Raw genomic sequence first — 407,493 nt, 5'->3', positions numbered from 1 at the left:
ACAATCAGCGGCGAAGAGGGGCGCATTGTATAGACACAAAAACCCCTGTCAACACCCCAACAACAACTTCTTCAAAACAACACAAACACAACCACGCACCAATCCAGTGCCATCAGATACTTAGGCGAAAAAAACGCTCCCGAGAACTCGGGTGATTCAAGGACGGCGCGTGGGCAATAAGCGCAAGTTAGAATGCAGACCTCACCTGAAACGCGACGGAAGCGATGAAACCGTACCTAGACCTGATGCGCCACGTGCTCGAGCATGGCGATGAGAAATCCGATCGCACCGGCACCGGCACTTTGTCAGTGTTCGGCTGGCAGATGCGCTTTAACCTGGAAGAAGGCTTTCCCTTACTGACCACCAAGAAGCTGCACACCCGCTCGATCATCCACGAGTTGCTGTGGTTTCTGCAGGGCGATACCAACATCCGTTATCTGAAAGAGAACGGCGTATCCATCTGGGACGAGTGGGCAGATGCCGATGGCGACCTCGGCCCTGTGTACGGCAAACAGTGGCGTCGCTGGGAAACAGCCGACGGCCGCACCATCGACCAGATCAGCCGCCTAATCGACGGGCTCAAGAACAACCCGGATTCCCGCCGCCACATCGTGTCGGCGTGGAACCCCGGCGAAATCGATGGCATGGCCCTGCCCCCCTGCCACGCACTGTTCCAGTTCTATGTGGCCAATGGCCGGCTGTCGTGCCAGCTGTATCAGCGCAGCGCCGATATCTTTTTGGGCGTGCCGTTCAACATCGCGTCCTACGGACTGCTACTGGCCATGGTGGCGCAGGTGTGCGGCTACCGTGCCGGTGACTTCGTATGGACCGGCGGCGATTGCCATCTGTACAGCAACCATCTCGAACAGGCGCGTGAGCAGCTGTCGCGTGAGACGCGCGCACTGCCGACGCTGAAGATCAACCCGGAGGTGAAGGATCTGCTGGCGTTCCGCTTCGAGGACTTCACGCTGGAAGGCTACGACCCGCACCCCCACATCAAGGCACCGGTGGCCGTATGAGCAACGAGACGGAAATCATCTTTGTCGTGGCGCGCGCAAAAAACGGCGTGATCGGGCGGGACAACGCTCTGCCGTGGCGGCTCAAGGCCGATCTTGCGCACTTCAAGCGCGTGACCATGGGCCAACCCATCGTGATGGGCAGAAAAACCTGGGAGTCGCTCGGGCGCCCGCTGCCGGGCAGACGCAATCTGGTGGTGACACGCAACCCCTCCTATGTGGCAGAGGGCGCGGAGGTGTTCACCAGCCCGCAGGCCGCCATCGCTGCGGCGAACGCCGACACGGTATGCGTGATCGGCGGCGCCGAGCTGTATCGTCAATTGCTGGCCACCGTACACCGGCTGGTGATTACGGAGGTTGATGCGGAAGTGGACGGCGATGCGTACTTTCCGGAGTTCGACCCGGCCCAGTTCGTTGAGGTCTCTCGTGAGACGCACCAAGCGGACGCCGACAACGAGCACGACTTTGCCTTCGTGGAGTACCGCCGCCGCTGAACACGGCGGCACCAATGCAAACGGCCCGGTCTAAACCGGGCCGTTTGCATTTCAGCGCTACGCTGTCACTTCACGCAATCAACGTAGTAATCGACCACGCCGTTGCGCTCTTCACGCACGAAACCATGGATGTCGGTCTCGAAGCCCGGGAACTTGGCGTTGAAATCACGCGCGAACTGCAGGTAGCGCATGATCGTCGGGTTGAAGCGCTCGCCCGGAATCAGCAGCGGGATACCCGGCGGGTATGGCGTGACCAGCATGGCCGTAACGCGCCCTTCGAGATCATCGATAGGCACACGCTCGATCTCGCGATGCGCCATCTTGGCGAAGGCGTCCGCCGGCTTCATGGCCGGGACCATGTCCGACAGGTACATCTCGGTAGTCAAACGCGCGATGTCGTGTGCCGTATAGAAGCTGTGGATCTGCGCGCACAGATCCTTGAGGCCCACCTTCTCGTAACGCGGGTACTTTGCGATGAACTCGGGCATCACGCGCCACAGAGGCTGGTTGCGATCGTAGTCATCCTTGAACTGCTGCAACTCGGTCACCATGGTGTTCCAGCGGCCTTTGGTGATGCCGATGGTGAACATGATGAAGAACGAGTACAGACCGGTCTTCTCGACGATGATGCCGTGTTCGGCGAGGTAGCGCGTGAGGATGCCTGCCGGAATGCCCGACTCGGCGAAATCGCCATCCACGTCGAGGCCCGGGGTGATCACGGTGGCCTTGATGGGGTCGAGCATGTTGAAGCCTTCGGCGAGGTTGCCGAAGCCGTGCCAGCGCTCGTTGGCCTTGAGCGTCCAGTCTTCTCGCGTGCCCATGCCTTCTTCGGCAAGGAACTCGGGCCCCCACACTTTGAACCACCAGTCGGCCTCACCGAACTCGGCCTCGACCTTGCGCATGGCGCGGCGGAACTCGACGGCCTCATTGAGCGACTCTTCCACCAAGGCGGGACCGCCCGGCGGCTCCATCATCGCCGCCGCCACATCGCATGAGGCAATGATCGCGTACTGCGGCGACGTCGAGGTGTGCATCAGATAGGCCTCGTTGAAGATGTCGCGGTCGAGTTTGCGCGTCTCGGAATCCTGCACGAGGATCTGCGAGGCCTGACTCAGACCTGCCAGCAGCTTGTGGGTGGACTGCGTGGAAAAGATCATCGACGACTTGCAGCGCGGGCGATCAGCACCGATGGCGTGATAGTCGCCATAGAAATCATGAAACGCGGCGTGCGGCAGCCAGGCTTCGTCGAAATGCAGGGTATCGATCTGGCCATCGAGCATCTCCTTGAGGGTCTCGACGTTGTAGACCACACCGTCGTATGTGGACTGCGTCATGGTCAGGATGCGCGGTTTGCGGTCCCTGGCTTCGCGGGCAAACGGATTGGCGTCGATCTTCTTCTGGATGTTCTCCATCGAGAACTCTTCAAGCGGGATCGGGCCGATGATGCCGTAGTGGTTGCGCGTCGGCGTCAGGAACACGGGCACCGCGCCGGTCATGATGATGGAGTGCAGGATGGACTTATGGCAGTTGCGGTCGACCACCACGATGTCGCCCGGTGCCACCGTGGTGTGCCACACCATCTTGTTCGAGGTGGAGGTGCCGTTGGTGACGAAGTAAAGGTGATCGCAGTTGAAGATGCGCGCGGCGTTGCGCTCGCTCGCCGCGACCGGGCCGGTGTGATCGAGCAACTGGCCGAGTTCTTCCACGGCGTTGCACACGTCGGCACGCAGCATGTTCTCACCGAAGAACTGGTGGAACATCTGCCCCACCGGGCTTTTCAGGAAGGCCACGCCACCCGAGTGGCCCGGGCAATGCCACGAATACGAACTGTCCGCCGCGTAATGCGTCAGCGCACGGAAGAACGGCGGCGCCAGGGTTTCGAGGTAGTTCTTGGCCTCGCGCACGATGTAGCGTGCGACGAACTCCGGCGTGTCCTCGAACATGTGAATGAAGCCGTGCATCTCGCGCAGCACGTCGTTCGGCACGTGGCGCGTGGTGCGCGTCTCACCATAGATGAAGATGGGAATGTCCGCATTGCGGTGGCGGATCTCCTGCACGAAGGCACGCAAGCCGGCGATCGCCACATCGGCCGCCTCCGGCGAAGAGAACTCTTCATCGTCGATCGACAAGATGAAGGCCGAACCCCGGCTCTGCTGCTGTGCGAACGAAGTCAGGTCGCCATAACTGGTTACCCCAAGGACCTCAATGCCTTCGTCTTCAATGGCCTTTGCCAGCGCACGAATACCGAGGCCCGAGGTGTTCTCGGAACGAAAGTCCTCATCAATGATGATGATCGGAAAATGAAAGCGCATCCTCGGTTCTCCCGGCGCGGTCGGCTCTGCCGCCTGGCCATGTTGCATGTGGCGCGTTGCCACATCGTTACCAATAAAGCACAAGAGGCCGTGACCGGCCCCTGTGAAACGTTACGGCAAAAGGCCGAAAACGTCAGATCTTGGGAAGCGTGACGCCGCGCTGCCCCTGGTATTTGCCGCCCCGGTCGCCATACGAGGTTTCGCAGATTTCGTCCGATTCGAAGAACAGCATCTGCGCAACGCCTTCGTTCGCGTAGATGCGCGCCGGCAGCGGCGTGGTGTTCGAAAACTCCAGTGTTACGTGGCCTTCCCACTCGGGTTCAAGCGGCGTCACATTCACGATGATGCCGCAGCGAGCATACGTGCTCTTGCCGAGGCACACCGTCAGCACGCTACGCGGAATGCGGAAGTACTCCACGGTGCGCGCGAGGGCGAATGAGTTCGGCGGAATGATGCACACGTCACCGGTAAAATCGACAAAGTTGCCCGAATCGAAGTGCTTCGGATCAACGATGGTCGAATTGATGTTGGTGAAAATCTTGAATTCGTTCGCACAGCGTACGTCGTAGCCGTAGCTCGAAGTGCCATACGACACGATCTTGCCGGACTCGTTTTCCCGCACCAGCTCGGGAGCAAACGGTTCGATCATGCCTTGCTGCGCCGCCATGCGGCGGATCCACTTGTCGGACTTGATGGACATGCAGTGCTATTCCTGTGCGAACGGCCGGCATGGCCGGCGGCTGAAATGCGCGTAGTGTAGGGCATGCACTCCCTCAGGGAAAGGCGCACCCCACACCATTTTCGTTGCGACTACACGGCGCTCACATGCACGCGCACCACCCGGATCGCCTCCGCGTCGGCGGAGAGAATTTCGACGAACTCGCCGGCCAGGATGTCGTCATCCCCGAGCGCCGAATACGTGGTGTCGCCAACCCGGATGCGCCCTCTTCCGGCGGTGAAATCCGTCGCGGCTTCGCAGCGGCGGCCGATCAAAGCCTGCAACTCGTGGTTGATCTCACCGGCCGCGGCACCTCGGCCACCTCGACGTTGCACAAAGAAGCCCAGCGCAACAGACGAGAGCATGGTCACCGCAAACAACAGCAACTGAAGTGCAAACGGCATGCCCGGAAGGAGCAGCAGCAGGATGCCGACCATCATCGCGCCCAGGCCAATCCATAGCAGGAAGGCTCCGGCCACGACAATTTCCAGGCCGGCCACCACCAAGCCGCCGACCAGCCAGTACCACGGCGAAACGAATAGCGCCTCCAGGCTGCCCATGATCAGTTCGCCTTCGTCGGCGTCGCGCGCACGAGTTCGGTGATGCCAGCTACCGCCCCCGTAATGCCTCCTGCCTCCAGCGGCATCAGCACCAGCTTGCTGTTGTCGGCCTTGCCGATCTCCTGCAAAGCCTCCACGTACTTAAGGCCGAGGAAATACTGAATGGCCTGAATGTCACCTGCGGAGATGGCCTCCGACACCATGCGCGTGGCCTTGCCTTCGGCCTCGGCTTCGCGCTCACGCGCCTCCGCATTCAGGAACGCCGCCTGACGCTCACCTTCGGCGCGCAGCACGGCAGCCTGCTTTTCACCCTCGGCACGCAGAATTTCGGCCTCACGGGCGCCGGTAGCCTCCGTCACCTGCGCGCGGCGCTTGCGTTCGGCGGTCATCTGCAGGTTCATGGCGTCCTGCAGTTGAGGCGGCATCTTGAGGTCGCGAATCTCGATACGGATGATCTTCACGCCCCACGGGTTGGTGGCCTCATCCACGATGGCCATCAGCAGTTCGTTGATCCGCTGTCGGTTCGACAAGGTTTCGTCCAGATCCATCGAACCGATCACCGAGCGCAGGTTGGTGGTGGTCAGGTTGATGATGGCCTCTTCGAGGTTGCGCACCTGATAGGCGGCTTTCGCCGCATCGTCGATGCGGTAGAACACCACACCGTCGGCCACCACTGCAGCGTTGTCTTTGGTGATCACGGTCTGCGCCGGCACGTCGAGCACCTGCTCCATGATGGTTATGCGGCGGCCGATCTGATCCACGAACGGCACGATGATGCGCAGGCCCGAGTCGAGCGTATCGGTGTAGCGGCCAAATCGCTCGACCGTCCAGCGTTCGCCCTGCGGCACCGTCTTGATACCTGCAAAGATCAGTGCCACGGCGATCACGACGACGATGCCGGAGAAAATCAACAATCCATCCATGGGGCCAACTCCTTTTCAATCTGGGGACGATTCATCCGATCATACGCCGAATGCATTTCAATACCGGCGGAGCTCGCAGTGGTGGTCATCATCAGGCGGTGCGGCCGCGCACACACCGATCGCACCAGCGCAATAACCCGCCGACGGTTCCGAACAACAAGGCCAACGGCCGCAGAAGCCATTGCAACAGCAGCAGCACGGGCAAGAGCACCAACCCCCACCCCAAGGTTTGTACCACCCATGCCGGATACCCGAGCCATTCGGCCACATGACCAAACGCGGAATTGAGCAGCGACGGGTGGCGCACCACCACGTAGGCCAGCGCCACCGGCCCGCCGATCCGCGCGATCTGCACGCCCACGCGACTGCCACGCAGCAGCGTGGAGCCCAGGGCCGCCGTAGCTGGACGGCTTGCAGCGGTGGAGCGTGCGGCTGCGGCGCCGCGCCCGAGTCGCAACAGCTTCACCGCGCTGGCCGCAATCGCGAAATCCACCGCAGCCCACCCGACGTCGCTCGCCGCTATCTCGTCGCCGCGCCGCCAGCGCGTCTCGAGGTCACGGATGCCGCCGGTAAAGAATCCGACGACCCCTTCAGCCATACGTTCCGTTTGCACGCGTGCCACCGAACCGTCCGCGGCGATCACGAACTGACCGAGAAAGCCGTGCCCTTCCTCGGCGATGAAGCGAATTGCGAAATGGCCACGGCCCTCCGCCGTCAGCGGCTCCGGCGATACGGCTTGTTCGTCACTCCACAGCCCGAGCAAGGCCGACGCCGTGTCACCAGCACGCTTGTACAAGCTCAGCGACGGCAAGTCGTTGTGCATGAAGTAATGGACTGGCGGCACCACCTGTTCGCCGTAGTCCTGCAGCACGTGGCGAAACGCCGCATCTTCGGCATACGCGGGCAACACCTTACGGGCCAAGTCGCCGTAGCGCCGCAGCGCGGCCTGTGCCTTGGCAGCCAGCAAATCGTCTTGCTGAGCCAGACTCAGCACAGCCTCCTGAACCTCGATCGACTCGCGCTGCAAGCGCTCCGCGTGGGCCGGCACGAGGGCTTCGAGCTGCACCCCGATCAAGCGCTGCTCCATCGGCTGCGGCGCCCATGCACACGCCAGCATCAAGCCCGCCAGCAAGGCAACTCCCAGCGCAAAAAACAGTCTTCTCACATAGCGCTCCCACTCTGGAACGGCGCACGCCATCCAGCGATATCCGCTGCCATGGGCTGGACTATCATTCCTCACACGGAGGTCCGCATGAAACACATCCAACTTCTCGTCGCGCTGGCCTTGCTGCTTCCGCTGACGGCCGGCGCCCAGGTGTATCGCTGCGATGTAGATGGCCGCACGGTGTATTCACAGACGCCTTGCGCAGACGACGCCACACGCGTCGACCTGGGACCGAACTCGACCGTTTCGATGAACGCCCGAGAATCGGCGATGCAGCGCGAAATCGACGCCCTGCGGGCAGAAGTGCAGCGCCTGCAAACGCAGCTCAGCAACGCACTTGCCCGCCAGGACACCGGGCGTACCGAATCCGACCTGCGCGCCGCCCAGACCGACTCGTTCAACTGCAAGCAGGCCATGCGCTCATACGAAATCAGCGCCAACACCCGCGCCTACGACACCGAGCAGAAGCGGGTTGCCGCCTACGCCGCCTGCGGCATGCGCGAGCCTGATCGCGGGCCGACCGTCATCGTTCGCTAGACTCCGGCAGGCTCGATTCGTTGCGCAAGGTCTGTCAGAAAGGCCCGAATGCGTTTGGCGTTCACGCCCAGGTCGCTGCGCCCCACACGCGAGCGTGAGCGCATGTCTACGCGCGCTTGCCCCTCACCGGCGGAAACGCCAATCGCAATGTCGTCCGTGAAGCGGAAAATCAGGCTCTGCGCCGTGACCTCAATGCGCATTTCAGCCTCGTCCACCGCCAACACCTTCCAGCCACGTTCGCCCACCAGCTCTTTCACCAAAGTAAAAACCTGCTCGGGGGCGGCCGCGAGCATTAACGGCGCGACATCGGGATAGGCAGCGCGTTGCTCGCGGGCGAACTCATCGCCGGCATACGGCGCCGGTCTGGCCGGGCCGCAAAACTCCAGCGGCTGCGCCGTATCCGTCACGATATCGTTGATCACCGGATGCGTCAGGCCGGCGTGCAGCCAGTACCCCGCCAACACCACCACCGGCAAAGCCAGCGCCCCACCCAACCACCACATTCCACTCACGGGCTTACCTCCTTTAATCATCGCGCTTGCCGGCCGGCCGAAAAGGCATCACGAGCATCGCCGATAAGCGGTCGGCAAGCTTCGGGTCGCGCAGTTCCGCAAGACCAATGCACATGCCTTCGTGACCATCCATGGGCTGCGCCCGATAGGTGCCGAAAATGCGATCCCACCACGGCAGGTTGAAACCGTAATTGGAGTTGGTTTCACAGGCATGCACGGAGTGATGCACGCGATGCATGTCGGGCGTCACGACGAAGCGGCGCAGGACACGGTCGAGCCGGCACGACAAACGGACATTGGCGTGATTGAACATGGACGTGGCGTTGAGCAGCACTTCGAAGATCACGACGGCGACCACCGGCGGCCCCAAGATGAAGATCACCGCGAACTTGATCAGCATCGACAACACGATCTCGAGCGTATGGAAGCGTGTGCCGGTGGTCACGTCGATGTCCAGGTCGGCGTGATGCACCCGGTGCAAGCGCCACAGCACGGGTACCGCGTGAAAGACCACATGCTGCAGCCAGATCGAGAAATCCAGTACCACCACCGCCAGAATGATGGCCAGCCACGCCGGCAAGGCAAGCTGATTCAGCAGCCCCCAGCCGTTCGCCGCGCAAAACGCGGCCATGCCAACCGCCGCTGCCGGAAACAGCAGGCGCAGCACCAGCGTATTGAGCACGACCAGCCCAAGGTTAGAGCCCCAGCGCAACCGGCGTGCCACATGCAACACACGGCGCGGAGCAAGCGTCTCCCAGCCAGCCATCACGGCGAACACGCCGAAAAAGAAGCCCAAGCGAATCAGCGGCTCGGAAGTTGAAAGTGCGGAGTCAAACGACATCGTGCTCCAACCGGCATTTGAAAGGATCAGGCGCCTGACACTTCCTTCAGGCGCAAACTCACTGCCGAGCCGGCCAAACCCGCCAGGCCGAGCAGTGCAATGGCCGCTTCGACCGAAAATGCTGCCGCCAGTGCCCCGGCCAGACCCGTCAGCAACAGCAGGAAGCCAATCACCGTATTGCTCACCGCCACGTAGTCCGTGCGCAGATTGCCCTCGGCCATGTCCACGAGATAAGTCTTGCGGCCCAGCCGCACACCCGCATGCGCAACGCCGAGGCCGAAAAACGCCAGCGGGTAGAACCATTGGGCAGCAGACGCCGGCATATCAGCCCATGACCACACCGCCACCAGCACCGAAAGCCCGCCCGCCATCGCACACGCCGCAGCAAACACCACACGGCTCGACGCATCCGCCCAACGCCCCCAGAACGGGGAGCTGAGCAGGCCGGCCAGCCCTTCAACGGCGATGAAGATGCCCAGCAGCATTGCTGCGCCCCCCAAGTCATCTCGCGCCAGAGCGACATAGAATGGCGCCGCCAGGCCCGACCCCATGGCCAGCGCCCGCGCGATCACGAAGCGTCGAAACGGCGCATCGTCTCGCAGCAAAGCCAGTCGGCCGATGGCTTCGGTGAAGCCGTTGGCGCCGCCGCCGGTGGCTCCGGCGTACTCGACGATACGCGCATACACGGCCGCAGCCGCAATCCACAAACCCGCTCCGGCAAACAACAAGCCGGCATACAGGCTCGCCCCGCCCCCTTCCGGCACGAGTGCCATCGCCGCGCCAGTCGCCATCACAACCAGCCCGGACGCAGCACTGATCCAGCCCGAGAGCCGACCTCGGCGCGTTTTCGGAATGGTCTTGCCGAGAACATCCTTGTACGCCACGGAACAGGCGCCGCGCGCCAGGCTGAACAACATCAGCAAGCCGATGATGGCCAGCCCCGCTGCCAGACCTTGCAGAAACAACGCAGCCAAGCCCATCGCCACCAGCGAAAGCGCCTGCACGACGCCGCCCAACGCCCACACCCATTTGCGCACCGGCATCGCCCGTACGGAAGCACCGATGAACATTTGCGGCAGCATGGAGCCGGACTCGCGAATCGGCACCAGCAAACTCAGACACCACGCCGGCGCGCCGACCGCGACGAGAATCCACGGCAAGGTAGTCTTGGCGCTGGCGATGCGGTCGGAAACATTCGAAAGCGCATTCGCCAGCAAAGTACGAAAGAAGTTGCCCGGCGATTCGCGACAGGCTTCATCGCTGATCGCCTTGCACACCCGGCCTTCATCATCTTCGGCGAGACGCTCATATAAGCTCTCCATCCATTGCGGATGGGCAGGCGACACTGGCGGCTCAGGCATGTCAGTTCAAATAGAAGCCGACGTTGACCATGACCCCTGCGGCTCCGAACGGAATCATCTCAACGTTCAGGCGCCGGTACTGCACGCCTACAGCCGGCAAAATGGCGGGCGCAACGCCCAGATGGTTAAGGGGAATCTTGTCGCGATACTCCCCGCGATAGCCGTGCAGCAGGCCGGCAGTGACTTTGGCATAGGCGCGCGTATGGTCGGATTCGTAGAAGTCGTAGCGGCCGCCAGCATAAAGGTAGGTGCTACGCTGCGAGTACGAATTACGGAACGTCGCACCTCCCACCACCCAATTCACATTGCGCAGCCACGGCATGCGTGCCACGGCCGCACTGTCGTGCTGCCAATCGAAACGATGTGTGTCGGGCGCCTGCCACTCGAGGTTGATCAACTCCTGGGTATTGTTATGTTCCGGGTCCGGGTTGTAATGACGCGTCCAGACAGATGTCTGAATCAGCAGGCTGTCGCCAGGCAAGAATACGCCTGACGCCTGCACTGGCAGCGAACACAGCGCCAGCAACACAGCGCACACGTGGATACGGTTCATCGTTATTCTCCTTATCGTCATCCTGCCGAGGCCCTGATACGGCTGGGCTTATCGGCCCCCGAACCACTGAATATCCGCCGTCTGGAAAGTTCGGCTGACTATCACTTGCTTACCGATTGACCCACCTAATCGGCCTCCGCACAATCAGCATATCAATTACCACACACCACCAACGGGAGCTTTGTCATGAACCTCACCATCAGCCTCGCGCCGCTCATCTCCCTCATCGCGGGCCTTCTCATTCTGTTGATTCCGCGTCTGCTCAACTACATCGTGGCGCTGTACCTGATCGTCATCGGCGTCATGGGTCTGCTCGGCATCGGCAGCGTAAACATCCGCTGACGCCTCCTCACTCAGGCCGCAGATGCGAACTCATCGCCGACGGTCTCGAAGCAATTGAAATGGGCTGCGGCCCATTTCATTTTTGCCGCCTCCCAACTCAGCAAGGATCAGCATGCCCAGCGCCTCTCCCAACGCCTCCGGTATCTCTCCCGACGTCGATCAAGCCGCCCTCGCCCGTGCCTTTGTCGAGGCCCGCACATTCAATGCGTTCAGCGATCAACCCGTGCCTGACGCGCTGCTGCTGCGTCTGTACGACATTGTCAAATGGGGACCGACGTCAATGAACGGTCAGCCGGCGCGCTTCGTTTTCATTCGCACCCCGGAAGCCAAGGCACGCTTGCTGCCGGCCTTGTCGAAAAGCAACCGTGACAAGACTGCAAAGGCACCGGTAACCGTCATCGTGGCGCAGGACACCCGCTTCTTCGATCAATTGCCCACGCAGTTCCCGAGCTATGACGCGCGCGCCATGTTCGAGAACGACCCGGCCCTGGCTGACGTCACCGCCCTGCGCAACAGTAGCCTGCAAGGCGCCTATCTGATCGTCGCGGCACGCCTGCTCGGCCTCGACTGCGGCGCCATGAGCGGCTTTGACAATGCCGCGGTGAATGCCGAGTTCTTCCCTGATGGCAAATGGAAAGTCAATTTCCTCATTAATCTCGGCTACGGCGACCCCACTGGCAATCATCCGCGCGGGCCGCGACTGGATGCGCAGTTCGCCACACGCTTTCTTTGAAACACCCGCCCCGCGAGGTCGCTGAGCGCAACGCGGGGCGGGCATTGAGAAAGCATCAGCGCACCTGACTATGCGCAACCTTCCACATATGCCAACACCGGCATGCGGCCGACGTGAATGAGCTTCACCGTCCCTTCGCTGCCGATCTCGAAACGCATTGCCGAGCGGGCTTCCGAAGCGTCTGCAGAAGTCAGGTATTTGGCGGGAGGGGACTCGTACTTGTGCAGGCCTTCGGTCAGCGCCGGGAATCGCTCTCGCACGGCCTCTTCGGCGGCGCCGACCCCCAGGCCATCCAGCGTCAAATCCGAACGCTGCCCGAGCGTAATGCGCTGCACGGTATCGTCGATCACGATGGCGTAAGCACCGGGGTACTCCGGCGAAGTGACGGTGCGGCACTCATCGCTCGCCTGCGCCCCGCGCTCGGCCCAGCGGCTGCCTTCGGGGATCGCCTCGCCAATCCGCAAATCGCCGAGGCCCACCAGAGTCAAAGCATGCGCGGACACTGCCTGAGTGGCCGCGTCGCTTGAGACCGTAGCTTCCTCCGCAGGGTTGCGCTGCTCGGGCACGGCGGCATTTTCTTCAACGTGGGCGCTCGGCTCCGGGGTTTCGGACGCGCACGCTCCGAGCGCAAACAAAAATGAAAGACTGCAAACGCAGGTCACGAGCCGCGACCGCTTTACTGGATGAGAGCACTCGACTAGAGAGTCACGCATGGGAACGCTCCTTCTGCTACAGAACATCCCATGCATGGTAGCGCCCGCCGCCCGCACAGCGGGCAACGGGTCTGCAAGGAGTTATCTCATTCCCACTCGATGGTTGCCGGCGGCTTGCTGCTAACGTCGTAGGTGACGCGGTTGATGCCGCGTACTTCGTTGATGATGCGGCCGGAGACCTTTTTCAACAGCGCGTAGGGCAGCTCGGCCCAGTCGGCCGTCATGAAGTCGCTGGTCTGCACGGCGCGCAGCGCGACGACGTAGTCGTAGGTGCGGCCGTCGCCCATCACGCCGACGCTCTTGACCGGCAGGAACACCGTGAAAGCCTGACTGGTGAGGTCATACCAGGTCTTGCCGCTGGCGTTGTCGGTGAAATTGCGCAGCTCTTCGATGAAGATGGCGTCGGCCTCGCGCAGCAGATCGGCGTATTCCTTCTTCACTTCGCCGAGAATGCGAACACCCAGGCCGGGGCCGGGGAACGGGTGGCGATACACCATCTCGGGCGGCAGGCCGAGGGCCACGCCGAGTTCGCGCACTTCGTCCTTGAAGAGATCGCGCAACGGCTCGAGCAACTTCAGGCCGAGTTGCTCGGGCAGGCCGCCGACGTTGTGGTGGCTCTTGATGGTGACCGCCTTCTTGCTCTTGGCGCCACCGGATTCGATCACATCCGGATAGATAGTGCCTTGCGCAAGGAAGGTCGCACCCTTGTGGCCCTTGCCGCCAGCCTTGAGCTTGGCAGCTTCAGCCTTGAACACCTCGACGAACTCGCGGCCGATGATCTTGCGCTTCTGCTCCGGGTCACTCACGCCCTTGAGGTGGCCAAGAAACTGATCGGCGGCATTCACGGCGACGATGTTGGCGTGCAGCTTGCCCGCGAACATGTCGATGACCATCTTGCCCTCGTCCTTGCGCAGCAGGCCGTGATCGACGAACACGCAGGTGAGCTGGTCGCCGATGGCGCGGTGAATCAGCGCCGCTGCCACGGACGAATCAACGCCACCCGACAGACCGAGAATGACCTCCTCATCGCCGACCTGCTCACGGATGCTGGCCACCGCTTCGTCGATGTAGTTGCCCATGATCCAGTCGGGCTTCACGGCGCAGATGTCGAGCACGAAGCGATTGATCAGCGCGCGGCCCTGCACCGTGTGCGTGACCTCGGGGTGGAACTGCACGCCATAGAAACGGCGCGTTTCGTCGGCCATGCCGGCGATGGGGCACGAGTCGGTGCTGGCCATGAGTTTGAAGCCCGGCGGCAGTTCGGTGACTTTGTCGCCGTGGCTCATCCACACCTTCAGCATGCCGTGGCCTTCACGCGTGCTGAAATCTTCGATGCCTTGCAGCAATTCGGTGTGACCGCGCGCGCGCACTTCGGCGTAGCCGAATTCACGCGAATGGCTGCCTTCGACCTTGCCGCCGAGTTGCTGCGCCATGGTCTGCATGCCGTAGCAAATGCCCAGCACCGGCAGGCCCAGCTCGAACACCACGTCCGGTGCGCGATCATCGACCTCATACACGCTGGCATGGCTGCCCGACAGGATGATGCCCTTGAGATTGCCGTCGGCTGCAAATTCGCGCACCCAGTCGCTCGTCACATCGCACGGATGCACTTCGCAATAGACGTGGGCTTCACGCACACGGCGTGCGATGAGCTGGGTGACCTGGGAGCCGAAGTCGAGGATGAGGATTTTCTGGTGGGACATGCGGGTACTCGAAAAGAAGAAAGGCGGCCGAAGCCGCCTGGATGGAGCTGGCCGAACTCAATCGACGTGGTAGTTCGGCGCTTCCTTGGTGATCTGCACATCGTGCACATGCGACTCGCGCACGCCGGCCGTGGTGATCTCCACGAATTCGGCGCGTGAGCGCATTTCTTCGATGTCCTTGCAGCCCACGTAACCCATGGAGGCACGCAAACCACCGGCAAGCTGATGGATCACCGCCGAAACCGGGCCCTTGTACGGCACTCGGCCTTCGATGCCTTCCGGCACCAGCTTGTCGGCGTTGCTCGAAGCATCCTGGAAGTAGCGGTCGGCCGCACCCTGCTGCATTGCGCCGAGCGAACCCATGCCACGGTAGGACTTGTACGAACGCCCCTGGAACAGCACCGTTTCACCCGGAGCCTCTTCCGTACCGGCAAACAGGCCGCCGAGCATGACGGCGTTGGCGCCCGAGGCGATGGCCTTGGCAATGTCACCCGAGTAACGGATGCCGCCGTCGGCGATCATCGGCACGCCCGTGCCGGCCAACGCCGACGAGACGTTGTCGATGGCCGTGACCTGGGGCATGCCCACACCGGCAATGATGCGCGTGGTGCAGATCGAACCCGGGCCAATGCCGACCTTGACGCCGTCTGCACCGGAATCCACCAGCGCCAGGGCCGCGGCGGCCGTGGCGATGTTGCCGCCAATGACTTCGACGTGCGGGAAGGTCTTTTTCACCCAACGCACGCGATCGAGCACGCCCTGAGCATGGCCGTGCGCGGTATCGACGATGATGACGTCGACACCGGCCTCGACCAGCGCTTCGGCACGCTCTTCCGTGCCAGCCCCCACGCCGATGGCAGCACCTACACGCAGGCGACCCAGCTCATCCTTGGCCGCGAAGGGGTGCTCGGTGGACTTGAGCATGTCCTTGACGGTGATCAGGCCACGCAGCTCCCAGTCGTCGTTGATGACCAGCACGCGCTCAAGGCGGTGCTTGTGCATCAGGTGACGGGCTTCGTCGAGGCTGCCGCCTTCCTTCACCGTGACCATGCGGTCTGCCGGCGTCATGATCTGCGACACCGGCTGATCGAGATTGGTCTCGAAGCGCAGGTCACGGTTGGTGACGATACCGACCACGCGCTTGCCCTCGACCACCGGCAGGCCCGAGAACTTGTGCTGACGGGTAAGCGCCACCACATCGCGCACGCTCATTGTCGGCGGAATGCAGATGGGGTCTTTCAGCACGCCGCTCTCGTGGCGTTTCACGCGGGCGACCTCAGCCGCCTGACCTTTGGTCGGGAGGTTCTTGTGAATGATGCCGATGCCGCCTTCCTGCGCGAGCGCAATGGCCAGACGGGATTCGGTAACGGTGTCCATCGCCGCTGAAACCAGCGGGATGTTCAACTGGATGTTTCTCGTGAGCTTGGTCGCAAGGCTGACATCGCGAGGCAAGACATCGGAGTGGGCAGGAACTAGAAGGACGTCATCGAACGTCAGCGCCTTCTGGATGACGCGCATGGCTTTTTTCCTTTCGGCCAAAACCCTATTATACAGATCGGGCTTGCCAAGATGTAAGCCACTCGACAGGCAGAATTCAGGACGATTACCGGAGATTCGGATGCGCAAACTCTGTTATGCAGCATTGATCGGCGCTTTACTGGCTGCCTCGGCCCACGCGCAGGTGTACCAATGGCGTGATGGCAGTGGCCGTCTGGTGTATGGCGACCAGCCCCCGCCGGGCGTCAATGCCACGGTTGTGCGCGGCAACGTCTCCACTGCACGGTCGGAAGGCGGCACGCCGCCGACACCGCAACCCCCCATCGCGCAGCCCACCGATGATGCCTCGATGGTCAGCCAGGCCGAGCGCGAAGCCATCGCCGAGCGCACGCGCGAGCAGGAAGAAAACCGCGCCCGCGCCTGCCAGGAAACGCGCAATTACCTTGCGGCCTTGGAAAGTGGTCAGCGCGTTGCGCGCTTCAATGAGAAAGGCGAGCGCGAATTTCTGGATGACAAGGCGCGCATGCAAACCATCGAGCGCACTCGCGCCACGCTGCGCGACAACTGCAGCGACTGAGCCCCCGCTGCTCGCCACACCCTCCTGAGCGACCTCAGGCGGCGGCTTCGACGTCGCCGCCGCCTTTCTTGGTGGCCTTGCCCTCTTCCGCCCGCTTCTTGCGCACGGCCTTCGGGTCGGCGATGAGCGGGCGATAGATCTCGACGCGGTCGCGATCGCGCAGCTCGGCATCAAGCTTCGAGAGCTTTGCATACACGCCGACCTTGTTGGCGCCATCCAGATCGATATCCGGGTACTTCGTCAGCAAGCCCGAGGCCTTTACGGCCTCCTCCACCGTCGCCCCTGCAGGCAGCACCAGCTTCACAAGCTCATGGCGATGCGGCAGGGCGTAACTTACTTCGACGTTGATCACTTCGCTCATCTTCACCCCTTGGTGTACACCTGCCCAGCACGCTTCACGAACGAATCAACGAAGGTGTTGGCGATGTGATTGAAGACCGGCCCGAGCGCCTTCTCCAGCAGCTTGTGCTCGAATTCGTATTGCAGCCTGAATTCGACCTTGCACGCGGTGTCGCCCAGCGGCCGGAAATACCAGCCGCCATCCAGATGACGGAACGGCCCTTCCTCCAGCCGCAAATGCATTTCATCCGGGTGGTGCTTGGTGTTGCGCGTGGTGAAGTGCGTGCGAATGCCGTGGTAATTGACGTGAATGGTGGCCACGGTGTGCTCCTCGGTGCGTTCGAGCACCTCGGCACCGCCACACCAGGGCAGGAACTTGGGGTAGTCCTCACAGCGATCCACCAAGGCGAACATCTGGGCGGGCGTGAATTCGACGAGTACTGACTTGCTGACTTCGGCCATGTGCGGGGCGGTCTGAGCGGCGAACTGATAAGATTACCGATTCTACCGCAAGCATCCGGCCACCCGCGCCCACCAACGAAAGCACCCATGAGCATCATCGACAACCGCAAGGCCTTTCACGAATACTTCATCGAAGAGAAGTACGAAGCCGGCATGGTCCTGGAAGGCTGGGAGGTGAAGGGTATCCGCGCTGGCCGGGCCAACATCAAAGAGGCTTACGTCGTCATTCGCGGGCAGGAAATCTTCATGCTCGGCATGCACATCACGCCGCTCTCCAGCGCTTCGACTCACGTCCATGCCGACCCAACGCGCACGCGCAAGCTCTTGCTGCACGCCCGCGAGATCGCCACGCTGATCGGCAAGGTAGAACGCGCCGGCTATGCACTGGTGCCGCTCGACCTGCATTACTCCAAAGGCCGCATCAAGGCCACCGTCGGGCTGGCCAAAGGCAAGAAGCAGTTCGACAAGCGCGAAGACGAAAAGAAACGCGACTGGGAGCGCGAGAAAGGTCGCCTGATGCGCATCAAGGCGTGATGCCCGCATACCACTGAATCCGCGGAGGAAACCTCACATGCTTCTGTTGATCGCCGGCCTGTGGCTTTTTTTCAGTTTTCACTCGGTGCGGCTGATGGCACCGGAAATGCGTGAGCGCGCCGTCGCGCGCATCGGCGAATCCAACTGGAAGCTGGTGTTCGCCGGTGCCTCGCTCACCGGCCTGATTCTGATCGTGCTGGGCTTCAGCGACGCGCACATGAACCCCATCCACCTGTGGACGCCGCCCGTCTGGACGCGCCACCTCGCGGCGCTGCTGACCTTGCCGGCCTTCATTCTGCTGGCGGCCACCTATGTGCGGGGCAGCGTGATGCGCGCACGCATCGGCCACCCCATGCTGGCCGGCACCAAGCTATGGGCGCTGGCGCACCTGCTGGCCAACGGCACGCTTGCCGATGTGGTGCTGTTCGGCAGTTTCCTGATCTGGGCGGCACTGAGCTTTTCGGCTTCGCGCCGGCGTGACCGCAACGCCGGCACGCAGCACCCCGAAGGGCGCTGCTCACGCGACATCTTCGCCGCATTGATCGGCATCGCCACCTGGTTCGTGTTCGCCATGCATCTGCATGGCGTGCTGTTCGGCGTGCGCCCGTTCGGCTGACGGCAAGCACAGCCGCGGCTTCAACCTACGAACTGCAACTCAGCATCGAACATCCGGCTTTCTGCCGCGCCCAATCCGGGCGCTTGGCAGCAAAGCGATCTCGGCCCGGCTGCTCGTCGTAGGGCCGACGCATCACGTCCAGCAACTCCTCCACACCCGACAGATCGCCCGCCTCTGCAGCGTCGATAGCCTCCTGAGCGAGGTAGTTACGCAGTACAAAGCGCGGGTTGGCGGAATGCATGCGGGCAATGCGCTCCTCGCGCGGCGCCCCGTCCTGCAGCGCACGCGCGGCATAGCCGGCCAGCCAGGCGCCGAGCGCTTCGCCATGGCGAGCGCGCCCTTCATCCGTGTAGAAAGCCTCGCCCACCACATCGAGCGACGGCGCCTCGAGGTCAAGCTGCGCAAGATCGCGAAAGAAGAGCGTCATGTCGATTTCGGCACGCGAGAGCAGCCCCTGCAGCCGCTCGATGGCCGCACGATCGCCTTCGATCAATTGCGACAGGCCCAGCTTCGCGGCCCACATCCGATCGTTTTCAGCCTCGAACACTTCGGCGTAGCGCGTCAGACCATGTTGCAGCGGCTCGACCTCCTGCATCAGCGGATGCAGCGCATTGGCCAGGCGCACAAGATTCCAGTGACCGATTTGCGGCTGGGCGCCGAAGCGGTAGCGCCGCCCGCCGGCATCGGTGGTATTCGGCGTCCAGTTCAGGTCATAGTTGTCGGTCCAGCCGTACGGGCCGTAATCGATGGTCAGGCCGAGGATCGACATGTTGTCGGTGTTCATTACGCCATGCACGAAGCCCACGCGCATCCAGTGTGCAATCATCACCGCGGTGCGCTCGCACACTTCGACGAACCACTTGCGGCGGCGCTCGGCGGGCTCACCCTCGATCCACGGGTAATCACGCGCAATCGTGAAATCGACGAGCCTCTCGAGAATCTCCACCTCGCCACGCGCGGCGAAGATCTCGAAGTTGCCGAAGCGGATGAACGACGGCGCAACGCGGCACACGACGGCGCCCGGCTCGGCTCGCGGATTTCCGTCATAGAACATGTCACGCACGACGCTCTCGCCCGTGCCCACCAGACTCAACGCACGCGTGGTCGGCACGCCCAGATGATGCATGGCCTCGCTGCACAGGAATTCGCGAATCGATGAGCGCAATACGGCGCGGCCGTCAGCACTGCGCGAATACGGCGTCGGGCCGGCGCCCTTGAGCTGCAGCTCCCAGCGCTGCCCGCTCGCATTCACCGTTTCGCCCAAGGTGATGGCACGTCCGTCACCCAACTGCCCGGCCCAATTGCCGAACTGATGACCGCCATAGCACGCGGCATATGGGCGCATACCCTCAAGCAGGGCGTTGCCACCGAACACCTGTGCAAATTCGGAGCTCTCGAGTACCGCGTCGGACAGACCAAGCAGCCCCGCCACTTCGCGCGAGACCGCCAACGTGCGCGGTGCCGCCACGGGCGTGGGCAACATGCTCGACCAACACGCGCCGAACACTTGGCGCACGCCCGGCGCGTCCAGCGAATCGCCCGGCAGCTCCTGTACGAAACGGTTATCGAAACTCAATCCATCCATATCCAATCCTGTTCATTCGTTGTACAACAGCATGCGACACGCAGCCGGCTGCCGGGGTTCGGCTATAATCCGCCGATCGTAACCAAGGAGCCATGCGGACAATGGGCTTTCTCGTCGGCAAACGCATTCTCATCACGGGCCTGTTGAGCAATCGCTCGATCGCCTACGGCATCGCTAAAGCAATGCATCGCGAAGGCGCCGAACTCGCCTTCACCTTCCAGAACGAGCGCTTCAAGGATCGCGTAGCCAAACTGGCCGCCGATTTTGACAGCACTTTGATTTTCCCCCTCGATGTTCAGAGCGACGAAGAAATCGCTGCGCTGTTCTCGGGCATCGAGCAAGCCTGGGGCGGGCTCGACGGGCTGGTGCACTCCATCGCCTACGCGCCCACCGATGCGCTCGAGGGCGATTTCCTCGACGGCTTCAGCCGCGAAGCCTTCCGCGTCTCGCAAGAGATCAGCGCTGCCAGCTTCCCGTTGCTTGCCAAGGCGGCTCGCCCGCTGATGAAAGGCCGTAACGGCTCGCTGCTCACCCTGTCGTACCTCGGCGCGGTGCGCACCATGCCCAACTACAACATCATGGGTCTGGCCAAGGCCAGCCTTGAGTCGGCGGTGCGCTACATGTCGGTCACCCTGGGCCCCGAGGGCACGCGTGTCAACGGCATCTCGGCCGGTCCGATCAAGACGCTCGCCGCATCCGGCATCGGCAGCTTCGGCAAGCTGCTGTCGTTCAACGAGCGCAATGCCCCATTGCGCCGCAACGTCACCATCGAAGAAGTCGGCAACGCAGCCGCCTTCCTCTGTTCGGATCTGGCCAGCGGCATCACCGGTGAAGTGATGTACGTCGACGGTGGCTTCAACACCACCGCACTGGGCAACGCCGACCAAAGCTGACGCCCCCGCGTGCGGCCTCGGCTGCGTGCAAAAAAAAAGCCCGGCAATTGCCGGGCTTTTTGTTGGCTGACGAGAAGCCGGCCGCGTCAATTCTGCTCAGCGGTGAGCAGGCTCTCGTTGATCTCGACGCCGTACTTGTCGCGCAGGGCACGAACGAAGGCGCCGAATTCCTGTTCGGCCACGAGGCCGTCGTATTGCTGCGCCAGCGCCTGCACTTCCGGTGCGTCGTCGGCAATCTCGAGCTTGCCGGCGCTCTCGATGCGGAACACCACATAACCGCCATCCGGCATCTGCGAGCCCACGTAGGCCGGCAAACTGCTGGTATCCGCAGCAAATACCGCACGCGCGGCGGGCGGCGGCAGACTCGGTGCCCCACGCTGCTCGGCGTACTGCTCGCCCCAAGTGCCAGACACTTGCTCACCCGCGCGCAACTTGGCCAGGGCCTCCTCGCCACGTTGTTGCGCGATGCGCGCAGCTTCTTCAGCACGCAGGCGCGCTGCAATGCCTTTACTGACCTCTTCGAGCGGCAGCTGGGTAGCGTCTTCGAACTCAGATACGCGCGCGGCCACCATGACGCCCCGCTCCACCTCGACCGCCTCGACGTTTTCGCCGCTGGCGCGGGTTTCCGGATCGAACAGAGCATCGATCAGACGGGCATCGTTGAAGCCGCCCACCTCGGCGTTCTCGCGCGAGATCCAGTCGGTGCGCTGCACCGTGAGACCCAGCGCTTCCGCCGCCGGAGCAAGACTGTCGGGCTGCTCATACACGGCGTTGGCGAACTGCTCGGCCAATACCGGCATGCGGCGCGCCACCTCTTGCCCGCGCAACTCGTCGACGATCTCGTCACGCACTTCCGCCAGGGGGCGCAGGGACGAGGCTTTGATCTCAGTCACTTCAATGATGTGGAAGCCGAAATCTGTGCGTACGACATCGTTGATGTGGCCCACTTCACCCTTGAATACCACGTCGTCGAACTCCGCGACCATGGCGCCCGGTGCGAAGAAGCCCAAGTCGCCGCCGGTGCGGGCAGAGCCCGGATCCTGCGAGTCGCGCTTGGCAACCGCGGCGAAGCTGTCCGGCTTGGCACGCACTTCGGCGAGGATGGCGTTGGCGCGCTTCTCGGCCTCTGCAACTTCCTCGTCGGTGGCCGAGGGTGACACGCGAATCAGGATATGACGCGCGCGGCGCTCTTCCGGCACGCCGAAACGCTCGGCATTGCCCTCGTAGAAGGCACGCACACGTTCGTCGTCGACCTTGATGTCGCGGCCGACGGCTTCGGCGTTCAGCACCAAGTATTCGGCCTTCAGGCGCTGCGGACGCTGGAAAGCGGCGGTGTTCTCCTGATAGAAATTCTCGACGGCTTCGTCGGAGATGCTGACTTCACTTTCATAGCGCTCGCGCGGAAACGAAAGCTCGCTGAGCTCGCGCTCTTCAAGCTGAAGATCAACCAAGCCCTTGACGACGGCACGGCCTGCAAACGCCGAACGGCCAACGCCCTGCACCACCTGATCGGTGCGCAGATCCTGCGCCACGCTGCGCTCGAACATGGCCGGGCTCATGCCCTGAGCGGCCAACAACTGTTCGTAGCGCTCACGCGAGAAGCGGCCATCCACCTGAAAGGCTGACTCGGCCAGGATCATTTCCTGCAGTTGCTGGGCCGGTACGCTGATGCCGTTCTCGGCTATGAACAGATCCAGCGCGCGATCGTTGATCAGATTCTCCAGCACCGCAGCGCGGAACTCACGGGTGTTGAACAGTGCGGAGTCGACCTGACCGCCGCTGGCTTGACGCATGCGGTCCTGGCGCGCACGCAAGGCGTTGTCGAACTCTACGGTGTTGATGCGGTAATCGCCGACACGCGCGACCTCCTGACCGCCGGGGCCGTCGCTGAAGTAGGCATCCATACCGAACAGCGCCAAGGGCACCACGAGAATGGCGAGGACGATCTGAGCGAGGCGTTTGTTGTTGCGGACAAAGTCGAACATCGATGTTTTCCGGACTGAACGGGCGCAGGAATCCGTTTCGATACGCCCCGCATGACGGGGCCGAAACGCCAAAGCGAAGCATTATCGCATCCCCTGCGACAACGAGCCACCAAGTGCATTCAATCCATGCGGTTTGACTCGATCTGGCTGCGCTGCAACGCCTATAATCGCGCATGCTCGCGACACTACGCACCCAGCTCGGAATCGGCGCCCTCTATGCTCTCGTCGGCTGGCTTTCACTTCAGCTTCTCGTACCCGAAGACTATGTATCACCGGTATTTCCGCCGGCGGGCATAGCACTCGGCGCCATTCTGCTCTTCGGCTACCGCATCTGGCCCGGCGTGTTTGTGGGGGCGCTCGTCACCAATTGCATCGCCACCCACTATGTCGGCGGCGAACCCGGTATCGGCATATTCATCAGCGGCTTCGGCGCAGTCGTGCAAGCACTCGCCGGCGCCTGGCTGGCCCGGCGCCTCATCGACTTCCCGAACCCCCTGGATTCGCCGCGCAGCATTTTGCGACTGCTGTTCGTCGTCGCTCCGCTGAGCAGCCTCATCAACACCAGCATATCCACACCGATGCTGCTGTTCGCCGGCGTGATCGACGCGAGCGAAGTGTTTCCCACCTGGGGCATGTGGTGGCTGGGCGACACGCTGGGTGCGCTCATTGCACTGCCGTTGATGTTCGTTTTTCTGGCATATCCCAAGGATCTGTGGCGGCCGCGACGCCTCGCCGTGACACTGCCACTGGTGCTCATCGCGGTGTTGACGGCCCTGGTGTTCGACCGACTGCAGCGCGCGGAAACCTTGCGCATCGAAACACAGTTCGAACGTGATGCCGAAAACGTCGCCATTCTCATCGAGAAGCGTCTGGCCGCTCAGACCGACGCTCTGGTGGCGTTACAGCGCTTCACCGCGCTGAGCACCCACATCACTCGCTCGGATTTTTATTCCTTTACCGAGCCGCTGCTCGAACGCCACCCCGGCACGCTCAATTTCAGCTGGAACCCGCTTACGCGAAACGCCGATCGGGGGCCGTTTGAAGACGCCGCGCGCGCTGAAGGCTTCCCCGATTTCAACATCCTCGAACGGGACGATTCAAAACGGTCGCGCACAGCAGTTTCAGCTCCGCGTGCGCAATACCTGCCGATACTGTTCGTCGAGCCACTGGCCCGCAATCTCGGGGTGCTCGGCCTCGACCCCCTGTCGATTCCGCACTCCTCTTCGGCCATTGATGGCAGCATCCACGGCCGTCACCCGGTGGCCACGGCCCCCATCACGCTTACGCAGGAACGTGACGCGCAGCGTGGCGTGGTCGTCTATCTGGCGGTGCACCGCCCCGTCTCCAGCGTCGATGCACAACTCGTGGGCATGGTGAGCATGGTGTTCCGCATGGACGACGCGCTGGCGGCGACAATCGGCGATCTGCCGCAGCGGCGCATTGCCCTGTGCCTTATCGATACCGCCGCAGCCGCCGGCAACACCCGCCTGTCCGGGCCAGATGGATGCGAGAACAGCAACTGGTTGCGCAGCCCCCTTGCACGCAGTTATGAGCTGAAGTTCGGCGAACGCAACTGGAGGCTCGACCTGCAGGCCGAACACGGCTACGCGCAGAACATGCGCACGCTGACGCCGTGGTTCGCCATCGTCACCGGCATTCTCACGGCCGGCGTGCTGGCGGCCTTTCTGCTGATGACATCAGGCCACGCACGACGCGTCGAACGGCTGGTGGAGCTGCGCACACGCGAATTGGCCATGGCCAGCGACACCCTGCGTGCGCAGCGCAGCGCACTCAGCCGCGCGCAGCAGATTGCCCGCCTCGGCAGCTGGGAGCTATACACCCACAGCGGCGAACTGCATTGTTCGGAGGGGCTGCACGAACTTCTCCCTCTCCCTCTGACCCCTACCCTGAGCTACGAGGATCTGCTCAACGCCGTCGACGCCAGCGACCGCCCGCCACTCGATCGTGCCGTGATGGCCCTGCGCGACAGCAGCGAAAGCATCACGCTCGACTGCCACCCCGAAGGCGCGCACGACGTCACCTTGCAGTTCGTCATCAACATCGAGAACCGCGGGCTGCCGGAAGAACGCATCGTCGGCACGGCGCAAGACGTTTCCAGCGCGCGCAAGGCCGCAGCCGACATTCAACAGCTGGCGCATTACGACGCGCTCACCGGGCTGCCCAACCGCATGCTGTGGTCACTGCGCGCAGCCACGGCATTGCAGATGGCGCGCCGCCACGGTGATTCACTTGCGGTGCTGTTTCTCGATCTTGACCACTTCAAGACGGTGAACGACTCGCTCGGCCACAACGCCGGCGACGCGCTGCTGAAAATCGTCGCCAACCGCCTCACCCATTGCCTGCGCGAGGAAGACTTGCTGGCGCGCCTGGGTGGGGATGAGTTCGTGACGCTGCTGCCGCGTCTGGCGCACCGCGAAGATGCCGCCTTGGTCGCGCAGAAGATGCTCGATGGCCTGACCGAGCCGGTCGAGATCGGCGGGCATGTCATGCAGCCGGCCATCAGCATCGGCATCGCCTTCTTCCCCGAAGACGGCGAAGACGTCGAGACGCTGCTCAAACACGCCGACACCGCCATGTATGGCGCCAAGAACGCCGGCCGCGGCACCTTCCGGCACTTCATCGAGTCGATGAACGCGCGCGCGCTGGAGCGCCTGACCATCGAAAACGGTTTGCGGCGTGCTATCGAACGCGATGAGCTGAGCCTGCATTACCAGCCGCAGTACGACGCCGTGGCTGAGCACTTCGTAGGCGTCGAAGCACTGCTGCGCTGGAACTCGCCGGAGCTCGGCGGCATGATCCCGCCCGACCGCTTCATTCCGGTGGCAGAAGATACCGGCACCATCCTGCAGATCGGTGAGTGGGTGCTGGAACAGGCGTGCGTGCTGCAACGCCGTTGGCAAAGCACGGCGAATGAATCGCTGCTGGTGGCCGTGAACATCTCGGCCATCCAGTTCAACCACCCCGAGTTCGTCGCGCGGGCCGAGCAGATTCTCGCGCGCACCGGCGCCAACCCACTCAACATCGAACTCGAGATCACCGAAACGGCCATCATGAGCGCGGGTGACGAGTTGGTGGACCGCCTCAACCAACTGCGTGCGCTGGGCATGACGCTGGCGCTGGATGATTTCGGCACGGGGTACTCCAGCCTCGCCCGCCTGCATCGTCTGCCGATCACCCGGCTCAAGCTCGATCGGTCCTTCGTGCAGCATCTGCCCACCGATCTGGACAACGCCGCCATTGCCAACGCCACGCTGTCGATGGCGCGGGCGCTCAAACTCGAAGTGGTGGCCGAGGGCATCGAGAACGCCTCGCAGAAGGCCTATCTTTTCGCGCGCGGCTGCCGCCTGATGCAAGGCTATCTGTACAGCCGCCCGTTGCCGCTCGACGAGCTCGAACGCTTCCTGGCGGCCGACGCCGAAGCATGAAAAAAAGCCCGGAGAACTCTCCGGGCTTTTTGTTGCGCGATGGCGCCGATCAGGCCTTGGCGAACACCAGCTTGTGCTCGGCGGCATCGACCCGAATGCGGTCTTTGGCGCCGAACTGACCTTCCAGAATGGCCTTGGCCAACGGGTTTTCGATGCGATCCTGAATCGCCCGCTTGAGCGGCCGCGCCCCGAACACCGGGTCGAAACCGGCGTCCGCGATTTCGGCCAGCGCCGCGTCGGTGACCTCCATCGACATCTCCAGGCGCGCCAGCCGCTTTTCCAGGTACTGCAACTGGATGCGCGCGATGTGGGCGATGTTCTTCTCGTCGAGCGCGTGGAACACCACCACCTCGTCGATACGGTTGATGAACTCCGGCCGGAAGAAGGTCTTCACCTCCGCCATCACCGCCAGTTTGATGACCTGGTAGTCGTCGCCCGACATCGCCTGGATCATCTGGCTGCCGAGGTTGCTGGTCATCACGATCACGGTGTTCTTGAAGTCCACCGTGCGCCCCTGCCCGTCGGTCATGCGGCCATCGTCGAGCACCTGCAGCAGCACGTTGAAAACGTCCGGGTGAGCCTTTTCGACCTCGTCGAACAGGATCACGCTGTACGGCTTGCGACGCACCTGCTCGGTCAGGTAACCGCCTTCCTCATAGCCGACATAGCCCGGCGGCGCGCCGATCAGCCGCGCGACCGAGTGCTTCTCCATGAATTCGCTCATGTCGATGCGGATGATGTGCTCTTCCGAATCGAATAGGAACTCGGCCAGCGTCTTGCACAGCTCGGTCTTGCCCACGCCTGTAGGGCCCAGGAACAGGAAGGAGCCGTAGGGCTTGTTCTCGTCTGACAGCCCTGCGCGCGAACGGCGGATGGCGTCGGACACCAGACGCACGGCCTCGTCCTGCCCGACCACGCGCGAATGCAGGCGCTCTTCCATGTGCAGCAGCTTCTCGCGCTCGCCCTGCATCATCTTGCTGACCGGAATGCCGGTGGCGCGCGACACGACCTCGGCGATTTCCTCGGCGCCCACCTGGGTGCGCAGCAACTTGTTGGGCGAGGCTTCAGTGCCCGCAGCTTCGGCCGCCTTAAGCTGGGCTTCGAGCTGCGGCAGCTTGCCGTACTGCAGCTCGGCCACCTTGCCGAGCTCGCCCTTGCGCTGCAAATCGGCCATCTCGGCCTTCACGCGGTCGATCTCTTCCTTGACGTGAGCCGAACCGGCCACCTTGGCCTTCTCGGATTTCCACACCTCTTCGAGGTCGTTGTATTCGCGGTCGAGCTTGGCGATTTCCTCTTCGATGAGCTCGAAGCGCCGCTTCGAGGCTTCATCCTTCTCCTTCTTCACCGCCTCACGCTCGATCTTGAGCTGGATGCGGCGGCGGTCGAGTCGGTCCATCACCTCCGGCTTGGAGTCGATCTCCATCTTGATGCGTGCGCCAGCCTCATCGATCAGATCGATGGCCTTGTCCGGCAGGAAGCGGTCAGTGATGTAGCGGTGGGAAAGCTCCGCCGCGGCGACAATCGCCGGGTCGGTGATGTCCACGCCATGGTGGATTTCGTACTTCTCCTGCAGCCCGCGCAGGATGGCGATGGTGGCCTCCACCGACGGCTCATCCACCTGCACTTTCTGGAAGCGGCGCTCAAGCGCGGCGTCCTTTTCGATGTACTTGCGGTACTCGTCCAGCGTGGTCGCGCCGATGCAGTGCAGCTCGCCACGCGCCAGCGCGGGTTTGAGCATGTTGCCGGCGTCCATGGCGCCTTCGGCCTTGCCCGCGCCGACCATGGTGTGGATCTCGTCGATGAACAGGATGATGCGCCCTTCATCCTTGGCGATGTCCTTCAGCACCGCCTTCAGGCGCTCTTCGAACTCGCCGCGGTACTTGGCACCGGCCAGCAGCGCAGCCATGTCGAGCGACATCACCTGCTTGCCCTTGAGCGTCTCCGGCACCTCACCATCGACGATGCGCTGCGCCAAGCCCTCGACAATGGCGGTCTTGCCCACGCCGGGCTCGCCGATCAATACCGGGTTGTTCTTGGTGCGGCGCTGCAGGATCTGGATGGCGCGGCGGATTTCGTCGTCACGCCCGATCACCGGGTCGAGCTTGCCCAGGCGGGCGCGCTCGGTCAGGTCCAGACAGTATTTGGAGAGTGCCTCGCGCTGGCCTTCGGCCTCGGCACTGTCGACCGAGCTACCGCCGCGCACGGCCTCGATGGCCGCTTCCAGCGCCTTGCGGGTCAGGCCGTGCTCTTTGAGCAGGCGCGAGGCTTCGCCCTTGTCGTCCGCCAGCGCCAGCAGGAACATCTCGCCGGCAATGAACTGGTCGCCGCGCTTCTGCGCCTCTTTGTCGGTGAGGTTGAACAGGCGGATCAGGTCACGCCCGGGCTGCACGTCACCATCGTGCCCCTCTACCTTGGGCAGACGGTCAATGGCAGCACGCAAGGCGCTCTTGAGCGGCGGCACATTGACACCGGCGCGCTGCAGCAGCGAAGCCGTGCCGCCACCCTCCTCATCGAGCATGGCCGCCAGCAGGTGCTGCGGCTCGATGAATTGCTGGTCGTTGCCGTTGGCAAGGCTTTGCGCTTCGCCGATGGCTTGCTGAAAGCGGGTTGTGAGTTTGTCGAACCGCATGGCCGGGTCCTCATGATGTATTCGGGATGAACCCAACATGGAGTTCGCCACGCCGAATTCAAGCACCCGGCAGCGGACTTATCCACAGCCGTTCAAAGCAGGCCGCGTACCACCGAATACACCCCGGCAACCAACGCCGTTCCCAACACGAAAAACCGGTACGCCCGGTGCGGCACATGTGCGCCGTAGCGGCGTGCCAGCCAGAAGCCGCCGAACACGGCCGGCAGCATGGACACCGCCAGCCACACCTCGCGCCAGCCAAGACGATCAAGAAAATACAACGCCACCAGCGTCACCAGGCTCATCGGTACGAAGAAGGCCGACAAGGTGCCGCGCACGCGCGCCGGCTCGGCATGCTGAAAGACCACACCCAGGGGCGGACCACCGACCCCCGAGACGGTGCCCATGCAGCCGGAGAAGAAGCTGCCCACACTGATCGCCGTCGGCGTGGGCTGGATGTCGAGTCGCATGACGCTGACTAGCACCGCGAGAATGATGGTCAAACCGAACAGCCACTGCCAGGTCGCGGCCGTCATCAACCCCGCTAGCAGGTAGGCCGCGAGAACGCCGACCATGCCGGCCGGCAAGGCAAACGCAAGGTCGCGTGACACCACTGCTCGCGCATTGGCACGCCATAGCAGCAGCGGCAGGATCCCGCCGACGATGATCAGCGGAGCCGGCACCAGCGCGGGATGAATCACGAACAGCAGTGGCGCGCTGAACAGGCCGACGCCGAAGCCGATGACACCCTGAATCGCGCTGCCGATGAACACGACAACGATGGCGAGCGCCCAGTGCGCCAGATCGAGCTCGATCATGGCCGCGCCATGTCGAGGGATTGAGCGGAGATTACTTTTCCTGCTCCCAGCGCTCGGCCGCGGAATCGTCGGAATCGCGCGCATCCACCCAGCGCGCGCCCTGCGGCGTTTCTTCGCGCTTCCAGAACGGCGCGCGGGTCTTGAGGAAATCCATGATGAACTCGCAGGCGGCGAAGGATTCACCGCGGTGGGCACTGGTCACGGCCACGAAAACGATCTGGTCGCCCGGCATCAGTCGGCCGAAACGGTGGATCACGCGGATGCCGTCCACATCCCAGCGCCCGCGCGCCTGCTCGACGATTTCCTCAAGCGCGGTCTCGGTCATGCCGGGGTAGTGCTCCAGCGTCATGGCCTGCACGCCCGAGCCGTCGTTCATGTCACGCACCAGGCCGGTGAAGGTGGCCAGCGCCCCCACCTGATGACGGCCGCGCGTGAGCGCCGCGATCTCGGTGGCGATGTCGAAGTCTTCCTGCTGCACGCTCACGGACATGGCTCAGCCCCCCGTCACCGGCGGAAAGAAGGCGACCTCGTCGCCGTCGACCAGCGGCTCGTCGGCCTTGACCATGCGCTGGTTGCGTGCCATGCGCACGTTCCGGGTGGCCGCCAACGGCGCCCATTGCTCTCCACGGCCAGCCAGATGAGCACGCAAGTCCCCCAGCGTGGCGACGCCCTCGGGCAGGGCCAGGGTCTCTTCGCCGCAATCGAGTGAATCGCGCAGCGCGGCAAAATACAGAATCTTCACGGTCATGTTCTTCTCGGTACAGGCTTGAACAACTTCAGTACAACAGGTCGCCATACGGCAGGTAACGCACCATTTCGCCACGGGCGATGGCCGTGCCCGGCGGCACATCGATCAGGCCTTCGGCCCACACCGTTGAAGCCAGCGCAGCGGAGTTCTGATTGGCGTGCAACTCCACGCCGTCCGGGCCGATGCGCCCGCGCAAAAACTCGCGGCGACGGTCGGGCTTGGGCCAGTCAAAGGCCGCCGGCAGGCTCAGCGCACGCGGCATGGACTGTTGCGCGCCCTGCGTGGCCAGCAGGAAGGGCCGCACCATCAGCAGGAAGGTGACGAAGCTCGACACCGGGTTGCCCGGCAGGCCGATGAAAGCCGCGGTGCGCACCTTGCCGTAGGCCAGCGGCTTGCCTGGCTTCATGGCGATCTTCCACAGGTCGAGCGAACCTTCCGACTCCACCGCGGGTTTGACGTGATCCTCTTCGCCAACCGAAACGCCGCCGCTGGTGAGAATCAGGTCATGCCCCTCGGAGGCATCGCGCAGGGCCTTGCGGGTATCTTCGAACACGTCGGGCACGATGCCCAGATCCGTCACCTCGCAGCCGATCTGCTCGAGCAATGCGCGCAACTGATAACGATTGGAATTGTAGACGCCGCCCGGCGGCAGCTCTTCGCCCGGCATGACCAGCTCGGAGCCGGTCGAGAACAGCGCCACCTTCACGCGCCGCAGCACCGGCAACTGCGCGATGCCGACCGAAGCCGCCACACCCAGCGCCGCCGGGCCGATGCGCGTGCCGGCCTGCAGCACCACCGAGCCCTTCTCCACTTCACTGCCGGCACGGCGCACGAATTCGCCCACACGCGGCGTGTGGTCGATGGTGATCATGTCGCCATCGACCTCGCACAACTCCTGCATCACCACCGCATCGGCACCCGGCGGCAGCGGCGCGCCGGTGAAGATGCGCGCCACCGTGCCAGCCTCCAGCGCATGGCCGACACTACCGGCCGGAATGCGCTGCGACATGCGCAGCTTCACGCCCGGTTTGATTTCGGCGGCGCGCATGGCGTAGCCGTCCATTGCCGACATGTCCATGTCGGGCATGGAAATGGCCGAGTGCATGTCGCTGGCCAGCACGCGGCCACGCGCGGCGTTAAGGTCGGCCATCTCGATTTCGGTGACCGGTCGCGCGTAGCCGAGCAATGCCGCCAGCGCGTCGTCAAAGGAGAGAAGATCGGATTTCATCGTCGGGACGGATGCTCCAGTATGAATTTCGCAATCGCTGCCGCGTCGTCCAGCGGCAGCACCGGATGCGGGCAATCCAGCGGGTCCGAGGTGGCCACCGCCACCACGTTGGGGTTTTCGGGCCAGATCGGGCTTTTGCCATGCCCCTCGCGCCACACCTCGATCTTCGGCACCGGCGCAGCCTTGAAGCCTTCGACCAGCACCACGTCACTCGGCTCGAGCAGGCGCAGTTGCTCGTCCAGCCCCGGCTCGGGCGCGCCGCGCGATTCGTTCATCAGCACCCAGCGATCGCTCGACAGCATCAGCACGCGCGCCGCACCGGCCTCGCGGTGGCGCCACGAATCCTTGCCCGGCCGGTCCAGATCGAAGCCGTGATGCGCATGCTTGATGACCGAAACACGCAGATCGCGGGCGGTGAACTGGGGAATGAGCTTTTCGATCAAGGTGGTCTTGCCGGAGCCGGACCAGCCTGCGATGCCGAACACGATCATGGGGTTTGTTTCTGCGCAAACGAAGGCTGCAAGGATACAACAAGCCCCCGCCCCGATTGCTGAAAGGGGGTGGCCGGGGGCAGCATGCGGTTCACTCGGCGCCTCCGGCAGGTGCGCCGAACTGGCGCCGGGGCGTCACCGGGGATATCTTCACCGCAAACAGCACGCCCACCGGCCCCATGACACCCACCCCACCCCGTGCCGCCGAAGCACCGCGCCTGATCGAATTCGACACGCCGCGCCTGCGGCTGCGCCAGTGGCGTGCGAGCGATGTCGCGCCCTTCGCGGCACTCAATGCCGACCCGCGCGTGATGGAGTTCTTCCCCGAGCTGATGCGCCCACCGGAGAGCCGCGCCATGGCACGCCGCATCCGTGGGCTGATCCGCGAGCGTGGCTGGGGGCTATGGGCGGTCGAGGTGCTGGACGGTGCTCGCTTCATCGGCTTCGTCGGATTGCACGTACCGGCGGTAGAGCTGCCCTGCTCACCGTGCGTCGAGATCGGCTGGCGGCTGGCACCGACGCATTGGGGCTGCGGCTACGCCATCGAGGCGGCGCGCGGAGCACTGGCAGTGGGCTTCGAAACGCTGGAACTGAGTGAAATCGTGTCGTTCACCGCACTGCCCAACCTGCGCTCGCAGGCCGTGATGCAACGCCTCGGGATGACCCCGCGCGGCGAATTCGACCACCCGCAGGTTCCCGCCGGGAGCCCGCTGCGCCGACATGTGCTGTATGCCATGCAGCGCGACCACTGGCTTGCTCGAGACGAGGATCTGCCATGACCCACTCACGCGCCTACACCTTCAGCGCCGGCAACGCCGGTGAATGGCGCATCGAACGCATCACCGCGGTGATCGGCGACGGGCTCCCTTCCGCACGCAGGCTGGCCGTTTCCAACAGCGCGGTTAAGCCGAACGGCGGGGCTTGGAGTCTGACCGGCATGGTCAGCAACGAGCGCTATGTCACGCGGGCCGAAAAAGCCGGCTTGCTAGCGTTGCCCATGCCGGCCGCGCCGAGCTGCGCGGCACTGATCCCTCTGCGCAAATCGCCTGCGTGGTGGGCTCTGACACAGGACGAACGGCGCAGCATCTTCGAAGCGCAGTCGCAGCACATTGCATTGGGCGTCGAACTCGGCTCCGGCATCGCGCGCCGCCTGCACCATTGCCGCGACTTGCTGACCGACGCTGAACCACCCTTCGACTTCCTCACCTGGTTCGAATATGCGCCGGAAGACGAAGCACGCTTCGACGCCCTGCTCGCCCGGCTGCGCGACAGCGCGGAATGGGCTTATGTCGAACGCGAAGTGGATATCCGGCTGCGCCTTGAAAATTGACACCGATCATGACTGCCGCGCGTGGCCGCCCGACAAAGATTCAGCCCCGCGCTACACTGGGCGCCTGCTTTCTCATCGGAGCATTCCTGCGTGATCACCTCGAATCAACTCGGCAACGTGTTCAAACGGGCACGCGAAGAAGTTCTGTTCTGGTACCGCGTCGTGCGCGACTCCGGCAAGCTCTGGCTGGACTGCAACGCCTTCAGCTATGCCGGGTCGCTGGCGTTCTACACGCTGTTCTCGCTGGCACCGGTGATGATCATTGCAGTAATGCTGATCGGCCTGGTGTTCGGCGCCGACGCCGCACAGGGTGAAATCGTCGCGCAACTGCAGGATGTAATGGGCCCCGGCGCTGCCTCTGCAGTCGAGCAGGCGGTGCTCAGTTCACGGGTATCCGAATCGGGACTGCTGCCCTCGCTGCTGGGCTTCGGCGCCGTGTTCATCGGCGCCACCACGGTGTTCGCACAAATGCAGTATTCGCTCAACATCATCTGGGGCGTCACCCCGAAGCCGACGTACAACAGCATCATGCTGTACATCAAGAGCCGGGTATTGTCGCTGACGGTGGTGCTCGCCATCGGCTTCATCCTGCTGGTGTCGCTGGTGGCGGGGGTTGCTTTGCAGGCCGCCCTGCAGGCCGCCGAGAGCCTGATGCCGGCCGTCACCGCCGCACTCGGCGGCATGGAAGCACTGGTCGCCTTCGCGCTGGTCGCCGCTTTGTTCGCCACCATCTTCAAGGTACTGCCCGACGTGCTGCTGACGTGGCGTGACGTGATCGTCGGCGCCGTGGTCACGGCCGCTTTGTTCTCCGTGGGGCGCTTCGGCATCGCGTTGTACCTCACGCATACCGCTACCGCTTCTACGTACGGAGCGGCAGGCTCGGTCGTGCTGATTCTGATGTGGGTGTACTACTCGTCACTGATCCTGCTGTTCGGCGCAGCCTTCACCAAGGTGTATTTCATCGCGCGCGGCCACTCCATTCGCCCGCGCAACAGCGCCGTATGCGTGCGCCGCCACTTGGTCGGCATCGACATGGACGACATCCCCCCCGAGCCATGCGCCCCGGCTTCGCCCGCACGACCGGCGGAACCCGAAGTGGAGGCGCCCGCCGCCGATACGCCCGCAATCCTCAAACCTCCGCCGGAAGAACCAACCCGATGAGTCTTCGCGCCGTTGTACTGCAGCACGTCCCCTTCGAAGGCCCCGGCAGCATCGCCGACTGGCTGAGCGCGCGCAGCGCCGGCGTGCAGACCATTCGCCTGTATGCAGGCGAGGCACTGCCAACGCCTGCCGAGGTCGACCTGGTGATCGCCATGGGCGGGCCGATGAGCGTCAATGACGACTGGTTCCACGAGTGGCTGAAGGATGAAAAGCTTTTTCTGGCCGAATGCATTGCCGCCGGCAAGGCTGTTGTGGGCATCTGCCTGGGCGCGCAGCTCATTGCCAGCGCGCTCGGCGCCAGGGTCGGGCCCAACGAGCACAGCGAGATCGGCTGGTTCGATATCGAAGCCGTTCCCGCCGAGGATGCCTTCCGCTTCCCGGAGCAGGCCACCGTATTGCACTGGCACGGCGAGACCTTCGCCCTGCCCTCTGATGCAAAGCTGTTGGCCAGCAGTGAAGCCTGCCGCAATCAGGCCTTTCAGCTCGGCCAACGGGTGATCGGCCTGCAGTTTCACTGTGAAACCACGCCCGACAGCCTGGACGAACTGCTCGAAGCCTGCGGCGACGAACTGGTGCCGGAGCGCTTCGTGCAGGAAGAGGAAGAAATTCTTGACGCACTGCCACGGCACGCGCCAGCCAACCAGACGCTGATGGCTGCAGTGCTCGACTACGTCACGCGGGACATGGCGTGAGCGAGCCGCTGGCGGCGCAGGTGCCGCACGGCACGCTGCTGGCAACGCTCCCGCCGGCCGGTGCCGCTGAAGATTTTCAGAACCTGTTCGAAGCCGCAGGCCTGCGCATCGAGCGCATCGTCTCGTTCGAACATGCCAGCCCCGAGGGTTTCTGGTACGACCAGCCGCAGGACGAATGGGTGATGGTAGTCACCGGCAGCGCGGAGATCGAATTCGACGATGGCAGCCGGCGCACGCTTAACGCCGGCGATTGGCTTACGCTGCATGCCCATGTGCGCCATCGCGTTGCGCGCACCGCCGGCCCCACCGTATGGCTGGCCGTGCATCACACACCCGCCACCTGAACTCGGCTGGCACACATGCAAACGGGGCCCCGCAGGGCCCCGTTTGATTTCATGCACCGGCTGCCTCGCAGCACCCGGTACGGCAGACCGATCAACCCGCCGCGTGCAAGGGATCGGTTACACCGATGACGTACATCGCGATCAAGCCGATGATGCCGGCAGCCGTCACGTAGTACAGCGTCGGCAGGATGGTCTTGCGCAGCGTGATGCCTTCACGACCCAGCAGACCCACTGTGGCCGAAGCCGCCACCACGTTGTGGATGGCGATCATGTTGCCGGCCGCAGCGCCCACCGATTGCAGAGCCACCATCATGGCGCCGGACACGCCCAACAGTTCAGCCGTGTTGAACTGGAACTGCGACAGCATCAGGTTGGCCACGGTGTTCGAGCCGGCGATGAAGGCGCCTAGCGCACCCACCCACGGCGCGAAGAACGGATAGACACCGCCCACGCTGTCGGCAACGAACTGCGCCATCGCCACCGGCATCGACACCAGATCAGCACCATTCACACCCGAGTTGATCAGGATGCGCACCATGGGGATGGTGAAGATCAACACGAAGCCTGCACCCAACAGTGTCTTGCTCGACTCGCTGAACGCCTTCACCAGCTCGCCGGCCTGCATGCGGTGCAGGAAGAAGGTGATCAGGACCACCATCATAAGAATGCCGCCCGGCAGGTACAGCGGCTCAAGGCTGCCGCTGATGCCCTGTTCGCCGAGGATGTTGCTCCAGCCGAAGCTGAGCGACATCAGCGCGGCTTTGAACTCCGGCACGGTACGCGACAGCACCAGCAGCACGGCCAGCAACAGGTACGGAGCCCAGGCCTTGAGGGTGGAGATCGGCGCCTTGCCGGCCACCTCGTCCAGCTTCATCTCGATGCGGCCGATCCACTCCACCGGCCAGTCCTTGGCATCGGCGAAGTCCCAGGCCTGCTTGGGCATGAGGAAACCACGCTTGGCGGCCGTGACGACGATGGCCAGACCCACCATGCCGCCGATCATCGACGGGAACTCGGGCCCGAGGAACACGCCGGCCAGCATGTAGGGCACGACGAAACAAACGGCGGTGAAGATCGCGAACGGCGCCACCTCCAGGCCTTCACGCCAGGACTGGTTGCGGCCGAAGAAGCGCGTCAGCACCATGACCATGATCAGCGGCATGAGGATGCCGACGATACCGTGCGTGATGGCCACGCGGCCGACCGTCTCCAGGAAGAAGGCATCCCACGTACTGCCGGCGGCGACCAGTTGCTCGGTCATGCCCGCGCGGTCCAGGCCAGCACCGACGCCCACCAGCATCGGCGTGCCCACCGCGCCGAAGGACACCGGCGTGGACTGCACCAGCATGCCCATCACCACCGCCGCCAGCGCCGGGAAACCCAACGCGACCAGCAGCGGGGCCACCACGGCGGCCGGCGTACCGAAGCCCGATGCGCCCTCGATGAAGCAGCCGAACAACCACACCACGATCAGCGTTTGCACACGGCGGTCAGGACTGATGTTGGAGAACCCCGCCCGAATGGCGGCAATGCCACCGGAATGCTTGAGGGTATTGAGCAGCAGGATGGCGCCGAAAATGATCCACAGGATGGCCGCAGTCAGGATCAGGCCTTGCAGCGTCGAGGCCAGCACCCGGTTGAAGGACATGTCCCACACCATGAGGCCGATCAATGCCGTGGTGACATACACCACCGGCATGGCGAACTTGGCAGGCCATCGAAAACCCAGCAGGAGCACGCCTGCCAGAACGAGTGGCACGAATGCCAGCAGTGAAAGCACGGTCTGATTCATCGTTCGGGAATCTCCATTTAGATGCCGTATCTGCTTGACGCCACTCGACCTTTCTCCACCTTCCGGCCGGGACGTGTGCAGCGCGGATGCTAAGACCGCACACAACGGTCGCAAAGCGTTCAGACACTGGTCATACCAGTTTTTCACACTGCTTCGTGAAGAACGCCTTCATTAAAGCTAGCACAAGGATCGGGAATACTAGGATGACGGGCTAAAATCGCCACCTTGGAAGTCACTGGTCCGACCACTATGCTCGTCACCGAAAATTCCCCCCGCACCGAACGCATCCAGGTCGCCGACGCGGTCGCCGAACGCATCGAGCGCCTGATCATCGACGGCGTACTCAAGGTCGGGCAGCCGCTGCCGTCCGAGCGACGCTTGTGTGAAAAGCTGGGTGTGTCACGTTCGGCGCTGCGCGAGGGGCTGCGCGCGCTGCGCGGCGTGGGCATCATTGAAACCATGCACGGCGTGGGCTCCTTCGTGGCGCGCCTGTCGGCCGAGCGCGACCGCAGCCCGTTGATCCACCTGTTCGGTTCGCAGCCACGCACGCTGTATGACCTGCTCGAAGTGCGTGCCCTGCTCGAAGGGGAGGCCGCGCGGCTGGCCGCCATGCGCGGCACGTCCGCCGACTTCGTGATGATTCGCCGCCACTATGAAGACATGGTGTCGGCACAGTCGGCAGAACACTCGCTGCCCCCGGAGGACATCGCCCGCGCCGACCACGCCTTCCACCGCGCCATCAACGATGCCTCGCACAACCCGGTGCTGGTGCACACGCTGCAATCGCTGTCCGAGCTGATGCTGCACACGGTGCTGGCCTCGGTGAACAACCTGTATCACCGCCCAGCCGGCAAGCGCGTGATCGACCGTCAGCACGACCGGCTCTACAAGGCCATCATGGAGCGCCGCCCCGAGCGGGCCGAGCGTGTGGCGCGAGAGCACATCAACAGCGTGCGCGAGAACATCATGGAACTGGAGCTCGAACAACAGCGCCTGGTGCGCGCCACGATGCGCCTCGAAGGCTGGAACTGAGGGCTCAACGCGGCAGCGGCGGCACCCGCCCAGCCATCCCTTCCACCAAAAACGCCACGCAGGCACGCACCCGCGCAGGCACGTGGCGCCGGTGGGCATATACGGCGTAAATATCGGCACCAGTATTGCGCCATTCGGGCAGCAGCTCCACCAGATCGCCCCGCTCCAGCGCCTCGTGCGCATCCCACCACGAGCGCAGCATGATGCCGTGCCCGTCCAGCGCCAGACGATGCACCGCCTCGCCGTCATTGCTCGACAGTCGCCCGCCCACCCGCACGGTTCTCCCCTCGCCCTCGCCGACATGCTCAAAACGCCACAGCGCGTAGTCGCTGTCGATCTCGCGCACGATCAGGCACTCATGCGCCACAAGGTCTTCCGGCAGGCGCAACGGCGCTGCACGCTGCAAATAGCTCGGCGCAGCACACAGCACCCGTCGGTTGGCCAACAGAGGCCGTGCGACCACACGCGAATCGGGTGGCATGCCGATGCGGATGCCGATATCCACGCCGGCATCCGAGAGGCTCAACGGGAAATTGGTGAGTTCCAACTGGATCTCGAGCCCCGCATGGCGTGCGGCAAATTCCGACAGCAAGGGGGCGATGTGGCGCCGCCCGAAGCCGAAGGTGGCGTTCACGCAGATGCGGCCGGTGAGCGCGCTGGCGGGGTCGTTGAGGCTGTCTTCAAGCTCGGCCAGATCGTCCAGAATGGCCGCGCCGCGTGCCAGGTAGCGCTCGCCCTCGGGCGTCATCGCAAGGCTGCGCGTGGTGCGGTGAGCAAGCTGCACGCCCAGACGGGCTTCGAGCAGCTTCAGGCGTTTGCTCACGGCGGACAGCGACAAACCCAACTCACGCGCAGCCCCGGTCAGGCTGCCGGCGCGGGCAAGTTGCTGGAAAAAGGCGAGATCATCAACGGCAGACATTTATGCACTTTATTTCAACAATGCATTGCAAGCCAGCCTGATTATCTACATCACAACAAAGACTACTATCCATCTCAAGCAAACGGCGCACAGCCGCAACCGCAGCCCTCACGGAGCACCGCATGTTTCACGGTTTCGAAACCTTCGATATCGACGTCGGCAACAACATCGTCATCCACGGCCGCAAGGGCGGTGACGGGCCGCCGCTGTTGCTGCTGCACGGGCACCCGCAGACGCACGTGATCTGGCACCGCGTGGCCGAACAACTGGCGCGGCACTACACCGTGATCGCCACCGACCTGCGCGGCTACGGCGACTCGTCCAAGCCCGCCGGCCTGCCCGGCCACAGCAATTACTCCAAGCGCGAAATGGCTGCCGACCAGATTGCCGTGATGCGGCATTTCGGTTTCGACGATTTCCACCTGTGTAGCCACGACCGCGGCGCGCGTGTGGCGCACCGTCTGGCGATGGACCACCCCGGCGTGGTGCGCAAGCTGATGCTGCTCGACATCGCGCCGACCCTGGCCATGTACGAGCAGACCGACCGCCGCATGGCGACGATGTACTTCCACTGGTTTTTCCTCATCCAGCCCGCACCGATGCCGGAGACGCTGATCGAAGCCTCTCCCGACGGCTACATCACCCGCACCATGGGTGGCCGCCACGCCAAGCTCGACGTGTTCGACCCGGGCGCCATCGCGGAATACCAGCGCTGCCTGGCCCTGCCCGGCGCCGCGCATTCGCTGTGCGAGGACTACCGCGCAGCCAACACCATCGACCTCGAACACGAGCAGGCCGACCGTGACGCCGGCCGACGCATCCAGTGCCCCACCCGCGTGCTGTGGGGCGAGCACGGCGTCATCCAGCGCTGCTTCGACGCGCTCAAGGAATGGACGCCGCTCACCACCGAACTCGACGGCGGCCCTCTGCCCTGTGGCCATTACATCCCGGAGGAAGCACCGGACCTGCTGCTGAAGCACATCTGCGAATTCATGCGGTAAGGCGCAGCAATCTCCATCTCCACAGCGCACTCGACGTGTCGCCGAAAATGCACTCGTTATCACGTAGGGCGCAATAACTGAAAGGCATTGCGCCGGATGAGCAATACGGCGCAATGCGCTGCGCTTATTGACGCCCTACCAACCGCCGGGAAGTCTCGCGCCCCGCTCCATTGAAGCCGCCCCGAACACCATCCCTCACCCCGGAGAGCACCATGAGCAAACCCCACCGCATCGCAGTCATCCCCGGCGACGGCATCGGCAAGGAGGTCGTCCCCGAAGGCGTGCGTGTGCTGCAGGCCGCGGCCAAGCGCTTCGGCATCGCTCTGGAATTCACAGAGTTCGACTTCGCCAGTTGCGACTACTACGAGCAGCATGGCCAGATGATGCCGGACGACTGGTTCGACACGCTGATGCAGTTCGACTGCATCTTCTTCGGTGCGGTGGGCTGGCCCGAAAAGGTGCCGGATCACGTATCGCTGTGGGGTTCGCTGATCAAGTTCCGCCGCGAGTTCGATCAGTACATCAATCTGCGCCCGGTGCGCCTGCTGCCGGGCATCAAGAGCCCGCTGGCAGACCGCAAGCCCGGCGACATCGACTTCTATGTAGTGCGCGAAAACACCGAGGGCGAGTATTCCAGCCTGGGCGGGCGCATGTATGGCGGCACCGAGCGCGAGTTCGTCACCCAGCAGACGGTGATGAGCCGCATCGGCGTGGATCGGGTGCTGAAGTACGCCTATGAACTGGCGCAATCCCGCCCACGCAAGAAACTCACCTCCGCCACCAAGTCCAACGGCATCTCGATCACCATGCCGTACTGGGACGAGCGCGTGAAGGAGATGGCCACGCAGTACCCGGACGTCGCCACCGACCAGTTCCACATCGACATCCTCAGCGCCAACTTCGTGCTGCACCCGGACTGGTTCGACGTGGTGGTGGCGAGCAACCTGTTCGGTGACATCCTGTCCGACCTCGGCCCGGCGTGCACCGGCACCATCGGCGTGGCGCCGTCGGCCAGCATCAACCCGGAAGGCAAATTCCCCAGCTTGTTCGAGCCGGTGCATGGCAGCGCGCCGGACATTGCCGGCAGGGGCATCGCCAACCCCATCGGGCAGATCTGGTCGGGCGCGCTGATGCTCGAACATCTTGGTTACAAAGAGGCCGGCGCGGCCGTGCTCGCCGCCATAGAGACGGAGTTGGCCGAGGGCAACAAGGCCGTGCTGACGGGAGATGTTGGCGGCATGGGCAGCACCGCAACCCTGGGCGAAGCGATTGCCAAGCGGGTGGCCGCTGCCTGACAAGGCCGCAACGGCGGGCTTTGCGGCTTTGCCGATGCGGGGCGGCGGTGTACGCTGACGGCCAATGTCAGCCCAACTCGTCCTGCTGCTGGCGCTTCACATCACCGGGCTCGTGGTGTGGTGCGGCGCCTTGCTGTACCTGCCCACGCTGGTTGCATCAGGCTCGCTACGCGAAGCCGAAGCGCACACCGGCGTGGGCTCCATCGCGCTCAACCGCACGCTGTTCACGCGCGTCGCCACGCCAGCCGCATTGTTTTCGATCATCACCGGCAGCGCGCTGTTCCTGCTCGATCGACAGCTCGGTGTATGGCTGATGATGAAACTCACGGCAGTAACCGGCATGGTCATCTGTCATGCGCTGATCGGCTTGCTGATACTGCGTCAGGGGCGTGACCCTGCCAGCCGGCACACCCTGCCGGCCGCCCTGCTCACCACCCTTTCGGCTGCGTTGATCGGTGCCGTGCTGTGGCTGGTGCTGGCCAAGCCGGCCGTTGAAATCTGATGCGCGGCAATGGCTTCAGCCTTTGCGACGAAACAGGGTCAGTTCTCGACCTCAACACCTACGGCATGCTCGTACACCAACTGCCCGCCCAGCCAGCCGCTGACGGCAATCAACGCGCCGGTCAGCAAAGAGAGATACAAGCCCCACGGATACACGGCCTCGGCCGTTTCGAAGCGCTGCACCCAATTCAGCGACGCCAGCGACAGCATCATGACGGCCAGAATGGCGTGGCACCAGCCGGTGATCAGACGGCGAATGCGACGCACCGTGAACAGGTCGATGGCCCCGGCAACGCTGGCAATCCAGCCACCGAACGCGCCGATGCCGGCCAGCCACAAACCGGCACGCGCCCAGAAGGCATCGCCGGTCATCAGATAGGCCACGTCCGCGCCAATCAAGCCCAGCAGCGCGGCCACGGGGAAGTGAATCATCATCGGGTGGAGCGGGTGGCCGGCAATGGCGGCACGACTTTCGATGTTGCCTGGCGGCGGTGGGTGCGCCATGTGTGCTTCCTCCGGCAATCGATTGCGGGGCGACTAGCCCCCGTGGCCATGAGCCTGCCGCTGCTGACGGCGTGTGACGGCCCGCTTTCAACGCTGTCCCCTGCCGGCCCGTCTGCGCGCATGGCGGCCGATCTGTGGTGGGGCATGCTGCTGTTTTCCACCGTGGTGCTGGTGGCGGTAGTCGGCGTATGGATTCATGCGCTGCGCCGTCCGCACCGCACCTGCGACGCCAACCGCCATCGTATCGAGCAGCGTTGGATCATCGGCGGCGGGATCATTCTACCAACCGTGAGCATCGCCGTACTGCTGGCATTCGGCCTCACGGCCGGGCACCGCATGCTGCCTCTGCCGCTCAACGGCGATCCGCCGCTGCGCATCAATGTCACCGGCCATCAGTGGCGCTTTGAAGTGAATTATCCCGACCACGGCATTCGCATGGAAAACCGCCTGATCATCCCGGCCGGCCAGCCGGTGGATGTACACGTCGACAGCGGCGACGTGATTCATTCGTTCTGGGTGCCGCGCCTGGCCGGCAAGATCGACATGCTGCCCGGCCGCACGAACGTGCTGCGCCTGGAGGCCGACGATCCGGGCACCTACCGCGGCCAATGCGCCGAATTCTGCGGCGCCCTGCACGCACGCATGACACTCGAAGTCGAAGCGCTGTCCGACGAGGGCTTCGACGAATGGCTTGAGGCAAATCGCCAATGAGCGAAATCACCCACGACCGCGAACAGCTGCATGCCGGCATGGGCCGCGTATGGGCCAATCCGCGCGGCTGGCGCGCGCTGACGGTCGTCAATCACACCACGCTGGGCCTGCGCTTCATGGGCACGGGCATGGCTTTCTTCATATTCGGCGGCGTGCTGGCCATGTTGCTGCGCGCGCAGCTCGCGCTGCCCGACAACCGCCTGCTCGACCACGAGGTGTACAACCAGCTCTTCACCATGCACGGCACGGTGATGATGTTCCTGTTCGCCGTGCCCATGCTCGAAGGCGTGGCGATCTACCTCATCCCGAAGATGATCGGCGCGCGCGATCTGGTGTTTCCGCGACTGACCTCACTGGGCTACTGGTGCTACCTGTTCGGCGGCCTGATCCTGTGCTCGAGCGTGTTCATCGGCGTAGCGCCCGACAGCGGGTGGTTCATGTACACGCCCTTGTCGAGCGACGTGTATTCCCCCGGCCCGAACTCCGACTTCTGGCTGCTCGGCATCACCTTCGTCGAGATTTCCGCGGTGTCGGCCGGGGTTGAACTCACCGCGTCGATCCTGCGTACCCGCACAGCCGGCATGTCGCTCGACAAGATGCCGCTGTTTGCCTGGTACATCCTCGGCACGGCGTTGATGATCGTCATCGGCTTTCCGCCGCTGATCCTGGGCAGCATCCTGCTGGAACTCGAACGCGCCGCCGGCCTGCCGTTCTTCGACGTCACGCGCGGGGGCGATCCGGTGCTGTGGCAGCACTTGTTCTGGCTGTTCGGCCACCCCGAGGTGTACATCATCTTCCTGCCCGCCGCAGGCATCGTCAGCACACTGATTCCGGTGTTCGCGCAGCGCCCCATCGTGGGTTACCGCTGGGTCGTGCTGTCGATCATCACCACCGGCTTCATCAGCTTCGGCTTGTGGGTGCATCACATGTTCACGGTGGGCATCCCTCATCTGGCGCAGGCCTTCTTCTCGGCAGCAAGCATGCTGGTGGCGATTCCTACCGCCATCCAGGTCTTCGTATGGCTGGCCACCCTATGGACAGGGCGGCCGGTGTTCCGCCTGCCGATGCTGTGGATCATGGGTTTTCTGGTGATCTTCGTGGCGGGCGGCCTCACCGGCGTGATGCTGGCGCTCGTGCCGTTCAACTGGCAGGTGCATGACACCCACTTCGTCGTGGCGCACATGCATTACGTGCTGGTCGGCGGCATGCTGTTTCCACTGATGGCCGGGCTGTATTACTGGTTGCCCCATCTGTCCGGCCGCATGCCATCCGAAAGCCTCGGGCGCTGGGGTTTCTGGCTGACCTTCGGCGGTTTCAACTTGACCTTCCTGATCATGCACCTGACCGGCCTGCTCGGCATGCCGCGGCGGGTGTTCACCTACGAATCGGCGCTGGGCTGGGACATTCCCAACCTAATCTCGTCGGTCGGCGGTTTCATCATGACCATCGGCATCGCCGTGATCCTGCTCGATCTGGCGCTGCACTTCCGCTTCGGCAAACCCGCATCACAAAATCCGTGGCAAGCCGGCACGCTGGAATGGGCGATGAACAAGCCGCCTCCGCCCTACAACTTCGCCAGCCAGCCGACCATCACCCAGCGCGACCCGCTGTGGCAAACGCCGGACCTTGCCGACAGCATCGCCGAAGGCCGCCACGCACAGCCGCACTTCGACCACGGTCGCCGTGAAACGCTGGGCACAGATGCCGTGAGCGGTAAGGTGCGCGCAACCTTCAACCTGCCGACGAACAGCTGGCTGCCTCTGATCGTGTCGCTGTTCCTCGCGGTGGTGTGCCTATCGCTGCTGGTGCGCGTCTATCCGCTGGCCGCGCTGGCCGCACTGTGCGCGCTGGTCACGGTGCTGCGCTGGTCGTGGGTGAACGGGACCCACCCAGCCGCCCTGCCCGACGCACGCACCCGGCCGGGTGACCCACCCCTGCATGTGCACACCTTCGACGGCCCCGGCCTGTGGGGCATGAACTTCACGCTGCTGGCCAACGGTTCGCTGTTCCTGTCGTTGATCTTCGGCTGGTTCTATCTGTGGACGGTGTCGCCCGCCTGGGAAATGCCCGAGCACTCGCCCTTGGCGTGGCCCGTCATGCTGCTCTCCGGCGCACTGCTGACGGTGGCGACGCTGTGGATGCGGCGCGTGGCCGCCGGGCTCAAACGTGGCACCGCCGCCAGCCTGCAGGGCCAGCTCTGGCTGATCACCGCTTTGGGCGCGGCACATGTGCTGGCACTTGCCTGGTTGGGGCTGACCGCGCAGTTGAGCCCCACGCAGAACGCACACGACGCGGTGATTGCCGTATTCCTCGGCTACCAGATGTTCCACTCGGTGATCGCCGTGCTAATCACCCTGCTGCAGGCGCTGCGCGTACGCGTCGGCTACGTCGGCCTGCACGCGCCGTACGAACCGCTGGTGGTCGAACGCTGGTGGTCGTACAGCGTGCTGGTGTTCTGGGCGATGTTCTTTTGCGTGGCACTGTTCCCGGCTGGCTGGGGAGGCGCATGATCCGCCCGGCCGACCACCCCATTCATCTGGTGCTCGGGCTGATCGTCTGGAGCGTCTGGTTCGTCGCCATCTACGGCGGCTTGTCGGTAGCGTGTTCGGTGGCACCGCCGCCTGAGCAGAGCGGCGCGTTGAACTGGGTGAATGGCTTGATCGCGTTGGTCACGGCCCTGCTGCTGGCGTGGCTGAGCCTGCAGGCAAACCGCTGCTGGCGTGAGGCGCGGCACTCACCGCCCGAGCCACCGCGCCGCCGTTTCATGTGCATGGTGAGCGCCGGCATGTATATGGTGGCCGCCATCTCCACGCTGGTGGTCGGGCTTCCGGTGGTCGGTCTGCCCCCCTGCCTGTAAGCCAGACCCACCCCGCGCGAACCCCTGGCGAGCGGCCCGGTCTGTTGCATGTTCTCCGATGCACATCAACGAATGACTCAGCCACCCAATCCTCGCGGCCGTACGCGTCGCATCGCTCGCCGTACCGGCTTCGCTCTGCTCGCGGTGCTGCTAGTGTACTTCGCGCCTCTCGGCCTGTCCTATCTGGCCCACACCTTCGCAGAAGCGGAAACCACCGACTGGCGCACCGCACGACGCGACAGCGCAGGCATCGTTCCTCCAGTGCCTCACGCGGAGGCCAGCATTCAGGCGTACTGCGCACGTGCCTATCGCTGGCGCGGCATTTTCGGCGAACACTGCTGGCTGGCGACAAAAGGCAGCGACACCGACGAATGGACACGCTTCGAAGTCACCGGATGGGCCGTCATGCGTGGCGGGCAAGCGGTGCGCGTCGCCACGGGCATTGCCGATGGATACTGGTATGGCGCAGCACCGACCTTGATTCGTGACCTTCGCGGCGGCCCGGAAGTGGACGCGCTCATCGCCCGCCTGCATGCCGCCAGTCTGGCCTATCCGCACAACGACGTTTACCGAGTCTGGCCGGGGCCGAACAGCAACACCTACATCGCGTACCTGGGGCGTGCCGTCCCTGAACTGTCGCTCAAGCTACCCCCGACCGCCATCGGCAAAGACTACCTGCCCGGCGGCGGCGTGTTCGGGCGCCCGGCGAGCGGGTCGGGCCTGCAGATCTCTCTGTGGGGGCTGTTCGGCGTCATCCTGTCTCCAGAGGAAGGCGTCGAGGTGAACGTTCTCGGCCTCTCGGCGGGAGTGGACTTCATTCGCCCCGCGTTGAAGCTCCCCGGCCTCGGCCGCATTGGTGTCCCGCTTCAAGCCACCGCTGACTAACGCCTCGCGGCAAGCCCTTCTGCGGCTGTAGCGTAGCGGCTTTCCAAAGCCTGCAACTTGAGCAATATCAAGCCGGCCGCATTTAATACCCATTTCGATAACAAGGCTTTACTTTGCCGTTCTACGAGAGTTAAATTGCATGCAAGCGGGCAACGGCGCCCACTTGCAAAACGCATACTTCTTGCGCATGCGCCGTGCGTTCTCGCGGCCGGGCATGCGCATGGACAGGAGGACTCTCTCATGGCTGAACCGGCCTCCCCCCCCACCACTCGCAAGGAAGAGCTGCGCGCTTTTCTGTTGCTGACGGTCGTCACCGCCCCCGTGTTGGCGGTAATGATCGTCGGCGGCTACGGCTTTGCCGTGTGGATATTCCAGATCCTCACCGGCCGGCTCCCCACGGGCTGAGGAAGGTACTCATGCCCACCCAGCCTATTTCCGCTGCACCCGCCGAGGTGCACGTTGCGGGCGTGCTCGTGCTCGCCCCTGCTGACCGTGCGCTTGCCATCGCAGCCCTGGTTGCCGAAATGGACGGCACCGAAGTGCATGAAGTCACCCCCGAAGGAAAACTCATCGTGGTCTGCGAATGCGCCACCGACCGCGACGTGTTCAACCTGATCGAACGCATCCGCGACATTCCCGGCGTCCTCGACACGGCGCTGGTCTATCAACACGCCGAATCGGCCACAGCCATGGAAGAGGAGATCGCCGATGAAACTGACTCGCCGCGAGTTCATTAAACAATCGGCCGTCGCTGCCACCGCCACCGCGGCGGGGGTGCCGGGCTATGCGCAACTGGTTACCGATGCGACGCGTACCCACATTCAATGGTCGAAGGCGCCCTGTCGCTTCTGCGGCGTGGGCTGTGGTGTCAACGTCGGCGTCAAGGAAGGCCGCGTAGTGGCCACGCACGGCGACATCAACGCCGAGGTCAATCGCGGCCTCAATTGCGTGAAAGGCTACTTCCTGTCGAAGATCATGTACGGCGCCGACCGCATCACGCAGCCGCTGCTGCGCATGCGCGACGGGCGTTACGACAAGCAAGGCGAATTGCAGCCGGTGTCGTGGGACCACGCCTTCGACGTGATGGCAGAGCAGTTCAAGAAGGTACTGCGCGACAAAGGCCCGAGCGGCGTCGGCATGTTCGGCTCCGGCCAATGGACCATTTGGGAAGGCTACGCCGCCTCGAAGCTCATGAAGGCGGGCTTCCGCACTAACAACCTCGACCCCAACGCGCGCCACTGCATGGCCTCGGCGGTGGCCGGCTTCATGCGCAGCTTCGGCATGGACGAGCCCATGGGCTGCTATGACGACATCGAGCAGGCCGACGCCTTCGTGCTGTGGGGCGCCAACATGGCCGAGATGCACCCCATCCTGTGGACGCGGGTGACCGACCGCCGCCTTTCCGCGCCGCATGTCAAAGTCGCGGTGCTGTCGGTGTTCGAGCACCGCTGCTACGACCTGGCTGACCTGGAACTCACCTTCCGCCCCCAGACCGATCTGGCGATCCTCAACTACATCGCCAACTACATCATCCAGAAGGGCGCGGTGAATCGCGCGTTCGTGGATCGTCACACCCGCTTCATGCTCGGCAATAGCGACATCGGCTACGGGCTGCGCGCGGATGACCCGCGCCAGAAAGGCGCCCACATCGACAACCCCGGGGGCGGAAAACCCATCAGCTTCGACGAGTTCGCCAAGTTCGTCAGCCGCTACGACCGCGAGAGCGTGGCCAAGCTCGCCAATATTTCGCCCGAGCGTCTCGACCGCCTCGCCGAGCTGTACGCCAACCCGAAGACCAAGGTGATGTCGTTCTTCACCATGGGCTTCAACCAGCACACGCGCGGCACGTGGTGCAGCCACCTGCTCTACAACATCCATTTGCTGACCGGCAAGATTTCCGAGCCCGGCTCGGGCCCCTTCTCGCTCACCGGCCAGCCATCGGCCTGTGGCACGGCGCGCGAGGTAGGCACATTCGCCCACCGCCTGCCCGCCGACATGGTGGTAACCAACTCGGAACACCGCGCCATGGCAGAGAAGATCTGGGCGCTACCGGCCGGCACTATCCCCGAGCGCGTTGGCTATCACGCCGTTCAGCAAGACCGCATGCTCAAGGACGGCGAGCTCAATGCCTATTGGGTGATGTGCAACAACAACATGCAGGCGGCCCCCAACATCCTCAACGAGACCTACCCGGGCTATCGCAACCCGGCCAACTTCGTGGTGGTCTCGGATGCCTACCCCACCGTCACCACGATGTCGGCCGACCTGGTGCTGCCGGCTGCGATGTGGGTGGAAAAGGAAGGCGCTTACGGCAACGCCGAACGTCGCACTCAGTTCTGGCACCAGCTGGTGGATGCCCCGGGCGAGGCGCGGTCCGACCTGTGGCAACTGGTGGAGTTTTCCAAGCGCTTTCGCATGGAAGAGGTATGGACCGAAGAGCTGCTCGCGAAGGCGCCGGAATATCGCGGCAAGACACTGTACGACGTACTGTTTGCCCGCGACGAGGTTCGCAAGCAGTTTCCGCTTGCCCAGACCGACCCCGCCTACGCCAACGCCGAGGCCAAGGCATTCGGCTTCTACCTGCAGAAAAGTCTGTTCGAGGAATACGCCCGCTTCGGTCGGGGCAAGGCGCATGATCTCGCGCCGTTCGACGTGTATCACGAGGTGCGCGGTCTGCGCTGGCCGGTGGTCGACGGCCGCGAAACACGGTGGCGCTACCGCGAGGGTTACGACCCGTACGTCAAGGCGGGCGAAGGCGTGCGCTTTTACGGCAACCCCGACGGCAAGGCCGTGCTCTATGCCCTGCCCTACGAGCCCGCAGCGGAAGAGCCCGACAAGGAATTCCCGTTCTGGCTATGCACGGGCCGCGTGCTCGAGCACTGGCATTCCGGCTCGATGACGCGAAGGGTGCCCGAGCTGCATCGGGCCTTTCCGAACGCCGTGTGCTTCATGCACCCGGAGGACGCGCGGGCCCTGGGCATGCGGCGCGGCGACGAAGTCGAATTGGCCTCGCGGCGCGGCGCCCTGCGCATCCGGCTGGAGACGCGCGGCCGCAACAAGCCCCCGCGCGGGCTGATATTCGTGCCGTGGTTCGATGCGGGCATTCTGGTAAACAAGCTCACGCTTGATGCCACCTGCCCGATTTCACTGCAGACCGACTTCAAGAAATGCGCCGTGGCGATCCGCAAGGTGTGACCCGTGCCGTATTCATCACTCCAGACATCAGGAGAAAAACGATGCGCAGCCTGATTCTCGCGGCCTTCGTACTGCTCGCGGCCTCGCTCGGCCATGCGTCCGACCACTACCCACCCGGGCATGTCGACCGCATGCGCGGCATGACGCCCATCACCCAGGAAAGCACGCCGCCGGCACTCGTCAACCCGGACGACAGCAGCGTGCGGCGCATGCGCAGCTACGCCATGCAACCGCCCGTGGTGCCGCACAAGATCGAGGGCTACCAGCTCGACACCAATGCCAACCGCTGCATGTTCTGTCACGCCCGCACGCGCACCGAAGACAGCCGCGCGCCCATGATCAGCGTCACGCACTTCATGGACCGCGACGGCAACTTCCTGGCCGAGCTGTCACCACGGCGCTATTTCTGTCTGCAGTGTCATGTGCCGCAGGTGCCGGTCGATCCGCGCGTGAATAACGAGTTCATCGACGTCGATGTGCTGTTGCAGCGCTCCGGCTCGCCCTCGGCCACCGTGCGCGAACAGGGGGCGCCATGAAGCAGGCCTTGAAACGCTTCTGGCTGATCCTGCGCCGCCCGGCCGCCCACTACAGCCTAGGGTTTCTGACGATCGGCGGCTTCATTGCCGGCATCGTGTTCTGGGGCGGTTTCAATACCGCCATGGAGGCGACCAATACCGAACAGTTCTGCACCGCCTGTCACGAGATGCGCGACAACGTGTTCGCCGAATTGCAGCCCACCATTCACTTCACGAACCGCAGCGGCGTGCGCGCCATCTGCTCGGACTGCCATGTACCGCACGGCTGGACATCGAAGATCGCACGCAAGATGCAGGCCTCGAAAGAGGTCTGGGGCAAGATCTTCGGCACCATCGACACACCCGAGAAGTTCGAGAACATGCGCCTCGCACTGGCGATGAACGAATGGCGACGCCTGAAGGCCAACAACTCGCTTGAATGCCGCAACTGCCATGAGTTCGACTACATGGACTTCACGCGCCAGAGCCCGCGCGCGTCGCAGGCGCACTCGACCTCACTGGCGAGCGGCGAACGCACCTGCATCGATTGCCACGTCGGCATCGCCCACCGCATGCCTTCGCTCGAAGGCATCGGCGACTTGATCGAGGTGCATGGGCGCGAGGCCCTGCCGGCAGCCATTTCGGGCAGCATGAGCAAACCTTCGCCGCATTGAAGCTGGCGATACGCCTGCGCCTTGGGGCGCGAAAGCAAACAAGGGGCAGCTTGCGGGCCGCCCCTTGTTCATTCCAGCCATCACTTCAGTTGTACAGATAGTTCGGCAGCCACATGCCGATGGCCGGGAAGGTGTAGTACAGAATCATCGCGACGAACACCAGCGCCAGGAACGGCATGATCCCCTTGAATATCTCGATCAGCTGCAGACCTGGCGACACCCCTTTGAGGTAGTACGCCGACATGGCCATGGGCGGTGTCAGGAACGAGGTCTGGATGTTCAGCGCCACCAGCACGCCGAAGAACAGCGGATCGATGCCGAAGGCCGGCAGCAGCGGCAGGAAGATCGGCACGAAGATGATGATGATCTCGGTCCACTCCAGCGGCCAGCCCAGCAGGAAAATGATGAGCTGAGCGAGGATCAGGAACTGCAGTGGTGTCATGTCCAGCCCGATGAGCCAGTGTTCGACCACCGCATGCCCGCCGAGCAACGAGAACACCGACGAGAAGATCCACGAGCCGACGAACAGCCAGCACACCATTGCCGAGGTGCGCGCCGTGAGGAACACCGACTCCTTGAAGCGCCCCCAGGTGAGCTGACGGTACGACAAGGCCAGCACCAAGGCACCCAAGGCGCCGATGCCAGCTGCCTCGTGCGGCGTGGCCAACCCGAACAGGATGGCACCGAGCACCGACAGGATCAGGAAGGCCAGCGGAAAGAACGACGTCGCCAGCCCGTACATGATCTGCCCCAGCGGCACGTTGCGCTCCTCCTTCGGCATCGGCGGAGCGACCTTGGGGTTGATCATCGCCCGCACCACCACATAGATCACGTACAGGCCGGCGAGCAGCAGCCCTGGGAACAACGCGGCGGCATACAGTCGCACCACCGACACGCCGGCCATCGCGCCGTACAGGATCAGCATGATGCTGGGCGGAATCAGAATGCCCAGACATCCGCCAGCACAGATCACACCGGACGCCAGCTTGCGGTCGTAGCCCGCATTGAGCATGGCGGGCAGCGCCAGCAGACCCATCAGCGTCACCACCGCACCGACGATGCCGGTGGCCGTTGCGAACAGCGCACAGGTGATCAGGCTGGCCACCGCCAGCGAGGCCGGCACCCCGCCGAACGCCAGTTGCATGCTCTTGAATAACCGTTCGAGCACGTTGGCCCGCTCGACCAGATAGCCCATGAAGAGAAATAACGGCACGGCAATCAGCACGTCGTTCGACATGACGCCGTAGGTGCGCTGCACCAGCAGCGTGAAGATGATGTCGCCGATGGCGAAGTAGCCAAAGCCAAGCGCCAGCGCGATCAACGTGAACGCCACCGGAAAGCCCAGCAGGATGGTGACGATGAAGATGCCGAGCATCACGATTCCGAGCATTTCATTGCTCATTTGGCACCTCCGGGCATGACCTCTTCGACCATTTCATCGCCGATCTCGCGCACATCATGCACACGCGGCGGCCAACGCCCGTTGCGGAAGGCCATCACGCAGCGGATCACTTCCGCAATGCCTTGCAGCGTCAGAAAGAAACCGGACAGCGGAATCAGCGCCTTGAACGGCCACAGAATCGGCCCGGCCGGGCTGAACGGGCTGCGCTCCCCCACCCGGAACGCCATCTCGGCGAAGTGGTAGCCGGCGTACATCATCGCCAGCACCGCCGGAAAGAAGAACAGCAGATAGAGCACGAAATCGATGCTCGCCTGAGTGCGTACCGAGGCGAAGCGGGTCAGCACATCTGCGCGCACATGCGAATGCGTGGTGAGCGCGTAGGCCCCGGCCATCATGAACAAGGTGCCATACAGGATGTAGCTGAAGTCATAGGCCCAGGTCGTGGGGTTGCCCATGACATAGCGCATGAACACTTCAAAGCAGACCACGCCGGTGAGCAACACGACGGACCACGCAAACATCTTCCCCACGAAGATGTTGATGTGATCCACCATCAGAAGAAAACGCCGCATCTAGACCTCCGCAAGCGCCCATCAGGCACTTTCACCGGCCGGCAGGAATATCGTCGCCCGCAGGTGCAACCGTTTCCGGAAACAGCCGAGGGCCGCATTGCAGCACCCTCGGCGTTCCATCTGAAAGAAGGAGCGAAAAACGCCCCGCCTGCAGGCCTTACAGCGCCGTGGAGCCCGCCGTGGCCTTGCGACCGTAGAAGTGCTCGTAGGCCGGGTCTTTCGGCGTGGTGTTCTCGATGTGGAAAGATACCGTCTTCTCGCAATAGGCCTTCTGAGAATCGATGACCTTCTTGAAGAACGGATCGGCCTTCGATTCACGCTCGATGACCACGTCCCACGCCTTCAACTGCGCCTGCAGCACCGAATCCGGCGTGAGGTAGGTCTTCACGCCCTGCTCGTCGCGCATCTTGTTGAGATCTTCCGGATAGCGCTTCATGGCTTTCCAGTACATCTCCGACGAAGCGGCATCGGCGGCGTACTTGACGATGGCCTGCAACTCGGCCGGCAGCGCGGTGAATTTGGCCTTGTTGAAGATGATCTCGAAGCTCTCCGCGTCCTGGTGGTAGCTGCGCAGCATGAAGACCTTGGAGACATCGGGGAAACCGAGCAGGCGATCGGACGAAGGGTTGTTGAACTCGGCACCGTCGAGCAGCCCGCGGTCCATCGCCGGAACGATGTCGCCACCGCCCATGATGGTGACCGCCGCACCGAACTCGCGCATCAGATCGGCCGCCAGACCCACCGTGCGGTACTTCAGCCCCTTGAGCTGGTCCGCGCTCTTGATGGGCTGCTTGAACCACCCCAGCGGCTGCGTCGGCATCGGGCCCGACAGGAAGCCCACCAGCGGCAGTTTGAGGTTGGCCAGCAGCTCGTTGTAGAGCTCGTAGCCACCGCCGAACTTCATCCAGGCGAGGAACTGATGCGCATCCCAGCCGAACGGGGGCGGCGTGCCGAAGAGCGAGAAGGCCTTGGTCTTGCCGTACCAGTACGCGGCCACGCCGTGACCACCGTCGAGCGCGCCGGCAATCACCGCATCCTGCATCTGCAGTGCACCGACCACGGCGCCGGACGGCAACAGGTTGATGCGCAGGCGCCCGCCGGACATCTCATTCACGACGCGCACGAAATCAGAGGCGAACTCGTGGAAGATGTCGCGCGACGGCCAGGTGCTCTGGAAGTTGAAGGTGGTGGTCTGAGCGAAAGACACCATCGGGAAACCTGCGGCGGCCGCACCGGCTGCCGAGGTTGCAAAGAATTTGCGGCGCGACATCTTGCTTCCGCTCTTGTCGCTACCGCTCTCCGGCGGGGCCGTTGATGCGGCCGTGTTGTGCTTCTGATTGTCTTGCATGACCCATCCTCCTCCTGGATTTGCTGCGAAGGTCACAGAAAAAACGCACCGGGCGGCGGGACGCCTTCCGATACGGGCTCGCCGTTATCCGGCCGCGCTGAGACGACCCGGACGTCCGGATGCTTGATTGCCTGGTTCTGGAACGTTCTGCTTCCGTGCAGGGACGAGGATGAAACGCGAGACGTGCAGATATGACCGACCGCCCCGGCCGTGACCGGGGCGGCGGCATGCTGATGGCGCTCGTGGCGCCGCTGTCTCCTCCTTGCGTGCTCCACACAGACCTCCTCTGTCGGACACATGCTTCGGACGGGCTCTGATGGCCCTTTTTCCCTTACGCTTCGCTTACTTACGTGAAGAAAGCATGGCGTCGGAATGGCCACATCTTTCTCTCCGCCAGAGGGTGAATCAATCCGTATAAGTACGATGCCTTGTATGCACGAATGCACCTCCTGCATGCACGGATCGGCGTACTGCGGACAGCCGGGGCAAACGCATTCGGTTAGAATGTTTCGACAAATATTGTTCTGCAACATGCATCTTTCCCTGCCGACACAACCGAACGAGGAACCGAATGCTGCTTGCCACCGACCTTGACGGCACCTTTCTCGCGGGCGACCCGACCAACCGTCAGCGCCTGTACCAACTCGTCACCGCACATCCCGATATCCGACTGGTGTTCGTCACCGGGCGCGGGCTCGAAGTCGTGCTGCCGCTGCTGTCCGATCCGACCATTCCGCGCCCCGACTTCATCATTGCCGACGTGGGCGCCACCGTCGTAGACGGCCACGAACTGGTCGCCGTACATCCCCTGCAGGGGGAAATCGACGCCGTCTGGCCGGGCGAGCACACGGTGGCAGTGGCCATGGCGCGCTTCGCCGGGCTGGAACGTCAGGAAGTGCCGCAGCAACGACGTTGCTCGTACTTCTGCACGCCCGACGCGGTAACGCCCGAAATCGCGGAACAGGCCGAAGCACTGGGCTGCGACCTGCTGTTCTCCGCCGGGCGGTACCTGGACGTGTTGCCGCGCGACATCAACAAGGGTCGCACCCTCAAGCGCCTGGTCGAGCACCTCGGCATCTCCATCGACGACGTGCTGGTGGCCGGCGACACGCTCAACGACCTTTCGATGTACGAGCAAGGCTTCAAGGGCGTGTGCGTGGGCGAATCCGAGCCGGCCCTGCTGGAGGCCACGCGCGACCGCGCCAAGGTGCTGCATTCGCTGCACACCGGTTGCGGCGGCATTCTGGAGGCCATCCAGCGCTTCGGCTTCCTCGGCCCGGAAGGCCTGGATGCCGAACTGCGTGATCTGGAGCGGCGCGGCAAGGCCAAGCTGGTGATGGTGTATCACCGCCTGCCGTACGAAGAAGTCACCGAAAACGGCCACATCCGCCGCCAACGCCACACCTCGCCCAACGGCATCATTCCCTCGCTGCTGAGTTTCTTCGCCAACGGCGAAGCCGGCTCATGGGTGGCGTGGTCAGTGCATGATCCGAAGACCGCCATCCCGTTCGAAACGCACACCGAGGTCGACCGCGAGCGCTATCCGGGCCTGGTATGCGCACGCGTGCCGCTCACCAAGAACGACGTCGACATCTTCTACAAGCGCTTCTCGAAAGAGGCTTTCTGGCCGACGCTGCACACCTTCTGGGAGCGTGCCACCTTCCGCGAGGAAGACTGGGCGGTGTTCCTGCGCGTCAACCGGCTGTTCGCCGAGCGCACCGCGGCCGAAGCGGCCGAGGGTGCGACGGTATGGATTCACGATTACAACCTGTGGATGGTGCCGGCCTTCCTGCGCGAGCTGCGCCCGGACCTGGTGATTTCCTTCTTCCACCACACCTACTTCCCGTCGGCCGATGTCTTCAACGTCGTGCCGTGGCGGCGCGAGATCGTCGGGAGCCTGCTGCAGTGCGATTACGTGGGCTTTCACATCCCGCGTCAGTCCGAGAACTTCGTCGATGTCGTGCGCGGTGTCGCCCCCGCAAAGATGATCGAGCGCAAGCACTGCGCGCCGCGCTTCCTGAGCTATGGCTGCGCGGTCGGGCTGGACGAGATGACCACGGTGATCGAGGTGAACGACCGCCGCATCGGCCTCGGCGCCCACCCCATCGGCATCGACATGGACCGCATCACGCACGCGCTGGAACACCCCCAGACCAGCGAACTGATGGCCGAACTGCGCCAGGAGTTCGCCGGGGTACGCATGGTGCTGTCGGTCGAGCGGCTCGACTACACCAAGGGCACGCTGGAAAAGCTGCTGGCGTTCTCCGACCTGCTCGAAAGCTACCCCGAGCTGCATGGCAAGGTCACGCTGGTCTCCGTGTGCGTGCCGGCGGCCAAGGAAATGACTGTCTACGACACCCTGCAAGCCAAAATCGAGCAGGCCGTGGGCGCCATCAACGGACGCTTCTCGCGCGTGGGTTGGACACCGGTACAGTTCTTCTTCCGCCCGCTGCCCTTCGAGCAGGTGGTGGCGTATTACGCCATCGCCGACCTGATGTGGATCACGCCGCTACGCGACGGCCTCAACCTCGTGTCAAAGGAATACGTGGCCACGCAGGGCCTCACCGATGGCTGCGGCGTACTAGTGCTGTCCGAATTCACCGGCGCGGCTGCGGAGCTGCACGGCGCCATCCTCACCAACCCGCACGACCCCAAAGACCTGCGCGACAAGCTGTATTTCGGCATCGGCATGGCGCTTAACCGCAACGAGTCACGTACGCGTGTACGTGAGCTGTTCGACATCGTCCGCTACCACGACGTACACCGTTGGGGGCGGGAATTTCTCGAAGCGGTGCACGCCATGGCCGATGAGCGCGCAGGCTGACATCGTTCAGCCGCGAAAGCTCTCCTCCCCTGCCGCACCGCTGTAGCGCACGCTGACGGTGCGGAAGTTGAGGTCGATGAAAACGTGGCAAAAGGCCTCTCCCGAGCGCCACATCATCGCCACGCTGGATTCGTTGGAGTACTCCAACTCGAAACGCCCGCCAAAGGCCGGATGCGTGTTGCGCAACTCCATCAGCCGCAACTGTCGGCGCGCCACCGTCGAGCCCAGCGCGGCCACGGCCTCGTCCATCGAGTAGTAACGCCGGTTGATGTCGCGCAGCTCGCCGGTGCGCTCCATCAGCTCGAAGTCGTTGGTGCCGGCCAGCAGGCCAACGTAGTACACCTGCGGAATGCCCGGTGCGAAAAGCTGGATCGCGCGCGCCGCAATGTAGGCGTCTTCATTGCATTGCAGCGCCTCGAAGAAGGTGCAGGTGAGCTGGTAGATGGCGCCGACGCTGTGGGCACGTGCAGCACTGCGGCGCATGATCGGGTCGGCACTGCGCTCGTCGACGTTGTCGATCAGCGCCTGCAGCTCTTTCGGCGGCAGGAAACCCTCGACGTCCGGAATGCAGATGCCGTCGTGGGTATCGAGCACCGTGACCTGATTGTGCGGACACATGCGCAGCCAGCTCTTCAAATGCCGGCTGTCGCAGTCGAGCAGTGCATGCAGCACCAGCGGCGGCAGCGCAAAGCCGTAGGCCCACATGCCACGGTCGGCAATGGCGTACTGATAGCTCGGATGGTCGTGCACCTCGGGCAGCACCTCGATGCCGTGCGCACCGCAGGTCTCGCGAAACCACTCCAGCGTCTCCCACACCTCCGGCTCGACCAGAAAGCAGCTCGTGCCGATGCGCTTGGTTACGTAGCCGAAGGCATCCAGCCGCAGCATGCGCACGCCGTGCGCGGCCATGCATTCGATGTTGCCGCGCATCAGGTCGAAGGTTTGCGGCGCGCGAAAATCCAGATCCACCTGCCGCTCGGTGAAGGTGCACCACACCCGGCCCTTGGTGCCGTCGGCAAACACCACATCGCGGAAAGGCTCTTTCTCCTTGCGGATGTGGATCTTTGCCAGATCATCCGGCGTGATTTCACCGAGGCCGTCGACATCCACGAACAGCGCAGCATGCGGCGACGCCTTGCCGTGTGCAATGTAGTCGCGGAACTCGGGCGAATCGTCGGCGATGTGGTTGAGCACCAGATCCAGACACACGTCCAGGCGCGCGCTGAGCCGCTCGACATCGGCCCACGACCCCACGCGCGAATCGATTTCGCGGTGCGTCAGCGGCGAAAACCCGCCGTCCGCGTTCGACGGAAACGGCGGCAGCAGATGCACGCCGCCGACCGCACTCGCAAGATGCCTCTCGATGAACTCGGCCAGATCGGCAATGCGGCTGCCGATGCGGTCGGGGTAGGCGATGAGCTGAACCTGATTGCTGAGCGGCATACGGCCTCCATACTGGGTTTGCGGGCAAGGCCCGGTCGTCCGTCCGGCAACACCGGACGCCGAATGTTCCCTCATCGCATGCCAGCATCACGCCGAAGAGTCAAGCAGTCGCGGGCGCTTTCCGGTATGATGCCGGCCACTGGAGTCGTGCCCGTTCGCGCCAAGCAACCCGCCCCGCTCCCGAACGATGCACCATCGCCTACGGCGCTGCCCCGCATTACCCATTCCTCGCTTTACCACCGGCAGCTCGCCGTAAGACCATGACCATCACAATCGAAAACTTCAAACAGCTCGACCTCGGTGCCCCGCTTCTCGCGGCACTGGAAGAAGTCGGCTACGAAACCCCGTCGCCCATTCAGGCGGCGTGCATCCCGCCGCTGCTCGCCGGCTCCGACATTCTCGGCGAAGCACAGACCGGCACCGGCAAGACGGCCGCGTTCGCGCTGCCCGCACTGGCCGGCATCGACCTCGCCGACAACCGCACGCAAGTGCTGGTACTCGCCCCGACGCGCGAGCTGGCCATCCAGGTGTCCGAAGCCTTCCAGCGCTACGCCAAGCACATGTCCGGCTTCAATGTGCTGCCCGTGTACGGCGGCCAGAGCATGGTGGTGCAACTGCGCCAGCTCAAGCGCGGCGCCCATGTCGTGGTCGGCACGCCGGGCCGCATCATGGACCACATCGAGCGCAAGAGCCTGGTACTCGACAACCTCAAGATGCTGGTGCTCGACGAAGCCGACGAAATGCTGCGCATGGGCTTCATCGACGCGGTTGAATGGATTCTCGGCCACACCCCGGCCGAGCGCCAGACCGCGCTGTTCTCGGCCACCATGCCGGACCCGATCCGCCGCATCGCCCACCGCTACCTGCGTGACCCGCAGGAAGTGAAGATCAAGGCTTCGACCACCACTGTCTCGACCATCACGCAGAAGTTCTGCCAGGTCAGCGTGCCGCACAAACTCGACGCCCTCACCCGCATCCTCGAACTCGAGGACATGGACGCCGGCATCATCTTCGTGCGCACCAAGATCGCCACCGAAGAACTGGCCACTCGCCTCGAAGCGCGCGGCCATGCCGTCGGCGCACTCAACGGCGACATGACCCAGCAACTGCGCGAACGCGTGGTCGAGCAGCTCAAGCGCGGCGCGCTCGATCTGGTCGTCGCCACCGACGTCGCGGCCCGTGGTCTGGACGTGCCGCGCATCACGCACGTCATCAACTACGACATTCCGTACGACACCGAAGCCTACGTGCACCGCATCGGCCGCACCGGCCGCGCGGGCCGCCTCGGCACCGCCATCCTGTTCGTCACGCCGCGCGAGTTCCGCATGCTCAAGACCATCGAGCGCGCGACCCGCCAGAAGATCGAGCCGCTGCCGCTGCCCTCGCGCGAAGCCATTGCCGACCGCCGCATCGCGCTGTTCCGCGAGCAGGTCGAAGCCGTGCTGCAGTCCGACGACCTGGATTTCTTCCGTGACGTCGTCGCCAGCCTGGAAGCCGACGGCACGCACGAACTGCACGACATCGCCGCCGCACTGGCCAGCATGGCTACGCGTGATCGCCCGCTGCAGATGCCCAATGAAGGCAGCCGCGACTTCGCCAAGATGGACGCCGCCCCGCAGCGCTCGTCCGACGACCGCCCGCAACGCGACAACCGCGAGAAGATCCTCGAACGCCGCCGCGACTTCTCCGACGGCAAGCTGGTTCGCTATCGCATCGCCGTGGGCAAGAACCAGCTCGTCAGCCCGAAAGACATCGTCGGCGCCATCGCCAACGAAGCCGGCATCGAGTCGCGCTTCATCGGCCAGATCAACCTGTACGAAGACTATTCCACCGTCGAGCTGCCCTCTTCGCTGCCGGCCGACGTGATGGAAACGCTGTCCCGCCTGCGCGTGCGCCAGTTCGTGCTGCACACCCGCCCGCTGACGCCGGAGGAAGACGCGCACGCTGCCAGCAGCACGCGTGCTCGCCCGACGCCGCGCACCCGCGACGATGCTCCGTCCGACCGCCCGCCGCGCAAATCCTTCGGAAAACCCGGCATGGGCAAGCCCTTCGGTGATCGTGGCGACCGTGGTGACCGCCCGCCGCGCGCTCCGCGCAGCGAATCCGGTGACCGCCCGTTCCGCTCCGAAGGTGGCGACAAGCCGCCGCGCGCGCGCAAGAAGTTCTGATCACAGCAGCCCGCGGCCCCTTGCCTGAAGCGCGTTTGCACTCAGGCAAGGGGCCGCGTCTGCGTTAGAATGCGCGGCTACGCCCGCAGGGGCACCCTGCCGGGGTGGTGAAATTGGTAAACACAGCGGACTTAAAATCCGCCGGCGCAAGCCTTACGGGTTCAAGTCCCGTCCTCGGCACCATGGCTGATTCAAGGCGGAAACCGCGGTGATCGTCCTCAACCTCAGTTGCGACAGCGAACACCGCTTCGAAGGCTGGTTCGCCAACGCCGACGCGTTTTCCGACCAGTGCGCCCGCGGGCTGATCGAATGCCCGCACTGCGGTTCGACCCGCATCGAGCGCCGCCCCTCCGCCCCGTACGTCAATACCGCCATCAGCCGCCGCGACTCCGCACCAGCGCCCGTCGCCACGGCCTCAAACACGCCACAGCAACCCGATCCGGCACAGATCATCGCCGCACTGCGCGTCGCCGCACGTGCAGCGGAAGACGTAGGCGAACAGTTTCCCGAAGAAGCCCGCCGCATTCACTACGGCGAAGCAGAAGCGCGCAGCATCCGCGGCCGCGCCAATGGCGATGATCTCGGCGAACTGTTGGAAGAAGGCATTCTGGTGCTGCCGGTGCCGGACGAACCCTCCGTCCAGTAAACCTCCCGGTCAGAAGGGCCACGGCCCCGGAAAACGGTCGATGTAGCTCACATGGCTGACGAGGCCCTGCTCGCCAAACCGGTGCAGGGTGATGGCCGGCGGCTCCAGCACATAGCCCAGCGACGCTCCGGCCTCCAGCTCCAGCGATATCTGGTGCGCGGTGGAATTGGCCACCCGCACCGGCACCCCGGCCAGCATGCCCTGTATGTTGCGATGCACATGGCCGCACACGATGGCCTGCACGCCTCCGTGATTGGCCAGCAACGAAGCCAGACGTTCGCGCCCTTCCAGCAGACCGCAGGCATCCATGGCGTCGATGCCGGTATCGATGGGCGGGTGATGCATGAAGATCACCACCGGCACCTGCGGACGATGCGCCAGCGCGGTTTCAAGCCAGTCGAGCCGTGACGCATCCAGCGCGCCGGACGAGCAGCCGGGCACCGAGGTATCCAGGCCAATCAGGCGCAAGGCAAAGGATTCCACCGCATAAGAAGCGTGCCCGCACTCGCGCGCCGGCACCCAGGCCGGCAGGCAGCGGCGCATCATCTCGGCCGAATCATGATTGCCCGGCACCGCGAACACCGGCATCGGCAAACGCGCCAGCAACGCCGCCGCCACGTCGTATTCCAGCGGGTCACCGTGCTCGACCACATCACCGGTGAGCAGCACCACATCGGGCTGCGGGCGCTGCGCCAGCAGCGCTTCCACCGCACGCTTGAGGCACTCCACCGGATCAAGCCGGCGCTGCAGGAAGTCGGCATCACGGCTGATGTGGGTATCCGTGATCTGGGCAATCAGCATGCTTTCACCAAGGCAACAGAACAAACTCGCCATGCTGCGCGCCTTTCGTGACGCCGCGATGACATCGCCAGAATTTCAACAATCTCCAACATATTGAAAACTGATTTCGACAGGTTTCAACAAACCTTCACGCCGCCGTAACCTTCGCCGCTCAGAGTTCGCTCGCCGGACGCCACCTCATTCCACCGTGGCCCGTCCCGCTGCAGTCCCGCCTCGTCAATCATCGCAACCAAGGACACGCAATGAGCACGAACTCACGCACCGTCTCACGCCGCAGCTTTCTGGGCAGCGCGGCCACGCTTTCCGTCGCCGGCATGCTCGGCGGCATCCCGCTGATCGCCTCGGGCAGCCAGCAGGTCAAACTCCAGTTCATGTACCCGATCGGCGTGTCGGGCGACATCAACCGCATCGTCTCCGGCATGATCGCCGGCTTCAACGCCGCCCACAGTGAATTCCAGGTGGAGGCGATCTACGCCGGCACCTATGACAACACCGAACAGAAAGTGATGACCTCGCTGGGCGTCGGTGATCCCCCGGCCACCTGGCTGCCGATCAATTCCGCCCTGCAGACTTTCCTGCTGATGGACGCGCTGGAAGACGTCACCGCGCTGGCCAAGGCCGACGACATCTATCAGGACTTCCTGCCCGGCTTCCTCGGCTCGTGCATTTCCGATGACAAGCTCTACGGCCTGCCCTTCCAGTGCAGCACGCCGGTGGTGTACTACAACAAGGCGGCCTTCGCCAAAGCCGGCATCAAGAGCACGCCCAAAACCTGGGTCGAGTTGATGGAGACCGCCCGCGCGCTGACCATCCGCCAGGGCAATGACGTGCAGCAGTGGGGCCTGACCATCGGCGGTGGCTGGCACGACTGGATGTTCGAATGCTACGTGCGGCAGAACGGCCTGGTGCCCTGGACCAAGGACAAGGTGATGTTCGATTCGCCCGAAGCGCTCGACGCCATGGAGTTTTGGCTGAAGATGGTGCAGGCCGGCGTGATGCCCAGCGCCTCCACCTGGCAGGGTTCGGCCAACGACTTCATGGCCGGCCGCACCGCCATGCTGTATCACTCCACCGGCTCGATGACCAACCTGCGTAAATCCTCGCCGTTTGAAGTGGGCGTGATGCCGCTGCCGTTCAGCAAACAGCCGGGTGCCAGCATGGGCGGCGGGCCAATCCACATTGCCAGGAACCAGCCCGACGCCCACAAGCGAGCCGCCTGGGCCTTTGCCCGGTGGATGACCAACACGCAGAACCAGTCGATGTGGTGCAAGGAAACCGGTTACCTCGCGGCGCGCAAATCGTCGTGGGAAAGCGACGAGATGAAGGCCTTCGTGGCCGAGGTGCCGGAATCGCGTATCGCGCTGGATCAGGCCGAGTTTGCCGGCGCGTTCCTGCAGGTGCCGGGCTACCACAAGGTGCGTGAGTACCTGAAGAGCGCCATCGACCGTACGCTGGCCGGCGAGATCAAGCCGGATGCCGCGCTGATCGAGGCCAACACCCTGTCGAACCGCGAAATCCAGCGCCTGCTGCGCCGCCGCGGCTGATGCCCCACGCCCCGGCGCGCACGCTGCACGCGCACCGGGGCGCGTCTTGCTGAACCCTACGTACCTGCCCCTTACCGGACACCGCCTTCATGTCCTTGCTGCAACGCGAATCCCTGCGCGACATCCCCGTTGCGGCGGCTTTTTTGCTGCCGTCGCTGGTCTTTCTTGCGCTGTTTACCTACTGGCCCATCCTGCGCTCGATCTGGTTCAGCCTTCACGACGTGATGCTGGGCTCGAACGACATCTTCTTCCTCGGGCTGGAGAACTACACCCGCCTGCTGGGCGACGGGCTGTTCTGGAAATCCTTCCGCAACACCGCCTTCTACACGCTGCTGACCATTCCGCTGTCCATCCTGTGCGCCCTGCTGCTGGCCGTGGCGCTGGACAGCAAATTGCGCGGCATGTCGTTCTACCGCTCGGCCTTCTTCTACCCGGTGATGATCCCGTCGGTGGCGGCCGGCATGGTGTGGGTGTTCCTGTACGCCCCCGGCTACGGCCCCATCAACGGCGCCATGGCCGCACTCGGCCTGCCCAAGCTGGAATGGCTGTACGACAGCACCTGGGCGCTGCCCGCCATCATCGTCATGAGCATCTGGAAGTATTCCGGCTACTTCATGCTGATCCTGCTGGCCGCGCTGCAACTGGTGCCACGCGATCTGTACGAAGCCGCGCGGCTGGACGGCGTATCGGCCTGGCGCCAGCTGATCCACATCACCGTGCCGCTGATCTCGCCCACGCTGTACTTCGTCATCATCATCGGCGTGCTGCACTCGTACCAGATCTTCGACTACGTCTTCGTCATGACGCACGGCGGCCCGGCCGACGCCACCAACGTGCTGACCTTCTACATCTACCAGAACGCCTTCCAGTACCAGGACATCGGCTACGCCGCAGCCGTCGCCAACTGCCTGCTGCTGTTCATCATCGGGCTGATCGCACTGGTGGCCTTCACCTTCGGCCGCCGCGTGCACTACCTCGGCAAATGACGGAAATCCCCATGCTCAAGCAACTTCGCAAACACTGGCCGCATCTGGTGCTGCTGCCGCTGGCCCTGCTGTGGGTCAGCCCCATGCTGTGGATCGCCGTCACCTCGCTGAAGACCCGTACCGAAGTCTTCGATGCCACCGCCGGTTTCTGGCCGCAGGTAGCACAGTGGGCCAACTACCCGCAGGCGTTGTCGATTGCCCCGTTCGACACCTACCTGCTCAACTCGGTGCTGGTCACCGGCGGCATCATCGCCGCGCAGCTCGTCACCATCACGCTGGCCGCCTATGCCTTTGCGCGCCTGCGTTTTCCGGGCAAGGACTTCATCTTCGGCCTGTTCCTGCTGCAGATCATGTTCCCCATCTACGCCACCTTCCTCACCAACTTCGTCACCGTGCGCGAGCTGGGGCTGATGAACTCGCTGTGGGCACTGATGGTGCCGTTCGTGGCCAGCGGTTACGGCACCTTCATGCTGCGCCAGGCCTTCAGGCAGGTGCCCAATGATCTGGCGGACGCCGCACGGCTGGATGGCTGCGGCCACCTCAGCACGCTGTGGCACGTGTATCTGCCGTTGGTGAAACCCACGCTGGTGGCGTTCGCCATCATCTCGGTGGTCACCCACTGGAATGACTACATGTGGCCGCTGCTGGTCACCAACAGCGAATCCGTGCGCACCCTGCCCATCGGCCTCGGCCTGCTCGCCAAGGCCGACAGCGGCGCCGACTGGACGCGCCTGATGGCTGCCACCGTGGTGGTGGTGTCCCCGCTGCTGCTGTTCTTCGTGATCTTCCAGCGCCGCTTCGTCGACAGCTTCATGCACGCCGGCCTGAAGTAAGCACACAACGCATCCAGAGAACCCAACATGGCCCACATCTCACTGCAATCCATCCACAAGGCCTACGGCAAGAACGCCGTGGTGCACGACCTCAACCTGGAAATCGAAGACCGCGACTTCACCGTGCTGGTCGGCCCGTCCGGCTGCGGCAAATCCACCACGCTGCGCATGGTCGCCGGGCTGGAGGACATCAGCGCCGGCCGCCTGCTGATCGACGGCAAGGACGTCACCGACGCCCCGCCGCAGCAGCGCGACATCGCCATGGTGTTCCAGTCGTACGCGCTGTATCCGCACATGACGGTGCATCGCAACATGGCCTTCGGGTTGATGAAGACCACGCGCCTGTCGAAGCAGCAGATCGACGCCCGCGTGCGTGAAGCCGCCGACATCCTGCGCATCACCGAGCTGCTCGAGCGCAAACCCAACGAGCTGTCCGGCGGCCAGCGCCAGCGTGTGGCCATCGGCCGAGCGCTGGTGCGCAAGCCCAAGGTGTTCCTGTTCGACGAGCCGCTGTCCAACCTCGATGCCAAGCTGCGCAACCACATGCGCGCCGAACTCAAGCGCCTGCATGCCGAACTGGGCCTGACGGTGATCTACGTCACCCACGATCAGGTCGAGGCCATGACGCTCGGCACCCGCATCGCCGTGATGTCCGGCGGGCGCCTGCAGCAATACGGCACACCGATGGAGGTATACCGCCAGCCGGCCAACACCTTCGTCGCGTCGTTCATCGGCGCGCCGGAAATGAACCTGCTGCCGGTCACCGGGCGTCCGGTGGCGGGCGGCGTGGTAGCCGATGCGGATGGTTTCGACCTGCTGCTTGCCGGCTGCACGCTGCCGGCGCTCACCACCGGCATGCTGCTCGGCCTGCGGCCGGAAGAAATCTCGGTGAGTTCCGCCGACGCCACCCCGCCTGGCGACACCGTGGCCGACGGCACCATCGAACGCATCGAACTGCTCGGCGCCGACGCGCTGGCCGAGATCCGCGTGGGCGCACACCGCGTGGTGGCCCGCATCGGCACCGAACACCTGCCGCAACACGGACACCGCGTGCGCATCGGCCTCGACGCCCGCCGCGCACGCCTGTTCGACGCCACCACCGGACACCGCCACGCATGACCAGCACCCCCGTTCTCAACGCCCGCCAGCAACGCATTCTCGACAGCCTCGCCCAGGCCCCGGCGCGCAGCACGCTGGACCTCGCCCGCGAGCTGGACGTCTCCGATCAGACCATCCGGCGTGACCTGCGCATGCTGGCGCGAGACGGCACGGTCGAGAAATACCACGGCGGCGTGCGCCTGCGCGCCGACAACAGCGAGCCACCGTTCGCCCAGCGCCTGCGCACCCAGGCGCTCGCCAAGGAGAGCATCGCCCAGGCCTTCGAGCGCACCGTGCCGGACGCTGCCACGCTGTTCCTCGACAACAGCAGCACCGCCTGTTTCGTGGCACGACGGTTGGCGCGACGCAGCGGGCTGACAGTGATCACGCTGTCGCTGGAAGCCGCGCGCATCCTCGCGGAAGGCGGCCAGGAGAACCGCATCATCGTGCCTGGTGGCGAGTTGCGCGCCGCCGACATGACCATCGTCGGCCGCAGCGCCATCGACTTCGCTGCGCGCTTTGCGCCGGACTGTTTCGTGATGTCGGTCGCCGCACTGGCCGAAAACGGCGACTGCATGGATTTCGACCTGTACGAGGCCGAATTCAAGTCCCTGCTCATGCCGCGTGCGGCGCAGATCGTGTTGCTGGCGGATTCATCGAAGTTCAGCCGCAGCGGGCTGCTGCGCACCTGCGGGCTGGACGCGGTGGATGTCTTCGTCAGCGATACCGCAGCGCCGCCGTGGATTCACGATGCTCTGCGGGCAGATACGTGCGTGCTTGCAGGTGACAACCAATGAGCCATACCCCCGACGAACTGGTGTTGTTCGACCTGGACGGCACGCTGCTGGAAGGCGATTCGGAAATCGCATGGACCGAATTCCTCGCCGCACACGGCCACCTCGACAGCAGCACCCAGCAGCACGAACGCAGCGTATTCGAGGCCGCCTACAACGCCGGCACACTGGACGCCGCCGCCTTTCTCGAACTGCACCTTGCTCCGGTACGGCGGCTCAGGCATCAGCCACGTACATGGTTCGACCACTGGAATGCGCGCTTCCAGCGTGACGTCATACTGCCGATGATCCGCCCCGCAGCACGGCACCTTGTTTCATCGCATCTGGAAAACGGAGCAATGGTGGCTCTGCTCACCGCCACCAACGATTTCCTCACTGCGCCCATCGCGCGCGAGCTGGGCATTCCCCACCTCATCGCCACACGGCTGGAACACTCGCCGGACGGCAGTTTCACCGGCCATGCGATTGGCGCTCCGGCCTTCCGCGAAGGCAAGATCACACGTCTGGACGAATGGCTGGCCCCCCAAGGGCTGAATCTGAGCAGCTTCCGCCGGAGCTGGTTCTACAGCGACTCGTGCAACGACCTGCCACTGCTGCGCCGCGTCAGCCAGCCGGTGGCCGTCGACCCCGACCCCATCCTGCGAGTCGAAGCCGGAACGAACGACTGGCCGATTCTGTCGCTGAGGGGGGGCGCACACCTCACGACGCCGACACTACCGGGCGCTCACGTGTAGAAAAGCGTGTGCGCAGACCATCCAGCAGCAGGTACACCACCGGCGTCGTGTACAGCGTCAACAACTGGCTGACGGCCAAGCCACCAACGATGGCGACACCCAAGGGGCGTCGCAACTCCGCCCCCTCGCCCACGCCCAGCGCCAGCGGCAATGCGGCCAGCAGCGCCGCCAGGTTGGTCATCAGGATCGGCCGCAGGCGCAGCAGCGCGGCACGCTGGATCGATTCGAGCGACCCGAGACGCAGGCGGCGCTCGCCATCGAGCGCGAAATCGATCATCAGGATGGCGTTCTTCATCACCACCCCGATCAGCAGGAACAGCCCCAGCAAGGCGATCAGACTGAATTCGATGCCGCCCAAATGCAGCGCCAGCAAGGCTCCTACGCCGGCCGAGGGCAGCGTCGACAAAATCGTCAGCGGATGCAGGGTGCTTTCATACAGCACGCCGAGCACCAGATACACCGCCACCAGCACACCGAAGATCAGCCACGGCTGATCCTGCAAGGTCTGCTGCAGACTGCGCCCTTCACCACCGGGGCGCGCAATGATGTCGGTGGGCAGCATCAGCCGCGCCAGCAGGCCGTCGATGGCCTGTTGCGCTTCGAAGGCCGTGACGCCCTCGGCGAGTTCGTATTCCACCCCCACCACCGCAAACTGGTCGGCGTGGTGCACGCGATCACCGGTCAGTTCGTTGCGGTAGTCGATGAACGCCGACAACGGCACCCGCCCGCCATCGCCGGTGATCACCTGCAGGCGTTCGAGTACGCTGGCGTCGGCCGTGTGACGCGGCTCCAGCTCCATCACCACGCGGTACTGGTTGAGGCGGCCATACAGCGTAGCCACCTGCCGCTGCGAGAAGGCGTTGTTCATCAGGTTGGCCACCAGCTCGGTGTCCACGCCCAGACGTGCGGCGGCCTCCCGGTTGATGTCGACCACCACCTGTTGCGCCTCCTCGTTGCCGAAATCATCGACGTCGGCCAGTTCGGGCAAACCACGCATGCCGTCGGCCACCTTGCGCATCCACTCCACAAGACGGGGCAGATCGTCCCCCAGCAACAGCAGCTCCTCGCCACGGCTGCCGAAGGGCGTGGACAATTGCAGATCCTGGGCGACACCGAGGATCAACACGGCCCCCGGTTCGCGCGGGGCATTGCGACGCAAGCGCTCCAGCGCCACCTGGGCGCTTTCACCGCGTTCGGCGAGCGGCTTCAGGCGCACCATCAACCAACCGTTGCTCACACCGCCACCGCTGCCACCGCTGGTGGTCACGACCTCGGCCACTGCCGGATCGGTCAGCAGGTAGTCGCGCATGCGATCGATCTTGGGCTGCATCACCTGGAACGAAAACCCGTCGTCACCGCGTACCAGCCCGTGTAACTGGCCGGTATCCTGCTGCGGCAGCATGGTTTTCGGCACCGCGTTGTAGAGCCACAGATTGAGCGCCACCACCGCGCCGAGGATGAGCAAGATTGCCCACGCGTGGCGCAGCGCCCAGCCCAGGCTGACGGCATAGCCGTGCTGCAGCTGCGCGAAGGCGCGGTGCGCCATTGCACCGATGCGGCCATCGTCACGCGCACCGCGGGCGCGCAGCAGATGGCCGCTCAGGCCCGGCGTCAGAGTAAGCGACACCGCCAGCGACACCAGCATGGCCATCACCAGCGTCAGCGAGAATTCACGGAACAGGCGCTCCACGACGCCGCCCATGAACAGGATGGAGACAAACACCACGATCAAGGCGAGATTCATCGCCAGCAGGGTGAAGCCCACCTCGCGCACACCCAGGATGGCGGCACGATAGGGACGCATGCCGTTGGCAATGTGGCGCTCGATGTTCTCGACCACCACGATGGCGTCATCCACCACCAGCCCGGCGGCCACGATCAGCGCCATCAGGCTGAGGTTGTTGAGCGAGAAGCCCGCCAGGTACATCAGCGCGCAAGTGCCCACCAGCGACACCGGCACCGCCAGACTCGGAATGGCCGCAGCGCGCAGGTTGCCCAGAAAGCCCCAGACCACCAGCACCACCAGGGCGCCGGCGATCCACAGCGTGAGCCACGCTTCGCCGAGCGAGGCACGGATGCCGGGTGAGCGGTCCACCACCACGCTCAGCTCGGTGTCCGCCGGCATCAAGGCCAGCAGCTCTGGCATGCCGTCACGGATGCTGTCGATGGTGGCGACGATGTTCGCGCCCGGCTGGCGGTTCACGGTCAGCAACACTGCCGGGGCGCGATTGTGGTAGCCGCTCGCATAGCGGTTTTCGACACCGTCGGAAACCCGGGCCACGTCGGACAGGCGCAACATGGCGCCGTCTTCGTGGCGGATCACGAGACGGCGGAAATCTTCGGCGGTGCGCAGATCCGGCCCGGCGCCGATCTCCCAGCGCCGCTCACCGGCCTCGACCACGCCCAGCGGCAACTGGGCATCCGCATCGGCAATCGCGCGCCGCACCTCATCGAGCGCCACGCCCAGCGACACCAGCTTGTCCGGATCAAGCTGCACGCGCACCGCCGGCAGTGCGCTGCCGCCCACCGTCACCTCACCCACGCCGGGAATCTGCGAGATCTTCTGCGCCAGGATGGTCGAGGCCAGGTCATACAGATGGCCGGGGGCCAGATTGGGCGACGACAACGCCAGCACCATGATCGGCGCCTGCGAGGAATTCACCTTGCGGTAAGTCGGTGTGCCCGGCATGCCGGCCGGAAGCTGACTGACGGCGGTATTGATGGCCGCCTGCACCTCGCGCGCGGCGTCGTCGATGTTGCGGTCCAGTTCGAAGGTCAGGCGCACGCGCACCGAGCCCTGGGAAGCCGAAGCCGTCATCTCGACGATGCCGGCGATGGCGCCCAAGGCACGCTCCAGCGGCGCCGCCACGTTGCGCGCCATGGTCTCGGGGCTGCCGCCCGGCAGGTTTGCGCTGATCTCGATCACCGGCATGTCGACCTGCGGCAAAGGCGCCACAGGCAGCAGACGCAACGCCAGCAAGCCGCACATCAGCAGCGCCAGCGCGAGCAGGCAGGCGCCCACCGGGCGCCGCACGAACAAACTCGCCAGCGCTTTCACGCAGCCCGCTCCGGCACCGCGGATTGCCCCTGCCAGCGACGCGACAGACGGTCGAACAGCAGATACACCACCGGCGTGGTGAACACGGTCAGCACCTGGCTCACCAGCAGCCCGCCGACCATCACGATGCCGAGCGGCTGGCGCAGCTCGGCACCCGAGCCGGAAGCCAGCATCAACGGGATTGCCCCCACCAACGCGGCCAGGGTGGTCATCAGGATGGGGCGGAAACGCAGCAGGGCCGCACGCCGGATGGCCTCATGCGGCGACATCTTGAGCCGACGCTGCGCATCCAGCGCGAAATCCACCATCATGATGCCGTTCTTCTTGACCAGCCCGATCAGCAACACGATGCCGATCACCGCGATCAGGTCGAGCGGACGCCCCGACAGGTGCAAGGCCGCCAGCGCGCCCACGGTGGCCGACGGCAGGGTGGACAGGATGGTCAGCGGGTGGATGGTGCTTTCATAGAGCACGCCGAGCACGATGTACATCGTCAGCACTGCGGCGAGCAGCAACCACAAGGTATTGGCAAGCGAGGCGCGGAACGCCTCCGCCGCCCCCTGGAAGCGCATGTCGATCGACGTCGGCAGGCCGATCTGCGCCAGGGTGAGCTCGATGGTTTCCACCGCTTCGCCCAGCGACACGCCCGGCGCCAGATTGAACGACAGCGTGACGGCGGGAAACTGCCCTTGCTGGTGAATGGCCAGCGCCACCGGACGCTGTTCGAAACGCGCCAGCACCGCCAGCGGCACCGGCGTGCCATCGGCCGCGGCCACGTGCAGCGCATCCAATGCGTCCGGGCCGGGTGTGCGCGTGCGCTCGGCCTCCAGCACCACACGGTACTGGTTGGCCTGCGTGAACAAGGTGGCGATCTGGCGCTGACCGTAGGCCGAGTGCAGCGCGTCGATGATGTCTGACGTGCGCACGCCGTGGCGCTCGGCAACATCACGGTCGATGGAGACGAACAACTGGCGCCCGTTGCGCTGCAGATCGGTGGCGACGTCGATCAGTGCGGGCTGTCTGGCCAGCGCGTCGAGCACGCGAGACACCCATTCCACCAGCTCGTCCTCATCCGGCGTGGACAGCGTGAACTGGTACTGAGTGCGGCTCACGCGGTCTTCAATCGACAGCTCCTGCACGGGCTGCAGCCAGGCTTCGATGCCAGCCACGTCCGCCATCGCTGCCGACAGCCTGCGCCCGATGCGCTCCGCGCTGTCGGCACGCTCGCCGTGCGGTTTCAGATTCACCAGCATGCGCCCGCTGTTGAGCGTGGCATTGCCGCCATCGATGCCGATGAACGATGAAAGCCCCACCACGTCCGGGTCGGCCAGCGCCACCTCGGCCAGCGCCTGCTGACGCCTGGCCATCGTGCCGAAGGACACACCCTGCGGCGCTTCGCTGATGACCTGGATCACCCCGCTGTCCTGCACCGGGAAGAAGCCCTTAGGTACCGTCACGTAGAGCACCGCGGTGAGCCCCAGCGTGGCCAGCAGCACCAGCAGCGTGGCGGTCTGGCGCGCCAGCACCCAGTCCAGCCATACGCCGTAGCGCCGCAACAGGCGGTCGAAAAAGCCGTCGCCGGTGCCCGGCTCGGCCTCGCCCTGCCCCTGCGCCTCGCCCAGCATGCGCGCGGCCATCATCGGCGTCAGCGTCAGCGACACCACCAGCGAGATCAGGATGGCCACGGCCAGCGCCACCGCGAACTCGCGGAAAAGACGCCCCACCACATCGCCCATGAACAGCAGCGGAATGAGCACGGCCACCAGCGAGAAGGTCAGCGACACCAGAGTGAAGCCGATTTCTGACGCCCCTTTCAGCGCAGCCTGCAGCGGGGTTTCACCCGCCTCGCGATGGCGGGCGATGTTCTCCAGCATCACGATGGCGTCATCCACCACGAAGCCGGTGGCAATCGTCAGCGCCATCAGGCTGAGGTTATTGACCGAAAAACCCGCCAGATACATGAACGCAAAGGTGCCCACCAGCGACAAGGGCACGGCGACGCTCGGGATAAGCGTCGCCGACACGCGACGCAGGAACACGAAGGTCACCAGCACGACCAGGGTCACCGCGAACATCAGTTCTTTCTGCACCCCCCACACCGAGGCGCGGATGGACTCGGTACGGTCGGTCAGGACGGCCACATCCGCCGCCGCCGGCAAGGTGGCGGTAAGGCGCGGCAGTATCTCGCGCACGCGCTCGGCCACGTCGATGACGTTGGCACCGGGCTGACGCTGCACGTTGATCAGCACCGCCGGCACCTGCACCGCCTCGCCCTGCGCGCACTCGACGGCGGCCCCGCCGTCGGGCGCACGGCACACGCCGGCCCAGGCGGCCTGGAAACGATCTTCCGCCCCCTCTTCCACGGTGGCCACATCGCCCAGCCGCAGCGGCGCACCGTCACGCCAGGCGACGATCAACGCGCGGTAATCGTCCAGCGAACGGATCTGGTCGTTGGCCTCGATCATCACGAAACGGTACGGGCCGTCGAGGCTGCCCTTGGGCTGGCTCGAGTTGGCCGCGGACACCGCCGAGCGCAGCGCTTCCAGCGTCAGGCCATGCGCAGCCAGAGCGCGCGGGTCGGCCTGGATGCGCACCGCGGGGCGCTGACCGCCAGCCAGGCTGACCATGCCCACGCCGGACAACTGCGCGAGCTTCTGCGCGATGCGCGTATCGACCAGGTCATGCAACTCGGTGAGCGGCAAGGTCGCCGACGAAACGGCCAATGTCAGGATCGGCGCATCGGCCGGATTGACCTTGCGATACACCGGCGGCGTGGGCAGGTCATTGGGCAGCAGGCTGGAAGCCGCATTGATGGCGGCCTGCACTTCCTGTTCGGCCACGCCGATGTCGACTTCAAGCGAAAACTGCAGGGTGATGGCCGAAGCACCGGCGGAGCTGGTGGACGACATCTGCCGCAAACCCGGAATCTGTCCCAGCCGGCGCTCCAGCGGCGCCGTGACGGTACGTGCCACCACGTCGGCCGATGCGCCGATGCGGAAGGTCATGACCTGGATCACCGGATAATCGACGCTGGGCAAGGCCGCCACCGGCAACATGCGCCACGCCAGCAAACCGGCCACGAGCATGGCGATGGTCAGCAGCGTGGTCGCCACCGGCCGCAGGATGAACGGGCGCGACAGGCTCATTGCGCAGCGCCGTCGGCATTGCTGTCGAGCACCACCTCGCGTCCATCGCGCAAACGGTCGAGCCCCTCCAGCACGACCGCCTCACCCTCCACCAAACCGTCGAGAATCGCCACGCGGCCGTCATTCACGCGCCCGACTTCGATTTGGCGCACGCGCGCCTTGCCCTGCTCGATCACATACACATACTGGCCGCGCGCACCGTATTGCACGGCATCGGCGGGAATCGTCACGCTCTCGCGATCCACCCCCACGCGCAACCGCACATTCACGAACTGGTGAGGGAACAGCGCCTCGTCCTCGTTGGCGAACTCAGCCTTCATGCGCACCGTGCCGGTCTGCACGTCGATGCGGTTGTCCACCGCATCCAGCACGCCACTGGCCAGCAGGGTCCGACCACCGCGGGCGAATGCATCCACCACAAGCGAGCGCCCCTCGCGCAGGGCCGCTCGCACGTCTGCAAGCTCGTGACCGGGGATGCTGAAACGCACACCGATGGGCCGCATTTGCACGATGCTCACCAGTTCGGAGTCATTGGCGACCATCACGTTGCCCACATCGATACCACGCAGACCGAGCCTGCCGCTGATGGGAGCCTCGATGCGCGTCCAGCCCAGTTGCATGCGCGCCTCGGCCACGCGGGCCTCAGCAGAGAGCACCGCCGCGCGGGATTCGAGTGCAGCAGCTTCGGCCGCATCGACCTGCTGGCTGGCAATCGAATCTTCTTTCAGCAAGGCCTGCGCACGCGCCAGCTCACGCTCGGCATTGCGCCGCCGCGCCACCGCCTGGGCCAGATCACCCTCCGCCTCGGCCAAGGCCACGCGGTAAGGCTCAGCATCGACCTCCGCCAGCACCTCGCCGGCTTCTACCGCCTGCCCCTCGGAAAAGAACACGCGCCGTAACGGGCCTGCCGCGCGGCTGCTCACCGCCACCGCGGCCAACGGCGTAACGTCGCCCACCGCATGCAGACTGAGCTCCAGGGCCCCGGCTTCGGCCGGCACTGTCCGCACGGGCACCGGAGCGCTCCACGCATTGAATGGCGCAGAGGGCGCTGGTGCCGCATCACGCGTCATCCACCACACGCCGGCACCCACCAAGCACGCCACCAGCCCCACCACGATGAGGCTGCGCGTCGGCCTCCGACGCATTCGAGATTCAATCATTCTCAGTCTTTCGTTATCCGCACCGACGATGGTGCGGCGTTTCCGTCACACGCTCGACGCCAGCCCTAAGGCTTGCGCTTGCGGCATACCGGACATCCCTCACCGCATGTCACGCTCACCAACAAGCGATAATCGCCAAGCGCGAATCCTGCGCCGCTCACGACTTCACGCAACAGCGCATCCAGCCGCGCATCCCGCAAAACCCGCTCCGTGCCGCACACGTCACACGCCACCCGCGCCGAGGGCAGCGTGCCGGCCTCTTCATACACCCGCCGCCCGTTTTCGTAGCGACTGATGATCAGGCGCGCCGCATCAAGTTGGCGCAGTGCGGCATACACCGTCGAGAGCGACAACACCTCACCTCGCTCGAACAAGGCCTTCAACACGCGATCTGCCGGCATGGCTTCACGCACGCCACGCACGAACACACTGAACACGAGCAAACGCGTCTGAGTTGCGCGCACCCCGGCCTGCTCAAGCGCGGCCTGGGCCTCCCGCAATCCCGGCTCGACGCCCTGCACAGCGCGGCGGGAGCGCCGCGCAAGCGAGGCTCGCGACAAGGTCGCTGATGGAACGGCGGTTCGTGATGAAACATTCGGCGAAGCACGCATGGCAATCCTCTCGAGTCATTCTGACGACCGACCCGCCACCCTGCTCCGCATCACTTCGCGCAAGCAGAAAACGCCGGACCTCTAATTCACATGTCGTTCGAGAGCGCCAAAACGAGCGCGTTCACACACTTTGTTACAAGCCTTGCGCATACCGAGAAAACCACAATCGGCCGCATTCGGCTTTACCGTGACAAAGCGGCTGGATTATGATTGATATCGATTCTCATTACAATTATCTCTCGGCAATGCCACCGCCGCACGTCTCATGACACACCCCATTGATGCCAGGCACACGCTGCACACGCTGTATTCCGACCACCACGGTTGGCTCAGCGGATGGCTGCGACGCAAGCTCGGCAACCGCTTCGACGCAGCGGATCTGGCCCAGGACACCTTCGTGCGGGTCATGCGTGCGCGCAACGCGCAGGAAATCCGCGAGCCACGCCAGTATCTGGCGACCATCGCACGTGGCCTCGTGGTCGATCTGTATCGTCGCCGGGCGCTCGAGGAGCACTACCTCGAACTCCTCGCCTCGCTCCCCGAGCCACAGTGGCCGTCACCGGAAACCCGCGCGCTGATCCTTGAAACCCTGCTCGAGATCGACGCCATGCTGGCCGGCCTCGGGGCGCGGGTGCGTCAGGCCTTCCTGCTCTCGCAGTGCGACGGCCTGACCTACCCGCAGATCGCCGCGCAACTCGGCATTTCCGTACGCACGGTCAACAAGTACATGGCCACGGCCATGGAACATTGCTGCCTGTATCGCCTGCACCAGACATGAACACCCCTTCCGCTCCCCCCGCCCTGCGCGAGGCGATACGCGCCGCCGCACTTTGGTATGCACGCCTGGGCGACCCCTCGGCATCGGAGGCCGACCGCAACGCCTGGCGCGCCTGGCTCGCGGCCGCACCCGAGCACCGCAGCGCCTGGCAGGAGGTGGAAGCCGTCTGCAACGGCGCCCGCAACGTGCCCGCCGGCCTGGCCGCACCGACGCTCGGCCGCCTGCAGGCACGCCGCACCGTGCTCCGCTCACTGGCCATCGCAGCGCTCGTGGCCCCCGTGGCATGGGGCACGTACCGTGCGGCACCCACCGCGCAATGGCGTGCCGACTTGCGCACCGCCACCGGTGAGCGCCGCCGCGTGATGCTGGCCGACGGCTCGGCCGTCACGCTCGATACCGGCAGCGCCGCCGACGTGCACTTCGACACCCGACAGCGCCTGCTGCAGCTTCATGCCGGGCGCATCCTGGTTGAAACCGCCCGTCATGACGCCTCTGGACAAGCGCCTCGCCCGTTCATCGTCGAGACCCGGCACGGCCAGGTCGAAGCCCTCGGCACGCGCTTCAGCGTGCGCACCGATGCCGGTTCAAGCTGCGTGTCGGTGCTGCGCTCGTCCGTACAGGTCACCACGTCCGCCCGCACGCAGCCACCGGTGCTGGTGCATGCGGGAAGCCGCTTGCGCTACCACGCCAACGGTGCGGAGCACGTCGAGGCCACGACGCCGGCAGCCGAAAGCTGGACAGAGGGCCGCCTGGTCACCGTCGACCAGCCGCTCGGCGAGCTGGCCGCCGAGCTCGCACGTTACCGGCGCGGCCACGTCTCCTGCGACCCGCGCATCGCGCAAATCGCCATCTCCGGCGCTTTCCCGCTCGATGACACCGACCGTGCCTTCGACCTCATCGCTGCCGCATTCCCCGTGCGCATCACGCGCTTCACGCAGTTGTGGCTGAGCCTGACGCCCGTGGCTTGAAAAGATATTTCGCTCCGGGTGCACTTTCCGGGCGCCTGCATCGGCCCTCGGTCATCGACACACACACTCGAGACCAAGGAGCCCGCATGACTTCGCGCAACACGCCACCGCCCGCCCGGCATCCGCTGCGGCGAACCCTCCACTGCGCACTGATCGGCCTCACCGCAGCCACGGCCTGGCCCGCCGTGGCGCAGCCTGCGCCGCGCACGCCACCAGCCGCCGAGCAGAGGGATTCGCGCCATTTCGACATTGCCGCCGGCACGCTCAGCGACGTACTGGCACGCTTTGCCGGCGACGCCGGCGTGGCACTCACCTTCAATGCCGCGAACCTGCGCGGCATCCAGTCGCAGGGCCTGCAAGGTCAATTCAGCGTCGAACAGGGTTTTGCGCTGCTGCTGGAGGGAAGCGGCTTCGAAGCCATGCATCGTGGCGGAGGCAACTACCTGCTGCGTGAACGCCCGCACGGCGAAACCACGCTGGCGCCGATCAACGTCACCGCTGCCGCCCCGTCGCCCACCACCGAGCACCACACGGGCTACGCCTCCACCGCCGTCACCATCGGCAAGGGCACGCAGCGGGTGCGTGACATTCCGCAGTCGATCAGCGTCGTCACGCGGCAGCGCCTGGAAGACCAGAATCTCACCAGCGTGGCCGGCGCCATGCGCCAGACGGTGGGCATGACCGCAACCGACTTCGGCAGCGGCACCGCCGAAATCTCCGCCCGCGGCTTCCAGCTTGATTCGATCCAGATCGACGGCTCCGCGGTGCAGACCGGCATGGGAATGTGGGGAACGTCGCTATTCGATCTGGCGCTGTACGACCGACTTGAAGTGATGCGCGGCCCGGCCGGCATTCTGCAAGGCTCGGGCGAACCCGGCGGCGCCATCAACCTTGTGCGCAAACGCGCGATGGCTGCCCCGGCGCTGCGCACCACGCTGCAAGCCGGGTCGTGGGACCGCTACCGCAGCGAAGTGGATGCCACCGGCGCCCTGGACGAAGATGGCCGGCTGCGCGCTCGCGTCGTAGCCGTCTATGAAGACAGCAAATCCTTCATCGACCACGTCTACGCCCGCAAGCCGGTGCTGTATGGCACGCTCGAATACGACATCAGCGATGCCACCACGCTATCTGCCGGCATCACCACGCAACGCATGACCGGCCGTCCGCAGATGGGCCTGGCGCAGCATCCCGACGGGCAGGTCGCCGATCTGCCGCGTTCGACCTTTCTGGGTTCGTCGTGGGACAAGAAGACCGAAGAGGCCACCATGCAGTTCGTCGAGGCCGAGCACCGCCTGGAAGACGGCGGTGAAGCCCGCATCCGCTTCAGCCACACGGATCGCGACTACACCCTGCTGTCCAGCGCCTTCGGCGACAGCTTCATCGACCCCGCCACGGGCGACATGCTGCGGCGAGCGATCTACAGCCGCGGCAAGATGCGCGACACCGGCGTGGACGCCTCCCTCACCCGCCCCTTCACCGCCTTCGGGCGGGAACACGGCATGACCGTGGGCGCGGATGCGCGCGTGCACAATCGCTGGGTCTTCTACCGACAGATCAACGGACTGCCGCAGAACGCCTACGACCCGGATTACTCACTGCCACGCCCGGTGTTCCCCGACACGCCGCCCACAGAGCACCGCAACACGCAACATGGCGTACACGGCAGTCTGCAACTGCGTGTCGCCGACCTCACCCAACTGGTGGTCGGCGCACGGGTGAGCAACTGGAAGCACGACAACAAGACCAACCCGGCCGCCAGCTACCGCGTGCGCAATGAAGTCACGCCCAACTTCGCCGTCATCCAGGAGATCTCTCCGGCGTACTCGGTGTACGCCAGTTACGCCGGCATCTTCCAGCCGCAGAGTGCGCAGAGCGTCTCGGGCGCACTCGACCCACGCACCGGCAAGCAATACGAGATCGGGCTGAAAGGGGATCTGGCCGGTGGCCGCGCCCTGTTGCACGTCGCGGCCTTCCGTATCGACGACGAGAACCGCGCCATCGCCGACCCGGCCAACCCCGGCTTTTCGATCAACGCCGGCAAGGTGCGCAGTCACGGCTTTGAAGTCGAGCTGAGCGGGCAGATCAACGAGCGCTGGAACCTGATGACCGGCTACGCCTACAACAAGAGTCGCTACGTCGAAGCGCCGGCCGCCCAACAGGGCACGGATTTTTCACCTGACACGCCCGAGCACAGCGTGAAGCTGTGGAACACCTATCGTCTGTCAGGTACGCCCACGCAGGGCTGGGCACTGGGCGGCGGGCTGGAATACAGCAGCGGCGTGTATTCGGGCAACCGTACGGTGCAGTGGAAACAAGGGGGCTACGTCATCGCCTCAGCCAGCGCCAGCTATCGCTTCGACGCCCACTGGGCCCTGACACTCAACGCCGAGAACCTCTTCGACAAGAAGTACTACTCGCGCATCACCGCAGGCGGCCGCCAGAACTACTACGGCGACCCACGCAACTTCATGCTCACGCTGCGCGGGCAGTTCTGAACGAAGCGGCCCCGCATCCTGCCGGATTCACGGGGCCGTTGGCACGGAGGGACTGACGTACGCACGAACGATAGTACGGCTTCGGGTGTGGTGGCGGGACGGTGTCACGACACCGCGAAAACCGGGCTCTGCCTTGTCCCGGTGCGCGGCGCCGACGGCCCATTTCAGGCAGATGCGCCGGCCGGCAGCGCCGGCAAAGCCGGCGTGGCCCCGCCTACCAGCAGGCAGTGCTTGCCGGCACGCAGGCAGTACTCCTGCACACGCCGGCACGCTTCGAGCCCGACCTGGCTGATCTGGCACACCACCAGGTCGGCCGCCGCCAGGCAGGCTTCGAACGCGCCGTAATCACGCGCGCTGGCCGGAGGCGGATGCAAGGTGAAGGCGCCGCCGGAGCGTTCGATCATGGCACGCGCCGCCTCGACTTCGTGCTCCGAGCGGCCCAGGCACAACACCGACTTGCCGCTCAAGCCGGGCAACACACCACCGAGCAGGCGCGGACGGGCCGGGGCGCGCGACACTCCGCGTTCGCGCATCAGATCCTGCATGCGCGCCACCAAAGAATCCACACGACGCGCCAGCTCGAAGCGACGCGGCAGGCCAGGCGCGGCCGCTTCGAGCGCCGCGCGCTCTTCTTCGGCAAAAGCCAGCGCGGTGCGCTGCACGATCATTTCGCCACGCATGCACATCATCTCGGCCCGCAAGCGCTCGATTTCTGCCGCCTGCTCGACCAGCAGCGTCTCGCGGCCCGGCACCGGCGCGCCAAACTGCCCCGTCAGCACGCGCCCTTCAGGCGTTGCACGATCTTCAGAACGGGCACTCATCATCGACTCCTTTGTTCCCAGCATTGCAAACTGGGCGCCATTATCCATGAGAACAATTCTCAACAAACCTCCCGCAAAGAATCGATACACCGCGGGCCCGGCGCACCCAGCTACGGCGCGTCCCCCCGCTGCTCCGCTCCCGTTTGCATGAAACTCGCAGTCGCGGGCGACAGGCGGGCAATGTCGACCTCCACGTGATGCACGCTGCCATCCATGCCTTCAACGGTGAGCCACAGACCGTCATCGACACGTGCCGTGGGCGCGATCTGGATCTCCACCTGTCGCTTCCAGGGAGGGCCGGCGAACACCATGCCCGCTCCGCGCAGCGAACGCGGTTTGCGAATCTTGAGATAGGCCTCGCGAATCTGCGCGTCGCACGCTTCGCAGAAACGCACCTGGAAGCCTTTCATGGCTGTACCCAGAGCCGATGCCACGGGCGGCTTCTGCTCGATTTCGGCGATGACGAAACTCCACGGCCCGACCTGGCCGGCCAAGGCATCGCTGCGCTGGACCGGAGCTGGCGGCACCTGGGTGAAGGCCCACACCATGAACAATGGCAGCGCTGCCAGACCGGCCCAGCACACTCCCCGCCACAGCCGGCCCGACACGCCGCGCACCATCGGGCCGTCCGCCGCATCAAGGCTTGGCGCGACGCGACGCGCTGCGGGACCACGCCGTGCGGCAAAGCGCGGCAATACCAGCAAGGTCAGCGGCACCGTCGCCACCGTCAGCGCGGCCACCCACTCGACGACGCCCACCGACGCCCCCCAACCCAGCATGCCGAGCACCAGGGCCACGCCCAGAAGCACCCAGCCCACAACGCGCAAGACGAGACGGCGCGCCGGCACAGGCGCGCGGCCCAGCACATCGCGGGCGTGCCGATCCATGGACATCGCCAATGCCACGAACGCCGCCACACTGACCATCGAAAGCGCCAGGGCCATCATGCAGCCCCCCCGCCCATCAACCAGCCGTTGAGCAGCACGAAGATTGCAGTCCAGCCCGCAATGCCGACCCATGCACGCACGGCCGAGCGCGTGACGAACACCCACATCGCGACCGCCGCGTAGATCACGAACCCCAGCATGGTCGCCACACCCACCGCCTCGGCTCGCGGCAACGGCCATACCAGCGCCACAAACACGATGGCTGCCCACGTGAAGGCGTAGCCTCCGATGGACGCAGCCACCACGCGCGACAGCACCGACCAGCGATGTCGGGCGGATTCAGACATGCGCTTCATGCGGCACCCTCCGTCGGATTCCAGCGGCGTTTGAGCTTGCGCAGCAGGTACAGAAAAGCAGCGGCCAACCCGAGCGTGGTCAGGTCGAAACCGGCCAGCGCCCAATCGCCATGCGGCACGGTGACGCCAAGATGGCGATCCGTCGTGAAGTAATTGAGCACCGGCAGCAGCGCGAAGGCAGCCACCGCCAGCCACAGGATCTCGCTCCACGCGCGGCGCAGCGGACGCAACGAGGCATACAGAAAAAGCCAGCCCCACACCGCGAACATCACGTGCGCCTCCCAAGGCGCGCGGTCCGCCATGTCTACCGGCAGCAAGCGGTTGGCCCAGAAGTACGCCGCCACGGCCACCGGCAGGCCGGCAAGCGTCGCAACGTTGAGCACTTCCACCAACCGCAGTCCGGTCGCATCGACGATGGAAGCGGTGTCTGCGCCCTTCTCGTGGCGCTTGCGCCGCTTCACGGTCCACAACACCAGACCTGTACCGATCATCGCGCAGCCGAGCAGCCCGGAGCCGAAGTACACCCAGCGCAGCCACGGCCCGGCATACAGCCCTTCATGCAAGGCATACAGGACATTGCGCGTCTGGCCGGAGGCGTGCTTGCCGGACAGTTGCGGCAGCGCAGCCCCGCTTTCGGCGTCAAAGCGCAATTCCTCGGGCTGGCGAAAGTCGATCTTGCCCCCGTGGACGCGCTGCAGCGTCACCGTCGCCACCGCATCTTCGGGATGTTGCACTTCGAGCGCGATCACCTGCCCGGCACCCCACTGCTGCTCCCCGCGCGCAACGAATTCGTCCAGCGGCAGCGGCGGGCGCTGTACGGGCTCGAACATGCGGTTGCGGTCGAGCTGGAAGAACTCGTCGATGAAGACACGCACTTCGGCCTGCGAACTGCCATACAGGGTGAACACCGCCCCCGGCATGTACTGCAGCGGGAACAGGATCAAGCCGCTGTACGTGATCATCAGGAAGAACGGCAGCGCCATCACGCTCACCACGTTGTGGGCATCGAGCCACGAGCGCTGCCCCTTGCCGGGGCGGAAGGTGAAGAAATCCTTGAAGATCTGCTTGTGGGTGACGATGCCCGAGAGGATGGCGATGAACATCATCATGGTGCACACGCCAACCAGCAGGATGCCCACCGTCGTCGGCATGTAATGCAGCAGGTAGTGCATGCGGTACAGCAACTGCCCGCCGCGCGTGTCGCGCGGCTCGACATCGGCTATCGGTTCGCCGCTCGAGACGTCCAATCGCTCGTCGCCACGCCGCCCCTGATCACGCCCGAACTCGGGCATTTCCTCCCACGCAATGCTCAAGCCACGCGGGCCGCGCGGCGCCACTGCCTCGCCCGGCAACTCGATGCGCCAGGACTTGGCCCCCGGCGCCACGCTTTCCAGGCGGTCGAGCGAGCGCTCCAGCATCGCGCCACGGTCGGGCACGACCACCTTCTCGGCCATCGGCAGTTCGGGCCGCATCCAGCGGTCGATCTCGTCGTCGAAATAGCCGGCCGTGCCGGTCACGAACACGAAGAACAGCACCCAACCCGCCAGCAGACCTACCCAGGTGTGCAGCCACGCCATGCACTGGCGAAAACCATCTTTCATCCAATCCTCTCGGGAGCTTCATTCGTTCACGGAAAACAGCGCAGCCTCTGAACGAGATGCCGCGCGAGGGGCCGACGGCCACACAGCCTTCGTGCCTTACTGGTGATGCCGTACAAACACCTCGAAAAGCGCCACATAGAAACACTTGCTTACATATTCGCAAATTGTCCATCCATGAGGTGGCATGCCTTGCGGCCTGTGAGGTTTTTGCATACCTTCCTCACACCCCCACCGAGGAATGACGAGATGTCACGCTGGCACTGGATCCTGATGCACATCTCGCGCCGCTTATGGTTGCGCGCCGCCTTCATCGGCTTTCTGGGGGTTGGCTCGGCAATGCTGGCTGCTGCGGCCGAACACTTTTTCTCGTGGGAGCCGCCGTTCGACATCGGCGCAGAGGCGCTTGGCAACATCCTCAACATCATCGCCACCAGCATGCTGGCGGTCACCACCTTTTCGCTCGGGGTGATGGTGTCCGCCTTCACGGCCGCCACCAACACGGTCACGCCGCGCGCCACACGTTTGCTGGCCGAAGACCTCACCACGCAGAACGTGCTGTCCACCTTCATCGGCACCTTTTTGTTCGCCATCGTCGGCATCGTGGTGCTTGAGGTGGGCGCCTACGGGCCACGCGGGCGCGCCATCCTGTTCACGCTCACCATCTGCGTCATTGCCCTCATCGTGGTATCCCTGCTGCGCTGGATTCACCACCTGACCCACTTCGGCCGTGTCGGCGACACCACCGCCCGCGTGGAACACGCCACGCGCGTGTCGCTGGAAGAGCGACTGCGCGAGCCGTGGCTGGGCGGCCAGCCGATGCCCGACCCCGCAAGCACGATCCCCGCCGACGCGCTCGCGCTGCGTACGCCCAAGGTCGGCTACGTACAGCACATCGACATGCCCGCGCTGGCCGAATGCTGTGCCAAGCACGATATCCAGGTGTTCCTGGCGGTGTTGCCGGGCACCTTCGTGTATGCCGACAGCGCCCTCGCCCATGTGCGCGGCGCCTCCGGCGACACCCAAGCCCTCCTCGACACCCTGCGCGAGACCTTCACCCTCGAAGATCAGCGTGGCTTCGATCAGGACCCGCGCTACGGCCTGGCCGTGCTCAGCGAGATCGCGCTGCGTGCACTGTCACCGGCCATGAACGACATCGGCACAGCCATCGACGTGATCGGCCGCTGCACGCGGCTGCTCAGCCTGTGGGCCGAAGGCTGCGACCAAGCCGCCGACGTGAAACCCGGCTACCCGGCGGTGCATGTACCCCCGTTGCGCAATGCCGATCTGTTTCAAGACGCCCTGATGCTGATCGCCCGTGACGGCGCGGCGCAGGTCGAAATCCAGCTACGCCTGCAGAAGTCGCTTCGCGCACTCGCCCGCATCGGCAACGCGGACTTCCGCGAAGCTGCGCGCGAGCAGGCCCGCATGGCCCTCGACCGCGCCGAAGCCGCGCTGGAACACGACACCGACAAGGCCCGCGTGCGGGCGCTGGCCCTAGAAACGCTCGCCGGTGGCTGATGTATTTTCGCCGCCCGCTGCAAGATGTTTGACGTAGCGCACTCCACACGTAGAATGAGAACTATTCCCAAATAATCCAGCAAGCCAGCCTCCGGGTCAGCCAGCCGGTCATCCGTGGAGAATCCCGTGACCATTGCGGCAACCCCCGACGGCATCACCCATCTGTACCGTGAGCACCATGGCTGGCTGCATGGCTGGCTGCGGCACAAGCTGGGCTGCCCGGAACAGGCCGCCGATCTGGCGCACGACACCTTTGTGCGCTTGCTGCGCCCCGAGTCCGCCTTGCCCGGCCTGCGCGAGCCGCGCGCCTACCTCACCACCGTCGCGCGCGGCGTGTTGATCGACCACTGGCGCCGCCGTGACCTCGAACGTGCCTGGCTCGACACCCTGGCCGCCCTGCCCGAAGAACTCGCCCCGTCGCCCGAAGACAAGGCATTGGCACTCGAAGCGCTGATCCGCATCGACCACCTGCTCGACAGCCTCAAACCCAAGGTGCGCGAGGCTTTTCTGCTGGCGCAGATCGACGGCCTGCGCTATCGCGAAATCGGCGAGCGCCTGGGCGTGGGTGAGCGCATGGTCAAGAAGTACATCGCCCAGGCCATGCACGCCTGCCTGCTGGCCGACCTGATTCCCGCAGCATGAACGCCACCGGCCCCGACGAACACGCCGTGCTCGGCCAAGCTGCCGAGTGGTTCGCGGTGCTGCGCGACGACCGGGCCAGCGACACCGACCGCGACCGCTGGCGCGCATGGCTGGCTGCAAACCCCGCGCACCGGCGTGCCTGGCAACGCGTCGAGGCCATCAGCCAGCCCTTCGATCAACTCGGGCGCGTCACCGCCTCGTCCGAGGCCGCACGCTCGGCCATCACCGCTGCGCGGCGCCAGTCGCGCCGCCGCGCATTGGGAGGCCTGCTTGGCCTCACCGGCGTGGCGGTTGGTGCCGGCGTGCTGGGGCGGGCGCTGCTGCCGTGGCAAGCGTGGTGGTATCGGGCCGCCACCCATACCGCTTCACTGCGCACGACCGTGGGCGAAGTACGCACACTCACGCTGGAAGATGGCAGCGAACTCACGCTGGGCACGGCCACGGCCGTGGATCTGGCCTTCAACGCCGCCGAGCGCCGCATCCTGCTGCGCAGTGGGGAAATCTTCATCTCGTCGGCGAAAGACCCCGTCAGCCCACAGCGCGACCTGATGGTGGATACCGGCCATGGCCGTGTCACCGCGCTGGGCACGCGCTTTTCGGTCAGCAGCGGTACGCGACAGGCCAGCGTGGCAGTGTTTGACGGAGCAGTACGCGTGCAACCCGCACGCGGCGCCTGGCGTGAGCTTGCCGCCGGACAGCAGACGGATTTCGACGCCGACGGCAGCCAGCCGCCGAGCCACGCCGAAGCGGCGCGCGAAGCCTGGTCACGCGGCCTGCTGGTGGCCGATGACGTGCCGCTGGGCCGTTTCATCGCCGATCTGGCGCGCTATACGCCGATGCGCATCGAGGTGGCACCGGATGTGGCTGAGCTGCGTCTGGTGGGCGTATATCGCTTCGACCAACCCGCGCGCAATGTGCCGCAGATACTCATGGCGCTGGAACAGGCCTTGCCCGTGCGGGTTCGACAGAGCGATAGCGCCACGCTGCGCATTGCAGCGCGTTGAACAGCGCGATCAGGGCCGCCCGCTTTACTCGTCACTCACTTCAAGCTTTCGAGTTCCCTTTTCTTGCCGATGCTCGGCAAGCCGGATGAAGCACCACGAAATTCAACTTTTCATCCGGAGTCGTCATGTCGTCCCGCATCCATTCATCCCTGAGCGCGCCGCTGCGCCCGCGGCTGCTTGCACTGGCACTGCACGCAGCGCTGGTGGCCGTACCGCTGGCCGGTGTCGGCGTGCCAGCCAGCGCGCACGCACAGGCTGCCACCTTCACCTTCGATCTGCCTGCCGCTCCGCTATCCACCACGCTCACGCGCATTGCCGCGCAGGCCAATGCACGCTTCACCGCCGACGCAGCCCTGACGCGGGGCAAGAGCGCCGAGGCCCTCCGCGGCACCATGACACTCCAACAAGCGCTCGAACGCGCCCTCGCAGGCAGCGGCCTGCGCCACCGCGTCACCGCCGACGGCACGATCACCCTCGACCCGGCACCGCGTGCCGCCACGCAACTCAGCCCCGTGGTGGTCAGTGGCACCGGCGTGAATGAAAGCGCCTGGGGGCCGGTGCAAGGCTACGTCGCCAAACGCAGTGCCAGCAGCACCAAGACCGACACGCCGCTGATCGAGACGCCGCAATCGGTCTCTGTCGTCACCGGTGACGAGTTGCGCGACCGCCAGGCCGAAACGCTGTCGCAGGCGCTGAACTACACGCCCGGTTTCACCAGCCCCCCGACCAGCTTCAACCGCACCGCCGACCGCTTCCGCATCCGCGGGCTGGACGTGGAATCCGGCACCGCCGGCTCGCTGCGCGACGGGCTGCGCCTGCAGATCAACTCGTACGACGGCATTCAGGAGCCCTATGGCGTGGAGCGCGTCGAGGTGGTGCGCGGCGCGGCGTCGGTGCTGTACGGCCAGCTCTCGCCCGGCGGCATGGTGAACACCGTCAGCAAACGCCCCACCGACGTCCCCCAGCGCGAATTGGGCATCCAGCTTGGCGACCACGACCGCAAACAATTGATGGGCGACTTCAGCGGCCCGATTGCCGACTCGGACCTTTCATACCGCCTCACCATGCTGGTACGCGACAGCAACACGCCCCAGGACAAGATCAACGACGACCGCGTATACATCGCCCCGGCGCTGACCTGGAAGCCGAACACCGACACCTCTCTCACGCTGCTGTCGTATTACCAGAAGAGCAGCACGCGCTTTCCCGCGCCGCTGCCATATCAGCTCACCAAAGGCGTGGGCGACGGGCCGTTCTTCATCGGCCGCGACAAGTTCATCGGCGAGCCCGATTACGACCGCATGGACAGCGAATCCTTTGCGCTCGGCTACGAGTTCGAGCATGCCTTCAGCGACGACGTGAAAGTGCGCCACAAATTGCGCGCGTATGAGTCGGACCTCACGTTCCGGTACATGCAGATCGTGCCTGGCGTAGGCGACACCGCCGCCAGCACGGGCTTGCTCGCCCGCCGCTACAGCGATCGCCGTGACCGCGCGCGCGCCGTCACGGCCGACGTGAACGTCGAATCGAAATGGAACCTGCTCGGCATGGAGCACACCGTGCTCGTCGGTGTGGATGCCTACCGCACCGTGTACGACTCGGACAACTTCCGCGCCAACGTCAATCCGCCCTTCGACCTCAGCACCTATGCCTACGGCACGCCCGTCGTCGTCGACCGCTCTCCGGCCGCCAACCGCGGCTCGAAGATCACCACCGCCCAGAAAGGCGTCTACATCCAGGATCAGATCAATCTGGGCGATCACTGGACGGTACTGCTCGGCGGGCGACACGACTGGGTGACGCAGGATCAGACCGTGCATCGTACGGGCGGAAAATCCGACCAGGACAATTCCGCCACCACCTGGCGCGCCGGCCTGGTTTACAAGGCAGCCAACGGTCTGGCTCCGTATGCGAGCTACAGCGAATCCTTCTTTCCGGTGAGTGCGGCAGAGGCCGGCGGACAGCAGTTCAGCCCGACGCGCGGCAAACAGCATGAAATCGGCGTGCGCTATCAGCCCGAAGGCCGCAACCTGCTGCTCAGTGCAGCGCTGTTCAACCTCGTGCAAAGCGATGTGCTCAAGTTCGTCGGCACCGACCCCCGGCAAGTCGGCGAGATACGGTCACGCGGGCTTGAACTCGAAGCACGCGCCGAACTCACCCGGCAGCTTTCGATGGTCGCGTCGTATTCCTACATCGACGCCCGCATCACGCGCAGCACCGACGCGGCCGAAGTCGGCCAGCGCAGCGACGAAACGCCCTACCACCAGGCCGCCCTGTGGCTGGACTACAACTTCGCCAAATTCGGCCTGCCGCAGCTCGAAGCCGGCGTGGGCGCCCGATACAGAGGCACCTCGCGTGCCGCCGGCGTACCCAAGGGACTGCCCGCCTACACGCTGTTCGACGCCATGGCGCAATACCAGCTCGATGCCAACTGGGAGCTGGCCCTCAACGTCAGCAACCTCGCAAACAAAGACTACGTGTTCTGCGAGGCCGGCACCTGCCGCTACGGCGACGAACGGCGCATGACGGCCACGCTGAGCTACCACTGGTAAGCCGCGCAGGCCCGGCTTCGGTCGGGCCTGCCCTTCACCTCGCGCCCCGAAACACGCCATACTCCCTGCATACCAACCCGCAGGAATCCCTCTCATGGCCGAAGGCATCGCGCTCGTCCTCATCACCGCGCTGACCTACACCGGGCTGCTCGTCTTCCAGAAGCGCCGCAACGGCGTGCCGTGGGAACGCTTGTTCAAGAAGGGCGACCCGTGGTTTTTCCTGAACCTGCCGATTGCGCTGATCTGCGGGCTGGCGTTCGCCTCGCACGCTGCAAAACTGTTCGCTTGATTACATCGACTAACATTCATTAACGACCAAGCGGTAGTTAATGACGGGTGCGATTGGTATGCTCGTTGGAATCTCCTTCGCCGACGACGCCTACCTGAATGAACCGCCCTGCCCCCCATCCGGCCCCGCCCGCGGTACGCAAGCGTGTGCGTCTCGCCCCGGAGGTGCGACGCCAGCAAATTCTCGACGCCGCACTCATTGAATTCAGCGCGGTCGGTTTCGAGGGCGCCACCATGGATCGCATCGCGCAGCGCGTGGGCATCACCAAGGCCGGCCTGTACGCGCACTTCGAAGGCAAAGACGCCCTCTTCGAAGCGCTGCTCATCCGCAACATCTTCAATCAGACCGACAGGCCGCAGTGGCACTGGGCCGAAGGCCGCACCTTGGAAGATGTCGTGGATGGCTTTCTCGATGGCGCATATCGCATGGCGCGTGACCCGGGCGTGCAGGCCACCTTTCGCCTGCTGATCTCGGAAAGCGGACGCTCTCCGGAACGCACCCGCCGCTGGCACCGTGAAATTTTCCAGCCCTACAACGAGCAGCGCCAGAGCGAAATGGACGCCTGCGTGGCGCGCGGGCAATTGCCCGACTGCGCTGCCACACGCCGCTATTCAGTGCTGTCTTCCCCTAGCCTGCTGGCCATCATGAGCTACCTGATCCTCGGTACCGAGGAAGCCGCCGATAACGTGGCTGAAATCCGCCTGGCGCATCGTGAAATGCTGCTGACACTGCTCAAGCGCACGGAGAGCGCGCAATGAACGCCCATCCTCCTCGCCTGCCCCTGCGCTCGGTCGCAGCCGTGCTCACCGTCGCCGTACTGACGGGCTGTGCAACGGTCCGTCCCGACCCCGTCGCGTTACCGTTCAGCTTGCCAGAAGGCTTCAGCGCCGAAGGCATCGAAGCCCGCTACACCCCATCCGAACGCTGGTGGAGCGCCTTCGGCGACCCCCAACTCGACAGCTTCGTGGACGCGGCCTTGCTGAACAACCCCGGGCTGGCGCAGGCCATTGCACGCACGCGCATGGCCGAGGCACAGGCCCGCCTGCAAGGGGCCGACCGCCTGCCCGAGATCGGCATCGGCCTGGGGAGCACGCGCCAGCGCCAGAACATGCCGCTGCTCCCCGGTGCGGACAATGCCTCGGTGCTCAGCGCCACCCACAATGCCGCACTGGACGTGAGCTGGGAGCTCGACCTGTGGGGCCGATTGTCCGCGCTGTCTTCGGCCGCCCGGGCCGACTACCTGGCCAGCGGCGAACAGCTGCGCGCAATGCGCCAGTCAATGGCCGCTCAGGTGGTGCAGCTCTACCTCGACATCGTGCATGCACGCGCCCAGGTGGCGCTGTCCGAGCGCACAGTCAGCTCGCTGGCCGAAATACACCGCCAGATTGATAACCGCGTTCGTGTCGGCATCACTTCGCCGGCTGACGGCATGCTGGCCGAGGCCAACCTGGAATCGGCCCGCGCAGGGCTCGAGCAGCGCCAGGAAGCGCTGCAACGCAGCCTGCGCCAACTCGAGATACAGATGGGCCGCTATCCGGCCGGCACGCTGGCCACGGCCGAGCAACTGCCGCCGGTGCCCGCTGCGCCGCAAACCGGGCTGCCCGCCGAGCTGCTGGCACGCCGGCCCGACGTGCGCGCCGCCGAGTTGGGCCTGCTCAGCGCCGGCTACGAGCTGGGTGCAGCGCAGCGCTCGTTCCTGCCGTCGTTCTCCCTCACCGGCTCTGCCGGTTTCGCCGGCAGCGAGTTGTCGGAGCTGTTCAACAGCAGCAACCTGATCTGGTCGATTGCAGGGCGGCTGCTGCAACCGGTATTTCAGGGCGGGCGATTGGTGGCGCAGGTGGATATCGCCGAGGGTCAGCGCGACGAGGCGCTTGGCGCCTATGCGGAAACCGCGCTCACCGCCCTGTCTGAAGTCGAAACCGCGCTGGTGGTCGACAACCTGCTGCAACGTCAGGAGGCCGCGGCGGAGCGCTCTGCCCGCTCCGCCGAAGAGGCCGTGCGGGTGTCGTACAACCGCTACCTGCAAGGCATCGACCCGTTCCTCAATGTGCTCGAGAGCCAGCAGCGCGCGCTGGATGGGCGCAGCGCCCAGATCACCGCGCACCATGCGCGGCTCGAAAACCGCATCGCCCTGCACCTGGCGCTGGGCGGCGGCTTCGAAGAGACACCCGAGACGCTGGCGCCTCCCGCCGTTGCCCACCCCACTCAAACCGCCCCCTGACCGAGGCCTTTGCCATGCCCCGAAGCCGACTGCTCATCCTTGCCTTGCTCACTTTGCTGACCCTCGCTGCCTGCGGAAACGGCGACGAGAACGATGACGCCACATCCGACCAGGCCGATGCCACTGAATCCGCCGATGCCGCACAGAGCGGTCAGGGCGAACAGCCGGTCAGCATCCGGGTGGCGCCTGTCGAACGGCGCTCGCTGCAAGCGTGGGTGTACAGCCAAGGCACGGCGCGCTCACAGCAGCGCGAATTCCTCACCTTCACCCAGCAGGGGCAAGTCACCCATGTCGACGACGACCTGCGCATCGGCAGTCACGTCAAAGCGGGGCAGCTCATAGCGAATCAGGCACCGGAACGTCTGCAAGCCGAGTTGCGCGCCGCGCGGGCTGCCGTGGCCGAGGCCGAGGCCAACCTCGCCCTGTCGGAAGTGACCCGGAAGCGATACGAAACGCTGATCGAGCAGCAATCGGCCTCGCAGCAGGAACTCGACGAGGCCGTGGTGCAGGTGCAGCAATCCAAAGCCGCGCTCGACAGCGCCCGCGCCCAGGTTGAGCAAGCCAAAGTGGGGGTCGAGGAGTCCCGGCTGGTCTCGCCCATCGACGGCGTGCTGGCGCGGCTGAACATCGAACAAGGCCGCTATTTCTCCCCCAATGCCGTGCAGACCGCGACCGAGCAGGATGCCTTGCGCACCGTGCCGGCGCTGGTGATCGACCCCGACCGTTTCGAGATCCGGGTCGAACTGCCGTCCTACGATTTCCGTCAGGTGTCGGTCGGTGCCCGAGCCGTGGTCGGCGCCAACCCCCCGACCGAAGGCCAGCACGTAGACCCGGAGGGCCGCAAGGACAGTGTCGAAGGGCGTGTGCACGCCGTCAGCCCTTCGCTCGACCCCGGCACGCGGACGTTCGAAATCATCGTGCACGCCGAAGACGATGCCTCCGGCCTGCATGACGGCGAGTTCGTCGCGGTCTGGATTGCCGGCCCGCAAGAGGAGAATGCGCTGGCCGTGCCGCTGCGCGCACTGCGTTTCCGTAGTGACCAGACCTTCGTCTTCGTGCTCAACGAGGCCACCAACAAGGTCATCGAGCGTCGCGTCGAACTGGGCCAGCAATCGGGTGAATACCGCGCCGTCACGGAGGGGCTGGAAGAAGGCGAGCTGGTGGTCACCGAGGGCCGCGCGGCGCTGCGCGACGGGCAGTCGGTACGCGTGCTGCAAGGCAATCGGAGCGAACAATGAGCGAGCCCGTAGCGGAAACCCGACCGCCCGCGCCGGCAGAAGAGACACCGGAAGTCCGCGACGCCAACCGCTTCGCCCGCTTCTTCTTTCTGCAGCCGGTGTTCGGCATCCTGCTCGCCGCGACGCTGTCGCTCGGCGGCCTGATGGCCTACTCGCAACTGGTGAAGGAGGCGCTGCCCGACCTCGACATTCCGCAGGCCACCATCACCACCATGTGGCCCGGGGCCGACCCGCGCACCATGGAGGAGCAGGTCACCGATCACATTGAGGATGAGGTGACCACGCTGCAGGGCGTCAAGCGCGTGGACAGCGCCTCGTTCGACTCCTACTCCATCGTATCTGTGGAGTTCGAAGCTTCGGTCGACCCCATAGACGCCATGACGCGCCTGCGCGCTGCCGTGGCGGATGCCGAGGCCGAATTGCCTGCCGAGGTGGAACGCCCGGCCATCAATCAGGCCTCGGTGGACGACCGGCCCATCTTCACCTTCACCCTGCACGGCGACGGCAGCTCTGCCGCGATGAACCAGTTGGCGCGCCGCATTCGCGACACGCTCGAACGCGTTCCGGGCGTGAATGAAGTCGATATCGGCGGCGAGCGAGAAGAAATCGTGCAGATTCTGCTGCGCCCCGAGCGCATGCTGGCATTGGGGCTGTCGCCCTCCGCCATCCGCACCGCCGTACAGCAAGCCAACATCGAACAGCCATTCGGCGAAATCCGCAGTGACAGTATCGGCGCCGTGGTGCGTCTGGAGGGACGCTTCCGCCAAGTGGAAGATCTGCGCGCCCTGCCCATCGCACGCCTGGATGGCGTGCAAGCCGGGCGGGCCGTGCGGCTTGACGAGGTGGCCACGGTGCGGCGCATGCAGGAAACGGAGACCACCCGCGCCTTCTTCAGCGACCGGGGCTCGGACTTCGAGCCCTCGCTGGAGCTTGCCGTGCGCAAGTCGCCGGGCGCCGACACCGTGAACCTCGTGGCCTTGCTGCGCGACACGCTCGATCAGATGCGCAACGAAGGCAGTTGGCCAGCCGGGCTCGACTACACCGCCACGCAAGACGAAGCGGCGCAGATCTGGGACTCGCTCACCGATGTGTTCGGCAGCGCCCTGCAGACCATGCTCATCGTCTTCGTCATCCTGTTCATCACCATCGCGTGGCGCGAAGCGTTGGTGGCGGGCCTGTCGGTGCCGGTGACCTTTGCCGGCGTGCTGCTGGCCATTCTGCTGATGGGGTACTCGCTCAACGAGCTGGTGGTGATCGGCATGGTGATTGCGCTGGTGATGATCATCGACGTGTTCATCATCCTCATGGAAGGCGTGCACGACGAGATCTACAACCAGCGCAAGACCTTCGGCCAAGCCGTGCTGGCAACGGTGAAGCGCTACGCCATGCCCGCCTTCGCGGCGCAGATCACCACCATTCTGGCGCTGGTGCCGCTGATGTCGATCAGTGGTACCACCGGCGAATTCATTCGTGTACTGCCCACCACCACCGTGATCTGTCTGGTGCTGTCGTTCGTGGTCGCCATGCTGTGCTCCCTGCCACTGTCGCGCTTTCTGCTCGGGCGCCAGCGCGCACCCGAGAACCCGCAAGACCTCGGGCGCTCGGACCGCGTCACGCGCTGGGCCGTCGAAGGGCTTGAACGCTGGAACTTGCGACGTGTGGTCGCCAGCCGCAAGCAGGCGTGGGCTTGGGCGGCCGGCACGCTGGTGATGTTCGTGGTGGCGATGCTGGCCTTCACGCAAGCACGCGTCGAGCTGTTCCCGCCGGTGGATGGCGAACGTCTGGGCATCAACATCCAGCTTCCGCCCAACGTACAGTTGGAGCAATCCCAGCAATTGGCCGACGAGATCGGCGAAATCCTGCGCCAGAAGCCTTACTTCGAAAGCGTGGTCAAACTGGTGGGCCTGAAAAGCCCCTTTGCGGCCACGTCGATGGCCGCCAGCCTGCAGCCGAGCGAGGCGGAGAACTTCATCGGCTTCTCGGCCATCTTCCACCCGATCGAAGAGCGCGACGCCCAATCCTTCGAGCTGGCCGACGAGCTGCGCCGCGAATTGTCCGCGTATCTCGAGCAGCACGCGGCGGCGGCACAACTGCTGGTAGTCGCCGAGGGCGGCGGCCCCACCACTGGCGACCCCATCGAGATTCGACTCATCGGGCCTGACATGGACGAACTGCAACGTCTGTCGTACCAGGTGCAGGCATTGCTGTCCGACACCGCGGGTGTGGTGGATGTGCGAGACAACATCGGCATGCTGCAACCGCAGATCGCGTTGCGCCCCAACCGCGAGGCCGCCGATTTCTTCGGCATCACCCATGACGATCTGGCGGCGCAGCTGCGCATCGCATTCAGCTCGGACGAAGTGGGGCAGTTCGTCACCGAAGACGGCATCGACGACATCGACATCCGCATCGGTACCGAATGGCCCAGCCGCCCGGGCGAAGCCGGCGGCCCGCGCGACATCAACGAGCTCTCGCGCATTCGTGCCTTCACGCCGGACGGCCAATCCATTGCCATGAGCCAGCTCGCCGAGCCCGTGCCTTCCGAAGCGGCCATCGCCATCTCCCACGTCGATGGCGAGCGCGCCATCACTGTCATGGCCAAGAACGAAGGCCGCACGGTCACCGAAGTGATGGCGGAAGTCGGCCCGCGTCTGGCTGAGCTGGAGAGCGGCTGGCCCAACGACTACCGCAGCTCGATCGGCGGGGAGTCCGCCGACACGGCTGAAACTTTCGGCTCTGCCCTCATCGCACTGGTCGTCGCCATCGTGCTGGTGGTGGGCGTGCTGGTGATCGTGTTCTCGAGCTTCCGCCAGGCCTTCATCATCTTCATCACCATGCCGCTGGCGGTCATCGGCGCGGCATTGGGCTTCTGGGCGTTCGACATCACCTTCTCGTTCTTCGCCATGATCGGGCTGATCTCGCTGATCGGCATCGCCATCAACAACGGCATCATCATGGTCGACACCATGAACGCCTACTTGCGTGAAGGCTTGTCGATTGCCGAAGCCGCAGCGGCCGGCTCGGCCCGGCGCCTGCGCCCGCTGTTGTCCACGGCCGTCACCACCATCGTGGGGCTGATTCCGCTGACCATCAGCAACGCCTCTTACCGGCCGCTCACGCTGGTCATCATCTTCGGCTTGATCTCGGTGTCGGTCTTCGCGCTGTTCGTCGTGCCCGCCCTTTACCTGCTGCTTACACCCAAAGACGCAGGGCAGCCCAAGTCGCTCGACTGAGGCGCGGCCACACCCGCACCTCCTCTGCACCTAAAAAGAAAAAGCCCCTTGCCGGTTAACGCCGGCAAGGGGCTTCGGGGTGGCGGGCAAGGGAGGAGGAGTGCCCGCCCCCGACAGGCGTCAGACCAGCGTCACCGCCTCGCGCGGGTCGAAGTCGGACCAGTCGCCGTCTTCGATGTGCCCGCGGGCGTATTCCACTTCCACCGCGCCATATTGTTGCAGCGTGCGGATGGCCTGGGTTTTCGGGTCGTTCGAGTCGGAGTCGATGCGCACCGCCACATGCACGCCGGCGTGTCGCTCGGTGACTTTCAACGAATCGGAGGCGGACACCTCTTCGTCTGCTTGAGATTCGTGGTCGGTTTTCTTCATCGCGCCCGCCAGCGAGCCCGTGTAAGCACCGGCCGCGGTCGCGGCAACCAAGCCCGCCGGGCCGGCCAGCGGCACGGTGGCCAAACCCACCGCAGCGCCCGCCACCGCACCTGCGCCGCCACCGGCCACGGCGCCCTTGTCGGCGTCACGCGCGCCGGGCGATTCGTCCTGATCGCCGCCCACCGGAAACGTATCGTGCTGCCCTTGGGGAGCCACATAGAACAACGCAAGCGCATCCCGCTGGAACCCCGCACGCTGCAACGCTTCCAGAACCTGCTGCCCCTGATCCTGGGTCTCGAACCGTCCTGCAATGATCGTATTCATGGGAATCTCCTAGTAGCGTTTTACACAAGGCTGGACTCGGTCACGCGCAAATCATCACCACCGAAAGCGTAACAAGACCTCTGGTGCGGCGCCGGAAGGGGCTCTCGGCGCGATACGCGCTCGTGCTCAGCGCCCCGAAACGAATGAGGCCCCTGGCCCACGGCCTCTCTCCAAAGCGTCCCGGCGAAAAAACGGCCCGCCTTGATCGCTTGCGCGAGTTCGGCCGGGCCAAAACCTCCATGCAACTCATGACGAAGTCAGCGCCTCCGTCAGGCGCCCGGGCTCAGAAGCCGCGTTCGAAGTCGTGCACCTGCTTCTCGGCCTCGTCGCGTGCGATGCCGTAGCGCTCCTGCACCTTGCCGATGAGGTAATCGCGATGGCCGTCGGCAACGGTCAAGTCGTCGTCGGTCAACTTGCCCCATTGCTCCTTCATGCGGCCCTTGGCCTGTTTCCAGTTGCCTTTGATGATGTCTTCGTTGGTCATTACGCACTCCTTGGAGTTGAGTTTCGGTTGCCTTGTTTCGTCCCGACAAGGCAGACGGCAAAGCACGCCTTTGCCGTCGCGCCGCCACGCAATCGAGGTGGCGGCGCTACACGTCCTGCAATTGCCGTGCCCTGCCAGCCAAAACGCCCACCCAGGCCGCGTGGTGGCTGTAAACGAACGCGGCGCCAAGGGCCGCAAAAGCCATTGACGCCGCAACTTGCCGTGCCAAACCCGGGGGTCGGCGCAGCCTTAAACGCTTTAGCGAGCCATGCCGCCCGCGCCCCCGGAGCCGCTGGTGCCGCCGCGCGCTGCCGGGACATCGGTGCCGGTGCCACCATTCGGGGCAGCCGGGCCATTGCCTTGGCGGCCCTTGGTGGTATCACTTTCGCCACCGGTGCGGTCGGTGCCAGTACCCGCGCCTGCGCCTGCGCCGCTGGAGCTGGTGTCCGTGCCGCGCTGCCCTTCCATTGACTGCCCGGCAGCACCGGCAGGGGCATTCGGCGTCTGGGTCTGCCCCTCACGCTGGCGCTGTTCCTGACCGTACGTGCCACCCGGACGCTGCATACCCGCAGCACCCATCGTGCCTTTGGTTCCATCAGCCGTGCCTGTCGCGGTGGTACCAGCCGCCTGAGCAACTTGCATGGGCGCCTTTTCGCCCGCCGCGTGAACTTGAGTCCCCACCGAGAGCGCAAGCAAGAGACTGCTTCCGAACACCGTAGCCATGCGGCTTACCGTCATCTTCGTTCTCATCAATTGCTCCTTCTTTTTGTTTGAAACAGCGCGGAAACTTCCGCATCACCACCGCAGCAAGGGCTATGCCTGCGGCCTGCCTGCAGAGCGAAACCGGCCGCTTGCACGCCTATTCAGGACTCTCCCCTGATCCGTCAGTTCCGCCTCGCCTCGTCTCAAGACGTTGCGCCATGTAGTCCTTACGCGTCGGCTGCAGTTTTTACCCGAGCGACGGTGCGCGCCCTTCCGTAATTTCCCGATCGGGCGGGAACGGGGTTTGCAACTGACTCAGGGCCGGCGTGCTCGCACACCTTTCACGCCACACGCCGGCTTCAAATCGCGCCTCGCACAAGAGGCGTCCTTGCACTCGATCAAGGAGGATCGCATGACCAAGCACCCGCTTACCATTGCTCTTGCAACCGCTGGCTTTGCCCTGTTCTCCGCAGGCGCGTTCGCCCAGGTGGATACTTCCACCGGCACCACCAACCCCACGGAACCGCCTTCCGAACAGCGCCCGCTGCAGTCCGGCCCGGCCGCACAGCAGGTTCAGCAATCCAAGGAAGACAGCGAGCTGAAATCGGGCGAATTGAGCGAGGCCGACCACGAATTTCTCATCAGCGCCGCGCAATCGGGCCTGACCGAAGTCGAAGGCAGCCGCATCGCCATGGAAAGCAACCCCAGCCCGGCCGTGCGCGAGTTCGCGCAGAAGATGATCGACGAGCACACCCGGGCTGACAAAGAGCTTCGCCAGCTGGCCGATCGCAAAGGCGTGACCCTGCCCGAAGAGCCCTCGGTCACCCAGCGTGCCGAGCTGCTTGCACTGCGCGCGCTCAGCGGCGAGCCGTTCAACCGCGCCTACGCTGCCCGCATCGGCGAGACGGCGCATGAAAACGCCGTCGAACTGTTCCAGAGCGCAGCCAACGAAGCGCAGGACAAAGACGTCCGCGCCTGGGCCGAGAAAACCCTGCCCAAGCTGCAGGAACACCTGAAGATGGCGCGCGATCTGCGCGAAAAAGTACGCGCAGACTAAGCGTCAGCTAAGCGCCAAGCACAACGGGCGAGACGGCCTTGCGGCTGTCTCGCCCGTTTTTTATTTCCCGAAGGCCTATTGTCAGTGCTGCGAAAACTCCGCGCAGCCAAGCCACAGACGCATGGACAGGCCCGATCACTCGACGCCCACCCGCGCAGCACCCTTCCCTACCCACCAGCAGTGCCCCAATTCCCGTCATTGCGAGCGCAGCGCGGCAATCTCGTGACTCACCACCCGCACCACCGCCGCAGATTGCTTCACCGCTGACGCTTCTCGCAATGACAGCATCCGCGGCACTGCCCCAGCCTTGCGCACCCGCCCTTCAAAGCCCCCGACTCCTCTCCGACCGCCGCCCGAGCCCCAGCATCACCCACGCCCCGAGCAGCGTCGCCACCGCCGAATACACCATCACGCCCGCCACGCCGAAGCCCTCGATCACCACGCCACCCAGCACCGCGCCCGTGGCAATCGCAATCTGGAACATCGACGTGAGCAGCGCACCGGCGCTTTCGGCGTAGTCCGGCGCCGCGCGTGCGTTCCAGATCGAGATCGACACCGGAAAGCCGCCAAACGCAAAGCCCCACAGCGCCAACGCCGCAAACGTCACCGCTGCACGCTCGCCAAAGGCCAACAACGCGAGCGCCCCCACGGCCACCAGCAGCGCGGCACTCGCCACCGCCCATGCCGGGCTGCGGGTGGCCACTGCGCCACCCGCGAGGTTGCCGAAGAAGCCCCCCACGCCAAACGCCAACAACACCAGAGACACCGTTGAGGCGTCAAAGCGCGGCACCTCCTCGAGAAACGGCCGGATGAAGGTAAAGCCCGCAAAGTGCCCCGAGATGATCAGCAGCGCCGCGCCCAGCCCGACCCTCACCGAGCGTCGCGACAGCGCTGCCTTGAATGTCGCCAAGCCGGGCGCGGCCACTGCCGGCAAGCTGGGCAAGGTCAGCACCTGCACCAACAGCCCCACCGCGCCAATCCCCGCCGCCGCCATGAAGCTCGCCCGCCAGCCCAGCAACTCGCCCAGGTACGCCCCCAGCGGCGCAGCCAACACCGTGGCCAACGACACGCCCATCATGATGATCGCAATGGCCCGTGGCACCTGCTCAGACGGCACCAACCGCAAGGCCAGCGCGGCCATCATGGCCCAGAAGCTCCCTAGCGCCAGCCCCAGCACCGCGCGCGACAGCAACAAGGTGGTGATGCTCTCGGCGTAAGCGGAAAGCACGCACGACAGCACCAGCAGCGCCATCATTCCCCACACCACCTTCTGCCGGTTCGACCGCCCCAGGCTCAACACCAGCAACGGCCCCGCAAGCGCGGCGACCACCGCCGTGGCCGTCACCGCCTGCCCCACCACGCCATTCGACACCCCCAGCTCCGCCGCCATCGGCGTGAGCAGGCTCACCGGCAAAAACTCCGCCGTCACCAAACCAAACGCCCCGAAGGCCAGCGACACCACCGCCCACCACGCCGCAGGCGAGGCCGCGCCGGACGCAGCCAAGGCCCGCGAATCCGTTGCATCGGACATCCATTCTTCCTTGAAATCATTCGGGAGCAGGCGTTCGCCGAACCGCATCCGTTCCAGCGAGGGGAAGGCCCGGCCGAAGCCGTCGAACGCCCGCGCGGGACGGTAAGCGAATGGCGGGCCCGGTCAATCACGGAGACGGTCAGAAAAGCCGAAGCATGTTCCCGATCGGGAACCATTCACTCGGAACCACCCGGATATCGCAATGAATTCCCGATCGGGAATTTTCTGTGGCTGCTTGACTGCGGCTTGCTCAACATCGTCGCCAGCCCCCGCGCACCGCTCTTACTGCGCCAGATCCACCTTCAACCAGATCGATTGCTGGCTCACTTCCCGACCCGCGCCGCGACCCAGCAGTTCGCTGCTGCGGCTTTGGTCTGAAGTAGTGGTGCCACCAAGCTCGATCCATTCGCCAAGTTGGCCGCTGACCGTTGTGCTCAGTTGGCGGGTGTCGGCATCTCCGCGTCGGCTCCTGGCGGCATTGGCGAACTGGCTGATTTCGAGTGTCACGCGCTGCCCGCTGACGCGCGGCACCGCATGAAACCCGCTCCCGACATCCCGCCAGACGGTGCTCTCACGGATCACCGCCCCGTTCGGGCCGATCACCACCTCGCGCAGCGGAATCGCAAACGAGCGCCCCACCTGAATGAAAGCCGGGCTGCCTTCGGTGGCGCGTACTCGCTGCTCACCGGAACTGCTGCGCGTGCGTTCGCTGTCACGCGCGCTGCCCTCGATTCGGGTGCCGCTGCCCCCGACGACCACATCGCCGCCGATCGAATAGCCTCGCCGGCCTTCTCTATGGCTGCCTTGGCTACTGACCTGGATGATCAATTGCCGTAACGGAGCGTCGATCTCGGCAAGCACCTGCAGAATCTGCCTGCGGTTCTCTGGCGTCGTGCGCAGGAAGAGCTTGTCATTGAAACCGGTCAGGGTTCCGCCGGGCGCGAGCAGAGGCTGGAGTATCCGCAGCACGCGGTCGGGCGTCTGATGGCGGAGCTGGATGGTTTCAAGCTGCTGCGCGGAGGCTGACGAGGCAAGAACGCACAGCGGCAGAGCGGCCAGACAGCACAGCATCCGGCGACGCGGCAGATCGGTGGTGGCGGGGAGCGAAAGGCGAGGCATGTAGGGGCTCACAACGTGTGTTCGTCTGACGGGCGGATAGGCGCGTGCTGCAGCGGGTCGTCTCTGCGAGAGGCTACCCGATAGCGCCTGACGTCGCGATGCGGGAGACACCGTTTAATGCCGTATTTACGTCGAAAAAACGCAATCGCCAGCTTGCTGGATCACCCGCCGGCCCCGAACGACTCATTGCGGCGGGCTGCCCGGCGCTACATCAGTATGCAAGAAGGTCATTAGGCCTCCCCACATGAGTACCCTCCAGTGCAGCGATCTGCGACTGGGCGAAAGCGACTGGGGATGCGCCACTGAAGACCAGCCAAGAAACAAGTTCAGGGTTTGAAACGAGCGTGAACCGCGCGATCTCCTCGCGGTTCTCACGGGCCAGCGCAACGCGGTTCAGATGCTTTTTTAGCTTGTCTGGTTTGCCCTTTATGTCGCCACCTTGGTACTCGGAAAGCTGTGAGGCGACTTCCGAATAGTTTCGGGCTAGTGAAAGATCCTTACATTCCACTATTAGCACTTCATTGCGATCTGGGCGCCATGCAAGGAGGTCTATGTCTCCGAAATCAGTTGGTAGTTTGCGGTTAAGTATTTCGGGAAAGCCGATGCCACGCCGAACAGTCCATCCAGCCAAGCGTAGCTGCCCTTCCAAGGTCGTCTCGAACGTGTGCCCTTCGCGAGCCTCTCCTAGCCACCTGTCTCTCATCCCTTCGGTACGGAAGAACTCACGATTAAGCCGTCCTGAGTGGGCTCCCGTAAAGATGTATTTCAGGGAAGTGCGGAGCATACCCGGCGCTACGATCACCCAAGGGTCGTGACTATCGTCTAATTGCAATATGGGGCGGGCAGCCACTGACAGACGGCGACCGAAGCGCCAAGGATAAATGTCGGATCGGTCAAATCCATCCGGCACCTCTTCCCATCGTGGGCGTGGGCTGAGTATGAACTGGTCGAGGACAGCATCAGCGGCGTGATCGTCGAGCCCGGCCGACTTAGCAGTGTTTAGCAACTGCTTCCGCCTCATCGTAATAATCGCCGAGTGACGCTCTATGCCAATTGATTCCAGCGCATCAACGAGGCGGATACCGTCTTCAACCGTAAAGCCCATTTCGGCTTTCCAGAGTGCAAGGAAAGTCTGGATATCCTCGTCGCGCTGCAAACTGTTAGCTCCGTCTTCCTCGCAGACCGACTCGTTCGTTTCGGGAACCTTAGCGTAGTGACGTTCGTACTGTGCCGCATGCTCTTCAAACTGTTCGGCGGTGGCTTTCGACAGCATGGGCTCCAGCACCATTTGCCCAAGCTCGTCGCGGAAGAGAAGGTCGCCTAGGGGAGATATCCTCACTGTGGCTGGCAGCGCACCGAAACGCACCGCATCTGACATCCCTCCGACGCGAAAAAGCAGTGATATACGGGCAAGGAGCCGACTGAGCGCCATGTCGGAAGGCTCCATCCCTCCCTCTGTGGGGCAGATGCAAAGGGCTAGTTCAATGACCAACCTTGAGGCCAACGTCGCGCCGTCATAACGCCCTAATTGTTCGACAATCGTTGCCTCTGCCCCCTCCTCGCCGGCGTGTAGGCCGAGGAGGGCCGCTGCCGTGCGCTGCCAGTGTCCTTTTTCGTAGCGTGCCTGCTCGCAGTTCTCCAGAAGGCGCAGGAGCGTTTTCTCGCGATCGAAGCGCGCTAGCTCGCGTTGCACGTCATACACGAGCACATCAACGACGTCGTTGAGGAGCTTTCCAACCGCCTTTTTACCCTCGTATTGGGATGGTGCGTCGGCTGCAACCGCACGCCACCCAAGCTCAATCCGGGCAGCCCCCGACTCGATGGGCTCGATGGTCACAAGACGTCGGGTCAATGAGCCGCGAACGCGGGCGACAAAGTCGAATGTCTCCATGAGATGGAAGCTGCGCGCAGTGTCATTGGGCACTGCCATCTGCTCGACTATGACGGCTTTGTCGTAAGGAGCGTTAATGCGAAGCAGCGTGGCAAACGCCGCGCCCAGCGCACGCACAAGGGCGCGCTCTGCACGATTATCTGACGCACGGAAGCCAGCAAGGTATCCGTCCTTAAGCACCACCCGAAGAGCGCCCTGTTCACGGGTGCGCTCGAGTTGCCAAAAAGAATTGAGATTCAGGGGAATTATTTCACCCTCGAATTGATCGATATCATCGCTATCTGCAAAATGCAGATAAACCTTTACGTATTTTCTGGTTGCTTGCTGATTAAAAGTTTCAAGCGCCTCGCCAATCCGACCAATCCATAGCCGCACCATTCTGGCAAGTTCAATGACAAGCCCGTGGTCTTGCATGCGGGGAGCTTCAATTGTCACCCATAGGTTGTCCTGCCCCTCGTACACACAGGTCAGGCGTTGGGTGTCTAATTCATCAATGGATGCGTAGCACTTGCTGTCGCGTTCAGTCGGGAAGAAGTCCTCTGCAGACGGTCTAATCACCCTGTGCCATTTGCCACTGTTGTCCCGGGCACGGTGTCGGTCGTACCCCATGTCGGCTGCGATGCGAACGTCACAGAGCAGATTCGTCGGAAGTGCGATCATTAGTGGGTTTTGCGGCGTGATACGTCCCTCTGGCAATTGATCATGAGGGACCATGTGGCCGTCATTGGTGCGTACCCAGCCCAGAAGGTTGAGGATGCCGCTGAAATTGACGATCTGCACACCGGCTCGCGCAATTGTCTCTTCCGCATCTTGCACACGCCACAAGGCAAGCGGGGACATCTCAGAGAGAGATCCAAGGCGGACAAAATCCGCGCCAGACATCCACTCGAACTGCCAGCCCTCAGGCAATTGAGGTTCCGTACCGGCAAAACCTGCACCCCAGCCACAACCGACGCGCACAACCATTCCGCGCTGGAAGCTAGATTCCTGGGCGAGCCCAGCAACAGCCTCTACTACATTGGCATCGAGAACACTAGTGGTCTCCTCATCAAGTTGGAGCATGCTGCTGAAACCTGTGCTCCAGTGCAGCTGTATGCAGGGTAAGACGAACTGGAGCACCATAACGTGGCCCACATCGACCTTGGAGACGGCCATTGCCGTATGGGTCGTCCTGCACTGCTGCCAGCGCAACCGCAACCTCCCCCCGCGGCCGAAGACCGGCGTCTCGAAGAAGGTGCGCGAGTACGCGCTGGCCAGCTCCCTGTCGAGCTTGTTCAGTTCTCCAGCTCGGTCTGCGAACGCTATCACTGCGTGGCGAAGAGCGATGGTGATGGCAGTGGGAAGCACAACCACAAGCCCATCTCGCGTGCGGAGCAGCGGTCTTTGCTCAAGGGTCCCCGCCCCGGGTGTCTGACCTCCAAGGTCGCTGATCTGTGATGGATCGAGTATGAAAAGCGCAAGGTCCGCAACTGCCACGTCCGCAGCTCGGAGAGTGCGATTGGATAACATGACACGGGGGCAAAGCACGTCCGCCTCAAGCCCGCCTGTATCAAGCGAGTCGGGGAGCACCTTGCCGCCGGGCTCATAACGGCGTAAACCGGAGCGGGCGCAAACGAGGTCCGATAGACGAAGAAGTGCCTGTACGGCGCGCTTGAGCGAGCGATAGCGGCTAACGTCAGGCATGTCAGAGACAATGCCGACCATCAACTGGGTATAAAAGCCTGCGGCCTCCCAGACTCCTTCCAATACTCGGTAATCGCCTCTCGCGTTCCCCACAAGTGAAACGAATACGTCTTCTGCGGGGTCTTCGCCGACGACACTCTTCGACGCACCGATGGCGCAATGCCAGCGTCGTGCATCGTCGACCGTAGCAACCCGCTGGCCTTGGCAGTAGATAAGAGCGAGGGCGGCAAGCAGCTCAAAGCGCAAGCACTCGGATTGATGTGCGGGAAGAGTGAGCAGGCTCGCGAGCAAAGCCACCGTGCCATCCCGCTCAAAACCGACGAGCTCGGCGACTAGTGCCGCGTTGTCCTTCGCGACATCATCGAACGAGTACTCGAGGCCTGCCCAAACGGGCATCTCACTCATTGCCTCAAGTAAAGGATGCAAATCCGGCGGAGGGAGGTGCTCGTTCACGTGCGGACCTATGCAAGGTGGTTGTTCTAGACCGATCTTATGTGATTTGGTAATAAAGAGAACGGAGCAATTTCAATCGAGCCTAGGGAACAAAGGTGGCCTAGGTGTTCAGTCCCTGCACACGGCCGGGGCATCACGCGCTACAAAAGTACCCCTCCTAGCTTCACGTCACACCACCTCCGCCCTCAACACCCTCGCCGCCTCCACCATGTTCGTCAGCGCCGGCAGCACCTCACTCCACTGCCTTGTCTTCAGCCCGCAATCCGGATTCACCCACAGCCGTTCGGCGGGGATGCGTTCGGCGGCTTTCTTCATCAACTGCACCATGTGTTGCTGGTCCGGAATGTTGGGCGAGTGGATGTCGTACACGCCGGGGCCGATTTCGTTGGGGTAGTTGAAGTGGTCGAAAGCGTCGAGCAGTTCCATGTCGGAGCGCGAGGTTTCGATGGTGATGACGTCGGCGTCCATGTCGGCAATGGACGCGATGATGTCGTTGAACTCCGAGTAGCACATGTGGGTGTGGATCTGGGTTTCGTCCGCTACGCCGTTGGCGGTGATGCGGAAGGCGGTGACGGCCCAGTCGAGGTAGTGCTGCCATTGGGCGCGGCGCAGCGGCAGGCCCTCGCGCAGGGCGGCTTCGTCGATCTGGATGACGCGCACGCCGGCTTTTTCGAGGTCGAGCACTTCTTCGCGGATGGCGAGTGCGAGCTGCCAGCAGGTGGTGGCGCGCGGTTGGTCGTCACGCACGAAGGACCAGTTGAGGATGGTCACCGGGCCGGTGAGCATGCCTTTCATGGGCTTGTCGGTGAGCGATTGGGCGTACTGGCTCCACTCCACGGTCATGGCTTTGGGGCGGCTGATGTCGCCAAACAGGATGGGCGGTTTGACGCAGCGTGAGCCGTAGCTCTGCACCCAGCCGAACTGACTGAAGGCGTAGCCATCAAGCTGCTCGCCGAAGTATTCGACCATGTCGTTGCGCTCGGCCTCGCCATGCACGAAAACGTCGAGCCCCAGCGCCTCTTGCTCGCGCACGCTGCGGGCGATTTCGGCCTGCATGGCGGCGCGGTAGGTGGCCTCATCAATCTCCTTGGCCTTGAACTGGCTGCGCGCCTGGCGGATTTCCGGCGTCTGCGGGAACGAGCCGATGGTGGTGGTGGGGAATTTCGGCAGGTTCAGGTGCGCGGCCTGCTTGGCGGCGCGCAGGGCATACGGGCTCTTGCGCTGGCCGAGGTCGGCGGAGAGCTTTTGCAGCGCTGCTTTTACGGCAGGGTTGTGCACACGCGGCGAAGCGCGGCGGGCTTCGACGGCGGCGCGGTTGGCGTCCAGCTCGGCTTGCACGGCAGTGCGGCCGAAGTTGAGCGCAAAGGCCAGCACACGCAGCTCTTCGAGCTTTTGGCGGGCAAAGGCCAGCCACGAGCGCACGTCCGCATCCAGGCGCTGTTCGCTATCCAGATCCACCGGCACGTGCAGCAGCGAGCACGACGGCGCGATCCACAGGCGGTCGCCCAGGCGTTGGTGCAGCGGCTCAAGCCAGTCGAGCACGGCGGCAAGGTTGGTCTTCCAGATGTTGCGGCCGTCGATCACGCCCAGCGACACCACCTTGCTGGCCGGCAACAAGCCGAGCAGGCTGAGCACCTCGTCACGCGCACGCACGGCGTCCAGATGCACGCCAGCCACTGGCAGGTTTGCGGCCAGGTGCAGGTTCTCTTGCAGCGTGCCGAAATATGTGGCGAGCAGCAGCTTGACGCTGCAGGCCTTGAGCTCGTGATAGGCAAGGTTGAAGGCATGCTTCCAGTCGGCATCCAGCTCGGTGACCAGCACCGGCTCGTCGATCTGCACCCATTCGGCGCCCTCGGCGGCCAGCGTGTCGAGCAATTGGGCATACACCGGCAGCAGGCGCGCCAGCAGGTCGAGCTTGTTGGAGTCGTCCTTGGCCTTACCCAGCCACAGGTAGGTAACCGGGCCGATGATCACCGGCTTGGCCTTCACGCCCTGGGCGCGGGCTTCGCGCAGTTGCTCGACGATGCGCGAGGCATCCAGCGCAAAGCGGGTGTCGGCGGCAAACTCGGGGACGATGTAGTGGTAGTTGGTGTCGAACCACTTGGTCATCTCACCGGCCGCCACGCCACCGCAGCAGCCGGCGTGCTCTTCTGCTGACGCAGCCGATCTACCGCGCGCCACGCGGAAGTAGTTGTCCAGCGTATCGCCATGAAAGCCGCGCACGCGCTCGGGCAGGTTGCCCAGCGTGAAGCTCATGTCCAGCACCTGGTCGTAGAACGCAAAGTCGCCCACCGGGGCGAGGTCGAGTTGCGATTGGTCGGCCCAGTGGCGGGCGCGCAGATCGGCAGCCAGCGACTTCAGATCGTCACGGGTGGATTGCCCCTTCCAGTAGGATTCGAGGGCGAATTTGAGTTCGCGCTTGGCGCCGATGCGCGGAAAGCCGAGGTTGTGGGTGAGTGCCATGGCGGATGTTCCGTAGTTCAGAAAGCCGCAATGCTAGGCCGAGCAATTCATGAATAAAAATGGTACTTTTTCATGAATCAATGAATATATCTCACACATAGACCATGCCCCTGCTGGAACGCAGTCACCTCGCCATCGTCCGTGCCGTGGCCGAACATGGCTCCCTCACCGCCGCAGCCGAGCAGCTTCACCTCACCCAATCTGCGCTGAGCCACACCATGCGCAAGCTCGAAGACCAGTTGGGCGTGGCCATCTGGCACCGCGAGGGCCGCAGCCTGCGCCCCACCCAGGCCGGCGAATACCTGCTGGCCGTGGCCAACCGGCTGATACCGCAGCTTGACCACGCCGAAGAGCGCCTGCGCCAGTTCGCGCGTGGCGAGCGTGGCGCCCTGCGCATCGGCATGGAATGCCACCCTTGCTACCAATGGCTGCTGAAGATCGTGTCGCCGTATCTGGCCGCGTGGCCGGCGGTGGATGTGGATGTGAAGCAGAAATTCCAGTTCGGCGGCATCGGCGCGCTGTTCGGCTACGAGATCGACATGCTGGTCACGCCCGACCCGCTCTACAAACCGGGCCTGCACTTCGAGCCGGTGTTTGATTACGAACAGGTGCTGGTGGTGGGCCCACAACACCCCCTGCGCGGCGCGGCGTATGTGCGGCCAGAGCAGTTGTCGGACGAAACGCTGATCACCTACCCGGTGGAGACCGACCGACTCGACATCTACGCGCAGTTTTTGACGCCCGCCGGCATTGCGCCCAAGCGCCACAAGCCCATTGAAACCACCGACATCATGCTGCAGATGGTGGCCAGTGGCCGGGGGGTGGCGGCCTTGCCGCGCTGGCTGGTGGAAAAGTACGCCGCCAAGCTGGATGTGGCGCCGGTGCGGCTCGGGCCGCGCGGCATTGCCAAGCAGATTTACCTGGGCATCCGCGAGGCAGATGGGCAAATCGACTATCTGACGGCGTTTGTGGAACTGGCGCGCCGGCACCGCGACGAGGCGGCACCGGCGGTGTGAACGGCTACTTGCGTATGGCCCGCACGAGGCCGATGAGGATGCATGCGCCAAGGATGCCGGCAATCAGGTAGCCCAGCCAGCCGCCGAAGGAAATGCCCAGAATGCCGAACAGGAAGCTCGCCACCGACGCACCGATGATGCCCAGCACGATGTTCCACAAGATGCCGGTGTTGGTCTTCATCACGCCCGACGCAATCCAGCCCGCAAGCCCGCCAATGATGATGGCGGCCAACCACCCAATACCTGCTTCGCCCATTTCGTATCCTCCCGCGATTTGTTGAAAAGCCCGCAGCGTGGGGCTGCGGGCGCTTCCGCATCATGCCGCAACGGCATTGCCATATTTGTGCGCAAGCGTAAAAAACCGAGACCGAGCGGCGCATGAACACCGCAGCGGCTGCAGTATGTACGGCACGCAACATTCACCGCCAGCAAAACCTTAGGCGGGTCCATTCAGGGGCATCGCCGCTACTCTGTACACCTTGCGGACTGCCATGCGAGGGCATGATGAAACTCTTCCGATGCCAGTGCTGCCAGCAGATGCTGCACTTCGAAAACACCGTGTGCCTGCGCTGCAACACTCCGGTGGGCTACCTGCCGCAGGAAGATCGCATGGCGGCGATCGAGCCCGACGGCCCGCGCTGGCGGGTGCTGCCCAGTGCCGGCGCCGCGAGCGGGTCCAACATTCAGCGCTGGCGCTTCTGCAAGAACTGGGAGCACAGCGCCTGCAACTGGATGGTGCCGGCCGACGAAGGCTCCCCCGACACCGAGTTCTGTCTGGCCTGCCAGCACAACCGCACCGTGCCCAATCTGGACGACCCGGTGAACAACGCGCACTGGCAGAAGATCGAAGCCGCCAAGCGGCGCTTGTTCTACACGCTGTTCCGTCTTCGCCTGCCGCTGCCCGTGCCGGACAGTGGTCACCCGCAACCGCTGGAATTCGACTTTCTCGCCGACCGACCCGACAGCGACGAGCCAGTGTTCACCGGCCACGCCGACGGGGTGGTGACCATCTCGCTGAACGAGGCCGACGACGTGCTGCGCGAGAAGGCACGCACCCAGATGGGCGAGGCGTATCGCACGCTGCTCGGGCACTTCCGCCACGAAATCGGCCATTACTACTGGGATCTGCTGGTGCGCGACGGCGCCGGCGACACGCTCGCGCGGTTTCGCGATCTGTTCGGCGATGACCGGCTCGATTACGGCGAAGCCCTGGAGAAGCATTACCGCGACGGCCCGCCGCCGGAATGGGCGGAAACGCACGTATCCGCCTACGCGACCATGCACCCGTGGGAAGACTGGGCCGAAACCTGGGCGCATTACCTGCACATGGTGGATACGCTGGAAACGGCCAACAGCCTGGGCATCGCCGTGCGCCCCGAGATGGATATCCGCGGCGAGCTGTCGACCGAGATCGACGTCGATCCGTATCAAATCAGGGATGTGGAGCAGTTGCTGGAGTCATGGGTGGCGCTGACGGTGGCACTCAACACCTTGAGCCGCTCGATCGGCGCGGCCGACCTCTATCCGTTCGCCCTGCCCCAGCCGGTGCGACGCAAAATGGCTTTCGTGCACGATCTGGTCATCGGGCAGCGTCCGTAAGGCTCGCAGCCCACCATGCAGCCCCGCGCCTTGCACGAATGAGGCGCAGTCAGACGGCGGACGCACGCGCCGCGCGGCGTTGCTTCTTGACGGCGTACATCGCCAGATCGGCGTGGTGCAGCAGTTGCTCTGCCGTGATGCCTTCGCCCGGGTGATAGAAGGCCGTGCCGAAACTGCCCTTGAGCGCCAGCTCGTGGCCGCTCAGCACCAGCGGTTCGCCCAGGCATTGGCTGAATTTCTCGGTGATGGGCTCGACTTCGGCCTCGTCGTGCAGGCCCTCGAGCACCACCACGAATTCATCGCCGCCCAGCCGCACCACGAAATCGGTGCGCCGGGCCGCACCCAACAGCCGGCGCGCCACCTCCTTGAGCAACTCATCGCCCACATCGTGGCCGAGCTCGTCATTCACCTGCTTGAAGCCGTCGAGATCGAGGAACATGAGCGCCAACAGGTCGCCCGAGCGGTCGGCCCGCGCCATGCCGCGCGGCAGCATTACCGACAACTGGCGACGGTTGGGCAGGTCGGTCAAGGGGTCGTGGAAGGCCTCACGCTCCAGCAGCAGTTCGATGCGCTTTTGCTCGGAAATGTCGGTGATGAAGCCAACGAACCGCACGAGCTTGCCGAACCGCATCTCGCCCACCGCGAGACGGATCGGAAAGGTGGAGCCATCCTTGCGCTGGGCAGTGGTTTCTCGCCCGATGCCGATCACGCGCGCCGGGGCGCCACCCAGATAGTTGGCCAGATAGCCGTCATGCATCGAGCGCTGCGGCTCGGGCATGAGCATGCTGATGTTGTTGCCGATCAGCTCACCCGCCTGCCAGCCGAACAAGCGCTCGACCGACGGATTCACCGACACCACGGTGCCGTCGCGCTCGATGGTGATGATGGCGTCTACCGCCGTATCGAAGATGGCCTTTTGCCGCAGCTCGCTGATGCGCAACTGGCTGTACAGCGCCTTGAAACGCAGCACCAGATTGCCCGCCAGCACGGCCATGCCCAGCGTGAGCGTGACCACGGTGATGCCGATGACGATATCGAAATCGATCGTGGGCACGAAGCCCGGCATGTCTTCACCGACGAAGCGCGCTGCCCGCATCGCCACATAATGCATGGAAGCCACCGCCCCGCCCATGACGGTGCCACTGAGCAGCACAAGGTGAATCTCGTTGAGCCAGCAGCTTTTGTGCAGGCCGAAACGCAGCCACAACGCAAACCACGCCAGCAGCACCGACACCGCCAGCGAAGCAAAGAACCAGAACGGGTCGAAGCGCAGCAACGGGGCCATCTGCATGGCCGCCATGCCCATGTAGTGCATGGCGCCGATGCCGCCCCCCACCAGGAAGCCGCCCCCAAGCAATTGGCTGCGCGTAACGCTCTCGCGTACCAGCATGCTCAAAGCCATCCATGAAGCCAGCAGGGCCGGCACCATCGAGACGATGGTCATGAAAGGGGCGTAGCTCACCGGCACGCACAACTCGAACGCCATCATCCCGAGAAAATGCGTCGACCAGATGCCTATGCCGAGCGAAACCGTGCCGGTAGCAATCCCCAACTGACGAAACATTTGACTGTGGCCGGCACGCGCAAGGCCCGCCACCTGCATGGCAATGCACGAGACCAGAACCGCAATCACCAGAGAGAGCACCACCAGAGCCGGCTGGTAGGTGCCGACCATCAGCAGCGTGGGATCACCACCGACCCAGAAGAAGCGCTCCAGCATGAATCCCCTTTAAGACTGGGAACTGCACCGTCACCCGCCATGAACAGCGATGCCGTATCGATACTATAGGAACGTATAGCGAACTTCGTGCATAAGAAAATTTGAATGCGCTGCGGTTTGTTGCGCGAATGCAGCGCCGCGGTCGACCACACTTGCATGTCGTTTTTTACATAAGCGCACGGCATTGCAGGATCCGACGGAAAAGCAGCCCACATGCTCACTGGATTGCGGCGCTTCGCTCGCAATGACGGCAAGAGGCCGTGCGGCCATCAGATCGGTCAGGGCTCACGGCAACGAACGGCGCCGCGATGCTCCAAAGGCGACCTATCCGCCGTATCCGAATGCCGCGCTAACCCCTATCCCGCCCCCCGCAGAACCTCGATAGCCTGTCATTGCGATGCGCGCAGCAACGAAGCAATCTCGCAGCGCCTGCACATTGCACATGTAGCTGGTTGCCGCACTGCGCTCGCAATGACGTCGGGCGGCGGTGCCACATGCCATAGGCACCCACACGGTTTCACCCATGCGTGCAAGCCGTTGCGGTCGCGCACACGCCACGCGCATTGCCGCGAATCTTGCGCTTCGCACACCGTACCGACTTGCGCTACGTCAACAACCCGCAATCCAGCCCTTCGGCCTGGCAAGGGGCGGTGCTACCATCGCGCCACGCTAGGGGTCCTGGAGACGTCGTCTTCGGGTGAGAAAGACCCTTGAACCTGACCTGGATAATGCCAGCGTAGGGAAGCTCGACGTTCTTGGGGTGTTTCCACCCGCGTTCGTTTCGGTCGTCCTTGCGCATGCTTGTCCCCCGCGCAAACGAGGAACGAACATGCTTCTACCACCCTGTCACCTGCGGCGGCTCGCGCTGCCCGCGGCACTCGCTTTTTCCGCTCCGGCTCTCTCCCAAACCGCCGAACCGCCCGAAACCACCCTTCCCGAAGTGGTGATCACCACCTCCGGCGAGTCCGTCGACGGCATCGCCAAGAAGGCGCGCATCGGCACCTTCACCGAAGCCCCGCTGCGCGAGACGCCGGTGTCGGTCAAGGTGATCACGCAAGAGCAGATGCAGGATCGCAGCATCCGCACCGCCACCGAGGCGGGCAAGTACGACGCCAGTGTGCAGAATTCGTACAACGCCATCGGCCTGTCCGACCGCCTGGCCATTCGCGGCTTCGAAATCAGCACGGGCGCCAACTACCGCAAGGACGGTCTGCTGGTGCTGGCGCAGGCGCCGATCATGCTGGAGAACAAAGAGCGGCTGGAAATCCTCAAGGGCCTGGCCGGGCTGCAGGCCGGTGTGGCCTCGTCCGGGGGCGTGCTCAACTACGTCACCAAGCGCCCCACCGACTACTCCCTGCGCAGCGTCACGCTGGAAGCAAGCGAGCGCGGCACGATCTATGGCTCCCTCGACCTGAGCGACCGCTTCGGTGAAGACCGCCAGTTCGGCTACCGCATCAACGCCATGGCCTCAGAAGTGCGCTCGTATGCCAAAGGCTCGAACGGCGAGCGCCGCTTCTTCTCTGGCGCCTTCGACTGGCAACTCACCCCCGACAGCCTGCTGCAACTCGACTTCGACTACCTGCACAAATCACAGCTTTCGGTACCGGGCTTTCAGTTGCTGGGTGGCACCACGGTGCCCAAGGGCGTCAGCGCCCGCGACATGCTCAACAACCAGCCGTGGAGCAGCCCGGTGGTGGACGACGTGACCAACGTCGGCCTGCGCTTCCAGCACAAGATCAACGATGCTTGGCGTACCGAGGTGTCGGCCAACTATTTCGAGCTGCGCCGTGACGACGCGGTAGCTCTGCCCACAGGCTTCCAGGCCAATGGCAACTACAGCGTGATTGACCTACGTCGCGACGATGACAAGCGCACGGTGCTGGCAGGACAAGCCTTGCTGCAGGGTGATATCCGTCTCGGCTCAATGCGACATGAGGTGACGTTTGGTATGGCCGCGCATGAACGGCGCGATCATTTCGCCGAGTATGTTTCTGCATTCGTCGGCACGAGCAATATTTATAACCCGATCAACCTCGCCCCCAGTCCTCTCGCGAACAACCCCGTCCGCCTGCGCCGGCAAGACAATGAGCACGCTCTCTTTATTCAAGACGTCATGCACCTGAACGAGCAGTTCAAGCTGCATGCCGGGCTGCGCCACGTCCGGCTTGATCGCGACCAATACGACGCCAACGGCAGCCCGTTGAGCCGCAAGAACCACCGTTTTCTGCTCCCCAACGTCGCACTCGTGTTCAGCCCGGATCAGCGCTGGTCATTCTATGGCGCGTATTCCGAAGGATTGGAGCCAGGCGGCGAAGCACCCGTTGGGACGACTAATGCGGGACAGGCTATCGATCCGACCAAATCTCGCCAGATCGAAGTCGGTTTGAAAGCTGATCTGACGGAGCGACTCAACGTCAGCGCGGCGCTGTTCCAGATCAAGCGCCAGTACGAGTACACGTCAGCCGCCAACGTTTACACCGCGTCCGGCATAGACCGCCGCCGCGGCCTGGAGCTCTCCGCAGATGGTCGCGTCACGCGCAACCTCCTGGTCGGCGCGAGCGTGGCCACCATCCTCGCCGATGTCGATGGCGTGGAAGGCAAACGCGTGGGCAACGTACCCAAATACAAGTCCGTGGTGTACGGCGAATACACGCTACCGTCCATGCCGCAGGTGCGCCTCAACGGTAGCTGGCAGTACTCCAGCAGCAAACTGTTTGCGCCCAGCGGCAACGAGCGGGCCAAGCTCGCCGGCTACCACGTGTTCAACCTCGGCGCGCAGTACATGACCGACGTGAACGGCGTGGCCACCACCATCCGCTTCGGGGTGAATAACGTGTTCGACAAATTCTATTGGGGTGACACCTCCAGCACCTTCGGCGGCTACATGATTCCCGGCGCACCGCGCACCTTCCGCCTGTCGGCCCAGTTCGATTTCTGATCGCAAGCCACTATAAAAAAGGGGCTCCGGCATGTGCCGGAGCCCCTTTTTCTACGCCCGCGTCAGAAAGCAGGCCGCATCGCTGCACCCAGTCCCCAAGGTTGCACCCGTAGGTCGCGATGAGCGCAGCGAATTGCGACGCCCACGCCCACTACCCGCGCTGCCGTCGCATTTCGCCTACGGCTCAACGCGACCTACAACTGATCACGCACCACACAAACGAAACGGGCCCAGGTATCGACCAGGGCCCGTTTTACATGCTCTCCAAAAGGCGGGCATGGCGGCATCGCCAGCCCGTCTGAGGCTCAGAAGCTCTCTTCGCTCAGCTTGCGCGTCGACATCGACAGCGACTCCAGCTCGAAGGGCTCAGAACCTCGGCGTACGAAGCGCAGCGCGTAGATCACCACCACCGGCACCACGGCCGCCAGCAGGAAGGATTCGAGCAGGTAGGTCATCGGCGCCCCCGGCATGGGAAACACCACCAAGCCCGCCACCAGCCCGGCCAGCGTGCCGGCCATGGCCGAGAAGCCGTCGTGCGAGCGGCTGAACAACCCGTAAAACACCGGAAACGCTGCAGCCGCACACAGCAGATCGGCCAGCAGGAAGAGGTACAGCACGCTGTAGCCCTGCGCCGCCACAAACAAGGCGGGAATCGACATCAGCACCACCAGCCAGCGCGCAAGGCGCATCAGCTTGGCCGGGGTGGCCGTGGGCACGGCGCGGCTCACGTCCACCGCGACAATGCTGGAAATGGCGCTGATGCCGGTATCCACGCTGGACATCACCAGCGCAATGCCCAGCGGAATCAGCGCAACCGCCAACCACATCGGAATTTCCGACAGGATCACGGCAAACAGCGCCACCGAGTCATCCCCGCCCGGCGTGAGCGCCACGAAGGCCAGCCCGAACAAACCCATGATGAAGATGAACGGCACCACCAGCACGCCGCCCAGCAGAAAGCCGCGACGCATCGAGGGAATATCTTTGGCCGAGTAGATGCGCTGCCAGTTGCCCTGGTGAAAGATGCCGGTGAGCAGGATGGCGAAGAAGAAGGTCAGCCCGGCCTTGATGCCGGCGAAGTCGCCCAGGTCGAGCAGGCGCGGCGCCGTCTCCTGCAGGCGCTCGGTCACCGGGCCGATGCCGCCGGTGACCTGCCAGCCGATGCCGATCAGCGCCGCCACCAGCGGAATGATGATGATGACCTGCATCTTGTCGGTGAAGATCGAGGCGCGCAGCCCGCCGTAGGTGGTGTAGATCAGCGTCGCCACCATCACGATGGCCGCGCTCACCCACAGCGGCACCGGCGCCAGCAACTGCACCAGCTTGCCTATGGCGGTCAGCTCGGCGGTAAGCGCGATGAACATGTAGAACACCATGATCGCCAGCGTTAGCCAGTACATCGGCCGGCCATAGCGCAAGATCAGGAATTCGGTGAGCGAATGGCCGTTGGGCATCAACTCGCGCATGCGCTTGCCCAGCGGAATCATCGCAATGCGCGGCGACATCGAACCGAGCGCATAGCCGATCACCGCCGCCAGCCCGCCCCAAGTGGCCGCCTGCGCGGGCGAAAACAGAATCCACGCGCCCAGCGACGAGGCCAGCAGCGTCATGATGGTCGCCACCGAGCCCTGGCTGTTGCGGGCGACGATGTACTCCTCGAGGTTGCCGCGATACCGGCGCGCGTAGGCCATGCCGGCGATGGCGAAGGCCGCTGCGAAAAAAGTGAGCCACCCGATGGCGGCTTGAGTGCTGAGCATGGTGCGAGGCTCCAGAAGCAACGACGGACGGAGCCCACCCACGGAGGGGACGGTGCATCCTTCCTTACGCCGGTATTACCCGGATCAAGTATCGGGGTCATGGCTATCGCCATCTCTCAGCCGCAGGCGGCTCCCCCAGGATCAAGGCGCGGAGTATAGGCCACTTCCCGTTGATTTGACACGGGAATTTGTGCGGCCTGGGCCGGTTCGATTGCACATGGGCTTGGGTAGGGCTGTGCGTAGCTGCAAGGCAGGGCGTTTCTACCCGTCATTGCGAGAAGCGCAGCGACGAAGCAATCTCGCAGCGTCTGCAGGCTGCACACTCAGCAGATTGCCGCGCTACGCTCGCAATGACGGCCAAAGGCCGTGCCGGCGTCGCGGGGCGTGCCCGAGGATGGCACGCTGGGACTGGATTGTTCGTCCGCAAACTACAGCGTCCATTCATGCCAAACCGACGCAGCGTAGCCGTAACGCCATCCCACCCATGGCGCCCGCCCCCAGGCCCCCCAAACCCGCAACGCCAAAATCCCGTCATTGCGAGAAGCGCAGCGACGAAGCAATCTCGCAGCGTCTGCACACTTGCACACTCAGCAGATTGCCGCGCTGCGCTCGCAATGACGGCAAAAGGCCGTGTCGACCATTGCGGGCGTGCGTGAGGGAAGCATGTCGGGACCGGGTTCTGCGCCCGCCGGCATGCCAATCCATGCTAAGGTTTTGCCTTTCGACACGGGGTGTCCCGCCACACGCGGGGCTGAGATCACACCCGTCGAACCTGATCCAGCTCATACTGGCGAAGGGATGTCCCCCGCACCGGCTCGTGCGCGTCCTTTGCCAGCTTCGAACAAGGGAAACGCATGTCCAGCCAATCTGCCCCTCTCGCTCAACAACTCGTTCTCGTCACCGGCGCCGGTCGCGGCCTGGGTGCGCACATTGCGCGCGCGTTTCTGGCGCAGGGCGCAAAAGTTGTCGTCAATTACCTGAACAGCGCCAGCGCGGCCAATGACGTGGCCAGCACTGCGCCCGGCCAGGCGCTCGCCATTCAGGCCGACGTGTGCGATCCGGCCGCCGTACGCGAAATGCTCGAGCGCGCCCGCGCGCATTTCGGCCAGCCGGTAACCACCGTGGTGAACAACGCCTTGCCCGCCTTCCAGTTCAACGGCGATGCGCGCGAGCACGCCGACGCACTGCGTTGGGAGAGCGTTGCCCAGCAGATGCAGGGCGTGGTGCGCGGCGCGCTCAACTCCACGCAAATCGCGCTGCCCGGCATGCGCGAAGCGGGCTTTGGCCGCATCATCAACATCGGCACCAACCTGTTCCAGAACCCGGTGGTGCCGTACCACGACTACACCGCAGCCAAGGCCGCGCTGCTGTCGCTCACGCGTACGCTGTCGCAAGATCTGGGGCCGGACGGCATCACCGTGAACATGGTGTCCGGCGGCCTGCTGCGCACCACCGATGCCTCGGCCGCCACGCCGGAAGCGGTGTTCGACCTGATTGCCGCCAGCACGCCGCTGCGCCGCGTCACCACGCCTGAAGAATTCGCCGACGCCGTGCTGTTCTTCGCGTCGCCGTGGTCGCGTGCCGTCACCGGTCAGAATCTGGTGGTGGATGGCGGGCTGGTGAAGAACTGAGGCCGTGACCATGATGCACATCAACCTCTTCCTGTTCGGCTGCGGCCACCACAACGCCGCGTGGCGGCACCCGGCTTCGCCGGTCGAGCGCCTTGGCGACATCCGCTTTTATGAGGAAATGGCTCAGCTTGCCGAGCGCGGCAAGCTGGATGCGGTGTTTCTGGCCGACGGCCACGCCGCCAACAACCCCACCGACGGGCCGCGCTGGTTTCTCGAGCCGGTCACCATGCTCACCGCCATGGCGCGCGCCACGAGCCGCATCGGCGTGATCTGCACGGTGTCGAGCACCTTCTACACGCCGTTTCACGCGGCACGGCTGATCGGCTCGCTCGACCATATTTCGGGCGGGCGCGTGGGCTGGAACGTGGTCACCTCGATGTTCGACTCCGAGGCGCGCAACCACGGCTATGAAGCCATGCCCGGCCACGCCGAGCGTTACGCGCGTGCCGACGAGTTCATTCAGGCCGTGCTGGCACTGTGGGACAGCTGGGATGACGGTGCCATTCTCAACGACCGCCACGGCGACTACGCCGACGCCGCGCGCATCCGCAAGATCAACCACCACGGCCAGCACTTTCTGGTCGACGGCCCGCTCACCGTGCCGCGCCCGCCGCAGGGCCACCCGGTGCTGATCCAGGCCGGCGCCTCCGACCAAGGCCGCGCGCTGGCCGGCAAATACGCCGAAGCCATCTACGCCGTGGCCTACGACCTGCCCTCAGCGCAGGCGTACTACAGCTCGATTCGCGAAAGCGTGAAAGCCGCCGGACGCGACGCGCCGGTGCCCATCCTGCCGGGCCTCGTCACCTACGTGGGCTCGACGGAAGCCGAGGCCAAGGCCAAGCAGCGCGAGCTCGACGAGCTGCTGCCCACCGAAAGCTCGCTGCGGCAGCTGCAAATGTTCATCGACCAGGACTGCATGAGCTGGGAGCTCGACGCCCCCGTGCCGCCGCTGCCGCCGCTCGAAGCCTTCAAGGGCCCGAAGGGGCGCTACGCCACGGTGCTGCGCATCATCGAAACCGAGAAGCCCACGGTGCGCGAATTGCTGGGCCGTCTGGCGGCCGGCGGCGGCCACTGCACCATGGTCGGCACGCCCGAGCAGATCGCCGACAAGATGGAGCTTTGGTATCGCAACGGCGGCGCTGATGGCTTCAACCTCATGCCTCCGGCCGAGCCCGGCAGCGTCGAAGACTTCGTGGACCACGTCATTCCGGTGCTGCAAAAGCGCGGCCTGTTCCGCAAGGACTACGAGCACATCACACTGCGCGGCCATTTCGGCCTGGCCCGCCCGCCGCGCTCGCCGAGCCTGTAAGGCCCGACTTTTGCAACGTTGAACGGTACCTCTCGGGGTGCCGTTCCTTTTTGTCCACACCTCTTCTAGCTCACGCGCGATTACGCTAAAATGAGAACAATTCTCAATCCATAAAGCCAGCCAACCCGTCCCGGGCCAGCCAGCCACCGCCAGCGGAGGGCTCCGTGACGACCACCATTTCCCCACAGGCCGTGGCCGGCCTTTACAGCGAGCACCATCGCTGGCTGCATGGCTGGTTGCGCGGCAAGCTCAATTGCTCCGACCAAGCCGCCGATCTGGCCCACGACACCTTCGTGCGCCTGCTTGCCAAAGCGGAGCCCGAACCCCTGCGTGAACCGCGCGCCTATCTGACGACGATTGCCCACGGGCTGGTCGTTAACCACTGGCGCCGCAAGGCGCTGGAAAAGGCCTACCTAGAAGAGCTTGCGCTGCGCCCCGAGCCGCTGGCGCAGTCGCCCGAAGAGCACAGAATGGTGATCGAAGCGCTGGAAGAGATCGCGCGCCTGCTCGACGGACTGCCGGAACGCGTGCGCGAAATCTTCCTGCTGTCGCAGCTCGACGGCCTGACCTACGCCGCCATCGGCAAACGGATCGGCGTCAGCGTCAACGTGGTGCAGAAGGCCATGCTGCGGGCCACCGCGCATTGCTACAAAGCGCTCTACCACCCCACATGAGCACGCAGGGGCCACCCGATGGCTCGGCGCCGATGGCCGACGCCGTGCTGGATGAAGCCATCCGCTGGTTCGTGCTGCGCGCCTCCGGCGACATGTCGGCGGCTCACCATGTCGAGCTGGAACGCTGGCTGGCCGCCCACCCCGAACACACCCAGGCGTGGGAACGCCTGAACCAGATGGGCCAGCATCTGCAGCAAGGCCGTCAGATTGCGCCCGAGTTGGCGCGCGGCACGCTGCGCCGTGTCGGTCAGCGCAGCCGCCGCAAGGTGTTGGGCAAGCTGCTGTTCGTCGGGGCGGCGGGGTCGCTGCTGTGGCTCGCGCGCGATGAGCTGCGCGATCTGACGCATGCGGGCGAACTTCGCACCGCCACCGGACGGCGCCGCGCCGTCACGCTGGCGGACGGCACGCGCCTGCACCTGAATACCGCCACGGCCGTCGCTGTGCATGTGGATGCATCCAGCCGCCGCATCACGCTGCGCAGAGGCGAAATCGAAGTCAGCACCGCGCCCGACGCCAGCGGACGGCCGCTGTGGGTGGAAACCCCGCACGGGCGCCTCACCCCCGTGGGCACGCGCTTCACCGTCCACCTCACGGACACCCATACCCGGCTCGCCGTCACCGAAGGCGCCGTGGACGTACGCAGCCTGAACGCGCCCGAGGCGGCGCGCATCTTCGCCGGCAAGCAGACCGACTTCGACCACCGCCACGTTGCGCCACCCGAAGCGCTCGATGAAGCCCGCACGGCGTGGGCCAGCGGCATGCTGGTGGCGGCCGACCGGTCGCTCGCCGATCTGCTGGACGAACTCGCCCGCCATCGCCCCGGTTACCTGCACTGGTCGCCCGACGTGGCGCAGCTTCGTGTCACCGGCACGTGGCCGCTCACAACCGACAGCCCCACCGACGCCGTGCTGGCGTCTCTCGAACGGCGCCTGCCGATCCGCATCCAGTACGTGACGCGCTACTGGGTCAAGGTTTCCGCGCGCTGACACGGCGCAATGCGCCGACTTTCGAAGTCGTCCAAAAAAAATTGGCAGGTTTTTTCTTCTCGTTGGGCATAGGGGTCAGAAACCTCGATTCCTCAGCTTTCCGGCTGTGGAGCAGATCCATGACCTTGACGAGAAAATCCGATGACGCCCCGAACACAATCCACGCCCCCTCGGCACCGTTTCACCCCGCTTGCCCGCGCTTTGCTATTGGCATTTCTGGGGGCAGCCAGCGTACCCGGCATGGCGGCGCCCACGCAGGCAGCCGGCCAACAGGCCGCGCAGCGCTTCGACATTCCGGCCGGCAACCTCGATCAGGCGCTGAGCCGCTTCGGCCAGCAGGCGGGGGTACAGCTCGCGGTGGACGCCAAGCTTACCGCCGGGCTGAACAGCCCTGGCGCGCGGGGCGCCTTGACGCATGACGAGGCGCTGCGGCAACTGCTGGACGGCACCGGGCTGGAAGCCGTGCGCGACGGCAACGGCGAATACACCCTGCAGCCACGCCCGACCAAACCGGTCACGCTCGGCGCCATCACCGTCTCCGCCAACCAGCTTGGCGAGATCACCGAAGGCACCAACACCTACACTACGGGCGCCATCGCCACCGCCACGCGCCTGGTGCTGACCCCGCGCGAAACCCCTCAGTCCATCAGCGTCATCACGCGCAACGAGATGGATGATTTCCAGCTCACCTCCATCGACAAAGTGATGGAGCACACGCCCGGCATCAGCATCCTGACGTACGACAGCGAGCGCACGGTGTACTTCGCACGCGGCTTCGCCATCAACAACTTCCAGTACGACGGTATTCCGATGGAGCGGGACTCCGGCTATTCGGCCGGCAACACGCTCAGCGACACGGCCATCTACGACCGCATCGAGGTGCTCAAGGGTGCCACCGGCCTGCTCACCGGCAGCGGCGACCCCGGCGCCACCATCAACCTGGTGCGCAAGAAACCCACGCGTGAATTCCAGGGCCATGTCAGCGTCGGCGCCGGGTCGTGGGACAACTACCGCACCGAGATCGATGTATCCGGCCCCATCAATACAGCCGGCAGCCTGCGCGGGCGCGCGGTGGTGGCCTATCAGGACCGTGAATCGCACCTTGATGGCTACCGGCGCAAGACGCCGCTGTTCTACGGCATTCTCGAAGCCGATCTCAGCCCCGACACGCTGCTGACGATCGGCGCGGATTACCAGGACAACAAGCCCACGCGCTCGACCTGGGGCGGCATCCCGATCTACGACACCAACGGCAACTTCAACAAGCGCTCGCGCTCGTTCAACAATGGCGCCAAATGGAGCCGTTGGGAGCAATACACCCGCACGGCCTTTGCCACGCTGGAGCACTACTGGGCCAACGACTGGGTGACCAAGCTGCAGCTCAACCACCAGATCAACGGCTACGACGCGCCACTGGGCGCCGTGGGTGGCGGCAACCCCGACCCCTCCAACGGCTCCGGCACCAGCATGTGGGTCGGCCGCTACGTCGGCAAGACACGCGCCAACGCAGCCGACTTTTACGCCAGCGGCCCCTTCGAGTTGTTCGGGCGCAAGCATGAACTGGTGCTCGGCGGCGGCATCAACCACCGACGCTGGACCAACAAGGGTGATGGCCCCAACGTGGGGTATCCGACCGGTGTCGGCAACTACTACGGTTGGGATGGCAACGTACCCGAACCGGACTGGAACGACCCGGCCGCATGGCACGGCGAAAACGACGAGACCACGCGCGAACGCGGCCTGTACACCACCGCTCGCTGGAACCTGCGCGACGACCTGAAGCTCATCACCGGTGCCCGCATCTCGAGCTACGAGCGCGAAACCATGAAGGAATCCGGCGTCGTCGTGCCCTACCTCGGCGTGGTGTATGACCTGAACGACACCTACTCGGTGTATGCCAGCTACACCGGCATTTTCAAGCCACAGAACAACCGCGACGAATCGGGCAGCGCGCTCGATCCGCGGGAAGGCACCAACATCGAAGCCGGGGTGAAAGGTGCATTCTTCAACGGCCGCCTGAACGCCAGCGCTGCCGTGTTCCAGCTTGAACAGGACAACTTCGCCCAGGCCACCGGCGGCCTCACCCCCGACGGCGGCACGGCCTACCGCGCCATCAACGGCGTCAAGACCAAAGGCTACGAACTGGAGCTTTCAGGGCGTCTGAACGAATACTGGAACCTGCACGCGGGCTACAGCCACAGCGTCTCGCGCCGCCAGGGCGAGAAGGTCTCCACGCTTGCGCCGGCCAATCAGGTCATGCTGTTCGCCACCTACCGCCCGTGGGGTGAAAGCAGCCGCCTGACCCTCGGTGGCGGCGGCCGCTGGCAGGACAAGACCTGGGGCGACGTGTCGAACCCCGCAGCCGGCGGCACGGTCAAGCACACCGTCGACGACTACTGGGTGTTCGATGCCATGGCCACCTACCGCTTCGACGACAAGCTCACCGGCTCACTCACCATCAACAACCTGTTCGACAAGAAGTACTACACCATCTTCGACGCCTACAGCACCTACACCTGGGGCGAACCACGCAGCGTTAACGTCTCGCTCAAGTACGCCTTCTGACGCACAACACCCCACAGGGCCCGACCGGACATCCGTACCGGTCGGGCCCTGTGCCGTTGACGCCCCCCCTTCGAACCATCAGAATGATAACTATTCTCATAAATACATAGCCAGCCAACCCGCCCGGGCCAGCCAGCGCATCCATCTCCAGGAGCAACGCGTGAGCACGGCCGCCCGACCCACCGACCCTGTCGGCACCCTGTACGCCGAACACAATGGCTGGCTCCAGACGTGGTTGCGCAAGAAGCTCGGTTGCTCGCACCGTGCGGCCGACTTCGCGCATGACACCTTCCTGCGCATGCTGATGCGTGACGATGTCAGCGCATTGCGCGAGCCGCGCGCCTTCCTCACCACCATCGCCCGCAATCTGGTCGCCGACCACTGGCGGCGGCAGGAACTGGAGCGCGCCTACCTGGACGCGCTGGCCGTGCTGCCCGAGCCCGAGCACCCCTCCCCCGAGGAATGCCTGCTGGTGATCGAGAAGCTGCTGCATGTCGACCGCTGCCTGTCCGGCCTGCCCATGCTCACTCGCCACATTTTCCTGCGCTCGCAACTGGACGGTTTGAACTACACGAGCATCGCGACTGAACAGGGCATTTCCCTGGCCACCGTGAAACGCCATATGAGCCGTGCGTTTCTGGCGTGCCTGAGCGTCGAATGACCCCTCGCGAGCACACCCCGGACATCGACCCAAGCGCCCTGCGGGAGGCCGCCGACTGGCTGACGCGCCTGCACGGTGACGATGTCAGCCCCGCGAAATGGGCGGAGATGGAGCGCTGGCGCACGGCTTGCCCGATGCATGCGCGCGCCTGGCAACGTGCCGAACACCTGCTCGGCTCGCTGCGAGACTTGCCCGCCGCACCAGCGCGCGCGGCACTTGAACGGCCCGACCCGCGCCGCCGTCAAATGCTGCGCATGGCCTTGCTGCCGGCATTGCCGGCCGGCTGGCTGGCATGGCAACACGCCACCACGGATGGTGAGCGCTGGCACACCGCCGCCGGCGAACAGCGGGATGTCACCCTGGCCGACGGCACGCAGTTGCTGCTCAATACCGCCACCGACATCCGGGTGCGCTTCGATGCCGCCACCCGCCTCATCCAGCTCCGTCGGGGCGAAATTCTGGTCACCAGCGCGCCTGACATCCTGGCCGTGCCACGGCCGCTGGTCGTCGCCACTGCCGACGGCACGGCGCGCCCCATCGGCACGCGCTTCTCTGCACGCCGCGCTGAAGGCGACACGTTCAGCGAAGTCGCGGTATTCGAAGGTGAGGTCGAGATCGAATCCCGCGGCCGCCACAGCCGCATCGGCGGAGGGCAGCGCGTGCGCTTCGGCCCGCACGGCCCGGACACGCCGGTCACGCTCGATGCGGTACGTGACGCGGCATGGATCAACGGCATGATCGTCGCGCACGGCATGCGCCTCGCGGACCTCGTGGCCGAGCTCGGGCGCTACCGCCCCGGAGTGCTGCGCTGCCACCCCGGCGTGGCCGATCTGCGTGTCTCCGGCACCTTTCCCGCGCTGGAGCCCGAACGCAGCCTCAAGCTGCTGGCCGCCAGCTTCCCGCTACAGGTACGTCAGCGCACCCGCTACTGGGTCACTCTGGAAGCGGCCTGATACCTTTTTCCGTTTCGTCCGTCGTGCTCTTTGAAAACCCGAAACACGCGACGAAAGGAGAATCACCGTGTCGAACACCCCGCCCGTCCGGCTGCGGCCCAAGGCGCTTGCACTGGCCGTACTGCTGGCCACCGGACTCCCTGCATTCAGCGCCCTCGCGCAAGCACCGCAAGCACAGCAGGCGCACACCTACAGCATTGCCCCGGGCCCGCTCGAAGACGTGCTGACGCGTTTCACCGCCGCCGCCGGCATCGCGATTTCCTTCGACCCGGCGCTCGTCGCAGGCCTGCGCAGCAACGGCCTGAACGGCGGCTACACCGGCGAAGAGGGCCTGGCCGTGCTGCTGCAGGGCACCGGCCTCGAAGCCGTGCAAGGTCGTGACGGCTACCAGCTCCGGCGCATCCCGCAACAGGCCGCTCAACTGGCCCCGGTGACCGTGACCGGCGGCATTCTCGGTGATCTGCTGCCGGCCTATGCGGGCAGGCAAGTTGCCACGGGTGGCAGCCTGGGGCTGCTGGGCGCCACCGACGTGATGGACTCCCCCTTCAGCAGCACCAACTACACCGCCGAACTGTTGCATGACCAGCAGGCGCGCACGTTGGCGGATGTGGTGGTGAACGACGCCTCGGTGCGCACCACCACATCCACCGGCGGCTTCGGCGAAGATTTCCAGATCCGCGGCTTTGCCGTGGGCAGCGGCGACGTGAGCGTCAACGGCCTGTATGGCCTGGTGTCGTCCAGCCGCGTGCCGGTGCAGATCGTCGACCGCGTCGAAGTACTCAAAGGGCCGGGCACGCTGATACGCGGCATTCCACCGGGCGGCAGCGTGGGCGGCAGCATCAACATCGTAACCAAGCGCGCGCCCGACGAACCGCTCAACCGCATCACCCTGTCGCACACCGGCGCATCGAACATCACCGCCGCAGCCGAAGTCAGCCGCCGCTACGGTGAAGACAAAGCCTGGGGCATTCGCCTGAACGCCGTCGAGCGCGGTGGCGAAGCCACCATCGAAGATGGCAAGCAGAACCTCGGCATGGCCGCGGTGGGGGTGGATTACCGCGGTGACCGAGTGCGCTGGTCGATGGACGCCATCCATCAGGAAGACGAAATCGAGGGTTTCCGCCCGCAGATCGGTTTTCTCGGCAGCGTCACCAAACTGCCGTCCGCCCCCGATGGCGACACGGACTTCTACCCCGGCACCCGCCTGACCCAGCGCGACAGCACCCTCATGTCGCGTCTGGAGTACGACTTCAGCGACACCGTGACGGGGCACGTCGCCATGGGCTACCGTGAGGGTCGCGTGCGGCAGATATTCCCCAACTCCAGCGCGGCGGAGCGCGCCGATGCTGACGGCAATTTCACGGTCAGGACCACGTTTTACGACTCCTACTCCAAGACCTTCAGCAGTGACGCCGGCCTGAGTTCCTGGCTCAAGACCGGCAGCGTTGACCATCGGCTGGCGCTGGGCGTGACGCACATGAACCAGGAGAACGGCAACGCCTACACAGCGGGGACGCCCGGCGTGCCATCCAACATCTACAACCCGACGCCGCTGCCCCCAGGGCCCGCCCAGCGCCCCTCGCCCCGACGCGCTTCGGAAACCCAACTCACCAGCGTGGCCCTTGCCGACACCATGTACTTCGCCGACGGCCGCGTGCTGCTGACGCTGGGCGCCCGCCACCAGACGGTCGATGTGGAAAGCGTGGGCAGCAGAGGTTATCGCGCCAGCGCGGTATCACCGGTTGCGGGCCTCGTCATCAAACCCCGCCACAACGTCTCGCTGTACGCCAACTTCACCGAGGGTCTGACACGGGGCACTATCGTCGGCGCCACCTACGCCAACGTCGGGCAGGTGCTGGCGCCTTACAAATCCAAGCAGCACGAGGCCGGCGTGAAGGTCGACTGGGGCAAAGTCACCACCACCGCTGCGGTGTATCAGATCACTCGGCCGGCAGGCTACGCCGATGCAAACAACATCTACGATTACTTCGGTGAACAACGCAACCGTGGTCTTGAATTGACCGCCTACGGAGAAGTCCGCCACGGCTTGCGCCTGATGGCCAGCGCCGCATTCATGCAAGGCGAGCTCACCAAGACACAGAACGGCGTGAATGAGGGCAATCGTGCCGCGGGCGTACCGCGCCGCACCTTCAACCTCGGCGCAGACTGGGACACGCCTTGGGTGCGGGGCCTGAGCCTCAACGCCCGCGCCATCCACACCTCGGACATGTACCTCGACAACGACAACATCGTCAGCCTTCCGAGCGTGACTCGCTACGACCTTGGAGCACGCTTCCGCACCGTCATCGCCGGCAAGCAGACGGTGCTGCGCGCCACCGTCGAAAACGTTGCCGACAAGCGCTACTGGCTGGCGGCTGGCACCTACGCCACGCACGCTGCAGGGCGCACGCTGACGCTTTCAGCCAGCGTCGACTTCTGAGCCACCGCAGATCTGCACACGGCCCGACCGAGCCCTAGCGCCCGGTCGGGCCGTGTTGCGTTTGACGTCACCACCTCATTTCCAACACAATGAGAACAATTCTCAGTCTGAAATAGCCAGCCAACCCGCCCCGGGCCAGCCAGCGCTCCCGTACTCCGGAGAATCACGTGAGCACCGCTGCCCCCATCCAAGACCACATCACCACCCTGTACACCGAGCATCACGGCTGGTTGCAGAGTTGGTTGCGCAAGAAATTGAACTGCAGTCATCACGCCGCCGACCTCGCGCAGGAGACCTTCCTGAAGCTGATGACCGGCCGTGGTGCCGCCGCGGCGCGAGAGCCGCGCGCGCTGCTGACGCACATCGCCAAATGCCTTGTGGTGGATCACTGGCGCCGCCAGGAAGTCGAGCGCGCCTACCTCGACAGCATTGCGCACCTGCCCGAGCCGCAAGCCCCTTCGCCCGAATCGCAACTGCTGGTGATCGAAGCCATCCTGCGTGTGGACACCATGCTTTCGGGCCTTGCGCCGCGCACGCGCGAAATGTTCCTGCTGGCGCAGCTCGAAGGGCTCACGCTGGCAGAGATCGCCGAGCGCACCGGCACGCCGGTGATCACCGTGCGCCGCCACATCCAGAAGGCCTTGCTGGCCTGCATGACGGCACTCTGATGTCGCCCCTGTCGAACGCCTCCCCGCCCGACAACGCCCTGCTGCAAGAGGCTGTCGAATGGGCCACCACCTTGCACTACGACTCGCCCAGCGACACCGAGCGCCGCGCTTTCGAGCGTTGGCGCGCGCGCAGCGCGGCGCATGAAGCCGCGTGGGCGCGTGTGCAGTCGGTGTTCCACGCCTTTGAACCCATCGACGACACGACCGGCAAGGCCACGCTGAATACGCTGCAGCGTTCGCGCCGCCGCAACCTGCGCACGCTGGGCGCCTTGCTGGTGGCCGGGCCGGCCGGGTGGCTCGCGTGGCAACAGGCGCCGTGGCAAAGCTGGACAAGCGACGTGGCCACCGCCACCGGCGAGCGCAGGCATGTCGAACTTCCGGACGGCTCCATGCTGGTGCTCAACAGCGCCAGTGCGGTGAACATCCACTTCGATGCCGACACGCGGCGCATCCGCCTGGTCGAAGGCGAGGTGCTCGTCACCACCCGCCCCGACCCGCGCCCCTTCGTGATCGAAACGCCGCAAGGCCTTGCCCGCGCCCTCGGCACGCGCTTCAGCGTGCGCCGGCTCGACGCACATTCGGTGCGCGTTGCGGTGTTCGAGAAAGCCGTGCGTGTCGAGCCGCTCGGCGCCGCCACGCACACCCTGAATGCCGGACAGCAGGCCGACTTCGACCTCACGGGCATTCGGGCACACGCCACGGTGCAAGCCAACGCCGCGCTGTGGGAGCACGGCATGCTGCTGGCGCGCGACATGCCGCTGGCCGACGTGCTGTTTGAGCTGGGCCGCTACCGGCGCGGCGTGCTGCGCTGCCACCCGGACGTGGCGCAGTTGCGCGTCTCCGGCGCCATCTCGCTCGACGACACCGATTCGGCGCTCACCGTGCTGGCCGAATCACTGCCGCTGCGTATCGAGCGCGTGACCGGGTTGTGGGTCACGGTCAGCCCCCTATGAGCGCAGCGCACAAAATTTTTCGCCCTGGATGATCACATTTCGCGTCTCGCACGGCGCACACAGGAAGGCCTCGTTTGCATCAACCGAGCCCCACCTCGAAACCGCCTGCGAAAGGACGCAATGACATGACCGCGACACCCCAGCACCGCCCGTTGCCACGGCGGCGCACCGCCCCAGCATCGGCGCCCCCGCGCACCTCTGCCCGCCTGATGGCCCTTGCCCTGCACACCGCACTCGGCGGTGCACTACTGGCCGGCATCGCGCCTGCGCCGGCCATCGCACAGGAAGCCCCCGCGCAGCGCCAATACGCCATCGCCGCCGGGCCGCTCGGCAACGTGCTGGCCGAATACGCCGCCAGCAGCGGCGTGCAGCTCGTTTTCGACCCGGCCGCGCTGCAAGGCCTGAACAGCCCCGGCCTGAACGGCCGCTTCGCCTTGCGCGAAGGCTTCGACGCGCTGCTGGCCGGCAGCGGCTGGCAGGCCGTGCCGCGTGCCGGCAACGCCTGGGCGCTGCAGAAAAACCCCGTCGCCACGCTGGGTACGGTCACCGTCACCGACAGCGTGCCACGCCACGCCAGTGCCCTGCCCGAGGCCTATGCCGGCGGGCAAGTGGCGCGCGGCGGCCGTGTCGGCCTGCTGGGCAACCGCGACGCGCTCGACACGCCGTTCAGCGCCACGCAGTACACCGCCAAGCTCATCGAAGATCAGCAGGCGCAGAACATCGGCGACGTGCTGGTGAACGACCCGAGCATCCGCAACACCTATTCGCGCGGCGCCGGGCGGGATGAATTCAACATCCGCGGCTTCACGCTGTTCAACTACGACGTGGCCTACAACGGCCTGTACGGCATCTCGCCGCGTAACTCCAGCACGCTGATCGGCATCGAGCGGGTGGAAGTGCTGCGCGGCCCCAATGCCTTGCTCAACGGCATGGCGCCGTATGGCTCCGTGGGCGGCGCGATCAATCTCGTGCCCAAACGCGCCGGAGCCGACCCGCTCAACCGCCTCACCCTGTCGTACATTGACGATGGGCAGATCGGCACCCACCTTGATGTGGCCCGCCGCTATGGCGAACAGCAAGAATGGGGCGTGCGCTTCAACGGCATGTACCGCTCCGGCGATCTGCCGATGAAAGGCTCGAAGGAAAAGCTCAACGCCTTCTCGCTGGGGATCGACTACCGGGGCGAACGGCTGCGCGCCGAGCTCGACATCAACCAGCAAGACCGCCTCACCCATGCGCGCAGCGGCCTGCTCTTCCCACCCGATTCGGGCACCCGCATCGGCTCGGCTCCCGACGCCAAGGGCAACTTCTTTCCCGACTGGACATACTGGGACGCCAAGGAGCAATCCATCTCCACGCGTGTGGAATTCGACCTCAATGACGACTGGACGGCGTTTGGCGCGCTCGGCTACATGCGCTACGACTTCAGCAGCCTGCAGGCCAACTGGTTGATGCTGGACGACCAGGGCAACATCGGCGCCCGCCCGACGCGGCTGCGCGAAGAGGTCGACACGCTGACCGGCGAAGTAGGTCTGCGGGGCCGCTTCTACACCGGCTCGGTCAAACACGAGCCGGTGCTGAGCATGAGTTACTTCGGGCTTGAACAAGGGCAGCAGCGGGTCAACGGCGGCATCGTGATGTCGAATATCTACAACCCTGTTGACCTCGCCCGCCCCAACCTGGCTCTGCCCTCGGGCACGCCCAAGGTGCGCGACATTCGCCTGCGCAGCGTCGCACTGGCCGATACGCTGTCGTTCAACGACGACCAAGTGCAACTCACGCTCGGTCTGCGCCATCAACAAGTGGTGTCGAACGACTTCAACGGCACTACGGGTGCGCGTACCAGCCATTACGACCGCTCCGCCGTCACGCCGTCCGTGGGCGTGGTCTTCAAACCCACCGAGCAGTTGTCGCTGTACGCCAACTACATTGAGGGCCTCAGCCTAGGTCCGACCCCGCCGATCGGCGTAACCAATGACGAAGAACGCTTCCCGCCGATGAAGACCAAGCAGTTCGAGATCGGCGCCAAACGCGACTTCGGGCGTTTCAGCACGACGCTGTCAGCGTTTCAGATCGAGCTCCCCAGCGGCCTAACCGACGCGGCGACCAACACGTTCAAAGTCGACGGCGAGCAACGTAACCGCGGTATCGAACTGCTGTTCCAGGGCGAAGTGCGCCACGACGTCCGTTTGCTCGCCGGTGCCACATGGACGCAGGCCGAACTCGTCAAGACTGAAGACGGCACCAACGACGGCAAAGTGGCGCCGGCCGTGCCGAAGATCCAGTTCAACCTTTCGGGTGAATGGGACACCTCGTTCCTGCCGGGTGCGACGCTCACCGCACGTCTGCTGCACACCGGCTCGCAGTACGTCGATGCGTCTAACACCCAGAAGCTGCCCGACTGGACGCGCTTTGACCTCGGTGCCCGCTACACCTTCAAGGCCGGCGACACGCCCCTCACCGTGCGCGCCACCGTCGAGAACGTGTTCGACAAGAACTACTGGCAATCCGCCGCCCGCGAAGGGCTGACGGTAGGCGCCCCGCGTACCCTGCTGCTGTCGGTGTCCGCCGACTTCTGAGGCAGCTCGCAACACGCAGACGGCCCCATACGGCAACCCTGCCGCATGGGGCCGTTTTTCGTTTGACGACAGCCCTGCCCATGCCACACAATGAGAACAATTCTCAGTATTAACAAAGCCAGCCACCCCGTTCAGGGCCAGCCAGCGCTCCCGTCCTCCGGAGAACCCCGTGAGCACCGCTGCCCGTCACACCGACCCCGCTGGGGCCCTGTACACCGAACACAATGGCTGGCTGCAAGGCTGGCTGCGCAAGAAGCTGGGTTGCACCCACCGCGCGGCGGACATGGCGCACGACACCTTCCTGCGCCTGCTCGAACGTGACGAAACGCTCGCGCTGCGCGAGCCTCGGGCTTTTCTCACCACCGTGGCCAAGGGGCTGGTGGCCAACCATTTCCGCCGCATGAAAGTGGAGCAGGCATGGCTCGACACGCTGGCCCACCTGCCCGAAGCCCAAGAGCCCTCCCCCGAATTTCGCGCCGAATTGATCGAAACGCTGGTGGAAATCGACCGCCGCCTCGATGCACTGGGCGCTCTGGTGCGTCGCGCCTTCCTGCTGTCACAGCTCGACGGCCTGCCGCAGGCCGAGATCGCGGCACAACTCGGTGTCTCGGTGCCGACCGTGAAACGCTACGTCGCCAAAGCGCTCGTGGCCTGCTGCTTCGACAATGAAGCCTGATTGCGCATCCCGGCGGCAACGCATCCGCCAGCAGGCCGCCATGTGGCTGCTCGATCTGCAGGCCGATGGCGGCGATGCCGGAGTGCGCGCGCGCTGGCAGCGCTGGCTGGACGCTTCGCCGGAACATCAACAAGCCTGGCAGGCCATGGAGGCCTTCAGCGCGCGCATGCAGCAGCTCCCGCCAGGGCTGGGCCACGCCGCCTTGGCGCCGGGCAAATCCAGACGGCGCGTGCTCAAGACAATGGCCGTGATGCTCGGGGCGGGCGCTACCGCCTGGCTGGCTCAGGAGTCCGGTCAATTGCCGCGCTTCACCGCACAGTTGCGTACCCGGCCCGGTGAGCGGCGCCAAGTGACGCTGGCCGATGGCAGCCTGATCGAGCTCAATTCCGATACCGCGCTGGACATGCACTTCGACGCAAGCGCCCGCCGGCTGGTGCTGCATCACGGTGAAATCCTCATCACCACCGCGCCCGAAGCCGCCGCCCGGCCATTTTTCGTCGATGCTCCGCAGGGGCGCGCCCGCGCGCTCGGCACGCACTACTCCGTGCGTACCGACTCGGGTCCGAACGGTGCGCTCACGCACGTGGCCGTGTATGCCGGCGCCGTGTCCATCGAGCCGCGCCGCGGCGGCACCTCACAACCGCTCGTCCTGCGCGCAGGCCAGCAGACCCACTTCAACGAGGTCGAGGCGGACACACCGACCAGCGCCCGCCCTTCCGACACGGCGTGGGCACGCGGCATCCTGGTGGCGGAAGACATGCCGCTTGCGGCCTTTCTCGCCGAGTTCTCACGCTTGACCGGCCTCAGCGTGCACTGCGACCCCACGCTGACCGGATTGAAAGTCAGCGGCACCTATCCGCTGGCGGATGCCGACGCAGCACTCGACGTGCTGGCGGCGGCACTCGGACTCCACCTGGAGCGGCGGCAGCGCTGGTGGGGCCGCGTGGAAGCGCGCTTCATGCCGGCCTGAGCCTTGCCACAGGCCCGCCGGCGGTCTTTTTGCATGCCGGGTGATCCCGATTCGGTTCTCGCGGGGCATGGATAACGAAAGCATCGTTTTCCAGCCATCGAACCCGAAGGAGCCGCCCATGAAACACACTGAGCCCGCGCGCCGCGCCGCCGATCATCCACTTCGCAGCGGCCTGCGCCAGCACATGCTGGCTCGTGCCCTGCGTGGCGCATTGCTCGGCATTGCCGCCACTGCCACCGTGTTGCCGCTCGCGGCCGCACACGCCCAGCAAGCCGAAGCCCGCCAATACGCGATTCCGGCCGGCAACCTGACCGAAGCGCTGAACCGCTTCGGCGCGGAAAGCGGCCTGCTGTTGTCGTTCTCAAATGCCCTCACCTCGGGCCTGCAGAGCCCTGGCCTGCAAGGCCGCTACACCACCGAGAGCGCACTGCAGCGACTACTGGCAGGCACCGGCCTGGAAGCCGTGCCGCGCGGCAACGGCTACCTGCTGCGCAAGGCGGCGGGCGAGGCGCGGCTCGCCCCGGTCATGGTGAGCGGCGCACCTTCACGGGAAAACGCTCGCGGGCCGGTTGCCGGCTACGTGGCGCAGCGCAGCGCCACCGGCAGCAAGACCGATGCCGCGCTGACGCAGATTCCACAAAGCATCTCGGTCATCTCAGCACAACAGATGGCCGATCAGGGCGTGCAGTCCGTCACCACCGCGCTCAGCTACACGCCCGGCGTGGTCGGCCAGTACGGCGACAACGACGTGCGGCACGACTGGCTGACGGTGCGCGGATTCACCCCCGCCCGTTATCTGAACGGCCTGCGTCTGCCGTTCGGCGCCCGCGGCTACGCCCAGCCACGCATCGAGACCTTCGGCCTTGAGCGGGTGGAAGTGCTGAAAGGACCGGCCTCGGTACTGTATGGGCAGGCTGCGCCGGGAGGCGTGTTGAACATGGTGAGCAAGCGCCCCACCGGCGAGGCCACCCGTGAAATCCAGCTTCAGTACGGCAGCCACGACCGCAAGCAGATCGGGCTCGACATCGGTGGAGCGGTCGGTGACGGCGACGTGGCCTACCGCATTGTCGGGGTGGTGCGTGACGGCGACACGGCCTTCGACCACGTCGAGGAACGCAAGCATTACCTCGCCCCTTCGCTGAGCCTGCGCCCGAGCGACGCCACCACCCTCACGCTGCTGGCGGAATATCAGAAGATCGACTCACCGGGCGGCGGCGGCGCCCCCGCACTGCCGCTCAACGGTACGCTCAACACCAACGGCTATCCGCGGCTGCCGCGCGACACCTTCGTGGGTGAGCCGGGCTATGACCACTTCAAGAACGAGCAATGGTCCGTAGGCTACGAGCTGGAGCACGAGCTGTCCGACGTGTGGACGCTGCGCCAGAACCTGCGCTACACGGAGGTCGACACCGACAGCCAGCGCGTGCAGGCCTTCTGCGCCAGCGCGGCGGCGTGCGATCCGTCGGCCCTGCAGCGCTACGCCTGGGCTTTCCCCGAGACATCGAAGCTCATCACCGTGGACAACCAGGCGGTAGCGCGCTTCGAAACCGGTAGCCTGCGCCACACCTTGCTGTTGGGGCTCGATTACTCGCGCGAAAAGAGCGCCTTCGAGGAATCTCAGCTCACCGTTCTGGGCGGCACATTCAACGCTTACGACCCGGTTTACGGCACGCCGGTGAGCCGCCCGGGAGCGGGCATGCTGATCGACCAGAAGCTCTCGCAGGTCGGCGTATACGCGCAGGACCAGATCGAAATCGACGCGCTCACCATCACCGCCAGCGGCCGCTATGACCGCGCCGACACCGACACGCTGACGCAGATGGTGGTGGCCGGCACAAGCACACGAACCAAGCAGAAAGACCGAGAGTTCACCGGCCGGCTCGGCGCCACTTATGCCTTCGACAACGGCATCCATCCGTACGTGAGTTATTCGACCTCGTTCCAGCCCGCAGGCGGCACGGATCGCAACGGCAACACCTTCGACCCCACCACCGGCCAGCAGATCGAGGCCGGCGTGAAGTACCAGCCCGATGGCTCGCGTTCGCTGCTCACGCTGTCGCTGTATCAACTCACGCAGCAAAACGTGCTCACGCCCGACCCGGTGAACACCAGCTTCCGCGTGCAATCGGGCGAGGTGCGCATGCGCGGCATCGAGCTGGAAGGCAAGTTCGAACTCACCGAGCAGCTCTCGTTGATCGCGTCCTACGCCTACACCGACAGCGAGATCACCAAGGACAACCCGACCGGCGCCGGCACCAGCAACCGGGGCAACCGGCTGTCGTTCGTGCCGCTGCATCAGGCCTCGCTGTGGGCCAACTACGATTTCGGCGGTCATCTCACCGGCTTCAGCGCCGGCGGCGGTGTGCGCTACACCGGACAGACCTGGGGCAACAACGCCAACACCACCGACGTACCCGGCTACACGCTCACCGACCTCGCGCTGCGCTACGACTTCGGCAAGCAGAATCGCGACCTCGCCGGGCTGGAATTCGCGCTGAACGTACATAACCTGTTCGACAAGCGTTACGTCAGCACCTGCCTCAACACGACGACCAGTTGCTACTGGGGCGAGGAGCGCAAGCTGACGGGCACCCTGAGCTATCGCTGGTAACACCACGACGCCATCCGGCAGGCCCTGCCGGGTGCAAATGAAAAGGCCCGCTTGAACCGAGCGGGCCTTTTTACGTTGTCCAACTCAACGCCGGTACGGCAGGTGCGCATCCGCACACGCCAGCAAACCGACGCGCAGAAAGCTCAGCGGTCGGACAGCATCGCCGCGATGTTCTCGCGCAACTCCTTCAAGGGCTCATTGCCGGTGGTGTCGAGCACGACCACACGCACGCCGGCTGCGGCCAACGCGCTTGCCAGCGCCTCCGGCGGCGTGCGGTGATGCACCACAGCCCCGACATCGGCTGCACGCAACTCATCGATCAGTGCCGACACGGCTTCGGGCGTCCACTCGGCATCGGCACGCAGATCGCGCCCTTGCAGATCAAGATTGAAGCCGCTGATGAAGTAGTCGAGCCGCTCCGACAGACTGAATACCAAGGGGTTGTCCATCGCCGCAAAGCGCTGCCCGGCCTGGGCGGCCAGCTTCACGACTTCGAGCTTGAAGGCAGCCAGATGCTGCGCCACGGCTTCGGCGTCCGACGGAGCAAGACGCGCCAGATCGTGGGCAATGATGTCGGCCATGCGCCCGAGGTTGGTCGGGTCGAGCCAGGCGTACAAGCCCTCCGCCTCACCGGCAAGCAGCGCAAGACCCGGCAACTTGCCATCGACCGGACGCCCGGCGTCGATCTCCACGATGCGGATGTTGGCGCGGCGCGCGTAGGGATACAGCACATCGTCCGCCCACACTCCACGCAGACCGATCACCGCGTCGGCATCGCGTGCGGCGCGCCCCAACGCCGCCTCGCCGCGGCCGGCCAGGAACGAGGCGTGGCGCGTGGGCGGAAGGGCTTCAGGCACCACGCGAGTCACTTCAATCTGCGTGCCGTCGGCCAACTGACGTGTCAGCGCATGCACCACAGGGTGCGCCACCAGCACGTTGGTTGCGGTCGAAGCCGGCACCTGATCCGCCGCCGACCAGGCCGACAGGCTACCCAGCAGCGCGCACGCTGCCACCACGGTCTTCATCATCTTCATGCAACTTGCCCCTTCAAGGCCGGCACGGTGCCGCGCGCGATGGCGGCGAGCGCGAACAGCGCACCGGCAAACAGAATGATTGCGGCGCCCGACGGCACCGGCAGTTCGAACTCGATCGGCAGCAGCACGCCCGCCACCGTACTCAGCGTGGCAAACAACACCGACAACCAGAAAAAGCCGCGCAGCGAGCGGCTCAGCAAGCGCGCCGCAGCCGCCGGAATGATCAGCAAGGCGCCGACCAGGATTGCGCCGATGACCTTCACCGAGGCCACCGTGACGATGGTCACCAGCACCACGAAGACGTAGTCCATCAGCTTCACGCGCACGCCGCGCACGGCGGCCAGTTGCGGGTTGAAACTGGCCACCATCATGCGGTTGTAGAGCGGCAGCGCCAGCCCCGAGACGAGCACCGCGACCACGCCCAGCACCGCCAGATCGCGGCCGTTGACAGTGAGCACCGAGCCGAACAGCACGTTCTCGAGGATGTGGATGTTCACCTTGCCCGACAGCAGCAGAAGAAGGCTGCCGCCCAGCGCCAGCGACACCGACAGGAACACGCCGATCAGCGTGTCGGGCGTCAGCCCGGTGCGGTTGCGCAGGAAGTTGAGCAAAATGCCGAACAGCAGGCAGTAGCCGAACAGGCTTCCATACGGCCCGGTGTACGGCTCGCCGAGCAGGATGCCGATGGCCACGCCGGTGAGGGCAGCATGGCCCACCGCCTCGGAGAAGAAGGCAAAGCGCTTGACCACCACCAGGGTGCCCAGGCCACCCAGCACCGGCCCGATGATGAGCCCGGCCAGCAAGGCGCTGACGACGAAGCCGTAGGCAAGCGAAGGCGGCAACCAGCCGGCCTCGGCCCAGCCCTGCACGAGCAGGCGGAAAGATTCGTAGCTCACGCGGCTTTCTCCAGATCAGGCCCGCCCTGCGCGGCCCGCGGACGCGCCGAGAACAGCTCCAGCAGGCGCTCCGGCGCGAGCATCTCGCGCGGCGGGCCATCGAACAGCACACTGCGGTTGAGGCCGGTGACGCGGTCCGCCAAGCGGCCAACGGCTTCGATGTCGTGCTCGATCCACAGCACCGTGACGCCCTCGCGCCGCCAGTCGGCCAGCAACTGCTCGAACACCACGAAGCCGGCCTCATCGAGCGCGGCCATCGGCTCATCGAGCACCAGCAGCGCCGGTGACGGAATCAGGCACTGCGCAAGCAGCACGCGCTGGCGCTCGCCGCCGGACAACGCGCCCATGCGGCGCAGCCGTTTGTCGCCCAACCCCACGCGCTCGAGCGCAACATCGATGGCGGCCATCTGGCCTCGCGCGCGGCGCAGAAAGGCCGGCCTGGCCTGGGTGGTGGCGCGCATGAAGTCCTCCACCGTCATCGGCAGGCCGGGGTCGAACTCCAGCGATTGCGGCGCATAGCCGATCACGCCGGGGGCCGCCGGCCAATCCACGCTCAGCCGCCCGCGATGGGGCATCTGACCGAGCAAGGTCTTGACCAGCGAACTCTTTCCGCCACCGTTCGGCCCCACCAGAGCATGCACGCTGCCGGCCGCAACGTGCAGCGACACGTCCCGCAGGATGGCGCTGCCGCCCAGCGTCAGCCCGACCGACTCGAAGCGCAGCGTCGGCCCGCGCCCTGAAGCGCTCATTGCGCGGCCTCGCGGATGGCGCGTACCACGGTCGCCAGGTTGCGCTCGGTCTCGCGCTCGAACTTGTCGATTTCGTACTCACCGTAGGAGATGTGGGTGAGCGGATACAAGCGCACGCCCGTCTCGCGCCGGATGGTGTCGACATAGGCCGAGGGGTAATCCAGCTCGGAGAAAATGACCTTCACATCCAGCCCGCGCAGGCGGTCGATGGTGCCCTTGAGCTGTGCCGGGCTGGGTTCGATGCCGTGAGCTGGCTCGACCACGGCAGTCACCTCGATGCCGAATTCGCGCAGCAGATAGTCGTAGGCGCCATGAACCGTGGCAACGCGGAACTCCGCACCCGGCACTTCCGCCAGCTCAGCCAGGGCATCGGCACGCAGCTTGCGCAGACGGCGCGCGAAATCCCGTGCATTGCGCTGGTAGGCCGCAGCATTCGCCGGATCAATGCGCACCAATTCGCGCGTGATGGTATTGACCTGCGCAATCGACGCCGTCACCGACAGGAAGGTGTGAGGGTTCACCACGGCGCCCGAACCGGCACGACCAGCCACACCGGTGGCCGCCAGCAGCGGCACGTCGGCATTGGCCTCGATCACCGGCAGGCCCGGCTTCTCGCTGGCTGCGATCATGCGCTCGGCGAAATCGTCATGGCCCACGCCGTTGACCACCAGCACGTCGAGCGAGCCGATGCGCTTGATGTCTTCGGCGCGCGGCTCATAGGCGTGCGGATTGAAACCGGCGGGAATCACCGGCACCACTTCGGCCAGATCACCCACGATGTTCTTCACGTAGCTGTAGTACGGATGCAGCGTGACGCCGATGCGCAGCGGGCGGGCGCGCGCCGGAGCGGACGCGAAGACGGCCGTCGGCACGATGCCGGCCAAGACCAGCGCCCCCAGCAGACGGCGGCGCGGGCGGGAGAAACGGGAAGAGTCGGACATGGATACTCCGCAAGAATGACGATCCGCACAGCCGTGCCGGATCGATGAGGCTGGTGTGCTGCCGGTCAGTGGCGGTGACGTGTCACGCCGGCATCGAAACGGCTCACGACTTGCTGCCAGCCATCGCCGGCCAGCGCAGAGGGGTGAAAGCTCAAGGGGGGCGCCACGCCGGATGAACGGTGCAGCCAGATGTCGGCCTCGGCAGAGTCCTCGCTCGCGTGCGGCACGTGCAGCAGCATGGAGCCGGCCACCTGCGGCTCGGCACTCAGCCCAACGTAGGCCTGCTCGCCGTCACGCTCAAGCAGCACCCAATCGTGCGCCCCGCGCCGGCTCAGGGCGGCATCCGGCACAAAGGGAGGCACCAGCGCCTCGGCCAGTTCGGCCACCGGCGGCGTTTCACCCCACGCCGAGAGCTCGGCCGGCACCAGGCGCAGATCGGCATACAGCCCTTGTTCGGCGACCGTCAGATCATCGCGTGCGTCGAGTTGATGGGCTTCCACCGAAGCCTGCGCTGAGGGCGTGGCGCGCACTCCCACCACCGTTCCGGCCACAGCCAGAATCGCGCAGCAGGCCAGCGCCACGAAGAGCGATTCGTGACCGGCACCCGCCGGGCGCACGACAACTTCAGCCATCAGCGAATCTCGGTGTGATCGATTTCGACGACGTGGCCGGGGCCGGCGTCGAACAGCACGTAGAACTCGCCCTCCGGGCGCTCGAAACGCAACTTGGAATCGTCATCGAGCTTGCCCTTGATGAGGATGGTTTCGTCGTAATCGATGACGTCGATCGTCACCCCCGGCGCCTTGCTGCCGTCGGAGAAGCCGCCGGTGCAGACCACTTTCTCGCCATCGGGCTCGCATACGCACACGGGGTTGTGGGCGCTGGCCACACCGGCCGCACCGCACAGCAGCACGGCCACAAGACCGCGCCAGGCGGTGTTCGCTTGAACCATCTTCATGTCGGGTTTCCTCTCTTGCTAAGCCACTCGGCGGTGGTCGGTGAAGCTTCGGCGATCGGCAGTGCGATCTGATGCATGGAGCCATCCCAGCCTTCCAGCGTGATCCACACCTCGGCATCGGGCGCAGTGCGCTCCGGCACATGCAGACCGGCCAGTTGTCGATAGGGTGAGCCGAAGAAAATGCCGCCGGCGGCACGCAGGCTGCGTGGCTTGCCGACGCGGATGTAGGCTGCCTTCACCTGCTCGGTGCACTCCGCACACAGCGCCATGCTGAAGGTCTTCATGTAGCCGGCCTGGCCATCCAGCACGGGCGGCAACAGATTCCACTCCGCCAGTCGCACCGACCACGGGCCGACGGCGTATTCGCCGACGATGCGCTCGCCCAGGCCCTTGGCGCCGCGGTTCATCTCGATGCGGTCGAAGTAGCCGACGACATAGAACAGCGGCAGCAACGCAAGAATCAGGCTGATGCGGAAAATCCAGCGCTTGCGCGCCACGTTCTGCGGTTTCTTGCGTGGTTTTGGCGCGGCACCACTCACCATGGCGTTGCTCATCCCAGCACCTCCTGCGCAGTGGCTGCAGGCTGCGCGCGCTGCTTGCGCAAGGCCGCCGCAGTTGCCTGAGCGGTACGTTTGGTCCAGATCAACATGCCGCTGAGCACCATCAAGGTCAGCAACGCACCGAACAGGAAATACACCAGCTTCAGCCACAAGCCGGCGAAATCACCGGTGTGCAGCGGGCGCATGGATTCGGTGACCAGCTCCAGCGCGCTGCGGTCGGATACGCGGCGCACGTACACCACGTCACCGTCGTACGGGTTGATGTGCAGACGCTCGAACAGCAGCGGGTAAGCGCCGCGCCCCAGCACCATCACCGGGTCGTAGGCATTGCCTGGCAGGCGCACGAACATCGGCTCCAGCCCCGGCAGATATTCAGCGGCCTTGCCGGCCGCCTCGTCGAGCGAAATCATCGGCGCGCGCAGGCCATCCGCCGTGTAGGGCGCGTCCTCACGCGCCACCACCGGCGGCACGCCTTCGGTGGAAATCGATATCGACAGATCCGACAGCACCGCCTGCACCAGAAACCACAAACCGGTGATCGAAATGATGAGGATGAACGGGATCGACCAGATGCCCGCCAGGCGGTGAAAATCGCCCCAGAACACGCGAGCGCCCTGACTGAAGCGCAATTTGGGACGCAGGAATGCGCGCCAGAATTTCTTGTACACCACCAGCCCCGTGACCAGCGAAACCAGCATCGGCAAGCCGAGCAGCGACACGGCATACCAGCCGAAGTTGAAGCCGTTGTCGAAGGGCATCAACAACCAGCCGTGCAGCGCCCGGATGAACTGACGGAAGTCGAACCCCGACTGCGTGCCCTGAATCTCGCCCGTGTAGGGATTAACGAACAAGGTCCCGCTGGTGCCATCGGCGTAGCCGGCACGCACCGTCAGCGCGAACTGCGACTTGACCGGACGCGAGATGGACTGCACCACGGCATCCGGCCGCGCACCGTTCACGGCCGCCAGAATCTCGTCGTAGCCGAGCACCTGCGCATCCGCTGCCGGCGCACGCGCCCTTACGGCCGGGTCGGCCAACCACATGATTTCCTGGCTGACGGTGGCAATTGAGCCGGTCAGGCAGACGAAGAACATGAACATCCACAACGGCAGCGCGGCCCAGCCATGCACCAGGAACCACAGCCGCGCGCGCCCGGCCTTGCGCGGAGCGGATTCCGCAGGAGCCAGGGCGGTGCTCATCGGCCGCTCCATACGCACTCGGCGGGAAATCTCGACATAGCCATGCACTCTCCTCGATACGGGCCGCCAGCCCGCGCAACACGCAAAAAAGCCCGCCCCGCTTGAGCGCTCGGGGCGGGACGCCGGCGTTTTCACCGACCCTCTATTAGCCATGTCGTTTGAGCGGTCGGAATCGGCCGCTTTGTTACAAATGCTTACGCAGCACTGCCGCCGCCGGCAATGCTGCTGAGACCTGAAACACACTTCGACTGATTGACGCCACCGTAGCACAAAAGTCAGAATGCGAATACTTATCGTTAGCATGCTGTTTTCGATATCAGCCCTTTTCACGGAATCCGCGTGCCGCTCAACCCGCCCTCACATGTCGTCGTAGCGCTGTACCGCGAACACAACCACTGGCTTCACCAGTGGTTGCATCGCCGCATCGGCTGCACGCAGCAAGCGGCCGACCTCGCGCAGGACACCTTTCTGCGCCTGCTCGCGGGCCGCATGGAGCGCCTTGGCGAATTGCGCGAGCCTCGCGCCTACCTCACCACGGTGGCGCGCGGCGTGCTGATCGACCACATCCGGCGGCGCGAGCTTGAGCGTGCCTACCTCGAGGCATTGGCGGCACTGCCGGAGGAGCACGCCCCGTCACCGGAACAGCGCTATCTGGCCGTGGAGGCCTTGCTCGAAGTCGACCGCATGCTCGACGGCCTGTCGCCCAAAGCAAAAGCGGCTTGGCTGTTCAGCCGCATCGACGGCCTGCAGCAAACCGACATCGCGCAGCGCCTCGGGGTATCGACCTCACGCGTGCGCCAATACCTGGCCGAGGCCGCCAAGCGCTGCTACCGCCTGCGCTTCGGCGTGGCACCGTGAGCTCGGTCAGTTCTCCCTCGGCCGCCGACAAGCGCCCCGTCCCGGAACACGTTCTGGACGAGGCCATTGCCTGGCAGCTACGCCTTGATGGCGGCCATGCCGACGACGCGCAGCCCGACCTCGCCGCATGGCTGGCCCGTCACCCGGACAATGCACGCGCCTGGAAGCAGCTCCAGCACATCGACAACGAGCTGCGCAGCCTCACCCCATTGCGCAACGACGCGCTGCGCACGGCGCTCAACCGCAAACCACGCCGTCCCGCAGCAGGCACTTTGGCTGCAAGCCTCGTCGTCGCGGCCACCTTGCTGCTCGGCGGTGTGGTGGCCGACCGTCAGCAACCGCTCGGCAACCTGCTCGCCGACCATCACACCGGCACCGGAGAGATACGCAGCGTGACGCTGCCCGACGGCACCGAAGTGATCCTCAATGCCCGCAGCGCCATTGACCTTGCCTTCGACGCCAATCTGCGCGGCATCCGCCTGCTGGCCGGAGAAATCGCGGTGCGCACCGCGCACGGCGACCCCCGGCCACTGGTGGTGCATACCGCTCAGGGTTCGCTGCGCGCACTGGGCACGCGCTTCACGGTGCGCAGCGAGGCCACCCGCAGCACGCTGGTGGTGACGCAATCCGCCGTATTGGCGCGCGCGGCCACGTGCTCGCCGCTGCCGGGCACCCCATGCGAGCGGGAACGCCGCATCGCGGCCGGTCAGGGCATTCATCTGGACGCCGACGGCCCCGGCACGCCGTGGTCGGCACCCGCCGAATCCGACGCCTGGCGCGACGGCATGCTGGTAGTGGAAGACGCCCCGCTGGGTGAGGTCGTGGCCGAGCTGCGTCGTCACCGTCGCGGCTTTCTTTCGATCTCGCCGCAGGCGGCTGCCTTGCGCGTGACGGGTACGGTACCGCTGGCCGACACGGACCGCGCCCTCGCAGCACTCACGCACGCGCTGCCGGTGCATCTGGCACGCCGCACCGGCCTGTGGCTGCATGTGGAGCACACGCCCACGCCGTGAGGCACCGCGACAAATCCGCGGGGCGGCCCTGTCGCTTTTCGACGCTCATCCGGCAAAGGGGAGAACACCTCGTTTCCACCCCTTTTCGGAGCCTGACGTGACCCGCCCCCATCGCACCACCCCCTCCCCCCGCCACCTGGCGCTTGCCGTGGCCCTGCTGCTGGCCGGGCCGCTTGCCGCGCCCACATTCGCGCAGAGCGAAGCCCCCGGCGCTGCGCAAGCCGGCACCCGTAACTACGACATCACCCCGGGTACGCTGGCCGGCACGCTCAACCGCATCGCCCGCGATGCCGGCCTGACCATCACCTTCGATGCCGGCATGGCCGCCGGTTTGTCCGCACCCGAGGTGCGGGGCCGCATGGGGCCGGAACAGGCCCTGCGGCACGCCTTGTCGGGGAGCGACCTGCAACTCGTGCGCACCGGCGCCGGCAGCTACACCTTGCGCGCGCACAACCCCACGGCTTTGGCGCCGATAACGGTACGCGGCCAGGGCGAACGTGGCCTCGGCCCGGTCGAGGGCTACATCGCGCGGCGCAGCGTCACGGCCACCAAGGCCGACATTCCGCTTATCGAAACGGCGCAGTCGGTGAACGTGGTCACCGCCGATCAAATCGAAATCCAGAACGCCGAAACCCTGCATCAGGCCTTGCGCTACACGCCGGGCGTACAGCCGATGGGCTCGGACAGCACCACCAGTGACGGCATGATCATCCGCGGCTTCAATGTCACCGGCGCCGCGCCGATGTACCTGAACGGCACGAAGCTCTCGCGCAACACCTTCAGCGGCGTGTCCGAACCCTACGCCATGGAACGCATCGAGCTGCTCAAGGGGCCGGCATCGGTGCTGTACGGCAACGCCGCGCCGGGCGGCATCATCAACATGGTGACCAAACAACCACAGGCCGAGCCGCTGCGCGAGCTCAAATTCCAGCTGGGCAGCTTCGACCGCAAACAGGTCGCTGGCGACTTCGCGGGCAAGCTCAATGATGAAGGCTCACTCACCTATCGCGTGACCGGCCTGATGCGCCGCAGCGACACGTCGGTGGAGCATATCCATGACGACCGCAACTTCGGCTCGGCCGCTCTGCGCTGGGACCCCGGCCAAGGCACCTCACTCACCCTGCTGGCCAATCATCAACGCAACGACACGGTGTACAACTACGGCCTGCCGTTCGCAGGCACCGCACAGCGCAACCCCAACGGGCGGATCGACCGTGATCGCTTCACCGGCGAACCCGGCTTCAATCGCTTCGAGACCACCAACACCACGGTCGGCTACCTGCTCAGCCACGACATCAACGACACCTTCACCTTCCGTCAGAACCTGCTGCACTACCGCAGCAGCACGGATTACGCCGATATCGGCTTCGGCGCGCTGGACGCCACGCAACGTTTCGTCTCGCGCAGCGCCTACACGCGCGCTGACGAAGATCGCTCCTGGACCATCGACAACCAGCTCGAAGCCAAATGGACCAGCGGCCGTGTCGAACACACCTCACTGCTGGGCATCGATTACACGCAAAGCCGCTTCGAGCGTGAGCAATACAACGGCACCGTGGCCGATCTGGATCTCTACGCCCCGGTGTATGGCTCGCCGGTCACCCTCAACCCCACCCCGGGCCAGGACTTCCAGGACAAATCCCGCCAGATTGGCGTGTATGCCCAGCAACACATGAAGTTCGACGAGCGCTGGGTGCTCACCCTCGGCGGACGCTACGACAAGGTGAAATCCACGCGCGACAACCACATCACCGGCGCCTCGGGCACCACCTACGATGACGACGCCTTCACCGGGCGTGTCGGCGTGGTGCGGCTGTTCGAGAGCGGCTGGGCGCCCTACGTGAGCTATGCGCAATCCTTCGAGCCTGCCTCGGGTTCGACGGCAAGCGGCCAGCCCTTCAAGCCGACCGAAGGGGAGCAGTACGAGGTCGGTGTGCGCTATCAGCCGCCGGGCACCTCGCACTCCATCACCGCCTCGGTGTATGAGCTCACGCAGCAGAACGTCACCACGACCCACCCGACGCTCGCCGGCCAGTTCGTCCAGGAGGGTGAGGTGCGCTCGCGTGGTCTGGAACTCGAGGCGCGCGCCCACCTCACCCACGACCTCAACGTGATCGCCTCCTACGGCTACATCGACAACGCCGTCACCAAGAGCAACTCCGGCACCGAGGGCAACCGCTTCGGTGGCGTGCCACGGCACACCGCGGCGGTGTGGGTGGACTACGCCATCAACGACGCGCTTGGCGTCGGTGGCGGCGTGCGTCACTACGGCAGTTCGAAGAACCTCGCCAACACGGTGGACGTGAAGGGCCACACCGTCGTGGATGCGGTGCTCAACTATCGCTTCGCACCTGAATGGCAACTGGCGCTGAACCTCAACAACCTCTTCGACGAGCGCTATGTGACGTGCAGCTATGCGTGCTTCTACGGCACACCGCGCTCCGCCACGGCCACCGTCAGCTATCGTTGGTGAGCCCACGAAAGCCCGATCGGCGACGCCGGTCGGGCACGGTTTCGCTGCCTCGGCAGGAACTGCCGTGCATGTGAACGCTCTCAGCCGTGGCTTCGATTCTGCAGTAGGCAAAAATGCGCGAACCGCTGTAAGGAATCACGCGCTCGCCCGACGAAGCTGCGGACGTCACGCAAACGCGGCTCCAGACGCCTCCCGCGCTGAGCTCGTTGCTCGATGTTCATCCAACCCAAAAGAAGGAGATCAGCATGTCCAGCAAAAAGAAACTCGTCTCGCTCGCTCTTGGCTCCACCTTCGCCCTGGCCTCGATGGGCGCGGTCGCGGCAAACGCTGAAAACCCGTTCTCGGCTTCGTCGCTGTCGTCCGGCTATCAGGTTGCCGCCAGCGACAAGGCCGGCGAGGCCAAGTGCGGCGCCAAAGGCGACAAGAAAGAAGAAGCCAAATGCGGTGCCAAAGACGACAAGAAAGGCGAAGCCTCCTGCGGCGGCAAGAAGTGATTCCGCTGGCTGTCTGAAGACCGGCGACGGGGCTGCGGCCTCGTCGCCGTTTGACGAGGAACTGTCATGCCGCTCGAACGCACACCACAGGGTGCCGGCCTGGGCTTTCGCCGCGAGCTGATTGCGCCGCTGCGTGAGCAAGGCGTGCCGCCCGCGGTGGGCTTCTTTGAAATCGCACCGGAGAACTGGGCCGGTGTGGGTGGTCGCAGCGCGATTGATCTGCGCGAATTCACCGAACGCCACCCCTTCGTCTGCCACGGCCTGTCGTTGTCACTCGGCGGCCCCGGCCCGCTCGACGAAGCCCTGCTGCGCCGCGTGCGCGCTTTCATGCGCGAACACGGCATCACGCTGTACACCGAACACCTTTCATGGTGCGCCGACGCGCATCAGTTGTACGACCTGCTGCCGATCCCCTTCACGCACGAGGCCGTGCGCTGGGTGGCAGAGCGCATCCGCCGCGCGCAGGACATTCTCGGCATGCGCATCGGCATCGAAAACACTTCGGCCTATCTGGCTCCGCCCGGCGCCGAAATGAGCGAGCCCGAGTTCGTCGCCGCCGTCGCGCGCGAGGCCGACTGCCTGCTGCATCTGGACGTGAACAACGTCTTCGTGAACAGCCGCAATTTCGGCTTCGACCCGCTCGCCTACCTCGACACCCTGCCGTTGGAGCGCGTGGCCTACATGCACGTGGCCGGCCATCACGTGGAAGACGACGGCCTGCTCATCGACACCCACGGCGCCGACGTCATCGACCCGGTGTGGGCACTGCTCGATGGCGCCTGTGCGCGGCTGGGCCGCACGGTGCCAACCTGCCTCGAGCGTGATTTCGACTTCCCCCCGCTGGCCGAACTGGCCGCCGAGGTCGAGCGCATCGCCGCCATCCAGGCGCAGCACGCGCCGGCCGCGCGAAGCGTGGCGCCATGAACGCGCCGGCCTCGTTCCGGGATTTCCAGCACGCCTTTGCGCGCCACCTGCGCGACCCGCATCACGTCGCCCGCCCGGCCGGCTTGCCGGCGCGCCGCAGCCGCGTGTATGAGCGCCTGCTGTTCAACAATGTGCGTGGCTTCGTCGACCGCTGCTTCCCGGTGTGTCGCACGCTACTGGGCGAAGCCCGCTGGACGCGGCTAATCCGCTGCTTCTACCGCGACTGGCCGCTCGCCACGCCGTGGTTCCGCGAGATTCCGCGCGAATTCGTGCGCTATCTGGGCGAGGCCGACATCGCCATGCCGCGCCCGCGCTGGCTCGCCGATCTGGCCCGGCATGAATGGGCCGAGCTGGCGGTGGACGTGATGGATGTGCCGCTGCCTCCGCACGATACAGCCGGCGACATGCTCGCGCGCCCGGTGGTGCTCAACCCGGCGATGATGAATCTGGCGTATGCGTGGCCGGTGCATCGCATCGGGCCGGATTTCCGCCCGCGCAAACCGCAACCCACTTTCATCGTCGTGCATCGAGATGCAGCCGGCGATGTGCGCTTTACCGAAGTGAATGCGGTGACTTCACGCCTGCTCGACCTGCTCGCCGAATCCCCCTCCGGCCGTGCTGCCATTGAGCAACTCGCCGCCGAACTGCACCACCCCGACCCGCAGGCCCTGTGCGGCTTCGCCGCCGGCCTGCTGGCCGAGCTGCAGTCGCAGGGCATCGTGCTCGGGACAGTGTCGTAGCATCGTAGGTCGCGATGAACCGCAGGTGAATTGCGACGCGCCGACACCATCGACAAGCTCCAACGTCGGAATTCGTTGCGCTCATCCCGACCTACGGGTAAGCGCAACACCGCTTGGCTTTGGTGGCTTTGGTAGGGCGGATTAGCGCAGCGTAATCCGCCGGATGTTTGGCCCATCCGGCGCAATGCCCTTCGGTTATTGCGCCCTACGAGATTTGCACCGCCGTGCTCAGCAACGCGCCCGAATCAGCGGAATCCACATCTCTTCCGGCGACAAACCGCCGTGCACGCCGATCAGGTGGTGGTAACGCTCGCCCGGCACGCTGTCGACCACCGTCCAGCCGGGCTCCATCAGCAATGCGTGCGTACCGGTGCGCTCAGCCAGTCGCGTATTGAAAGGCCCCGGCCCGAACAAGCCACCCTTCACCAGAGCGGCAGAGCGCGCCACCACGGCCTTGCCGGCAAACACCTCAGCCGCCGCAGCTTCGAACTCTGCCTCACGCCCCTTCTTCACGGCGCAGAAGGCGGCGCGGCGCTCACCCCACAGCGGGCATTCGAGCATGGCCATGAGTTGCGGGTGATCGTCCAGGTTCACCGTGCGCTCGTAGTCGGCGTCCGTGAAGCCGTGATCGGCCGTCACCACCACGTCGCAGTCGAGCCCCTTCAGGCGCTCCAGCAGCGTTGCGAACGCAGCATCTACCAACCGGAACTCCTCCACCGCCTGCGGTGAGGTCGAGCCGAACTCATGGCTGATGGTGTCGAACATGGGGTAATAGGCGTGGATGTAGCCGCCACCAGCCGCGTGCATCTGGCCCGCGCCTTTCGTCACCGCCTCGACCAGCCCATCCACGTCCCGCGCATAGCCCATGATGCGCGCACCACGGCAATGGCGCTTCGAGAAACGCGACCACGCGATCTCGCGCGGCGACACCACCAGGCTCGGCCGGGCACGGTGCTGATACAGACTGCGGTAGGGGAACAGGCGCTGCGTCAGGCGCAGCGCCACCAGAGCGTCGCCCCCGCGCCGATACAGCGGCAGCGGCGCAACGATGCCGCCGAAGCGTTGGTCGCGAATGAACCAGCCGGTGAGGCCATGCTGCGCGGGCGACAGACCGGTCATCGTGGCCGTGACGGCGGCCGAGGTGGTGGAGGGGAATACCGAAGTGAGCCGCCCCTGCCGGTGCGCAGCCAGCACGCTGCCAGTGCCGAAACGCTGCAGAAAGGCGTCGCCCAGGCCATCGATCAGCAGGAACACCAGCGTGCGCCCCGAGCCCACCACCAGGTCCGGCAAAGGCGCCACCCCCGGCCGATCATCCAGAAAGGCGGCGAAGGCATTCACCAGCCCGTGCAGGCCGCCCGCGGCATAGTCCGGCAGCACGGAATCACGGGGCAAATCGAAAGGCAGAGCGCGCTTGGTCATGCCCACAGCGTAGCGAAATCCGCCGACGCGTGCGCGGCCCGATGCGCTATCGTTCGCCCACAGGCGCACACCCCGCCACTGGAGGCTTTCGTGAAGTTCGATACTGCAACCGTTCGGCTCATTCTGGCCATCGTGGAGCACGGCAGCATCTCGCGCGCCGCCGACCGGCTGGGCCTCGCCGTGGCGGCCGCGTCACGCCGCGTGACGGACCTCGAACAGCAACTCGACGCCAAGCTCTTCAAGCGCATGCCGCACGGCGTGGTGGTCACCGAATCGGGCGCGCGCCTGCTGGCCCACCTGCGCCAGATCGACACGCTGGTCGACCGCCTGGCGGGCGATGCCCAGGCCATCCGTGACGGTCTCAGCGGGCGCATCCTCATCGCCGCCCCCAAGGCCGTGGTCATCCCCTTTCTGGCGCAGGATCTGGCGCGTGTTCGGCGCAGTTTTCCCGACATCGCGCTGCGCGTGGTGGAGGAAAACAGCCAGATCGTGCAGCAGATGCTGCGCGACAAGGTGGTCGATATCGGCATCTACGAACACCGCAGCGGCTACCTCGACATGGAGAAGCTGCCCTACCGCAGCGACCGCCTGGTGCTGGTGTACAGCACCGCGCACTACCACTTCGACGGCGCGCCGGTGGGGCTGGATGCACTGCTTGAGCTGCCGGTGGTGAGCCTGGGCCGCGGCTCGGCCATTCTCACCGCCGTGCAGCGCGCCTACCGCAGCCGCGGCCGGCCGTTTTCCAACGACTTCGAGGTGTCGGGCTTCGACTCCATGCTGGCGCTGGTGCGCAACGGCCTGGGCGTGGGGCTGATGCCGCCCGACGTATTCGCCGGCTTCCACCCTGAAGCCACCCTCGCCAGCATTGAGCTGGAAGGCGACTGGCACCACCGCAGCTTCGTGCTCTCGCGCACCGCCGGCCACGCACAGGCGCAGACGCTGGAGAACGTGGTGCGCGCCCTGATCGACGCCGCCCCCTCGCTATAACCCGCTTTCGCAATTTGCGAAACCTGACATGCCCGTCGCGCCGTTGCCGGCCGACGGCCAGCGGCCGATAGTCCTTCCTGCATACAACGGCGGCCTGTGCAAGGCCGCAGCCCACGTCACCGCACAGGAAATCGCCCCATGTCCGCCAAGAATCTCCCCCTCGAAGGCATCCGCGTACTCGACGTCAGCCAGGTCATGGCCGGCCCCTTCGCCTGCATGTTGCTGGCCGATCTCGGCGCCGACGTGATCAAGGTCGAGCCGCCCGAAGGCGACCAGACCCGCGGCGCCATGGGCTTCAAGATGAAGGGGCCGGACAGCATGGGCTTCCTCAACATGAACCGGAACAAGCGCTCGCTCTCCATCGACCTCAAGAGCGACGAAGGCCGTGAGTTCTTCTACGAGCTGGCCAAGACCGCCGACGTGATCGTCGAGAACTACCGCCCCGGTGTGGTCCAGCGCCTGCGCATCGACTACGAAACCATCAAGGCCATCAACCCCAAGATCGTTTACGTCAGCATCTCGGGCTTCGGCCAGAGCGGCCCGTGGGCCATGCGCCCCGGCTTCGACCTGATGGCACAGGCCATGACGGGCGTGATGAGCGTCACCGGCTACCCCGGCGGCAAGCCGGTGAAGGCCGGCGTGCCGGTGGCCGACATCGGCTGCGCGCTGTTCGCCACCTACGGCCTGCTGTCGGCCTACATCGGCGCGCAGAAAAGCGGCGAAGGCCAGCACATCGACGCCTCATTGTTCGACGCCGCCATGGCCTTCTCGATCTGGGACATGTCGGCCTACTGGGGCAACGGCGAAATGCCGGAGCCGGTCGGCACCGCCAACAAGATGAGCGCGCCCTACCAGGCCGTGAAAGCCAAAGACGGCTACTTCGTGATGGGTGCCACTAACCAGAAGCTGTGGACCCAACTGTGCGAACTCATCGGCCAGCCCGAACTCGCCACTCAACCCGAATTCGCCACCATCGCGCAGCGCCTGAAAAACCGCGAACTGCTCATCGAAGCGCTGGAAGAGGAATTCGCCAAGAAGGACGCCGACGAGTGGATCGAACTCATGCTCGCCGCCAAGATCCCGGCCGGCCCGATCCTGTCCTACCCCGAAGCCTTCGGCAGCGAACACGGCCAGCACCGCGGCATGTGCATGGAGATCGACCACCCCATCGAAGGCAAGGTCAAGAACATCGGCTTCCCCGTGAAGATGCTCGGCACCCCGCAACAGGTGCGCCGCCACCCGCCGCTGCTGGGGGAACACAATGAAGAGATTGCGGCGGAAATCGGGGTGAAAGCCTCCTGACCCACGCACGTCGCCGGCACAGCGCTGACCAGTCAGAGCGAGCGCCCGCGCCGGCCTTTCGCCTCCCGGATCAAAGCAACAGGCGCTGAAGCGCTGGTGGCGGACACAAAACGGGCAGATCAATTGATCTGCCCGTCTTCATGTCTCCAGCAGCGTGCTCTGATCCGTCAGGCGGAGCCCTGTTGCCAGCGCACATAAGCAGCGCGCGTCACATCCGATACCGACTCCAGCGCTTTCTGATGCTGCACCTTATGGCGCAGGATCAGCCGGGCGTCGGCCACACCGCGTGATTTGCAGTACCAGTGGCAACTGTGCTGGAACAGGTACAACTCGGCCGCGAGGTGAAAGGCGCGGCGCTTGGGGTCGAGTTGCTCGGTGTTCTCGACGACGTGCTGCAAGCCCGCCGCATGGATGCGCAGCAATGCACGGAAATCGCGCGTGGCTGCAGGCAGGACATGTTCGATGTAGGGCACGCAGAACGGCAAGATTCCCATCGCGGCGTCCTGCTGCGTCTCGCGCTGCATGGCGTCGGCCAGCGACTGCACTTGTGCGGCCACCGCGCGCTCGGTCTGGGCGAAGGTCTCCAGCACTTGAAGGCGGCGGGATTCGGAATCTTCGCCGATGGCGCGGGTGTAGCCCTGCGTCAGCGTCTCCATGTGCTTTTCGAGCCGAAGCGCAGCCAGGTGACGGCTCAACAGGGTGATGTGCCCGCGCTGATACCGCATGCGCAGTGCGTGCCAGGCGGCAAACGCCACCAACAGGGTGAATGCAATTTCCATCGCCAGCGTTCCTCAATGGTCGAGCGGCTTGCCGATACATGCTCAGCCCCGCATGCCGTAAAGCGTGCTTCCAACCGTGGCCGGCATTGCGGAGCGAACAAAACAAAAGGCCCAAACCGTGGTTTGGGCCTTTTGTCTTTATCTGGAGCGGGAGAAGAGTCTCGAACTCTCGACCTCAACCTTGGCAAGGTTGCGCTCTACCAACTGAGCTACTCCCGCGTTACTACTGGAGGCGCGACTCGGAATCGAACCGGGGTACACGGCTTTGCAGGCCGCTGCATAACCACTCTGCCATCGCGCCACACTACCGGCATCCCGACGCGCCGCGCTCGGGCGGAATTCCCATCTGGCAATTCCGAAAATCTCTGGAGCGGGAGAAGAGTCTCGAACTCTCGACCTCAACCTTGGCAAGGTTGCGCTCTACCAACTGAGCTACTCCCGCTCGGGAAGACCGCCATTATAGTGAGCGATAAAACGCTGTCAAGCGGGTGCGCAGCAAGATTTTCAGAAACGCAGATCCGCCTCACCACGGCCCGGTGGCAGGATGCGCAATGCGCTACGCTTCGCGCTCCGGCGTTTTTCCCGTGCCATCGTGACAGCCTCCACACCCGAAACCGCTCGCGCCCCGCGCTCGCTGACCGAATTGTTCGTGACCTTCACGCTGCTCGCCCTGCAAGGCTTTGGCGGTGTGCTGGCGGTGGCGCATCGCACGCTGGTCGAGCGCAAGCAGTGGATGACGCGTCAGGAGTTCGTCGAACTGCTGTCGGTCTCGCAATTGTTGCCGGGCGCCAACATCGTCAACCTCGCGCTGATGACGGGCGACCGCCATTTCGGCTGGCGCGGTGCGCTGGCGGCATTGGCCGGCATGATGACCGTGCCGCTCATCGTGCTGCTGACGCTGGTCGTCACCTACAACGAGTTCGCCCATCTGCCGGCGGTATCGGGCGCACTGCGCGGCATGGGCGCAGTGGCCGCCGGGCTGACCATGGGCATGGGCTTCAAGCTGGCCGGCGCGCTGCGTGGCAACCCGATGGGGCTGGTGGTGTGCATCGGCATCGGCGTGCTGACCTTCGTGCTGGTGGCCGTCGTGCGCGCACCATTGCTGTGGGTGGTGCCCGGCCTGGGGCTGAGCGGATGGTGCATCGCGCGCTGGTGCCTGCTGCGTGCCGAGCGCCGTCGCGAGGAGCGGCCATGACCGAGTTCCTGCTCTCCGACCTGCCGGAGTTGTTCGGGCGCTTTCTGATGCTGTCGCTGCTGTCGGTGGGCGGCGCGATGTCCACCGCGCCCGAGATGCATCGCTTTCTGGTGACGCAGAAAGACTGGATGGAGAACACCGAGTTCACCAGCTCGATCGCCATCGCGCAGGCCGCACCCGGCCCCAACCTGCTGTTCGTGGCGGTACTGGGCTATCAGGTGTTCGGCCTGCTCGGCGCCGCCGCCACCTTGATCGGCATGCTGGTGCCCTCGGCCATCGTCACCCTGACCGCCAGCCGCTGGGGCCACAAACGCCGCGACACGCTGGGTGTGCGCGCCTTCATCCACGGCTTGGCGCCGATGACCATCAGCCTGCTGCTGGCCGCCGGCTGCATCCTTGCCCTGCCCTTCATACAGCAGCCCGACCACCGGCTGGGCGGCATGCTGTTGATCGGCTTCACCATCGTCATGATGCTGACGACCAGGATCGCACCGATCTGGCTGATTCTGATCGGGGCTGCGGTCGGGGCACTGGGTGGGATCTGAGCTGGATCACGCGCGGCATCATTGGCGCACGGTCGATTGCAAGGAGCGTAGAGACGACGCAATCTTGCAGCCTTTGCACTCAGCACACTCACCGGATTGCCGCACTACGCTCGCAATGACGTAATGGAGCCCGCGCTCAGCGGAACGGCAAACCGGCTGGACGCAAAACGGGGGAATGCGCGACGGCCCCGGCAAGGAGCACACGCCTCTCAGCGCGCCAACACGCTGATGACCAGCGCATTGGCCAGATCGATGAAGAAACCGCAGACCAGCGGCACCACGATGAAGGCGCGCGGAGCGGCGCCGTACTCGCGCGTGACGGCGGTCATGTTGGCCACTGCGGTGGCCGTGGAACCCAGGGCAATGCCGCCAAAGCCCGAGCAGACCACCACGGCCTCGTAATCGCGCCCCATGGCTCTGAACACCACGAAAACGGTGAATAGCACTACGAGCACGATCTGCACCAACATCGTCGCCGTGATGAAGCCGAGCACCGGCTGCAGCTCCCACAAACGCAGGCCCATCAACGCCATGGTGAGGAACAGGCCAAGGCTGATGTCCGAGATGAGCGCCATGCCTGGCCGCATGCTGCGCAGATTCCAGAGGCGGCCACGACCATCGGGCCACAGCAGATCCGCCCCGCCACGCAGCAACAGACCAGCCACCAGGCAGCCGACGAAAGCTGGCAGCGTAACGGGCGTCAAGGCCATCACGCTGCTGATGGCTTCGCCCAGCATCAGCGCGACGTTGAGCCACAGCACCGCCAGCAGAACACCGTAGTAGTCGAGCTTCACGAAAGGCTCGTCATCGTGCATGGCGCCCACCTCCAGCGCGGCGTCATCCGAGGGGCGCACGTTGCGGCGATTGATGAGATAGGCGGCAATCGGCCCGCCGATGAGGCAGGCCGAGATCAACCCGAGCATGTTGGCGGCCATGCCGAGCTCTTCGGCCTGCCCGATGCCGAGGTTTTCGACGAAGTGCGGCGCCCATGCCATGGTGGTGCCCACACCGCCGGTAAGCGACACCGAGCCCACCATCAGCCCGGCCTGCGGCTCCAGACCGAAAAGCGCCGCCATGCCCATGCCGGTGAAGTTCTGCAGCACCATGAAAAGGATGGCCAGCACGGACAGGATGGCCAGCGGCCGCCCGCCTCTCGCCAATGTCCCGAACTGGCTACTCAAGCCGATGCCGGCGAAGAAGTACAACAACAGCTGATCACGCAGCGTGCGGTCGAAGCCGAGCTCGACGCCGAACAGGTAATAGAGCGCACACAGCGCCAATGCGCACAACACGCCCCCCACCAGCGCTTCCGGAATACTGTAGCGGCGCAGCACATCAACACGCGCCACCAGCCCCTTGCCGATGAACAGCAAGAGGATGGCGAGTGTGGCGGTGTGAAAAAGATCGAGCTGAACGGGAGGCATGAGGCAAGGGCGAAAAAGCAGGCACGCGATGCAGGATCATACCGGCAAGGGCACGACGCCTGCCTTCCACCCCGTTCAAGAACTCAGCGCAGTCCTGGGCCAGCGGGTCCCAGGCGGTGGCAGACGAGCAACGCGCCCCGCACCGCACGGCGACCTCCCTTGACGGCATAATTGCGCACCGCTCAACCGGAGTTCCCGCCATGCGCCGCACACTCGCACTCGCCACCATCGCCGCCATCACCACCCTGCTCGCCGCCTGCAGCAAGGTGACCGCCGAGAACTACAACAAGATCGAACTCGGTCAGAGCTACGAACAGGTACAAGAGCTGATCGGCAAGCCGACGAGCTGCGACGACGTGCTGGGCGCACGCAACTGCGTGTGGGGCAAGGCCGGCAGCTCTCGCGTGAATATCACCTTCGCGGGTAACAAGGTCGTGTTGTTCAGCGCCCAGAACCTGCGCTGAAGGCCTTGCAGGGCGGATGCTAGAATGGCCGGCGTTTTCCGCCACACCCAGCAGCCCACTCATGAACGCACCCGCCGCCGGCAACCCCCCATCTCACATCAGCGCCGCCGAATGGCAGGCGCGCATCGATCTGGCTGCAGCCTACCGTCTGGTCGCCCGGCGCGGCTGGGACGATCTGATCTACACGCACGTTTCGGCACGCCACCCCGAGCTTGAAAACGCCTTTCTGATCAACCGCTTCGGTCTGCGCTTTGCCGAGGTGACGGCATCGAACCTGCTGGTGATCGACGGCGCCGGCAAGGTGATCGGCGACCAGCAGTGCCGCGCCAACCCGGCCGGCTTTGCGATCCACGCCGCGGTGCATGCCGCCCGCGAAGACGCCCACTGCGTGATGCACTTGCACACCGATGCCGGCATTGCCGTGTCGATGCTCGACTGCGGGCTGCTGCCGGTGTCGCAGCACGCCATGCGCTTCTGGAAGAGTATCGGCTATCACGACTACGAAGGCATTGCGCTGACCCCGCCGGAGGCCCAGCGCCTGGTCGAGCACTTGGGCAAGCACCCGGCGCTGATCCTGCGCAACCACGGCACCATGACGGTCGGCCGCACGGTGGCCGAGGCCTATGTGTTGATGGACACGCTGGAAAAGGCCTGTCGCACGCAATTGGCCGCCATGGCCGCTGCGCCCGGCGGCATCACGCTGCCGCCCGAAGCGGTGCTCGACCACACGCTGGCGCAACTCACCGGTGACTGGGAGCCCGAGGGCGAGCTCGAATGGCCGGCGCTGCTGCGCATGCTCGAACGCGAAGAACCCGATTTCCTGAGCTGAAACCCCAAACCATCAAGGAGAACCACCATGCCGACCTATCGCGTCGAACTGTTTGACGGCCGCACGCCCGAGAAGAAAAAGGAACTGATGGAAGCCATCACCGAAGCGTCGGTGCGCGTGCTGGGCTGCTCGGCGGATTCCGTCGACGTCATCATCTACGACATCCCCAAGCATGACTGGGGCACGGCCGGCGTGCCGTGGTCCGAAGCCAAGTAAGTCGGCATCCATGCCTCAAGAAGCCCGCCATGCGCGGGCTTTTTTGCGCCCTTGGCCTGTCGCTTGATCTGTATCAAAAAGCTTCGAGACTCACTCCCGATAATCGACATGGATAACCACATGACGACAAGGGAGAAAGCGCATGAAACGCACCATCCTCACGGGCACCTTGATGCTGCTGGGCAGCATGGCCGCATACGCGTCGGCACACGCAGCAAAGGAAGAACCCATCCTGCCGATCCGCCCGGCTGCAGAGGTGAATCTGGGCATGGTCGAACTGGGGAAGAAGCTGTACTTCGACCCGCGTCTGTCCAAGTCTGGCTTCATCTCGTGCAACTCGTGCCACAACCTGTCGCGTGGCGGCAGCGACAACTTGCCGACGTCCATCGGTGACCGCTGGCAGCAAGGCCCGATCAACTCGCCGACGGTACTCAATTCCAGCCTCAACTTCGTTCAGTTCTGGGATGGTCGTGCCGCCGATCTGCAGGAGCAGGCCGGCGGGCCAATCGCCAACCCCGGCGAAATGGCCTTCACCCACACCCTGGCCATCGACGTGCTGGAATCGATACCCGCCTACGTGCGTGATTTCCGCCAGGTGTTCAGCGCCGAGCGCATCAACATCGACCAGGTAACCGCCGCCATCGCCGAATTCGAGAAGACGCTGGTGACGCCCAATTCGCGCTTCGATCAATGGCTGCTGGGCAAGCAGGACGCCATCAGCGAGTACGAGCACAAGGGCTACGAAATCTTCAAGACCAGCGGCTGTGTGGCCTGCCACAACGGCGAAGCGGTGGGCGGAAACTCGTTCCAGAAGATGGGCGTCGTCGAGCCGTACAAATCGCTGGTGGGTGCCGAAGGCCGCTCGGCGGTGACCGGCAAGGACGTCGACCGCTTCAATTTCAAGGTACCCACGCTGCGCAACGTGGAGATGACCTACCCGTACTTCCACGACGGGGCCGCCAACACCCTCGCGGAAGCCGTGGACATCATGGGCCGGCTGCAACTCGGGCGCACCTTCACGAAGGACGAGAACGCCAAGATCGTGGCCTTTCTGAAAACGCTGACCGGCGATCAGCCGACCTTCCTGCTGCCGATCCTGCCGCCCTCGGCCGACGCCACACCGCGCCCGACACCGTTCGACTGAACACGCGGCGGAACCGGCTTGCAAACCCCGCCACGGCGGGGTTTTTCTTGAACGCCGGGCACGGCGGTTACAATTGCGGCACCCCAGAGCCAGCGCCGCCATGAATCTGCTGCCCGAAACCCCTGCCAGCCACGCTGAACGCACCCTGTTCGAAAGCATCGCGCCACTGTTGCGCCGCTTCGACTCGGCCGTGCTGCCTGAGGTCGCGGCACTTGACGCGCTGTTGCACGAGACAGCGCCCGACGCCCGCACGGCTTCGGGCAAGGCCGTGCGCTTCGATGCCGGCACGGCGCCACTTGAAGGCTATGAAGCGCGCATTCACGACACCGGCTTGGTGCCGACCCGCAGCAACGACTGGCACGACTTCTTCAACGCCTTGTCGTGGTGCGTGTGGCCGCGCACCAAGGCCGCCCTGAATGCTGCCCATATTGACGAAATCAACGCCCGCCGCGCCGCCGCCCTGCCCGGCCGCGGCTTGCGTCGGGACGCCCTGACGCAGTTCGACGAGTGCGGCCTGCTCGTGGTGTCGAGCGACGCCGAAGTGCTCGCCTTGCTTGCGGCGCACGAATGGGAAGAGGTGTTCTGGCGCCAACGCGAGGTGCTTGCCGGCAACACCGCCTTCTTGCTGCTCGGCCACGGCAGTTGGGAGCAATTGCGCCGCCCCTTCGTCGGCCTGTGTGCCAAAACGCTTCAGCGCGAGGTGAGCGCCGACTGGTTCGATCTGCCGCAGCACGAGCGCCAGCGCGACTGCGATGCCTGGCTCGCCGGTCGCATCCGGGCGGGCGAGCTACTGAGCTCCCCGCGCGCGCTGCGCCCCTTGCCGCTGCTGGGCATTCCCGGAGTTACGTCGGACAGCGCCTGCGCCGAGTACTATCGCGACACGCGGCAGTTCCGCCCGGCCCGGAGACTGAGCGCATGAACACGCTGCCACACAAAGAGGCATGTGAAACTTTTGCAGCAATTTCAAGGTGCAAAAGTTTTATCCACAGGCACACTCACAGCCTTGTCCCCGCAGCCTGTGCAGAAAACGCTCGAATCCGGGCGACCTCGGAGCACACAGAATGAGCGAACTGCCCGGACTGATGGACCGCCTCGCGGCACTCATGGCCGCCAATTTTCTGTTGGTGGCAGGAGTCAGCGTTGCGTGGATCGCGCTGATGGCCGTGGCCGTACAGCGCGGTGGCGCACGGTGGCGCCCGACACGGCCTCTGGCCGTGTTCGCCGCCATCGTATCCACGCTGTCGGCGCTCTTCATGGTGCCGAGCCTGACCGGCATGCGCTTTGGCGCAGTGGCCGATTGGGGAGACTGGCTCGAGTTGCTGCTGATCGCGCTCGGTTCGGGCCTGATCACTTTTGCATTTGCCTGGCCTGCCGTGGCCACGGCGCTCCGCGAGCGGCGCGAACGGAACTAGACCCCACGCGCAAGCTCAGACCGTTTTGGTAGAAATGCCGAACCACTCTTTACTGGACGACGACACGGATCGATGCCTGATAAAAAAACCATATTCGCCAGCCTCCTCCCCTTCGCGCTTGTCGCGTGCGTCACCCCTCCCCCCGCACCCACACCTCCTTCCGGCACCCCGGAAATCCTGTCGCGCATCGACACGCTGGAGCGCTCGGTGCTGGAGTCATGCAACGTCGACGATGCGCGCAATCGGGCACAGTTCGTGAGCCTAGGCAACGTTCAGGGCATGGTTGAAGAAATGCACAAACACGTCATCGCGCAAGCCCGCGCAACCCAGCGCTCTGCGGTACGCGAGTGCGCCCCCACGGGCGACATTGGCCAGAAGCACGTGCTCGGCCGCAATGAGTGGGTGGGCATGCCGTCATTGGGTTCGTACTTCAAGGCGCGCCTGGACACCGGCGCCAATACGTCGTCCCTGACCGCCAAAGACATCCAGACCTTCGAGCGTGACGGCGAGAACTGGGTGCGCTTCAAGCTCGCCATCGACGAGAACGACGCCGTGGTGCCCGACGTCAGGGAGCGCGAATACGAAGCCAAGGTGCTTCGTCAGGTGCGCATCGTGCAGGCGTCGGGTGCCGAAACCCGCCCCGTGGTGCGTCTGCCACTGACGCTCGGCCCGATCGAGCAGAACGTCGAATTCACCCTCAATGACCGCAGCCATCTGACCTACCCGGTGCTGCTCGGGCGCCGCTTCATGATGGACATCGCGGTGATCGACATCGGCCAGAGCTACATCTATCCGCGCCCCGAATTTCCGGGTGGCAGCCCGGCGGCCGAAGCCGCGCGCGACCAGCGCGATGACGACGCGGCAGAAGAATGAAGAAGCTTTCACGGCTCCCGTTCTGGCTGATCATCGCAGCCCTGTTGATCGGCGGTGTGGCACTGAGCGTGCACCGCCACGTCACCTTCGAAGTACCCTGGGGACCGGGCGAAGAGCGCGAAATCTGGGAGATCCAGGCGCAGATCAACCTGCGAGCAGCGGGTGAAGCTGTTCGCGTGGATTTTGCGTTGCCCTCCGATCAGGAAGGCTTTCGCGTGCTCACCGAACACACCGCTTCCGCCGGCTATGGCCTGACCTTCGACGATACGCCGGGCGCACGACGCGCGCGCTGGGCCATTCGCTCGGCAGACGGCAATCAACAGCTGTACTACACGGCGCAGATCATGGTGGCCCCGAACGAGCGCGGCCAGGACCTGCCGGCCCCGCCGGTACCCGAAGAAGTGCTGTGGGAGTCGCCGTACGACGTGGCCGCCCAGGACTTGATCACTCAAGCCTGGATGCGCTCGGCCGACGCGTTCAGCTTTGCCCGTGAGCTGGTGCTCAACGTCAGCGGCGACGGCCAGGGCGAAAACGCACGCCTGCTGCTGACGCAGTTCAATGCCCCGGCGCTGGTCGTGCGCCTGCTCAACCAGGCCGGCATCAGCGCGCGCGAAGTGGCGGGCCTGCAGCTGCGCGATGGCCGACGCCGGCAGGCACTCACACCCTATGTGCAGGTGTATCACGACGACGAATGGATGCTGATCGACCCGGTGTCGGGTCAGGAAGGCCGCCCCGACGACATGATGCTGTGGAAGGCGTCGAGCGGCCCGGTGCTTCAGGTCGAAGGCGCCACCAATTCGCAGGTCAGCTTTTCGATGCTGCAACAGAGCCAGCCGGCCAGCGCCGCCGTGCGCGGCTTGAACACCGACAGCACCATCCTCAACTTCTCGATCCACAGCCTGCCGCTGGAAGAACAAGCGCTGTTCATGACCATCCTGCTGATCCCCATCGGGGCGCTGGTGGTCGTGATATTGCGCATTCTGGTGGGCATCAAGACGTCCGGCACCTTCATGCCGGTGCTGATCGCTCTGGCCTTCATCCAGACTTCGCTGCTGACCGGCCTGGTCGGCTTCCTGCTGGTGGTGGCGGTGGGCCTGGTGATTCGAAGTTACCTGTCACACCTCAACCTGTTACTTGTGGCGAGGGTGTCGGCGGTGATCATCACCGTGATCGGCATCATCTCGGTGTTCTCGGTGATGTCCTATCGCTTCGGCCTCAACGCCGGCCTGACCATCACCTTCTTCCCGATGATCATCCTGTCGTGGACCATCGAACGCATGTCCATCCTGTGGGAAGAGGAAGGCCCGAAAGAGGTGCTGATCCAGGGCGGCGGCAGCCTGCTGACAGCCATCGTGGCGTATCTGGCGATGACCAACCCCTGGGTGCGTCACATCACCTTCAACTTCCTGGGTGTGCAGCTCATCCTGATGGCCATGATTCTGATGATCGGCAACTACACCGGTTATCGGCTGCTTGAATTGCGGCGGTTCAAGCCGCTGTCGGGGCGTTGAATCATGTGGGCCGACCCGCGTGATCTGCGCGCCAAGGGCGTGATTGGCATGAACCAGCGCAACAGCCGCTACATCGGTCGCTACAACGACCGGCGGCTGTACCCGCTGGTGGACGACAAGCTGCAGACCAAGCTGCTGGCCACCAAGCACGGCATCGCCTCGCCCGATCTGATCGGCACGGTGAAATCGCAGTTCGAGGTACGCCACGTGGCCGAAATGGTCACCGGCCGCCCCGGCTTCGTCATCAAGCCCGCCAAGGGCAGCAGCGGCAAGGGGATTCTCGTCATCGAGCGCATCGACGGCGACGAATACGTCAAACCCAGCGGCGCGCGTATCGGCAGGGACGACCTGGAGCGTCACGTCTCCAACATCCTGTCCGGACTGTATTCGCTGGGCGGCTCGCCCGATGTGGCCATCGTCGAAACCCTGATCAACTTCGACGAGCGCTTTGCCGACTTCACCTACGAAGGGGTGCCCGACATCCGCGTGATCGTGTTTCGCGGCTATCCGCTGATGTCGATGATGCGGCTCTCCACGGCGGCCTCCGACGGCAAGGCCAACCTGCACCAGGGCGCGGTCGGGGTCGGGCTGGACATCGGCAGCGGCACGGCGGTGCGTGCGGTGCAGTTCGACCGCCCGTGCAAGGTACACCCGGACACCGGGCGCGACGTCTCCACGCTGCGCATTCCCGACTGGAGCACGCTGCTGCATCTGTCCGCAGCCTGCTACGACATGACCAAGCTGGGTTACCTCGGCGTAGATTTGGCGCTCGACCGCGACCTCGGCCCGATGCTGCTCGAACTCAACGCCCGCCCCGGCCTGGCCATCCAGATGGCCAACGGTGAAGGCCTGAAAGGCCGCCTCGATCTCATCGAAGCGCAGCACGAAGAGCGCAGCGTGGAAGAGCGGGTGGCCTTCTCCGTGCGTCATTTCAGCCGCAACGAAGCCGCCATCGCGGCCTGATCGTCAGGGCCGCAACACGAACAGCAGCGCCGACAGACTCAACACCGAAAACAGCGTCGACAGAAACACCGCCGACGCCGTGCTCGACAGACACACCTGATAGCGCTGCGCAAACAGGTACGGGGTGACGCCGGCCGGCAAGGCCGCCAGCGTCACTGCCACCACAGTCCACAGCTCCGGCACATCGAAAACATAGCGCGCCAGCAGCCACACCAGCAGCGGGTGGACCAGCGTTTTCAGCACCACCAGCGCCATCGGCTCGCTCAGGTTGCCCGACAGCGTGTAGCGCGTGAGTGACGCCCCCAACGCAAACAAGGCACACGGCGCAGCGGCCGCGCCGATGCCCCTGGCAATCGAATCCACGGGCCCCGGCAGCGGAATACCCACCATCGCGAACACCAGCCCGGCCGACAAACCCCAGATGATCGGCGTGGCGGCCACGCCCTTGAACAATGTCCATAGCAGCGTGCCGACGCTCTGCCCCTCCCCGCGCGCCGCCTCGATCAGCATCGTGGTGGGCGGCAGCAGCACCAGACTGTGGCACGCGATGAGCGCGAACAAAGGCAAGGCCGCGTCCGGCCCGTAGGCCGTGATCACCAGCGGAATGCCGAGCATCGCAGTGTTGGAGAAGCTTCCGCCCAGACCGAGCACGCCCTGCTCGTCCAGCCCGCGCCCGAAGAAATGCCGCCCCACCAGCATCGCGCCGCCGAACACCACAAAGGCGCCGCCGAAATACGAGATCAGATAGCCCCACGGCATGCTGTCCGGCAGCTCGGTCTGCGCGATCGAGCGGAACAGCATGAGCGGAATGGCGAAGTTGAACACGAACACCGACAGCCCGCGATTGGCCGCCTCGTCGAAGGCGCCGAAGCGTGCCGCGGCATAACCGATGCCGAGCGTGCCGAAGATCGGCAGGATGATTCCGAAGATGATGTCCATGCGTGCCCTCTCAGGCCGCGATGCTGTCGAGCCGCGGCACGGCCGACAGCAGCTTGCGCGTGTACTCGTGCTGCGGCGCGGCCAGCACTTCTGCGGTGCGGCCGCTCTCGACCAGCTTGCCAGCGTGCATCACCGCCATGCGGTCGGAGAGGTATTCCACCACGCCCATGTTGTGGGTGATGAACAGCATGCCCAGACCCTCTTCATCGACCAGCCGGCGCAGCAGCTTGAGGATGCCGGCCTGCACGGACACGTCGAGCGCAGAGGTGATCTCGTCGCACAGGATGAAGCGCGGCTCGAGCACCAGCGCGCGGGCAATTGCCAGACGCTGACGCTGGCCGCCGGAGAACTCGTGCGGGTAGCGCCACAGGCTGTCGGCAGGCATCTCGACGCGCTCGAGCAAGGCGGCTGCGCGGGCGCGGCGCTCGTCGTCGTTTGCGCCCACGCCATGCACACGCATGGGCTCGATCAGGGTGGTGGCAATCGGCAAACGCGGATTCAGGCTGGAGCCGGGGTCCTGGAACACCACCTGCATGCGGCGGCGCAGATGCCGCATGGCGTCGCCCTTGAGATGGGTGATGTCTTGCCCTTCGAGCGCGAGGGTGCCCGCCGTGGGCTCGGTCAGGCGCAGCAGTGCGCGGCCCAGCGTGGTCTTGCCACAGCCGGACTCGCCCACCAGCGCCACCACTTCACCGGGGTGCACATCGAGGCTGACGCCGTCGACTGCGCGGAATTGATCGACCACGCGCCGCAGCAAGCCGCGGCGCACCGGAAAGTGCACGGCCAGATCACGCACCTCGACCAAGGGCTGAGGCGCGGCCTGCTGACGCGCGAGGCGCGGCAGGCGCTCGGGCAGCGAGGCGATCAGGCTCTGCGTGTATTCATGGGTTGGATTGCGCAGCACTTCACTGACCGCACCGCACTCCACCAGCTTGCCACGGCGCATCACCCCTACCGTGTCGGCAATGCGCGCCACCACGCCGAAATCATGCGTGATGAACAACATGCCCATGCCGCGACGCTGCTGCAGCTCGCGCATCAGGCGCAGGATCTCCGCCTGCACGGTCACGTCCAGCGCGGTGGTTGGCTCGTCGGCGATCAGCAGTGCCGGCTCGCAGATCAGCGCCATGGCGATCATCACGCGCTGGCGCTGGCCGCCGGACAGGCGATGCGGATACTCACGCATGCGGCTGGCCGCATCGGGAATGCGCACCTCTTCGAGTGCTGCACGGATGCGCTCGCGCCGCGCTGCGGCATCGAGCTCGGGGCGGTGCAGTTGCAGCACCTCGTCAAGCTGCTCGCCGATGGTCATCACCGGGTTGAGCGAGGTCATCGGCTCCTGGAAGATCATGCCGATGCGCCCGCCGCGCACGCCGGTGAGCACAGTGTCCCCTGCGCCGAGCAAGGCCACGCCCGCTTCGCTCTCGTCGAACAGATGAATCTCGCCGCCCGGGTGACGATGGCGTGCATGCGGCAGCAAGCCCATCACCGACAGGGCCGTCACCGACTTGCCGCTACCGGACTCGCCCACCAGACAGAAGGTTTCGCCGCGCCGGATCTCGAGGCTCACGCCGTCGACGGCGCGCATCCACTGCCGGCCGTCGGACAGTTCGGTGACGAGGTCGCGGATTTCGAGCAGCTTCATGCCTGCCCTCCGCCCGCGGCGCGCTGCGTGTGCGGGTCGACCGCGTCGCGCAGGGCCTCGCCCACCAGGTTGTAGGCGAACACCGTCAGGAAGATCGCCCCGCCGGGGAACACCGCCAGCCACCAGTTGAAGTTGGACGACTGCACGGCCTGATTGAGCAGTTGCCCCCACGACGGGTCATCCACCAGCCCGAGGCCGAGGAACGACAGCGTTGTCTCCGCCAGAATCGCCGAGGCTACGCCGAAGCTCGCCGCCACCAGCAAGGGCGCCACACCGTTGGGCAGCATGTGACGGAACAGGATGGACGGCAGCGGCAGGCCGCTGGCAATCGCCGCCTGCACGAAATCCTGCTGGCGCAGGCGCAGGAATTCAGCGCGCACGTAACGTGCGTAGCCCGACCACGAGGTGATGCCGATGATGATCATCATCATGTAGATCGAGCGGCCGAAGAAGGCCACGAAGGTGAGCAGCAGAAACAGCGTGGGGATGGCCTCGAAGATCTCCACCAGGCGCATGCCGATGATGTCGACCACGCCCGAGAAATATCCCATCAGCCCGCCGATGATGGTGCCGATGACCAGCGCGATGCCGGTGGCGATGAAACCGATGCCCAGCGCAATGCGCGAGGCGTGGATCATGCGCGAGGCCACGTCCGCGCCGTTGTCTTCCGTGCCGAACCAGTGCGAACGGCCATCGGTGGCTGCAAACGGCGCCTCGATGCCGGTGTCGCCGAAGTCACGCAGGTAGTCCTTGGCGGAATACGGAATCGGCGTGCGCACCACCACCTCGACCCGACCGCTGGCCTCCAGCTCGCGGTATTGCTCGTAGATCACCAAAGACGGCGGCGCAACCGTGGCCCATGCCACCACGCCTACCGCCGCCACCGCGGCAAACCAGCCCGCAAAGCGGAGGAACGCCGGGCCACGCACACGCCACGCCACCAACGCCAGCAGCAAGCCGGACAACCAGGTGATGTCGGTCGCATCCAGATGACGGAAAGCCGGAAAGCTGGTCTGCCCCTCGACCACCAGCATCAGCGGGTGGCTGTTGGCGATGAACGGCGCAAACGCCGCCACCAGCGCCAGAAAGCCAATCCAGGCGATGCCGATACGGGCGCTGGTGCGCACCAGCAACGCAGCCATCACCTGCGCGGACCACGGGCGCGAGGCCTTCACGACGGGCACGGCGGGCTCAGTCATAACTCACCCGCGGGTCGGCAATGGCGTAGGCAATGTCGGCCAGCAGATACCCGGCCAATGTCAGCAAGCCGGAAATCAGCGTCACCGACAACACCAGCTCGCGGTCGCGCGTCTGCACCGCCTCGATGGCCAGCTTGCCCATGCCGTCGATGGAGAACAGGCTCTCGACGATCACCGAGCCGGCCAGCAGGCTCGGCAGCAACGATGCAGACACCGTGATCAAGGGCAACAGCGAATTGCGGAAGACATGACGCCACAGCACCGTCTCTTCATCCACGCCCTTGGCGCGCGCGGTGCGCGCGTAATCGGCGGCAAGGTTTTCAAGCAGGGATGCGCGCGTGAGCTTGGCGAGAAACGCCAGACTGCCGTACGACAAGGCGACCACCGGCAGCACCAGATGCCAGGCGCGGTCGAACAGGTAGCCCGACTGCACCACCTGTGCTCCGGCAGCGCGCGCAATCATCACGCCTACCACCAGTCCTACACAGCCCGCCAGCGCAATGCGCAGTGCCGTACCCGGAATACCCGCCAGCGCGCCGAACAACACCCCGCCGGTCAGCGCCAGAAACACATGCAGCAGGCCCGGCGCCCAGCCGGCCACGTCGGCCGCCATGGCGTAGCCCAGCACCACACCCATCACCGCACCGCCGATCTGCCGCGGCCGCTGCGCCGCCACCGCAACGCCCCACACCAGCAAAGCCGTGGCCAGCACCACGAACAACAGCATCAGCAATACATCCGAGCCACTGGCGAGCCACGGCAGGAAGGTCTGATCGACCGCCTCGCGCCGCACCAGTCCGCCCGTTGGAAACCAGCGCCAATGCTGCTCTGAAGCGAAGAAGCCGATGAACAACACGCCCGCCAGCATGGTCGGCACCGACCACAGGCCTAGCAAGGCCACGTTGGAGCCGACGTCGAAACGTCCGCCACGCGTGCGTGCCGCCTGCACGCCGATGGCAATGGACGCGGCGTAGATCAGCGGAATCGACAACAGGTTGAGCAGCAGCGTGATCGGCAGACGTTCGGCCAGCAGATCGGTCACCGGGCGGCCGTAGCGGAAGCTGACGCCCAGATCCGGCCCTTTGGTGAGCGAAAACGCGCCCAGCGAGCCGTCGGCCTCACGCTCGAAACCGATCGGCGAAATGTTGTTGAGCCAGCGCAGATACTGCACGGGCGCAGGCTGATCAAGCCCGTAGAGCTTGTTGTAGTAGTCCTCCAGCGCCTTGCGCGCTTCGGGCTCGAGATTGTTGCCGTCGATCAGCGACTGCGCGGTGAGGCCCCCGGGCGCAAGCGCCATCACGGCAAACACCACCAAGGTGATGCCGAGCAGGGTCGGCACCATCAGCAGCGCGCGGCGCAGCAGGTAATTCAGCATGCCGGGCTTACCTGCGCCGCTGCTTGGCGGAGGGCACCCAAATCTCGACCGGCACCGCCGTCAGGTTGAGCCCCAATGCCGTGTTGTCCAGCCCGTCGATGCGCCCGTCGATGAAAGCCAGGGTGCTGCGGCGGAACAGGAAGGTGTAGGGCTGATCCTGCACCAACAGGTTCTCTGCCTGGCGCCACAAGCCCATGCGGCGCGTTTCATCCACCTCCGCACGGGCGGCGTCGATCAGTCGGTCGAGTTCGGGGTTGCGATAGTTGATGAAATTGTCACCACCATCGACGATCTGGCTCGAATGGAAAATCTGGAAGATGTCAGTCTCGACACCCGAGGTCCAACCCAAGGTGATGGCATCGAAATCCTTGCGGTTGAGGTTGTCGAGCATCACCGACCATTCGGTGGGGCGCGGCTTCATGACGATGCCCGAGCGCGCATACAGATCACGCAGGAAGAGCACCATGCGGCGCGTGTCTTCGCTGTCCTGGAAGAAGGTCAGTTCGAACTCGAAGGGCTTGCCGTCGGCGTCCTCGAGAATGCCGTCGCCGTTGCGATCGGTATAACCGGCCTCGGCCAGCAGCACCTTGGCGCGCTCGATGTCATGCGGCACCGGCGTGAGCAGCGGGTCATGCTGCTTCGAACGCGGGCTGAACGGGCTAAGCGCCGGCTCGGCATAGCCCAGGAACACCTCTTCGATGACGCGATTCACGTCGGTGAGGTAGCTCATCGCCAAGCGCACGCGCGGGTCGGCAAAGCGCGTGTCCTTGCCGCCGCGCTGCTGGTTCCACGCAATGTAGCTGTAGCCGGCAGTCGGGCTCATGTACTCGAAATGCTGCGTGCGCTCGTTCAAGCCCTTGTCATCGAGCAGTTGCTGATACTCGCGCGGGCGAGCCAGGTACAGATCGATGTCGCCGTTGCGGAAGGTCGTCAGGCGCGCGCTGTCGTTCTCAATGACGCGCCACACGATGCGGTCGAACGAGCCATCCACCGCCCCCCAGTAGCGCGGGTTACGCTCGAGCTCGATGCGCCCCTGATCGGGCGTCCAGCTCTCGGGGTCGGCCAGCCGGTAGGGACCTGAACCCAGCAGCAGCCCACGGCTCTCGTTGAAGCGGCGCGGCTCATCCAGAAAGCGACGGTAGAAATGCTCCGGCATGATGGCCATGCCGCCCGCCAAAGACAGGCTGTTGAAATACGGCTCGGCGAACACGAACTCCACCGTGTAGTCATCCACGGCGGTCACGCTCTCGATCTTGGCGTAATAGGCACGCGAACGCGGCGCGGCAATCGCCTCGGTCATCACGAACTCGAAGGAGAACGCAACGTCGCGCGCCGTCAGCGGCGTGCCGTCGGAGAAGGACACGTCACGTTTGAGGCGGAAGGTGATGCTCATGCCATCGGGGGCGATAGTCCAGTCCTGCGCAATCAGCCCCTGCCACTCGAGCGTATCCGGGTCGCGCGACAGCAAGGATTCGAGCACGTAGTTCTGCACTTCGGACGCATACGCATCGGACGACACCAGCGGTGTGATGGTGCTCAGACCGGTACCGAAGGCCATCATCAGCCAGTCGCCCGTCGCGTATTCCGGGTCGCCCGCCGCACGACGGGCGCGGGCAAACGCATCCGCTGCGGGCTGGCTCGTGCTGGCTGAATCGCCCGGCGCACCACGGAAATCGGCCGTGCGCACGCTTTGCTCAAGCTCGCGCAACAAGCCGCGCGTGCGCCGGATGTCTTCCGCCTGCTCCTGCATCACGCGCGTCATGTCACCCATGCGCTGCCACTGCCGATCCACCTGGATCATCACCAAGACCAACAGCGCGACGATCAGGCCGAAACCGACCCACATCACCCAGCGACCCGTACCCGTTGCGTTCTTCATGCCGTCTGCCCGAAGCCTCGAAGTGTGTCTCGGACAAACTTTAACCCAATTCGTGCCGCGCGCCGGAACCCGCATCTGGCGTACCATCGAGGCCTCTTCAGCCCGACTTCGCACAGATCTGCTCATGCTCCGTCACAGCCTTCTCGCCGCGGCCCTGCTGGCTGCCCTGCCTGCCGCCCAGGCCGATGAGTCCTTTCGCAACTGCCTTGGCGAACTGCGTGCCGAATCAGGCAAACGCGGCATCACCACGGCCACCTTCGACCGCCACACCGGCGCGCTTGAGCCCGACATGGACGTCATCGCCCTGCTCGACCGCCAGCCCGAGTTCTCCACCCCGATCTGGGACTACATGGCCGGCCTGGTAGACGAAGAGCGCGTGATCGAAGGCCGTGCAATGCTGCAAAAATGGAGCGCTGAACTGGCGCAGATCGAAGGCGATTATGGCGTCGACCCTGCGGTGGTGGTGGCTGTATGGGGCGTCGAGAGCAACTATGGCGGCAGCTTCGGCACGCGCCCGGTGATCCGCTCGCTGGCCACCCTGTCATGCATCGGGCGGCGCCAGACCTTCTTCCGCGGCGAGTTGTTCCACGCGCTGAAAATCGTCGAAGACGGCCACATCAATGCCGAAGACTTCAAGGGCTCGTGGGCCGGCGCCTTCGGCCACACGCAGTTCATGCCCTCGACGTTCAACCGTATCGCAGTGGATTTCGACGGCGACGGCCGCCGCGACCTGATGGGCAATGTCCCTGACGCGTTGGCCTCCACCGCCAACTACCTGTCCCGCTCGAACTGGCAAACCGGCCAGACCTGGGGCTTCGAAGTAAAACTGCCCAAGGGCCTCGACACCTCCAATGCAGGCCGCCGTAACAAGCAGGCCATGGACGAATGGAGCCGGCTCGGCCTGCGCAAGGTCGATGGCTCGTCGCTGCCGGGCGGTGCGCCCCAGGCCGGCCTGCTGCTGCCTGCCGGCGCGGAGGGCCCGACGTTTCTGGTGATGCGCAACTTCGACGCGATCTTTTCGTACAACGCGGCCGAGAGCTATGCGCTGGCCATTGCACACCTGGCTGACCGCATCCGCGGCGGCAGCGGCGGCAGCCCCTTCGTCACCTCGTGGCCCACCGACGACCCGGGCCTGTCACGTGCCGAGCGCCGTGAAGTGCAGGAATTGCTCATCGCCATGGGGCATGACATCGGCGGCGTGGACGGCATGATCGGCACCAACACCCGCCGCGTCATACAAAGCATTCAGCCCGAACTAGGCCTTGAGGCCGACGGGCGCGCAGGGCGCAAGCTGCTTGAAGCGCTGCGCAATGCCAAACCTTGAACGCGGGGCCAGCCCCAGGGGCAAGGCTTGCAATCGGGCAAACTGCCCCCAGTTGCTGGTCTGTCTGCCCTTGAAACCCTGCGCCTGACGCGCAGCATCGGCAGCCCCGCCCATTTCGGAGTTTGTTCATGCAATACGACCCCCGCAGCCGCAACACATTGTCTGGCAAGCCGCCCGGCATTTTTGCCCGCGTGGTAGGCGTCATTCTGGCCGTGGCCCTGACGGCCGTTGCGCTGATGTTTTCGGTGGTGGTCTTCGCCATTGCAGTCGCCGTCGGTGCGGTGATCTGGGGCTGGCTGTGGTGGCGCATGCGCGCGCTGCGCAAGCAGATGGAGCAAGACCCGCGCTTTCAGGAAATGCGTCGTCGGCAGCAAGCGGCCAACGGCGACGTGATCGAGGGTGAAGTCATTCGCGAAGTGCACGAAGAAGAACACGAACGACGCAATTGAGCCCCGGGGCGGATTGCCCCGCTCAGCCCAGGCGCTGAAGCTCGAAAGCCTCCACCAGCACCCCGTCGAAACCCGCCTCTATGGCGGCCGCTCGATTCACCTCCAGCACGCGCGTATCGAAGCCATGGCCGCGCGTGCGCAGATTGCGCGACTGCTGTGAGTCATGCAGGCGCAGCAGTCGCGCTTTCCATTCCGCCTCTTCGGCACCCAGCATGGTGTAGAGATCATCCCGCATGCCCAGTGTCTTTGCGTCACGGTTGAGCCACGCCCACACCGACAGCGCATCGCGCCGGGCAATGTGCTCGAAGATCGACCACGTGCGCTGATGCGCGGTATTGCTGTCGTTGCCGTGCGGCATGAACACGCACTGCGGCCGAACCTCGGCAAGAAAATCGGCAACGCGCTGGCGATTGGTCTCGTCTTCGAGCTGATGTCCGCGCTCGTCCTCCGCCAGACGCAGAAAACGCAGATGGTCGGGCGGCAAACCGAAAGCGGCACAGCTCGCACGCTGCTCCACCTCACGCAAGGCGGCCTTGGCAGCGATGGTGCTTGCACCACGATAGCCGTCCTCCACTCCCGAAGCCCCGGTCGTCAACACCGCCACGTGCACCTGCCAACCGTTGCGCGCGAATTCGTTCATCGTCACGGCGATGGCATCGAAATCATCGGGATGAGGCGCGAGCACCGCCAGCACGCCGTCTCGCGGCAACTGCAAGGTGTTCAGACACAGCGGACGCTTTTCACTCAGCACCGCGTCCAGTAGCTGCAAAACTCCCGACATGCGCTCAGCCCGCCTGTTGCCACAGGCCAATCAGCACGTCGCGCTGACTGGCAATTTCGTCAATCGACATCTCGATCACCGGTCCGCTGATGGTGTGACCAGCGTAGGCTGCCTTCAGCTTCACGTCGGCTCCACGCGGCGCAAAGACGACTTCGGACTGACCGGGCAGCAAGCGCTTCTGACGGTCATGCGGTTCGATCATCACGCTGCCGTTGGTGAGATTCAGCGTGGCTTCGAGCTCGCCCGGCTGCTCGGAAGTCAGCACGGCATGCACCGTGCCGGAAACCAGGCGAAATTCGTTGGCGAGCGCCAGCGCCTGACGGCGTACGAGCTTGTTGCGCTCATCCGGCTTGTCCGGCAAAGGCCCTTGCAAACGCCCAGCCAGACGGCGCAACTCGTCGTCGGTGAGGTGAGGGGCGGCACGAAGAAGCGTCTCACGCTCAAGGGCGGCAGGGGCCGCCTCGACGTCCAGCGTGATGGTGTGCGAATGACGCTCGATGGACACACCTGAAGCAGCCAATTGCTTGGCAGCGATGGTCGGCAAGCCCTGCAGCACCATGGCGCCGAGCGCTTTGGTGAGCGATTGCTGCAAAGCCTCAGCCGGCAATTCGCTCATTTCCTGCGGAATGGAAAGCTGAAAATCAAAAGCCAATTTCACGTGGACGGCGGGTGATTTCATTTTAGGCGGCTCTCCATGACGGTGGCACTATGCCCCATCACGACCGCACTGCAAACCCCGATTTGATCAGACCGTTTCAAGCCGGTTGCGACCTGCCACCTTGGCCTTGCGCAAGGCCGCGTCGGCGCGGTTGATGGTTTCCGACGGCGACTCTCCGGAGCGGTGCTCGGTGAGACCGAAGCTGATGGTCACCGAGATGCCGATGCCGCCCTGCTCCACACGAGCGTCCGCCACAGCTTCACGCACGCGCTCGCATACCGTAATGGCCGTATGCAAGCCTGATTCCGGCAAGGCGATGACAAACTCTTCACCCCCCCAGCGTGCAAATACGTCGTAGTCACGCAAGGTTGAGCGCACAACGTGTGCGACACGACACAACACTTCGTCGCCTACCTCGTGGCCGTAGGTGTCGTTGACGTTCTTGAAATGGTCGATATCAAGCACCGCGAGGGCAAACCCGGCGCCGACGCGACTGGCACGTTCGACTTCCTCACGCAGACGCTCGGTCATGTAGCGACGATTGCCGATGCCGGTAAGCGGGTCGCGCAAGGTCATTGCCTTGAGCTCTTCGTTCAGATGCAACAACTGACTCTGATAGCGGTCGGAGATGCGTGCAAGCTTTTCGAGCCGCACGATCTGGCGGTCGTACTCGCGGATCAGGTCCAGATTCTGGGTGCGTGAGACGTTGTGATAGCCATCCGAAATGCGGACGAGCTTTTCCAGGCGGCCGCGCAACTCTTCGTTGCGGGCCAGCAGGCCAAGCATCACCGGACGCATCGGGTTGGCGGCCTGCGCGGGATCATCAAGCAAGGCACACGCAAGCGAAATCAGCTCGCGCTCATCCTGATTCAGGGGAACGACAACGTCAGACATCATCCTTTTCGATCTCGAACGGGAAGGTGCAGTCCTCGCGGAATTCGGCTGCGAGATCGGCCACTCGTTCATTTTGTGGGTCATGGTGCCACTGCACCGCCACCTCGCGCCCGCCGCGGTGGGCATCTTCGAGCATGTCGAAAATGTCCATCATGGCTTTCACCGAACTGGTGTTCATGTACATCAAGCGCAGCTCAAGTCGCAGAGGGCGGCCGGAGCCAGCGAGATAACGCTCGATCCAGTCAATCACCACGCCGAAGAACTCGTAGGAGTTCTCCGGAAACGAATCACCACCCAGCGCCAGGATACCGGCGTCCCACTGTCCCTCCACAGAAGGCGTGGATTGTGTGGCTTCGATACTCAGCTCGTTCATCTTCAGCGTTTTCCTTCGCGTTCCATTCAGATCACTGCGCGCAAGCTGCAGAACACCCGGTTTTCATCCAGATCGGACAAGGTCACGGCCAACGGCTGAGTGGATTTTCGAGCAATGTCGATCAAGCCCAGCCCGGCCCCGGAAAGTGCGCCGGCTTCGCGCGGTTTGCGCAGTTGTTCTTTATAGGCCGCTTTCAACTCGGCCTTGTCCATTCCGGCAAGCTCGCCGATGCGCCCGACCAGTGCCTCGCCATCGCACCGCTCGACCTGATTGCCGGCCTGAACGGCGTAACGGCCATCTTCTTCACGCGCAACCACCACCGTCACGGAGCTTTCATTTTCATCGTAGCCGCGTGATTTGCAGTAATGCCGAATATTCTGTGTCAATTCGATATACACGCCGAATACGTCCATCACGGCAGAGGGCTGCACTTGCTCGGCGGTGAGGTAGTTGCGCAAGGCGTTGCCGAGCTCTTCAATGAGCCCGTGCGAGATCGGACCATTGAAGCACAGCAGGATGCGGCGGCGCGTGAATTGGTCACGCAGGTCGAACAGGTCGATGGCGTTCATGGCAACTCGTTCAGTCCAGACGGAAAGATAGTATCGTGATGTCGTCGCGCTGCGGAAACTCGCCGCGATACGCCTCAAGCTCCCGATCCAGTGCTTGAGCCTGCTCGGCCATCGGCAGCTTCGCCATATCCCGCAGCAGTTCGGCAAAACGCGTGTTGCCGAATCCGAAGCCACGCTCCCCGCCAGACTGATCCAGAAAACCGTCGGTGGCAAGGTAATAGCTGGTATTCGGTGTAAGCCCCAACTCAGAATCCTCATACTCGCCACGACGCCGATCGCCGATCGCCCGCCTGTGACCACTGACCTCGCCCTGCTCGACGCCGTCGCTCCAGTACAACGATATCTTGGCGCCGGAAAAACGCATGCGCCTGGTGGCTCGATCGACGCTGACAAGCCCGACGTCCATATTGGTGGCGATGCCTTTGGGCAGATCGAAATCAGCCAACAGGGTACGCATTGCGTCGTCGGTATGCCGCAGGATCGCCGCAGGCGAATCAATCCCCTCGTGCTCGATGGCCAAGTCGATGGCAGTACGCGCCAGCATGGTCATCAGCGCCCCCGGCACGCCATGGCCGGCGCAGTCCACCACACCGACAAGGCAGCGCTCACCCTCGGCGCGGAACACGTAGAAGTCTCCTCCCACCACATCACGCGGACGCCACAGCACGAAGTGGTCGTCACCGAGCACTTGCGAAATCTGGCGATCCGGCAAGGTGGCGCGCTGAATCACGCTGGCGTAGTCGATGGAGGCACGAATCTGGCGGTGGGCAGCTTCCATCTCGCGGTTGCTGCGCTCAAGTTCGGCGGTGCGGTCACGCACTTCACTCTCGAGTTGCGTGGTATGCGTGCGCACCTGATTGGCCATGCTGTCGAAGGCCCGGCTGAGATCCCCGATCTCGTCCGACGAAGCCGCTGGCAGCGACACCTCGTAGCGCCCGCGCGCAATTTCGGTGGCGGAACGGCGCAAGCCGCGCAAGGGCTCGAGCACGATGCGATCCACCGCCCACGCTGACAACCCCAGCAGCAGCAATACCACCACGGCCATGCCGATCAGCACGCTGCGCACCCATCCACCCTCGAGCACTTCTGCCACGTTCAGATCGACCGCGGTGACGATGTGCCAACGCAGTTCCGGCGCGTAGGCCACCGCCAACAGCTGCTCGTGCCCGTCGAGTTCAGCGCGCAGGGTCTGCACGCTTTCGGGGGATTGCTCGGCGCGCGCCATGGCTTCGCGCATGGCGCGTCGATCCTGCTCCAGGGCGAACAGGCGGCTCAGGCCACCGCCGGCGTCTTCCACCCCCGCGGCCGAGCCGTAGGCGATCAGCGATGCATCAGGGTGCGCCTGGATGGCGCCGCCTTCGTCGAGGATCACCGGCGTAACGCCTGGCTCGGTCACCGACACAAAAGCGCGGATGAACTCACCCAGATCGAGACCGGTACCGGCCAGACCAATGCGCCGCTCGCCATCCGTGACCACCGCGTTGAGCCACACGCGCGTGGTGCCCAACGCTTCATCCGGATTGACGTTGATGTTGAACGACTCGTCGCCCGCCATGGTGTTGTAGAACCAGGCGTCCTTGGCGGCCGCCCGATCCAGCACGTAGCGCGGCTCATCGCTCCACGGCCCCGGCTCGTCGTTGTAGTAATACTTGCCGCTCAGGGCGCTGGCGAAAAAATACGAATGACTGCTGAAATCGGCACGATAGCCTTCGGCTTCCTCGAAGAAGCGGCGCTTGGACTCCGGGTTGTCCTCGTCGAGCACCCATTCGCGCGACAGCACCGAGCCTGCCAGACGGGTAGCCAGCGCCAGATCGCGCGTGACAGGCGCAACGATTTTCTGCAGGTTGAGCTGGGTGAAATTGCGTGCGTAGGCTTCGCCGAAATGGCTGCGCACGCCGTCGAGCAGTTGCCAACCGACCACGACGGCCGGAATCAATGCCAGCAGGCAGGCAAAGAGCAGCGCGACCATGGATTTCGCCCGCAACCCGACCACCAGTGCTCCCATGCCACCACTCTCCCGGGTAACAGACCTGCTCAGGCCTGGCCAGATTGCCCGGCGGGGACGCCGCGGCTGTATATATGGCCGCGGATTTTAGCACAGCGCTTCCGGCCTTCAGCCGGCCTCAGAGAGACAAAAAAAACGGGCGCCACGCGGCGCCCGTCGAGTCTTGCGGAACCACGTCGCTCAAGAGTATGGGCGCGGATCTTCGACCGAAATGCGGTACTGGTGCGTGACCTTCTCATCGCTCTCTTCACCTTCCGGCAGCTCCTGCAGGAAGCGTGCGTCGACCGGTGCCATGTACAGCGGGCGACGGTTGCCGTCGGGCATGTCTTCCCACTCGAAAACGATGTAATAACCGCCGGCGAAACTGATCATGTCGAGCGTGAACATCCCGACCATTGAACCGCCCCGAGAAACGAGGCAGCGGACTTTGGCGACATCCATGAGGAATTCCTTGCTGAAACCGCCATGAATGCATCACGGCGGAACGGGTAACAGTTTGAAAAATGCGGCCGTCTTGGCCTCGCTGCTTGCTAAGTTGGAGCCGATGCTGCCGGCCCCAAATGGGAAGCCGCACGGTATCAGAAGCCCGACCACCGGTCCAGCGCACCACCCCACGACAACGAACTGCAGAGGATTTGACCTACCTCAAATTGCCCATAAAAAGCAGGCGTACCATGCACTCGTGACTGAAACGGATATGACGGATGACGTGTTTCTGGCGCTGTCTAGAATACACATCGGAAGTCGGCCGCAACGCTGTACCGGCTTCATAAAAACCAAATCAAAGGAGACAGACATGCACGCAGCAGAAATCATGACTCGCAACGTCATTACCGCTACGCCGCAAACCGAGGTGCGCGCGATCGTCGATCTGATGATCAAGAACCGCATCAGCGCCGTTCCGGTGGTCGACGGCAGTGGCCGCGTCATCGGCATGGTCAGTGAAGGTGACTTGATGCGCCGTGTCGAAAACCGCACCGAGCGCCGTGATTCGTGGTGGCTCACAGCCTTGTTCTCCGCCACCAACGACGCGGATTCCTACGTCAAGTCACATGGCCGTCGCGCCGAAGACGTGATGACGCGCGACCCGATCACCATCAGCGAGGACACCCCGCTGTACAAGATCGCGCAGACCCTCGAAAAGAACCACATCAAGCGCGTGCCGGTGGTGTCCGACGGCCGATTGGTCGGCATCGTCAGCCGCTCCAACCTGCTGCAGGGCTTTTCGACCATGCAGGCCGACACCCGTGCCGGCGTTGCGGATGATTCGACCATCCGCAGCCACATCGTGAAGGAAATCGACGTCAAGCTGGGCATCTCCGGCAACACCACCAACGTCGTGGTGGTGAACGGCGTGGTCACGCTGTGGGGCCTGGTCGAGACCGAAGCGCAGAAGCGCGGTGCCGCCATCGCGGCCGAAGGCACGCCGGGCGTGGTCGCGGTGCATAACAACCTGGGCGTGGCGCCGACGGTGATCGGCCCCTACTGATCGCCCTTCACACGAGCAAGCCACGGCCGCCTTCGGGCGGCCGTTTACATTGGTGCGTCATTTGACGATGCGCAGCGAGCTGCCCGCGGCGCCTGCCACCACTTCCAGGCGCACATCCATGCGCTCGCGCAACTCGGCCACGTGAGAGATCACGCCCACCATGCGGCCACCCTGCTGCAGGTCGATCAGGGTACGCAGGGCGAAGTCGAGGCTTTCCGGATCAAGCGTGCCAAAGCCTTCGTCGATGAAGAGCGTTTCCATCTGGATGCCACCCGAGCGCGACTGCACCACATCGGCCAAACCCAAGGCCAGCGACAGCGACGCCAGGAAGCCTTCGCCGCCCGACAGCGTGCTGGCCGGCCGGCAGGTACCGGTGTAATGATCGAACACCTCAAGCTCCAGACCACCGGCACTGCGCTGGTCGATCACACCACGCAAGCGGCGCAACTCGAAACGGCCACGGCTCATGCGCGTGAGGCGCAGCGAGGCGGCCTCCAGCACTTCGTCCAGCAAGGTGGCCAGCACGAAGCGCTGGAAGGTCATGCGCAGCGGATTGCCGCCGGCCGACACCTCCGCCAGCCGCCCCAACACCTGGTAGCGCTGCTCGACCTCACCAGCTTCCGCCGCCAGTTTGCCAAGCTCAGCCGACAGGCGATCGGCATCGGCTAGCTTGCGCACGGCTTCCTGAACCGCCAGCAAGGCGTGCTCCAGTGACTTGGCCGCCTCCGCCGCGGCGCTCTCGAGGGCCGCAAGATCAGGCTGCGCGAGCCCTTCGGCTGCACTGCGCGCCTGCTTCAAGCGCGCATCCGCGGCAATGCGCGCCTCATCGTATTCACGAATACGGGCTTCGCTTTCGGCCAGCGTCGCGGCGCTCTGCAGAGCATCGCGCCAGGCAGCTTCGTCCGCAAAGCCGCTGTCGGCAATCGCGCTTGCCAACTGACGAGCGGCCTCTTCAGCAGCACGCGAAGCTCGGCCCAGCTCACTTTCGGCGGCCTGCGCGTCGGCCTGCGCCGCGGCAAAGCGCTGAGCCGCGTTGCGGGCTTCGCTATCGGCGCGCCTGAAGGCTTCTTCAAGCGCCGCACGCTGGTGCTCGACACGGGCGATTTCCGCCTGCAACGCCGCAGGCGCCCGCAGCGCCTCGGGCACATCCTCGCGATACAGCTTGATTTCGGCGTCCAGCGTGGCCAGCTCACGCGCCAGCCCCTCACGCACGGTGCTTGCCTGCTGGGCCGCCTCCTCGGCTGCGAGAATGCGCTGCTCCAACTCGGGCAAACGCTGCGCCAGCTCTTCAAGACGCTGTCTGGCGGCCTTGGCGGCCAACAACTGCTGCTGCAGGGCGGCCATATCGATATCGCCCTCCCCACCTTCGCTTGCCTGCTGTTCAAGCTCGGCGATCAGGCCGCGAACGCCTTCGGCGCGCTTGTCTGCCTCGTGACGCCGCAACTGAGCCGCATCACGCGCCCGCATCGCGCGGCCCACGGTCTCGCGAGCCGTGCGGATGTCGGCCTCGGTCACACTGCCCGGCGCAAGTTGCGCGGGCGCAGGGTGATCGGTGCTGCCACACACCGGACAGGCTTCTGCATGAGACAGCGCTGCCGCCAATTGGCCGGCCTGCGCTGCCAACCAAGCATGTTCGACTTCGTCCTGTGCATGCTGCGCGGCGGCGAGTTCGGTCTGGGCGCTGCGCAGAGTTGCATCGGCCTTCGCCAGTTGCACCTGCGCGCCCTCGAACTGAGCACGAGCCTGTCGCAGGCGCTGCAGATGCTGCTCACGCTTCACCGCAGCGTCGATCTGGTGCTGCACGATCTCGAGCCGATTGGCGGTCTCCAACAGTTGCTCGCGCTCGTTGCGCGCGGCATCGCGTGTCTCGCGCAGGGCTTTCAGAGCCGCCTCGCCTTTGCCTTGCCCGGCATCTTGCTCGCTCAACCGGCGGACGAGGCCTGCGTGACGCTCCAGCGCCTGCGCCAGCGCATTCACGCGCGGCTCAAGGGCCTGCAGGGCGTTCAGCTCCTTTATCAGAGCATCTTTGTGAGGAACACGCGCTGTCTCGCGCTCCAATTGCACAAGCGCCTCGCGCTGCGCGACGGTCGCGTGCTGCAGGGCATCAACGGCCACACGCTGGCGCCTGACCGCTTCATCGCGAATGCGCGCTGCCGTGGCACGCGCCTCGTCCAGCGGCCGCAAACTTGCCGCCGTGCGCCCCGCAGCCAGCGTACGGCGCAAAGCGTCGATCACCTCGGCGTTCTTTGCCTGTCCGGCAACCGCAGCATTGGCCTGCACCAGATCGTGCAGCGCTTGCGCCGCGGCGCGACCGCTGTCCAGCGCCCGTCGTGCATGAGCTTCCGCTTCGCGCGCAGCCACCTCTTTCGGCTTGAGTTGCGCAAGATCGCCTTCGAGCGCAGCGCGTGCCTCGCGTAGGCTTTCAAGGCTGTCGTGCCCGGCGCTGCGCAGCAGCGCCTCGCGCTGAATGCGGTTGGTTTTGCCGACGTCTTCGAGCTCGCGCGCACGGCGTTTGAATTCGTCGCTCAGGGCACGAAAGCGCTCGGTGCGAAACAACGTCTGCAAGATGGCTTCACGCTCGTCCGAACGCGCCGTCAGCAGCTCGCGAAATCGCCCCTGCGGCAACACGATGACCTGACGGAACTGCGCGCTGTCAAAGCCCAGCAGCCCGCGCACGGCCTCGGTGACTTTCTGCGGTTGCGACGCCAGGCTTTTCCAGTCGCCGCTCACCCAGCGGTCGAGTTGCGCTGTCGGTGTGACGTCACGAAAGCCCTCGCCACGCAGCTTGGGGCGTGATTGCGCCGGCGCACGCACGACGCGGTAGCGCTCGGCACCCAAGGCGAACTCGAGTTCGATCTCGGTTGCCAACGCGGCGGCAGCGTGATCGCTGCGCATCGCCTTGGCTTCGCGCTCACCGCCCGAGGTGTCGCCGTACAGGGCGAAGCAGATGGCGTCGAGCAAGGTGGTCTTGCCCGCCCCCGTGGGCCCGTGGATGAGAAAGAGTGCGCGCTCGCCGAGCTCTGTGAAGTCGATGCGCTCGCTGCCGGCGAATGGCCCGAAGGCCTGCATGCGCAGTTGCAAGGGCTTCATGGCAGCTCCCGCTCGGCACGCGCCAAGGCTTCCAGCGCGTCATCCAGTGCGGCCGCCTGTGGCGGCTCAAGCTCGCTACCCGCGACCTCGCGGAAGAAATCGGCAAACAGCGCTCGCGAATCCAGCTCGCGGGCGGGCGTGGTGGCTTCGCGCCCTCCGCCGCGCTGGTTCAACACGGTGCGCTCGCAGCCGAGCACATTCGGATAGACCTCACGCAGCTTCGCCATCGGGTCGAGCAAAGCACCTCGATCACTGAGGCTGGCGAACACGTAATCCTCGCGTGAGCCGCCCGCACCCGCCTGGGCGATCACCTCGGCCAGCGTGCCGCTGACGCGTCGCAGATCACGACGCGGCGCAAGCGTGATGGGCTCGATGCGGAGCGCCCCCGGTGCGCCGATTTCCACCAGCGAAATGCTTTTGGTGTGGTCGGCCTCGGAGAGGGAATACTTCATCAGCGAGCCGGCGTAACGCACGTGGTCGGCGCCGGCGCGCTGTGGCCGATGCAGGTGCCCCAGCGCCACGTAATCGAAGCCGGAGAACAGCCCGGCATCCACCGCGCCGCTGCCGCCCACCGACAACGGCCGCTCGGATTCGCTCTCGCTGGCGCCCGCCACGAAGGCATGCGCCACCACCACCGAGCGGGCGCCCGTCGGGTGCTCGGCACGCACACGCTCAAGCAAGGCCGCCAAGGCGGCGTCATGCCCCACGATCGGCATCGACAGGGCATCACGCACCACGGCTGGCTCGGCATACGGCAATGCATGCACCACCACCTCGCCCCACGCATCGGCGAAGCGCACGCTGGCGCGCGGTGCATCCACGCGTCCGACGATGGTCAGCCCGTGCGCCGCCAGCAGGCGCGCCCCGAAGCCGAGGCGGTCGGGGCTGTCGTGGTTGCCGGCAATGACGATGGTCGGCACGCCTTCACCGAGCACGATGCGCGAAAGCGTGTCATCGAGCAGATTGACCGCCTCGGCGGGCGGCACGGCACGGTCGTAGATGTCGCCGGCAATCAGCACGGCGTCCGGCCGGGTTTCGCGCACCGCGGCCACGAACTGTTCGAGCACGTGGGCCTGATCGTCGATCAGCGAGCGGCCATGAAAGAGCCGCCCGAGATGCCAGTCGGCGGTGTGAAGGAATCGCAAGACGGGGTCTCCGGAGAATCGACCCCGATGATGGAAGCAAGGCGCGCCGCACGCAAGCCGCGCGGCGCGCCGATTACAGAACGCGCTCGATGGCCTCGCGAAGTTCGCGTGAATCCGGCTCCACCGCACTGGGGAACACCGCCACGACGCGACCGGAGCGATCCACCACGTACTTGTGGAAATTCCACTTGGGCTGCTCACCCGACTGGCGCGCCAACTCGCGGAACAAGGGGTGAGCGCCGCTGCCCTTGACCGGGATGGTGGCGAACATGTCGAAGGTCACGCCGAAGTTCACGAAACACACCTCGGCGGCCTTGGCCTCATCCTTGGCTTCCTGCTTGAAATCGTCCGAAGAGAAGCCGAGCACTTTCAGCCCTTTGGGCGCGTACTGCTTGTGCAGCGCCTCCAGCCCCTCGAACTGCCGGGTGAAACCGCAATGGCTCGCGGTGTTTACGATCAGCAAGGGCTGGCCGGCGTATTGCTCGAGATTCACGTTCTCGCTCGAATGCAGGCGACGCATCTCGTGCCCGAGCAATGCGTCTGCGGCCGTTGCCAGCGAGGCTACGCCCGCCAGCGCTGCGGCTAGCATCCAGTTTCCTACTTTCATGGTGCACATCTCCGGTGAACGGCCCGCATGACGGGCCAGGCTTTGACAAACTCAGGGGCTTCGACCACTCTTCATCGCTTTCGTGCCATTGCCGCATTGCACCATGGCTGATCTTCTCTGGTATCAGTACGCCCTCATCGGGCTGATCTTCGTGTGGAGCGGCTTCGTGCGCTCCGGGTTGGGCTTCGGCGGCGCGGCACTCGCCCTGCCCTTTCTGCTTCTGGTACTCAACGACCCGCTGGTGTTTCTGCCGCTGATCGCGGTGCACCTGCTCATCTTCTCGAGCCTCATCGCCTGGAAGGGGCATCGTGCCACGCGTCACCTTGCCAGCAGCGATCCCTCCGCCAGCAACATCGACTGGCCGTACCTGAAGTGGTCTCTGAAAGTGATGATCGTGCCCAAGCTGATCGGCGTGCTGGGCCTGCTCACGCTGCCGCCGCGCGTGATGAGCACCATCATCTTCACCATCGTCATCGGCTACGCCATCGGCTACGTGCTCAACAAGCCGATCCGCAGCAAAGGCCGCAAGCTCGACTTCGTGCTGCTGTCGCTTGGCGGCTATGCCAGCGGCGCGTCGCTGATCGGCGCCCCGCTGATCGCCGCCGTGTATGCCTCGCACGTGGCCAAGCATCAGCTGCGCGATACGCTGTTCGTGCTGTGGTTCATTCTGGTGGTGATCAAGATGGCGTCGTTCCTGATTGCCGGCGTCGACCTGCACCTCATCCATCACCTTTGGCTGCTGCCCTGCGCCTGGATCGGCCACCTGTTCGGCGAGCGTTTTCACCGCCACATCGTCGCCGCCGAGACACCGCTGTTTTTCCGCGTGCTGGGTGTCGTGCTGATCGCCGTCAGTCTGGTGGGGATCTTCTGGAGCCCGAACTAGGGCCGTGCCACGAACACCGGCAAACGCCATTTGAAGGCGATTGCCGCCAGACGAATCACCAGCACAAGCGAGCCGCCCGCCAAGGCCGCCCAGCCGGCCGACACTCCCAGTGCAATCAAGCCCACGAGCAGCAAGGCGCCCGCCCATGAGGCCGTTGCATACAGTTCGCCCGAAAAAACCAAGGGCACCTCGTTGCACAACATGTCACGCAAGATGCCGCCGAACACGCCAGTGATGACGCCCATCAGGCTGGCCACCAGCCAATGCGCCCCCATCGCCAGGGCCGCTTGCGTGCCACTGACCGTGAACAAGGCCAGACCCACCGCGTCGGGCAAGAGGAACAAGCGTGCTGGAAGGCGCACCAAGCGCACCAGCGCAAACGTCGCCAGCCCGGCAACGATGGCGGCAATCAGATACGACGGATCGGCGATCCAGAACACATCGCGGTCGAGCAGCACGTCGCGCAACGACCCGCCACCCAAAGCCGCCGCAAGCGCCACCACCACCATACCGAACAGATCGAAAGGTTTGCGCCCGGCCTCCAGCACGCCCGAAGCGGCATTCACCGCAACGGCTGCAAGCGCGACGACGTGGAGAATCAGCACGAGATCCATGCGCGGGACAATAGCAGATCGCCAAAAACAAAAACGCCACCTTTTTGAGGTGGCGTTTTTGTTTGATTCTGTGGCGCGCTCGGCAGGATTCGAACCCACGACCCCCTGGTTCGTAGCCAGGTACTCTATCCAACTGAGCTACGAGCGCGCTGAAAAGAAGCGGGATTTTAGCACCCCAAATCATTTCGTCAAGCTTTTTGGCGGAGAGGGTGGGATTCGAACCCACGTGCCAAGTTTCCCTGACCATCCGATTTCGAGTCGGCGCCGTTATGACCACTTCGGTACCTCTCCAGTCTTCGACGGAGCTCAAACCGTCGAAGAGCGCGAATTATACGCATAACTTTTTCGACGGACAAACCCCGCCGAGCATAAATCTGCAGGAATTCAGCTTGCAGGCTGCAAAACCTCGACGCCGCCCATCCACGGCACCAGCGCGGGCGGCACGAGGACGCTGCCGTCGGCCTGCTGGTAGTTCTCCAGCACGGCGACCAGCGTGCGCCCCACCGCCAGGCCGGAGCCGTTGAGGGTATGCACCAGCACGTTCTTGCCGTCGGCGCCGCGCACGCGGGCCTGCATGCGGCGGGCCTGGAAATCACCGCAGTTGGAGCACGAGGAAATCTCACGGTAGGTATTCTGCGCCGGCAGCCAGACTTCGAGGTCGTAGGTGCGGCGCGCGCCAAAACCCATGTCACCGGCGCACAGCAACATCTTGCGGTACGGCAGGCCGAGCTTTTGCAGGATGGTCTCGGCGTGGGCGGTCAGCTCTTCGAGCGCGGCGTCCGAACTTTCCGGGTGTTCGATGCGCACGAGCTCGACCTTGTCGAACTGATGCTGGCGGATCATGCCGCGCGTGTCGCGACCGTAGCTGCCGGCTTCCGAGCGGAAGCACGGCGTGTGGCCGGTGAGCTTGATCGGCAGCGTGTCGGCGGGCAGGATTTCTCCGCGCACGAGGTTGGTCAGCGGCACTTCGGAGGTCGGGATCAGGAAGTTGCGCTCGCCCTCGCCGCGCGGCACGGAGAACAGGTCTTCCTCGAACTTGGGCAGTTGGCCCGTTCCGAACATCGAGGCTTCGTTGACCAGGTACGGCACGTAGGCTTCGGTGTAGCCGTGCTCTTGCGTATGGGTGTCGAGCATGAACTGCGCGAGCGCACGATGCAGGCGCGCAAGCGGGCCGCGCATGACGGCGAAGCGCGAGCCGGTGATCTTGGTCGCGGCCTCGAAATCCAGCCCCAAGCGCGCGCCGACATCAACGTGATCGAGCGGCTCGAAATCGAATTCGCGCGGCGCACCGACGCGGGAAACCTCGACGTTGCCGGTTTCATCCTTGCCATCGGGCACGGCGGCATCCGGCAGGTTCGGCAAGCCGGCGACGATGGCCTCGAGGCGCGGCAGCAAGGCGCCCAACTGCAGCTCGCTGGCTTTGAGCTCGTCGCCCAGACCGCCCACTTCAGCCATCACGGCGGAAGCGTCTTCACCTTTGCTCTTGAGCATGCCGATCTGCTTGGACAGCGTGTTGCGTTTGGCCTGAAGATCCTGCGTGCGCGTCTGCAAAGCCTTGCGCTCGGCCTCGAGCGACAGGAACTCGGACGGATCGAAAGTGAAGCCACGGCGCGCCAGGGCGGCGGTAACGGTATCGATCTGATTGCGAAGTAGCTGAATGTCGATCATCGGGAATCCGGGGTACGGGTTATTCGGTGTTGTCGCCGCGGGCGGCGGCGTCGAGTTGTCGGAGGCGAGCCAGCTTGGCCGCGATCTGCGTTTCCATGCCGCGATCCACTGGTCGATACCAAGCGGGCGGCGACATGCCGTCGGGCAGATACTGCTCGTTGGCCGCGTAGCCCTCCGGCTCATCGTGCGCGTAGCGATAGGCCTGGCCGTAGCCGAGCCCTTTCATGAGTTTGGTGGGCGCATTGCGCAAATGCAGCGGCACCGGGCGCGATGCATCGTCGGCAACGAATTTGCGCGCCGCATTATAAGCCTTGTAGAGCGCGTTCGATTTGGCCGCGCAGGCCAGGAACACCACAGCTTGGGCCAGCGCCAGCTCGCCCTCCGGGCTGCCGAGGCGCTCGAAGGCGTTGCAGGCGCTCAAGCTGATGTCGAGCGCACGCGGGTCGGCCAGGCCGATGTCCTCACTGGCCATACGCACGATGCGCCGCCCCAGATAAAGGGGGTCAGCACCGCCGTCGAGCATGCGGCAAAACCAATACAGCGCGGCATCCGGATCGGAGCCGCGCACGGCTTTGTGCAGCGCCGAGATCTGGTCGTAGAAGGCCTCGCCGCCCTTGTCGAAACGCCGCAACTTGCTGGCCAGAGCCTCATCGACGAAGGCCGGGGTGACGGCTTCCACCCCGGTGGTTTCGGCGGCCACGCGCACTTGATCGACGAGGTTGAGCAAACGCCGCGCGTCGCCATCGGCGAAGCCGATGATGCGCTCGCGCGCATCTTCCTCGAAAGCCAGCTCGGGGCATGCGGTACTGCGGGCGCGCTCGAACAGATCGTGCATGGCGGCGGCGTCGAGCGGCTCCAGCACATACACGGCGGCGCGCGACAGCAGCGCCGAATTGACCTCGAACGAGGGGTTTTCGGTGGTGGCGCCGATGAAGGTCACCAGCCCCTGCTCGACATACGGCAGAAAGGCGTCCTGCTGGCTCTTGTTGAAGCGGTGCACTTCATCCACGAAGAGGATGGTGTGGCGCCCGCGCGCCTTGGCGGCCTGGGCCGTGGCGATGGCCTCGCGGATGTCCTTGACGCCCGAAAACACCGCCGAGAGCGCCACGAAATCCGCATCGAAGGCGCGCGCCATCAGGCGTGCCAGTGTCGTCTTGCCAACGCCGGGCGGCCCCCACAGGATCATCGAGTGCAGTTTGCCGGACTGAAACGCCAAGCGCAGCGGCTTGCCGGGGCCGAGCAGATGGCGCTGCCCGGCCACCTCGTCAAGCGTGGCCGGGCGCAGGCGTTCGGCGAGCGGGATTTCGCCTGCGTCCGCAGTGCCGAACAGATCTGCGGTCACGGCGCGCTCAGTTCCCCAACACGTCCGCGCCCTCGGGCGGCGTGAAGCGAAAGCGCTCGGCTGCGGGCTTGACGCCCACTTTCAGCTCGATGAAATCGATCACCGTGGTCTGGCCAAAATGATCCTGCATGGCCATGCGGCGCAGCATGTTGTCGGCCATGCCGATGCGCACCTCGGCAAACGGGCCATCGCTCTGCAGCGGCTCGGCCCTCACCCAGGCGAAGCCGCCCTGCTCGCCTTCGGCGACAAGGCGGAAATTGCGCTCAAGCGAGCCGTCGCCCGCCAGGATGGCGGCCGGCGTCGCGCCGAGGGCATCGCCCATCTGCTGCACGGTGGCCTGATTGAGGTCAGGGTCCCAAGACCACAGCTTTTCACCGTCGCTCACCAGCAACTGCGGATACGGCTTTTCATACTCCCAGCGAAACTTGCCGGGGCGCTGGAACAGGAAGTTGCCCTTGGAAAACTCGGGGCGATCACCCGAAGCCGCCGACACCACCTGCTCGAAACGCCCTTCGGCGGTGCTTGCGTCGGCCATGAAGCGCTCAAGCTGGGTGATGCCGGAATCCTGCGCGAACGCGGCTCCGGACGAAACCAGCAACGATGCGCCCATCAGCGCAGCAGCAAAAACCCGATGAATCATCAATCCTCCTCGCGAGCGGGGGCCAGCACTTCACGGTTGCCATTGGAACCCATCGATGACACCAGCCCGGCGCGCTCCATCTGTTCGATCAAACGCGCGGCGCGGTTGTAGCCGATGCGCAGGTGGCGCTGCACCAGCGAGATCGACGGGCGACGCGTCTTGAGCACAATTTCAACGGCCTGGTCATACATGGGGTCGGCCTCGGCATCGTTGTCTTCCCCAAGACCACCGCCACCGTCGGAAGATTCCTCGGAGGCGGAGAGAATGTCTTCGATGTAATCCGGCGGCCCCATCTTCTTAAGACACTCGACCACCTTGTGTACTTCTTCGTCGGCCACGAAAGCGCCATGCACGCGCACCGGCAAACCCGTGCCGGGCGGCATGTAGAGCATGTCACCCATGCCGAGCAGGTTCTCAGCGCCCATCTGATCGAGGATGGTGCGCGAGTCAATCTTGGACGACACCTGGAAGGCGATACGCGTCGGCACGTTGGCCTTGATCAGGCCGGTGATGACATCCACCGACGGGCGCTGCGTGGCAAGAATCAGGTGAATACCCGCAGCGCGCGCCTTCTGCGCCAGACGCGCAATGAGCTCTTCAACCTTCTTGCCGACCACCATCATCAGATCGGCCAGCTCGTCGATGACCACCACGATGTGCGGCAGCGTATCGAGCGGCTCGGGCGATTCCGGCGTGATCGAGAACGGGTTGGTCAGCGGCTTCTCGGCCTTGCGCCCGTCCAGCACAGCACGGTTGAAACCGGCCAAGTTACGCACGCCCACGGCCGCCATCAGCTTGTAGCGCTTGTCCATCTCACCCACGCACCAGTTCAGCGCGTTGGCCGCATGGCGCATGTCGGTGACGACCGGTGCCAGCAGATGCGGAATGCCTTCGTAGATGGAAAGCTCAAGCATCTTGGGGTCGACCATGATCATGCGCACCTTGGTCGGCTCCGATTTATAGAGCAGCGACAGGATCATGGCGTTGATGCCCACCGACTTGCCCGAACCAGTGGTACCCGCCATCAGCAAGTGCGGCATGCGCGCGAGGTCGGCCACCACCGGCTGCCCACCGATGTCCTTGCCAAGCGCCACGGTCAGCGGCGAATTCATGTGGTGGTAGGCCTGCGAGCCGAGAATCTCGGACAGACGCACCACTTGGCGCTTGGCCACCGGCAGCTCCAGCGCCATGCACGACTTGCCCGGGACGGTCTCGACGACGCGAATCGACACCAGGGACAAGGCCCGTGCCAGATCCTTCGAAAGGTTGACGATCTGACTGCCTTTAACGCCAACGGCCGGCTCGATCTCGTAGCGCGTGATGACCGGCCCCGGGTAAGCGGCGGACACACGCACCTCCACGCCGAATTCACCCAGCTTGGTTTCGATGAGGCGTGAGGTGAATTCCAGCGCCTCGGCAGACGGCGGCTCGGCATCGCCGGAGGGCTGATCAAGCAGGGACAGGGGCGGCAGGCCTTCGGCGGGAAGCTCCTCGAACAGCGCTTTCTGACGCTCTTTCTCTATGCGCTCGGACTTGGGCACTGGCGCTGCAGCCTCGATCCGTAACTGGGCAGTGGGCTGGACCTCGCTCTTGCGCCGACGGGTCTCGACCACGGCCTCCCGCTTTTGCGCGAGCTGACGGCCCGCACGACGATCACGCCACCGATCCCAGGCGTCCAGCGCGTTCAGCCAGGTGCGCTCGAGAAACGCGCCGAAGCGCTCAACGATGGTCAGCCAGGAAATGCCGGTAAACAAGCTCAGGCCACTGGCGATCAGGGCGATCAACAGCAAGGTGCCACCGGTGAAACCGAGATAGCGCTGCACCACGCCGCCAAGTTCCACGCCGATCAGCCCCCCTGCGGCCAACGGCATGCCGGCGCCGTGGGAATGAAAGCGCATGGCTTCGATGGCACTGCTTGCCAGCAGCACCACGATGAAACCGATGAAGATGAACGCAAAAGGCCTGCCATCCAGATGCAGGTCGCGCCGACGCATGCGCCGGAACCCCCAGAACAGCCCGTAGCCAAGGAAAGCCACCCACCACCAGGCCGACAAGCCGAACAGGTAATACAGAACATCCGCCAGCCAGGCGCCGAACCGGCCGCCGGGGTTGGACACGCGGCTGACTTCTGCAGCATGGGACCAGCCGGGGTCGGATTGGCTATAACCGAGCAATATGAGGGCCACATACAGTGACATGACCCCGAGGATGAGCCAACGCGCCTCCTGAAGCAGCAGCGAGATGCGCTCCGGGAGTTGCGGCGGACGGGATTTGGATCGCGGAGGAGTTCTCAAGGCTGAATCGCCGGGAGCAGTTTGCAGCCCCCGATTATAAGCGATCGACCCACCCCCCTGTTGAAACAGACTGAAAGGTGGCGGCGCTTACGGCACCGGCGGACGGTTTTTCAACCAGATGCCATCGCCACGCTCTTCAACGACACCATCACGCCCCAGATCTCGCATCACGCGGCTGACCATTTCGCGCGAGGCGCCCACCATGCGGGCAATGTCCTGCTTGGTGATGCGAGCTGCCACCAGACTGCCGTCCGCCACGGGCTCGGCCATCTCGCGCAGCAACTCTTCGACGCGGGCATGCACATCGCGCAGCGACAGGCTTTCGATCTTGCGATCAGCCTCGCGCAGGCGGTCAGCCAGCAGGCACATCACGCGCCACGCAAGATCGAAATTCTCCTGCATCAGGCGACGAAAATCCTGCACCGGAATCTGCACCAGATCGGAGGGTTCGGCCGTCACCACAGAGGCCGAGCGGGGCCTGGCGCCAAACATGGCCATCTCGCCGAAGACCGAACCACGCCCCAGCAGCCCGAGAATGGCATCACGCCCGCCATCGCCGGACACCAGCACTTTCACCGAGCCGGTGAGCACGAAATACACGTGATCGCACTCGTCCCCCGCGTCCAGCACATGGCAACTGCGTGGGTAACGCCGCATACCCGCCACCGCGGCCACGCGCGCAAGCGCTTCGTCAGGCAACCCCTGAAAAAGCGAAAATGTCTTGAGTGCTACGGTGGATACGGCCGACAGCATTACTCCCCCTACGCTGCGTTGCGCCCTGGCCGCCTAACGCCGCGCCCGGCCGGGACCTGCTTCAACTTTGATGCGACTATTTCACGAGAGTGGCGCCAACACAATAGCCGCCTCGCCTATGGCCCATGACTATCGCCCCCATGGTCCGACGCCTCGCATGCCCTCGGCTATAATCGCCGCTCGCTTCGCCCAACCCGTTTCCAGGATCACGCATGAGCACCCGACACTCCCGCCTTCTCATCCTCGGCTCCGGCCCGGCCGGCTACACCGCTGCGGTGTACGCAGCACGCGCCAACCTTGCCCCCACGCTGATCACCGGCATGGCTCAGGGCGGCCAGCTGATGACCACCACCGACGTAGACAACTGGCCCGCCGACGCCGACGGCGTGCTCGGTCCGGATCTGATGTCACGCTTCCAGCGTCACGCCGAGCGTTTCAACACCGAGATGATCTTCGATCACATCCACACCGTGAAACTGGGCGAAAAACCGTTTCGCCTGATCGGTGACTCGGGTGAGTACACCTGCGACGCGCTGATCATCTCCACCGGCGCCACCGCCAAGTATCTGGGCCTGCCGTCGGAAGAGAAATTCGCCGGCCGCGGCGTTTCCGCCTGCGCCACCTGCGACGGTTTCTTCTACCGCAATCAGGAGGTCGCCGTGGTCGGCGGGGGCAACACGGCCGTCGAAGAGGCGCTGTACCTCTCCAACATCGCAGCCAAGGTCACGCTGGTGCACCGCCGCCAGACCTTCCGCGCGGAGAAGATCATGATCGACAAGCTGATGGAGAAGGTCGCCGCCGGCAAGATCGAACTCGCGCTCGATTCCACGCTCGACGAGATTCTCGGGGACGACAACGGCGTGACCGGCATGCGCCTCAAGAACGTCGACGACGGCTCCACCCGCGAGGTGGCGGTGCATGGCGTGTTCATCGCCATCGGCCACAAGCCGAACACCGACATCTTCGAGGGCCAGCTCGACATGGAAGGCGGCTACATCGTGACCCGCGGCGGTCGTGATGGCAATGCCACGGCCACCAGCATCGACGGCGTGTTCGCAGCCGGCGACGTGCAGGATCACATCTACCGTCAGGCGGTCACCTCGGCCGCTTCCGGCTGCCAGGCCGCGCTCGACGCCGAGCGCTACCTCGACTCGCTGGGCTGAGCTCCGCTTCATGACGCGCCGCAGGGACAAGTCACAGGCCACCGGCCTCGACACACTCAAGTCCCTGCGTGCGCAGATCATCACCCGGTCGCCTTCCCCGGCACGACGCGGCAACACCGCCCACAAGGCGAAGCCGACTCCGGCAGAGAACGACGACACCGAGCTGTTCCTGCGTGAAATGCGCGGCGTCGCCCCCATCGACGATGGCAACCGCGCCGAAATCGAAACGCCTCGCCCCTCGCCCGTGCCGCGTCCGCGCGCTGCGCACGACAGCGACGACGACGCCTCCACCAAAACACCCTCATCGAGCACGGACCGGCTCGCCGGCGCGGCTCTTTTCCGCGCATCGATGGAAGACGTGATGCCACTCGCCAGCTCCAACCGAGTGGAGCTGTCCGAGAGCCGCGCGCGCGTGGCGCATGGCACACAGCCTTCAGCGGCCGACCCGCTGGCCAAACCCGATGCCGATAGCTTGCCGCCCTTGCTGCCGTCAAACCCGGAACATATGGATGCGGCAGAGCTGTTCCGCCACGCAGTGCGCGGCTCAGCGCCTATCCCGGATAAAAACCGCGTGGAGCAGCAACGCCCGCAGCCCAAGCCCGAACCGATCAAGCGCAGCGAGGACGAGGCCTCGGCGCTGCGTGAAACCATGGAAGCGCCCATCTCACTCGAAGACCGGCTCGAGATGGGCGATGAGGCCGTATTCCTGCGGCCCGGCATGCCGCGCCGGGCGTTGCTCGACTTGCGGCGCGGCCGCTGGACCCTGCAAGGGGAACTCGATCTGCACGGCCTCACGCGTGAAGACGCACGCGCCGCGCTGTCACGCTTTCTGGCATCGAGCCTGCAACGAGGCATCCGCTGCGTGCGGGTGATTCACGGCAAGGGGTTGGGGTCGCCAGGCGGCGTATCGATTCTGAAACAGCTGTCACGCGGCTGGCTGGCGCAACGTGAAGAGATTCTGGCGTTTTGCCAGGCAGGCCCGACCCAAGGCGGATCAGGCGCGGTGCTGGTATTGCTGCGTGGGGCCAATCCGGCGCGCGACACCGCGGCGCCGGATTGAAAGACACGAATCAGAGCGCGTCTTCGTTGGTCTCGCCGGTACGAATGCGCACGACCTGCTCGATCGAGGACACGAAAATCTTGCCGTCACCGATCTTGCCGGTGTGCGCGGCTTTCACGATGGCTTCGATGGCCGGCTCGACCATTTCATCGCTCAACACCACTTCGACCTTGATCTTGGGCAGGAAGTCGACGACGTACTCGGCACCGCGATACAGCTCGGTGTGACCTTTCTGACGCCCGAAGCCCTTCACCTCGATCACCGTAAGGCCGTTCACGCCGACATCGGCCAGCGCTTCGCGCACTTCATCGAGCTTGAACGGTTTGACGATGGCTTCGATCTTCTTCATTCGTGTCTCCTGAATTTATGGCGAGCGAGCGCGGCTTCAATACTCGTCCCGGTAGCGTGATGTTATCGGATAACGCCAATCCCTGCCGAACCCGCGTCGGGTAACACGAATGCCGACCGGCGCCTGCCGGCGCTTGTATTCATTGCGCTTGAGCAGGCCGACTACACGCCGCACATCGGCTTCGTCGAAACCGCGCGCGATCATCTCGCGCGGCGATTCGTCACGCTCCATGTAGGCCTCGACGATGGCATCCAGCACCTCATACGCGGGCAAGGAATCCTGATCGACCTGGTCGGGCTTGAGCTCGGCCGACGGCGGGCGGGTGATGATGTTCTCCGGAATCGGCGCTTCACCCTGCGTGTTGCGCCAGCGCGAAATGCGATACACGAAGCACTTGTACAGATCCTTCAGCACCGCAAAGCCGCCCGCCATGTCGCCATACAGTGTGGCGTAGCCGGTGGCCATCTCACTCTTGTTGCCGGTGGTCAGCACGATGGCGCCGGTCTTGTTGGACAGCGCCATCAGCACGTTGCCGCGAATACGGCTCTGCAGGTTCTCTTCCGTCGCGTCTTCGGCGAGGCCGCGGAACTGCTCGGCCAGCATGTCGGCGTACACACGCATGGCCGGCTCGATGGCGATCTCGTCATAGCGCACACCCAGACGCCGCACCATTTCACGCGAGTCGTCCAGGCTCATCTGCGCGGTATAGGGCGACGGCAACATCACGGCACGCACTCGCTCGGCACCCAGCGCATCGACCGCCACACACAAAGTCAAAGCCGAATCGATGCCGCCCGACAGGCCGATGATGGCGCCCGGAAAGCCGTTCTTGATGACGTAATCGCGCACCCCGGTGACAAGCGCCGCATAGACTTCAGCCTCGGGCGCCGGCTCCGGCGCGCTCGCCAGATCGCACCGCCACCGCCCGTCCTGCCACTGCACCACGGTGACGAACTCCTCAAACGAGGGGCCACGCCAGGGCATGTTGCCGTCGGCGTTCAAGGCGAACGACGCGCCGTCGAACACCAGCTCGTCCTGCCCGCCGACGCTGTTGCAGTACAGCACCGACAAGCCGGTCTCGAGTACGCGGGCACGCAGCATCTCGAGACGCAGGGCACGCTTTTCAGCGTGGAAAGGCGAAGCGTTCAGACTCAGCAGTAGTTCAGCACCAGCGTCCCGCGCCGCTTGCGCCGGGCCCGGCTCCCACAGGTCCTCGCAGATGTTCAGGCCGATACGCACGCCGTCGACTTCAAACACACCGGCCTCGCTGCCTTCCGAGAAGTAGCGAGCCTCGTCGAACACTTCGTAGTTGGGCAACAAATGCTTCAGATACGTCAGCTCGACCCGCCCGCCGCGGATCACCGAGGCGGCGTTGTAGCAGCGCCCCTCAAGCCAATGCGGGTGACCCAACACCAGCGCCACATCCGGGTTGATCGAAGCGACGATGCGCGCAATCTCGCGCTCGCAGGCGCGGTAGAAATCGGGGCGCAGGAGCAAATCTTCCGGCGGGTAACCCGACAGGGCCAATTCCGGCGTCAGCAATACACGAGCGCCAGCATGACCTGCATCGCTGACGGTCTTGATCAAGCGATCCGCGTTTCCGGCGATATCGCCCACCACAGCATCGATCTGGGCGAGCGCAATGTTCAGATGTTTATTCATGGCCGCAACTATACCGTCTTCGCTCGGCCTCCGGATCGCGCGCCCGAGCATGCGTCACGCCATCCCTGGCTCTCCCCTCGGGCACACGCCGCCGTGCAGCCGCCGCACGCCACGACACCGCCACTTGCCCATGGAATGTCGTGATCGCCGCGCGCCTCTGCCCCTCGCGCATGCTGATCGGGCAAGTTGTTTCAGGTATCGCGCGCCCCTTTTTTTCTGCTGCAAATGGCCTAGAATCCGCTGATTATTTTGCCCAACCTGCCCAACCGGAGTTGTCCGCCCATGAAACGGTTTGCCCTCTTGCCCTCGCTTCTGCTGCTGTCCGGCTGCTCCGTGTTCCAATCGCATCAAGCAACCGGCCCGGTGGAGCCCGGCCTTTCGATCGTCGAAGCCCCGCGTGGTCACGGCCAACTCAATTACGCGCTGGCCAGCGGAGAATACAAATGCGAGCACGGTGCGCGGCTTGCGATGCAACGCCATGCCACGAACCGCGAGTTGATCAACATCCAGTGGAGCGGCCGCAGCTACGAGCTTCAGCGTGACCCGTCCTCGTCGGGCCTGCCCCGCTACGAAGACCAGAGCAACGGCCTGGTGTGGATCGAACTGCCGTGGAAAGGCGTGCTGCTCGACGGCAAGACCAACAAGCCGCTCGCCAACGAGTGCGCCACCACCTGAGCCCATTCACCGCTTCATCGAGAGAATCGCTCGCTTGACCCGTAACCGCTACACCCCTGTCGCCACACCCCACCTGCCGGACCCTGCCCAGTGCCCTCCTTGCAAGCTCGCCTGATCGATTCTCTGACGAGCATCGAGGCGGGCCAGTGGGATGCCCTCACCGGCGGCCGTTGCAGCATTTCGCACGCGTTTCTTGCCACGCTTGAGGCCAGCGGCTGCGTCGGCGGCGACAGCGGCTGGAGCCCGCAGCACATCACCTTGTGGGATGGAGATCAGCTGGCCGGTGCCATGCCGCTGTACGAAAAGCAGCACTCGTTCGGCGAGTACGTGTTCGACTGGGCCTGGGCTGACGCTTACCAACGGCATGGGCTGCCCTACTACCCAAAGTGGTTGAGCGCCGTCCCCTTCTCACCCATCCCCGGCAATCGTCTTCTTGCACGCGATGCAGACGTGCAGACGGCGTTGCTCGAAGTAGCCGAACGCCTCGCGGACGAAAGCGCGCTGTCGTCGATACACGTGCTGTTCCCGCAGGCGGATGAAGCCACGCTGCTCGGCGAGCGCGGCTGGATGATCCGCAGCGGCATCCAGTTCCATTGGTGCAACCGTGGCTACATGGATTTCGATGCGTTTCTCGCCGCGCTGAATCATGAGAAGCGCAAAAAGATCCGGCAGGAGCGTCGTCGCGCCGCTGCGCACGGGCTGAACATCCACTGGCTCGATGGTCACACGGCCAGCCGTGCGCAGTGGGACTTCTTCTATCAGTGCTACGCCACCACGTACGCACTGCACCGCTCTACGCCTTACCTCACCGCGGAGTTCTTCCCGGCACTGGCAGCCGCCATGCCGGACAACGTACGCCTGGTGGTTGCGGAACGTGATGGAGCGCCGGTGGCCAGCGCCTTCTTTCTGGTGGACGAGCATGCCCTGTACGGACGCTATTGGGGCGCCCGCGAGAACCTGCCGTTCCTGCATTTCGAGCTGTGTTACTACCAGGCCATCGAGTACTGCATACGCCATGGCATCGCGCGCTTCGAAGGCGGCGCCCAGGGGGAGCACAAGCTCTCGCGCGGGCTAGAGGCCGTCGTCACGCAATCTGCGCACCGGCTGCGTGATCCGCGCTTTGCTGACGCGGTAGACCGTTTTCTGGAGCGCGAAACCGCGGGTATAGGCTTCTACCTCGATGAACTGAGCGAGCGCTCGCCCTTTCGCCGTACGCCTGAATGAAAAAAACCCGCGCAGTGAGCTGCGCGGGCTTTTTCGAACAACCGGAAGATCAAGCTTTTTCAGCGTTGGCCAGACCGTCGAGGATTTCCTGGCGGGCTTCATCGAGCGTGCCCCAACCAAGTACCTTGACCCACTTGCCCGGCTCCAGATCTTTGTAGTGCTCGAAGAAGTGCACCGTCTGGCGCAGCAGCAGTTCGGGCAGGTCGTCAGTGGTTTTGACCTTGTCGTACAGCGGCGTGAGCTTGGACACCGGTACCGCGACGACCTTGGCATCGACACCTGACTCGTCTTCCATCTTCAGCACGCCGACCGGACGGCAGCGCACCACCACGCCCGGCAGCAGCGCGAACGGCGTCACCACCAGCACGTCCACCGGGTCGCCATCGCCGGCGAGGGTGTGCGGCACGTAACCGTAGTTGATGGGGTAACGCATCGAGGTGCCCATGAAGCGGTCGACGAAGACCGCGCCGCTGTCCTTGTCCACCTCGAACTTGATCGGGTCGGCCTGGGCGGGAATCTCGATGACGACGTTGATGTCGTTCGGAACGTCCTTGCCGGCGCTCACGCGGTCAAATGCCATTGCTGCCTCCAGTATCGATTGAGGCCAGCATTATAAGCGATAGCGCCCGATCGCCGCAGCGCAGCACACAGCGAACCTTCACGCCGTGGCGTCGAAACCTGCATCGGTGATGGCCTGGCGCAAGGCATCCACCGACACTCGCGCCGGGTCGAACTGCACGTGGGCCTCGGCCTCAGCCAGCTGCACATCGGCCTCGATGACCCCGTCGAGCGCCTTGAGCACTCCAATCACGTTGTGCACGCAGCCGCCACAGCTCATGCCATCAACGCGAATCGTCACTTCACTCATGCATAGCCCTCCTGCAATTGCGCTTACGTTGCAGCGCACCATTGGCCGCTCAGCATATCACGCCGCTCCACAGCTGACCGCCAAGATGCGGCGCGTGATACAGACCATAGACCCCGAAGCCGAGCACCAGCAGGCCGGCCGCGATGCGCACGCGGGTATTGCGGGTGAGGTCGCGAAAACGCTTGAACAACATGCCGGCCAGCATCAGGTTGGGCAAGGTGCCCAACCCGAACGCCAGCATCAAGCCCGCGCCGCGCTCGGCCGAGCCGGTGACCAGCGCCGTAGTCAAGACGCTATAGACCAACCCGCAGGGGAGAAAGCCCCACAGCAACCCCAAAGGCAGGGCGCGCCCCACGCTGCGCGCCGGCAGAAAGCGCGAAGTCAGAGGCTGGATCCGACGCCAGATCACGCCACCGGCACGCTCGATGGGGGCCAGCAACTGCGTCACCCCCGTAAGGTACAGCCCGAGCAGGATCAGCATGAGGTTTGCAGCGATGTACAGCGCCAGCTGCACAGGCAACACGTCGCCGAACAGCATGCCGGCGCTGCCGATGGCCCCGGCAAACGCCCCGAGCGCGGTGTAGGTGGTGATGCGGCCAAGGTTGTAGGCGAGATGAATCGGCCACTGGCGGGCCGACTGGCCCGGCATCTGCACCGACAGCGCCCCGACGATACCGCCACACATGGCGACGCAATGGGTGCCGCCGAGGAGGCCGATCAGAAAGACCGCGATATAACCAGTTTCGGGCATGAATCAAGCACTTGGCACGACACAAACCGAAAGTGTACCCCGCCCGACGAGCCAGGGACAGCTTGTTACCGCATCAGATCACCCTGGAATAGCGCGCCCGCTCGCGGTCTGTGCGCAGATAACGGTCGAACACCATGGCGATCACGCGCACCAGCATGCGCCCGGCGGGCAGAACCGTGATCCAGCCGTCGGAGACTTCGAGCAGGCCGGCGGCCTGCATGGCACGCAGATCGACCAGCTCGGCCGCGAAGTAGTCTTCGAAGCGGATCAGGTGCGCAATCTCGATGGATTCGATGGACAGCTCGAAATGGCACATCAGCGCCTGGATGATGGCGCGCCGCAACACGTCGTCGGCAGACAGCTCGATGCCACGCATCACGGGCAGTTCGTCCCGATCGAGCGCATCGTAATAATCTTCGATGCGCTTGTGGTTCTGTGCGTAGGCCGGCCCGATGCTGGCAATCGCCGAAACGCCGAAGGCCAGCAGATCGCACTCGGACCGGGTCGAATAGCCCTGGAAGTTGCGGTGTAACCGGCCCTGCCGCTGCGCCACGGCCAACTCGTCGTCGGGACGTGCGAAGTGATCCATGCCGATGTACACATAGCCCGCCTCGGTCAGCCGCCGGATGGCCAATTGCAGGATGTCGAGCTTGCCCTCTGAACTGGGCAGGCTGTCGGCGTCGATGCGCCGCTGCGGCTTGAACAGGGCCGGCAGATAGGCATAGCTGTAGAGCGAGACACGGTCGGGCGCCAGTGCGATAACCTGTTGCAGCGTGCGGTTGAAGCGCATTACGTTCTGCTTCGGCAAGCCGTAGATGAGATCGATGCTGACCGAGCGGAAACCGTTGGCACGCGCGGCCTCCAGCACCGCGCGGGTCTCGTCGAAGCTCTGCACACGATTCACGGCGTACTGCACATCGGGGTCGAAATCCTGCACGCCCAGACTCATGCGATTGAAGCCCAACTCGGCCAGCAAGGCCACGGTCTCAGAAGCGACTTTGCGCGGGTCGACTTCGATGGAATACTCACCGCCGGGCTTGAGCGTGAAATGCTGATGCACCGACGCCATCAGGGCACGCAGCTCGTCATGCGACAGAAAGGTCGGAGTCCCACCACCCAGGTGCAGTTGTGTCACCTGACGACTGCCCCCCAGCTCCGCCGCCTGCAGCGCCACCTCCTTGGCGAGATACTTTAGATACTTTGACGAACGGCCGTGATCCTTGGTGATGATCTTGTTGCAGCCGCAGTAATAGCAGATGGTGTTGCAAAAGGGGATGTGGAAGTACAACGACAAGGGGCGCGCGACACCGCCCACGTTACGCTTGCGCAAACAGTGCTTGAGCGCTTGCGCGTCGAAGGCCTCAACAAGGCGGTCGGCCGTGGGGTACGATGTGTACCGTGGTCCGCTGACGTCAAAACGACGAATCAGTTGAGGATCGAAAACAACTGGTTTCTGGATGTCCATGTGGGTGATTTCCGGCATTGGGCACACGATCCAGCATTCCCGACCAAGCTGCGTTGACGTGTATCAAACACGTGTGCAAACAGCCGGCTTACCCATTGGAGCGAGTGGCAGCAGTGACGAAAGCAACGGTTCCAGTCAGCGCCACGGCCATGCGTGCAGCCTGCTCGCAGTGCAACCTCCACGAGCTGTGCCTGCCGGTCGGCATGAGCGCAGAAGAAATCGACCGCCTCGATCAATTGGTCGGCGCACGCCGCAAGGTGCGCAAGGGCCAGCACCTGTATCGCTCGGGCGACGCCTTCGAGGCCATCTACGCCATCCGCATCGGCTGGTTCAAGACCGACGTGCTGCTCGAAGACGGGCGCGAGCAAGTCACCGGCTTCCAGATGACTGGTGAAATGCTGGGGCTGGACGGCATCAGCACCGAAAACCACTCGTGCAACGCCGTGGCACTGGAAGACAGTGAAGTGTGCGTCATCCCCTACACGCAGCTCGAAGACCTCGCGCGTGAAGTCGATGGCTTGCAGCACCAATTCCACAAGGTCATGAGCCGCGAAATCGTGCGTGACCACGGCGTGATGATGCTACTCGGCTCGATGCGCGCCGAAGAGCGTCTGGCGGCCTTCCTGCTCAATCTGTCACAGCGTTTCAATGCGCGCGGTTTCTCGCCGGCCGAATTCCACCTGCGCATGACGCGCGACGAGATCGGCTCCTACCTGGGGCTCAAGCTCGAAACCGTATCCCGCGCCTTCTCGCGCTTTCAGGACGAAGGCCTCATCAAGGTGCAGCAGAAGCACATCTGCATCCTCGACCTGCCTGGCCTGCGCCGCCTGATCCAGCAATCCGGCACGCGCTGAAGCTCGGCCCCGCCACGCCTGCGCCTCCACACCGGGCTCACAGCCAGATTCTGGCAATGCGCTTCAGCCTGCAAGCGCGCTCATTGAGTTCGATGCCCGGCGAAAGGCCCCATGGGGCGCAGCGGACGGTGGCTATAATGAAGTCATCAAGATTCAATACCGGAGTGACGCCATGTTCCAGCATCTACTCGTACCCACCGATGGCTCCGAACTTTCACAGGCAACCGTCGAAAAAGCGGTGAAGTTCGCTTCCGAAGTCGGCGCCCGCATCACCTTCTACTACGCCCAGCCGGATTTCCCGATGCCGATCTACGGCGAAGGCGCATTGATCGACCCTACCACGCCGGAACAATTCGCGCAGTCTTCAGCCGCCGAGGCAAAGACCATCCTCGAGAGGGCCAGCGCTGCGGCGCAGGCCCTCGGCGTTACCGCTGATACCGAAACCGTGGTGTCTGAAGTGCCCTACGAGGGCATCATCGAAGCCGCCGAGCGACATGCCTGCGATCTGATCTTCATGGCTTCGCACGGTCGCAAAGGGCTCGCAGGGCTTTTGCTGGGTAGCGAGACACAGAAAGTGCTCTCGCACAGCAAGATTCCGGTACTCATCTACCGCTGAGCATCACAAACGAAAACGGCCCTTTCGGGCCGTTTTTTTCATCCGTGTGCGTGATGGTGAGGTAAGTGCTCGCGCGCACTGCGCATGGGCTTTGCCCTGCGCTTGATGTGCGGGCCGGATGCCGCAGCGCGCGGACGCGCTGCACTCGGGCGACCCACCAGATACAGGGTGAGCAGGCTGGAAGACGCACACAGCAGCCAGAAACCGAAGAAGCCGATCGAATACGTCGTGATCGCCGAGAACTCGACCACTTCTCCGAACAGATACAACTCACGCGGATTGATCAGCGTGAAGAACAGACTCACGGCCACACCGGCAACCAGAAACGATGGCCACAGCACCAGGATCCATTTGATCATTTGCGATTCCCCCTCGCACGACGACCGGACTCCCTTGCTCGCGCTGCCCGCTTCGCCGGCCGGCATGCGCAAACTCCGCCACTTCTGATTTCAGTATGTGCCGGAAATCCCGGTTAATCAACGTCGTATGGAAGGATGCGCACTTCGATGTTGTCCGGCACGCGGAAATCGCCGTGCAGGCGCCAGACCCGTTCCGGGTCCTCGATCTGCAACTGCCACCGCCCGACCGTAAGCGGCTTGATGGGCGCACTGTACTCACCGTTGACGAGCGGCATGCGCAGGCTCTGGTCGAAGCCGGCTTGCGTCGGATGAATCACCGTCACGATCAGCTCCGCGGGCACCTCGACGCCTTCATTGGCATTCAACACGATGCGGATGTTTTCTGCGCGGACACTGACATCTGCCGCCAGCCCCAACTCGGTCGCCGCCACCGAACGGGCAATCGTCTGGTCGATGGCACGCCCCTGCCGGTAATAGTCATCCACTACCAGGCCGTCGTTAGTCGTTATGGCGAAGTACAGCAAAAAGAAGCCCAACACCATGGCGGTGAACGGCATCACCATCAAGAGCCACGGCCAACGGTGCCGATACCATGGACGGGGGCTGGAGGGAGTGGCTGCATTCATATTCAGAACCTCATTGCGGAATGATGAAGGTGGTCTTCTCGTGCACCGTCAGGTCTTCCGCTGCAACGCTGAAAACAATTTCGTGTACACCCGGTTCGACCGCGTCATACGGCACGCGGACATTTACGGCGACCGATTCGATACCGGCCGCAGGCAGCAAGGCGAGCGTGCTGCCGACTACATGCGCACCTTCGATGCCGCTCACATCGACGTGCACTTCCCGCGGCACTTCGGTCATGTTCATGATCTGAAGGCGATAGACGTTCTCGATCAGCCCGCCATCGACCTCGCGTGCGAGCGAAGCGCGGTCTCGGATGATGTCCACGCGGATATCGTCGCGCATCACCAGCGCAGCCAGGGTGGCAGCACAGATGGCCACAAGCAATGCGCCATACACCAGGATGCGCGGGCGCAGGATGTGCGCGAGGATCTGCTTCACGCCCCAATGCTCACGCACGGCGTTCTCGGTGGAGTAGCGGATCAGCCCGCGCTCATAGCCCATGCGGTCCATGACGTCGTTGCAGCCGTCGATACAGGCTCCACAGCCGATGCATTCATACTGCAGGCCATCGCGGATATCAATGCCCGTGGGGCACACCTGCACGCAGACGTTGCAATCCACGCAGTCCCCCTTGCCGACCGACTTCGGATCAACCCCCTTCTTGCGCGAACCACGCGGCTCGCCGCGCTCGGTGTCATAGGTGACCACCAGCGTGTCGTCGTCGAACATGACGCTCTGGAAGCGCGCATAGGGGCACATGTAGAAACACACTTGCTCGCGCAGCACGCCGGCAAAAACGTAGGTGAAAGCAGCGTAAAAGAGCGTCCAGAACAGCACCCAGCCGCCGACATCGAATTGCGCGAACGACTGGATCAAACCGTCGAGCGGCGTGAAATAGGCAACGAAGGTGAAGCCAGTCCACAGCGCCACGGCGCCCCAAACGAAGTACTTGCTGCCGCGCAAAAGCGCCTTGCGCGGGCTCATCGGCTCTTCGGCGAGCTTGCGTCGCGCCAGATGGTTGCCTTCGATCTTCTCTTCGATCCACATGAAGATCTCGGTGTAGACCGTCTGCGGACAGGTATAGCCACACCACAGGCGCCCGGCGATCGCCGTGAAGAAGAACAGCCCGAAAGCCGAGATGATCAACAGCACCGCCAGATAGATGACATCTTGCGGCCAGAACACCCAGTTGAAAATGTAGAACTTGCGCTCCGCCAGATGGAACAGCACCGCCTGACGCTCGTTCCACGACAGCCACGGCAGGCCGTAAAAGAGGATCTGTGTGAACCACACGAAGAACCAGCGCCAGTTCGTGAAGTTGCCCTTCACGCTGCGCATGTGGATCGTCTTGCCTCCGGCGTTCAGACCCAGGTTGTCCTGTTGCTCGGGCTTGCTGTCTTGTGCGGCCATTGCGTTTCCTGATCCTGCAAGCAATACGCCGCCAGGGTTACCCCGGGCGGCGTAATCGCGATTCACAACATGAGTGGCTTACGGCTTCGGTTGATTCGACAGGCTCCACACATACGCAGCGAGCACATGCACCTTGTCTTCGCCGAGGAAGTCACCAAAGCCCGGCATGCGGTTCTGACGGCCGTTATTGATGGTCTGCGTGATGATGGCTTCGCTGGAGCCCCACAACCACGTATTGTCGGTCAGGTTCGGAGCCCCCATCGCCGGGGTGCCTTTGGCTTCGGCGCCATGGCACACCGCGCAGTTGGCAGCAAACACATCGACACCACGCTGGGCACGGATCGAATCGTGCGCCAGACCGTTGAGCGAGCGCACGTAATGCGCCACGTCACGCGTGCTTTCGGGGCCGATCGTCGGGCCCAGCGGCGGCATCACGCCGGTGCGTCCGTTGGTGATGGTGGTCTTGATGGTTTCGGGCTCGCCGCCCCACAGCCAGACCTTGTCGGTCAGGTTGGGGAAACCACGGCCACCCCCGGCATCGGACCCATGGCACTGCGAGCAGTACGTCTGGAACAGACGGCCGCCCATGGCCACCGCCTCCGGATCTGCGGCAACTGCTTTCAGATCCATGTCGCGATACTTGGCGTAGATCGGGCCGAAGCGGTCCTCAGCTGCAGCCTTTTCGTCTTCGTACTGCCCGACTGCACTCCACTGAAGGATGCCTTGACGGTTGCCGAAACCCGGGTAAAGCGCCAGATACACGACCGCGAAAATCAGCGTGATCCAGAAGAGATACATCCACCAGCGCGGCAGCGGATTGTTGTATTCGACGAGAGACTCGTCCCATACGTGATCACACAGTTCAACCGGGCCCGGCTTGGGTTTCTTGTTGTTCGAGACCAGCACGAACACACAGAACAGCAGGCTCAGGGTCACCAACACCATGACCCAGAAATTCCAGAAGCCGCTCACGAAGTCAGCCATGTTCTTTTCCTTGCTTGGACTGCCCGTCTTCGCGAGAAGCGGGCTTGTCGTCATCTTCGGTGAAGGGGAGCATGGCCGCCTCGTCAAAGCCCTTCCGTGCATGCTTGCTGAACGCCCACAGGCAGATGCCGATGAAGCACGCAAAGCCGACCACGGTGACCGCGATTCTTACGATGTTGGCTTCCATTACTCGCCCTCCGGATTACTTGAAGTTGGACAGCGCGGTGCCCAGACCCTGCAGGTAGGCAATCAGCACCTGCATTTCGGTCTTGCCTTCGAGCGCGGCCTTGGCACCGGCGATTTCCTCGTCGGTGTAGGGGTGGCCGAGCTTGCGCAGCGCGATCATCTTCTTGTCGATGCTGCTGGCGTCGACCGGGCGCTCAAGCCACGGGAAAGCCGGCATGTTCGACTCCGGCACGACCGCACGCGGGTTCAGCAGGTGGACACGGTGCCACTCATCCGAATAACGACCACCCACGCGCGCCAGGTCGGGGCCCGTACGCTTGGAGCCCCACAGGAACGGACGGTCGTAGATGTACTCACCCGCCACCGAGTAGTGACCGTAGCGTTCGGTTTCGGCACGGAACGGACGAATCATCTGCGAGTGGCAGTTCGAGCAGCCCTCACGAATGTAGATGTCGCGACCGGTCAGACGCACGGCGTCGTACGGCTTGATGTCCAGCGGGTTGCCGGTGCGATCGATCGGCTTGGTCAGCGAGTGCTGGAAGAACAGCGGAACGATTTCCACCAGACCGGCCACGCTCACCGTGGCAAGCGTCAGCACGATCAACAGACCAACGCTGCGCTCGATTAGCTCATGCTTGAGTTTGCGCATCTTCTACAACTCCTCAGTGCGCCGCAGCCGGAGCGAGCACCGGTGCTTCGTAAGTCTTCTGGCCCGAAATGGTCTTGATCGTGTTGTAGGCCATGATGAACATGCCAGACAGGAAGAGCCCACCGCCGATCAGACGGATATTCCAGAACGGATAGCTGGCCTTGACGCCCTCGATGAACGAGTACGTCAGCGTGCCGTCGGCATTGACCGCACGCCACATCAGGCCCTGCGTGACACCGGCGATCCACATCGAGGCGATGTACAGCACGATGCCGATGGTGGCGATCCAGAAATGGGCGTTGATGAGCGACACCGAATACATCTCGGTTTTGCCGTACATGCGCGGGAGCAGGTAATAAATCGAGCCGATCGAGATCATCGCCACCCAGCCCAGAGCGCCGGAGTGAACGTGGCCGATGGTCCAGTCGGTGTAGTGCGACAGCGCGTTGACCGTCTTGATCGCCATCATCGGACCTTCGAAGGTCGACATGCCGTAGAACGACAGCGACACCACGAGGAACTTGAGGATCGGATCGGTACGCAGCTTATGCCAAGCACCCGACAGGGTCATGATGCCGTTGATCATGCCGCCCCACGACGGAGCCAGCAGGATCAGCGAGAACACCATGCCGAGGGACTGGGTCCAGTCGGGCAACGCGGTGTAGTGCAGGTGGTGCGGGCCGGCCCACATGTAGGTGAAGATCAGCGCCCAGAAGTGCACCACCGACAGACGATAGGAATACACCGGACGATCAGCCTGCTTCGGCACGAAGTAATACATCATGCCGAGGAAGCCGGCGGTCAGGAAGAAGCCGACGGCGTTGTGGCCGTACCACCACTGGATCATGGCGTCCTGCGCACCGGCGTAGGCCGAGTAGGACTTCCAGAAGGTGACCGGGATGGCCGCGCTGTTGACGATGTGCAGCAACGCCACGGTGAGGATGAACGCGCCGAAGAACCAGTTCGCCACGTAGATGTGCGAGACCTTGCGCTTGGCGATCGTGCCGAAGAACACGATGGCGTAAGAGATCCACACGATGGCGATCAGGATGTCGATGGGCCACTCAAGCTCGGCGTATTCCTTGCTCGAGGTGTAGCCCAGCGGCAGCGTGATGGCAGCCAGGACGATCACCGCCTGCCAGCCCCAGAACGTGAATGCGGCCAGCTTCGGCGCAAACAGCGGAGTGTGACAGGTGCGTTGGACCACGTAATACGAGGTAGCAAACAGTGCGCAGCCGCCAAACGCGAAAATCACCGCGTTGGTGTGCAGCGGGCGCAAGCGGCCGAAGTGGAACCATTCACCGAGTTCGCTCATGTTGAGCGCCGGATGAGCCAGCTGGGCGGCGATAAGCACCCCCACCGACATCCCGACGATGCCCCAGACGATAGCCATCAGGGCGAACTGGCGAACGACTTTATAGTGGTAAGTCGCCTGCGATTGCACTTGGATTACTCCTCTCGGTTACAAAATTCCTGGCCCGACCAACGGCCTGCAAAACGGCCTCGAAAATACGACAAAGCGCCTGAACGGGTTTGATCCCGATCAAGCGCAGGTGAAATCAATCAATCCGGTATAGATCATCATCTGACATATCACGCCGCAGTACGGCGTATTCGGTGCAAAAAAACGGGGTGCACCGCGGCGCACCCCCAACCCCAACAGAGAGACTTGCAATCCATGATCACAAAGACGCGCTGTGCGTTTTGCGACCATGAGTCAGTATGTCGTCGTGCCCGTGGGGCTGGTTTGATCTGGATCAACCGGGCTCGTTGTTGGCCGGGCGGGAGTTTTCCTCTTCTCGGCGAGTGCGCGCCTCAAGCTCTTCCATTTCTCGCGGGGGGTCGGGATCGTCGACGAGAATCCGGAAACCCGGCCCCTCGAGGTCGTCAAACTGACCACTTCGCAAAGATCGAAAGAATACCACGCCGATCAGGAAGACGATAACGAGGGACAGTGGAATCAGGATGTAGAGGCCCATTTCAGGCTCCTTTTGTTGCAGCAATGCCGCGCTGCAGACGCAAAGCGTTGAGAACCACCAGCAGCGAGCTGAGCGCCATGCCCAAGCCTGCCATCCACGGCGTGATCAGCCCGGCCATAGCCAACGGCACAGACGTGAAATTGTAGGCGAACGACCACCACAAATTTTCCCTCACGATGCGCAAAGTGCGTCGCGCATGCGTAATTGCGGCCGACAGGCTGGCCAGATTGTTCGACAGCAACACCAGATCACCCTGGTTACGCGCCAGATCGGTACCGCCCCCCATGGCCACCGAGACCTGCGCCTGCGCAAGCACCGGACCATCATTGACGCCGTCACCAATCATCGCCACTACCGCGCCCGGTTCGGCCTGCCAGTTCGCGACAAAAGCCTGCTTCTCTTCCGGCGTGGAGCCCGCGCGCGTCTCGTGGATGCCAAGCCGCTGCGCCACCGCCGCCACCGCCATCTGTGCATCACCACTGACGATGGCCATCGGAATCCGCTCTGATGCAAGCCGCTCGGTCAGCACCGGCGCTTCATCGCGCAAGGTGTCAGCCAGGCGGAACAGAGCAATCACGCCGTGCTCCGACCCAAGGGCAACCACCGTACCGCCGCCTTGCCCCAGCGCTTCGAGACTCAGAGGGGCTGCAGCCCCGCTCAGTTCCGCAACAAATGTCGGCCGCCCCACACGCAGGCGCTCGCCGCTCACCCGCCCCTCAACCCCCTGCCCGGTGACGGAGCGCGCGGCCTCCACAACGGGCAATTGCAGTCCGTCCGCAGCCTGTCGCAAGGCCGCGGCAATGGCGTGCTCGGAGCCCTGCTCCAACGCCGCCGCCAGGGCGCGCGCATCGGCCTCTTCGCCACTCAACACCTCAAGTGCATCCACGCGCATTTCGCCATGCGTGAGCGTGCCGGTCTTGTCGAACACGAAGCGGTTGGCCTTGGCCAGACCTTCGATGGCGTGGCCGCGCGTGACCAGAATGCCCATGCGGGCCAGCGCATCGGTAGACACCGTCAGTGCCGTCGGCGTGGCCAGCGACAAGGCGCACGGGCAGGCCACCACCAGCACGGACACGAAGATCCACAAGGCACGATCGGGATCGATGAAATGCCAGATCACCCAAGTCAGCACGGAAGCCGCCAACAAGGCGGCGATGAACACGCGTGCCACGCGGTCGGCGTGGGTGGCAATGGCCGGGCGCTCCTGCGAGGCACGATCGACCAGGCGACGAATCGCCGCCAGCCGGGTGGCCTCGCCCACCCGTCGCACTTCGATCACCAGTGGGCTGGAGATATTGATGCTGCCGCCGATCACTTCGGCTCCGGCCGCCTTCTCCACCGGGCGGCTTTCACCGGTAAGCAAGGCTTCATTGGCGCTGCTGCGCCCTTCCAGCACCACGCCATCCACCGGAATCACTTCACCCGGGCGCACGCGCACGCGCTCGCCCGCAAGCAACTTGGAAACCGGCACTCGCTCGCCCGCACCGTCGGCCTCAAGCCGCTCGGCGAAAGACGGCAAAACCTTGCTGAGTTCCTCGACACCGCGCACGGCTTTCTGTCGCGCCAGCATTTCAAGGTAACGGCCGCCGAGCAACAGGAAAACGAACATCGTGACGGAGTCGAAATACACCGCCGGACCGCCGGTGAAGGTCGCCCACACGCTGGCCGCAAACGCACTGCCGACGCCGACGGCTACCGGTACGTCCATGCCCAGCGAACGGAAGCGGATGTCGCGCCAGGCGCGCTGGAAGAATGGCGCGGCGGAATAGAACACCACCGGCACGGTGAGAACCAGACTGGCCCAGCGCATCAGGGCTTCGGCGTCCTGCGACAGATCGTCGCCCGAGGCGATCCACGCCGGGTAGGCGTACATCATCACCTGCATCATGCCGAAGCCGGCAACGAACACCCGCCACAGCATCGAGCGACGCTCGCGATGCGCGATCTGTTCGAGGCGCTCGGCATCGTAGGGATAGGCGCGATAGCCGATCGACTGGATGGCGCCGAGAATGGCGGAGAGCTGGGTGCGCTCGGGATTCCAGCGCACGCGCGCGCGTCGCGTGGCGTAGTTCACGTCGACATGCGATACGCCGGGAAGACTGCGCACATGGCGTTCGTTGAGCCAGACGCACGCGGCGCACGTGATGCCTTCGAGGATCAGCGCGGCTTCACGCTCGTTCTCACCCACCGGCCGCACGAAATCGGCCTGAAACTCAGGGTGATCGAACAGGCCCAGATCCTGCAGATCGGCGGGCATCGCCTCGCGCACCGGCTCGGGCATGGCGTCGCGATGACGGTAGTAGTCGCTCAGCCCGTTGCTGACGATGGCGCTGGCCACCGCCTCGCAACCGGCACAGCACATGTGCCGCTCGGCATTGTCGATGCGCACCCGGTAAGACGTGTTCGGTGGGACGGACAGGCCGCAGTGATAGCAAGCCTCTTCGGCGGCGGACGGGCTGAGGGGCAGATCGGCGGTGGTCATTACGGCAGCTACGGCTTCCGGCCCGACGCGGGAGCGCCGGAACCCGGGCAACTCGCCTTTCTAGCACGATTCACCCTGCCCCCGCCTTGCGCAGGATCAATTCAGACGGGTTTAGTCAGCGCAATCGCCGCGGCGTGTGCGACTGCAACTCGCTCAGCGACACCAGCAGATCGCTGAAGCGCTCGCCCTGCACGGTGACATGATCACGCAGCAGTTGGGCGGCGCGCTCGCCGTCGCCCTCGATGATGGCCTGCGTGATGCCGTCGTGCTCGTCGAACGAGGCTTTCACGCGGTCGCGCACATGAAGCTGCATGCGCCGATAAGGGCGCAGACGCCGCTGTAGCTGCCGAGCCTGTTCGATCAGGAACTGATTGTGACTGGCGGCGTAGATGGCGTGGTGAAAACGCTCGTTGAGGTAGAAGTAGGTGTTCGGGTCGTCGCCCTGCAAGGCGCTCTGACTGGCCTCGTGCGCGGCCACCAATTCGGCGCGGTCTTCCACCGTGAGACGGCGCGCTGCAAGACGAGCACACATGCCTTCGAGCTCGGCCATGACCTCGAACATCTCGCACAGGCGCTGCGGCGACACCTCCACCACCACGGCACCGCGCCGCGGCCGCATCTCGACCAACCCCTCCGAATCAAGCTGAATCAGTGCCTCGCGAATCGGTGTGCGCGAAACGCCGAATTCCTCCGCCAATTCGCTTTCGTCGAGACGCATGCCCGGCGCGTACTCGCCCGTCGCAATGCGCTCTTCGATGGTTTCACGCAGCGTCTCGGACCGACGGGTGGCTACCGGCGGCACTTCAGGTCGGTTCATGTTGCAGCTTCCTCGGCGGCGATGAATGTCGCGTGAACTTGAATCAAGTTCATCTTAGGTTATTCTCGTATACAAGAAAGCAGTTTTGGAATACAAATCTGCATCAACGCCACCCTGCGGGGGACGGTCGCCCAGCCGACGCGGCCGAGGACCACGCGCCATGCGTGCTCTGCGTAAGCCCGGCATATAAAAGCAGCACAAAAATATTCTCAGGAGACAACCGCCATGAACCAGAAGCAAGCCACCGTGCGCAGAAACTTTCTGCGCTCCGCACTGACCGTATGCGCCGCCGTGACGCTCGGGGCCGGCGTAGTGAGTCAGGCCAGCGCCCAGCAGACGCTGCGCCTGTCACACCAGTGGTCCACCAACGACATTCGTCACAAGGTCGCGCAGATCGTCGCCGACGAAGTCGAGAAGGCCAATGTGGGCATCAATATCCAGATTTTCCCGAGCCAGGCCCTGTTCAAGGCCAACGACCAGTGGGGCGCGCTGACTTCCGGCCGCCTCGACATGACCGTGCTGCCGCTTTCCTACGCCGGTGGCCGCCACCCCGAGTTCAACCTCACGCTGATGCCCGGCTTGGTGAAGAACCACGCCCACTCGGTGCGCATCAACAACTCCGACTTCATGGGCAAGATCGAAGAGGTCGCCAACAAAGCCGGCGCCGTGACGGTCGCCAAGGGCTGGCTGGCCGGCGGCTTCGCCTCCAAGAAGAACTGCATCGTCGAGCCCGACGACGCCAAGGGCCAGCAAATGCGTGCGGCCGGCAAGGCCTTCGAGCAGATGCTCGCCGGTGCAGGCGCATCGATCTCGTCGATGCCCAGCTCCGAGGTGTACACGGGCATGCAGACCGGCGTGCTCGACGCGGTGAACACCAGCTCGGCAAGCTTCGTTTCCTTCCGCCTGTACGAGCAGGTCAAGTGCTACACGCCGGCCGGCGAGTACGCGCTGTGGTTCATGTATCAGCCGGTGATGATGTCCAAGCGTGCCTACGACCGTCTGAACGACGCGCAAAAAGCCGCTCTGACGGCCGCGGCCAAGAAGGCCGAAGAGTATTACGTGACTGAAGCCGCCAAAGAAGACGCCACCTCGGTTGAAGTGTTCAAGAAGGCTGGCGTGGAAATCGCCCAGATGAACGCCGAGCAGTTCAAGAAATGGCGTGACCTGGCGGAGAAGACTTCCTACAAAGCCTTCGTCGATGAAGTGAAGGGTGGCAAAGAGCTGCTGGATATGGCTCTGTCCGTAGAGTAATTCCGAGCGGGCCGGCGCCTCACAGCGCCGGCCTTTTCGTATCCGCCTCACCCGGAGCACCACGATGCTTCTTTACGTCCGAACCGTACATGCGCTGTCACGCATCTGCGGCGTTACCGCCGCGATGATGATCTTCGCGTCGGTGTTCATCGTCTGCCAACTGGTCTTCATGCGGTACGTGCTCAATGCCTCGACCGTTTGGCAGACCGAAGTCGTCACCTACTTGATGATCGGCGCGACCCTGCTGGGCATGCCCTACGTGCAGTTGCTGCGCGGCCACATCAACGTCGACCTGTTGCCGCTGTATCTGCAGAAAGCCCCGCGCAAGGTGCTGTTCGCGTTTTGCGCATTGCTCCAGGCCGTCACCTGCGCCGTCGTGGCGTTCTACTCGGCCGAGCTGTTCCTGCAGGCATGGAACGGCGGCTGGCGCTCTTCCTCGGTGTTCGGCTCGCCGCTGTGGATTCCCTATCTCGCAATGCCACTAGGTTTCGGCCTGATGGTGCTGCAATACACCGCGGATCTGATGATGGCCACGCGCGTTGAAGACCCCTTCGTGCCGGCACACCAACAGCCGCTCAACCCCGCTTCCGAAGGAGAGCGCTGATGGATCCGCTGCTGCTCAGCCTCTTCGTGCTCATCGCCACCATTGCGGTGCTGTTTTCGGGCATTTCGGTCGGCTTCGGCCTGATCATCGTCTCGACCCTGTTCATCCTGTGGCAGGACGGCATGTTCGGTCTCGCGGTTATCCCCGAGGTCATCTTCGGCAAACTCGACAGCTTTGCGCTGCTGTCGATCCCCATGTTCATCCTGATGGGTGCCGCCGTGGCGTCCTCACGTGCCGGCGGTGACCTGTATGAGTTGCTCAGCCGCTGGCTGACTCGCGTACCGGGCGGTCTGGTGGTGTCCAACCTCGGTGCGTGCGCTCTGTTCTCGGCCATGTCGGGCTCGTCGCCCGCCACCTGCGCGGCCATCGGCAAGATGGGCATCCCCGAGATGGTCAAGCGCGGCTATCCAAAAGGCGTCGCGGCCGGCTCCATCGCGGCTGGCGGCACGCTGGGCATTTTGATTCCGCCCAGTGTGACGATGATCGTCTACGGCATTTCGACCGAAACCTCGATCGGGCGCCTGTTCATCGCCGGCATCCTGCCGGGCCTGATGCTCACGGGGCTTTTCATGGCCTGGGCGATTTACTCGACCTGGCGCCAGACCGATGGCGTGGTGGTATCGAATATCCGCTACACGCTCAAAGAGCGCCTGGAGCTGATGCCGAAGATCCTGCCCTTCCTGCTGATCATCGTCTTCGTGCTGTGGGCGCTGTACGGCGGCGTCGCCACGCCGTCGGAGGCCGCCGCCGTGGGCGCACTGGCCTGCGTGGTGCTGGCCATCGTGGTCTACAAGATGTGGAACCCCAAGGTGCTGTGGAACGTGTTCCGCGACTGCACCAAGGAATCGGTGATGATCATGGTCATCATCGGCGCATCGGGCCTGTTCAGTTTCATGCTGTCGAGCCTCTACATCACGCAGAGCCTGGCGCAGTGGATCATCGACATGAACCTCAACCCGTGGGCGTTGATGTTCATGATCAACCTTTTCCTGCTGGGCGCCGGCTTCTTCCTGCCTCCGGTGGCGGTGATCCTGATGGCGGCGCCGATCCTGCTGCCGATCATCATCGAAGCCGGTTTCGACCCGTACTGGTTCGCCGTGATCCTCACCATCAACATGGAAATCGGCCTGATCACGCCGCCGGTGGGGCTCAACCTCTTCGTCATCAACGGCATCGCGCCGGACATCAAGCTGCAGACCATTCTGTGGGGCTCGCTGCCGTACGTGGGCTGCATGGTGCTGGCCATCATTCTGCTGTGCATCTTCCCGGAGATCGCCACCTGGCTGCCGACCTTCCTGATGGGCCCGGCCGTCTGAGCCTGAAACCGCACCCGGCCACGGCCGGGTGCGTCACGGAGAAACCTTCATGAACGCCAACGATCACCGCCTGCCCGGCAACCGGCGCGCCGAACGCAAGGCGCGCGCGGCCAAGCTGGCAAGCGGCCGTCAGGTCGCGGCCGACGATGCCATCGCGCTGCTCGAAGCTGTCATCGAATGCGGCGACCGTGTCTGCGTCGAGGGCAACAACCAGAAGCAAGCAGACTTTCTTGCCCGCGCGCTGGCCTCGGTTGATCCCGAAACAATCAACGAGCTGCATCTGGTGCAGTCGGTCATCGCCCTGCCCGACCACATTGCGCTGTTCGAGCGCGGCATCGCAAAAGAGGTGGATTTCTCGTTCTCGGGCCCGCAGGGCACGCGGCTCGCGCAACTGGTGTCGGAGGGGCGCATTCGCGTCAATGCCATCCACACCTATCTGGAGCTGTTCGCACGCTACTTCGTCGATCTGACGCCGAATGTGGCGCTGATTGCAGCCGAAGCGGCCGACGCGCAGGGCAACCTCTACACCGGCCCGAACACCGAAGACACGCCCGCCATCGTCGAGGCCACGGCCTTCCGCGGCGGCATCGTGATCGCCCAGGTGAATGAAATCCGCGACACGCTGCCGCGCGTCGACATCCCGGCCGATTGGGTGGATTACGTCATCGAGGCGCCCAAGCCCTACTACATCGAGCCGCTGTTCACGCGCGATCCGGCACAGATTTCCGAAATCCAGGTGCTGATGGCGATGATGGTCATCAAAGGCATCTACGCGCGCTACGGCGTCACCACGCTCAACCACGGCATCGGCTTCGACACCGCTGCCATCGAATTGCTGTTGCCGACCTACGCCGAACGGCTCGGCCTGAAGGGCAAGATCTGCACGCACTGGGCGCTCAACCCGCACCCCGCGCTGATTCCCGCGATCGAGGCCGGCTTCGTGCAGTCGGTGCACAGCTTCGGCTCGGAACTCGGCATGGAGGCCTACATCGCCTCCCGCCCCGACGTGTTCTTCACCGGCGCCGACGGCTCGATGCGTTCCAACCGTGCCTTCTGCCAGGCAGCCGGCCATTACGCCTGCGATCTGTTCATCGGCTCGACACTGCAGATCGACCTGCAGGGCAACAGCTCCACCGCCACCAAAGGCCGCATCGCCGGCTTTGGTGGCGCGCCCAACATGGGCGCCGACGCGCGCGGCCGCCGTCATGAAAGCGAAGCCTGGGTGAAAGCCGGCGAAGAAGCACGCCAGGGCCGCAACGAAATGCCGCGCGGTCGCAAGCTGGTGGTGCAGATGGTCGAGACCTTCCGCGAACACATGGCGCCGGCCTTCGTCGAGCGCCTCGACGCGTGGGATCTGGCGGATGACATGGGCCTCGCCAACCCGCCGGTGATGATCTTCGGTGACGACGTCACACACATCGTCACCGAAGAAGGCATTGCCAACCTGCTGCTGTGCCGCGACGCAGGCGAGCGTGAGCAGGCCATTCGCGGCGTGGCCGGCTACACGCCGGTGGGCCTCGCGCGTGACCGCGCCAAAGTGGCCGAGTTGCGCCAGCGCGGTGTGATACAGCGCCCGGAAGACCTCGGCATTGCCCGCCGCGAGGCCACGCGCGACCTGCTGGCCGCGCGCTCGATCAAGGATCTGGTGCGCGCTTCGGGCGGCCTGTACGACCCGCCCAGCCGTTTCCGCAACTGGTGAGTGCCATGGAAAAACTGCACTACGACATTCCCTCGCAAAACGCAGCCGTCCGGCATCCACCAGTGCTGGTCGGCGTCACCGCCTCGGGCAACTGCGAAGTGCTGGTCGAAGCCAGCGAACACGCCGGCCACTGTCGCATCGCCATCAACACCTCGGCCATCGGCTTCGGCCCGATCTGGCAGGCCGTGCTGCACGACTTCGGCGAGCGCCACCGCGCCGGCGGCCTGACCATCGAGATCAACGATGTAGGCGCCACCCCGGCGGTGGTCAGCCTGCGCCTCGATCAGGCGCTCGAAGCCTGGGAGGAAGAACATGCGTAAGAGCTATTCGGAGGCCAGCGCCCGGGAGCGGGTGGCGGGCATCCTCGACGCCGGCAGCTTCCGCGAATTCGTGCCGCCGTCCGAGCGCGTCTCCAGCCCGCATCTGGCGCAGCTCGATCAACCGGTGGCCTTTGACGACGGCCTGATCGCCGGGCGCGGCACGCTCGACGGCAAGCCGGTGCTCATCGCCGCGCAGGAAGGGCTGTTTCTCGGCGGCGCGGTGGGCGAAGTACACGGCGCCAAGCTCGTCGGCCTGATCCGCCGCGCGGTGGCCGAGAAGCCCGCCGCCGTGCTGATCCTGTTCGACTCCGGCGGCGTGCGCCTGCATGAGGCCAACGCCGGCCTGATTGCCGTCTCGGAAATCCTGCGCGCCATCTGCGCCGCGCGCGTGGCCGGTGTGCGCTTTGTCGGGCTGGTCGGCGGCAGCGCCGGCTGCTTCGGCGGCACCGGACTGGTGGCGCGCTGCTGTGACGCCATTGCCATCTCGGAAGAAGGCCGTCTGGCCATGTCCGGCCCCGAGGTGATCGAAACCGTGCATGGTGTGGAAGAGTTCGATGCGCGCGACCGCGCCCTGGTGTGGCGCGTCACGGGCGGCAAGCACCGATACCTGCTGGGTGAAGTCGACCGCATTTGCGACGACGACATCGCCGATTTCCGCCGTGCCGCAATGGCCCTGACCGACGGCACGGCCGGCCTCAGCCTAGAAGACGTCGAACGCGAGCACGCACGCCTCGCCGCACGCTGGGAAGCCTTTGCCGACTGCAGCGACGGGTTGGAGGTGTGGCGCCGATTAGGCGTTGCGCAACCCGAGAGCATTCCCATGCTCGACGCCGCCGAATTCGAAGCCGTGGCCGACGCGGCCAACGCCAGGAGCCCAGCATGACCCGCGACGATCTGCTGCACGCCTTTTTCAGCGCCGACGGCTGGGCACCGCATACGCTCGACGATCACTACTTCGACGGCCGCGCGAGCCTGGGCGACGAGACCATCACCGTCATCGGTACTGCCGGCCGCGCCGAAGTCGGCGCCGACCTGTGCCTGCGCATGGCCGCCGCCGTGCTCGAAACCGTGCGCAAACGCCCCGGCGAAGCCATCGTGTTCTTCCTCGACACGCAAGGCCAGCGACTGCGCCGCCGCGACGAGCTGCTGGGCCTTAACGGCTACATGGCGCACCTTGCCAAATGCTGCGAAATTGCCCGCCACCACGGCCATCCGCTGTTGTCAGTGGTGTATGGCGAGGCCGTGTCCGGCGGCTACCTCACCACCGGCATGATGGCCGACGCCTGCTACGCCGTGAGTGGCGCCGAAATCAAGGTCATGAACCTGCCGGCCATGGCACGCATCACCAAAGTGCCACTGGAAAAACTCCAAGCCCTGGCGAAGGAATCCCCGGTGTTTTCACCGGGCGTCGACAACTATCTGCGCATGGGGCACCTGCGCGCAGTGTGGAGCGACGACTACGCAAACCAGTTGGCCACGGCGCTGGCCGAGGTACGCGCCGGCCCCGCAGGCGACGACCGCCGCATGCAACTCGGTCTGGAACGCGGTGGCCGCCACGCCGCCGCGCCGCTGGCCGAACGCATTGCCCGACATGGCTGATCACGTGCCAGCCCGACACGACCTGATCTGGCTCGACGCCGGCAGCGCGGAGTTGGCGCGCGCCCTGCCCGGCTGCAGCGTCGAGCAGATCGACCCCACGGCCTGCCTGCGCGAGTGGATCGACGCCGGCAGGCCGCTGATCATGGCTCGCCAGCCAAGCGAACTGGCCCCCGGCCGCAGCCTGCTCGGCCTGCCGCTGCCGCCTGCCGCAGGCAAACACCGCATCGCCTTCGACGTGCCCACGGCGTGCATCGCGCGCCGCGCCGCGCCACCGCCGCTGCTGGCGATTGCCGCACAATTGCCGGAACACTGGCAAGCCACCGTAAGCGCCTTGACCTCCCATGCGGACATCGCGGCGGCCCGGCCACGCGCCTTCGGCTCGGCGGCCATGCAGGCCCTCACCGGCCTGACGTGTCTGGGCGAAGATTCGGATCTCGACCTGATGCTGCAACCCGTCAGCCGCGACGCGGCCTTGCGCACGCTCGACGCGCTTGCGGCGATCTCGTCGCACGGTGGCGCCCCCCGGCTCGACGGCGAACTGGTGGACCGCCACGGCCGCGCCACCAGCTGGCGTGAATTGCTGGGCGGTACGCGCCAGATCCTGTTCAAGCACGTCCGTCACGTCGGTATGATCACTCGTGAGGAATTCCTGGCGGGCTGCAACACCGAATCCACATGAGCTTCACGCAACACATCGACCACGCCGCCTGGCAGGCGCTGGTCTTCGAACTCTCGCTGGCACCCAAGCCCGGCTTGGTCACGCCGTTCTCCAACGGCAGCCACAGCGACATGGATCACCGCCATTTCAACGCCAGCATCAATGCGCTGGCCGGCTATTTCGGCGATTGCGCGCGTCTGGGCGCCACCGCGGCACCGCTGCATGCCTTGCAGACACGCGGCGTGATCGCAGAGAACGTCATGTTCGAGGCCACCGGCGGGGTCAATACGCACAAGGGCGCCATCTTCACCCTCGGGCTGCTCGCGGCCGCAGCCGGGCTGCAGCACACCCGCGGCGAACCAGACCGGCACACGCTGGGCCATACCGTCGCCGAAGAATGGGGCTCTGCCCTGCTCATGGCCACCGCCCCCATCAACACCCACGGCGCGCACGTGCGCCGCAAGCTGGGCATCGCCGGCGCGCGCGAGCAAGCCGCCGCCGGCTTTCCCGTGCTGTTCGAAACCACCTTGCCCGAGCTCGAGCGCGCCCGCGCGCAGCTCGGCAACCACCCCAACGCCCAACTGCACGCACTGATGGCCACCATCGCCGTGCTGCCGGACACCAACCTGGCGCACCGCGGCGGCCGCAGCGGGCTGGCGTGGGCACAGTCGGCTGCCGCCGATTTCCTCGCGCGCGGCAGCGTATTCACCGATCGCCACGAGCGGCATCTGCACGCCGTTTGCTCGGCCTTCGAACGCCGTCGCCTGAGCCCTGGCGGCAGCGCCGACCTGCTGGCTGCCGCGTTGTTCATCTGCGCGCTGGACATGCGCCCCGCCGCCCGCCCGCGCGGCGAAGTGCAGGCGGCATGAGCCTGTGCTGGCTGTGCCCCGGTCAAGGCAGCCAGACGCCTGACATGCTCGCGCAACTGGCTGGCGATGAATTGGCAGGGCCGGTGTTGAAGCGCCTGTCGCACCACGTCGCGCCCGACACCCTGGCCGTGGCGAGCGAGCCCGAGCACTGCTTCCACAACCGCCATGCCCAGCCCCTGATCGTGTTGTACGGCCTGTGTGTGGCCGAGACTTTGCGCACTGCTGGCATCGAGCCCGCCGTGGTGGCCGGTTATAGCGTCGGAGAGCTCACCGCGCACGGCGCCGCGGCTGCGCTGGCACCGGAAACGGCCTTGGCTCTCGCCAGACAGCGTGCCGACTGCATGGAGGCCGCCGCCCCCGCCGGGCATGGCTTGCTGGCCGTGCGCGGCATACCCATCGCCCGCTTGCAGCATGCCGCGCAGGCCGCCGGTGCAGCGTTGTCGATCACCAACGGGGCCGATCACGGCGTACTGGCCGGCCCCTCGGCGGTGCTCGATGCGCTGGCCAGCCAGCTCGCGGCCAGCGGCGCGCACGTGGTGCGGCTGGCGGTCACCGTGCCGGCGCATTCGCCCTGGCTGGATAGTGCCGTGGCGCCGTTCGCACAAGCGCTGTCTGCCGCGCAATGGCTGCCACACGCCGCGCCGGTACCCGGCGGCATCGACGGACGCAGCGTCTCCACCCGCAAGCAGGCCGTGGATGCGCTGTCACGCCAACTGGCGGAGCCGCTCGACTGGGCACGCGCGCTGGATGTGGCACGCGAACTCGGCGCCACCCTGTTCTTCGAACTCGGGCCGGGCGACAGCCTGAGCCGTATGGTGCGTGAGCGCCATCCTGACCTCGAAGCCCGCGCTCTTTCGGACTTCGCCACCGTTCGCGGCGCTGCCACCTGGCTTGCCCGCATGACCAACATTCAGTAGGAGATCGACATGACCCAGGCACGCATCGTGCGCATCACCGAAGCCGGTTCGCCGGAGGTAATGAAGCTCGTCAAAATCGATTTGCCCGCGCCGGCAAGCGGTGAGGTGCGCCTGCGCCAGACGGCCATCGGCTTCAACTTCATCGACACCTACCAACGCAGCGGCTTCTATCCGGTGCCGATGCCCGGCGGGCTCGGGCATGAGGCGGCTGGTGTGGTCGAAGCCGTGGGTGAGGGCGTCGAAGCACTCAAGGTGGGTGACCGCGTGGCCTACATGAACGCAGGCCTGGGCGCCTACGCGAGCCATCGTAACGTGTCGGCCGACAAGCTCGTGAAACTGCCCGTTGCCGTGTCGGACGAGCAGGCGGCAGCACTGATCTTCAAGGGCATGACCGCGCAGTACCTGGTGCGCCGCACGCATCGCGTGCAGCCGGGCGACATCGTGCTGGTGCACGCAGCGGCTGGCGGCGTGGGCCAGATCCTGTCGCGCTGGGCCAAGTCGCTCGGAGCCTTCGTGGTCGGCACCGCCGGCTCGCCGGAAAAATGCGTGGCCGCGCGCGCGGCCGGCTGCGACGAGGCCATCGACTACACGCAGGCTGACTGGGTGCAGCAGGTGATCGACGCCACCGGCGGGCAGAAGGCGCGCGTGGTGTATGACTCGGTTGCCAAGACCACCTTCATGGGCTCGCTCGACTGCGCAGCGCCCTTCGGGCTGGTGGTGCTGTATGGCGCCGCATCCGGACCTGCGCCGGACATCCATCCCGAGATCCTCAATAAAAAGGGCTGCCTGTTTCTCACTCGCCCGTCGGTGTTCCCCCACAACGCCAAGCCGGAAATCTTCCGCGAGAACGCGCGCGAAGTGATGGAGGCCATCCAGAGCGGCGTGATTGACGCTCCCATCGGTGCACGCTTCGCCCTCGAGGACGTGGCGGAGGCCCACCGCGCCGCCGAATCACGCAGCACCACCGGCTCGATCGTGCTCGTTCCGTAACCCATTTCACGGCCCGCCAGCGCTCTGCATGCCGAGGCGCACTGAAGTTCTGCCACCCTTGGCCGATATGTCAGTGAACGGTGGCTGAACGTCTTCACGCCCCCGGCCTTGTTCGGAGTAACGCAATGAAAGTGCTGTTGGCCCCCGGAATCGCCTTGTGCAACCGCCTTGGTCACGCCCAGAAATACGGCTTGATCAGTCTGCTCCTGCTGCTGCCGATCATCATCCTCGGCTACGAAGTCGTCCAAGGCAGTGGCTCGCTGTGGTCTTCCAGCGCTGCGCTGGCCACCACCCTGATTGCGCTTTACCTGCTTGCCGCGCTGGCCGAAACCCAGGGTGAAACGGCACGGGCGTTCTCGGCGGCGATCACGCGTTTCGCCAAAGGCGATCTGTCCGCCCGCGTGAAGCTCGAGGGGCGCGACGAGATGGCGTGCGTGGCGCACTCATTCAACGACATGGGCAAAGAGGTCAAACGCATGATCGCCCGCGTCTCGGGCCACGCGGCCGAAGTCGGCTCCGCTTCGGGCAAGCTGGCCCACCGCACTTCCGACGTACGCAAGAGCTGTCACATGCAGGCAGACGCGACCACCAGCGTAGCCGCCGCCATGCAGGAAATGACCACCAGCATCGCCCAGGTTTCCAGTCACGCCAGCGACACCGAAAGCGCATCGGAAGCCGCCTGCAGGCTGTCGGAGGAAGGCGAGCGCGTGGTGCGTGAAGCCTCCAGTGAAATGGAGCGGATTGCCGAAGCCTTCAGCCGCTCCGCCGGGCAAGTGAGCGAACTTGGCGGGCGCACCGACGAGATCAGCAAGATCCTGCAGGTCATCCGCGAGATCGCCGAACAGACCAACCTGCTCGCCCTCAACGCCGCCATCGAAGCCGCACGCGCCGGTGAGCAGGGCCGCGGCTTCGCGGTGGTGGCCGACGAGGTGCGCAAGCTGGCCGAACGCACCGGCAACTCCACCGCCGAAATCAGCAGCATGATCGAGCTCATCCAGCACAGCACGCGCTCGGTAGTGTCCGGCATGGAAGAAGGGGTCAGCCAGGTGTCGCGCGGCGTGGAGCTGGCTTCGCGCGCTGGCGACGCACTGTCGCACATCAACAAGGGCGCGCACGACACCCTGCACATGGTGCGCGACATCGCCGCCGCGGTGAAGGAGCAGAGCACCGTATCGAGCGAAATCTCCGAGAGCGTGGAGCGCATCTCCAGCATGCTGCAAAGCGGCAGCGTGGGCGTGGATCACATGTCCGAAGAAGCCGAGCATCTGGATACCGTGGCCTCCAGCCTGAAGGACGCCATCAGCCGCTTCTCGGGCGGCACCGCCAACGAAGCCTCACAACTCGTCGAGCGCGCGGCAGCGCTGTACACCAGCCGCGGGCAGCAGGCCGCCTTCGATGCCTTCAACGACGCTCACGGCGAATTCGTGCAGCGCGATCTGTACATCTTCGTGTACGACATGGAAGGTACGGTGCGCGCCCACGGCGGCAATCCGAAGCTCATCGGCAGCAACATGCGCGACGCCCGCGACGCCAATGGCGCGTTGTTCGTGCAAGACCGCATCCGCATCGCCCAGCAGGCCGGCAGCGGCTGGCAGGACTATATGTTCAAGAACCCGGAAACCGGCGACGTGGAGAGCAAGAGCTCGTTCGTCCGCCGGGTGGACGACTACATCTTCGGCTGCGGCGTTTACAAGTGACGCGCCGCAAGGCGCCGGATGCGGGGCCAGGGGCTCACGCAGACTCACCGCCTGTTGCGCCGAAGCACGCGGGCATGCGCTTTGCGTTCACGGATGGGGCACTGCGGCGTATCCTCGTCATACCGACCATCGAGGCTGCAAAACGGCCTCTGGCGCCCCCCTGGAGGATGCTGCATGTCGATTGACTGGAAGAATTACTCCCCTTCCCCGTTCTACGACGAACTGATCGCGGCCAAAGGCAAACCCCGCCCGGCCGCGAAAGTGCTGACCGACTACCTCGCGGGGCTCGACTCCGCCGAAATCCAGACCCGCAAGAAGGCGGCCGAACTGGCCATCGTCGAGATGGGCATCAGCTTCACGGTGTACAGCGAAGGCGAGAACATCGATCGCGCCTGGCCCTTCGACATCATCCCGCGCATCATTCCGCGCAAGGAATGGACCCGTGTCGAGGCCGGCCTGACGCAGCGCCTCACAGCCCTCAACCTGTTCATACAGGATCTCTACAACGAGCAACGCATCCTGCGCGACAAGGTGCTGCCCGATTACGTACTGGCCCAATCCAAGAATTTCCGCGAACAGTGCCGCGGTTTTACCCCGCCGCTGGGGGTATGGGCTCACATCTGCGGTTCCGATCTGGTACGCGACGGCGACGGCACCATGTACGTGCTGGAAGACAACCTGCGCGTGCCCTCCGGCGTGTCCTACATGATCGAGAACCGCCACGTCACCAAACGCGTGTTCCCGGAACTGTTCGAGAACACCAGCATCCTGCCGGTGGACGAATACCCGGCACAACTTTTCGACATGCTCGCCGCGCTGTCGCCGCGCCCGCAGGATTACCCCACCGTGGTGGTGCTCACGCCGGGCATCTTCAACTCGGCCTACTTCGAACACTCGTATCTGGCCCAGCGCATGGGCGCGCAACTGGTCGAGGGCGCCGACCTGGTGGTGAACGATGACGACTGCGTGTATATGCGCACCATCGGCGGGCTGGAGCGTGTAGACGTGATCTACCGCCGCATCGACGACGAATTCATCGACCCCGAAGCCTTCAAACCCGATTCCATGCTCGGCGTGCGTGGCCTGATGCGCGCGTGGCGGGCCGGCAACGTGGCGATTGCCAATGCACCCGGTGCCGGTGTAGCCGACGACAAGGTGATGTACGCCTTCGTGCCGGCGATGATCAAGTACTACCTCGATCAGGATCCGATCATTCCCAACGTGCCGACCTACCTGTGCGTCGACAAGAAAGACCGCGAGCACGTCATCGCCAACCTTGAGCATCTGGTGGTCAAGCCGGCCAACGAATCGGGTGGCTACGGCATGCTGGTAGGGCCGCACTCCACCAAGAAGCAGCGCACCGAGTTCGCCCGGCTGATCCGCAAGGACCCGCGCAACTACATCGCCCAACCCACCCTCGCCCTGTCGGTGGCGCCGACGCTGTGCGAGGAAGGGCTGGAGCCGCGTCACATCGACCTGCGCCCGTTCATCCTGCAAGGCGTGCGCACCGACGTCACGCCGGGCGGCCTCACGCGGGTGGCCATGCGACGCGGGTCGCTGGTGGTCAACTCCTCCCAAGGTGGCGGCAGCAAGGACACCTGGATCGTGGACGAGGAGAACTGAGATGCTTTCGAGAGTCGCAGAACGCCTGTACTGGATGGCCCGCTACATCGAGCGCGCCGAAAACACCTCCCGCATGATCATGGCCTTCAACACGCTGGCCCTAGACATGCCCAAGTCCGTCGCGCTGTCGTGGAAGGAGCTGGTCTCCGTGACCGGCATGGACACCCTGTTCGACGAGCGCTACCAACGCGACGACGACCGCAATTGCGTCAAATTCATGATCGCCGATGCCTCGAACTCGGGCTCCATCCTGAGCACCCTGCGCAGCGCCCGCGAAAACGTGCGCACCACGCGTGATCTGGTACCGACCGAAGGCTGGGAGATCGTCAACGAGCTGTACCTGTTCGCGCGCGACAACGCCGAACAGGGTGTGAACAAGCGCGGCCGTCACGAATTCCTGTCCGAGATCGTGCAGCGCTGCCAGACCCTCACCGGGCTGCTCGCCGGCTGCATGAGCCATGATGCCGCCTACGATTTCATCCGCCTCGGCCACAACATCGAACGCGCCGACATGGCCACGCGGCAGATCGACGTAGGCGCCCTGCGCCTGCTTGCCCGCCGCGACAACCCGGCCCCGTATGAAGGGCTGTTGTGGACCAGCATCCTGCGCTCGCAAAGCGCCTTCCAGATGTATCGGCAGCACGTTAAGCGCCGCGTGAACGGCGTCGATGTGGTGCGTTTCCTGTTGCAGGATGCCGATTTCCCGCGCTCCGTGGCGCACGCCCTGTCGCGCTGCGAGCGTGCACTGACGCGCCTGCCCAACAACGAGCGCCCGCTGCACATGGCGATTGCTGCGCGGCGCCACGCGCTGGAAGCGGAAGTGCCGACGCTGATCGCCGACGACGGGCTGCACGACTTCATGGACCACGTGCAACTGGAAGTCGCCGAGCTGCATCAGGCAATCGCGACCAACTGGTTCCCGCAGGACGCAGCGTGAGTCTCCGTTCACGGCTGGGGCATTTTCCGCTAGGATCGTCGCCCCTGGCGGACGCCTCACGCTCACACCTCTCGTCATGCCTGCCGGCCTGATCAACGCTTATCCCTTTGCCGACAACCGGTTCGACGAGATGCTCGCCGAACCGGGCAAACCGCGCACGCACTGGCAAGCCTTCGCCCAGCGCATCGAAGGCCTGCCATCGCAATCGATGCGCCAGCGCGCGTCGTTCGTGGCCGATGCGATTGCCTCCGACGGCGTTACCTACAATGTCTATGCCGACCCCGAGGGCATGCGCCGACCGTGGGAGCTGGACATGCTGCCGCTGGTCATCAGTGCTCAGGAATGGCACACGCTATCGACCGCGGTGGCGCAACGCGCACGCTTGCTCGACCGCGTGCTGGCAGACATCTACGGACCGCAGAAGCTGATCGCCGAAGGCATGCTGCCGCCCGCGCTTGTGTTCGGGCAGCACGGCTACAAATGGCCCTGTCACGGCATTCAGCCTGCCGGCGGACGCTTCCTGCATTTTTACGCCGTCGATCTGGCGCGCGCCCCGGACGGCGGCTGGTGGGTGATTGCCGACCGCACGCAAGGCCCGTCGGGCGCCGGATATGCGCTGCAGAACCGCATCGTGGTGTCGCAGGCCTTCCCCGACGCCTTCCGCAACCTTCGCGTGCAGAAGCTGGCAGGTTTCTTCCGCTCGCTGCAGGACGGGCTGTCGCGCATGGCCCCGACCGATGGTGAAACGCCGCTGTGCGTGCTGCTCACGCCCGGTCCGTACAACGAAACCTATTTCGAGCACGCCTTCCTGGCGCGTTACCTCGGTTTCCCGCTGGTCGAGGGGCAGGATCTCACGGTGCGCGACGACACCGTGTACCTCAAGACGCTGCGCGGCCTGCGCCGGGTGCATGCCATCCTGCGCCGCCTCGACGACGACTTCTGCGACCCGCTCGAACTGCGCGCCGATTCCGCGCTGGGCATTCCCGGCCTGCTCGGCGCCGTGCGCGCCGGGCGCGTGCTGATGGCCAACGGGCTGGGCAGCGGGGTACTGGAGAGCGCCGCACTGTTCGGTTTCCTGCCACGCATCTGCGAACGCCTGCTGGGCGAGCCGCTGGCCATCCCCTCCGTGGCGAGCTGGTGGTGCGGCGAAACCACCGCGATGGAGCAAGTGCTCGCCAACATCGACAACCTGGTGATCAAGCCGGCCTACCCCGACATGAGCCGCGAACCGGTGTTCGGCCATACGCTCAAGGGCGAAGCATTGCAGCAGATGGTCGACAGCATCGTGGCGCAACCGCATGCCTACGTCGGCCAGGAGTGGGTGCGCTTGTCGCAAGCCCCCGTGTGGTCGCACAGCGCTGATCGCGAACAGTTGCTGCCGCGCTCGGTCGGTCTGCGCATGTTCGCTGCCGCCACGCCCGACGGCGGCTACACGGTGATGCCCGGCGCCCTCACCCGCGTGGCACCGGATGCCGGAGTCGAAGTCATCTCGATGCAGCGTGGCGGGCTGTCGAAAGATACCTGGATCCAATCGGAAGGCCCGGTACAGCGCGAAACCTTGATCAAGAAGCGCCTTGGCATGATCGACCTGATGACGGCCGGCGCGGAAGTGCCGTCTCGCGTAGGCGAAAACCTGTTCTGGATGGGGCGCCACTCCGAGCGCTGCGAGGCCTCGGCGCGACTGCTGCGCACCGTGCTGACCCGCGTAGCGACGGGCCATGAGGAAATCGACGGCGAGCTCGCCGGCTTGCTGGCTGCCGCCGAGCAGCTCGGCGTGCTGCCGCCGACGGCCGGCGATGCTGACCTTGAAGAACGCCTGCTCGCAGCGGTATCCGATTACAAACACCCGGACTCCATCGCAGCCAACCTGCGCGCGCTCGGTTTCAACATCAACCACGTGCGCGAGCGCCTGTCGTCCGACAACTGGCATGTGCTCAACCGCCTCGAAAACGCCCTTAAACCGGCGCCGGCCACACTCGACCAGGCACTCGGCGCACTCGACCGCGTGATGCTCGACTGCATTTCGCTGGCGGGTTTCGCAATGGACGACATGACGCGCGACGAGGCGTGGCGCTTCCTTATTCTGGGCCGTCGCATCGAACGCCTGGCCGCGCTGTCGACGCTGATCCGGTCTGTGCTCGAAACTCCGGCCAGTGATCGCGAGCGCATGCTCGAATGGCTGCTCGACGCCTGCAACTCCATCGTCACCTACCGCGCCCGCTACCGGCGCGCGCCAGAATTGTTGCCGGTCATCCATCTGGTGGTGTTCGACACCAGCAACCCGCACTCGGTCGCCTTCCAGTCACAAGCGCTCAAACGCTATCTCACGCTCGCCTCGCAAGAGCTTGGCCACACCGTGCCGCCGCACATCGGCGAGCTCGAACGACGACTCACGCGCTTCGACCTCACTGCCTTCGAAGCCGACGAATGCGACCCGGCTTGCGCACGGCTGTCGTCCTTGCTGGGTGACGCCTGGGACACAGCCCAGGCCTTGTCCGACGACGTGCACAACCGCTTCTTCATCCACACCGTGAATCGCTCGCGACTGAGGAGCGTCGCATGACGCCGACGCGCTATCACGTGTTGCACGAAACGCGTTACAGCTACGAACAGCCGGTGCGCGAATCGCATCAGCTGATGCGCCTGCAGCCGCGTGAGCTGCCGTGGCAAACCTGCGTGTCGCACCGTCTGCGCGTCAGCCCCGACCCCGCACGCAGTCAGGCCTTCAGCGACAGCTTCGGGAACCGCATCGTGGCCATGCACTTCGAAACCGCCCACGAAGAGCTTTTGGTGCGCAGCGAATGCTGGGTCGAATTGCAGCCGCGCACCATGCCCCCGATGGACAGCTCGCCAAGCTGGGAATCGGTGCGTGACACCCTGCGCTACCACGCCGGCACGAGTCTGCCCCCCGCCCTGCTCGAAGCCTCGGCCTTCATGTTCGAATCCACCGATGTACGCATCAAGCGCGTGTTCGCCGAATACGCCATGGCCAGCTTCGTGCCCGGCCGGCCGCTGCTGGCCGCATGCGACGATCTGATGCGGCGCATCTTCGACGAATTCACCTTCGACCCTGAAGCCACCGAAGTCTCCACCCCTGTGTTCGAGGTCTTCGAGAAGAAGCGCGGCGTGTGCCAGGACTTCGCGCACTTCATGATCGCCTGCCTGCGCTCGCTCGGCCTGTCGGCCCGTTACGTGTCGGGCTATCTGCTGACACGCCCGCCGCCGGGCCGGCCACGCATGATCGGCGCCGATGCCACCCATGCCTGGGTGTCGGTGTTTTCGCCCGGCTTCGGCTGGGTGGATTTCGACCCCACCAACGCGGTGTGGGCCGATCTGGAACACATCACCATCGGCTGGGGCCGCGACTTCAACGACATCTCACCGCAGCGCGGCATCATTCTGGGCGGCGGCTCGCACGAGCCTGAAATCGCCGTCACCGTCGTGCCAGAGGCCGAGTTCACCACCTTGTACGGCAATTCATCCTTGCCCGGGCTCGACTTGGCCCCCACCCACGGCTAGTCTGTCGTTCCCACTGTCCGCCAAACGGCGGGCGAGAGCCCCTCGCCGAGCCTCACCTGTTGCGCCCGGCATCGACTCAGGAACGCCGCATGACTTTTCTCAGCCCCGCCCGCACGCTCCCCGCCGCACTGCTGCTTCTGCTTCTCGCCGTTGTCAGCTTGCAGCCCGCCACCACTCAAGCCAAAACCACTCAGGCCAACACCACCGACCGCACACCCGAACTCGATGTGGATTACGTGCCGACCCCCATGCCAGCCGTGCGCCGCATGCTTGAAATGGCGCAGGTCGGGCGCGATGACCACGTGGTCGATCTCGGCTCCGGTGATGGCCGCATCCTGATCACGGCGGCCCGCAAACACGATGTGCGCAGCGCCCTGGGCATCGAGCTCGACCCGTGGCTGGTCGAGTACGCCACCGCGCAAGCACGCAAGGCCGGCGTGGCCGACCGGGTGAAATTCATCGAAGGCGACATTTTCGAGGCCGAGTTCGCGGACGCCGATGTCGTCACCATGTACCTGCTGCCGCAACTCAATCTGGAACTGCGCCCTTACCTGCTGTCGAACATGGCGCCCGGCACCCGCATCGTGTCGCACTCGTTCGACATGGGCGAATGGCAACCTGACGCGCAGGATTCGCTTTTCAATCGCGGGGTGTATATGTGGATCATCCCGGCCCAGGTCGCTGGCACCTGGGAGATCAGGCTCGACGCCGACGCCCCGCCGATCGTGCTCACGCTGACGCAGGAGTTCCAGCAGCTCAGCGGCCAGGCCAAGCAGAACGGCAAACCGCTCAAACTCGGCGAGCTCTCTCTGCGAGGGCCTGAAATCAGCTTCCGCCTCAACGGCAAGGACTATGCAGGCATCGTGAAAGGGAGCACCATCGAATCCGCCGGCGAACGCGAGTGGTTCGCGACGCTACGCTGATACGCATCGACAGACCATCCGGAGGCCTGTAATGGCGCACTGTCGGATCATCGCACTGACTTCTCAGAAAGGCGGTTCAGGCAAGACCACCGTCACCATGCAGCTTGCCGCTGGGCTCGCGCAGCGCGGGCTGAAGGTATCCGTTGCCGATCTCGACCCGCAGGAAAGCGCCTCGCGCTGGAGTGAATCCGCCGCCACCGCGAAGCCTTTCCCCGCCAGCATCATCCGCCCCCAGGCAACCGCCGACGAGCTCAAGCGCGAGCTGCGTCCGCACATCAGGGCCAGCGACGTTCTGCTTCTCGACTGCCCGCCGTCCATCGAAAACCCGTTCACCATCGCGGCCCTCGACGTGGCTCACCTCGCCATCGTTCCGGTGGTGCCCAGCCCCACCGACCTGTGGTCTACACGTGCCATCGAACGCCTCATCCTGGAGCGCCGCAAGACGCTGTCCGGCGCCCTGCTGCCCAACCGCGTCACTCGCACGGCGCTGTCCGACGACGTGCTTGAAGTGATGCGCGATTTTGAATTGCCGGTGCTCGATGCGGCGCTGTCACAGCGCAGTGCCTACGCACAATCAGCAGTACGCGGCAGTTCGGTGTACGCTCTCGGACGTTCAGCATTGGCTGCGCGAGAAGAAGTGGAGCGGCTTGTCGCCGCAGTTCTCATCCATCTGGAGAAATGATCATGGCAAGCACCCGCAACACCAACCGTTCGGCGCTCCGCGCCAGCCTCAAACAGGAAGACGCCGCACTCGCCCAACGATTGCCTGCTGCGAAACCCGACACCAAGCCTGCTGCAACGGCCACGACCAAACCTGCTCCCAAACCCGCTTCGAAACCTGCAGCCAAACCGGCGGCGAAACCGGCCGCAAAACCTGCAGCGAAGGCCGTAGTGGCGAAGCCTGCTGCCAGCAAGACGGTCCCTTCCGCCGCGAAAAGCGCGGCCAAACCGGCGGCAAAGCCGACCGCAGCAAAACCGGTTGCCAGCAAATCGTCGGCAGCCGCTTCCGCCAAGCCGGCGAGCAAAACCGCTGCGACCAAAACCCCTGCCGCGCCAGCAACCAAGCCAGTCGCCGCCAAACCTGCCACCACGGCAGCGAAGAAACCGGCCGCTGCCAAAAAGCCGCCGGTCAAGAAGCCCGCCGCTCCGGCAAAAACCCCGGCAGCCAAGCCCGCGGCGAAACCAAGCGCCAGCGCAGCAAGCAAGCCAGCCGCCAGCACCACCACTAGCAAACCAGCGGCCAAACCGACAGCGGCCAAACCCGCCGCCAAGCCTGCCCCGACCAAGCCGACTACAAAGCCTGCCGCCAAACCCGCGGCGAAACCGGCCGCAAAACCGGCCGCAAAACCGGCTGCAAAGCCTGTGGCCTCGAAGCCCACGGCAAACAAGACCGCCGCCAAACCGACAAGCAGCCGCAGCACGGCTGCCAGCAAACCCGCCACGGGCAAGGCATCCAGCTCGACCACTCGCAGCCGCCCCACTTCGGGCGCACGCACGGCGGCTACGCCGGCAGCCAAACCGGCCAGCACGACCAAACCCACGACCAAAGCACCGGCCAAGACAGGCAAGACCGTACGCGATTCATTCTCGCTGCCTGCGACCGAGCAGAAAGGGCTCAAATCCCTTCGTCAGGCACTGCAGAAAAATGGCCGCAAGGTGAGCAAATCGGAAGTGCTGCGCGCCGGCCTCGCCTTGTTGGCGAAACGCGTGACGAGTGAGATCAGTGCGCTGATCGACGGCCTGCCCAAGGTCGTCAAAGGCGGCCGCAAGAAGAAGAAAAAGAGCTGAGCTTCGCTCCGCTCAGCGGGCCCGGACGTACAGCACTTTCGAGTCCGAGCCCGCTACCGTTCGTTCTTCGCATTCGAAGATGTCGCTGCGCGCACGCACCAGATCGCTCAGTTTGCGAAAGCCGTACAAACGCGAATCAAAGTCGGGCTGCAGCTTGTTGAGGTAGCTGCCAAAGGCGCCCAACCCGGCCCAGCCTGAATCATCCCCCGCCTGATCCAGCGCTTCGAGCACAAAAGCGCGCGGGAAATCCTGCGCGGGCGGTTCTTCGGTGGCCGTCGGGGAAGCGCTCGGAGCCGGTTTCTGAGCCTGCTTGTCGGCCGGTTTCTTCGCCGGTTTGGCAGCGCCATCGGCCGCCTTCGCACTGACCGGACGCAAGACCTCGGTGAACACGAAGCGGTGGCAGGCATTGCGGAAGGCCTCGGGGGTTTTCTTCTCGCCGAAACCGAACACCATCAGCCCCTCTTCGCGGATGCGCAGCGCGAGCCCGGTGAAATCACTGTCGCTCGAAACCAGGCAGAAGCCGTCGAAGCGCCGCGTATACAGCAGATCCATGGCGTCGATGATCAAGGTGCTGTCGGTGGAATTCTTGCCGGTGGTGTAGGCGAACTGCTGCACCGGCTTGATGGCATAGCGGTTGAGCACTTTTTTCCAGCCGGCGCTGTTGGTGGAGGTGAAGTCGCCGTAAATGCGCTTCACGGTCGCCTCGCCGAACCGTGCAATTTCGGCGAGCAGCCCTTCGATGACGGCCGCCTGGGCGTTGTCGGCATCGATCAGCACCGCCAGCCGCAGCGCGGAGTCATCGTTCTCGAACTTGTCACTGCGCTTGCCGTTGCTCATTGCGGGCTCCTCAAGTACTGCAGGCGATCAACACGCCGTCGGCCGCTTCGACGCGCAAGGTCACCAGCGCCTGATAGGCGGGCGAATCGTGCCAGGCCTGCACGGAAGCGCTATCGGGAAAACGCAGCACCACCACGCGGGTGTGCGGGTGCTCTCCGGCCAACAGGGCGGCAACCTCACCGCGAAACACCACTTCGCCGCCATACGGCGCAAGCGTAGCCGGCACGCGTGAAGTGTACTCCGCCCATTTCTGCGGATTCCGGACGGTGAGGTGTCCGACCATGTAGGCTTCGTTCATGCTGCACCTCCGCGTGGGTTTCACTCACTGTAGCCGATTGGCCAGGTGATGCTGCGTGCATGGCGCTGCGGCGGCGAAACAAGCGCGCCCCGCCCGAGCACGGGCGGGCGCGTGAAGCTTACGAAGCGTACTTGATGGTGCATCCGTAGGGGCGCGTGACCGGGTTCGGCACGTCGGTGCCGGCCTTGATGGCATCAAGCGCTTCCACCACGTAGTTGGTGGCGTCCTTGATGTCGGCGTCACGTGCGGTAGCGATCGAATCGATGCCGCCGCGGTAACGCAGCACACCTTCCGCATCGATGATGTACATGTGCGGCGTGACCTGCGCTGCGTAGGCCTTGCCGACCGTGCCCTGCTCATCCAGCAGGGTGTGGGTGACGGCACTGACGTTGCGGTCCTTGTTCAGGGCGATGGCCTGCTCGGCACTGACATGGCCCTGCGAACCCGGCTCGGACGAAATCACCTGCAACCACACGGCGCCCTGCTCGGCCGCCTTGGCCTGGGTTTGCTGCATGTTGCCGCTGCGGTAATGCTTCACGACGAAGGGGCAATCGTGGTTGGTCCATTCCAGCACCACCGTCTTGCCACGCAGCTTGGACAGCTCGATGGTCGAGCCGTCGGCCGCCACGGCCTTGAAGTCGGGCGCAGGCTTGCCGACGTCCGGCGCGGCCGACACGGCCAAGGGGGCGATCAATCCAACCGCCAGCGCGGCGGCAATCAGGGGACGAAGCGTCATCGTTGCACTCCTTTCAATCACGAGGGAAAAGCCATCGCGCTACGCGCCATCGAGCGCACGCAACACGATGTCGGGGGTGAGAATCTGCGGCAGCACCACGGGCTCGGCGCCGCGGGCAGCCGGATAGAACACGTACAGCGGCACGCCGCTGCGGCCGAAACGCTGGAGCACCTCGGTGATGGCCGCATCCTGATTGGTCCAGTCGCCTTTGAGATAAGCGATGTCGCCTGCGACAAACGCCGATGCGACTTCGCTGCGATTCAGCGCAACCTGCTCGTTCACCAGACACGTGATGCACCAGGCTGCCGTCATGTTGATGAACACCGCCCGCCCTTCGGCACGCAAGGCCTCGAGGCGCTCCGGCGTGTAGGGCTCGTGCGGCAGGGCTGTCGCGGCCGATGCCCCGTCCGATTGCGGCTGCGAGGCAATTCCCGAACCGAAGGCCAACGTAGTCAGCACCAGGGCCAAGGCGGCCAGACGGCCGCTCAAGCGCAGACGTGCATCCGCATGCCAGGTCACGTCGTACAACCACGCAGCGAGTGCCAGCGCGAGCATGCCCGCCAGCGCCACCAGCACCCCGCCGGCTCCGGCCTGTAACGCCAACACCCACACCAGCCACACGGCAGCGCCGTACATCGGAAACGCCAGAAACTGCTTGAAGCGCTCCATCCACGGCCCGGGGCGGGGCATGCGCGCAATCAACGCCGGCCAGTAGGCGAGCACGACGAAGGGAATCGCCAGGCCCAGCCCCAGCGCCAGGAAGATGAGCACCAGAGCCAGCGGAGGCTGCGTCATCGCGAACCCGATGGCGGCCCCCATGAACGGAGCGGTGCACGGTGTCGCCACGACCGCCGCCAGCACACCGGTGAAAAAACTGCCCGAGTGCCCGCCGCGCATGGTGAGTGAATGGCCGATGCCCGCCAAGCCGCCGCCGATGTGGAATACGCCGGACAGATTCAGCCCGACGGCGAACAGCAGCCACGCCACCATCACCACGAACACCGGCGACTGAAACTGGAAGCCCCAGCCCAGACTTGCGCCACCTTGCTGCAGGATCAGCACCACGGCGGCGAGAAATGCGAAGCTCGCCAGCACCCCGGCCAGATAGGCCAGACCGTGCCCACGCACGCTGGCGCGATCACCGCCGGTGCGTACCAACGCCAGCACCTTCATGGCGAGCACCGGGAAGACGCACGGCATCAGGTTGAGGATCAGCCCGCCTACCAGCGCAAACAGCACCGCCAGCGCGAGATTGATCGAGTTGGACTCCGCCTGCGAGCGCGCCATCGTCACCGGCTTGCCGGCCGCGATGGCGTCGACGCGCGGTGCCGACACCTCGAAGGCGCTCGACAGCATGCCGTCGAGCGTTTCCTCGCGGATCACCAGCACGCCGCCAAGCGGCGCATCGGTGGGCGTGGCATCCCCACGCGGTGCCTGCAGCACGATACCGTCGGCGGTGCGCGACAACTGTTGCCGGGCGGAATGATTGATGTGGCCCCACTCGAACGGATAGAACCAGATATCCGATGCACCGTCCGGTAGCGGGCCGGTATCGATGGCAATGCGCACGCCCTCTTCGCTCACCGCATAGCGACTTTTCCACGGCGAGGACTGCGGCAGACGCGCACGCGCCGCCTCGATGGCCGGGTGACCGTCACCGACCGTCTGGGCGGCCACCGGAATGTTCAGCTCAAGCTCGACGTCTTCGGGAATGCATACATCGGCGCACACCAACCAGGACACGCGGGCACGCACCGGCAAGGTTGTACCAGGCTCGGCCCCGGCGGGCACCTGCAAGGGCGAGAGCAGCGTGACGTTGCCTTCGTAGCCATAGTTGGTGACGGGGCCGAGTGAATGGCGTTCCGGCGCCGGCCATTCGATCTCGCCGATATGCATGCCCTCGGGCACGTCCCACGCGATGGTGGTGGCCAGGCCGGAATCGCCGGGGTTGCTCCAGTAGGTATGCCAGTCGGGGATGATGCGCTTGGCGACGCCGATGGTGACGGTATCGCCGGGCGCCACCGCCTCGGCGGACAGCACCAGCCTGGCCGCGACATGCGGCGTGTCGACCTGCGGCCCCTGTTGCTGGGCTGCTGCCACGGTCACCCCGAGGGCGCCGAGCAGGCCCACGCCCCACACAAGCAACCGACTGTAGCCACGACCCGCCAGGAACATGCACTTCTCCAGTGAAACCCGTTACTTGGCGCAGCATTACGGCCCGGCTGCACCTGCCGATGGAGTGTCATTGTGCACGCAGGTTCCGCAGCCGCGCGCGAAGAAATGCCGGAACGCAAAAGGCCAGCCCCGGAGGACTGGCCTTTTGCGTTGGTACTGGTGCTGCTGACCGGAATCGAACTGGTGACCTACTGATTACGAATCAGTTGCTCTACCGACTGAGCTACAGCAGCGAAGGGTCGCAAATATACCCGACCCGGCGCGCGGCATCAACCACGCATCAGATGACTTTCAGCTTGATGCCGCAGACACCTTCGACTTCGCCTTCCATCACGTCGCCGCGCACGATGGCGCCGACGCCGGCCGGCGTACCGGTCATGATCAGATCGCCCGGCTGCAGCTCGAAGTAGCGCGACAGGATCGAGATCTGCTCGGCGGTCTTCCAGATCATCTGGTTGAGGTCGCCGTTCTGGCGCACTTCACCGTTGACCTTGAAGACGACCTTGCCTTGGTCCGGGTGGCCGGTTTCGGACACGGGAATCAGTTCGGAACACGGTGCGGAGTGCTCGAAGGCCTTGCCCACATCCCACGGGCGGCCCATCTTCTTGGCTTCGCCCTGCAGGTCACGGCGGGTCATGTCGAGACCCACGCCGTAGCCGAACACCAGTTCCAGCGCTTCTTCGACGGACACGTTCTTGCCGCCCTTGGCAAGGCCGACCACCATCTCGAACTCGTAGTGCACGTCGGAGGTTTCCGCCGGGTACGGGAAATCCTGATCGACGATGACGTTGTCGGGGTTCTTCTCGAAGAAGAACGGCGGCTCCTTGTCCGGATCGTGGCCCATCTCGACCGCGTGAGCCGCATAGTTGCGGCCGATGCAGTAGATGCGGTGAATGGGGAAACGCTTCGAGGTACCGCGTACCGGCAGGCTCGGACGCTCGAGCGGTTCGAGAACGTATTCAGTGTTGGTGCTCATTCAATACTTCCTCAGGCAGGTGAGCTGCCCCCCTTCAGTCATCGCCCAGGGGCATGTTGCTGCGCCGACAGCCCGCCGACGCGGGCTACCGGACTCGGACTATGGGGGCGCATGCGGAGCAGCGAGCCCCCCCCGAGGACCACCACAGCTTCATGGAACACGAGCGCATCGTGGGTGCCATCGAAGAGCGCGACATCGAAGGTGCAAGCCGCGCCGTGTACGAGCACCTGCGCGGTGTCGAATACCGCCTGATGGACCCGACCGGACGTGGCACCGCAGCCCTGTGGGGCACCCAAAGGCGCCGCGCGCTGAAATCGCGAATCAAAGCCCGGCAAGCCGTTCAGCCCACCCTGACGGCTTGCTTACATTTTTTGCGCATCGCACCATAACCTCCTCATCAACTTGGCGCCCCGTCGTACCCGACGCCCCTCAAAGCGCCACGCAATTCCCACAACTTGCTGATAAATATCCTATAAAGAAATCGAGCCAGCGAATCTGCGCCCAGCACCATCCGCTGCGTCTACGTACAAATACTACGTTGCATCGCACCATAAATTGACCTAAAAAGAGCGCTCCCACCACCCTGGGTGTTGTGTCTATTAGAAGACCTGGCCGGCCCCGAAAGGGCACGTCCCGGCATCTGCAGTGCGGATTTGCGGACGACCTTCGCAAGCAGCGCGCCGCGAACGATACGGGGACGGTCGGCCATCACTGCCCAGCCGCCCTGCCCCGTCGAACTCATCGTTTTCGCAACCGACCAGGAGCGCTCATGACTCTCGACCGACTTTCCGGGCAAGGCACCGACTTCGCCCCCGCCACAACCACTCGATCCAAGCACTTCCAGAATCAGGAGGCCCCCGCTATGACCTCCCGCATTGCCTGCGAGCAGCTGCATGTGGACCCGCAACTTCACCGCTTCATCGAAACCGAGGCACTGCCCGGTACCGGCCTGGATGCAGAACGGTTCTGGCGTGATTTCAGCGAGCTGGCCCACCGTATGGCCCCACGCATCCGCTCGGCGCTTGCGGAGCGCGACCGCATGCAGGCCGAGCTCGACCGCTGGCACCGCAAGCACCACGGCCCCATCACCGACATGACTGCATACCGCAGCTTCTTGCAGTCCATCGGCTATCTGGTGCCGGCTCCAGCTGCCTTCTCGGCGACCACCGCCAATGTCGATGATGAAATCTGCGAGGTTGCCGGGCCGCAGCTCGTCGTGCCGGTCACCAATGCGCGCTACGCACTCAATGCCGCGAATGCACGTTGGGGCAGCCTGTATGACGCGCTTTACGGCACTGACGCGATTGCGGAGGACGACGGCGCCGAACGCCGCCCCGAGTACAACCCGGCACGCGGCGAAAAAGTAGTGGCGCGCGTGCGCGCCTTCCTCGACCAGGCAGCGCCACTCGACAGCGGCTCCCATGCCGACGTGCGGGCGTGGCAGATTCGCGCAGGTCGGCTGTTGGCGCAGCTCTCAGACGGCACCGAATCCGGCCTCGCCAACAAGGGGCAATTCGCTGGCCACCAAGGCAAGGCGATGTCGCCCGATGTCGTGCTGCTGCGCCACCACGGTCTGCACATCGAGATCCATATCGACCGCGACACGCAGACCGGCCGCAACGACCCGGCCGGCATCAGTGACGTGGTGATCGAGGCCGCCTTGACGACCATCATCGATCTCGAAGACTCGATTGCCGCAGTCGATGCCACGGACAAGGTGCTCGCCTACCGAAATTGGCTGGGCCTCATGCAGGGCACGCTCACCACCACCTTCAACAAGGATGGCGAGACGGTACGCCGCACGCTGGCCGCCGACCGCGAATACACCGCGCCGGACGGCTCCACACTGAAGCTTCCCGGTCGATCATTGATGTTCCTGCGCAATGTCGGCTCGCTGCTCACCAATCCGGCGGTTCTCCTGCAGGACGGCAGCGAAATCCCGGAAGAGTTGCTCGACGCGGTGATCGGCTCGCTGATCGCCATGCATGATCTGAAAGCGCGTCGCAATTCGCGCCACGGCAGCATGTACATCGTCAAACCGAAAATGCACGGCCCCGCCGAGGTTGCGCTGGCAAACGAGTTGTTCGGCCACGTCGAAACCTTGCTGGGCTTGCCACCGGACACCATCAAGCTCGGCATCATGGACGAGGAGCGCCGCACCTCGGTCAACCTCGCCGCCTGCATTGCTGCTGCAAAGTCGCGCGTTGCCTTCATCAACACCGGCTTCCTCGACCGCACCGGCGACGAGATCCACACCGCAATGGAAGCAGGCCCGATGCTGCGCAAGACGGCCATGAAAGGCACGCCGTGGATCGCCGCCTACGAGCGCCACAACGTGCTCGCCGGCCTGGCCTGCGGGCTGCGCGGCAAGGCGCAGATCGGCAAGGGCATGTGGGCCATGCCGGACAAGATGGCGGCCATGCTGGAACAGAAGGTTGCCCACCCCAAGGCCGGCGCCAACACCGCCTGGGTGCCTTCGCCCACCGCGGCCACCCTGCACGCCCTGCACTATCACGAGGTCGACGTCGCCGCGCTACAGGAGAAGATGGAGCGCGAATCCGACTTCGTCACGCTGCGCGACAAACTGCTCGACGACATCCTAAGCGTGCCGGTGGTGAGCAAGGCCGAATGGTCCGCTGAGGAAATCCGTCAGGAGCTCGACAACAACGCCCAAGGCATTCTTGGCTACGTCGTGCGCTGGATCGACCAGGGCGTGGGCTGCTCGAAAGTGCCGGACATCAATGATGTCGGACTGATGGAAGACCGCGCCACGCTGCGCATATCCAGCCAGCACATCGGCAACTGGCTGCGGCACGGCGTGTGCTCGGAGCAGCAGGTCACCGACACGCTGCGGCGCATGGCCGAAGTGGTGGACGGGCAAAACGCCGGCGACCCGGCCTACCGCCCGATGAGCGACGACTTCGAGAACTCCATCGCCTTCCGCGCCGCCAGCGACCTGATCTTCAAGGCCTGCGCGCAGCCCAACGGCTACACCGAGCCGCTGCTGCACCACTGGCGTCTGGCCGCCAAGGCCGAGAAGTGACCGACCGCCTCTCGCTGCACAAACGGCGCCTGCGGGCGCCGTTTTCCATTGCGCGCCTGATTGCATCCAGGGACTTGCACGACGTTGCGCCGCGGCCGAAACTGACGCCACCATGAAAGGCTCTGACACCCCGGCCCTGCGCAAACACTGGCGACGCAACCGCCTGCTGACCTGCGCCCTGCTGATACTGTGGTTCGGCCTCATTCTGGGGGCCGCCCTGTACGCCCGTGAGCTCAATCGTCACAGCGTGTTTGGCATCCCGATCGCCTTCTACCTGTTCGCCCAGGGCGCTCCGATCTTCTTCCTGATCATCATCGGCGTGTATGCACGCCGGATGAACCGTCTCGACCGCCGTCAGCTCACGAAACTGCCCGACGACCGCACCTGAAAATCTTTTGCGCGTTAAGGCTCTTGTAAGTTTCAGCCCCGATACTGCACTCACGATGCAGTCAGTCGTGGCTTCCCGAGAAAACCCGCGAACTACGCGAAACCGGCAAGCACGCATGCAAAACCATCACCACCCACTTCCACTGCGGACTTTTGCCCGCGTGCTTGCACCCCCCGGTAGATTACCGGGGGGTTTTTTTTCGTGCTTTTGCAGTCGTGAAAGCCGCAATGCGTGGCCTGCGATTTTTGGCGCGAAATGCTATAATCGCCCTCTTTTCCAGACCACCTCCGAGGTGCCGCCTTGTCCCTCGCCGTCCAGCCCACGCTCGATATCGATACCTTCCATCCGCCGCATCGCATTCTGCTCGGCCCTGGCCCGTCCGATCTGCATCCGCAGGTCAAATCGGCCCTCGCGCAGGACGTCATCGGCTACCTGGATCCGATCTTCGTCACGATGATGGAAGAGCTCAAGACGCTCATGCGTTACGCCTTCCAGACCAAGAACGCATTGACCTTCCCGATGTCGGGCCCCGGCTCCGTCGGCATGGAAGCCTGCTTCGTGAACCTGGTCGAACCCGGCGACAAGGTGATCGTCTGCCGCAACGGCGTGTTCGGCGGCCGCATGATCGAGAACGTCGAACGCTGCGGCGCCACGGCCATCGTCGTCGAAGAAGACTGGGGCAAGCCGGTCGACCCGCAGAAACTCGAAGACGCCCTCAAGGCCAACCCGGGCGTTTCGGTGGTGGCCTTTGTCCACGCAGAGACCTCCACCGGCGCGCAGTCCGACGCGCAGACCCTGTGCGACATCGCCCGCAAGTACGACGCGCTGACCATCGTCGACGCCGTCACCTCGCTCGGCGGCACCCCGGTGCTGATCGACGCCTGGGGTGTCGATGCCGTCTATTCGGCCACGCAGAAATGCCTGTCGTGCACGCCGGGCCTGTCGCCGGTGAGCTTCTCCGACCGCGCCATCGCCAAGGTCAAGGCCCGCAAGACGCGCGTCCAGAGCTGGTTCATGGACCTGAACTTGGTGCTTGACTACTGGAGCGCCACGCAGCGCACCTATCACCACACCGCCCCGGGCAACAGCCTGTACGGCCTGCACGAAGCCCTGCGCCTGCTCGCCGCCGAAGGCCTCGAGCACGCTTGGGCACGTCACCAGCGCCACCACGAAGCACTCAAGGCCGGCCTCGATACGCTGGGCCTGAACTTCGTCGTGGCCGAGGGTGCCCGCCTGCCGCAGATGAACGCGGTGTGGGTGCCGGAGGGCGTGGATGACAAGCTGGTGCGCCGCACCCTGCTCGAAGAGTACGGCGTCGAAATCGGCGCCGGCCTCGGCCCGCTGGCCGGCCAGATCTGGCGTTTCGGCCTGATGGGTTATTCGGCACGCGAAGAGAACGTGCTGGGGGCCCTCTCTGCCATGGAAATGGTGCTCGACGCCAACGGCCGCTCGGTCGAACCGGGCGCAGCCATCACCGCCGCCCAGCGCGTGTTCGCCCAGCAGCACCACATCCCGCGCACGGCAACCGCCTGACGCACGCAGCCGAGCGCTGCACACGAAAAAGCCACGGCATGCCGTGGCTTTTTTTATGTCGCCGCAGCGCGGCTACGGCTGCGCAACTTACATGTTGGCGATGACCGCATCACCGAAGGCCGAGCACGAAATCTCGGTGGCGCCGTCCATCAGGCTGGCGAAGTCGTAGGTGACGCGCTTCGAAGCAATCGCCCCCTCCATGCCCTGAATGATGCAGTCCGCGGCCTCACGCCAGCCGAGGTGACGCAGCATCATCTCGGCCGACAGGATTTCCGAGCCCGGGTTGGCCTTGTTCTGGCCGGCAATCGCCGGTGCCGTGCCGTGCGTGGCCTCGAAGCAGGCGTATTGATCCGACACATTGGCCCCCGGCGCGATGCCGATACCACCCACCTGCGCCGCCAACGCGTCAGCGATGTAATCGCCGTTGAGGTTGGTGGTGGCGATCACGTCGCACACTTCAGGGCGCAGCAGCACTTCCTGCAGAAACGCATCCGCGATGAAATCCTTCACCAGAATCTCGCGCCCGGTCTTCGGGTTTTTGAACGTGCACCACGGGCCACCCTTGATCTCGACTGCGCCGAATTCCTCCCGCGCGATCTTGTAACCGACGTCACGAAAACCGCCTTCAGTGAACTTCTGGATATTCCCCTTGTGCACCAGCGTGATCGACTCGCGATCATTGTCGATGGCGTACTTGAAAGCCGCGCGGATCAGCCGCGAGCTTCCCTCGATCGACACCGGCTTGATACCGATGGCCGAGGTATCGGGGAAACGGATCTTGGTGACGCCCATCTCGTCCTGCAGGAACTTGATGAGCTTTTCGGCCTCGGGCGAATTCGCCGGCCATTCGATGCCGGCGTAGATGTCTTCGGTGTTCTCGCGGAAGATCACCATATCGACCCGCTCCGGGTGACGCACCGGTGAGGGCACACCACGGAACCAGCGAATCGGGCGAATGCACTGATACAGGTCGAGTCGCTGGCGCAGCGCCACGTTGAGCGAGCGCATGCCGCCGCTGATCGGCGTTGTCATCGGCCCCTTGATCGACACCGAATAGTCCATCAGCGCCTGGAAGCTTTCTTCCGGAAACCATTCATCCGGGCCATACACACGCGTGGCCTTCTCGCCGGCAAAGACTTCCATCCAGTGAATCTTGCGCTGCACCCCATAGGCCTTCTCGACGGCGGCATCGACCACCTTGATCATCACCGGAGTGATCTCCGCGCCAATGCCGTCACCTTCGATGAACGGGATGATCGGATGGTGCGGCACCGGCTTGCCTGGAACAATCTTCTGGCCGCCAGCCGGAACCTGATACTTGGGTGCGCTCATTGTGACTCCTGGTGTAGGGATATTCGGAACGCCCGCCCCGGCGAGTCACCAGCGCGAACGACACACCCGCTGCCGGCACGCGGTGGCGCGTCGGAGCGGCAGGACCTGCGTCCGGCATTATCACGCAATTCACCCTCGCCTGACAGGTCTTATAAAAGACACATGTCCTGAAGCCCCTGGCAAGCAGCACTGCGCAAAGAAAATCGGGCAAACGCCATGAAGCGCCTGCCCGATCATTGACCCAAGGAATCCCCCGCCGCCCCCGCAGGGACATGGATCACACCGGCGTGTAGATGATGATCAAAGCCTTCGCGCCCGGACTCAGGCCGCGCCCGCGATGTGGCGTGCGTGATTCGAAATACAGGCTGTCACCCGGTTCGAGCACCCAACTGCGCGGCTCGCCATCGATCTTCATCTCCCACTGCACACGCCCTTCGAGAATGAACAGGAATTCTTCGCCGTCGTGCTCGAACCAGGTGTCTTTCTCGACCTCGGGGAACGAGAAGATGAAGGGCTGCATGCGCTTGTGGCGCTTGCGATGCGCCAGACTGGAATAGTCGTAGCCGAAGGCGCTGGCGCCGCGCACCGAAGGCTGACGCTCATCGGCGCGCACCACGCTCACCACGTCTTGCCACGCATCATCCAGCGGCTTCAGAAAATCGGCCACGTCGGCACGCAGCGCGTGCGCAATGCGCACCAGCGTACCGATGGGCGGGACGATACGGGCATTCTCGATCTTCGAGATATAGCCCTTGGTCACGCCGCAGGCGTCGGCCATCTGCTCTTGCGTCATGCCGCGTTCGTTGCGCAAGGTGGTGATGCGGGTGCTGATGGCGCGCTCTACATCCTGCGCGGCGGAACCGGTGCTGTGTTCGGACATGGCTGTTCAATCTGTGCGGAGACCACCCCAGCGGGCCTCGTTCGCGGATAGCGCCGTAGCATACTCCATGATGCGGGCGGTTTCCGCTGCGACAACTTTCCCCAACATGCGCTCCAACAGATAGAGCGTCACGTCGATGCACAGACTGACGCCACCGCCGGTCACCACGGCTCCGTCATCCACCAGGCGCGCGCTGACCGCCTCCACCTCAGGGTAGCGCTCACCCAGCAATTGCAGCGGCGGAGTTTCCTGCCCGGCAACCACCTCTTGCTTGGTAGTGGCGCGGTGGCCGCTGAGCACACCGGCCGCCGCCAGAATCATCCCGCCGGTACACACCGATGCCACGAGGTGCCGCTGGCCGCATGCACGCAAATAGCCCAGCGTGGGCTCATGCACCGTCTGCGCCTGCCAACCCGGCCCGCCGGTGACGATCAGCGCATCAAGCGGCGGTGCGTCGTCTACGCCGTGCTGCGCCATGACCACCAGCCCGTTGGAGAACAGCACCGGCCCGGCTTGCGGCGCGATGGTGACGATCTCGATCTGCGGCGCAATGCGTCGCGCCATCGACAGCACACCGAAGGTGGCGAGGTCGATTGGCTCTACGCCTTCATAGATGAATACACCGAAACGCATGAGGCTCTCCTGGCTGAGTGGACGCACTATCATAGGGCCGAAGTTTCCTTTTGAGAAACTAATTGGTGCGCAGCACAACGATTGGTGTTTGCACCAGCGATTCGAACAAACCTCAATTAATCAGCAAAATAATCGATGTTGATCCATATGTTTCCTGATAGGACACATTGGCATGTTTCCTGCTAAGAATCGTCGTGTCACCCATTTTGGTCGCAGCCGCCCACGCTGCTCACGACGATTTCGCAGGCATGCCCCTGCCCGACTCAGGAGAACACACCATGGATCAGAACGACCCGAAGGACACTCCCCAGACGTCTCCCGCCACCGAACCGGCCGTGTCGCGCCGACGTTTTCTCGGCACGGCCACGGCCGTTGGCGCAGCCGGCGTGGGCTTTCCGTTCATCGCCAAAGCGCAGGCGCCGATCCGCTGGCGTTTCCAAAGCACGTGGCCGGCGCGCTTCCTGTATCAGGAGGTGGCGGTGGACTGGACCAAGAAGGTCGACGAGATGTCCGACGGCCGCTTGAAGATCGAAATGCTGCCGGCCGGCGCCGTGGTTCCCGGCCTGCAGATCGTCGATGCCACCAGCCAGGGCGTGCTCGACGGCGGCCACGGCCTGCCCGGTTTCTGGTTCGGCAAGAACACGGCCTTCGGCCTGTACGGCGCGGGGCCGGATTTCGGCATGGACGCCAACCATATGCTGGGCTGGATCGAATACGGCGGCGGTGCCGAACTGTTCGCCGAGATCCAGGCGGCCTCCAAGCTCAACATCCAGAGCTTCCTGCTCGGCCCGGTGCCGTCCGAGCCGATGGGCTGGTTCCGCAAGGAGATCCAGACGCTCGACGACCTGAAGGGGCTGCGCTTCCGCACCGCTGGTCTGGCGGTGGACATGTTCCGCGAACTGGGCATGTCTCCGGTACAGATGGCACCGGCCGACATCGTGCCGGCGCTGGACCGCGGCCTGCTCGACGCCGCCGAATTCGCCAGCGCGACGGACGACCGCATCATGGGCTTCCCGGACGTGGCCAAGTTCTACCTCCAGCACAGCTATCACATGTCCAACAACGTCTGTGAGGTGATGATCAACCGCCGCCGCTACGAGGCGCTGCCGGACGACCTCAAGACGGTGCTCAAGTACGCCTCGCACGCCGCCACTGCCGACATGCAGTGGAAGAACATGGACCGTATGTCGAAGGACTATCTCGAGCTGCAGGCCGAGGGCAAGGTCAAGACCTACCGCACGCCCGAGCCCATCCTGCAAGCGCAATTGAAAGCCTGGACCAGCGTGGTGGAACGGCGCTCGGCCGAAAACGCGCTGTTCGCCAAGGTGGTCGAGTCGCAGAAAGCCTGGGCCAAGCGCGTGGTGCATTGGCACAACGAAGTCACGCCGGACAAGGAAGTGGCCTATGCCCACTACTTCGGCACCCCGAAAGGCTGACCCGTGCCCGCCCCGGCACAGCCCGGGGCGGGGCCTGCACCTGTTCTCGAACCGGAGCCCCTCATGCACGACATGAACCCATCCGCGACACCGCAGCGCTCCACCCCGCCGCTGCGCGTGATCGCACTCGTCGATGCGCTCAGCACCTTTGCCGGGCGCGCATCGTCATGGCTCATCCTGATTCTCACCCTGGTGATTTCCTACGAGGTGGTGGCGCGCTACGTCTTCAACCACCCGCTGGATTGGGTCTTCGACACCAGCTACATGCTCTACGGTGCGGTGCTGTTGCTGTCCGGCGCATACGCGATGGCCAAGGAAGCGCATGTGCGTGGCGACCTGCTGTACGGCGAATTCTCGCCGCGCGTGCAGGCCAGCATGGATCTGGCGCTGTATGCGCTGTTCTTCGTCCCCGGCGTGGTGGCGTTGGTGGTGGCCGGCTGGCATTTCGCGGCCGAGTCCTGGGCCATCCGTGAAGCCTCTTCGCTGACACCCGATGGCCCGCCGGTGTATCCGCTGAAAATGGTCATTCCGCTGGCCGGCGCGCTGCTGCTGATCCAGGGCCTGGCCGAGATGCTGCGTTGCTGCGTGTGCCTGAAGCACGGGGCATGGCCACCGCGCGCACCGGACATCGGCGCACTCGATGTCGAGACGCTGCGTGCCGAGCTGTCGGATTCGCCGATGCCGGCCATTGCCCCCAACGCACGGGTGACGCCATGAAGCCCGGCGTGAAATTCGGTATCGGCCTGCTCGTCACCATCGTGCTGGTGGTAGCCACGCTGTTCCTGACCACGCCGGACATCAGCGATGCCCACGTCGGCCTGCTGATGCTCGGGCTGGTGGTGGTCGCCATCATGCTCGGCTTTCCGGCGGCCTTCACGTTGATGGGCATGGGCGTGCTGTTCGGCCTGTATGCCTTCCGCGGCGACTTCGAGATCGTCACCAACGTGGTGGTGCAGCGCGCCTATGCGGTGCTCACGCACGACGTGCTGGTGGCCATCCCGCTGTTCATTTTCATGGGTTATCTGGTCGAGCGCGCCAACCTCATCAAGCGCCTGTTCGAAGCCCTGCACATCGCCATGGCACGCCTGCCCGGCGCGCTGGCCGTGGCCACGCTGGCCACCTGCGCCTTGTTTGCCACGGCCACCGGCATCATCGGCGCGGTGGTTGCATTGATGGGGCTGCTGGCGCTGCCGGCAATGCTGCGCGCGGGCTACGACGTGCGACTGGCTAGTGGCGTGGTGGCGGCCGGCGGCTGTCTGGGCATCCTGATCCCGCCGTCGGTGCTGCTCATCGTGTATGGCGCAACGGCCGGCGTGTCGGTGGTGCAGCTGTATGCCGGGGCGCTGTTCCCCGGCCTGATGCTGGCCGGCATGTACATGATCTACGTGGTGGTGCTGGCCAAGCTCAAGCCGCACTTGGCGCCACCGCTGACGTACGAACAGCGCCAGGTGCCCCTGCCTGCCTTTGTCGAGGCAATGCCCGAGCGAGGCAACACCCATGCCATACCTGCGCTGATGGCGATGCTCAAGGGGCGCCTCGCCTCCAATGTACACACGGCAACGCTGGTGGGCTACCTCACGGTGGCCGTGGTGCCGCTGATCGCCTTCGTCGCCATCGGCATCATGCTGATGCGCAGCGTCAGCAGCCCTGATGACCACGGCCTGAGCTCGGTGCCGACGCTGTTCTGGGTAGCGAGTATTGCCGGCGGTGCTCCGCTGCTGGGCTTCTACGCGTGGTTCACCTTCGCACGGCTGGAAGTGCTGAAGATGCTGTTCGGCTCGTTCGTGCCGCTGGCCGCGCTGATCGTTGCGGTGCTCGGCTCCATTGTCGGCGGGCTGGCCACGCCCACCGAGGCGGCGGCCGTCGGCGCGATGGGCGGCTGCCTGCTGGCGCTGGCCTATCGCCGGCTCAACTACCGCATGATGAAAGAGTCGCTGTGCCTCACGGCCAAGACTTCGGCCATGGTGGGCTGGCTGTTCATCGGCGCGGGCATCTTCTCGTCGGTGTTCGCACTGCTCGGCGGGCAGCGTCTGATCGAGGAATGGGTGATCGGCATGGACCTCACCCCGCTGCAGTTCCTGATCCTCGCGCAGATCATCATCTTCGTGCTGGGCTGGCCGCTCGACTGGGCCGAGATCATCGTAATCTTCGTGCCCATCTTCGTGCCGCTGCTCGACCACTTCGGCATCAACCCGCTGTTCTTTGGCCTGCTCGTGGCCATCAACCTGCAGACCGCCTTCCTGTCACCGCCGGTGGCCATGGCGGCGTTCTACCTGCGCGGCGTCGCACCGCCGCACGTAACCATCACCAAGATCTTCGCGGGGATGCTGCCCTTCCTGGCGATCCAGTTGCTCGCCCTGGTCGTGCTCTACACCTTCCCGGCCATCGCGCTGTGGCTGCCCGCAAAGCTCTATGGATGACAACAAGGCCACTACCGGCCAGCACTGAAGGAGAAACACAACGATGAGTTCCACTTTTGATTCGCAACTCGAAGCCCGCGGCATCGCCCTGCCACCCGCCGCACCCCCGGTCGGCAACTACGTGGGCTGGACCATCTCGGGCAACACCGTGTTCGTCTCGGGCCAGCTTCCGCTGGAAAACGGCGCCATGGCGGTGAAGGGCCGCCTGGGCGACAGCCTGAGCATCGACGAGGGCTACCGCGCCGGACGCCTGTGCGCACTGAACGTGCTGGCCCAACTCAAGGACGCCTGCGGCGGCGATCTGGGCCGCGTGGTGAAGGTGCTGCGACTCGGCGGCTTCGTGTGCGTCGCACCCGACTTCAACGACGCGCCCAAGTGCGTCAACGGCGCCTCCGACCTGATGGTCGAGGTGTTCGGCGATGCCGGGCGCCATGCCCGCTTTGCCGTGGGCGTCGCCACCCTGCCGGGCGGTGCCGCCGTCGAGGTCGATGCCACCTTCGAGATCCGCCCCTGACATTCAAACCATCACCGCCGGCCTGCCCGGCAAGAGGAAACCACCATGACCGACAAGACCACGATCCGCTACTACGGCTGGTCCGCCATCTCCATCGAAACGCCGCAGGGCACGATGCACTTCGACCCGTTCTTCCGCCACTACTGCGGCGCGCAGTGGTTCAAGCTGGAGGACTTCAGCAACGCCAACTACATCTGCGTCACACACGGCCATGAAGAACACTTTCTCGACGTGCCCGATGTGGCCACGCGCTACGGCGCAACGGTGATCGGCCCGCCGTCGGTCACGCGCTTCCTGGCCAAGCGCCACAACATGCCGGCCGAACATCTGGTCACCATGAAGGCCGGCGAAACCCGCCAGGTTCCGGGCTTCAAGGTCACCACCTTCAACTGGCAACATCGTGACATCAACCTGGTGAAAGCCATCACCAAGGCGGTGTTCCAAGGCAACACCACGCAGCTTGCGTGGGTGTGGAGCAGCGTCACCAATGCGCCGTTCTACGCGCCCTACACCGGCTACCACGTGGAGCTGCCCAACGGCCTGACCGTGCTGAACTACAACGAGGGCTTCAACACCAAGATGAGCGACGCCGAAATCAACGAACTCGGCAAACGCTTCAAGACCGACGTGCTGCTGGCCGGCATGCAGCTCGACTTCGTGGCCGACGTGGCGCGCGGAGCCAAGGCGCTGCAGCCCAAGGTGGTGCTGCTGTTCCCGCCGCACGACAAGTTCCACGAGATGATGGGCGCCAAATCCCGCCCGTGGGCCGAGTTCGCGGCGGCAGTGAAGGCTGCCGTGCCGAACGCCAAGGTCATCATCGCCGACCCGGGCACGGCCATCGACGCGGCTACCGGCGAAATCCTGGAGTCCATGCCGCAATCGGCGGCAGCCTGAGCCGCAGCCCGGCGTTCTCCGGGCGTGATCAATCGGAAGGGTGCGTGCCCGAATAAAAACGGGCCGCACCTTCCGCAGAAAGCACGACCCGCCCGGAGAGATCGTGCCGGGCCAGGCCCGGCGAGGCATCAGGCCAGACCGGCGTTGCCCTTCATGCCCTTGAGCGTGGGCATGTTGATGTCCACCTGACGGATGACCTTTTGCTCGCGCAGGTGACGGGCCACGACTTCCCAGATCGGGGGGCCGGAATCGCGCGCAGCTTCCGACACCGGCGCCCAGCCGGCTACCTTGTAGGTCTTGCCGGCATCAATGGGCTTGCCGTTCAGCATCATGTTGCTGATGCGCTGGCCCATGCCGGCCATCGGGTCGCAGGTGTATTGCAGCCCGCCCACGCGCACCATGTCGCCGCCCTGCTGGTAATACGGGTCGGGGTTGAAGAGGTTGTCGCAGACGTCTTCGAGCACGGTCTTGATCATCTCCCCGCTCATGTTGGTCACCGTGGTCCAGGGGTAGGTGATGGCCGTCTGGTCCATCAGGTGCTCCATGGTGATGGTGTCGCCCGGCAACAGCGAGGTGCCCCACCGGAAGCCCGGCGAGAAGGCGATCTCGGCATCCAGCTCGGCCATCATGGCGTCGACCAGCAACTGGTCCCACGAGCCGTTGAAGTTGCCGCGGCGATACAACAGGCCTTCGGTGACGGCCAGCTTTTCGCTGAGCTTGTCGAGGTAAGGTGCGCGTACCTTGTCGATGAAGGCAGCCATCTCTGGGTCGGCCGGCAGCAGGTTGGAGAACACTGGCAACAGCTTGTAGCGGAAGTCGCGCACCTTGCCGTCGCGCACGTCGAAATCCATCACGCCGAGGAACTTGCCGTTGGAACCGGCGTTGGTCACCAGCGTCTTGCCGCCGGCGTTTTCAACTACCGTCGGGGCCGGCACGCCGTCGTGCGTGTGGCCGCCGAAGATAGCGTCGATGCCGGTCACGCGGCCGGCCATCTTGAGGTCGACGTCCATGCCGTTGTGCGACAGCACCACCACCACCTGGGCGCCCTCGCCGCGCGCAGCGTCGACGGCCTCCTGCATTTCACGGTCGCGGATACCGAAGGTCCAGTCCGGCGTCAGCCAACGCGGGTTGGCCACCGGCGTGTATGGGAAGGCCTGCCCCACGATGGCCACCGGCACGCCGTTGATGTTCTTGATCACGTAGGGCTTGAACACCGGGTCTTCGAAGTCGGTGGTCTTGACGTTCTGGGCGACGATGTCGACGTGGCCGTCGAAATCCTTTTCTTCGATCTCCTTCACGCGCTCGGCGCCGAAGGTGCTCTCCCAGTGCAGCGTCATGACATCCACGCCGAGCAGCTTGCAGCCATCGACCATGTCCTGGCCGTTGGTCCACAGCGAGGTGCCCGAGCCCTGCCAGGTGTCGCCGCCGTCAAGCAGCAGCGCGCCGGGGCGGCTCTCTTTCATGCGTTTGACCAGCGTGCGCAGGTGGGCAAAACCGCCGACCTTGCCGTAGGTGCGCGCCGCTTCGGTGAAGTTGAGATAGGTGAAGGCATGCGCCTCGATCGAGCCCGCCTGATAACCGTAGTGCTTGAGCAGCGCATCCCCCACCAAGTGCGGCGGCTGGCCGGCCATACCGGCGACACCGAGGTTGACGTGCGGCTCGCGGAAGTAGATCGGCAGCAACTGGGCATGACAGTCGGTCATGTGCAGCAGGCTGACATTGCCGAAGGGCGGCAGATCGTAGAGCTTTCCGGCGGATTTAGCGGCGTGCGCAAAGTCGCTCGAAAGCGTCATTCCGCCCGCCGCAGCAACGGCGAGGATCTGCATGAATTCACGACGGTTCATCGACATGACGTAGCCTTTATCTTTTTATTTCAATATCTTAAAACCACCCCGCCAGAATATCGGGGTAAAAAGCCCCCGACGCTTGCCGCTGCGCGGCGGCGCTGCCCCCGAGGGGGAGGTTTTGTCTTGGGGCGGCCCGGCGACAAAAAAAGCCCGCGGCCTGCGCCGCGGGCCGGGCTGGATGCCTTATTTGTTGACCGGTGAAGCCGGGTCGAACAGATAGGCCATCACGTGGCGGATCTGATCCTCGCTGAGGATGCCGCCGTAGCCGTTGCGCGGCATGTCGCTGCACAAGTGGTAGGCCTTGGCGTTATAGATCTTGCCCCAGGTGTACTTCACGATTTCGTCCGATGTGCCTCGGACCTTGGCATAGCCCTGCAGGTTAGGCCCGATGGTGCCGTAAGACATTTCTTCCGGGTCCATGCCGTGGCAGTTGTAGCAACCACCGCCGACTTCGGAGCCCGGCTTGTCGGACCACGTCAGGCCGCGACCGCTGAAGGCGATCTTGTAGCCCTCCTTCCAGTCACCACCCTTGTAGAAGTCGCCGTTCGAAGGCCATTTGATGGTCTTCATCTCGGCAGCTTCCAACTCGGCGCGACGCGCATCGGTGAGGGTGTCCGGCGACGAGCAGGCCTTCTGCACCTCGTCCTGCTTCATGCGGTCCATCGTCGCCTGCCCTTTGGCCTGGAACGATTTCTGGATCATCTCCTGCACCTTGCCATCCATCTTCGCGTCGGCAAACGCCACGCTCGCGCACAGGGCGAGAGGCGCAATCATCAGCATCTTTTTCATTGCGGCTCTCCTCAGCGCTTGGCAGCGGGTGCGTTCATCTTGCCGCCATTGGCCGTGCCGGCCATGTAGACGGACAAGGCGATGGTGACATCCGAACCGTAAATGGGCTCAGCCGTGCGCTGCTGGCGATAGCAGTCGTTCAGGCGGTGCTGCATGGTCCAGAACTGCGAGTTGGACACGCGGTAGGCCGGCCAGCTACCCCAACCCGCTGCGGCGCCCTTCTGGGTCGTGAGGTTGGGCAGATCCTGCATGCGGATGCGCTCGCCGTCCGAGGCGTGGCAGGTAGCGCAGGCAAAGTCCATCGAGCCCGAGCGATACCAGAACGCCTTCTCGCCCAGCGCGTACATCTCTTTCATCTTGGGGTGATCGAGATTGACGGCGATGGTGTCGCCACGCGACATGCCGGCCACGTAGGCCACCAACGCGGCGACCTTGCCGCGCTCGCCCTGACGGAACTGGCCGTTGATGATCTCGTCCGACGGAATGCCCTGCAGGTTCTCCATACAGGTCATCAGGCGCGATTCGAGATCCTGCACGCGCTTGGTGTCGTCGAAGTAGCGCGGCATCTGCGCATACGCGCCTTCCACCACGCCCGGGCCGAGGCCCAGATCACACTGCTCGAGGGTGGCGTTCTTGGGGCCACGCGCGGTGGTCCACAGCTCTTCGCCCTCCATCTCGAACAGCTCTGCCGGGTTGCTGTCCTGAATCATCTGGCGGTACTGCTCGAGTGCCGCCGCCGTGTCGTCCGCCAATACTCCGGATGACCCCCCTGCGATCGCGACGGCAAGCGCCGCGCCAGCTATGCTTTTTTTCATTGTCTCTCCTCCGGGTAGAACACTGGCACTGCCCAGGCAATGCCTTACGGTGACCGGGCTGCAGCAAGCTTCGCCTCTAGCGGGCAGAAGCCCCGCCTGCCCGGCGCCGGTCCGACATCAGCGGATCTGCACCGTATCGGTACGCGACTCACCTTTGTTGTCTTTCCAGCTCACTTCGATGGTGTCACCGGCCGCACCGCCCTTGAACTTGAAGGACAGATACGGGTTGGTGGAAACCGACGGCCCCATCTCGGAACTGAGCACCACCTTGTCGTTGTGCTTGGCGGTGAGTTCGGTGATGTAGTGCGCCGGGATCGGCTGGCCGTCGCCACCGCGACGCTGGCCGGTTTCCATCGGGTGCGACATCAGCACACGTACTTCGGTAACGCCGTCAGCGGTTGCGGCGCGAATTCGCATAGGTCCTGCCATGTTGATCTCCTTTCGATCCGTTGAACGTCAGCCGCCGCAGCCGCCGAGGGTGACCTTGATTTCTTTCTTGGCCATGTAGTACTTGCCATCGGCTTTGACGATGGCATACACGTCCGAGGTCTGACCCATCTTGATGCGGGTCTGCACATCGCCCATGGTGCCGTCGGGGAAGGTGAAGTTCGCCGCGACCATGTTGGGGTTCTTCTCGACCATGATCGTCACCGATTCGGTCTTCGGCAGCGTGCTGGTCACGCCCACCGGCACCACGGCGCCGTTCTCTGCGATGTCCGGCGCAACGATGCTCACCGCGTCGCTCGCCGTCGGCTTGCCGGCGCCCAATGCAGCGAGCGCGTCGTCGATGGTCTTGGCGTCGAACACCTTCTGATCACGGGCCAGCGCGCTGCCCGGCTTGATCAGGCCGGCGGCCATGAGCATGCCGAAGACCCCCAGTCCGCCCCCGGTCTTGAGGGCATCCCTGCGTTGATGATTCATCCTGTCTCTCCTCTGAGTGAAACCTGTTTAGTGCGCCTTGGCGCCTGACAACAACCACTTGACGATCGATTCAAGCTCCTCGTCCGTCACCTGGCCCTGCGGAGGCATGGGGACCGCCCCCCACACTCCCGAACTCCCTTTCCGGATCCTGTCCGCCAGATACGTGGACGCATCGGCACGGTCGCGGTGCTTCGCTGCGATGTCCTTGAACGCCGGCCCGACGATGCGGTTCTCGACACCGTGGCAGGCGAGGCACCCCTTGGCCTTGGCCACGTCGAGTCCCTTGCCGTCGTCGGCCGCGGCGCCCGCTGCCGGAGCCGCCTGAGGCGCAGCCGGCTCGGAGGTCTGCTGACCACGCACCGGACCGATCATGCGGTTCTGATCGGCGAGGTTGCCGTGCGCATCACGTGCGTGCTCGGGCAAGGCGGACACCACCTCGACCTTGGCCTTGCAGTCTTTCATGCAGGCCGTGTTCTTGACATCAGGGGTTCCCCCGTTGCCCATGCCGCCCTTGGCCGCCGACGCCCCCGCCCACATGCCGTGATCGGTGGTCATGCCGTTGCGGTTGGGCATGCGCTCCTGCACTTCACGAATGGTCTGATCATTCAACTCGTAGTCCACCGGAATGATCTCCGCCAGACTCAGCATGTAGGCCAGCACCGCATACACCTCGTCATCCGACAGCGACTTGGGCGAGGTCCAGGGCATTGCACGGCGAATGTAGTCATACAGAGTGGCAACCGTCGGCACTTTCATCAGCGTTGTGCGCTGCGGGAAAGTGCCGGCGGTCAGGGCGCGCACGCGACCGGTCTTGATGTCTTCCTGCGTGGTGCCGCCGACCAGCGGTGTGAACACCTCGTTGGATTCACCGAAAATGCCGTGGCACGAAGCACACTGCGCCTCCCAGATCACCTCGCCCTCGTCCGGCGTGCCTTTACCCTTGGGCAGCCCCTTGAAGTCAGGGCGCACGTCAATGTCCCAGGCTTCGACCTCCGCGGCCGTTGCCGGACGCCCGATCCCGGAATAGTAATCGAAGGCAGCCGCCGAAGTCGCGCCCGTGACCAGCGCAAGCGCGATGAGCGTCTTAGAGAATCTGAACATTGCTCACCTCGCCCGATTCGGCCACCTTCCACGACTGGATGGCGTTGTTGTGATAGATCGAAGACGTACCGCGCACCTTGCGCAACTGGCCGTAGCTCGGTTGCACGTAGCCGGTCTCATCGACGGCGCGCGACTGCAGGATGTACGGCTTGCCGTCCCATACCCAGTCACAGTTGAAGCGCGTGAGCGCCTTGGGCAGCACCGAACCTTCCAGGCGCGCGGGCATCCAGTTGATGCCACCATCCACCGAGACATCCACACGCGTGATCTTGCCGCGGCCCGACCAGGCCAGGCCGGAAATATTGTGGAAGCCCTTGTCGAGCAAGGTCTGGCCACCGGACGGCGTGGTGATGACGGATTTGCACTCCTGAATCGACGTGTATTGGCGATGCAGGCCATCGGGCATCATGTCGACGTAGTGCACCGCTTCGTCCTTGGCGCCCCAGGGCATGTCGCCCACCTCGATGCGGCGCAGCCACTTGACCCAGCTCACGCCCTGCACCCCCGGCACCACCAGGCGCAGCGGATAGCCGTTCTCGGGGCGCAGCATTTCGCCGTTCATGCCGTAGGCCACCAGCACTTCACCCGACTCGATCATCTCCATCGGGATGGTGCGCGTCATCGACGAGCCGTCGGCGCCTTCGGCCAACACGTAGCGGCCTTTCTTGTAATCTGCACCGCACATGTCGAGAAGGATCTTGAGCGGCACCCCCGTGAATTCCGAACAGGACAACATGCCGTGGCTGTACTGCACCGTCGGCACCGCGACGTTGCCCCACTCCATCCCGGTGTTGGCACCGCATTCGATGAAATGGATGCGCGACACCGACGGCAGGCGCATCAGATCGTCCATTGTGTAGACCGCGTTGGTCTTGACCATGCCGTTGATCATCAAGCGGTGGCGATTGGGGTCGACATCATGCCAGCCCTGGTGGTGGCGCTCGAAATGCAGGCCAGACGGCGTGATCATGCCGAACAAGCCCTGCAGCGGCGTGAAGCTCACCGACGAGCCCGGCACGCGCGTCAACCCGGGGCTCTCGCGGCGCACCAGCCCACGCTCGTACTTCGAGGGCATGCCGTAAGGGTTGGTCGCCACAGGCTGGCCGAGCGTCTTCGACCATTCCGGCAACTCCAGAATGGCCGGATCACCCGCCGCCTTGGCACCGGCCGCAAAGGCCGCCGGTGCAGCCACCGCAGCGCCGGCCGCCAGGAAGGCATTGCGCAGAAAATCACGGCGCCCTGCCGCGACCTCCTTGATCTGCGCTTCGCTCAGAAAGTTCTCCGGCGCTGGCCGGATACGACCGGGCCGGAAGTCCGGGTTTGTCATGTGTGACGTCTCCAATGATGCGGGTTGCTTCATTCGGCCCTGGTGGCCAGTTCTTCTTCGAGTCGGCGCAAGCTCGCACGCCTTGGCTGGTCGACGTCACCGCGGGCGGCAATCGCGACGCACACCGTGCGGCACATGTCCTTGAAATTGGTATCGCAGATCCAGTAGAAAACCTGGCTGCCTTCGCGCCGCCGATCAACGATGTTCGCGCGGTAGAGCATGTTCAGATGGCGTGAGGTGTTGGCCTGCGACAGATTGGTTTTGTCGACGATGTCATTCACCGACAGCTCCTCATCACACAGGGAATGCAGAATGCGCAGCCGCGCCGGCTCGGACAACAAACCGAAGTAATCGGCCACGCTTTCGAAGACCTTTCCAAGCTCATCCATGATTTTTATTGCCTCATGAGACATGTTTATTGGAGCGTATAAGCATGCGCGTATATGGTCAAATTATTTTTTTCTTATGGACTGGATCACGCGGGCCACTGAACGAGCACAACGAGACACCCCGTGCGCATTCTCGACCGCCTCAATCCCAGCGCTGCAGCGGGTTTCACGTTTTTTTATTGGACAGGTGAAAACTACGCTGTACTCTTCATCAGGACCGACGCATACCTGATCGGGCCGCCGAATGTCGTCAACGACACGAAACAGGAGGAGACACCGTGAGAACCAAAATCATCCTCGTGGCGCTGTGCCTGGCAGGTGTATCGGGCCTCGCCGCAGCGCAATACCCCAACGCCGCGCGCGACCTCGCCGCGACCTGTGCCAACTGCCACGGCACCAACGGACGCAGCGTCGGGGAATCGGTTTCGCTGGCCGGCGTCCCGGCCGCAGACACCCTGAAAAAACTCAGCGAGTTCCGCGACGGCACCCGCCCGGCGACGATCATGCATCAGATCACCAAGGGCTACACCGAAGAACAACTCAAGCTCGTCGCGGACTATTACGCGGCGCAGCAATAAGGCGGGGAGACGAACATGCTCAATCGACGCGAGTTTCTGAAAACCGCCGGCGCGCTCACCGCAGGCACCTCGGCCTTCGGCTCGGCCTTCGCCAGCACGCCGGCCAAGGCCGGTGGCCACGTGGTGATCGTCGGCGGCGGCTACGGCGGCGCCACGGCGGCCAAATACCTGCGCATGTGGAGCAACGGCTCGGTCAAGGTCACGCTGATCGAACGCAACGCGCAGTTCATTTCGTGCCCCATCTCCAACCTGGTGATCGGCGGCATGAAGCAGCTCGAAGACATCACGGTGAGCTACGACAACCTGCGCAAGCGCTGGGGCGTGGACGTCATCACCGACGAAGTCGTCGGGCTCGACCCGGCCAAACGCGAGATCCGCCTGGGCGGCGGCAAGACCCTGTCGTACGACCGGGCGGTGGTGTCCCCGGGCGTCGACTTCATGCCCGAACGCATCGAGGGTTTGGCCGGCAACGAAGAACTCCTACCGCATGCCTGGAAGGCCGGCCCGCAGACGCTGTTGCTGCGCCGCCAGCTCGAAGCCATGCCGGATGGCGGCGTATACGCGATGCACATCCCGACCGCGCCGTACCGTTGCCCGCCGGGCCCGTATGAGCGCGCCTGCGTCATCGCCCACTACTTCAAGCAGCACAAGCCTCGCTCGAAGGTCATGGTGTTTGACGGCAACCCTGACATCCAGTCGAAAAAGGGCCTGTTCCTGAAGGCCTGGGAAGACCACTACAAAGACATCATCGAGTACCACCCGAACAGCCGGCTGATGTCCGTGGATGCCAAGGCACGCTCTGCCGAACTGGAATTCGGCGACATCAAGGCCGACGTGCTCAACGTCATCCCGCCGATGCGCGCGGGTCGCCTCGCCGACTTCCTGGGCGTCGATCTGGCCAACGAGCGCTGGGTGGACGTGGACTTCCGAACCATGGAAGTCAAAGGCGCTCCCGGCATCCACGTGCTCGGCGACGCCACCCTGTCGGCCCCGGTCATGCCGAAATCCGGTCACATGGCCAACCAGCACGCCAAGGTGGCGGCCGCGGCCATCATCGAGATGCTGGCCGGGCGCGAGCCCAACCCGACGCCGGTGGTGATGAACACCTGCTACAGCTTCGTGGACGACAAGAACGTCGTGCACGTCGCGTCGGTGCATCAGTGGAACCTCGAGCAGAAAACCTTCCTGGCCGTACCGGGCTCCGGAGGCGTTTCGGCAGTGGCCAGCGAGCTGGAGGGGCATCACGCCATGGCGTGGGCCAAGAACATCTGGGCCGACATGCTCGCCTGAGCCATCACCGCTCACGAAAAAGGCGCCGCAAGGCGCCTTTTTTCGACTTCGTCACCGCGCCGACATCACGGCGCCCAACCTGACTCCAGCAGCCAGCCCGCCTGCGACTGTGCCAGCCCGAGGCGAACATAGGGAATGGTGTTGTCGGGCAAATCATCCAGTGCAAACCAGCCCAGTGCATCGCACTTGTCGGGCTCGCACACGGCGGGCTCCCCCGACCAGTCGGGGGCGCGCAAGAAGAAGTCGATACGGTTGGTGTCCGACCTTCGGTGAATCACGCCCAGCGTTTCGAGGCCGGCCGGCTGCAGATCGATGCCAAGCTCTTCGCGCATCTCGCGGCAAGCCGTCTGCGCCAACGACTCGCCGTCTTCCACATGGCCACCCGGCAAGCCCCACAGACCGTCGAAGAAGCCCGTGCCGGCACGGCGCATCAGCAGCACTTTGCCGGCGCGTTGAAGCACCACCTGCACCCCGGTGGGAATGCCCGCATGGCGACCTGCGCTCATACCGTCGAACGCACGTTCATTGTTTGCCGGTACTACCGAAACCGCCCTCGCCTCGCGAGCTTTGCTCGAAGCTTTCGACGATATTGAAGCCGACCTGCAGCACCGGCACCACCACCAACTGGGCAATGCGCTCCATCGGCTGGATGGTGAAGGTGGAATGACCGCGGTTCCACACCGACACGAAAATCTGCCCCTGGTAGTCCGAGTCGATCAAACCCACCAGATTACCCAGCACGATGCCGTGTTTGTGACCCAGGCCGGAGCGCGGCAGGATCATCGCCGCCATGCCGGCATCGCCGAGATGGATGGCAATGCCGCTCGGCACCAGCGTGGTTTCGCCGGGGTGCAGTTCGATCGGTGCGTCCAGGCAAGCGCGCAAGTCGAGCCCGGCCGAGCCGGAGGTGGCATAAGCGGGCGGCTGGTCGTGCAGGCGTGCATCGAGAATGCGGACGTCGATCTGAGGCATGTTTTTTTCCGTTCAGCGGAGCGCCGCAAGCATGGGCGCAAAGTGGTTGATGATCTGGCGGGCGATTTCGTCTTTCGGCGCACGCGGCAGCGGATGCGCGCCTGCGGCGTCGAACAGCGTCACCAGGTTATCGTCGGCGCCCAGGCCGTCCTGCACAAGGTTGCCGACGACCAAATCGAGCTTCTTGGCCACGCGCTTGCCTTCGGCGTAGCGCTCGAGCTCCTGGCTTTCGGCCGCAAAGCCCACGCACAGCGGCGCATCGGCGCGCGCCGCGACTTCGGCGAGGATGTCCGGGTTCGGCACCAGGGTCAGTGTGCGGGTATCGGCTGACTTCTTGATCTTGTGGTCTGCGCTGCTCTCCGGCCGGTAATCGGCCACCGCCGCCACGCCGATGAACACGCTCGCAGTGGGCAAGGCAGCCAGCACGGCTTCACGCATTTCCAGCGCACTGGCGACATTCACGCGTACAACGCCGAGCGGTGTCGGCAAGGCGCTCGGCCCGGCCACCAGCACCACGTCGGCACCGGCCTGACGGCACGCGCGTGCCAGCGCGAAGCCCATCTTGCCCGAGCTGGAATTGGTGATGCCGCGCACCGGGTCGATGGCCTCGAAGGTGGGCCCGGCGGTGAGCACCACCTTGCGCCCGGCAAGCAGCTTGGGCGCAAAAAAGGCGCACAGGTGCTCGAACAGTTCTTCGGCTTCCAGCATGCGTCCCTGGCCGACTTCGCCACAGGCCTGCTCGCCCGCCGCAGGGCCGAGCACGCTCACGCCGTCCGCGGCAACCTGCGACACGTTGCGCTGCGTTGCGGGGTGCTCCCACATCTGACGATTCATCGCCGGCGCCAACAGCAAGGGGCAGTCACGCGCGAGGCACAGCGTGGTGAGCAGATCGTCGGCACGCCCCTGCGCGAGCTTGGCGATCACGTCGGCCGTGGCCGGCGCGATGAGGATCGCATCGGCATCACGCGACAGGTCGATGTGCGCCATGTTGTTGCCCATGCGTGGATCCCACAGATCGGTCCACACCGGGTTGCCCGACAAGGCCTGGAAGGTGACAGCCGTGACGAAACGCGCGCCGCCCTCGGTCAGCACCACATGCACGTCGGCACCCGCCTTGACCAGCAGGCGCACCAACTCGGCGGACTTGTAGGCAGCCACGCCGCCGGTCACACCGATAACGATCTTCCGACCCGCAAGCTCATTCATGTCAAATGCATTACCATGCAAATATCATCGAACGGAACCGCAACATGGCGATTACCGACTGGCCCGAAGACGAACGCCCCCGCGAAAAACTGCTGGCACGCGGCGCCGCTGCACTGTCCGACGCCGAATTGCTGGCGGTCTTCTTGCGGGTGGGCATCCGCGGCATGAGCGCCGTGGACTTGGCGCGCGAGTTGATCACACGCTTCGGCTCACTCACCCGGCTGTGCGCAGCATCCGCCAGCGAATTTTCATCCGTCCCGGGCATGGGAACGGCCAAGTATGCCCAACTGCAGGCAGTGATGGAACTGGCCCGCCGCGCATTGGCCGAGCAGATGAGCGAACGCGACCTGTTCGATTCACCGCACGCGGTGCGCGACTGGCTGCGTCTCAAAATCGGCTCGATTCCCCACGAGGTCTTCATGGTGCTGCTGCTTGATGCGCGCAACGCCTTGATTGCGCCGGTCGAACTGTTCCGCGGCACGCTCACGCAAACCAGCGTCTACCCGCGTGAAATCGTCAAACTCGCCCTCGCCCACAACGCTGCAGCAGTGATCTTTGCGCACAACCACCCTTCCGGCGCACGCGAGCCCAGCCAGGCCGACGAGACCCTCACACGCTGCTTGAAACAAGCCCTCGACCTCATCGATGTGCGCGTACTAGACCACTTCGTGGTGACCGCCCACGCCGAGCCGGTGTCTTTCGCCGAACGCGGCCTGCTGTAAACAGCACTCCACGGCCGGTGGGGCAAACGCGCATAGTGGTTCGGCAACTTCGCTGAATCGACCCCGCTTTGCGAACGCACGCACTTTTGAGCGACAATACGCCGCTGCAAGTCTTATACAAGACTCGACTCGCTCTTTGTCGCCAAATGGCTTCCGGCCATTTCCCGTCGCCCGGGGGCCTGCCCCTTATCTTCCTGTCGGATATCCATGACTACTTCTTCACGCATCATCTATACCCTCACCGACGAAGCGCCCGCGCTGGCCACGTATTCCCTGCTGCCGATCGTCGCGGCTTTCACCCGCTCTTCCGGCATCGGTATCGAAACCCGCGACATCTCGCTGGCTGGCCGCGTCATCACGTCCTTCCCCGAATTGTTGAGCGACGAACAGAAGATCGGTCCGGCGCTGGCCGAGCTGGGCGAACTGGCGACCAAGCCGGAAGCGAACATCGTCAAGCTGCCGAACATCAGCGCTTCGATTCCGCAGTTGCGCGCCACCATCAAAGAGCTGCAGCAGCAGGGCTACCCCGTGCCCGACTACCCGGAAAACCCGCAGAACGACGCCGAGCGCGACGCCAAGGCGCGCTACGACAAGGTCAAGGGCAGCGCCGTGAACCCGGTACTGCGCGAAGGCAACTCCGACCGCCGCGCCCCGCTGTCGGTCAAGAACTACGCGCGCAAGTATCCGCACAAGATGGGCGCCTGGACGGCAGACTCGCGCACTCACGTTGCCCACATGACGGGCGGCGATTTCTACGGCAGCGAAAAATCCACACAGGTGGCTGAGGCCGGCAACGTGAAGATCGAGCTGGTCGGCAAGGATGGCAAGACCACCGTGCTGAAAGACAACGTGGTGCTCAAAGCCGGCGAAATCATCGACGCGGCCGCCATGAGCCACAAGGCACTGCGCGCCTTCTTCGAAGAGCAGGTGAACGACGCTCGCGCCAAGGACGTGCTGTTCTCGGTGCACCTCAAGGCCACGATGATGAAGGTTTCGGACCCGATCATCTTCGGTCACGCCGTGTCGGTGTTCTACAAGGATGCCCTCGCCAAGCACGCCGAAGCCCTCGCCAGCGTGGGTTTCGACCCGGACAACGGCATCGGCGACCTGTACGCCCGCATCCAGACCCTGCCGGCCGACAAACAGGCCGAGATCAAGGCCGATGTCGAGGCTGCCTACACGCAGCGCGCCGCCGTGGCGATGGTGAACTCCGACAAGGGCATCACCTCCCTGCACGTACCCAGCGACGTCATCATCGACGCCTCGATGCCGGCCATGATCCGCGACTCCGGCAAGATGTGGAACGCCGCCGGCAAGCTGCAGGACGCCAAGGCCGTGGTGCCGGACCGCAGCTATGCCCGCATCTATCAGACAGTCATCGACGACTGCAAGCAACATGGCGCCTTCGACCCCGTGACCATGGGCAGCGTGCCCAACGTCGGTCTGATGGCCAAGGCCGCGCAGGAATACGGCTCCCACGACAAGACTTTCGAGATCCCGGCCGACGGCACGGTGCGCGTGGTCGATGCCAAAGGCACGGCACTGCTGGAGCAGAGCGTGGAGGCCGGCGACATCTTCCGCATGTGCCAGACCAAAGACGCGTCGATCCGCGACTGGGTCAAGCTCGCCGTTGATCGTGCCCGCGCCAGCAACACCCCGGCGGTGTTCTGGCTGGACGCGCAGCGTGCGCACGACGCCCAGCTCATCAAGAAGGTCGAGCAGTACCTGAAAGACCACGACACCAACGGCCTTGAGTTGCACATCCTGTCGCCGGTCGAAGCCACCAAGTTGACGCTGGAGCGCATCCGCAAGGGCCAGGACACCATCTCGGTCACCGGCAACGTACTGCGCGACTACCTCACCGACCTGTTCCCCATCATGGAACTGGGCACCAGCGCCAAGATGCTGTCCATCGTGCCGCTGATGGCCGGCGGCGGCCTGTTCGAAACCGGCGCCGGCGGCTCTGCACCCAAGCACGTGCAGCAGTTCGTCGAAGAGAACTTCCTGCGTTGGGATTCGCTGGGCGAATTCATGGCGCTCGCCGCCTCGCTCGAACACCTCGGCAACACCGCCGGCAACAAGAAAGCGCTGGTGCTCGCCGAGACGCTGGACGAAGCCACCGGCAAGTTCCTCGACGAGGACAAATCTCCGGCGCGCGCAGTGGGCAGCCTCGACAACCGTGGCAGTCACTTCTATCTGGCGCTGTACTGGGCCGAAGCGCTGGCTGCACAGCAAGAAGACGCCGAGCTGCAGGGACAGTTCACCAATGTGGCCAAGGCGCTGCGCGACAACGAAACCACCATCGTGGCCGAACTCAAGGCCGCTCAGGGCAAGCCGGTAGACATCGGTGGCTACTATCACCCGGATCGCGAAAAGACCAGTCAGGCCATGCGCCCCAGCCCCACGCTGAACAGCATCCTCGACAGTCTGGGCTGATCCTCGAGCGTCACAAACAAAAAGCCGGGCCTCGACGGGGCCCGGCTTTTTTTCATTCTGTCCGCTTCGATTTGGCGGATGTCACGCGGCAACCAGATCCAGCACTTCCCCGCTAAACGACACCTTCTGGCCCGCTCGCAGCTTTGCACGTTTGCGACGTTCCACTGCACCGTCGACACGCACGGCACCGGCCTCCACCGCGGCATGCGCCTCACCACCGCTGGCCACCAGCCCGGCCGCCTTCAACAATTGATCAAGCTGGATATGATCGCCCTGAACCGCAAAGGGTGTGCCCACCTGAACTTCTCCCGTGCTTAGAATGCAATCCATGACGATACACCGACTGCCATGCGGAGTTGCGACTTGAGCACACCCGACCTTGCCACGCTCGACACTGCAATCCAGCACGCCACCAACGCCGGCGCCCTTCACGTCATCCACACGGATCAGACCTTCATCGAGGATGGCGATATCCGTTTTCTGGTGCGCTGGGCTTCTTCGCTGCGCGCCAAGGACGCAGCGAAGAAGCCCGACACAAGCGCAGCCGCGCCACGCAACCCCTTCCTGCCACCGGAACCTGCGCTCACGCTGGGAGCAGCCGGCCCCGCGCATGTGCTCGTACTCAACAAGTTTCCGGTGATCGAACGCCATTTGCTGATCGTCACGCGGGCATTCGAAGAGCAGACCGCCATGCTCACGCGGGCGGACTTCGACGCACTCGCGGGCGTGATGCAAGCGCTCGGCGGGCTGGGCTTCTATAACGGTGGCGCCGAGGCCGGTGCCAGCCAGCGCCACAAGCATTTGCAGTGGATTCCCGAGTCACCCCAGAGCGATTGCCTGCGCAGCATGACCGCCGCCCTGCCCGGCCACAGCGCCAGCATGGAGCTGCACGCCCACCCGCGCCTGGGCTGGCGTCATGCCTTCATCCGCCTGCCGGCACAGTGCTCGGGCGCCGGCTTGCACGAGGCCTTCATGCTGGGGATGAAACACTGCGGGCTGCTCGCGACGGATGCAGGCATGCCGCCCTACAACGTTCTCGCCAACGACGAATGGATGCTGGTGGTGCCGCGCACTTGCGAGCGCTGCGAGGGCATCTCGATCAACGCTCTGGGCTTTGCCGGCTCGATGTTCGTGCGTGATCGCAGCGAGATCGAGAAGGTACGCAAAATCGGCCCGCTGAGCATGCTCAAGACCGTAGCTACGCCCATGTCGTAAGGCCCAATCTCAGAGCCCGCGGCAGCCGCTCACAGGCTACGCAGCGTGCGGCAAGTCGAACACCGGCAGCGGCGGCAACCCGATGGTGGCGCGCAGTTCGTCGCACTTCGGGTTGGGCGTGCCGTCGTCGAAATACACCGGGAATTCACGGCACGGCGTGGGGCGATTCTCGTAGATGGTGCACATCACACCCTTGCCGATGTCACCGGCAAGCGCGCTGCACCGGCGCGGGATGCTGTTGCTGCCCTTCATGCACCGCAGATGCTCGTTGAGCTTCTCGGTCATGTCGGCCGGCACGAAGCCGCCCGGCGCATCATCGCCCTCGGCCCAGTAAAACGAGATGCGGAAATGCGTGCAGCAGATGCCGCACTCCATACAGGGGTTGAAATCGCTCATGTCCGACACGCAAAGCATTGCGCCGACCTCGCCCGGAGGGGCGGATCACCGGATCAAGAACACCCACCGAAGCGGCAAAGCAAGGACGAGATCGCGGCGCGCGAATTCTAGCCATTCGGCTGCGCGCCGCAACAATATTTTTATCTTTTAATCAATTAGTTGCGTGCAAATACATTACACGCTCAGAGGCGGGAGACCATGCCGCCGACGGGCATCGTCGCAGCCCGGCTCACCAATACCCAGGGCGGCGTACGGTGCGAAGTCACGGCACGGCCCCGGCCGCGCTGCGTAGATCGAACAGCGCACTGCAACCCCCACCTCGCCTTCCAGTGCACAGCAACGCGGCGAGGCCGTGTCGGTGCCGCGCATGCGCCAGATGCGCTCTGTGACCGGCACGGCCAAGGCGTCGGGCACACCGTCCGGCATGCGGCTGGCCAGCTCAGAGACATGAAAATCGACGCGCAGCCCGGCACAGCAGGCTCCGCACGTGCCGCAATGATCAATCGATTCAGTCACGCGCGCCGCAGCATTTCTTGAATTTCTTGCCGCTGCCGCAGGGGCAGGCTTCGTTGCGGCCCGCGGCTTCCTTGGCTACGGCGGCGACCTCGACAGGCACGGGCTCGGCCTGTGGCAGTTCAAGATCGATCCAGCGACCACGAATCTCGACCACGGTGTCTCGCGCGTCGGCGAGCCACTCCAGGCGAGTGCTGTCGGGCACCTCATCGTCGGCCGACTCCCATGGGCGAATCAGCGCCTGCAGGGCCTCGGTGACGGCTTCTGCGTCATGGTGCGGCACCTGCGCGGCCCAATCGGCCGGCCACAACTCGAGCCCCTGAAGAAAACCCTCGACCCACTCCTCGCCCACGGCCAGATCATCGGCACCGGAGCCCGCGTAGCAGAACGGCTCCCAGCCATCAGGGTCGCCGACGGTGGTGGTCAGTTCGTTGTAATAGCGCAGCACTAACCGGATGGCGCGCTGCATGCCGCCGCCCGAGGCAAACGAGGGCTCTTCATGCGCACTCCACACGGCAGGCATCCACAGTGCAGGCTCAATCGGTTGTGGCGAGACGATGATGCCGGCGAGGTAGCCGTCGAGCATCTCGAGGTTCATGCACTCTTCGGGTACGGCCTCGGAAGTGAGGATTTCCTCGAGCGCATCGAACTCGTCGTCGGACAGCTCGTGCGGATTGGACGTCTCTTCGGTCATCAGCCTTCCCTCTGGGGCGTGTTCAGGTAATCAACGTTGGTCGCACCGCCCCGACTGAATCGCAGGCCGAAGCTTGGAGGACTGCACACTCGCCTCATCGGGAAGCGGTGTCGGGTTGCGAGGGCACGCCCTGCTCCTGAGACTGCGCCATAGCCGCCCAAAGCGCAAGCGGCGCCAAGGCATCGCTGACTTCGGCCGTGAAGGCGATGCGATACAGCGGCTGGCCGGAATCACGGTATTTGCGCTCGAAGGGCGTTAGCGGACTTGCGGCCGTCCATGGCTCAACCGCCACCTCTCGCCCCAGCGCATAGGAGGCGGCCCAGGCAAACTCTTCGGCATATACCTGCCAGTTGGTGCGGCACTCCAACTCGCCACCCAGACCAAGCATCCACGGAAACACCGGGTGCGCCTGCCACCGGCGCCCGACATGGCCGATCTTGGGCCACGGATTCGGGTACAGCACGTAATGACGCGCCAGCCGCAGCCCGGCGTCGAAACACAGGCGCCAATAGTCCACCAGATCGGCGCGGGCGAACACCATGTTGTTCGGCCGCATCGAGTCGGGATAGGGCTTGCGGCGCGTCAGCCTGTCCTCGGATTGATCGACACCGATCACGTAATGGTCGGGGTGACGCCGCGCCAGCTCGATGGTGCTGTGCCCCACCCCGCAGCCTGCATCCAGAATCAGCGGGGCACGACCGTCCCAACCATCCAGGCTGCGTTCGAAGGCTTCCGTGTTGTAGCCGGCGTAGGGCTTGCGAAAAGCCTCCGTGAAGTAGCGTTCGACACGCGTCGCAAGGGCGTCATGCACGCCCTGCTGGGCACTGACCGGAATGTGGGAATTGGCGTAACTCATGAATCTGGCGACCTGGCCGTGTGGGCACAAAACCCGATTATCGCGCGAGCGGGCGCTTCCCGCAGCAGCACTGGCAATCTCTTTCGATTCATCTGCTTGCGTCCTGTCATGCCTTGCGCGATAATCACCGACTCACCGAATTACCCAAAGGCAGGTCACATCCGCCTGCCGCTAGACCGAGGATTCACCATGAAAGCCGACATCCATCCGAACTACAAAGACGTGCAGGTGAATTGCTCCTGCGGCAACAACTTCACCACGCGCTCCACGATCACCAAAGACGTGATCCAGGTGGAAGTCTGCTCCGCTTGCCATCCGTTCTACACGGGCAAGCAGAAGATCGTCGACACCGCCGGCCGTGTCGAGCGCTTCCGTCAGAAATACGGCAACGTGCCGCGCCTCGGCTGAACACCGCCAGCGTCGCATGCGAAAGGGGCAGCCAAGGCTGCCCCTTTTCTTTTGCTTTCGAGTTCTGACGGCGCAACCCCGCTAGAATCCACTCTTTACCGAACGACATCATCACGCCTCAATGCACGACAGGTCCAACCGCTCCGCATTCGAACGAAACCTTTACGGGGCACTTGGGCTGGCCCTGCTCGTACTCATCTATCTGCTGCCCGGCGCAGTCGGACACGACCCTTGGCGCGGCGATGACATCGAGCACTTCGGTGCGACCTACTCCCTGCTGCAGGGCGACTGGTGGTTGCTGCCGACCATCGGCGGCGAGGTCGCGCATGGCTTCGGGCCCTTCCATTACTGGCTGTCCGGTCTGTTCGCCACCGTATTCGGATGGCTGCTGCCGGTTCACGATGCCGCCCGGCTCGCGACCCCCTTCGCTGCTGCCCTCGCCACGCTGTGGGTATCTCGCGCGGCCGCCCGGCTGTATGGCCGGCACACCCGCGCGGCCGCTGCGCTGTTGACCATCGGCACCTTGGGGTTGGTCATTCACGTCCATGAAAACCAACCCATGATCACGCTGATGGCCTTGCAGGCCATGACGCTGGCAGGGCTGGCGCTGATTCCCACGCAGCCGCTCAAAGGCAGCGTGCAGGCCGGCCTCGGCGTGGCGCTGAGCTTCCTCACCGCAGGCATCTCCGGGGTTTTCCTGACGCTGCCGTTGCTGGCACTGATGGCTGTGGCGGTGCCGGAACTACGCACGCCGCGCGCCAGCGGAGCGCTGATCGCCGGCCTCTGCGTCGCCGTAGCGGGCAGCGCCTTGTGGCCGATCGCGCTCAGCGCGGTCCAGCCTCAAGTGCTGGATCTGTGGTGGGCACAGACCTGGAGCGATTTCGCCAGCAGCCCGCTGACGCGTGCCGAAGCACCGCGCCTGCTCGAAGTGCTGGGCTGGTTCCTGTGGCCGCTGTGGCCCATCGCCCTGTGGGCACTGTGGCGGGGACGCCGCCAGCTTGCGCGCCTGCCGTGGCTGCTGCCTCTGGTGGCGCTGTGCCTTTCGCTGGTATCGATCTGGCTGCATGGCAGCTTCCGCCCGGCCGACATGCTGCCGGCGGTGCCCGCGTTCGCCTTGCTCGCCGCTGGCGGCATTCCCACCATGCGGCGCGGCGCGGCCAACGCCTTCGACTGGTTCGCGGTCACCACCTTCGCGGTGTTCGCCACGCTGATCTGGCTGGCGTGGAGCGCTCAGGTCTTCGATTGGCCGACCGGCCTCGCGCGCAGCCTGGAGCGTCAATCTCCCGATTTCGTGCTCACCGGCACGCTGCATCAGGCCGTGCTCGGCTGCATCATCGTGCTGCTTTGGGTCGCCCTGATATGGCGCCTGCCGCGCTCGGCAGACCGCGCCTCGACCAACTGGGCAATGGGCATGACGATGCTGTGGTGCCTGGCCGTCAGCCTGCTGCTGCCATGGTTCAACCACACCCGAAACTACCGCCCGATGGCAGAGTCACTCGGACTGACTCTCGCGCAAGAACAACCCGGTTGCGTTGCCACGCCTGACTTGAGCACCACCCATCGTGCCGCGCTCGACTACTACCTTGGCCTGCGCCCGGTGGGCACCCGAGAAAACGAAACCTCCTGCCGTTACCTGCTGATCCAGAACGATGCCGACGACGACATTGCCCCGCCGTCGCCGGAATGGACCACGGTGTGGCGCCACCGCCATGCTGGCGGCAAACGACTTGAAGTGTTCTCTCTATATCGACGTGACTGAAAAAAAAGCCTCTCCAAGCCACCTTCCGGCGTGGGCTGCGCTGCAGACCCACGCACGACGCCTCCGTGAAACGCGCATCGACGCCTTGTTTCAGGCAGATGCCCGGCGCCCGCAAAACTTCAGCCTGACGCACGACGGCTTTCTCGCTGACTTCTCCAAACAACTCCTCGATACGCCCGCTCGTGCCACGCTGATCGAGCTCGCCGAGCAGGCGGACCTGCCCCGCGGCATTGCCGCACTGTTTGCGGGCGAACACCTCAACTTCACCGAAGACCGCGCCGCCCTGCACATGGCCTTGCGCGGGGGGGCCGACATCCCGGCAGCCGACGCCGACGACCTGCATGACAGCGACCGGCGCCTGCGCGCCTTCGCCCGCGAACTGCGCGAGGGGCTTGTTTCGGGCTGTACCGGCAAACGGATTCGCCGCGTGGTCAACATCGGCATCGGCGGCTCCGACCTGGGCCCGCGACTGGTTTGCGAAGCGCTCGCCAAGCCTGCCGACGGCCCGCTGGACGTGCGCTTCGTCGCCAACATCGACCCGCTCGAGATGGACGAAATGCTGGCCACTGCCGAAGCGGCCAGCACGCTGTTCATCGTCTCGTCAAAGAGCTTCTCGACGCTCGAAACACTGGCCAACGCGCGCGCAGCGCGCGTCTGGCTGCGCGCCCAACTGGGGGCGGACGCCAACACCGGCATGCACTTTGCAGCCGTCAGCAACCACCCGGACAAAGCCGCCGAGTTCGGCATCGCGCCCGAGCGCGTTTTCGCCACTCCGGCGTGGGTGGGTGGGCGTTTTTCCGTCTGGTCGGCCGTCGGCCTGCCGGTGCTGCTGGCGCTGGGCGAGCGTGAATTCGATGCCTTTCTGGCTGGTGCGCGCTCGATGGACGCGCATTTCCGCAGCGCCCCACTGGGCGAGAACCTCCCGGTCATGCAGGCATTGATTGGCATCTGGAACACCAACTTTCTCGATATCGCCGACTGCTCTGCACTGCCGTACGCGCACGGGCTGCGCAATTTTCCGGCGTGGCTGCAGCAGCTCGAGATGGAGAGCAATGGCAAACACTGCCTGCGCGACGGCTCCGCGAGCGAGGTGCATACCTCGCCCGTGGTGTTCGGCCATGCCGGCACCGTGGGGCAGCATGCGTTCCATCAGTTGCTGTATCAGGGCACGCGCAAGATCGCGGCGGATTTCATCGTGCCGGTGCTGGCCGACGACGACCGCTCGCAAGCGCTGTTCCAGAATGCGCTGGCGCAGTCCGAAGCCCTGATGATCGGGCGCGACATGGGCACCACTCACGCAAGACTGCTGGAGGCCGGCCACTCCGAGGCCGAGAGCCAGCGCCTCGCCCCGCACCTGGTGTGCGGCGGCAATCAGCCCTCCACCACCCTGCTGCTCCCCGGCTTGACGCCGCATACGCTGGGTCAGTTGCTTGCGTTGTACGAGCACAAGACCTTCGTGCAGGGCTGGATCTGGGGCATCAACAGCTTCGACCAGTATGGCGTTGAACTGGGCAAGGAGATGGCTCGCCGCATCGCCGACCCACAAGCCGGCGAGCAGCCTCATCCGTCCACCGCGGCCCTGCTGTCGGCAATCGCCAAGATGCAGCCGCGCAGCTGAGCCCGCTGTGAAGGGGCACATGGAAGCCCATGCGCCCGTTGAACCGCTCAGGGCTGCATGCGCAGGAAGTGCTCGCGGTAGTGGCGCAGTTCGGCGATGGATTCGTAGATGTCGGACAGCGCTTCATGCTTGCCGCTCTTGCTGAAGCTCTCGATGACGTCCGGCCGCCAGCGGCGCGCCAGCTCCTTCAGCGTCGACACATCCAGATTGCGGTAGTGAAACCAGGCTTCCAGCGTAGGCATGTAGCGCGCCATGAAGCGGCGGTCCTGACAGATCGAGTTGCCGCACATCGGCGATGCCCGCTCGGGCACGTGCTGACGCAAAAAATCGAGCATGCGCGCTTCGACTTCGGCCTCGCCTTCGGTGGCTGCGCGCACCCGTGCCGTGAGGCCCGAATTGCCGTGCGTGCGGGTGTTCCATTCATCCATCGCGTCGAGCACGCTTTCGGGTTGACGCACCACCATCACCGGCGCTTCGGCGACGGTTTCGAGATTGGCATCGGTGATCACCACGGCAATCTCGATGATGCGGTCACGGTCGGGTTCGAGGCCGGTCATCTCCATGTCCAGCCAGATCAGACGGTTGTTGTCCTGTGCCATAATCGACGCGCTCATTCCGAGTATTGATGAGGGCCGGATTGTGTCACAGTTCCGCGCGCTCACTGCCTCAGGAGGCCACATGAACGCCCGTCACCTCATCCTTTGCGGCTTGATCGCGGCCGGCCCAGCCATGGCAGATCCGTTTGCAGGGGCCAATCATGAAGCCGGCGGCGACATCCACGCGGACCAATGCGTGGCCTGTCATGCCGGAAAATTCGGCGGCAAGGACGGCTCCGACATCTACACCCGCAGCGACCGCCGCGTGACCAGCCCCGACGGCCTGCGCCAACAACTCACCGCCTGTACCACCATGCTCAACCTCGGCCTTTTCCCCGAAGACGAACTCGACATCGCAGGCTACCTCAACGCTCAGTACTACAAATTCGAGTGAATCAAGCCGAAAACGCTGCCCGCGAGACGGGCATGGTCACCGCGTCCTTCGGACGCAACTACGAAGTACTCATCGGTTCGGAAAAGCTCAAGTGTGTGCCGCGCGGCAAAAAGAGCGTGTATGCCTGCGGCGACGAAGTCTTGATCGAGCGCAGTTCGGCCAACCAGGGCGTCATCGCCGACCTGCACGAGCGCCGCAACCTGCTATGGCGCTCGGACGCCTTTCGCGAAAAGCTGATCGCCGCCAACCTGACCCAGATCGTCGTCGTCGTGGCCACCGAACCCGGCTTTTCACCGATGCTGATTTCGCGCTGCATCGTGGCGGCCGAAAGCGAGGGCATCGGCACGCTGATCGTACTCAACAAGAGCGACCTCACCGACAGACTCGATGCCGCGTGGGCGCAACTCGCGCCCTTCGCGCGACTGGGCTACCCGGTGCTCGAGCTCAGCGCGCTGACCGGCGTGGCACCTCTGGTGGAGCGGCTCGCCGGGCAACGCAGCATTCTGGTGGGCCAATCCGGCATGGGCAAATCCACCATCACCAACGCGCTGATTCCCGAAGCTCAAGCGGCCACCGCCGAGATTTCGACGGCGCTTGATTCCGGCAAGCACACCACGACCTTCGCCCGCGCCTACCCCTTCGAGCACGGCTGGCTGATCGACAGCCCCGGCATGCAGGCCTTCGGGCTGGCACACATTGACGCAGACACCCTGCCGGAAGCCTTTGTCGAGCTACGCCCTCACTTGGGCAACTGCCGCTTCAGAGACTGCCGGCACGATCAGGAGCCCGGCTGCGCGCTGCGCGCTGCCGTCGAGCAGGGCGAGGTCACCCCGCTTCGCTTCGAGCACTTTCACGCCATTCGCGACGAGATCGAGAGCGCTGGCCGACAGGTCCGCGGCTGGTAAGCCCCCTCTCGCACCCCCTTCTGCTGCCCCCAGACATCCCCGCAAGCCTGCAGCCGAAATCGCTCGAAACGCCCTTTCCGTTCGCTCTCTGAAAGGCTGCAACAACACTTGCCAGCGCACTTGCAAAGCGCCGAACGATTACTGTACATTAATACAGTGCTCATTCAGAACAAACTTGCGATTCTGGCCGACGCCGCCAAATACGATGCATCATGCGCATCAAGCGGCAGCGCCAAGCGTGACGCCAAGGCAGGCGGCATCGGCTCGACCACCGGCAGCGGCATCTGCCACAGCTACACGCCAGACGGGCGCTGCGTATCCCTGCTCAAGATCCTGCTGACCAACTTCTGCATCTACGACTGCCGCTACTGCGTGAATCGGGTCAGCTCCAACATTGCCCGCGCGCGTTTCAGCGTGGCCGAGGTGGTCGAGCTCACGCTGGATTTCTACCGCCGCAACTGCATTGAAGGCTTGTTCTTGTCGAGCGGCATCATCCGCTCACCCGACTACACCATGGAGCAGCTTGTCGGCGTCGCGCGCAGCCTGCGCGTGGATCACGGCTTCAGAGGCTACATCCACCTCAAGAGCATCCCGGACGCCGACCCTCTTCTGCTCGCTCAGGCCGGCATGTACGCCGACCGCCTGAGCGTGAATATCGAATTACCCACCATTCAAGGGCTTGCGGCGCTGGCTCCGGAGAAGAACAGCATCACCATCCACCGCGCCATGGGCCAGCTTGACCAGCTCATCAGCGACGCGAAGTCCGAGCGCCGGGAAGCCGCCAAAGCTCGCTCGGTGTCGATGCCGCGCGCGCGACGCACCCAACGCGGGCAACCCAAAGCATTCGCCCCCGGCGGGCAGAGCACGCAGATGATCGTCGGGGCCGACGCGTCCGATGACGCAGACATCATCCTGACCAGCTCCAGGCTGTATTCGTCCTATCACTTGCGCCGCGTTTATTACTCGGCGTTCAGCCCGATTCCCGACAGCAGCGCCGATCTTCCTCTGAGGGCGCCTCCGCTGGTACGCGAGCACCGGCTCTATCAGGCCGACTGGCTGATGCGTTTCTACGGCTTCGCAGCACACGAAATCGTGCCGGCGGGCACGGACGGCAAACGCATGCTCTCGCTGGAGCACGATCCGAAGCTGGCTTGGGCGTTGGCCCATCGCGCGCTGTTCCCGGTCGATCTGAACACCGCGCCGCGCGAACTGCTGTTGCGCGTGCCCGGCCTGGGCGTGCGCTCGGTAGACAAACTGCTGGCCGCCCGGCGCTGGCGACGGCTACGCCAGGCCGACCTGGAACGACTGCGAGCCCCCCTTGCCAAAATGTTGCCATTCGTCGAATGCGTGGACTGGAGCCCCGGCCGCAGCCTGGACGACCCGCGGCTGGCCGCCAAACTCATCGAGCCAATGGCGCCCCGGCCCGTTCAGGCCAGCCTGTTCTGACACCATGCACCGCCTTGTACTGCCCGGCGACGGCACCGAGTTCACCCACTGGCGCGAAGCCGCCAGATCCCTCTGGGCGGCGCAGCGAGCACCGGACGAGGTGGAATGGCTTACGGAAGCGGAGCAATCTCGGCACCCCGATCTCTTCGCTTCCAGCGGCTCTCCGGCGGGCGCGGCCGCAGGCTTGCCCACTCCCGCGGCGGCGCCGTTGACGGTGCCACGCTGGTGGCCGAAGCAGGCCGAATGCTGCCTGTTGCACAGCAGCCGAGAACGTTTCGGCCTGCTGTATCGCTCGCTGTGGCGCATGCAGCATGACCTGGGTTTGCGCCACGACCCGCTGGATGCCGACCACCTGCGCATGCAGCGCCTGTGCAATGCCGTGCGCCGCGAGATCCACAAGGTGCATGCCTTCGTACGTTTCCGCCCCATGCCGCTTGCCGAGGAAGCCGAAGACGGCAGCGGGCCATTGCACGTGGCCTGGATCGAACCCGAACATCACGTAATGCACGCAGCAGCGCCGTTTTTCGTGCGACGTTTCACCAACATGCGCTGGGCGCTGATGACGCCACAATGCTCGCTGCGCTGGTGGCCGCAGGCCCCTGACGTGGCCGCGCTGGCTGGGCACGGCATCACGTCGGCCAACGCACTGCGGCCATGGGCCACCCGACCGGGCGTGCTGAGCTGGGGGCCGGGAGGAAAGCCTTCCGATGCGCCACCGCCGGACGCTGGCGAAGCGCTGTGGCTGACGTATTACGCGCACATCTTCAACCCGGCGCGCCTCAAGCTCAACGCCATGCGCAAGGAAATGCCCCGTAAGTACTGGGCCAACCTGCCGGAGGCGCAGCTCATCGACCCCTTGATCCAAGCCGCGCAAAGCCGCACCGGCACCATGCTGACCAGTGCCCCCTCGACGCCGCGGCGCAGGCTGCCGCACCCGCCCGATCGTCAGACAACACGCACCCCGCAATAAAGAGGCCCGCTTCACGCGGGCCTTTTCATCACATCAACAAAGGCGCAGCACGCCGTCCGGCTTCACACCCGCTCGAAGATCACCGACAGGCCCTGCCCGCCGCCGATGCACAGCGTAACCAAGGCGTAGCGGCCATTAACGCGATGCAGCTCGTGCAGCGCCTTGGTGGTAATGGCCGCGCCGGTGGCGCCGACCGGGTGTCCCAGCGCCACCGCACCGCCATTCGGGTTGGTCTTGGCCGGGTCGAGCCCAAGGCCCTTGATGACGGTCAGCGCTTGCACCGCAAAGGCCTCGTTCGACTCGATCACGTCGATCTGGTCCAGACTCAGCCCGGCGCGCTTGAGCACGATTTTGGTGGCGGGAATCGGCCCCTCACCCATCACCTCGTTCGGAACACCGGCAACGGCATAGGCCACCACACGGGCCATCGGTTTGTAGCCCGCCTTGACCGCTGCATCGGCCGCAGCCAGCACCAGGAACGAGGCGCCATCGTTGATGCCCGACGCGTTGCCGGCAGTCACCGAGCCATCTTTCTTGAAGGCCGGACGCATCTTGGCCAACGCCTCGACGGTGGTATCTGGCTTGCAGTGCTCGTCGGTGTCGAACACCGTCTCGCCTTTACGCGACTTGAGCACGATCGGGACGATCTGCCCCTTGAAACGCCCCTCGGCAATCGCCACGCCGGCGCGCCGGTGCGATTCGGCGGCGAAGGCATCCTGCTCTTCACGCGTGATGCCCCATTTTTCGGCCAGATTCTCGGCGGTGATGCCCATGTGCCCGACACCGAACGGATCGGTAAGCACCGACACCATGGCATCGATCAGCGTGGTGTCGCCCATGCGGGCTCCGTTGCGCATGGCTGGCGCCAGATAGGCCCCCCGTGACATCACCTCCACCCCGCCGCCGATGCCGAAATCGCAGTCGCCTAGCATGATCGACTGCGCGGTGGACACGATGCCCTGCAACCCGGATGAGCACAGGCGGTTAACCGTCATCGCCACCGAATCCATCGGCAAACCGGCCTGCACGGCCGCCACCCGCGCAACGTAGGCATAACGGCTTTCGGTCGGGATGCAATTGCCCACGGAAATGTAGTTGATCAATTGCGGATCGACGCCGGAGCGCCCAACCGCTTCCTTCATCACCACCCCAGCAAGGTCGGCCGGCTCCATCGAACTGAGCGAACCACCGAAACCACCGATCGCCGAGCGCACCGCGCTCAGCACCACAACATCACGTATTGCCATCTCACACCCCCAAGAGTCGTTTAACGGCCCGCCCATCCCGCAATGGTCAGCAAGGTCAGAATCAACACATACAACACCAGCACACGCCAGATCATGCGCGCAACGCGCAGCATCTGGTCAACATCCACCGCCGCGCCCAGCCCCAGTTCGGGCCGGTCGAGCACTTCACCCGCCTGATGCACCGGCATGCCCAGCCTCAGCCCCAGCGCACCGCCGCCGGCCGCCAGCACGATGCCCGCAGCCCGCCCCGACCACAGGCCGGCCTGCGTACGCCAGCAATACAGCGCATCCTCGAAATTGCCGATGACCGAAAACGCCACCGCGGTGAGACGCGCGGGGATGGCGTCCATCACCTCCCACGCCTTGTCGGCAAACTCGCCGAATGCCGTCTCGCCGTCCGCACGCTGCGCACCGCAACCGCCACGGAACTGGCGCGCTAGGCGATACATCACCACGCCCGCCGGGCCGGGGAGAATGACGAACCAGAACAGCACGCCATAGATGCCGCGATGCGCCGTCAGCAGCGCGTGCTCCACGGTGAGGCGCGCGACTTCGCCGGATGCCGCGCCAGCCGGGTCACGCCCGGTCCATTCAGCCAGGCGCTGTGAAGCCACCTCGGTTTCTTCGTCGGCCAGGGCGCGCTGGATGTCGGTGAACATGCTCTCGTCGCGGCGAAACCCGAGCGCCAGATACAGCACCCCCGCACTGAAGACGAACGCCAACAGCGGGTGGATGTACATCAGCAGGAAATGAAGAAGGAGCGTGAGCACGCCCCCCAGACCAATCACCAACAACCACGCCAGCCGTCCATTGGCAAAGCTGCCATCGTCGTACAAATCGCGGCTGCGGGCGCACACCCGGCTCAATGCATCATCCACCGCAGCATGTTGTTGAAGCGGCCGGATTTGCTCCACCAGGAGCGCCAGAATCAGTGCGAAGAGTGTCATTACAATGCCATTTGCTGCAGTGCAGCTAACCGCCCCAACATATCATAAAAGCACCGCGCCAACCGGCGCTGCGCGCTCAGGGCTGATGCAGGAAACGCTGGAGTGACACGAGGATGGCGGCAGTCGTTCCCCAGATGTCGCGCCCCTCGTACGGCATCGAGTACACCCTGCGTGGCCGCCCCTGATACTCCGTATCCACCAGCAGGTGATTGGACGAATCCATCAGGAAGCTGAACGGCACCTCGAACGACTCCGCCACCTCCAGCGCATCGAGCTGCAACTCGAACGGCGGATGCACCAGCGCCACCACCGGCGTCACTCGAAAGCCGGTGCGCGAGAAATACTCCGGCAAGGCCCCGAGCACCTCCAGCCGGTCGGCCGTCAAACCGACCTCCTCTTCCGTCTCGCGCATGGCTGCCATCACGGGCGACTCGTCACTCTCTTCGATGCGCCCGCCCGGAAAACATATCTGGCCCGGATGGTGCTTGAGATGCTCCGCGCGACGCGTCAGCAACACCGACAGCCCCTCGTCACGAACCACCAACGGAATGAGCACCGCCGCCGCAACGGAAGAGGGAGAAACCATCTCGGACGATGCATCGACTGCATCGCACGTACGACTGAGGAAATATTCCCTGAGTGTCTCGGAATTCATATTGACGCTGCCTCGCAGGGCCTTAAACTGAAACCGCTAATATTGCGACGCACAAATTCAGTGCAAACCGCCTTGAATCGCCTTCCAGACATGACATCAAGAAGCATCACGCCCCCCAGCCGCCTGTCCGGTTGCTGCACTACAACTAGAATTCATTCCAAGCTGTGCCGCCTCGAAACCTCTCCGCTGACACTGCCTCGGCAGGGTGGAATTTTAACCCGATCCAGCTCCTCCCGAAGGGCCCCCGGCAGTGCCGGCTTCACGCTGATCGAACTCATGATCGTGGTGGTGGTGGTGGCCGTCCTGGCAGCCATCGCCCTGCCCGCCTATCAAAACTACGTCACGCGCAGCCGTGCCACGTCAGCCGGTGCCGACCTTGTAGCGCTTGGCCTCAACGTCGAAAACTACTATCAGAAGCGCCTTACCTACCCCGAAAACGCCACCCCCGACGCCGACTGGAACGGTGGCTGGAGTCCTGCGATGGGCGACTTCTTCAACTACGGCTCGTCATTCGATGCCGACCGCTACACCCTGACCGCCACGGGCCGAGGAGCCATGAATGGCTGCACCGTCACACTGGTTACGCTGCACCAAGGCGGCTCAACCCGCGCTTCCACCACCGCCTGCCGCCTGAGGAACAACGCATGGTGAGTGCGGCCCGTGGCGTCACGCTGATCGAATTGATGACGGTCATCCTCATCATGTCGATTCTCATCGCCCTCGGTGTCCCTCTGACGTCTCGGTGGATTCACAGTGCACATGTGGCCGACAGCTACAGCCTGCTGATGCAAGGGTATGACCAGACCAGAGCCGTGGCACTGCGTAATCCGACCGGAGCAATCGACAACATCAACGCAGCGGCCGGCATGAAACTCGTAGCCGGCAATACGCTCTACGTGTGCCGCGGCAACCCTTCCGACGAGGCGTGTGATGCAGGCGGCGGTGCCGTTGCCTGGTCAGCCGATCTCGCACGCGGGCACGGCGTGGCAATCACGATCGGCGACAGCACCGACGCCACTCTTTCGCTGAACAGCACGGGGATTGCGCTTAACACCCCCAGCGAACGAACGTACCGCGTCAGCAAAGGGGCTGAGGCCCGCGAAGGACGACTCGAATGAATCCATTTCCCCAAAAGCGCTGCCAAAAAGGCGACGCCATGCTTGAAGCACTGATCGGCGTTGTACTGATGGCCGTCATCGGTCTGGGGCTCGCGCACACCTCTGCACGCTCGATCAACAGCCAACGCTATCTGAATGCGCAAAATCTCGCCGTGACCGAAATTCGCGGGCAGTTGCAGCACCAATCGGATCTCTGCAACTCTGAGACCATTGCCGTTCCGATTGCCGGCCGCACGGTGGACTTCGTACCGGCCTGCAATTCCGAGACCGTCACGTTGAGCTATTCGATCAACGGCTTGGCTCCGGCACCGTCGATCGACGTCCAGACATTGTCTTCACTCAGCTCAAACAACTCGGACAACAGCCGCGAGTTGTTCGGTGGCGACGGCACCGTGGTGATTTCGCTGCAATGACCCGGAGCTCACGCCAAACCCAGTCCGGCGTCTCGCTGATTGGCCTGATGGTAGGTCTCATCCTGTCCATGCTGGTCGTGCTCGCCATGCTCTCGGTGTATCGCATCAGCGTGCGCGTCTCGGTGGATGCCACGCAAAGCGCTCAGTTAACCGGGCAACTGAGCACAGGCCTGCTGGGCGCGCAAATGCGTCTGCAAGGGGCGGGTTTCCGGGTCGTCGACCCCGGCTACAGCACCTCGCTTCTCGTACTAGCCGAAGCCACTTTGAACGACCAAATCCTGTCCGGCACCCAGCAGGACACCCTACCGGCCAGCGGCAACGCCGTAATTTGGCGGGAAGGGGAGCGCTGCAGCGGCTTGCTGGCTGACGGAGCGAACCTGTTCTTTCTAGCGAGCACCGAGAACTGTACCAACACCAGCGCTGCCATTGACACGCTTACCTGGACGTCCACCTCCCGACTCGTCGGCGAAGCCGGCGGAGACAACCGCACAACGATCGAAGTCATCGCCAACGAGGGAGAGTGCCGCCCCTTCGGTGTCACCGAAAGCAGTGGCCGTTTCAGCGTAACGCTCAACGTCCGCTATCTCACCCGTGACGGCGATCTCGACAACGCCCGTCCGTCGGTGCCGGCAACCGTCTGCCTGCCGAATTTCCCTCCCGCCACTTCTTCGACGTGAGCCCCAGCATGCGCAAGTTCCGCCAGACCCGCCCAGCAATGCGCAAATATCAGCAAGGCATCGCCACGATTCTGATCGTAGTGTTCGCCGGCGCGGCACTGACGGCCACCACCCTGGGCACGATGTACCGGATTCGCGGCGCGCAGGAGCAATCGGTAGCACTACAAGCACAGACTCAAGCCCAGATTCGCGCCTGGACCGGGGCGGAGTTGCTGCGCAAACACCTCGCGCAGGAGCAGGCGGACGGACGCTTCGAAACGCTGGTGGAAACGCTCAGAACGCACTTCCAGACTGCGGACGTCGTGACCGGCATTACACCTCAGTACGTCCAGATCGCCTTGCAGCAATCGGACGGCGCCGAAATACCCGGCATCGAAGTGCGCCTCACTGGCGTTGACTCGGCCAGCGATCTGATTGAAGCCAGCATTACCGGCATTACCGAAGAAGGCAACCGCTCAGAAGCCCGCACCACCTTGAATGTCGTCTACGGCGTCGTCGTCACCGATGACGAAACAGAAGTCGGAGTTAATCCACCTGCCCCCTGCGTTGCCCAACCCCGCGCCGCCGTCGTATTCAGAGGGGACGTTAACTACACCGGCGGAGGCTTGGATGTGGTCAACAGCCGCGGGAACATGACGAACGTCGCCGTAGATGGAAAGCTCTCGATCAGCAATGCCAGCATGGCGGGGCTCTCAGGCTGCACAAAAGACGACGTCTCACTGTCAGGTGGGGGCATAGCGCCCAACACGGCTTTATGGTCGGAGGGCAACATCACCGTGGGATCAGGCATGAGCCAGCCCAACAATGTCAGCATTTGGGCTCGCAATTTCACCACGGTTCAGGGAGGAACCTATCAAACGGTGCAAGCTGGCGCCTTCAACTCAGAAGTAGTTGACGTGGCGAATAGCGAAGTCGTTGGCAATACCATCACCGGAGGCACGCTCAAGGGCTCCACGATCCACCCCCGCCCGAGCAACACTCTGCTGATCACCCTAACGAGCGGAAGTCGCATTGCCTTGCCCCTAAGTGAAGAGGCTATTGACACCGATAGCGGCATAGTGTCGCCGGGAAGCCGCGCGCAACGCCTCTCTGGGCAGGGCTCGCTGCCTACTCGGTTTCGGCTGCGTTACACCGGCATAGATGGGGGCACACTGGAGATGCCTGAGGGGACGGCCAACACGTTCTGGGGTAACAACATACGTTTTTCCGGTTGGTCAAATACCCGAGCAGATCACCTCTACGCCTACGGCAACGTCATCGCAAACTCGTCACGCACCACAATTGGCACCCTCCGCGCTGGCGGCAACATGAGCGTCAGTTCATGGACCACGCCTACGATTACCAGTGGGCAAATCGGAGGGACTTACTCTCAGCCCGGCTCAGGCCTTCCAAACATCCAGCAAAACGTCAGCCCTCCACCGTGGTCCAGCCTTCCGGGGCGCCCGTACTGCGACACAAACGTAGACGCAATAGACGTCGACCCACTACGCGATAGCGCCAACTACGTGTTCTATTTCGACGGCAACACGCCGATGCTCAAAATTCAGAACGTCACCCGGCGAGACAATGGTGTCAGCATCGACGGCACCTACAACCTTGCCACGGCAGATCTGAGATACATCGGTGGAACGGAATTCATGCAGTGCGGCAACTGGGCAGGCGATACCCGCTGCTTCAGTTCTGCCACCCCTGCCAGCGGATGGTCCTTCCTCGCATACCGGTTTCCTGGCGGAATTTTCTGGTTTGATGGGAATACCACCCTGACTGCAAACTCAGGCAATCAACCGTTTTACGGCGCCATCCTCTCAACGGGCAATGTCACGCTCGGTAACTCGGGGGGTAACAAGAACGTCATTGCGCCCAATCGCGCAACGACGGCCCAGCTTTGCGGCTCCAGTTTCCGCCCTGACAATCTGTGCGCCAGTAACTCCGCATTCCAAACCTGGACAGATGCCAACGGCACGGTTCGCACCGGCATGCCGATCGGCAACATCGCACTCATGGCCGAAGGCGGCTTGAACTCTCAAGGCTGGACCATCCGCGGAACGGTCTCACTCGGCGGCAGCCTTGCAGTGGGTAGTGCCAGAACGACCATCTACGGCCCGATTACCGTCGGCGCCAACTCTCGCAGTCCGACCACAGTCGGCCAAGGGGGCCTTACCGTCATCATGGACGGCGTGACTGACGACCAGCTCTACACCCCCGGCGTCTGCACACCAAACGACGGCGGCGGCACCCCGAACGAATCCACGCCCTCAAGCGTTCGGATCATGTGGAGCCGGTACCAGTAACACATCACGTGAGAACAAGACGGCCTTGACGCACGTTCCCCGCCGCTGATCGGCCGTCACAACACGCTTGTCGTCTCCGGCTATCGCTGTCTCTCGACGCGCTTTAGGCTGGTCGCATGAAAAAGTGCATCGGATTCACGCTCGTCGAACTGCTCATCACGCTGGCCGTAGCGGCGGTGCTGCTCGGCATCGCCGTGCCTTCATTCAATAACTATCTGGCCGCATATCGACTGACGACGCTGACCAATGACTTGATCAGTGCCGTGCATCTGACCCGCTCGGAAGCCATACGCCTCAACCGCAATGCCACGCTGTGCCGTACCGCCACCAGTGGAGATACGACATGTGCCGGCGCGGGCAATACTGCGTGGGCACACTGGATATCGCGACACAACACCGTCAGCAGAAGCGGATCGCCCGCAAACCAGGGCTCAGCGTTCAGCGTTACCAGCACTCTGACCAATGATGCGCTCAGCTTCGGCCCCAACGGCCTACCGGCGAATGCGGGCCTTCTGGTGGCTTGCACAACTGCCGCCATCAGAGAAAATCGGAGGGAAATCACCATCGGCCTAGGTAACCGCGTGTCCATGCAGCGTGTTACAGGAAACTGCCCATGACACCCCGCCGCGCCTATCGTTACCTCCGCAACTCGCCCATCTATAGCCAGGGCATTACCCTTCTGGAAGTGTTGATTGCCGTCCTGGTGCTGTCCTTGGGGCTGCTTGGACTTGCCGGGTTGCAAATGAGCGCGCTACGCAACAACGAAAGTTCCTTGCAGCGCAGCATGGCAGTCATCGAAAGCTACAGCATCGTCGACGCCATGCGTGTCGATCTCACAAATGCACGGAACGGCGCTTTCAATATCGCCCTCGACGACGACCCAACATCAGGCACGTTTGCCGGCAACCAGCTTGATGATTGGCGCACCCGTCTGGCCACCCTGCTAGGCCCAACGGCCACAGGCTCCGTCAACTGTGCCGGGACCTCATGTACGGTTGTCGTTCGCTGGAACGACCAACGTGGCACGAGTGGCGCGGCAGACCAAACCATTACCACGCAGATTGAACTATGAAGACACTGCGGCGGCAGCCAAGGCTCGCAAACGGTTTCACGCTGATCGAGATGATGATCTCGGTCACGCTTGGGGTGATCCTCATTGGCGGCATCATCTCGGTGGTAGTCGCCAATGGGCAGGCCTACCGCACCAATGAAGGCTTGTCTCAGATACAAGAAAGCTCGCGCACGGCATTTGAACTGCTTGCCCGAGACATTCGCGAGGCAGGCGCCACAGGCTGCGGAAACGGTGACCGCATCGCGAGCACCCTCAACAATACAGGCACGTGGTGGCAAGCCCCCTGGACCGGAGTCAGAGGCTACGACGGCGCCACCGCGTCACCCAATGCTGTCTTCGGAAACGGCGTTGCACAGCGTGTAGCAGGCACGGACGCCCTGATGCTTCAAGGCATCGTCGGCAACGGTTTGACCATAGACAACCATGACCCGACGTCCGCCGTTATCAAGATCAATCAGCCGACGACAACTTTCACGAACAACGACATTCTGGTCGTGTGTGACACCAGCCATGCCACGATTTTTCAGGTCACCAACTACAACGCCTCAAACGTGACCGTCGCCCACAACACCGGAACCGGCACAGTAGGCAATTGCTCGAAAGGCCTCGGCTTCCCGACAGATTGTTCTTCCACTAACGGCAACACCTACAAGTTTGGCCGAAACGCCCAAATCGCTTCGTTGTATGTAGTCACTTGGTACATCGGCAACAACGGCCGCCCAGGTGAAGGCGGCCGCTCTTTGTACCGGACCCGCCTCGGCTCATCAGCAGGATCAATCACGGAAGAGATCGTCCCCGGTATCACAAACGTGGCCTTCACCTTCCGTCCAAACGACTCTGCAGCCACACTCACCGCCACGCCCGCCAACTGGAATGAGGTCACGGCAGTACAGATCAGACTCACCACTCAAAGCACCGATGCACGCGTCACAACCGCTTCTGATGAAAACGACGGGCGTCTGGAGCGTGATTTCAGCAGCATTATTGGCCTCCGGAACCGACTGCCATGAACCCGTTGCCACAACAAACAGCGCAGCGCGGCGTCGCGTTGATCATTGCTTTGGTACTGCTGGTAGTCATCACACTGATGGGACTGGCCGGCATGCAAAACACGACACTACAGGAACGCATGAGCGGCAACATGTATGACCGCTCCCTCGCGATGCAGGCTGCCGAAGCCGCGTTGCGCGCCGCAGAGGCGGCCATTTCAGCCAACGCCAACGTTGGAATCGACTGCACGGATGAAGGCGCCAACCTGTGCACCACCATTCCTGACGACACTTTCACCGGCACCAGCGGTAGCTGGACAGCAGTCGGCGCAACATATGTCGTGAATGAGGGATCGTCCATCGGCAGCGCGCAGTATCACATCCAGATAGTCAATGATGCGGCCATCGCCGATGAGCTTGGCGAGACCAGCAGCGCCAACAATAAGCAGTATGGCTCCGGCGCAGGCGCGCCCACCGAGCGCTTCTACCGTGTCACTGCCCGCAGTCATGACCCCACGGTTGCCAATAGCGATACGCGCTCGATTGTCGTCCTGCAGACAACTGTCCGACGAGCCATTTGAGCCCCGGGAGACCGACCATGCAAACCCTTCGCCTCCTTACCCCTGCAATCTGCGCACTCAGCCTCGGGCTCACCGTGCCCCTGATGCCGGGCACGGCGCAGGCTCAACAGGTATCGCAAATCCCACTGCACGTTCGCGGCAGCATACCCGGCAATCTTGCTCTAACGCCGTCGGTCGAGTTCCCGACCATCAACAGCGTCGCCAACTTGGGCGACTACAGCGAAAATACTGTTTATGCTGGCTATTTCGACTCCGGAAAGTGTTACCAGTATCACTACAGCATCACCGAAGCGGAACGGCATTTTTACCCTATCGAACGCACTACCACTCGTCGCTGCACGAACAGCGCAGCCCCTTGGAGCGGTAACTTCCTCAACTGGGCAGCCACGCAAACAATTGACCCGTTTCGCAAGGCGCTTACCGGGGGCCTGCGCGTACGTGACGACAGCACCGATACGGCGACAACACGGCTCAGCGGCACATGGCTGGAAAAAGCTCGTCATGACGGTCAAGGCGGAACAGGATATTTTCCAAATCGCCGGCTGCCTGCCAGCGGCACATCAAGCAACGCTCTAACCCGCAGCACCCCTTTCACCAGCAATAACTACATGCGCATGCGTGTCGAAGGGCTGGGTAACAAGATGCGCTTTCGTATCGGTAACGACGACATCAACTCGTCCGTCCGTCCCTACAACCCTCTGAATACGGCGGGCACCGAAAGCGCATGCACTGACCGAGGCTGCGAAGTCACCGTTCGCGTGCGCGTGTGCGTTCCCGGCCTGCTGGAACCGAACTGCAAACAATACGGATCAGCATCGAAGCCTGAAGGGACTCTGCAAGAGTATTCCGGCGAGATGCGCTATGCCGCCTTCAGCTACCTCAACGACAACAGCGCGACGCGTGACGGGGGTGTGCTGCGCGCGCCCATGAAATACATAGGCCCCACCATGCCGGGGACAGGAGGTGCAGTAATTAACCCGAATCGCGAATGGAGTGCCACGACGGGGGTATTGATTCGAGATCCGGACAGCAATGCACCTGCCAGTGGATACAGCGGTGTAATCAACTACCTCAACCGGTTCGGCCAGCAGTACGAAAACAACAACAAGAACTTCGACCCCGTAAGCGAACTGTATTACACCGCATTGCGTTATTTCCGCAACATCGGCCCAGTGGCGGCTTACAGCAGCGGATATTCCGCAGAGCAAGCCGATGGTTTTCCGGTCATCACAAACTGGAGCGATCCCGTACAGCTTTGGTGCCAGAGCAATGTCATCCTCGGTATCGGCGATATCTACTCGCACCGGGACAAGAACCTTCCCGGCAGTTCCTGCGGGGACGGGGAGCCCGGCATGCCTGCCGAGGTCTCCGCCGACACCGCGCTGGATGTGGTTGCCATGAGCAACGCAGTTGGAGCGATGGAGGGTATCGGGAACATCGGCGACCGTTGTGACGCCTTCACTGGTCGCTACAACTCAGCCCATATAGCCGGCATGGCCTGGTTCGCGCGCTCGCGTGACATTCGGAGCGATCTGAGCGGCGGCCGCACCACCATTTCAACCTATTGGGTCGACGTATTGGAAGGGCAGTCGCTCGAAGGCATGGCCCGCAATCAATACGCGCTCGCGGCCAAGTACGGAGGTGCCCGACTGCCGGTTGATTTCGACGCCACCACCTGGGGCAATACGGCCCTGCCGGAAGCATGGTGGCACACCAACGGGGAAACCCTGACGCCGTTCGGTAGCGCAGGCAACGGTCAGGCTTCTTTCAAGCGACCGGATAATTTTTATACGGCCGGGCGAGCCGAATCCATGGTTCAAAGCCTTACCGCTGCATTCGCGAGCGTTGCCAGCGCTCAGGTGGGCTCGGGCTCATCGCTGGCCACCAGCTCTACCAAACTCGACGCCAGCACCCGCAGCTACCAAGCACAGTTCGTTAGCGGCTCCTGGTATGGCGAATTGAAATCCTATTCACTTGACAACGTCACTGGTCGCTTGATTGAGCCGCCAATCTGGACCGCGAGCAATCAGCTTCCTCAATGGGATCAACGCAACATCCGCTTCAATGACCCCAATAGCTCGCAGTTCAAGCTGTTTACTTGGGCCAACTTGAATACATCTCAGCGAAGCATCTTGGTCAACGAAAACGCCGTAAATTACATTCGCGGTCAGCGCGCCAATGAAATTCCAAACGGCACCTTGCGCACGCGCACAGGGATTCTAGGTGACATCGTGCACTCACAACCGGTGTTCGTAGGTCAGCCCACGCCTCTGCTGTATTTCGGCACACAGTTCGCCGGCGCTGCTCAATATGCCAACTTCGTTAACACCCAAGCGAACCGCACCCCCATCGTATATGTGGGCGCCAATGACGGGATGCTGCACGGCTTCAACGCTAATACCGGGGTGGAAACCTTCGCCTTCATTCCAAACATGGCGATCAACTCAAATCTACATAGCTATACGCAGAGCGACTATTCGCACAAGTTCTTTGTCGACGGCGAACTTACCGTTGCGGACATCTACGACACCCGAGGCGCCGGCCGCTGGCGCACCATTCTGGTCGGCTCCATGGGCCGAGGCGGCCCGGGACTGTTTGCGCTGGATGTAACCGACCCAAGCAATGTCACATTTCTCTGGGAGAAAACACACACATCCAGTACTGAGCTAGCCAGCCTTGGCCGCAATATCGGCAAGCCAATCATCGCGCAGGTTGCAGATGGTGATTGGCGCGTCATCCTCGGTAACGGGGCCGATAACACAGGTGGCAGTGCTGACCTGATCATGATTCGCGTCACGGATGGTGCAGAAAGACGCGTACCAACTGGAGCCTCTGGCGGCAACGGATTGTCAGCTGTCTATACGTTGGACAGCAATTCCGACGGTTTCATCGACACCGCGTATGCCGGTGATATGCACGGCAACCTCTGGCGCTTCAACAACTTGGCAGGCACTCCGTCTGTCACGAGAATATTCACAGCTCAAAGCGGCGGTGGTACTGCACAACCCATCACTGCCGCGCCGCTGTCAATCGTCAACCCTGAAAACTCGCAGCGTTGGATTTTCTTCGGTACGGGGCGCTACCTGAACAATGGAGACACGACCAACACCGACGTGCAAACGTGGTATGGGCTGATTGATTCGGGCGCGACGACCAGCGGACCATTGATCAATGGTCACAGCGATCTCGTGAAACGAGACATTCTGGCAGAAGGAATAGTCAATGACTTCGCGGCCCGAGTGATCGAAGAAGGCTCCAGCAGCGACCTGAACGGTAAGTCCGGTTGGTTCATTGACTTGGTCTCTCCAGTCACGGGAGCCCTAGGAGAACGGATGGTCGTCCCGAATTTCATGCAAGGCGACGTCCTGATCGGCACCAGCCGCACCCCTGATTCGACCGACATCTGCCGCCCGTCCGGAACAGGCTTTGTCATGGCAATCAACCCATTCACGGGAGCCCGACTCGACCGCACGTTCTTTGACCTTTCACTTGACAGCGCTTTCAATCAAGCCGATCAGCTTTTAGTTGATGGCGTGTACATGGACGTTTCTGGGGTCGGCTTCGTCAGCGCGCCGAACAACCCGGTTTTTATCGAGAACGTGATGCAAACCAGTCTCGACGACGGCTCGGTGAGCACTTTACTTACCTCCGGCACTTCCATCACATCTCGTCGCACCTCGTGGCGTGAAATGCTCAGGAATTAAAACCATGACTTCACGCCTTACGTCTAGCTCACCGTCACTCCGCAGAGGTGCTGGTTTCAGCCTGCTGGAACTTATGATAGTTCTGGTGATTGTTGGGATCATCACCGCCATCGCATTCCCGGCATATCAGACTCATGTCGTAAAGACTTACCGTGCTGCAGCTAAAGCGTGCGTCATGGAGCACGCTCAGTTTCTCGAACGCTTCTACACAACACGCATGACGTACGTCGGAGCTGCACCAGCCTTGGGCTGCAGCACAACAGGGAATCTGAACGCGCGCTATGCGATTGCCGCCAGCAACCTGAGTGCTAGCACCTACACGATTACGGCCATCCCCATCGGCCCTCAACTGCAGCGTGACACCCTGTGCGGCACGTTGGCTCTGAATCAAGCCGGCACACGCACAGAAAGCGGCAGCGGTAACGTTTCCGACTGTTGGTGATCAGTCGCAGTCCCGCTTCCGCTCAATCCGCACACGGCCGGAAGCACTCACGATCAATGCGCGCGTGCCCCGCCCGCTGCACACGCTGATCGTACCCATCTGAAGCGCACCAGCCACAGTACGCGTTGTACCTGACGGCAGATACGAAACATAGCGTGCCAACGTCCCGTTTCCGGTCGCTAGCAGACCCTGCGGCGGTGTCTGCACTGAACGGATCAGAACTTCATTCTCCTCACGCTGCGCATTGCCATTCGGATCGGCAAAAACTACCCAACCATCACTCCAGTCGGCTAACGCAGAGCAAGTCTGGCCATCTTCGCTGACACACGCAGTCACCCTCATACCGCGCCTAATGGCCTCTGACCTAGCCAGCCTGAAATCGCCGTATAAGGCATTGGAGAAGGTTGTCAGGCGGTGGTTATCTAAAGCACTGCTAAATGTAGGCACCGCCATGCTCAGCAGAACCACCGCTACACAACCCGCCATCATCAACTCAATCAAAGTCGAGCCACACTCCTGTATCGAATGAACGTATTTCACATGGCCACCGAAATAACAATGTCATTTTAAATTATTCATTAATCATTATTTTAAGTAAACAAAACCCGCATTGCTGCTTGCACAATGCGGGCATATAGATCTTGCGTTATGACTATTCGGACGCTTACTTCACCGCCAGACGCCCCTCATTCCCCACGCAAATCCCAGCTGATGCGTACATTCAAGCGGTGGCTGCGGTTATTGGTTTCGAAGTCGCGCTCGCCGATAGGCTTGGCGTATTCCACCCGCAGTCGGTAGGTTTTCCCTCGGCTGATTTCCACTCCCAGGGCAACCGAAGCCAGCTCGTGACTGACCCGGCTGTCGTTGAAGCGCGTTCGTGCGCCGTCAAGTACGAGATAGGGTTCGACTTGGCTCAACCAACTCCACCCGGTCGGTTGGATACGCCGCAGTTCGATCTCGCCGGCGATGCCCCGGTCACCTACGCCCTGGCTGGAGCCATACCCCCGACCGAACTTCGCGGCCCCATAGTTACCTTGCTCGGGCGATGGCAAACTGTCGCCCGACCAGAAGCCATCCAGACGGGTCGTGAGGCGCCAACGTGGGGACAAGGCTTCGATCCAGGCTGCCTGCATGGAGACGCGCGTGAAGTCGAGATCGACATCAAGATCTGTCCAATCTCCGCAGGCCATGCCAACACACGCCCGAGCACGACTGACACGGCTCCAACCTACCCCTTGGCGGACGCCTGCGCCGAGCTCCAGCAGGCGACGCTGGCCGAGGCGGCGATAGCGAGTGTTGAGTTCGGCAGCGGAATACGAAACCTCTTGCTCGATGCCGGTGCGAACCGGTTGCTGATACACCAGATCACTGCGCTGCCGGTGATGCGTGAACGCCCCACCGACATGCCAGAAGCCCGTCGAGGCGAGCCACAACGGGTACTCGAGCCCGATACGGTAACGGTCGGTGCGCTGCTCTTGCTCGCCGTCAGACAGAGCAACGCCACCGAAGGCGATGTCATCAAGGGGCTCGTTGGCATCGTAACGACTGGCCGCGAGAGAGACTTTCAACCCCTCGTCGCCAATATCCTGCTCGTACTCGATGGCGTAGAAGCGGTCATCCCCCTCGAGGGGCCACAGCCCAGCCGCCGTGAGCCGCTCTGCCTGCGAAGTGTTCGACTGGAGCGCGATGCTGCCAAGCACCTGATAGTCGTTGTCGTCTCCGCCGTCGAGTGACATCGTCGGAGAGACTCGCTGCACACGCCGCTCTTCGACACGCAGGGTTGTAGCCCCGGAGTGCGTGCGCGGCACCGGCGCCCGTATGCTCAGCTCTGCCCCCGGAATACGTTCGATCAAGGCGGTGTAGCGCTCGAAGGTGGCGCGCGTGAGCGGGCGCTCCCCCACCATTTTTTGCGCAAGCCGTTCGACCCGGCGCGCCACGGGTGATGAGTCGACTGCTATCTCCGTGCGTGCAATGAAGCCCTCGACCAGAACGATGACCACCACACCATCGACGTAATTGCCCGATGGCAGATAGGCGAACGACAGCGGGTAGCCCGCGTCCTGGTAACGCTGGGTGATGGCTTGAACTGCCGCGGCGATGTCGGCCGGCGCAACCCGCTTCCCGACCATCGGCGCCAGATCACGCGCCAGATCTTCAAGGGGGAAGACGGTACCCCCCTGAAAGCGAATGTGCTTAACCTCAACCATGTCACGACCGGCTTCGCCCTCCAGCTGCTCTGGAAGCGTCACTTCAGCACCCCGGGTGTCGCCGGGCAACAGGCGATCAGGCTGGTCGGCGGGAGCAGCGGGGTGCTGTTCGTCCGCTACGCGGGGTACATCACGCGCCATCACTTGAGCAGAAGTAATGGCCACGCACACGGCCCCCAGCAGGGCCGTAACTTCATGTCGGGTTGCTCGCATTCAGATCAGTTCCGAGTAGGCACACGCGAATTCTTGGCAGGGGCGGACACCCGCCCCTGCATTGGAACTGCTTCCGGGCGTTGCGCCCGAGGCTTACCGGGAACTGCGGGGACGCAACGCGCCGAGCAGATGGCCGGCGAGTTGGTCTACGACATTGGTGGTGCCATCAACCACGGTATTGACCGTTCCGGTCACCGGGGTGAGATGGTTGCCGGTGACTTTATCGACGGTGCCGGTCAGGCCGACCACCACGCCGTCAACCTTGTCGCCCAGCGTAGCGCCGCTGAGCAGATCACCAGCATTTCCGAGGAGCTTGCCGGTCAAACCATCGACTACATCGGTGGCTCCGTCAACGATCACGAAGGCTCCGCCGGTGACAGGAGAAATGGCGCCTTTGGTCGGCGTATCGGCTGCATCGAGAACACTGCCCACAAGGCAGTCGATACCGTTTCCAAGCGTGCCGCAAGCAGCGTTGCCGCCGCCTCCAGCGGTCACCAGCGTGCCCGAGGTGGTCAGCAACTGACCTACGCCACCGGCCAGGTCACCGCCTTCAGACAACAGCGGCAAACCCTCGGTCTTGCCATCGACGCCCATCAACACACCGCCCACATTGCTCAGCACCTGATCCAGGACAGGGCCAATGATCAAGGCATCACCCAAGTATTGGGTGGTCCCTTCCACATTGGCGAGCACCGGCCGTACAGCCATTGTGAGCTTGCCGGTCAGACCGGAAAGGTGCCCCTGCTCATCGGTGAAGGTCAGCGTAAGGGTGTCACCGAGCATGGAGGTTTTCATGCCCAGCGCGGAAACCGTTGCGCCCAGTTTGGTGACAACGCCGGTGGCATCGTCGAGTTGAACGAGCACCGGCAACTCACTCAACGCGGCCACGGTGTCGCCCACCGCGCCTACGCCTCGGCCTGCGTCACTCACTGCGCCACCTACCCCGCCCACAGTCACGCCCAGAGCGTTGTCGTTGGTGCGGTACATTCCCAGCCCGTCGTGCAAGCCCTTTGCGAGCGAATTGACAGCGAAGCCGGCATGCGTGATCACTGCTCCGGTTCCACTGGTGACGCTGTTGCCAAGCAGTGGCAGAGACTGCTGGCTGATCGCATCACCCAAGCGGGCAACGGTACCTCCCACTCCATCCGTGATATTTGCCGTTTCCTGCACCACTCCCTCGATCCCGGTAGCACTTGCAACCCGGCCGCCATCACCATTTCCGCCTCCGCCCCCCGTATCCACACCCGACGACGCCGAGCGGGTCGAGCCACCACTACCACTGCACCCCACCAATGCGAGCGCCATGATCACGGCTGCGGCTAGCGTTGTGTTTTGCGATCTCATGGTTTTATCTCCTTTATTTTCAGGCACATGAAAACCGAACTCGCATGAACGAAGCACTTCGACGAGCTCAAGCGGCCACCTGTCCATCCTAGTAGAGGCATCCCGTGGAGATAAATTAAATATTTCTATAGAATATTTTACAATGCGATATGAATTTCGTGGATCACGGTCACGGACCTCCATCCATTCGCACAACGCCCCGAGATCCCAGCAAAACCCTCACGGGGGCTTATGCGCCGGGCCCAACAATGCAAAAGGCCGTCCCCCCTTTCGGGAACGGCCTTTTGTAATTTCAACCAACGGGCGAAACGCTTACTCGCGGAAATTACCGAACTGCAGTGGAAGATCAGTGACGTCTTTCTTCACCAGCGCGATGGCCTCTTGCAGCACATCACGTTTGGCCCCGCTCACGCGCACGGCCTCACCCTGGATAGCCGCCTGCACCTTTAGCTTGCTGTCTTTCAGGATGCGTGCGATCTTCTTGGACGCTTCCTGCTCGATGCCGACGCGCACCTTGAGCTCCTGCTTGGCCTTGTTGCCGCCAACCTTCTCGACCTTGCCGTGCTCGAGGCACCGCACGTCGATCTTCTTGCCGGTCATCTCGGGCAGCAGGATGGCCATCATCTGATCCAGCTGGAAGTCGTTGTCACCGTGCAGCGTCAGCAGCTTCTCGGCCTGCTCGATGCGGGCATCGGTGCCTTTGAAGTCGTAGCGGTTGGTGATCTTGCGGTTGGCCACGTCGACGGCGTTCTTCAGCGCGACGAGGTCGACCTCTGAGGTGATGTCAAACGACGGCATGGCGCCCCCTTCAGCCGTAATGGCAGATGTAGTGGAAAGCCTCGGTCACTTCGATGTCGAAGCTCGAATCGCCCGGGATGCTGAACATCTCGCCGGCCGAGCAGGTCTTCCATTCGCTCTCGCCCTTGAGCAGGTAACGGCAGCTACCTGCCACGCACTCCATGACTTCGGGCTTGCCGGTGCCGAAATTGAGCTTGGCCGGCAGCACCACGCCAACCGATTTGTGCACGCCGTCGGCGGTGATGAAGTTGTGGCTGACGCACTTGCCGTCGAAATACACGTTGGCGGCAGTCTGGAGTTCGACGTTGGAATACTTCTCGGTGATGCTCATGTGAATCCTTTCACTCGATGCCCAGCATGCGCTGGATCAGAGGTTTGGAGATGAACCCGAGGAAACCCAGCCCGAGCGCGACGAACATCCACATGGTGCCGTACTTGCCCGCCTTGGACTTCCACGCGAGGTTACCGATGATGAATATCATGTACAGGATCAGGGCGGTGAGCAGCACCTTCAGCGAAATGGATTCGAACTCTGCAACGGTGAGTCCGAAGATGATTGGCTGAGAATGCATGCCGTGCTACCGCCCTGCTCCCGTCAGCCGCGCTTGAGCTTGGCGTTGGCCGCGATGCGCATGCGCAGCGCGTTGAGGCGGATGAAGCCGTGCGCGTCCCTCTGGTCGTACGCACCGGCGTCGTCCTCGAAGGTGGCGATGGTCGGATCGAACAGCGAATCGGTCTTCGAATCACGCGCCACGACGATGACGTTGCCCTTGTACAGCTTAATGCGCACCCAGCCGTTCACGGTCTGCTGGGTATTGTCGATCAGCGCCTGGATGGCCAAGCGCTCCGGGCTCCACCAGTAGCCGTTGTAGATTACGCTGGCGTAGCGCGGCATCAGGTCGTCCTTGAGGTGGGCGACTTCGCGGTCGAGCGTGATCGACTCGATGGCGCGGTGCGCCTTGAGCAGAATCGTGCCGCCCGGGGTTTCGTAGCAGCCACGGCTCTTCATGCCGACATAGCGGTTCTCGACCAGGTCGAGACGGCCGATGCCGTGCTTGCCGCCCAGCTCGTTGAGCTTGGCGAGCAACTCATGAGCCTTCATGCGAGTGCCGTTGATGGCAACCAGATCGCCTTTCTCGAATTCGAGATCGACGTACTCGGCCGAATCCGGCGCGGCTTCCGGCGACACCGTCCAGCGCCACATGTCTTCTTCCGCTTCGGCAGCCGGGTTCTCGAGGTGACGGCCTTCGAAGGAGATGTGCAGCAGGTTGGCGTCCATCGAGTAGGGCGAGCCACCCTGCTTGTGCTTCATTTCGATGGGGATGCCGGCCTTTTCAGCGTAGGCGAGCAGCTTTTCACGCGAGAGCAGATCCCACTCACGCCACGGGGCGATGACTTTCACGCCCGGCATCAGTGCGTAGTAGCCCAGTTCGAAACGCACCTGGTCGTTGCCCTTGCCGGTGGCGCCATGCGACACGGCGTCGGCACCGGTCTTCTGGGCGATTTCGATTTGGCGCTTGGCGATCAGCGGGCGGGCGATGGACGTGCCCAGCAGGTACTCGCCTTCGTAGATGGTGTTGGCGCGGAACATCGGGAACACGAAGTCGCGCACGAACTCTTCACGCAGATCGTCGATGAAGATATTTTCCGGCTTGATGCCGAATTTCAGCGCTTTCTGGCGCGCAGGCTCAAGCTCTTCGCCTTGGCCGAGGTCGGCTGTGAAGGTCACGACTTCGCAGCCGTAGGTGTCCTGCAGCCACTTCAGGATCACCGAGGTATCCAGCCCGCCCGAATAAGCGAGCACGACTTTATTCACATCGCTCATCTGTATTTCCAGTCAGTTCGGCGCTTGTGGCGCCTTGGTTGAATTCGTTGTCACCGCCAGCCGGCGAGGCGTACCTTGCCGGCTAATTGATACGACCCGTGTTACGTGTTCACCTTGCCGCGCAGCAGGAACTCCAGCAGCGCCTTCTGGGCGTGCAGGCGGTTCTCGGCCTCATCCCACACCACCGAATGCGGGCCGTCGATGACGTCACCCGTCACCTCTTCACCGCGGTGCGCCGGCAGGCAGTGCATGAACAGCGCGTCCGGCTTGGCCACCGCCATCATGTCGGCATCCACGCACCAGTCGGCGAAGGCCTTCACCCGCGCCTCGTTCTCGGCCTCGAAGCCCATCGACGTCCACACGTCGGTGGTCACCAGATCGGCGCCGCGACAGGCATCCATCGGGTCGGCAAACTCTTCGAAATTGTCGGTGCCATACAGATTGGCGCGCTCGGGCTCGACTTCGTAGCCCGGCGGGGTCGACACATGCACGTTGAAACCCAGCACCTCGGCCGCCTGCAGCCAGGTGTTGCACATGTTGTTGGAGTCACCGATCCACGCCACCGTCTTGCCCTGGATGGGGCCGCGGTGTTCGATGAAGGTGAAAATGTCGGCCAGAATCTGGCACGGGTGGTACTCGTTGGTCAGCCCGTTAATCACCGGCACGCGCGAGTTCGCCGCAAAGCGCTCGATGATTTCCTGCTCGAAGGTGCGGATCATCACCGCATCGCACATGCGCGAGACGACCTGTGCGGCATCTTCAACCGGCTCGCCGCGCCCCAGTTGGGAGTCGCGCGTGTTCAGGTAGATGGCCGAGCCACCCAACTGGTGCATGCCGGCCTCGAACGACAAGCGCGTGCGCGTGCTGGCCTTCTCGAAGATCATCACCAGCGTGCGATCGAACAGCGGGTGATAGGGCTCGTAACGCTTGAACTTGTCCTTAATCCAGCGCGTGCGTTCGAAGATGTGGTCGTACTCTTCGCGGCTGAAATCACGGAATTGAAGGTAATGTCTGGGCGAAGTCATCGGCTGGGCTTACTTCGCAAGAAAATCGCGGATCAACGGGGCAAGCAGCTCGATGAGCCGCTGCGCGTCGTTTTCGCTGAAGGTCAGGGGCGGCAGCAAACGCACCACCCGCTCGGACGTCACGTTGATCAGCACCCCGGCTTCAAGCGCCTTGCCGACCAGTTCGCCACACGGGCGATCAAGCTCAATGCCGATCATCAGGCCGCGCCCGCGGATATCCACCACGCCGGTCACGCCCTCGAAAGCCTTCGCGAAGCCCGAACGAATGGCATCGCCCACCGTTACCGAGTTGGCTACCAGCTTGTCGTCTTCGATGGTCGAAATCGTTTCCAGCGCAGCCGCGCAAGCCAGCGGGTTGCCGCCAAAGGTCGAACCATGGTTGCCCGGCCCGAACAAACCCTTGGCGCGGCCGGACGTCAGGCAGGCGCCAATCGGCACGCCCGAACCAAGGCCTTTGGCCAACGTCATCACGTCAGGCTTGACGCCAGCGTGCTGAAAGCCGAACCACGTGCCGGTACGCCCCATTCCGCACTGCACTTCGTCGCAGATCAGCAGCCAGCCGCGCTCGTCGCACACTTGGCGCAGTTCGCGCTGGAAGGCCTCGTCGGCCATGTGGATGCCGCCCTCGCCCTGAATCATTTCGAGCATCACGGCGACAACGCTGGCGTTGTGCTCACCGACTTTGCGGATGGCATCGATGTCGCGGTACGGCACACGCACGAAACCCGACACCAAAGGCTCGAAACCAGCCTGTGCCTTGCGGTTGCCGGTGGCCGACAAGGTCGCCATGGTGCGGCCGTGGAAGGCGCTTTCCATGACGATGATGGTAGGGTTGGCGATCTCGCGCTTGTGACCATGCATGCGGGCCAGCTTGATGGCCGCCTCGTTGGCTTCACAACCGGAGTTGCAGAAGAACACCTCGTCCATTTCCGACAGATCGGCCAGGCGATCGGCAAGCTCTTCCTGCAGGGGAATGCGATAGAGGTTGGAGGTATGCAGCAGGCAGGCGGCCTGCTGGGCAATGGCACGCACCAGTCGCGGGTGGTTGTGCCCAAGCGTTGAAACGGCGATGCCCGACAGGGCATCGAGGTAGCGCTTGCCTGTCTCATCGAAGAGCCAGACGCCTTCGCCGTGGGTAAACGCCACCGGCAATCTGGCGTAGGTGTTCATCAGGTGCGACATCAGAGAGCCCCGGTCGGATCGATCCAGAAACGCACACGGCGGCAGGCGCCGCCGTGGATGGAGAAGCCTAAAATACTAAGCGAAAGTGCTCTCAAAGTACAGAATCGCCCCACCCGGGAGCGCCTGAAAACCTTGAAGCACAAACGAAAACGGCGGCCTGGGCCGCCGCGTTCACATCATCCGGAACCGATCAGGCAGCCATGGCCTTGACGGCGGCCGACAGGCGGCTCTTGTGGCGCGCGGCCTTGTTCTTGTGGATGATTTTCTTGTCAGCGATGCTGTCGATGGTGCTCATCGACGTGCTGAAAACCGTCTGCGCTGCAGCCTTGTCGCCGCCGCTGATAGCCTTGCGCACGGCCTTGATGGCGGTACGCAGACGCGAGCGGAGGCTGGCGTTGTGGCCGCGGGCCTTGACGGCCTGGCGGGCGCGCTTGCGGGCTTGTGCCGAATTGGCCATGTTTGTTCTTCCGTGGTAATTGGTTCTACAAAACGCGGCAGTCTACCGTGTGATTACCCGGCATGCAAGTCAACGCGTGGGGCGCTTTCAGATCATCACACTTCGGGCCGGCAATGCTACGCCCAATCGTCGGTATGATGCGCGTTTTACTTCGCCACCCCGCCGAGAATGAACCTGCTTCGCGCCCTCGCCACGGTCAGCAGCATGACGCTGATCTCGCGCGTACTCGGTTTCGTGCGCGATTTCGTCATCGCCCGCACCTTTGGCGCCGGCGTGGCGAGCGATGCCTTTTTTGTCGCATTCCGCTTGCCCAACATCTTGCGCCGCATGTTTGCCGAAGGCGCCTTCTCGCAGGCCTTCGTACCCATTCTGGCCGAGTACCGCAACCGCCGCGGCGAGGACGAAGCCCACACCCTGGTCAATCGCGTCGCCACGCTGCTGGGGCTGGTGGTCGCCGCCATTTCGGTGCTGGGCATCATTGCCGCGCCGATCATCGTGTATCTGTCGGCGCCGGGCTTCGCCTCAAACCCCGACAAGTTCGCTCTCACAGTGGAGATGACGCGCATCACTGCGCCGTACATCTTCTTCATGTCGCTGGTGGCGCTGGCCGGGGGCATTCTGAATACCTGGAGCCGCTTCGCGATTCCGGCCTTCACACCGGTGCTGCTGAACATCGCCTTCATCGTCATGGCGTTGTTCGCCGCGCCATACTTCGACCCGCCGGTGCTGGCGCTGGCCTGGGCGGTATTCATCGGCGGCGTGCTGCAGCTTGCGCTGCAACTGCGCCCGCTCGCCAAGGTCGGCATGCTGCCGCGCTTCGACCTGAATTGGTCCGACCCCGGCGTGCAGCGCGTGATGAAGCTGATGCTGCCGGCCATGCTGGCGGTGTCGGTGGCGCAGATCTCGCTGTTCATCAACACCATCTTCGCCTCGTTCCTGCAAAGCGGCAGCGTGTCGTGGCTGTATTACGCCGACCGCCTGATGGAGTTTCCAGCCGGGCTGCTGGGCGCGGCGCTGGGCACCATCCTGCTGCCCGGCCTTTCCAAGCTCAACGCGGACGGCAAGGCCGAAGAGTTCTCGTCGATGCTCGACTGGGGGCTGCGCCTGACCTTGCTGCTGACCCTGCCGGCGGCGCTGGCACTGGCCATCCTGGCCGTGCCATTGATTTCGACGCTGTTCCAGCATGGCGCCTTCACGCCGCAAGACGTGCTGCACACGCGCACTGCGCTGATTGCCTACAGCGTGGGCCTCACTGGGCTGATCGCGGTGAAGATTCTGGCGCCCGGCTTCTACGCCCGGCAGGACATCCGCACGCCGGTCAAATTCGCGCTGATCACGCTCGCCGCAACGCAGGTGATGAACCTGATTTTCATCGTGCCTCTGCAACACACCGGGCTGGCGCTGTCGATTGGCCTGGCCTCGCTGCTCAATGCCGGCATGCTGTACGTCACGTTGCGTAAGAAGGGCATTTACACGCCACTGCCGGGGTGGACGGCCTTTGTGCTCAAGCTGGTGGCAGCATTGATCGTGTTGGGCGTGGCGCTGTGGTTCGGCATGGGCGAGCAGGCCGCATGGATGCAATGGAACGCCACCGAACGCCTTTGGCGCCTCGCGTTGCTGGTGGCAGGCGGCATGGCTGCGTATTTCGCCACCTTGATCGCGCTGGGCTTTCGCCCGCGCGACTTCCGCAAACACGTCGCGCGCTAAACCCACGCAAGACGCCGTAGGTCGGGATGAGCGCAGCAAATTCCGACAGCCCACGCCCATCACTACCGCCGCTGTCGCATTTCGCTTTTGGCGGAGCAGCGAACTGCCCACAATCGAACCACTTCAGCACCCGTCATTGCAAGGGGCGAAGCGACGCGGCAATCTCGCAGCGATTGCACGCGGCACCTCAGCAGATTGCCGCGCTGCGCTCGCAATGACGGTCAGCGCTGCGCCTTTGCTGCTGTCGCATTTCGTCCCTGGCTGGGCGGCGACCTATAACGCCATTGCTTCGCTTTTTCTCGCTTCGATCTCAGCCACCAGGGCTTCGATTGCGCGTTCGCGCGCGCCGTCGTCTTCGGCGGTGGCCAACAACGCCGACCATTCCGGGTGGCCGCGGGCGCGCGACAAGGTCGGCAGCAAATCGCCCTCGCGCCAGCGCTCACCCTCGACGGTACGCCTTAGAGGCTCTACTGCGGCATGGCCGCGCGCCTCCAGAGCGGCCACCAGGGACAATTCGCGCAGCGCCAACAAGCGCAAGATGGAGTCATCCACCGCCAGGTCGCGCTTGCCCACCAGCGCACCCAACACGCGGTCGCCGAAGTGGCGCACCGCCTGCACGCCACCGCCGGCCAGCGCGCCGATGGCTGCAGCGGCCCCAAGCGTCAGCCCCCCGAACATCAGATCAACGCCCATGCCGGCCGCCGCCCCGGCCGCCGCGCCAGTGCCCACCTTGACGCCCATGTCGCGCACGGTCTCGGGATGAAACAGGTCGTGCTCCCAACGCCCATCGGCCAGCGGCAAGGCTTCGGCATCCACGTCATCGGCGCGGAAGTGGTACAGCGCCAGCAAGGCATCGACGCAGCGCTGCTCGTGTTTGCGCACGCGCTCGGACAGCTCCGCAACGGCTTTTCGGCCGACGGCCTCGTCGTCGGTGGGAATGCGCATGCGCGCCGCTGCCACGTCGATCAGCAAGCCGGCCACCAGACGCAGTGCAGCCACATGGCGCTCGTAGGCTTCGCGCTCGCGACAAGCCACCAGACGGTCGAGTGAGGGCTTCCAGGTGTCGAGCAACGTGGCGAGTTTTTCGTACAGCCGGCGCTCACCGTCGCTCTCCGGCGCCACCGTGTCGAAACGCACGACGGCATGCAGGCCGAGACGTGAAAGCGCCTCGCGCCAGCCGGATTCGTTGGCCTCGGGGCTGCGCACGAAGTTGAGCACGGGCAGCAGCGGCACGGCGCAGGCGGCGAGAATGGCGAGCTCGTCGCGATGCTTGGCCAGTACCGGGTCGCGCGCATCCACCACGTAAAAACCGGCATCGCTGGCAAGCAACTGGCGCAGCACCTTGGCTTCTTGCTCGAAACGCGTGGCGGCGGGCGGCGAAGCCAGAAAGCGTTCGACGCGCGCCGGGCCGTCCAGGCGCTCACCCCCGCCCTCCGCCAAGCCGTCGAGCGATTCGAGCAGGGCGATGGCGTCTTCCATGCCCGGCGTGTCGTACAGCTCGACCAGCACTTCACCGTCGGCGATGAGGCGCACGCCTTCAACGTGGCGTGTGGTGCTGGGCCGGCTCGACACCTCACCGAAGCCCGTGTCGCGCGCCAGGGTGCGCATCAACGAGGTTTTACCGGTATTGGTGTGGCCGACCACCGCCAGCCGCAAGGGCCGTGTTGCTTCAGACATGCCGTACCCCCTCTTCCGCAATCAGCCAATTCAGCGCCGCGTGCTCATCCTGCAGGACGGCCGCGGCATCCATTCCGATTTCCGTCAGCACTTCACGCCAGCGCTCCAGGCGATCGCCTGAGGCGTCCACCAGCCACACCGCGCAAAGGCCGGCGTGATGCGACCACTGGGCAATCAGCGACAAGCTGCCGCGATCGGGCGACAGGCGGCCATCGCAGACGATGAGCAAACGACGAGCGGGCTGCTCGGCCAGCGCGGCCTGCAAGCGCGCACGCTGCTCGCGCGAGTCGGCCACGCCGAGGTCACGCACGCCTGCCGGCAAAGCCGGTGGCCAGTGGCGGTCGCCGCGCAACTCGATACCGGCCAGCGCCGGCGGGCCGTCGAACGCATGCGGATCATCCACGCGCGCCACCGCAATGCTGTGCGGCGCGGCATCGGTGACGCCAATGCGCTCGCTGGCCGGCGCAAGCGCCATGGCCAATTCCGAGAACCCAGGCAGCGCCAGATCAAGGCGCACAGCGGCACGACCCCGCTTCAAGCGCCAGGCGCAGAAGGCCCACAAGCCCACCCGCGGAAGCAAGCCATACACCATTACGCAGCCCACCAACCACCACGCCCACGCGCGCCGCGCGGCCTCGTCGGTCAGCGGTGTGGCACCGCTCGCGGCCACCATTTCGGCATCCGGCACGGCAAAACCGAGCAGCGAGGGCAGCCAGCCGGCCACCGCCACGAAGTCGATGAAAAAGCCCGAAGACAGCAGCGTCGTCTCCCACACGAAGACATGATTGCGCAGCAGGAATGATGCGGCCAGCCCGATCAAGGCCCCGCCCAGCGCAGCGCTCCACACCGCATGCGTGGCGCAGCCGAGCCACCAGCGCAGCAAGCCGGCATGGCGATGCAGTGCAGCGAAGGCTCGCGGCACCTCGACCGAGCCGGCCGCCATGCGCACTGCCAACCAGTTCCAGCTTGCACCCAGCCCGGCCGGCGCCGAACCGGCGAACACGAAGCCCAGTCCCCACAGGCACAGCATCACCAGATGCAGCCCCAGCAACCCGCCCAGCGCCCACACCACATTGATGGGGCGCACCCCGTCTCCGACCACCGCCAGACCAGCGCCGACACCGCCCAGCGCAGCCAGCAAAAGCAGCGCCAAGGCGGCAAGCCGCACCCGCCCTTTCCACGCGGCGAGTGCCTGACTCAGCCCGGTGCGCTCACCCAGGTGAGCGGCGCGCGCAACAATGCGCGGCTCCAGCCCGGCCGCTTCGCTGCGGGCCATGGCGAGCGCCGCGGCATCCTCCAGCCGGCCGCGCAATACCTCGCGCAGACGAACGGCTTCGGCGAGCCAACGAGCATCAAATGCGGCGTTGAAATCAGAACTCATGTAATCCAGATGAAAACCGGCGACAATCCAGCGCATAGCATAGCTGAGCGCCCCCACACGCAGGGCCGGCAGCGCTACACTCGATCCGTCATCACGCATACGGAATGACATGAGCAAGCTCTCACTTCAGCCTCTGGACATCGCGCGCGACACCCTCCGCCAGCTTGCTCTGCGCCGCATTCCACCGACGCCCGACAACTTCCGCTCGCTCTACCACGAGATATCCGGCTCGCCGCTCGAAACGCCGTTCCCGACGGCCGAACTGCATCGCATCGCACTTGCCCTGCCACGCGACACCAGCGAGCGAGCGCACCTCGTCGGCGAATTCGAGCGCGCCATCGAAAGCGCCACCTGGGGCGCAGTCGAAAATGCCCTGCACGCTTGCCTTGCCGCGCTGCCTGACGTGCCGCGCGCGTGGGGCACTTTGCTGCGCGAATTGCTGGGGCAGATCGATTCGTCGCATCAGCACCTTACTCGCGCACGCAAGCTCGCGTCGCTCGACCATGTGCTCAGCGCCAACGTGAGTAACCCCGAACTGCTGTTTGCCCGCCTCAAGGGGCTGGTGCAAAGCTGGCAGCGCGAGGGGCTGAACGACTCTACGCACGACAAGTTCGAAGCTCCTGCAACCGTCGATGCCTCTGCAGCCGAGCGCCGCAGCCGGCGGGCGCCCCTCGAAGCCGGCGACACCTGCGACAGCGACACTGCCTTTGCTCAATGGCTGGCGGTGCTGCTGCGCCGTGGCATCACCCCGCTGCTCGCCGACAACGCGGCCCTGGCCGAAGAAGCCGCAGAACTGGCCAGGCAGATCGAGACGCTGTCGGGCGGGCAATGCCCGCCCGAAGCACAACTGGGTGAACGCCTGCGCAGCTTCAGCGCCCGCCTGGAGTGGGCCGGCGAAGATCAAAACGCCGTACGCGGCGCCCTGCTCAACCTGCTGCGGCTCATCGTCAGCAACATCAGCGAACTGGTGATGGACGACCAGTGGCTGCACGGCCAGGTCGAAGCTCTGGGCCACCTGTTCGACCGGCCGCTCGACATCCGGGCTCTGGATGATCTGGAGCGCCGCCTGCGTGACGTCATCGACAAGCAAAAGCACCTCAAGCGCCAACTCAGCGACGCGCAGGAACGCCTCAAGAGCATGCTGGTGGGCTTTGTCGACCGGCTGGCCGGCTTCAACAAGTCCACCGGCCACTATCACCAGACGCTGAGCGAGTGCGCCGAGCACATCCGCGCAGCCAGCGACATCGGCGAGCTCACCGGCGTGGTAGAGCGGCTGATTACCGAAACCCGCAGCGTGCAGGACACCGCCGAGCGCTCCGGCGCCGAGATCGGCGCCCTGCGCGAGCAGGTGGAGGCAGCCAACTCGCTCATCACCCGCCTGCAACGCGAACTCGATGAAACCAGCGAGCTGGTGCGCTACGACCCGCTCACCGGCGCGCTCAACCGCAAGGGGCTGGACGAAGCGCTGGAGCGCGAAATCGCCCGCGTGCGCCGACACAGCGCATCGCTGTGCGTAGGCCTGCTTGACCTCGACAACTTCAAACAGCTCAACGACACCTTCGGCCACCGCACTGGCGATGAAGCGCTGCGTCATCTGGTTGAAGTTGCACGCGGAGCACTGCGCCAGGAAGACATCATTGGCCGGCTGGGGGGCGAAGAGTTTCTGATCCTGCTGCCGGACACCAACGAAGAAGAGGCCGTGCTGGTGATGACGCGCCTGCAACGCGCGCTCACCAGCCACATCTTCATGGCTGACAACAGCCGCGTGCTGATCACCTTCAGCGCCGGCATTGCGCGCGTCGTGCCGGAAAACAGCACGCACGAAGCCATCGACCGCGCCGACAAGGCCATGTACGCCGCCAAGCGCGCCGGCAAAAACCGCGTCCTCGTGGCCGCCTGAGTTACGCTGCCAGATGCCTGCACCAAGCACTCCCTTCGAAACCGCCCGCGAGACGCTCAAGCAGCTCGCACTGCGCCGCATTCCGCCCACGCCCGACCACTACCGCACGCTGTACAACGAAATCCTCGGCGAGAGTGCCGACGACGAAGCCATACCGGAGAAATTCCTGCAGGCATTGGCACAGCAACTGCCCCGCGACAACGCGGACCGGCAGCGTCTGGCGCGCGAACTGGACCAAGCCTTGAGCAACCAGAACGCTCAAGCCGCCCGTGAGGCGCTGTGGCAGTACCTTGCCGGGCTCAAGCTAGAGGCACCACCCGCGTGGAACGAACTGATCAGCCAGTTGCTGCGGCAATGGGAGGCCCGGCACGCCGGCTGGACCATCGCCCGCAAGCGCGACTCGCTCGAACGCGTGCTCAGCGCCAGCAACCCTGACACCCTATTTGCGCGCCTGCAGAGCCTCGTGCGCTCGTGGACGCTGACCCCGGCCGAACCTGCGCCGGCAGAGCCCGGTGCCGCGCCGTCCGCCAGCATGGCCTTGCAGCCCGCAGCCGCTACGCCGCGCCTGCTCGGAGAAGGCGAGGCGGGCGAGCTCGCCGACACCCTGCGCGACCTGCTGAGCCGCACGCTGCGCGAAGTCGTGCCCGCCTCGCTGGCCGAACAACCAGAGTTGATTCGCGAAGCCGACGGCATCGCCAGCACCCTGGACGCTGCGGAGTCACTCGAGCAGTTGCGCCAGACGGGCGATCTGCTGCGCCGCTTCGCCTTCAAGCTCGAAATGGCTACCGGCGAGGCCGCCGAAGTGCAAACCGGCTTGCTCAATCTGCTGCGCTTGCTGCTCGAAAACATCGACGAACTGGTGCTGGACGACCAATGGCTGCATGGGCAAGTCGAAATCCTGCGCGGCGTGCTCGACACCCCGGCTAATCTGCGTCAGATCGACGACGCCGAACGGCGCCTGAAAGAAGTCATCTACAAGCAAAGCCAGCTCAAGCACAACCTGTGCGAAGCCCAGCAGGCCATCAAAAGCATGATTGCCGGCTTCATCGACCAACTCGCCGACTTTGCCGAAAGCACCGACAGCTACCATGACGCCATCGGCCAATGTGCGCAGCAGGTATCGGCCGCGCGCGACATCTCGCAGATCGGCGGGGTGCTCGACGAGGTCATGCGCCAGACCCGCAGCATGCAGATTCACGCCGTGCGCTCGCGCGATGACCTGATCGCCACCCGCCAGCGCGCCGACGAAGCCGAAGCCCGCGTCATCGCCCTGCAGCGCGAACTGGACGAAACCAGCCGCCTGATCACGCTCGACCCGCTCACCGGCGCCTTCAACCGCCGTGGGCTGGAAGACATGTTCGAGAAAGAAAGCGGCCGTGCCTCACGCCGCCACGGCTCGCTGTGCGTCGCCCTGCTCGACCTCGACAACTTCAAGCAGATCAACGACACCTTCGGCCACCACAACGGCGACGAGACCCTCGTACATCTGGTCAAGACCATCCGCGAAAACCTGCGCCCGCAAGACAGCGTCGCACGCTACGGCGGCGAAGAGTTCATCCTGCTCTACCCCGAAACCAGCCTCGACGAAGCCGCAGCCGCACTGACCCGCCTGCAACGCGCGCTCACCTCCGCCCTGTTCCTGCTCAACGACCAGAAAGTGCTGATCACCTTCAGCGCCGGCGTCACGCTATGGCAGGCCGAAGAGTCGCTCGACACCGTCGCCGAACGCGCCGACAAGGCGATGTATCGGGCGAAACTGAACGGGAAGAATCGGGTGGAGATTGCGTATGTGTGACCACGCGCCAACGTTACGAAAAACAAAACACAGGGCCAGCCCAAACAGCGGAATTACCAGAGTAATTGCGCCCTATCCGAACAAACGCTCGCCGGCGCTCGCGCTAAGCTTCAGCATCTAGCGATGCTCAGCGCCCACATTGGCGATTGACCTTAAGGCGTTCTGATGAAACCACCCTCCCGGCCGATTACCGTCACTCAGCCACATTTGCCGCCGCTGGAGGAGTTCATCCCGTACCTGGAAAAAATCTGGAACAGCAAGCGCCTCACCAATGGCGGGCCTTTTCACCAGCAACTCGAAGGGGCTTTGGCGGACTATCTGGGCGTCGATCACCTGAGTCTTTTTGCAAACGGCACGCTGGCGCTCGTGACCGCTCTGCAAACCTTGCGCATTTCGGGCGAAGTCATCACAACCCCCTATACCTTCGCTGCCACTGCGCACTCGCTGATCTGGAACAACATCAAGCCGGTATTTGTGGATGTAGATCCGCGCACCTGCAATCTGGACCCTGAACGCATCGAAGAAGCCATCACTCCGGCCACCAGCGCCATCCTGCCCGTGCACTGCTATGGCTTCCCATGCGACCTGGAGCACATCGAACGCATTGCCGACACCTACGGACTGAAGGTCATCTACGATGCGGCCCATGCGTTCGGCGTCCGGCAGGACGGGGAGAGCATCCTGAAGCATGGAGACCTGTCCATCCTCAGTTTCCACGCCACCAAGGTTTACAACACCTTCGAAGGCGGCGCGATCATCTGCCCCGACGCAAAGACCAAAGAGCGCATCGACTATCTCAAGAACTTCGGCTTTGCCGATGAAGTGACCGTCGTGGCCCCCGGCATCAACGGCAAGATGAACGAATTTTCCGCCGCACTGGGGCTGCTGCAACTTCAGTACATCGACCAGGCACTGGCTCTGCGGCGCACGGTGTACGAACGCTACGCGACCGAACTGTCCGGCATCGCCGGCCTGGGCCTGCCCGAAGTGCCCTCCGGCACCGAATGGAATTTCGCCTATTGCCCGTTGTGGATCAGCGAGGAATTCCCGCTCGACCGCGATGCACTGTTCGAAAGGCTCCGCCGCGCAAACATCTTGGCGCGCCGCTATTTCTACCCGCTGGTCAGTTCCTTCCCGATGTACCGCGGGCTCGACAGCGCATCCCCGGAGCGGCTCCGCAACGCCCGGAATCTTGCCGAGCGGGTGATCTGCCTGCCGATCTACCCGGACCTCACCGAAGCGGATCAACAACGGATCATCGACTGCATCCGTCGAGCCGCCGGACTTGCCTGATGGCTGCGATGACGCGACGCATCCTCGTCTTTCCCTGCGGCTCGGAAATCGGCCTAGAGATTTTCCGCTCGCTGCAGTTCTCGAACCATTTCCAGTTGGTCGGCGCATCCAGCACCGATGACCATGGCCGCTTCGTATTCGATGAATACGTGGGCGGCCTGCCTTTCCACGACGACCCAACCTTTCCCGGTGCCATCGCAGCACTGATCCGTGCGCGAAACATCGACGCGATCTATCCCACCATGGATGCCGTCGCCGAAACGCTCCAGCGGCTCGCCCCGGCGCTGGACATTCCGGTCATCGGCAGCAGCGCCGAAACTACTGCGCTGTGCGCGTCCAAAAAGGCAACGCTGGAGCATCTGGCCGGCCACGTTCCGACACCGCAGCTTCACGCTTCGCTTCGACACGTGACGCGGTACCCGGTGTTCATCAAGCCCGACCGCGGCTATGGCGCACGCAACAGCGCCCGCGCCGACACGGCAGAAGAGGCGCGTTGTCTGCTGGAGGCCACTGCAGGCGGCGAAAAGCTGATTCTGGAATACCTGTCGGGGCGGGAATGGACGATCGACTGCTTTTCCGACCGCCACGGTGCCCTGCGCTTCCACGCCGTGCGCGGGCGTGACCGCATCGCCAACGGCATCAGCGTGCATACCGCACCCGACGACGCCTTCAAGGCCGAATTCGCCACGTGGGCGCAGAAGATCAATGCGCTGCTGCGCCCGCGCGGCGCCTGGTTCTTTCAAGCCAAGGGCGATGCCGACAGCAAGCCGAAACTGCTCGAGGTCGCAGCCCGGCTCGGTGGCTCATCGGGACTCTTCAGGTGCCAGGGGGTGAATTTCGCGCTGCTCAGTGCATTCGATGCCTTCGGACAGGAGGTGACCATTGCGTTCAACACCTACTCCATCGAACTCGACCGCGCCCTGGGCAACCGTTACCGGATCGACATCGACTACCACCACGTCTTCGTCGACCTCGACGACTGCCTGGTGGTCCGCGGGCGCCTCAATCATCAACTGGTCGGCTTTCTGTACAAGGCCAGCTCGGAAGGAAAACGCATCACGCTGCTCACGCGGCACGACGCAAATCCGGCCGAAACGTTACACAGCCTCAGATTGCACGCGCTGTTCGACGACATCATCCATATCACCGATGGCCAGCCGAAATCCGGCCTCATCCGCACGAAAGATTCCATATTCATCGATGATTCGTTTACCGAGCGAAACGAAGTCGCGCTGAATGCCGGCATTCCGACATTTTCACCCGACATGGTCGAAGCACTGCTGCACACGTGCTCCGGCCAACCGTCCACTACCTCATCACGCTGACCATGCCATCCGAGCATCCCACGCTATCCATCATCATCCCCGTGTACAACGCAGCCGCCCATCTGGACGAATGCCTCGCCAGCCTTGAGCGGCAGACGCTGCAGGACATCGAGATCATCTGCGTCAATGACGGCTCCACGGACCATAGCGCCGAAATCCTCGAGCGCCATGCACAGGCAGACGCGCGGCTGGTGGTGATCCACCAGCCAAACGGCGGCCCTGCCGTCGCACGCAACACGGGGCTTGCTGCGGCACGGGGCCGCTTCATCGGCTTCGTCGACTCGGACGACTGGGTGGATGACCACTATTTCGAGACGCTTTACCAGCACGCCGAGAAACATGGCGCCGACCTGGTTCGCACCGAATTCTTTGAGGTCTTTGGCGAACAGAGCAAAGCTTCACACGCCAACCCGTATCTGGCCCACCGCTTCCTGGCCAATCAACCGCTCAGCGTGATTGACCACCTGTACGTGATCTGGAATGCGATCTACCGCACTGATTACCTCAGAAAAAACGACATTGCCTATTTCGACACCAACTGCGATGGCGTGGAAGACGTGCCCTTCACCGCTCGCGCAGCGCACTACAGCCAGCGCAGCCTGCCGGTACTTGGCGTGCGTTATTACTACCGCAAGGACGTCGACAACCAGCTCACCACGGTGTCGCTCAAGCGGCTCAATCACACACTGATTGCGTCCCAGATCACGACCGACTTTCTCAATTCGGTCGAGCACCGCAACCTGCACGACTACCTTTCGTCATTCCGGAAGAACCTGATCAACCTCAACTACTGGCACAGGATCACCCTTCCGCTGATCCCGGATGAACAGCAGGAGCACTACCTGCAACAGGCCACCGCCATCGCACAGCAGTGCAAGCATCCCGACTTGCTGCTCAGCTACTATCAGGACCCGTTTCTTCAGTTCTATCTGAATGGCGACCTGAGCGGATACCGCACTTTTTACCGCGCCTGAAAAGCCCGAGTGTCCACCGCCAACCCCACCTCACCGGATACCGAACACGCAGCGCACAGCGCCTGCGTGTCGTTGGTCGTCCCCGTGCACAACGCCGCGCCTTACCTTGATCAGTGCCTCGACAGCCTGCGGGCGCAAAGCATGGGCGACCTCGAGATCATCTGCGTTGATGACGGCAGCACGGATGACAGCCGCGCCATTCTGGAGCGCCACGCGCGGCAGGACCCGCGCCTGAAAATCCACACACAGGACAATCAGGGACCTGCAAGCGCACGCAATCTCGGCATGCAGTCGGCACGGGGCAGATATTTGGGGTTCGTTGATGCAGATGACTGGCTCGACACCAACTTCGTCGAATCACTGCTGACCGTAATGCAGACGACGTCTGCAGACATCGTCAGGGCCTCCATCATCAACGAGTTCCCCGGCCGCAGCGAAGCATGGCATGGCAATGCTTACCTCGCGCGACGCGCAGAAACGGGCGACGACCTTGGCCTGAATGACCACGGCTTCTACGTCTGGAACGCACTGTACGACCTGCCCCGGTTGCGGGCGCTGGGCCTCGACCGCTTCGACGCCGGGTGCGACGGGCTGGAAGACATGCCCTTCACGGTTCGCGCCATGCATCGCCTCGGGCGCAAGCGCGCCGCACCCGGCTCCACGTATCACTACAGGCGCGACGTCCCCAACCAGCTCACATCCATTTCAATGCGGAAAATCCGGCACGCCCTGATCGCCAACCGGCTGTGCATTGAGTTCGCGCAAGGCTTCACCTATCGCGATCCGCAGGATTACGCGGACGTGGTGTCGAGAAACCTGAAAAACCTGCTCAGCCACTTCGCGCGCGGCGTGAAAAGCATTCCGGAGCAGTTCGACCCCACGGCCCAACGTGACTTCTATCTTGCCGTCTGCAGACTCTACCGCCAGCACACCCACCACGACCGGCTCATCCGCCACCGGCCGGACGCGCTGTACCAGACGCTCGACGAACAGGGTTTCGAGCGTTTTCTGGCCCTCGCCACTGCACGAACATAGCCATGACTTCGACCAGTACGCACTCACCCGGTAAATCAGGAACCGCCATGCCCCGCTTCAACGACTACCTTGAGCTGTCCCAGAACATCGAAGGATGGTTCAACAAACCGTCTGCCGCCATCTGGGACACCCTGCTGGGCTTTCAGGAAAACAACGGCATCAAAGGCAATCTCGGCGAGATCGGCGTATGGGAAGGGAAGTCAGCGCTGCTGGCTGCAATGCACCAGCGCAAAGGGGAAGAACTGCTGCTGATCGACCCTCGTCAGCGGCCCACCGCGCAGGAAACGATCGAGAAAGCCTGCCCGGACGTCCAGTACATCTTCTATCCGCACAAATCGAGCCTGTTCAGGGGCAGTGAGCTGTTTCAGCGCGGTGCATCGAGGTTCCGCTGGTTCCACATCGACGGCGACCACACCGCTCAATCGGTTTTTCTCGACCTGGAAATAGCCAATTACCTGTTGAGCGAAGACGGAATCATCGTACTCGATGATTTCTTCAGCCCCTCCTATCCGCAGATCACCGAAGCGCTGTACGCATTTCTGGCCGCCAACCCGTCACGGCTCAGGCTGATTCTCGTCGGCTTCAACAAGGGTTACCTGTGCCGCCCCCTTTCCGCACGACGATATGGCCGCTTTTTCAAGGAAGAACTCACGCGTGGGATGGCGGACCGTGGATATCCCAAAATCACGCTCATCAAATCCACCACGACACATGACTCGTCATGCTTCGGCATCGCCCCGAGCTGGGAAAACTTCGACCTTGAATACCGCGGCCCGGACTGGGACCGCGGAAATATCGAAATCTAAGCCTTGCGCGCAACGGCTTCACACACTCTGAAAAAATACTGACCCGGCCCGTGACTCTCATGACACCCGCTGCTTTCGTCACCACCGCACTGGAGGTGGAAAGCCAGCCATCTGCCTTTGTCCCCTTGGGCAACCGGCGGCAGTATGAAAGTCAGGCGAAAAACCAGAGTTGGCCCAACGGCATCCACTACCCAATCGCGGCGAGATTTGCCCCTGCCGCCCGGAGATCGCGATGACTGAAGCCACACCGACACCGTCTTGTACGTTCTGCCAGAGCAGAGCAGCCTTCGTCTATGCGCTGAACGAGCACCCCATTTATCGCTGCACGGGTTGCGGCACCATCACGACCCACCCCAAACCTTCCGCCAAAGCGCTTCATCAGTTTTACCAGGGCTTCCGCTTCCAGGGCTGGATCCAGAATTACACGCTGGTGAACACGCCGCTGACGAAACGATGGATGGAAGCGCTGGCGGCCCCCTCCTCCCGCATGCTCGATTTCGGCGGCGGAGGCGGGTTTTACGCCAAGGCATTTGAGGACTGCGGGCTGGGCGAGGCCACGTACGTCGACATCGATTACGAAGCGTGTCGCTTCGCCAGAAGCCAGCTGAAACTCGACCGTGTCATCAATGGCTCCCTCGATGCACTGGCTAAATCGCCCGAGCCGACATTCGATCTGATCATCTGCCGACACGTCATCGAACACCTTCTTGAACCCTCTATTGCCATCCATCGTCTGATCGACCTTCTAGCACCGGGCGGTTCCTTGATACTGTCCTGCCCCAACGGGGTGTCCAAGGAAGGTTTGCTATATCCAGCCTACTGGCGAAAATTTGTCACGCCGTTGCGCGACTCGAACGGCTGGTCATCCGCCAAGGCCCTGTGGTGCAGTCTGACCGGGGATTTTGGCTGGGGCATGGATCCACCGAGACACCTCTGGGCCATTTCTCCCAAAGCCCTGCACGCAACCTTGAGCGCGCGAAGCGACATCCGGTTCACGCTGAAAACGGCTCCGCTGAGCGATCCACTGTATTCCCCTTATTATTCGAGCCCATCCCGCACCGGAAAACATCGCGACCGCCTTGCTTCACTGTTGTTCGGGCGATTGTTCAATGGCATGCATCTGATCGCTGAAATACAACGAACACCGGGAGCCGGCGAAAAGCGTTCGGGGGCCCCAGCATGAATCTGCCCATCCATCCGTTTGAGCCTAGCGTTGTGATCCAGAGGCCGTGCGCGGCCCCACCATCGGTACAGCTCGCTCAGGAAAGCTTTCTCGTCGGCATCGACCGCCTGCTCTAGACACAGAAGACACCCATGAGACAGTACACACCCCGCAAACGCATCCTGGTAACCGGCGGCGCCGGCTTCCTGGGCTCACATCTCATTGATCGCCTTCTTGAGCGCGGCGATGAAGTGGTGTGCGTCGACAACCTCTTCACCGGCACCAAGCAGAACATCGAGCACCTCCACACGCACCCTCGATTCGAATTCATCCGGCATGACGTGACCTTCCCGCTCTACATCGAGGTAGACCGGATCTACAACCTGGCCTGCCCGGCCAGCCCGATCCACTACCAGTACGATCCCGTTCAGACCACCAAGACCAGCGTGCACGGTGCGATCAACATGCTCGGCCTCGCCAAGCGGCTGCGGGCCCGCATCTTCCAGGCCAGCACGAGCGAGGTGTATGGCGACCCGGCAATCCACCCTCAGCCCGAAAGCTACTGGGGCAACGTCAACCCGATCGGCCCGCGCAGTTGCTACGACGAAGGGAAGCGATGCGCGGAAACCCTGTTTTTCGACTACCACCGCCAGCACGGGCTGGACATCAGGGTCGCGCGAATCTTCAACACCTACGGCCCGCGCATGCACCCCAACGACGGCCGGGTCGTCAGCAACTTCATCGTTCAGGCCCTCAATGGCGAAGACATCACGCTGTACGGTGACGGGCAACAGACCCGCAGCTTCTGCTTCGTGGATGAGTTGATCGAAGCCATACTGCGCTTCATGGATCTGCCCGGCGGTGAGGACGGTCGCCCCGGCTTCCCTGGCCCCATCAACCTGGGCAACCCTCACGAATTCACCATCCGCCAGTTGGCGGAACTCGTCATTGAACTGACCGGCTCGAATTCCCGGCTGGTGTTCCGCCCCCTGCCCGGAGACGACCCCAGGCAGCGCAAACCCGACATTTCGCTGGCGAAAAGCATGCTCGACTGGGAACCCGGCATTCAACTGAAAGCCGGGCTGCAGAAAACCATCGACTACTTCGAGACGACGCTACGCGCCGAGCCGTAAGCTTCCGACTTTTCCAGTCGCTGAACGCCAGCGTCACCCAACGACACGAGAACAAGCCATGCAAACCGACGACGCAGGCAACATCGCCCCCAACGGGCCACGAGTCGCCGCACTCCGGGACGTCATCCTCCATCGACGCTCGGTTCGCCAGTTTTCAAGCGTCCCCATCGCCGACGAAGACCTGCAGGACATCCTGCAGGCCGGCACGCATGCACCCAGCGGCTCCAACGCACAGAACCAGCGTTTCCTGCTGATCACCGACCCCGACGAACTGGCCCGCATCGGCACCATCCGCTTTGTCTGGCCCTACCCCAACGCCGGCAAAATACGTGACTCGAAGCCCACCGGACTCATCGGTGGCGCTCAGGCCGCGATCATCGTCTTCGCCGACGCTGCCCTGTCAGACTTCCGCGACAATGGCGAATACCATGTGTGGGAGGCCCTCGAAATCCAGAACTGCGCGGCCTCCATGCAGAACATGCTGCTCATGGCCACGGCCCTCGGCATCGGCAGTTGCTGGATTTCCGCAAACGCGGCCATGTCACGCACGCGCCTCCTTTCCGGGCAAAACTGGCGGCAGACGCTGGCGGACTACGACATCCCGCATACCTGCAAGATCCAGGGCATCGTCATTCTCGGCCATCCGCGCAGCCGCCTGAGCGACGCGGGTTTTCCGGTGGGCGAGAAAGAGCATGGCGCCAGCATCTGGAGCAGTACCGCGCGCGGCCCGCTCGAGCATTACCTGATCACGAAGCGGGAAACGGGACACGACACCCAGCCGCCGGGCCGCCTTCGCCGCCTTGCACTAGCAACGCTGGCCTGCCTGATGAACATCACTCTGTCCGCGACGCGGGCCATCGACCGCCTGATCCTGCGCCTTGAAACCCCGTTCATTTCCAGACGCTGATCCGGCGCCCCACGCAATGCATGCCCCCACTCCACGCCCAGCTCAGACAAGACAACGTTGATCGCACGCATCCTGCTCCTCCTGTCCCGCCTTTTCGGACGCGCCCCGGCCATCAGCCTGCGCTCCAAGTTCCCCCGCGAAATCGTCGTGGTCGGCGGCTACGGCTATGGCAATACCGGGGACGAGGCCCAGCTCGGGGCCAATCTCTCGCGCTGGAACCAACTGGCAGACCAGGCTGAATTGCTGGTGCTGTCCCCCAACCCCCGATATACCCGCGAACACCACCACTGCCGATCCGGCTATGCATCGCGCGTCGTGTTCTTTGCTTCAGACCGGTCGATGCATTACATCCGGTCGAGCCAGCGCTTCCGGCTGACGTTCTGGCTGGTCTTGCTGCGCCTCGAACTCAGCGCCCAGCTTCTGCGTGCCGGGCTGCCCCCGCTGTTTGCGTCGGCCGCCGAAACCAAGCTGCTGTGCATTCTGCAGAATGCCTCGCTGCTGCACGTCTCCGGCGGCGGCTTTCTTACCGGACCAACCCGCAGCCGGCTGTGGGACACCTGTCTGCTACTGCGTCTCTGCCACCGGCTGGGCACGCCGTGCATACTCACCGGGCAGACCATAGGGCTCTTCGAGAATGCAGCCGACCAGTGGTTGGCGCGCGGGGCCTTGCAGGGAGCACGCCTCATCACGCTGCGCGACCCCGAAGAGTCGGCACAGGAAATTCAGCAACTGGGCATCGCCGGCGATCACGTCGTCTCGACCTTCGACGACGCACTGTTCTGCGACAAATCCGATGCCGCAACACTTGCATCCACCCTGCTCCGCCACGGCATGCGCACCGACGAGCCCTATCTGACCGTCAATTACCACTGGTGGGGCATGTCGGCCAACATGCAGGCCCGTTCAGCCGAACGCCTGGCCGAGGCGCTGACCCTCATCCGGGCACAGCACGGCTTCAGACTCATGCTTGTCCCGATGGTGCCCAGTGACGTGGAAGCCTTGCGCTCCCTCGCCGTCCACCTGCCGGAAGACAGTTACGCCATTCTCGATTACGCCTATGAATACCCTTTGGTGCGCGCCGTCATTGCAGGCTCCACCGCCTTGATTTCCTTCAAGCACCATCCGGTGATCTTTGCCCTCGGCGAATCGGTGCCCTGCATTTCCCTGTCTGTCGACAAGTACTACGACCGCAAGAACGCCGGCGCGATGGGCAATTTCGGCCAGCAGGCCTTCTCCCTCGGGCATGACGACTTCTTCGGCGAAGCTTTCACTCACTCCATTGCGAAACTGCTTGCCCAACGCGACACCATCGCCCGGGACATCGGCGCACGACTCGCCACCGCTCGTGCGCAACAAGACAGCCTGTTCAACCGGATCCGGCAAGTCGCCGGCCTGAAGGGTTGAACGCCATGGATTTTCCCGCCCGCCGCCCGAGGGTACTCATCCCCAACCCTTACCTGCTGTGGTTCGAGATCGAGGAAGAGACACTGGTGACGGCGCTGGCCGGACGGGACATCGAGGCCGTGCTAATTCCGCTCCCTCCCGACGGAATGCCCTGCGGGAACCACCTGCGGCACCCATTGCTGGAGGACGCCGCCCGCTACCTGCTGGCCATCGAAAACGAAAACGACACGCTGGAGGACATTCCGGATCTCGCGGAAAAAACCGCCGCCGCCCATGACCGGCTTGCCGCGGCGTACCGCCATTACCGCGCCCTTCTGGAAGAAAGCCCGGCTGAGCTGGTGCTAATCGTTCAAGGCATCGAACCCAACAATGCCGCATTGCGGGCTGCGGCCATCGACCTCGACCTTCCCCTGCTGGCGCTGGAGAACACGTCCTGGCAGCGCCGCATGATCTGGGACAACGTCAGCGGCACGCCTACCATCCAGAATCTCGCACTTAACCACTACACCCGCTTCAAGGGGCGTTTTGCGGACAGCGTGTACCGGCAGTTCGTGCAGGACTATTTCGCCGACATCCGCGCACGCAAGTCACCCGAGCATCAGACGCCGGAACATACGATGCCGGCCATCGGTGAAAAACCCATGGTGCTTTTCCTGGCCCAGGTGCTGACAGACTCCAGCCTGCTCTTCAACACCGGCAGATGGAAAACCCCGCTCGACATGATGGCCGCAACGGCCCGATGGTGTGCCGACAATGGCCACCGGCTGGTCATCAAGTTGCACCCGAAGGAACATGCAGGCGCGGATCCGATCTTCAACCGCCCCTACGACCGCCTGACCTTCCGCAAGATCAGCGAGGCCCCCGAGCTGCGCGCGGCACTCGCCGCCTGCGATGCACTCATCGACAGCGAAAACGTCTACGACACCATGGCTCTGATCGGCGCGGCCTCCATCGTCGTGACCATGAATTCGCAGGCCGGCCTGGAGGCCGCCATGCTCGGAAAGCCGGTGATCCTCGGCAAGGACGCCCTGTACGGAAACCTTGGCTTCACCCTCGACGGCAGCCATCCGGACGCCCTGCGCCGCAGCCTTCAAGATGCACGGCACTGGATTCCCAACGCCAGCGCACAGGAGTTCGGTTATATTTTTTTCCAGCATTACTGCGTCGAGCGCTGCGCCGACGGCGTGGCCGACCTGATTGCCCGGCAGCCGAGCATGTCCGGCACGCCGGACTGATGCCCACAAGGAGCATGGATGTGAGTGACAAGGTGGTTCTTACCTATGGAACATTCGATCTGTTCCATATCGGCCATCTCAACCTGCTGCGCCGCCTCCGGCAACTCGGCGACCGCCTCCTGGTCGGCGTCTCGACCGACGATTTCTGCAGGCTGAAAGGCAAGCAGCCGATCATGCCGTTTGCCGACCGGGCCGAAATCGTGCGCTCGCTACGCTGCGTCGATGGCGTGTTCCCCGAAGAAAACTGGGAGCAGAAGGTGCCGGACATCCGCCAGCACGGCGTTTCCATCTTCGGCATGGGCAACGACTGGCAAGGTCGGTTCGACGACTTGCAGGCGCACTGCGAGGTGATTTACCTGCCTCGCACCGAAGGGGTGTCGAGCACCCACATCCGCAACACGCTCAAAGTGCTGGACCCCACGCACGTGCGTGAGCTCAAGCAGGCCCTCGACCTCATTTCGTCCATCGTCGAGCGCTTCGACTGACGCATGCTGACCGAGCGCACATTCTTTCTGCTGCATCTGCTCTGGCGGCTGGCTGATTGGCTGACGCCGAAAAGACCGGACTACTGGGCGTTTGCCACCCACCACCTGCACACCGACCGCTTCATCGAGAACCAGCGCGCCGTGTTCGAGCACGTGAAAGCAGACCCCACGCTGTACAAAATCATCTTTTACCGTGGCGCCACTCCCGACCTGGCCATTGAGGGCGCGGTGAATCATGAAGTCGTGCGCCACGGCTCAATACGCGGCCTGTTCTTGCTGGCGCGATGCAAAGTGGTGTTCCTCACCCACTCCATCGCCATGGACTATTCACTGCGCTGGGGCGGAGGGCGCTTCAGCGTGCTCAAGCTTGCGCTCCGCTCACGCTGCGTGGTCAATCTGTGGCACGGCATCCCGCTCAAGCGACTGCTGCATGCAGCCAACGAGAAAGCCTTCCGCCATACCGACCGCGTACCCTACCGCGCGCAGGAACGACATGGCTACGCCGGGTTGATTGCCTCTTCGGACATCGACAGCTATGCCATGAGCGCCATGTTCTACCCGCTCAACTATCGCCAGGTGTGGGTCACGGGGCTGCCGCGCAACGACTTCCTGTCGCACCCTGAGGAAACCCTGCCGGAATACATAAGAACATCGCTATCGCGCATCCGGGAATTTCGCCAAGGCAAGCGTCTGGTTGTGTACGCGCCGACCTACCGGCAAACCGAGCTGGCCGACGGGGCCTGCTATTACAGCTTCACCGATGCAGAAATCGAACGGCTCAAGGCAGCTCTCACGCAGCACAACGCCATCCTCGCTTATCGCCCACACTACTTCCGCAATGGCGGCGTCGGCTTCAATCTGGACCAGTTCATCGATCATGAACTCATCTTCAACGCCTCGCAGGCAGCCATCCCCGAGTTCTCGGCGCTGGCACGCGAGCTGGATGTACTGGTGACGGACTATTCCAGCGTCTACATCGAAGCCGTTTACCTGAGCAAACCCGTCGTCTGCTTCGGCTACGACATCGACCATTACCGCGAGCAGGAAGACGGCTTGCTGTACGACATGGAGTTGGCTTTCCCCGGCCCTGTCGTTCGCACGTTCGACGATTTGCTGAACGGCATCACCACCTGTCTGCAGATGACGCCGGGCAGCACCCGACAGCATCAGCAAACGGCTCAAAACCTGTTCTTCCGCTACCACGACGGGCGCAATGCCGAACGTGTTGTGCAGTGCGTACGCCAATACATCGGATCGCCCGCCGCGCGACCGACCCCGCCCAGCGACCGGACCCTATGACCGACATTACTGCCTCGCCCCCTCGGCACCCTTACTACATCCATGCGCCGGATTTTCGCGACAGCTCGGCCGGCGTACGCGTACTGCACCACCTGTGCCACAAGCTCAGGCTGCTTGGCGCAGAGGCATATCTGGCAGGCGCAAACCGCTTCGACCCCAAGCTGGACACGCCAGCCCTGACGGCAAGTGTCCTCCAACGGCACCGGCAAGCCGACGTCATTCCGATCGCGGTCTACCCAGAAATCGTGAGCGGAAATCCGCTGAATGCGAAGGTGTGCGTGCGCTACATGCTGAACAAGGAAGGCGTGCTGAATGGCAACCTCATGCATGCCGGTGCCGACGATCTGTTCTTTTACTATTCACCGGCCTTCACGCCAGAGCTGGGAATGGCGGTCGACTATTTGCGCCTTAGCACCTACGACCTCGACCTGTTCAGTCACAACCTGGACACGCCCAAAACAGGCCCACTGCTCTATCTCAACCGGATCCCGCCAGAGGCCATCGACTTCTCGGCTCTCCCCGAGAACATCGAAATACTCTCCAACCGGAGTCCGCTCCCGCTTCCCGAGTTGGCACAAAAACTCCAGGCGGCAACCGTGCTGTACAGCTTCGAGAGCTCCGGCACCTGCACACTGGCAATGCTGTGCGGCTGCCCCGTCGTCGTCCAAACACACCCGGACTACAAGACGCTGGGATTTTCACCGCAAACCTTGTCACCCTACGGCGGTGGCGGCTACACGCTGGAAGACTCTCCTCACGCGATCGAGACAGCCCGCAAAACGCTCCCTCGCTACAGGGCGGCGGTCGTCGCGCATCAGAACAACATCCAGGAGGAACTGGAAACCTTCGTCCGCAAAACGCAGGCCGCAGCGAATGGCTTGCCGAGCAATGCCAAAACACACGCGCCGACTCCGTCCGCCTTGTTTGGCGCACCACTTCAATCCGACTCAGTACATCTGAGCGTAGCGATCATGGGCTCGGGCCAAAGCCCCCTTGTCGCCACGTCGGACAGCCTGGCGGCGCAGCTACGCCGAGCAGACCACGTGGCCTTGATAGTGGAGGACGGTCCGCCTGCCGACGCGCAATTGCATGCGCTCTGCGCTTCCCCGGGCTCACGGCCTGCATGGGTGGCGCTTGTCGACAACGGAGACGTGCTGCGCCCCGACGCGCTCGCCTGCCTCGCCATCACATGCAGCCGCGATCCGCACCTGACCTGGCTTCACTCCGATGCCGATGTTGCCCGCGAGACGCAATCGCCCGAACGGATATATCCGCCCGACGCCAGTCAGCGCCTGCTGCGCGCCGGCTTCGCATTACCGGGCATCATCGCAGTGCGGGTAGATACCCTCTCCCGCACGCTGCAGGATGCGGGCGGGCTAAGCGCAGCCAACTGGCGCCAGGCACTGCCTTATCTGCTGCTGCACGGTCACGCACGTTCCAGCGTGAGCCATATTCCGGAGTCACTGCTGACACACCCACGCATGCCCGACGGGCATCCGGACCTGCTTCAGCCCCCTCAGAGGAACAGCGATCTGAGCGCCGACGGAACGCCGCTGGTCTCCGTCCTCATCCCGTCGCGAGATCAACTCCCTGCGCTGCAGCGCTGCCTCACGAGTCTGTTCGAACACACGCCAGACGTTCATTTCGAAATCATCATTGCAGCACACGAAACACACGATGCCGATGCACAAACGTTCCTCGCCGATCTGCCCGCTGCCGCCCCGGGCCGCATTGAGGTCCTCAACGTGCGCGGCGCCTTCAATTTCAGCCAGCTCATAAACCAGGCGGCGGCGCACGCCAAAGGCCGCTTCCTGCTGTTGCTCAACAACGACACCGCCGCGCTGCACCCCGAGTGGCTGCCCTGCATGCTCAGCGAGTTGGACGACCCTGCGGTCGGCATCGTTGCGCCGCGCCTGCTGTTTCCGGACGGCCGCGTACAACATGCCGGCGCCGTGCTCGGTCTGGGCGGTGCGGCTGATTTTCCCTGGGTGGGCGCTCCGATGGACGAGCCCGGCCCCTTCGGTCTGCTGACGCGAACCCGAGAGGTATCCGCCGTAAGCGGCGCCGCACTGATGATCCGGCGCGAGGTGTTCACTGCACTGGACGGCCTAGACGAACGGTACGCCATCGCCTTTGGCGACTTTGATCTATGCCTGCGTGCCCGCCAAGCAGGCCACCTCTGCATCTGGACGCCCGAAGCTTCGCTGCTGCATGAAGCCGGCCAGTCACTCAAGACCTTCTTCGCCACGCCCGAAACCGCCGCGCCTGCACAAGCCGCATTCAACGCCGCGCGCACGCTGTTCCTGCAAACCTGGCTACCTGTACTGGGGCAAGACCCGCACTGGAACCGCAACCTGTCGCTCAGTTCGAAACGCGGCGATGCCGAACGAGACGACGCACTGCAGATTTTCCCCGTGCAGGCTCCTGCGGGGCCGCGCGTACTCGCTCTGCCGGCGGACGAGGCCGGCTCCGGTCACTACAGAGTGATCACGCCGGCCCGCGCGGCCATGCGCCAAGGGTTTGCGGCCACGCGCGTGGCGCCCGGTTACCCCGTGCCGGTCCAGCTTTCCCGACTGGGCATCGAAACCTTGTTCTCCCAACGACAAGTCGACGACAACCACCTCGAAGCCCTGACGAATCTGCGCACACTCATGCCCGGACTGCGCATCGTCATGGATTTCGACGACCTGCTGACGCATGTCCCCCAACACAGCCTGCACGCGCTCAACGTGTGGCCGGACATCGCCCGCCGCGTCGCAGCCGCATGCAAGCTGTCTGACTGCATCACGGTCTCAACCGAACCTCTGGCTCAGCGCATGCGCCACTATCACGACGATGTGCACGTGGTTCCCAACGGCATCGACCCGGCCATGTGGCAAGGCTTGCCGGCCGTGCAAGGCAAGCCCTCGAAACTGCGCGTGGGCTGGGCAGGCGGAATCAGCCATGCCGGCGATCTCGCTCAAATCCGCAAAGTGGTGGCGGAGTTGGCAGACGAAGTGGAGTGGGTGTTCTTCGGCATGTGCCTCGAAGACATCCAGGCTCATCTCACCGAATTCCACCACGGCGTTCCCTTCGCGGACTACCCCGCAAAGCTCGCTTCGCTCGGGCTGGATCTGGCGATTGCCCCGCTGGAGGCCAACGCCTTCAATGACTGCAAGAGCAATCTGCGCCTGCTCGAGTACGGCGCACTGGGGATTCCGGTGATCGCCACTGACGCGGTGCCGTATCGCTGCGGGCTGCCGGTGACGCTGCTGCAGAACTCCCCCGGAAAATGGGTGCGAACCATTCGTGAGCGCATCGGTGAGCACGCTGCGCTGCGCGAAGAAGGTGACCGGCTGCGTCGGGCGGTGCTTAAAGACTGGACTCAGGAAACGATGCTGCCACGCTGGGTCGACGCCTGGAAAAAGTAGGCTGCGCGCGTCGCTGGCGCTGCGCTACGTGAGAACAACGCCCGTTCCCGCCACTCGGCCGGAACGGGCGTTTTACATGGCGGCATATCCCCCACGGCGGAGGCTGTGCGGCAGGCCGAAGCAACGCGTTTTGCGTGCCGGCTTTGCCGCATCGAGGGAGTTACCGGCAAAGCTTGCAGATCGCACGGCAAAGATTGCCGAAACCCCGTCAAAAAAAGCACAAAACACCTTCAAAACAGCACTTTGAAAATCTGGCACGCATCTCGCTTAGGTAGGCCACGAAGGCTCGGAGGTCGGCATCAAGGCGATCCACACCAAGCCGACCCGAGCAACCTCCGAACCCTTTGCAAGGAGATGCAGCATGTCACAGGTAATCAATACCAACATTGCGTCGCTCAACGCGCAACGCAACCTGAACAATTCAGCCAGTTCGCTGAACACGTCGCTGCAGCGCCTCTCCTCCGGCCTGCGCATCAACAGCGCCAAGGACGATGCCGCCGGCTTGGCGATCTCCGAGCGCTTCACCGCGCAGATCCGCGGTCTCGACCAAGCCCGCCGCAACGCCAACGACGGCATCTCGCTGTCGCAGACTGCCGAAGCTGCGCTGCAATCGTCAGGCGACATCCTCCAGCGCATTCGTGAATTGGCCATCCAATCGGCCAACGCCACCAACTCCGCTGGCGACCGCGCGGCGCTGAACGCCGAAGTGCAACAGCTCACGCAAGAATTGCAGCGCATTGCCACCACGTCCGAGTTCAACGGCCAGAAACTGCTGGATGGATCGTTCTCTTCGGCCTCGTTCCAGGTCGGTGCCAACGCCAACCAGACGATTACCGCAACCTCGGGCAACTTCCAGATCAACTCGTACGGCAACTTCCGTATCGGCGGTCTGGCAACGTCGTCCAACACGCCGAACGGCGTGGGTGATCTGGTGGTTGGCTCCACTGCCGCCGGCCAGCTCGCCACGGCGGTTACCGGCAACAGTTCGGGGATTGCCGGTGACACCGTGACGATCTCCAGCAGCCTCGGTTCGAAAGACATTACCTACGCTGCCGGCGCCAGCGCCGAAGACATCGCCGCCAAGATCAATCAGGCTGAAACCGGCGTACGTGCCAGCGCGATCAACGCCTTCGTGCTCGGCGCCGACGACGCCGCCAGCACGGCGCAGTTCCAGCAAGGCGCGAGCTACACCTTCCATCTGGCCACCGACACCACGGACGGCCAGAACCCAGCCTCGTACACCACGGTGTCCTTCACCATCGGCGGCTCGGCCTCGGGTGTTGCAGCCGCCTCGGCCAGCCATCTCAGCACCGCCGTGCAGGCCTTCAACGATGTGTCGGGCCGCACCGGCTTCGTCGCGAAGATCGTCGAGACCGACAACGGCAACCTGGGCATCCAGCTGGTCAGCGAGGCCGGCAAGGATCTGCGCATCACCAACGATTCGGCTGCCGGCAACGACGTTACGATCGAAGACATGTCGGTGCTGGATGGCGACACTACCACCGCCAGCACCCTGGCCCAGACGGTAGCGGCACAGGGCAACGCCAACGCCTGGGGGGGTGCCAACTCAGTGTGGATCACCGGGCAGGTGATTCTCGATTCCGACCGTTCGTTCTCGATCACCACCAACAACACGGACCTGCTGTTGGCCGCGGGCACCGCAGGCGGTCAGTTGCAAGCTGTCGAAAGCCTGGACGTGAGCACGGTCGAAGCCTCCAACCGCACTCTGGCACTGGTGGATTCGGCACTGGCTGCGGTAACCAGCCAACGCGCGCGCTACGGCGCCCTGCAGTCGCGCTTCGAAAACACCATCTCGAACCTGCAGGCCACTTCGGAAAACCTGTCGGCCTCCCGTTCGCGCATCCGCGATGCGGACTTCGCGGCAGAGACGGCCAACCTGACGCGCGCGCAGATTCTGCAACAGGCCGGCACTGCGATGCTGGCACAGGCCAACCAGTTGCCGCAGCGCGTGCTGCAGCTTCTGCAGGGCTAAGCGCCAGCTCCGGCAAACCCGCCGGACAAGCAAAGAGGGGCAACCGGCAACGGTTGCCCCTCTTTCATTTGCGCCGGCATTTCGAACCGGCAAAATCTGCCTAAAGTTTTTCTGGACTTTTCCGTTAATGGATACAAGAGCGCCACTAGCTCGATGCCAGACTCCTTCCGGAACCCGCTGGCGCCCTTGTTAGAAACTGAATCCAGGAGAACATGATGGCACAGATGATCAACACCAACGTTGCCTCTTTGAATGCGCAACGCCAACTGAACAACTCGGCGGGTTCGCTCGCCACCTCGCTGCAGCGCCTGTCATCGGGCCTGCGCATCAACAGCGCCAAGGACGACGCTGCCGGCCTGCAGATCTCCGAGCGTTTCACCGCCCAGATCCGCGGTCTCGACCAAGCCCGCCGCAACGCCAACGACGGCATCTCGCTGTCGCAGACCGCTGAAAGCGGCCTGCAGTCTTCCGGCGACATCCTGCAGCGTATCCGCGAACTGGCTGTCCAGTCCGCCAACGCCACCAACTCTTCCGGTGACCGCGCCGCGCTGAACTCTGAAGTGCAGCAGCTCACGCAAGAACTGCAGCGTATCGCCACCAACACCGAATTCAACGGCCAGAAGCTGCTCGACGGCTCCTTCACGTCGGCCACCTTCCAGGTCGGCGCAAACGCCAACCAGACCATTACCGCATCTTCGGGCAACTTCCAGACCAACGCCTACGGCAACTACCGTATTGGCGGCCTGGCCACCTCCTCCTCCACCCCGAACGGCGTGGGTGACCTGGTGGTCGGCTCGACTGCTGACGCCACGCTGACGCAGGCTGGCACCGATGCCAACACGTCGGTGATCGTAGGCCAGACCATCACCATCACCAGCAGCCTGGGCACCAAGGACATCACCTACAACGACAGCATCAGCGCCGAACAAATCGCAGCGAAGATCAACCAGGCCGAAACCGGCGTGCGCGCTTCGGCGATCACCCAAGTGGTGCTGGGCGCTGACGACGCAACGGGTGAGGCAGGGGCCAACTTCAAGCAGGACACCAGCTACACTTTCCTGCTCGCTAGCCAGACCGACTCGGGTGACCCGGACGCCTGGACCACCGTGTCGTTCAGCATTGGCGGCAGTGCCTCGGGCAGCGCCGCCAATCAGGCCAGCCACCTCAACGCCGCCGTGCAGGCCTTCAACGACGTTTCAGGAAAGACCGGTTTCACGGCCAAAATCGTCGAAACCGATGGCGGTCAATTCGGCCTGCTGCTCACCAGCGAGACCGGCAAGGATCTGCGCATCGTCAACGACTCAGCGGCAGATAACGACATTGCTCTCGAAGACATGACCGTGCTCGACGGCGACGACACCACCGACAGCACCATGTCGACCACGCTGACCGCAGCCGATAACGCCAACGCCTGGACGGTCGCCAGCGGTACGTGGATCACCGGGCAGGTCATCCTCGACTCGGATCGCTCCTTCACGCTGACCACCGAGAACGACACCGACATCACCACCGCCACCGGCACCTTCGGCGCCCAGCTGCAGGAGATGGACAAGGTCGACATCTCGACGGTAGAGGCGGCCACCCGCACCCTCGCTCTGGTGGATTCGGCCCTGGCAGCGGTCAACTCGCAACGTGCTCGCTACGGCGCCCTGCAGTCGCGCTTCGAAAGCACCATCTCGAACCTGCAGGCCACGTCCGAGAACCTGTCGGCCTCGCGTTCGCGGATTCGTGATGCGGACTTCGCAGCAGAAACGGCAAACCTCACGCGGGCACAGATCTTGCAACAGGCCGGTGTGGCGATGCTGTCTCAAGCGAATGCCCTGCCCAATAACGTGCTGAGCCTCCTCCGCTAAAATCGGATAGGCTTGCCAAATAGCGGCGCGGGCAGGCAATTGCTGGTCCGCGCCGCACGTATTGGAGGTGTCGTGAAATGAGCATGCAACCTGTTGCACCGAACACGGCAAACTTGTCGAGCTACGTCTCGGGATCCGCAATCAACGCAGGGCGCGCCGACATCGGCGCATCTTTGCCGGCCGACAACAACCGGCCTGTTGCGGCCCCCTCGACCATGCCTGACCCCGCCGAAATACGTGCGGCTCTGGAAGACGTTCGCAGCGCCATTCAGCCAGTCGCCAGCGAGTTGAGCTTTTCGCTCGACGAAGACAGCGGACGCGTTCTTTTGAGAGTCATCGACCGGAATACCGATGAGGTCATCCGGCAAATCCCCTCGGAGGAACTGCTTCGCATCTCGAAGGCACTGGACCGTTTCCAGGGGCTGTTCCTGAACAAGGAAGCCTGAATACGCAGGAGAGCATCATGGCAATTTCCGTAGGTGGTGTCGGGTCCGGGCTGCGCGTCGACGAACTGGTGCAGCAATTGATGACCTTCGAGGCGCGCCCGCTGGCGCAACTCGAAGCCAAGGGCAAGGGTTACGAAGCACAGCTCTCTGCCTACGGACTGCTCAAGTCGTCGTTGAGCCTGCTGCAAAGCGCATCCAACGGGCTGCGCACCGCAAGCACCTTCAACTCGATGCGGGCAACGTCCAGCAATACCGACGTGTTCACTGCAACGGCAACCAAAGATGCAGCCAAAGGCTCGCACTCCATCGAAGTCCTGCAGATTGCGCAAGGCCAGCGGCTCGTCACCAACGAGACCGCTGCGCCGAGCGTGGCTGCCGGCAGTCTAACCATCCAGTTCGGCACGTATGCGTACGACGCCAATGACAATGCAACCGGCTTCACATCCTCTGAATCCGTCACTATCGACCTAGAAGAAGGCAGTTCGCTTGAAGACTTGCGTGATGCCATCAACGCACGCAACACCGAGGTACGCGCCACCGTCATCAACAATGGCGAGGCCAAGCAACTGATTCTTTCGGGCACCAAGGAAGGTGCAGCACAGGGTTTCACGATCGAAGGCACCGGTGGCCTTGCCGGCTTCAGCTACAACGCCGCCAACCCTGGCTCCAACACGCTCGAATCGATCGAGACGGCGCAGAACGCACTCGTCAAGATCGATGGCGTGACCGTTTCCCGCGCCGGCAACACCATCACGGATGCCATTGATGGCGTCACGCTGAACCTGCTCAAAGCGGGGGAAGATCGCATGTCGCTGCGCATCGCAGGCGATACCGCCGCGGCCAAGACAGCCATCGAAACCTTCGTGAAAGCCTACAACGACGTCACCACCACCCTGCGCACACTCACCAACTATGACGTGGAAGGAGAGCAAGCTTCGGTGCTCACCGGCGACGCCACCGCGCGCGGCATCCAGACGCAGTTGCGCAACGCTCTGGGGGCCATGATGGGCGACAACGACGGCGGGGTGCGCTCCCTCTCGCAGCTCGGCATCTCCTTCACGAAGGACGGCACTCTCACCATCGACAACACGGTGCTCGACCGTAATCTGAACAACCCCGACAGCAAGGTCGCCGAGTTCTTCACCGGTGCCGATGGCACCTCCGGCTTTGCCAACCTGCTGTCGAACCGCCTTGGCGACATGCTCAACACTGGCGGCACCCTCGACACCCGCCAGGCCGGCATCAATGCCTCCATCAAAGGCCTGGCACGCCAGCAAGAATCACTGTTGCTGAGACTTGAATCGGTCGAAACGCGTTACCGTAATCAGTTCAACGCGCTCGATTCGATGCTGGCCAACATGCAGCAAACCAGCACGTTTCTGCAACAACAGCTTGCAGGGCTCGCAGCCCTGAACGGCTAACGGCAAGGAAACCAAAATGTTCGGAGCCTCCACCAACCGCGCCGCGGCTTACTCCAGAGTCGGCGTTGAAACCGGCGTTCCGGCCGCCACGCCGCATCAGCTCATCCTGATGCTGTTCGATGGTGCCATTCTGTCGCTCACCTCCGCCATTGCCGCGCTCGACCGCAATGATGTCGCGGCCAAAGGGCAAGCGCTGTCGAAAGCCATCGAGATCATCGCCAACGGCCTCGATGCCGGGCTCGACCCGGAAGCCGGCGGCGAGATCGCACAGCGTCTTGCCGCCCTGTACGAGTACATGACGCACCGCCTGCTGTACGCCAACCTGCACAACAGCCGCGAAGCCATCGAGGAAGTGCTCGAGCTGCTCACCGGCTTGCGCGAAAGCTGGCGCGCCATCGCGCCCGCGAACGAAGGCTGAGGCACGTCATGAGCGATGCAAACACCCGCTTCGAAGCCATGGCTGATCTCTCGGCTCGCATGGTTGCCGCTGCGCGCGCAAACGACTGGGATCTGCTGGCCGAACTCGAACAACAACTGGGCGAACTGCGCACGGCGCAACAAGCCGCCCCCGAGCAGACGCTCGACACCGCCACCGTCAACCGTCGCCTTGCCTTGATCAAGCAGATGCAAGCCGACCAGGCACTGGTGCTCGAGCACGTTCAACCGTGGATGGACAGCACGCGCAAGCTGCTCTCCAGCCAGTCGAAGAGCCGCGCCGTGAACAAGGCGTATTCGGCCGGCTTCTGAAGCGCGACCCACCGGTCGCCTCTGATCCGCAGGAGGCAACGTGATTCCCACTGACCTTGCCGCCCGCCTGCGCATGCTCGCCGAAGCGAGTTTTTTCGACAGCGAACCGCCCGTTCAAGGCCCTGCCCGTGTCCGTGAAATCCAGGCGCGGCTGCCGCAACTCCTGCCGGGCCAGCAATTCAGCGCACACATCACGCGCGCCTTGCCCGACAACACCTTTCAGGCTGTTGTCGCCGGCCGCACCTACACCCTCGCACTCAATCAACCCGCCAAACAAGGCGACACGCTGGAACTGGTCGTCACCCGGCAAACGCCCTCCGCGGTCTTTGCGCGCCCCGTGGGCGAAGCGGCCGAAAATGCGGCAAACCAGCAAGCCGCTGCCCGCCCCAACCTGAGCGCCACCGGCCGCCTGATCAGCTTCCTGCTCACGGGCCAGCCTGCGCCGCAGCCAGCCGCCTTGGCCAGCGGCAAACCACTGCTGGATGCGCCGCCCAGCAATGCCACTCAACTCGCACCGGCCTTGCGTCAGGCACTGACACAGAGCGGCCTGTTCTACGAAAGCCATCAGGCGAAATGGATTTCCGGGCGCATGAGCACGGAGGCCCTGCAGGGTGAGCCGCAGGGCAAACAAGTCCCGCTACCGCCCGGCACGCCCTCGACGACGGCGCAGGCGCCGCGTGTTGGCCCCAATCCCATGGCCGCGGCATCGCCCGCACCCGATCAGGCCGATGCGCGCATCGAGCGTGGCGCAGCCGAAAGCGCCGCTGGCGGCGCGCGCATGACGGCCGTCGCAGAGCGCCTGATGCCCCTCGTTCACCAACAACTCGACGCCATGGCCACCCAGCAGCATGTACTGCATGGTCAGGCCTGGCCCGGGCAGCATTTCGAATGGGAAATCGACGACCCACGCGGCGAAGGCGAAGCACAGAACGGTGGGCAGCCGGAAGAGTGGAACTCCACCCTGCGCCTGAGCATGCCGCGACTCGGGCAGATCGAAGCCAGGCTGAACCTCACCGCCGCAGGCGTGGCCATCCGGCTGGTGTCACATGACGAAGCCGTAGCCAGCCGCCTCAGCGCGGGCATGGAGCGCCTGGATGCCGCACTGGCGGCAGCCGACGTACCACTCACCGGCTTCGCCAGCGAGGTGCGCGATGCAGGATGACGCCCCCGCCAACATCCGGCCGCCGGACGAAGCCGTCGCGCTGACCTACGCCTCCGGCGATGCCGCGCCGCGGGTTGTCGCCAAGGGCCGTGGCTTGCTCGCGCAGGAGATCATCGAGCGCGCGCGTGAAGCCGGGGTGTATGTGCATGAGTCACCGGAGCTTGTCGGCTTGCTGATGCAGGTGGACTTGGATGAACACATCCCCCCGCAACTCTACGTCGCGATCGCGGAATTGCTGGCCTGGCTGTACTCCATCGAACAAGGCGCATCGACCACGGCCGGCCCGCCTGTCAGCCGGCCCGCCTGATAGAATTCACGCACCTTTCATTGCTGCTCAGCGCATGACCAATTCGAACACTTCCGGCGCCAGCGCAGGCGGACTGCTCAACCCTGCACTGCACCCCGAGCTGATGCTCCGCAACCCGGCGGAAATCTTCACCACGCTGCGGCGCGCGCATGATGCCCGGGTGCTCGTCAATGTGTACCTCGACCGCGGCCAGAACGGTTTTGTCAGCGCTCTGCTGGACATCAGCAAAGAAGCCCTCGTACTCGATCTCAGCCCCGACGAATGGGTCAATGAACGCGCGCGCGCTGCAAGCAGCCTGATCTGCGCGACCCAACTGGATGGCGTGCGCATTCAATTCGAGCTGCCCGGCGTAACCCAAACCACGCACGAAGGGCGCACAGCACTCAAAGCACCGCTGCCTGAAGAGATGCTGCGCCTGCAGCGCCGCGACACCTACAGGCTGAGCGTTCCGCAACACAGCCGCATCGACTGCGTGATCTACCTGCCCTACACCGATCCACAACAGCAATCGAGCAAATCCATCGAGATCAAACCACGTGTCCTCGATGTCAGCGCAGAGGGCGTGGCCCTGCTGTTTCCAACGCCTGAACACCCCGTAACGGTCGGTACGCTGTTCGTCGACAGCACGCTGGTCGTGCCCGAGGCCGACAGCGTGAAGCTGACCTTGCGCGTGCAGAACATCCAGCACGTCACCCTGCCCAACGGCACGCAGAACCTGCGCGTGGGGTGCCAGATGCTTTCCCCGCCCAATCGCTTCGTCACCCAGCTGCAACGCTTCATGTTCAAGATCGAGCGCGAGCGCAGGTTGCTCGAAAGCGACTGACTTTCAGGGCTGCAGCACTCCCCCCAGCTTTCCGACGACCAAGCAAAAAGCCGCCTTTCGGCGGCTTTGCTTTGCCCGGTGTCGCCCGTTGAGACTTACATCGGCATGTTCATGATGTCCTGATAGGCGGTGACCAAGCGGTTGCGCACCTGCACCATCTGCTGGAACGACAGGCTGGCCTTTTGCAGATTGACCATCACCTCTTGCAGGTTGGCCTCGGGGTTGCCGGCGGTGAACTCGTGCGCGAGGGAACGCGCCTCTTGCTGGGCGGAGCTGACGTCCTGCAGGGCGGACTGGAGCACCTGCGCGAAATCCACGCGCTCTTCACCCGCGCCTTGCGCAGGCGTGCTGCTCGAAGCCGCCTGGGCGGTCGAGCGAAGCTCTCCAATCAGTTGTTCAATTCCGCGGGTATCCATGCCCACCTCGATCGCGGGTTCACTTGAGACAGTCTAGCAGAGCAATCCACGTGCCAACAGTGCAATTGCCGCGCAAAAATTTACCTGTGATTACGCTAACGGCCACTCGCGCGGAAACTGAAGCGCAGGCTTTTCAGCACTCGTGACCTTCCTCGCGGTACTGCTGAAGCTTGTAGCGTAAGGTTCTTTCGGATATCCCTAGGCGTTCGACCGCGCGCTTGCGCGAGCCACCCACATCACGCAACGTGGTCAGGATGTGATCGCGCTCGAGGTCTTTCATGTTGTCCGGCCGGCGCTCTTCCTCTGCCGCTACGGCAGGAATTGCCGTGGCCACGGCAAACGATGCAGCCGGCGACGGCGAGCCATGCAGTGCAGCGGCAGGCAAACACAGGGATAGCGTGGCAGCGTCGATCACGTCGCCTGGCGCGAGAATCAGCCCGCGCTGCATGGCGTTTTCCAGCTCACGCACGTTACCCGGCCAGCTGTGGCGCAACAACAACGCTTCGGCCGCCGCATCCAGCCGCGCCGAGCGGCGCATGCCGGTGGCGTGCATCACCAGGAAGCGTTTGGCCAGCGGCAAGATGTCGCCGGGGCGTTCGCGCAGCGGGGGAATCTGCAACGGGAATACGTTCAAGCGGTAGTACAGGTCTTCGCGGAAGCGCCCGGCAGCGGCTTCGGCGGCCATGTCGCGGTTGCTGGTGGCAAGCACGCGGATGTCGAGCTCCACAGCCTTGCGGCCGCCAACGCGCTCTACCTCGCGCTCCTGCAGCACGCGCAGCAGCTTGGCCTGCAGGGCCAGCGGCATTTCGGAAATCTCGTCGAGCAGCAAGGTGCCGCCCTGCGCCTGCTCGAATTTGCCAGCCTGCGACACCTGCGCGCCGGTAAACGAACCCTTCTCGTAACCGAACAGCGTAGCTTCCAGCAGATTCTCGGGAATGGCGGCACAGTTGATCGCGATGAAAGGCTTCGCCGCGCGCGGGGAATGCGTGTGGATGTAGTGCGCGAACACCTCTTTGCCAGTACCGGATTCGCCGGTCAGCATCACCGTGGCGTCGGACGCGGCCACCCGAGCGGCCATCTGCAGCAGCGTGTGGGTACGCGGGTCACCCGACACCACTTCATCGCCGGACACCGGCGCTGCGGCATAACGACGCACGTGGCCCAGCAACGCATCCGGCTCGAAGGGCTTCATCAGGAAGTCGCAGGCGCCACCGCGCATGGCGGCCACGGCTTTCTCCACATCGCCATAGGCGGTCATCAGCAACACCGGCATCTGCGGCAAGGTAGCGCGGATGGCGCCGAGCAGCTCGAGCCCGTCCATGGGCTGCATGCGCAGGTCGGTGATCACCAGGTTGAAAGGCTCACGCACCACGGCTTCGAGTGCCGCCGGGCCGCCATCCACCCCCACCACGCGGTGGCCCGCCAGTTCGAGCGTCATGCACACCGCGTCGCGCAGCGCAGCGTCGTCTTCGACGACGAGCAAGCGAATGGGGTCAGTCATGCTGAAGCCTCTCTCCGTTTCCATCCGCCAACACGGCAGACAAGGTCAATGTGAAGCAGGCGCCACGGCCCGGAACTGATTCGAGTGCGATGTCGCCGCCATGGGCTCGCGCCACGCCACGCGCAATCGCCAACCCAAGGCCGGTGCCCTCCGCGCGCGTGGTGAAGAAGGGGTCGAACACGCGGCCCTGATCGGCAGCGGGAATGCCCGGCCCCTCATCCGTCACCACGAATGCAATGCTGTCGCCCTCGCCCGCCACGTTTACGGTGACCAGCCCTTCGGGTTTGCAGGCCTGGATGGCGTTTTCCATCAGATTGGTGAGTGCGCCGGCGATCGCCTTGCGATCACCGACGATTTCCTGCTCGTCGCATTCGCAGCGGGCATCGAATTCCACCTTGCGCGCCCGCGCGACGGGCTCAAGGGTATGCACCAGCTCACGCACGAGATCGCACACCTGAAAGCGCTGGCGCCCCAGCGCGTCCCCGCGCGCAAAGCGCAGCATGTCGCTGATCAGTCGCTCGAGATAGCGCAGCCGCTCGATGGCGCGCTCCGAAACCCGCTCGCGGTCGGCGGGCTCAAGCTCGGGTTTGCTCAGGCTGGAGGTATACAGCAGTGCGGCGGCCAGCGGCGTGCGCAGCTGGTGGGCAAGCCCCGCCACCATTTCACCCATGGCGGCGAGGCGTTCGTTGCGCTCGACGGTGATCCGCATGCGGTGCGCTTCGGTCACGTCGTGCAGCAGAACGATGCGCTCGCCGCCGGACTCCACCGTCGATTCGCTGATGGCCAGGCGGCGCACATGCTCGCCTTCGCCCAGCGAAAACTCGCCGGGAGTGTCGGTGGCTTCGAAGCGCGCAGCCACCTCTTCCCACGCGCGCGCCTCGCACGCGCCCAGCCATTCGAGCGCTGCGCGGTTGCACTGCACCACCCGCCCGGCGGCATCGATCACCACCACGCCGGCCGGCAGGGCGCCCATCAACACCGACATGCGCTCGGTCAATTGCGCGACCTGCCCCTGCAGGGCGTTGTAGGCGCCGGACAGCTCTTCCGACGCACGCGCGAACAGCGTGAACGCTTCCGCCAGCTGTGCAGCGTCCAGGCGCTGGCCAGCGGGCGGCAGATCGGGCAGGGAGGAAGTGTCTGACATATTCACGACTGGCAGAATACGGATGGACGGGGCTATGGTAACCGGCAAACAGGCGGCAAAAAATGCCGCTTATCGACGGAACGGGTTTGCAAGGGCGACTACAGAATGCCGCCATCCCCCAGAGCGCCGCGAAGGACCTCGACCATGGCCGCAGCAGACACCGCACCGCCGCCTTCCCCAAGGCAGATACTCGAGCACCTTAACAACCTCAACCAGCGTCAGAAGCTGGCCGGTGCGGCGCTGGTCGCCATCATCATCGCGCTCATCGTCGGTTCGCTGCTGTGGAGCCGCGCGCCGGATTATTCGGTGCTCTTCGCCAACCTCGAAGAGCGCGACGGCGGCGCCATCGTCACCGCACTGCAGGCGCAGAACATTCCCTACCGAGTCGGCCCCGGCGGGTCGAGCATTCTGGTGCCGGCCGATCAGGTGCATGAAACCCGCCTGCGCCTCGCCGCCGAGGGCCTGCCACGTGGCGGGCTGGTCGGCTTCGAGGTGATGGAAAACCAACGCCTGGGGGTTTCGCAGTTTCTCGAGCAGGTGAACTTCCAGCGCGCACTCGAGGGGGAGTTGTCGCGCACCATTCAGTCCATCTCTTCGGTTGCCGCCGCCCGCGTGCATCTGGCCATGCCCAAGCAAAGCGGCTTTCTGCGCGACGAGCAAAAGCCCTCCGCTTCGGTGATGGTCACGCTGCACGCCGGGCGCGTGCTCGACCCGACGCAGATCGCAGGCATCGTGCACTTGGTGTCATCGAGCGTGCCGAAGATGTCCAACGACGGTGTGAGCGTCATCGACCAGCACGGCAACTTGCTCACCGGCGCGCCGAAAGAAGACATCGAAGACACACTCAACGCCACCCAGCTGAAATACGTGCGCGAGATCGAGGCAGCTTACCTGCGGCGCATCGAAGGCCTGCTGACCCCGATGGTGGGCGCGAGCAACTTCCGCGCGCAGATCACCGCCAACGTTGATTTCAACCGCGTCGAGGAAACGGCCGAAACCTATCGCCCCAACCCGGCGCCGAATCAGGCCATTCGCAGCCAGCAGACCAACGAGCAGTTCAGTGGCGTGCCGGATGGCGGCGTGCCGGGCGCGCTGACCAACCAGCCGCCCGTGCCGGCCACCGCGCCCATCGTGGCCGACCCGGCGGCCGACCCGCAAAACCCGAATGACAACCCGATCAATCGCTCCCGCTCGGCCACGCTGAACTACGAGCTCGATCGCAACATCCAGCACATCCGCCATGCCACCGGTCAGGTACGCAAGATTTCGGTGGCCGTGGTGTTGCGTCAATCGGCCGCGACCCCGGCCGATGGCTCACCGGCCACGCCGATGACGCCCGAAGACCTTGAACGCATCCGCAGCCTGATACAGAGCGCCGTCGGCTACGACCCCGAGCGCGGCGACGTGGTGGAGGTATCGAGCGCGCCGTTCGCCCTTGCCGAGCAGATCGACGAATCGTTGCCGTTCTGGCAAGACCCGACCTACATCGATCTGGCCAAGTGGCTGCTCAAGCCCTTGCTGATCCTGATCGCTCTGGCTTTCCTGTACTTTGCGGTCATCCGCCCGCTGATGCGCTCCATCACCGAATCAACCCGCGAAGCGGAAGCGGCCAAGGAGGCCGCCCGCCAGGCCGCGGGCGAGGACGAAGACTTCCTCGTGAAACTGTCCGAAAACCCGGCCCACAAGTCGTTCGAACACCGGCTGGCGAATGCGCGTGAGTTGGCAAAATCCGACCCCAAAGCCGTTGCGAACCTGATCCGCAGCTGGATGGCCGGAGAGGAGAAGAAGAAATGAGCACGCCGGAAGAAGGTCTCGAGAAAAGCGCCCTGCTGCTCCTCACGCTGGGCCCCGACGAAGCCTCGGAGGTGCTGCGCCATCTCGGCCCGCGCGAGGTGCAGAAGCTCGGCATGGCGATGGCCTCGTTGCCGGCACAGCCGCGCGAGCGCGTCGAAGCCATCATTGCCGAGATGGAGGCACACTTCGAGCAAGGCGCGCCGCTCGAGGCCAACGAAGAGCACATCCGCCAGATGCTTACCAAGGCGCTGGGCGACGAGCGCGCCGGTCACCTTATCTCGCGCATCATGAACGGTTCGGACACAGCCGGCATCGAGAGCCTGAAGTGGATGGATGCGCCCACTGCGGCGGACCTGATCCGCAACGAACACCCGCAGATCATCGCCACCATTCTGGTGCATCTCGAATACGACCAGGCTGGCGAGATCCTCAAGCATTTCAGCGACCGCCTGCGCAACGACGTTGTGCTGCGAATCGCCACGCTGGATGGCGTGCAGCCGATTGCGTTGAAAGAACTCAACGATTCGCTGACGCAGATTCTTGCCGGCGCATCCTCCTCGATCAAGAAGGCCGCCATGGGCGGCGTGCGCCATGCCGCCGAAATCCTCAACTTCGTCGGGGCCACAGCGGAAACCGCGGTGCTCGACAATGTGCGCGAGTACGACGCCGAGCTGGCACAGAAGATTCTCGACGAGATGTTCGTGTTCGAGAACGTCATGGACATCGACAACCGCGGCATCCAGACGCTGCTGCGCGAAGTGCAGTCCGATTCGCTCATCATCGCGCTCAAGGGCGCCTCACCGGAGCTGCGCGAGAAGTTCTTCACCAACATGTCCCAGCGTGCAGCCGAGATGATGCGCGAAGACCTCGAGGCCAAGGGCCCGGTGCGTCTGTCCGAAGTCGAGGCCGAGCAGAAGGAAATCCTCAAGACGGTGCGCCGCCTGGCCGAAGAAGGCCAGTTGATGCTGAGCGGCCGAGGCGGCGACGATGCCTTCGTCTGATCGTCCCGCCGACACCGAAGGCATGAACGCGCCGGTCACGCGCCATCAGGCTACCGGCGCCTATCGACGTTGGACGCCACCGTCGTTCGATGACCCGGCTACCGACGAGGAAACCGCCGCGGCCGATGCGGAGGCCGAGCGTCAGCCCCCCTCAAGCCCGCCGAAACCGGCTGCCGAACCGAAACCCCCGCCCGCCCCCGCGGCCAAGCCGGCCGAGCCCGAAGCTCCGGCGATCAAGCTCCCGACGGCCGACGAGATCGAAACGATGTACGAGCAGGCCCGGGCTGACGGCGAAAAGGCCGGCTACGACGAAGGCCGCGAACGTGCCAACGCCGAGGCACGCGCGGAAGTTGCCAAGATCACTGCCCTGGTGCGCTCGATGGATGAGGCGCTCGACCGCCTGGGCGGCGAGGTGGCCGAGGAAATCATCGAGCTCGCCACCGCACTGGCGCGGCAGATGGTCGGCAAGACCCTGCAGGAACGGCCCGAAGCCATCTTGCCGGTCGTCACCGAGGCGCTGCAGCAGATGCCACAAGGCAAGGTGCGCATCCATCTCAACCCGGAAGACCTGCAACTGGTGCGCCAGCACCTGGAAGACCAGCTTGAGGACAGCCACCACCAGTTGATCGAAGACGCCGCCATCGAGCGTGGCGGCTGCCACCTGGAAGCGGCCGGCGGCAACATCGACGCCACCATGGCCACGCGCTGGGAGCGCGTGCTGGCGAGCCTCGGTCGCACACCGCCGCCCGAGCCAGAGCCGGAAAGCGATGCGTGACCACGTACACACCTGGCGCAAGTACCTCGCCCATCACACCGAGCGAGTGGGTTCGCTGACGCCCACCTGCCAGTCGGGGCGGCTCACGCGCATCAACGGGCTGGTGATGGAAGCCGCCGGCATAAAGCTGCCACTCGGCGCGAGTTGCCGCGTCGAAACGCTCAGCGGCGGTTCGGTGGAGGCCGAAGTGGTGGGCTTTCATGGCGAACGCATCTACATGATGCCGACCGACGACGTCCAGGGCCTCGCGCCCGGCGCGCCGGTGCATGCCGTCGAAGCCGGCCCGCCCCCCGTGCCGCTCACTGGCGACGCTCCCCCGCAGCGCCGCAACACCGATCTGGCCAAACGCCTGCCGGTGGGCAGCAGCCTGCTCGGGCGCGTCGTCGATGGCGCCGGCAGGCCTCTCGACGGCCTCGGCCCGCTCAACGCCGAAACCAACCGTTCACTGCAAGGGCGCGCCTACAACCCCCTGGCGCGCGCACCGATCCGTGACGTGCTGGACGTTGGCATTCGTGCCATCAATGCCCTGCTCACTGTCGGTCGCGGACAACGTATCGGCCTCTTCGCAGGCTCGGGCGTGGGCAAATCCGTGCTCATCGGCATGATGGCGCGCTACACCCTGGCCGACGTCATCGTGGTCGGGCTGATCGGCGAACGCGGCCGTGAAGTGAAGGAGTTCATCGAGGAAAACCTGGGCGCCGAGGGCCGCTCGCGCTCGGTGGTGGTGGCTGCACCGGCCGACACCAGCCCGCTGATGCGCCTGCAGGGTGCCGCCTACGCTACATCGATTGCCGAGCATTTTCGTGATCAGGGCAAGCACGTGCTGCTGATCATGGATTCGCTCACGCGCTATGCCATGGCCCAGCGCGAAATCGCGCTGGCCGTCGGCGAGCCACCGGTCACCCGCGGCTACCCGCCCAGCGTCTTCGCGCGCCTGCCCGCGCTGGTGGAGCGCGCCGGCAACGGCAGCGAGGGCGGTGGCTCCATCACGGCCTTCTACACGGTACTGGCCGAAGGCGACGATCAGCAAGACCCCATCGCCGATTCCGCACGCGCCATTCTCGATGGCCACATCGTGCTGTCGCGCTCGCTCGCAGAGTCGGGGCACTACCCCGCCATCGACATCGAGCAATCCATCTCGCGCGTCATGCACAACCTGGTGCCCGATGCGCACATGGCACGCGTTCGGCGCTTCAAGCAACTGTTCGCGCGCTATCAGCGCTCGCACGACTTGATTTCCGTCGGAGCCTACCAACCCGGCGCCGACCCCACCTTGGATCAGGCCGTGGCCATGTACCCAGGCCTGGAGCATTTCCTGCAGCAGCAGATCGACGAGCAGGAGGCCTTTGGCGATGCCGCCGAGCGGCTCGCCACGTTGTTCCCGGAATTGCATGCAACCTGAGCACAGGGCGCGACAAGTGCCGCAAACTGCGACTAGACTTTAGACACGTTTCGTAACGAAGCCCGAGACACCCTTCAACACCAGGACGCCCATGACTCGAGCCTTCACGCTTCAACCGCTGCTGGACCGCTCACGCACCCAGCTCAACAACGCCACCAGCGAACTCGGCCAGCTCATTGCCCAAGAGCAAGAAGGCTCGCGCAAGCTGGAACTGCTGCAGGGTTACCGCGCCGAATACGTGACGCGCTTTCGCGATGCCGTGCGCGACGGCCTCGGCGTGGAAACGCTACGAAACTACGGCGCATTCATGGCGCGCATCGACGAAGCCATCGAGTTGCAACAGGCTTTGCTCAACGAGTCACAGAAAAGCACCAGCGCAGGCAAAGAAGCGTGGATTCGCGAACGCAACCGCGTCAAGGCCTTCGACACCCTGCACGACCGCCACCGCGAACGCGAGCAGCATGACGAGCAGCGGCGCGAGCAGCGCCAGTCCGACGAACACACCACCAATCGCTACGCGCGCAGCAACGGCACCGAAGACTGACGCGTCTTTCCAGACCTGGCACGCCCCTTGCTGATTCCGTTCGAGAGTTTCAAACGGAATCACACCCGATGACGCACTACCAGATTCGCTCCGGCACCAGCAAACCCGACTTGAACCCGGCTGCCATGTTCCAGGCACAGCCTGCGCCGAGCACGCCCGGCGCAGGCTTTGACGCCGCACTCGAGCGTGCGCGCCAGGCCGATCGCCCCAAAGAGCAGGCGGCCTCAAAGGGTGCCGAGCCCCGCAATGGCCGAACCGCCGAGCAAGACACCGCGCGGGACACCGCCCAACCCACGGCAAGCGAGACCGACGCCGCCACACCTCCTGCCAGCGCGGATGCCCAAACGGGCGAAACGCGCCAGCAGAGCGGCGAAGCCGACACTAAAACCGAGGAAAGCACTGCCGGTTTGCCGGCAGAGATTGCCGCGCTCATCGCCGCTCTTGCCGCAGGAGTCGCAGCCAAACCGGCCGACGGGGACGCCGCCGAGGCCCCCGAAGCCGACACAGCTGGCCTGCTTGTCAGCAGCGATCAGCGCAAATCAGGGCGCGGGGACAACCAGAATGCGGCGGGCCAGGGCTTCTTGCTGCAGCCGGGCAAAGCCGCCCCGACAGCAGAAGTCGACATCAAACCGACTGCCAAACCGGCAGTGGCCATCACTCCTGAAGCGCTGGCAGCCAACACAGCCACCCCGGGAGAAAACGCCAACGGCAGCCCCCCCGCCAGCCAGGCTCACCAAGGCTTTGCCGCCCTCGTGGCAAACCGGACCGAGACGGTGCGTACGCCGGCTCAGCCGGTGCAGCTCCCGGTCTCTACACCTGCAGGCAGTCGCGGCTGGAGCGCAGAAGTCGGCAATCAGGTGGTCTGGATGCTGGGGCGCAACGAAAGCAAGGCCGAACTCGTGCTGACGCCGCCAAGTCTGGGTAAACTCGGCGTGTCGATTCAGGTGAATGGTGAGCAGACCACTGCTCACTTCGTCGCCGCTTCACAGGCTGCACGGGACGCCCTGGAACAAGCCATGCCGAAATTGCGCGAAGTGCTGCAGCAGGCGGGCATCCAGCTCGGGCAGACCAACGTCAGCACGTCGGGCGAACAGCGCACTCACGACGGACAGCAAGGCAACGGCTCATCCTGGACCAACCGTGGCAAGCAGGGCGATGAAGACAGCGGCCTCGGCCCTGTGCGCAGCAGCAATGCCTCGGTATGGACACGCAATGGCGACGGTGTCATCGACACCTTTGCGTGAAGCATGAATTAACGCCTCAGGACACCGTTATTACACGCTACGGCACACCGGCAATCGACGACAATCCACGCTCATAGACCGGAGAACTGAATTGGCCACCGCACTCACCACCGCACGCTCCGCTGCCGTAGCACCCCGTCGCAACCAGTCCGGCAAGACGCTGGTGCTGATCCTGATTGCCGTCCTCGTGGTGGTGCTGATCATCGCCGGGGCCGTAGTGTGGCTGCTGCTGCAGAAAAAGAACTCGCTCGAGGGCAATGCCGCCGCCCCCGCAGAGCATGCCGCCGCTACTGCTGCGCCGGCACCGGCGCCCGCCGTTCCGGCCGTGCCGCCCACCTTCGTGCCGCTCGATCCGTTCGTGGTCAATTTGCAACAGGAGAGCGGTGAGCGCTACCTGCAGGTCATCATGGCTGCTCGCGTTGCCGACCCCACGGTAGCCGATACGCTGAAAGGCTTCATGCCCGAGGTGCGCCATCGCATCAACCTGCGCCTGAGCGGCAAGGTGCCCTCCGAAATTAATACCCCTCAAGGTCAGGAAGCTTTGGCCGAAGAAATCACTGTAGAAATCAACCGCGTGCTCAGCTCGCCGCAACCGAGCGGCGCCGGTGCACTGGTGCAAGCCGTGCTCTTCAACTCCTTCATCATTCAGTAAGAAGCCCAGCACATGTCCGATTTTCTCTCCCAGGATGAAGTGGATGCCCTGCTCCGCGGCGTCACGGGGGAGCCGGACGAGCAGGAATCCGAAGCCACCGATGAAGGAGGCGTAAGGCCATACAACATGGCCACGCAGGAGCGCATCGTGCGCGGCCGCATGCCGACGATGGAGCTCATCAACGAGCGCTTCGCCCGCTATCTGCGCATCGGTCTGTTCAACTACATGCATCGCAGCGCCGAAGTCTCGGTGGGCCCCATCAAGGTCCAGAAGTACAGCGAGTTCGTGCGCAACCTGGTGGTACCCACCAACCTGAACCTGATCCAGATTCGCCCGATGCGCGGCACCGGGCTGATCGTGTTCGACCCCAATCTGGTTTTCCTGGTGGTGGACAACCTGTTCGGCGGCGACGGGCGCTTCCACACGCGCGTGGAAGGCCGTGACTTCACGCAGACCGAGCAGCGCATCATCCGCGGCATGCTCGACGTGGTGTTCACGGAATACGCACGCGCCTGGGCGCCGGTGTACAAGATCGAGCCGGAATACGTGCGCTCCGAGATGAACTCGCAGTTCGCCAACATCGCGACGCCCTCCGAGATCGTAATCGCCACCACCTTCACCATCGAGTTCGGCGGCGCGCAGGCGGAAATGCACGTGTGCAAGCCCTACTCGATGGTCGAACCCATCCGCGACCTGCTGTATTCGCCGATGCAGAGCGACCACCTCACGCAGGACAACCGCTGGATCAAGCTGCTGACGCGCCAGTTGCAGACCGCCGAGGTGCGCATGGCCGCCAACTTTGGTTCGGCCGACGTCACCCTTGGCGACATCGTCAATCTGCGCGTCGGCGACGTCATTCCCATCGATGTGCCCGAGCACCTGCGGGTGAGCGTCGATGGCGTCCCCATCATTCACGGCCGGTTCGGCACGCAGAACGGTCACTACGCAATCCGGGTGGAGCGTTTCACCGCTGAAGACGACGCGGTAGAGAGCGCTCCCCCACCAACGGCCGGAGCGAAAAATGGCTGACAACCCAGCGGAAGAAGAAACCCCCATCAGCGAAGACGACTGGGCTGCCGCCATGGCCGAACAGGCCAGCGTCGAAGAGACCCAGCTCGACAGCGAAGCGCAGAAGGTCGCCGACGAGCTGGCCGAGGCCGCCGCCGAATCCCCCTACCAGGCCAAGCCTGCCAGCCATCTTTTCGAAGATTTCGGCTCGGGTTCGGCGCGCAGCACGTCGATGAATGACTTCGACATGATTCTCGACATCCCGGTGCAACTCACCGTCGAGATGGGGCGCACCAAACTGTCGATCCGCAACCTGCTGCAACTCGCTCACGGCTCGGTGGTTGAGCTGGATGGCCTCGCAGGCGAGCCGATGGACGTGCTGGTCAACGGCACGCTGATCGCACAGGGCGAAGTCGTGGTGGTGAACGACAAATTCGGCATCCGCCTCACCGACATCATCACCCCCGCCGAGCGCATGCGGAAGATTCGCAACTGAGGGGCGTTGCGCCTCGAAATGCGGCTACCACTTCCGCATCGGCGCACACACCAGCCGCCCGCGCGGCATCCACTACCCGTCATTGCGGGCGCAGCGCGGCAATTCAAAGATGTTGCCAATCGGAAACGCTGCGAGATTGCCGCGTCGCTGCGCTCCTCGCAATGACCGGACTAAGGCCGCGCCAGCACCACTGCAAAAGTGGCGGGACACGCGGCGCGCGGCGGCAGAGACATGCGTAGTTGGCGCTGCGCCTCTATCCGTCATTGCGAGCGAAGCGCGGCAATCCAGTGCCTCTGCCACCTGTACACGCTGTGGGGTTGGCGCAACGCTACGCCCCTCGTGATGATGGCAATGCGCAGCCTCCGGCGCTTCATCAGGGGCCGGACAAGCCAGCCTCACGGCCCTCTTCACGCAAAGCGGCAAATATAGCCGCCCTTTTGCCACCTTTTCCGCAGCCGTCCGGCAAACACGTCCGCCTATGCTTGGGCCGTCGAAATTCCGGATGTGCCACGTGCCTCTCGCCCCCTCTCCACAACGCCTGATCGCAGCCGGCGCCGCGCTGCTGGTCGCCATGCCGGCGACGGCCGAAACGGCCCCGCCCGAGCTTGGCTCCAGCCTGGTACAGCTCGTCGGCGGCCTTGCCGTGGTGGTGGCGTTGCTGCTTGGCACCTTGTGGCTGATCAAGCGCCTGTCATCGCCGCGCGGTGCGGCGGCCGGGCTGAAGGTACTGGGTGCTGCACCGGTCGGCCCGCGCGAACGCGTGGTGCTCGTGGAGCTCGCGGACCAGGTACTGGTACTCGGCGTGACACCCACCAGCGTCAATACGCTGCACACCCTGCCGCTCGAAACCTTCCGTGCGCACTCGCCAGCCACGTCGCAGACCGCGCCGGACTTCCAGGGCTGGCTCGCCAAGGCGCTCGAGCGCCGCAAGGGGGTCTGAGGTGCTCCGCATCGCCTTGCGCATCCTGAGCATTGCCGCCCTGCTCGCCCCGCTGCTGGCACACGCCCAAGGCCTGCCGACCGTCACCAGCACCCCCGCCCCCAACGGTGGCTCGACCTACAGCCTCACCGTCCAGACGCTGCTGCTGCTCACCGCGCTGTCGTTCATTCCGGCGGCCGTGCTGATGATGACGTGCTTCACGCGCATCATCATCGTCTTCGCCCTGCTGCGTACGGCGCTGGGCACGCAGACTTCGCCGCCCAACCAGGTGCTGCTCGGGCTGGCACTGTTCCTGAGCTTCTTCATCATGGCGCCGGTGGCCGAGCGCGTGTATGAGGATGCCTACCAACCCCTGTCGAACGGCACCATCCAACTCGACGAAGCCGCCATGCGCGCCTCGGTGCCGGTAAAGGCCTTCATGCTCAAGCAGGTGCGCGAGAACGACCTGGCGCTGTTCGTGCGCCTGTCGAACACGCCGCCGGTCGAGCGCGCCGAAGACCTGCCGATGCGCGTGGTGGTACCGGCCTTCGTCACCTCCGAACTGAAGACCGCCTTTCAGATCGGCTTCATCGTGTTCATTCCCTTCCTCGTCATCGACATGCTGGTGGCGTCGGTGCTGATGTCGATGGGCATGATGATGATGTCGCCGGTGATCGTTTCACTGCCGTTCAAGATCATGCTGTTCGTACTGATCGACGGCTGGACCCTGCTCATCGGCTCGCTCGTGCAGAGCTTTGCCGTCTAAACCGGAGAACCCCGCATGACGCCCGGAATGGTGATGGACATCGGCCGGCAAGCCGTCGAGATCACGTTGATGATGAGCGCGCCGCTGTTTCTCGCGGCACTGGTCACCGGCTTGGTCGTGAGCATTTTCCAGGCTGCCACGCAGATCAACGAAATGACTCTGTCGTTCGTGCCAAAGCTGGTGGCGATCTTTCTCACCATCGTGATCGCCGGGCCGTGGATGATGACCATGATCACCGACTTCGCCACCCGCCTGATCACCTCCATCCCCACCACCATCGGCTGACCGGTGGTGACTGCCTCGGCCTGACATGCTCAGCGTAACTGCCGCCCAGCTCGATGTCTGGCTGGCCTCGTTCATGTTTCCGCTGGCGCGCCTGCTGGGGCTGTTCGCCTCGGCGCCGCTGTGGAGCAACCGTGGCATTCCGGTGCGCATCCGGCTGGCCGCCGGGCTGGCGATGGCCATGGCGGTGCTGCCGGCGCTGCCGCCGATGCCCGACGTACCGACCGACTCGCTGCACGCGCTGGGCATCCTCGCGCATCAGTTCGTCATCGGCGCAGCCATCGGTTTCACCATGCGCCTGATCATGGCGGCGGTGGATCTGGCAGGCGAGATGATCGGTCTGCAAATGGGTTTGTCGTTCGCGGTGTTCTTCAACCCGCAGACCGGCGGCCAGACTTCGGTGCTGGCGGAATTCCTGAACCTGCTGACCTTGCTGGTGTTTCTGGCGCTGGATGGCCACTTGCTGCTGGTGCAGATTCTGGTTCAGACCTTCGAGTGGCTGCCGGTGGGCCAGGCCACTTCGGCGCGCGGCTGGCTGGTGATCGTGGAATACGCGGCAGTGATGTTCACGGTGGGTGTGATGATGGCGCTGCCGATGATTGCCACGCTGCTGATCGCAAACATCGGGCTGGGCATCCTCACCCGCGCGGCACCGCAACTCAACCTTTTCGCGGTGGGCTTTCCGGTGACACTGACGGTGGGGTTCGTGGTGCTGATGGTCAGCCTGACGCTGCTCGCCCCGATGTTGCAACGCCTGATCGAACACGGCTTCAACGCCGTCGGGGCGATGCTCACCGCGCTGGCTTATCAAGCCTGAGCGCGGGCGCTTACATTCCCCAAGTACGCGACTCCACCACGCGGATCACGCCGCTGGCGCCGCGACGGCCGAAGAACAGACCGGAGTCGATCCCCTCTTCGTAGCGCATGACGTCGAAGCCGGCGTAGCCGCCCGCGTCCACGATTTCGCGCGCGCCGCGCAAGAACGCCACGCGCGCCTCGCCGTCACCGCCGTTGATCACCGTGCGCATGCGCAGGTCGAGGCGAAAGCGGTCCTCCGCAAGCTGCGTGACCTTCACTTCCCAGCCGGGCACCTTGAGATCGCCCACGCGCCCCCATATCGGCACCGCCGTGCCGGCGGGCGGCGGCGGCTCCTGCGCGGCGGTTTCCTCGGCGCCCATCCCGAAAGTTTCGGAACCTTGCGCCTGGGAATGCTGCGACGAATGCTGGCAGGCGGTCAGGAGAAGCAGCGTGCAGGCGGCGGCCAGAATGCGCATGATCAGCTCAGGAAGTTGAACAGGGACAAACCCGAAACACGCAGGAAGGACTGCTGCGCGGCCTGCAGATAGGTCTGCTGCTGCATCAGATCGCTGATCGCCTGCGTCCAGTCGACGTCTTCGAGGCGCGAGATGGCTGAGGCGTACTGCAGATCGAGATCGCTGCCCAGGCTTTCGAGCTGGCCGACTTCGGTCATGTGCGAGCCCACCTGGGTGCGCGCCTTGAGCACGGTATCCAGTGCGAAATCGAAGTTCTCGAGCGCAAAGGCCACACCACCGGCAACCCCCACGTCGGCACTGTCTTCCAGCGCACTGACGAACAAGGCGTAGTTGTCGAAGGTGTTGGTCGAGGCCACGATGACTTCGAAGGCGTCACCATCCACCAGCGCGGTGGGGTCGCTGCTGTCGGTGGGCGGCGGGTCATCCGGCAATTCGATCGAGATACCGTTGAAGGTGGCGGTCTGCGGCGGGCCGGCATCGAAGGCCAGACCATCATCTGCGGCCGTCACATCACGCCGTCCGACGCCGGGCACAACCTCTTCGATGTTCCACGTGCCGGCCACGTTGGGGTCAGGCTGCGAATAGGTAGCCACATAACGGCGACCCTGATTGGCCAGATCCAGCGGCAGGTTGGCGGCGTCGAGCGACACCGTCAGCGCGCCGGCCGTGCCTTTGTTGTTCTGCCCGGCGTTGCTGTAGAGCGCATCGTTGTCGGTAACCTGATTGCCGTCGATGCGGCGCGTTCGGTCGAAGATGTCCACGCCCGGCATGCTGACCGGCAGATAGCGCGAGGCGCTGATCTGGATGGCGCGCTCGCCCTGGTCACCCGCGTAGTTCACACCCGCCAGGGTGCCGCTGAACGGCTGCTCGTTGGCCTTGTAGCCCGAGAAGATGAAGTTGCCCTGCCCGTCCTGACTGTTGCCGATGGCGATCAAGGCGTCGAACTGCGAGCGCAGGTCGGTGGCCATGATGCGCAGGTCTTCGGCATTCATTGCGCCATTGCCGGCTTGCACGGCCTTCTCGCGCGTGTAATGCAGGATTTCCTGGATGCCGGTGAGCTTGTTCTCGAGCAGGCCGAGGTTGTCGTTCGCGTAGCCCATGTTCTGGGCGAACTGCTGATTCACCGCCTGTGACTGGCGCAACTCCAAGGCGCGAGCCGAAGCGATCGGATCGTCCGACGGCGTCAGCACGCGGCGGCCGGTGGCTAGCTGCTGCTGGGTCTTGAGCAATGCGGAGGTCTGCTGCTGCAGCGAACCCACGCCCTGCGAATAGATCATGTTGGTCGATACGCGCATGGCTCAGCTCCTATCGCGAGATCGAGATCAGTTCATCAAACAGGCGCTGGGCCACTGCCATCACCCGCCCCGAGGCCTGATACGCCTGCTGGAAACGGATCAGGTTGGCGGCCTCTTCATCGAGGTTCACCCCCGACAGCGATTCGCGCGCGTTGGTGGCCTGGGTGAGCAATGTCTCTTGCGCCTTCTCGCCCACCTGCGCCTCGCGGGCGCGGTTGCCGATCTGGCTCACCAACTGCGAGTAGGCCGACTGGAAGGTGGCTGTGCCTTCGCCTGCAGCGTTGTTGAGCATGCTCTTGCCGGTCTGCAGTGCGCCCAGCGCCACGGCGTTGCGGTTGTCCGCCACGCCCAGCTCGGTCGACGCGAAAGACAGCACGTCACCGTCAGCGGGCGAGCCGGTCATGGTGAAGGTGAATTCCGAGCCGCCGAAGCTGACGGTGAATTCCTTGCCGGCCGATTCGGTGGCCGGGTTGTAGGTGGCCGGCGTGATCGTGCCGGTGGCGGGCGGGTTCAGCGTCAATGCCCCGCCCGAGTATTCGACCGTGAAGCCGGGAAACTGCGGGTAGGTCGTCGCCATGCCGCCTACCGAAGTCATGCGGATATCCTTGACGGCCGCATTGCCGGCATTGGAAAGCGGCAATTCGACCGACACCGGGCTGCCGGCGGCAATCTTCGCCGGGTCGGTGATGCCCACGCTCATGTTGCGCGCGGCACCGCGCAGCGGCTCGATGATGAAGCTGTCGCCAGCCGTGGTAACGCCCGGCGTGTTGATCACCAGCCCGACGTCCGCCGGGTCGGCAATCACGCTGTTGTCGGCCAGCCGCGTCAGCGTGTAGCCGCCGGTCGCGTCATCGTAGGTCAAGCGATACTGCTCGTTGGTGAGCAGCGTGTCGTTGCCGATGCGCACGGTCGGTTCTTCACTGGCACCCGCTTCGCGGCGAACCATGCTCGATTTGAAGAAGTCACCGCCCAGCACGCCGTCCAGATCGACGCCGAGGTTATGCTGGTCATTGAAGATTTCGGTGAGCTGGCGCGCAACAAGGTTCAGGCGATCCTGCGCCGGGTCGAGCGCTTCGCGGCGAAACGCCAGCAAGCCGCCCAACGAACCGCCGCCCAGCAGGTTCTCGGGCAGCGGCACCTGGCTGCCGTTGGGGGCCACCATGGTGACACGGCTGCGTGTCGGATCGGATGGGTCGATCTGCGTGCCGAGCGTCGAAAAATTGCCGCCACGCACCAGACTCTGACCGGAGCCGATGAACACGCTCATCTGCCCGTCTTTGTCGACCACGGTGCTGGTCTTGACCAGCTTGTTGAGCTCGGCGACCGCGGCATTGCGTTGGTCAAGCAGGTCGTTGGGCTGGAAGCCCGAGCCACCGGCCTGCGCGATCATGATGCGCTTGTTGAGGTCGGCCACCTGCGCCGCCAGCGAATTGATGGCGTTGATGTTGTATTCGATCTCGCTTTCGGTGCCCTCACGGACTTCGCTCAGGCGGGCATCCAGCGTCTGGAAACGCGACACCAACGCCTGCGCCGACGAGATCATGGCCTGACGGGCGGGAATGCTGTTGGGGTTGGCGGCGACTTCCTGCACACCGGCAAAGAAGTCTTGCAGCGCTGGCGACAAGCCGGCCTGCTGATCGGCCAGCAGATCATTGATCTGCGCGATCTGGCCTGCATAGGTGGCGTATTCGACACGCTTGTTGTCGGCCGACAGCACCTGGTTTTCCAGAAACTGGCTGTACTGACGCGTGACGTTGGCCAACTGCACGCCCTGACCGAAGAACCCCGCGCCCGAGAACAACGGCGTGTTCGTCGACAAGGCCACGGCCTGACGGGTATAGCCCGCCGTGCCGGCGTTGACGATGTTGTGCGACGTGGTGTTGAGCTGCAGCTGTGCAGCGTTCAGTCCGGTCAGACCGATATTGAGAAGTCCGGCCATGATGCCCTCTTCGAAGCGTTCCTAGCCGGAGTACAGCAAGTTCCTTGCCAGCTTTCGATCAGCCGGGGGTGGCCGAGCGCAAGGTGCTGCCGCCGATGATGCGAACCAGCTTGTCGGCGTAGGCCGGATCGGTGGCATAGCCGCCACGCTGCAGGTTCCCGGCGAAATCAGCGGCATTTGTCTGCCCCAGCACCCCGGCGTAACGGCTGTTGTTGCGCAGCAGATTCGCGTAGTCGTCGAAGGCCTCAGCATACGAGCCGTAGGCGCGGAATCGGGCGAGTTCGGTACGGGCCCGGCCGTTGACGTATTCAGTCACCGGGAGCTCGACGGTCGGGCCGTTCCAGCTCGAACCGGCCTTGATGTTGAACAGGTTGTGGCTCTGCACGCCATCAGCACGGCGCAGTTCGGCGCGGCCCCAGCCGGTTTCCAGCGCAGCCTGCGCCACCACGAAAGCCGGCGGGACGCCCAGTTTTTCGGCGGCAGATACGGCGTGGTCCCACACGCGCCGCACGAAGGCCTGCGCGCGCTCGGCGGGGCTGCCCGGCGCCGCGGCCTGAGCCGCCGCGGCCTCGGAAGCATCACCGGCCACAGCCACCGCGGCAGATTCAGAGGCGCCGGCGGCGATCTTTTCCGCCTTGGCGGCAGCAATTGCCGCCCGCCGCGGCACATCGGCAACGTCGAAATACGTCCGGCCATCGGGCCCCACCGTGCCGGCGCGGCCCGAACCATGCTCCAGCGCTTCGCCGCCAAGCTGACGGAAGATCACGTCGGCCAAGCCGGTGCCGCTGCCACGGGTGGAGAGATCCAGCGCGATCTGCTGATCGTGCAATTGCTGAAACATGCGCGTCTGCTCGCTATCGAACAGCCCGTCCACCGGGGTGGCCTCACGCATGGCCTTGAACACCATCTGCATGAACATGGCTTCGAACTGCTGAGCCGCCGCACGCAGGGCTTCCGGCGAGCTGCCATCCGCCGAAGCCAGACGCTTCAGGTCGGAGAACGAGCGCGGGTCGAGCGCATTGAGCGTCACGGAAGAGCTCACGCTCAGATCACCTCGAGCTCGGCACGCAATGCACCTGCCGCCTTCATGGCCTGCAGGATGCTGACCAGATCGGTCGGCGTGGCGCCGATTGCATTGAGAGCATTGACCACCTCGGCCAGATTGGCGCTTTCCGGCATGTTGAAGAGCGCGGCGGGATTTTCTTCGATATCCACACGCCCCTGCCCCACCACCACCGTGTCGCCACCCGAGAACGGCGGCGGCTGCGACACGCCGACATCGGTGCCGACGGTTACAGTGAGATTACCGTGCGCCACCGCGACGTTCTGCAAGGTGACACGCTGGTTCATCACCACAGAGCCCGTGCGCGAATTGACAATGACCTTGGCGGCCTGTTGCTCGGGCGTAACGGTGAGGTTTTCGATACGGCCGAGGAAGGCCACGCGGTCGGTCGGGTCGACCGGCGCGCGCACGCGCACCGTACGGCCATCCACGGCCTGCGCCGTGCCCGGCGTGGTGGCGAGGTTGATGGCATCGACCACGCGTCGCGTAGTGCCGAAATCGGTGTCGCGCATTTCGAAGGTGACGAATTCACCCTGACCCAGCGGCGTGAGCACCGCACGCTCCACCGTCGCACCGCCCGGCACACGGCCTGCGGACAGGTGGTTGATGACTTGCGACGCACCCGGCGCCGACGCACCAGCACCGCCCACCAGCACGTTGCCCTGCGCCATCGCGTAGATCTGCCCGTCGGCGCCGCGCAACGGCGTCATCACCAGCGTGCCGCCACGCAGACTCTTGGCGTTGCCCATGGACGACACGGTGACGTCAATGGGCTGACCGACACGCGAGAACGGCGGCATGTTGGCCGTGACCATCACCGCGGCGACGTTCTTGAGCTGCAAGTTGGTGCCGGGCGGCAGCGTCACGCCCATGTTGCCGAGCATGTTGACGATGCTCTGCACCGTGAACGGCGTCTGCGTGGTCTGGTCACCACTGCCATCCAGACCCACCACCAGACCGTAGCCCACCAACTGGTTGTTGCGCACGCCTTCGATGGTGGCGAGGTCTTTCAGGCGCTCCGCGGCATTGACGGTGGCCGCCAGCGCCAGCGCAGCAAGCATGACAAGAGGCAGGACGATGGCGCGTTTCATGAAAATTACCTCGTCAGAACGGCAGCAATGCCAGGAAGAAGCGCTGCAGCCAAGCCATGCGGGTGGATTCGTCGATGAAGCCGCTGCCTTTGTATTCGATACGCGCATCGGCCACTTGCGTGGACTGCACGGTGTTGGAGGTGGTCACGGTATCGGGGTTGACTACCCCCGAGAAGCGGATGAACTCGTTACCCTGATTGATCGCCACCTGCTTCTCGCCCGACACCAGCATATTGCCGTTGGCATACACGTCGATCACCGTCACCGTGATCGTGCCGGTGAAGGCATTGTTGGCCGCCGCGCCGCCTTGGCCCGTGAAGGTCGACTCCGAGCCGCCTTCCACGCTCAGCCGACCGAGCCGGCCGGTCGAGATCCCACCCACCGCGGCTACGCCCGCATTGATGCCGGACGTCCTGCCCGCGTTGGCGTTGGCGCTTTTCTGGGCGTTGGTGCGCTCCACCAGGTTGATCGTCAGCACATCGCCCACGTGGCGTGCGCGGCGATCCTCGAACAACGGGCGGGCGCCGGCCGTGCGGTAAATCGAGCCGTTGCCCTGCACCGTCGCATCGCGCATGTCCGGGCGCACGCTCATCGGCTGATGCACGGCGGTGGGGGGCGTGGTGTACATCGGCGCGCACGCCGTCAGCAGCGGCACGAGGCACAGCGGCAGGAAACGGAGAGAGCGCATCATGGCGGACCTCACAGCTGCGTCAGGCGTCCGAGCATCTGGTCGGAAGTCTGGATGGCACGGGAGTTCAGTTCATACGCACGCTGGGTAACGATCATGCTGACCAGCTCTTCGGCCACGTTGACGTTGGACGTCTCGACATAGCCCTGGTTGAGCACGCCGACGCCGTTGGTGCCGGGCTGGTTGGGCAGCGCGACGCCGCTGGAGGCGGTCTCGAGGAAGAGGTTCTCCCCTGCGCTCTGCAGGCCGCCGGGGTTCACGAACGAGATCAGCTGCACCGCCCCGACCTCAACCGGATTGATCTGGCCGGCCTGCAGCACGCTGACCGTGCCGTCCTTGCCGATGGTGATCGACAGCGTGTCTTGCGGGATGTTGATGTTGTCGGCCAGCAGATAACCGCTGGCGGTGGTGACGTTGCCCTGGTTGTCGAGCTGGAAGGCGCCGTCACGCGTGTAGGCCAGCGTGCCGTCGGGCATCTCGATCTGGAAGAAGCCGTTTCCCTGGATGGCGATGTCCAGCGCGTTGTCGGTCTTCTGCAGACCGCCTTGCGTGAAGATGCGCTCGGTGGCCACGGCGCGCACGCCCGAGCCGATCTGCAAGCCGCTGCCGACCTGGTTCTGCTGGGTCTGCTGGGCGCCGGGCTGGCGGATGGTCTGGTACAGCAGATCCTCGAATACCGCACGCGCACGCTTGTAGCCGTTCGTCGAGACGTTGGCGAGGTTGTTCGAGATGACGTCGAGCTGGGTTTGCTGAGCGTCGAGGCCGGTACGGGCGGTCCAGAGCGAGCGAATCATTGAAGCCTCCTGTGCGCAATGCGCGGGGCTTTTGCCCCAGGTACCCAGAGTACGGGCACCCCACCTTGCGCCGTGCGGCAATTAGCCGCGTAAAAATCCTGTTATTCGGTGCGCACTATCGGTTCGACAGGATCTGCGCAGCAGCCCGGTCATTGGTTTCAGCGGTTTGCAGCATGCGCGTCTGCATTTCGAACTGGCGTGCCAGCGAGATCATGGCCACCAGTTGATCGACCACCTTGACGTTGCTGCCCTCCAGATAACCGCCCGCCACCTGCACGGTTTCGTCCAGCGGCACCGGCAAGCCGTCGGTGGTGCGGAACAGGCCGTCGTCCCCGCGCTCGAGGTTCTCTTCCGGCGGATTCACCATCTTCAGCCGGTCGACGATGTTCACCACCGTATTGGCACCGGCCTCGATCACCGAAATCGAACCATCGCGGCCGATCGTCACCACGCTGTCCGGCGGGATGGTGATGGGGCCGCCGTTCTCGCCGATGACCGGCTGACCGGCGCGCGTCTGCAGCACCCCGTTGGGGCTGACTTCGAAGTTGCCGTTGCGCGTATAGGCTTCGGTGCCGTCGGGCATGCCGACGGTGAACCACCCCTTGCCCTCTACGGCGGCATCGTAGCTGCGGCCGGTGAATTGAATCGGGCCGGCGGTGTAGTCCGTGGCAACACTGGCATCGACCGTAAACGAGCGCGTGCGCATCGCCTCGGTCTGCACTTCGACCGCGCGCAGGCGATGCATCTCCGAGCGGAAGCCCGTGGAGGTTGCATTCGCAAGGTTGTTCGCCACCGCGGCCTGCTGCTCCAGGGTGTGCTTTGCGCCGGTCATGGCGGTGTAGATCAGGCGGTCCATCGTCCGCTCCTATTGCTGGCTGGCCGACGCGCTGCAGCACGCGGCCGGCACGGTCTTATCTCAGGTTCACCAGCGTCTGCAGAATCTGATCCTGCGTGCGGATCGACTGCGCGTTGGCCTGGTAGTTACGCTGCTGCACGATGAGCTGCACCAGTTCCTGCGTGAGGTCGACGTTGGAATCCTCGACCTGCCCGGCCGACAGCACGCCGTTCAGGCCAACACCGGCCGCGCCCGCCACCGGCACCCCGGAGGCCTGCGACTCGGCCCACAGGTTGTCACCCAGCGAGATCAACCCGTTGGGACTGCGGAAGGTCACCAGCGACACCTGAGCGAGGTTGCGGGTTTCACCGTTGGTATAACGGCCCTGGATGATGCCGTTCTGGTCAATCGCGATGCCGGCAATCTCGCCCGGCGCGTAGCCGGTTTGATCCAGCTCGGTCACCGAAAAATCGGAGCCGTTCTGGGTCAGGCGCGTGAGGTCGATGGTGAAATCGAGATCAGCGACCGTGCCCGGCAGGAGGCCGGCCGGATAGTTGAAAGCGAAGCGTCCGATGTCGGGCTGCGATGCAGCAGGAAACTGACCGAATTCGTTGAAACCGATGGTGGTATCACCGGCTGCGTTCTCGAGTCGCTGCGCATCGGCGCCATCGACGCTGGCCCAGACTTCCCACTCGTTGGCAGTGTTGTCGGTGCGCACGAAGAACAACGACAGCGAATGCGCGTTGCCCAGACTGTCATAGATATCCAGTGAAGTCGTGCGGTTGTAGGTGGTCGGGTCATTGACATCCACGCCCTCGCCGGGGAAAAAGCCCGGCCCCGCAGCCGCAGGCGCAACATAGCCCGCAGGCACCTGGTCACGCGAATCGAGGTTGGCGCGTGCTGCAACGCCCAATTGCCCGGCGATATCCTGCGTCGCCTGCGGCGGAATTCCCCCTTGCGGAATCTGGATCGGTACCAGCTGGCTCCCGCCCGCCGGCACACCGCCGTTCGGGCCCGGCGTCTGGTAGCCCATCAGGCGCTCACCCTGGTTGGTGATGATGAAGCCCTGGTTATTCACGTCGAACTGACCGTTACGCGTGTAGGCCCGCGTGCCGTCGTTACGGTCGATCGCAAAAAAGCCGTTGCCGTTGATCGCCATGTCGAGCGGGTTGCTGGTGGTGGTCAGGTTGCCTTGTGTGAAGGCCTGCTTCACCGCGGCGACCTTGCTGCCGATGCCCACCTGGATGGTGGACACCGCGCCGGTCATGGCCGACGCATACATGTCCGCAAACTGGGCTGACCCGGATTTGAAGCCCACGGTGCTGGCGTTGGCGATGTTGTTGCTGACCACATCAATCGCGCGCGAAGACGATGCCAGCCCGCTCAAACCTTGTTGAAATGCCATGATTGCTGCTCCGGGTCAGAGAATTTGACGAATGTCGTCGAATCGGAAAATGCCAAGGTGGCCAACTTGAAGGTCGGTGCCGTTTACCCCGCGCACGATGCCGGTCACCTGACCAAACTCCAGTGACCCGGACTTGACGGTCTCGCCGCCACGCGTGGCCGTCACGGTCGCGGTGTACATTCCCTCGGCAGAGGCGCTACCGTCGATCGCGGTGCCGTCCCAAACATAGTTGTGACCGCCGGCTTCGACGTCCTCAAGTTCCAGCTTGGCCACTTCGCGGCCGGTCGAATCCTTGATCGAGATCGTCACGCGGTCGGCTGGCTCGGTGATCTCGAAGCCACCGATGCCGCCAGCCTCGGTAAGGATCACGTTATTACCCGGCACCAGCACGCCACGCCCGACCAGCGCCGCAGCCTGCATGGCCTCGGCGGACTCCTGACCGTTGATGAACTGCTGGAACAGGCCGTTAAGGCGCTCGATGCCATCCACCGTGCTCATCTGCGCGAGTTGCGAGGTCACCTCGGCGTTCTCGAGCGGATTCATCGGGTCCTGATTGCGCAGCTGCGTGGTCAGCAGGGTCAGGAAGCGCGTCTGTGCGTCCTCGTTCGCCCGCCGGTTCGCGGAAGTCGTGTCGTTGTTCCGAGCCAGGTTGGCCAGAACACTCTGTGTCTGTGCGACTACGCTCATCGCGCTCTCCCTATCAATCCGCGCCGCTCAGGCCGCAGCATCACTGACCGATGGTCAGCGTGCGCTGCAGCAACGTGCGCGCGGTGTTCATCACTTCGACGTTGTTCTGGTAGGAACGCGAGGCCGAGATCATGTTGACCATCTCTTCCACCACGTTCACGTTGGGCATTTCGACGTAGCCGTCTTCATTCGCGGCCGGGCTGGCCGGGTCATACACCAGGCGCAGCGGCGCAGCACTCTCGACCACACCGGTCACCTCCACGCCACGCGCGTGTTCGCCGGCCACCGGCACGGCCTTGAACAACACCTGCTTGGCGCGGTACGGCTGACCGTCTTCGGCCACCACGCTGTCGGCGTTGGCAAGGTTGGAGGCCGTGGTGTTCAGGCGCAGCGACTGCGCGTTGAGCGCCGAGCCGGCAATCGTGAAAACGTTGAGCATGCTCATGACCGCCCCCTTACTGACCGCTGATGGCGGTTTGCATGCCGCGCAGCAGGCCGTTGATGAAGGTCAGGCTGGCTTCGTAGTGCAGCGCATTCTCCGCATACGCGGCACGCTCGGTATCCATGTTGACGGTGTTGCCGTCCACCGCGGATTGGTATTCCTGCCGGTAACCGATGTGCGCCTCGAAACCGCCCGCACCGCCAAACGGCAGATGCATGGCCGAGGTCTGCGCCATCGGCAACCCACCACCCGAGCCACCCATGGCATTAGCCAGTGCGCTGCGGAAATCGATGTCGCGCGCCTTGTAGTCGGGGGTATCCGCGTTGGCGATGTTCGACGCCAGCAATTCCTGACGGCGAGCCTGCAGATTGATTGCGATCTGGTTGAATCGCAGTGCGTCGTCCAGCAGGGCTTTCATGCGTCACCTCTTTCGTCCGGCGTCCCCTGGCAGACAAGTGGCCTGGAGACAACTGCCCTATTGCAGCTTTCGTGCCAGCATCGTATGCCCCGAGTCGTTGCGCTCTTAGGCCGATAAGGCATGGCTTTACCGGCCAATTTCGCCGCTTCGGCCACCGCCCGGCAGCCACAGGCGGCAGAACTTGCCGCTCCACGGCACCCCCATGCGCGGCAAGCGCCTTGCCCATGCGCGCCGGGCGTGCTGGAATGCCGCCATGCTTCGCAAACTCCACGTCCTCTTGATCGCGCTGTGCGCGGCCTCTCTGCCCGCCGCCGCACAGCAAGCAGCCGAGCCGGTCGAAGCTGCCGCCCACGCACTGCTCGAACGCGAAACCGCCGGCCTGCCAGGCCGCAGCGCAATCACGCTGGGGCAACTCGACCCCGCCAATCGCCTGCCCCCTTGCGCCGATCTGCGCGCGTTCCTGCCCAGCGGCACGCGCGCCTGGGGCAACATCAACATCGGTGTGCGCTGTGATTCGCCGGTGGTGTGGACGGTGTATCTGCCCGCCCGCGTGTCGGTATTCACCGATTACCTTGTCACCCGCAACGCGCTACGCCCCGGCCAGATCATCGGGCCGAACGACGTCGCCCTCGAAGAAGGCGACCTTGCCGCCCTGCCGCCCGGCACGCTGACCGACCCGTCCCGCGCCATCGGCGTCCATGCGCGCCAGGCAATTGCCTCCGGCCAGCCGTTGCGCATGGATCAGTTGCGCCTGCCGCCGGCCGTCGAACAAGGCCAGATCGTGCGTGTGGTCGGCAGTGGCACCGGCTTCAACGTGGCCGCCGAGGGGCGTGCAATGAATCGCGCAGGTGACGGTGAATCCGTGCGTGTGCGCCTCACCAACGGGCAGATCGTCACCGGCACGGCGCGCGCCGGCGGCGTCGTGGAAATGCGCTTCTGAGCGAAAACGTGCGATCATCGCCGGCAGCGCGGGCGACGGCACCGCGGGCGCCTCGCAGCGCCAACGAATTAATTCGCTAAAGTTTTTCGCTGGATGGCCGTCTACTCCTATCAGGAGACCCTCAAGGGCTGCATTTGGAGCATTGACGTGAAAATCGAAGGAACCAGCAAAGGTCTGCTTCCGCCGCAAACGGGCGAGAGCCGCACCCGCAACACCCCCCAGCAACCGGCCACGTCCGGTTCGCCTGCATCCACCGTCGAGATTTCCTCGATGTCGCCCAGCCTCGCGCGCGCCGAAGCCTCCATGGCTTCCACGCCGGTGGTCAATCAGGCGCGCGTCGACGAGATCCGCCAGGCCATTCAGGACGGGCGCTTCAAGATCGACGCCAACCGCATTGCCGATGGCCTGCTCGACAGCGTGCGTGAAATGCTCGGCCGCGAGAAAGCATGATTTCACCCACTGCACGCACTCGTTTCGCCCACGCCGTCGAGAATGAACTCGCGGTGCTTGAGCGCTTCGAGAAGCTGCTGCAGCGTGAGCAAGCCCTTCTCGTTGCAGGCGACACCGAGGCGCTGATCGCATTGACGCCGCAAAAGACCGAACTGCAACAACAACTCCAACGTCAGCATGATCAGCTCGTGCAATTGCTCGGGCATGAACGCATCGCCATCAATGCCGACGCCGTTCGCAGCTTCTGCCAGGGCCTGCCCGAAACCGGCGCGCGTTGGGAGCGCATTCTCGAGCTCGGCGCCGAGGTCCAGGCACTGAACGAACTCAATGGCAAGCTCATCCTCGAGCGCATGCAGAACAACCAGGCAGCGCTCACCGCCCTGCTGTCCGCCGCGGGCCAGCCCGCCCTGTACGACGCCGAAGGCGCCGCCCGCCCGACTGGGCGCGGCCGTCACCTCGGCAGCGCCTGAACCACACCTCCAACTCGTTTTGCCGCTTGCGGTAGGCACCCGCCCCTTGCAGCGGTTATGCTTGTGCGCCGCCACACGCCTTGCCTGAACTCGCCTCAGCGCTCTCCGCCGGCGATGTATTGCAAGGCCGCAACGCAGCACACCTGGAGGCCGGCACGGGGCGAGCACCGCGCAACACGCGCGACTCGCCCCGGCAGCAATTTGTTCAGCGTTTTCCCACGGAGCACCTGCGCACTCATGACAGGCAAGACCTACGACGAATCTTCGTTCCGCGTTCTCAAGGGCCTTGAGCCGGTCCGCGAGCGTCCGGGCATGTACACCCGCACCGACTCGCCTGCCCACATCGTTCAGGAAATCATCGACAACGCCGCCGATGAGGCACTGGGCGGCTTCGCGAAGAAGATCCACGTCACCTTGCACCTGGATGGCTCCGTCACCGTGGCCGATGACGGCCGCGGCATCCCCGTCGGCCTGCACCCTGAAGAAGGCGTGCCGGTAGTCGTGCTGGCGTACACGCGACTGCACGCCGGCGGCAAGTTCGACAAGCGCGAGGGCAACAGCGCCTACGCGTTCTCGGGCGGTCTGCACGGTGTCGGCGTGGCCGTGACCAACGCGCTGTCGACGCGCATCGAGGTCGAGGTCAAACGCGAAGGCAAGATTCATCGCATCGACTTCAGTGAGGGCGGCGAGCACATCGGCGACATCCGCATCGAAGGCGACTGCGGGCGCCAGAGCGGCACCCGCGTGCGCGTGTGGCCTGACCCCAAATACTTCGAAGCCCCGCGCGTGCCACTGGGCGAACTCGAACGCCTGCTGCGCAGCAAGGCCGTGCTGCTGCCCGGCGTCTCGGTGCGCCTCGACACCGAACAAGCCAGCGGCCCGGCGCGCACCAAGACTTGGAGCTACCCCGAAGGGCTGGCCGGTTACCTGCGCGAACTGGCGGGCGATACCGAACCTGTGGCGCCCATCTATCACGCAGAAAGCTACGCCGGCAAAGACGACCCCAGCTACGCAGTGGGCGAAGGCGCGGCTTGGGCCATCGCCTGGCTGGAACAGGCCGTGCCCAGCGAATCCTATGTAAACCTCATCCCCACGGTGGCCGGCGGCACGCATGAATCGGGGCTGCGCGCGGGCGTGTTTGAAGCCGTCAAATCCTTCATCGACCACCACGCCTTGCTGCCACGCGGCGTAAAGCTGCAGCAAGAGGACGTGTGCGGGCGCATGAGCTTCGTGCTCTCCGCTCGCCTGCTTGACCCTCAGTTCCAGGGACAGGTGAAGGAAAAGCTCAACTCGCGCGAGGCCGTGAAGCTCGTCTCGACGCAGATTCGCGACCCCTTCGAGATCTGGCTCAGCAACCACGTCGAAGCCGGCCGTGCGATTGCCGAGCTGTCGATCAAGCAGGCGCTGGCACGCCAGAAAAACGCTCAGAAGGTCGAGAAGAAAAAGACCTCTGGCGTGGCCGTGCTGCCGGGCAAGCTGTCCGACTGCGAATCCGAAGACATCACCCAGAACGAACTCTTTCTGGTCGAAGGCGATTCGGCCGGCGGCTCGGCCAAAATGGCCCGCAACAAAGAAACCCAGGCCATCCTGCCGCTGCGCGGCAAGGTGCAGAACGCCTGGGAGATCGACCCCGACCGCCTGCTCGCCAACAACGAGATTCACGACATCGCCGTGGCGCTCGGCGTAGATGCCCACAGCGCCGACAGCACGCCGGACCTGTCCGGCCTGCGCTACGGCAAGGTGGTGATCATGTCAGACGCCGACGTCGACGGCGCCCATATCCAGACGCTGTTACTGACGCTGTTCTTCCGCCACTTCCCGAAGCTCATCGAGCGCGGCCACGTGTATATCGCCCAGCCGCCGCTGTATCGCGTCGACGTGCCCGCCCAAGGCAAGAAACGCCCGGCACGACGTCTGTACGCACTCGACGACGGCGAGCTCACCGCCATCCGCGACCGCGTGGTGCAAGAGGGCGTCAAGCTCGACGCCCTCGAAGTCGGCCGATTCAAAGGCCTGGGCGAGATGAACCCCGAGCAATTGCGCGAAACCACCATGGACCCGGCCACCCGCCGGGTGCTGCCGGTGCACGTGCGCCCCGGCGCCTTCGACGACACGCTGAAAATGTTCACCCTGCTCATGGGCAAGGGCGAGGCCTCCGGCCGCCGCGCGTGGATGGAAGAAAAAGGCGACAGCGTCGAGGCGGATGTATAGCGCCGACATCGCAATTCGCTGACCTCATCACGACCGTCCCCCCTCACGGCGCAACGATACCTACTCACGATACATCTCAAGGTTTATACTCAGTCCCACACTCATCGGGAGGCTGCCATGGATACTGCCAAGCTCTTCGTCACAGGCCGCAGCCAGGCCGTACGCCTGCCCAAGGAGTTCCGCTTCGAAGGCAATGAGGTGTTCATCAAACGCGTCGGTGATGCGGTCGTGCTGCTGCCCCGTCATGGCTGGGGCACCCTTTTTTCAGCGCTTGATCAATTCGAGTCCGATTTCCGCATCGAACGCGAACAGCCTTCGCAAGCCGAGCGCGAGGCGCTGCTGCCGTGAGGTTGATGCTCGATACCAACATCTGCATTTACCTGATCAACCAGCGTCCACCAAACGTCCGCCCCCACTTCGAGCAACACCCTGTCGGAGAAATCGGCATCTCCGTCATCACGGCGTGTGAACTTGCCTTCGGAGTCGCCAAGACCGGCTCTGCACGCAATCGCGCAGCGCTGGAAACCTTCCTGCTCCCACTCCAGATTGCCCCCTTCGACGACACCGTGATCTGGCGCTACGCGCAACTGCGCGCAGAACTTCAGCGCAGCGGAAAACTGATCGGCGCGCTGGACATGCAGATCGCCGCCCACGCGCTGCAACTGGGCTGTACGCTGGTCACCAACAACACCCGCGAATTCGAACGCATCCCAGGCCTTTCGCTGGAGAACTGGGCTCTGCCGATGATTAACGAACCGCCCGCTTCCTATATTTCCGCCACATGACCGATCACACCGACGAACTCCTCGACCCAACGCCCCCCGCCCCGCCGGAAGAGCCCCCCGTGCAGGAGCTCGGTGACGACGCGCTGCCGCTTGATCGCTTCGCTGAGCAGGCCTATCTGGCCTACGCCATGAGCGTGGTGCGCTCGCGGGCGCTGCCGCAGGTCGAAGACGGCCTTAAGCCCGTGCAGCGACGCATCCTGTACGCAATGAACGAAATGCGCCTGTCAGCCACCTCCAAGCACGTCAAATCGGCGCGTGTGGTGGGTGACGTCATCGGCAAATACCACCCGCACGGCGATTCGTCGGTGTACGACGCCATGGTGCGCGTCGCACAGGATTTCTCGCTGCGCTACCCGCTGGTCGATGGCCAGGGCAACTTCGGCTCGCGTGACGGCGATTCGGCTGCGGCCATGCGCTACACCGAATGCCGCCTCACGCCGATTGCCGATCTGCTGCTGTCCGAGATCGACCGCGGCACGGTCGACTTCCTGCCCAACTACGACGGCGCTTTCCATGAGCCGCAGTTTTTGCCGGCGCGCCTGCCCTTCGTGCTGCTCAACGGCGCCTCCGGCATCGCGGTGGGCATGGCCACCGAGATCCCGCCGCACAACCTCACCGAAGTCGCCGAAGCCGCCTGCGAGTTGATCCGCAACCCCGACGCGGGGCTGGACGATGTGCTCAAGCTGCTCCCCGGCCCCGACTACCCCGGCGGCGGGCAGATCATCTCGTCGCCAGAAACCATCCGCGACGCATACGCCTCCGGCCGTGGCAGCCTGCGCCTGCGCGCCCGCTGGCATTTCGAAGAGCTCGCGCGCGGCCAGTGGCGCGTCATCGTCGATGAACTGCCGCAGGGTGTGTCCACCGCGCAGGTGTTGTCGGAAATCGAGACGCTCACAAACCCTCAGCCGCGTGCCGGCAAGAAAGACGTCTCGCAAGAGCAGAAGAACCTCAAGCAACTGGTGCTCGGCGCGGTCGAGTCCGTCCGTGACGAATCGAGCGACAAGGCGCCGGTGCGCCTCGTGCTGGAGCCGCGTTCCAGCCGCATCGACCGTGACGAGTTCATGGCCATCCTGCTCGCGCATACTGCGCTGGAGACGTCGAGCTCGATCAACATGACCATGATCGGCCGCGACGGTCGCCCGCAGCAGAAGAACCTCGTGCAGGTGCTGCGCGAATGGATCGACTTCCGCTACGTCACCGTCGAGCGCCGCACGCGGCACCGCTTGAGCGAAGTCGACCGGCGCATCCACATCCTCGAAGGCCGCATGATCGCCTACCTCAACATTGAGGAAGTGATCCGCGTCATCCGCGAATCGGATGAACCCAAACCGGCGCTGATCGAAGCCTTCGGCCTTACCGAAGTGCAAGCCGAAGACATCCTCGAAATCCGCCTGCGCCAGCTCGCACGCCTCGAAGGCATCCGCATCGAGAAAGAGCTGAACGAGCTGCGCGAAGAGCGCGAAGGTCTACAGACCCTGCTCGACAGCCGCAGCGCGATGACCCGCCTGATTCTCAAGGAAATCCGCGAAGACACGAAAAAATACGGCGACGAGCGCCGCACCGTGATCGAAGCCGTCGCCGCTGTCGCGCCGGCCGAAATCAGCGTGCCGGACGAGCCGGTCACCGTCGTCGTATCCCACAACGGCTGGGTACGCGCACGCCAGGGGCACGGCATCGACCCCGCCACCATCTCGTACAAGGCCGGCGACCACGCCTTTGCCGTTATCGAGACACGCACGGTGTGGCCGCTGATCGTGATCGACACCAAGGGCCGCGCCTATACGGTGAAGGTTTCGGACCTCCCCGGCGGGCGCGGCGATGGCACCCCCATCACCACCCTCGTCGAATTCCAGGATGGCGCCAAGCTCGCGCGGCTCGTGTCTGCCGCACCCGAAACCAGCTGGCTCTTCGCAAACTCCGGCGGCTACGGCTTCATCTGCACCGTCGGCGACGCCAGCAGCCGCCAACGTGCCGGCAAGGCCTTCATGACGCTGGAGAAAGGCGACAAGGTGCTCGAGCCCGCCCCGGTGCTGGGGGACTGGATCGCCTCGGTTTCCGAGAACGGCCGCATCCTGGTGTTCGGCCGCAGCGAAATGAAAGTGCAGGCCGGCGGGCGCGGCGTGATCGTGATGGGCCTCGACGAAGGCGAGTCACTCGCGGCCGTGGCCGTGCCTGCAGCCGACGCCTCGCTGACCGTCGTCGGCACCGGGCGTGGCGGCAAGACCACTGAACTGGAAATCAAACCTGGCCAGATCGAAGGGCTACGCTTCCGCCGCGCGCGCAAGGGCAACGTGCTGAACCGCAACCTGCGGCCCATTGCACTTCGCTGACGTCACAATTCGCTGCGAGCATCACGGCCTACCGCCCTAAACGCAAAACGCCGCGATTCGCGGCGTTTCTGCTTTCGCTACAGCAGCACTTCCGGAGGGATTCCCCGTCGCTTGATCGACTGGCGCAACTGCCCCAGCGCTTCCAACTGAATCTGCCGCACGCGCTCTCGCGTCAAGCCAAGCTGCGCTGCCAGCTCTTCCAGCGTCATGATCTCGCACTCGCCGATGCCGTAGCGGTGGCGGATCACCGTGCGCTGCTTCTCCGTGAGCTTGCCGATCCAGTCACGCACCAGGTCTTCGACCTCGTGACCCTGGATCGCCAGATCGGGGGGGTTGGCCTGATCGTCGGCCAGTGACTCGCCGATTGACAGGCTAGGGTCGATATCCAGCGGAGCATCGAGCGAGGCGGTGTGTTCGCCAAGCGTCAGCAGGCCACGCACCTCATCAACACTTTTTCCTGTGGCCTCTGAAACCTCTTCCAGCGTGAACTCACCGTTCCCCAGAGCCGCCAGCTTGCGCTGGGCACGCAGCACCTGGTTGAGCTCCTTCACAACGTGCACGGGCAGGCGAATGGTGCGCGACTGGTTCATGATCGCGCGCTCGATGTTCTGGCGAATCCACCACGTCGCGTAGGTCGAGAAACGGAAGCCGCGCTCGGGGTCGAACTTCTCCAGAGCGTGCATCAGGCCGAGGTTGCCCTCCTCGACCAGATCAAGCAGCGGAATGCCGCGATTGAGGTAATGCTTGGCGATGTTCACAACGAGGCGCAGATTGCGCTCGATCATGATCTGGCGGGCTTCGAAATCGCCGGTTTTGACGCGGCGCGTGAGCACGCCCTCTTCCTCTGCCGTCAGCAGAGGGTTGGCACCGATTTCATTGAGGTAAATCTGGGTGACGTCGCTGAGAAACTCGTTCTCGGCAACTGCGCGAGCAGCCGGTTCGCCGACGACTTCGACCTCGGGCGGCTGATCCGGCTCGTTTACAACGTCTTCCTCGTCGTCATCGGCCGGATCGTACATGCCACCTCCGTCGTGTCAGCGCGCCTGCAGATACTGCATCGGATCAACCGGGCGACCCTGCCTGCGAATCTCGAAGTGCAGCTTGGGTCGATCGGTATCGGTACTGCCCATCTCGGCGATCTTCTGCCCTTGCGTAACCTTGTCACCCTCTTTCACCAGCAGGGTCTGGTTGTGCGCGTAGGCGGTGTAGTAATCGCCGTCGTGGTTGATGATGACCAGTTTTCCATAGCCACGCAAGCCGCTGCCAGAGTAGGCCACGCTGCCGGCTGCGGAGGCCACCACCGGGTCGCCCGGCTTGCCGGAGATGTCGATACCCTTATTCCCCGACTCGTCGAACTTATCGATGATCTGGCCACTTGCGGGCCACATCCAGGCCACCGGCTTGGACGGATCGGGCTTGGCCGGGGCGGGGATGGGTTCGGTCGGCTGGGCCGGCGCAGCCCCCTGTGCACTCGGGTTGACCGCTGCCCAGGCTTGATCCGAGAACGGCACCGTGCCGCCAATGGGCTCATTGATCTGCGACGGCGCTCCCGCCACGGGGCCGCCCAGATCGCCGCTCATGTCGATCGGCTGGATCACCACGCCGCCGTCAGCAGGCAGAGCCGCGGTGGCATCCGGCGGAGCGATCACCAGACGCTGCCCCACGCGAATCTGGTTGGGGTCGGTGAGGTTGTTCAAACGCACGAGGTCGGCAACGCTGCGGTTGTAGGTGCGACTGATGCCGAGCAGGGTCTCACCCGGCCGCACCACGTGATACGTGCCATCCGGCGAAGCAGGCTGGGTGGTGTGGCCCGGCGGGCCACTACGCACCGGCGCGGGAGTCTGCGAAAGACAACCCGTCAGCACGACCGCCGAAGCGAGCAGACCGAGCAGACTCGGCAAACGATACGCAGTATTCAAATTATTCATTCCAATCCTTCCAGCAAAGGCACGAAGCGAACACCTTCATGCCGGCTCAGCTTGAATCCGTCGCGCCCGCGCTCGATCATCACGAGCGACTGTTCAGCGCCATTGCCCACCGGCACGAGCAAACGGCCGCCGGGCGCCAATTGATCTTTCAGAGCCTGCGGCACGTCACGCGCCGCCGCCGCTACGATGATGGTGTCGAAGGGCGCCGCCTCTGGCAAGCCCATTCCACCATCAGCATGTTTCAACCTCAGGTTCGCCCGCCGCAACGGCCGCAGATTCTCCTTTGCCCGCTCAAGCAGCGGCCGGATGCGCTCCACCGCGAACACTTCGCTGGCCAGAAACGACAGCACGGCAGCTTGGTAACCACACCCTGCACCGACCTCCAATGTGCGCCCAAGTTCGCGCCCCGTGCGCAACATCTCGATCATGCGCGCCACCACATAGGGCTGCGAGATGGTCTGCTGGAAGCCGATCGGCAGGGGCGTGTCGTCATACACGCTGAACGACAGCCCTTTGTCCACGAACGCCGCGCGCGGCACGCGCAGCATCGCCTCAAGCACTTTCTCGTCGCGAATGCCTTGCTGTCGCAAGCGCTCGATCATGCGCGCAAGTGCGCGGTTACCAGCCGGATGCCCCTGCAAACCCATGTCAGGCTTCCAGCCACTCGACCACGGCCGGCATCTGGCCGTTGTGGGTCAGATCCATGCGCAGCGGCGTAACCGACACGAAGCCTTGCTCGACCGCATTGAAGTCGGTGCCTGCTCCCGCGTCGGCCGCCTTGCCGGCAGGGCCGATCCAATACACGGTCTCGCCCCGCGGATTATTGCCGCGAATCACCGGCTCGGCCTTGTGGCGTTTGCCAAGGCGCGTCACGCAGGTGCCGCGGATGGATTCAAAGGGCACGTCGGGAATATTCACGTTCAACAACACCGGCTCACGGAACGGTGTGGCAATGAAACGCGCCACCAGATCGCGCGCCACCCGCGCAGCCGCACGAAAATCAGTAGCCGAATGGCTGGCCAGTGAAAACGCAATGGACGGCACACCCAGCAAAAAGCCTTCGGTGGCTGCCGCCACAGTGCCGGAATAAATCGTGTCGTCGCCCATGTTGGCGCCGTGATTGATGCCGGACACAACCATGTCCGGCAGGTGATCGAGCATGCCCGTGACCGCCAGATGCACGCAGTCGGTGGGGGTGCCATTCACGAAATGAAAACCGTTCGCCGCACGGCGCAGTGACAACGGGCGATCCAGCGTCAGCGAATTACTCGCGCCACTGCGATCCCGCTCCGGGGCAACCACGGTGATGTCACCAAGCTCATGCAGCGCATCGGCAAGCGCGGCCAGTCCGGGAGCGAAGTAGCCGTCGTCGTTGCTGATGAGAATGCGCATGGGAAAAATGCGGTGCGCCGCAGCGCACGCCTTGATGATTCTGCAGCCGAAGAGTCTAGCACAGCCAGCCGCGACGACCTTCGCCTCCCGGCCTGTGCCCGTTCAATTTACACATGCCACCGGCTCACCCGCGTCGGCCGACACGCCGCAAAACATAAACACTGGCATGTCGCAGCCCCAGAGCCAAAACGGAAAATTCCAGACAAAAAAACGGGCACCGAAGTGCCCGTTTCTGCTTCAAACCGTCAGGAGACGATTAGAAGGCGTGACGCAGACCGACAGCCATACCGCTGGTGAAGCGAGCAGTACCGCCATTGACCGGATCAGTTTCCGTAGTGCCGCTCACACCGTAGAAGCCATCACCCGCGCTGTTGGTCTTGACTTTGGCGTAGGTAGCATAGACAGCAGTGCGCTTGGACAGGCTGTGCAGATAGCCGACGGTGTACTGCTGGGCCTTGCGGTCGGAAGCACCCGAGAAGTCCGCCTTGGTACGAGCGTAGGAGGCCAGAACTTTGCCGCGCTCACCCACCGGGATCACAGCACCCAGCAGCCAGCTCTTGGATTTATCAAGAGCCACAGCAGTGTCGTCGTTCTTGGTCTGGCTATAGCCCAGGCTCAGGTCGACCACGCCGAAATCGTAGCTACCGCCGAGGTTGTAGCGCTTGATATCGTCGTCGCTATAACGCTCGTAGGCACCACCAACGGTCAGCGGACCGTTCTTGTAAACCGGGGTGATGCTCCAGCCACGGCTATTCGCATCGCCAGTACCTTTGACGCGAGCAGCTTCGTCACCGTCGACGTTGCGGGAGTAGGCACCGCTCACGGTCAAGCCGCCGAACGACGGGGTGCGGTACATCACTGCGTTGTCGTAACGACTGGTCTGGGAAACAACGTTCTGGTTGCTACCGAAGCCGGTGGCGCCGAACGGATCCAAGCCGGTCCAGAAAGCACGGGACGGGTTGAAGTCACGACCCAGCCACACGCGGCCGAAACCACCTTCCAGACCCAAGAACGCTTGACGATCAGAGGCTGACAGGTCGGAGCTACGATCCGGGTTCAGTTGGTTCTCGATCGTGAAGAAGGCTTTCAGGCCGTTGCCCAAGTCTTCCGTACCACGGAAGCCGAGACGGCTGGTGGCGCTCTGGCTGCTATCGACGCCGCTGCGGTTCTTCAGACCACGGTGAGCGCCGCTTTCCTGGCTACTGGACTGGTGCGTGAAGCCCAGATCCATGATGCCGTAGATCTGCACGTTCGACTGGGCGAACGCCGGAGCGGACACGAGGCCAGCAACCGCCAGGGCGATGAGTTTCTTTTGCATTGAAATTCCCCTCTAGATTCAGTTCTAAACCAGCAGCGCTTGCTGGTCGCACTTACCTCTCGTTCGAGAAGCTGGAGCCGATTGTGCTCAAGCGCCGCACGACACAGCAAGCGCAGAAACACTTTCCGCCTGAGTTACAGCCCACACTGTTGCAGACGAACAACAAAGTCGGCCATGCAACCGCTAAAGCGGGCAGTTAAAGGCATTCGAGGCGAGCCCGCCGCTACACACCTTCCGCGCCACGCCAGCTCCCGCGGACACCACCGAGCACTCGCAAGAACTCCGCTCTTATAAGGGCCTGGGTATCGACCGCCTCAAACGCGACTCGGCCACGCCTACCGGCCCAGCCCGTGCAACTGACCCAACGACTCATCGATGGGCGACTTGAGCAGCGCCAACGGAGGCGGCTTGCCGTTCGCGCCTCAAGCTTTATGTAAAGGGAAGCATGTTCGGCAAGACACGCCAGCCGCACGCATCAGGGCTTCAGCCGAAGTTCTGACATCTGCTCTTTGCCTCGTTCTCGCGACCAGAGGGAATTCATACCGGGCATTTGAGCGGCACCACCTCACTACGCAGACTTTAGCGACCGGCCCCTGCGCACCAGCCATTCACCGCGATTCTCGCGGCATCCTGAAAATGCCGCGCATCGAATTGCCGGTGGAGCAACAAGCAGGCTTCCCACGAACAGCGTGGACCGAGCAACAGGACCTTGCCCATGGAGGGCACGGAATGCCGGCTCGAGCCCGCCACGGCACTTCGGCCGCATGTCAGGCACCTTCGCCACCACCCCTCAAGCGCCCGCCCGCCACGAGTCAGCGCAGCCAGCACCGTCAGCCCACCCCGGATGGAAGTTGATGTGCAGCAACGCCTCATTCGGGGACATGGAGCACCACGCTGACGGCATGCGGGAACGCATCCTATGCACTCTACCTGAACACAGGTCAAAAAACCGCTTGTGTTCGCCCACGCGCCCACGCATACTGCGCCCGCGGGTTTTCAAAGTACGACAGCTCTTACGCAGTACCTCGCGGTATACGGTTTGTGCTCCTCGCCTTGATTCTCGTACTACCCGGGCTTTTGCCCACGTTTCATATAAATCATTGCAAGGAAATACATACCATGGCTCAAGGTACCGTTAAGTGGTTCAACGACGCTAAAGGCTTCGGCTTCATTACCCCGGCTGACGGTGGCGAAGACGTCTTCGCTCACTTCTCCGCCATTCAGGGCAACGGCTTCAAGTCGCTGGCCGAAAACCAGAAAGTTTCGTTCGACATCGTCAGCGGCCCGAAAGGCAAGCAGGCAGCGAACATTCAGCGCCTCGACGACTGATTTACGTCGCACGCTGAAGCAGAAAAGCCCGGGTAGCCGGGCTTTTTTACGTTCACACGCGAGGAAATGGGCTGGGTGCATGCACCGGGCGCGCGTGGGCGGGTTGATCCGGATAGCTGCAGGTCGCCGTCGCGCCGATGGCGCAATGCAACAGCAGCAGAGGCGCCGTACCGACCGTAACTGCAAGCATAACGCGGCAATCTGCTGAGGTGCCACGTGCAAGCGCTGCGAGATTGCCGCGTCGCTTCGCTCCTCGCAATGACTAGGATTGAGGCGGGTTGGGTCTGTGCAGCTCGGCGCCCGCTGAAGGCGAAATGCGACGTGGGCGGTCGTGCCTGGCGCGGACGTCGCAATTCGCCTTCGGCTCACCACCACCTACAAGAGCGGGGGTGCCCGCCGCGCGCTAGAATCCTCCCCTTTCTGAAGGGTTCTCATGGCGCAGCATCACGGCCCCATCGGGGTGTTCGATTCGGGTATTGGCGGGCTGACGGTGGTTCGTGCGCTGATGGACCGCCTGCCTTTCGAGAACATCGTGTATTTCGGCGACACCGCCCGCGTGCCGTATGGCATCAAGTCGGTGGACACCATCCGCCGCTTCACCGGCGAGATCACTCGTTTTCTGATGCAGCGCGACGTCAAGATGCTGATCGTGGCCTGCAACACCATGGCCGCCGTGGCCGCCGACGTGGTACGCGAGCATGCCGGAGAGGTGCCGGTGATCGACGTAATCGAAGCCGGCGCGCAGGCGGCGCTGGCTCAGTCGATCACGCGCCGCGTGGGCGTGATCGGCACACCGACCACAATCAACAGCAACGCCTACGCATTGCGGATGCATGCGCTCGACCCGGCCGTAAAAGTCCATTCGTCGGCCTGCCCGCTGTTCGTGCCGCTGGTGGAAGAAGGCTGGCTGGATCACCCGGTGACGCGCATGACGGCACGCGAATACCTCAAACCGGTACTGGCCGAAGAAGTAGACAGTCTGGTGCTGGGCTGCACGCACTACCCCTTGCTCAAGCCCCTGCTCAAGCGCGTGGCCGGCAAAGGCGTGCATCTGGTGGACTCGGCCAGCACCACGGCCGAACTGGCTGCCGAGGACCTGCAGGCGCTTGGGCTGACACGCTCGGCCGGCACGCCCGACCACCGCTTCTACGTGACGGACATACCGCTGCGCTTTCAGACCATCGGGGAACGCTTTCTCGGCCGTGCGTTGGGCAAAGTGGAACGGGTGGATTGGAGCGAGTAATACTGCTCGCGGGCAAGCTTGGCGAGGGCGCCGGAATTCGCTTTGCTCATGGCAGGGGTTGTATGGGGCCTGACGTCGCAATTCGCTGCGCTCATCACGACCTACAAAACCATACCTAAAACGCCTCTGGAGGGCGTAGGTCGCGTTGAGCCAAAGACGAAATGCGACGAGGGCAGTTGCATCGGGCGCCGACTAAGTGCCCCCGGTGGCAACCGGGCGAGACGGATCGGCGCACCATTCGCTCCATGAACCTGGATAGAGACGGGCACCGGCCAACCCGGCGATTTCCATGGCCAGCAGGTTGTGGCACGCGGTAACGCCGGAGCCGCATTGATGTACCGCCTCGGCAGGTGACCGGCCACCCAGCAGGGCTTCGAACTCTGCGCGTAATTCGCTTGCCGGACGGAAGCGACCGTTGGCGAGGTTGTTGCGGAAGAAGCGGTTGATGGCGCCGGGAATATGCCCACCGACGGGGTCGAGCGTTTCGTTCTGACCGGCGAATCGATCCGACGCACGGGCGTCGATCAACACGATTTCATTACGCTTCAACGCGTCCTGCAGCGCCACGGCATCCATCGTGGCACCAAGTCGCCCTGGAAACGGATAGGTGGCGGGCGGCAGCGAACGGGACTGCGCTTCCACCGGAAGGCCCTCAGCTGACCATGCGGGAAAGCCGCCGTCGAGCACCGCCACGCTGCGGTGACCGATCCAACGCAGCATCCACCACAGGCGCACGGCCACGGCAGAGCCTTGCGCATCGTAGGCCACCACGATGTCGTCGGGGGCGATGCCCAAGGCGCCAAGGCGCGCCGCGAACGCTTCTGGCTCGGGCAAGGGGTGACGCCCGTTACGGCCACTCTTTGCGCCTGACAGATCGTCATCAAGGTGCATGAAGATCGCGCCGGGGATATGCGCCTGCCCGAACGCGCGGCGACCGGCATCGAGATCGGCCAGATCATGGCGGCAATCGACGATGCGCAGCCGCGTATCACCGAGAGCCGCCGCCAACTCGGCCGTGCCAATCAACGGACCCGCGAGCTTCACGCCAAGGCCTCGGGCGGCATTTCGAGCCAGCGCTGGGCCTCACCCTCTTCTTCGAACACCTGCACTTCGGCATCGATGAAGATCTGGGTGATCCAGGCACTCCAGCTCATCCACTGACTGTCGGTGAGCACCGCGATGCGACGAAAATCGCGGCGATGCTCGCGCGTGAACTTGAGGTCTTCCCACACCACATCAAGCGTGAAACCGGCCATCTGGCGCAAGTCGATGAACATGTCGACAGGGCCTTCAAAGCGCGCCTTGTAGTTGAAGAGCTCTTCGAACTCCCGGTAATCGCTCAGCGTGAATTCGCCGAACACGGCAATCGAGATCTTCTCGGGGCTGTGATCAATCGTGATCATGGTGGTCTCCACTCGTTGTCGTGAGGACCACTATAGGGCGCCCGGCGCAGGCCGTCGAGAGGCAAGCAGCCCGACCAGTTGCCCTGCACGGCCCACTCCCCTAGCCTACAAACCATCGCTACCGCGGGAGCATTCCATGAGCTATCTGCTGGCACTCGACCAAGGCACGACCAGCTCGCGTGCCATGGTGTTCGACGATCACGGGCGGGTGCGCAGCGTTTCGCAGCGCGAGTTTCGCCAGCACTACCCACGGCCGGGGTGGGTCGAGCACGACGCGCATGAGATTCTCACCACGCAGCTCGACTGCGCACGCGCCGCGATTGCCGAGGCCGGCATTGCGCCCAGCGCCATCTCGGCACTGGGCATCACCAACCAGCGTGAAACCACGGTGGTATGGGACCGCGCTACAGGGCGCGCCATCGCCCCGGCCATCGTCTGGCAAGACCGTCGCACGGCGCCCGATTGCGACCGCCTGCGCGCAAACGGCCACGCCGAGGCGATCCGCGAGGCCACCGGGCTGGAGCTCGACGCCTATTTTTCGGCAACCAAACTGGCCTGGATTCTGCGCAATACACCGGGCGCCGGCGAGCGCGCGCGGCGCGGCGAGCTGGCCTTCGGCACAGTCGACAGCTGGCTGATCTGGCACCTCAGTGGCGGCGCGCTGCATGTAACCGACCCTGGCAATGCGTCACGCACCATGCTGTACAACATCCACACACAGACGTGGGATGAGAGGCTACTGGCCTTGTTCAAGATCCCGCCTGGGATGCTGCCCGACGTGGTCGACAGCATCGGCATATGCGGCCACACCCGGGCCGATGCGCTGGGCGCAGCCATCCCCATTGCCGGCATCGGCGGCGACCAGCAAGCCGCCACCTTTGGCCAGGCCTGCTTCACGCCTGGCATGGCCAAGCAGACCTACGGCACCGGCTGCTTCTTGCTGATGAATACCGGTGAAAGCGCCGTTGAATCCAGCAACCGCCTGCTCACGACGATTGCCTGGCAGCGTGCAGGGCGCGTCACCCACGCTCTCGAAGGCAGCATCTTCATCGGCGGCGCGCTGGTGCAATGGCTGCGCGACGGCCTGGGCATCATCGAGCACTCTTCGGACATCGAAGGCCTCGCCGCTTCGGTGCCGGACAGCGGCGGTGTGGTGCTGGTGCCAGCCTTCACCGGCTTGGGCGCGCCGTGGTGGGACGCCTATGCGCGCGGCACCTTGCTGGGCCTCACGCGTGGCACGGGCCGCGCCCACATTGCCCGCGCCGCGCTGGAAGCCATTGCGCTGCAGACGGTCGACCTGGTTGAAGCCATGAAGCGCGATGGCGCCGGCCCGCTACGCGAACTGCGTGTGGATGGCGGCGCAGCGGCGAATAACCTGCTGATGCAGATGCAGGCGGACCTGCTCGACGTATCCGTGGTGCGCCCGCGGATGCTTGAAACCACAGCTTTGGGGGCGGCCTGCATGGCTGGGCTGGGGGCAGGCATCTGGTCAGACGAAGCCGAGATCAGCGCCCAGTGGGTGGAAGCCGCACGCTTCGAACCGCGCATGAAAGCAGCCGAACGCAAGGCCTTGCTCGAGCGCTGGCATCGCGCGGTGGAGCGCGCACGGGGGTGGGCAGAAGAGTGATGGCGGGCGTTAGCGGGCGCGTCGAATTGCGGCACCTGCGCCCGATAGCTCCACCCATGTCGCATTTCGCATGCGGCTCAACGGCGACCTACGCGCTCCAGAACGGTGGGTGCCGAGCGGCTTCGTAGGTCGTGATGAGCGTAGCGAATTGCGACAGCAGCGCCGCCCCCCCAGACTGCGTCGGACGGCAACCTACGCGAGCGCCTTGGGCAGGCGAACGTGGGCGACCAGCCCCCCGCCTGCGGCATTCGAGAGCGTGACGTCACCGCCCTGCACGCGCAGCAGGTTACGCGCGATGGCGAGCCCGAGGCCGGTGCCGCCGGTCTCGCGGTTGCGTGAGGATTCGGTGCGGTAAAAAGGCTCGAACACGCGCTCGAACTCGTCGTCCGGCAGACCGGGGCCGTGGTCGCGAATGCTCACCTGCACGTCGTTTGACGTGGTGGTCACAGCAAGCTCGACGCGCCCACCGAACTTCACGCCGTTTTCGAGCAGATTCCACAACGAACGGCGCAAGGCCGTGGGGCGCACAAGACACACAGCCCGCTCCGCATCCGCCAGACTCACGTCCCAGCCAAGCTCCCGGGCGTCTTCTGCCAAGGTAGCCAGCAAGGCTGTGAGATCGAGGCGTTGCTCGGCCTCGCCGTTTTCCAGGCTGCGCGCATACGCCAGCCCTTCGCGCACCAGCGCCTGCATGTCGTCGAGGTCGGACTGGATGCGTGCCCGCAACGGCTCTTCGTCAATCTGCTCGGCACGCAGGCGCAAACGCGTGATCGGCGTCTGCAGATCATGCGAGATAGCGGCGAGGATGCGCGTGCGCTCGCCGATGTGCTCGCGGATGCGATGCTGCATCTGGCGAAACGCACCGGCGGCCTGAACCACCTCGGCCGGGCCATCGGCCAGCACCTCGCCCCGCTCGGGGTCTTCGCCGAGTGCGCGGGCTGCGTCGGCCAGCCGGGACAGCGGACGGGTGGCCACACGCACCGCCAGCCAAGACAACAGACCGATACCGGCAATCAAGGCGGCCAGCGCAGCGAGCACGCGCTGCGGCGAGGCCGGGCTGCGATCAGGCTGCGAGAGACTCGGCAGGCGCACGGAAAGCTCGGCGCCGTCCGCCAGTCGCACGACGGCAATCAGGCGTGGAGGCGGCGGCGGACGGCCGTCGCGTTCATGTTTCGGCGGGGGCGGCGGCGCATGCAGGTAAAGCTGCAACTCGCGGTCCGGCTGAGCACGCTCCAGGGCGTCGGTCAGCGGACCACGCCAGGCGGCCGGAGTGGTATCCGGCGGCAGGCCATCAAGCGAAAAACGCAAACGGCGCGTGCGCATGCTTTCGAGTTGCGCCCCGCGCTCGGCGGCGGGCAAGCGCTCAATGACATCGGCGACTGCGGCGACTTCGCGCGCAATGCCCTCGAACAACACGGTGCGGTCGAAGCGCTCGCGCTCACCGAGAAACAGCCAGAAACTCACACCCAGCACCACCGCGAGCCCGAGCAGCCAGATCAGCATGAGTCGCGCAAACAGGGTGCGGGGCAGCCTGATCATGCTTCGGGCTCTACATCGACGGCCAGCACGTAGCCGCCGTTGCGCACCGTTTTGATGATCGCCGGATCACGTGCATTATCCCCGAGGCGCTGGCGTAGCCGGCTCACCGCGAGGTCGATGGAACGATCGAATACCTCGGCATCGCGCCCGCGCGTGAGCTCCATCAGTTGATCACGGCTGAGCACGCGCCGCGGGTGCGACAGGAAGACGTTGAGCAGCCGATATTCAGCGCCGGAGAGCGGCACCGTTACCCCTTCGGCGTCGATCAGGTGACGGCCGACGCTGTCGAGCGTACGACCCGCGAAACTCAGTTTGCGTGGCACATCCGGCTCGTCGAGATTGGGCGGCAAGGCCCGTGCACGGCGCAGGATGGCACGGATGCGTGCATACAATTCGCGCGGCACGAAGGGCTTGGGCAAGTAATCGTCCGCCCCCATTTCGAGCCCGACGATGCGGTCCATTTCCTCGCCGCGTGCGGTGAGCATGAGTACCGGTGTCGCCACGTGCGGCCCGCCTGCACGCAACCCGCGGCAAAGGCTCAGACCGTCTTCGCCGGGCATCATGATGTCGAGCACGATGAGATCGATGCGATGGTGGTCGAGCGCCATGCGCATCTCGCGGCCGTTGCCGGCCACGGTGCAGCGCAGGCCTTGCTTGGTCAGGTAATCCGCCAGCAGATCGCGGATGTCACGGTCGTCGTCGACGATCAGGATGTGGTCGGCGGTTGCATTCATCGTGTGTGCTCTTGATCAGGACATTGCTTCACGACAAGCTTCGCGCAATTCGGGGGCGACGTTTGTACCGTGCTGTATCAACGCCCGATCATGTTGTCACGATGAATCAGTTCGGGCTCGTCGATGTAACCCAGCATGGCCTCGATGCGGTCGCTCGGCTGACGCGCGATGCGACGGCATTCCGAACTGCTGTAGTTGACCAAGCCGCGCGCAATCTCGTCACCACTGGCAGTGCGGCAGGCCACGACCGAGCCGCGTTCGAAATCGCCGAGCACCTCGACGACGCCCACCGGCAGCAGGCTGCGACCGCTTTTCAGAGCCTTGGCTGCGCCCTCATCGACGATCAGGCTGCCGGCCAATTGCAGGTGATCGGCGAGCCACTGCTTGCGCGCGGCCAGCGGTGTGCTGGTGGCATACAACAAGGTGCCCAGCGGCTCGGCCGCCGCGAGGCGGATGAGTACGTCAGGCTCGGCGCCGCTGGCGATGCAGGTGTGGGCACCGCTGCGGGCAGCACGCTGGGCCGCGCGGATCTTGGTGATCATGCCGCCCTTGCTGATGCCGGTGCCGGCGCCGCCGGCCATGGCTTCGTAGGCCTTGTCTTCGGCCTGCCCCTCGCTGACCAGCGTGGCGGATGGGTCACGGCGCGGGTCGGCGGTGTACAGGCCTTTCTGGTCGGTGAGGATCACCAGCGTCTCGGCTTCGATCAGGTTGGCGACCAACGCACCCAGGGTGTCGTTGTCGCCGAACTTGATCTCGTCGGTGACGATGGTGTCGTTCTCGTTGATGATCGGCACCACGCCAAGCTCAAGCAAGGTGTTGAGCGTGGAGCGGGCGTTGAGGTAACGCTTGCGGTCGGCCAGATCCTCGTGCGTGAGCAGGATCTGCGCGGTGTGCACGCCGTGCGCCGAAAAGGCCTCTTCGTAAGCCTCGACCAGCCCCATCTGCCCCACCGCCGCGGCGGCCTGCAGGCGGTGCATTTCATGCGGGCGCTTGTGCCAGCCCAGACGCTGCATGCCGGCCGCAATGGCGCCGGAAGACACCAGCACCACCTGCTTGCCGGCTGCACGCAGCGCGGCGATCTGCCGTGCCCAATCGGCCATCGCGGCCTTGTCGAGGCCGGTGCCGTTGCGGGTGACCAGCGCGCTGCCGACCTTGACGATCAGCCGGCGCGAAGAGCGGATTTTTTCTCTCATGTCGGTGACGATCGTCGAGAGTCAGTGATTGGGGGTGGAGTCTTCGTCCTGGTCGTCGACGTCGTCGAAGTCGAAGTCCGCATCGGCCTCATCGTCGCTCTCGGCGGAGGGCTCGGCCGGAGGATTGGCCAGCCGCTCGGCCTCCAGGCGCGCACGCTCGGCGTCGAGGAAATCCTGCAGCGCGTAGATCAGGCCGCGGCAGCCGTCGCCGGTGATGGCGGCGATCTCGAAATGACGCTCGACCGGGCCGTAGGCTTCGAGGAAGGCCGCCACGCGCTCGGCACGCTCTTCTTCGGCGATCAGATCGAGCTTGTTCAGCACCAGCCAGCGCGGCTTGTCGAACAGTTCCTGATCATAGCGACGCAACTCTTCGACGATGGCCTTGGCTTCGCGCACCGGGTCGGCCTCTGGATCGAACGGCGCCAGATCCACCAGATGGAGCAGTACGCGCGTGCGCTGCAAATGGCGCAGGAACTGATGGCCCAAACCGGCACCGTCCGCCGCACCTTCGATCAGGCCGGGAATGTCGGCGATCACGAAACTGCGCTCTTCCGTGGTACGCACCACGCCCAGGTTGGGATGCAGCGTGGTGAAGGGGTAATCAGCCACCTTGGGCTTGGCTGCGGAGACGGAGCGAATGAAGGTGGACTTGCCTGCGTTGGGCATGCCCAGCAGGCCGACATCGGCCAGCACCTTGAGTTCCAGGCGCAACATGCGCTGCTCGCCCTCTTCACCCATCGTGCGCTTGCGCGGTGCACGGTTTACGCTGGACTTGAAGTGGATGTTGCCCCACCCGCCACGCCCGCCGCGCGCGATCATGACCTTCTTGCCGTCCTCGTCGAGGTCGGCAATCAGATCACCCGTTTCAAAGTCGGTGATGACCGTGCCGACCGGCATGCGCAGCACGATGTCGCCGCCGCCCTTGCCGTAGCAATCGGCACCGCGGCCGTTCTCGCCGCGCTCGGCACGGAAGTGGCGCGTGAAGCGGTAGTCGATCAGCGTGTTGAGGTTGCGGTCGGCCTGCGCATACACGCTGCCGCCCTTCCCGCCGTCACCGCCGTCCGGCCCGCCGCGCGGCACGAATTTCTCGCGCCGGAAAGATGCGGACCCGTTGCCACCGTCACCGGCGACGACTTCGATACGCGCTTCGTCAAAGAATTTCATTATCTGTTCCGCTGTTGCTTGATCGCCGCTAGAACCCTAGCGAGCAGTGGGAGGGCAAGGGGCACGGAGCGCAGGTGCGAAACATACCGCGTTGGCAGGCGAGCACGTCGCAATTGGGCCATCCGACCGCGCAGCCGGTTTGAGTGGCGATCAAAACAAAAAAGCCCTACCGCAAGGATAGGGCTTTTCGGCGTCGGGAAGCGATCAGGCCGCGTTCGGGACGATCGTCACAACGCGACGCTTCTGGGCGCCCTTGACCGAGAATTGCACGGTGCCATCAGTCAGCGCAAACAGGGTGTGATCCTTGCCCATGCCGACATTGTCGCCCGGGTGATATTCAGTGCCACGCTGACGAATGATGATGTTGCCGGCGATGACCGCCTGGCCACCGTAGCGCTTCACGCCAAGGCGTTTTGATTCGGAGTCGCGACCGTTACGGGAACTGCCGCCGGCTTTTTTGTGTGCCATGTCGAATTACCTCCTGACTCAGGCCGAGATGGCTTCGATACGAAGCTCGGTGTAGTTCTGGCGATGGCCTTGACGCTTTTGGTAGTGCTTGCGACGGCGCATCTTGAAGATACGGATCTTGTCGTGACGACCGTGGGAAACCACGGTTGCCGTGACAGAGGCACCCACAACCAGAGGCGCGCCAATCTTGACGGACTCGCCTTCACCGACCATAAGAATCTGGTCGATGGTGATCTGGGAACCCACGTCAGCCGGTATCTGTTCTACTTTGAGTTTTTCGCCGGCGACGACGCGATACTGCTTGCCGCCGGTTTTTATGACCGCGTACATGGTGAAGCTCCAATTAATGGATTGGTGAAGCAAAGAATCGCGCATTTTGCCGGGCAAGTAGCGGATAGTCAAGGGGTTATACGCTGCTGAGCCGAGGCCGGGCGTGCGGCCAATGCGCTGACGGTGGTCACAGTGCGGGGGCGTCGCAGCCGGTCGCTTCGGCCGCGTGGTCGCTCTTTTCGAACTGACGGTCCGCTACCGCTAGGGAGTTTCAAGGCGACTACTTCTTGTTGTGCTGCCGCGAGTTCGTTTGTTTGGCCTCGACCGGCCGGGATTTCGCCCCGGCGGGCGACCTTCTTTCTTGTAGTGCAACAAGAAAGAAGGCAAAGAAATGCACCCTCCTCGCCGCCCCTTCGGGGTCCCTTCGCTTCGAGCACTCCCGGCGGCCGGCCTTGCAAACTCGCGTTCCGCTCAAACAGCAAGGCCGGAAGGCCCCGCCGTGAGCACTCTACGCTCAGCGGTTCAGAAGGGGTTTGAACACACGGCGTGCGTTGAGGCAGCGACTTTTGTAGTTAGCGCTTCGCCTCTACCCGTCATTGCGAGCGAAGCGCGGCAATCTGGTGACTGTGCAATCTGGATACGCTGCGAGATTGCCGCGTCGCTGCGCTCCTCGCAATGACGGTAGAACGGTTGTGCCCTCGGCACCTCTGCGCTTCGGAATGGCACTGCGAATGAGCCCAAAGCCCAACCCACCCACTCAAAAAAAACGTGCCGCACCGCGCGCACCCATCCTCCCCTCAGAAGCGCCGAGCGCAGGGGGATTTCGACGGGGTAGTCCGGTCCTGCTGTCCGAGCGACAGCGAGTTCAGGACCGGCCGGCGAAATCCCACGGAGCGAGGGAACCCCGAAGGGGCGCGGATGCGGGGTGCACTCGATGCCTACTTTCTTGTTGCATCAAAAGAAAGTAGGTCGCCCGCCGGGGCGCGCCCCGGCCGGTCAAGGCCCACACAACAAACTCACCGCAACAAACATGAAAAGCGCCGCCACCTCATAAACGCATGCGCAGCTTGACGCTCACCCCTCCGAAGCGCCCTCTTCTACTTCCGGCAACTCAGCCAACAGCACCTCAAGCGCATGCTGCTCCGTGCGGTAATGCACGTATGGCTGAAGCCGCTCCCACAAGCCGGTGCGCTCCATTGCGTCGATGACCTGCTTCTTCAAACCGCAGAACGCCAGAATGCGCTGCTCGCGGCTGCAGCGTTCCGCCAATTGCGAGATGGCGTGCAGCCCGGTGGCGTCGATGTTGTTGATGCCGACGCCCGAGATCAGCAGCACGCGCACATCCGGCTGCGCCCTCAGCGCATCGGTGGCGGCGTCTTCGAACAACTCGGAGGTGACGAAGGTCAGCGCGCTGTCGAAACGCAGGATGACCAGATTGGGGTGCGGGTGCGGCAGGCCGAAACGCTCGCGGTCGCGATACGTGCCGTCTTCATGCAGGCCGAGCATGGCCACCCGCGGCTGCATGTCGCGGTACAGCATCAACGACAGCGATATCAGGAGACCAACCAGGATGCCGTTCTGGATGTTGGGCGCGAACAGCAGCGTCGACACGAAGGTGGCAGTGGCTGCCACGCCGTCATCGCGGCCGGCCTGCCACGAGCGCGCCAAGGCGCGAAAATCGAACAAGTTGAACACCACCAGCATGATGACGGCGGCCAGCGCGGCAATCGGGAGGTGCCACAACAAGGGCGTGAAATACAGCAAGGTGACCAGTACAAAGGCCGCCGCAATCAACGAAGACAGCCCGGTACGCGCACCGTTGGCGAAGTTCAGCGCGGAGCGTGAGAATGAGCCGCTTACCGGCAAGCCGCCGCTGAATGCCGACGCCAGCTTGCCGAGGCCCTGCCCGATCAATTCCTGGTTCTGCACCCAGCGCTCGCCGGTGCGTGCGCTGATCAGGGTGGCACTGGCGGTGACTTCCATGAAGCTCACCAGCGCGATGACGAAGGCTGCCGGGAACAGCGCCACCACCAGATTCCAGTCCATCGCCGGCAGACCGAAATCCGGCAGGCCAGCCGGCACCAAACCCACCACGGCGCCACCACCGGCCTCGTACCCAAACTGCCACGACAAAACCGTGGCGGCGACCACCACGAGCAGCACACCGGGCACGCGCGGAGCAACACGGCGCAGCAGAACCAGACTCGCCAGCGTTGCCAGACCGAAGATCAGCGCCGGCACATGCAAATTGCCCAGATTGCCGAGCATGTTGAAGAAGTCGATCAGGAAGTGCTCGGAGCGCGGCATGCGCAGCCCGAGCAACTGCGGCACTTGCGACAAGGCAATGATCAGCGCCGAGGCGTTGATGAAGCCCGTCATCACCGGGCGTGACAACAGCTTCAGCAGCCATCCGAGGCGCAAGCCGCCCAGCGCAAGCTGGATCAGACCCGAGAGCAGGCCGAGCACGATGGCGGCCGTGACGAACTCTTCCGTCCCCGGCCGCGCCACTGCCATCAGACTCGCCCCGGTGAGCAAGGCCGTGAGCGCGACAGGGCCGGTGGCAATGGCCCCGCACGACCCGAACAGCGCCGCGATGATGGTCGGAATCAGTGCTGCATATAAACCAAGGTACGGCGGCAGCGAGGCCAGCTGCGCATACGCCAGCGCCTGAGGCACCAGCACCAGCCCGACCGTCACCCCCGCAACGATGTCGCCGCGCACGCCGAGCACCCGCCACTGCGCAGGCCAGGCCAGAAACGGGAAGAAACGCGTCAGCGCCTTGTAGCGTTGCGAGGTCATGTGCAGCGCGGCCAGTGCAGCCAAGTGGGCATGGGCGAGCATGGTAGCAAATCGCCCCTGTGAGTCGATCAAGCATGTGGATGACGTAGGTGACAACCACCGGCCGACTGCGCTAGCATCTAATTTGTCTGACAACTTTTCAGCTTGCGATGAACGCCCTCGACCCGATCCGGCGCCCGGCACGACTCAGCGACGACGTTGCGCAGCAACTCGACGCTTGGATTCGCCAGCAAGGCCTGCCGCCCGGCGCGCAATTGCCGACGGAAAAGGTGCTGTGCGAGCGCTTCGGCGTCAGCCGCGCGGTCATCCGCGAGGCGGTGTCGCGCCTAAAAGCCGACGGCTGCGTGCGCACGCGCCAAGGCTCCGGCGCCTACGTGGCCGAGCGCCCCGAGGTGTTTCGCCTGCCGCTGCCCGACGCCCTGCCGCAGGACGCGGCTGAGGTCTTCGAGTTGCGTTATGTGGTGGAGACCGGCGCCGCCGCGTTGGCGGCGGAACGCCGCACGGCGCAGGACCTCGAACGCATTGCCGCCGCAATCGAGCGCATGCGCCACGCGCTGGACGCACATTCCGACGCCGTGACAGACGACGACAGCTTTCACGTGGCGATTGCCGAGGCCACGCACAACCGCGCGCTGGCGCGCTTTGCGCAGTTCATGGGGCAGCAGTTTTCCGGCTCGCGCGCGCCGACCTGGAGCGAAACCGGCCACGCCACCGGCCGCGCCCGTGATGCGCAGACCGAACACGAACGCCTGTACGAAGCCATCGCGGCAGGCGACCCGGTGGCCGCACGGCGCGCCGCCGCGGCGCACCTGAAGGGCGCAGCCCATCGACTGGGATTGGACCCCGCGCGCTGGCGTGCGGTGGATGACGAAGAGGAGCAAGCATGAACACCACACTGGAATCGCCGCCGCCGAACATCGCGGAGCGTGACTTCTCGGGCCTCGACCGCGCACGCGTCATCGAGGAACTGACCAAGCTGCTGCCCCCCGGCGCATTGATGTACGAAACCGAAGACGTCCGCCCCTACGAGTGCGATGGCTTGTCGGCCTACCGTCAGTTGCCGCTGGCGGTAGCGCTGCCCACCACGGAAGAGCAGGTGGTGAACATCTTGCGCACCTGTCGCGCACTCGGCGTGCCGGTGGTGGCACGCGGTGCCGGCACCGGCCTTTCCGGCGGCGCGCTGCCGCATGCGCACGGCGTGCTGCTGTCGCTGGCTCGCTTCAACCGCATCGTGTCGATCGACCGCTTGGCGCGCACCGCCGTCGTGCAGCCGGGCGTGCGCAACCTCGCCATTTCCGAAGCCACCGCGCCCTACGGGCTGTATTACGCGCCCGACCCCTCGTCACAGATTGCCTGTTCCATCGGCGGCAACGTGGCGGAGAACTCGGGCGGCGTGCATTGCCTGAAGTACGGCCTCACGGTGCATAACGTGCTGCGCGTGCGCGGCGTGACGATGGATGGCGAAGTCGTGGAGTTCGGCTCGTGTGCGCCGGACGCACCGGGCTACGACCTGCTCGCTGCGGTGATCGGATCCGAAGGCATGCTGGCCGTGGTCACCGAAGTCACCGTCAAGCTCACGCCCAAGCCGCAACTCGCGCAATGCGTGCTGGCCGCCTTCGACGACGTGCGCAAGGCCGGCGACGCCGTGGCCGCGGTGATCGCCGCCGGCATCATCCCGGCCGGGCTGGAAATGATGGACCAGCCCACCACCATCGCCGTGGAAGAGTTCGTGCATGCCGATTACCCGCTCGACGCCAAGGGCATCCTGCTGTGCGAATCCGACGGCACGCCGGCAGAGGTGGCCGAGGAAGTGGCGCGCATGCGCGAAGTGCTCGAAGCCGCTGGCGCCACCGAGATCCGCGTGTCGCGCGACGAAGCCGAGCGCCTGCGTTTCTGGGCCGGACGCAAGGCCGCCTTCCCTGCCGCCGGGCGCCTGTCGCCGGATTACTACTGCATGGACGGCACCATCCCGCGCAAGCGCCTGGGGGAAATGCTCGAAGCCATAACCGAGATGGAGAAGAAGTACGGCCTGGGTTGCCTCAACGTTTTCCACGCCGGCGACGGCAACCTGCACCCGCTGATCATGTTCGACGCCAACACCGAGGGCGAGCTGCACCGCGCCGAGGAGTTCGGCGTGGAAATTCTCGAACTGTCGATTGCGCTGGGCGGCACCGTCACCGGCGAGCACGGCGTCGGCGTGGAGAAGATCAACCAGATGTGCAGCCAGTTCGACCGCCCTACGCTGGACGCGTTTTTTCGCATCAAGGCGGCCTTCGACCCGGCCGGCCTGCTCAACCCCGGCAAGGCCATCCCGACGCTGAACCGCTGTGCCGAGTACGGCAAGTTGCACGTGAAGGACGGTGCGCTGCCCCACCCGGAAATTCCGCGCTTCTGATGAGCAAGGTCCGGCTGCAGCTGCTGTTGGCCGGCGTGCCGGTGCTGCTCTTCGTCGGCGCACGGATGACGCTGCGCCACGCGGTCAGGCACACCCACGCTGCGCCGTCGCAGGCGCCGGGCGACAAACAAGGAAGGAACAATGAGCGATCTGATCAAGCAATGGAGTGAAGTCGTGCGCGCTGCCTCGGCCGCGCGGCGCCCGCTGTGCCTGCGTGGCGGCGGCACCAAGGATTTCTACGGGCGAGCACCGTCGGGCGAAGTGTTCGACACGCGCGCCTGGAGCGGCATCATCAATTACGAACCCACCGAACTGGTGGTGACGGTGCGTTGCGGCACACCGGTAGCCAGCCTGCACAAGGTGCTGGCCGAGCACAACCAGTGGCTGGCCTTCGAGCCGCCGTGCTTCGGCGAAGCCGCCACCGTCGGCGGCATGGTTGCCAGCGGCTTGTCCGGCCCGCGCCGCATGGCGGTCGGCTCGCTGCGCGACTTCGTGCTGGGCATGAAAGTCATGGACGGCCAGGGCGAGGTGCTCAGCTTCGGCGGCGAAGTCATGAAAAACGTTGCCGGCTACGACGCCTCGCGCCTCATCACCGGCAGCCTCGGCACCCTGGGACTGATTCTGGAAGTGTCGCTGAAGGTGCTGCCGCGCCCCACCAAGGAAGCCACGCTGCGCATCCTGTGCGACCAAAGCGCAGCGCTTGCGCGCATGAACGAATGGGCCGCCGAGCCCCTGCCGATTTCGGCCACCGCCTGGCATGCCGGCCAGCTTCACGTGCGCCTGTCCGGCGCGCGCGCCGCGGTGGATGCCGCAATCGCGCATCTGGGTGGCGAGCAGCTCGCAGACGCCGAAGCGGCGGAGTTCTGGGCTTCGCTGCGCGAGCAGAGCCACGCCTTCTTCGCCGAGCAGGACATGCCGCTGTGGCGCTTCGCCCTGCCCACCACCACGCCGCCGCTCAACCTCAACGGCGCCCAACTCGTCGAATGGGGGGGCGGCCAGCGCTGGTTGCGCTCCAACGCCCAGCCAGCCGAACTGCGCGCCGTGGCTGCGGCACTGGGCGGGCACGCCACGCTGTTCCGCGGCGGCGACCGCACGGGCGAGGTCTTCCAGCCGCCCGCCGTACCGCTGATGGACATCCACCGCCGCCTGAAGGCCGGCTTCGACCCGGCCGGCATCTTCAACCCCGGCCGTTTCTACGAAGGAATCTGAGGACAAGCCCATGCAAACCCAGCTTGCCGACTTCATCCGCGACACGCGCGAAGGCCTCGAGGCCGACACCATTCTGCGCAAGTGCGTGCATTGCGGCTTCTGCACCGCCACCTGTCCCACCTATCAATTGCTGGGCGATGAACTGGACGGCCCGCGCGGCCGCATCTACCTCATCAAACAGGTGCTCGAGGGCGTCGAGCCCACCGCACGCACACAAACCCACCTCGACCGCTGCCTGACCTGCCGCGCCTGCGAAACCACCTGCCCGTCCGGCGTCGAATACGGCCGGCTGGTGGACATCGGCCGTCACGTGGTCTCGCAGCGCGTACAGCGCAAACCGAAAGACCGTGCCGTGCGCTGGCTGCTGAAAACCTTCGTGCCGCGCCCTGCGCTGTTCGGCGCCGCCATGAAGGCCGGCCGATTGGTACGCGGCGCCCTGCCCCCTGCCCTTAAAGAAAAGGTGCCCGAAGCCCGCCCCGCCGGCGCCTGGCCCGCACCGCGCCACACGCGCCGTGTGCTCGCACTGGCTGGTTGCGTGCAGCCCGCCATGGCGCCGTCGATCAACGCCGCCGCTGCACGCGTGCTCGACGCCATCGGCATCTCCATGGTCGAACAACCCGGCGCCGGCTGTTGCGGTGCACTGCGCCAGCATCTGGACGACCACGACGGCGCCCGCGGCGACGCCCGCCGCAACATCGACGCCTGGTGGCCGGCCGTGGCGCGCGGCGAAATCGAAGCCATCGTGATGACGGCCTCAGGCTGTGGCGTGCAGGTGCGCGACTACGCACACCTGCTGGCCGACGACCCGGCCTACGCCGAAAAAGCTGCCCGCGTGGCGGCTTTGACGCGCGACATCGGTGAGGTGATCGCGGCCGAAAGCGAGGTATTGCTGCAGGTGCTCGGCAAACGCAGCGGCAGCGCCGGGCGCATTGCCTTTCATGCACCGTGCACACTGCAACACGGGCAGAAGATCCGCGGCGTGGTGGAAGCGCTGCTGCTCGCCTCCGGTTTCGAACTGGTGCCGGTGCGTGATGGCCATCTGTGCTGTGGCTCGGCCGGCACCTATTCGCTGTTGCAGCCGGAGCTGTCGCACCAGTTGCGCGACAACAAGCTCGCCGCCTTGACCGAGAACGGCGCCACCGCCATCGCCTCGGCCAACATCGGCTGCATCACCCACATGGACCCGGCCAGCAGTCTGCCCGTACGGCACTGGATCGAGTTTCTGGACGAGCGCCTGCGCGCTTGATCACGCGTCCGGGCGGCGGCGTGCAAGCACCCGCCACCCGGCGCAATGCCTTGCTGCGAACACGCCCGAAATAGATTTTTGCATGCGCGTTCGCAGCAGGTTTTGCGGCACTTTCCGGCTGCTGCACGGCGCCATCCCCCGCGCATCGACTTGTTACGCAGGGGATGAAATCGGTATCATGCCGGGTCTTGTCTTGCCCGGATTACGCCCGACACCGCTCATGCGGCCGTACGGTTGTGACCGGAAACCCGCCGCACATCAAGCTGCGGCGGCGGGATCAACAATTCGAACGAATGACCTGATGGAGAATCTCGGATGCCACTGGTAATCGGCGTGGCTGCTGAGGCAGTTTCCGGAGAACGACGTATTCCGGTAGTGCCTGAAGTGGTTAAAAAATACGCGGGCCTCGGCGCGCGCGTCCTCGTCCAGCGCAATGCAGGCGCGCAGGCCCACTACCCCGACACCTTGCTGGGTGACGTCGATTTCGTCGACAGCGCCGAAGAAGTGTACGCCCAGGCCGATGTGGTGCTGTGCGTGCAGCCGCCGGCCACCAAGCTGGTGAACAAGATGAAACCGGGCGCCGTGCTGCTCGGCATGCTGTCCCCGTGGGGCGATGCCAAGCGCGTTCAGGCCTATGCCAAGCACGGCGTGAACTCGTTCGCGCTCGAGCTGCTGCCGCGCACCTCGCGCGCCCAGAGCATGGACATCCTGTCCTCGCAGGCTGCCGTGGCCGGCTATGAATGCGTGCTGATCGCTGCAAACTACAGCCCGAAGTTCTTCCCGATGCTGACCTACGCGGCCGGTTCAATCCGTCCGTCGCGCGTGCTGGTGATCGGCGCTGGCGTGGCCGGTCTGCAGGCCATCGCCACGGCACGCCGTCTGGGCGCCATGGTGGAAGGCTACGACGTTCGGCCGGAAACGCGCGAGCAGATCGAATCGCTCGGCGCCAAGTTCGTGGATACCGGCGTGAATGCGGTCGGTGAAGGCGGCTATGCCCGCGAACTGACCGCCGAAGAGAAAGCGCAGCAGGCCGAGAAGCTCGGCAAGGCCATCGCCCAGTGCGACGTGCTGATCACCACGGCCGCCGTGCCGGGCCGCAAGGCTCCGGTGATCGTCACCCAGGCCATGGTTGCCGCCATGAAAGACGGCGCCGTGGTGGTCGACCTCGCAGCCGAAGGCGGCGGCAACGTCGAAGGCACGGAAGCCGGCAAGGAAGTGAAAGTGGGCGGCGCGCTGATCATCGGCCCGACGCACATCACCAGCCGCATGCCGGTGCACGCTTCGGAGATGTTCGCCAAGAACCTCTTCAACTTCATCAGCCCGTTCATCAAGGACGGCGCCCTGTCGCTGGACTGGGAAGATGACGTCATGAGCGGTGCCTGCCTCACGGCCGAAGGCACTGTCCGTCACGCCGGCGTGCGCACTGCGCTCGGCATCCAGAACGACGAATAAAGGAAGCTGACAGAATGGAAGGCTTTACCGCTCTGTATATCTTCATGCTCGCAGCCTTCACGGGCTACGAGGTGATCTCGCGTGTGCCGGTGATCCTGCACACTCCGCTGATGTCGGGCTCGAACTTCGTGCACGGCGTCGTGCTGGTCGGCGCCATGATCGCGCTCGGCCACGCAGACCCCAATGATCCGCTGCAACTGGCCATCGGCTTCTTTGCCGTGCTGCTCGGCGCCGCCAACGCGGCCGGCGGCTACATCGTCACCGAACGCATGCTGGCGATGTTCAAGACGGGTGACAAGAAGAAGCAAGGGGAAGCCAAATGACCTCGAACTGGTTCGTTAGCATCGCCTACTTCGCCGTTGCAGTCGTCTTCATCATCGGCCTGAAAGCCATGAGTTCGCCAGTGACGGCCCGCCGCGGCATCGTGTGGGCCGGTTTCGCCATGATCGCGGCCACCGTGGTCACCTTCTTCATGCCAGGCCTGAACAACATCGGCCTGATGGTGCTCGCCATCGTCATCGGCGGCGGTGTCGCCTGGTGGTCGGGCAAGATCGTCAAGATGACCGACATGCCGCAGATGGTTGCCATCTACAACGGCATGGGCGGCGGCGCAGCTGCCGGCATCGCGGCCATCGAACTGATCCGTGGCGTTCATCACTCGCCCATGGTGTCCACGCTGATGGTGCTCGGCGCCATCATCGGTTCGGTCGCCTTCTCGGGTTCGTGCGTGGCCTTTGCCAAGCTGCAGGGCCTGCTCAACAAGGCCATCCGCCTGCCGCAGCAGAACACGGTCAACTTCTTCCTGACGTTGTTCACCTTCGGCCTGGGTCTGACCGTTGGCTATTCCGACAACCCCTCGCTGTTCGGCGTCTTCCTGTTCTTCGTGCTGGCGCTGGCGCTGGGCGTGGTGCTGGTATTGCCGATCGGCGGCGCCGACATGCCGGTGGTGATTTCGCTGCTGAACGCCTTCACCGGCCTCGCCGTGGGCTTCAAGGGCTTCGTGCTTGGCATCCCGGCGCTGATCGTGGCCGGTATCGTGGTGGGCGCCTCGGGCATGCTGCTGACGCAGCTGATGGCCAAGGCCATGAACCGCCCGATCCGTAACATCATCTTCTCGCCGATCACGGGCGCTGCGGCTGCCAGCGGCGACGGCCCGCAAGGCACCATGCGCGAAGTGTCGGCCATGGATGCCGCTGCATTGATGCGCTACGGCAACAAGGTCATCATCGTTCCGGGTTACGGCATGGCCGTGGCCGGCGCCCAGCACAAGGTGTGGGAGATGTCCAAGCTGCTCGAAGAAGCCGGCATCGAAGTGAAGTTCGCCATTCACCCGGTTGCAGGTCGTATGCCTGGCCACATGAACGTGCTGCTGGCAGAAGCCGGTGTGCCGTACGACAAGATCTTCGACCTTGACGAGATCAACGACGAGTTCGCACAGGCCGACGTGGCACTGGTGATCGGCGCCAACGACGTGGTGAACCCGGTCGCGCGTACCGACAAGACCAGCCCGATCTACGGCATGCCGATCCTCAACGCCGATATGGCACGTGACGTGATCGTCATCAAGCGCGGTCGCGGCGCGGGCTATTCCGGTATCGAGAACGCTCTGTTCTTCGAAGAGAACTGCAGCATGCTGTACGGCAGCGCGCAGGAAGCCATCGCCGACATCACCGCCCAGATCAAGACTCTGGACGGCTGATCAGTCACCTGTGACCAGAAACACGAACGGCGCACCCTGGGGTGCGCCGTTTTGTTTTCAGCAAGCGCTTGCCGGGCGGAGCCTGCATGGTTATAAGTAGCCGAACCAGCCTCGTCCGATACGCCGCCATGCCTCTCGCGCTTCGCTTCCTGCTCGCAGCACTGCTCACGTCAGTCGGCGTTCATGCGCAGTCGCCTGATGCGCCCGCGGCGCCCGCTGCTCCGGCCGCATCGGCCGCTTTCGATGCGCCCAAAAGCGCTCGCGAGGCGGACGACATCCCCTACCGCTACCCTGTGCCTTCGCTGGCACAGACGGTGCGTGAGTTGCAGCACGCTTCCCTCGCCATACAACTCCGCGAGTACTGCGCCGACGAGAAGATTCCGGATGCGTTCGTGGACGAGCGGCTCGCCGAGTTCAGCCGCATCACCGGGCGCGAAGAGAATTGCCGCACCCTGCTTGAGTATCACTGAGCAAACAACTCGCCCTGCTGCACACTGCAGCCGAGCGCCGCGAGAAAATCCCGCTCCGCCGGCGAACGTACGCCGCATGCCCGGATCTGCACGTTCATTGCCTCCGCCAGCGATGACAAGGTTTCGATCATCGCCTCGGCATGGGCTTCGTGAGACAGCGCGCGCACCAGACTGGCAGACACTCTCAACACGTCGATGCGCCCGGCGGCGATTTGAGCCAGGGCCAGCGGCGCAGTGCCGACATCATCCAGCGCAATGCGCACTCCAAGCGTCTTGAGTTCGTCGAGAGCAGCATCGCCCTCCTCCCCGGCGACGTGCAGCAACGCACCGTCAAACCCCAACTCAAGCCGCTTGCCGCTCAACCCGCTACGAGCCAATTCACCCCGCACCCGAGCGACCAGCGCGGCGTCCGGCACACAGGCCAGCGTAATGCCGACATACGGTAGCGACGCACGCGCCAGCAGCACGTCAAACGCCTGGCGAATCACCCGTGCATCGTGTGCAACAGCCGCTTGGCCATGTTTTAAGCGGGGTTGGATGCCGGGCGCCACAGCTCGCCCGACAGGCGCATTCGCGCGTACATCCATGACAACCTCAAGCTCAAGCGGTGCCTCCTCAACGGAATCCCCCACGCTTTCTTGCGGTGCGTCTGCGGCGCTTTGCAACAGGAGCAGGCGCCAGCCCTTGCGCGGCCCAGGCACCACTCGCGCGCGCAGCCCGGCCAATCGCGCATAAGGAGCCTCGTGCGCTTGGGGCCACTGCACGTCAAGCAACTCGTCCAACCGGCGACCCACTACGTCGCCGCTGCCGGTGGCAAGGTCACGATGCGCCGCGGCATTCATAGCCTGGATGCGATTGCCTTCGTCCACCACCACCAGGCCTTGCTCGATGGCTGCGGCCAGACGCGGCCAAACGCGGTCCTCCGCCCCGGCATGGTCGCGCCCGTACGCCTCGGCAATGATGTCAGGACTGAGAATCAGCGCATGCATGCCCGGCCGCAGACGGGCCGCGGCAATGAAGCGCATGTCGCGACGACGCCCGCCGGGCAAGGCAACCTCGACGCTACCGCGCATCTCGCCCTGGATCAGCAGGCGTTCGCGCGCGTCCAGAAAGGCGCGTTCATCGGGGAAAAGATCGGACAAGGGCTTGCCGACGATCTGGCGATAATCACGCTCGAGCAGTCGGCAGGCCGCGCTGTTGGCGTCAATCATCACTTCGTCACCGGTGATGATCAGGCCCTCGTCGATCAGTTCGAGCAAGGCGAGATACAGCCCGGTTTCGAGACCTTCCGAAAAATCGGCTACGAAGGGTTCGCGCGGCGGCTCTGGCCGCGGGGGCTGAGGGGGAATCGAGGGCATGATAGGCCGAGCATCTCCGGGCTGCGGCAAGCGCCGCGTATTGAGCCCCAGAATACGCCCGCCCACGCCGACCTTTCGGCCGAAAAAGCGTGGAAAGCGGGCCTATTTGCGGCCGAGGCCGCCCAACAGAACCGCCACGGGCCGCTTGTCGCGGCGCGGCTCGCCGCTGGCCGGCTTGGCGGAGGCGGCGTTGGCCGCGCTTTCACCCGGCGCATAGGGTTTGCTGAAATCGAAGCCATCCGCGGCAATCTTGGTGTTGCCGCGACGGTTGGACGAGCGTCGATCATCGCTGCGACGTTCGGTCTGCACCACCGCAGGCGCCGGGCGCTTCTCAGCGGCAGGCTCACGATGCTTGCGACGATGGGTACCGACCTCGTCATACTCCGGTTCGGGAGCGAAACCGGCTACGACCTCTTGCGGGATATCCAGTTTGATGAGCTTCTGGATTTCGGCCAGCCGCCCTTTCTCTTCGGCACACACCAGCGAGATGGCATTGCCCTGCCGACCGGCGCGGCCGGTGCGGCCGATGCGGTGCACATAGTCCTCGGCGGTATGGGGCAATTCGAAGTTGATGACCAGCGGCAGATCATCCACGTCCAGACCACGCGCAGCGACATCGGTGGCGACCAGCACGCGCAAGGTACCAGCCTTGAACGCTTCGAGCGTGTCGGTGCGCTGGCCCTGGCTCTTGTCACCGTGAATGGCGTCAGCGGAAATGCCCTGACGCTCGAGATAGTGCGCCAGACGGCCGCACAGCATCTTGGTATCGACGAACACCAACGCTTGCTGATCGGGTGCATGACGCAGCAGATGCGCCAGCAGATTGCGCTTGAGCCCCGACGACACCGGGTGCACGCGGTGCGTGATGGTTTCGGACACCATGTTGCGGCGTGCCACCTCGACCAGCTGCGGGTTCTTCAGCATGCGGTCAGCGAGCTTCTTGATCTCGTCCGAGAAGGTGGCGGAGAACAGCAGGCTCTGGCGCGCTTCGGGCAGCAGATCAAGGATGCGGCGGATGTCCGGAATGAAGCCCATGTCGAGCATGCGGTCGGCTTCGTCGAGCACCAGCATTTCGACCTGACCGAGCTGGATGGTCTTTTGCTGCACGTGATCCAGCAGGCGGCCAGGCGTGGCGACGACGATCTCGACACCACGGCGCAGCTCATCGACCTGGGCGCGCATGTCGACCCCGCCGTAGATGCACACCGAGCGCAGCGGAACGTACTTGCCGTAGGTCTGCACCGACTCATGCACCTGCACCGCCAGCTCGCGCGTGGGTGCGAGCACCAGTGCGCGCACGGGGTGACGTGCCGGGCTGGTGGAGGTATTGGCGTGGCGGGAGAGGCGCTGGATCAGCGGCAGCGTGAAGCCTGCGGTCTTGCCGGTACCGGTCTGGGCGGCGCCCATGACATCCTTGCCTTGCAAGACCACGGGGATGGCCTGCTGTTGAATGGGCGTGGGTTCGGTGTATCCGGTTTCGGCAACTGCACGTTGCAACTCGGGCGCAAGCCCGAGATCGGCAAAGCTCATGGTTGGTGGGTGTCCTGTCGGCAAAGGCCGTGTAAGCGCGGGTGCGCGGCAAAAGCGCGATTATACACGCCCAGCCGCGCGCTTTCCTTTTCGGTTCAAGCCTTTCCGTGCGTTACGCAGTGCACTATCACCGCACCAGGGTGAGGTAAGCCGTCACCTCTTCGCGGTCGTGATAAAGATGCTTGATGCGCAAGTCATACGAACCCACCGTGGAAAGCCGTTTGTGGATCAGCGTACGGCACTGCTCCACGGCTTCGTGACGGCGCTTCATCGGCAGCTTGAGGTTGAAGATGGCGTGGCGGGCGCGGCCGGAGCCGACCCAGTCGGCGATCAGCGAGGCGATGCGCGAGGGCTGCTCGACCATGTCGCACACCAGCCAATCGACCGGGCGCTGCGGGCGCCACGTGAAGCCATCCACCCGCAGGTGCTCGACCATTTCGGTGGCCATCACCGACGGCGCCATGGCGCCGTTGTCGATGGCCGTCACACGCAGGCCGCGGTACGCCAGCTGCCACGTCCAGCCGCCCGGCGCGGCGCCCAGATCCACTGCGCGCATGCCGGCGCGCATGGCTACAGTGCGCTCTTCTTCGGTGAGCATGCCCAGAATGGCTTCGGCCAACTTCAGCGTCGAGCGGCTGGCCGCCTCGTGCGGCATGCGCAGGCGCGCGATACCCATAGGCCACGGTGCGGCCTTGCCGGGCGCTGCGGCACCGATCCAGGCGGTTTGACCGTCCACGAACAACACGTGCAGTTCGGGCAAATGCTTGCGGCTGCTGCGGATCGCGCCCTTGGTGGAAAGCTTCTTGATCAGCGGTTCGGCAAAGCGGCGGCAAAAGCCTGACAAGGGGCGTGCCGCATCGCTGTCCGGATGCTCGAGCAGCACGCTCGAGAAGCGTTGGCCCGTCTCGCGCACGACATCCACGATGGGCGTCGCGCGGTCGGATTCCGGCAGGCCATCCACGCGCGCCAGCCACGGCATCAGGCTGCGGGCGAACACCAGTGAGTGCCAGTCGCAATGCGGCAACAATTCATCGAGCGGCAAGGCCTCATGGCTTTCGAACACCACGTAGCCTGCGCCCTCTTTGGCGCGGACGAAGCCGACCATGCCCAGACCACTGGCGAACGCGTCCATTTCAGCCGCCAGCTCTTTCTCGAAGCCGGCACGGCACAGCGCAATCAGCCCCCAGGCGGAGGCTTCGCGCGGGCTGGAGGGATCTTCTTCACGGCTCATGGGGCAGGCTCAAAGGGGTGTGTATCATCGAAAGTCCGCGGATGATACGTTGCTGCCGGAATCCGGCCAAATCAAGAACTTGCCGCGCCGTTTTTCAGGAGAGCCCCACATGCAGCATCGCCGCCTCGGCACAAGCCCTCTGGAGGTGTCCGCAGTCTGCCTCGGCACGATGACCTTCGGTGAGCAAAACAGCGCCGCCGAAGCCCACGACATGCTCGACCTTGCGCTAGCGGCGGGCATCAATTTTTTCGACAGCGCCGAGATGTACCCGGTGCCGGCGCGCGCCGAGACCAGCGGCGCCTCCGAGCGCATCCTCGGGCAGTGGCTGCAGCGTCAGGCGCGCGAAAAGCTCGTCATCGCCACCAAGGCCGCCGGCCCCAATCGCGGCCTTGAGTGGATTCGCGGCGGCCCTGCGGCGCTGGACCGCAGCAACCTTCGCGCCGCGGTGGAAGCCAGCCTGGAACGCCTGGGCACCGACTACATCGACCTCTACCAGATCCACTGGCCGGCGCGAAACCAGCCGATGTTCGGCGGCTGGCAATACGATCCGAGCACCGAAGTCGACTGCACGCCGATCCGCGAACAACTCGAAGCGCTGGCCGAACTGGTCGCCGAAGGCTGCATCCGCCACATCGGCGTATCGAATGAACACCCGTGGGGCATCCTGCAGTTTCTTCGCCTGGCTAAACAGCACGGCCTGCCGCGCATCGCCACCACGCAGAACATCTACAACCTGATCAGTCGCGTGTACGACTATGGCATGGCCGAGCTGTGCCACCGCGAGAACGTCGGCCTGCTGGCCTACTCGCCACTGGGTTTTGGTCATCTGACCGGCAAGTATCTGGGGGGCGCGCCGGCCGGCTCGCGCCTTGCGCTCTTTCCGAGCTTCGGCCAACGCTACGCTGGCGACAATACCCGCGAGGCAGTGAAAGCCTACGCAGAACTGGCCAAGGCCCACGGTGTATCGCCAGCAACGCTGGCGCTGTCATTCGTGATGCACCGCTGGTGTGTCAGCAGCACCATCATCGGAGCCACATCCATGGCACAGCTTGAGGAGAATCTGGAAGCCTGGCGCTTTCAGCCCAACCCGGAGTTGCTCTCGGCCATCAATGACATCCACTGTCGCTGGCCCAACCCCGCGCCTTGATCGTCAATGCGCGGGCGGCGGCGTCATGATGGTGGAGGAGGCAGGAGGCGCCTCGGGCGGCGGCGCCTCGACCGGCTTGGCAGGGACCATCAGCGACGGCACCTCGGTGAGCTTGTGCTCGATCATGTAGTCGTTCATTTCGCGCCAGCCTGCGAACACGGCCGCCTTGGCCGCGTTGGGGTTCAAGGTGTAGCAGTCTTCAAGCGAGCGGCCCGAGTGCCTGCAACCGCTGCCAATCGCGCGCCCGTCGGCCTCCGCCAGCGCCGCACGGGTTTGCGGGTTGGGGATGTCGAGCAAGTCGTAAAGCATGTCGCAACTCGCCAGCATCGGCATGCTCAGCAACAGAATGAACAGGGTTCGCAGTGACATGAGAGTAATCGCCTTGGCTCCTGAAGGCATTTACGGCCAATCCGGCGCAATCTTGAAGGGTGAATTCAGAATCCTTGCCGGAGCTGCTCAATGATGCCGCCGGACTGGCCGTGGCCGCGCATTTTCGCTCATCGCGGCGGCGGCGTGCTGGCACCTGAAAACACCCTCGAAGCCTTCGATGTTGCCGCGCAGTTCGGTGCAGGCGTGGAATTCGACGTGATGCTCAGCGCCGACCTAACGCCGCGCCTGATACATGATGAAACGCTGGAGCGCACCACATCCGGCCGCGGGCAGGTGGCCACCAGCGATGACGCCACGCTTGACCGGCTCGATGCCTCCTGCGGCATGCAAGGCTTTGCCGGCGCGCGCGTTCCGCGACTGGAAGATGCGGCACGACGCTGCGAAGAACTCGCTCTGGCCGTCAATCTCGAGATCAAGCCGTCGCGCGGCACCGATCGGGCCACCGGCAGGATTGTTGCCGATCTGGCTCAACGCTGTTGGCGGGACGCAACACTGCCGCCGCTGCTCTCGTCCTTTTCCGACGAGGCTCTGGAAGCCGCCGCACATGTCGCTCCGCAACTGCCCCGCGGCCTGCTGGTGGAACATCTGCCGACCGACTGGAAAGCGCGTTGCACGCGGCTCGGCGCCGTAGCGCTGCATGCCGATGCCGCGCACATCAGCCATGCCGACGTACAGGCCATACGCGAAGCCGGGCTATGGCTGGTGTTGTACACCGAGAACGACGCCCAACACGCGGCGCGGCTTTTTGCTTGGGGCGCGCACGCCATCATCACCGACCGCCCCGACCTGCTGCGCCCGCCGGGGCGCTCGCCTTGACGCCGTGCGAGACAGGCCAATACCATCGCAGACTTTCTCCGCGCAGGCCGCCACCTTGAGCATCCAGCAACTCCTCGAGCCGATCACCGCCGACATGCGCGCGGTGGACGATGTCATTCGCCATCGCCTGCATTCAGAGGTGGTGCTGGTCAGCCAGATCGCCGAATACATCATCGGCAGCGGCGGCAAACGCCTGCGCCCGGCGCTGACGCTGATGGTGGCCGGCGCATTCAGATACCGCGGCACGGCCCATCACGAGCTCGCTGCAGTGGTGGAGTTCATCCACACCGCCACGTTGCTGCACGATGATGTGGTGGATGAATCCTCGCTGCGTCGCGGGCGCGACACCGCCAACGCGGTGTTCGGCAACGCCGCATCGGTGCTGGTCGGAGATTTCCTCTACTCGCGCGCCTTCCAGATGATGGTGAGCGTGGGCAACATGCGCGTGATGGAGGTGCTGTCGGAAGCCACCAACATCATCGCCGAGGGCGAGGTGCTGCAGCTCATGAACTGCCGCAACGCCGACGTCGATGTCGCCGCCTATCTGCAGGTGATTCGCTACAAGACGGCCAAGCTGTTCGAAGCCTCTGCACGCCTCGGCGCCATCATCGGCGGTGCGGATGAGACCACCGAACGCGCGCTGGGCGACTACGGCATGCATCTGGGTACGGCCTTCCAGATCATCGACGACGTGCTCGACTATTCCTCTGAAGAGGCCAGCACCGGCAAGCACCTGGGCGACGACCTTGCCGAGGGCAAACCCACGCTGCCGCTGATCCTCACCATGCAGCGCGGCACCGCCGAACAGGCCGCGCTGGTCCGTTCGGCCATCGAGAACGGTGACCGCGACGCCTTCGCACATATTCTCGCAGCCATCACGTCCTGTGGAGCGCTGGAGGCAGCCCGCGAAGCCGCCCGTTCCGAGGCACGACTCGCGGTTGAAAATATCCGTACGCTACCGGCTTCCGTTTTCTCAAAAGCGCTGCTAGAATTGCCCTCCTTCGCAGTTGAGCGCAATTATTGACTGCAGCCGGATACGTCGGGGAATAGCTCAGCCTGGTAGAGCACTGCGTTCGGGACGCAGGGGCCGGAGGTTCGAATCCTCTTTCCCCGACCACCATATCCGAGGGAATGCCCGAAAATTCCCTTTATCAAAACCGCCGCCTGGCGGTTTTTTTATTTGTGGCGGAGGAAAAACGCATGGCTTTCCGGTTCGACGACCTCAAGAAACGCTGCGCCGAAGAATGGCGCGCCTATTGCCAGCACGACTTCGTTCTCGGCCTGGGCGACGGCACGCTGACCGCTGCGGCCTTCCGCCAATACCTGGAGCAGGACTACCTGTTCCTGCTGCACTTTGCCCGCGCCTACGCACTGGCCGCCTACAAGAGCCGCAACCTTGCCGACCTGCGCCGCGGCGCCGATGGCCTTAAAGCCATCCTCGACGTGGAGCTCGACCTGCACATCGCCTACTGCCGTGAATGGGGCATTTCGGAAGAAGCACTGGCGGCATTGCCCGAGGCACGCGCAACGATGGCCTACACCCGCTACGTGCTGGATGCCGGCAGCCGTGGCGATGTGCTGGATCTGCATGTGGCGCTCGCTCCGTGCATGCTGGGCTACGCCGAAATCGCCAACTGGCTGCAGACACAGCCCTTCACGGTGAAGAAGGGCAATCCCTACGCGTCATGGATCGCAATGTACTCGGGCGGCGAATACCAGCAGGCCGCGCAGGACGAGCTCGACTGGCTGGACGAGCGCCTCGCCGGCATCGACGCCCGCCGCTTCGAAGAGCTCGTCAGCATTTTCCGTGAGGCCACGCGCCTGGAAGCGGACTTCTGGCAAATGGGTCTTGCTCTGGCCGACTGATTCAGTCGGCAGTCTTGTGTTGCGCGAGCGCCCAGGCGACGTGCTCGCGCACCAGCTCGGAAGCGTCATCCGCGCGCGCCTGCAACGCGCCAAGCACCTCCGGCGTCGTCGGCGCATTGCCCAGCCCCACTGCGATGTTGCGTGACCAACGCTCGAAGCCGATGCGGTGAATCGCGCTGCCCGCGGTGCGCTCACGAAAATCCGCCTCCGACCAGGCGAACAGCTCTACCAACGTTGCCGAGTCCAACTGATTGCGCGGTGAAAAATCCGCCTCGGCGGCGATGTGGGCGAAGCGATTCCACGGACACACCAGTTGGCAATCGTCGCAGCCATAGATGCGATTTCCGATCATCGGGCGCAGCGGTTCTGGAATCGCGCCCTTCAACTCGATGGTCAAGTACGAAACGCAGCGCCGCGCATCCACCTTGTAGGGCGCCACGATGGCGCCGGTCGGACAGGCGTCGATACACGCCGTGCAGTTGCCGCAATGCTCGCGTTGCGGTGCATCCACCGGCAAGGGCAGATCGGTGAAGATCTCACCGAGGAAGAACAAGGAACCCGCATCGCGGTTGAGTAGCAGCGTGTGCTTGCCGCGCCAGCCGAGTCCGGCGCGCACCGCCAGCTCGACCTCCAGCACAGGTGCCGAATCGACAAACACGCGATAGCCGTGCGGCGCGGCTTCGGCGATTCGCTCGGAAAGCTTTTGCAGGCGGGCACGCAAAAGCTTGTGGTAATCACGCCCCATCGCATAGCGAGACACATACGCACGAGCGGGGTCGGCCAATGCAGCCTCCGCATCCGCCGCGTCGGGCCAGTAGTTCATGCGGGCGCTGATCACGCGCAGCGTGCCCGGATGCAGTTCGGCCGGGCGGGCGCGCTTCATGCCGTGGCGCGCCATATAATCCATCTCGCCATGAAAACCGGCGGCCAGCCAGTCGGCCAGCGCGGGCTCGGCGTCGGACAGATCGACCCCGGTCACGGCCACCGCATCGAAACCCAGCTCATGCCCCCACTCGCGGATGCGCGCCACCAGCGCGGCATCCGGCGCGGCGGCATCAACGTCCACGGAGACTTCGGAATGATTCGAAATGTTCACGCCACCGATGATAACGGCACGCGCTTCAGCGCACATCTCGATGACGAAGCCGCCACCGAGAAAGCCGGTGCCATACTGGCCGCAGGCCTTGTAACTGGGCTGGTTGTGTATCTCGTCGGGGACCTCGGAGCGGGCAAGACCACACTCACCAGAGGATGCCTGAGGGCGCTCGGCCATGCCGGAAAGGTAAAAAGCCCCACTTACACCTTGATTGAACCTTATACCGTTTCTAGATTAGACTTATATCACTTTGATTTTTATCGCTTCAACGACCCGGATGAATTTCTTGAAGCGGGACTTGAAGAGTACTTTTCGGGACAGGGGGTTTGTCTCGTGGAATGGCCCGACAAGGCCGAACCGCATGTTGCCGGCGCAGACATCGAAGTGCGCCTCGTGGTCCGCGATCCGGGCCGCGACATTGAAGTCACTGCATTAACGGAAAACGGACGAAAATGCGCCCAGATCATGCTGTCGAGCCTGCAAGCCAGCCCGCCGTAGAAACGCCGGCGGGTATCAGCCGGCGCGAATTGCTGCGCTTTGCCGGCGCTTCGCTGGCGCTTCTGGTCAGCCCGGTGGGCTTCGCCGCAGCAGCCAGCGTGGTGGCCGTTCGCGTCTGGCCCGGCACCGAGTACACCCGCATCACCCTCGAGGGCCCCAGCGAGATCGACTTCAGCCAGATGATGCTGAACGACCCGGACCGCCTGGTCATCGACCTCAAGGGCGTCGAATTCAACTCCGTGCTGCGCTCCCTGCCGGAGAAGGTTCTCGATTCCGACCCGCTCATCCGCAGCATTCGCGCCGCCGTCAATCGCCCGGGCGTGGTGCGCGTGGTGGTCGACCTCAAGGCCGGCATCAAGCCGCAGGTGTTCGCACTCAATCCGATTGCCAGCTACGGTCACCGCCTGGTGGTGGACCTCTACCCAGAGGCCCCGGTCGACCCGATTCTGGCGCTGATCCACAAGAATTCGCCGATGGATGCCGCGTCCGGCGGCGGTGTGGGCGGGGACGTCGTCGCCACCACGCCGGGACCGGGCGAAGCGCCGCCGGAGAACCGCATTTTCACTGTGGTCATCGACCCCGGTCATGGCGGCGAAGACCCCGGCGCCATCGGCCGCCGTGGCTCCTACGAGAAGAACATCACGCTGTCGATCGCCCGTCGCTTGAAAAGCAAGATCGACGCCGAACCCAACATGCAGGCCCTGCTGACCCGCAACGGCGATTACTTCGTGCCGCTGTACAAACGCGTCTCGATTGCGCGCCGCGCGCAAGCCGACCTCTTCGTGTCCGTGCACGCCG

General features: G+C 64.2%; 381 protein-coding genes, 8 tRNA genes, 1 pseudogene and 3 riboswitches (1 of these 393 only partly in view). Of the genes and pseudogenes, 213 read left to right on the top strand and 177 right to left on the bottom strand.

All coding sequences use genetic code 11. The annotated features are described in order from the left end of the window. The first annotated feature begins 224 nt into the window (after nt 1-224). Together AC6H0W_RS14205 and AC6H0W_RS14200 are read left to right on the top strand one after the other, a co-directional pair. On the top strand, nt 225-1,019 hold the full coding sequence (locus AC6H0W_RS14205) for a thymidylate synthase (RefSeq protein WP_497577837.1): 795 nt from the start codon (nt 225-227) through the stop codon (nt 1,017-1,019). Continuing rightward, nucleotides 1,016-1,510, top strand: a complete 495-nt coding sequence (locus AC6H0W_RS14200; RefSeq protein WP_497577836.1) for a dihydrofolate reductase — start codon at nt 1,016-1,018, stop codon at nt 1,508-1,510. The genes AC6H0W_RS14205 and AC6H0W_RS14200 overlap by 4 nt, the downstream gene beginning before the upstream one ends. Before the next feature lie 65 nt (nt 1,511-1,575). Here the strand turns inward: AC6H0W_RS14200 and AC6H0W_RS14195 are convergent, their stop codons facing one another. The 5 genes from AC6H0W_RS14195 to AC6H0W_RS14175 form a co-directional block, all read right to left on the bottom strand. Continuing rightward, nucleotides 1,576-3,822, bottom strand: coding sequence for an Orn/Lys/Arg family decarboxylase (locus AC6H0W_RS14195; protein ID WP_497577835.1), 2,247 nt, complete (start codon nt 3,820-3,822; stop codon nt 1,576-1,578). A gap of 133 nt (nt 3,823-3,955) precedes the next feature. After that, nucleotides 3,956-4,522, bottom strand: a complete 567-nt coding sequence (gene dcd, locus AC6H0W_RS14190; RefSeq protein WP_497577834.1) for a dCTP deaminase — start codon at nt 4,520-4,522, stop codon at nt 3,956-3,958. Between the two features lie 110 nt (nt 4,523-4,632). Beyond that, a complete protein-coding gene (locus tag AC6H0W_RS14185) occupies nt 4,633-5,100 on the bottom strand; it encodes an NfeD family protein (RefSeq protein WP_497577833.1) in 468 nt (155 codons plus the stop codon). 2 nt (nt 5,101-5,102) lie between these two features. Next, nucleotides 5,103-6,023, bottom strand: coding sequence for an SPFH domain-containing protein (locus AC6H0W_RS14180; RefSeq protein WP_497577832.1), 921 nt, complete (start codon nt 6,021-6,023; stop codon nt 5,103-5,105). Nucleotides 6,024-6,114: 91 nt separating this feature from the next. After that, the gene (locus tag AC6H0W_RS14175) at nt 6,115-7,188 is read right to left on the bottom strand and encodes a hypothetical protein (protein WP_497577831.1); all 1,074 of its coding nucleotides are present in this window, start codon (nt 7,186-7,188) and stop codon (nt 6,115-6,117) included. Nucleotides 7,189-7,275: 87 nt separating this feature from the next. On the opposite strand from AC6H0W_RS14175, the gene AC6H0W_RS14170 reads away from it, so the two are divergent. Next, on the top strand, nt 7,276-7,725 hold the full coding sequence (locus tag AC6H0W_RS14170) for a DUF4124 domain-containing protein (RefSeq protein ID WP_497577830.1): 450 nt from the start codon (nt 7,276-7,278) through the stop codon (nt 7,723-7,725). Here AC6H0W_RS14170 and AC6H0W_RS14165 read toward each other — a convergent pair. Genes AC6H0W_RS14165 through AC6H0W_RS14150 form a run of 4 tightly spaced genes read right to left on the bottom strand, consistent with a single transcriptional unit; the run spans nt 7,722 to nt 10,992 of the window. Next, nucleotides 7,722-8,228 carry a DUF1499 domain-containing protein gene (locus tag AC6H0W_RS14165; RefSeq protein WP_497577850.1) on the bottom strand — a complete coding sequence of 169 codons (507 nt, stop codon included), beginning with the start codon at nt 8,226-8,228 and terminating at the stop codon, nt 7,722-7,724. The genes AC6H0W_RS14170 and AC6H0W_RS14165 overlap by 4 nt on opposite strands. A gap of 22 nt (nt 8,229-8,250) precedes the next feature. Then, nucleotides 8,251-9,078 carry a sterol desaturase family protein gene (locus AC6H0W_RS14160; protein WP_497577829.1) on the bottom strand — a complete coding sequence of 276 codons (828 nt, stop codon included), beginning with the start codon at nt 9,076-9,078 and terminating at the stop codon, nt 8,251-8,253. Nucleotides 9,079-9,104: 26 nt separating this feature from the next. Beyond that, on the bottom strand, nt 9,105-10,439 hold the full coding sequence (locus tag AC6H0W_RS14155; protein ID WP_497577828.1) for an MFS transporter: 1,335 nt from the start codon (nt 10,437-10,439) through the stop codon (nt 9,105-9,107). Between the two features lies 1 nt (nt 10,440). Beyond that, the gene (locus tag AC6H0W_RS14150; protein WP_497577827.1) at nt 10,441-10,992 is read right to left on the bottom strand and encodes a sn-glycerol-3-phosphate transporter; all 552 of its coding nucleotides are present in this window, start codon (nt 10,990-10,992) and stop codon (nt 10,441-10,443) included. Nucleotides 10,993-11,178: 186 nt separating this feature from the next. On the opposite strand from AC6H0W_RS14150, the gene AC6H0W_RS14145 reads away from it, so the two are divergent. Both AC6H0W_RS14145 and AC6H0W_RS14140 read left to right on the top strand, forming a co-directional pair. Beyond that, entirely contained in the window at nt 11,179-11,334 is a 156-nt protein-coding gene (locus tag AC6H0W_RS14145; protein ID WP_497577826.1) for a DUF3096 domain-containing protein, read from the top strand. 112 nt (nt 11,335-11,446) lie between these two features. Then, the gene (locus AC6H0W_RS14140) at nt 11,447-12,067 is read left to right on the top strand and encodes a malonic semialdehyde reductase (RefSeq protein WP_497577825.1); all 621 of its coding nucleotides are present in this window, start codon (nt 11,447-11,449) and stop codon (nt 12,065-12,067) included. A 68-nt stretch (nt 12,068-12,135) separates the two neighbouring features. Here the strand turns inward: AC6H0W_RS14140 and AC6H0W_RS14135 are convergent, their stop codons facing one another. From AC6H0W_RS14135 to guaB, 3 genes are all read right to left on the bottom strand, one after another. Beyond that, nucleotides 12,136-12,633, bottom strand: a complete 498-nt coding sequence (locus tag AC6H0W_RS14135; protein WP_497577824.1) for a hypothetical protein — start codon at nt 12,631-12,633, stop codon at nt 12,136-12,138. A 233-nt stretch (nt 12,634-12,866) separates the two neighbouring features. Beyond that, nucleotides 12,867-14,483 carry a glutamine-hydrolyzing GMP synthase gene (guaA, locus tag AC6H0W_RS14130; RefSeq protein ID WP_497577823.1) on the bottom strand — a complete coding sequence of 539 codons (1,617 nt, stop codon included), beginning with the start codon at nt 14,481-14,483 and terminating at the stop codon, nt 12,867-12,869. 57 nt (nt 14,484-14,540) lie between these two features. After that, complete coding sequence (gene guaB, locus AC6H0W_RS14125) at nt 14,541-16,001, bottom strand: IMP dehydrogenase (protein ID WP_497577822.1); 1,461 nt, start codon at nt 15,999-16,001, stop codon at nt 14,541-14,543. Between the two features lie 100 nt (nt 16,002-16,101). Here guaB and AC6H0W_RS14120 point away from each other — a divergent pair, with 100 nt between their 5' ends. Next, nucleotides 16,102-16,557 (top strand): DUF4124 domain-containing protein, encoded by a 456-nt coding sequence (locus tag AC6H0W_RS14120; RefSeq protein WP_497577821.1) that lies wholly within the window; start codon nt 16,102-16,104, stop codon nt 16,555-16,557. Between the two features lie 34 nt (nt 16,558-16,591). Here the strand turns inward: AC6H0W_RS14120 and AC6H0W_RS14115 are convergent, their stop codons facing one another. Continuing rightward, nucleotides 16,592-16,918, bottom strand: a complete 327-nt coding sequence (locus AC6H0W_RS14115) for an RnfH family protein (RefSeq protein ID WP_497577820.1) — start codon at nt 16,916-16,918, stop codon at nt 16,592-16,594. 2 nt (nt 16,919-16,920) lie between these two features. Then, complete coding sequence (locus AC6H0W_RS14110; RefSeq protein ID WP_497577819.1) at nt 16,921-17,358, bottom strand: type II toxin-antitoxin system RatA family toxin; 438 nt, start codon at nt 17,356-17,358, stop codon at nt 16,921-16,923. Nucleotides 17,359-17,445: 87 nt separating this feature from the next. On the opposite strand from AC6H0W_RS14110, the gene smpB reads away from it, so the two are divergent. Further along, entirely contained in the window at nt 17,446-17,892 is a 447-nt protein-coding gene (gene smpB, locus AC6H0W_RS14105; protein ID WP_497577818.1) for an SsrA-binding protein SmpB, read from the top strand. 37 nt (nt 17,893-17,929) lie between these two features. After that, nucleotides 17,930-18,508, top strand: coding sequence for an NnrU family protein (locus AC6H0W_RS14100; protein WP_497577817.1), 579 nt, complete (start codon nt 17,930-17,932; stop codon nt 18,506-18,508). 25 nt (nt 18,509-18,533) lie between these two features. On the opposite strand, the gene AC6H0W_RS14095 is transcribed toward AC6H0W_RS14100, so the two are convergent. Then, nucleotides 18,534-20,093, bottom strand: a complete 1,560-nt coding sequence (locus tag AC6H0W_RS14095) for a protein adenylyltransferase SelO (protein WP_497577816.1) — start codon at nt 20,091-20,093, stop codon at nt 18,534-18,536. A gap of 101 nt (nt 20,094-20,194) precedes the next feature. Here AC6H0W_RS14095 and AC6H0W_RS14090 point away from each other — a divergent pair, with 101 nt between their 5' ends. Beyond that, a complete protein-coding gene (locus AC6H0W_RS14090) occupies nt 20,195-20,986 on the top strand; it encodes an enoyl-ACP reductase FabI (RefSeq protein WP_497577815.1) in 792 nt (263 codons plus the stop codon). Between the two features lie 86 nt (nt 20,987-21,072). Here AC6H0W_RS14090 and AC6H0W_RS14085 read toward each other — a convergent pair whose 3' ends face one another. Then, nucleotides 21,073-22,971 (bottom strand): SurA N-terminal domain-containing protein, encoded by a 1,899-nt coding sequence (locus tag AC6H0W_RS14085; protein ID WP_497577814.1) that lies wholly within the window; start codon nt 22,969-22,971, stop codon nt 21,073-21,075. Between the two features lie 173 nt (nt 22,972-23,144). On the opposite strand from AC6H0W_RS14085, the gene AC6H0W_RS14080 reads away from it, so the two are divergent. Next, nucleotides 23,145-26,417 (top strand): EAL domain-containing protein, encoded by a 3,273-nt coding sequence (locus tag AC6H0W_RS14080; RefSeq protein WP_497577813.1) that lies wholly within the window; start codon nt 23,145-23,147, stop codon nt 26,415-26,417. A 49-nt stretch (nt 26,418-26,466) separates the two neighbouring features. Here AC6H0W_RS14080 and clpB read toward each other — a convergent pair whose 3' ends face one another. The 6 genes from clpB to mobB all read right to left on the bottom strand — a co-directional run bounded on the left by clpB (nt 26,467) and on the right by mobB (nt 32,331). Next, complete coding sequence (clpB, locus tag AC6H0W_RS14075; RefSeq protein WP_497577812.1) at nt 26,467-29,046, bottom strand: ATP-dependent chaperone ClpB; 2,580 nt, start codon at nt 29,044-29,046, stop codon at nt 26,467-26,469. Between the two features lie 92 nt (nt 29,047-29,138). After that, a complete protein-coding gene (locus AC6H0W_RS14070) occupies nt 29,139-29,864 on the bottom strand; it encodes a TSUP family transporter (RefSeq protein ID WP_497577811.1) in 726 nt (241 codons plus the stop codon). A gap of 31 nt (nt 29,865-29,895) precedes the next feature. Then, nucleotides 29,896-30,354 (bottom strand): molybdopterin synthase catalytic subunit MoaE, encoded by a 459-nt coding sequence (gene moaE / locus AC6H0W_RS14065; RefSeq protein WP_497577810.1) that lies wholly within the window; start codon nt 30,352-30,354, stop codon nt 29,896-29,898. Nucleotides 30,355-30,357: 3 nt separating this feature from the next. Beyond that, nucleotides 30,358-30,612 carry a molybdopterin converting factor subunit 1 gene (gene moaD / locus AC6H0W_RS14060; protein WP_497577809.1) on the bottom strand — a complete coding sequence of 85 codons (255 nt, stop codon included), beginning with the start codon at nt 30,610-30,612 and terminating at the stop codon, nt 30,358-30,360. A 28-nt stretch (nt 30,613-30,640) separates the two neighbouring features. Beyond that, nucleotides 30,641-31,840: a molybdopterin molybdotransferase MoeA gene (locus tag AC6H0W_RS14055; protein WP_497577808.1), complete on the bottom strand. Its 1,200-nt coding sequence runs from the start codon at nt 31,838-31,840 to the stop codon at nt 30,641-30,643. Then, on the bottom strand, nt 31,837-32,331 hold the full coding sequence (gene mobB, locus AC6H0W_RS14050; protein WP_497577807.1) for a molybdopterin-guanine dinucleotide biosynthesis protein B: 495 nt from the start codon (nt 32,329-32,331) through the stop codon (nt 31,837-31,839). The genes AC6H0W_RS14055 and mobB overlap by 4 nt, the downstream gene beginning before the upstream one ends. A 179-nt stretch (nt 32,332-32,510) precedes the next feature. On the opposite strand from mobB, the gene AC6H0W_RS14045 reads away from it, so the two are divergent. From AC6H0W_RS14045 to AC6H0W_RS14025, 5 genes are all read left to right on the top strand, one after another. Next, the gene (locus tag AC6H0W_RS14045; protein ID WP_497577806.1) at nt 32,511-33,110 is read left to right on the top strand and encodes a GNAT family N-acetyltransferase; all 600 of its coding nucleotides are present in this window, start codon (nt 32,511-32,513) and stop codon (nt 33,108-33,110) included. Next, on the top strand, nt 33,107-33,661 hold the full coding sequence (locus AC6H0W_RS14040; RefSeq protein ID WP_497577805.1) for a hypothetical protein: 555 nt from the start codon (nt 33,107-33,109) through the stop codon (nt 33,659-33,661). Before AC6H0W_RS14045 ends, AC6H0W_RS14040 begins: the two co-directional genes overlap by 4 nt. Nucleotides 33,662-33,751: 90 nt before the next feature. Beyond that, nucleotides 33,752-34,822 carry a YihY/virulence factor BrkB family protein gene (locus tag AC6H0W_RS14035; RefSeq protein ID WP_497577804.1) on the top strand — a complete coding sequence of 357 codons (1,071 nt, stop codon included), beginning with the start codon at nt 33,752-33,754 and terminating at the stop codon, nt 34,820-34,822. Beyond that, complete coding sequence (locus AC6H0W_RS14030; protein ID WP_497577803.1) at nt 34,819-35,514, top strand: type 1 glutamine amidotransferase; 696 nt, start codon at nt 34,819-34,821, stop codon at nt 35,512-35,514. The genes AC6H0W_RS14035 and AC6H0W_RS14030 overlap by 4 nt, the downstream gene beginning before the upstream one ends. Next, the gene (locus AC6H0W_RS14025) at nt 35,511-35,858 is read left to right on the top strand and encodes a cupin domain-containing protein (protein ID WP_497577802.1); all 348 of its coding nucleotides are present in this window, start codon (nt 35,511-35,513) and stop codon (nt 35,856-35,858) included. Before AC6H0W_RS14030 ends, AC6H0W_RS14025 begins: the two co-directional genes overlap by 4 nt. A 91-nt stretch (nt 35,859-35,949) precedes the next feature. On the opposite strand, the gene AC6H0W_RS14020 is transcribed toward AC6H0W_RS14025, so the two are convergent. Next, complete coding sequence (locus tag AC6H0W_RS14020; protein WP_497577801.1) at nt 35,950-37,650, bottom strand: L-lactate permease; 1,701 nt, start codon at nt 37,648-37,650, stop codon at nt 35,950-35,952. Between the two features lie 249 nt (nt 37,651-37,899). On the opposite strand from AC6H0W_RS14020, the gene glcC reads away from it, so the two are divergent. Further along, nucleotides 37,900-38,682, top strand: a complete 783-nt coding sequence (gene glcC / locus AC6H0W_RS14015) for a transcriptional regulator GlcC (RefSeq protein WP_497577800.1) — start codon at nt 37,900-37,902, stop codon at nt 38,680-38,682. Nucleotides 38,683-38,686: 4 nt separating this feature from the next. On the opposite strand, the gene AC6H0W_RS14010 is transcribed toward glcC, so the two are convergent. Then, nucleotides 38,687-39,601, bottom strand: a complete 915-nt coding sequence (locus AC6H0W_RS14010) for a LysR family transcriptional regulator (RefSeq protein WP_497577799.1) — start codon at nt 39,599-39,601, stop codon at nt 38,687-38,689. A gap of 122 nt (nt 39,602-39,723) precedes the next feature. Here AC6H0W_RS14010 and AC6H0W_RS14005 point away from each other — a divergent pair, with 122 nt between their 5' ends. The 3 genes from AC6H0W_RS14005 to AC6H0W_RS13995 all read left to right on the top strand — a co-directional run bounded on the left by AC6H0W_RS14005 (nt 39,724) and on the right by AC6H0W_RS13995 (nt 42,399). Next, nucleotides 39,724-40,602 carry an alpha/beta fold hydrolase gene (locus tag AC6H0W_RS14005; protein WP_497577798.1) on the top strand — a complete coding sequence of 293 codons (879 nt, stop codon included), beginning with the start codon at nt 39,724-39,726 and terminating at the stop codon, nt 40,600-40,602. A gap of 212 nt (nt 40,603-40,814) precedes the next feature. Beyond that, a complete protein-coding gene (locus AC6H0W_RS14000) occupies nt 40,815-41,897 on the top strand; it encodes a tartrate dehydrogenase (protein WP_497577797.1) in 1,083 nt (360 codons plus the stop codon). A gap of 64 nt (nt 41,898-41,961) precedes the next feature. Next, complete coding sequence (locus AC6H0W_RS13995; protein ID WP_497577796.1) at nt 41,962-42,399, top strand: CopD family protein; 438 nt, start codon at nt 41,962-41,964, stop codon at nt 42,397-42,399. A 38-nt stretch (nt 42,400-42,437) separates the two neighbouring features. Here the strand turns inward: AC6H0W_RS13995 and AC6H0W_RS13990 are convergent, their stop codons facing one another. After that, on the bottom strand, nt 42,438-42,902 hold the full coding sequence (locus AC6H0W_RS13990) for a DUF2231 domain-containing protein (RefSeq protein ID WP_497577795.1): 465 nt from the start codon (nt 42,900-42,902) through the stop codon (nt 42,438-42,440). Between the two features lie 48 nt (nt 42,903-42,950). On the opposite strand from AC6H0W_RS13990, the gene coxB reads away from it, so the two are divergent. From coxB to AC6H0W_RS13945, 9 genes are all read left to right on the top strand, one after another. Then, a complete protein-coding gene (gene coxB, locus AC6H0W_RS13985; protein WP_497577794.1) occupies nt 42,951-43,613 on the top strand; it encodes a cytochrome c oxidase subunit II in 663 nt (220 codons plus the stop codon). After that, entirely contained in the window at nt 43,610-46,123 is a 2,514-nt protein-coding gene (gene ctaD, locus AC6H0W_RS13980) for a cytochrome c oxidase subunit I (protein ID WP_497577793.1), read from the top strand. The genes coxB and ctaD overlap by 4 nt, the downstream gene beginning before the upstream one ends. Continuing rightward, nucleotides 46,120-46,470: a hypothetical protein gene (locus AC6H0W_RS13975; protein ID WP_497577792.1), complete on the top strand. Its 351-nt coding sequence runs from the start codon at nt 46,120-46,122 to the stop codon at nt 46,468-46,470. Before ctaD ends, AC6H0W_RS13975 begins: the two co-directional genes overlap by 4 nt. Before the next feature lie 72 nt (nt 46,471-46,542). Beyond that, nucleotides 46,543-47,355, top strand: a complete 813-nt coding sequence (locus AC6H0W_RS13970; protein WP_497577791.1) for a DUF3750 domain-containing protein — start codon at nt 46,543-46,545, stop codon at nt 47,353-47,355. Between the two features lie 240 nt (nt 47,356-47,595). Further along, complete coding sequence (locus tag AC6H0W_RS13965; protein ID WP_497577790.1) at nt 47,596-47,760, top strand: periplasmic nitrate reductase, NapE protein; 165 nt, start codon at nt 47,596-47,598, stop codon at nt 47,758-47,760. 11 nt (nt 47,761-47,771) lie between these two features. After that, on the top strand, nt 47,772-48,092 hold the full coding sequence (locus AC6H0W_RS13960; protein ID WP_497577789.1) for a chaperone NapD: 321 nt from the start codon (nt 47,772-47,774) through the stop codon (nt 48,090-48,092). Next, complete coding sequence (gene napA / locus AC6H0W_RS13955) at nt 48,064-50,550, top strand: nitrate reductase catalytic subunit NapA (RefSeq protein ID WP_497577788.1); 2,487 nt, start codon at nt 48,064-48,066, stop codon at nt 50,548-50,550. The genes AC6H0W_RS13960 and napA overlap by 29 nt, the downstream gene beginning before the upstream one ends. A 41-nt stretch (nt 50,551-50,591) precedes the next feature. Beyond that, a complete protein-coding gene (locus AC6H0W_RS13950; RefSeq protein ID WP_497577787.1) occupies nt 50,592-51,086 on the top strand; it encodes a nitrate reductase cytochrome c-type subunit in 495 nt (164 codons plus the stop codon). Then, on the top strand, nt 51,083-51,739 hold the full coding sequence (locus AC6H0W_RS13945; RefSeq protein WP_497577786.1) for a NapC/NirT family cytochrome c: 657 nt from the start codon (nt 51,083-51,085) through the stop codon (nt 51,737-51,739). The genes AC6H0W_RS13950 and AC6H0W_RS13945 overlap by 4 nt, the downstream gene beginning before the upstream one ends. 85 nt (nt 51,740-51,824) lie before the next feature. On the opposite strand, the gene AC6H0W_RS13940 is transcribed toward AC6H0W_RS13945, so the two are convergent. The 3 genes from AC6H0W_RS13940 to AC6H0W_RS13930 all read right to left on the bottom strand — a co-directional run bounded on the left by AC6H0W_RS13940 (nt 51,825) and on the right by AC6H0W_RS13930 (nt 55,061). Further along, nucleotides 51,825-53,141, bottom strand: a complete 1,317-nt coding sequence (locus AC6H0W_RS13940) for a TRAP transporter large permease (RefSeq protein ID WP_497577785.1) — start codon at nt 53,139-53,141, stop codon at nt 51,825-51,827. Then, nucleotides 53,138-53,713: a TRAP transporter small permease subunit gene (locus tag AC6H0W_RS13935; RefSeq protein ID WP_497577784.1), complete on the bottom strand. Its 576-nt coding sequence runs from the start codon at nt 53,711-53,713 to the stop codon at nt 53,138-53,140. The genes AC6H0W_RS13940 and AC6H0W_RS13935 overlap by 4 nt, the downstream gene beginning before the upstream one ends. A gap of 157 nt (nt 53,714-53,870) precedes the next feature. Beyond that, nucleotides 53,871-55,061, bottom strand: a complete 1,191-nt coding sequence (locus AC6H0W_RS13930; RefSeq protein WP_497577783.1) for a TRAP transporter substrate-binding protein — start codon at nt 55,059-55,061, stop codon at nt 53,871-53,873. 571 nt (nt 55,062-55,632) lie between these two features. Here AC6H0W_RS13930 and ggpS point away from each other — a divergent pair. Next, the gene (gene ggpS, locus AC6H0W_RS13925) at nt 55,633-57,885 is read left to right on the top strand and encodes a glucosylglycerol-phosphate synthase (protein ID WP_497577782.1); all 2,253 of its coding nucleotides are present in this window, start codon (nt 55,633-55,635) and stop codon (nt 57,883-57,885) included. 6 nt (nt 57,886-57,891) lie between these two features. Here the strand turns inward: ggpS and gtfA are convergent, their stop codons facing one another. Continuing rightward, nucleotides 57,892-59,328: a sucrose phosphorylase gene (gene gtfA / locus AC6H0W_RS13920; protein ID WP_497577781.1), complete on the bottom strand. Its 1,437-nt coding sequence runs from the start codon at nt 59,326-59,328 to the stop codon at nt 57,892-57,894. Between the two features lie 260 nt (nt 59,329-59,588). Here gtfA and AC6H0W_RS13915 point away from each other — a divergent pair, with 260 nt between their 5' ends. The 3 genes from AC6H0W_RS13915 (at nt 59,589) to AC6H0W_RS13905 (ending at nt 62,142) form a co-directional block, all read left to right on the top strand. Continuing rightward, nucleotides 59,589-61,496: a DEAD/DEAH box helicase gene (locus AC6H0W_RS13915; RefSeq protein ID WP_497577780.1), complete on the top strand. Its 1,908-nt coding sequence runs from the start codon at nt 59,589-59,591 to the stop codon at nt 61,494-61,496. 98 nt (nt 61,497-61,594) lie between these two features. Then, a tRNA-Leu gene (locus AC6H0W_RS13910) sits at nt 61,595-61,679 on the top strand. A gap of 25 nt (nt 61,680-61,704) precedes the next feature. After that, complete coding sequence (locus AC6H0W_RS13905; RefSeq protein WP_497577779.1) at nt 61,705-62,142, top strand: DUF1178 family protein; 438 nt, start codon at nt 61,705-61,707, stop codon at nt 62,140-62,142. A 9-nt stretch (nt 62,143-62,151) separates the two neighbouring features. On the opposite strand, the gene AC6H0W_RS13900 is transcribed toward AC6H0W_RS13905, so the two are convergent. Then, on the bottom strand, nt 62,152-62,943 hold the full coding sequence (locus AC6H0W_RS13900) for a phosphodiesterase (protein ID WP_497577778.1): 792 nt from the start codon (nt 62,941-62,943) through the stop codon (nt 62,152-62,154). Nucleotides 62,944-63,185: 242 nt separating this feature from the next. Between AC6H0W_RS13900 and AC6H0W_RS13895 the strand changes: the two genes are divergently transcribed. The 6 genes from AC6H0W_RS13895 to AC6H0W_RS13870 all read left to right on the top strand — a co-directional run bounded on the left by AC6H0W_RS13895 (nt 63,186) and on the right by AC6H0W_RS13870 (nt 68,932). After that, a complete protein-coding gene (locus tag AC6H0W_RS13895; protein ID WP_497577777.1) occupies nt 63,186-64,487 on the top strand; it encodes an ABC transporter substrate-binding protein in 1,302 nt (433 codons plus the stop codon). Between the two features lie 89 nt (nt 64,488-64,576). After that, on the top strand, nt 64,577-65,473 hold the full coding sequence (locus tag AC6H0W_RS13890; protein ID WP_497577776.1) for a carbohydrate ABC transporter permease: 897 nt from the start codon (nt 64,577-64,579) through the stop codon (nt 65,471-65,473). 11 nt (nt 65,474-65,484) lie between these two features. Continuing rightward, nucleotides 65,485-66,306: a carbohydrate ABC transporter permease gene (locus tag AC6H0W_RS13885; protein WP_497577775.1), complete on the top strand. Its 822-nt coding sequence runs from the start codon at nt 65,485-65,487 to the stop codon at nt 66,304-66,306. A gap of 27 nt (nt 66,307-66,333) precedes the next feature. Beyond that, on the top strand, nt 66,334-67,425 hold the full coding sequence (locus AC6H0W_RS13880) for an ABC transporter ATP-binding protein (RefSeq protein WP_497577774.1): 1,092 nt from the start codon (nt 66,334-66,336) through the stop codon (nt 67,423-67,425). After that, complete coding sequence (locus tag AC6H0W_RS13875) at nt 67,422-68,201, top strand: DeoR/GlpR family DNA-binding transcription regulator (RefSeq protein WP_497577773.1); 780 nt, start codon at nt 67,422-67,424, stop codon at nt 68,199-68,201. The genes AC6H0W_RS13880 and AC6H0W_RS13875 overlap by 4 nt, the downstream gene beginning before the upstream one ends. After that, nucleotides 68,198-68,932, top strand: a complete 735-nt coding sequence (locus AC6H0W_RS13870) for an HAD family hydrolase (RefSeq protein WP_497577772.1) — start codon at nt 68,198-68,200, stop codon at nt 68,930-68,932. The genes AC6H0W_RS13875 and AC6H0W_RS13870 overlap by 4 nt, the downstream gene beginning before the upstream one ends. On the opposite strand, the gene AC6H0W_RS13865 is transcribed toward AC6H0W_RS13870, so the two are convergent. The 4 genes from AC6H0W_RS13865 to AC6H0W_RS13850 all read right to left on the bottom strand — a co-directional run bounded on the left by AC6H0W_RS13865 (nt 68,898) and on the right by AC6H0W_RS13850 (nt 76,760). Next, nucleotides 68,898-71,990 (bottom strand): efflux RND transporter permease subunit, encoded by a 3,093-nt coding sequence (locus AC6H0W_RS13865; RefSeq protein ID WP_497577771.1) that lies wholly within the window; start codon nt 71,988-71,990, stop codon nt 68,898-68,900. The genes AC6H0W_RS13870 and AC6H0W_RS13865 overlap by 35 nt on opposite strands. Further along, nucleotides 71,987-75,136 (bottom strand): efflux RND transporter permease subunit, encoded by a 3,150-nt coding sequence (locus AC6H0W_RS13860; protein ID WP_497577770.1) that lies wholly within the window; start codon nt 75,134-75,136, stop codon nt 71,987-71,989. Before AC6H0W_RS13860 ends, AC6H0W_RS13865 begins: the two co-directional genes overlap by 4 nt. Beyond that, complete coding sequence (locus AC6H0W_RS13855) at nt 75,133-76,296, bottom strand: efflux RND transporter periplasmic adaptor subunit (RefSeq protein WP_497577769.1); 1,164 nt, start codon at nt 76,294-76,296, stop codon at nt 75,133-75,135. The genes AC6H0W_RS13860 and AC6H0W_RS13855 overlap by 4 nt, the downstream gene beginning before the upstream one ends. A gap of 65 nt (nt 76,297-76,361) precedes the next feature. After that, nucleotides 76,362-76,760, bottom strand: a complete 399-nt coding sequence (locus AC6H0W_RS13850; protein WP_497577768.1) for a transcriptional repressor — start codon at nt 76,758-76,760, stop codon at nt 76,362-76,364. Between the two features lie 412 nt (nt 76,761-77,172). Here AC6H0W_RS13850 and AC6H0W_RS13845 point away from each other — a divergent pair, with 412 nt between their 5' ends. The 3 genes and pseudogenes from AC6H0W_RS13845 to AC6H0W_RS13835 all read left to right on the top strand — a co-directional run bounded on the left by AC6H0W_RS13845 (nt 77,173) and on the right by AC6H0W_RS13835 (nt 81,148). Then, complete coding sequence (locus AC6H0W_RS13845) at nt 77,173-77,685, top strand: sigma-70 family RNA polymerase sigma factor (RefSeq protein ID WP_497577767.1); 513 nt, start codon at nt 77,173-77,175, stop codon at nt 77,683-77,685. Then, a pseudogene (locus tag AC6H0W_RS13840) lies at nt 77,682-78,290 on the top strand (FecR domain-containing protein); the annotation flags it as partial. The gene AC6H0W_RS13845 and the pseudogene AC6H0W_RS13840, both read left to right, overlap by 4 nt. Nucleotides 78,291-78,739: 449 nt before the next feature. After that, the gene (locus AC6H0W_RS13835; RefSeq protein ID WP_497577766.1) at nt 78,740-81,148 is read left to right on the top strand and encodes a TonB-dependent siderophore receptor; all 2,409 of its coding nucleotides are present in this window, start codon (nt 78,740-78,742) and stop codon (nt 81,146-81,148) included. 164 nt (nt 81,149-81,312) lie between these two features. On the opposite strand, the gene AC6H0W_RS13830 is transcribed toward AC6H0W_RS13835, so the two are convergent. From AC6H0W_RS13830 to AC6H0W_RS13815, 4 genes are all read right to left on the bottom strand, one after another. Next, the gene (locus tag AC6H0W_RS13830) at nt 81,313-81,969 is read right to left on the bottom strand and encodes a hypothetical protein (RefSeq protein WP_497577765.1); all 657 of its coding nucleotides are present in this window, start codon (nt 81,967-81,969) and stop codon (nt 81,313-81,315) included. A 110-nt stretch (nt 81,970-82,079) separates the two neighbouring features. After that, nucleotides 82,080-82,916, bottom strand: a complete 837-nt coding sequence (locus AC6H0W_RS13825) for a DUF3325 domain-containing protein (protein WP_497577764.1) — start codon at nt 82,914-82,916, stop codon at nt 82,080-82,082. Continuing rightward, nucleotides 82,913-83,212 carry an iron transporter gene (locus tag AC6H0W_RS13820; protein ID WP_497577763.1) on the bottom strand — a complete coding sequence of 100 codons (300 nt, stop codon included), beginning with the start codon at nt 83,210-83,212 and terminating at the stop codon, nt 82,913-82,915. The genes AC6H0W_RS13825 and AC6H0W_RS13820 overlap by 4 nt, the downstream gene beginning before the upstream one ends. Continuing rightward, a complete protein-coding gene (locus tag AC6H0W_RS13815) occupies nt 83,209-84,813 on the bottom strand; it encodes a PepSY-associated TM helix domain-containing protein (RefSeq protein WP_497577762.1) in 1,605 nt (534 codons plus the stop codon). The genes AC6H0W_RS13820 and AC6H0W_RS13815 overlap by 4 nt, the downstream gene beginning before the upstream one ends. A gap of 246 nt (nt 84,814-85,059) precedes the next feature. Between AC6H0W_RS13815 and AC6H0W_RS13810 the strand changes: the two genes are divergently transcribed. The 9 genes from AC6H0W_RS13810 (at nt 85,060) to AC6H0W_RS13770 (ending at nt 97,510) form a co-directional block, all read left to right on the top strand. Next, nucleotides 85,060-86,331, top strand: a complete 1,272-nt coding sequence (locus tag AC6H0W_RS13810; protein ID WP_497577761.1) for a DUF2254 domain-containing protein — start codon at nt 85,060-85,062, stop codon at nt 86,329-86,331. Nucleotides 86,332-86,457: 126 nt separating this feature from the next. Then, nucleotides 86,458-86,973: a sigma-70 family RNA polymerase sigma factor gene (locus tag AC6H0W_RS13805; RefSeq protein ID WP_497577760.1), complete on the top strand. Its 516-nt coding sequence runs from the start codon at nt 86,458-86,460 to the stop codon at nt 86,971-86,973. Next, nucleotides 86,970-87,977, top strand: coding sequence for a FecR domain-containing protein (locus tag AC6H0W_RS13800; protein WP_497577759.1), 1,008 nt, complete (start codon nt 86,970-86,972; stop codon nt 87,975-87,977). The genes AC6H0W_RS13805 and AC6H0W_RS13800 overlap by 4 nt, the downstream gene beginning before the upstream one ends. A gap of 125 nt (nt 87,978-88,102) precedes the next feature. Further along, a complete protein-coding gene (locus AC6H0W_RS13795) occupies nt 88,103-90,529 on the top strand; it encodes a TonB-dependent siderophore receptor (protein ID WP_497577758.1) in 2,427 nt (808 codons plus the stop codon). Nucleotides 90,530-90,623: 94 nt separating this feature from the next. After that, complete coding sequence (locus AC6H0W_RS13790) at nt 90,624-90,818, top strand: hypothetical protein (RefSeq protein ID WP_497577757.1); 195 nt, start codon at nt 90,624-90,626, stop codon at nt 90,816-90,818. A gap of 98 nt (nt 90,819-90,916) precedes the next feature. Next, entirely contained in the window at nt 90,917-91,576 is a 660-nt protein-coding gene (locus AC6H0W_RS13785; protein ID WP_497577756.1) for a TetR family transcriptional regulator, read from the top strand. After that, nucleotides 91,573-93,039, top strand: a complete 1,467-nt coding sequence (locus AC6H0W_RS13780) for an efflux transporter outer membrane subunit (protein WP_497577755.1) — start codon at nt 91,573-91,575, stop codon at nt 93,037-93,039. Before AC6H0W_RS13785 ends, AC6H0W_RS13780 begins: the two co-directional genes overlap by 4 nt. A gap of 14 nt (nt 93,040-93,053) precedes the next feature. Then, nucleotides 93,054-94,277 (top strand): efflux RND transporter periplasmic adaptor subunit, encoded by a 1,224-nt coding sequence (locus AC6H0W_RS13775; RefSeq protein ID WP_497577754.1) that lies wholly within the window; start codon nt 93,054-93,056, stop codon nt 94,275-94,277. Continuing rightward, a complete protein-coding gene (locus tag AC6H0W_RS13770) occupies nt 94,274-97,510 on the top strand; it encodes an efflux RND transporter permease subunit (RefSeq protein ID WP_497577753.1) in 3,237 nt (1,078 codons plus the stop codon). The genes AC6H0W_RS13775 and AC6H0W_RS13770 overlap by 4 nt, the downstream gene beginning before the upstream one ends. Nucleotides 97,511-97,630: 120 nt before the next feature. Here AC6H0W_RS13770 and AC6H0W_RS13765 read toward each other — a convergent pair whose 3' ends face one another. The 3 genes from AC6H0W_RS13765 to AC6H0W_RS13755 all read right to left on the bottom strand — a co-directional run bounded on the left by AC6H0W_RS13765 (nt 97,631) and on the right by AC6H0W_RS13755 (nt 99,437). Further along, nucleotides 97,631-98,203 carry a hypothetical protein gene (locus tag AC6H0W_RS13765; RefSeq protein WP_497577752.1) on the bottom strand — a complete coding sequence of 191 codons (573 nt, stop codon included), beginning with the start codon at nt 98,201-98,203 and terminating at the stop codon, nt 97,631-97,633. A gap of 283 nt (nt 98,204-98,486) precedes the next feature. After that, nucleotides 98,487-98,687, bottom strand: coding sequence for a CsbD family protein (locus AC6H0W_RS13760; protein ID WP_497577751.1), 201 nt, complete (start codon nt 98,685-98,687; stop codon nt 98,487-98,489). 258 nt (nt 98,688-98,945) lie between these two features. Beyond that, on the bottom strand, nt 98,946-99,437 hold the full coding sequence (locus AC6H0W_RS13755) for a hypothetical protein (protein ID WP_497577750.1): 492 nt from the start codon (nt 99,435-99,437) through the stop codon (nt 98,946-98,948). 364 nt (nt 99,438-99,801) lie between these two features. On the opposite strand from AC6H0W_RS13755, the gene AC6H0W_RS13750 reads away from it, so the two are divergent. Continuing rightward, a complete protein-coding gene (locus AC6H0W_RS13750) occupies nt 99,802-100,446 on the top strand; it encodes a DUF4142 domain-containing protein (protein WP_497577749.1) in 645 nt (214 codons plus the stop codon). A 322-nt stretch (nt 100,447-100,768) separates the two neighbouring features. Here AC6H0W_RS13750 and AC6H0W_RS13745 read toward each other — a convergent pair whose 3' ends face one another. The 4 genes from AC6H0W_RS13745 to metE all read right to left on the bottom strand — a co-directional run bounded on the left by AC6H0W_RS13745 (nt 100,769) and on the right by metE (nt 109,586). Beyond that, a complete protein-coding gene (locus tag AC6H0W_RS13745; RefSeq protein ID WP_497577748.1) occupies nt 100,769-101,977 on the bottom strand; it encodes an MFS transporter in 1,209 nt (402 codons plus the stop codon). A 282-nt stretch (nt 101,978-102,259) separates the two neighbouring features. Continuing rightward, nucleotides 102,260-103,096, bottom strand: a complete 837-nt coding sequence (locus AC6H0W_RS13740; protein ID WP_497577747.1) for a hypothetical protein — start codon at nt 103,094-103,096, stop codon at nt 102,260-102,262. A 211-nt stretch (nt 103,097-103,307) separates the two neighbouring features. Next, nucleotides 103,308-107,123 (bottom strand): anti-phage protein Upx, encoded by a 3,816-nt coding sequence (gene upx, locus AC6H0W_RS13735; RefSeq protein ID WP_497577746.1) that lies wholly within the window; start codon nt 107,121-107,123, stop codon nt 103,308-103,310. Between the two features lie 168 nt (nt 107,124-107,291). Continuing rightward, nucleotides 107,292-109,586: a 5-methyltetrahydropteroyltriglutamate--homocysteine S-methyltransferase gene (metE, locus tag AC6H0W_RS13730; RefSeq protein ID WP_497577745.1), complete on the bottom strand. Its 2,295-nt coding sequence runs from the start codon at nt 109,584-109,586 to the stop codon at nt 107,292-107,294. Nucleotides 109,587-109,690: 104 nt separating this feature from the next. Between metE and AC6H0W_RS13725 the strand changes: the two genes are divergently transcribed. After that, nucleotides 109,691-110,602, top strand: a complete 912-nt coding sequence (locus AC6H0W_RS13725; protein WP_497577744.1) for a LysR family transcriptional regulator — start codon at nt 109,691-109,693, stop codon at nt 110,600-110,602. 4 nt (nt 110,603-110,606) lie between these two features. On the opposite strand, the gene AC6H0W_RS13720 is transcribed toward AC6H0W_RS13725, so the two are convergent. Next, nucleotides 110,607-110,858, bottom strand: a complete 252-nt coding sequence (locus AC6H0W_RS13720; protein ID WP_497577743.1) for a GlsB/YeaQ/YmgE family stress response membrane protein — start codon at nt 110,856-110,858, stop codon at nt 110,607-110,609. 248 nt (nt 110,859-111,106) lie between these two features. Here AC6H0W_RS13720 and AC6H0W_RS13715 point away from each other — a divergent pair, with 248 nt between their 5' ends. Further along, nucleotides 111,107-112,201, top strand: a complete 1,095-nt coding sequence (locus AC6H0W_RS13715) for a zinc-binding metallopeptidase family protein (RefSeq protein ID WP_497577742.1) — start codon at nt 111,107-111,109, stop codon at nt 112,199-112,201. Nucleotides 112,202-112,250: 49 nt separating this feature from the next. Here the strand turns inward: AC6H0W_RS13715 and AC6H0W_RS13710 are convergent, their stop codons facing one another. Next, complete coding sequence (locus AC6H0W_RS13710) at nt 112,251-113,921, bottom strand: diguanylate cyclase domain-containing protein (RefSeq protein WP_497577741.1); 1,671 nt, start codon at nt 113,919-113,921, stop codon at nt 112,251-112,253. Nucleotides 113,922-114,582: 661 nt separating this feature from the next. Next, nucleotides 114,583-114,681, top strand: a riboswitch (TPP riboswitch). A gap of 69 nt (nt 114,682-114,750) precedes the next feature. Between AC6H0W_RS13710 and AC6H0W_RS13705 the strand changes: the two genes are divergently transcribed. Next, nucleotides 114,751-116,859, top strand: a complete 2,109-nt coding sequence (locus AC6H0W_RS13705) for a TonB-dependent siderophore receptor (RefSeq protein ID WP_497577740.1) — start codon at nt 114,751-114,753, stop codon at nt 116,857-116,859. A 305-nt stretch (nt 116,860-117,164) separates the two neighbouring features. Here the strand turns inward: AC6H0W_RS13705 and AC6H0W_RS13700 are convergent, their stop codons facing one another. Further along, a complete protein-coding gene (locus AC6H0W_RS13700) occupies nt 117,165-118,616 on the bottom strand; it encodes a sodium:solute symporter family transporter (protein WP_497577739.1) in 1,452 nt (483 codons plus the stop codon). A gap of 44 nt (nt 118,617-118,660) precedes the next feature. Continuing rightward, a riboswitch (TPP riboswitch) is annotated at nt 118,661-118,763 on the bottom strand. Between the two features lie 570 nt (nt 118,764-119,333). Continuing rightward, a riboswitch (TPP riboswitch) is annotated at nt 119,334-119,432 on the top strand. 38 nt (nt 119,433-119,470) lie between these two features. Here AC6H0W_RS13700 and AC6H0W_RS13695 point away from each other — a divergent pair. The 14 genes from AC6H0W_RS13695 to AC6H0W_RS13630 all read left to right on the top strand — a co-directional run bounded on the left by AC6H0W_RS13695 (nt 119,471) and on the right by AC6H0W_RS13630 (nt 138,292). Continuing rightward, nucleotides 119,471-120,247: a 3-oxoacyl-ACP reductase gene (locus AC6H0W_RS13695; RefSeq protein WP_497577738.1), complete on the top strand. Its 777-nt coding sequence runs from the start codon at nt 119,471-119,473 to the stop codon at nt 120,245-120,247. A gap of 10 nt (nt 120,248-120,257) precedes the next feature. Next, a complete protein-coding gene (locus AC6H0W_RS13690) occupies nt 120,258-121,556 on the top strand; it encodes an LLM class flavin-dependent oxidoreductase (protein ID WP_497577737.1) in 1,299 nt (432 codons plus the stop codon). A 164-nt stretch (nt 121,557-121,720) separates the two neighbouring features. Continuing rightward, a complete protein-coding gene (locus AC6H0W_RS13685) occupies nt 121,721-122,230 on the top strand; it encodes a sigma-70 family RNA polymerase sigma factor (RefSeq protein ID WP_497577735.1) in 510 nt (169 codons plus the stop codon). Next, nucleotides 122,227-123,216, top strand: a complete 990-nt coding sequence (locus tag AC6H0W_RS13680; RefSeq protein ID WP_497577734.1) for a FecR domain-containing protein — start codon at nt 122,227-122,229, stop codon at nt 123,214-123,216. Before AC6H0W_RS13685 ends, AC6H0W_RS13680 begins: the two co-directional genes overlap by 4 nt. A 141-nt stretch (nt 123,217-123,357) precedes the next feature. After that, complete coding sequence (locus AC6H0W_RS13675) at nt 123,358-125,781, top strand: TonB-dependent siderophore receptor (protein WP_497577733.1); 2,424 nt, start codon at nt 123,358-123,360, stop codon at nt 125,779-125,781. Between the two features lie 160 nt (nt 125,782-125,941). Beyond that, nucleotides 125,942-126,442 carry a sigma-70 family RNA polymerase sigma factor gene (locus AC6H0W_RS13670; protein ID WP_497577732.1) on the top strand — a complete coding sequence of 167 codons (501 nt, stop codon included), beginning with the start codon at nt 125,942-125,944 and terminating at the stop codon, nt 126,440-126,442. Continuing rightward, the gene (locus tag AC6H0W_RS13665; protein ID WP_497577731.1) at nt 126,439-127,395 is read left to right on the top strand and encodes a FecR domain-containing protein; all 957 of its coding nucleotides are present in this window, start codon (nt 126,439-126,441) and stop codon (nt 127,393-127,395) included. The genes AC6H0W_RS13670 and AC6H0W_RS13665 overlap by 4 nt, the downstream gene beginning before the upstream one ends. Before the next feature lie 67 nt (nt 127,396-127,462). Next, on the top strand, nt 127,463-129,835 hold the full coding sequence (locus AC6H0W_RS13660) for a TonB-dependent siderophore receptor (RefSeq protein WP_497577730.1): 2,373 nt from the start codon (nt 127,463-127,465) through the stop codon (nt 129,833-129,835). Nucleotides 129,836-130,002: 167 nt separating this feature from the next. Next, nucleotides 130,003-130,503 (top strand): sigma-70 family RNA polymerase sigma factor, encoded by a 501-nt coding sequence (locus AC6H0W_RS13655; protein ID WP_497577729.1) that lies wholly within the window; start codon nt 130,003-130,005, stop codon nt 130,501-130,503. Beyond that, nucleotides 130,503-131,456, top strand: a complete 954-nt coding sequence (locus AC6H0W_RS13650; protein WP_497577728.1) for a FecR domain-containing protein — start codon at nt 130,503-130,505, stop codon at nt 131,454-131,456. The genes AC6H0W_RS13655 and AC6H0W_RS13650 overlap by 1 nt, the downstream gene beginning before the upstream one ends. Before the next feature lie 125 nt (nt 131,457-131,581). Further along, nucleotides 131,582-134,035 carry a TonB-dependent siderophore receptor gene (locus AC6H0W_RS13645; protein ID WP_497577727.1) on the top strand — a complete coding sequence of 818 codons (2,454 nt, stop codon included), beginning with the start codon at nt 131,582-131,584 and terminating at the stop codon, nt 134,033-134,035. 169 nt (nt 134,036-134,204) lie between these two features. Then, on the top strand, nt 134,205-134,711 hold the full coding sequence (locus tag AC6H0W_RS13640; RefSeq protein WP_497577726.1) for a sigma-70 family RNA polymerase sigma factor: 507 nt from the start codon (nt 134,205-134,207) through the stop codon (nt 134,709-134,711). A gap of 40 nt (nt 134,712-134,751) precedes the next feature. Continuing rightward, nucleotides 134,752-135,681, top strand: a complete 930-nt coding sequence (locus AC6H0W_RS13635) for a FecR domain-containing protein (RefSeq protein WP_497577725.1) — start codon at nt 134,752-134,754, stop codon at nt 135,679-135,681. A 118-nt stretch (nt 135,682-135,799) separates the two neighbouring features. Continuing rightward, nucleotides 135,800-138,292 carry a TonB-dependent siderophore receptor gene (locus AC6H0W_RS13630; protein WP_497577724.1) on the top strand — a complete coding sequence of 831 codons (2,493 nt, stop codon included), beginning with the start codon at nt 135,800-135,802 and terminating at the stop codon, nt 138,290-138,292. A 143-nt stretch (nt 138,293-138,435) separates the two neighbouring features. Here the strand turns inward: AC6H0W_RS13630 and AC6H0W_RS13625 are convergent, their stop codons facing one another. The 8 genes from AC6H0W_RS13625 to AC6H0W_RS13590 all read right to left on the bottom strand — a co-directional run bounded on the left by AC6H0W_RS13625 (nt 138,436) and on the right by AC6H0W_RS13590 (nt 144,629). After that, nucleotides 138,436-139,326 (bottom strand): metal ABC transporter substrate-binding protein, encoded by an 891-nt coding sequence (locus AC6H0W_RS13625; protein WP_497577723.1) that lies wholly within the window; start codon nt 139,324-139,326, stop codon nt 138,436-138,438. Further along, complete coding sequence (locus AC6H0W_RS13620; protein WP_497577722.1) at nt 139,323-140,222, bottom strand: metal ABC transporter permease; 900 nt, start codon at nt 140,220-140,222, stop codon at nt 139,323-139,325. Before AC6H0W_RS13620 ends, AC6H0W_RS13625 begins: the two co-directional genes overlap by 4 nt. Beyond that, nucleotides 140,219-140,971 (bottom strand): metal ABC transporter ATP-binding protein, encoded by a 753-nt coding sequence (locus AC6H0W_RS13615; RefSeq protein ID WP_497577721.1) that lies wholly within the window; start codon nt 140,969-140,971, stop codon nt 140,219-140,221. Before AC6H0W_RS13615 ends, AC6H0W_RS13620 begins: the two co-directional genes overlap by 4 nt. Continuing rightward, nucleotides 140,968-141,912, bottom strand: coding sequence for a metal ABC transporter solute-binding protein, Zn/Mn family (locus AC6H0W_RS13610; protein ID WP_497577720.1), 945 nt, complete (start codon nt 141,910-141,912; stop codon nt 140,968-140,970). The genes AC6H0W_RS13615 and AC6H0W_RS13610 overlap by 4 nt, the downstream gene beginning before the upstream one ends. A 65-nt stretch (nt 141,913-141,977) precedes the next feature. Further along, the gene (locus tag AC6H0W_RS13605; RefSeq protein ID WP_497577719.1) at nt 141,978-142,544 is read right to left on the bottom strand and encodes a DUF6162 family protein; all 567 of its coding nucleotides are present in this window, start codon (nt 142,542-142,544) and stop codon (nt 141,978-141,980) included. Continuing rightward, nucleotides 142,544-142,870 (bottom strand): hypothetical protein, encoded by a 327-nt coding sequence (locus AC6H0W_RS13600; RefSeq protein ID WP_497577718.1) that lies wholly within the window; start codon nt 142,868-142,870, stop codon nt 142,544-142,546. Before AC6H0W_RS13600 ends, AC6H0W_RS13605 begins: the two co-directional genes overlap by 1 nt. Next, nucleotides 142,867-143,424 carry a PA2404 family protein gene (locus tag AC6H0W_RS13595; RefSeq protein WP_497577717.1) on the bottom strand — a complete coding sequence of 186 codons (558 nt, stop codon included), beginning with the start codon at nt 143,422-143,424 and terminating at the stop codon, nt 142,867-142,869. The genes AC6H0W_RS13600 and AC6H0W_RS13595 overlap by 4 nt, the downstream gene beginning before the upstream one ends. Continuing rightward, complete coding sequence (locus tag AC6H0W_RS13590) at nt 143,421-144,629, bottom strand: PepSY-associated TM helix domain-containing protein (RefSeq protein ID WP_497577716.1); 1,209 nt, start codon at nt 144,627-144,629, stop codon at nt 143,421-143,423. Before AC6H0W_RS13590 ends, AC6H0W_RS13595 begins: the two co-directional genes overlap by 4 nt. A gap of 339 nt (nt 144,630-144,968) precedes the next feature. On the opposite strand from AC6H0W_RS13590, the gene AC6H0W_RS13585 reads away from it, so the two are divergent. The 6 genes from AC6H0W_RS13585 to AC6H0W_RS13560 all read left to right on the top strand — a co-directional run bounded on the left by AC6H0W_RS13585 (nt 144,969) and on the right by AC6H0W_RS13560 (nt 151,131). After that, complete coding sequence (locus AC6H0W_RS13585) at nt 144,969-145,487, top strand: sigma-70 family RNA polymerase sigma factor (RefSeq protein WP_497577715.1); 519 nt, start codon at nt 144,969-144,971, stop codon at nt 145,485-145,487. Next, the gene (locus AC6H0W_RS13580; RefSeq protein ID WP_497577714.1) at nt 145,484-146,500 is read left to right on the top strand and encodes a FecR family protein; all 1,017 of its coding nucleotides are present in this window, start codon (nt 145,484-145,486) and stop codon (nt 146,498-146,500) included. The genes AC6H0W_RS13585 and AC6H0W_RS13580 overlap by 4 nt, the downstream gene beginning before the upstream one ends. Before the next feature lie 97 nt (nt 146,501-146,597). After that, nucleotides 146,598-148,973, top strand: a complete 2,376-nt coding sequence (locus tag AC6H0W_RS13575; protein WP_497577713.1) for a TonB-dependent siderophore receptor — start codon at nt 146,598-146,600, stop codon at nt 148,971-148,973. A gap of 245 nt (nt 148,974-149,218) precedes the next feature. Further along, entirely contained in the window at nt 149,219-149,467 is a 249-nt protein-coding gene (locus AC6H0W_RS13570) for a hypothetical protein (RefSeq protein WP_497577712.1), read from the top strand. Nucleotides 149,468-149,533: 66 nt separating this feature from the next. After that, complete coding sequence (locus AC6H0W_RS13565; RefSeq protein WP_497577711.1) at nt 149,534-150,391, top strand: HvfB family MNIO-type RiPP peptide maturase; 858 nt, start codon at nt 149,534-149,536, stop codon at nt 150,389-150,391. Then, on the top strand, nt 150,388-151,131 hold the full coding sequence (locus AC6H0W_RS13560; protein WP_497577710.1) for an HvfC family RiPP maturation protein: 744 nt from the start codon (nt 150,388-150,390) through the stop codon (nt 151,129-151,131). The genes AC6H0W_RS13565 and AC6H0W_RS13560 overlap by 4 nt, the downstream gene beginning before the upstream one ends. Nucleotides 151,132-151,359: 228 nt before the next feature. On the opposite strand, the gene AC6H0W_RS13555 is transcribed toward AC6H0W_RS13560, so the two are convergent. Continuing rightward, nucleotides 151,360-152,550 (bottom strand): alkaline phosphatase family protein, encoded by a 1,191-nt coding sequence (locus AC6H0W_RS13555; protein WP_497577709.1) that lies wholly within the window; start codon nt 152,548-152,550, stop codon nt 151,360-151,362. A 90-nt stretch (nt 152,551-152,640) separates the two neighbouring features. Here AC6H0W_RS13555 and AC6H0W_RS13550 point away from each other — a divergent pair, with 90 nt between their 5' ends. Both AC6H0W_RS13550 and AC6H0W_RS13545 read left to right on the top strand, forming a co-directional pair. Then, nucleotides 152,641-153,537 (top strand): LysR family transcriptional regulator, encoded by an 897-nt coding sequence (locus AC6H0W_RS13550; RefSeq protein ID WP_497577708.1) that lies wholly within the window; start codon nt 152,641-152,643, stop codon nt 153,535-153,537. A gap of 138 nt (nt 153,538-153,675) precedes the next feature. Beyond that, on the top strand, nt 153,676-154,839 hold the full coding sequence (locus tag AC6H0W_RS13545) for a CaiB/BaiF CoA transferase family protein (protein ID WP_497577707.1): 1,164 nt from the start codon (nt 153,676-153,678) through the stop codon (nt 154,837-154,839). A gap of 167 nt (nt 154,840-155,006) precedes the next feature. On the opposite strand, the gene AC6H0W_RS13540 is transcribed toward AC6H0W_RS13545, so the two are convergent. The 4 genes from AC6H0W_RS13540 to AC6H0W_RS13525 form a co-directional block, all read right to left on the bottom strand. Further along, entirely contained in the window at nt 155,007-155,618 is a 612-nt protein-coding gene (locus AC6H0W_RS13540) for a hypothetical protein (protein WP_497577706.1), read from the bottom strand. 143 nt (nt 155,619-155,761) lie between these two features. Beyond that, nucleotides 155,762-155,837, bottom strand: a tRNA-Gly gene (locus tag AC6H0W_RS13535). Between the two features lie 8 nt (nt 155,838-155,845). Beyond that, nucleotides 155,846-155,919 (bottom strand) — tRNA-Cys (locus tag AC6H0W_RS13530). A 65-nt stretch (nt 155,920-155,984) separates the two neighbouring features. After that, nucleotides 155,985-156,060 (bottom strand) — tRNA-Gly (locus tag AC6H0W_RS13525). 150 nt (nt 156,061-156,210) lie between these two features. Between AC6H0W_RS13525 and AC6H0W_RS13520 the strand changes: the two genes are divergently transcribed. Both AC6H0W_RS13520 and AC6H0W_RS13515 read left to right on the top strand, forming a co-directional pair. Continuing rightward, complete coding sequence (locus tag AC6H0W_RS13520; protein ID WP_497577705.1) at nt 156,211-156,813, top strand: chromate transporter; 603 nt, start codon at nt 156,211-156,213, stop codon at nt 156,811-156,813. Then, nucleotides 156,810-157,358 carry a chromate transporter gene (locus AC6H0W_RS13515; RefSeq protein ID WP_497577704.1) on the top strand — a complete coding sequence of 183 codons (549 nt, stop codon included), beginning with the start codon at nt 156,810-156,812 and terminating at the stop codon, nt 157,356-157,358. Before AC6H0W_RS13520 ends, AC6H0W_RS13515 begins: the two co-directional genes overlap by 4 nt. A gap of 209 nt (nt 157,359-157,567) precedes the next feature. Here the strand turns inward: AC6H0W_RS13515 and gltS are convergent, their stop codons facing one another. Next, nucleotides 157,568-158,782, bottom strand: coding sequence for a sodium/glutamate symporter (gltS, locus tag AC6H0W_RS13510; RefSeq protein ID WP_497577703.1), 1,215 nt, complete (start codon nt 158,780-158,782; stop codon nt 157,568-157,570). 200 nt (nt 158,783-158,982) lie between these two features. Between gltS and AC6H0W_RS13505 the strand changes: the two genes are divergently transcribed. The 9 genes from AC6H0W_RS13505 to AC6H0W_RS13465 all read left to right on the top strand — a co-directional run bounded on the left by AC6H0W_RS13505 (nt 158,983) and on the right by AC6H0W_RS13465 (nt 166,194). After that, entirely contained in the window at nt 158,983-159,246 is a 264-nt protein-coding gene (locus AC6H0W_RS13505; protein WP_497577702.1) for a hypothetical protein, read from the top strand. Between the two features lie 61 nt (nt 159,247-159,307). After that, nucleotides 159,308-160,075 (top strand): class II aldolase/adducin family protein, encoded by a 768-nt coding sequence (locus AC6H0W_RS13500; protein WP_497577701.1) that lies wholly within the window; start codon nt 159,308-159,310, stop codon nt 160,073-160,075. A gap of 27 nt (nt 160,076-160,102) precedes the next feature. Further along, nucleotides 160,103-160,291, top strand: coding sequence for a 4-oxalocrotonate tautomerase (locus AC6H0W_RS13495; protein WP_497577700.1), 189 nt, complete (start codon nt 160,103-160,105; stop codon nt 160,289-160,291). Nucleotides 160,292-160,463: 172 nt separating this feature from the next. Further along, complete coding sequence (locus tag AC6H0W_RS13490) at nt 160,464-161,435, top strand: cytochrome-c peroxidase (RefSeq protein WP_497577849.1); 972 nt, start codon at nt 160,464-160,466, stop codon at nt 161,433-161,435. A gap of 100 nt (nt 161,436-161,535) precedes the next feature. Further along, nucleotides 161,536-162,354: a DUF3025 domain-containing protein gene (locus tag AC6H0W_RS13485; protein WP_497577699.1), complete on the top strand. Its 819-nt coding sequence runs from the start codon at nt 161,536-161,538 to the stop codon at nt 162,352-162,354. A gap of 142 nt (nt 162,355-162,496) precedes the next feature. Beyond that, the gene (locus tag AC6H0W_RS13480; RefSeq protein ID WP_497577698.1) at nt 162,497-162,847 is read left to right on the top strand and encodes a hypothetical protein; all 351 of its coding nucleotides are present in this window, start codon (nt 162,497-162,499) and stop codon (nt 162,845-162,847) included. A gap of 72 nt (nt 162,848-162,919) precedes the next feature. Continuing rightward, nucleotides 162,920-163,720, top strand: a complete 801-nt coding sequence (locus AC6H0W_RS13475) for an ATP-dependent zinc protease family protein (protein WP_497577697.1) — start codon at nt 162,920-162,922, stop codon at nt 163,718-163,720. Continuing rightward, nucleotides 163,717-165,231, top strand: coding sequence for an inactive transglutaminase family protein (locus AC6H0W_RS13470; RefSeq protein ID WP_497577696.1), 1,515 nt, complete (start codon nt 163,717-163,719; stop codon nt 165,229-165,231). Before AC6H0W_RS13475 ends, AC6H0W_RS13470 begins: the two co-directional genes overlap by 4 nt. A gap of 3 nt (nt 165,232-165,234) precedes the next feature. After that, nucleotides 165,235-166,194: an alpha-L-glutamate ligase-like protein gene (locus tag AC6H0W_RS13465; RefSeq protein WP_497577695.1), complete on the top strand. Its 960-nt coding sequence runs from the start codon at nt 165,235-165,237 to the stop codon at nt 166,192-166,194. A gap of 3 nt (nt 166,195-166,197) precedes the next feature. On the opposite strand, the gene AC6H0W_RS13460 is transcribed toward AC6H0W_RS13465, so the two are convergent. Genes AC6H0W_RS13460 through AC6H0W_RS13440 form a run of 5 tightly spaced genes read right to left on the bottom strand, consistent with a single transcriptional unit; the run spans nt 166,198 to nt 173,231 of the window. Continuing rightward, nucleotides 166,198-167,133 (bottom strand): AEC family transporter, encoded by a 936-nt coding sequence (locus AC6H0W_RS13460; RefSeq protein ID WP_497577694.1) that lies wholly within the window; start codon nt 167,131-167,133, stop codon nt 166,198-166,200. Between the two features lie 10 nt (nt 167,134-167,143). Next, entirely contained in the window at nt 167,144-168,778 is a 1,635-nt protein-coding gene (locus tag AC6H0W_RS13455; protein WP_497577693.1) for an ABC transporter ATP-binding protein, read from the bottom strand. Next, nucleotides 168,775-169,977: an ABC transporter permease gene (locus AC6H0W_RS13450; protein ID WP_497577692.1), complete on the bottom strand. Its 1,203-nt coding sequence runs from the start codon at nt 169,975-169,977 to the stop codon at nt 168,775-168,777. Before AC6H0W_RS13450 ends, AC6H0W_RS13455 begins: the two co-directional genes overlap by 4 nt. Next, nucleotides 169,970-171,352 carry an ABC transporter permease gene (locus tag AC6H0W_RS13445; protein WP_497577691.1) on the bottom strand — a complete coding sequence of 461 codons (1,383 nt, stop codon included), beginning with the start codon at nt 171,350-171,352 and terminating at the stop codon, nt 169,970-169,972. Before AC6H0W_RS13445 ends, AC6H0W_RS13450 begins: the two co-directional genes overlap by 8 nt. Nucleotides 171,353-171,359: 7 nt before the next feature. Continuing rightward, nucleotides 171,360-173,231, bottom strand: a complete 1,872-nt coding sequence (locus AC6H0W_RS13440; protein ID WP_497577690.1) for a peptide-binding protein — start codon at nt 173,229-173,231, stop codon at nt 171,360-171,362. A gap of 124 nt (nt 173,232-173,355) precedes the next feature. Here AC6H0W_RS13440 and AC6H0W_RS13435 point away from each other — a divergent pair, with 124 nt between their 5' ends. After that, a complete protein-coding gene (locus AC6H0W_RS13435; protein WP_497577689.1) occupies nt 173,356-174,555 on the top strand; it encodes a lytic murein transglycosylase in 1,200 nt (399 codons plus the stop codon). 128 nt (nt 174,556-174,683) lie between these two features. Continuing rightward, nucleotides 174,684-175,004 carry a hypothetical protein gene (locus tag AC6H0W_RS13430; protein ID WP_497577688.1) on the top strand — a complete coding sequence of 107 codons (321 nt, stop codon included), beginning with the start codon at nt 174,684-174,686 and terminating at the stop codon, nt 175,002-175,004. Nucleotides 175,005-175,026: 22 nt separating this feature from the next. Here the strand turns inward: AC6H0W_RS13430 and AC6H0W_RS13425 are convergent, their stop codons facing one another. The 7 genes from AC6H0W_RS13425 to AC6H0W_RS13395 form a co-directional block, all read right to left on the bottom strand. Next, entirely contained in the window at nt 175,027-175,785 is a 759-nt protein-coding gene (locus AC6H0W_RS13425; protein ID WP_497577687.1) for a PIG-L deacetylase family protein, read from the bottom strand. Nucleotides 175,786-175,789: 4 nt separating this feature from the next. Next, nucleotides 175,790-176,464: a hypothetical protein gene (locus AC6H0W_RS13420; protein WP_497577686.1), complete on the bottom strand. Its 675-nt coding sequence runs from the start codon at nt 176,462-176,464 to the stop codon at nt 175,790-175,792. Nucleotides 176,465-176,530: 66 nt separating this feature from the next. Continuing rightward, a complete protein-coding gene (gene siaD / locus AC6H0W_RS13415) occupies nt 176,531-177,337 on the bottom strand; it encodes a biofilm regulation diguanylate cyclase SiaD (RefSeq protein WP_497577685.1) in 807 nt (268 codons plus the stop codon). Continuing rightward, complete coding sequence (gene siaC / locus AC6H0W_RS13410) at nt 177,330-177,710, bottom strand: biofilm regulation phosphoprotein SiaC (RefSeq protein ID WP_497577684.1); 381 nt, start codon at nt 177,708-177,710, stop codon at nt 177,330-177,332. Before siaC ends, siaD begins: the two co-directional genes overlap by 8 nt. A gap of 26 nt (nt 177,711-177,736) precedes the next feature. After that, a complete protein-coding gene (siaB, locus tag AC6H0W_RS13405) occupies nt 177,737-178,279 on the bottom strand; it encodes a biofilm regulation protein kinase SiaB (RefSeq protein WP_497577683.1) in 543 nt (180 codons plus the stop codon). A 10-nt stretch (nt 178,280-178,289) separates the two neighbouring features. Beyond that, nucleotides 178,290-180,284: a biofilm regulation protein phosphatase SiaA gene (gene siaA / locus AC6H0W_RS13400; protein WP_497577682.1), complete on the bottom strand. Its 1,995-nt coding sequence runs from the start codon at nt 180,282-180,284 to the stop codon at nt 178,290-178,292. A 180-nt stretch (nt 180,285-180,464) separates the two neighbouring features. After that, nucleotides 180,465-180,725, bottom strand: coding sequence for a hypothetical protein (locus AC6H0W_RS13395; RefSeq protein ID WP_497577681.1), 261 nt, complete (start codon nt 180,723-180,725; stop codon nt 180,465-180,467). 355 nt (nt 180,726-181,080) lie between these two features. Here AC6H0W_RS13395 and AC6H0W_RS13390 point away from each other — a divergent pair, with 355 nt between their 5' ends. Next, entirely contained in the window at nt 181,081-181,773 is a 693-nt protein-coding gene (locus tag AC6H0W_RS13390) for a CBS domain-containing protein (RefSeq protein ID WP_497577680.1), read from the top strand. A gap of 57 nt (nt 181,774-181,830) precedes the next feature. Here the strand turns inward: AC6H0W_RS13390 and AC6H0W_RS13385 are convergent, their stop codons facing one another. The 3 genes from AC6H0W_RS13385 to AC6H0W_RS13375 all read right to left on the bottom strand — a co-directional run bounded on the left by AC6H0W_RS13385 (nt 181,831) and on the right by AC6H0W_RS13375 (nt 186,615). Continuing rightward, a complete protein-coding gene (locus tag AC6H0W_RS13385; protein ID WP_497577679.1) occupies nt 181,831-184,863 on the bottom strand; it encodes an AAA family ATPase in 3,033 nt (1,010 codons plus the stop codon). Continuing rightward, nucleotides 184,860-186,008, bottom strand: a complete 1,149-nt coding sequence (locus AC6H0W_RS13380) for an exonuclease SbcCD subunit D (RefSeq protein WP_497577678.1) — start codon at nt 186,006-186,008, stop codon at nt 184,860-184,862. The genes AC6H0W_RS13385 and AC6H0W_RS13380 overlap by 4 nt, the downstream gene beginning before the upstream one ends. 73 nt (nt 186,009-186,081) lie before the next feature. Continuing rightward, the gene (locus AC6H0W_RS13375) at nt 186,082-186,615 is read right to left on the bottom strand and encodes a glutathione peroxidase (RefSeq protein WP_497577677.1); all 534 of its coding nucleotides are present in this window, start codon (nt 186,613-186,615) and stop codon (nt 186,082-186,084) included. 103 nt (nt 186,616-186,718) lie between these two features. On the opposite strand from AC6H0W_RS13375, the gene AC6H0W_RS13370 reads away from it, so the two are divergent. Then, nucleotides 186,719-187,498 (top strand): TSUP family transporter, encoded by a 780-nt coding sequence (locus AC6H0W_RS13370; RefSeq protein ID WP_497577676.1) that lies wholly within the window; start codon nt 186,719-186,721, stop codon nt 187,496-187,498. On the opposite strand, the gene AC6H0W_RS13365 is transcribed toward AC6H0W_RS13370, so the two are convergent. From AC6H0W_RS13365 to AC6H0W_RS13330, 8 genes are all read right to left on the bottom strand, one after another. Then, nucleotides 187,495-188,112, bottom strand: a complete 618-nt coding sequence (locus AC6H0W_RS13365; protein WP_497577675.1) for a trimeric intracellular cation channel family protein — start codon at nt 188,110-188,112, stop codon at nt 187,495-187,497. The genes AC6H0W_RS13370 and AC6H0W_RS13365 overlap by 4 nt on opposite strands. Before the next feature lie 71 nt (nt 188,113-188,183). After that, a tRNA-Arg gene (locus AC6H0W_RS13360) sits at nt 188,184-188,260 on the bottom strand. Between the two features lie 50 nt (nt 188,261-188,310). Further along, nucleotides 188,311-188,403: transfer RNA gene (locus tag AC6H0W_RS13355), tRNA-Ser, on the bottom strand. Between the two features lie 93 nt (nt 188,404-188,496). Further along, nucleotides 188,497-189,780 (bottom strand): serine--tRNA ligase, encoded by a 1,284-nt coding sequence (gene serS, locus AC6H0W_RS13350; protein WP_497577674.1) that lies wholly within the window; start codon nt 189,778-189,780, stop codon nt 188,497-188,499. Nucleotides 189,781-189,799: 19 nt separating this feature from the next. Next, nucleotides 189,800-191,122, bottom strand: coding sequence for a replication-associated recombination protein A (locus tag AC6H0W_RS13345; protein WP_497577673.1), 1,323 nt, complete (start codon nt 191,120-191,122; stop codon nt 189,800-189,802). Between the two features lie 7 nt (nt 191,123-191,129). Continuing rightward, entirely contained in the window at nt 191,130-191,762 is a 633-nt protein-coding gene (gene lolA / locus AC6H0W_RS13340) for an outer membrane lipoprotein periplasmic chaperone LolA (protein ID WP_497577672.1), read from the bottom strand. Beyond that, on the bottom strand, nt 191,762-194,056 hold the full coding sequence (locus AC6H0W_RS13335) for a DNA translocase FtsK (RefSeq protein ID WP_497577671.1): 2,295 nt from the start codon (nt 194,054-194,056) through the stop codon (nt 191,762-191,764). Before AC6H0W_RS13335 ends, lolA begins: the two co-directional genes overlap by 1 nt. Before the next feature lie 87 nt (nt 194,057-194,143). After that, nucleotides 194,144-194,809 (bottom strand): Crp/Fnr family transcriptional regulator, encoded by a 666-nt coding sequence (locus AC6H0W_RS13330; RefSeq protein WP_497577670.1) that lies wholly within the window; start codon nt 194,807-194,809, stop codon nt 194,144-194,146. 212 nt (nt 194,810-195,021) lie between these two features. Between AC6H0W_RS13330 and trxB the strand changes: the two genes are divergently transcribed. Both trxB and AC6H0W_RS13320 read left to right on the top strand, forming a co-directional pair. Then, complete coding sequence (trxB, locus tag AC6H0W_RS13325; RefSeq protein WP_497577669.1) at nt 195,022-195,972, top strand: thioredoxin-disulfide reductase; 951 nt, start codon at nt 195,022-195,024, stop codon at nt 195,970-195,972. Between the two features lie 10 nt (nt 195,973-195,982). Further along, nucleotides 195,983-197,032 (top strand): Smr/MutS family protein, encoded by a 1,050-nt coding sequence (locus AC6H0W_RS13320; protein WP_497577668.1) that lies wholly within the window; start codon nt 195,983-195,985, stop codon nt 197,030-197,032. Between the two features lie 10 nt (nt 197,033-197,042). Here the strand turns inward: AC6H0W_RS13320 and AC6H0W_RS13315 are convergent, their stop codons facing one another. Both AC6H0W_RS13315 and AC6H0W_RS13310 read right to left on the bottom strand, forming a co-directional pair. Beyond that, nucleotides 197,043-197,381, bottom strand: coding sequence for a P-II family nitrogen regulator (locus tag AC6H0W_RS13315; protein ID WP_497577667.1), 339 nt, complete (start codon nt 197,379-197,381; stop codon nt 197,043-197,045). Between the two features lie 36 nt (nt 197,382-197,417). After that, complete coding sequence (locus AC6H0W_RS13310; RefSeq protein WP_497577666.1) at nt 197,418-199,043, bottom strand: NAD+ synthase; 1,626 nt, start codon at nt 199,041-199,043, stop codon at nt 197,418-197,420. Between the two features lie 282 nt (nt 199,044-199,325). Here AC6H0W_RS13310 and AC6H0W_RS13305 point away from each other — a divergent pair, with 282 nt between their 5' ends. Together AC6H0W_RS13305 and AC6H0W_RS13300 are read left to right on the top strand one after the other, a co-directional pair. Further along, nucleotides 199,326-199,718, top strand: coding sequence for an MliC family protein (locus AC6H0W_RS13305; protein ID WP_497577665.1), 393 nt, complete (start codon nt 199,326-199,328; stop codon nt 199,716-199,718). A gap of 90 nt (nt 199,719-199,808) precedes the next feature. After that, on the top strand, nt 199,809-200,942 hold the full coding sequence (locus tag AC6H0W_RS13300) for a GNAT family N-acetyltransferase (protein WP_497577664.1): 1,134 nt from the start codon (nt 199,809-199,811) through the stop codon (nt 200,940-200,942). 49 nt (nt 200,943-200,991) lie between these two features. Here AC6H0W_RS13300 and ppa read toward each other — a convergent pair whose 3' ends face one another. The 4 genes from ppa to hemN all read right to left on the bottom strand — a co-directional run bounded on the left by ppa (nt 200,992) and on the right by hemN (nt 204,026). Beyond that, entirely contained in the window at nt 200,992-201,522 is a 531-nt protein-coding gene (ppa, locus tag AC6H0W_RS13295) for an inorganic diphosphatase (RefSeq protein ID WP_497577663.1), read from the bottom strand. A gap of 78 nt (nt 201,523-201,600) precedes the next feature. Then, nucleotides 201,601-201,810: a heavy-metal-associated domain-containing protein gene (locus AC6H0W_RS13290; RefSeq protein ID WP_497577662.1), complete on the bottom strand. Its 210-nt coding sequence runs from the start codon at nt 201,808-201,810 to the stop codon at nt 201,601-201,603. 49 nt (nt 201,811-201,859) lie between these two features. After that, complete coding sequence (locus tag AC6H0W_RS13285) at nt 201,860-202,561, bottom strand: sulfite exporter TauE/SafE family protein (RefSeq protein ID WP_497577661.1); 702 nt, start codon at nt 202,559-202,561, stop codon at nt 201,860-201,862. Between the two features lie 73 nt (nt 202,562-202,634). Then, nucleotides 202,635-204,026 (bottom strand): oxygen-independent coproporphyrinogen III oxidase, encoded by a 1,392-nt coding sequence (gene hemN, locus AC6H0W_RS13280; RefSeq protein WP_497577660.1) that lies wholly within the window; start codon nt 204,024-204,026, stop codon nt 202,635-202,637. A 149-nt stretch (nt 204,027-204,175) separates the two neighbouring features. Here hemN and fnr point away from each other — a divergent pair, with 149 nt between their 5' ends. Next, nucleotides 204,176-204,880 (top strand): fumarate/nitrate reduction transcriptional regulator Fnr, encoded by a 705-nt coding sequence (fnr, locus tag AC6H0W_RS13275; RefSeq protein WP_497577848.1) that lies wholly within the window; start codon nt 204,176-204,178, stop codon nt 204,878-204,880. A gap of 172 nt (nt 204,881-205,052) precedes the next feature. Then, nucleotides 205,053-205,496, top strand: a complete 444-nt coding sequence (locus AC6H0W_RS13270) for a universal stress protein (RefSeq protein ID WP_497577659.1) — start codon at nt 205,053-205,055, stop codon at nt 205,494-205,496. Nucleotides 205,497-205,534: 38 nt separating this feature from the next. Here AC6H0W_RS13270 and AC6H0W_RS13265 read toward each other — a convergent pair whose 3' ends face one another. The 10 genes from AC6H0W_RS13265 to AC6H0W_RS13220 all read right to left on the bottom strand — a co-directional run bounded on the left by AC6H0W_RS13265 (nt 205,535) and on the right by AC6H0W_RS13220 (nt 214,989). Then, nucleotides 205,535-205,855 carry a hypothetical protein gene (locus tag AC6H0W_RS13265; RefSeq protein WP_497577658.1) on the bottom strand — a complete coding sequence of 107 codons (321 nt, stop codon included), beginning with the start codon at nt 205,853-205,855 and terminating at the stop codon, nt 205,535-205,537. A gap of 113 nt (nt 205,856-205,968) precedes the next feature. Beyond that, nucleotides 205,969-206,481, bottom strand: a complete 513-nt coding sequence (locus tag AC6H0W_RS13260) for a FixH family protein (protein ID WP_497577657.1) — start codon at nt 206,479-206,481, stop codon at nt 205,969-205,971. A gap of 10 nt (nt 206,482-206,491) precedes the next feature. Next, entirely contained in the window at nt 206,492-207,892 is a 1,401-nt protein-coding gene (gene ccoG, locus AC6H0W_RS13255) for a cytochrome c oxidase accessory protein CcoG (RefSeq protein WP_497577656.1), read from the bottom strand. Between the two features lie 78 nt (nt 207,893-207,970). After that, nucleotides 207,971-208,876, bottom strand: a complete 906-nt coding sequence (gene ccoP, locus AC6H0W_RS13250) for a cytochrome-c oxidase, cbb3-type subunit III (protein ID WP_497577655.1) — start codon at nt 208,874-208,876, stop codon at nt 207,971-207,973. After that, on the bottom strand, nt 208,869-209,063 hold the full coding sequence (locus AC6H0W_RS13245; protein ID WP_497577654.1) for a cbb3-type cytochrome oxidase subunit 3: 195 nt from the start codon (nt 209,061-209,063) through the stop codon (nt 208,869-208,871). The genes ccoP and AC6H0W_RS13245 overlap by 8 nt, the downstream gene beginning before the upstream one ends. A 15-nt stretch (nt 209,064-209,078) precedes the next feature. Next, nucleotides 209,079-209,711, bottom strand: coding sequence for a cytochrome-c oxidase, cbb3-type subunit II (gene ccoO, locus AC6H0W_RS13240; RefSeq protein ID WP_497577653.1), 633 nt, complete (start codon nt 209,709-209,711; stop codon nt 209,079-209,081). 13 nt (nt 209,712-209,724) lie between these two features. Further along, nucleotides 209,725-211,155 carry a cytochrome-c oxidase, cbb3-type subunit I gene (gene ccoN, locus AC6H0W_RS13235; RefSeq protein ID WP_497577652.1) on the bottom strand — a complete coding sequence of 477 codons (1,431 nt, stop codon included), beginning with the start codon at nt 211,153-211,155 and terminating at the stop codon, nt 209,725-209,727. Nucleotides 211,156-211,468: 313 nt separating this feature from the next. Then, entirely contained in the window at nt 211,469-211,690 is a 222-nt protein-coding gene (ccoS, locus tag AC6H0W_RS13230) for a cbb3-type cytochrome oxidase assembly protein CcoS (protein WP_497577651.1), read from the bottom strand. 1 nt (nt 211,691) lies between these two features. Beyond that, nucleotides 211,692-214,172, bottom strand: a complete 2,481-nt coding sequence (locus tag AC6H0W_RS13225) for a heavy metal translocating P-type ATPase (RefSeq protein ID WP_497577650.1) — start codon at nt 214,170-214,172, stop codon at nt 211,692-211,694. A gap of 115 nt (nt 214,173-214,287) precedes the next feature. Further along, nucleotides 214,288-214,989, bottom strand: a complete 702-nt coding sequence (locus AC6H0W_RS13220; protein ID WP_497577649.1) for a GntR family transcriptional regulator — start codon at nt 214,987-214,989, stop codon at nt 214,288-214,290. A gap of 225 nt (nt 214,990-215,214) precedes the next feature. Here AC6H0W_RS13220 and dctP point away from each other — a divergent pair, with 225 nt between their 5' ends. The 18 genes from dctP to parA all read left to right on the top strand — a co-directional run bounded on the left by dctP (nt 215,215) and on the right by parA (nt 234,593). After that, entirely contained in the window at nt 215,215-216,240 is a 1,026-nt protein-coding gene (gene dctP, locus AC6H0W_RS13215; protein WP_497577648.1) for a TRAP transporter substrate-binding protein DctP, read from the top strand. Between the two features lie 64 nt (nt 216,241-216,304). After that, complete coding sequence (locus AC6H0W_RS13210; RefSeq protein WP_497577647.1) at nt 216,305-216,844, top strand: TRAP transporter small permease; 540 nt, start codon at nt 216,305-216,307, stop codon at nt 216,842-216,844. Next, the gene (locus AC6H0W_RS13205) at nt 216,844-218,160 is read left to right on the top strand and encodes a TRAP transporter large permease (RefSeq protein ID WP_497577646.1); all 1,317 of its coding nucleotides are present in this window, start codon (nt 216,844-216,846) and stop codon (nt 218,158-218,160) included. Before AC6H0W_RS13210 ends, AC6H0W_RS13205 begins: the two co-directional genes overlap by 1 nt. 49 nt (nt 218,161-218,209) lie before the next feature. Further along, on the top strand, nt 218,210-219,859 hold the full coding sequence (gene mdcA / locus AC6H0W_RS13200) for a malonate decarboxylase subunit alpha (RefSeq protein WP_497577645.1): 1,650 nt from the start codon (nt 218,210-218,212) through the stop codon (nt 219,857-219,859). Nucleotides 219,860-219,864: 5 nt separating this feature from the next. Beyond that, nucleotides 219,865-220,179, top strand: coding sequence for a malonate decarboxylase acyl carrier protein (gene mdcC / locus AC6H0W_RS13195; protein WP_497577644.1), 315 nt, complete (start codon nt 219,865-219,867; stop codon nt 220,177-220,179). Next, nucleotides 220,172-221,062 (top strand): biotin-independent malonate decarboxylase subunit beta, encoded by an 891-nt coding sequence (locus AC6H0W_RS13190; protein WP_497577643.1) that lies wholly within the window; start codon nt 220,172-220,174, stop codon nt 221,060-221,062. Before mdcC ends, AC6H0W_RS13190 begins: the two co-directional genes overlap by 8 nt. Beyond that, on the top strand, nt 221,059-221,778 hold the full coding sequence (locus tag AC6H0W_RS13185) for a biotin-independent malonate decarboxylase subunit gamma (RefSeq protein ID WP_497577642.1): 720 nt from the start codon (nt 221,059-221,061) through the stop codon (nt 221,776-221,778). The genes AC6H0W_RS13190 and AC6H0W_RS13185 overlap by 4 nt, the downstream gene beginning before the upstream one ends. Continuing rightward, nucleotides 221,771-222,457, top strand: a complete 687-nt coding sequence (gene mdcG / locus AC6H0W_RS13180; protein ID WP_497577641.1) for a malonate decarboxylase holo-[acyl-carrier-protein] synthase — start codon at nt 221,771-221,773, stop codon at nt 222,455-222,457. The genes AC6H0W_RS13185 and mdcG overlap by 8 nt, the downstream gene beginning before the upstream one ends. Beyond that, nucleotides 222,454-223,305, top strand: a complete 852-nt coding sequence (locus AC6H0W_RS13175; RefSeq protein WP_497577640.1) for a triphosphoribosyl-dephospho-CoA synthase — start codon at nt 222,454-222,456, stop codon at nt 223,303-223,305. The genes mdcG and AC6H0W_RS13175 overlap by 4 nt, the downstream gene beginning before the upstream one ends. Beyond that, nucleotides 223,302-224,222 (top strand): acyltransferase domain-containing protein, encoded by a 921-nt coding sequence (locus AC6H0W_RS13170; protein ID WP_497577639.1) that lies wholly within the window; start codon nt 223,302-223,304, stop codon nt 224,220-224,222. The genes AC6H0W_RS13175 and AC6H0W_RS13170 overlap by 4 nt, the downstream gene beginning before the upstream one ends. 9 nt (nt 224,223-224,231) lie before the next feature. Continuing rightward, a complete protein-coding gene (locus tag AC6H0W_RS13165; protein WP_497577638.1) occupies nt 224,232-225,212 on the top strand; it encodes a quinone oxidoreductase family protein in 981 nt (326 codons plus the stop codon). Between the two features lie 125 nt (nt 225,213-225,337). After that, nucleotides 225,338-226,909 (top strand): methyl-accepting chemotaxis protein, encoded by a 1,572-nt coding sequence (locus tag AC6H0W_RS13160; protein ID WP_497577637.1) that lies wholly within the window; start codon nt 225,338-225,340, stop codon nt 226,907-226,909. 174 nt (nt 226,910-227,083) lie between these two features. Then, on the top strand, nt 227,084-228,532 hold the full coding sequence (locus AC6H0W_RS13155) for a circularly permuted type 2 ATP-grasp protein (protein WP_497577636.1): 1,449 nt from the start codon (nt 227,084-227,086) through the stop codon (nt 228,530-228,532). Between the two features lies 1 nt (nt 228,533). Continuing rightward, nucleotides 228,534-229,469, top strand: coding sequence for an alpha-E domain-containing protein (locus AC6H0W_RS13150; RefSeq protein ID WP_497577635.1), 936 nt, complete (start codon nt 228,534-228,536; stop codon nt 229,467-229,469). Between the two features lie 76 nt (nt 229,470-229,545). Continuing rightward, complete coding sequence (locus tag AC6H0W_RS13145) at nt 229,546-232,032, top strand: circularly permuted type 2 ATP-grasp protein (RefSeq protein ID WP_497577634.1); 2,487 nt, start codon at nt 229,546-229,548, stop codon at nt 232,030-232,032. After that, nucleotides 232,029-232,988 (top strand): transglutaminase family protein, encoded by a 960-nt coding sequence (locus tag AC6H0W_RS13140; protein ID WP_497577633.1) that lies wholly within the window; start codon nt 232,029-232,031, stop codon nt 232,986-232,988. Before AC6H0W_RS13145 ends, AC6H0W_RS13140 begins: the two co-directional genes overlap by 4 nt. Before the next feature lie 89 nt (nt 232,989-233,077). Further along, nucleotides 233,078-233,911: a methyltransferase domain-containing protein gene (locus AC6H0W_RS13135; RefSeq protein WP_497577632.1), complete on the top strand. Its 834-nt coding sequence runs from the start codon at nt 233,078-233,080 to the stop codon at nt 233,909-233,911. Nucleotides 233,912-233,942: 31 nt separating this feature from the next. Beyond that, nucleotides 233,943-234,593: a ParA family partition ATPase gene (gene parA, locus AC6H0W_RS13130; RefSeq protein ID WP_497577631.1), complete on the top strand. Its 651-nt coding sequence runs from the start codon at nt 233,943-233,945 to the stop codon at nt 234,591-234,593. Here the strand turns inward: parA and AC6H0W_RS13125 are convergent. After that, a complete protein-coding gene (locus tag AC6H0W_RS13125) occupies nt 234,574-235,299 on the bottom strand; it encodes a hypothetical protein (protein ID WP_497577630.1) in 726 nt (241 codons plus the stop codon). The genes parA and AC6H0W_RS13125 overlap by 20 nt on opposite strands. On the opposite strand from AC6H0W_RS13125, the gene AC6H0W_RS13120 reads away from it, so the two are divergent. Then, the gene (locus tag AC6H0W_RS13120; protein ID WP_497577629.1) at nt 235,274-235,699 is read left to right on the top strand and encodes a hypothetical protein; all 426 of its coding nucleotides are present in this window, start codon (nt 235,274-235,276) and stop codon (nt 235,697-235,699) included. The two genes, AC6H0W_RS13125 and AC6H0W_RS13120, sit on opposite strands and share 26 nt — an antisense overlap. A gap of 12 nt (nt 235,700-235,711) precedes the next feature. Here AC6H0W_RS13120 and AC6H0W_RS13115 read toward each other — a convergent pair whose 3' ends face one another. The 6 genes from AC6H0W_RS13115 to AC6H0W_RS13090 all read right to left on the bottom strand — a co-directional run bounded on the left by AC6H0W_RS13115 (nt 235,712) and on the right by AC6H0W_RS13090 (nt 240,721). Further along, nucleotides 235,712-236,536, bottom strand: coding sequence for an NYN domain-containing protein (locus AC6H0W_RS13115; protein ID WP_497577628.1), 825 nt, complete (start codon nt 236,534-236,536; stop codon nt 235,712-235,714). 10 nt (nt 236,537-236,546) lie between these two features. After that, entirely contained in the window at nt 236,547-236,834 is a 288-nt protein-coding gene (locus AC6H0W_RS13110) for a DUF1330 domain-containing protein (RefSeq protein ID WP_497577627.1), read from the bottom strand. A gap of 118 nt (nt 236,835-236,952) precedes the next feature. Beyond that, nucleotides 236,953-237,570, bottom strand: coding sequence for a redoxin domain-containing protein (locus tag AC6H0W_RS13105; RefSeq protein ID WP_497577626.1), 618 nt, complete (start codon nt 237,568-237,570; stop codon nt 236,953-236,955). A gap of 39 nt (nt 237,571-237,609) precedes the next feature. After that, nucleotides 237,610-239,745 carry a protein-disulfide reductase DsbD family protein gene (locus AC6H0W_RS13100; RefSeq protein WP_497577625.1) on the bottom strand — a complete coding sequence of 712 codons (2,136 nt, stop codon included), beginning with the start codon at nt 239,743-239,745 and terminating at the stop codon, nt 237,610-237,612. Between the two features lie 157 nt (nt 239,746-239,902). Next, nucleotides 239,903-239,978, bottom strand: a tRNA-Thr gene (locus tag AC6H0W_RS13095). 47 nt (nt 239,979-240,025) lie between these two features. Further along, nucleotides 240,026-240,721 (bottom strand): fumarylacetoacetate hydrolase family protein, encoded by a 696-nt coding sequence (locus AC6H0W_RS13090; RefSeq protein WP_497577623.1) that lies wholly within the window; start codon nt 240,719-240,721, stop codon nt 240,026-240,028. Between the two features lie 53 nt (nt 240,722-240,774). Between AC6H0W_RS13090 and AC6H0W_RS13085 the strand changes: the two genes are divergently transcribed. From AC6H0W_RS13085 to AC6H0W_RS13070, 4 genes are all read left to right on the top strand, one after another. Next, the gene (locus AC6H0W_RS13085) at nt 240,775-241,110 is read left to right on the top strand and encodes an FCD domain-containing protein (protein WP_497577622.1); all 336 of its coding nucleotides are present in this window, start codon (nt 240,775-240,777) and stop codon (nt 241,108-241,110) included. 473 nt (nt 241,111-241,583) lie between these two features. Further along, nucleotides 241,584-243,764 carry a malate synthase G gene (locus tag AC6H0W_RS13080; protein WP_497577847.1) on the top strand — a complete coding sequence of 727 codons (2,181 nt, stop codon included), beginning with the start codon at nt 241,584-241,586 and terminating at the stop codon, nt 243,762-243,764. Nucleotides 243,765-243,876: 112 nt separating this feature from the next. Continuing rightward, nucleotides 243,877-244,152, top strand: coding sequence for a DUF4212 domain-containing protein (locus AC6H0W_RS13075; protein ID WP_497577621.1), 276 nt, complete (start codon nt 243,877-243,879; stop codon nt 244,150-244,152). A 300-nt stretch (nt 244,153-244,452) separates the two neighbouring features. Further along, complete coding sequence (locus tag AC6H0W_RS13070; protein ID WP_497577620.1) at nt 244,453-245,685, top strand: pyridoxal-phosphate-dependent aminotransferase family protein; 1,233 nt, start codon at nt 244,453-244,455, stop codon at nt 245,683-245,685. Nucleotides 245,686-245,772: 87 nt separating this feature from the next. Here AC6H0W_RS13070 and icd read toward each other — a convergent pair whose 3' ends face one another. The 3 genes from icd to AC6H0W_RS13055 all read right to left on the bottom strand — a co-directional run bounded on the left by icd (nt 245,773) and on the right by AC6H0W_RS13055 (nt 248,530). Continuing rightward, the gene (gene icd / locus AC6H0W_RS13065) at nt 245,773-247,017 is read right to left on the bottom strand and encodes an NADP-dependent isocitrate dehydrogenase (protein WP_497577619.1); all 1,245 of its coding nucleotides are present in this window, start codon (nt 247,015-247,017) and stop codon (nt 245,773-245,775) included. A gap of 277 nt (nt 247,018-247,294) precedes the next feature. Next, a complete protein-coding gene (locus tag AC6H0W_RS13060; protein WP_497577618.1) occupies nt 247,295-247,897 on the bottom strand; it encodes a helix-turn-helix domain-containing protein in 603 nt (200 codons plus the stop codon). Nucleotides 247,898-247,903: 6 nt separating this feature from the next. Then, a complete protein-coding gene (locus AC6H0W_RS13055; protein ID WP_497577617.1) occupies nt 247,904-248,530 on the bottom strand; it encodes a DJ-1/PfpI family protein in 627 nt (208 codons plus the stop codon). A gap of 278 nt (nt 248,531-248,808) precedes the next feature. Here AC6H0W_RS13055 and AC6H0W_RS13050 point away from each other — a divergent pair, with 278 nt between their 5' ends. From AC6H0W_RS13050 to AC6H0W_RS13030, 5 genes are all read left to right on the top strand, one after another. Then, a complete protein-coding gene (locus AC6H0W_RS13050) occupies nt 248,809-249,966 on the top strand; it encodes a TRAP transporter substrate-binding protein (RefSeq protein WP_497577616.1) in 1,158 nt (385 codons plus the stop codon). Between the two features lie 63 nt (nt 249,967-250,029). Then, entirely contained in the window at nt 250,030-250,683 is a 654-nt protein-coding gene (locus tag AC6H0W_RS13045; RefSeq protein WP_497577615.1) for a TRAP transporter small permease subunit, read from the top strand. A gap of 8 nt (nt 250,684-250,691) precedes the next feature. Continuing rightward, nucleotides 250,692-252,386: a TRAP transporter large permease gene (locus AC6H0W_RS13040; RefSeq protein WP_497577614.1), complete on the top strand. Its 1,695-nt coding sequence runs from the start codon at nt 250,692-250,694 to the stop codon at nt 252,384-252,386. A 43-nt stretch (nt 252,387-252,429) separates the two neighbouring features. Further along, the gene (locus tag AC6H0W_RS13035) at nt 252,430-252,900 is read left to right on the top strand and encodes a RidA family protein (protein WP_497577613.1); all 471 of its coding nucleotides are present in this window, start codon (nt 252,430-252,432) and stop codon (nt 252,898-252,900) included. Between the two features lie 45 nt (nt 252,901-252,945). Next, a complete protein-coding gene (locus AC6H0W_RS13030) occupies nt 252,946-253,794 on the top strand; it encodes an MBL fold metallo-hydrolase (RefSeq protein WP_497577612.1) in 849 nt (282 codons plus the stop codon). Between the two features lie 128 nt (nt 253,795-253,922). Here AC6H0W_RS13030 and soxB read toward each other — a convergent pair whose 3' ends face one another. The 8 genes from soxB to AC6H0W_RS12990 all read right to left on the bottom strand — a co-directional run bounded on the left by soxB (nt 253,923) and on the right by AC6H0W_RS12990 (nt 260,983). Continuing rightward, on the bottom strand, nt 253,923-255,644 hold the full coding sequence (soxB, locus tag AC6H0W_RS13025; RefSeq protein WP_497577611.1) for a thiosulfohydrolase SoxB: 1,722 nt from the start codon (nt 255,642-255,644) through the stop codon (nt 253,923-253,925). Nucleotides 255,645-255,824: 180 nt separating this feature from the next. Then, nucleotides 255,825-256,430 (bottom strand): sulfur oxidation c-type cytochrome SoxX, encoded by a 606-nt coding sequence (gene soxX / locus AC6H0W_RS13020; RefSeq protein ID WP_497577610.1) that lies wholly within the window; start codon nt 256,428-256,430, stop codon nt 255,825-255,827. Between the two features lie 11 nt (nt 256,431-256,441). Next, entirely contained in the window at nt 256,442-257,245 is an 804-nt protein-coding gene (gene soxA / locus AC6H0W_RS13015; RefSeq protein WP_497577609.1) for a sulfur oxidation c-type cytochrome SoxA, read from the bottom strand. A gap of 117 nt (nt 257,246-257,362) precedes the next feature. Beyond that, nucleotides 257,363-257,674, bottom strand: coding sequence for a thiosulfate oxidation carrier complex protein SoxZ (gene soxZ / locus AC6H0W_RS13010; RefSeq protein WP_497577608.1), 312 nt, complete (start codon nt 257,672-257,674; stop codon nt 257,363-257,365). Between the two features lie 27 nt (nt 257,675-257,701). Next, entirely contained in the window at nt 257,702-258,166 is a 465-nt protein-coding gene (soxY, locus tag AC6H0W_RS13005; protein ID WP_497577607.1) for a thiosulfate oxidation carrier protein SoxY, read from the bottom strand. A 27-nt stretch (nt 258,167-258,193) separates the two neighbouring features. Then, nucleotides 258,194-259,267 carry a c-type cytochrome gene (locus AC6H0W_RS13000; protein WP_497577606.1) on the bottom strand — a complete coding sequence of 358 codons (1,074 nt, stop codon included), beginning with the start codon at nt 259,265-259,267 and terminating at the stop codon, nt 258,194-258,196. After that, the gene (soxC, locus tag AC6H0W_RS12995; RefSeq protein WP_497577605.1) at nt 259,251-260,594 is read right to left on the bottom strand and encodes a sulfite dehydrogenase; all 1,344 of its coding nucleotides are present in this window, start codon (nt 260,592-260,594) and stop codon (nt 259,251-259,253) included. Before soxC ends, AC6H0W_RS13000 begins: the two co-directional genes overlap by 17 nt. Nucleotides 260,595-260,623: 29 nt before the next feature. Next, the gene (locus AC6H0W_RS12990) at nt 260,624-260,983 is read right to left on the bottom strand and encodes an ArsR/SmtB family transcription factor (protein ID WP_497577604.1); all 360 of its coding nucleotides are present in this window, start codon (nt 260,981-260,983) and stop codon (nt 260,624-260,626) included. A gap of 123 nt (nt 260,984-261,106) precedes the next feature. Between AC6H0W_RS12990 and AC6H0W_RS12985 the strand changes: the two genes are divergently transcribed. From AC6H0W_RS12985 to AC6H0W_RS12975, 3 genes are read left to right on the top strand one after another with little or no spacing between them, the layout of a single operon-like run. Further along, on the top strand, nt 261,107-261,265 hold the full coding sequence (locus AC6H0W_RS12985; protein ID WP_497577603.1) for a hypothetical protein: 159 nt from the start codon (nt 261,107-261,109) through the stop codon (nt 261,263-261,265). Then, nucleotides 261,262-261,561 carry a c-type cytochrome gene (locus tag AC6H0W_RS12980; RefSeq protein WP_497577602.1) on the top strand — a complete coding sequence of 100 codons (300 nt, stop codon included), beginning with the start codon at nt 261,262-261,264 and terminating at the stop codon, nt 261,559-261,561. The genes AC6H0W_RS12985 and AC6H0W_RS12980 overlap by 4 nt, the downstream gene beginning before the upstream one ends. A gap of 15 nt (nt 261,562-261,576) precedes the next feature. Beyond that, nucleotides 261,577-262,851, top strand: coding sequence for an FCSD flavin-binding domain-containing protein (locus AC6H0W_RS12975; protein WP_497577601.1), 1,275 nt, complete (start codon nt 261,577-261,579; stop codon nt 262,849-262,851). Between the two features lie 65 nt (nt 262,852-262,916). On the opposite strand, the gene AC6H0W_RS12970 is transcribed toward AC6H0W_RS12975, so the two are convergent. From AC6H0W_RS12970 to coaBC, 3 genes are read right to left on the bottom strand one after another with little or no spacing between them, the layout of a single operon-like run. Further along, the gene (locus tag AC6H0W_RS12970; protein ID WP_497577600.1) at nt 262,917-263,357 is read right to left on the bottom strand and encodes an NUDIX hydrolase; all 441 of its coding nucleotides are present in this window, start codon (nt 263,355-263,357) and stop codon (nt 262,917-262,919) included. A 16-nt stretch (nt 263,358-263,373) separates the two neighbouring features. Continuing rightward, nucleotides 263,374-263,823: a dUTP diphosphatase gene (dut, locus tag AC6H0W_RS12965; protein ID WP_497577599.1), complete on the bottom strand. Its 450-nt coding sequence runs from the start codon at nt 263,821-263,823 to the stop codon at nt 263,374-263,376. 12 nt (nt 263,824-263,835) lie between these two features. Continuing rightward, on the bottom strand, nt 263,836-265,029 hold the full coding sequence (gene coaBC, locus AC6H0W_RS12960; protein ID WP_497577598.1) for a bifunctional phosphopantothenoylcysteine decarboxylase/phosphopantothenate--cysteine ligase CoaBC: 1,194 nt from the start codon (nt 265,027-265,029) through the stop codon (nt 263,836-263,838). A 44-nt stretch (nt 265,030-265,073) separates the two neighbouring features. Between coaBC and radC the strand changes: the two genes are divergently transcribed. Both radC and AC6H0W_RS12950 read left to right on the top strand, forming a co-directional pair. Beyond that, on the top strand, nt 265,074-265,751 hold the full coding sequence (radC, locus tag AC6H0W_RS12955) for a RadC family protein (RefSeq protein ID WP_497577597.1): 678 nt from the start codon (nt 265,074-265,076) through the stop codon (nt 265,749-265,751). Nucleotides 265,752-265,958: 207 nt separating this feature from the next. Then, entirely contained in the window at nt 265,959-268,187 is a 2,229-nt protein-coding gene (locus AC6H0W_RS12950; protein WP_497577596.1) for an NADP-dependent isocitrate dehydrogenase, read from the top strand. 81 nt (nt 268,188-268,268) lie between these two features. Here the strand turns inward: AC6H0W_RS12950 and AC6H0W_RS12945 are convergent, their stop codons facing one another. Then, nucleotides 268,269-268,517, bottom strand: coding sequence for an RNA-binding S4 domain-containing protein (locus tag AC6H0W_RS12945; RefSeq protein WP_497577595.1), 249 nt, complete (start codon nt 268,515-268,517; stop codon nt 268,269-268,271). Nucleotides 268,518-268,550: 33 nt separating this feature from the next. Here AC6H0W_RS12945 and AC6H0W_RS12940 point away from each other — a divergent pair, with 33 nt between their 5' ends. Next, the gene (locus AC6H0W_RS12940; RefSeq protein WP_497577594.1) at nt 268,551-269,402 is read left to right on the top strand and encodes an ATP adenylyltransferase family protein; all 852 of its coding nucleotides are present in this window, start codon (nt 268,551-268,553) and stop codon (nt 269,400-269,402) included. Between the two features lie 36 nt (nt 269,403-269,438). Here the strand turns inward: AC6H0W_RS12940 and AC6H0W_RS12935 are convergent, their stop codons facing one another. From AC6H0W_RS12935 to trmB, 4 genes are all read right to left on the bottom strand, one after another. After that, nucleotides 269,439-269,798: a YkgJ family cysteine cluster protein gene (locus AC6H0W_RS12935; protein ID WP_497577593.1), complete on the bottom strand. Its 360-nt coding sequence runs from the start codon at nt 269,796-269,798 to the stop codon at nt 269,439-269,441. Nucleotides 269,799-269,972: 174 nt separating this feature from the next. Further along, entirely contained in the window at nt 269,973-270,314 is a 342-nt protein-coding gene (locus tag AC6H0W_RS12930) for a YkgJ family cysteine cluster protein (protein WP_497577592.1), read from the bottom strand. Beyond that, nucleotides 270,307-271,005 carry a UPF0149 family protein gene (locus tag AC6H0W_RS12925; protein WP_497577591.1) on the bottom strand — a complete coding sequence of 233 codons (699 nt, stop codon included), beginning with the start codon at nt 271,003-271,005 and terminating at the stop codon, nt 270,307-270,309. The genes AC6H0W_RS12930 and AC6H0W_RS12925 overlap by 8 nt, the downstream gene beginning before the upstream one ends. A gap of 94 nt (nt 271,006-271,099) precedes the next feature. Then, the gene (gene trmB / locus AC6H0W_RS12920) at nt 271,100-271,861 is read right to left on the bottom strand and encodes a tRNA (guanine(46)-N(7))-methyltransferase TrmB (protein ID WP_497577590.1); all 762 of its coding nucleotides are present in this window, start codon (nt 271,859-271,861) and stop codon (nt 271,100-271,102) included. Nucleotides 271,862-272,050: 189 nt separating this feature from the next. Here trmB and rpmE point away from each other — a divergent pair, with 189 nt between their 5' ends. From rpmE to pgi, 3 genes are all read left to right on the top strand, one after another. Next, nucleotides 272,051-272,269, top strand: coding sequence for a 50S ribosomal protein L31 (gene rpmE, locus AC6H0W_RS12915; RefSeq protein ID WP_497577589.1), 219 nt, complete (start codon nt 272,051-272,053; stop codon nt 272,267-272,269). Between the two features lie 121 nt (nt 272,270-272,390). Continuing rightward, nucleotides 272,391-274,028, top strand: a complete 1,638-nt coding sequence (locus AC6H0W_RS12910; protein WP_497577588.1) for an ArnT family glycosyltransferase — start codon at nt 272,391-272,393, stop codon at nt 274,026-274,028. After that, nucleotides 273,997-275,646, top strand: a complete 1,650-nt coding sequence (pgi, locus tag AC6H0W_RS12905) for a glucose-6-phosphate isomerase (protein WP_497577587.1) — start codon at nt 273,997-273,999, stop codon at nt 275,644-275,646. Before AC6H0W_RS12910 ends, pgi begins: the two co-directional genes overlap by 32 nt. A gap of 47 nt (nt 275,647-275,693) precedes the next feature. Here pgi and orn read toward each other — a convergent pair whose 3' ends face one another. After that, nucleotides 275,694-276,245 carry an oligoribonuclease gene (orn, locus tag AC6H0W_RS12900; protein ID WP_497577846.1) on the bottom strand — a complete coding sequence of 184 codons (552 nt, stop codon included), beginning with the start codon at nt 276,243-276,245 and terminating at the stop codon, nt 275,694-275,696. A 79-nt stretch (nt 276,246-276,324) separates the two neighbouring features. On the opposite strand from orn, the gene AC6H0W_RS12895 reads away from it, so the two are divergent. The 4 genes from AC6H0W_RS12895 to AC6H0W_RS12880 all read left to right on the top strand — a co-directional run bounded on the left by AC6H0W_RS12895 (nt 276,325) and on the right by AC6H0W_RS12880 (nt 279,957). Continuing rightward, a complete protein-coding gene (locus AC6H0W_RS12895; protein ID WP_497577586.1) occupies nt 276,325-276,636 on the top strand; it encodes a hypothetical protein in 312 nt (103 codons plus the stop codon). A 32-nt stretch (nt 276,637-276,668) separates the two neighbouring features. Then, nucleotides 276,669-277,541 carry a ribosome small subunit-dependent GTPase A gene (rsgA, locus tag AC6H0W_RS12890; protein ID WP_497577845.1) on the top strand — a complete coding sequence of 291 codons (873 nt, stop codon included), beginning with the start codon at nt 276,669-276,671 and terminating at the stop codon, nt 277,539-277,541. Between the two features lie 156 nt (nt 277,542-277,697). Next, entirely contained in the window at nt 277,698-278,987 is a 1,290-nt protein-coding gene (locus AC6H0W_RS12885; protein ID WP_497577585.1) for a putative DNA modification/repair radical SAM protein, read from the top strand. Between the two features lie 4 nt (nt 278,988-278,991). Continuing rightward, nucleotides 278,992-279,957, top strand: a complete 966-nt coding sequence (locus tag AC6H0W_RS12880; protein ID WP_497577584.1) for a TIGR03915 family putative DNA repair protein — start codon at nt 278,992-278,994, stop codon at nt 279,955-279,957. Between the two features lie 62 nt (nt 279,958-280,019). On the opposite strand, the gene AC6H0W_RS12875 is transcribed toward AC6H0W_RS12880, so the two are convergent. From AC6H0W_RS12875 to AC6H0W_RS12865, 3 genes are all read right to left on the bottom strand, one after another. Further along, entirely contained in the window at nt 280,020-281,204 is a 1,185-nt protein-coding gene (locus AC6H0W_RS12875) for an acetyl-CoA C-acyltransferase family protein (RefSeq protein ID WP_497577583.1), read from the bottom strand. A 20-nt stretch (nt 281,205-281,224) separates the two neighbouring features. Beyond that, complete coding sequence (locus tag AC6H0W_RS12870) at nt 281,225-282,151, bottom strand: CobD/CbiB family protein (RefSeq protein WP_497577582.1); 927 nt, start codon at nt 282,149-282,151, stop codon at nt 281,225-281,227. Between the two features lie 76 nt (nt 282,152-282,227). After that, on the bottom strand, nt 282,228-282,806 hold the full coding sequence (locus tag AC6H0W_RS12865; protein ID WP_497577581.1) for a CoA pyrophosphatase: 579 nt from the start codon (nt 282,804-282,806) through the stop codon (nt 282,228-282,230). A gap of 276 nt (nt 282,807-283,082) precedes the next feature. Here AC6H0W_RS12865 and AC6H0W_RS12860 point away from each other — a divergent pair, with 276 nt between their 5' ends. The 11 genes from AC6H0W_RS12860 to AC6H0W_RS12810 all read left to right on the top strand — a co-directional run bounded on the left by AC6H0W_RS12860 (nt 283,083) and on the right by AC6H0W_RS12810 (nt 294,093). Beyond that, nucleotides 283,083-283,457 carry a type IV pilin protein gene (locus AC6H0W_RS12860; RefSeq protein WP_497577580.1) on the top strand — a complete coding sequence of 125 codons (375 nt, stop codon included), beginning with the start codon at nt 283,083-283,085 and terminating at the stop codon, nt 283,455-283,457. After that, nucleotides 283,451-283,924: a pilus assembly FimT family protein gene (locus AC6H0W_RS12855; RefSeq protein WP_497577579.1), complete on the top strand. Its 474-nt coding sequence runs from the start codon at nt 283,451-283,453 to the stop codon at nt 283,922-283,924. Before AC6H0W_RS12860 ends, AC6H0W_RS12855 begins: the two co-directional genes overlap by 7 nt. A gap of 38 nt (nt 283,925-283,962) precedes the next feature. Continuing rightward, complete coding sequence (locus tag AC6H0W_RS12850) at nt 283,963-284,337, top strand: hypothetical protein (RefSeq protein ID WP_497577578.1); 375 nt, start codon at nt 283,963-283,965, stop codon at nt 284,335-284,337. Continuing rightward, nucleotides 284,334-285,014 (top strand): PilW family protein, encoded by a 681-nt coding sequence (locus AC6H0W_RS12845; protein WP_497577577.1) that lies wholly within the window; start codon nt 284,334-284,336, stop codon nt 285,012-285,014. Before AC6H0W_RS12850 ends, AC6H0W_RS12845 begins: the two co-directional genes overlap by 4 nt. 8 nt (nt 285,015-285,022) lie before the next feature. Beyond that, nucleotides 285,023-287,305: a hypothetical protein gene (locus AC6H0W_RS12840; protein ID WP_497577576.1), complete on the top strand. Its 2,283-nt coding sequence runs from the start codon at nt 285,023-285,025 to the stop codon at nt 287,303-287,305. A gap of 116 nt (nt 287,306-287,421) precedes the next feature. Next, nucleotides 287,422-287,922 carry a GspH/FimT family pseudopilin gene (locus AC6H0W_RS12835; protein WP_497577575.1) on the top strand — a complete coding sequence of 167 codons (501 nt, stop codon included), beginning with the start codon at nt 287,422-287,424 and terminating at the stop codon, nt 287,920-287,922. Further along, a complete protein-coding gene (locus tag AC6H0W_RS12830; RefSeq protein WP_497577574.1) occupies nt 287,919-288,377 on the top strand; it encodes a prepilin-type N-terminal cleavage/methylation domain-containing protein in 459 nt (152 codons plus the stop codon). Before AC6H0W_RS12835 ends, AC6H0W_RS12830 begins: the two co-directional genes overlap by 4 nt. After that, a complete protein-coding gene (locus AC6H0W_RS12825) occupies nt 288,374-289,387 on the top strand; it encodes a prepilin-type N-terminal cleavage/methylation domain-containing protein (protein ID WP_497577573.1) in 1,014 nt (337 codons plus the stop codon). Before AC6H0W_RS12830 ends, AC6H0W_RS12825 begins: the two co-directional genes overlap by 4 nt. Then, nucleotides 289,384-289,947, top strand: coding sequence for a pilus assembly PilX family protein (locus tag AC6H0W_RS12820; protein WP_497577572.1), 564 nt, complete (start codon nt 289,384-289,386; stop codon nt 289,945-289,947). The genes AC6H0W_RS12825 and AC6H0W_RS12820 overlap by 4 nt, the downstream gene beginning before the upstream one ends. A 17-nt stretch (nt 289,948-289,964) precedes the next feature. Continuing rightward, complete coding sequence (locus AC6H0W_RS12815) at nt 289,965-293,651, top strand: pilus assembly protein (RefSeq protein ID WP_497577571.1); 3,687 nt, start codon at nt 289,965-289,967, stop codon at nt 293,649-293,651. A gap of 4 nt (nt 293,652-293,655) precedes the next feature. Then, on the top strand, nt 293,656-294,093 hold the full coding sequence (locus AC6H0W_RS12810) for a type IV pilin protein (protein ID WP_497577570.1): 438 nt from the start codon (nt 293,656-293,658) through the stop codon (nt 294,091-294,093). Here the strand turns inward: AC6H0W_RS12810 and AC6H0W_RS12805 are convergent, their stop codons facing one another. From AC6H0W_RS12805 to rpsT, 10 genes are all read right to left on the bottom strand, one after another. Continuing rightward, complete coding sequence (locus AC6H0W_RS12805) at nt 294,094-294,546, bottom strand: GspH/FimT family protein (RefSeq protein ID WP_497577844.1); 453 nt, start codon at nt 294,544-294,546, stop codon at nt 294,094-294,096. Nucleotides 294,547-294,779: 233 nt separating this feature from the next. Then, nucleotides 294,780-296,513, bottom strand: coding sequence for a ShlB/FhaC/HecB family hemolysin secretion/activation protein (locus AC6H0W_RS12800; RefSeq protein WP_497577569.1), 1,734 nt, complete (start codon nt 296,511-296,513; stop codon nt 294,780-294,782). Between the two features lie 93 nt (nt 296,514-296,606). Next, complete coding sequence (locus AC6H0W_RS12795) at nt 296,607-297,857, bottom strand: collagen-like triple helix repeat-containing protein (protein WP_497577568.1); 1,251 nt, start codon at nt 297,855-297,857, stop codon at nt 296,607-296,609. Between the two features lie 312 nt (nt 297,858-298,169). Beyond that, complete coding sequence (locus AC6H0W_RS12790) at nt 298,170-298,655, bottom strand: YajQ family cyclic di-GMP-binding protein (RefSeq protein ID WP_497577567.1); 486 nt, start codon at nt 298,653-298,655, stop codon at nt 298,170-298,172. Nucleotides 298,656-298,665: 10 nt separating this feature from the next. Continuing rightward, on the bottom strand, nt 298,666-298,986 hold the full coding sequence (gene ppnP, locus AC6H0W_RS12785) for a pyrimidine/purine nucleoside phosphorylase (protein ID WP_497577566.1): 321 nt from the start codon (nt 298,984-298,986) through the stop codon (nt 298,666-298,668). Nucleotides 298,987-298,996: 10 nt separating this feature from the next. Next, nucleotides 298,997-299,227, bottom strand: a complete 231-nt coding sequence (locus AC6H0W_RS12780; RefSeq protein WP_497577565.1) for a DUF2788 domain-containing protein — start codon at nt 299,225-299,227, stop codon at nt 298,997-298,999. Between the two features lie 23 nt (nt 299,228-299,250). Beyond that, the gene (locus tag AC6H0W_RS12775) at nt 299,251-300,480 is read right to left on the bottom strand and encodes an argininosuccinate synthase (protein WP_497577564.1); all 1,230 of its coding nucleotides are present in this window, start codon (nt 300,478-300,480) and stop codon (nt 299,251-299,253) included. Between the two features lie 101 nt (nt 300,481-300,581). Continuing rightward, complete coding sequence (argF, locus tag AC6H0W_RS12770) at nt 300,582-301,505, bottom strand: ornithine carbamoyltransferase (RefSeq protein WP_497577563.1); 924 nt, start codon at nt 301,503-301,505, stop codon at nt 300,582-300,584. Between the two features lie 9 nt (nt 301,506-301,514). Further along, entirely contained in the window at nt 301,515-302,687 is a 1,173-nt protein-coding gene (locus AC6H0W_RS12765) for an aspartate aminotransferase family protein (RefSeq protein WP_497577562.1), read from the bottom strand. A gap of 190 nt (nt 302,688-302,877) precedes the next feature. After that, the gene (rpsT, locus tag AC6H0W_RS12760; RefSeq protein WP_497577561.1) at nt 302,878-303,144 is read right to left on the bottom strand and encodes a 30S ribosomal protein S20; all 267 of its coding nucleotides are present in this window, start codon (nt 303,142-303,144) and stop codon (nt 302,878-302,880) included. Between the two features lie 168 nt (nt 303,145-303,312). Between rpsT and murJ the strand changes: the two genes are divergently transcribed. Continuing rightward, nucleotides 303,313-304,851 carry a murein biosynthesis integral membrane protein MurJ gene (gene murJ, locus AC6H0W_RS12755; RefSeq protein ID WP_497577560.1) on the top strand — a complete coding sequence of 513 codons (1,539 nt, stop codon included), beginning with the start codon at nt 303,313-303,315 and terminating at the stop codon, nt 304,849-304,851. A 273-nt stretch (nt 304,852-305,124) separates the two neighbouring features. On the opposite strand, the gene AC6H0W_RS12750 is transcribed toward murJ, so the two are convergent. Beyond that, nucleotides 305,125-306,528, bottom strand: coding sequence for a DUF3482 domain-containing protein (locus tag AC6H0W_RS12750; protein ID WP_497577559.1), 1,404 nt, complete (start codon nt 306,526-306,528; stop codon nt 305,125-305,127). Beyond that, nucleotides 306,521-308,020 (bottom strand): DUF2868 domain-containing protein, encoded by a 1,500-nt coding sequence (locus AC6H0W_RS12745; protein WP_497577558.1) that lies wholly within the window; start codon nt 308,018-308,020, stop codon nt 306,521-306,523. The genes AC6H0W_RS12750 and AC6H0W_RS12745 overlap by 8 nt, the downstream gene beginning before the upstream one ends. Between AC6H0W_RS12745 and AC6H0W_RS12740 the strand changes: the two genes are divergently transcribed. The 24 genes from AC6H0W_RS12740 to AC6H0W_RS12625 all read left to right on the top strand — a co-directional run bounded on the left by AC6H0W_RS12740 (nt 308,019) and on the right by AC6H0W_RS12625 (nt 336,824). Beyond that, the gene (locus AC6H0W_RS12740; RefSeq protein ID WP_497577557.1) at nt 308,019-309,809 is read left to right on the top strand and encodes a sensor domain-containing diguanylate cyclase; all 1,791 of its coding nucleotides are present in this window, start codon (nt 308,019-308,021) and stop codon (nt 309,807-309,809) included. The genes AC6H0W_RS12745 and AC6H0W_RS12740 overlap by 2 nt on opposite strands. Before the next feature lie 13 nt (nt 309,810-309,822). Next, a complete protein-coding gene (locus AC6H0W_RS12735) occupies nt 309,823-311,604 on the top strand; it encodes a GGDEF domain-containing protein (protein ID WP_497577556.1) in 1,782 nt (593 codons plus the stop codon). 165 nt (nt 311,605-311,769) lie between these two features. Next, nucleotides 311,770-312,897 carry a DegT/DnrJ/EryC1/StrS family aminotransferase gene (locus AC6H0W_RS12730; protein ID WP_497577555.1) on the top strand — a complete coding sequence of 376 codons (1,128 nt, stop codon included), beginning with the start codon at nt 311,770-311,772 and terminating at the stop codon, nt 312,895-312,897. Beyond that, nucleotides 312,897-314,222, top strand: a complete 1,326-nt coding sequence (locus tag AC6H0W_RS12725) for an ATP-grasp domain-containing protein (protein ID WP_497577554.1) — start codon at nt 312,897-312,899, stop codon at nt 314,220-314,222. Before AC6H0W_RS12730 ends, AC6H0W_RS12725 begins: the two co-directional genes overlap by 1 nt. Beyond that, on the top strand, nt 314,186-315,196 hold the full coding sequence (locus AC6H0W_RS12720; protein ID WP_497577553.1) for a glycosyltransferase family 2 protein: 1,011 nt from the start codon (nt 314,186-314,188) through the stop codon (nt 315,194-315,196). The genes AC6H0W_RS12725 and AC6H0W_RS12720 overlap by 37 nt, the downstream gene beginning before the upstream one ends. Before the next feature lie 9 nt (nt 315,197-315,205). Next, nucleotides 315,206-316,231: a glycosyltransferase family 2 protein gene (locus AC6H0W_RS12715; protein WP_497577552.1), complete on the top strand. Its 1,026-nt coding sequence runs from the start codon at nt 315,206-315,208 to the stop codon at nt 316,229-316,231. Nucleotides 316,232-316,278: 47 nt separating this feature from the next. After that, entirely contained in the window at nt 316,279-317,037 is a 759-nt protein-coding gene (locus AC6H0W_RS12710; RefSeq protein WP_497577551.1) for a class I SAM-dependent methyltransferase, read from the top strand. Nucleotides 317,038-317,269: 232 nt separating this feature from the next. Next, entirely contained in the window at nt 317,270-318,220 is a 951-nt protein-coding gene (locus tag AC6H0W_RS12705) for a class I SAM-dependent methyltransferase (protein WP_497577550.1), read from the top strand. 131 nt (nt 318,221-318,351) lie between these two features. Beyond that, nucleotides 318,352-319,332: a UDP-glucuronic acid decarboxylase family protein gene (locus tag AC6H0W_RS12700; RefSeq protein ID WP_497577549.1), complete on the top strand. Its 981-nt coding sequence runs from the start codon at nt 318,352-318,354 to the stop codon at nt 319,330-319,332. A gap of 58 nt (nt 319,333-319,390) precedes the next feature. Further along, complete coding sequence (locus AC6H0W_RS12695) at nt 319,391-320,239, top strand: nitroreductase family protein (protein ID WP_497577548.1); 849 nt, start codon at nt 319,391-319,393, stop codon at nt 320,237-320,239. Nucleotides 320,240-320,296: 57 nt separating this feature from the next. Beyond that, on the top strand, nt 320,297-321,643 hold the full coding sequence (locus AC6H0W_RS12690; RefSeq protein WP_497577547.1) for a polysaccharide pyruvyl transferase family protein: 1,347 nt from the start codon (nt 320,297-320,299) through the stop codon (nt 321,641-321,643). Between the two features lie 5 nt (nt 321,644-321,648). Continuing rightward, nucleotides 321,649-322,878, top strand: a complete 1,230-nt coding sequence (locus tag AC6H0W_RS12685; RefSeq protein WP_497577546.1) for a capsular polysaccharide export protein, LipB/KpsS family — start codon at nt 321,649-321,651, stop codon at nt 322,876-322,878. 20 nt (nt 322,879-322,898) lie between these two features. Further along, nucleotides 322,899-323,363, top strand: coding sequence for an adenylyltransferase/cytidyltransferase family protein (locus tag AC6H0W_RS12680; RefSeq protein WP_497577545.1), 465 nt, complete (start codon nt 322,899-322,901; stop codon nt 323,361-323,363). 3 nt (nt 323,364-323,366) lie between these two features. Continuing rightward, nucleotides 323,367-324,662 (top strand): CDP-glycerol glycerophosphotransferase family protein, encoded by a 1,296-nt coding sequence (locus tag AC6H0W_RS12675; protein WP_497577544.1) that lies wholly within the window; start codon nt 323,367-323,369, stop codon nt 324,660-324,662. Further along, complete coding sequence (locus AC6H0W_RS12670; RefSeq protein WP_497577543.1) at nt 324,659-328,072, top strand: glycosyltransferase; 3,414 nt, start codon at nt 324,659-324,661, stop codon at nt 328,070-328,072. Before AC6H0W_RS12675 ends, AC6H0W_RS12670 begins: the two co-directional genes overlap by 4 nt. A gap of 361 nt (nt 328,073-328,433) precedes the next feature. Further along, nucleotides 328,434-330,065 carry a flagellin N-terminal helical domain-containing protein gene (locus AC6H0W_RS12665; RefSeq protein WP_497577542.1) on the top strand — a complete coding sequence of 544 codons (1,632 nt, stop codon included), beginning with the start codon at nt 328,434-328,436 and terminating at the stop codon, nt 330,063-330,065. Between the two features lie 215 nt (nt 330,066-330,280). After that, nucleotides 330,281-331,918, top strand: coding sequence for a flagellin N-terminal helical domain-containing protein (locus AC6H0W_RS12660; RefSeq protein WP_497577541.1), 1,638 nt, complete (start codon nt 330,281-330,283; stop codon nt 331,916-331,918). 77 nt (nt 331,919-331,995) lie between these two features. Further along, the gene (locus AC6H0W_RS12655; RefSeq protein ID WP_497577540.1) at nt 331,996-332,364 is read left to right on the top strand and encodes a flagellar protein FlaG; all 369 of its coding nucleotides are present in this window, start codon (nt 331,996-331,998) and stop codon (nt 332,362-332,364) included. A 17-nt stretch (nt 332,365-332,381) separates the two neighbouring features. Beyond that, complete coding sequence (fliD, locus tag AC6H0W_RS12650; protein WP_497577539.1) at nt 332,382-333,785, top strand: flagellar filament capping protein FliD; 1,404 nt, start codon at nt 332,382-332,384, stop codon at nt 333,783-333,785. A gap of 16 nt (nt 333,786-333,801) precedes the next feature. Next, nucleotides 333,802-334,203, top strand: coding sequence for a flagellar export chaperone FliS (gene fliS, locus AC6H0W_RS12645; protein ID WP_497577538.1), 402 nt, complete (start codon nt 333,802-333,804; stop codon nt 334,201-334,203). 8 nt (nt 334,204-334,211) lie between these two features. Then, the gene (locus tag AC6H0W_RS12640; protein ID WP_497577537.1) at nt 334,212-334,532 is read left to right on the top strand and encodes a flagellar protein FliT; all 321 of its coding nucleotides are present in this window, start codon (nt 334,212-334,214) and stop codon (nt 334,530-334,532) included. Nucleotides 334,533-334,572: 40 nt separating this feature from the next. Then, entirely contained in the window at nt 334,573-335,694 is a 1,122-nt protein-coding gene (gene fliK / locus AC6H0W_RS12635) for a flagellar hook-length control protein FliK (protein WP_497577536.1), read from the top strand. Further along, on the top strand, nt 335,684-336,001 hold the full coding sequence (locus AC6H0W_RS12630) for an EscU/YscU/HrcU family type III secretion system export apparatus switch protein (RefSeq protein ID WP_497577535.1): 318 nt from the start codon (nt 335,684-335,686) through the stop codon (nt 335,999-336,001). Before fliK ends, AC6H0W_RS12630 begins: the two co-directional genes overlap by 11 nt. A gap of 34 nt (nt 336,002-336,035) precedes the next feature. Continuing rightward, a complete protein-coding gene (locus AC6H0W_RS12625; RefSeq protein WP_497577534.1) occupies nt 336,036-336,824 on the top strand; it encodes a flagellar brake protein in 789 nt (262 codons plus the stop codon). 95 nt (nt 336,825-336,919) lie between these two features. On the opposite strand, the gene fliE is transcribed toward AC6H0W_RS12625, so the two are convergent. The 3 genes from fliE to AC6H0W_RS12610 all read right to left on the bottom strand — a co-directional run bounded on the left by fliE (nt 336,920) and on the right by AC6H0W_RS12610 (nt 339,885). Then, entirely contained in the window at nt 336,920-337,240 is a 321-nt protein-coding gene (gene fliE / locus AC6H0W_RS12620) for a flagellar hook-basal body complex protein FliE (RefSeq protein WP_497577533.1), read from the bottom strand. A gap of 133 nt (nt 337,241-337,373) precedes the next feature. Continuing rightward, on the bottom strand, nt 337,374-338,741 hold the full coding sequence (locus AC6H0W_RS12615) for a sigma-54-dependent transcriptional regulator (protein ID WP_497577532.1): 1,368 nt from the start codon (nt 338,739-338,741) through the stop codon (nt 337,374-337,376). Beyond that, nucleotides 338,734-339,885: a sensor histidine kinase gene (locus tag AC6H0W_RS12610; protein ID WP_497577531.1), complete on the bottom strand. Its 1,152-nt coding sequence runs from the start codon at nt 339,883-339,885 to the stop codon at nt 338,734-338,736. The genes AC6H0W_RS12615 and AC6H0W_RS12610 overlap by 8 nt, the downstream gene beginning before the upstream one ends. Before the next feature lie 144 nt (nt 339,886-340,029). On the opposite strand from AC6H0W_RS12610, the gene fliF reads away from it, so the two are divergent. From fliF to fliR, 13 genes are all read left to right on the top strand, one after another. Continuing rightward, entirely contained in the window at nt 340,030-341,679 is a 1,650-nt protein-coding gene (fliF, locus tag AC6H0W_RS12605) for a flagellar basal-body MS-ring/collar protein FliF (protein WP_497577530.1), read from the top strand. Next, a complete protein-coding gene (gene fliG / locus AC6H0W_RS12600) occupies nt 341,676-342,680 on the top strand; it encodes a flagellar motor switch protein FliG (protein ID WP_497577529.1) in 1,005 nt (334 codons plus the stop codon). Before fliF ends, fliG begins: the two co-directional genes overlap by 4 nt. Then, a complete protein-coding gene (locus tag AC6H0W_RS12595) occupies nt 342,667-343,455 on the top strand; it encodes a flagellar assembly protein FliH (protein ID WP_497577528.1) in 789 nt (262 codons plus the stop codon). The genes fliG and AC6H0W_RS12595 overlap by 14 nt, the downstream gene beginning before the upstream one ends. Beyond that, on the top strand, nt 343,448-344,857 hold the full coding sequence (fliI, locus tag AC6H0W_RS12590; RefSeq protein WP_497577527.1) for a flagellar protein export ATPase FliI: 1,410 nt from the start codon (nt 343,448-343,450) through the stop codon (nt 344,855-344,857). The genes AC6H0W_RS12595 and fliI overlap by 8 nt, the downstream gene beginning before the upstream one ends. A 91-nt stretch (nt 344,858-344,948) precedes the next feature. After that, nucleotides 344,949-345,401 carry a flagellar export protein FliJ gene (fliJ, locus tag AC6H0W_RS12585; RefSeq protein ID WP_497577526.1) on the top strand — a complete coding sequence of 151 codons (453 nt, stop codon included), beginning with the start codon at nt 344,949-344,951 and terminating at the stop codon, nt 345,399-345,401. Nucleotides 345,402-345,469: 68 nt separating this feature from the next. Then, nucleotides 345,470-346,645, top strand: a complete 1,176-nt coding sequence (locus AC6H0W_RS12580; protein WP_497577525.1) for a flagellar hook-length control protein FliK — start codon at nt 345,470-345,472, stop codon at nt 346,643-346,645. Nucleotides 346,646-346,736: 91 nt separating this feature from the next. Further along, nucleotides 346,737-347,297, top strand: a complete 561-nt coding sequence (locus AC6H0W_RS12575; protein ID WP_497577524.1) for a flagellar basal body-associated FliL family protein — start codon at nt 346,737-346,739, stop codon at nt 347,295-347,297. A gap of 12 nt (nt 347,298-347,309) precedes the next feature. Then, nucleotides 347,310-348,326, top strand: a complete 1,017-nt coding sequence (gene fliM / locus AC6H0W_RS12570; RefSeq protein WP_497577523.1) for a flagellar motor switch protein FliM — start codon at nt 347,310-347,312, stop codon at nt 348,324-348,326. Further along, a complete protein-coding gene (fliN, locus tag AC6H0W_RS12565; RefSeq protein ID WP_497577522.1) occupies nt 348,319-348,801 on the top strand; it encodes a flagellar motor switch protein FliN in 483 nt (160 codons plus the stop codon). Before fliM ends, fliN begins: the two co-directional genes overlap by 8 nt. A gap of 502 nt (nt 348,802-349,303) precedes the next feature. Next, entirely contained in the window at nt 349,304-349,741 is a 438-nt protein-coding gene (gene fliO, locus AC6H0W_RS12560; RefSeq protein WP_497577521.1) for a flagellar biosynthetic protein FliO, read from the top strand. A 1-nt stretch (nt 349,742) separates the two neighbouring features. Then, a complete protein-coding gene (fliP, locus tag AC6H0W_RS12555; RefSeq protein WP_497577520.1) occupies nt 349,743-350,486 on the top strand; it encodes a flagellar type III secretion system pore protein FliP in 744 nt (247 codons plus the stop codon). 15 nt (nt 350,487-350,501) lie between these two features. After that, nucleotides 350,502-350,771, top strand: a complete 270-nt coding sequence (gene fliQ / locus AC6H0W_RS12550) for a flagellar biosynthesis protein FliQ (protein WP_497577519.1) — start codon at nt 350,502-350,504, stop codon at nt 350,769-350,771. Nucleotides 350,772-350,796: 25 nt separating this feature from the next. Next, nucleotides 350,797-351,585, top strand: a complete 789-nt coding sequence (gene fliR, locus AC6H0W_RS12545; protein ID WP_497577518.1) for a flagellar biosynthetic protein FliR — start codon at nt 350,797-350,799, stop codon at nt 351,583-351,585. Nucleotides 351,586-351,595: 10 nt separating this feature from the next. Here the strand turns inward: fliR and AC6H0W_RS12540 are convergent, their stop codons facing one another. The 12 genes from AC6H0W_RS12540 to flgB form a co-directional block, all read right to left on the bottom strand. Next, nucleotides 351,596-352,042: a hypothetical protein gene (locus AC6H0W_RS12540; protein ID WP_497577517.1), complete on the bottom strand. Its 447-nt coding sequence runs from the start codon at nt 352,040-352,042 to the stop codon at nt 351,596-351,598. A 2-nt stretch (nt 352,043-352,044) separates the two neighbouring features. Then, nucleotides 352,045-353,337 carry a flagellar hook-associated protein FlgL gene (gene flgL, locus AC6H0W_RS12535; protein ID WP_497577516.1) on the bottom strand — a complete coding sequence of 431 codons (1,293 nt, stop codon included), beginning with the start codon at nt 353,335-353,337 and terminating at the stop codon, nt 352,045-352,047. 10 nt (nt 353,338-353,347) lie between these two features. Further along, nucleotides 353,348-355,276 (bottom strand): flagellar hook-associated protein FlgK, encoded by a 1,929-nt coding sequence (flgK, locus tag AC6H0W_RS12530; protein ID WP_497577515.1) that lies wholly within the window; start codon nt 355,274-355,276, stop codon nt 353,348-353,350. Between the two features lie 58 nt (nt 355,277-355,334). Continuing rightward, a complete protein-coding gene (gene flgJ / locus AC6H0W_RS12525; RefSeq protein WP_497577514.1) occupies nt 355,335-356,318 on the bottom strand; it encodes a flagellar assembly peptidoglycan hydrolase FlgJ in 984 nt (327 codons plus the stop codon). A gap of 2 nt (nt 356,319-356,320) precedes the next feature. Then, a complete protein-coding gene (locus AC6H0W_RS12520) occupies nt 356,321-357,430 on the bottom strand; it encodes a flagellar basal body P-ring protein FlgI (RefSeq protein WP_497577513.1) in 1,110 nt (369 codons plus the stop codon). 13 nt (nt 357,431-357,443) lie between these two features. Further along, nucleotides 357,444-358,118 (bottom strand): flagellar basal body L-ring protein FlgH, encoded by a 675-nt coding sequence (locus AC6H0W_RS12515; protein ID WP_497577843.1) that lies wholly within the window; start codon nt 358,116-358,118, stop codon nt 357,444-357,446. 11 nt (nt 358,119-358,129) lie between these two features. Then, the gene (flgG, locus tag AC6H0W_RS12510) at nt 358,130-358,912 is read right to left on the bottom strand and encodes a flagellar basal-body rod protein FlgG (RefSeq protein WP_497577512.1); all 783 of its coding nucleotides are present in this window, start codon (nt 358,910-358,912) and stop codon (nt 358,130-358,132) included. 115 nt (nt 358,913-359,027) lie between these two features. After that, entirely contained in the window at nt 359,028-359,768 is a 741-nt protein-coding gene (flgF, locus tag AC6H0W_RS12505; RefSeq protein WP_497577511.1) for a flagellar basal-body rod protein FlgF, read from the bottom strand. Nucleotides 359,769-359,823: 55 nt separating this feature from the next. Further along, nucleotides 359,824-361,152 carry a flagellar hook protein FlgE gene (gene flgE / locus AC6H0W_RS12500; protein WP_497577510.1) on the bottom strand — a complete coding sequence of 443 codons (1,329 nt, stop codon included), beginning with the start codon at nt 361,150-361,152 and terminating at the stop codon, nt 359,824-359,826. A 15-nt stretch (nt 361,153-361,167) separates the two neighbouring features. Continuing rightward, the gene (locus tag AC6H0W_RS12495; protein ID WP_497577509.1) at nt 361,168-361,839 is read right to left on the bottom strand and encodes a flagellar hook assembly protein FlgD; all 672 of its coding nucleotides are present in this window, start codon (nt 361,837-361,839) and stop codon (nt 361,168-361,170) included. A gap of 40 nt (nt 361,840-361,879) precedes the next feature. Then, a complete protein-coding gene (gene flgC, locus AC6H0W_RS12490) occupies nt 361,880-362,284 on the bottom strand; it encodes a flagellar basal body rod protein FlgC (RefSeq protein WP_497577508.1) in 405 nt (134 codons plus the stop codon). Nucleotides 362,285-362,294: 10 nt separating this feature from the next. Beyond that, nucleotides 362,295-362,699 carry a flagellar basal body rod protein FlgB gene (gene flgB, locus AC6H0W_RS12485; RefSeq protein WP_497577507.1) on the bottom strand — a complete coding sequence of 135 codons (405 nt, stop codon included), beginning with the start codon at nt 362,697-362,699 and terminating at the stop codon, nt 362,295-362,297. Between the two features lie 253 nt (nt 362,700-362,952). On the opposite strand from flgB, the gene flgA reads away from it, so the two are divergent. The 7 genes from flgA to parC all read left to right on the top strand — a co-directional run bounded on the left by flgA (nt 362,953) and on the right by parC (nt 369,885). After that, entirely contained in the window at nt 362,953-363,639 is a 687-nt protein-coding gene (gene flgA / locus AC6H0W_RS12480; RefSeq protein ID WP_497577506.1) for a flagellar basal body P-ring formation chaperone FlgA, read from the top strand. Nucleotides 363,640-363,786: 147 nt separating this feature from the next. Then, nucleotides 363,787-364,089 carry a flagellar biosynthesis anti-sigma factor FlgM gene (gene flgM, locus AC6H0W_RS12475; RefSeq protein ID WP_497577505.1) on the top strand — a complete coding sequence of 101 codons (303 nt, stop codon included), beginning with the start codon at nt 363,787-363,789 and terminating at the stop codon, nt 364,087-364,089. Then, on the top strand, nt 364,086-364,559 hold the full coding sequence (locus AC6H0W_RS12470; protein WP_497577504.1) for a flagella synthesis protein FlgN: 474 nt from the start codon (nt 364,086-364,088) through the stop codon (nt 364,557-364,559). Before flgM ends, AC6H0W_RS12470 begins: the two co-directional genes overlap by 4 nt. Before the next feature lie 237 nt (nt 364,560-364,796). Beyond that, entirely contained in the window at nt 364,797-366,770 is a 1,974-nt protein-coding gene (locus AC6H0W_RS12465) for a DNA topoisomerase IV subunit B (protein ID WP_497577503.1), read from the top strand. A gap of 117 nt (nt 366,771-366,887) precedes the next feature. Then, entirely contained in the window at nt 366,888-367,118 is a 231-nt protein-coding gene (gene vapB / locus AC6H0W_RS12460; protein WP_497577502.1) for a type II toxin-antitoxin system antitoxin VapB, read from the top strand. A gap of 5 nt (nt 367,119-367,123) precedes the next feature. Beyond that, entirely contained in the window at nt 367,124-367,555 is a 432-nt protein-coding gene (vapC, locus tag AC6H0W_RS12455; RefSeq protein WP_497577501.1) for a type II toxin-antitoxin system tRNA(fMet)-specific endonuclease VapC, read from the top strand. Further along, entirely contained in the window at nt 367,552-369,885 is a 2,334-nt protein-coding gene (gene parC / locus AC6H0W_RS12450) for a DNA topoisomerase IV subunit A (protein ID WP_497577500.1), read from the top strand. The genes vapC and parC overlap by 4 nt, the downstream gene beginning before the upstream one ends. A gap of 77 nt (nt 369,886-369,962) precedes the next feature. On the opposite strand, the gene rpoS is transcribed toward parC, so the two are convergent. From rpoS to AC6H0W_RS12425, 5 genes are all read right to left on the bottom strand, one after another. Beyond that, nucleotides 369,963-370,904, bottom strand: a complete 942-nt coding sequence (gene rpoS, locus AC6H0W_RS12445) for an RNA polymerase sigma factor RpoS (RefSeq protein ID WP_497577499.1) — start codon at nt 370,902-370,904, stop codon at nt 369,963-369,965. Nucleotides 370,905-370,919: 15 nt separating this feature from the next. Then, entirely contained in the window at nt 370,920-371,813 is an 894-nt protein-coding gene (locus AC6H0W_RS12440; RefSeq protein ID WP_497577498.1) for a peptidoglycan DD-metalloendopeptidase family protein, read from the bottom strand. After that, nucleotides 371,810-372,460 (bottom strand): protein-L-isoaspartate(D-aspartate) O-methyltransferase, encoded by a 651-nt coding sequence (locus AC6H0W_RS12435; protein WP_497577497.1) that lies wholly within the window; start codon nt 372,458-372,460, stop codon nt 371,810-371,812. Before AC6H0W_RS12435 ends, AC6H0W_RS12440 begins: the two co-directional genes overlap by 4 nt. A 1-nt stretch (nt 372,461) precedes the next feature. Continuing rightward, a complete protein-coding gene (gene surE, locus AC6H0W_RS12430) occupies nt 372,462-373,205 on the bottom strand; it encodes a 5'/3'-nucleotidase SurE (RefSeq protein WP_497577496.1) in 744 nt (247 codons plus the stop codon). A 256-nt stretch (nt 373,206-373,461) separates the two neighbouring features. Next, nucleotides 373,462-374,523, bottom strand: coding sequence for a porin (locus AC6H0W_RS12425; protein ID WP_497577495.1), 1,062 nt, complete (start codon nt 374,521-374,523; stop codon nt 373,462-373,464). Between the two features lie 1,119 nt (nt 374,524-375,642). Here AC6H0W_RS12425 and AC6H0W_RS12420 point away from each other — a divergent pair. Both AC6H0W_RS12420 and murI read left to right on the top strand, forming a co-directional pair. Beyond that, nucleotides 375,643-375,852, top strand: a complete 210-nt coding sequence (locus AC6H0W_RS12420; RefSeq protein ID WP_497577494.1) for a cold-shock protein — start codon at nt 375,643-375,645, stop codon at nt 375,850-375,852. A 433-nt stretch (nt 375,853-376,285) separates the two neighbouring features. Further along, complete coding sequence (gene murI, locus AC6H0W_RS12415; protein ID WP_497577493.1) at nt 376,286-377,095, top strand: glutamate racemase; 810 nt, start codon at nt 376,286-376,288, stop codon at nt 377,093-377,095. A 192-nt stretch (nt 377,096-377,287) separates the two neighbouring features. Here murI and AC6H0W_RS12410 read toward each other — a convergent pair whose 3' ends face one another. Both AC6H0W_RS12410 and AC6H0W_RS12405 read right to left on the bottom strand, forming a co-directional pair. Beyond that, on the bottom strand, nt 377,288-378,139 hold the full coding sequence (locus AC6H0W_RS12410) for a sulfurtransferase (protein ID WP_497577492.1): 852 nt from the start codon (nt 378,137-378,139) through the stop codon (nt 377,288-377,290). Next, on the bottom strand, nt 378,136-378,498 hold the full coding sequence (locus AC6H0W_RS12405) for a SpoIIAA family protein (protein ID WP_497577491.1): 363 nt from the start codon (nt 378,496-378,498) through the stop codon (nt 378,136-378,138). Before AC6H0W_RS12405 ends, AC6H0W_RS12410 begins: the two co-directional genes overlap by 4 nt. Nucleotides 378,499-378,634: 136 nt before the next feature. Here AC6H0W_RS12405 and glpK point away from each other — a divergent pair, with 136 nt between their 5' ends. Continuing rightward, entirely contained in the window at nt 378,635-380,125 is a 1,491-nt protein-coding gene (gene glpK / locus AC6H0W_RS12400; RefSeq protein WP_497577490.1) for a glycerol kinase GlpK, read from the top strand. A gap of 192 nt (nt 380,126-380,317) precedes the next feature. Here glpK and AC6H0W_RS12395 read toward each other — a convergent pair whose 3' ends face one another. The 7 genes from AC6H0W_RS12395 to AC6H0W_RS12365 all read right to left on the bottom strand — a co-directional run bounded on the left by AC6H0W_RS12395 (nt 380,318) and on the right by AC6H0W_RS12365 (nt 388,334). Further along, nucleotides 380,318-381,664: an ATP-binding protein gene (locus AC6H0W_RS12395; protein WP_497577489.1), complete on the bottom strand. Its 1,347-nt coding sequence runs from the start codon at nt 381,662-381,664 to the stop codon at nt 380,318-380,320. Then, the gene (locus tag AC6H0W_RS12390) at nt 381,661-382,398 is read right to left on the bottom strand and encodes a response regulator (RefSeq protein WP_497577488.1); all 738 of its coding nucleotides are present in this window, start codon (nt 382,396-382,398) and stop codon (nt 381,661-381,663) included. The genes AC6H0W_RS12395 and AC6H0W_RS12390 overlap by 4 nt, the downstream gene beginning before the upstream one ends. Before the next feature lie 77 nt (nt 382,399-382,475). Next, complete coding sequence (gene proB / locus AC6H0W_RS12385; RefSeq protein ID WP_497577487.1) at nt 382,476-383,591, bottom strand: glutamate 5-kinase; 1,116 nt, start codon at nt 383,589-383,591, stop codon at nt 382,476-382,478. A 21-nt stretch (nt 383,592-383,612) separates the two neighbouring features. Next, nucleotides 383,613-384,755: an Obg family GTPase CgtA gene (gene cgtA / locus AC6H0W_RS12380; protein WP_497577486.1), complete on the bottom strand. Its 1,143-nt coding sequence runs from the start codon at nt 384,753-384,755 to the stop codon at nt 383,613-383,615. Nucleotides 384,756-384,959: 204 nt separating this feature from the next. Next, nucleotides 384,960-385,223: a 50S ribosomal protein L27 gene (gene rpmA / locus AC6H0W_RS12375; protein WP_497577485.1), complete on the bottom strand. Its 264-nt coding sequence runs from the start codon at nt 385,221-385,223 to the stop codon at nt 384,960-384,962. 18 nt (nt 385,224-385,241) lie between these two features. After that, nucleotides 385,242-385,553, bottom strand: coding sequence for a 50S ribosomal protein L21 (gene rplU, locus AC6H0W_RS12370; RefSeq protein WP_497577842.1), 312 nt, complete (start codon nt 385,551-385,553; stop codon nt 385,242-385,244). Between the two features lie 1,014 nt (nt 385,554-386,567). Continuing rightward, nucleotides 386,568-388,334: a SulP family inorganic anion transporter gene (locus AC6H0W_RS12365; RefSeq protein ID WP_497577484.1), complete on the bottom strand. Its 1,767-nt coding sequence runs from the start codon at nt 388,332-388,334 to the stop codon at nt 386,568-386,570. Nucleotides 388,335-388,441: 107 nt separating this feature from the next. Between AC6H0W_RS12365 and AC6H0W_RS12360 the strand changes: the two genes are divergently transcribed. From AC6H0W_RS12360 to AC6H0W_RS12320, 9 genes are all read left to right on the top strand, one after another. Next, nucleotides 388,442-389,179, top strand: coding sequence for a FadR/GntR family transcriptional regulator (locus tag AC6H0W_RS12360; RefSeq protein ID WP_497577483.1), 738 nt, complete (start codon nt 388,442-388,444; stop codon nt 389,177-389,179). Further along, a complete protein-coding gene (locus AC6H0W_RS12355) occupies nt 389,176-390,687 on the top strand; it encodes an FAD-linked oxidase C-terminal domain-containing protein (protein WP_497577482.1) in 1,512 nt (503 codons plus the stop codon). The genes AC6H0W_RS12360 and AC6H0W_RS12355 overlap by 4 nt, the downstream gene beginning before the upstream one ends. Beyond that, the gene (locus AC6H0W_RS12350; protein ID WP_497577481.1) at nt 390,687-390,857 is read left to right on the top strand and encodes a hypothetical protein; all 171 of its coding nucleotides are present in this window, start codon (nt 390,687-390,689) and stop codon (nt 390,855-390,857) included. Before AC6H0W_RS12355 ends, AC6H0W_RS12350 begins: the two co-directional genes overlap by 1 nt. Further along, nucleotides 390,829-391,896: a glycolate oxidase subunit GlcE gene (gene glcE / locus AC6H0W_RS12345; RefSeq protein ID WP_497577480.1), complete on the top strand. Its 1,068-nt coding sequence runs from the start codon at nt 390,829-390,831 to the stop codon at nt 391,894-391,896. Before AC6H0W_RS12350 ends, glcE begins: the two co-directional genes overlap by 29 nt. 10 nt (nt 391,897-391,906) lie before the next feature. After that, on the top strand, nt 391,907-393,142 hold the full coding sequence (gene glcF, locus AC6H0W_RS12340) for a glycolate oxidase subunit GlcF (protein ID WP_497577479.1): 1,236 nt from the start codon (nt 391,907-391,909) through the stop codon (nt 393,140-393,142). A 315-nt stretch (nt 393,143-393,457) separates the two neighbouring features. Beyond that, nucleotides 393,458-394,594, top strand: coding sequence for an NAD(P) transhydrogenase subunit alpha (locus AC6H0W_RS12335; RefSeq protein ID WP_497577478.1), 1,137 nt, complete (start codon nt 393,458-393,460; stop codon nt 394,592-394,594). 14 nt (nt 394,595-394,608) lie between these two features. After that, nucleotides 394,609-394,917 (top strand): NAD(P) transhydrogenase subunit alpha part 2, encoded by a 309-nt coding sequence (locus tag AC6H0W_RS12330; protein ID WP_497577477.1) that lies wholly within the window; start codon nt 394,609-394,611, stop codon nt 394,915-394,917. Continuing rightward, entirely contained in the window at nt 394,914-396,293 is a 1,380-nt protein-coding gene (locus AC6H0W_RS12325) for an NAD(P)(+) transhydrogenase (Re/Si-specific) subunit beta (protein WP_497577476.1), read from the top strand. The genes AC6H0W_RS12330 and AC6H0W_RS12325 overlap by 4 nt, the downstream gene beginning before the upstream one ends. 128 nt (nt 396,294-396,421) lie before the next feature. Continuing rightward, a complete protein-coding gene (locus tag AC6H0W_RS12320; RefSeq protein ID WP_497577475.1) occupies nt 396,422-396,763 on the top strand; it encodes a hypothetical protein in 342 nt (113 codons plus the stop codon). On the opposite strand, the gene AC6H0W_RS12315 is transcribed toward AC6H0W_RS12320, so the two are convergent. The 3 genes from AC6H0W_RS12315 to rlmM all read right to left on the bottom strand — a co-directional run bounded on the left by AC6H0W_RS12315 (nt 396,757) and on the right by rlmM (nt 400,882). Further along, nucleotides 396,757-398,121 (bottom strand): EAL domain-containing protein, encoded by a 1,365-nt coding sequence (locus AC6H0W_RS12315; protein WP_497577474.1) that lies wholly within the window; start codon nt 398,119-398,121, stop codon nt 396,757-396,759. The genes AC6H0W_RS12320 and AC6H0W_RS12315 overlap by 7 nt on opposite strands. Before the next feature lie 102 nt (nt 398,122-398,223). After that, nucleotides 398,224-399,651, bottom strand: a complete 1,428-nt coding sequence (locus tag AC6H0W_RS12310) for a DEAD/DEAH box helicase (RefSeq protein ID WP_497577473.1) — start codon at nt 399,649-399,651, stop codon at nt 398,224-398,226. A gap of 127 nt (nt 399,652-399,778) precedes the next feature. Beyond that, nucleotides 399,779-400,882 (bottom strand): 23S rRNA (cytidine(2498)-2'-O)-methyltransferase RlmM, encoded by a 1,104-nt coding sequence (rlmM, locus tag AC6H0W_RS12305; RefSeq protein WP_497577472.1) that lies wholly within the window; start codon nt 400,880-400,882, stop codon nt 399,779-399,781. 109 nt (nt 400,883-400,991) lie between these two features. Here rlmM and AC6H0W_RS12300 point away from each other — a divergent pair, with 109 nt between their 5' ends. Next, nucleotides 400,992-402,029 (top strand): aldo/keto reductase, encoded by a 1,038-nt coding sequence (locus AC6H0W_RS12300; protein WP_497577471.1) that lies wholly within the window; start codon nt 400,992-400,994, stop codon nt 402,027-402,029. A 3-nt stretch (nt 402,030-402,032) separates the two neighbouring features. Here the strand turns inward: AC6H0W_RS12300 and AC6H0W_RS12295 are convergent, their stop codons facing one another. Further along, nucleotides 402,033-402,398: a hypothetical protein gene (locus AC6H0W_RS12295; RefSeq protein ID WP_497577470.1), complete on the bottom strand. Its 366-nt coding sequence runs from the start codon at nt 402,396-402,398 to the stop codon at nt 402,033-402,035. 90 nt (nt 402,399-402,488) lie between these two features. Between AC6H0W_RS12295 and ugpQ the strand changes: the two genes are divergently transcribed. From ugpQ to tenA, 4 genes are all read left to right on the top strand, one after another. Further along, the gene (ugpQ, locus tag AC6H0W_RS12290) at nt 402,489-403,235 is read left to right on the top strand and encodes a glycerophosphodiester phosphodiesterase (protein WP_497577469.1); all 747 of its coding nucleotides are present in this window, start codon (nt 402,489-402,491) and stop codon (nt 403,233-403,235) included. Between the two features lie 55 nt (nt 403,236-403,290). Beyond that, nucleotides 403,291-404,259 (top strand): polyprenyl synthetase family protein, encoded by a 969-nt coding sequence (locus AC6H0W_RS12285; protein WP_497577468.1) that lies wholly within the window; start codon nt 403,291-403,293, stop codon nt 404,257-404,259. 16 nt (nt 404,260-404,275) lie between these two features. Continuing rightward, nucleotides 404,276-404,352 (top strand) — tRNA-Pro (locus AC6H0W_RS12280). Between the two features lie 83 nt (nt 404,353-404,435). After that, nucleotides 404,436-405,101 (top strand): thiaminase II, encoded by a 666-nt coding sequence (tenA, locus tag AC6H0W_RS12275; RefSeq protein ID WP_497577467.1) that lies wholly within the window; start codon nt 404,436-404,438, stop codon nt 405,099-405,101. Nucleotide 405,102: 1 nt separating this feature from the next. On the opposite strand, the gene queG is transcribed toward tenA, so the two are convergent. Continuing rightward, complete coding sequence (queG, locus tag AC6H0W_RS12270) at nt 405,103-406,167, bottom strand: tRNA epoxyqueuosine(34) reductase QueG (RefSeq protein ID WP_497577466.1); 1,065 nt, start codon at nt 406,165-406,167, stop codon at nt 405,103-405,105. Between the two features lie 12 nt (nt 406,168-406,179). On the opposite strand from queG, the gene tsaE reads away from it, so the two are divergent. Then, nucleotides 406,180-406,695 carry a tRNA (adenosine(37)-N6)-threonylcarbamoyltransferase complex ATPase subunit type 1 TsaE gene (gene tsaE / locus AC6H0W_RS12265; RefSeq protein ID WP_497577465.1) on the top strand — a complete coding sequence of 172 codons (516 nt, stop codon included), beginning with the start codon at nt 406,180-406,182 and terminating at the stop codon, nt 406,693-406,695. Continuing rightward, nucleotides 406,650-407,493 carry the 5' portion of an N-acetylmuramoyl-L-alanine amidase gene (locus tag AC6H0W_RS12260; RefSeq protein ID WP_497577464.1) on the top strand. 473 nt of this gene lie beyond the right edge of the window, so 844 of the gene's 1,317 nt are visible here — the first part of the coding sequence; the start codon lies at nt 406,650-406,652; its stop codon lies beyond the right edge, outside the window. The genes tsaE and AC6H0W_RS12260 overlap by 46 nt, the downstream gene beginning before the upstream one ends.

Source organism: Pseudazoarcus sp. NS20 (genome assembly GCF_059703745.1).
The sequence above is the reverse complement of the archived record's forward strand: the minus strand, read 5'-3'. Positions and strand labels throughout refer to the sequence as shown.

Excerpts from the sequence above, each read along its gene's own strand:
- AC6H0W_RS13270 (WP_497577659.1), top strand. The coding sequence starts at position 205,053 with ATGTTCCAGCATCTACTCGTACCCACCGATGGCTCCGAACTTTCACAG.
- AC6H0W_RS12355 (WP_497577482.1), top strand. The coding sequence starts at position 389,176 with ATGAACACCACACTGGAATCGCCGCCGCCGAACATCGCGGAGCGTGAC.
- AC6H0W_RS13675 (WP_497577733.1), top strand. The coding sequence starts at position 123,358 with ATGACGCCCCGAACACAATCCACGCCCCCTCGGCACCGTTTCACCCCG.
- AC6H0W_RS12665 (WP_497577542.1), top strand. The coding sequence starts at position 328,434 with ATGTCACAGGTAATCAATACCAACATTGCGTCGCTCAACGCGCAACGC.
- AC6H0W_RS13205 (WP_497577646.1), top strand. The coding sequence starts at position 216,844 with ATGGATCCGCTGCTGCTCAGCCTCTTCGTGCTCATCGCCACCATTGCG.
- AC6H0W_RS14195 (WP_497577835.1), bottom strand. The coding sequence starts at position 3,822 with ATGCGCTTTCATTTTCCGATCATCATCATTGATGAGGACTTTCGTTCC.
- AC6H0W_RS13720 (WP_497577743.1), bottom strand. The coding sequence starts at position 110,858 with ATGGGCGAAGCAGGTATTGGGTGGTTGGCCGCCATCATCATTGGCGGG.
- ccoG (WP_497577656.1), bottom strand. The coding sequence starts at position 207,892 with ATGGCCGCACAAGACAGCAAGCCCGAGCAACAGGACAACCTGGGTCTG.
- AC6H0W_RS12870 (WP_497577582.1), bottom strand. The coding sequence starts at position 282,151 with ATGACACTCTTCGCACTGATTCTGGCGCTCCTGGTGGAGCAAATCCGG.
- AC6H0W_RS13860 (WP_497577770.1), bottom strand. The coding sequence starts at position 75,136 with ATGAGCCTGTCGCGCCCGTTCATCCTGCGGCCGGTGGCGACCACGCTG.
- clpB (WP_497577812.1), bottom strand. The coding sequence starts at position 29,046 with ATGCGGTTCGACAAACTCACAACCCGCTTTCAGCAAGCCATCGGCGAA.
- AC6H0W_RS13045 (WP_497577615.1), top strand. The coding sequence starts at position 250,030 with ATGCACGACATGAACCCATCCGCGACACCGCAGCGCTCCACCCCGCCG.
- AC6H0W_RS13110 (WP_497577627.1), bottom strand. The coding sequence starts at position 236,834 with ATGAACGAAGCCTACATGGTCGGACACCTCACCGTCCGGAATCCGCAG.
- AC6H0W_RS12935 (WP_497577593.1), bottom strand. The coding sequence starts at position 269,798 with ATGAGCGATTTCAACCCCTGTATGGAGTGCGGCATCTGCTGCACGCAT.
- AC6H0W_RS13035 (WP_497577613.1), top strand. The coding sequence starts at position 252,430 with ATGAGTTCCACTTTTGATTCGCAACTCGAAGCCCGCGGCATCGCCCTG.
- trxB (WP_497577669.1), top strand. The coding sequence starts at position 195,022 with ATGAGCACCCGACACTCCCGCCTTCTCATCCTCGGCTCCGGCCCGGCC.
- AC6H0W_RS12790 (WP_497577567.1), bottom strand. The coding sequence starts at position 298,655 with ATGCCGTCGTTTGACATCACCTCAGAGGTCGACCTCGTCGCGCTGAAG.
- AC6H0W_RS14205 (WP_497577837.1), top strand. The coding sequence starts at position 225 with ATGAAACCGTACCTAGACCTGATGCGCCACGTGCTCGAGCATGGCGAT.
- AC6H0W_RS13085 (WP_497577622.1), top strand. The coding sequence starts at position 240,775 with ATGTTGCTGCGCCGACAGCCCGCCGACGCGGGCTACCGGACTCGGACT.
- AC6H0W_RS13285 (WP_497577661.1), bottom strand. The coding sequence starts at position 202,561 with ATGCCCGAAACTGGTTATATCGCGGTCTTTCTGATCGGCCTCCTCGGC.
- AC6H0W_RS13430 (WP_497577688.1), top strand. The coding sequence starts at position 174,684 with ATGCAATACGACCCCCGCAGCCGCAACACATTGTCTGGCAAGCCGCCC.
- AC6H0W_RS13825 (WP_497577764.1), bottom strand. The coding sequence starts at position 82,916 with ATGATGGCCCTGGCGCTTTCGATGGTCAGTGTGGCGGCGTTCGTGGCA.
- glcF (WP_497577479.1), top strand. The coding sequence starts at position 391,907 with ATGCAAACCCAGCTTGCCGACTTCATCCGCGACACGCGCGAAGGCCTC.
- AC6H0W_RS13690 (WP_497577737.1), top strand. The coding sequence starts at position 120,258 with ATGATGCACATCAACCTCTTCCTGTTCGGCTGCGGCCACCACAACGCC.
- AC6H0W_RS13630 (WP_497577724.1), top strand. The coding sequence starts at position 135,800 with ATGAAACACACTGAGCCCGCGCGCCGCGCCGCCGATCATCCACTTCGC.
- AC6H0W_RS13590 (WP_497577716.1), bottom strand. The coding sequence starts at position 144,629 with ATGAGCACCGCCCTGGCTCCTGCGGAATCCGCTCCGCGCAAGGCCGGG.
- AC6H0W_RS13175 (WP_497577640.1), top strand. The coding sequence starts at position 222,454 with ATGAGCTTCACGCAACACATCGACCACGCCGCCTGGCAGGCGCTGGTC.
- ppa (WP_497577663.1), bottom strand. The coding sequence starts at position 201,522 with ATGGCATTTGACCGCGTGAGCGCCGGCAAGGACGTTCCGAACGACATC.
- vapB (WP_497577502.1), top strand. The coding sequence starts at position 366,888 with ATGGATACTGCCAAGCTCTTCGTCACAGGCCGCAGCCAGGCCGTACGC.
- hemN (WP_497577660.1), bottom strand. The coding sequence starts at position 204,026 with ATGGACATCCAGAAACCAGTTGTTTTCGATCCTCAACTGATTCGTCGT.
- AC6H0W_RS12745 (WP_497577558.1), bottom strand. The coding sequence starts at position 308,020 with ATGTCATTCCGTATGCGTGATGACGGATCGAGTGTAGCGCTGCCGGCC.
- AC6H0W_RS12865 (WP_497577581.1), bottom strand. The coding sequence starts at position 282,806 with ATGAATTCCGAGACACTCAGGGAATATTTCCTCAGTCGTACGTGCGAT.
- AC6H0W_RS13485 (WP_497577699.1), top strand. The coding sequence starts at position 161,536 with ATGAATCTGCTGCCCGAAACCCCTGCCAGCCACGCTGAACGCACCCTG.
- AC6H0W_RS13135 (WP_497577632.1), top strand. The coding sequence starts at position 233,078 with ATGACTTTTCTCAGCCCCGCCCGCACGCTCCCCGCCGCACTGCTGCTT.
- mdcG (WP_497577641.1), top strand. The coding sequence starts at position 221,771 with ATGGCTGATCACGTGCCAGCCCGACACGACCTGATCTGGCTCGACGCC.
- AC6H0W_RS13615 (WP_497577721.1), bottom strand. The coding sequence starts at position 140,971 with ATGAGCGCTTCAGGGCGCGGGCCGACGCTGCGCTTCGAGTCGGTCGGG.
- AC6H0W_RS13330 (WP_497577670.1), bottom strand. The coding sequence starts at position 194,809 with ATGCTGTCGGCCGTATCCACCGTAGCACTCAAGACATTTTCGCTTTTT.
- AC6H0W_RS13650 (WP_497577728.1), top strand. The coding sequence starts at position 130,503 with ATGTCGCCCCTGTCGAACGCCTCCCCGCCCGACAACGCCCTGCTGCAA.
- AC6H0W_RS13055 (WP_497577617.1), bottom strand. The coding sequence starts at position 248,530 with ATGCGTTTCGGTGTATTCATCTATGAAGGCGTAGAGCCAATCGACCTC.
- gtfA (WP_497577781.1), bottom strand. The coding sequence starts at position 59,328 with ATGCCGCTCAGCAATCAGGTTCAGCTCATCGCCTACCCCGACCGCATC.
- AC6H0W_RS13740 (WP_497577747.1), bottom strand. The coding sequence starts at position 103,096 with ATGCCTCGCCTTTCGCTCCCCGCCACCACCGATCTGCCGCGTCGCCGG.
- AC6H0W_RS13645 (WP_497577727.1), top strand. The coding sequence starts at position 131,582 with ATGACCGCGACACCCCAGCACCGCCCGTTGCCACGGCGGCGCACCGCC.
- fliS (WP_497577538.1), top strand. The coding sequence starts at position 333,802 with ATGTTCGGAGCCTCCACCAACCGCGCCGCGGCTTACTCCAGAGTCGGC.
- AC6H0W_RS13560 (WP_497577710.1), top strand. The coding sequence starts at position 150,388 with ATGAACGCGCCGGCCTCGTTCCGGGATTTCCAGCACGCCTTTGCGCGC.
- AC6H0W_RS13455 (WP_497577693.1), bottom strand. The coding sequence starts at position 168,778 with ATGAAGCTGCTCGAAATCCGCGACCTCGTCACCGAACTGTCCGACGGC.
- AC6H0W_RS13320 (WP_497577668.1), top strand. The coding sequence starts at position 195,983 with ATGACGCGCCGCAGGGACAAGTCACAGGCCACCGGCCTCGACACACTC.
- AC6H0W_RS13625 (WP_497577723.1), bottom strand. The coding sequence starts at position 139,326 with ATGAAGATGATGAAGACCGTGGTGGCAGCGTGCGCGCTGCTGGGTAGC.
- AC6H0W_RS12975 (WP_497577601.1), top strand. The coding sequence starts at position 261,577 with ATGCTCAATCGACGCGAGTTTCTGAAAACCGCCGGCGCGCTCACCGCA.
- AC6H0W_RS12850 (WP_497577578.1), top strand. The coding sequence starts at position 283,963 with ATGCTTGAAGCACTGATCGGCGTTGTACTGATGGCCGTCATCGGTCTG.
- AC6H0W_RS13610 (WP_497577720.1), bottom strand. The coding sequence starts at position 141,912 with ATGTCCGACTCTTCCCGTTTCTCCCGCCCGCGCCGCCGTCTGCTGGGG.
- AC6H0W_RS12365 (WP_497577484.1), bottom strand. The coding sequence starts at position 388,334 with ATGCTCGCCCATGCCCACTTGGCTGCACTGGCCGCGCTGCACATGACC.
- AC6H0W_RS12820 (WP_497577572.1), top strand. The coding sequence starts at position 289,384 with ATGAACCCGTTGCCACAACAAACAGCGCAGCGCGGCGTCGCGTTGATC.
- AC6H0W_RS13465 (WP_497577695.1), top strand. The coding sequence starts at position 165,235 with ATGTGGGCCGACCCGCGTGATCTGCGCGCCAAGGGCGTGATTGGCATG.
- AC6H0W_RS12300 (WP_497577471.1), top strand. The coding sequence starts at position 400,992 with ATGCAGCATCGCCGCCTCGGCACAAGCCCTCTGGAGGTGTCCGCAGTC.
- AC6H0W_RS13420 (WP_497577686.1), bottom strand. The coding sequence starts at position 176,464 with ATGAAATCACCCGCCGTCCACGTGAAATTGGCTTTTGATTTTCAGCTT.
- AC6H0W_RS13310 (WP_497577666.1), bottom strand. The coding sequence starts at position 199,043 with ATGAATAAACATCTGAACATTGCGCTCGCCCAGATCGATGCTGTGGTG.
- tsaE (WP_497577465.1), top strand. The coding sequence starts at position 406,180 with ATGATTCGAAATGTTCACGCCACCGATGATAACGGCACGCGCTTCAGC.
- AC6H0W_RS14100 (WP_497577817.1), top strand. The coding sequence starts at position 17,930 with ATGCTTCTGTTGATCGCCGGCCTGTGGCTTTTTTTCAGTTTTCACTCG.
- AC6H0W_RS12735 (WP_497577556.1), top strand. The coding sequence starts at position 309,823 with ATGCCTGCACCAAGCACTCCCTTCGAAACCGCCCGCGAGACGCTCAAG.
- AC6H0W_RS13515 (WP_497577704.1), top strand. The coding sequence starts at position 156,810 with ATGACCGAGTTCCTGCTCTCCGACCTGCCGGAGTTGTTCGGGCGCTTT.
- AC6H0W_RS14200 (WP_497577836.1), top strand. The coding sequence starts at position 1,016 with ATGAGCAACGAGACGGAAATCATCTTTGTCGTGGCGCGCGCAAAAAAC.
- AC6H0W_RS12675 (WP_497577544.1), top strand. The coding sequence starts at position 323,367 with ATGCTGACCGAGCGCACATTCTTTCTGCTGCATCTGCTCTGGCGGCTG.
- AC6H0W_RS14145 (WP_497577826.1), top strand. The coding sequence starts at position 11,179 with ATGAACCTCACCATCAGCCTCGCGCCGCTCATCTCCCTCATCGCGGGC.
- AC6H0W_RS12990 (WP_497577604.1), bottom strand. The coding sequence starts at position 260,983 with ATGGATGAGCTTGGAAAGGTCTTCGAAAGCGTGGCCGATTACTTCGGT.
- AC6H0W_RS13705 (WP_497577740.1), top strand. The coding sequence starts at position 114,751 with ATGCTTCTACCACCCTGTCACCTGCGGCGGCTCGCGCTGCCCGCGGCA.
- AC6H0W_RS13490 (WP_497577849.1), top strand. The coding sequence starts at position 160,464 with ATGCTGCTGGGCAGCATGGCCGCATACGCGTCGGCACACGCAGCAAAG.
- AC6H0W_RS13460 (WP_497577694.1), bottom strand. The coding sequence starts at position 167,133 with ATGGACATCATCTTCGGAATCATCCTGCCGATCTTCGGCACGCTCGGC.
- AC6H0W_RS13990 (WP_497577795.1), bottom strand. The coding sequence starts at position 42,902 with ATGGCGCACCCACCGCCGCCAGGCAACATCGAAAGTCGTGCCGCCATT.
- AC6H0W_RS13710 (WP_497577741.1), bottom strand. The coding sequence starts at position 113,921 with ATGCTGGAGCGCTTCTTCTGGGTCGGTGGTGATCCCACGCTGCTGATG.
- AC6H0W_RS12395 (WP_497577489.1), bottom strand. The coding sequence starts at position 381,664 with ATGATCAGGCTGCCCCGCACCCTGTTTGCGCGACTCATGCTGATCTGG.
- AC6H0W_RS12520 (WP_497577513.1), bottom strand. The coding sequence starts at position 357,430 with ATGAAACGCGCCATCGTCCTGCCTCTTGTCATGCTTGCTGCGCTGGCG.
- AC6H0W_RS13000 (WP_497577606.1), bottom strand. The coding sequence starts at position 259,267 with ATGTTCAGATTCTCTAAGACGCTCATCGCGCTTGCGCTGGTCACGGGC.
- AC6H0W_RS12640 (WP_497577537.1), top strand. The coding sequence starts at position 334,212 with ATGAGCGATGCAAACACCCGCTTCGAAGCCATGGCTGATCTCTCGGCT.
- AC6H0W_RS14030 (WP_497577803.1), top strand. The coding sequence starts at position 34,819 with ATGAGTCTTCGCGCCGTTGTACTGCAGCACGTCCCCTTCGAAGGCCCC.
- coaBC (WP_497577598.1), bottom strand. The coding sequence starts at position 265,029 with ATGAATGAGCTTGCGGGTCGGAAGATCGTTATCGGTGTGACCGGCGGC.
- AC6H0W_RS13845 (WP_497577767.1), top strand. The coding sequence starts at position 77,173 with ATGACACACCCCATTGATGCCAGGCACACGCTGCACACGCTGTATTCC.
- AC6H0W_RS13565 (WP_497577711.1), top strand. The coding sequence starts at position 149,534 with ATGCCGCTCGAACGCACACCACAGGGTGCCGGCCTGGGCTTTCGCCGC.
- AC6H0W_RS12435 (WP_497577497.1), bottom strand. The coding sequence starts at position 372,460 with ATGGGTTTGCAGGGGCATCCGGCTGGTAACCGCGCACTTGCGCGCATG.
- AC6H0W_RS12630 (WP_497577535.1), top strand. The coding sequence starts at position 335,684 with ATGCAGGATGACGCCCCCGCCAACATCCGGCCGCCGGACGAAGCCGTC.
- AC6H0W_RS14170 (WP_497577830.1), top strand. The coding sequence starts at position 7,276 with ATGAAACACATCCAACTTCTCGTCGCGCTGGCCTTGCTGCTTCCGCTG.
- AC6H0W_RS13940 (WP_497577785.1), bottom strand. The coding sequence starts at position 53,141 with ATGAGCAATGAAATGCTCGGAATCGTGATGCTCGGCATCTTCATCGTC.
- fliN (WP_497577522.1), top strand. The coding sequence starts at position 348,319 with ATGGCTGACAACCCAGCGGAAGAAGAAACCCCCATCAGCGAAGACGAC.
- proB (WP_497577487.1), bottom strand. The coding sequence starts at position 383,591 with ATGAGAGAAAAAATCCGCTCTTCGCGCCGGCTGATCGTCAAGGTCGGC.
- AC6H0W_RS13075 (WP_497577621.1), top strand. The coding sequence starts at position 243,877 with ATGAAAGGCTCTGACACCCCGGCCCTGCGCAAACACTGGCGACGCAAC.
- AC6H0W_RS13715 (WP_497577742.1), top strand. The coding sequence starts at position 111,107 with ATGAAACTCTTCCGATGCCAGTGCTGCCAGCAGATGCTGCACTTCGAA.
- AC6H0W_RS13440 (WP_497577690.1), bottom strand. The coding sequence starts at position 173,231 with ATGAAGAACGCAACGGGTACGGGTCGCTGGGTGATGTGGGTCGGTTTC.
- AC6H0W_RS13870 (WP_497577772.1), top strand. The coding sequence starts at position 68,198 with ATGAGCCATACCCCCGACGAACTGGTGTTGTTCGACCTGGACGGCACG.
- AC6H0W_RS13425 (WP_497577687.1), bottom strand. The coding sequence starts at position 175,785 with ATGTCGGGAGTTTTGCAGCTACTGGACGCGGTGCTGAGTGAAAAGCGT.
- soxB (WP_497577611.1), bottom strand. The coding sequence starts at position 255,644 with ATGTCGATGAACCGTCGTGAATTCATGCAGATCCTCGCCGTTGCTGCG.
- AC6H0W_RS13100 (WP_497577625.1), bottom strand. The coding sequence starts at position 239,745 with ATGTTCCTGGCGGGTCGTGGCTACAGTCGGTTGCTTGTGTGGGGCGTG.
- AC6H0W_RS14120 (WP_497577821.1), top strand. The coding sequence starts at position 16,102 with ATGCGCAAACTCTGTTATGCAGCATTGATCGGCGCTTTACTGGCTGCC.
- parC (WP_497577500.1), top strand. The coding sequence starts at position 367,552 with ATGACCGATCACACCGACGAACTCCTCGACCCAACGCCCCCCGCCCCG.
- AC6H0W_RS14045 (WP_497577806.1), top strand. The coding sequence starts at position 32,511 with ATGACACCCACCCCACCCCGTGCCGCCGAAGCACCGCGCCTGATCGAA.
- rlmM (WP_497577472.1), bottom strand. The coding sequence starts at position 400,882 with ATGAGCCGTGAAGAAGATCCCTCCAGCCCGCGCGAAGCCTCCGCCTGG.
- AC6H0W_RS13260 (WP_497577657.1), bottom strand. The coding sequence starts at position 206,481 with ATGAATGCAGCCACTCCCTCCAGCCCCCGTCCATGGTATCGGCACCGT.
- AC6H0W_RS14040 (WP_497577805.1), top strand. The coding sequence starts at position 33,107 with ATGACCCACTCACGCGCCTACACCTTCAGCGCCGGCAACGCCGGTGAA.
- soxZ (WP_497577608.1), bottom strand. The coding sequence starts at position 257,674 with ATGGCAGGACCTATGCGAATTCGCGCCGCAACCGCTGACGGCGTTACC.
- AC6H0W_RS13030 (WP_497577612.1), top strand. The coding sequence starts at position 252,946 with ATGACCGACAAGACCACGATCCGCTACTACGGCTGGTCCGCCATCTCC.
- AC6H0W_RS13500 (WP_497577701.1), top strand. The coding sequence starts at position 159,308 with ATGAACGCACCCGCCGCCGGCAACCCCCCATCTCACATCAGCGCCGCC.
- AC6H0W_RS14055 (WP_497577808.1), bottom strand. The coding sequence starts at position 31,840 with ATGAAATCCGATCTTCTCTCCTTTGACGACGCGCTGGCGGCATTGCTC.
- parA (WP_497577631.1), top strand. The coding sequence starts at position 233,943 with ATGGCGCACTGTCGGATCATCGCACTGACTTCTCAGAAAGGCGGTTCA.
- gltS (WP_497577703.1), bottom strand. The coding sequence starts at position 158,782 with ATGCCTCCCGTTCAGCTCGATCTTTTTCACACCGCCACACTCGCCATC.
- flgE (WP_497577510.1), bottom strand. The coding sequence starts at position 361,152 with ATGGCATTTCAACAAGGTTTGAGCGGGCTGGCATCGTCTTCGCGCGCG.
- AC6H0W_RS13935 (WP_497577784.1), bottom strand. The coding sequence starts at position 53,713 with ATGCGGCGTTTTCTTCTGATGGTGGATCACATCAACATCTTCGTGGGG.
- AC6H0W_RS13755 (WP_497577750.1), bottom strand. The coding sequence starts at position 99,437 with ATGAGAACGAAGATGACGGTAAGCCGCATGGCTACGGTGTTCGGAAGC.
- AC6H0W_RS13900 (WP_497577778.1), bottom strand. The coding sequence starts at position 62,943 with ATGCTGATTGCCCAGATCACGGATACCCACATCAGCCGTGATGCCGAC.
- fliM (WP_497577523.1), top strand. The coding sequence starts at position 347,310 with ATGTCCGATTTTCTCTCCCAGGATGAAGTGGATGCCCTGCTCCGCGGC.
- AC6H0W_RS14165 (WP_497577850.1), bottom strand. The coding sequence starts at position 8,228 with ATGTGGTGGTTGGGTGGGGCGCTGGCTTTGCCGGTGGTGGTGTTGGCG.
- flgG (WP_497577512.1), bottom strand. The coding sequence starts at position 358,912 with ATGATTCGCTCGCTCTGGACCGCCCGTACCGGCCTCGACGCTCAGCAA.
- AC6H0W_RS12695 (WP_497577548.1), top strand. The coding sequence starts at position 319,391 with ATGCAAACCGACGACGCAGGCAACATCGCCCCCAACGGGCCACGAGTC.
- AC6H0W_RS13745 (WP_497577748.1), bottom strand. The coding sequence starts at position 101,977 with ATGTCCGATGCAACGGATTCGCGGGCCTTGGCTGCGTCCGGCGCGGCC.
- AC6H0W_RS14155 (WP_497577828.1), bottom strand. The coding sequence starts at position 10,439 with ATGCCTGAGCCGCCAGTGTCGCCTGCCCATCCGCAATGGATGGAGAGC.
- AC6H0W_RS12405 (WP_497577491.1), bottom strand. The coding sequence starts at position 378,498 with ATGATCACGATTGATCACAGCCCCGAGAAGATCTCGATTGCCGTGTTC.
- AC6H0W_RS13835 (WP_497577766.1), top strand. The coding sequence starts at position 78,740 with ATGACTTCGCGCAACACGCCACCGCCCGCCCGGCATCCGCTGCGGCGA.
- glpK (WP_497577490.1), top strand. The coding sequence starts at position 378,635 with ATGAGCTATCTGCTGGCACTCGACCAAGGCACGACCAGCTCGCGTGCC.
- AC6H0W_RS13915 (WP_497577780.1), top strand. The coding sequence starts at position 59,589 with ATGACCATCACAATCGAAAACTTCAAACAGCTCGACCTCGGTGCCCCG.
- AC6H0W_RS13725 (WP_497577744.1), top strand. The coding sequence starts at position 109,691 with ATGCCCCTGCTGGAACGCAGTCACCTCGCCATCGTCCGTGCCGTGGCC.
- AC6H0W_RS13770 (WP_497577753.1), top strand. The coding sequence starts at position 94,274 with ATGAGCGAGCCCGTAGCGGAAACCCGACCGCCCGCGCCGGCAGAAGAG.
- orn (WP_497577846.1), bottom strand. The coding sequence starts at position 276,245 with ATGGCACAGGACAACAACCGTCTGATCTGGCTGGACATGGAGATGACC.
- AC6H0W_RS12860 (WP_497577580.1), top strand. The coding sequence starts at position 283,083 with ATGATCGTGGTGGTGGTGGTGGCCGTCCTGGCAGCCATCGCCCTGCCC.
- AC6H0W_RS12875 (WP_497577583.1), bottom strand. The coding sequence starts at position 281,204 with ATGGCAATACGTGATGTTGTGGTGCTGAGCGCGGTGCGCTCGGCGATC.
- AC6H0W_RS14080 (WP_497577813.1), top strand. The coding sequence starts at position 23,145 with ATGCTCGCGACACTACGCACCCAGCTCGGAATCGGCGCCCTCTATGCT.
- AC6H0W_RS12315 (WP_497577474.1), bottom strand. The coding sequence starts at position 398,121 with ATGCCCTCGATTCCCCCTCAGCCCCCGCGGCCAGAGCCGCCGCGCGAA.
- AC6H0W_RS13390 (WP_497577680.1), top strand. The coding sequence starts at position 181,081 with ATGCACGCAGCAGAAATCATGACTCGCAACGTCATTACCGCTACGCCG.
- ccoP (WP_497577655.1), bottom strand. The coding sequence starts at position 208,876 with ATGGCTGACTTCGTGAGCGGCTTCTGGAATTTCTGGGTCATGGTGTTG.
- AC6H0W_RS12970 (WP_497577600.1), bottom strand. The coding sequence starts at position 263,357 with ATGAGCGCAGGTCGCCATGCGGGCATTCCCACCGGGGTGCAGGTGGTG.
- AC6H0W_RS13975 (WP_497577792.1), top strand. The coding sequence starts at position 46,120 with ATGATCCGCCCGGCCGACCACCCCATTCATCTGGTGCTCGGGCTGATC.
- AC6H0W_RS12595 (WP_497577528.1), top strand. The coding sequence starts at position 342,667 with ATGCCTTCGTCTGATCGTCCCGCCGACACCGAAGGCATGAACGCGCCG.
- AC6H0W_RS12685 (WP_497577546.1), top strand. The coding sequence starts at position 321,649 with ATGGATTTTCCCGCCCGCCGCCCGAGGGTACTCATCCCCAACCCTTAC.
- AC6H0W_RS13765 (WP_497577752.1), bottom strand. The coding sequence starts at position 98,203 with ATGAATACGATCATTGCAGGACGGTTCGAGACCCAGGATCAGGGGCAG.
- fliI (WP_497577527.1), top strand. The coding sequence starts at position 343,448 with ATGCGTGACCACGTACACACCTGGCGCAAGTACCTCGCCCATCACACC.
- ccoO (WP_497577653.1), bottom strand. The coding sequence starts at position 209,711 with ATGCGCAAACTCAAGCATGAGCTAATCGAGCGCAGCGTTGGTCTGTTG.
- dcd (WP_497577834.1), bottom strand. The coding sequence starts at position 4,522 with ATGTCCATCAAGTCCGACAAGTGGATCCGCCGCATGGCGGCGCAGCAA.
- AC6H0W_RS12390 (WP_497577488.1), bottom strand. The coding sequence starts at position 382,398 with ATGAATGCAACCGCCGACCACATCCTGATCGTCGACGACGACCGTGAC.
- AC6H0W_RS13080 (WP_497577847.1), top strand. The coding sequence starts at position 241,584 with ATGACCTCCCGCATTGCCTGCGAGCAGCTGCATGTGGACCCGCAACTT.
- flgK (WP_497577515.1), bottom strand. The coding sequence starts at position 355,276 with ATGGCCGGACTTCTCAATATCGGTCTGACCGGACTGAACGCTGCACAG.
- AC6H0W_RS13995 (WP_497577796.1), top strand. The coding sequence starts at position 41,962 with ATGTCAGCCCAACTCGTCCTGCTGCTGGCGCTTCACATCACCGGGCTC.
- AC6H0W_RS13700 (WP_497577739.1), bottom strand. The coding sequence starts at position 118,616 with ATGCTCAGCACTCAAGCCGCCATCGGGTGGCTCACTTTTTTCGCAGCG.
- rpmA (WP_497577485.1), bottom strand. The coding sequence starts at position 385,223 with ATGGCACACAAAAAAGCCGGCGGCAGTTCCCGTAACGGTCGCGACTCC.
- AC6H0W_RS13470 (WP_497577696.1), top strand. The coding sequence starts at position 163,717 with ATGAAGAAGCTTTCACGGCTCCCGTTCTGGCTGATCATCGCAGCCCTG.
- fliJ (WP_497577526.1), top strand. The coding sequence starts at position 344,949 with ATGACTCGAGCCTTCACGCTTCAACCGCTGCTGGACCGCTCACGCACC.
- AC6H0W_RS12580 (WP_497577525.1), top strand. The coding sequence starts at position 345,470 with ATGACGCACTACCAGATTCGCTCCGGCACCAGCAAACCCGACTTGAAC.
- napA (WP_497577788.1), top strand. The coding sequence starts at position 48,064 with ATGAAACTGACTCGCCGCGAGTTCATTAAACAATCGGCCGTCGCTGCC.
- AC6H0W_RS12825 (WP_497577573.1), top strand. The coding sequence starts at position 288,374 with ATGAAGACACTGCGGCGGCAGCCAAGGCTCGCAAACGGTTTCACGCTG.
- fliO (WP_497577521.1), top strand. The coding sequence starts at position 349,304 with ATGTGCCACGTGCCTCTCGCCCCCTCTCCACAACGCCTGATCGCAGCC.
- argF (WP_497577563.1), bottom strand. The coding sequence starts at position 301,505 with ATGACTTCGCCCAGACATTACCTTCAATTCCGTGATTTCAGCCGCGAA.
- surE (WP_497577496.1), bottom strand. The coding sequence starts at position 373,205 with ATGCGCATTCTCATCAGCAACGACGACGGCTACTTCGCTCCCGGACTG.
- AC6H0W_RS13145 (WP_497577634.1), top strand. The coding sequence starts at position 229,546 with ATGCCTGCCGGCCTGATCAACGCTTATCCCTTTGCCGACAACCGGTTC.
- cgtA (WP_497577486.1), bottom strand. The coding sequence starts at position 384,755 with ATGAAATTCTTTGACGAAGCGCGTATCGAAGTCGTCGCCGGTGACGGT.
- AC6H0W_RS14150 (WP_497577827.1), bottom strand. The coding sequence starts at position 10,992 with ATGAACCGTATCCACGTGTGCGCTGTGTTGCTGGCGCTGTGTTCGCTG.
- AC6H0W_RS13435 (WP_497577689.1), top strand. The coding sequence starts at position 173,356 with ATGCTCCGTCACAGCCTTCTCGCCGCGGCCCTGCTGGCTGCCCTGCCT.
- murJ (WP_497577560.1), top strand. The coding sequence starts at position 303,313 with ATGAACCTGCTTCGCGCCCTCGCCACGGTCAGCAGCATGACGCTGATC.
- AC6H0W_RS14140 (WP_497577825.1), top strand. The coding sequence starts at position 11,447 with ATGCCCAGCGCCTCTCCCAACGCCTCCGGTATCTCTCCCGACGTCGAT.
- AC6H0W_RS12425 (WP_497577495.1), bottom strand. The coding sequence starts at position 374,523 with ATGCAAAAGAAACTCATCGCCCTGGCGGTTGCTGGCCTCGTGTCCGCT.
- AC6H0W_RS12815 (WP_497577571.1), top strand. The coding sequence starts at position 289,965 with ATGCAAACCCTTCGCCTCCTTACCCCTGCAATCTGCGCACTCAGCCTC.
- AC6H0W_RS13150 (WP_497577635.1), top strand. The coding sequence starts at position 228,534 with ATGCTTTCGAGAGTCGCAGAACGCCTGTACTGGATGGCCCGCTACATC.
- siaD (WP_497577685.1), bottom strand. The coding sequence starts at position 177,337 with ATGTCTGACGTTGTCGTTCCCCTGAATCAGGATGAGCGCGAGCTGATT.
- siaC (WP_497577684.1), bottom strand. The coding sequence starts at position 177,710 with ATGAACGAGCTGAGTATCGAAGCCACACAATCCACGCCTTCTGTGGAG.
- AC6H0W_RS14185 (WP_497577833.1), bottom strand. The coding sequence starts at position 5,100 with ATGGGCAGCCTGGAGGCGCTATTCGTTTCGCCGTGGTACTGGCTGGTC.
- AC6H0W_RS13160 (WP_497577637.1), top strand. The coding sequence starts at position 225,338 with ATGAAAGTGCTGTTGGCCCCCGGAATCGCCTTGTGCAACCGCCTTGGT.
- AC6H0W_RS12795 (WP_497577568.1), bottom strand. The coding sequence starts at position 297,857 with ATGAGATCGCAAAACACAACGCTAGCCGCAGCCGTGATCATGGCGCTC.
- AC6H0W_RS13795 (WP_497577758.1), top strand. The coding sequence starts at position 88,103 with ATGTCGTCCCGCATCCATTCATCCCTGAGCGCGCCGCTGCGCCCGCGG.
- AC6H0W_RS13820 (WP_497577763.1), bottom strand. The coding sequence starts at position 83,212 with ATGAAGCGCATGTCTGAATCCGCCCGACATCGCTGGTCGGTGCTGTCG.
- AC6H0W_RS13930 (WP_497577783.1), bottom strand. The coding sequence starts at position 55,061 with ATGCAAGACAATCAGAAGCACAACACGGCCGCATCAACGGCCCCGCCG.
- AC6H0W_RS13960 (WP_497577789.1), top strand. The coding sequence starts at position 47,772 with ATGCCCACCCAGCCTATTTCCGCTGCACCCGCCGAGGTGCACGTTGCG.
- AC6H0W_RS14010 (WP_497577799.1), bottom strand. The coding sequence starts at position 39,601 with ATGTCTGCCGTTGATGATCTCGCCTTTTTCCAGCAACTTGCCCGCGCC.
- soxX (WP_497577610.1), bottom strand. The coding sequence starts at position 256,430 with ATGAAAAAGATGCTGATGATTGCGCCTCTCGCCCTGTGCGCGAGCGTG.
- flgC (WP_497577508.1), bottom strand. The coding sequence starts at position 362,284 with ATGAGCATGCTCAACGTTTTCACGATTGCCGGCTCGGCGCTCAACGCG.
- AC6H0W_RS13365 (WP_497577675.1), bottom strand. The coding sequence starts at position 188,112 with ATGGATCTCGTGCTGATTCTCCACGTCGTCGCGCTTGCAGCCGTTGCG.
- ctaD (WP_497577793.1), top strand. The coding sequence starts at position 43,610 with ATGAGCGAAATCACCCACGACCGCGAACAGCTGCATGCCGGCATGGGC.
- AC6H0W_RS12835 (WP_497577575.1), top strand. The coding sequence starts at position 287,422 with ATGAAAAAGTGCATCGGATTCACGCTCGTCGAACTGCTCATCACGCTG.
- AC6H0W_RS12660 (WP_497577541.1), top strand. The coding sequence starts at position 330,281 with ATGGCACAGATGATCAACACCAACGTTGCCTCTTTGAATGCGCAACGC.
- AC6H0W_RS13750 (WP_497577749.1), top strand. The coding sequence starts at position 99,802 with ATGACCAAGCACCCGCTTACCATTGCTCTTGCAACCGCTGGCTTTGCC.
- AC6H0W_RS13970 (WP_497577791.1), top strand. The coding sequence starts at position 46,543 with ATGACTCAGCCACCCAATCCTCGCGGCCGTACGCGTCGCATCGCTCGC.
- guaB (WP_497577822.1), bottom strand. The coding sequence starts at position 16,001 with ATGCGCGTCATCCAGAAGGCGCTGACGTTCGATGACGTCCTTCTAGTT.
- AC6H0W_RS13790 (WP_497577757.1), top strand. The coding sequence starts at position 90,624 with ATGGCCGAAGGCATCGCGCTCGTCCTCATCACCGCGCTGACCTACACC.
- AC6H0W_RS13595 (WP_497577717.1), bottom strand. The coding sequence starts at position 143,424 with ATGAGCAACGCCATGGTGAGTGGTGCCGCGCCAAAACCACGCAAGAAA.
- ugpQ (WP_497577469.1), top strand. The coding sequence starts at position 402,489 with ATGATGCCGCCGGACTGGCCGTGGCCGCGCATTTTCGCTCATCGCGGC.
- AC6H0W_RS13570 (WP_497577712.1), top strand. The coding sequence starts at position 149,219 with ATGTCCAGCAAAAAGAAACTCGTCTCGCTCGCTCTTGGCTCCACCTTC.
- AC6H0W_RS12310 (WP_497577473.1), bottom strand. The coding sequence starts at position 399,651 with ATGAGCTTTGCCGATCTCGGGCTTGCGCCCGAGTTGCAACGTGCAGTT.
- smpB (WP_497577818.1), top strand. The coding sequence starts at position 17,446 with ATGAGCATCATCGACAACCGCAAGGCCTTTCACGAATACTTCATCGAA.
- AC6H0W_RS13220 (WP_497577649.1), bottom strand. The coding sequence starts at position 214,989 with ATGAACCGACCTGAAGTGCCGCCGGTAGCCACCCGTCGGTCCGAGACG.
- AC6H0W_RS12800 (WP_497577569.1), bottom strand. The coding sequence starts at position 296,513 with ATGCGAGCAACCCGACATGAAGTTACGGCCCTGCTGGGGGCCGTGTGC.
- AC6H0W_RS12750 (WP_497577559.1), bottom strand. The coding sequence starts at position 306,528 with ATGTCTGAAGCAACACGGCCCTTGCGGCTGGCGGTGGTCGGCCACACC.
- AC6H0W_RS12805 (WP_497577844.1), bottom strand. The coding sequence starts at position 294,546 with ATGGCGGTGCCTACATTTAGCAGTGCTTTAGATAACCACCGCCTGACA.
- AC6H0W_RS13090 (WP_497577623.1), bottom strand. The coding sequence starts at position 240,721 with ATGAGCACCAACACTGAATACGTTCTCGAACCGCTCGAGCGTCCGAGC.
- soxA (WP_497577609.1), bottom strand. The coding sequence starts at position 257,245 with ATGAAAAAAAGCATAGCTGGCGCGGCGCTTGCCGTCGCGATCGCAGGG.
- flgL (WP_497577516.1), bottom strand. The coding sequence starts at position 353,337 with ATGCGCGTATCGACCAACATGATCTATTCGCAGGGCGTGGGTTCGCTG.
- AC6H0W_RS13165 (WP_497577638.1), top strand. The coding sequence starts at position 224,232 with ATGACCCAGGCACGCATCGTGCGCATCACCGAAGCCGGTTCGCCGGAG.
- AC6H0W_RS12810 (WP_497577570.1), top strand. The coding sequence starts at position 293,656 with ATGACTTCACGCCTTACGTCTAGCTCACCGTCACTCCGCAGAGGTGCT.
- coxB (WP_497577794.1), top strand. The coding sequence starts at position 42,951 with ATGAGCCTGCCGCTGCTGACGGCGTGTGACGGCCCGCTTTCAACGCTG.
- AC6H0W_RS12470 (WP_497577504.1), top strand. The coding sequence starts at position 364,086 with ATGATTTCACCCACTGCACGCACTCGTTTCGCCCACGCCGTCGAGAAT.
- AC6H0W_RS14160 (WP_497577829.1), bottom strand. The coding sequence starts at position 9,078 with ATGTCGTTTGACTCCGCACTTTCAACTTCCGAGCCGCTGATTCGCTTG.
- AC6H0W_RS14095 (WP_497577816.1), bottom strand. The coding sequence starts at position 20,093 with ATGGATGGATTGAGTTTCGATAACCGTTTCGTACAGGAGCTGCCGGGC.
- AC6H0W_RS13895 (WP_497577777.1), top strand. The coding sequence starts at position 63,186 with ATGAGCACGAACTCACGCACCGTCTCACGCCGCAGCTTTCTGGGCAGC.
- moaE (WP_497577810.1), bottom strand. The coding sequence starts at position 30,354 with ATGTCCGTGAGCGTGCAGCAGGAAGACTTCGACATCGCCACCGAGATC.
- AC6H0W_RS13950 (WP_497577787.1), top strand. The coding sequence starts at position 50,592 with ATGCGCAGCCTGATTCTCGCGGCCTTCGTACTGCTCGCGGCCTCGCTC.
- AC6H0W_RS13190 (WP_497577643.1), top strand. The coding sequence starts at position 220,172 with ATGCGTAAGAGCTATTCGGAGGCCAGCGCCCGGGAGCGGGTGGCGGGC.
- AC6H0W_RS12655 (WP_497577540.1), top strand. The coding sequence starts at position 331,996 with ATGAGCATGCAACCTGTTGCACCGAACACGGCAAACTTGTCGAGCTAC.
- AC6H0W_RS14005 (WP_497577798.1), top strand. The coding sequence starts at position 39,724 with ATGTTTCACGGTTTCGAAACCTTCGATATCGACGTCGGCAACAACATC.
- AC6H0W_RS13785 (WP_497577756.1), top strand. The coding sequence starts at position 90,917 with ATGAACCGCCCTGCCCCCCATCCGGCCCCGCCCGCGGTACGCAAGCGT.
- AC6H0W_RS13810 (WP_497577761.1), top strand. The coding sequence starts at position 85,060 with ATGTCACGCTGGCACTGGATCCTGATGCACATCTCGCGCCGCTTATGG.
- AC6H0W_RS13050 (WP_497577616.1), top strand. The coding sequence starts at position 248,809 with ATGGATCAGAACGACCCGAAGGACACTCCCCAGACGTCTCCCGCCACC.
- AC6H0W_RS12540 (WP_497577517.1), bottom strand. The coding sequence starts at position 352,042 with ATGCGCATTCTGGCCGCCGCCTGCACGCTGCTTCTCCTGACCGCCTGC.
- AC6H0W_RS12830 (WP_497577574.1), top strand. The coding sequence starts at position 287,919 with ATGACACCCCGCCGCGCCTATCGTTACCTCCGCAACTCGCCCATCTAT.
- icd (WP_497577619.1), bottom strand. The coding sequence starts at position 247,017 with ATGAGCGCACCCAAGTATCAGGTTCCGGCTGGCGGCCAGAAGATTGTT.
- AC6H0W_RS13480 (WP_497577698.1), top strand. The coding sequence starts at position 162,497 with ATGAGCGAACTGCCCGGACTGATGGACCGCCTCGCGGCACTCATGGCC.
- AC6H0W_RS12765 (WP_497577562.1), bottom strand. The coding sequence starts at position 302,687 with ATGTCGCACCTGATGAACACCTACGCCAGATTGCCGGTGGCGTTTACC.
- AC6H0W_RS14090 (WP_497577815.1), top strand. The coding sequence starts at position 20,195 with ATGGGCTTTCTCGTCGGCAAACGCATTCTCATCACGGGCCTGTTGAGC.
- flgB (WP_497577507.1), bottom strand. The coding sequence starts at position 362,699 with ATGAAAGCCCTGCTGGACGACGCACTGCGATTCAACCAGATCGCAATC.
- AC6H0W_RS13475 (WP_497577697.1), top strand. The coding sequence starts at position 162,920 with ATGCCTGATAAAAAAACCATATTCGCCAGCCTCCTCCCCTTCGCGCTT.
- AC6H0W_RS12610 (WP_497577531.1), bottom strand. The coding sequence starts at position 339,885 with ATGTCAGACACTTCCTCCCTGCCCGATCTGCCGCCCGCTGGCCAGCGC.
- fliG (WP_497577529.1), top strand. The coding sequence starts at position 341,676 with ATGAGCACGCCGGAAGAAGGTCTCGAGAAAAGCGCCCTGCTGCTCCTC.
- rsgA (WP_497577845.1), top strand. The coding sequence starts at position 276,669 with ATGGTCACCGCGTCCTTCGGACGCAACTACGAAGTACTCATCGGTTCG.
- glcC (WP_497577800.1), top strand. The coding sequence starts at position 37,900 with ATGCTCGTCACCGAAAATTCCCCCCGCACCGAACGCATCCAGGTCGCC.
- AC6H0W_RS12910 (WP_497577588.1), top strand. The coding sequence starts at position 272,391 with ATGCACGACAGGTCCAACCGCTCCGCATTCGAACGAAACCTTTACGGG.
- AC6H0W_RS13830 (WP_497577765.1), bottom strand. The coding sequence starts at position 81,969 with ATGAGTGCCCGTTCTGAAGATCGTGCAACGCCTGAAGGGCGCGTGCTG.
- mdcC (WP_497577644.1), top strand. The coding sequence starts at position 219,865 with ATGGAAAAACTGCACTACGACATTCCCTCGCAAAACGCAGCCGTCCGG.
- fliE (WP_497577533.1), bottom strand. The coding sequence starts at position 337,240 with ATGGATACCCGCGGAATTGAACAACTGATTGGAGAGCTTCGCTCGACC.
- AC6H0W_RS13290 (WP_497577662.1), bottom strand. The coding sequence starts at position 201,810 with ATGAGTGAAGTGACGATTCGCGTTGATGGCATGAGCTGTGGCGGCTGC.
- AC6H0W_RS13445 (WP_497577691.1), bottom strand. The coding sequence starts at position 171,352 with ATGCTGAATTACCTGCTGCGCCGCGCGCTGCTGATGGTGCCGACCCTG.
- serS (WP_497577674.1), bottom strand. The coding sequence starts at position 189,780 with ATGATCGACATTCAGCTACTTCGCAATCAGATCGATACCGTTACCGCC.
- AC6H0W_RS12325 (WP_497577476.1), top strand. The coding sequence starts at position 394,914 with ATGACCTCGAACTGGTTCGTTAGCATCGCCTACTTCGCCGTTGCAGTC.
- AC6H0W_RS13880 (WP_497577774.1), top strand. The coding sequence starts at position 66,334 with ATGGCCCACATCTCACTGCAATCCATCCACAAGGCCTACGGCAAGAAC.
- ppnP (WP_497577566.1), bottom strand. The coding sequence starts at position 298,986 with ATGAGCATCACCGAGAAGTATTCCAACGTCGAACTCCAGACTGCCGCC.
- AC6H0W_RS13115 (WP_497577628.1), bottom strand. The coding sequence starts at position 236,536 with ATGAGCAACGGCAAGCGCAGTGACAAGTTCGAGAACGATGACTCCGCG.
- AC6H0W_RS12725 (WP_497577554.1), top strand. The coding sequence starts at position 312,897 with ATGGCTGCGATGACGCGACGCATCCTCGTCTTTCCCTGCGGCTCGGAA.
- AC6H0W_RS13140 (WP_497577633.1), top strand. The coding sequence starts at position 232,029 with ATGACGCCGACGCGCTATCACGTGTTGCACGAAACGCGTTACAGCTAC.
- AC6H0W_RS14000 (WP_497577797.1), top strand. The coding sequence starts at position 40,815 with ATGAGCAAACCCCACCGCATCGCAGTCATCCCCGGCGACGGCATCGGC.
- AC6H0W_RS13855 (WP_497577769.1), bottom strand. The coding sequence starts at position 76,296 with ATGATTGAATCTCGAATGCGTCGGAGGCCGACGCGCAGCCTCATCGTG.
- AC6H0W_RS13105 (WP_497577626.1), bottom strand. The coding sequence starts at position 237,570 with ATGACGCTTCGTCCCCTGATTGCCGCCGCGCTGGCGGTTGGATTGATC.
- AC6H0W_RS14085 (WP_497577814.1), bottom strand. The coding sequence starts at position 22,971 with ATGTTCGACTTTGTCCGCAACAACAAACGCCTCGCTCAGATCGTCCTC.
- AC6H0W_RS12350 (WP_497577481.1), top strand. The coding sequence starts at position 390,687 with ATGAGCAAGGTCCGGCTGCAGCTGCTGTTGGCCGGCGTGCCGGTGCTG.
- AC6H0W_RS13155 (WP_497577636.1), top strand. The coding sequence starts at position 227,084 with ATGTCGATTGACTGGAAGAATTACTCCCCTTCCCCGTTCTACGACGAA.
- ccoS (WP_497577651.1), bottom strand. The coding sequence starts at position 211,690 with ATGGGCCTCTACATCCTGATTCCACTGTCCCTCGTTATCGTCTTCCTG.
- lolA (WP_497577672.1), bottom strand. The coding sequence starts at position 191,762 with ATGATTCATCGGGTTTTTGCTGCTGCGCTGATGGGCGCATCGTTGCTG.
- AC6H0W_RS13370 (WP_497577676.1), top strand. The coding sequence starts at position 186,719 with ATGGCTGATCTTCTCTGGTATCAGTACGCCCTCATCGGGCTGATCTTC.
- AC6H0W_RS12360 (WP_497577483.1), top strand. The coding sequence starts at position 388,442 with ATGAACGCCCTCGACCCGATCCGGCGCCCGGCACGACTCAGCGACGAC.
- flgA (WP_497577506.1), top strand. The coding sequence starts at position 362,953 with ATGCTTCGCAAACTCCACGTCCTCTTGATCGCGCTGTGCGCGGCCTCT.
- AC6H0W_RS12945 (WP_497577595.1), bottom strand. The coding sequence starts at position 268,517 with ATGGATTGCATTCTAAGCACGGGAGAAGTTCAGGTGGGCACACCCTTT.
- AC6H0W_RS13210 (WP_497577647.1), top strand. The coding sequence starts at position 216,305 with ATGCTTCTTTACGTCCGAACCGTACATGCGCTGTCACGCATCTGCGGC.
- AC6H0W_RS12710 (WP_497577551.1), top strand. The coding sequence starts at position 316,279 with ATGCCCCGCTTCAACGACTACCTTGAGCTGTCCCAGAACATCGAAGGA.
- AC6H0W_RS13695 (WP_497577738.1), top strand. The coding sequence starts at position 119,471 with ATGTCCAGCCAATCTGCCCCTCTCGCTCAACAACTCGTTCTCGTCACC.
- siaB (WP_497577683.1), bottom strand. The coding sequence starts at position 178,279 with ATGAACGCCATCGACCTGTTCGACCTGCGTGACCAATTCACGCGCCGC.
- AC6H0W_RS13890 (WP_497577776.1), top strand. The coding sequence starts at position 64,577 with ATGTCCTTGCTGCAACGCGAATCCCTGCGCGACATCCCCGTTGCGGCG.
- dut (WP_497577599.1), bottom strand. The coding sequence starts at position 263,823 with ATGCCTCAGATCGACGTCCGCATTCTCGATGCACGCCTGCACGACCAG.
- ggpS (WP_497577782.1), top strand. The coding sequence starts at position 55,633 with ATGCTGCTTGCCACCGACCTTGACGGCACCTTTCTCGCGGGCGACCCG.
- AC6H0W_RS12465 (WP_497577503.1), top strand. The coding sequence starts at position 364,797 with ATGACAGGCAAGACCTACGACGAATCTTCGTTCCGCGTTCTCAAGGGC.
- AC6H0W_RS12440 (WP_497577498.1), bottom strand. The coding sequence starts at position 371,813 with ATGAATAATTTGAATACTGCGTATCGTTTGCCGAGTCTGCTCGGTCTG.
- AC6H0W_RS12895 (WP_497577586.1), top strand. The coding sequence starts at position 276,325 with ATGAACGCCCGTCACCTCATCCTTTGCGGCTTGATCGCGGCCGGCCCA.
- AC6H0W_RS12780 (WP_497577565.1), bottom strand. The coding sequence starts at position 299,227 with ATGCATTCTCAGCCAATCATCTTCGGACTCACCGTTGCAGAGTTCGAA.
- AC6H0W_RS14110 (WP_497577819.1), bottom strand. The coding sequence starts at position 17,358 with ATGGCCGAAGTCAGCAAGTCAGTACTCGTCGAATTCACGCCCGCCCAG.
- AC6H0W_RS12420 (WP_497577494.1), top strand. The coding sequence starts at position 375,643 with ATGGCTCAAGGTACCGTTAAGTGGTTCAACGACGCTAAAGGCTTCGGC.
- AC6H0W_RS13495 (WP_497577700.1), top strand. The coding sequence starts at position 160,103 with ATGCCGACCTATCGCGTCGAACTGTTTGACGGCCGCACGCCCGAGAAG.
- AC6H0W_RS13540 (WP_497577706.1), bottom strand. The coding sequence starts at position 155,618 with ATGGAAATTGCATTCACCCTGTTGGTGGCGTTTGCCGCCTGGCACGCA.
- AC6H0W_RS12855 (WP_497577579.1), top strand. The coding sequence starts at position 283,451 with ATGGTGAGTGCGGCCCGTGGCGTCACGCTGATCGAATTGATGACGGTC.
- AC6H0W_RS13245 (WP_497577654.1), bottom strand. The coding sequence starts at position 209,063 with ATGGAAGCCAACATCGTAAGAATCGCGGTCACCGTGGTCGGCTTTGCG.
- AC6H0W_RS14115 (WP_497577820.1), bottom strand. The coding sequence starts at position 16,918 with ATGAGCGAAGTGATCAACGTCGAAGTAAGTTACGCCCTGCCGCATCGC.
- AC6H0W_RS13225 (WP_497577650.1), bottom strand. The coding sequence starts at position 214,172 with ATGACCACCGCCGATCTGCCCCTCAGCCCGTCCGCCGCCGAAGAGGCT.
- AC6H0W_RS13185 (WP_497577642.1), top strand. The coding sequence starts at position 221,059 with ATGACCCGCGACGATCTGCTGCACGCCTTTTTCAGCGCCGACGGCTGG.
- AC6H0W_RS12495 (WP_497577509.1), bottom strand. The coding sequence starts at position 361,839 with ATGAGCGTAGTCGCACAGACACAGAGTGTTCTGGCCAACCTGGCTCGG.
- AC6H0W_RS12925 (WP_497577591.1), bottom strand. The coding sequence starts at position 271,005 with ATGACCGAAGAGACGTCCAATCCGCACGAGCTGTCCGACGACGAGTTC.
- AC6H0W_RS13815 (WP_497577762.1), bottom strand. The coding sequence starts at position 84,813 with ATGAAAGATGGTTTTCGCCAGTGCATGGCGTGGCTGCACACCTGGGTA.
- rpmE (WP_497577589.1), top strand. The coding sequence starts at position 272,051 with ATGAAAGCCGACATCCATCCGAACTACAAAGACGTGCAGGTGAATTGC.
- guaA (WP_497577823.1), bottom strand. The coding sequence starts at position 14,483 with ATGTCCCACCAGAAAATCCTCATCCTCGACTTCGGCTCCCAGGTCACC.
- AC6H0W_RS12335 (WP_497577478.1), top strand. The coding sequence starts at position 393,458 with ATGCCACTGGTAATCGGCGTGGCTGCTGAGGCAGTTTCCGGAGAACGA.
- fliQ (WP_497577519.1), top strand. The coding sequence starts at position 350,502 with ATGACGCCCGGAATGGTGATGGACATCGGCCGGCAAGCCGTCGAGATC.
- AC6H0W_RS13965 (WP_497577790.1), top strand. The coding sequence starts at position 47,596 with ATGGCTGAACCGGCCTCCCCCCCCACCACTCGCAAGGAAGAGCTGCGC.
- trmB (WP_497577590.1), bottom strand. The coding sequence starts at position 271,861 with ATGAGTTACGCCAATTCCCACATTCCGGTCAGTGCCCAGCAGGGCGTG.
- AC6H0W_RS12730 (WP_497577555.1), top strand. The coding sequence starts at position 311,770 with ATGAAACCACCCTCCCGGCCGATTACCGTCACTCAGCCACATTTGCCG.
- AC6H0W_RS13665 (WP_497577731.1), top strand. The coding sequence starts at position 126,439 with ATGACCCCTCGCGAGCACACCCCGGACATCGACCCAAGCGCCCTGCGG.
- AC6H0W_RS12775 (WP_497577564.1), bottom strand. The coding sequence starts at position 300,480 with ATGAGCGATGTGAATAAAGTCGTGCTCGCTTATTCGGGCGGGCTGGAT.
- rpsT (WP_497577561.1), bottom strand. The coding sequence starts at position 303,144 with ATGGCCAATTCGGCACAAGCCCGCAAGCGCGCCCGCCAGGCCGTCAAG.
- AC6H0W_RS13060 (WP_497577618.1), bottom strand. The coding sequence starts at position 247,897 with ATGTCCGAACACAGCACCGGTTCCGCCGCGCAGGATGTAGAGCGCGCC.
- AC6H0W_RS12515 (WP_497577843.1), bottom strand. The coding sequence starts at position 358,118 with ATGCGCTCTCTCCGTTTCCTGCCGCTGTGCCTCGTGCCGCTGCTGACG.
- AC6H0W_RS13800 (WP_497577759.1), top strand. The coding sequence starts at position 86,970 with ATGAACGCCACCGGCCCCGACGAACACGCCGTGCTCGGCCAAGCTGCC.
- flgF (WP_497577511.1), bottom strand. The coding sequence starts at position 359,768 with ATGGACCGCCTGATCTACACCGCCATGACCGGCGCAAAGCACACCCTG.
- AC6H0W_RS12950 (WP_497577596.1), top strand. The coding sequence starts at position 265,959 with ATGACTACTTCTTCACGCATCATCTATACCCTCACCGACGAAGCGCCC.
- AC6H0W_RS12295 (WP_497577470.1), bottom strand. The coding sequence starts at position 402,398 with ATGTCACTGCGAACCCTGTTCATTCTGTTGCTGAGCATGCCGATGCTG.
- AC6H0W_RS13385 (WP_497577679.1), bottom strand. The coding sequence starts at position 184,863 with ATGAAGCCCTTGCAACTGCGCATGCAGGCCTTCGGGCCATTCGCCGGC.
- AC6H0W_RS13375 (WP_497577677.1), bottom strand. The coding sequence starts at position 186,615 with ATGAAAGTAGGAAACTGGATGCTAGCCGCAGCGCTGGCGGGCGTAGCC.
- AC6H0W_RS13555 (WP_497577709.1), bottom strand. The coding sequence starts at position 152,550 with ATGACCAAGCGCGCTCTGCCTTTCGATTTGCCCCGTGATTCCGTGCTG.
- AC6H0W_RS12700 (WP_497577549.1), top strand. The coding sequence starts at position 318,352 with ATGAGACAGTACACACCCCGCAAACGCATCCTGGTAACCGGCGGCGCC.
- AC6H0W_RS12615 (WP_497577532.1), bottom strand. The coding sequence starts at position 338,741 with ATGACTGACCCCATTCGCTTGCTCGTCGTCGAAGACGACGCTGCGCTG.
- AC6H0W_RS13885 (WP_497577775.1), top strand. The coding sequence starts at position 65,485 with ATGCTCAAGCAACTTCGCAAACACTGGCCGCATCTGGTGCTGCTGCCG.
- AC6H0W_RS12320 (WP_497577475.1), top strand. The coding sequence starts at position 396,422 with ATGCCTCTCGCGCTTCGCTTCCTGCTCGCAGCACTGCTCACGTCAGTC.
- rpoS (WP_497577499.1), bottom strand. The coding sequence starts at position 370,904 with ATGTACGATCCGGCCGATGACGACGAGGAAGACGTTGTAAACGAGCCG.
- AC6H0W_RS13635 (WP_497577725.1), top strand. The coding sequence starts at position 134,752 with ATGTGGCTGCTCGATCTGCAGGCCGATGGCGGCGATGCCGGAGTGCGC.
- AC6H0W_RS12330 (WP_497577477.1), top strand. The coding sequence starts at position 394,609 with ATGGAAGGCTTTACCGCTCTGTATATCTTCATGCTCGCAGCCTTCACG.
- fliF (WP_497577530.1), top strand. The coding sequence starts at position 340,030 with ATGGCCGCAGCAGACACCGCACCGCCGCCTTCCCCAAGGCAGATACTC.
- mobB (WP_497577807.1), bottom strand. The coding sequence starts at position 32,331 with ATGATCGTGTTCGGCATCGCAGGCTGGTCCGGCTCCGGCAAGACCACC.
- AC6H0W_RS13760 (WP_497577751.1), bottom strand. The coding sequence starts at position 98,687 with ATGACCAACGAAGACATCATCAAAGGCAACTGGAAACAGGCCAAGGGC.
- radC (WP_497577597.1), top strand. The coding sequence starts at position 265,074 with ATGGCGATTACCGACTGGCCCGAAGACGAACGCCCCCGCGAAAAACTG.
- AC6H0W_RS13545 (WP_497577707.1), top strand. The coding sequence starts at position 153,676 with ATGTCCGCCAAGAATCTCCCCCTCGAAGGCATCCGCGTACTCGACGTC.
- vapC (WP_497577501.1), top strand. The coding sequence starts at position 367,124 with ATGCTCGATACCAACATCTGCATTTACCTGATCAACCAGCGTCCACCA.
- AC6H0W_RS12740 (WP_497577557.1), top strand. The coding sequence starts at position 308,019 with ATGAGCAAGCTCTCACTTCAGCCTCTGGACATCGCGCGCGACACCCTC.
- AC6H0W_RS13170 (WP_497577639.1), top strand. The coding sequence starts at position 223,302 with ATGAGCCTGTGCTGGCTGTGCCCCGGTCAAGGCAGCCAGACGCCTGAC.
- AC6H0W_RS13505 (WP_497577702.1), top strand. The coding sequence starts at position 158,983 with ATGCGCCGCACACTCGCACTCGCCACCATCGCCGCCATCACCACCCTG.
- AC6H0W_RS13395 (WP_497577681.1), bottom strand. The coding sequence starts at position 180,725 with ATGGATGTCGCCAAAGTCCGCTGCCTCGTTTCTCGGGGCGGTTCAATG.
- moaD (WP_497577809.1), bottom strand. The coding sequence starts at position 30,612 with ATGACCGTGAAGATTCTGTATTTTGCCGCGCTGCGCGATTCACTCGAT.
- murI (WP_497577493.1), top strand. The coding sequence starts at position 376,286 with ATGGCGCAGCATCACGGCCCCATCGGGGTGTTCGATTCGGGTATTGGC.
- dctP (WP_497577648.1), top strand. The coding sequence starts at position 215,215 with ATGAACCAGAAGCAAGCCACCGTGCGCAGAAACTTTCTGCGCTCCGCA.
- AC6H0W_RS14020 (WP_497577801.1), bottom strand. The coding sequence starts at position 37,650 with ATGAATCAGACCGTGCTTTCACTGCTGGCATTCGTGCCACTCGTTCTG.
- AC6H0W_RS12880 (WP_497577584.1), top strand. The coding sequence starts at position 278,992 with ATGCACCGCCTTGTACTGCCCGGCGACGGCACCGAGTTCACCCACTGG.
- AC6H0W_RS12705 (WP_497577550.1), top strand. The coding sequence starts at position 317,270 with ATGACTGAAGCCACACCGACACCGTCTTGTACGTTCTGCCAGAGCAGA.
- AC6H0W_RS13875 (WP_497577773.1), top strand. The coding sequence starts at position 67,422 with ATGACCAGCACCCCCGTTCTCAACGCCCGCCAGCAACGCATTCTCGAC.
- AC6H0W_RS14070 (WP_497577811.1), bottom strand. The coding sequence starts at position 29,864 with ATGATCGAGCTCGATCTGGCGCACTGGGCGCTCGCCATCGTTGTCGTG.
- mdcA (WP_497577645.1), top strand. The coding sequence starts at position 218,210 with ATGAACGCCAACGATCACCGCCTGCCCGGCAACCGGCGCGCCGAACGC.
- AC6H0W_RS13680 (WP_497577734.1), top strand. The coding sequence starts at position 122,227 with ATGAGCACGCAGGGGCCACCCGATGGCTCGGCGCCGATGGCCGACGCC.
- soxC (WP_497577605.1), bottom strand. The coding sequence starts at position 260,594 with ATGACAAACCCGGACTTCCGGCCCGGTCGTATCCGGCCAGCGCCGGAG.
- AC6H0W_RS14180 (WP_497577832.1), bottom strand. The coding sequence starts at position 6,023 with ATGGATGGATTGTTGATTTTCTCCGGCATCGTCGTCGTGATCGCCGTG.
- AC6H0W_RS12845 (WP_497577577.1), top strand. The coding sequence starts at position 284,334 with ATGACCCGGAGCTCACGCCAAACCCAGTCCGGCGTCTCGCTGATTGGC.
- metE (WP_497577745.1), bottom strand. The coding sequence starts at position 109,586 with ATGGCACTCACCCACAACCTCGGCTTTCCGCGCATCGGCGCCAAGCGC.
- AC6H0W_RS12670 (WP_497577543.1), top strand. The coding sequence starts at position 324,659 with ATGACCGACATTACTGCCTCGCCCCCTCGGCACCCTTACTACATCCAT.
- tenA (WP_497577467.1), top strand. The coding sequence starts at position 404,436 with ATGGCTTTCCGGTTCGACGACCTCAAGAAACGCTGCGCCGAAGAATGG.
- fnr (WP_497577848.1), top strand. The coding sequence starts at position 204,176 with ATGCGTGCAGCCTGCTCGCAGTGCAACCTCCACGAGCTGTGCCTGCCG.
- AC6H0W_RS13450 (WP_497577692.1), bottom strand. The coding sequence starts at position 169,977 with ATGACTGAGCCCGCCGTGCCCGTCGTGAAGGCCTCGCGCCCGTGGTCC.
- AC6H0W_RS13600 (WP_497577718.1), bottom strand. The coding sequence starts at position 142,870 with ATGAAGATGGTTCAAGCGAACACCGCCTGGCGCGGTCTTGTGGCCGTG.
- AC6H0W_RS13305 (WP_497577665.1), top strand. The coding sequence starts at position 199,326 with ATGAAACGGTTTGCCCTCTTGCCCTCGCTTCTGCTGCTGTCCGGCTGC.
- fliR (WP_497577518.1), top strand. The coding sequence starts at position 350,797 with ATGCTCAGCGTAACTGCCGCCCAGCTCGATGTCTGGCTGGCCTCGTTC.
- AC6H0W_RS13605 (WP_497577719.1), bottom strand. The coding sequence starts at position 142,544 with ATGGCTGAAGTTGTCGTGCGCCCGGCGGGTGCCGGTCACGAATCGCTC.
- AC6H0W_RS13315 (WP_497577667.1), bottom strand. The coding sequence starts at position 197,381 with ATGAAGAAGATCGAAGCCATCGTCAAACCGTTCAAGCTCGATGAAGTG.
- rplU (WP_497577842.1), bottom strand. The coding sequence starts at position 385,553 with ATGTACGCGGTCATAAAAACCGGCGGCAAGCAGTATCGCGTCGTCGCC.
- AC6H0W_RS13265 (WP_497577658.1), bottom strand. The coding sequence starts at position 205,855 with ATGATCAAATGGATCCTGGTGCTGTGGCCATCGTTTCTGGTTGCCGGT.
- AC6H0W_RS13945 (WP_497577786.1), top strand. The coding sequence starts at position 51,083 with ATGAAGCAGGCCTTGAAACGCTTCTGGCTGATCCTGCGCCGCCCGGCC.
- AC6H0W_RS13780 (WP_497577755.1), top strand. The coding sequence starts at position 91,573 with ATGAACGCCCATCCTCCTCGCCTGCCCCTGCGCTCGGTCGCAGCCGTG.
- glcE (WP_497577480.1), top strand. The coding sequence starts at position 390,829 with ATGAGCGATCTGATCAAGCAATGGAGTGAAGTCGTGCGCGCTGCCTCG.
- soxY (WP_497577607.1), bottom strand. The coding sequence starts at position 258,166 with ATGAATCATCAACGCAGGGATGCCCTCAAGACCGGGGGCGGACTGGGG.
- AC6H0W_RS12840 (WP_497577576.1), top strand. The coding sequence starts at position 285,023 with ATGCGCAAGTTCCGCCAGACCCGCCCAGCAATGCGCAAATATCAGCAA.
- fliD (WP_497577539.1), top strand. The coding sequence starts at position 332,382 with ATGGCAATTTCCGTAGGTGGTGTCGGGTCCGGGCTGCGCGTCGACGAA.
- AC6H0W_RS13775 (WP_497577754.1), top strand. The coding sequence starts at position 93,054 with ATGCCCCGAAGCCGACTGCTCATCCTTGCCTTGCTCACTTTGCTGACC.
- AC6H0W_RS12625 (WP_497577534.1), top strand. The coding sequence starts at position 336,036 with ATGACCAATTCGAACACTTCCGGCGCCAGCGCAGGCGGACTGCTCAAC.
- siaA (WP_497577682.1), bottom strand. The coding sequence starts at position 180,284 with ATGGGAGCACTGGTGGTCGGGTTGCGGGCGAAATCCATGGTCGCGCTG.